The organism is Enterobacter sp. UPMP2060, assembly GCF_053709655.1.
This window is the reverse complement of sequence record NZ_JBSKJQ010000004.1, coordinates 1-325477: the sequence shown is the minus strand read 5'-3', so window position 1 is coordinate 325477 and position 325477 is coordinate 1. Positions and strand designations below refer to the sequence as shown.

The following is a 325477-nucleotide window of genomic DNA, read 5'->3' as shown; positions in this document are numbered from 1 at the left end:
TTTTCTATTTTCTGTTTTCTGTTTTCTGTTTTCTGTTTTCTGTTGATAAGATGTTCAGGCTTTTTGATGCATAACTGACTAAATTATTAATAATGAGCTTGACGATTTGAAAATAATTGCTAATATGTCTGATGCTTAGGAGTTAATGATGATGAAAAACAACACTGCACCCACTACGCGAAACATGGATTTCAAGCAAGCAAGATATGCAAAAAAGGATGAGTTTTTTACATCACTAGGTGACATTGAGCTTGAACTAGAACATTACATCGAACATTTTCAAGGAAAAGTTGTTTATTGTAACTGTGATGATCCGAGAGAAAGTAATTTTTTTCGTTATTTTTCAGAAAATTTCCATAGGCTTGGGTTAAAAAAACTTATTACAACATGTTACCGCAGTCAAAACCCTGATTTATTTATGAAAAATGAATCTGGTAAAGCAGTTTATCTAGAGTATTCTGGCGAAAAACGTGGTGATCAGATCCCAAATGCTGAAGTTATCGGTATCAAACAGCTTAGCGGTGATGGGGACTTTCGTAGTTCCGAAAGCGTGGCATTACTTGAGCAGGCCGACATAGTGGTAACAAATCCTCCCTTCTCACTTTTTAATGAATATGTAGCTCAACTTGTTAAGTATAATAAAAAATTCGTAATTATTGGAAATATGAATGCTGTAACATATAAAAATATATTCCCTTTAATTCAGACCAATAAGATATGGTATGGGCCAAGTATTCGTAGTGGTGATCGAGAGTTCCGTGTTCCCGACGACTATCCACTAACCGCAGCCGGCTCAAGGATTGATGAGCAAGGAAATAAATATGTTAGAGTAAAGGGTGTGCGTTGGTTTACAAACCTCGATTATCCGAGTCGATATGTTGATTTAGTCTTGGAAAATACATATTCTCCAGATAAATATCCTAAATATGCAAATTTTGACGCTATTGATGTCGGGAAGAGTAAGGATATTCCCAAGGATTATTCTGGTGCGATGGGGGTTCCAATTACCTTTTTAGATAAATTTAACCCTGAGCAATTTGAGATCTTGGGTTCAAGTAAAACCTTGAGCCGACCTATGTCGCAGATTGCTGCTAAAGGTACATATCAACCTGGAGGGCCTCGTTTTTACCTGCCAAATGGTGATGGTACCTATCGTCGTATGTATGAACGCATAATCATTAAGAAGAAATAATTATATTCTAAATTAAAGGTAATGGGGAAATTATGTCGTTCCGTTATTTGGGCAATAAAACTCGGTTGGCTGACTGGATTGTAGGAGAAATTGCACAAATTCTACCGGCTGGCTCATCAGTAGCAGACCCAATGTGTGGCACTGCTTCTGTTTCTCTAGCTTTGGCCCGTGCCAACTACTCAGTAACAGCTGCCGATACTTTAACTTTTCCTGTAATTCATGCAAAGGTTCGATTGCTTGCGAAGCAAGAGCCTGCTTTTAGCTCATTTGGCGGCTATAGCCAAATGTTGGAATGGATGCGTTCAATTGAGCCCGTTGAGGGGTATTTTTTTCGTGAGTTTGGGGAGTCTGGTAGACCAGAAAATGGGCGAGCGCCGCGCCTGTACTTCTCTGCAGAGAATGCAGCACACATTGATGGCGTTCGAGCTGGCATACGTAATGTTGTTAAATCCGGCGATATTAGTGAAATTGAGCATAGCCTAATGCTCCATCATCTCATCCTCTCTACAAATAAAATTGCAAATATCAGCGGGACCTATGGATATTTTTTGCGTAAACTGTCTCGTTCTGCCCTTCAGCCGATAACGTTTGAGCGTATTGAATTTGAGAACACGCCTGGGTGCCATCGGGTTATTCAAGGGGCCATTGAAGATAATGCATCACTGCTTAAAGTGGATGCAGTTTATCTTGATCCCCCTTATACTAAACGGCAATATGCTGGAAATTATCACATATTAGAGACTATTGCTCGTGAAGATGAGCCAACAGCAATTGGTGATGGTGGACTTCGCCCATGGCAAGAACAGGCATCTGATTTTTGCTATCGGCGCAATGCTATTATGGCTTTTCGCAAAACTCTAGAACAACTGGACGTTCCTCACATATTTATTTCCTACAGCCAAGATGGGCAAGTGGGTGAAGATGAACTGTTATCCTTATTAAGGGAGTACGGAAAGGTAGCTTTGCATGAACTTCCTTACACTCGTTATCGTAGTAATAACCGCGTAAAAGATGGATCTGTCCTTGAACGTCTTTACCACATAGAGGTATGTTAACCATGTCAAACAAATTAGTGATAAGCCGTATTTGGTGGCGTAATGTACAACCGGGCGAATTTTACAATATCGAGCGATTTCATCGGATAGAGGGTGGTGGTGGCTCCCTCTATATTGAAATTCCGGGATCAATGGTTGCCGCCACCCTTGATTTTCTTGATGTGGCTGCAATTGACGTGAGCGTTCTTCCTGTAATAACTATACAGGCAAAAGTAATTGGACAGCCTCATATCTATGGACCTATTGAGTTCCATCGGAAGGCTGGAAATCGGATGCGAATTGCCCGCCAGAATCGCCAGCAACCCGGTTCTCAGCGCCATCCTGCTTGGACTTCAGTAAATGGATTCCCACGAGCCCCTGACGGCGTAAGTAGTACAGAAGATGCACGGCAGTTCTTCCCTGCTGGTGGTCTACGTATTTATTTAGCGAAAACAATTGAAGGAGAATACTTTGCTGGCTACACAGTAGGTAATCGGCCTTCTGATTTGTTACCAACAGATCCTATGTGGCAACTTTATGGTAACGGAGTCGGTGGCGTTATTATTGCTTAAGGTGTGTTATGGATAATAAACTCAATGAAATACTTGCTTCATGGGAAGCTGGTAGGAATGTTCTTTTATATGGTCCGCCTGCAACTGGAAAGACCAGACTTATAAGTGAACTTTTCCAGCTTTTAAGTGTTTCTCCTGAAAGCACCACAGGAATCCTCCTCGATCCAAATGAAACTCAGGTACCTTTTACTCGACCAGAGAAAGAAATTGCCATACCGAGACCTGTAAAGGTTGTTTGGACTACTTTTCATCAATCTTATAGTTATGAAGACTTTGTTTTAGGCTTGCGCCCTGAAATTTCACCAGACGGCACACGTCTTCAGCCATGGGCTGGACTCTTTTTAGATGCAGCTTTAGAACTCAATGATCCTACTTCAGATTACAAATCCGTAGTAGTTTTTATTGATGAAATTAATCGAGGAAATGCTGCTCGTATTTTTGGCGAGTTCATGACTTTTCTTGATTTTGATTATCGTGAAGAAGGACGGGTTGCGCTTCCTTTACCACTCCGTCAGCTTAATTATAAAGATGGGCGAAGTGAAAAAATCTGCCGACCAAACGGTAGAGTGACTGATATCCCTGAACATTTCACATTTCCTAAGCATATTTATATCGTATCAACAATGAATAGCGTTGATAGAGCTGCTATACCAATCGACAGTGCTCTCTCGCGGCGTTTTGATAGGATAGAGATGCGCCCCAATCTTGGTGTTCTCGCCCGGCATTGGGGGTTAGATAGAAAAGCAATAAGTTCATTAACTCAAGATAGTTGGGAGACTCTTAACCCATATGTCACTGGCTATCTTCTAATGGACAGGTTAAATGTTGCTATAGCTTCTGATTTAGGCCCGGAATTCGAACTTGGCCACGGCCTTTTTACCTCAATTACAGCTAGTACAACCCTTACAGATGACGCTGAGCAGTTGATTGATGAAGATAGGGCATGGCAAAGTTTAGCATCGGCATGGGATGAAGTTATTTTTCCCCAACTTGAGGACCGATACTCAGGAAGACCTGAGCAGTTGAATGAACTTTTACACGTTGATGCAGCCCCTTCAGTTGGTAATTATGCGTGGACGCTTCGCACTTCTCAGGCGAGCTCTATTGTGTCGAGAACGCTTACTCCTGTGCGTGTTAGTGAACTTGAGATTGATACTATCAAAAGGTCTTTCAGGTGGTTAACTCGTTGAAATTTGGTAAACGTATCATCCTACAGGAATATGGTGACCCTGTTGTTCATTCTATGGAAGATATTGACCTTGATGCTTTACTTGAAGCAAATAAGCACTGGCGTAAATCTCTAGGCCTTTCAGTTGACCCTATACGAATTGAGAATATAGGAAAGGAATTTGTAACTCTGAGGGCTGAAGCTGTTACAGGTGTAGTACGAGCTGGCCTGATGGATATTGAAATCGTTCCAAAATTTCTCAGTGGTACCAATGATTGCTGGCAATCAATATTATGGCGAATCTTAACTGTCGTTGAGGGGGGGTATATTGATGACAATTTTACTAGCGCACATCAATTCGATTCGTTATCAGTCCCTGACTTACTTACTGAAATTTTTCTAGCATCTTTTGCTAAAGGAGCGGCACGCGGATTACCTCAAAGCTATCTTGCTAAGCGAGAAAGTGGGAATACACTTCGAGGCCAATTAGATTATTCCAGATTAGGTGAATGGTTAGCGCGTCCTTGGGTGCTTCCTTATATTGCGGATCTGCTGACAAATGATACACCTTTGGCTAGGTTGATCCGTTGGACTGCGCAGTGCCTTGCGACAACTGTTAAATCTCTTGGGCGGTCTCGAGCTTTACTTGAGATCGCGGCTAGCCTTGCTCATGTTCGGAAAAGTCCACCTTGCTTACTTGACGCTCAACGGATATATCTTGGTCCTCAGCATAAGGGGTTAGAGGCCGCGTTGTTTATTGGTTTATTACTATTGCAAGGTGCTGGCGTCCATCACGCTAGCGGGAAATATTCATTGTCAGGTTTTTTGTGGAATTCTGACGCAATCTATGAAAATTATATTTATTGGCTTTGCCAGCGTGCAGCCAATCTACGTGGAAAGCGAATCACGAAAGCTGAGAAAAAGTTCGGTCAGGTAATTATGGGGGAAGGTGACTTATTGAAAACTACCCCTGATGTCATTTTTCATGATGCGGATGGTGTTCCTTCTGCAGTAACAGATGCTAAATATAAAAGATTTAATTCTCGACCAAAGGCACAGGACACATATCAGGTGCTTACCGCAGGTCATATTTTGGGTTGTCAGCGAGTCTCATTAACATATCCTGTAGCTATAAATAGCGCACCTACAGTTTGGTTAGTACCTTCCGCTTTGGGTGGGAAAAATATTGAATTAACCGCACTTCCGCTAAATCTAATGCAGTTGGCTTTGCCAGAAGGACATGAGGTGTTAATCAATGTTATAGGGGATTGGTTGGATGGGTACTATGTAAGCCAGATGCCGAAAAATTAGTACATTTACCCAATAAATATAGGTAATGGACGGTCCGTAAATTTCCGATAATTATTGCCTTGCGAAATAATATAAATAATTGCGATGATGCTCGCAAAACTCAGACCAATCAACCCACAATCAACAAAAACATGACCTTACCGCAAAGAACTCTTTTTCCTGAATCCCCCTCGCAAATTCCAAATTTCCCTCACACCAAATCGCTGTATTTATATTCAGCCCTGTATAATGAGAACCAGAAATTACGCCAACCAGCTAAAGGACGTATCAAAGAAAATTTAAAGAAGAATTCGCGATATGAAGGTGCTGCAACACCCCCATACCGCTAACCACAAACAACTGAAAAGGAGTTGAAAATGGCTGCGACGAATTTTAAGCCAGAGTTTACTGTTTGCAAAACAGAATCAGACGCTTTCACCGGCATGATTGAAAACCGCGAGCTGGTACGCAAAAACAGCGCCCGCCGCCTTCACGGAAACCAAACCAACGCGGCACCCGTCCATCCCCGCGCGGAAACGCCTCAGGACAGTGCAGCCTGCTGCGAACTCTATGCACGCATAGACATTAAATACCTTCTTCTGGGCGGCGACTGGTTAACCCGCGCGGGCTTTATCAACGGTATGCCCGTAAAAATCCGTGCCATGAAAGACTGCATTGTGATTACGCCGCAGCATACAAGAGAATTATGGGGATGCCTGGAAGGTATGAGCGTGGTGAATATAAATAAGCAGAAAGTCGCGCAGTGGCTGAAGACCTTCCCGGGTGCGCTGAATGATACGGGTGATGTTCCGGTAATTAAGCGTGGGAGTGGGCAGGCTGTTTAAACTCAAAACTAACTTGCACGGGCATGTCAGCGCATGCCCGCACTACGCTAAAAGTCACTCAATCATGATGTATTTGGTCTTTCACAGTTTTAACCAGTACAGCATGGAGTTCGCCAACGGTTAAATCGCGTATCACAGGTTCCGGAATGCCCCGTAGCCTGCGAACTAAGCGGCAGATACCAAAGTAATCTATGCCCTCGGTGCTAAAAAGAAACTCGTTTTCAGCGAGGGAAAAAGTTTTCTCATAGCCATCTTCTTCAGTGACGAGCGTAACGCCAAACGCTGCCTCGCAGTCTTCAATCAGGGCATCGCCATCCATGCCGCAGATATCAAGGTCGGCTTCTATTAGGGGGTTCTCATCAATGCGCTTGCGATGATGTCCCGAGGACTGACGTACAATCTCAATGACCTGCGAAAGAGTGGGGTACATTAATGTTGGATTCCGTGGGTGAAGAAATGACGTAGACATTGATTAATAGACCGAGTTAACGCCTGGGGCTTATTATTGAAGGTACAAAAAAAATCAAAACAATCCACACAAACATCCCAATGATTTTTAGCGGCCAGGGTTCGAATATATCAAAGCACACAATTGCGCCTATAACTAATAGTGGTCCTCCCAATACTTCCAGTATTCCTTCTAAGATAGATAACTTATGAGGCAATACACGATTCAGTAAAACACAAGTAAGGTGTGTGCCTCCTAAAATAATGATTATAGCTAGAGTGCATTCTTTCCAGTTATCAGTGACACCCACGAAAATGAGGCACAGTGCAATCACAAAAACGCACAGTAACGTATTCAGCATGGAAATAATAAACTTACTCATATCATTTTACGCCGCGCATTAAAAATATAAAGAAGCCATGAATATAGCATTCTTGAAAGAATGATAAACGACATTAGCTAATAATGGATTTAATACTTTATTGCGCCTCGCTTATTTCCGCAATAATCAAGTTAGCGGCTTCATGCTAATCCCCCGCACTCCACCGCTAAATCGACTTTAACTAAACACCGGCACCCCCAGCCCAACCTTCACCTCCCTCAACGTCGCCTGCGTCACCCCCTGTGCTCGTTCCGTTCCGCGCTTCAGCATCGCCATCAGTTCCCCCTTATCCCGCATGTACATCGCCCTCCGCTCCCGCATCGGCGCAATCAGCTCCTGCAAACACCCCTCCAGCTCGTTCTTGCACGCCCGGTCACCCAGCCCGCCCGCCTGATAGTGCGCCTTCATCGCCGCCACTTTCTCCTTGTCCGGATGAAACGCGTCGAGATACGTAAACACCACGTTCCCCTCAATCTGCCCTGGGTCGCTCACCTTCAGGTGGTTCGGGTCGGTGTACATGGCGCTGACCGCACGGTGAATGGTCTCTTCGCTGGCCGAAAGGTGCAGCGTGTTGCCGAGCGATTTCGACATCTTGGCGCTGCCGTCGATGCCGGGCAGGCGGCTGGTGTCGCTCAGCATCGCCTTACAGTGGCGCAGCACCGGGGCGGGCAGCAGGCTGTTCATCTTGTGCACAATCTCGTTGGTCTGCTCAATCATCGGTAGCTGGTCGTCGCCGACGGGCACGCACTCGGCCTTAAACGCGGTGATGTCCGCCGCCTGGCTGATGGGATAGGCCATAAACCCGACCGGCAGCGAGCGGGCGAAGCCCTTCTGCGCAATCTCGTTTTTCACCGTCGGGTTACGCTCCACGCGGGCGACGGTCACGATGTTCATATACAGCATCGTCAGCTCGGCGAGGGCGGGCAGGGCGGACTGCAGGCAGATCGTGGTCAGATTCGGGTCGATGCCGGCGGCGAGGTAGTCGGCCAGCACTTCGGGGATGTTGTCGCGGATCTTCTGCGGGTTGCTGCCGTTGTCGGTCAGCCCCTGCAGGTCGGCAATCAGCACAAACTGGCTGTGCGTCTGCTGGAGCGCCACGCGCTGGCGAAGCGATCCGACGAAGTGGCCGAGGTGCAGCGGGCCGGTTGGGCGGTCGCCGGTGAGGATGGTGGGTGCGTTCATAAAGACTCCTTAATGTGCAGTTGCCGAAAGGGGTCTTAGAAATGTGAAAGCCGCCTTTCGGCGGCTATCTGAAAATGGGGAAAACTACTCCGAGCCGCCTTTAAGAAGGCAGCCACCAGCGGTTTACGGTGAGCACGGCGTGGTTTATGTTCATGCTTTTACCGTATCACGTCCGGCGAGAAAAACAAAAGGGCACGTCATGCTGCAATCACTCAACCATCTGACCCTCGCGGTCAGCGACCTGCAAAAAAGCGTCGCCTTCTGGCACGAGCTGCTGGGGCTGACGCTGCACGCCCGCTGGAATACCGGGGCCTATCTCACCTGCGGCGATCTGTGGGTCTGCCTGTCGTACGACGAGGCGCGCGAGTACGTGCCGCCGCAGGAGAGCGACTACACCCACTACGCGTTTACCGTGGCGGAAGAAGATTTTGAACCGCTCTCGCAAAGGCTTGAGCAGGCGGGCGTCACCGTCTGGAAGCAGAACAAAAGCGAGGGGGCGTCGTTCTATTTTCTCGACCCGGACGGGCACAAGCTGGAGCTGCACGTGGGCAGCCTCGCCGTGCGGCTGGCGGCGTGTCGGGAGAAGCCCTACGCGGGCATGGTGTTTACCTCAGACGAGGCTTGAGGCGCGCACCTTCAGCCTGCCCGCCAGCGTCACGTGCGTGGCGGCATCTTCCTGATTGCACAGATACTCCACCGCCAGCCGTCCCAGCTCGCTGTAGGGCAGCTGGATACTGGTCAGCGGCGGGGTGAGCTGCTCGGAGATCTTCTGGTCGTCGTAGCCCGCCAGCAGCATGTCCTGCGGGATGCGCACGCCGTTCACCGCCAGCGCCTGATAGCAGCCAATCGCCAGCCAGTCGCTGGCGCAGAAGATAGCGTCCGGGCGCTCGGCCAGTTCCAGCAGAGAGGTCGTCGCGGTAAAGGACTCGCTGAACTGCCAGTTGGTCTGCCGCACCAGGTCGTCGTCGTACGCCAGTCCGGCCTGCTGTAATGCCGCCTGGTAGCCCGCCAGACGCTGGCGGGAGGCCTCCATCCAGCTCTCGCCGGTAATGTGGGCGATGCGAGTGGCCCCGCAGGCGATAAGGTGTTTAGTCACCTGGAAGGCATTGGCGTAGTCGTCCGGGATAAACGACGGCAGCAGCGGCGAACCGGGGTCGCGCTGGTTGAGCAGCACCAGCGGGATGCGGGTGCAGTCCTGGAACGCCGTCATGTCCACCAGCGTGGTGACCGGTGAGGCGAGAATAATCCCGATGCAGTTGCGCTTCTCCAGCTGGCGGATGATGTTCAGCGCCAGCTCGATGTCGTCGCCATAGTCGTAGACGGTGAGCAGGGTCTCGTTGCGCCACGCGGCTTCCCGCGCCTGGCTGATGGCGTCGATAAACGGGTCGAAGCTCTGTATGGAGCTGACCAGCAGGGCGATCTCCTCCTGGTTGCGCGGGGCGTGAACGGCGGGGAGGCGGTCGTAGCCGAGCTCGGTGGCGACGCCAATGACCCGCTGGCGGGTGTCGTCGCTGAGCTTGATGTTGCGGGATTGGTTAAGCACCAGCGATACCGTCGCCTGCGACACGCCCGCCGCCCGCGCAATATCGTTCATCGTCACTTTCGTTTTTCGCTTCATCCGTCCTCTCCCTTTCGCGATTTCGCATCATACCCTAACCGCACCCTTTAGCGCCGTCGATCACGTTTCTCATTCATCGAAGCGTGAACTTTGTGAGAGCCGTCGCTTTTCTAAACGCCGTGATTTGCGCATTTATCCTGCAACTAATATTTATTAGCTAAATATTATCAGTAAGAGGACGCGTAATGAAAGAGCAGTGGAGCAGGGAGCAGGCACAGGCGTGGTATGAGCAAAAAGGCTGGCTGTGCGGGTTTAACTATCTGCCGTCGACGGCGGTGAACTGGACCGATATCTGGCAGGAAGAGACCTTTGATGCCGAAACCATCGAGCGCGAGCTGGGCTGGGCGGCGGAGGCGGGCTACAACACACTGCGCATCAACCTGCCGTTTATCGTCTGGGAGCACGATCGCGACGGGCTGATGGCGCGCATCGACCACTTTTTGACGATAGCCGACGGTCGCGGGTTCAGCACCATGCTGACCCTGATGGACGACTGCGGCTTCTCCGGCGACGAGCCCTACCTCGGCCCGCAAAAGCCGCCCGTGCCGGGCAAGCACAACAGCCAGGCGGCAGCGAGCCCGGGGCGCGACAAGGTGTGCGATCCCGAAAGCTGGCCGCACATTGAACGCTATATCCGCGACGTTGTCCGCCAGTTCCGCGACGACAGGCGCGTCCTGCTGTGGGATCTCTATAACGAGCCGGGCAACCGCGGCATTTTTGCGACCGGCACGCAGGAGGTGCAGTACGACGCGAAGCTGGAGACCTGCGCCCACGCGCTGATGAAGCTGGCGTTCCAGTGGGTACGTGAAGAGGATCCGACCCAGCCGCTCACCGTCTGCGCCTGGCGTCTGCCGCCGGAGGAGGAGGGCGAGACGTTCTTCCAGCATCCGCTGGACCAGATCGCGCTGGCGCTCTCGGACGTGGTGAGCTTCCACGCCTACACCCACACGGGGCGGATGACGGCGATTATCCAGCAGCTGCAACAGCTCGGTCGCCCGCTGTTCTGCACCGAATGGCTGGCGCGCCACGTGGGCAGCACCATCGAAGAGCAGCTCCCGCTGATGTACGCGGCGAAGGTTGCGCCGTACCAGTGGGGGCTGGTGCGCGGCAAAACCCAGACGTGGCTGCCGTGGCCGGTGGTGATGAAGGAGTCCACGGACTACTGCCGCCTCTGGTTCCACGACGTGTTCGAGGAGAACGGTATTCCGTTCTCGCGCCGTGAAATCGCATTAATGCAGCAGCTGCGCAAGATCGCCCCGCACGCGCAGGGCTAATAATATCGACCCGGCGGCCGACCGCCGGGCAACCAGGCAGGCATATATCAATGGCAACGACAATGAAAATACCGTCTCGCGAGTTGTGGTCTTATTTTGGCTATGGTTTAGGTCAGTGTTTTAGCTTTGGTTTAGTGGGTTCGTTTATTAACTATTTTTACACCGACGTGCTGGGGATCTCGGCGCTGGCGGCGAGCACCATCTTCCTGATTGCCCGCGCGTGGGACGCGGTTCACGATCCGCTGTTTGCGAGCATTATGGACACCATTAACAGCCGGTTCGGCAAATTTCGCCACTTTTTGCTGATTGCCCCGCTGCTGATCACCGGCGTCACGCTGCTGTCGTTCTATAAAATCGAAGCGGACATGACCACCAAAATTCTCTACGCCGGGGTGACCTACATCCTGTGGGGGACGCTGTACGCCATCTCCGATATCCCGTTCTGGTCGATGTCGTCAGTGATGACCAACGACTCCGCCCAGCGCACCCGCGCGGTGACGGCGGCGATGCTCGGGGTGAACGCGGGGATTGCCTGCGCCAACATCTTCTTCCCGAAGCTGGCGGCATTCTTCGCCCAGTACAGCAACGATAAAGGCTACTTTATGGCGGCGCTGGTGATGATGCTGGTGGGTCTGCCGCTGATGCTCAACGGCTTTATGCAGATCAAAGAGCGCGTGCCGCCGAGCCCGGAGAAGGTGACCATCCGCGATACCTTCCACAATCTGCGCCAGAACAAGCCGCTGTTTATCGTCCTGCTGTCGTTCTTTTTCTGCGTGTTTCATAACGTGGCGGGCGGGCTGTATATCTACTTCTTTATTAACAACCTGGGCGATGGCAGCCTGCAGATGGCGATTGGCGTGATGGGGATCGTGGCGGCGGTGCTGTGCCTGGTCGCCCCGATGCTGACGCGCCGGATGCAGAAGCGGAAGCTGTTTATGATCCTCTGCGGGCTGGACGTGGCGGTGCGCGTGGTGATGTGGTTTGTCGGGTATCAGCAGGTGACGATGCTGTTTATTCTGCTCGGCCTGAGCACGCTGTTCGTGATGATGACCAACATCCTCACCTCGTCGATGATTGCCGATACCATCGAGTACGCGGAGTACCACACCCACAAGCGCTGCGCGGCGATCACCTTCTCCGGGCAGACCTTTACCGGTAAGATGTCGGTGGCGGTGGGTGGCGGGTTAATCGGCGTGTTCCTGACGATGATTGGCTACGTGCCGCAGGCGCAAATCCAGAGCGAAGGCGTGCTGTCGGGGCTGTTCTTCGGGATCTGCCTGCTGCCGGCGATAGGGTCGCTGATCCGAATAGTGTTTATGTCGCGCTTTACCTTCACCGAGGAGAAGCACGCGGAGATTTGTCGGCTACTGGCGGAGCGGAACGCGTCTGCGAAAGCGCCGGGTGGCGGCTGCGCCTTACCCGGCCTACGAAACCCCGTGAGGCAATAAATCGCACAGGCCGACAAAACCCCGAGGATCCACAAATCGCACGGGACATGTAGGCCTGATAAGCGAAGCGCCATCAGGCTTCGCTTTTAAAGACTTACAGCGACTTCACAAACGCCAGCAAATCTTCGTTGAGCTGGTCCTGATGGGTCAGCGCGAAGCCGTGCGGCGCGTTGTCGTACACCTTCAGCGTGGCGTTTTTGATCATCTCTGCCGCCAGCTTGCCGGTGCTTTCAAACGGCACGATCTGGTCGTTGCTGCCGTGGATCACCAGCGTCGGCACGTCGATTTTCGCCATATCCGGGCGGAAGTCCGTTTCGCCGAACGCGGTCACGCAGTCGATGGTGCCCTTCAGCGACGCCAGCAGGGCGATGTTCAGCGTCTGGGTCAGGGCACCGGCAGAGACGGTCTGCCCGGCGTTGATGCCGTAGAACGGCGTCGCGAAATCGCTGATGAACTGGGCTCGATCTTTACGCAGTCCGTCGCGAATGCCGTCGAACACGCTCTGATCCACGCCCTGCGGGAAGGAGTCGGATTTACCGAAGATCGGCGTCACCGCGCCCAGCAGCGCCAGACCGGCCACGCGCGCGCTGCCGTAGTTGTTGATGTAGCGGGTCACGTCGCCGCCGCCCATGGAGAAGCCCACCAGCGTCACGTCGCGCAGATCCAGCGTGGTAATCAGGTCGTTGATGTCGGACGCAAAGGTGTCGTAGTCGTAGCCGTTCCACGGCTGATCCGAGCGGCCAAAGCCGCGACGGTCAAAGGCGATGGCGCGGAAGCCGCGCTCGGCCAGGTAGTTCAGCTGGCTGTCCCACATGTCGCCGTCCAGCGGCCAGCCGTGGCTGAAGAGAACCGGTTTGCCCGCGCCGCCGTCTTTGTAGTAAATCTGCGTGCCGTCTTTTGCCTTAAACGTTGCCATAGTGTGTTCCTGTGCAGGTGATGATTAGGATTATACCGGCGCGACCAGGTAGCGAATTGCCGGTGATGTTGTGCCCTGATGAAAAGCCAGAACGCGGCTCTGCAGCAGGAGGTCATTCATGGTGTGGCGCTCCTGCTGGCGCAGATGCTCGATCCACGAGCCCATCAGGAAGGTCTCGATAAACAGACCGGGGCGCTCAATATCCTCGTATACCGCCCAGCTCATCGCCCCGGCGCGGCGGCGCACCCGGCGCAGCTCGTGGACGGCTTCCAGGAAGGCTCTGGTGTTCTGCGGGTCGATGATGTACTCGTGCGATACCAGCACCGGGCCGCGCTCGTTGGGCAGATCGATCTCCACGCCGTCCAGCGGCTGGCCGCTCAGGTCGAGGTTCAGGTCCGGATCTTTCCCCAGCTTCCAGCGGAACACGGTGGCGCTCGCCAGCACCATCCCCAGCGTGGCGACCACCAGCGAGGTCGGGGTGCCGAAGCGGGAAGCGATCTGCCCCCAGATGGCGCTGCCCGCGGTCATCGAGCCGAAGAACACCGTCAGGTAGACCGCCAGGGCGCGGGCCTTCACCCAGCGGGCGGCGCTGCGCTGCGCGCCGAGATTCAGAGTTGAAAGCACCGCAATCCACGCGAAGCCGGTGAAAAACTCAAACAGGTTGAGCAGCCAGACGTGACGCACGAACGCCAGCGCCAGCATGGTAAGGGCAAAGGTCAGGCTGGCGGCCACCATCAGCCGGTCGGCGTCCAGCCGCTGGCGCAGGCGCGGCAGCAGGATCGCCCCGGCAATCGCCCCGAGGCCAATGCACGCCAGCATCACGCCGTAGCCCGCCGGGCCTAGGCCCAGCTCGCGGCGCGCCACCAGCGGCAGAAGCGCCCAGCCCGCGCTGCCGAAAACGAAGAAGGCCACGGTGCGCACCAGCACGTTGCGCAGCACCGGCGCGGCGTGCACGTAGCGGATGCCGGAGCGCACCGCGGAGAAGAAGTGCTCCGGCGGCAGACGCTGAATGGACGGTGCCGGACGCCAGCGCCATAGCACCCACGCCACGCCGACCACGGAGAGCGCGTTGAGGGCAAACACCATCCACGGCCCGGCAAGCGACAGCAGGAAACCGCCCAGCGCCGGGCCAATCGCCCGGCTGATGTTCACCCCGAGCGAGTTCAGCGCCACGGCGGCGCCCAGCTCCGGCTTGCTCACCAGATCGGGCACCACGGCCTGGAACGGCGGCGAGCTCATCGCCGCGCCCACGCTCAGCAGAAACGTCGCCACCAGCAGAACGGCGGGGGTGACGTGTCCGGTGAAGGAGAGCACCGTCAGCCCGGCGGCGGCGATGAACACCCACAGCTGGGAGAAGAGCAGATATTTACGTCGGTCGACGATGTCCGCCATCACCCCGGACGGCAGGGCGAAGAGGAACATCGGCAGGCTGCTGGCCGCCTGCACCAGCGCGATATCCAGCGGGTCGGCGCTCAGGGTCAGCATGCTCCAGTTGATGCCGACGTCGCTCATCCATGAGCCGACGTTAGAGACCACCGTGGCGATCCACAGCATGCGGAACACCGGCTGGCTCAGCGGCTGCCAGGGCGAAACCGTCTGTGCGGGCGTCGTCTCGACGTGTGCGTCGCGAACGTCGTTAACCTGGGTCATGCGAACCTCTCCGCTGTCTTACGCTGCAGCCGCCACTGGCCCGGCCCGGTGAGGGCGAGGGTGGTGAAGATAATCAGCAGCAGCCAGCCAAACTGCCCTTCGGCAATCGACCAGTTCGGGTGGACCGCCAGCATCGCCACCAGCAGCACGGCGATAATCGGCAGGCACGCCAGGCGGGTGTACACGCCCGCAATGATAAACAGCGGGCAAATCACCTCGGCGACAATCGCCGGGATCAGGCTCGCCCAGGGCCCGAAGCCGAACGGATCTTCAATGCGCGTCAGCTCGTCGCTGAAGTGCAGCACCTTCGGCAGGCCGTGCACGTACAGCAGCAGCAGGCTGCCGGTCAGGCGCAGGAAGAACAGCCCCAGGTCGACCCGGGGCGGGGTAAAGGTGTTTTTCATCAGAATGCAAAGCAGCTGCAGCCCAGCGCCCCCCAGAAAGCGTTATCGTCGGACACCGACATCTCTGACGTGCGGGCGAAATCATGCTGGTGGCTGTGAACCCCGCACGGGCCGCTGCAGTGATGAGCCACACTCAAGCCGACGCGTGCGGCCTGCGGCGGCGCGCTGCGGTGGTGGCCCGGCACCTTCACCACCGGTGACCACTCGGGCAGAACCGGAATGGCAGGCGGCGCGAGCGGGCCAAAGCTGCCTGCGGCGTAAACGATATCGCCGTTGACCACCGTCAGGACGGACTCGATGCCCTTGATCTCCTCTTCCGGCACGCGGAAGTAGTCTTTGCTGAGCACCGCCAGGTCGGCAAGCTGGCCGACCTTGATCTGCCCCTTCTGGTTCTGCTCGCTGGAGAACCACGCGCTGCCCTGGGTCCAGAGCATCAGGGCGGTATCGCGGTCCAGACGGGCGCTGTGGTCGTACATCTGCATCCCGCCGACGGTGCGGCCGGAGACCAGCCAGTAGAGCGCGGTCCACGGGTTGTAGCTCGCCACGCGGGTGGCGTCCGTCCCTAAGCCCACCGGCACGCCGGTCTCGAGCATTTTCGCCACCGGCGGCGTGTGGCGGGTGGCTTCGATGCCGTAGCGCTCGGCAAAGTACTCGCCCTAGAACGCCATGCGGTGCTGCACGGCAATGCCGCCGCCGAGCGCTTTGATGCGGTCGATGTTGGCCTGGGTAACGGTTTCTGCATGGTCGAAGAACCAGTGCAGGCCGTTGAACGGAATGTCGCGGTTCACCTTCTCGAACACGTCCAGCATGCGGCTGATGGATTCGTTATAGGTGGCGTGCAGGCGGAACGGCCAGCGGTGCTCCACCAGATGGCGCACCACGCGCTCCAGCTCGTCCTCCATCCCCGGCGCGAGGTCCGGGCGCGGTTCGAGGAAGTCTTCAAAATCGGCGGCGGAGAAGACCAGCATCTCGCCCGCGCCGTTGTGGCGGAAGAAGTCGCTGCCCTGGCCCGGCGTGAGCATGTCGGTCCATTTTTCAAAGTCTTCCAGCTCGTGGCCCGGACGCTGGGTAAACAGGTTGTAGGCGATGCGGATGGTCATCTGCTTTTTCTCGTGCAGCTCGGCAATTACCTCGTAATCTTCCGGGTAGTTCTGGAAGCCGCCACCCGCGTCGATGGCGCTGGTCAGCCCCAGGCGGTTCAGCTCGCGCATGAACTGGCGGGTGGAGTTGACCTGCTGCTCCAGCGGCAGCTTCGGCCCTTTAGCGAGCGTGGCGTAGAGGATCATGGCGTTCGGACGGGCAATCAGCATCCCGGTCGGGTTGCCGTTGGCGTCGCGCTGGATCTCCCCGCCCGGCGGGTTTGGCGTGTCTTTGGTGTAGCCGACCACCTTCAGCGCGGCGCGGTTGAGCAGGGCGCGGTCGTACAGGTGCAGGATGAAGACCGGGGTGTCCGGCGCGGCGTCGTTGATCTCGTCCAGGGTCGGCATCCGGCGCTCGGCAAACTGGAACTCGGTCCAGCCGCCCACCACGCGCACCCACTGGGGCGACGGCGTGCGCAGGGCCTGCTCTTTCAGCATCCGCAGGGCGTCGGCCAGCGACGGCACGCCTTCCCAGCGCAGCTCAAGGTTGTAGTTCAGCCCGCCGCGAATGAGGTGCAGGTGCGAGTCGTTCAGGCCGGGGATGGCGGTGTGGCCTTTTAAGTCGACCACTTTGGTGCCTTCGCAGTGGTGCTGCATCACCTCGGCGACGGTACCCACTTCCAGAAATTTTCCGTCGCGCACGGCAACGGCTTCCGCGACGGGGTTCTCGCGATCGACGGTGTGAAACTGGCCGTTAACCAGAATGAGATCGGCTTTACCGAGGGTAACCATACGTGCTCCTGACTGAGAGGGGAATGGTCAGGATTATGGGAACCGGTTTCGGCAAAGATCCAGTTATACAATAGGATAGGTATACCAAAGTATAACTATACCTAAGGTTAACTATACGAAGAGATAATTACGCGCAGGGACGGAAAACCGCAGGATGAGGGGGTCTTTATCGTCGCGGCGCTCGCGGCGATTTCACCCTTAACCACTGGAAAATGCTATGACCTCTTCAAAGCTCGAAGTGTTAACCCCTGCGAACTGTCAGATCATCTTTATCGATCACCAGCCTCAGATGGCGTTTGGCGTGCAGTCTATTGACCGCCAGGTGCTGAAAAACAACACCGTGGCGCTGGCGAAAGCGGCTAAGGTGTTCAACATCCCGACCATCATCACCACCGTTGAGACCGAAAGCTTCTCCGGTAACACCTATCCGGAGCTGCTGGACGTGTTCCCGGGCCAGGACATTCTGGAGCGTACCTCCATGAACTCCTGGGACGACCAGAAGGTGCGCGACGCGCTGCAGGCCAACGGCAAGAAGAAAGTGGTGGTTGCCGGCCTGTGGACCGAAGTGTGCAACAACAGCTTTGCCCTGTGCGCGATGCTGGAAGGCGACTACGAAATTTATATGGTGGCGGACGCGTCCGGCGGCACCTCCAAAGAAGCCCACGACTACGCGATGCAGCGCATGATCCAGGCGGGCGTGATCCCGGTGACCTGGCAGCAGGTGATGCTGGAATGGCAGCGCGACTGGGCGCGTAAAGAGACCTACACCGCGGTGATGGATATCGTGCGCGAGCACTCCGGCGCGTACGGCATGGGCGTGGATTACGCCTACACCATGGTGCACAAAGCGCCGTCTCGCCAGAAGAGCGAGCACCGCACCTTAGCGCCGGTCCCGGCACGCTAAGTTCCGCTGGCGGGCTGGTCCCTCATCCGGCTCGCCGCTGCCTTTTTCTCTGGAGTTCACAATGAGTACTGGGCTGATATCCCTTGCGGCAGGCGTGTTGATTGGCCTGATGTATGCCGTGCTGAAGGTGCGCTCCCCCGCGCCGCCCGCGTTGGCGCTGATTGGCCTGCTGGGGATGCTGGCGGGTGAACAGGCGACGCGACATCTGTTATCCCGCGACGGCGCGCCGCCGCCTCCGGTGACCGTTCCGCAGGCCAAATCGCAGACGGGAGCGTCGTCATGAAAGCATGGATAATTTCGCTGGTGTGCGGCGTGGTTGCTGGGGTAATTTACGCCCTGCTCGACGTGCATTCCCCGGCACCGCCGGTTGTCGCCCTGCTTGGTCTGTTTGGCATGCTGGTGGGCGAACAGCTCATCCCGGTGGGACGGCGTTTACTGAGTCGCGAACCGCTTACCCTTGCCTGGTTTCGTCACGAATGCGTACCGAAAATCAGCGGCACGGCGCCCCCTGCGCCCGCGAAGGACGATCGCGACGTTTAATGATTTGTGAGAGGAAAGAGAGCATGACGCTGCCGTGGCGCATTGCCATCATTGATGACGAACGTTCCGTCCGCAGCGGGCTGAGTAATCTCCTGGAGTCGGAAGGCTATGCCGCCGATACGTTTGATTCGGCAGAGGTATTTCTGAGCCATCCTTTCGCCCTGTCCGGTGCGGCGCTGGTGATCACCGACATCAAGCTGCGGGGCATGAGCGGCCTGGAGCTGTTTGAAAAGCTGCGGCTGCTGGCCGTACCGCCTCCGCCCGTGCTCTTTATCTCCGGTCATGCTGATGAAAATATGCAGCGGTACGCTCTTGATCTGGGCGCCGCTGCATTTTTGCGTAAGCCCATTAACATCGATATTCTGCTGGATCATATTCAGCGGGAGATGGCCCGCCGACAATAAGGATCGCGGATGAACGAACACGAGCAGCCTGCATTCTGGCCCGCCCTGGGGAATCTTCACCAGGGGCGGGTTTTTGTCCTTAAAGAGGATGTGATTTTTACCGTGCTGGCGCAGGAGGGCGGAATCGCCTGGATGCACGCGCGACATCCTCATTCCGGCGGCTCGTTCATTATCGCTACCGCGGTCAGCGACGAAGAGGAAGAGCGGGCCACCCGGCTGCTCAAAAACGAGTTTGCGCTGCGCGACGTGCTGCAGGACAGCTGGGCCATTCGCGCCGTCGCGTCAACGCAGTACCGGGGGCGCTTCGCGCTGGTGTACGCCCCGTTTTCGTTTGAGCTGCTGGCGCGGCGCGCGGGCAGGGCGATCTCGGGCATCACGCGCTTTCTCGAGATGGCGATCCAGATCTGCGTTCCCCTGCGCCAGATGCATCTGCAAAACCTGATCCACGGCGATATCAAGCCCGGCAGTATTTTTGTTCATCACGACGCCACCTGCCGTCTGGGCAGCTTTGGCCTTTCAAGCAGTCTCTCCGATGCCATCACCCAGACCCGGCTTGCCGTTTCAGGCGGTACGCCCGCGTATATGTCGCCGGAGCACACCACCCGCACCCAGCGCCCCGTCGACGGCCGCAGCGATCTCTACAGCCTCGGCATGGTGCTGTATGAACTCCTGACCGGACGCCTGCCGTTTGAGCTGGGGGAGGACGATCGGGCCAACTGGGCGCACTACCATATTGCCTCCGCGCCGCTGGCCCCGGACGCGATCCGCCCGGACGTGCCGGGAATGCTGTCGACCATCATCCTGAAGCTGCTGGAAAAGCACCCCGATAACCGCTACCAGACGGTCGACGGGCTGATTGCCGACCTCCGCCGCTGCCAGGCGACGCTGACCTGCGAGGGCGATATCGTCGCCTTTACGCCCGGCCAGCAGGACCGCACCCCGGCGATCCATCTGGCGGACTCCCTCTTCGCGACGCATCCGCAGGCGAACGACGTCATTGCCGCGTTTGAGCGGGTGGGGCAGAACCTGATGCCGGAGCTGGTGACGATCGGCGGGCCGTCGGGGATCGGCAAATCTTCGATCATCGCGACGGCGCTCAAAACGCTGCAGCAGCGTACGGTGCTGCTGGCGGTGGGCAAAGTCGATCAGTTTTCGCCGTCGCTGCCCTACGGCGTATTAAGCTCCGCGTTCCGCACCCTGACGCTGCACCTGCTGGGGCTGCCCGCAGAGGAGGTGGCGAAGTGGAAAATCCGCCTGTCTCGCGCCCTGGAGGGGCACGAGGCGCTGGCCGTCAGCCTGGTGCCAGAGCTGGGCCTGCTGCTGGAGAGCAAGCCGCGCTTCTCGGCGGATACGTTTTCCATTGATGCCCGGGTGCGCTTCAGCCATATGGTGCTGGCGCTGGTAAAAACCTTTGCCTCGCAGGGCTGCCCGCTGGTGCTGGTGCTCGACGATCTCCAGTGGAGCGACGCCGCCAGCCTGCACACGCTCAAATATCTGCTGATGAACTGCGGCGCTGTTCCGCTGCTGGTGGTCGCGGCCCACCGGGATATCAGCGCCGTGCCCGACGCCGCCCTGCAGGCGCTGCTGGCAGGCCTGCCGGAGGCGGCGCAAAACGCGAGCGAGATTGTCCCGCAGGCGCTTTCCGTGAAAGCAGTGGCGCGCTGGCTGGCGACGGTATTTCGCACCCGCAGCGCGGCGACGACCGACCTCGCCACGCTGATCCACGAGAAGACGGGCGGCAACCCGCTCTTTGTGCACGAGTTTTTCCGCCGCATCGTGGATGACGGCCTGGTGGTGCACAACAAATATCAGGACAAGTGGCACTACGATCTGCAGGCGATCCGCGCCAGGCACTACACCGAAAACCTCGTCACCCTGGTGCTGGAGCAGCTTGAAGAACTCCCCGACGAGACGCGCCGCCTGCTGGGCAGCATCGCCTGTCTCGGCGGCACGGGCGAGATGGAGATGATCTGCCGCGTGGTCGGCATGTCGATGGCGGAAATGCGCTATGCGCTGCACCCGGCGGTGATGGCCCAGCTCATCGTGCTGGCGGAAAAAAAGTACGCCTTCACCCACGACCGGGTGCAGGAGGCCGCCTTTGCGCTGCTGGATCGGCATGAGAGAAGCCATATTCACCTGACCACCGCCAGCCTGCTGGCCGACGCCGCGCGTCAGGCGGCGGGGAACGATCTGCTGTTCCGCGCCGTTCACCACGTCACTGCCGCGCTGGACAGCATCCAGCCCGCCCCGCAGCGCGAGATGTTCCGCGAGCTGAGCCTGCTGGCCGCGCGACGCGCGAAGCGCTCGGGGGATTATCCTTCGGCGCTCGGCTATATCCAGACCGCCAGAGCGCTGGGCAACGCCGGGACGGTGTCGGACTTTATGCTCGATATCGAAGAAGCGGGCTGCGAGTTTGCGCTGGGGCACCTGGAGCGCACCCGCGAGCTGTGCGACGCCATTCTCGGCTGCCCCGGCGGGCTGACCGAAAAGGCGCTGGCGGCGAACCTGCTGGTGGAGGTGTACATTCGCCAGTCGGACAGCCGTCTGGCGCTGGAGGCGGCGCTCTGCTGGCTGGGGATTTTCGGGATCCAGATTAGCCGCTATCCGGAAGATGCCGACTGCGACGAGGCCTGGGCGCTGTTTTGCAACCGCACGGCCGACGCGCCGCAAAACCTGTTTGCCCAGCTGTCGCGGATGGATAACCCGGAAACCGAAGCGGTGATGAACCTGCTCTACAGCGCCAGCATTTGCGCCAGCTTCATCTGCCCGCGCCTGCACTTTTTGCTGCTCTGCCGCATGATGCACCTGACCCTCGACCACGGCATTACCGGCGCCTCCACCACGGCGATGGCCTGGTTTGGCGTGCTGATTGGCCACCGCTACGCCGAGTATCGCCTTGGGTTCCAGTACGGCACCCTGGCCCGCGAGCTGGTGAATCGCCACGGCTACGACGCCTTCGAAGCCAAAACCCTGCTGCCGCTCGACCAGCTCAGCGTCTGGACCCAGCCTTTATCGTTTACCATCGAGTGCGCGAAGGCCTGCTTCACCTCGGCGGTGACCCACGGGGATATGACGATGGCCTGCTTTGCGGCCTGCCACCAGGTGATTAACTTCCTCTCGCGGGGCGATCACCTGGACGGGGTGCTGACCAGCATCGATCGCGGCCTGGCGTTCGTGCGTAAAACCCACTTCCAGGACGTGGAGACCATTTTGATGGTCCAGCGCGGCTACGTTGAGTTTCTGCGCACGCCGGTCATCGGCACCTGGACCGCGTCGCAGGTGCTGCCGGAGGCGCTACTTCCCGCGTCGCCGGAGCAGGCGCCGGAGAAGAACTCCACCATGCTGTTCTGGTACTGGCTGTATCGCGGCATGGCGCACTTTACCTGCGGCGAATATGCCGACGCGCAGGCGGATCTTGAGATGGCGGGCTGGTACGCGTGGTCTGCGCCGGGCCACATCCATCTGCTGGATTACCATCTCTACAGCGCCCTGGCGCTGTCACGTCAGCTGACGCCGGAGACCTTCTCGGCGAATCACCGCCGCAGCATTCACGCCCACTACGACAAAATCGCCCTCTGGGCGCGCGTTAATCCCGGCACGTTCGCGGATAAAGAGGCGCTGATTTACGCCGAAATCGTGCGTCTGGACGGGATGAACAGCATTGCGCTCGAGCAGTATGAGAAGGCGGTCCGGCTCTCCCGCGAGGGCGGGTTTAACCCGATCAACGCTCTGGCCCACGAGCTGGCGGGCCGCTTTGCGCTGTCCTGCGGCTACCCGACCGCCTCAGACGCGCACTTCCGCGGCTCGATTGCCGCCTGGGGCCGCGCGGGCGCGCAGGCCAAGGTGCGCCAGCTGGAGCAGGATTTCCCGCACCTGCTGGCCTCCGGGCAGGCCAGCGCCTACGACACGGTGGCGTTCGCCCAGAACGAGACCATCCGCGATCTGCAAAGCGTCATCAAAGCCTCCCGCGCGCTGTCGGAAGAGATTAACCTTGAGCGCTTAATCGAAAACCTGATGACCATCCTGCTCGAACGCGCCGGGGCGCAGCGGGGCCTGCTGCTGCGCGTGAGCGAGAGCCTGATTCCGGAGATCGAGGCCAGCGCCTGGACCAGCACCGAGGGCGTGCGGGTGCGGATCCTGAAAGACGTGCCGACGGCGACCGACCTGCCGCTGTCGGTGCTGGCGGCGGTGATCCGCACCGGGCAGGAGATCCGCACCGGCAGGCCGGAGGAGTTCCATCCCTTCAGTCAGGACCCTTATCTGGTGACCTCGGGGGCGGCGGTCATGTGCGTCCCGATGTTCAAACAGGCGCGGCTGGTAGGCGTGCTCTACCTCGAAAACCGCCTGATGCCGGAGGTTTTCACCGCCGAGCACTCGCGCGTGGTGAGCCTGCTGGGCGCGCAGGCCGCGGTATCCCTTGAGACGGCGCGGCTGTACGCCGAGCTGCTGGCGGAGAACATCCAGCGCCGCCGGGTGGAGAAAGAGCTGCGATCCAGCCAGACCTCGCTGATGCTGGGCGAGCAGATCAGCCACACCGGCAGCTGGCGCTGGGAGCTGGAGCAGGATCTGATGTTTGTCTCGGAAGAGTACGCCCGCATTCTCGGCCTGCCCGGGCAGCAAAAGACGATCTCCATGGCGGAGTTTTTGACCTTCGTCCATGAGGACGATTACGCCCGCATCAGCGCCATCGTCACCCAAAGCGTGCGCGACGGGCTCTCCATGCGCGCGGAGTTCCGCGTTAAGCGTACCGACGGCTCAACCCGCTACATCCTCGGGATTGGCGATCCAGTGGGCGTGGGCAGCGAGGTGAACGAGTATTACGGCATCATCACCGATATCACCGGCCAGCGCGCGGCGGAGGATGCCATGCGGGTCGCGCAGGCTGATCTGGCGCGGGTGTCCCGGGCCACCACCGTCGGGCAGCTGACCTCCTCCATCGCCCACGAGATCAACCAGCCGCTGATGTCGATCGTCTCGAACGCCGGGGCGAGCCTGCGCTGGCTCAACCGCGAGCCCGCCCGTCTGGATAAAGTGCGTGAGGGGCTGGAGGAGATCGCCGCGGAAGGCGCGCGGGCGGGGGAGATCATTCGCAGCATCCAGTCCCTGACGCGCAAGCAGGATCCCACCTTCTCGCGCATCGACATGCACTACCTGATCCACCATATCATCACGCTTTCGCGCAGCGAGCTGGAGCAGAGACACATTAGCGTTGATTATCAGTTACAGGCGCAGAACAGCTTTATCACCGGCGATAGCGTGCAGATCCAGCAGGTGCTGCTCAATCTGGTGATGAATGCGGTAGAGGCGATGGCCGAGGTGAAGGATCGCGCCAGCACTATTACCCTCAGCACCGCCAACGCGGACGGGAAAGTGATCGTCGAGATCGCCGATACCGGGAGCGGCATTGAGCCCGAGCGGCTGGAGCAGATTTTTGACTCGTTCTACTCCACCAAGGCGCAGGGGATGGGGATGGGGCTGACCATCAGCGCCAGCATCATCGAGCGTCACTGCGGGAAGCTGAGCGCGCGCCGCAGGGAGCCGTACGGCACGGTGTTTGCGTTTGCGCTGCCGCTGGCGGCGCAGGAAGGGTAAAGGTTATTCCGCAGGCTGGCTATTGGTCAGGCGCTCAACGGCCCTGACCAGCTCCGCGACGGAGCGCACCTGCATTTTCTCCATCACGCGGCGGCGGTGCACCTTCACCGTGATCTCGCTGACGCCCAGCTCGGCGGCAATCTGCTTGTTCAGCATGCCGCTTATCGCCAGCGTCAGCACCTCGTGCTCGCGCGGGGTGAGGGACATGTGGCGCTGCTTCAGGGCGTAGTGCTCTTTATTGCGCACGGCGTTGTGTTCCGCCAGCTGAAGCGCGGACTCAATGGCGTCGATAAGCGCGGTGGATTCGACGGGCTTGGTGAGAAATTCGTACGCGCCGCCTTTAATGGCGCGCACCGACATCGGGATAGTGCCGTGGCCGGTGAGAAAAATAATCGGGATTTCGCGCCCGCTGTCCTTAAGGGCGTCAGCCACCTCAAAGCCAGAGATGACGGGCATTTGCATATCGAGGACCACGCACGACGGGAGCTCTTCAAAGCGGTGTTGAAGAAACGCTTCTGCCGATGAAAAGCCGACGGCGTTCAGGTCCGCCGAATCCAGCAGCCCGATCACGGACTGCCTGACCGCGTCATCGTCATCAACCACATACACAATGTGTTCCATTCACCGCCCCGGTGCTGATTTACATGTCGAGGATGCAAACAATCCCGCCGGTTACGTAAGGGACTGTTTATGCTGACTTTCATCTTAACACATTAACTGTCATTATCATTTAACAATATGATAACCGTATGAAGATGAAGTATAGCGATCCCTGACCGGAGCGGTTGAGGAACGAAACGCTGATTTTATGCACCCACAAGCTCAATGCGGTTGCCGTCCGGATCCGCAATTACCGCTTCATAGAAGCCGTCCCCGGTCATGCGAGGGGCGCTGAGCAGCGTGCCGTTGGCCTGTGCCCGCTCCGCCATGCTGTCGACCTGCGCTTTGCTGCCGACGTTGATGGCGATATGCGCCCAGCCGATAAACTCCGGGTGCGCAGGGGCGTCGGGCAGATCCGGCAGCGTCATCAGCTCGATGGTCGGCCCGTCATCCAGCGTAATAAAGTGTGATTCGAAACCGGGGCGATTTTTACTGACGTAGCGTTCGTTACTGCGGCCACCAAACACCGTTTCCCAGAACTGAACCTGCGCGTTCAGGCTACGGGTCCAAAGTGCGACATGGGCAATATTCATAAGATCCCTCGTTATTTGTCTGTGAGGACTTTCACCGGTAAAACAGGCTACACTCTGGTTTTGAGCGCGACAAGCTGAGGAAATAACAATGCACTACACACTGAAAGATAGCGACAAGGAAAAAGCGGAAGGGTCAAACGGCGCGGGCGCTCTGCAGCAAAAACTGCTGGAGTCTCGTTCGATTGTGATCTCCGGTGAGATCAACCAGGAGCTGGCGCAGAAGGTCATCACCCAGATGATCCTGCTGCAAAGCGTCAGCAACGATCCGATCAAGCTGTACATCAACAGCCAGGGCGGCCACGTGGAAGCGGGCGATACCATCCACGACTTCATCAAGTTCATCCGCCCGGAAGTGCACGTCATCGGCACCGGCTGGGTGGCGAGCGCCGGGATCACCATCTTCCTGGCGGCGAAAAAAGAACACCGCTACTCGCTGCCGAATACCCGCTTTATGATCCACCAGCCGCTGGGCGGCGTGCGCGGTCAGGCAACGGATATTGAGATCGAAGCGCGCGAGATCATCCGCATGCTGGATCGCGTGAACAAGCTGATCGCTGACGCCACCGGCCAGCCGCTGGAAAAAGTGAAAAAAGACACCGATCGCAACTTCTGGATGTCTCCGGCAGAAGCGCTGGACTACGGCATTGTGGGTAAACTGATTACCCATTATGACGAGCTGAAGCTCGATTAAGTTTTCGCGGCGTGTTTGAGTCGGGTGGCGGCTTCGCCTTACCCGACCTACACGCCCTCGTTTGACCCATGACAAGTTCCCCCTCTGCCTTCTTGCCTATAATCGCGCCTGTTTCCCCTCTCACTGGTGCTACCCATGGCGTATCAACTGAACCTGAACTGGCCGGAATTTCTTGAGAAATACTGGCAAAAACAACCCGTAGTGCTGAAAAATGCCTTCCCGAATTTTGTCGACCCGATCACCCCGGACGAGCTGGCAGGGCTGGCGATGGAGCCGGAAGTCGATAGCCGTCTGGTGAGCCATTTCAACGGCAAATGGCAGGCCAGCAATGGTCCGTTTGAGCACTTTGACGATCTGGGTGAAACCGGCTGGTCGCTGCTGGCGCAGGCGGTGAACCACTGGCATATGCCCGCCGCGGAGCTGGTGCGTCCGTTCCGCGTCCTGCCGGACTGGCGTCTGGACGACCTGATGATCTCCTTCTCCGTGCCGGGCGGCGGCGTGGGTCCGCATATCGATCAGTACGACGTGTTCATCATTCAGGGGATGGGCAGCCGCCGCTGGCGCGTGGGCGACAAGCTGCCGATGCGTCAGTTCTGCCCGCATCCTGCGCTGCTGCATGTCGATCCGTTCGAGCCGATCATCGACGAAGATCTGGCCCCGGGCGATATCCTCTACATCCCGCCTGGATTCCCGCACGACGGCTTTACCCATGAGACGGCGCTCAACTACTCCGTCGGCTTCCGCGGGCCGAACGGTCGCGATCTGATCAGCAGCTTCGCCGATTACGCGCTGGAAAACGATCTGGGCGGCGAGCACTACAGCGATCCGGATCTGAGCTGTCGCGAACACCCGGGCCGCGTGGAGCAGTACGAGCTCGATCGCATTCGTCAGATGATGTTCGACATGATTAGCAAGCCGGATGATTTCACAAAATGGTTCGGCAGCTTTGTCTCGACGCCGCGCCACGAGCTGGATATCGCCGCCGCCGAGCCGCCGTACGCGCCGGAAGAGGTGCTGGACGCGCTGCAGGGCGGCGAAACGCTGTCCCGCCTGAGCGGCCTGCGCGTGCTGAACATCAACGGCAGCTTCTTTATCAACAGCGAACAGCTGGAGACGGTAGACGCGAAGGCGGCGGATGCGCTGTGCCGCTACACCGAACTCGGCCAGGCCGAGCTGGGCGATGCGCTGAAAAACCCGGCGTTTGTTGAAGAGCTCACCGGGCTGATTAACCAGGGATACTGGTACTTCGACGAGTAACCTGCCTGTTGCCCGGTGGCGCTGCGCTTACCGGGCCTACAGGATCGGTTTTCTCCCTCTCCCTGTGGGAGAGGGTCGGGGTGAGGGCATCAGGCCGCACTACTCCTCCATTGCAATCACAATCGCTTCACCCATCTTCTTCAGCGCCTCGCGATTCTTCTCCGTCGGCGGCAGCGCCACGTTGATCCGCAGACAGTTGCGGTACTTCCCGGAGGCGGAAAACAGCGATCCGGCCGCGGCCTGGATCTTCAGCCGACACAGCTGCTTGCTGACGCACACCATGTCGACCTTTTCCGGCAGCTCAATCCACAGCAGGAAGCTGCCCTGCGGGCGCGTGACGCAAATCTCCGCCGGAAAATACTGCCGCACCCAGCAGGTGTAGGTTTCCATATTCTGCTGATAAATCTGACGCATACGGCGCACGTGGCGATGGTAATGGCCGTCGCGAATAAACGCCGCCACCGCCATCTGCGTGCCCGGCACGTTAAACCCGCCCGCGGCGTATTTCATGTGCATTACCCGGTCGTAATAGCGCCCCGGCACAATCCAGCCGACGCGCAGGCCCGGCGCCACGGTTTTGGTAAACGAGCTGCAGAGGATCACGCGGCCGTCGATATCCATCGAATGAATGGTGCGCGGGCGCGGGTACTCTGCCGCCAGCTCGCCGTAAATATCGTCCTCGACAATCACGATATCGTGCCGCTGGGCCAGGGCTAAGACCTGCTTTTTCCGCGCTTCCGGCATGATAAACCCGAGCGGGTTATTGCAGTTGGGCACCAGAATCACGGCCTTGATCGGCCACTGCTCCAGCGCCAGCTCTAACGCCTCGATGCTGATCCCGGTCTCGGGATCGGTAGGAATTTCAATCGCCTTGATGTCAAACCCGCGCAGCATCTGCATGGTGCCGTGAAACGACGGCGACTCCACCGCCACGATATCCCCCGGCTTGCACACCGAGAGCAGGGCAATCGACAGCGCGCCGTGGCAGCCGTTGGTGATGACAATCTCGTTCGCCGCTACGGTGGAGCCGCCGTCCAGCATCAGGCGGGCGATCTGCTCGCGCAGCTCCAGGCGGCCGTCGAGCACGTCATAGCTCAGCATCTCGGCAGGATTATGCTGCGCGATGCGGCTCATCTCGCGCCACAGGGGCTTCAGGCTCGGCTGGTTAATATCCGGCGAGCCGCCGCCGAAGGAGATCATCTCTTTGTCGGCGCGGGCGTCCAGCAGCATCATCACCTCATCCCACTGGGTGACGTCCACGGGGCGCTGCACCGGGCGCGTCATGGCCGGAACCGGCGGCTGGGCCTTGCGCTGCGAGACAAAATAGCCGGAGCGCGGCTGAGGGGTGATCAGCTGGAGATTTTCGAGGATCTGATAGGCCTGCTGTATGGTGCTGATGCTCACGCCGTGCTCCTGGCTCAGCGTGCGCACCGACGGCAGACGTTCGCCGCTGCGATACAGCCCTTGTTCAATACGTTCTGCCAGAAGGTTGGCCAGATGTTGATAGCGCGTCATGCTGTATCCTTTGTTTTCACCATACAGATTACAAAACCAGTACAGATTGCCGTAAAAATTGGCATGCAGATACTGTTTTAGCGGATCTGTATGTTAAACAAAAGGTGTTTTTGAGTCTGTATTGCACAGGCCGATTTCCAGGATGATAACCCCACTGGTACAGTGAGGAGAGCATCATGGAATTCTATGAGAATCGTTCAAAACGTCCGTTCGTCGTGTTTGTCTGGATCGGTAAAACGATCTGCAACTGGTATCGTATCAACCGCACCCGGCGCATCCTGAGCCAGATGAGCGACGAGCAGCTCAAGGACGTTGGGTTGTCGCGGTATGATGTGTGAGCAAAGGATTGCCCGGTGGCGCTACGCTTACCGGGCCTACGGGATCGAGTAGGCTGGGTAAGGCGTAGCCGCCACCCGGCGATTTCAGCTCAACAGCGCAAGCGTCTGCCGCTTCGGCCTCTCCAGCAACGCCAGCGCCTCTTCATACGACCGCACGTTGTTATAGCCCATCACCAGCCCGTAGCGTTTGCCCGAGCCGCGATACCACTCCGAAAGCGCATTCACCTGCAGCTGCTGTTCCTGCCAGCAGCGCGCCACTTCCCGGTCACCGCTGCCTCTGGTCAGGAACGCCACAATATGCATCCCGCCGTCGTTTTGCTCGGTGAAAAACAGATCGCCATACACCTCGCGGAGAGCCGCAATCATCCAGTCGCGGCGGGTCTGATACAGCGCGCGCATCTTTTTCAGGTGACGGAAAAAATGCCCTTCGTTGAGAAACGCGGTGAGGATCTTTTGCGTCAGCACCGGCTGGCCGCTGGTGGTAATGTCCGCGCAGTCGGTAAAGGCCCCGACGGTGCTGGCAGGCATCACCACGTAGCCCATGCGCAGCGACGGCATGATGGTTTTACTGAAAGTGCCCATGAAAATCACCCGGTCGTGCCGATCGAGGCTTTTCAGCGACGGCAGCACCTTGCGGGTGTAGTGAAACTCCCCGTCGTAATCGTCTTCGATGATCCACGCCTCGTTCTGGCTGGCCCAGTCGAGCAGCTGCTGCTTGCGCGGCAGCGATAGCGTGACCGCCAGCGGGCTCTGGTGCGACGGGGTGACGATGGCAAAACGGGCATCGCGATGGTGACGGAGCAGGTAGTCCGTGTCGATACCTGAACGGTCGACCGGCACCGTGTGCAGGCGCGGCACGATCCGCTTGAGCAGCTGCTGGCCCATAAAGTAGCCCGGATCCTCAAACACCACCTTGTCGCTGCGGCTGGCGAGGGTGTCGAGGATCAGCCGCAGGCTGCCGCTGTAGCCGCTGGTGATCAGCACCTGTTCGGCGCTGCAGGACAGCCCGCGTGAAATATTAAGATAGCTGGCGATGGCCTGGCGCAGCGGATACCAGCCCAGAACGGGCGGATTGAGCATCTCCTCCTGACGCATGGCGCGCGTCGCCTGTCCCGCCAGCAGCAGCCATTTTTTATACGGAAAGCTGTCAAGGGCCGGGATGCCGGGGCGCAGAAACCCGGCCCGCTCGCGCTGGCTGATGAGCGATGCCGGAAGCGCGCCGGTGGGCTGTTCCGCAGGGGCACTCTTATCCGGCAACAGCAGATCCGGGTTGACCCGCGTGCCGCGCGCCCCCTGGCTCACCAGATACCCTTCCCCCGTCAGAATGGCATACGCCGTTTCGACGGTTTTACGCGCCACCTTCAGCTCTTCCGCCAGCACGCGGATGGCAGGCACCTTATCGCCCGGCTTCAGCACGCCGCGCGTGATGTTGTCGCGATAGCGGGAATAAATCTCGTGATAGCCCGGCTTCATGTCCTACCTCGTTTCACGCTTTTTGTATCTTTTTACTATGTCATGAACGGCGTAGATTTGCCGCATCGCATGACATATGCCGCACAAAAAAGAGGAAAGACAATGAGCACTCGCGTTAACCACCACAAAGTTACACCCGCCCTCGCCAACGCGCTGTCTGCCCTGAGCATGGAGGTGGCAAAAACCTCCATCGACCCGGCGCTGAAGCACCTGATCGACATTCGCGTGTCGCAGCTGAACGGCTGCACCTTCTGCCTGGATATGCACTCGAAAGAGGCCAAAATCGCCGGCGAGCGCGAGCTGCGCCTGTACCATCTGGCGGCCTGGCGCGAGTCCCCGCTGTTCAGCGCCCGCGAGAAAGCCGCGCTGGCCTTCACCGAAGCGCTGACCCAGATTGGTGTTCACGGCGTGAGCGACGCGCTGTACCGCAGCGTGGCGGAGCACTTCTCGGACGTGGAGATTTCAGAGTTGAACTTCGCCATCGTGGCGATCAACGCCTGGAACCGTCTGGGGATCACCTCCCGCATGGCGCCGGGCTCGCTGGACGCGGCTTACGGGCTGAACAAGGCTAACCTGGAATAATCCCGCGCTCGCGGATCGTTGCCACCAGCGCCCGCAGGCCTGGCGGAACGTGGCGATGGCCGGGGTAGTACAGGCGCAGTCCGGCAAAGGGCTGCGCCCAGTCGTTTAAGACGCTCACCAGTTCTCCACGCTCCAGCTCTTCCCGGATATACAGTTCCGGCAAAAATCCCACCCCTAATCCCGCTTTTACTGCCCGGATCGAGGCAAAAAGATCGGACGTCGCAAAGCGCGGCGGCACGGCAAGGGCGTACGTTTCCCCCCGACGCGCCAGCTCCCAGCGGTAGATCCCGCCGTGGGCCATACGCATGCCGATCCCCTGATGCGAAAGCAGATCGTCCGGCGTCTGTGGAATGCCGTGACGGGCAAAATAGTCCGGCGTGGCGGTAACCAGCTGGCGGATCTCCCCGGTCAGCGGCACGGCGATCATGTCCTGCGGCACGGACTCTTCAAGGCGGATCCCCGCGTCATAGCCTTCCGCGACGATGTCGATCATTCGCGCTTCGCTGACGGTCTCTACGCGCATCTTAGGATAGCGGATCATAAAGTCGATCAGCAGCTGGTCCAGAAACAGGGTGCCGATATGGTTCGGCACGTTCAGACGCAGCGTGCCGGCGGGCTCCCCGGTGTCGCTGTGGATCTCCTCGCTGGCGAGACGGATCTCCTGCAGGGCCGGGCCGATACGCGCCACGTAGCGCTGTCCGGCGTCGGTGAGCGCCACGCTGCGGGTGGTGCGGTTAAAGAGGCGGGTATCAAGGCGGCTCTCCAGCCCGGCGATGGCGTTGCTTACCGCCGTGGCTGACATGCCCAGCTCCTGCGCGGCGGCGCGAAAGCTGCCGCGTCGCACGACCGCCATCACCACTTCCAGCTCTGTCAGACCTGAACGATGCATAGATTATCCTGAAAATCGAAACAACCCTTGCAGCATAGCGTGGATTATCGCAACAGAGAAGCCGTGACAGACTGTGCTCACACAGCCTGAGGAGGTTTATATGCACACCATCGAACAGATCTTTATTAACGGCGAATTTGTTACCCCGCACGGCAACGAGTGGTTTGATTTGTACAACCCGGCTACGGCGCAGGTCATCGGCCAGGTTCGTCTGGCGGATGAGATTGACGCGGAGCGTGCCGTTGCGGCGGCGAAAGCGGCGTTCCCGGCGTGGTCGCAGACCACTAAACAGGAACGCCTCGCGGCGCTAAAACGTATGCACGCCGCCGTGGCCGCCCGTCACGACGATCTGCTGGAAGCGGTCATTGAAGAGTACGGCGCGCCCGCCTCGCGCTCTGCATGGATGGCCAGCTATCCGGCGGAGGTGATTGCTCAGGCCATTGAGGCGCTGGAGGCGTTTGAATTTATCACCCCCGCAGGCGCAGCGACGGTGCAGATGACGCCGCTTGGCGTGGCCGGGCTCATCACGCCGTGGAACAGCGACGCGGGGTTTATCTGCGGCAAGCTGGCGGCCGCGCTGGCTGCGGGCTGTACGGCCGTCATCAAGCCGAGCGAAATGAGCGCCCTGCAAACCCGGATTGTCACCGAAGCGCTGCGCGATGCCGCGCTGCCGCCGGGCGTGTTTAACATCGTCACCGGACGCGGCGAAACCGTCGGTGAAACCATCAGCCGTCATCCCGACGTGGCAAAAATCTCGTTTACCGGCTCGACGAATACCGGCAAGGCGATCCTGCGCAACGCGGCGGAGAGCTTTAAGCGCGTTACCCTGGAGTTAGGCGGTAAATCGCCGACGATCCTGCTGGATGATGTGGATCTGGCGCAGGCGATCCCGCTGGTGATTCAGGCCGGATTTATGAACAGCGGGCAGGCGTGCGTGGCCGGAACGCGCATTCTGGTGCCGCAGGCGCGCAAGGCGGAGATCGAAGCCGCATTGGCGCAGGCCGTGGCGGCGGTGAAATCGGGCGATCCGCGCGATAGCGCGACGGACGTCGGCCCGATGGTCAGCGGAAAGCAGTGGCAGCGGGTACAGGGCTATATCCGTAAAGGAATCGAAGAGGGAGCGCGCCTGCTGGCGGGTGGTGAAGGGAGACCAGACGGCACGCGAGACGGCTGGTTTGTGCGCCCTACGCTGTTTGCCGACGTGAACAACCAGATGACGGTCGCCCGTGATGAGATTTTCGGCCCGGTGCTGTGCGCGATCCCTTATCGTGACGAGGCGGAGGCTGTCGCCATTGCCAACGACACCGACTACGGCCTGAGCGCGATGGTGCTGGGTGGCGATGCGGACCGCGCGCGACGCGTGGCGCAGCAGATTGTTTCCGGTCGCGTGCTGGTGAATACCCTTTCCCATGAGCCGAAGGCGCCGTTTGGCGGGTTTAAGCACTCCGGCGTGGGGCGCGAGATGGGCGAGTGGGGGATTCGGGCGTTTATGGAGCCCAGGTCGATTCTGAGCTAAAACCTGCCCGGTGGCGCTGCGCTTACCGGGCCTACAGGAGCCCACAGGCCGGATAAGCGCAGCGCCATCCGGCACAACATTTCGCTCTTTGCCGAAGCATCATTCCTCTCTACCCTGCATCCTCTCCCCGACATCACAACGGAGAGACCATCATGATTGCAGTCATTTTCGAAGCCAAAGCCGCGCCCGCCCATCAGACGCGCTACCTACAGCTCGCTGCCGAACTCAAACCTCTGCTGGCGGACATCGACGGCTTCATTGATATCGAACGTTTTCAGAGCCTGACGACCGACGGCAAAATCCTGTCGCTTTCCTGGTGGCGCGACGAAGAGGCCGTCCGCCGCTGGAAGCAGAACGTCTTCCATCAGGCGGCGCAAGCCGAAGGGCGGGAGTCGATTTTCGCGTACTACCGTATCCGGGTGGCGCAGCTGGTGCGGGAGTACAGTTCCGAAACCGGAGGGCACGCGGATGTATGACGTTCACCTTATTCTGCTGACGGATGATGATAAGCTGGCCGCAGAGATCACCGAACCCTGGGCGACACATGTTAAAAACGAGCCTACCTCCTGATAACGGCGCGGCGCTGGAACAGGCCATTGCCGCGGTGGCTGCCGCAATGGCCGATCCGTCGCGTGTAAAGATGCTGTGCGCGCTGATGGACGGGCGGGCGTGGACCGCTACCGAGCTGAGCGCGGCGGCAGACGTTGCGCCGTCGACCGCCAGCGGCCATCTCGCCCGGCTGGTGGAAGGGCAATTGGTTACCTGCCTGTCGCAGGGGCGGCACCGCTATTATCGTCTGGCGGGGCACGACGTGGCGGCGCTGGTCGAGCATATGATGGGGCTCTCCTGGAGCCGCATCACCCCGCCGGAAACAACCGCGCCGAAAGCCATGCGCGAGGCCCGAACCTGCTACGACCATCTTGCCGGAAGGGTTGCGGTGCAAATCTACGATTTTATGCAGGCGGAAGGCTGGCTGGAGGCAGACGGTTCAGCGCTCACGCCGTATGGCCGCGAGCAGTTTCTGAAGCTTGGTATTCCGTTAAATCCCAATACACGTCGCAAAGCCTGCTGCGCCTGTCTGGACTGGAGCGAGCGGCGGTTTCATCTGGGCGGTGAGGCGGGCGCGGCGCTGCTCATTCATCTGGAAAGCAAAGGGTGGATCCAGCGGGTGGCTGGGTACAGGGAGGTGGTGGTGACGGCTTCGGGGAAAAGTGCCGTTCAGAGACTTTTTAGCCGCTAAACTCTGCTGCGGGCTGGTGCCCCCACCCCGACCCTCTCCCATGGGGAGAGGGAGAAAATCGTTTCGCAATTCCTGCTCTTTTACCTCTCGTTTCTTGATACTTACCCTGATAACTATTATCGTTACCGCGTGTGACGAGAGGTTTCCCCATGAGCGAAGAAGAACTGTTTAGCCGCAGGCCGATGGGCATGCGGATGGCGATGATCGTGCGCCAGTGGCGTGCCGTCATCGACGACGCCATTCTCGATACCGGGTTAACCCAGTCGAGCTGGACGGTGATGATGCAGCTTCATCAGCTCGGGGATAACGTCTCCGTGAGTGAGCTGGCGGAGGTGCAGGGCATTGAACTGCCGCCGCTGATGCGCACCCTGACACAGCTGGAAAAGCAGGGTTACCTGCTGCGCTCCGTATCGCCTTATGACAAGCGCATCCGGCTTCTGACGCTGACGCCTGAGGGAAAAGCCATATTAAAAAGGCTCACTCAGGTGATTGAGACCTATCAGGCGCGCGTATCGCAAAACATCGCGCCGGAACATATCGACATTTTCAGCGCCACCCTGAATCAATTCGCCTGCAATTTGCGGACAATCCGCGAAGAAGATAACAAGACCGAAAAATAATGACCCCTGAACAAAAGTTTGCCCGCTGGGTAAGGGTGAGTATTGCCTCTTTCCTGCTGATGTTTGTCTACTTTATCGTCGCGGATATCTGGATCCCGCTGACGCCGGACTCCACCGTGATGCGCGTGGTGACGCCGGTTTCTCCGCGCGTCTCCGGCTACGTGGCGGCGGTACATGTCCACAACAACAGCCAGGTGAAAAAAGGCGATCTGCTGTTTGAGCTCGACGACACGCCGTTTCGCAATAAAGTGGAAGCGGCGCAAATCGCGCTTGAGCAGGCACGCCTTTCCAACGACCAGCTGGATGCGCAGATCGCTGCCGCGCAGGCCAGCCTGAAAACCGCCGTGCTGACCGCGCGTAACGACAAAGTGACCTTCGATCGCTACCAGAAGCTGAGCACCCTGCAGAACGTCTCGCAGGCGGATCTGGATAAGGTTCGCACCACCTGGCAGAGCAGCGAGCAGTCCGTCAGCTCTATCCAGGCCAATATCCATAACCTGCGCATTCAGCGCGGCGAGCGGGACGAGCACCGCAACGTGACGCTGCAAAAATACCGTAACGCGCTGGATGAGGCAGAGCTTAACCTCGGCTGGACGAAGGTCTACGCCCAGGCGGACGGCACGGTCAGTAACCTACAGTTAAGTCCGGGCTTTTACGCCTCCTCGGGTTCCGCCGCGCTGGCGCTGGTGAACAACCAGACCGATATCGTGGCCGATTTTCGCGAGAAGAGCCTGCGCCATACCCATCAGGGCACCGATGCCGCCGTGGTGTTTGACGCCTTCCCGGGGCACGTTTTCCGCGCCCACGTGACCAGCAGCGACGCGGGGATACTGGCGGGTCAGGAGGCCGTGAACGGCCAGCTGTCCGAGCCGGAAACCTCCAACCGCTGGGTGCGCGATGCCCAACGCATGCGCATTCACGTGACGCTGGATGAAGCGCTGCCGAAGCATCTGCCGACCGGCGCCCGCGCGACCGTGCAGCTCTATAACAGCGAAGGGCCGTTTGCGCGCTTTTTCTCCGGGATGCAGATCCACCTGGTGAGCCTGCTTCACTATGTCTATTAGCACCCTGGCCCGGGTGTTTACCCCGCACGGCAACATCGTCTATACGGCAAACGACTTTCGCCAGACCCTGCGCATCGTCTTCGCCGGGATGATTGCGCTCAGCATCTCCAGCTTCTACAACACCAGCTACGGCGTATTTTTCGTGGTCTATCCGATCATGCTGCTGTCGCTGGTGCCGGTGTTTAACCGCCACGTGGCAAAGCAGTTTATTTTCAGCGCCGCGCTAAACTGCGTCGAAATGATCTTCATCATCGGCTATCTGTCGCAATGGCCGGTCATTATGACGCTGGTGGTGTTCGCCCTGTACGTGATGCGTTTTCGCTTTATGAGCAAGGGGCCGCTGTTCCTGTTTGGCTCAATGGGCGTGGTGTGCCAGAGCGTGATGCTCAACTTTATGAGCTACCCCACTACCAGCTGGCACACGCTGCTGTTTTCCAACATCGAAGCGAGCGTGATGGCGGTGTGCCTGAGCGCGCTGATGAACTATCTCCTGCCGGACGTGGAGCCCCGCAGGCCGCCGCCGCTGATTGAGAAAGACGATGCCCGCGTGCGCCACGAGTCGCTGCTCTCCGGCACCGTCGCGACGCTGATATTCGTGGTGTTTCAGATCAGCGACTTAAGCGATTCGCTTTCGGCGCTGATGGCGGGGATTTTAATTCTGTTCCCCATGCACTACCGCGGTTCGGTGATGAGCTCGATCTGGCGCGTGGTCGGCGTGGTGCTGGGCTGTCTCTATATTCTGGTGGTGCAGCTGATCCTCTACGATCACAGCAGCCATATGCTGCTGATGATGCCGCTGATTGGCCTCGGGCTGGCGTTTGGCGCGCGTCTGCACGTGATGGAAAAGGTGGGCGCGGGCGTGGGGTTCTCCAGCATCACGACCATCGGCATTATGTTCGGGCAGAACATGCACCCGGACACTGACCTGGTGTTCAGCGATCTCTACCGCATCACCTCCGTTACCTTTTCGCTGGTCGCAACGCTGACGATGGTCTTCCTGGTGCACCTGATCCTCAACCGCTTTGAGGCGACGCGCTACGTCATCGCGCCGCCCAAAGTAGATTAATGCCCCAGCACGGCAGGCAGCTGCGAGAGTAAAAACAGGATCAGGCCTATCGTCCCGCCGACCAGCGTGCCGTTGACGCGGATGAACTGCAGGTCTTTTCCGATATTGAGCTCAATCTGTCGGGACATGTCTTTGGCGTCCCAGCTTTTGACCGTGTCGCTGATGTGGCGCGTCAGGAACGCGGCGAAATCCGGCGCGAGGCGGTGCGCGGCCTGCTCCAGATGTTCGTTCAGCGACGCCCGCAGGCTGGCGTCGTTAGACAGCGTTTCGCCAAACCACAGCCCGGCGTTGGCGATGCGCTGCTTCACGCGCGAATCCTCGCTTTGCATATCCGCTTTCAGCCACTGGCGCAGGTCGGCCCACATCTCTCCCAGATAGCGGTTAAACGCCTCATCGTTTTTCAGGTAGTGCTTGATGTTGTCGGCTTTCGCCGCCATTTCCGGATCGTTTTTCAGGTTGTCGATAAGCTTCAGCGTGGCGCGGTCGAACGCCTGGCGGATCTGGTGCGTGCGGTCGTGGCTGATATCGTCCAGCAGCGCGTTCACCGCGTTCGACACCATCTCCGCGCTTTGATCGCCCAGCCACTCGGTGGGCAGCACCATCGCTTTGCGCGGGTGTTCGGTCTTCAGCCAGTGGACAATCTGATCGGCAATAAAGTCCCGCGTGCTCTCCCGCTGAATCAGGGTAATCAGACGATTGATGATCGCATCCAGCAGCACCTGGTGGCGGTTGTTTTTGGTCATGCTCTCCAGCATCACGGCGCTGGTTTCGGTGAAATCGACCTTGTCGATGGCCTTATGCACCGCCCGTTTGAGCAGCCGCTGAATACGCCCGTCGTCGGTGAGTTCGAGAAAACCGCTCATCACCTGCATCAAGTGCAGCCCGACGCGCTGAGCGTTGTCCGGTTTGCTGAACCAGGCGCCGATCATCTGCGCAGGTTCATAGCGGCGCATGAGTGCCACCAGCGACTGGGTATCAAGAAACTTCTCCTGCACAAACTGGCCGAGATTGTCGCCGATCCGGTCTTTATTGCGCGGGATAATCGCCGTATGGCGCGAGATAAACGGAATGGGCACCCGGCGGAAAAGCGCAACCACGGCAAACCAGTCTGCCAGCGCGCCGACCATCGCCGCCTCGGCAATGGCCTTCACGCCGCGCACCCAGAAGGTCTGCGGCAGGAACAGGGTGGTGATAAACGCCGCGGCGGCAATCAGCAGCAGCGACAGCGCCAGCAGCTTGGCGCGTTTGAGTTCAGCTATTTTTTCCATGGGTTAAGGATAGAGGGAAGTTCACCGAAAGTGCAAAACTGGTGTAAGAGGAGGGGATGCATAATTTGAGCGAACAGACCGCTATTATATTAAAAAATATATGTATTAAAATTATCTATTATTAATTTTTATATATTTTTTGTGCTTGTTTATTCCCGACAGTAAGTTTTTGTGACCTTCATGGTAATTTCTATTTTCTTGTCCGTCATAAGATAAAGAACTATTTGTAAAAGGAGGTGGTATTAATGACATGGGAATATAAAGTATCGACGGGAGTATTGAGCCATAACGGTGAGTTTGTCGCTAGCTGCTACAGCGGCGCTGGTGAATCGAAAGATAAACCCGAGTGTGAAAGTCAACGAAACAGAGGCCCCATACCCAGAGGTATTTATTTTATTGCCGGATGGAATAATCATAAAAGTGCAGAGGCCATAATTCATGAGCCTATAGCCGGAACCAATACCTTTGGTAGAGATCACTTTCAAATTCATGGTGATAAAAAAGGGCTGCCGCCAGGTACTGCGTCAGCAGGTTGCATCATTATGAACGGCCAGGACAAGCGCCATATAATTTATGATTCTGGTGACACAATACTGGTGGTACGATAATGAAATATATTATTGCGCTATTCTTTTTGTCCTTGCCGATGGGCTTATTTGCCAAAAATCATACGCCTGAAAAGATTTTACAAATGATAAACGACAAGGGGGCCAGCACTGTTGTTGGTGAAATGAACTCAAATGATAACGGTGAGTCGGAATGGTGGAACCATGTCATCCCGAAAATCAGGAGCGGAACACAAGCATGGTTAGCGGTGGCGAGTGCCCTTGAACCCGGAGTAGACGCCAGTACGGCTGAAGATTTAAAGGCGGCGCTTTCAGAAGCCATCCCGCATAACCCTGAGGGTGTCTTAGCAATATTAAAAGACGATAAACCGTTGCTCACTATTGAACAAGTCTGCGCTTTTGCTAATTTCCCTGAGACGGAAGCAGAGAGCAATAAGCTTTATGTAGATTCCATCAGGGAGATGTTTAAAATAAAAAGCCCTGAGGGTAAAAGATGTCTCGCCGTCATGATCGCCACCGTTGAACACTCTGTTCCATTCGATAAGGATATTTAAATGGCCATTCCGGGATATATGTCATTAACTGACGATGCGGGTAATATTTTAAAAGGGAGCGTGAGAGTTAAAGACCGTGAAAACCAGATTGAGGTTTTAGGGCTCTACCATAACGTAAGCTATAATTCTGACCTGCATAATGGCAGAGTGTTGAGCAAACGCCAGCATCGCCCCTTTCTGATTGAAAAGGAAATTGATGCCTCCAGCGTTTATCTCTATAAAGCGCTCAGCACGGGCGGTACGCTCAGGAAAGCGACTATCGACCTTTACAGAATCAATGATGCCGGTCAGGAAGAAATCTATTTCACGATAACGCTGGAATCGGTAAAAGTCGTCACACTGTTTTCATTAATGCATGACGTGAAAGAGACTTATCATGAAAAACAGGGGCATCTTGAGCTTGTTCTGCTTCGTTATGAAAAGATTACCTGGCATTACCGTGACGGTAACGTTATTCATTTGGATGACTGGGATTATCGGTTAGGGGCTTGATTAACTGTCTCCGGGATACGGGCGGTTTCCCGGAGACAGAGCGCGATAACGTTAAATTTCGCCTTTTAATCCCTCTTCCAGCTCATCAAAAAGCTGTAAATCCACGTCCAGCAGCTCGACCGCATTGCTGCGTCGGATGCCGACATTATTCTCAATCAGCAGTTCTAGCAGCCGGTCACCATCTATCAAGGTAATAGGGGCAGCTCCGGGATGCAGAGCCGCTTTTTCACAGTTCCCGGCAAAACGCCCCGTGGTGATGAGTGTGCCCCGGATCGCGCTGTGATAAGGCAACGCACCACGTAACTGGTCGATAACAGGGCGGGTGATATTGCTCTGCATACGCTTAACCTGCACCACTTCCGTGATGGTGGTAATGCCCACCTGTACTCTGCCGACGACATCAACACCCTTATCGCCCGACGCTTTGGTCACTTCCACCTGTTCATAACCCATCGCCTCGAGAAGTTGACCAATCAGATGCTCAAACTTGTAGGGATTCATTGTGCTTATTTGTTCGTGAAGCTGCTCTTTTTGCTGCTGGTTGTAACGCTTCACTGCGTCCAGAAGTTCTTTTCGTGGGTCGGCTTTGCGGGCCGGTAAGGCATTCGCTAACCATGCGCGGCCCTTATCGGTGATGTAGTAGCTCATCCCTTCCCGGGCGACCTTATCGCGATCGATCAGGTTATAGAGGCGCGAGTAGAGCGTGCTTTTGATGGAGCTGGTAGAAGCGAATTTTGAATGCTGGTGTAAAAAAGCCTGCCATTCCGGGAGTAGATCAGCACGACGGGACATTTCACGTCCAGCCAGCAGTTCAAGAAGATGCAGTAACCCTTCTTTATCGTCCAGCGTGCGTAACGTGGCATCTTCATTATTCAGAAATTGCTGCCCGCCCTCGGTGGGTACCCAGGTATCTTTCGGCGTCGTTTCCATCAGTTCGAAGACTGAAGAGTTTAGAAACAAATAGCTACCGTAACTATGGCGCGGATTGAGGATGTGATTATCCTGATTCCAGATCCGCAGCGCGATCTCAGCGTCTTCACCTTTGAGGCGTTCGTTGATCCACATATCAGGTTCGGACCAGTCAACCGGGTTTTGCGGCGTGCCGGTTTGTTCCTGAATTGCAGTGATCATGTTACGTACAGAATTCACTGAATAGCCGGAGACGGCTTTCATCATTGCCTGAACCTGCGCATAGGTTGGAAAAAGTGGCGTAATAACTTTGTAATTTTTCACGTTGTTCCCTTAACGATTGCTTTGGCTTTAGCTTGCCACGTCAGGGAATAAATACACATAGCTAAGTCACTTATTTTGTAAGGTAATAATGTTCTTGTAGGTTTTCTATATAGGCAAAACACTATCTGCCACCAATCGCCACAGCACCCATCCGCCAAACCCCATCAGCACCACCCCCGCCGTGCGCTCAATCCACCACAGCGAACGGCTGAGCTTCTGTTGTACCGCCGATAGCCCCATCAGCGACACCAGCGCCAGATCCCACACCAGCACCACCACCACCATCCAGACGCCGCAGATCGATTGCTGAAGCAGCGTGACGTCCGACCCCAGTAACGCCGTCATCAGCGCCAGATAGAACAGCGCGTTCTTCGGGTTTAACAGCGCCGAACCGAGCCCCAGCAGGATCTGCTTGCGCAGCGAAGGGAAGCGCTGGTGGGTTTCGTTCAGCGTCAGCGCCTGCTGGCGGCTGCGAATCAGATGCAATCCGATCCACAGCAGGTACAGCGCCCCACAAAGCTCGATAAGCGTAAACAGCCACGTAAACTGGCGCAGCGCGCTCCAGCCGATAATCACCAGAAGAATATAGAGCGCGTTACCCGCGGCAATGCCGAGGCACAGTCCGGCGCTGCCGCGCAGCCGGTAACGCGCGGCGTAGCCCACCAGCAGGAAGAAATCCGGGCCCGGGCTTAGCAGGGCGACAAAGTGCGCCAGCGCCAGGGCGAGAAAAGCGGAAGGGAAGAACAGTTCCATAGCGACCTCAGTTAACAATCTGCGGTCAGAGTACGGCGCTGCAGAGCCTATTTATTGTCTGATATTGATCGGCCGGTGGCGTACTGGCGCGGCGTGGCGGCGGTATAGCTGACGAAGGTCTTATGAAAATGGCTCTGGTCGGCAAAGCCGCTCTGGTAGCCGACGTCGGCAATATCGTCCCCGGCACGCAGCCGCACCTTGGCGTACTCCACGCGGGAGATGTTGAGAAAACTGCCCGGCGTCAGGCCGGTGTCCTGCCTGAAGGTGCGGATCAGCGTCTCCTTGCGCAGCGAGAAGCGTTGGGCAAGCTCGTCGAGGGAAGGCGGGCAGGTGAGATCGGAAAGAAACGCCTGCTGAATCTGCTGGCTGGTTCCGCGAAGCGCGTCAGCGTTATCCGCGGCGCGGGGAAGGGAAGAAAGCAGCGTCTCAAGGGACGCCGGAGACAGGGTCTCGACAACGTCCAGGTAATGGGCAAAGAGGGTTGGGCTACGAATCACCTGTAGCGCCAGCGGAAGCTCGGTGTCGATGTAGAGCATATGGTAGCTGCGCGGTTGCCCGGCGACGGGGTTACAGCTGTGCGGCGCACCGGCCGGGATCGTGATGAGGTCCCCGGGATGAAGGATGTACTCTCTGTCATGACACACGCAGCGGGTCTGGCCCTCCACAATCGCGCCGATGGAGAGCTGAGGGTGACTGTGGCGTTTGTACGCCTGCGTACTCTGCCAGGTGCTGCGCAGCTCAAGGCCTGAGGCGCGGTGAAAAGTCTGGCGGATATGTCGGGTATCGGTCATGGTCGCTCCTTCTGGAGGTTTTTTATACCACGTCAGCGAACCGTCCGGCAGCGCTTCATTAAGAACCTTCCGGATATACCCAACTTTACGTCCACAGCCAGTCATGTTGACTACCCTTAATACCCTAAGCGGTAAAACAAGGAGATTCGACATGGCTTATCAGACAGTAAATCCTGCCACTAACCAGCTCATCAAAGAATACCCCTCACATACCGACGCGGATATCGAAGCGGCGCTCAGCGCGGCCGATGCGCTTTATCATTCGGACTGGGCGAAAGGCGACATCAGCCAGCGCCTGCCGGTGCTTTATAAGCTTGCCGATCTGATCGACGAGCGCGTGGAGGATCTTGCGAAAATCGCCAGCCAGGAGATGGGTAAGCTCATCGAACAGAGCCGCGGCGAGGTGAAGCTGTGCGCGCACATCGCCCGCTACTACGCCGACAACGCGCAGCGGTTCCTTGCCCCGGTGAAGTACGACTCTGAGCTCGGGGAAGCGTGGGTGGAGCATCACCCCATCGGCGTGCTGATGGCCGTTGAGCCGTGGAACTTCCCGTATTACCAGCTGATGCGCGTCCTGGCGCCGAACCTGGCGGCGGGTAACCCCGTCATCGCCAAGCATGCCAGCATCGTGCCGCACTGCGCCGAGACCTTTGCCCATCTGGTGCGCGAGGCGGGGGCACCGGAAGGGGCATGGACCAACTTGTTTATTTCGTCCGAGCAGGTGGCGAACATCATTGCCGACGATCGCGTGCAGGGCGCCGCATTAACCGGCTCCGAAAAGGCGGGCAGCGTGGTGGCGGCGCAGGCGGCGAAGCACATCAAGAAATCTACGCTGGAGCTGGGCGGTAATGACGTGTTCGTGGTCCTGGATGACGCAGACCTTGAGAAGGCCGTGAAAATTGGCGTTAACGCGCGGCTCAACAACGCCGGGCAGGTCTGTACCGCGGCGAAGCGCTTTATCCTGCATGAAAAGATTGCAGAGGCCTTCCTGAGCAAATTCACCGAGGCGTTTAAGCAGGTGAAGATTGGCGATCCGCTGGACGAAAGCACCACGCTGGGGCCGCTGTCGTCTAAAGATGCGCTCGAAACGCTGACCAGACAGGTTAACGAGGCGGTGAAAAACGGCGCCACGCTGCACTACGGCGGCAAACCGGCGCAGCGCGACGGGAGTTTCTTCGAACCGACGATCCTGACGAATATTTCCCGCGATAACCCGGCGTATTTCGAAGAGTTTTTCGGCCCGGTGGCGCAGATGTACGTGGTGAAAAACGACGACGAGGCGGTCGCGCTGGCGAACGACTCCCACTACGGCCTGGGCGGGGCGGTATTCAGCCAGAATATCGAGCGCGCGAAGAAAATGGCGTCGCGGATTGAGACCGGGATGGTGTACATCAACTGGCTCACCGATACCGCGCCAGAGCTGCCGTTCGGCGGCGTGAAGCGCTCCGGCTACGGGCGCGAGCTGTCGGATATGGGGATCAAAGAGTTTGTGAACCAGAAGCTGGTGGTGGTGCATAAGTAAGAGGTCATAAAAAAACCTGCCAGCCGGCAGGTTTTTTTAAAGGGATTATTGCACTTCGATCTTGTCCCAGCCGCTTTTGAACATGCAGCTGTCAACTAACGTATCCCGGCGATATTCATTCGCGTCTTCAACCGTGTAGCTCGTGGAAATATCCTTTTTCTTGTTCTTTTTGTCCGTTTTTTCCGAGCTGGATCCGGTTACGACGTTATCCGGGGGCAGATCGATCAGCGCCTGCGCTTCGCATTCCGTGAGCTTTTTATTCATTTCCGCATCGCTGACGCCCGGTTTCACCCATTTGTACTGGACGCAGCCGGCGAGCATCAGCGTGAGGCTCAGAACGCAAAGCGCGGTCATGCGGTGTTTCATCAGAAGGTGACTCCACCGCCTACATATGCGCCGTCAATCAGCGTGTGGCCAGGACGACCGTCTTTGCCGTCCACGCTCACGTGGCGGTAGCCCACTTTCAGGGTCACTGGCGTAATTGGCGTCCAGCTTACGCCGCCGTTGGCTTCGACGTAGTTTTTCACGCTGTTGTTCAGGCCTTCTGGTGCGACATAGCCTTCACCGTACACGTGGATGCTGTCGGTCAGGGCAACGTTTACGCCGCCGCCAATCGGGAACGCCACGCCGTTATCGCCTTTTTTCGGGCCGAGGTAGATGGCTTTTGCGCCCGCGTTCAGCATCACCGGGCCAAGACCCAGGTTGTAGCCTGCGCCCACGCCGCCGGTCTGGGTACCGTCGTCGGTGTTTTTGAGCCAGTTACTTTCCAGATAAACACCGGATGAGGATTTCCCCATTTCCAGATTGAGGTTGGTAAAGTTTTTACCCTGCTCAACGGTGCCGCCCATCGCCAGTGCGGAACCCGATACGGCAGCCAGAGCAGAAAGAAGAAGGATATTCAGTTTTCTCATGTTTTTTGCCTCGTCATTAAATTCATCTGGGCGCACCTTAACAAGCGATGTTAATGACTGCAAATGTGATATAAATCGCGGTTTTATACTGATATTGTTAACTTTTTTATTGAAGTTGTTGCAATGATGTTTGATTGTCGGGGTGTCAACAGGGGATGTTTTTAGCGTTTAGGAACCGTTTAGTTTTTTGACTAAACATAAACTGAACGAGGCGGGGATAGTGATTTGAGATGAATTAATTGGGTTTCTAATAATTTCCAAAAATGTTTCGCCTGTCACACAAAACAACAAAGCCTTACATTTCGAGCGATGAATATACGTTCAATCGCGCAGGTCGGTTTCCTTTTCATGTCATTTTTCTGACACGTTTATTCTTTACGTTGTTGGCTTCACTAACTGGATGCTAACAATATGAAAAGAAAAATTATTCCTTTGCTAATCGGCTGTGCGCTCTCTTTCTCTGGCCTGGCGGCGCAGCCTACTGCTGAGCGCTATGTCGTCAGCTTCCCTGAAGGCTCCCACGTGAGCTACAGCGGCGCGTTTGCCAGCGCCTTTCCGAACGGACTCCCCGTGGGCATTGGCTCCGGCCTGCTGTTTACGGGCAAGCAGGGCGACGCCCTGACCTTTGCGACCGTGACCGATCGCGGTCCAAACGCCGATGCGCCAAAAATGGGTAAAAACGAAGCCAAAATATTTGTCACGCCAGATTTTGCGCCGCTGCTGATGACCATCCGCGTTCAGAACGGCAAAGCAGAGGCAACGGATGCCCGCCCGCTGCATGATGATAAAGGCGAGATTAACGGTCTGCCGCTGCAAAGCGGCGTGATTGGCTCCACCAATGAAGTGGCGTTCAGCGACACCCTCAAGATCCTGAAGGGCGACAACCGCGGGCTGGACACGGAAGGCATCACCCCGGACGGCAAAGGCGGCTACTGGCTGTGCGACGAATATGGCCCGTTCCTGATTAACGTCGACAGCAAAGGGAAGATCCTGGCGATCCACGGGCCGCAGGCCGCGGAAGGGGAGAAATCCATCGCGGGCGGCCTGCCAAACATTATCAAATGGCGCCAGGCGAACCGGGGCTTTGAAGGCCTGACCCGGATGCCGGACGGGCGGATTATCGCCGCCGTGCAAAGCACGCTGGATATTGACGGCAAGAGCAAAAAGCAGGCGCTGTTTACGCGTCTGGTGAGCTTCGACCCGGCGACCGGGAAAACGGCGATGTACGGTTACCCTATCGACAGCGCGGCCTACAGCAAAAACAGCGACGCCAAAATCGGCGACATCGTGGCGCTCGATAACCAGCACATCCTGCTGATTGAGCAGGGAAGCGATAAAAACGACGGGATGCGTAACCTGATTTACAAGGTGGATCTCAGCAAGGCGAGCGACCTTTCCGCCTTCGACAAGCCGGGCGAGTACCCGGAGTTTGATGATGAGAAAACCCTGGCGCAGCGCGGCATTACCCTTGCGGCTAAAACGCAGGTCGTCGATCTCCGCGCACTGGGCTGGCAGCAGGAGAAGGCCGAAGGGCTGGCGCTGATCGACAGCAAAACGCTTGCGGTAGCGAACGATAACGACTTTGGCGTAAAGGTGGCGATGCAAAACCCGGTCGAGGGCAAGAAGCTCAAGGATTATCGGGTGAACGCGGAAGGCAAGCTGACGCTGGATGATAAGCCGGTGGAAACCACGCTCAGCGTGAAGCCGCTGAAGAAGCCGGAGTCGGACAGCGAGCTGTGGATTGTGACGCTGCCGGAGGCGGTGAAATAAGTATCCCCACAAAATAATGCCTGCACAGACGCCCCCTCTCCCTTGAGGGAGAGGGCTGGGGTGAGGGGGAACATACGGCTCTAGTGGTCATTCCGTTCACTTCATGTTCCTTGCTACTCTGTAACGGCATGACCGGTGAACGTGCCAGGGTGGCTCAATCGCCACCACCCTGGCGACCCGGGCTCCCGGCGGTAAATCGCCGCTTCGCGGTGCCCTCAGCTTATTCCTTCAGGCTATCGGGTCGGGCATGAGCCTGCATCCCTGCAGGCCACGCCCTCTCGGCGCATCCCTGCGCCTCGCCCCGGCCTTACGGAAACGCTTCGGCGATTTACAGCCGGACCAGGGCGTCGCTGTAAGTCATTAATTAACCTGAAGCAACGTTCATCGCTTCAGGTTAATAAATTACTGGGCAGAGGGGATGCATGGCTGTTATTTCTTCAGACCCGCAAACGCCGCCCGAATCTCTTCTTCTGGGAGTTGGATACCGATAAACACCATCACGCTGTGCGGTGCTTCCTCGCCCCAGGGGCGATCCCAGTCTGCGCTGTACAGGCGCTGCACGCCCTGGAACAGCAGGCGGTTCGGCTCGCCGTCAATCCACAGCATCCCTTTGTAGCGCAGCAGCTTGTCGGCAAACGACAGCAGCAGGTTTTCCATCACGCGCGAAACCTCGCCGATGTCCACCGGGTAGTCCAGCTCCACCACTATCGACGCCACGTCGTTTTGCCTGTCTCCCATAAAGTGGAAGCGCGGTTTTGCGGTGACGTTCTCCTCCAGCATAAAGCCGTTGGTGTTGAACAGCTGAGACAGATCGATGTCGCCATGCGTCACCGTGTAAACCGGCGCGCGGGAGTTAATGCGCGTCAGGCGCTCGCGCAGTTTTTCGCTTTCGCCCGCCACGTCGGTTTTGGTCAGCAGGATGCGGTCGGCGTAGCCCACCTGAGACTGGGCGATGGTGAACTGGTTCATCTGCTCGTCGGCGTGAACCGCGTCGACCAGGGCAATCACGCCGTCCAGCAGGTAGCGCTGGCAGAGGATTTCGTGAGAGAAAAAGGTCTGAATAATCGGGCCGGGGTCGGCCATGCCGGTGCACTCGATCACCAGGCGGTCAAAGTCGATCTCGCCGCGATCGCGGCTGTCGAGTAGATCCAGCAGGGCGTCTTCTAATTCGTTAGAGCGGGTGCAGCAGATGCAGCCGTTGGTCAGGGTTTTGATCTGGGTGGCGCGATCGCCGATCAATTGATCGTCAACGGAGACCTCGCCGAATTCGTTTTCGATGACGGCGATTTTGAAGCCGTGCTGTTCGTTCAGGATGTGGCGCAGCAGGGTGGTTTTACCGGCGCCGAGGAAACCGGTCAGCAGGGTAACGGCAATCGGGGTCATGGTCTCTCCTTTAGCAGCAGCGAACGCCGCCTTCTCCACTTCCGCCGTAGCGCGCTTCCTGACGCTCGCGGAAGAATTCGGTGTAGGTCATGTACGGCTTATCCGGATGGTTGGTCTTCATATGCTCAACGTAGTTGTCGTAGTCCGGAATGCCAATCAGCATTTTCGCCGCCTGACCGAGGTATTTTTTTGCTTCGCCTAAGTTACCAAACATTGTGGGTTCCAGACAGAAAAAGCCCGGCGATGTGAGTCCGCTGGGCTTATGTTCCCCTCACCCCAGCCCTCTCCTAAAGGGAGAGGGGGAGGATTGCGGATTAATGGTGTGAAGAGGTCTTCACGCCGCCTTCCGGCACCGGCACGTACGGGGTTTCTTTATCCGTACGGCCGTCGGCGTTGCGCACTTTCAGCCAGGTTTTGATGCCGTAGAAGATGATGCTGTACACCACCACCAGGAACAGAATGCTCAGACCCGCGTTGGTGTAGTTGTTCACCACGATATGGTTCATGTTGGCAATCTGCTGTGCGGTCAGGTCCGCGCCGCCTGCGGCAATCTTCTCTTTGTACTGGTTAGCCATGAAGAAGAAGCCTTCCAGCTGCGGGTTGGCGCTGAACAGCTTCAGGCCAAGCGCCCAGGTGGTGCAGAGCAGCAGCCATAGCGCAGGAACAACGGTTACCCAGATGTATTTGGTGCGCTTCATCTTCACGAGGACCACGGTACCCAGCACCAGAGCAACGGCTGCGAGCATCTGGTTAGAGATACCGAACAGCGGCCACAGGCTCTTCACGCCGCCGAGCGGGTCGACAACGCCCTGATACAGCAGGTAGCCCCACAGGCCGACGCAGCCCGCAGTACCCAGAATACCCGCCACCAGAGAGTCGGTTTTCTTCAGGAACGGCACGAAGTTACCGAGCAGGTCCTGCAGCATGAAGCGGCCCGCACGGGTACCGGCGTCCAGCGCGGTCAGGATGAACAGCGCTTCGAACAGAATACCGAAGTGGTACCAGAAGCCCATGTCCGCCCACGGCAGCACCTTGTGGAACACGTGTGCGATACCGACGGCCAGCGTCGGCGCGCCACCGGCGCGGTTCAGTACGGACGGTTCGCCGATGTCCTTCGCGGTTTGCATGATCTGCTCAGGCGAAATCACGAAGCCCCAGGAGCTGACGGTCGCCGCCGCGTGTGCGCTCGCGTCCTTCAGCTGCGCCATAATCAGCGCCGCGTTGTCACCGCCCATCTCGTGCAGGTTTGGCATGGTGATGCCGAGGCCCGCAGGCGGGGTGTTCATCGCGAAGTAGAGACCCGGTTCGATGATAGACGCGGCAACCAGCGCCATGATCGCCACGAAGGACTCCATCAGCATCGCGCCGTAGCCGATCAGACGCGCGTCTTTCTCGTTCGCCAGCAGCTTAGGCGTGGTGCCGGACGCAATCAGGGCGTGGAAGCCGGAGACCGCACCGCAGGCGATGGTGATGAACAGGAACGGGAACAGGGCGCCTTTCCACAGCGGGCCGGTACCGTCGATGTACTGCGTGACCGCAGGCATTTTCAGGTCCGGGTTAATCACCAGGATACCGATCGCCAGACCAACGATAACGCCGATTTTCAGGAAGGTGGCCAGGTAGTCACGCGGGGCCAGAATCAGCCAGACCGGCAGCAGCGCGGAGATAAACGCATAGCCAATCAGCGCGAAGGTAATGGTAGTGTCCTTGAAGGTCAGCGCCGGGCCCCAGTAAGGGTCGTGCGCAATCACGCCGCCGAAGTAGATGGAGGCTACCAGCAGCACGATACCAATCACCGACACTTCACCTACGCGTCCCGGTCTCAGGAAGCGCATGTAGATCCCCATGAACAGCGCAATTGGCACGGTTGAGCAGACGGTGAAGACGCCCCACGGACTTTCGGCCAGCGCTTTCACCACGATCAGGGCCAGCACCGCGAGGATGATGATCATAATCAGGAAGCAGCCGAACAGAGCGATCGTCCCCGGCACGCGGCCCATCTCTTCTTTGACCATCTCACCCAGAGAGGCGCCGTTACGGCGAGAAGAGATAAACAGCACCATAAAGTCCTGCACCGCACCCGCCAGCACCACGCCGGCGAGCAGCCACAGGGTACCCGGCAGGTAACCCATCTGCGCGGCCAGCACCGGGCCCACCAACGGGCCTGCGCCCGCGATAGCGGCAAAGTGGTGACCAAACAGCACGTAGCGGTTGGTTGGCACGTAGTTCAGGCCGTCATTGTTAATGACCGCCGGGGTGGCGCGCGTCGGGTCTAGCTTCATGACCTTCTGCGCGATGTACAAGCTGTAGTAGCGATAAGCAACAAGATAGACGGAAACGGACGCAACCACGATCCACAGGGCGCTTACGTGTTCGCCCCGGCGTAATGCGACAACCGCCAGACAAAAAGCGCCGAGGATCCCGAGTAAGGCCCAGGGCACGTGCTTCAGTAGTTTTTTAGTATCCATAGTAAGACCTGGTTTTTTATGTAAAGAAAAAAGGGTCAGGGTTCGTTGTGAGGAGGTATTGATTAATGCTGGAGCGATCGTGCCAGATCCTCGCGCGTGTAAAGGACGGTAAATGAATGAGTGGTTGAAAGTGCCGGGTGAGCGGTCAAAGGGGGCGACGAGCGGTTCCGGCTCGCCGCCAGGGGGCGAAATTATGTGATTGAGATCACTTGATTATTCGGGTTACGCTCCACCGCCAGATAGTTCTCCAGCGTTCTAATCAGTTTTTCCTTCAGCCAGTTCGGCTCCAGAATCTGAATGTGGGGCAGCCAGTAGAACAGCAGCGGCAGGATCTGGTTTTCGTGCGCCGCCTGGCAGCGCAGCGTGACGCCGCCCTGCTGCTCCTCCAGCAGCTCCTGTTCCGGCAGAAGATCGCGGCGCAGGAAGTAATGTGAAATATTATCTTTGATAAATATTTTCACCGCGAAAGTATTTTCAGACACCCAGGGATCGAGGCTTTTCTCCAGCAGCTCAAGGACATTTTCTTCGGGCGTAAAGGTCGTTTTCTGAATATCAAACCAGCTAATCTGGCTCAATGAGAAGGATTTCAGGCGGCTATTTTCGGTGGCTTGTAAATACCATATATTTTTTTTGTTAATGAGTTTATAGGGATTAATCAGACGGGTTTTTCCCTTATAAACGATCTGACAAACATTATGGTTTTTAATCGATTTCTCGATTTTCGTTAAATGACGGCGAATATCACGTTCTACCGTGTGTTCTGCCTCATTGCCAAGAATAAGAATATGGTTTTCGTCAACGCGCGTTTCAAGCTTTTGCCAGAATTCCATATTTCTTTCAGGGAAAAAGCTGTCAGCATTCAGGAAGTTAGCGAGGGTGTGATGTAAGCCTTGTCCGCCGGGCGATTGTGCAGAATGGATCAGCCGATATAGCCCGTTACCGGTATGCTCAACAATGGGAGAGAGGGCATTTAAATCCCGGTAGACGGTACGCTCGGTAATTTTAAATTTTTCCATTAGCGCACTGCGGTTTACCACACCGTTTAAATGTAGCTCAACCAGAATATCGACCAGACGTTCAGCCGAGCGGCTCCGCGTCGTTTTAGCCATAAGGTCATCCTGTATATTTAGGTATGCGCTGAATGATGCGGATGCACTGACAAAAGGTGTCAGTATTCAGTCACAGAAAATTTCTCTTATGGGTATATAACGGCGTGATTTAGCGGAAACCTTAGGAGTTTTTGTAGAAAGCGGCGCTGGCCGGAAAAAAAGGCCAGCGCGAGGGGGGATCACACGGCGGCTTCCGCCTCCAGCATGACCGGATGGAAACGGCGCTTGAAGTAGATCAGACCGTGTCCCGCGTCACTCAGAATAATGTTCTTAACTTCAACAAGATAGACAAGATGCGTGCCGATGGTTTGCACCTGGCTAATCTCGCCCTCAAGGCTGGCGAGCGCGCCCTTGAGCACCGGCTGCGCCAGCGGTCCTTTCTGCCAGCAGGAGAGGGCAAAGCGCTCCTCCATCGTCATACCGGTCATCCCGGCGAAATGGCGAGCCATGATCTCCTGTTCGTGGTTCAGCACGTTAACGCACAGCCTGCCGTTGCCCTGAAATACCGGGTTCATGGCGCTGTTGGTGTTGATGCACACCATAACCGACGGCGGGGTGTCCGTGACCGAACAGACGGCGGTGGCGGTAATGCCGCAGCGGCCCGCCTCGCCCTCGGTGGTGATCACATTAACCGCCGCCGACAGGCTGCTCATTGCGTCGCGAAAACGCAGGCGTTGTTCATCTGAATGCATTGCAACCTCCCGCTGCGCTATTTCAGCAGCTTGTCGAGCATGTTGATATCGCTGTTGTTGTGCAGGTGCGGCACCGTCCAGCCGTGCTGGTCGTATTCGGACATGCAGCGGTCGACCATCGCCATCATTTTGTCCATGTTGCCGGAGCTCTGCGCCTGGCGCAGACACTGCAGGCGGATCTCATCCTGGCTGCCGGAGTAGTTGATTTCGTACAGCTCGTGACGGCCGCCAAACTCGCTGCCGATGGCGTCCCACATCAGCTTCAAAATCTTGATGCGCTCGACGTGATCCATGCCGTTGGAGCCGCGCACGTACTTCGCCAGATACTGGTCGATCTGCGGGTTGTTCAGATCCCGGGCGCTGGACGGCAGGTAGATCAGCCCGGACGTCACGTTACGCTCGATGATGTTCTTGATCTTCGCGTAGGCCATCGGCGCCATCACGCGGTAGGTTTGTAGCGCGGCGTGATCCGGCAGATACGCGCCGTTGACCCACGGGGTGGCTTCGGAGCACATGGAGTCACTCAGCGCCCAGAACATGTTGCGCCAGGCCACCACTTCGCCGAGATCCGCCTGCACGCCGCGGAACTCCAGGGTGCCGGTGCACTCCAGGGATTTCTTCAGCAGGGCGGTGATGAAGTCGAGCTTCACCGCCAGGCGAACGCAGGCCTGCAGCGGGTACATCCGCGCAAAGCCGCCTTCCATCGTCCAGCGACGGCAGCGGTCGAAATCGCGGTAGATCAGCACGTTTTCCCACGGGATCAGCACATGATCCATCACTAGGATCGCGTCGTTCTCGTCGAAGCGGCTTGAGAGCGGGTAGTCGTACGGGGATCCGGTTGCGCCTGCCACCATCTCGTAAGAGGCGCGGGAGATCAGCTTCACGCCTTCGGCATCCATCGGCGCGACGAACATCAGCGCGAAGTCCGGGTTTTCGCCCATCACCTGCGCGGAGCCGAAGCCGATCATGTTGTAGTGGGTCAGCGCCGAGTTGGTTGCCACCACCTTCGCGCCGCTGACGATAATCCCGGCGTCGGTCTCTTTCTCCAGCTTGATGTAGACGTCTTTCACCTCGTCCGCCGGCTTGTGGCGGTCGATCGGCGGGTTAACGATGGCGTGGTTGAAGTACAGGCCGGTTTCCTGAATGCGGGTGTACCAGTTGCGGGCGTTCTGTTCGAACTGGCCGTAGAAGGCCGGGTTGGCGCCGAGCGCGCAGCCGAACGCGGCTTTGTAGTCCGGCGTGCGGCCCATCCAGCCGTAGCTCAGGCGCGACCACTCGGCGATGGCGTCACGCTGCTGGCGCAGGTCGTCGGCGCTTTTCGCCACGCGGAAGAACTTGTGGGTATAGCCGCCGCTGCCGGTGTCGGTGCCCCAGCAGAGCGTGTCCTGCATCTCCGGCTTGTGCAGCGCGTCGTACATCTGTGCGATGGAGGCCGCCGCGTTGCGAAACGCCGGATGGGTGGTGACGTCTTTGACGCGCTCGCCGTAGATATAAATCTCACGGCCGTCCTGCAGGCTTTTTAAATACTCTTCGCCGGTTAACGGACGTTTGGCATCAGCGCGGAAATCTTCAGGCTTCATAGGGACCTCGTATCGGAATAAGGTTGTTAAATTTATGTTTTGTTTTTGTTGTTTAATTGAAGCCTGAGAGGGGCGGAACGTGAAGGGACGATTGGGACAACGGCGGGTACTTTTCGCGAGAGATCGCAGAGTGTGATTTCCCTCACCCTTCCCTCTCCCAAAGGGAGAGGGGACGGTTACTCCCTCTCCCTTTGGGAGAGGGGAACAGGCGACACAGGTACTTTCTGCGCCCGATACGCGCTCGGCGAGCATCCCACTAAGCGATTAAAAAACCGGGCAAAATAGGCCGGGTCCTTAAACCCCAGCTGCCAGGCAATGTCGCTGACCGCGCTGTCGGAGAAGAGCAGCAGCCGCCTGGCTTCCCGCAGCTGGCGGTCGAAGATCAGCCGCTTCGGCGGGCGGTTGGCGAAGCGGCGGCAGATATCGGTCAGGCGGGATTCGGTCAGGTGCAGCTCGCTGGCGTATTCCGGCACCGTCCAGTGCTGGTGGTAATGAACGTCAATCAGCTGGGTAAAGCGCTGGAACAGCTTCAGCTCGCCGCGCATGCCGCCCGAAGCGTGGTCGTCGAGCTTCGCGTTGCGCAGCAGCAGGGTAAACACCGCCTGCGCCAGCAGGACCAGAGTATGTTCGCGACCCGGCAGCTGTTCCGTGGATTCCCGGGCGATAAGCTGCCAGTAGTGCTTCAGCGCCGCCAGCTCGTCCGGCCTGTCGGCCAGCGAGAGGCAGATCCCCGGCAGGCCAAACGCTTCCCGCGTGCCGGGATAGAGCACCTCCAGCAGCGGCCAGATCAGATCCTCGCGCACCGTCAGCACGTGTCCGTCGCTGTCGGATTCGGTGATAAACGCGTGCGGCACCGACGGCGGCGTGAGGACGAACAGCGGGGCCTGCACCGAGTAGCGGTGATCGTCGAGCTGGAGCTCAATCTGCCCGGTATCGAGAAAGTGCATCTGAAAATACTGGTCGTGACGGTGCGCCTGCATGTCGCGGCCAAAAAAGGCCGCCATGCGCGCGAACGACTGGTAGTGCACATCGTCGGTGCCCAGACTTTCGTCGTACTCCTTGCTGATATCAATGTTGGCGATAGGGCTCTGGCACATGCTCGTTCCTTTGTTGATCCCGCTGCGTCATCGGAATGCGCGTCAGCACCAGCGCGCCGACCACCAGCAGCCCGGCCACAAACCACAGCCCGGAGCTGAAGCTGCCGGTCGCGTCGCGCAGAATGCCGATCAGCAGCGGGCTGACGGCGGATCCGACGTTGCCGATGGCGTTGATCACCGCCAGCGCCACCGCGCGGGACTGCAGGCTAATCACCCGATCCGGCGTGGTCCAGAATATCGCCATGGCGGTAAAGGATCCGGTTGAGGCCATAATGATGCCAAGCAGCTGGATCAGGCTGTGATCGGTGGCCGAGGCCAGCATCCATCCCGCCGCGGCGAACAGGTACGGCAGGATGGTGTGCTTTTTTCGCTCTTTCAGCCTGTCGGAGCGTCGGCTCCACCAGATCATCCCGAGAATGGTGCAAAACTGCGGGATCGCCGCCAGCAGGCCGATGACGATATTGCTGCTCCCCGTGTTGAAGCTTTGCAGGATCTGCGGCGTCCAGATGTTGATGGCGCTGAGCGTGTTGGTCAGGCAGAAGTAGGCCAGCGTGTAGAGCAGCACCGCCGGGGTCAGCACTTCGCGCAGCGTCGATCGCGGCGTGACGGACTGGGCAATGGCGACCTCCTGCTCGCGGGCGATCATCGTTTTCAGCGCCTGCTTTTCGTCGTCGTCGAGCCAGGTAGCTTGATCCGGCGTGTCGTTGAGATAAAACCAGGTCACCACGCCGAGCACCACCGACGGCAGCCCCTCCAGCAGGAACAGCCACTGCCAGCCCTTCAGGTTCCACAGCCCGTCCATCGCCAGAATGTAGCCGGAGAGGATCGAGCCGAGCATCATGGTCACCGGCATGGCGATCATAAACAGCGCGTTGGCGCGGGCGCGGTGATAGGCCGGGAACCACCAGGTGAGGTAGACCAAAATCCCCGGCAGGAAGCCCGCTTCGGCAATGCCTACCAGCATGCGCAGGACGTAGAGCGTTTCAGGGCTGGTGGCAAACATGGTGCAGGTGGAGGCGATGCCCCACACCACCATGATCCCGGCGATCCAGCGCCGCGCGCCGATCTTCGCCAGCATGATGTTGCTCGGGATCCCGCACAGCACGTAGGTGACGTAAAACAGCGTCGCGGCCAGGCCAAACATGGTCGATGTGAGGCCCAGATCTTTGCCCATCGTCAGCCCGGCAAAGCCGATGTTGATACGATCGAGAAACGAAAAGACAAACAGGATAAAGAGAAAGACGATCAGGCGTCGGAACAGCTTGTTAATGGCGCGATGTTCAACAGCTTTATTATCATGGGTTTGCAGGGTAGAGGTCGTCATGGTGCGCTCCAGATCTTACGTTTAGTAGACGGATTTATTGTTATTAACTGACGTAACCGGTTGTTCGATAAAGCGTGCCGCCAGCGCTTCGGCGCCGCGGGCGAGCAGGGTGGTGTCGACGCCGACGGCGACAAACAGCGCGCCAAGCTCGAGGTAGCGTTTCGCCAGCGGCTCGTTCGCCATCAGGATGCCGGGGGCTTTGCCCGCGCTGAGGATCTGCGCGATAGCCTGCTCGATGGCGGCCTGCACCTCCGGGTGCTGCGGATTGCCGGCAAAGCCCATGTCGGCGCTCAGATCCGCCGGGCCGATAAACACGCCGTCGACGCCTTCAACGTCGAGGATCTGCGGCAGATTTTTTAGCGCCTCGCGGGTTTCAATCTGCACCAGCACGCACATGGCGTCGTTGGCCTGCTGCTGGTAATCCGGGATGCGGTTCCAGCGCGAGGCGCGCGCCAGGGCGCTTCCGACCCCGCGAATGCCCGCGGGCGGGTAGCGGGTGGCACGTACCGCCAGCCGCGCTTCGTCGGCGTTTTGCACCATCGGCACCAGCAGGGTTTGCGCGCCCACGTCCAGCAGCTGTTTGATCTGCACCGGGTCGTTCCACGACGGGCGCACCACCGGCTGGCTGGGATAGGGCGCGATGGCCTGTAATTGGGTTAAGACGGTTTGCACGCTGTTCGGCGCGTGCTCGCCGTCGATCAGCAGCCAGTCGAAGCCTGCCCCGGCCAGCAGCTCGGCGCTGTAGCTGCTGGTGAGCCCCAGCCATAAACCGATTTGCGGGCGGCCCGCCTTCAGCGCCGCTTTGAATGCGTTTTGCATGGTTGTCTCCTTACACAAAGCGGCAGCTGATGGAGCCCATGTTGCCGTAGTCGACGTGGAAGGTGTCGCCTCTGCTGGCGGGCACCGGGCGGGTAAACGAGCCGCCGAGAATAATCTGGCCGGGCTCAAGCTGCACGTCGTACGGTGCCAGCTTGTTCGCCAGCCACGCCACGCCGTTCGCCGGGTGGTTAAGCACGCCTGCGGCGACGCCGGTCTCTTCGATCACGCCGTTGCGGTAGAGCAGGGCGGAGATCCAGCGCAGATCCAGCTCGTCGGGCTTAATCGGGCGGCCGCCGAGGATCACCCCCGCGTTGGCGGCGTTATCGGAGATGGTGTCGAACACCTTGCGCGGGCGCTGGGTTTCCGGGTCAACGTTGTGGCAGCGGGCGTCGATCAGCTCCAGCGCGGGGATCACGTAGTCCGTGGCGTTGTAGACGTCGAAGATGGTGCAGTTCGGGCCGCGCAGCGGTTTTGCCAGCACGAATGCCAGCTCCACTTCGATGCGCGGGACGATGAAGCGATCGACCGGGATGTCGCTGCCGTCGTGGAAGAACATGTCGTCCAGCAGCGCGCCGTAGTCCGGTTCGCTAATCTGCGAGCTGGCCTGCATCGCTTTGGAGGTCAGGCCGATCTTGTGGCCCTTCAGCACGCGGCCTTCGGCAATCTTCAGGCTGACCCATTCGCGCTGGACGGCGTAGGCGTCGTCGATGGTGATCGTCGGGTAGTCGAGAGAGATCTGGCGGATCTGCTCCCGGGACTGTTCCGCCTGATGCAGACGATGGGCGATCAGGGTATGGGTATGTTTGTCGAGCATGGCGATATCCTGTTTTACGTTTGTTTTCTCCCTCTCCCCGTGGGAGAGGGACGGGGTGAGGGCATCAGGCCGCAGAGATTTCCCCTCACCCTAACCCTCTCCCAAAGGGAGAGGGGACGGTATTACTTAAACAACGCGTGCACGTTGTTTTGTTTGTAATTGAGCGTCGGGTGCAGCTCCTCGAGCTCGAATGACAGCGCCAGATAGCGGTTCGCCATTAGCGCCGAGAAGTGCGTTTTGATCAGCGCAAACAGCATCTCCCCCACGGCTTCCCGGCTCTCCAGGCTGCGCCCGGAGCCAATCTTCAGCGTCATATGCACAAAGGCGTAATCGTGCCTGCCGTCGGCCATCTGCCAGGTGTCCAGCCAGTGGGCGCGGCTGCGGATGCCGCCGATGGGGAAGATGCCCGTGGCGGCCAGCGCCTCATTCACTTTGGCAAACAGCCCCGGCAGGTCGGCCTGCTCGCGGATGTTGTCGGTACATTCAGCAATAAAGTGCGGCATGGTGGCTCCTTACGCGGGCAGCGGGAAAACGGCGTTAACCTGGCCGGTGCCGGAGCTGGCGAACAGCTCGGTGAGGAACTCCACCTTGCCGTCGTATTTGTCCCAGCCGAGCATCCCCAGCAGCATCACCGTGTCGTGCATGTTGCCCTCGCCGTAGCAGTAGTCGGCGTACTCCGGCAGCATGCTGCAAAACTCTTTGAACTGCCCCTCGCGCCACAGCTTCACCACGCGCTCGTCCATCTGGCGGTCGAACTCGCGGGTGTAGCTGTTCATCCCTTCCTCCGCGCGCTGGTCGTCGATAAAGCGGTGCGACAGCGAGCCGCTGGCGAGCACCGCCACGGTGCCGTCGTATTTTTCGATGGCGCTGACGATGGCCTCGCCCAGCCTGCGGCTGTCGGCGAAGTCGTGAACCGTGCAGAACGCCGAGATGGAGACCACTTTGAAGTGTTTATCCGCGTTCATGTAGCGCATCGGCACCAGCGTGCCGTACTCCAGCTTTAGGCTCGGGATGTTGTGCGCTTTGGCGCGCACGCCGAGCTTCACCGCCTCGTCGGCAATCAGCTGGCCGAGCGCCGGGTTGCCGTCGTAGTCGTAGGTCATGTCGCGGATAAAGTGCGGCAGCTCGTTGCTGGTGTAGACGCCCGCAAAATGGTCCGCACAGTTGATGTGGTACGCGCTGTTCACCAGCCAGTGGGTGTCGAACACGATGATGGTGTCCACGCCCAGCTCCCGGCAGCGCTTGCTGATTTCTTTATGCCCGTCGATGGCCGACTGGCGGCAGCCGTGGTTTTTCCCCGGCAGCTCGGAGAGGTACATCGACGGAACGTGGGTGATTTTTGCCGCTAACGCTAATTTACCCATGGTCAGATCCCCCACTTTGGAATCGGATGGTCGCCCATGGAGATGCAGACGTTCTTCATCTCCGCGAACACCTCGAAGCTGTACTCGCCGCCCTCGCGGCCGGTGCCGGAGGCCTTCACGCCGCCAAACGGCTGGCGAAGGTCGCGCACGTTCTGGGTGTTCACGAACACCATGCCCGCTTCGATATTCCGCGCCAGGCGCAGTACCTTGCTGACGTCCTGGGTCCAGATGTACGACGCCAGGCCGTACTCCACGTCGTTCGCCAGGCGCAGGCCTTCCGCTTCGTCCTTAAACGGCAGCAGGCAGGCCACCGGCCCGAAGATTTCTTCCTGCGCCACGCGCATGCGGTTGTCGACGTCCGCCAGCACGGTTGGTCGCAGAAAGTTGCCGCCCTTCAGGTGCGCAGGCAGATCGGTTGGTTTGTCCGGGCCGCCCGCCAGCAGGGTTGCACCCTCTTCAATGCCGAGGCGGATGTAGCCGGAGACTTTCTCCCAGTGCTGCTTGCTGATGAGTGCGCCGATCTGGGTGTTCGGATCGGTCGGGTCGCCCACGCGCAGGCGGTTGGCGCGCTCGGCAAAGCGCTTCACGAATTCCGGGTAGATGCTCTGCTGGATGAAGATGCGCGAGCCCGCGGTGCAGCGCTCGCCGTTGATGGAGAAGATGGTGAACAGGGCGGCGTCCAGCGCGCGCTCGATGTCGGCATCTTCAAAAATTAGCACCGGGGATTTGCCGCCCAGCTCCATGGAGTATTTCTTCAGCCCGGCGTTTTTCATGATGTTGCGCCCGGTGGCGGTGCCGCCGGTGAAGGAGACGGCGCGCACGTCGTGATGGCGCACCAGCGCGTCGCCTGCCGTCGCGCCGTAGCCCTGCACCACGTTGAGCACGCCCGCCGGAATGCCCGCCTCCAGCGCCAGCTCGCCCAGACGGTCGGCGGTCAGCGGGGAGAGTTCAGACATCTTCAGCACCGCGGTGTTTCCGAGTGCCAGGCACGGCGCGACCTTCCAGGTGGCGGTCATAAACGGCACGTTCCACGGCGACACCAGCGCGCAGACGCCCACCGGCTGCACCAGGGTGTAGTTGAGCATCTTGTCGTCGACCGGGTAGGTTTTGCCGTTCATCTGCTGGCACACCTCGGCGAAGAACTCGAAGTTGTGTGAGGCGCGCGGGATCAGCACGTTTTTGGTCTGGTGGATCGGCAGGCCGGTGTCGGCGGTTTCCATGGCGGCGATCTCGGGCACGTTCTGGTCGATCAGGTCACCCAGACGACGCATCAGGCGCGCGCGCTCCTTCATCGGCAGGTTGGCCCATTTCGGGAACGCCTCTTTGGCGGCGGCGACGGCCTGGTGAACTTCAGCTTCACCGCCGGCGGCGACTTCCGCTAATACCTCGCCGGAGGCCGGGTTGGTAGTGTGGAAGTACTCGCTTCCGGCGACGTTTTTACCGTTGATCCAGTGGTTAATCTTTTTCATTTTGCAGTCTCCTCGCTGACAATCCGGTTCACCAGGCGTCCCACGCCTTCCACTTCCACCACTACCTCATCGCCCGGCACCACGTCGGACAGCCCCTTCGGCGTGCCGGTGGCAATCATGTCGCCCGGCTGCAGGGTCATAAAATCGCTCAGGTACGCAATCAGGTACGGGATGCTAAAAATGAGATCGGCGGTGGTGCCTTCCTGCCGCAGCTCGCCGTTGACGAAGGTGCGCAGGGCGAGGTTGTGCGGATCGGGGATGGCTTCTTTTGGCACGATGTTTGGGGAAATGGGGGTCAGCCCGTCCCGGCTTTTCACCCTCAGGTTCGGTCGGTAGTAGTTTTCCAGGTAGTCGCGGATGGCGTAGTCGTTGCAGACCGTATAGCCCGCAACACAGTCCATCGCCTCGGCTTCGCTGACCTTACGCGCGGTTTTACCGATGACCACCACCAGCTCCGCTTCGTAATGCATGTATTCGATATTGTTCGGGCGCACCGACGTCTGGCCGTCGCCGTTGAAGGTGTTCGGGGCTTTGATAAATACCAGCGGCTCGGTGGGCGGCTTGAAGTCCAGCTCGCTGGCGTGGTCGGCATAGTTCAGACCGAGGGCAAACAGCGTGGCGTGCGGCGGCGTGCTGTGCGCAATGGCGACGTCGCGTTCATCCACCACCGGGTTTTCCAGCGGCGGAAAACCTTCCGCCAGAATACGCACGCGATCGCCCGGGCGGATCTCCACGCGGCTTTGCGGGGTGCCGAGCAGGATCGCATCGCCGGGATTGAGGGTGGCGAACTCGCTCAGGGCGCTCAGCAGTTCGGCGGCGCTGCGCTGAAGATCGGCCGTGCTCCAGTGGTCCGCTTCGCGGCCGTTGATCTCGGTGATGATGGTCAGGTTATCCACGTTATCCACGGCGACAAGTTCGCCGAGCGGGCAAAATCCGTCCCGGCATTTGGCCTTGATGGCCGGGCGGTAGAAGCTCTCTTCCGGCAGGCTCACCTCGTTGGCGAGCGCATATCCCGCGATGTACTCCGCGGCGTCCTCCACGCGAACCTTGCTGGCGGTTTTGCCCACGACCAGTGCCACCGTCGCGCCGCTTAATACCGTTTCCCCGTGCGGGAAGGGGATCGGCTCGCCCGCGCTAATCACCGTGTTATGCGGTTTGATAAACCACACCGCTGTTTTCGGCGGCGTGTTGTAGGGCGCTTTTTCAAAGGCCTCACGCCAGGCTTCACGCTGGCTTTGATGGTTGAGGGCGACGGCAAAAACGGTACCTTTCATTCATATACTCCTCACCCCGGTGGTCCGGGTTGTGATTTCATTAATATGTTAATGATCTGGTTTTATGCTTTTGCTGTTTATTTCGCAATCAGAAGTGAAAGATTTGTGATGTGAATAACAATAAATTTACATACTGGGTTTTATTGATAATAAAATCATATGCTTAATAAAATTGATGGGTTTCTGTTAGACTTTTTGACGGAAAACGTGTTGTTTATAAAAGCATCTTTTAGGGATTGTTTACTTGTTAATGATGTGAAGGGGAGAGGCTATGCATGATTCATTAACCATCGCGCTGCTGCAGGCGCGGGAAGCGGCGATGTCGTACTTCCGCCCGATCGTGAAGCGCCATAATCTGACCGAGCAGCAGTGGCGCATTGTGCGCGTTTTGGCTGAACATCCGTCGATGGATTTTCACGATCTGGCGTTTCGCACCTGCATCCTGCGCCCGAGCCTGACCGGCATTCTGACGCGGATGGAGCGCGACGGCCTGGTGCTGCGCCTAAAGCCGGTGAACGACCAGCGCAAGCTGTACGTGTCGCTGACCAAAGAGGGGAATGCGCTGTATGAACACGCCCAGGCACAGGTCGAAGAGGCGTATCAGCAGATCGAGGCGGAATACACGCCGGAGAAGATGAAACAGCTGACGGCGCTGCTGGAAGAGTTTATTGAACTCGGAAACCGGCATAACGCAGCGCGGGAAGAAGAGTAAAAACCACAAATTCCAGGATGATTTTCGTAAAGTTTTCCCTTTCCAGGCCGAAAATTCTGTATCTGTCTGAGGAAAGAGAAAACATGTTAAACCGTATCAAGATTGTCACCAGCTTAATGCTGGTTTTAGCGATATTTGGCCTTTTACAACTCACGTCCGGTGGTCTTTTCTTTAATGCCCTTAAGAATGACAAAGAGAATTTCACCGTCCTGCAAACCATTCGCCAGCAACAATCCACGCTGAACGCCAGCTGGGTAGCGTTGCTGCAAACCCGTAATACCCTAAACCGTGCGGGTATCCGCTACATGATGGATCAGAGCAATATCGGCAGCGGCGCGACCGTTAACGATTTGATGCAAATCGCGTCTACGTCTCTGAAACAGGCGGAAAAAAACTGGGCTGCCTACGAAGCCCTGCCGCGCGATCCGCGTCAAAGCGATGCGGATGCCATGGAGATCAAGCGTAACTATGATATTTACCACGGTGCGCTGGCGGAGCTGATTCAGCTGCTGGGTGCCGGCAAAATCAACGCCTTCTTCGACCAGCCGACCCAGAGCTATCAGGACGGTTTTGAGAAGCAGTATGTGAGTTACCTGCAGCAGAACGACAAGCTGTATCAGACGGCGGTCGAAGACAGCAACAGCTCCTACAGCCAGGCTATCTGGGTGCTGCTCAGCGTCCTGATTGCCGTGCTGGTGGTGATCGTGGCCGTCTGGCTCAACATCAAGCAGACGCTGATCTCTCCGCTGAATCGTCTGATCGACAACATTCGCCATATCGCCAGCGGCGACCTGGTGAAGCGCATTGAGGTTCAGGGCACCAACGAGATGGGTGAACTGGCCGACTCGCTGCGCCATATGCAGAGTGAGCTGGTGCGTACCGTCGGCGACGTGCGTAACGGCGCGAACGCGATCTACAGCGGCGCGAGCGAAATTGCGATGGGCAATAACGACCTCTCTTCCCGTACTGAACAGCAGGCCGCTTCCCTGGAAGAGACCGCTGCCAGCATGGAGCAGCTGACGGCAACCGTTAAGCAGAACGCCGAAAACGCCCGTCAGGCGAGCCACCTTGCGCTGAGCGCTTCTGAAACCGCGCAGAAAGGCGGCAAAGTGGTGGATAACGTGGTGCAGACCATGCGCGATATCGCGGGTAGTTCGCAGAAAATTGCCGACATTATCAGCGTGATCGACGGCATTGCCTTCCAGACCAACATTCTGGCACTGAACGCGGCGGTAGAAGCGGCGCGTGCGGGCGAGCAGGGCCGTGGTTTTGCGGTGGTGGCAGGTGAAGTGCGTAACCTGGCCCAGCGCAGCGCCCAGGCGGCTCGCGAAATCAAGAGCCTGATTGAAGACTCCGTGGGCCGCGTGGAAGTGGGCTCAACGCTGGTAGAAAGCGCCGGTGAAACCATGGGTGAGATCGTGAACGCGGTGACCCGCGTAACGGACATCATGGGTGAAATCGCCTCTGCGTCTGACGAGCAGAGCCGCGGTATCGACCAGGTGGGTCTGGCGGTCGCTGAGATGGATCGCGTGACCCAGCAGAACGCCTCGCTGGTAGAGGAATCTGCCGCAGCGGCGGCCGCACTGGAAGAGCAGGCGAGCCGTCTGACTCAGGCCGTGGCGGTATTCCGCATTCAGCAGGAGCAGATGAAAGCGCGCGAATTCGCTGCGGCTAAAGCGGTTTCCACGCCGGTGATGGCGCGTAAAACCGCGACGGCCGATTCAGGCGATAACTGGGAAACGTTCTAACCCGGTGCGTTGTGCCGGGTGGCGGCTACGCCTTACCCGGCCTACGGAAGGTTATTGCAGGCCCGGTAAAAGCGCAGCGCCACCGGGCGATATCAAAGCGGCAGACGCATGGCACAGCGGGAGTTATACGCTAAGCCGTGCGCTGCTTCTTCTTCACGTTTTTCACGCAGTTCAGGCGTGAGTTCAGCTACGTATTCAAACCCCAGCTTTGCATAGAACGGCGCGTTCCACGGTACGTCCCTGAACGTCGTCAACGTCAGCGACGCCAGCCCCAGCGTGCGGGCATGGCCTGCCACGCAGGCGATGAGCTGCCTGCCGATCCCTTTTCCCTGCCAGTCCAGATAAACCGAGAGTTCGACAATAAACAGTGATGAAGGGTGGGCCTCGGCAAGGATAAACCCGACGGGCTGGTCGTTCGCCAGCGCCAGCCAGCTTAGCCCACGTTCGGCATACTCAAGGTGCTGCTCAGCGGAAATAACCTCACCGTCGGCAAGCCAGGCGAGATCCGGGCTTTCACGAAAGCGCTCGCCCGCCGCGCGTTCAATGGCGGGAAGGGAGGCAACGTCGCCGGGACGCGTGGGGCGGACGGTGATGTTAACGTCGACCATTAGCCTGCGCGACTCACAATTTTAATTTCGACCATGCCAATGCCGAGCTCGCGCGGTGAATGGCCGAGAATATTCCCTTCATTGGTGGACTGCGGTTCCGGCGGCACGATCACCAGGGTATTGCTGCGGGATGGGTTCTCAAAATGCAGCGTGTGCGTGCTCACGTCGTTCCCGAGCGTCAGCATCTGCTCCTGGCTGCCCACGCGAACCGGTACGGGCTTGTTAGCGTTGGGGCCATACGCTCTGGCGGTGATCACCAGGTCGAACTGTTCCGGCAGGGGATGGGCGTACTCAATTTTCACCTCGTTGCCCAGCTGCGCGTTGGACCAGCGCCCCCAGGACTCCGGACGCGAGATGCCGCTAAACTGCTTCACTTCCTCGGGCGCGCCGGCCACGTTAAAGATAAAACTGTCCGCTTTGTAGCGAATGTCGTTATCGCTGATTTTCAGCATGTCGACGTTACGCTGATAGCGCGCGGTATCAATCACCGTATCGTTGAACGCGGTTTTGCCTTTCCACTGGGCTTTATCCACGTGCTGTACGGTTTGCTCTCCGCCGAGCTGACCCTGAGAGACGCACCAGTCGGTAGAAAGCGCCAGCGGCTGCGACCAGAGCTGGCCCATCTTGTAACATCTGTCGACCCATACGAAATTATCGCGTGGGGCAAAATCGGCCAGCTGATAGCGCAGCGGAGCGGAATATTCGCTTTCCGGCAGCGGCTCGACGCGCCCCGCCGACACGCGTACCAGCAGCGGCAGACGGAAGCTGCTGCCCGAGAAGGCAATCGTGTTTTTATCCCGATCGACGGTGAAGTCCTTCATCTCTTTCGGGAAGTTCCACAGGCGGATAATGTCTGGCTTCCAGGCGAGGATTTTATCCTTCATGTTGAGGAACACTTCCGACAGGGATTGCCCCGACAGCGTGCTACGGCCCAGGCCAATAAAGTTGTCGCCGCCCAGAATGTCCAGCACGGTTGCGCCGTTATCCATGGAGTTGCGTTTGGTGGCGATGACCTCCTGCTGCGGCTGGTCGCCGCGCAGGACGAAGAACAGGTTGCTGCGATCCTGCTTGTTGAGCCGATCCCAGGCGCTGTTTTTCATCGCCAGATGGTCAGACGAAACGACGATGACGGTGTTTTTAAACCAGGGCGAGGCTTTGATTTTCTCGACCAGCGCGGCAATGTGCTCCTGGCTACAGGTCACGGCGCTGAAAGACGTGTTGTTTTTGCCATCCACGTCATAGCTTTTGCGTTTGCAGCTGCGCGAGACGAACCCGTCCGGATGGTGGGTGTCCACCGTCAGCGCAAAGAGGGAGAAACGCTTGCCCGCGCGGGAAAGCTCCTCGAATTTCTTCCAGGTTTCGTCGAGTACCGTATCGTCATAGAAGCCCCAGTCGTTACGGTAGCTCGGATCGGCAACCGTCGTTTTTAACTCTTCTGAGCCATACAGGTGGTCAAAACCGTGTGATTTCAGGAACACGTCTTTTCCGGCAAAGCGCAGGTTTGCCCCCTGCACAAAATAGTTTTCGTAGCCGGAGTTTTTCAGGATATCGCCGAGGCAAATATTCTGGGGGAAGAACGTCGACATCGAGGCTGAGGCGTTACCTTCAAAAGGCGCGAACAGCGGGATACCGCACTGGGAGGCAACCATTCCGGCAATCGTATAGTCCGTACCCGGCAGCTGCATGGTGTGGCTGAAGTCGAGCCCTTCGTTTTTCAGCGCGCCCAGGTCTGGCGTCAGGTTCGGGAAGGCATCGTTATCAAAGTACGTGCGTTCCAGGCTTTCACCGTAGATGTAGACCAGGTTGAGCTTCGGGCTGGCGATCGTTTTGGACGGTTCTTTGTAGTAAGCCGCGAAATCCGGATCGCCGTCGCGCGACTGGGATTTCACCAGCTCGGTGATCTGATGGAACGCCGGGCTGGCGTCGACGGAGGCCAGCGCCAGGAATAACGCCAGCAGGCTGTAGCCATGATGGTGCGGAAGATGGCGACGTCGACGCAGCACCCAGGCCAGCGCGCCAAAAATCGTCACCAGCGCGACGATAAGGCCGAGCCCCGGAAGAATGTACTTGCCCACACCCGCGCCCGTCAGGCTGTTCGTTAGCGTGTAGAGCACCGCATCGTTAATACCGTCACCGGTAAAGTAGTCGCTGGCGTATAAGGTAATGTTTAAAATAATAAAAATGCCGAGTACCACCAGCGTGGCGATAAACCACCAGGTGTGACGGCCGGCTTTCCAGGCGTAAACGCCGACAGAAGCCAGAAAAAGGATAAGAGACATGAATTCTGACAACAGCATATCCTCATGACGCCAGGTGCTTCGCTGGCTAACTGTTTATTTTTTGGGTCATACAATGTAATTGCGATGTCGTTAAGCTGCAATTTTAGTGTCACGAAAGTGTGCTGTTGTTAGGATTTGGTTTAGAAAATCGTTTTTATGAAGAAGGTCGCATCCTGACAAACGGACGCTGAGACGGTGGCGGCAAGGAAAAACGTTCGTTTAGCGCCGCGTTGCAAGACTATCGCATTAAACGCGGCGTGTTGTGGCAGAAAAAGGGGGGATCAGGAGATGAAATTAACGCCTTGTTTCAGCACCAGATCGCAGGCTTTGGTTTTCACCTGTTTTGCCAGAGAAGAGTTGCCGAGGGTGCTCAGGTTAAGCTGCTGCCCGTTTTGCGCGTTAAGCAGGCCCTGAATGCCGTCCATATAGTTGGTGTCCGCTTTTTGCTCCTGGGTATCCAGACCCAGTTTACCCAGCACCTGGTTTTTCACGTTTTTCGCGTCGGTCACTGAGGCCAGCTTTTGCTTCGCGCAATATTCCAGAATCCCCGCCGCGTTGTTCATCGTGCCCGCGCTAAGGCTCTGAGAGCTGTTGCCCAGCAGGCTGGTGAGGGAAGAGGCGGAGAGTCCACCCTGAGAGCTGCTGCTCTCTTTGGTCAGCTCATTTGCCGCGCTTGACAGGGACTCCTGCCAGGACGCCGCTTGCGCTGCGCCGGTCACCAGCAGCGCGCCTAAAAAGGTGCTGATTAGAATCTGTTTTTTCATCATGGCTCTCTCAAAAAGGTCCGTTTTGGGCCGAAGGGGTTCCAGTATATACCTGTGCCCAGGTGGCGATTCCTGGAACTGTCTTAATACTCTTTGCCGGTAACGCGGCTGCGGTAACTTTCCCAGTCGAAGATGACATAGAGACTGTTACCCAGCTTCATGCGGTCCATGACGCGTTCACCCAGCAGGCGGGTCATCTCGTCGATATTGTGGTTCGTCAGCATGCCGGTGGGGCGTTTGGACGAGGAGCGGCGATCGACAATCTGGTTGATGATCACTTTTTCATAGCGGGATTCTGTCTGAACGCCAATCTCGTCGATGACCAGTAAATCGACATTGCTCAGATCGTTGAGCAATTGCTCTTCGCTGGTTTCGCGGTTGCTGAAGGTGTCTTTCATCGCGGACATGATATCGGCCACGGTGATGATAAGAACCGATTTACCCCGCAGAAGCAGCTCGTTGCAGATGGCGGCTGCAAGGTGGTTTTTTCCGGTACCCGGCTTGCCGCTAAAGATGAAGCTGGCGATATTGCCGTCGAATTCATCCACGTACTGACGGGCGGCGGCAAGGGCGTTCATTTGTCCGTTGGTTTCGACTTTATAGTTATCGAACGAGCAGTTCTGGTGCAGGGGACGGATACCGGAGCGGTTAAAGGTGCGCTGCATTTTCATCGCCCGGTTTTCCCTGGCGAGCGCGGCGGCGCGGATCTCACCTTGCTCTTTTTGCCACGCCAGCAGCTCTTCGCCCGTGGTGAACGCGGGCTTCACGTTGGCAGGCATCATTTTTTGCAGACGTTTCATCAGGTCGCCGACGTTCTTCATTTCGCACCTCGGAATCCGCTGGGGATCTGTTTATCCGGTTCGGAAAACGCGTTGATATCGCGTTTGGGCTGGCCGTTGTTGCCGGCGCGGGTAATTTGAAGATGACGCGCGAGCTTTTGCTGCCATTGAATATGGGTGAAGACTTTCCCTTCCGCCTGCCACCAGGCGGTAAACGCGGCGAGCTCTTCCGCGGTGGCCGGCTGGGTTAGCGCAATGCCCCACAGCGCGGCCTGCCGCTGAAAATCCGCATCCGGCTGCCAGCCCGCGTACAGGGCAAATTTTCCCATCGGAACGGTCACGGGGGCGTTGACCGGCTCATCAAAGAACTGGTTGTCCAGCGTGATATCGCTCGCCGGGCGTGACAGTTGCGCTTCAATCTCCAGAAGCTGTGCCAGGCGTTCCGGCGTGATTGCGTAGAACGCCGGCGCGTTGTCGGCAAAAACCGCAACCGTGCCGCCTTCGGCATGGGTCAACACACCGCGTGGGTCGCGCATAAAGGCATCAATGCCAGCAATGCTGGTGGTCAGAATTCTGGAGGACATAACGCTTACTCTACTGATTACTACGGGCGTGATATGGGCTTATGGTAGCACAGAGAGAGGAAAGGGAAGGAGGGGATTTCCCCGGTGGCGCTGCGCTTACCGGGGCTACGGTCGTAGACCTGAAAAGCACAGCGCCATCAGGTATTTATCACGCGATGATATTCAGGGTCACGTCGATGTTGCCGCGGGTCGCGTTAGAGTACGGGCAAACAATGTGCGCCGCATCGACCAGCTTTTTGGCTTCCGCGGGATCCATACCCTCAACGTGGATGTTCAGTTTTGCCTCGATACCAAAACCGGTAGGCAGCGGTCCAATACCCACTTCGCCTTCAATAAAGGCATCTTTTGGCAGGGTGAATTTGTCGCGTGCGGCCACGAACTTCATCGCGCCCAGGAAGCAGGCAGAGTAGCCCGCAGCAAATAGCTGCTCAGGGTTCGTCACTTCTCCGCCCATGCCGCCCATCTCTTTTGGCACGCCCAGTTTTACGTCCAGTACGCCATCGGAAGAGGTCGCGCGGCCGTCACGGCCACCGGTTGCTTTTGCTTTGGCGGTATAAACAACTTTTTCTAAAGACATGGCAGGTTCCTCATCTTGCTTTAACGTGTGCTATTAAATAGCGTGCGATATATATGGGTAATAATCACGCGTAAAGTATAGCTTTACGCGCGGTGTAGCTGTTGTCGCAAAAGTTCGAGCTGCTGTTTGAGCGCCAGCAAAGTGTCGGTATCACACTGCGCTGCGCAACCCACCGCATGGGGAATACCCAATGCCTGCTGCTGCAGTTCACGTCCCGCTTCGCTCAGGGTAACGGCGACCTGACGTTCGTCTTTACGCGAACGGTGACGGTTGATTAACCCACCACTTTCCAGCCGTTTTAACAGCGGCGTCAGTGTCGCAGAATCCAGAAACAGGCGTTCGCCGATGTCCGACACCGTGACGTCATCCTGCTCCCACAGCACCAGCATTACCAGATATTGCGGGTAAGTAAGTTTCAGCGGTGCCAGCAGTTGCCGGTACAGCTTGTTAAGCGCCAGATTTGCCGAATAGAGGGCAAAGCAGAGCTGGTTATCCAGCTTGAGCGCAGCGGTTGCGTCGTTCGTTTTCGCGTTCATAAGATGAATATAGATAGTGTGCGATTTAATTGCAAGCAATTTTATGGGCAGGTGTAGCGGAGCGCCACCTGAACGGCCATTTTGCGGTAGTGCTGGCGCTGAGCCTGTTCGTCCGCCCCGTCTTCAAACAGGAGCGTGAAGGTGTAGCTGTTGGCAACGTAGTGAAAGCTGAAGCTGCTTATCAGGCGGTGAAGATCGCGGGCGTCAACCGTCTGGCTGAAGAGCTGCTTTTCTTTGCCCCGGAGCAGGATGCCCTCCAGCAGGTCGAGCGCACAACGGTTAACCTGGCGAAGATAGCTCGACTGCTGCATAAAGCGGCCGCGCTGCATGTTTTCCATGCAGATAATCCGGATGTAGTCCGGGTGGTCGGCATGATAGTCAAAGGTGGCTTCAACCAAGTTGACCAGCGCTTCGACGGGGGGCATTCCCGCCAGGCTTAGCGCTTTTTCACTGGCGCGAATCTGGGTGTAAACATGTTCCAGAACCAGGAGATAGAGATTCTCTTTATTCTTAAAATGATAAACCACCATGCGTTTGGTGGTGCCCGCTTTCTCCGCGATCTGCTCCATGCGGGCACCGTTCAATCCATACTCGGCAAAAAGCGCGATGGCGCTCTGAAAAATTTTCTCTTTCAGGCTGGATTCTTCGCTGTGCTCGGGGTGTTCGCTGCCAGGGTTAGCCACATCCTTTCCTTATTTTCACCAAACGGACCAGAAAGATTATCTCCATGGCAGCGAAATAACACAAATATCAAACGCGTGGGCGTTTGCGGTACAGCCACAGCCCGGGGATCGACAGCCCGATAGAGAGCGCGCCGACGATGGACGACGCCTTAAGAAAGTTGCTCAGGAGAAGGATCATCTGAGGCTCGGTGTAGCCAAAGTGGCTGATTTTCACCGCGGAAATCATCGCCGTATAGGCAGATATGCCGGGGAACATTGGGATCACGGCGGCGACGGTGAACACCTTGGGATGCGCCAGATACCAGCGCGACCACTGAATGCCGATACTGCCAACCAGCATGGAGGCCATAAATGTCGACCATTCGATGTTAAATCCTGCGGTCATCATCACCATTCGCGAGCCATGGCCAATCGCGCCCAGCAGCGCACACCATCGCAGAGCGCGTTGCGGAACGTTAAACACCATCGCAAAGCCGACGGCAGGAATGGCGGCCAGAAGCATGTCCTGTGCCAGCGCCAGCAGAAAATCTATCACGCCCATCCGCGTAACCCCCAGAGTGTCATGGCCATCACAACGCCGATGCAGGTCGCCAGCGTCAGCAGGCTGGCAATAGCCCAGCGTGCCAGACCGGTATTGATGTGTCCTTTAAACATGTCGGCAACGGCGTTGATCAACGGAAAGCCCGGAACCAGCAGAAGCACGCTGGCGGCCATGGCAATCGTCGGGGTAGTGGCAAACTGCGGCAGGCGCAGCAGCAGGCCGGAAACCGTGGTGGCGACAAACGCGGTAATGCAGAAGTTAATTTGCGGATGCAGCTGCCTGTGCGTCAGCAGCTGGCGAACATACATGGCGATACTGCTGGCGAAAAAGGTGACGATCGCGCCGTCCCAGCCGCCTTTATTGAGCTTACAAAAGCAGGCGCAAGACAGCCCTACCATCACCACGACAAGCCAGCGCGGATAACGCAATGGCTTAATTTGGCTGAACCGTTTTTCAATCTCCCGAAGATCGAGAAGCTTATGTTCAGCAAGGATGACGATGTGCTGCACTTCGGTCACGACGTGCATATTAATGCCGCGATCATGGTTTTTGCGGGTGGAGGTCAGGCACTGGCCGTCTTTGATCGTGGTCAGCACGATGGCATTAGATGAAATAGCGCTTTCAACGCTATCCATACCCAGCGCCAGTCCCAGCCGGGTGGAAAGCTCCTCAACCAGCGCGCTTTCCGCGCCGTGCTGGAGCAGAAAAAGACCGCACTGAATACATAGCCGCGTGATAGCACGCTGCGTTGACCGATCTGCCTGCATGTATTGTCCTGAAGAAGGTGGAAAGTTGCCGGTTGGCCCATAGCGATTACTTTTAGCACAAAGTGCAGTGCCTCTTGCTGTGGGCCAGATCAAGGTTTATGCAAACAGTTGCAGCGCCTAAGTGCGGAAGGGGTTGGGATTAATTCATCATTCTGGTGAATTATAATTATTAAAAGATAAATTATATATATTTAGTTATTCTAATTTTATATTGTAGTTATTTTAATGACACTGCAATTAAATTTAATTTCGCTTTGTGAGATATTACTGCTGTTTAGGTATTTCTTAAAGTAAGAAAACATCTCATCTTCTGCTTGTATTAACCTGCTTTACACTCAGGGACGAAAATACTCATACGTTGATGCACTTTAACGTTACTCATCACATGAAGAATGGACACGGAGGGTCTATGTTGTCTTTGCACGGTAAGCATAGCGTTATCATTAGCCGGATACCGGTCATGCAAAACGGGTTGGGGGGCGTAATGACTCGCCATTTCCCCGATTTTGAATTGACCTATTGCAGCTCATTGCAGGAGTTAACACTGCTCCAGCTACGCCGCGCTGACGTCATCATTGCCGATATTACAGGCGAATACTGGAATCCTCGGGGCGCGCTCGAAGAGTATTTCAATTTATTGAATCAATACCGGAACATTCACTGGATCTTTTTAGTTTCGCGGCCGCTTAACCCTATTGCCGTTGAGCTACTTGTGCGCCCGGAAAGTACGTTGCTTTCTGATATGGAACCCATTGAAGGCCTGGTGAACGCTATTCGGGCAGGTAGCGAACGCGCAGAGCGGATAAGCCAGACGTTGTTAGCCCCTGAACCTCAAAGTACGGGGGATGAAGACGAAAATGTTATTGCCCTTACGCACTCCGAACGCAAAGTATTGCGGCTGTTAGGTAAAGGATGGGGGATTAACCAAATCGCCACATTGCTAAAGAAGAGCAATAAAACCGTCAGTGCGCAGAAAAACAGTGCGATGCGACGGCTGTCATTACGCAGTAATGCCGATATGTACGCCTGGATAAACAGTACACAGGGAATGCGAGAGCTGAGTTTGATGTCAGCCTATGGAGAGTTCGAGGAATGGAAAAAACCGATTCAACAAGACATATCGCCATCGTCGAAAATTGCACGATGAGTGCTGTTGGGCTGCAGCATCTTTTTGCGATGCCCGGCCTGAATCATTATCAGCTGCATCTGTTTAGCGAATTTGACAGCTTTAAGAAAGCACTTCAGCACATCAATTTTTTCTCGCTGATCTATTCATATTCCGATGCGCGAGAAGAGCGTCGTAGCTGCCTGGCGCACCTGCGGGATTTTGCGTTTACGCATGGCCATATCCAGCGCATTATCCTGGTCGCTGATGAGATGGAAGCAAGATTGATTAGCCATCTTTCCCCGTCACGCCTTCACGGTGTGGTCAGTAAATCACTGAAGCTTGAGCACCTGCAGAAGGAACTCATGGTGTTGCTGAGCGAAACCCTGCGCATCAATGACAATATGATGAATCACTGGTACCAGAGTCAAAGCAGAATGTTAAGCCCAACGGAACGGGCAATATTGCGTTATATGTCTTGCGGCTATTCCATTCCTCAAATCGCGGCACAGCTTGAACGCAATATTAAGACCATCCGGGCGCATAAGTTTAATGCGATGGTCAAGCTGGGGGTGAACTCTGACGTAGGGCTGCTCGATGCGGCGGATATTATTACCCACCTTTCGGCAAGAGAACCGCGAAGTTCGATACTCAGCAAGCCGACTTTTTTATAACCTGTCTGTTGCGCGCCAGACAGGCTCTGGCGCATCAATCAGATGCAAACATCAACCCATTTTGCGGAAGTCAGCTCTGCCATTCTGTCAGGTGAAATACGCACGGCACTGTGAATTGCGCCTGCTGCGGGCAGAACTTCGGCGTACTGCTTTAATGAGATATCGCAGTAAACCGCGAGCGGGTTTTCAAGGCCGAACGGGCACACGCCGCCAACGGGGTGACCTGTGATGGTCACCACTTCATCACTGCTGAGCATGCGCGCTTTTGCACCAAACGTATCTTTCAGCTTTTTGTTATCCAGGCGCGCATCGCCTTTCGCCACCACCAGTATCACCTCATTTTTCACCTTTAATGACAAGGTCTTGGCGATTTGCCCCGGTTCAACACGATGGGCGGCAGCAGCCAACGCAACGGTAGCGGTACTCTGACTAAGTTCAATGACGTCTATATCCGGCGCGTTGTCGGCAAAAAACTGCTGTACAGACTGCAAACTCATTGTTTCCTCCTGACAAATATCCTGCGTAATCTGTCATAAGAATTTATGCTCTGTAAATATCTCTTCAGTAACAAATATCCCGAACGGCTGATTTCTGGATCCTCTTCACAATCACGGAAACCGGTTACAGTAACCGGTTGCAGAGCGAGATGCGTCGATTAATACTGAGTACGTAACGTCCCCTGTATCCAATAATAAGAGCAAATTATGAAACCATTCCGTCTGAGCAGTACCACTGGTCCACAAGCCAGCAAGGTTGTGAAGGTGATTTATGGAACAACGTGCGGCGCAAATGTGCCCGTAACAAACGTCTGACAGGAGATCTGCCATGTCTGCCAACCATGCTGCGTTTAACCTGATATTCCGTTTTGTTGAAAATTACGTGAGCCCCATTGCCGGGCGGATCTCTTCCCAGCGTCATGTCATGGCTATCCGTGATGGGTTTATCTCTGCGATGCCATTTATGATTGTGGGTTCGTTTCTGTTAGTGTTCGCATACCCGCCGTTTTCGCCGGATACCACCTGGGGTTTCGCCCGAGCCTGGCTGGATATGGCGAAGCAGTTTGAAGGCCAGATCCTGACGCCGTTTGATATGACGATGGGCATTATGTCCATCTATATCTGTGCGGCCATCGCCTATAACCTTGGCAAACATTATGTCAAATCACACCAGTTAGACCCGTTTATGTGCGCCATGCTGTCGCTGATGGCGTTTCTGCTGGTCGCGGCACCGAAAACCAAAGGCACGCTGCCTGTCGATAGCCTGGGTGGGACGGGCATTTTTACCGCGATTCTGGTGGCGATCTACTGCGTTGAGATGATGCGTTTTCTCAAGGCGCATAACATCGGTATTCGCCTGCCAGACCAGGTTCCTCCGATGATCAAAAACTCGTTTGATCTGCTGATTCCGGTACTGGTAGTGGTGTTAACGCTCTATCCTCTCAGCCTGTTCATTCAGTCTCAGTTCGGCATGCTGATCCCGCAGGCCATTATGTCGGTCTTTAAACCTCTGGTTTCCGCAGCGGATTCCCTGCCTGCGATCCTGCTGGCCGTGTTGATTGGCCATCTGCTGTGGTTCGCCGGTATCCACGGCGCCGCCATCGTCTCCGGGATGCTGCAGATGTTCTGGCTGACTAACCTCGGTGCGAACCAGACCGCGCTGGCCGCCAGCCAGCCTCTGCCGCATATTTTTATGGAGGCGTTCTGGACGTTCTTTATCGTGATTGGCGGGTCGGGCGCCACGATGGGGCTGGTGATTTGCTATCTGCGTAGCCGTTCAGCGCATTTACGCTCTATCGGGCGTTTGAGCGTGGTACCCAGCTTCTTCAACATCAATGAACCCGTTATCTTCGGTACGCCAATCGTGATGAACCCGGTGTTCTTTATTCCGTTCCTGCTGGCACCGATGGTAAATGCCGTGCTGGCCTGGGCGGCGATGACGTTTGACCTGATTGGCCGCGTCATCTCAGTGGTTCCCTGGACGGCACCGGCGCCAATAGGCGCAGCGTGGGCTCTGGGCTGGGATTTCCGCGCGGCTATTCTGGTTGTGGTTCTGGCCTGCGTATCGGCAATCATCTACTTCCCGTTCTTCAAAGTGTACGAGAAACAGCTGCTGGAGCAGGAAGCGGAAGAAGCACAGCGTAACGCGGAAGAGGACAATCAGCAGGTGGCTTAGGTTAAAGCAAAACGGCAACTCAGGTTGCCGTTTTTAGTGTTTGTTCCCTCTCCCTCAGGGAGAGGGGCAGGATGAGGGCATCAGGCCGTGGCCGATTATTTCAGCGTGCAATCCCCGCACTGCTTAACGTCCGGCAGGCGATAGCGCTGGCAGCAGGTGCGGCGAACCAGAAGCCCATCACGGAGCACGACGGTACGGAATAACGGATTGTCACGGCCATCGGAAAGCTGTTTTGCAAAGAAACAGGACTGACGCAGGGCATCAACGTTCTCATCACCAAGCAGAGGCTTCATTTCCGTTAAATACCAGTGGATTAAATAGCCCGTATTGCTCCAGATAAGCTTCGCGTTAATTTCTCCCGTCGCTTCAAGCGCGTCCACGACCGGGATCAGGGCCTGGGTGATAAGCTGCTCCATGCGTTCCTGAGCCGTCAGGCGTTCCGCGTTCTGGTCTTCGTGCAGATCAATCCAGAAACAGGCTGCGCGCCCGGTTTCGTGAAACTCGACGTGGAAATTATCCGGCGAAAGTTCCAGCATGCTCTTCTGGGTTAACAGCGCCAGCATGAGGGGAGGCACCATCAGCCCGATATACCACTGCGCCCAAAGAGAGAGCAGTGGTTTATTTTCCCGCTTAAGAGTGGGCTGATTGCGATAGATATGGTCGGAATAGGTGGCCAACAGCGACTGCAGTTTTGTCGGTTGACGCCACTCTGAGAGCGTCATGGCGTGGTTCGGGTGCGCTTCATCAAGGCGGATAAAGTCCAGCAGGTGGGCGCGCGTCTCCGCAATCTTATCCCGTATGGCATCCGCAAGCGAAGCATTCCCGCTGGTGAGGGGCGCTCGCCAGAGGAGGGGCTCGACGATGTGTGCGGTATGCGTAGCCATAGTATAGATAGAAATCTAAATGATAATGATTGCCAATCCTAACTATTGCTCATATCAATGGCAAGACTTTTGTCTTTAAGACACCGCCGTGATGTTTATGCCGTCTGCAGCTCTTCACTTAACAGAATGTTATTGCGCCCCATATGCTTTGCTTCGTAGAGGGCTTTGTCCGCTTTTTCCAGCGCGCCTTCCACGTCTTCATCCTCGAAAATAGCAATACCAATGCTGATGGTGACGTTTGTCGCGACACTCTCGTTAAACAGATGCGGAATTTTCAAATCGTAGACTTTCTGACGGATCCGCTCGGCCGTCTGGCGAGCATGTTCGAGTGAAATATTGGTCAGCAGCACCATGAACTCTTCTCCGCCAAAACGCGCCACAATATCGCGAGAACGCACGGCGTCGCGGATTGCCGCAGAGACGCGCTTCAGCGCCTGATCGCCCATCATATGGCCATAGTGATCGTTATAGGCTTTGAAGTGATCGATATCCATCAGCAGGACAAAGTGCTCGCCATTTTCTACCGTCGGCAGGTTCTCCAGACGGCTTTGCAGACCACGACGATTATAGAGCCCGGTAAGCGGGTCCATCATGCTGAGATCGGTAAGGGTTTCTCGCTCTTCCAACAGGCGCGAGAGCAATTCCTGAGCGAAACGGTCGTTACGCTTTTGCAAAATGTTATGAATAGCAATTGCCACCACAGGAAGTGCGAAAGAATAGGTCATTCTCAGCCATATATCGTGATCGCTTAGCCACAGGCAGACAATAAAGGTGGGCAATGAGTGCAGCGTAAATGCTTTGATATTACTCGCGAATGCCAGCGTTCCGATAAAAAGTACCGTTAATAGAGCGATTAACAAATACGTCGCGTGGTCGTGGGGAATTAAGGCGAATTTAGACTCAATTTGCCAGGCCCACAAAATACCGAAGATCCCTGAAACAACGGGAATATTGATCTTCCGCGCGCGCTTTCTCCAGTGCCAGACGAACAGGCCGGTGCTGATGGAGAAAATAGCAATAAGTGGGGCAGATAACAGGCGTACAGAATTGAGCGGATTTGTTACCGAGAACACTGCCGAGGTTGCGTTCAGAAATAAAAATAAACGTAACGACAATTGATATTTTCTGTGAACCAAAGACCGCCAGGATTGTGATGTCATAGTCGTGCGTTTTTATTAAAATTTAATTAAAACAAATAAGTAGGTGCCGTTTCGCAATAAAACATGCAAAAAACTCAAAGAGTAATTATCAGAAAATCTTTAGATGTTGTTAACAGGTGTGCAATTTATCACCTTAGGCAATTCCTGTCATTACGGGAAAGGTAAAGGTCGATGGATTTTGATTCATTCAGCTGACAAATGATAACTTGTGTCATATGATATTGGTTATCATTATCGTTGTGAGAGGGCAGATCATGTTGAACAGGGCGCTTGGCAGTGGTTGGGGGGTATTGCTACCGGGAGCCATTCTCGGCGGGTTGATGTTTGCCGATCTCTCCCTTGATACCTGGAAAGCGATCATTGTGTCAGGCCTGTTAGTCACGTCAGGCATGATCTGGCATAAGCAGCTTCGCCACTTTGTTTTACTGCCATCATGCGTAGCACTGGTCAGTGGAATTCTGGTGGTACTGATGAGTTTGAAATAACAGGGAAAACAAGGGGAACTTCAGAAGGGATGTAAGATAATTGGTGCGAGGGGGGGGACTCGAACCCCCACATCCTAAGGACACTAACACCTGAAGCTAGCGCGTCTACCAATTCCGCCACCTTCGCACAGTCATCTTACTATTGTTGATATCGCCTCGTTGGTGCGAGGGGGGGGACTCGAACCCCCACATCCGTAAGGACACTAACACCTGAAGCTAGCGCGTCTACCAATTCCGCCACCTTCGCCCAGTGCGAGCAATATCATTGTGATTTATGGTGCGAGGGGGGGGACTCGAACCCCCACATCCGTAAGGACACTAACACCTGAAGCTAGCGCGTCTACCAATTCCGCCACCTTCGCATACCATCGATACTTTAAAAGTATCGTAACCACGGAGGCGCATTCTAGATGTTTTCAGCTTTACGTCAACAGAAAAGTGCGCGCGACGCCTTGATTGCTGCAAAAATGGCCGATGCAGGCGCTATGCGGAGCCGGATGGCGCTTGCGCTTATCCGGCCTGCTGGAGCGGAGATTACTTTTTGGCCTGGCGCGTCATGACGGTACGGTAGACCTTAAAGCGGCCGGTCTGGGCGATCACTTCGTGGAAGCCGAAGGTTTCGTCCAGCACTTTCGGGTACGCCAGGAAGGCGTTCGCGACTATACGCAGCTCGCCGCCGCTGTTCAGATGACGGGTTGCGCCGCGGATCAGCGTTTGTGCCGCTTCAAGGCTGGTCTCCATACCGTCGTGGAACGGCGGGTTGGAGATAATCATGTCGAAGCGACCGGTGACGTCGGAGAAGACGTTGCTGGCAATCACCTCGCCTTCAATGCCGTTTGCGGCAAGCGTTGCGCGGCTGGCCTCAACCGCAGGGGCGCTCACGTCACAGAGGGTTAAGCGCACTTTTGGTGAATGGCTGGCGAGCACGGTAGAGAGCACGCCCGCGCCGCAGCCGACGTCCAGCACTTTGCCTTTGGTGTGCGGCGTCAGGGTGGAGAGCAGCAGCTTGCTGCCCGTATCCAGCGCGTCGCGGCTGAATACGCCCGGCAGGGTTTTGATGGTCAGGCCGTCAAGCTGGTACTCGTCCCAGTATGCCTGTGGATCGAACGTTGTCTGTTTTTCCAGACGGCCATGATACAGACCACAGCGGCGTGCGCTGTCGACTTTATTCAGCGGCGCGTAGCCTTCCAGCATCTGTTCAGCGCTACGCACGCCGCTGCGGTTCTCACCCACCACGAAAATATCGCAGCCGACCGGCAGCAGGGAGAGCAGGTTCATCAGCTGAAACTGGGCTTCCGGTTTATTCTTCGGCCAGTAGTAGATCAGCGTATCGCAGTCGGCGATATCGCTCTGCTCCGCCACCAGGCTAAAGCGCGCGCGCTCGCCCATCTGGCGGCTCAGCACCTGCCAGTGGTGGTAGTATTGGGTGTGGGCACGGCTTTCAGCACAGTCGAAACGCGCAGGCAGGTCATCCTGCATATCTCCGGCAAACAGAATACGGCTTTCTTCGAAATCATCACTGTGACGCAGCAAGACTTCACTTGCCGGGGTAAATGCAGACATGAATTGTTCCTCAATAAACTCAGGCGGGGATTATAGTAGGTAGATGGCGCACTTTCGACACATTTGCTATATTTGCGCGCCTGAGAGACAGGAGTTTTCCCTATGACATCCCGACGAGACTGGCAGTTGCAGCAGCTGGGCATTACCCAGTGGGCTTTGCGTCGCCCGACGGCGTTGCAGGGCGAAATCGCCATTTCCATCCCTGAGCACGTACGTCTGGTGATGGTGGCGGAAGAACTGCCTGCCCTGAATGAACCCCTGATCGATGATGTCCTTCGCAGCCTGAAGATGACGGCCGACCAGGTTTTACAGCTGACGCCAGAGCGTGTCGCGATGCTTCCTCCTGATAGCCGCTGTAACAGCTGGCGTATCGGAGAGACAAACGAGATCCCCCTCCAGGGGAGCCAGATCTGCTCGCCAGCGCTGGACGAACTGAAAGCCAACCCAAAAGCGCGCAGCGCGCTATGGCAACAAATCTGCGAATATGAACACGATTTCTTCCCTCACGACGCCTGACCTGACCACAGCGTTTGCGATTGAAACACGCGCCCACGCCTTTCCGTGGAGCGAAAAAACCTTCGCCAGCAATCAGGGCGAACGGTATCTGAACTTCCGTCTGGACGTTGACGGCACCATGGCCGCCTTCGCGATCACGCAGGTTGTTCTTGATGAAGCGACGCTGTTTAATATTGCGGTTGATCCCGCGTTCCAGCGCCGTGGGCTGGGAAGAGAACTGCTCGAGCACCTCATTCGTGAGCTCGAAACCCGTGACGTTTTCACCCTGTGGCTGGAGGTGCGCGCGTCGAATGTCGCCGCCATCGCGCTCTATGAAAGCTTAGGCTTTAACGAGGCGACGGTCCGCCGTAACTACTACCCCACCGCAGAGGGACGTGAAGACGCCATCATAATGGCTCTGCCGATTGGATAACGAATATAAGGTTGTAACGATGAAATGGGACTGGATTTTCTTTGATGCCGACGAAACGCTGTTTACGTTTGACTCGTTCGGCGGCCTGCAGCGGATGTTTCTCGACTATAGCGTGACCTTCACCGCTGAAGATTTTCAGGACTATCAGGCGGTAAACAAGCCGCTGTGGGTGGATTACCAGAACGGTGCCATCACCGCGTTACAGCTTCAGCACCAGCGTTTTGACGTCTGGGCGGAACGCTTAAAGGTCAGTCCGGGAACGCTGAATGATGCCTTCCTGAACGCGATGGCCGATATCTGTGCGCCACTGCCGGGTGCGGTTTCCCTGCTGAATGCGTTGAAAGGCAAGGTGAAGCTGGGGATCATCACCAACGGTTTTACCGCCCTGCAGCAGATCCGCCTCGAGCGCACCGGCCTGCGCGATCATTTCGACGCGCTGGTGATCTCGGAAGAGGTGGGCGTACCTAAACCGGATCCGCGTATTTTCGACTACGCGCTGGCCCAGGCCGGTCATCCTGACCGCGATCGCGTCCTGATGGTGGGTGATACTGCAGAGTCAGATATCCTGGGCGGCATGAAGTCAGGTTTGTCGACCGTCTGGCTCAACGCGCATGGCCGCGTGAAGCCTGAAGGCATCGAGCCGACCTGGACCGTGACGTCGTTGAACGAACTGGAGCAACTCCTGTGTAAACAATGATTGCCTGCCCCCCATTGATGGGTAAAATAGCCGCAATTTTGTATTCCATGATGCGTGGCGTGCTGCCGCGCTTATAAAAGAAGATTTAATTATGACGTTGTCTCCTTATCTGCAAGAGGTGGCCAAGCGCCGCACTTTTGCCATTATCTCGCACCCGGATGCCGGTAAAACGACCATCACTGAGAAGGTGTTGCTGTTCGGACAGGCGATCCAGACTGCCGGTACCGTTAAAGGCCGTGGCTCCAGCCAGCATGCAAAATCTGACTGGATGGAGATGGAAAAGCAGCGTGGTATTTCGATTACCACCTCAGTGATGCAGTTCCCGTATCACGACTGCCTCGTGAACCTGCTGGACACCCCGGGCCACGAAGACTTCTCCGAAGATACCTACCGTACCCTGACGGCGGTGGACTGCTGTCTGATGGTGATCGACGCCGCGAAAGGTGTAGAAGACCGGACCCGTAAGCTGATGGAAGTTACCCGTCTGCGCGATACGCCGATCCTCACCTTTATGAACAAACTCGACCGTGACATCCGTGACCCGATGGAGGTGATGGACGAAGTGGAAAGCGAGCTGAAAATCGCCTGTGCGCCAATCACCTGGCCAATTGGCTGCGGCAAGCTGTTCAAAGGGGTGTATCACCTCTATAAAGACGAAACCTACCTGTATCAGACCGGTAAAGGCCACACCATTCAGGAAGTTCGCGTGGTGAAAGGTCTGGATAACCCTGAGCTGGACGTGGCAGTCGGCGAAGAGCTGGCCGCGCAGCTGCGCGACGAGCTGGAGCTGGTGAAGGGGGCGTCTCACGAGTTCGATAAAGAGCTGTTCCTGAGCGGTGAAATCACCCCGGTCTTCTTCGGTACCGCGCTGGGTAACTTCGGCGTTGACCACATGCTGGACGGTCTCGTGGAGTGGGCGCCGCGTCCGATGCCGCGTAAAACCGACACCCGTGAAGTGGAAGCGAAGGAAGAGAAATTCACCGGCTTCGTGTTCAAAATTCAGGCCAATATGGACCCGAAACACCGCGACCGCGTGGCCTTTATGCGCGTGGTGTCCGGTAAGTATGAAAAGGGCATGAAGCTGCGCCAGGTGCGTACCGGGAAAGACGTGGTGATCTCCGATGCGCTGACCTTTATGGCGGGCGACCGTTCGCACGTTGAAGAGGCGTATCCGGGCGACATCATCGGTCTGCACAACCACGGCACGATTCAGATCGGCGATACCTTTACCCAGGGTGAAATGATGAAGTTCACCGGTATTCCGAACTTCGCGCCGGAGCTGTTCCGTCGTATCCGTCTGCGCGATCCGCTGAAGCAGAAACAGCTGCTGAAAGGCCTGGTTCAGCTCTCCGAAGAGGGCGCCGTGCAGGTGTTCCGCCCAATCGCGAACAACGATCTGATCGTGGGTGCGGTCGGCGTGCTGCAGTTCGACGTGGTTGTCGCGCGTCTGAAGAGCGAGTACAACGTGGAAGCGATTTACGAGTCTGTGAACGTCGCGACCGCGCGCTGGGTTGAGTGTTCTGACGTGAAGAAATTCGAAGAATTTAAGCGTAAGAACGAAATTCAGCTGGCGCTGGATGGCGGCGATAACCTGACCTATATCGCGCCAACGATGGTGAACCTGAACCTGACGCAGGAACGTTACCCTGACGTTCAGTTCCGTAAAACCCGCGAGCACTAATCCCTCTCAGAGCACGGCTGCCGCCGTGCTCTTCTTTAATTCCTGTCTTATTAATCCCTTGCGGAATGTTCTTAATTCAACGCAATTTCACGCTATTCGCGCGTTTTTTACCCAATTCTGAAAGCGGCTCTGTGAGAGTGATCTATATTTAACTCAGTGTTTAACACCGGGTGTGGATAAATTAACTGTTCAATGCATGACTTTAGGTTGTCCATTTTGCCCGTGTGTTTATTCGCAATATATAAAACTACTAAGGAAGTATGTAGCCCGAATAACGGGTAAACACAGGAATAGATCGATGAATATGACAAGACTGAAGATTTCGAAAACTCTGCTGGCTGTAACCCTGGGTAGCGTTCTGGTGAGCGGTTCCGCTCTGGCGGAAAGCAGCACAATGGATAAAGCCCAGTCCACGGCCGATACCGCAGGGCAAAAAATCGATAGCTCTATGAATAAAGTCGGCAACTTCATGGACGACAGCTCAATCACAGCAAAAGTGAAAGCCGCACTGGTGGATGATGAAGCCATCAAAAGTACCGATATTTCCGTTAAGACCGACAAGAAAGTGGTCACGCTGAGCGGCTTCGTGGAAAGCCAGGCTCAGGCCGAACAGGCGGTGAAAGTCGCGAAAGGCGTTGAAGGCGTTGCGTCCGTCAGCGATAAGCTGCACGTACGTGACGGTAAAAACGCGTCGGTGAAAGGTTATGCCGGTGATGCAGCCACCACCAGCGAAATCAAAGCTAAACTTTTAGCAGATGACATCGTGCCGTCCCGCAAGGTGAAAGTGGAAACCACCGATGGTGTGGTTCAGCTCTCCGGTACGGTAGATTCGCAGGCGCAAAGTGAACGCGCCGAGTCCATCGCGAAAGCGATTGACGGTGTGAAAAGCGTTAAAAACGATCTGAAAACGAAGTAAATCTGGACCATTCGCCCGTCTGGTTAAAACCTGCGGGCGAAATAAGAACTACTCTGGAAAAACGCCGGTGAGTGACCTGAGCGCTCACGTTTAGCGGCCGACATTAACTATGGTAAAGGAGAAGCTTATGTTTCGTTGGGGCATTATATTTCTGGTTATCGCGTTAATTGCCGCCGCATTGGGCTTTGGTGGACTGGCAGGTACAGCGGCATGGGCAGCTAAAATTGTCTTCGTTGTGGGTATTATTCTGTTCCTGGTCAGCCTGTTTACGGGTCGTAGACGTCCGTAGCAAACGCAATATTCCTTCAACAAAAAAAAGCCAGTCACTGTGACTGGCTTTTTCTTATTTGCGTAACAGGTCGGGTGCGTTACTGTGGTGTTATAAAATAATCAAAACAGGAAAGCAGAGGTGGGGCAACGAATTCCCGTTACGCTCGGCAATATTGCGCCGCTGACGTTAAAGCCGTTTCGCGCAGGACAACTCGCACTGGTTTGCGAGGGGGGAGGGCAGCGCGGCATTTTCACCGCCGGCGTGCTGGATGAATTTATGCGCGCGCAGTTCAACCCGTTTGACCTTTACTTCGGCACCTCTGCCGGGGCGCAGAACCTCTCTGCCTATGTCTGTAACCAGCCTGGATATGCGCGAAAGGTCATCATGCGCTACACAACGGCGAAAGAATTTTTTAATCCGGTGCGCTTTGTGCGCGGCGGCAACCTGATCGATCTTGACTGGCTGCTGGAGTCGACCTCCAGCCAGATGCCTCTGGCCATGGATACCGCTGCCCGTCTGTTTGATAGCGGCAAAGAGTTCTGGATGTGCGCCAGCCGGGGCGATGACTATTCGCCGGGCTATTTTTCTCCTCAGAAGGAGAACTGGCTGGACATCATCCGCGCCTCCAGCGCGATCCCCGGCTTTTATCGTACCGGTGCCCTGCTGGACGGTATTAGCTATCTGGACGGGGGGATCAGTGACGCGGTGCCGGTGCAGGAAGCCGCCCGGCGCGGGGCGAAAACCATTGTGGTGATCCGTACCGTACCGTCGCAAATGTATTACACGCCGCAGTGGTTCAAACGGATGGAGCGCTGGTTGGGCGACAGCAGCCTGCAGCCGCTGGTGAACATCGCGAAGCAGCATGAAACCACCTACGGCGCGATGCAGCGCTTCATTGAAAAACCGCCGGGCAAGCTGCGTATTTTTGAAATCTATCCGCCTAAGCCGCTGCTGAGCATGGCCCTGGGCAGCCGCGTCCCTGCGCTGCGCATGGATTACAAAACGGGGCGGCTGTGCGGACGTTACTTCCTGGCGACGGTGGGGAAAATGCTGGCGGAGCAACCGCCGCTTCATCGCCATAAACGCATTATTTTGCCGCCTGCGATTGTCGCCAACGACGCCCTGACGACGCCGCTGGTGGATATACCGCAGGCGAATGACGCTTTACTGGATAACGAGGATCTGGCGTGACGCACCGCTTTGTCGATACCCACTGCCACTTTGATTTTCCGCCGTTTACGGGGGATGAAGCGCAAAGCATAGCGAAAGCGGCCGAAGCAGGCGTTCAGGCTATCATTGTGCCGGCAGTTGAAGCGGCCTATTTTTCCCGGGTGCTGGATCTTTCCACACAGCACCCTGCGCTCTATGCCGCGCTCGGCCTGCATCCGATTGTGATTGAGCGGCATCTTGATGAGCACATTGAGAGGCTTGATGAGGTCGTGCAGACCGCAGGAAACAAACTTGTCGCCATCGGTGAGATCGGCCTCGATCTTTATCGTGAGGATCCGCAGTTTGAGCGCCAGCAGACGATCCTCGACGCGCAGCTCAGGCTGGCGAAGCGCCACGATCTGCCGGTGATCCTCCACTCAAGACGCACGCACGATAAGCTGGCGATGCACCTGAAACGCATCGATCTGCCGCGAAAAGGGGTCGTGCACGGTTTCTCCGGCAGCCTGCAGCAGGCGCAGCGTTTTATTGAACTGGGCTATAAAATTGGCGTCGGTGGCACCATCACCTATCCGCGCGCCAGTAAAACCCGGGACGTGATGGCACAGCTGCCGCTGTCGGCGCTCCTGCTGGAAACCGACGCGCCGGATATGCCGCTGAATGGTTTTCAGGGCCAGCCGAATCGCCCGGAACAGGCGGCGCGCGTGTTTACCACCCTATGTGAACTGCGAAAAGAGCCTGAAGAGGTGATTGCCGATGCGCTGCTGGAAAATACCCGTTCGGTATTTGGCATCACGCTATAGGTAAAGTGCCGGGCGGAGCACCGTTATCTTCTGTTTTTCCAGCGCCAGCGCCAGCGGCTCAACGTCCTCTGGCGTGGCGCTGCGCCATGAGGCCGCCTCACCGTAAACGCCCTGCGCATGAAATGCGTTGATGCGTACCGGAACATTTCCAAGCCCGTGGATAAAGGTCGTTAGCGGTTTGAGGTGTTCCAGGTAATCACACTGCTCCGGAATAACCAGCAGGCGGAGTTCCGTCAAAAGGTGATGATCTGCCAGCCAGCGGATGCTCTGTTTAATCAGCGGGTTTTCGCGCCCGGTCAGGAAGCGGTGATGCTCGTTCCCCCACGCCTTCAGATCCAGCATCGCGCCATCCAGTACCGGCAGCAGCTTTTGCCAGCCGGTTTCGCCTAACAGACCGTTGCTGTCTACCAGGCAGGTGAGGTGGCGCAGGGCGGGATCGGCTTTGATCGCGGTAAACAGGGCAATCAAAAACGGCAATTGCGTTGTGGCTTCGCCGCCGCTGACGGTGATCCCTTCGATAAACGGTGCGGATTTGCGGACCTGAGTGAGGATCTCTTCCACGCTGAAGCGGTGCGCCATAGGCGTTGCCTGCTGCTGGCACAGATGCAGGCAGGTGTCGCACTGCTGGCAGTCACTCTCCTGCCACCAGACGCGTCCGGCCTGAATCGTCAGCGCGTCGTGCGGGCAGTGGGGCACACAGTCCCCGCAGTCGTTGCAGCGGCCGATCGTCCACGGGTTGTGGCAGGTTTTACAGCGCAGGTTGCAGCCCTGCAGGAACAGCGCCAGGCGGCTGCCCGGCCCGTCCACGCAGGAAAAAGGAATGACCTGACTTAACTAAAGCGCATCTGCTGTTCATGGCTTATCACGCGCGGCTGACGTTCCAGAATACGGGTATTGCGTGCGGCCTCTTCCCCCAGCCACGTGGTATTGGTGCGCGATCCGGCTTCCCGGTATTTCTCCAGATCCGACAAGCGAACCATGTAGCCTGTCACGCGGACCAGATCGTTACCCGCTACGTTGGCGGTAAATTCACGCATTCCCGCCCTGAATGCGCCCAGGCAAAGCTGAACCACCGCCTGCGGGTTGCGTTTGACCGTCTCCTCCAGGGTGAGAATATCGCTGATTCCGGAGTGATAGTGTTTGTGATGCGGCGCAACGGCCAGCAGATGGCTGATGGGATCCGGCTCGTCGCCGTAAGGCAGGCGCGCGCCCGGCGTGGTGCCCGAATCGGAACTGATCCCCGACTGCGCGTGAAGCATCGCGCGAAGCTTCCAGCCGTGCTTCACCGGCGTGCTTTCAACGAACGCTGCAAGCTGTTCGCTGATGCGATAGCCCAGCGCGTTGGCCTGTTCATCCTTTCCGTAGCGTCCCGCTATTCCTGCTTTCTCACAGAGCGCGTTTACCGCTTCCGCCAGGCCGTACATGCCAAACATGGGTACAAACCGTTCCGCATCAATCAGCCCCTCTTTTACCAGGAAGCTATTCTCAAAGAAGCCAGATTGCCCGTACAGAAAATCGCAGCGCGCATCGATGATGGCAATTTGCTGCTGGCAGTAGTGAGGGAGCGTGCGGGTGAAGAAGTCGTCAATGGATGCGCTGCGTTCAGCAATGGCTTTGAGGTTAAGGCGCACCAGGGTGCTACCGCCGCCTGCAAGCGGCAGGGAGTTGTAACAGCTCACCACGCCGTAACGGCCTTTTGTGAAAATTTTATCATTCATCGGGCCATTAGAAATATGCGGTTTGCTGCATTCACAAATGTTTTTCGCCACCTCAAGCAGCAAATCATGTGGGGTGATATCGGGATCGTAGATAAAGGTCAGGTTCGGCGCGACCTGCTTCAGCTCTGCATCGGCACGCAGAATGGCGCGCGTGACGGGCGTATCTTCAGGCCCGATGTTTGCGTGCATAAACGCATCCGGCAGCGTACGGTCGAGATAGCGCCAGAAACGTTTTATTCGGCTATCGATCTCTTCTTGTGTTAGAATTCTAACATATGGAGTCAATATCGCATCAAGCTGACCGAGATAGACCGGCATCGATGTGACGGACGGAACATGATGGTAGAGGATGGTTAACAGCGAGAGGGCGTCGTCGAGATCTTTCGCGCCTTCCAGCTCCAGCCACGCTGAACCGTTAGCCAGAAATTTTGCGTAATCCGGCAGAACGTAACGGGGTTTGTAAGGCGAATGGCCTTCGAACATGTCGCAGATAAACCCTTCGTCCAGTGCGGCTCGTGCGGCCTCAGGAAGTGCCAGGTAAGGCAGGTTGTTTTCCGCTTCCAGCGCCAGAAAATGACGTTTTTGTTCCGGGGTTAACACCGGGCTTGTGACAATGTGCTGGCAACGTTGTTGCAGGGCGTCGGGGCTGGAGTGGGGCATAGTCGCTTCCTTGAGTGTTCTGCGGATGATGAACGGATTGTAGGAAGCCAGCCTGTCGGGGCTTTTGATCCGACAGGGGGTATCGCTGCTTTAGTCGGCAATTTACGCGCTAAAGTTTGAAGAGGATCTCATTACAGTAATGCAAATTTGTATGCAGTTTTCATTAACTGTGATGAATGTCGAAGTGTGGATGCGGGTGAATGTTAGAATACTCACAGACCCGCAAGGTAAAATTTATACGGCACTGCCGTTGGAGAATGTTATGACCGATTTAACTGCAAGCAGCCTGCGCGCGTTGAAACTGATGGACCTGACCACCCTGAACGATGACGACACCAATGAAAAAGTCATCGCCCTGTGCCATCAGGCGAAAACGCCGGTGGGTAACACCGCAGCCATCTGTATCTACCCGCGCTTTATCCCGATTGCCCGTAAGACGCTGAAAGAGCAGGGTACGCCGGACGTGCGCATTGCAACCGTAACTAACTTCCCGCATGGCAACGACGATATCGAGATCGCGCTGGCAGAAACCCGCGCGGCGATTGCTTACGGCGCAGACGAAGTTGACGTTGTGTTCCCGTACCGCGCGCTGATCGCCGGCAACGAGCAGGTCGGTTTTGACCTGGTGAAAGCCTGTAAAGACGCGTGCGCGGCGGCAAATGTGCTGCTGAAAGTGATCATCGAAACCGGCGAGCTGAAAGAAGAGGCGCTGATTCGTAAGGCATCTGAAATCTCCATCAAAGCCGGTGCGGATTTCATTAAAACCTCTACCGGTAAAGTGCCGGTGAATGCGACCCCGGAAAGCGCGCGCATCATGATGGAAGTGATCCGCGACATGGGCGTATCCAAAACCGTTGGTTTCAAACCTGCGGGCGGCGTGCGTACCGCTGAAGACGCGCAGCAGTTCCTGGCGATTGCCGACGAACTGTTTGGCGCCGACTGGGCCGATTCCCGTCACTACCGCTTCGGTGCGTCCAGCCTGCTGGCCAGCCTGCTGAAAGCGCTGGGTCACGGCGACGGTAAGAGCGCAAGCAGCTACTGATTGCCAGACAATGCCGGATGATGCTTCGCTCATCCGGCCGACAGGATCGTAGGGCGGGTAAGCGTAGCGCCACCCGCCACAACTCCCCCGATTCCGCATGGAGGTTACCGTGTTTCTCGCACAAGAAATTATTCGTAAAAAACGTGATGGTCATGCATTAAGCGATGAAGAGATCCGTTTCTTCATCAACGGCATTCGTGATAACACCGTCTCAGAAGGGCAGATTGCGGCTCTGGCGATGACCATTTTCTTCCACGATATGTCGATGCCTGAGCGCGTGTCGCTGACCATGGCGATGCGAGATTCAGGAACCGTTCTGGACTGGAAAAGCCTCAACCTTAACGGCCCGATTGTGGATAAGCACTCCACCGGCGGCGTGGGTGACGTGACGTCTCTGATGCTCGGCCCAATGGTGGCAGCCTGCGGCGGTTACATCCCGATGATCTCCGGGCGCGGCCTGGGCCACACCGGCGGTACGCTCGACAAACTGGAAGCCATTCCGGGCTTCGATATCTTCCCGGATGACAATCGCTTCCGCGACATTATTAAAGACGTTGGTGTGGCGATTATCGGCCAGACCAGCTCTCTTGCTCCTGCAGACAAGCGTTTCTACGCCACCCGCGACATCACCGCGACCGTTGACTCCATCCCGCTGATCACCGCCTCAATCCTGGCGAAAAAACTGGCAGAAGGGCTGGACGCGCTGGTGATGGACGTGAAGGTGGGCAGCGGCGCCTTTATGCCGACCTATGAACTTTCTGCTGCGCTCGCGGAAGCGATCGTTGGCGTATCCAACGGCGCGGGCGTGCGCACCACCGCGCTGCTCACCGACATGAACCAGGTGCTGGCGTCCAGCGCCGGTAACGCCGTCGAAGTGCGTGAAGCGGTGCAGTTCCTGACTGGTGAATACCGCAACCCGCGTCTGTTCGACGTCACCATGGCGCTGTGCGTTGAGATGTTAATCTCCGGCAAGCTGGCCAAAGACGACGCAGAAGCCCGCGCGAAGCTGCAGGCGGTGCTGGATAACGGCAAAGCGGCGGATATTTTCGGCCGCATGGTTGCAGCCCAGAAAGGCCCGACCGATTTCGTCGAAAACTACGCGAAATACCTGCCAACCGCGACGCTTAGCAAAGCGGTGTATGCCGATAGCGAAGGGTATGTCTCTGCAATGGACACCCGTGCGCTGGGTATGGCGGTGGTCTCGATGGGCGGCGGCCGTCGTCAGGCGTCAGACACCATTGATTACAGCGTCGGCTTTACCGATATGGCCCGCCTGGGCGACAGCGTTGACGGTCAACGTCCGCTGGCGGTGATCCACGCGAAAGACGAAGCCAGCTGGCAGGAAGCGGCTAAAGCGGTGAAAGCGGCAATTACGCTTGACGATAAAGCGCCGGAAACCACACCGACTGTCTATCGCCGTATCACCGAATAGCGGTATACTGATCTGATCGATAATTTTTGAAGCACTACGTACGGAGAACAATTATGAAACGTGCATTTATTATGGTGCTGGACTCATTCGGCATCGGCGCAACCGAAGATGCAGAACGTTTTGGTGACGTGGGTTCCGATACCATGGGTCACATCGCGGAAGCCTGTGCGAAAGGCGAAGCGGATAACGGTCGTAAAGGCCCTCTGACTCTACCTAACCTGACCCGCCTCGGTCTGGTGAAAGCGCATGAAGGTTCTACCGGTAAAATCGCAGCCGGTATGGACGGCAACGCGGAAGTCGTGGGCGCCTACGCCTGGGCTCACGAGCTCTCCTCCGGTAAGGACACCCCGTCTGGCCACTGGGAAATTGCCGGTGTGCCTGTGCTGTTCGACTGGGGTTACTTCTCCGATCACGAGAACAGCTTCCCGCAGGAGCTGCTCGATAAGCTGGTGAAGCGCGCCAACCTGCCGGGCTACCTCGGTAACTGCCACTCTTCCGGTACCGTGATTCTGGATCAGCTCGGCGAAGAGCACATGAAAACCGGCAAGCCGATTTTCTACACCTCTGCTGACTCCGTGTTCCAGATTGCCTGCCACGAAGAGACCTACGGTCTGGATAAACTCTACGAGCTGTGCGAAATCGCCCGTGAAGAGCTGACCGAAGGCGGCTACAACATTGGCCGCGTGATCGCGCGTCCGTTTATCGGCGACAAAGCGGGTAACTTCCAGCGTACCGGTAACCGTCATGACCTGGCCGTTGAGCCACCGGCACCGACCGTACTGCAGAAGCTGGTTGAAGAGAAAGACGGCCACGTGGTTTCCGTGGGTAAAATCGCGGATATCTACGCCAACTGCGGCATCACCAAAAAAGTGAAAGCCACCGGTCTGGACGCGCTGTTTGATGCCACCATCAAAGAGATGAAAGAAGCGGGCGACAAGACTATCGTCTTCACCAACTTCGTGGACTTCGACTCCTCCTGGGGCCACCGTCGCGACGTCGCAGGCTATGCGGCCGGTCTTGAGCTGTTCGACCGTCGTCTGCCGGAGCTGATGGAGCTGGTGGGTGAAGATGACATTCTGATCCTGACCGCGGACCACGGCTGTGACCCAACCTGGACCGGTACCGACCACACCCGTGAGCACATTCCGGTGCTGGTGTACGGCCCGAAAGTGAAGCCGGGCTCGCTCGGTCACCGTGAAACCTTCGCGGACATCGGCCAGACCCTGGCGAAATACTTTGGTACGTCTGACATGGAATATGGCAAGGCCATGTTCTGAACGGATTGGGTGCGGCCTGATGCCCTCACCCCGACCCTCTCCCACAGGGAGAGGGAGAACAGAATGTAGGCCGGGTCAGGCGTAGCCGCCACCCGGCAAAAACAACAATGTAAAAGGAACTGAAGATGGCAACTCCTCACATTAACGCAGAAATGGGTGATTTCGCTGACGTCGTATTGATGCCGGGCGACCCGCTGCGCGCGAAGCACATTGCAGAAACTTTCCTGGAAGACGTGCGTGAAGTGAACAACGTTCGCGGCATGCTGGGCTTCACCGGTACCTATAAAGGCCGCAAAATCTCCGTTATGGGCCACGGTATGGGTATCCCATCCTGCTCTATCTACACCAAAGAGCTGATCACCGACTTCGGCGTGAAGAAAATCATCCGCGTTGGCTCATGCGGCGCGGTGCGCATGGACGTTAAGCTGCGCGACATCGTTATCGGTATGGGTGCCTGCACCGATTCCAAAGTTAACCGCATGCGTTTCAAAGACCATGACTTCGCGGCGATTGCTGACTTCGGCATGGTGCGTGACGCGGTTGACGCGGCAAAAGCGCTGGGCGTTGAAGCGCGCGTGGGTAACATCTTCTCTGCTGACCTGTTCTATGCCCCGGACGGCGGCGAGATGTTCGACGTGATGGAAAAATACGGCATTCTGGGCGTTGAAATGGAAGCGGCGGGTATCTACGGCGTCGCGGCTGAGTTTGGTGCGAAAGCGCTGACCATCTGCACCGTGTCTGACCACATCCGTACCCACGAGCAAACCACTGCTGCCGAGCGCCAGACCACCTTTAACGACATGATCAAAATCGCGCTGGAATCCGTTCTGCTGGGCGATAAAGAGTAATTCTGTCTCTTCCCTCCCTCTCCCACAGGGAGAGGGCCGGGGTGAGGGCACCAGACCGCACCTAGCGCACGGCCTGTGCAATCCACGCCGACAGCTCCCGCAGCTCTTTTTCCTGCTCCGGGAAATCTCCGATCAACGCGTCGCATTCCTGCTGCAGCATATCCGCCCTGTACAAACAGCCCTGCAAACGTGCCGCCAGTGCCTCTAATGGTGCCGGGTTCAGGCTATCGGTAAACACCTGCGTGCGGGTGATATGGCCTTTCTCCACGTCAAAATGCAGCTCCACGCCGCCCCAGGTAAAACGCTCATCAAGCAGATGGGAAAACGCAGGAGCCTGACCGAAGTTCCATTCCCAGCTGCTCTGGCGGGCGAAGGTTTCGGCGAAGTTGGGCAGGTCCGGGGTTTTGTCAGGGGAGATGACTTCTGCTTCCACGCGCTCGCCGTAATGTTCAAAGAACGCGTCACGGATCGCATCGCAAATCTGCTCGTGCGTAATTCCCGGCAGCAGTTCCACCAGATTTGCCACGCGGCCGCGCACGGAGGTAATTCCTTTGGCCTGGAGCTTTTTCTTATCTGGATTCAGGTAGTTCGCCAGACGGCTCAGATCTGCGTTCAGCAACAGGGTGCCGTGGTGGAACCCGCGATCCATCGTTTCGCGGTAGGCGGAGCCGGAGACCTTCCGGTCGCCCTCGGGGGTTTTCACCACCAGATCGTTACGCCCGGACGCTTCCGCCGTTACGCCGAGTGAATTGAGCGCGTTGAGGACGATGGACGTTGAGATGGTTTTGTCGTATTCCGGTTTGCCCGCCATAAAGGTAAAGCAGGTATTGCCCAGATCGTGAAACACCGCGCCGCCGCCGCTGCTGCGACGTGCGAGACGGACGTTGTCCTCTTCCATACGCCGCGTATTGCACTCTTTCCAAGGGTTTTGCGCGCGGCCGATGACCACCGTATCGGCGTTCCGCCAGAGAAACAGTACGCGCTGGGTGGCGGGCATCTGGCGGAAGATGCACTCTTCTACCGCGAGATTAAACCAGGGATCGTAAGAGTCAGAGATAAGCAGGCGTAACGTCGTCATGGCAAAGTTCCTTTTCCGAATCGTTCGCCTACTTTATCACTAATCTTTCTTCTCGCTCTCTTCGTCTTCGGGGACGGAGTTGCTGGCGGTCAGCAGGAACGGGGATTGCTGCCAGCGCGAGCGCTTGCCGCGAAGCAGGGTGCGCGCCAGCACAACGCCGATGGCGAGTGAAAGCAGCAGCATCAGGCGCAGAATATTGGTGGTATTATCGACCTGTTTGGCTTCAGTAGGCAGGGTGTGGGTATCGAGGGTCAGGCGCAGATAGCCCAGCGGGCCATTCTTCCCCTGAATAGGTTCGACAATCTGCTGGTTAAAGTAGCCCCCGGCTTTTTTCCCGTCCAGCGCCAGCCTGTCGCGCACGTCGACGTGTTCGCCCGCGCGGGCAATCAGGTTGCCTTGCTCATCATAGACGCCGGCATCAAGAATGCGGCTATTCTCCGTGAGCAGGCGTAAAACCTGGCCTATCCGCTTCTCGTCCGGCGTTTCAGTACGCATTGACGGCGCGACGTTGAGCGTCACCTGGCGCGCCAGCGTGCGGGCCAGCTCTTCAAACTGCGGGTTGCGTTGCCGTTGATGGTTCTGGCTAAACCACGATGCCCCTTGCATCAGCACCACTAATAGTGCGAGACAGGAAAGGACAATCACGGCGCGATGGAGCCGGAATTTCAGTTTTGCGCGAGCCATATTCCACCTGCTGAAAATTTACGGCTTAATGTTGCCAGAAGTGATGGTTACAGGGTAGCCTCATGCGTTATTTTCCCTCTGCAACCTTCCGGCGCGAACGAAATTACAGGAGCTTTAATGCCGAACATTACCTGGTGTGACCTGCCAACGGATGTCTCTTTATGGCCAGGATTGCCGCTCTCTTTAAGTGGCGATGAGGTGATGCCTCTGGATTACCACGCCGGTCGTAGCGGCTGGCTCCTCTACGGACGCGGTCTGGATAAGCAACGCCTGACCCAGTATCAAAGCAAGCTGGGTGCGGCAATGGTCATCGTCGCCGCCTGGTGCGTGGAAGACTACCAGGTTATTCGCCTGGCGGGTTCCCTTACGCAGCGCGCAACGCGTCTGGCGCACGACGCCGGGCTGGACGTCGCGCCGCTGGGCAAAATTCCGCATCTGAAAACCCCTGGCCTGCTGGTGATGGACATGGACTCTACCGCCATTCAGATCGAGTGTATTGACGAGATTGCGAAGCTGGCGGGCAGCGGCGAGCTGGTGGCGGAAGTCACCGAGCGTGCGATGCGCGGCGAGCTGGACTTCACCGCCAGCCTGCGCCAGCGCGTGGCGACCCTGAAAGGGGCCGATGCCAACATTCTGCGTCAGGTGCGCGACGTGCTGCCGCTGATGCCAGGGCTGACGCAGCTGGTGCTGAAGCTGCAGTCCCTCGGCTGGAAGGTGGCGATTGCTTCCGGTGGCTTCACCTTCTTCGCGGATTACCTGCGGGAAAAACTGCATCTGACCACCGTGGTGGCCAATGAGCTGGAGATCATGGACGGCAAGCTGACCGGCCAGGTGATCGGCGATATCGTTGATGCCCAGTACAAAGCCAATACGCTGACGCGTCTGGCGGAAAAATATGAAATTCCGGTTGTCCAGACCGTCGCCATCGGCGATGGCGCGAACGACCTGCCGATGATCAAAGCCGCCGGTCTGGGCATTGCCTACCATGCCAAGCCAAAAGTGAATGAAAAGACGGAAGTCACTATCCGTCACGCTGACCTGATGGGGGTGTTCTGCATTCTCTCCGGCAGCATTAATCAGAAATAACGAGGTAAACCGTGGCGAAAGCTCCAAAACGCGCATTTGTCTGTAATGAATGTGGTGCGGATTATCCGCGCTGGCAGGGGCAATGCAGCGCCTGTCATGCCTGGAACACCATCACCGAAGTGCGTGGTGTGGCGGCTTCGCCGAGCGTGGCGCGCAATGAGCGCCTGAGCGGCTATGCCGGTAACGCCGGCGTGGCGAAGGTGCAAAAACTTTCGGACATCAGCCTCGAAGAGCTGCCGCGCTTCTCCACCGGGTTCAAAGAGTTTGACCGCGTGCTCGGCGGCGGCGTGGTGCCGGGCAGCGCGATCCTGATCGGCGGTAACCCGGGCGCGGGTAAATCGACCCTGCTGCTGCAAACGCTCTGCAAGCTTGCCGAACAGATGAAAACCCTGTACGTCACGGGCGAAGAGTCTCTGCAGCAGGTGGCGATGCGCGCGCACCGTCTGGGCCTGCCGACCGGCAACCTGAACATGCTCTCCGAAACCAGCATCGAGCAGATCTGCATGATTGCCGAAGAAGAGCAGCCGAAGCTGATGGTGATCGACTCCATCCAGGTGATGCACATGGCGGACATTCAGTCCTCGCCGGGCAGCGTCGCGCAGGTGCGTGAAACCGCGGCTTACCTGACGCGCTTTGCCAAAACGCGCGGCGTGGCGATTGTGATGGTCGGCCACGTGACCAAAGACGGCTCGCTGGCCGGGCCGAAGGTGCTTGAACACTGTATCGACTGCTCCGTGATGCTCGACGGCGACGCGGATTCCCGTTTCCGTACCCTGCGCAGCCATAAAAACCGCTTTGGCGCGGTGAACGAACTGGGCGTGTTTGCCATGACCGAACAGGGGCTGCGCGAAGTCAGCAACCCGTCGGCCATCTTCCTGAGCCGCGGCGATGAGATCACCTCCGGCAGCTCGGTGATGGTGCTGTGGGAAGGGACGCGCCCGCTGCTTGTCGAAATTCAGGCGCTGGTGGACGTGTCGATGATGGGCAACCCGCGGCGCGTGGCGGTCGGTCTGGAACAGAACCGTCTGGCGATCCTGCTGGCGGTGCTGCACCGCCACGGCGGGCTGCAGATGGCGGATCAGGACGTCTTCGTTAACGTGGTCGGCGGCGTCAAAGTCACGGAGACCAGCGCAGACCTGGCGCTGCTGCTGGCGATGGTCTCCAGCCTGCGCGACAGACCGCTTCCGCAGGATCTGGTGGTCTTCGGCGAAGTGGGCCTCGCCGGGGAAATCCGTCCGGTACCCAGCGGCCAGGAGCGTATCTCCGAGGCGGCAAAACACGGTTTCCGCCGGGCGATCGTTCCCGCTGCCAACGTGCCGAAAAAGATCCCGGAAGGGATGCAGGTTTTCGGCGTGAAAAAACTCGCTGATGCGTTAAATGTCTTTGACGACTTATAATTACGTAAATTTGATTTTGCAGGAGGCACCGTAATTTATGTCATCATTTGACTACATCAAGACCGCAATCCGCCAGAAGGGCTGCACGCTGCAGCAGGTGGCGGACGCCAGCGGCATGACCAAAGGCTACCTGAGCCAGCTGCTGAACGCCAAAATCAAAAGTCCCAGCGCGCAGAAGCTCGAAGCGCTGCACCGCTTTCTGGGGCTGGAGTTCCCGCGTATGCAAAAGAACATCGGCGTGGTGTTCGGCAAGTTTTACCCTCTGCATACCGGACATATCTATCTGATCCAGCGCGCCTGTAGCCAGGTTGACGAGCTGCACATCATCATGGGCTACGACGAAACCCGTGACCGTCAGCTGTTTGAAGACAGCGCCATGTCGCAGCAGCCGACCGTGCCGGACCGCCTGCGCTGGCTGCTCCAGACATTTAAGTACCAGAAAAATATTCGTATTCATGCCTTTAACGAAGAGGGCATGGAGCCGTATCCGCACGGCTGGGACGTGTGGAGTAACGGCATCAAAGCGTTTATGGAAGAGAAGGGCATTGCGCCTAACTGGATCTACACCTCTGAAGAATCCGACGCGCCGCAGTTCCGCGAGCATCTGGGCATCGAGACGGTGCTGATCGACCCGAAACGCACCTTTATGAACATCAGCGGAGCGCAGATCCGCGAAAACCCGTTCCGCTACTGGGATTACATCCCGACTGAGGTGAAGCCGTTCTTCGTGCGTACCGTCGCGATCCTGGGCGGCGAGTCGAGCGGTAAATCAACGCTGGTCAACAAGCTGGCGAACATCTTCAATACCACCAGCGCGTGGGAGTACGGCCGCGATTATGTCTTCTCGCACCTTGGCGGCGACGAGATGGCGCTGCAATATTCCGATTACGACAAAATCGCGCTCGGTCATGCCCAGTACATTGATTTTGCGGTCAAATACGCCAACAAAGTGGCGTTTATCGATACCGATTTCGTGACCACACAGGCGTTCTGTAAAAAATACGAAGGGCGCGAGCACCCGTTCGTGCAGGCGCTGATTGACGAATACCGCTTTGACCTGGTGATCCTGCTGGAAAACAACACCCCATGGGTGGCCGACGGCATGCGCAGCCTCGGCAGCTCCGTGGACAGGAGAGAGTTTCAGACCATGCTGGTGGAGATGCTCAATGAGAACAACGTTGAGTTTGTCCATGTGGAGGAGTCTGACTATGACTCCCGTTTCCTGCGCTGCGTCGAGCTGGTGAAGGAGATGATGGGGGAGCAGGGATAAAAACTTACCCCTCACCCTAACCCTCTCCCACAGGGAGAGGGGACTTTAACCTCCCTCTCCCTGTGGGAGAGGGCCGGGGTGAGGGCATCAAGCCACTCAGAATTCAATCACCACTTTCCCACGCATATGTCCCTCCAGCACTTTACGGTGCGCCTCGGTAATGCTTTCCACGCTCAGCCCGTGCAGCGTTTCGCTGAGCGAACTTTCCACCACGCCGTTATCCACCAGCTTTGCCACCTCATTGAGGATCTCACCCTGACGCGCCATATCCGCGGTCTGGTACATGCTGCGGGTGTACATAAACTCCCAGTGCAGGGCGGCGGATTTGGACTTCAGCTTGTCCTGGTTCAGCGGACGTTCATTTTCAACGATGGAACAGATATGCCCCTGCGGCGCAATCAGTTCGCTGACCGCATCCCAGTGCCCGTCGGTGTCGTTGAGGATGAAAATGTAATCCACAAAGGTGAGTCCCTGTTTCGCCAGCTCGCCTTTCAGATCGCGGTAGTTGACGACAATATCAGCCCCGCGATCGCGGCACCACCGGGCGGAATCTTCTCGTGAAGCCGTTGCGACGATCTTCACCTTGCTGTTGTGCTTCGCAAAGGGGATCGCCAGCGATCCCACGCCGCCCGCGCCGCCGATGATCAGCAGCGTTTTGTCCGCCCCGGCATCCTGAATGTTCAGGCGTTCAAACAGACCTTCCCACGCGGTGAGCGCGGTCAACGGCAGTGCAGCGGCAGCCGCCCAGCCGAGGCTGGCAGGCTTGTGGCCGACTATGCGTGCATCAATCAGCTGGTGCGTGGTGTTGCTGCCCGGGCGGGTGATGTCGCCCGCGTACCACACCTCGTCACCTGGTTTAAATCCAGTTACGCCAGCCCCCACCGCTTTGACGATCCCGCTGGCATCCCAGCCGAGAATGCGCGGCTCGTTCAGCCCGTTTTTAGCGATGCCCGCGTGGACTTTGGTATCGACCGGGTTAACGGAGACGGCCTTCACCTCTACCAGCAGATCGTGCTCGCCGGGCTGCGGCATTGGCGGGGTGATTTCAATGAAGGTTGACGGATTTTCTGGGTTAACGGCAATAGCTTTAACAGACATGGTGTGCTCCTCAATGGCATGCGTTTTGTTGAGGCTAGTCTATAAAGTGGACAGTTGCGTGATAAGATGGACAATCAAGAACTCAGCGTTCGTACAGGGTGAACAATCATGTTTAAGCAGCTGCAGGATATGGCGCTGTTCGCGCTGGTGGCGGAGATGGGCAGCTTTACCGCGGCGGCGCAGAAGGCGGACCTGCCAAAATCCAGCGTTAGCCAGCGAATTAGCCAGCTGGAGCAGCAGGTGGGTATCCGCCTTCTGAACCGCACCACGCGCAGGATTAGCCTCACGTTTGCGGGCGAGCACTATCTGGTGCACTGTCGCGAAATGCTGGCGGCCAGCGAGCGGGCCGAGTACGCCATTCAGCGGCTGCGCGAAAACCCCAGCGGGCGGCTGCGGATCACCTGTCCGGCAGGAATTGGGGCGACGCTGCTGGCGCACATGAATGCCGAGTTTCAGCTTCGCTATCCTGACGTGTCGCTGGATGTGTCGATCTCTGATGACGTGGTGGATCTGGTCGAGGCCGGTTTTGACGTGGCGCTGCGCACCGGTAAGCCGCAGGACTCCTCCCTGATTGGCCGGATGATCGGGCACTGCCCGCGCTACATGCTGGCCTCACCGGACTATCTGGCGCGTCGGGATCCGCTGACGCATCCCCGTCAGCTGGTGGAGCACCGCTGCATTACGCACCGGGCGTGGTCGGAGTGGCTTCTGCGAAGCGCGAGCGAGGATTACCGCTACCTGCCGGATAACGCGCACATGACCGATAATCTGGTCTACGCCCGCGAATGTGCAATTTCCGGTGCGGGGATCACGCTGCTTCCCGCCTTCCTGGTAGAAGATAAAATTGAAAAAGGGGCGCTGGTTCAGGTACTGCCGGAGTGGAATGTTGAAGGTAACGATCTGTGGCTGGCCTACCCAAGCCGCAAGCTGAATTCGCCTGCGCTGATGAGCTATATCGACTTTGCGATGCAGTTTGACGAGGTGAAGCGGTATTACGTGGGTGGGTGATTTTGTGCGGCCTGATGCCCTCACCCTGGCCCTCTCCCACGGGGAGAGGGTACGAACATAAAAACGGCAACCGAAGTTGCCGTTTTGCTTTTATTTCGCAATACGCTTGTACTTAATACGCTTCGGCTCCAGCGCGTCGGCGCCCAGCGTGCGTTTCTTGTACTCTTCGTATTCGGTGAAGTTACCTTCGAAGAACTCCACTTTACCTTCGTCCTGATAGTCCAGGATGTGGGTCGCGATACGGTCCAGGAACCAGCGGTCGTGCGAGATAACCATCGCACAGCCCGGGAACTCCAGCAGGGCGTTTTCCAGCGCGCGCAGGGTTTCGATATCCAGGTCGTTTGTTGGTTCATCGAGCAGCAGAACGTTACCGCCCACCTGCAGCAGCTTCGCCAGGTGCAGACGACCGCGCTCACCGCCGGACAGCTCGCCCACGCGTTTGCCCTGGTCGGTGCCTTTGAAGTTAAAGCGGCCAACATAGGCGCGGCTTGGCATCTCGGTGTTGCCGATACGCATGATATCCAGACCGCCGGACACTTCTTCCCACACGGTTTTGCTGTTGTCCATCGCGTCACGGAACTGGTCAACGGAGGCCAGCTTCACGGTTTCACCCAGGGTGATAGAGCCGCTGTCAGGCTGTTCCTGACCGGACATCATGCGGAACAGGGTCGATTTACCCGCGCCGTTCGGACCGATGATCCCGACGATAGCGCCTTTCGGTACGGAGAAGGTCAGGTCGTCGATCAGCAGACGGTCGCCGTAGGACTTACGCAGGTTGGTCACTTCAACCACTTTATCCCCCAGACGAGCTCCAGGTGGAATAAACAGTTCGTTGGTTTCGTTACGTTTCTGGTATTCGGTGTTGTTCAGCTCTTCGAAGCGTGCCAGACGGGCTTTGCCCTTAGACTGACGGCCTTTCGCGCCCTGACGAACCCACTCCAGCTCTTTCTCGATAGACTTACGACGCGCCGCTTCCTGAGAAGCTTCCTGCGCCAGACGCTGATCTTTCTGCTCCAGCCAGGAAGAGTAGTTGCCTTCCCACGGAATGCCTTCACCGCGGTCCAGCTCCAGGATCCAGCCAGCGACGTTGTCGAGGAAGTAACGGTCGTGGGTAATCGCCACAACGGTGCCTTCGAAGTCGTGCAGGAAGCGTTCCAGCCACGCCACGGATTCTGCGTCCAGGTGGTTAGTCGGTTCGTCGAGCAGCAGCATGTCTGGTTTTTCCAGCAGCAGGCGGCACAGCGCCACGCGGCGGCGTTCACCCCCGGAGAGGTTCGCGATTTTCGCATCCCAGTCCGGCAGACGCAGGGCATCAGCCGCGCGCTCCAGCTGCACGTTCAGGTTGTGACCGTCGTGCGCCTGGATGATCTCTTCATACTTGCCCTGTTGCGCGGCCAGCTTGTCGAAGTCCGCATCCGGCTCAGCGTATTTGGCATACACTTCATCCAGACCTTTCAGCGCGTTAACCACTTCGGATACCGCTTCTTCAACGGATTCGCGAACGGTGTGTTCCGGGTTCAGCTGAGGTTCCTGCGGCAGGTAACCAATCTTGATGCCAGGCTGCGGACGGGCTTCACCTTCGATGTCTGTATCAATGCCGGCCATGATGCGCAGCAGGGTGGACTTACCGGCACCGTTGAGACCCAGAACACCGATTTTTGCGCCCGGGAAGAAGCTCAGCGAGATATTTTTAAGAATATGACGTTTCGGCGGGACAACTTTGCCGACACGATGCATGGTATAAACGAATTGAGCCACGTTGGACTTCGCCTCTTTTATCGTAATGAGAAGGAATTTCAGCCTCGAAGTGTAGCCTTTTTCACGTCCTAATCCCAGCCAGGAACGTCGGGAGTGTTAAAACGCGCAAGAAAGGTAAAAAAGTGTCCATGACGTGGCGCGTTGAAGGATGCCTGGTTAGCATAAGTTAATTAGACTTTGACGTGGCAAGACGCTGCAATTGACGAAAAAACAATGAGGAAGAGCTTGTGGAAAAAGCCAAACGGGTGGTCTGGCGTCTGCTGGCTGCCAGCGTATGCGTAATGGTGGTAAGCCAGGCGGTGCATGCCGATTCACTGGATGAACAACGTAACCGCTACGCCCAGATTAAACAGGCGTGGGACAACAAGCAGATGGATACCGTGCAGGCGCTGATGCCGACGCTAAAGGATTATCCGCTGTATCCGTATCTGGAGTATCGCCAGATAACCGACGATCTGATGAACCAGCCTACCGTCACCGTGAATAACTTCATTCAGGCGAACCCAACCCTGCCGCCAGCCCGAAATCTGCAGTCTCGCTTTGTGAATGAGCTGGCGCGTCGCGAAGACTGGCGCGGACTGCTGGCGTTTAGCCCTGAAAAGCCGAACGCCACCGAAGCGCAGTGTAACTATTACTACGCAAAATGGGCGACCGGCCAGCAGGAAGAGGCCTGGGCCGGAGCGAAAGAGCTCTGGCTGACCGGAAAAAACCAGCCGAACGCCTGTGATTCTCTGTTTAGCGCGTGGCGTGCTTCCGGCAAGCAGGATCCGCTCTCCTACCTTGAACGCATCCGTCTGGCGATGAAAGCCGGTAACACGCGTCTGGTGACCACGCTGGCGGGGCAGATGCCGTCCGATTACCAGACGATCTCCACGGCGGTTATCTCGCTGGCTAACGATCCAAACAGCGTCCTGACCTTTGCCCGCAGTACCGGCGCGACCGATTTTACCCGCCAGATGGCGGCGGTGGCCTTTGCCAGCGTGGCGCGTGACGATGTCGAAAACGCGCGGCTGATGATCCCGCAGCTGGTGCAGGCGCAGCAGCTCAATGAGGAGCAAACCCAGGAGCTGCGCGACATCGTGGCGTGGCGACTGATGGGCACCGATGTGACCGATGAACAGGCGCGCTGGCGTGACGATGCCATTATGCGTTCGAATTCTACGTCGCTGGTGGAACGCCGCGTGCGCATGGCGCTGGGCACGGGCGATCGCCGTGGGCTGAATACCTGGCTCGCGCGGTTGCCCATGGAGGCCAAAGAGAAAGACGAATGGCGCTACTGGCAGGCCGATCTGCTGATGGAGCGCGGTCGTGATGATGAGGCCAAAGAGATCCTCCATTCGCTGATGCAGCAGCGCGGGTTTTACCCAATGGCTGCCGCGCAGCGTCTGGGCGAGGAATACACCTTCCGTATAGATAAAGCGCCTGCCAACGCGAACCCGGCGCTGACGCAGGGGCCAGAAATGGCGCGCGTTCGCGAGCTGATGTACTGGAATATGGATAACACCGCGCGCAGCGAGTGGGCGAATCTGGTGACCAGCCGCACCACCGATGAGAAAGCCCAGCTTGCCCGCTATGCGTTTGATAATCACTGGTGGGATCTCAGCGTGCAGGCGACGATCGCCGGCAAGCTTTGGGATCATCTGGAAGAGCGTTTCCCGCTGGCGTACAAAGATCTGTTCGATCGCTACACCAGCGGCAAAGATATCCCGCAAAGCTACGCGATGGCGATTGCCCGTCAGGAGAGCGCGTGGAACCCGAAAGTCCGTTCCCCGGTGGGCGCCAGCGGCCTGATGCAGATTATGCCGGGCACGGCGACGCACACGGTGAAGATGTTTAATATTCCGGGCTACAGCAGTCCGTCGCAGCTTCTGGATCCGGATACCAACATCAACATCGGTACCAGCTATCTCCAGTACGTGTATCAGCAGTTCGGTAATAACCGCATCTTCTCTTCTGCGGCGTATAACGCGGGTCCTGGGCGCGTGCGGACCTGGCTCGGCAACAGCGCCGGACGCATCGACGCCGTGGCTTTTGTGGAGAGCATTCCGTTCTCGGAAACGCGCGGCTACGTGAAGAACGTGCTGGCCTATGACGCTTACTATCGCTACTTCATGGGGCAGAAAGATACCCTGATGAGCGATGCCGAGTGGCAGAGACGTTACTGATCGGCGTGGGTTGTGTTATGCTGTACTCGCTAAAGAGTACAAGAGGCAGCATAACATGACCCAGCATTCCCCGTATTCCTCGGCAATGGCCGAACAACGTCATCTGGAGTGGCTTCGTTTTGTGGAGCTGCTGCGTCAGTCTTACGAACAGGATCTGCATTTACCCCTTATGCAGCTGATGCTCACGCCGGACGAGCGTGAGGCGCTGGGCACCCGCGTGCGGATCATTGAAGAGTTGCTGCGCGGAGAGATGAGCCAGCGCGAGTTGAAAAATGAGCTCGGCGCGGGTATTGCAACGATCACCCGAGGCTCGAACAGCCTGAAGTCGGCCCCGGTTGAGCTGCGCCAGTGGCTGGAAGCGGTATTGCTGAAAGACGCCGGATGACGGCTTTGCCTTATCCGGCCAAAAAAACTTACCGATAAATCGCGTTATGGAACGGGCTTAAGGCCAGAATCACGGCCTGATGATAAACGCCTGAACGCGTCAGCGCACCTGCGGTAAAGACGCCAATCGCCCCTTCTTTACGGCCAATCTCATCGATTCCGGTGTACTGCGACATCACTGGCCCTAGCGCTTCACCCGCACGGACTTTTTCCAGAATGATCTCCGGCAGCGGCAGGGTGGCCGAACGCGCTTCACCGCGCTGCTCGCGGCTTTCGATGACCACCCAGCTAAAGGTTGCGCCTTCGTCGATACCTGCTTCAATCGCTACCCAAAAGTCAGCATCCGGTGCGGCAGTCTTTGCGTTTGCCACGCGATTTCGTGCGCCAGCGCGCGTTTCCTCGCTGCCAAACGGCTGTTCAGGAACGCCACTCTCGACGCCGATGGCCTCAATATGGCAGGATCCTGCGCCGAAGATCTCGTCAAATGCCCTTAGAATTGCCTGAATTTTGGCAGGATTAGTGGTAGCAGAGACAACATGGTGCATAATTAAGCTCGATTCAAAAAAAACTCATCGCAGTATAACGGAAAAAAAGCATGTTACAGGTATACCTTGTTCGCCACGGTGAAACGCAGTGGAACGCCGAGCGACGTATTCAAGGCCAGTCAGACAGTCCTCTCACCGAGAAGGGTGTGCAGCAAGCGTGGCAGGTGGCGGAACGCGCCAGAACGCTGGGCATTACCCACGTGATTACCAGCGATTTAGGTCGCACACAGCAGACGGCGCGCATCATCGCAGATGCCTGCGGCTGTGACGTCATGCTGGAGCCGCGCCTGCGCGAGCTGGATATGGGCGTGCTGGAGAAACGCCATATCGATACGCTGACGGAAGCGGAGGAGGGCTGGCGCCGCACGCTGGTGAACGGTACCGAAGATGGCCGTATTCCTGAAGGCGAGTCCATGCAGGAGCTTAGCGTACGCATGCATGCCGCCCTGGCGGAGTGCCTGAAGCTGCCGGCGGGAAGCCGTCCGCTGCTGGTGAGTCACGGGATTGCGTTGGGTTGCCTGGTAAGCACCATTCTGGGGTTACCGGCTTACGCTGAGCGCCGTTTGCGCCTGCGCAACTGCTCCATTTCCCGGATTGATTATCAGGAAAGCGCGTGGCTGGCGTCGGGCTGGGTAGTGGAGATGGCAGGGGACATTTCGCATCTTGATGCCCCTGCGCTTGACGAACTGCAGCGTTAACGACGTATCGGAATCAAGAATTCCATACGCAGATTAATTGGGCCTTCTTCCGGTTTGGCATCCTGCGCCGGGTAGTAGCGCTCAATGTCCTGACCTTTACGGCGATTCAGATTTAGCATCGGCATGCAGGTTCCGTAAACGGTCAGGATAAACTCCTGAACCCCCGTTCCCAGCCCTTCATAGGCGAACATCACGTATTCGCCGCCTTCCAGCACGACTGGCTTCGAACCCTGAATATACCCATTGGCCATCTCTGGCGTCAGCGCGGTGGTGTAGAACACCTCCTGCTCGTCGTCTTTTTCCTGGCTTGGGTGCGTTTCGTTGAGGCCATACAGGATTGGCGGGATCGTCGGTGCGTGGCTCAGGAAGTCGCGCCAGAACTGGACGCGCATCTGATGACGGAACTCTGAAATCTGCTCCAGTGAACAGGAGTAGCTTTGTGTCGTGCCGATCAGATGGGTTTCAGGCAACGTGACAATTTCGTATTTTGGCATCGCGAACTCGCCCAGACGCAGCGGCGGACGCATGCCAAACGAGCTCCAGTCAGGCGAGCGACGATAAAGCGCTGGCGTCAACGAGAACTGTTTTTTGAAGGCGCGGGTGAAGGTCTGCTGTGAATCGAAACGATATTGCAGGGCAATATCCAGAATAGGCCGCGCGGTCAGGCGCAATGCCACAGCAGATTTTGATAAACGACGTGCGCGAATATAGGCCCCGATAGCATGACCGGTGACATCCTTGAACATCCTTTGCAGATGCCACTTGGAATAGCCTGCTTTAGCCGCCACATTATCCAGTGACAAAGGCTGGTCGAGATGACCTTCCAGCCAGGTGAGCAGGTCGCGAATAATTCCAGCCTGATCCATATACTATCCTCATCCTTAAAACAGCAGGTGCCTGATAACAGGTTAGCGGATAATAGCATTTTTTGATGTTTTAGCATTCAGTGTTTTTTTTGCGCATTCATGCTTTTTAGAGCACATTACAGGCAGATATATTCTAATCCTGTGATCTTGCTACATTTTTGTCTAAAGTGTTGAATAATCGCTCAGTGTAATTTTAAAGAATGGTAACAATATGAAATACAAGACTTTGATCTTCACCGCGTTGATGCTGATGGTTGGACGCGCGGCGCAGGCAGAACAGATTGGCTCCGTCGATACCGTGTTCAAAATGTTCGGCCCGGACCACAAAATCGTGGTGGAGGCGTTTGACGATCCGGACGTGAAAAACGTCACCTGCTACGTCAGCCGCGCGAAAACGGGTGGTATCAAAGGCGGGCTGGGACTGGCGGAAGATACCTCCGATGCGGCGATTTCTTGTCAGCAGGTGGGGCCAGTTGAATTGAGTGATAAAATTAAAAACGGCAAAGCGCAGGGCGACGTGGTGTTCCAGAAACGGACCTCGCTGGTGTTCAAAAAGCTGCAGGTGGTGCGTTTCTATGATGCCAAACGCAACACCCTGGCTTACCTTGCCTACTCTGACAAAGTGGTGGAAGGCTCGCCGAAAAACGCGATCAGCGCGGTGCCGATTATGCCGTGGCATTAATTCAGGGATGAACTATGCAACAACCTGTGGTCTGGCTGGTTGAAGACGAAACCAGTATCGCCGATACGCTGATCTACATGCTTCAGCAGGAAGGATTCGCGGTAAAGGCGTTTGAACGCGGTTTACCCGTGCTGGAGGAGGCGCGGCGGCAGGTTCCGGCGCTCGCTATTCTGGACGTCGGGCTGCCGGACATCAGTGGATTTGAGCTTTGCCGCCAGCTTCTGGCGCAGTATCCCTCACTGCCCGTGCTGTTTCTGACGGCGCGCAGTGATGAGGTAGACAAGCTGCTTGGCCTGGAAATGGGGGCTGATGACTACGTTGCGAAACCTTTCTCCCCTCGTGAAGTCTGCGCCCGGGTGCGGACGATTTTACGGCGCATGCAAAAATCCGCTGCGCCAGCAGCAACGTTGCGTATCGGGCAGTTTGAACTGAACGAGCCTGCCGCGCGAATTAGCTGGTGCGGTGAAGCACTGCCCCTGACCCGCTATGAATTCTTGCTGCTCAAAACCTTGTTGCAGGCCCCCGGGCGGGTCTTTTCTCGTCAGCAGCTCATGGACAAGGTGTGGGGTGAAGACGGCGACAGCTTCGATCGTACCGTGGACACCCACATCAAAACCCTACGCGCCAAACTGCGGGCGGTTAACGAGGAAATGTCACCCATCAGCACCCATCGCGGTATGGGCTACAGTCTGGGCCTTTACTAATGCGCATTGGGATGCGGCTATTGCTGGGGTACTTCCTGATCGTGGCCATCGCCGCGTGGTTTGTGCTGTCGATCTTTGTTCAGGAAGTAAAACCCGGCGTGCGCAGGGCAACCGAGGGCACGTTAATCGACACCGCGACCCTGCTGGCTGAAATTGGACGTGACGATTTGCTTTCGGGTCATGCGCAGCAGGGCAAACTGGCGCAGGCCTTTTCTCAGCTTCATCAGCGCCCCTTCCGCGCCAATATCGGCGGGATTCATAAAGTGCGTAACGAGTACCACGTCTACATGACCGATGCGCAGGGCAGAGTGGTATTTGATTCCGCCGGTCTGGCCGTGGGGCAAGATTACTCGCGCTGGAACGATGTCTGGCTGACGCTTCGCGGTGAATACGGCGCGCGCAGTACCCAGAGCCATCCCGACGATCCGGAGAGCACGGTGATGTATGTTGCTGCGCCGGTTGTGGAGCAGGGCAAGATTATCGGCGTGGTGTCGGTCGGGAAACCTAACAGCGCGATGGCACCGGTTATCCATCGCAGCGAGCGGCGGATCCTGTGGGCAGGCGGGGCGCTGCTCGGCATTGCCCTGCTGATTGGCCTCGTTGTGGCGTGGTGGATCAATCGATCTATCGCGACGTTATCGCGCTATGCCGACTCGGTGACCACGGATACGCCTCTCCCGCTGCCTAATCCTGGCAGTAGCGAACTGCACAAGCTGGCATTGGCGCTGGAGAGTATGCGCATTCGCCTGGAAGGGAAAAACTACATTGAACACTATGTCCATGCGCTGACCCACGAGCTGAAAAGCCCCATCGCCGCCATACGCGGCGCGGCGGAAATTCTCTCCGAGCAGCCGCCGCCGCAGGTGGCCGCGCGGTTTATCGATAATATTCTGGTGCAAAACGCGCGTATGCAGTCGCTGGTTGAAAAACTGCTCACTCAGTCGCGTCTTGAAAATCGGGTCGAAATTACGCCTCAGATCGTCCGTGTCGACCTGCTGTTTACGCGTCTTGCCGACGCGCGCTCGGCGCTGTTGGCAGCAAAAGAGATTGTACTGACCCTTCAGCCCGCTTCGATTCATGTTGAAGGCGATCCCGACCTTCTCGAACAGGCACTCGGTAATTTACTGGATAACGCTATCGATTTTACGCCGCAGGGCGGCGCCATTGAACTGGCGGCCCGGGAAGTGCAGGGGCAGATACAGCTGATCGTCACCGACAGCGGAAGCGGGATCCCGGATTACGCGCTGGATCGTATTTTTGAGCGCTTTTATTCTCTGCCGCGGGAGAACGGATTGAAGAGCAGCGGGCTCGGGCTGGCGTTTGTTCAGGAGGTGGCGCGTCTGCATCAGGGAGAGATTACATTGCGTAATCGTGATGAAGGTGGCGTGATGGCCACGCTGATACTTCACCGTCCCTTCACATAACTTCAAACTGACCCCACACGGCCTGGTTACGCTCTCCTCATCACAAAGGAGACGTAATGATGAAATCCCCACTGTTCTGGAAAATTAGCACCCTGCTGGGGTGCATCCTGCTGCTGTTAGTTCCGCTGTTTATGGTCAGTAACCTGATTTCAGAGCGCGAGAGCTACCGCAACGATGTCGAAAATACGCTGCGCCAGAGTACCAGCGGACCGCAAAAACTGGTCGGCCCGATGATTGCGATTCCGATGACGGAGATCTTTTACAAGATAGAGGATGAGAAGAAGGTCGAATACAAGAAAAGCTACATGCATTTCATTCTGCCGGAATCTCTGGTTGTTGAAGGGAACCAACGCGTTGAGTTGAGAAATATTGGTATCTATGACGGGCAGATCTGGAACACGGACCTGAAGATAAAAGCGCAGTTTAATACCGAAGAGCTGAAGCAGTTGAAAGGGGAAACGATCGCGACAGGGCAGCCGTTTATCGTGACGGGTGTTGGCGACGCGCGGGGTATTGGCGCGGTCAGTATCTCTAAAATCAATGGTGAGACCCTAAGCGTGGAACCCGGTTCAGGCGTCTACGGTGCGCTTGCTGGGATCCACATCCCGCTGACCGACAAAGCGCTGGAAGCCAAAACGTTTGCGCTTGATATGTCCCTCAGCCTGGCGGGAACCGGCAGTTTTGCGGTGGTGCCGGTAGGGCGTAATAGCGAAATGACGCTCAACAGCAACTGGCCGCATCCGGGTTTTATGGGCGATTATCTCCCCGTTAAGCATCAAATAGGCGAGTCTGGTTTCCAGGCGAACTGGCAGAGCAGCTGGTTTGCAAATAACCTTGAGAGCTGGTTCTACGGCAAGGAATCGCCGGAGTGGGAGGCGCTCCCGGCCTTTAGCGTGACGGTAGCGACGCCGGCTGACCAATATCAATTGACCGACCGGGCAATTAAATACGCTATTTTGCTGATTGCGCTGACGTTTATGGCTTTCTTTGTCTTCGAAACCTTAACCGGATTACGCCTTCATCCGATGCAGTATCTGCTGGTGGGGCTGTCGCTGGTCCTGTTCTATCTGGTGTTGCTGGCGCTGTCTGAACACGTCGGGTTTACGCCAGCCTGGATTGTTGCAAGTCTGGTTGGCGCAGCGATGAACGGAATGTACCTGCAGGCCGTGCTGAAAAGCTGGAAGCGCAGCGGGCTGTTTGTGCTGGCTCTACTCGGGCTGGATGTCGTGATGTGGTTCCTGCTGCGCTCGGAGGACAGCGCGCTGCTGTTGGGGTCAGCGGTTCTCGCGCTGGCGCTGTTCGCGGTGATGTACCTGACCCGGCATTTCGACTGGTACTCGCTCTCTCAGCCGAAGCGACCTGAGCTACCCGCAGCACCGGATGACGATACGATGCGGATCTGGAAATAAAAAAAAGGCGCAAATGCGCCGTTTTTTAATGCGTTAACTGCGGGATTACTCCTGCAGATCGCCGCAGAAACGATACCCTTCGCCGTGGATCGTGGCGATGATTTCCGGCGTATCTGGCGTAGATTCGAAATGCTTACGAATACGACGAATGGTCACGTCTACGGTACGGTCGTGCGGTTTCAGCTCACGGCCGGTCATTTTCTTCAGCAGCTCTGCACGGGACTGAATTTTGCCCGGGTTTTCGCAGAAGTGCAGCATCGCGCGGAATTCACTGCGCGGCAGTTTATACTGCTCACCGTTCGGGCTAATCAGCGAACGGCTATTGATATCAAGTTCCCAGCCGTTGAATTTGTAGCTGTCTACGCTACGACGCTCTTCGCTGACCGTACCCAGGTTCATGGTGCGGGACAGCAGGTTGCGTGCACGAATGGTTAACTCGCGAGGATTGAACGGCTTGGTGATGTAGTCATCCGCACCGATTTCCAGGCCAAGAATTTTATCAACTTCGTTATCACGGCCCGTCAGGAACATTAACGCGACGTTCGCCTGCTCGCGCAGTTCGCGCGCCAGAAGAAGACCGTTTTTGCCCGGCAGGTTAATATCCATGATCACCAGGTTGATATCATTTTCAGAAAGGATCTGATGCATCTCTGCGCCATCGGTCGCTTCAAAGACATCGTAGCCTTCTGCTTCGAAAATGCTCTTTAACGTGTTGCGTGTTACCAACTCGTCTTCAACGATAAGAATGTGCGGGGTCTGCATGTTTGCTACCTAAATTGCCAACTAAATCGAAACAGGAAGTACAAAAGTCCCTGACCTGCCTGATGCATGTCGCAAATTAACATGATCGGCTTAACGTGACTAAAGTACGTAATTGCGTTCTTGATGCACTTTCCATCAACGTCAACAACATCATTAGCTTGGTCTTGGGTACTTTCCCTTTGGACCCGACAGTGTCAAAAACGGCTGTCATCCTAACCATTTTAACAGCAACATAACAGGCTAAGTGACACCAGACACCCAATAAAACTACGCTTCGTTGACATATATCAAGTTCAATTGTAGCACGTTAACAGTTTGATGAAATCATCGTAGCCGAATGCTAGCCTTTGTCACAATTTTTCAATAAACCAACTAGTTGCGGACATTGATTTATAAACGAAGCGAATCCAATCAGAATAGGGTATTCATGTCGCTATTATCATTATAAAACATGGGGATAATAGTGTTCTGTTAACATTCTAACTGATTGTTCAGACAAGGAATAGTTTAGCGTTTTTAATTTGTTATGAAACGCTATTTCGGTGATTTGTGTTGCATTTTTGTAAATTCGCGCCGCGTAATATGTTGAAGTGCATCACATTTTTGCCCGCTAACTGATTAAAAAGAGAGCATAAATGCATCTGTCGATTGTACTGGTTGCCCCAGCCAGAGCCGAAAATATAGGCGCTGCCGCGCGCGCCATGAAGACCATGGGATTCACCGATTTACGTATCGTGGACAGCGCTGCCCACCTGGAGCCTGCGGCTCGTTGGGTCGCGCACGGATCGGGCGATATCCTCGATAATATAACCACTTACGCGACGCTTGCTGATGCGCTGCACGACATTTCGTTTACCGTTGCGACCACCGCGCGCAGCCGTGCGAAGTTCCATTACTATGCCACGCCAGCGGAGCTGGTGCCGATGTTGAGCGAGAAAAGCCAGTGGCTGGATAAAGCCGCGCTGGTGTTTGGTCGCGAAGATTCCGGATTAACCAACGAAGAGCTGGAGCTGGCGGACGTTCTTACCGGTGCGCCGATGGTCGCCGATTATCCCTCCCTGAATTTAGGCCAGGCGGTCATGGTTTATTGCTATCAATTAGCCTCCCTAATACAAATCCCCCAGCCTCCGGCAGAAGGGGCAAATGAAAATCAGCTGGCTGCGCTGCGCGCTCGCGTTGAGCAACTGTTGTCTCAGTTGGGGGTGGCGGACGATCAAAAAATGGCTGACTGGCTGCAGCAGCGTCTTGGGCGTCTTGAGCAGCGGGACACCGCAATGCTGCACCGTTTGCTGCACGATATTGAAAAAAAATTGGCGGAGTAAAATCCTGTCATAAGTTTTTACTATGGTGAATAAGTCTGTACTGATGGGTTGCACTTGGGCGAATCGGATGAAAATAAATCTGCAAACAGCGGGACGTGAGAGTCTCCCGAATTGTGATCAAATTAAAAATTCGTTGACTTAAGGTGCCCGATCCTTTAACCCTAAAAGAATACAGGACAGACAGATAATAATGACAGAGTACACAACATCCATGAAACGCATCAGCATCACCACCATTACTACAACCATCATCATTACCACAGGTAACGATGCGGGCTGACGCGTACAGGAAAAACAAAAAAAAGCCCGCACCTGAACAGTGCGGGCTTTTTTTTCGGCTAAAGGAAACGAGGTAGAACCATGCGAGTGTTGAAGTTCGGCGGTACATCAGTGGCAAATGCAGAACGTTTTCTGCGTGTTGCCGATATCCTGGAAAGCAATGCCAGGCAGGGGCAGGTTGCTACCGTGCTCTCTGCCCCGGCAAAAATCACGAACCATCTGGTGGCGATGATTGAAAAAACCATCGGTGGCCAGGATGCACTCCCGAACATCAGCGACGCAGAGCGTATCTTCGCTGACTTGCTGCAAGGGCTGGCAGAGGCGCTGCCAGGCTTCCCACACGCTCAGCTGAAGTCCTTCGTTGAGCAGGAATTCGCGCAAATCAAACATGTCCTGCACGGCATCAGCCTTCTCGGCCAGTGCCCGGACAGCGTCAACGCGGCGCTGATCTGCCGGGGCGAAAAACTCTCTATCGCCATCATGGCCGGCGTGCTGGAAGCGCGCGGACATAGCGTGACCGTGATCGACCCGGTTGAAAAACTGCTGGCGGTGGGCCACTACCTCGAATCCACCGTTGATATTGCCGAATCAACCCGCCGTATCGCCGCAAGCAAAATTCCTTCTGACCATATGATCCTGATGGCAGGCTTCACCGCCGGTAACGAGAAGGGCGAGCTGGTGGTGCTGGGCCGTAACGGCTCCGACTACTCCGCCGCCGTACTGGCCGCCTGTTTACGCGCGGACTGTTGTGAGATCTGGACTGACGTCGACGGCGTTTATACCTGTGACCCGCGCCAGGTTCCGGACGCCAGGCTGCTGAAGTCGATGTCGTACCAGGAAGCGATGGAGCTTTCCTACTTCGGCGCCAAAGTGCTTCACCCTCGTACCATCTCCCCGATTGCCCAGTTCCAGATCCCTTGCCTGATTAAAAACACCGGTAACCCGCAGGCGCCGGGTACGCTGATTGGCGCGAGTACCGATGAAGACGGTTTGCCGGTCAAAGGCATCTCCAACCTGAACAACATGGCGATGTTCAGCGTCTCCGGCCCGGGGATGAAGGGGATGGTCGGCATGGCGGCGCGCGTGTTTGCGGCTATGTCCCGCAACGGTATCTCGGTGGTGCTGATTACCCAGTCTTCTTCCGAATACAGCATCAGCTTCTGCGTGCCGCAGGCTGACTGCCTGCGCGCCCGTCGCGCGCTGGAGGAGGAGTTCTATCTGGAACTCAAAGAAGAGCTGCTGGAGCCGCTCGCCATTCAGGAGCGTCTGGCGATTATCTCCGTGGTCGGCGACGGCATGCGTACGCTGCGCGGTATCTCCGCGAAGTTCTTTGCCGCGCTGGCGCGCGCCAATATCAATATCGTGGCAATTGCCCAGGGCTCGTCAGAACGATCAATTTCTGTTGTCGTGGACAACGATGACGCCACCACCGGCGTACGCGTGGTTCACCAGATGCTGTTCAACACCGACCAGGTTATCGAGCTGTTCCTGATTGGCGTCGGCGGTGTGGGCGGCGCGCTGCTGGAGCAGGTGAAGCGTCAGCAGGAGTGGCTGAAGAAGAAACATATCGATCTGCGCGTCTGCGGGATTGCCAACTCCAGAGCGCTACTCACCAACGTTCACGGTCTGAACCTGGAGAACTGGCAGGCCGAGATGAACGAGGCGAAAGAGCCGTTCAACCTGGGCCGCCTGATCCGTCTGGTGAAAGAGTATCATCTGCTTAACCCGGTGATTGTCGACTGTACCTCGAACCAGGCGGTGGCCGACCAGTACGCCGACTTCCTGCGCGAAGGGTTCCACGTGGTGACGCCGAACAAAAAGGCCAACACCTCGTCGATGGATTACTATCACCAGCTGCGTCTGGCGGCGAGCAAGTCGCGCCGCAAGTTCCTGTACGACACCAACGTGGGCGCGGGCCTGCCGGTTATCGAGAACCTGCAGAACCTGCTGAACGCGGGCGACGAACTGCAGCGTTTCTCCGGCATTCTCTCCGGCTCGCTGTCGTTTATCTTCGGCAAGCTGGATGAGGGGATGAGCCTGTCGGAAGCCACCCGCGCCGCGCGCGAACTGGGCTATACCGAGCCGGATCCGCGTGACGATCTCTCCGGTATGGACGTGGCGCGTAAGCTGCTGATTCTGGCACGTGAAACGGGCCGTGAGCTTGAGCTTTCCGATATCGTGATAGAACCGGTCTTGCCGGCAGAATTTGACAGCAGCGGTGATGTCGCTGCATTCATGGCAAATTTGCCGCAGCTTGACGATGCTTTTGCCGCGCGCGTTGCGAAAGCCCGTGATGAAGGTAAGGTATTGCGCTATGTTGGCAACATTGAAGAAGATGGCGTGTGCCGGGTGAAGATTGCCGAAGTGGATGGCAACGACCCGCTGTACAAAGTTAAAAACGGCGAAAACGCCCTCGCGTTTTACAGCCACTATTATCAGCCATTGCCGCTGGTGCTTCGCGGCTATGGCGCAGGGAACGATGTTACGGCGGCGGGTGTGTTTGCCGATCTGCTGCGTACCCTGTCATGGAAGTTAGGAGTTTAACATGGTCAAAGTTTATGCCCCGGCTTCCAGCGCGAATATGAGCGTCGGATTTGACGTGCTGGGCGCGGCGGTGACGCCGGTGGATGGTTCACTGCTGGGCGATACGGTCACGGTGGAAGCGGCAGACAGCTTCAGCCTGAACAACGTGGGCCGCTTCGCCAGCAAACTGCCGTCTGAGCCGCGCGAAAATATCGTCTATCAGTGCTGGGAACGCTTCTGTCAGGAGATCGGCAAAAACGTGCCGGTTGCCATGACGCTGGAAAAAAGTATGCCGATTGGCTCGGGGCTGGGTTCCAGCGCTTGTTCGGTGGTCGCCGCGCTGGTGGCGATGAACGAGCACTGCGGCAAGCCGCTGAACAACAACCGCCTGCTGGGGTTGATGGGCGAGCTGGAAGGGCGCATCTCCGGCAGCATTCACTATGACAACGTGGCGCCGTGCTTCCTCGGCGGCATGCAGCTGATGATCGAAGAAAATGGCATCATCAGCCAGCAGGTGCCAGGGTTTGATGAGTGGCTGTGGGTGCTGGCCTATCCGGGCATTAAGGTCTCTACCGCGGAAGCGCGTGCGATCCTGCCCGCGCAGTATCGTCGCCAGGACTGTATCGCCCACGGGCGTCATCTGGCGGGCTTTATTCACGCCTGCTACACCCGTCAGCCGCAGCTGGCGGCGAAGCTGATGAAGGACGTCATTGCCGAGCCGTACCGCACGAAGCTGCTGCCCGGCTTTAACGAGGCGCGACAGGCATCGATGGATATCGGCGCGCAGGCGTGCGGCATCTCCGGCTCCGGCCCGACGCTGTTCGCCCTGTGCGACAAGCCTGACACCGCGCAGCGCGTGGCGGACTGGCTCTCTAAACACTACCTGCAAAATCAGGAAGGCTTTGTTCATATTTGCCGTCTGGACACGGCTGGCGCACGAGTACTGGGATAATTAATGAAACTCTATAACCTTAAAGATCATAACGAGCAGGTCAGCTTCGCGCAGGCGGTAACTCAGGGGCTGGGCAAAAATCAGGGGCTGTTCTTCCCGCATGACCTGCCGGAATTCCAGCTGACCGAGATTGACGAGCTGCTGAAGCAGGATTTCGTCACCCGCAGCACCAAAATTCTGTCTGCGTTTATCGGCGACGAAATTCCGCAGGAGCTTCTGGAAGAGCGCGTGCGTGCGGCGTTCGCTTTCCCGGCGCCGGTGAAGCAGGTTGAGCCTGACGTTGGCTGCCTGGAGCTGTTCCACGGTCCGACCCTGGCGTTTAAAGACTTCGGCGGCCGCTTTATGGCGCAGATGCTGACCCACATCAGCGGCGACAAACCGGTGACCATCCTGACCGCGACCTCCGGCGATACCGGTGCGGCGGTGGCGCATGCCTTCTACGGACTGAAAAACGTCCGCGTGGTGATCCTCTATCCGAAAGGCAAAATCAGCCCGCTGCAGGAAAAACTGTTCTGTACGCTCGGCGGCAACATTGAAACCGTGGCGATCGACGGCGATTTCGATGCCTGCCAGGCGCTGGTCAAGCAGGCCTTCGACGACGAAGAGCTGAAGGTGGCTCTGGGTCTGAACTCTGCCAACTCCATCAACATCAGCCGTCTGCTGGCGCAGATCTGCTACTACTTCGAAGCGGTGGCGCAGCTGCCGCAGGAAGCGCGCAACCAGCTGGTGATCTCCGTGCCGAGCGGTAACTTCGGTGACCTGACGGCAGGTCTGCTGGCGAAATCCCTGGGTCTGCCGGTGAAACGCTTTATCGCGGCGACCAACGCCAACGACACCGTGCCGCGCTTCCTGAAAGACGGGAAGTGGGCGCCGAACGCCACGCAGGCGACGCTCTCCAACGCGATGGATGTGTCACAGCCGAACAACTGGCCGCGCGTGGAAGAGCTGTTCCGCCGTAAGATCTGGCGTCTGGGTGACCTGGGTTACGCCGCGGTGACGGATGAAACCACCAAAGAGACCATGCGCGAGATGAAAGCGGTGGGGTATATCTCTGAACCGCACGCGGCGATTGCCTACCGCGCGCTGCGCGACCAGCTTAACCCGGGTGAATATGGCCTGTTCCTGGGCACCGCGCATCCGGCGAAGTTCAAAGAGAGCGTGGAAGCGATCCTGGGCGAAACGCTGCCGCTGCCGAAAGAGCTGGCCGAGCGCGCCGACCTGCCGCTGCTGTCACATGAGCTGCCCGCGGATTTTGCCGCGCTGCGTAAGCTGATGATGACGCGCGCGTGATTGTGTTGCCCGGTGGCGGCTACGCCTTACCGGGCCTACAACGACCACGACGACCTCATCGTAGGCCGGGTAAGGTGAAGCCACCACCCGGCTTTTTTATGGAGAAATTAAGGAGAGAAAAAGCAGGAAAAAAGCAGAAATTCCCAATAAATGCGGTCACTTAGCGTTTAGGATTGCAGAGAATAACATCCCCCGTTCCCCTCGCGTACTCTCCTTACATCGGCCCACGTTGGGCAAGAAGAATAAGGAGTCACCTGTGTCTACACTGAAACCTGCACTCATCGCGCTTTCACTGGTGCTGGCCGCCCCCATGGCGGTTCAGGCATCTGAAATTACCCTCGTACCGGCGGTCAAACTGCAGATTGGCGACCAGGATAACAACGGGCATTACTGGGACGGCGGCCGCTGGCGCGACCACGACTGGTGGAAGGCGCATTATGACTGGCGTGATAACCACTGGCGTCCACATGATGAGCATCGTAAACACGACGATCGTCACGATGACCATCACCACGATGACCGCCGCGACGATCGCGGCCCGGACTGGAAACACCATTAATGCAAAACCCCGCCAGCTGGCGGGGTTTGTTTTTACTGCTCGTGGCGCTTAAACACCAGCTCGCCTTTCCCCGACGACGCCTCGTCAAAGAAATAGCCTTCGCTGTTAAATTTGGTTAACTGCTCCGGCTTCGTCAGGCGGTTCTGGATGATGTAGCGGCTCATCAGGCCGCGCGCTTTCTTAGCGTAGAAGCTGATCACTTTGAACTTACCGTTCTTCTCGTCGAGGAACACCGGTTTGATAATCTCCGCATCCAGCTTTTTCGGCTTCACCGACTTGTAGTATTCGTCGGATGCCAGGTTAATCACCACGTTATCGCCCTGAGCGTGCAGCGCCGCGTTCAGCTTGTCGGTAATGATATCGCCCCAGAAATGATACAGGTCTTTGCCTTTGGCATTTTCCAGGCGAATCCCCATCTCCAGACGATACGGCTGCATCAGATCCAGCGGGCGCAGTACGCCGTACAGACCCGACAGCATGCGCAGATGCTGCTGGGCAAAATCGAAATCGGCTTCGCTAAAATCTTCCGCCTGCAGGCCGGTGTAGACATCACCTTTAAACGCCAGAATCGCCTGGCGAGCGTTAGCCGGGGTGAAATCCGGGTGCCACTCGTGAAAGCGGGTCGCGTTAAGATCGGCCAGCTTGTCGCTGATGCTCATCAGCGAGGCGATTTGCGGCGCAGAGAGCTTACGCGCTTCGCGGATCAGCTGTTGCGAGTAGTCCAGCAGTTCAGGCTGGGTATAGCGCTCGGTGGCGAGCGGGCTCTGGTAGTCGAGCGTTTTTGCAGGTGAAATCAGAATCAGCATATCCAGTCCTTGCAGGAAATTTAGAGCGACTTTAGCAAAAAATCGCCCTGAATTGATCGATAGCTGTTATTGCCGCGGCAAATCATCCCACGTGCCGGGGGCAAGCTGCGCCTTAATATCGGGATAGCGGGCGGGATCAAATACCGGCGGAACGCCGAGTTTGCGCTGACGCAGATAGTCTCTGGCAATCAGGGTCACAACGGGCGAGAGCAGAAGGATAGCGGTGAGGTTCGTGATCGCCATTAGCGCCATAATGATATCGGCCAGCTGCCAGACCAGCGGCATACTGAGGAAGGAGCCAGCGATGATCATCAGAATGACCGCGAGCCGCAGGGCTCCGATTGCGGTACGGGAGTCGAGCTTCAGGAAAATAAGGTTATTTTCGGCGTAGAGGTAATTCACCACAATCGAACTGAAGGCAAACAGTACCAGGACGAGCGAGACAAATCCTGCTCCCCAGCCGCCGGTCAGGTTCACCAGCGCCTGCTGGAGAAGCTGTATCCCGGCGGTTCCTGAGGAGTGCGGGACGGGGCCTGCCAGCAGCAAAATCATGGCGCTGGCGGAGCAGATGATAATGGTATCGGTAAAGACGCCAATCATCTGCACAATGCCCTGTGCGGCCGGGTGCGGCGGCCAGGAAGAGGCGGCAGCGGCCGCGTTGGGGGTTGACCCCATTCCGGCTTCATTGGAGAACATGCCCCGCTGAAAACCCGCCATCAGCGCCTGGCTAAAGGTATAGCCCAGCGCCCCGGAGGCCACCTCGCGCCAGCCAAAAGCGCTTTTGACGATGGTCGCAATCACGCCAGGCACCTGGTCGATATGCAGGGCGGCGACGAACAGGCTCGCGACAACCCAAAGCAGCGCCATAACGGGAACCAGCCACTGCATCAGGCGGGCAACGCCCCTGAGACCGGCAGAAATGGTGAGCAGAACGACGAGGGCTAAAGCAATACCGGCGACCCACTCCGGGCAGGAGAAGGCATAGCGCAGGGCATTGGCGACAGAATTTGCCTGGACGGTATTAAAAATAAGACCGTATGCGAGCAGTAAAAAAAGCGAGAACAGAACGCCCATCCAGCGCATCCCCAAACCACGCGCCATGTACCAGGCAGGACCGCCGCGAAACTGGCCGTTTTTATCTTTCTCTTTATACAGCTGGGCGAGCGAACTTTCGGCAAAGGAGGTGGCCATTCCGAGTAGCGCCGTCACCCACATCCAGAAGACCGCGCCTGGCCCGCCGGCGCTGATGGCCAGCGCAACGCCCGCCAGATTCCCGCTGCCGAGGCGTGCCGCCAGGCTGGTACAGAGTGCCTGGAACGACGTTAATCCGCCCGGCTGGGGCGTAACGCTGTTTTTCAGACTTCTGCCAAACTTGCGAATATAACGAAACTGGATAAACCCACTGCGTAGCGTAAACCAAATACCTGCTCCCAGAAGCAGGTAAATCATTATCGAACCCCACAGGACTTCGTTAATAAAGAAAAAGAAATCAGGCATTAACGTCCCTCTTGTTGATGCCAAAGTGAATATGTAAGCGCTACCACTGATTGGGCATGCTGTTGCTTAGCAGCCTGTTAATCTTCCGAGTTTACCATACTCTACCTAAGCGCACTGTCTGCGGTTGCGCTGCCCCTCCGTCGTGTTATCATCAGGGCAGACCGGTTACATCCCCCTAACAAGTAAACCTGTCATTTTTCCGCTGCAGACATGCTGTCGGTAGCGTGAATTATCCAGGGCACGTTAAAAGAGAAACACTATCATGACGGATAAATTGACCTCCCTTCGTCAGTTCACCACTGTCGTAGCTGACACCGGAGATATCGCGGCAATGAAGCTGTACCAGCCGCAGGATGCCACAACTAACCCTTCTCTGATCCTTAACGCCGCACAGATCCCTGAGTATCGCAAACTGATTGACGACGCAGTGACCTGGGCGAAAGCACAGAGCAACGACCGCGCGCAGCAGGTTGTGGATGCCACCGACAAACTGGCAGTGAACATCGGTCTGGAAATCCTGAAGCTGGTTCCTGGCCGTATCTCTACCGAAGTGGATGCACGTCTCTCCTACGACACCGAAGCGTCTATCGCCAAAGCGAAACGTCTGATCAAAATGTACAACGATGCAGGCATCAGCAACGACCGTATCCTGATCAAACTGGCTTCTACCTGGCAGGGTATCCGCGCGGCAGAGCAGCTGGAAAAAGAGGGTATCAACTGTAACCTGACCCTGCTGTTCTCCTTCGCGCAGGCGCGTGCATGTGCAGAAGCAGGCGTATACCTGATTTCTCCGTTCGTGGGCCGTATTCTGGACTGGTACAAAGCCAACACCGATAAGAAAGAGTACGCGCCGGCTGAAGATCCAGGCGTGGTTTCTGTTACTGAAATCTACGAATACTACAAACAGCACGGCTATGAGACTGTGGTTATGGGCGCAAGCTTCCGTAACGTCGGTGAAATCATCGAGCTGGCTGGCTGTGACCGCCTGACCATCGCCCCTGCGCTGCTGAAAGAGCTGGCAGAAAGCGAAGGTACCATCGAGCGTAAGCTGTCTTACACCGGTGAAGTGAAAGCACGCCCAGAGCGCATCACTGAATCCGAGTTCCTGTGGCAGCACAACCAGGATCCAATGGCTGTCGATAAGCTGGCGGACGGTATCCGTAAGTTTGCTGTTGACCAGGGCAAACTGGAAAAAATGATCGGCGACCTGCTGTAATCATTCTGCGTGACCGGGCTCCCGGTCACGCGACTTCTTTCGTACCCTGTCTGAATCTCCTCTCTGCGTGTATCATTCCCTTTAATCAGTACTTTTTGAATGGAATGGATATGAATACCTTACGCATCGGCCTAGTGTCGATTTCTGACCGCGCCTCCAGCGGCGTTTACCAGGATAAAGGCATCCCCGCTCTGGAAGAGTGGCTTGGCAGCGCGCTGACCACCCCCTTTGACATTCAGACCCGCCTGATCCCTGACGAACAGCCGATCATCGAGCAGACGCTCTGCGAGCTGGTGGATGAGATGAGCTGCCACCTTGTTCTGACGACGGGCGGAACCGGCCCCGCGCGCCGCGACGTGACGCCGGACGCAACGCTGGCGATTGCCGATCGTGAAATGCCGGGCTTTGGCGAGCAGATGCGCCAGATAAGTCTACACTTTGTCCCGACGGCCATTCTTTCCCGCCAGGTGGGCGTAATCCGCAAACAGGCATTGATTCTGAACCTGCCGGGGCAGCCGAAGTCGATCAAAGAGACGCTGGAAGGGCTGAAAGCGGAAGATGGCAGCGTCCTCGTTCACGGCATCTTTGCAAGTGTACCGTATTGTATACAGCTGCTTGACGGTCCGTATGTGGAAACCGATGAGAAAGTGGTAGCAGCTTTTCGCCCGAAAAACGCACGTCGCGAAACAATCTCCTGAAATTAACCAATATGTGACATTAGCTGAAGCGGCGATAGCGTGGTAAAGCTTTTACGGTATAGTAATTTTTTCTTTACGACTGCTGTAAAAATAAATCCACAACAAACGCAAAATGGTTCGCTATGTCACATAACACCCGACCTCTGAATCGACAGGACTACAAAACTCTCACGCTCGCGGCCTTAGGCGGTGCGCTGGAGTTTTACGACTTTATCATCTTCGTCTTCTTCGCCGCCGTCGTGGGAGAACTCTTCTTCCCGGCGGATATCCCGGATTGGCTGCGTCAGGTGCAAACCTTCGGCATTTTTGCCGCCGGGTATCTGGCGCGTCCGCTGGGCGGCATTATCATGGCCCACTTTGGCGATCTGGTCGGGCGCAAGAAGATGTTTACCCTTAGCATCCTGCTGATGGCCGTGCCGACGCTGGCTATTGGTCTGCTGCCCACCTATGCCTCGATGGGCATTCTCGCTCCGTTGCTGCTGTTGCTGATGCGCGTTCTTCAGGGCGCGGCGATTGGCGGTGAAGTGCCGGGCGCGTGGGTGTTTGTCGCGGAGCATGTTCCGGCGCGCCGCATTGGAATCGCCTGCGGAACCTTAACCGCGGGCTTAACGGTAGGGATTTTGCTCGGTTCCGTCGTCGCGACAATTGTCAACACCAGCATGACGCAGCAGGCCGTGCACGACTGGGGCTGGCGTATTCCGTTCCTGCTGGGCGGGGCGTTTGGTCTGGTCGCGATGTACCTGCGCCGCTGGCTGCAGGAGACGCCGATTTTCCTCGAGATGCAGCAGCGCAAAGCGCTGGCGCAGGAGCTGCCGGTGAAGGCGGTCGTGGTACGTCATAAAAAAGCGGTGGTGGTGTCGATGCTGCTCACCTGGCTGCTTTCGGCGGGCATTGTGGTGGTGATATTGATGTCCCCGGTGTGGCTGCAAAAGCAGTACGGTTTCGCCCCTGCCGTGACGTTACAGGCGAACAGTATCGCGACAATCATGCTCTGCTTTGGCTGTCTGGCCGCCGGGCTGGCGGCAGATCGTTTCGGCGCCAGCGTTACCTTTATCGTCGGCACCCTGTTACTGGCCGCATCAAGCTGGGCGTTTTACCATCTGGCGGGCAGCCATCCTGAACAGCTGTTCCTGCTGTACGGCACGGTAGGGCTGTGCGTGGGCGTAGTGGGTGCTGTGCCTTACGTCATGGTGCGAGCTTTCCCGCCGGAGGTACGCTTCACCGGGATCTCATTTTCCTACAACGTGTCGTATGCCATTTTCGGCGGGCTGACGCCGATTGCGGTGACGGTACTGATGGGTGTTTCGCCGATGGCGCCAGCCTGGTATGTGCTCGCGCTCTCGCTGATGGGGCTGGTATTAGGAATTTGGCTGGGGCAGATGAGGGGATGTCGTGCCCGCGAAGCGGACACGACAGAGGGATCAGTGTTTTTCACCAATCGGTAGAACGGTGCGGTCAAACTGCTCGTTCAGCACTTCACCCATTGCGAGGTAGATAGCGCTTGCGCCGCAAACCAGACCAATCCAGCCTGCAACATGAACGATGCCTTCGTTATCCACCAGGTGACCGATCGCCAGCAGGGCGAACAGCACGGTCAGGCTCAGGAAAACGAACTGCAGCATGCGGTTACCTTTCAGGGTACCGAAGAACATGAACAGGGTGAAGACGCCCCACAGGCCCAGGTAAACGCCCAGGAAGTGGGCGTTTGCCGCGTCTGCCATGCCCATTTTAGGCAGCAGCAGAATGGCAACCAGGGTCAGCCAGAAAGAACCGTAAGAGGTGAAGGCGGTTAAGCCGAAGGTATTGCCTTTCTTATATTCCAGCAGGCCCGCGAAGATTTGCGCGATACCGCCGTAAAAAATGCCCATCGCCAGGATGATGCCATCCATCGGGAACATCCCGATATTGTGCAGGTTCAGCAGGATAGTGGTCATGCCAAAACCCATCAGGCCCAGCGGAGCCGGATTAGCCAACTTAGTGTTGCCCATAAGTCCTCAAAAAAATCATCATTAATATGGTGAAATGGTTAAACCCGCGTCAGTTCTCCCTGACTGGGCGCGGCATCATAATGGGCGCAATCGGTGGCGTCTATGATCTCATCAGGGTGAAATTAAAATTTTTTTATGCTTGCCCCTTGATGGATGCCGTCGCGACCCCATCTTGTAGTCAACCGCAGTGTGTGGACCTGAAAAAAATCAAATCTGGGCAGTTGAAAAAGCACGTTCTGCCCTTATTACAGGTACACAACCACATGTTGACTGAATTTTTAGTGGAGACGTTTAGATGGGTAAAATTATTGGTATCGACTTGGGTACTACCAACTCTTGTGTAGCGATTATGGATGGCACTACTGCACGCGTGCTGGAGAACGCCGAGGGCGATCGCACCACGCCTTCTATCATTGCTTATACCCAGGATGGTGAAACTCTGGTTGGTCAGCCGGCTAAACGTCAGGCAGTGACAAACCCGCAAAACACCCTGTTTGCGATTAAACGCCTGATCGGCCGCCGCTTCCAGGACGAAGAAGTTCAGCGTGACGTTTCCATCATGCCTTACAAAATCATCGCGGCAGATAACGGCGATGCATGGCTTGATGTGAAAGGCACCAAAACTGCACCACCGCAGATTTCTGCTGAAGTGCTGAAAAAAATGAAGAAAACCGCTGAAGATTACCTGGGTGAGCCGGTAACTGAAGCTGTTATCACCGTACCTGCCTACTTCAACGATGCTCAGCGTCAGGCAACCAAAGATGCTGGCCGTATCGCAGGTCTGGAAGTAAAACGTATCATCAACGAACCAACCGCTGCTGCCCTGGCTTACGGTCTGGATAAAGAAGTTGGCAACCGTACTATCGCGGTTTACGACCTGGGTGGTGGTACCTTCGATATCTCTATTATCGAAATCGACGAAGTTGACGGCGAAAAAACCTTCGAAGTTCTGGCAACCAACGGTGATACCCACCTGGGTGGTGAAGACTTCGATACCCGTCTGATCAACTACCTCGTTGACGAGTTCAAGAAAGATCAGGGCATTGACCTGCGTAACGACCCGCTGGCCATGCAGCGCCTGAAAGAAGCCGCTGAGAAAGCGAAGATCGAGCTGTCTTCCGCTCAGCAGACCGACGTGAACCTGCCGTACATCACTGCAGACGCGACCGGTCCTAAACACATGAACATCAAAGTGACCCGTGCGAAACTGGAAAGCCTGGTAGAAGACCTGGTGAACCGTTCAATCGAGCCGCTGAAAGTTGCTCTGCAGGACGCTGGCCTGTCCGTATCCGATATCCAGGACGTTATCCTGGTCGGTGGTCAGACGCGTATGCCAATGGTTCAGAAGAAAGTGGCTGAGTTCTTTGGTAAAGAGCCACGTAAAGACGTTAACCCGGACGAAGCGGTCGCAATCGGTGCTGCGGTTCAGGGGGGCGTACTGACCGGTGAAGTTAAAGACGTACTGCTGCTGGACGTTACCCCGCTGTCTCTGGGTATCGAAACCATGGGCGGTGTGATGACTGCGCTCATCAACAAAAACACCACCATCCCAACGAAACACAGCCAGGTGTTCTCTACCGCTGAAGACAACCAGTCTGCGGTAACCATCCATGTGATTCAGGGTGAGCGTAAGCGTGCGGCGGATAACAAATCTCTGGGTCAGTTCAACCTGGACGGTATTAACCCGGCACCGCGCGGCATGCCGCAGATCGAAGTCACCTTCGACATCGATGCTGACGGTATCCTGCACGTGTCTGCGAAAGACAAAAACAGCGGTAAAGAGCAGAAGATCACCATCAAGGCATCTTCTGGCCTGAACGAAGCGGAAATCGAAAAAATGGTTCGCGATGCCGAAGCTAACGCGGAATCCGACCGTAAGTTCGAAGAGCTGGTTCAGACCCGTAACCAGGGTGACCATCTGCTGCACAGCACCCGTAAGCAGGTTGAAGAAGCAGGCGATAAACTGCCAGCGGAAGACAAGACTGCTATCGAAGCTGCACTGAGCGCGCTGGAATCCTCACTGAAAGGTGAAGATAAAGCGGACATCGAAGCGAAGATGCAGGAACTGGCGCAGGCTTCTCAGAAGCTGATGGAAATCGCTCAGCAGCAGCACGCTCAACAGCAGGCGGGCGCTGACGCTTCGGCGAACAACGCGAAAGACGACGACGTTGTCGACGCTGAGTTCGAAGAAGTTAAAGATAAAAAATAATCGCCCTGATGCAGGGTAATTAATCGGCACGGGCGTAGGAGAACTCTCCACGCCCGTGCTCGCATGTTAAGGGGCTTAAAAAAACCAATGGCAAAGCAAGACTATTACGAGATTTTAGGCGTTCCGAAAACTGCGGAAGAGCGTGAAATCAAAAAGGCGTACAAGCGCCTGGCCATGAAATTCCACCCGGACCGTAACCAGGGTGACAAAGAGGCTGAAGCCAAATTTAAAGAGATCAAAGAAGCCTACGAAGTCCTGACCGATGCACAAAAACGTGCGGCCTATGACCAGTACGGTCACGCAGCCTTTGAACAGGGCGGCATGGGCGGCGGTGGATTCGGCGGCGGCGGCTTTGGCGGCGGCGCTGACTTCAGCGATATCTTTGGCGATGTATTTGGCGACATCTTTGGCGGCGGCCGTGGTCGTCAGCGCGCGGCGCGCGGCGCGGACCTGCGCTACAACATGGAGCTGACGCTGGAAGAGGCCGTTCGCGGCGTAACCAAAGAGATCCGTATCCCGACGCTGGAAGAGTGTGACGTTTGCCACGGCAGCGGCGCGAAAGCGGGCACACAGCCTCAGACCTGTCCAACCTGTCACGGCTCTGGTCAGGTACAGATGCGTCAGGGCTTCTTCGCGGTACAGCAGGCCTGTCCTCACTGTCACGGTCGCGGCACGCTGATTAAAGATCCATGCACCAAATGCCACGGGCACGGTCGCGTTGAGAAAACCAAAACTCTGTCCGTTAAGATCCCGGCTGGCGTCGATACGGGCGACCGCATCCGTCTGGCCGGTGAGGGCGAAGCAGGCGAGCACGGCGCACCGGCAGGCGATCTGTACGTTCAGGTCCAGGTGAAACAGCACGCCATCTTCGAGCGTGAAGGTAATAACCTGTACTGCGAAGTGCCGATCAACTTCGCGATGGCGGCACTCGGTGGCGAAATCGAAGTGCCAACGCTGGATGGTCGCGTGAACCTGAAAGTGCCTGGGGAAACCCAGACCGGCAAGCTGTTCCGCATGCGCGGAAAAGGCGTTAAATCCGTTCGCGGTGGCGCGCAGGGCGACCTGCTGTGCCGCGTCGTCGTCGAAACGCCGGTTGGCCTGAACGACAAGCAGAAACAGCTGCTGAAAGAGCTGCAGGAGAGCTTTGGCGGCCCGACGGGCGAGAAAAACAGCCCGCGTTCCAAAAGCTTCTTCGATGGCGTCAAAAAATTCTTCGATGATTTGACTCGCTGATTCGTTAGCTGGTTTTCATCTTCTCAAAGCCCGGAAGCGATTCCGGGCTTTTTTATTTGCGCGTATAGCTCGGTTAAACTGAGTCTATACTCAACATTAATCTGTTTTTGCCGAGCTATTTGGCTTGGTATTATGGTTTTATCGAGGTATTGTTGTAAAAGAGAGAACTTAAATGAAATTACTACACCGTTTCTTTAGCAGTGAGGCGTCCGGTGGCGTGATCCTGATTATTGCCGCAGCGGCCGCGATGGTGCTGGCTAACCTTGGCATCACGCAGGATCTCTACCATGCATTTCTGGAAACGCCCGTTGAGCTGAAGGTCGGGGCGCTGGAAATTAATAAGAACATGCTGCTGTGGATCAACGATGCGCTAATGGCGGTGTTCTTCCTGCTGGTGGGTCTTGAGGTTAAGCGCGAGCTGGTGCTGGGCTCGCTTGCCAGCCGCCAGCGCGCGGCGTTTCCGGTGATCGCAGCGATTGGCGGAATGGTCGTTCCGGCGTTGCTCTTCCTGGCGTTCACCTGGCAGGATCCTGTTGCGCGTGACGGCTGGGCGATCCCGGCCGCGACGGATATCGCCTTTGCGCTCGGTGTCTTAGCCTTGCTCGGTAGCCGCGTGCCGGTGGCCCTGAAAATCTTCCTGATGGCGCTGGCGATCATCGATGACCTGGGTGCCATTGTGATTATCGCGCTGTTCTACACCAGCGATCTGTCGATCCTGTCCCTGAGCGTCGCCGCCGGGGCGATTGCGGTGCTGGCGCTGCTGAACATCTTCAATGTTCGCCGCATCGGTATCTATATCCTGGTGGGGATGGTGCTGTGGACGGCGGTGCTGAAATCCGGCGTGCACGCCACGCTGGCAGGCGTGATTGTGGGCTTCTTCGTACCGCTTAAGCCGCAGGACGGCAAGTCGCCTGCCAAACAGCTGGAGCATGTGCTGCACCCGTGGGTTGCCTTTATGATCCTGCCGCTGTTTGCGTTTGCCAACGCGGGCGTTTCCCTCGGCGGCGTGACGCTGGACGGGCTGACGTCCGTGCTGCCGCTGGGCATCATTGCCGGGCTGTTTATCGGTAAGCCGCTGGGCATTAGCCTCTTCTGCTGGCTGGCGACGAAGCTGAAGCTGGCGTCATTGCCGCATGGCACCACGTTTTCGCAAATTATGACCGTCGGCGTGCTGTGTGGAATCGGGTTTACGATGTCGATCTTTATTTCGACACTGGCGTTTGGTACGCATGCGCCTGAGCTTATCGTCTGGGCTAAACTCGGCATTCTCATCGGGTCATTACTGGCCGCGGTAATCGGTTATACCTTGTTGAAGGTGAAGTTGTCCGGACAGGCTGTCCAGGCATAACGGAACACCGGGAGGAGGCGATCCTCCTCCCGATACACACTCAGGGAGAGAAGACGCGATGTCTCATTTAAATTACAACCATCTGTACTACTTCTGGCACGTCTACAAACAGGGTTCGGTGGTGGGAGCAGCAGAGGCGCTCTACCTGACGCCGCAAACCATCACCGGGCAAATCAAGGCCCTGGAAGAGCGTCTGCAGGGCAAGCTGTTCAAGCGTAAAGGGCGTGGGATTGAACCCAGCGAATTGGGTGAACTGGTGTTCCGCTATGCGGACAAAATGTTCACCCTGAGCCAGGAGATGCTGGATATCGTCAACTACCGCAAAGAGTCGAACCTGCTCTTTGACGTTGGCGTGGCGGATGCGCTGTCCAAGCGGCTGGTGAGCGGCGTGCTGGATGCGGCGGTAGTTGAAGACGAGCAAATTCACCTGCGCTGCTTTGAATCCACCCACGAGATGCTGCTGGAACAGCTGAGCCAGCACAAGCTGGACATGATTATCTCGGACTGCCCGATTGACTCCACCCAGCAGGAAGGGCTGTTCTCGGTGAAGATTGGCGAATGTGGCGTGAGCTTCTGGTGTATCAACCCGCCTCCGGAGAAAACCTTCCCGGCCTGCCTGGAAGAGCGTCGCCTGCTGGTGCCTGGGCGACGCTCAATGCTCGGACGCAAGCTGCTGAACTGGTTTAATTCGCAGGGGCTGAAGGTAGAAATCCTCGGTGAGTTCGACGATGCGGCGCTGATGAAAGCCTTTGGCGAAGCTCATAATGCGATCTTCATTGCGCCGACGCTGTACGCGCACGATCTCTATTCAGACGACAAGATTACGGAGATAGGCAGAGTGGATAACGTGATGGAGGAGTATCACGCCATATTTGCCGAAAGAATGATTCAGCACCCGGCGGTGCAGCGAATCTGCAACCGTGACTACTCGGCGCTGTTTACGCCACCGGCAATCTGAAGGCATAAAAAAACCCGCGTTAAGCGGGTTCTTTAAACAAGCAACAACAAGTAGCGATTAAGCCAGTTTGTTGATCTGCGCGGTCAGGTTTGCTTTATGACGCGCTGCTTTGTTTTTGTGGATCAGACCTTTAGCAGCCTGACGATCCACGATTGGTTGCATTTCGTTAAATGCGTTCTGCGCTGCAGCTTTGTCGCCTGCTTCGATTGCTGCGTATACTTTCTTGATGAAAGTACGCATCATAGAGCGACGGCTTGCGTTGTGCTTACGAGCCTTTTCAGACTGAACGGCACGTTTCTTAGCTGATTTGATATTAGCCAAGTCCAACTCCCAAATATGTTCTATGTGGACAATTCAAAGGCCGAGGAATATGCCCTCTTTGCCTTCTTTTGTCAATGGATTTGTGCAAATAAGCGCCGTTAATTAGCGACGCTACGTTACGTAGTGATGGCGCAGGATTCTACCAGCTTGTCTTCCCTGAATACAGCCTTTCGGCATAAAAATCGCAGTTCACGAGCAGATTTTTTCGCTGCGAAAGGTCAGCCTGATGAAATCATTACGGCTTTCTGTTTTGCGCGAACAATCGCCGGTTAACCTTAACCGCTGTACAAGGTATACTTTGGCGATTTTCACTGTTTTGAGCCAGACATGAAGCTGATACGCGGCATACATAATCTCAGCAGCGCGCCACACGGGTGCGTGCTGACTATTGGTAATTTCGACGGCGTGCATCGTGGTCATCAGGCGCTGTTGCAGGGATTGCGGAAAGAAGGGGAGGCCCGTGGCCTGCCCGTTGTAGTGATGATTTTCGAGCCGCAGCCGCTGGAATTGTTCGCGGGCGATAAATCTCCCGCCCGACTCACTCGCCTGCGCGAGAAATTGCGCTATCTGGCGGAGTCCGGCGTGGACTATGTATTGTGTTTACGTTTCGATCGTCGCTTTGCCGCGCTGACAGCACAAAATTTCGTCAGCGACCTGCTGGTTAAGCGTCTTGGCGTACAGTTTCTTGCCGTGGGCGATGATTTCCGCTTTGGCGCTGGTCGTCAGGGCGATTTCTTGCTATTACAGAAGGCTGGTCTGGAGTATGGATTTGACGTCACCAGCGCGATGACCTTCTGCGAAGGCGGCGTGCGCGTCAGCAGCACGGCGGTGCGTCAGGCGCTGGCTAATGATGACCTGGACACGGCAGAAACCCTGCTGGGCCATCCGTTCACCATCTCTGGCCGCGTGGTCCATGGCGATGCGCTGGGGCGCACGATAGGCTTCCCGACGGCGAATATACCGCTGCGTCGTCAGGTTTCCCCGGTTAAAGGGGTGTATGCGGTGGAAGTGGCAGGACTGGGCGATAAACCGTTCTACGGCGTCGCCAACATTGGCACGCGTCCGACCGTCGCCGGTGTGCGTCAACAGTTAGAAGTGCACCTGCTGGACGTTGTAATGGACCTCTATGGTCGCCATATAGATGTGATACTGCGTAAAAAAATACGCAACGAGCAGCGATTTGGTTCGCTGGATGAACTAAAAGCGCAAATTGCGCGAGATGAATTGACGGCCCGCGAGTTTTTTGGGCTTTGAACCCGGCTTAACTGCCTACGTGATAAATACGGAACCGAGAATCTGATGAGTGACTATAAATCAACCCTGAATTTGCCGGAAACAGGGTTCCCGATGCGCGGCGATCTCGCCAAGCGCGAACCGGGAATGCTGGCGCGTTGGACCGATGATGACCTGTATGGCATCATTCGTGCAGCCAAAAAAGGCAAAAAAACCTTCATTCTGCATGATGGCCCTCCATATGCGAATGGCAGCATTCATATTGGTCACTCGGTTAACAAGATTCTGAAAGACATTATCGTGAAGTCCAAAGGCCTCACGGGATACGACTCGCCTTATGTTCCGGGCTGGGACTGCCACGGTCTGCCAATCGAGCTTAAAGTGGAGCAAGAGTTCGGCAAGCCGGGTGAGAAGTTCACCGCCGCCGAGTTCCGTGCGAAGTGCCGCGAATACGCAGCCACGCAGGTTGACGGTCAGCGTGCTGACTTCATCCGTCTGGGCGTGCTGGGCGACTGGTCGCACCCGTACCTGACCATGGACTTCAAAACTGAAGCCAACATCATCCGTGCGCTGGGTAAAATCATCGGTAACGGCCACCTGCACAAAGGCGCTAAGCCGGTGCACTGGTGCGTGGACTGCCGCTCTGCGCTGGCAGAAGCGGAAGTTGAGTATTACGACAAAACCTCTCCATCTATCGACGTGGCGTTCAACGCTGTCGATCAGGATGCGGTGAAGGCTAAATTTGGCGTCTCCTCGGTAAACGGCCCGATCTCTCTGGTGATCTGGACCACCACCCCGTGGACCCTGCCGGCGAACCGTGCGATCTCCCTGTCCGGTGAGTTCGAATACGCGCTGATTCAGATTGATGGTCAGGCGGTTATCCTGGCGAAAGATCTGGTTGAGAGCGTGCTGAAGCGCGCGCATATCAACGATTACGCCGTACTGGGCACCGTGAAAGGCGACGCGCTGGAGCTGATGCGCTTCAAACACCCGTTCCTGGACTTCGACGTTCCGGCGATCCTGGGCGACCACGTGACGCTGGAAGCGGGTACCGGTGCGGTACATACCGCCGGTGGCCATGGTCCTGACGACTACAACATCAGCCTGAAGTACGGTCTGGAAATCGCTAACCCGGTTGGTCCGGACGGATCTTACCTGCCAGGCACCTATCCGGCGCTGGACGGTATCAACGTCTTCAAAGCGAACGACATCATCGTCGACATGCTGCGCACCAGCGGCGCGCTGCTGCACGTTGAAAAAATGCAGCATAGCTATCCGTGCTGCTGGCGTCATAAAACGCCGATCATCTTCCGTGCGACCCCGCAGTGGTTCGTCAGCATGGATCAGAAAGGCCTGCGCGAGCAGTCTCTGAAAGAGATCAAAGGCGTGCAGTGGATCCCTGACTGGGGCCAGGCGCGTATCGAATCCATGGTGGCTAACCGTCCTGACTGGTGTATCTCCCGTCAGCGTACCTGGGGCGTGCCGATGTCTCTGTTCGTGCATAAAGAGACGCAGGAGCTGCACCCAAACACCCTGGAACTGATGGAAGAAGTGGCGAAACGCGTCGAAGTTGACGGTATTCAGGCGTGGTGGGATCTCGACTCCCGCGACATCCTGGGCGCTGACGCAGACAACTACGAGAAAGTGCCGGATACCCTGGACGTGTGGTTCGACTCCGGGTCTACCCACTCTTCCGTGGTTGACGTGCGTCCGGAATTTGCCGGTCACGCTGCCGATATGTATCTGGAAGGGTCTGACCAACACCGCGGCTGGTTCATGTCATCTCTCATGATCTCCACCGCCATGAAGGGTAAAGCGCCTTACCGTCAGGTACTGACTCACGGCTTCACCGTGGATGGTCAGGGCCGTAAGATGTCCAAATCTATCGGTAACACCGTTTCTCCGCAGGATGTGATGAACAAGCTGGGCGCAGACATTCTGCGTCTGTGGGTGGCCTCTACCGATTACACCGGCGAAATGGCGGTGTCTGACGAGATACTGAAGCGTGCTGCCGACAGCTATCGTCGTATCCGTAACACCGCGCGCTTCCTGCTGGCGAACCTGAACGGGTTCGATCCGGCAAAAGACATGGTGAAACCGGAAGAGATGGTGGTGCTGGACCGCTGGGCGGTAGGCTGCGCGAAAGCGGCGCAGGAAGATATTCTGAAAGCCTATGAGTCTTACGACTTCCACGAAGTGGTGCAGCGCCTGATGCGCTTCTGCTCCATCGAGATGGGCTCGTTCTACCTCGACATCATCAAAGACCGCCAGTACACCGCGAAAGCGGACAGCGTGGCGCGTCGTAGCTGCCAGACCGCGCTGTTCCACATCGCAGAAGCGCTGGTGCGCTGGATGGCGCCGATCATGTCCTTTACCGCGGATGAAATCTGGGGCTACCTGCCGGGCGAGCGTGAGAAGTATGTGTTCACGGGCGAGTGGTACGAAGGTCTGTTCGATCTCTCCAGCACCGAAGCGATGAACGATGCCTTCTGGGACGAGTTGCTGAAAGTGCGTGGCGAAGTGAACAAGGTTATCGAGCAGGCGCGCGCGGACAAGAAAGTCGGCGGCTCTCTGGAAGCGGCAGTTACGCTGTATGCCGAACCGGAGCTGGCGGCGAAGCTGACGGCGCTGGGCGATGAATTACGATTTGTCCTGTTGACCTCCGGTGCGAAAGTTGCGGATTATGCCGATGCTTCTGCTGATGCTCAGCAGAGCGAACTGCTCAAAGGACTGAAAGTCGCGCTGAGCAAAGCCGACGGTGAGAAATGCCCGCGTTGCTGGCATTACACCACCGATGTTGGCCAGGTGGCGGAACACGCAGACATCTGCGGACGCTGTGTAAGCAACGTCGCCGGTGACGGCGAAAAACGTAAGTTTGCCTGATGAGTAAAACTCTCTGTTCAACAGGACTGCGCTGGCTGTGGCTGGTTGTGGTGGTGCTGATTATCGATCTGGGCAGCAAGTTCCTGATCCTCCAGAATTTTGCTCTGGGGGAGACGGTTCCGCTGTTCCCGTCGCTTAACCTGCACTACGCGCGTAACTACGGCGCAGCGTTTAGTTTCCTTGCCGACAGCGGTGGCTGGCAGCGCTGGTTCTTTGCGGGTATCGCTCTCGGTATCTGCGTGATCCTCGCGGTGCTGATGTACCGCTCGAAGGCCACGCAAAAGCTGAATAACATTGCCTACGCGCTGATCATTGGCGGCGCGCTGGGCAACCTGTTTGACCGTCTGTGGCACGGCTTTGTGGTCGATATGATCGACTTCTACGTCGGCGACTGGCACTTCGCGACCTTTAACCTGGCCGATACGGCAATTTGTATCGGTGCGGCGTTAATCGTGCTGGAAGGCTTCTTGCCTAAACCGGCCGCGAAAGAGCAGGCGTAACACACTCGCCCGGTGGCGTAATGCTACCGGGCAAAACAAGCGAGCAATTTGCATGTCTAAATCCGTACAGAGCAACAGCGCGGTTCTCGTTCACTTCACGCTGAAGCTGGATGACGGCTCCACGGCCGAATCCACCCGCAATAACGGCAAACCGGCCCTGTTTCGTCTTGGCGATACCTCCCTGTCTGAAGGTCTTGAGCAGCAGCTTCTGGGCCTGAAAGAGGGTGAGAAAAAAGCCTTTTCGCTGGAGCCGGATGCCGCGTTTGGCGTGCCGAGTCCGGACCTGATCCAGTATTTCTCGCGCCGCGAGTTTATGGACGCGGGTGAACCGGAGATCGGAGCGATTATGCTCTTTACCGCTATGGACGGCAGCGAAATGCCTGGCGTGATCCGCGAGATCAACGGCGACTCTATTACCGTTGACTTCAACCATCCGCTTGCCGGGCGTACCGTTCATTTTGATGTTGAAGTGCTGGAAATCGATCCTGCACTGGAGGCCTGAAATGCAGATCCTGTTGGCTAACCCGCGCGGCTTCTGCGCCGGTGTAGACCGCGCTATCAGCATTGTTGAAAACGCGCTGGAGATTTACGGCGCGCCGATTTATGTACGTCACGAAGTGGTGCACAACCGCTACGTGGTCGACAGCCTGCGCGAGCGCGGAGCCATCTTCATTGAACAAATCAGCGAAGTGCCGGACGGTGCGATCCTGATCTTCTCCGCGCACGGCGTCTCTCAGGCGGTACGTAACGAAGCAAAAAGCCGCGATCTGACCGTATTCGATGCCACCTGTCCGCTGGTGACAAAAGTGCATATGGAAGTGGCTCGCGCCAGCCGTCGTGGTGAAGAGTCGATTCTGATTGGCCATGCCGGTCATCCGGAAGTCGAAGGCACCATGGGCCAGTACAGTAACCCGGAAGGGGGCATGTATCTGGTTGAGTCGCCTGAAGATGTCTTTACGCTGAACGTGAAAAATGAAGCCCGTCTGTCGTTTATGACCCAGACGACGCTCTCCGTAGACGATACCTCAGAGGTGATTGACGCGCTGCGTCAGCGCTTCCCGAAGATCGTCGGCCCGCGTAAGGATGATATCTGCTACGCGACCACTAACCGTCAGGAAGCGGTGCGCGCACTGGCTGAACAGGCGGATGTGGTGCTGGTAGTCGGCTCCAAAAACTCGTCTAACTCCAACCGTCTGGCCGAACTGGCGCAACGCATGGGGAAAGCGGCTTTCCTGATTGATGACGCGTCGGATATTCAGGAAGCGTGGGTTAAGCATGCGGCCTGTGTCGGCGTGACGGCCGGGGCGTCTGCGCCAGATATTCTGGTACAGAACGTCATTTCCCGTCTGCAGGAACTGGGCGGTGGCGAAGCGGTGCCGCTGGAAGGACGTGAAGAGAACATTGTTTTTGAAGTCCCGAAAGAACTGCGCATCGACGCCCGCGAAGTCGAATAGTCCTTTTTCTGATGAAAGGCCAGCACCTCCTGTGCTGGCCTTTTTTTTACCCGTTACTTTATCGTGACGACAAAATCATGTCTTTTACTGATATTTAAGTCGGTTTCACGTTAAATTCTAATTATCGGTGTTTTCAGTTGGCAGTGCTTCTCAAGGCTGGTTAATCTGAAAACGGTTTACATCATTTTAACGTAAGAGAATAACTATGCATGATGCACAGATCCGTGTCGCCATTGCGGGCGCGGGTGGACGTATGGGCCGTCAGCTTATTCAGGCGGCACTTCAGATGGATGGCGTCGCGCTTGGCGCGGCACTGGAGCGTGAAGGTTCGTCGCTTCTGGGAACCGATGCCGGTGAGCTGGCGGGCGCAGGCCACACGGGCGTTACCGTGCAAAGCAGCCTGGAGGCGGTAAAAGAGGACTTCGATGTCTTCATCGATTTTACCCGCCCGGAAGGGACGCTCACGCATCTGGCGTTTTGTCGTCAGCACGGCAAGGGGATGGTGATCGGCACCACCGGTTTTGACGATGCGGGCAAGCAGGCTATCCAGGATGCATCAAAAGAGATTGCGATTGTCTTCGCGGCAAACTTCAGCGTGGGCGTTAACGTCACGCTGAAGCTGCTGGAGAAGGCCGCGAAGGTGATGGGCAACTATACCGATATCGAGATCGTAGAAGCTCACCACCGTTACAAAGTTGATGCGCCATCGGGTACGGCGCTGGCGATGGGCGAAGCGATTGCTCATGCACTTGATAAAGATTTAAAAGACTGCGCGGTCTATACGCGTGAAGGTTACACCGGCGAACGCGTTCCTGGCACTATTGGTTTCGCAACCGTGCGAGCGGGTGACATCGTCGGCGAACACACGGCGATGTTCGCCGATATTGGCGAACGCGTCGAAATTACGCATAAAGCCTCCAGCCGAATGACGTTCGCCAACGGCGCCGTACGTTCCGCTTTGTGGCTTAAAAACAAGAAAGATGGCCTTTTTGATATGCGAGATGTGCTCGATCTCAACAATTTGTAAGCATTATTACCCATCGTGATGTGGTTATTGCAGTCGTAATTGTTTGATTGCATAGGGCAATATTTTATTGCCCTTTTATTTTATCTGTTTCATGGATTATTTTTGCTTAACCCTCTGAATATCTATCTCTTGTGGTGTTTTAACGTTACTGAAATGTAAATTTTGACCATCTGGTCCACTTTATAGTGCTGCGCTAGCTCATTTTTCATTAAACCTGGCACGCAAGCGTTTTCCGCAGTGATTTACCTGATCTTTTTGTCGCTTAAGCCGCATTCCACTCGCCAGGCTTGCAAAAGAGTAAACAAAATATCCGTTTTAAGTTGACTTTTACCCACCAAATCCCCAGAATGCCGCCGTTTGCCAAAAATCCGCTGGCAACACATTTGCATTGATCCATGACATGCTATGAATTAATATGCAAATAAAGTGAGTGAATATTCTCTGGAGGGTGTTTTGATTAAGTCAGCGCTATTGGTTCTGGAAGACGGAACCCAGTTTATCGGTCGGGCCATAGGGGCAACGGGTTCGGCGGTTGGGGAAGTCGTTTTCAATACTTCAATGACCGGTTATCAAGAAATCCTCACTGATCCTTCCTATTCTCGCCAAATCGTTACTCTTACTTATCCTCATATCGGCAATGTCGGCACCAATGCGGCTGACGAAGAATCTTCTCAGGTACATGCGCAAGGCCTGGTCATCCGCGACCTGCCGCTGATTGCCAGCAACTTCCGCAATACCGAAGACCTCTCTTCTTACCTGAAGCGCCATAACATCGTGGCGATTGCCGATATCGATACCCGTAAGTTAACGCGTCTGCTGCGCGAGAAGGGTGCACAGAACGGCTGCATCATCGCGGGTGATAACCTCGATGCGACGCTGGCGCTGGAAAAAGCGAAAGCCTTCCCGGGCCTGAACGGCATGGACCTGGCGAAAGAAGTGACGACAGCTGAAGCCTACAGCTGGACTCAGGGTAGCTGGACGCTGGAAGGCGACCTGCCTGAAGCGAAAAAAGAGAGCGAGCTGCCGTTCCACGTGGTGGCCTACGATTTCGGCGCCAAGCGCAACATCCTGCGCATGCTGGTTGACCGCGGCTGCCGCCTGACGGTGGTTCCGGCACAAACGTCTGCCGAAGACGTGCTGAAGATGAATCCGGACGGTATTTTCCTGTCCAACGGTCCTGGCGACCCGGCGCCGTGCGATTACGCCATCGCCGCCATCAAGTCCTTCCTGGAAACCGACATCCCGGTATTCGGCATCTGCCTCGGCCATCAGCTGCTGGCGCTGGCGAGCGGTGCGAACACCGTTAAGATGAAGTTCGGCCACCACGGTGGTAACCACCCGGTGAAAGACATCGATAACAACACGGTGATGATCACCGCGCAGAACCACGGCTTTGCCGTCGATGAAGCCTCGATGCCGGCTAACCTGCGCGTGACCCATAAGTCGCTGTTCGATGGCACCCTGCAGGGTATCCACCGTACCGATAAGCCAGCATTCAGCTTCCAGGGCCACCCGGAAGCCAGCCCGGGCCCACACGACGCCGCGCCGCTGTTCGATCACTTCATCGAACTTATCGAGCAATACCGTAAGACCGCTAAATAATCAGGAGCCGAGAAGACAATGCCAAAACGTACAGACATAAAAAGCATCCTGATCCTTGGCGCTGGCCCGATCGTGATCGGCCAGGCCTGCGAATTCGACTACTCCGGCGCGCAGGCGTGTAAAGCCCTGCGTGAAGAGGGTTACCGCGTAATCCTGGTAAACTCTAACCCGGCAACCATCATGACCGACCCGGAAATGGCTGATGCAACCTACATCGAGCCGATTCACTGGGAAGTGGTGCGTAAAATCATCGAGAAAGAGCGTCCGGACGCGGTGCTGCCAACCATGGGCGGCCAGACGGCGCTGAACTGTGCGCTGGAGCTGGAGCGTCAGGGCGTGCTGGAAGAGTTCGGCGTGACCATGATTGGTGCGACCGCCGACGCGATTGATAAAGCAGAAGACCGTCGCCGCTTCGACGTGGCGATGAAGAAAATCGGCCTCGACACCGCACGTTCCGGTATCGCACACAACATGGAAGAAGCGCTGGCCGTCGCGGCTGACGTGGGCTATCCGTGCATCATCCGTCCATCGTTCACCATGGGCGGCACCGGCGGCGGTATCGCCTACAACCGCGAAGAGTTCGAAGAGATTTGCGAACGCGGTCTGGATCTCTCTCCAACCAAAGAGCTGCTGATTGATGAATCGCTGATTGGCTGGAAAGAGTACGAGATGGAAGTGGTGCGTGATAAAAACGACAACTGCATCATCGTCTGCTCCATCGAAAACTTCGATGCGATGGGTATCCACACCGGTGACTCCATCACCGTTGCGCCAGCCCAGACCCTGACCGACAAAGAGTATCAAATCATGCGTAACGCCTCGATGGCGGTACTGCGTGAAATCGGCGTGGAAACCGGCGGTTCTAACGTGCAGTTCTCCGTTAACCCGAAAACCGGCCGCCTGATTGTTATCGAAATGAACCCGCGCGTGTCCCGTTCCTCCGCGCTGGCCTCTAAAGCGACCGGCTTCCCGATTGCGAAAGTGGCGGCGAAGCTGGCGGTGGGTTATACCCTCGACGAGCTGATGAACGACATCACCGGTGGCCGCACGCCTGCGTCCTTCGAGCCGTCAATCGACTACGTTGTGACCAAAATTCCACGCTTCAACTTCGAGAAATTCGCGGGCGCGAACGACCGTCTGACCACCCAGATGAAATCTGTCGGTGAAGTGATGGCGATTGGCCGCACGCAGCAGGAATCCCTGCAGAAAGCGCTGCGCGGCCTCGAAGTGGGCGCGACCGGCTTCGACCCGAAGGTGAGCCTGGACGACCCGGAAGCGCTGACCAAAATCCGCCGCGAGCTGAAAGACGCGGGCGCAGAGCGTATCTGGTATATCGCCGATGCCTTCCGTGCGGGCCTGTCCGTCGACGGCGTGTTCAACCTGACCAACATCGACCGCTGGTTCCTGGTGCAGATTGAAGAGCTGGTGCGTCTGGAAGAGCAGGTAGCGGAGCTGGGCATCAACGGCCTGGACGCTGACTTCCTGCGCGTGCTGAAGCGCAAAGGCTTCGCCGATGCGCGTCTGGCTAAGCTGGCGGGCGTGCGTGAAGCGGAAATCCGCAAGCTGCGCGACCAGTACGACCTGCACCCGGTCTACAAGCGCGTGGACACCTGTGCGGCTGAATTCTCGACCGACACCGCCTACATGTACTCCACCTATGAAGACGAGTGCGAAGCGAACCCGTCCGTCGACCGCGATAAGATTATGGTGCTGGGCGGCGGTCCAAACCGTATCGGCCAGGGCATCGAGTTCGACTACTGCTGCGTACACGCCTCGCTGGCGCTGCGCGAAGACGGTTACGAGACCATCATGGTCAACTGTAACCCGGAAACCGTCTCTACCGACTACGACACCTCTGATCGCCTCTACTTCGAGCCGGTTACCCTGGAAGACGTGCTGGAAATCGTGCGCATCGAGAAGCCAAAAGGCGTTATCGTGCAGTACGGCGGCCAGACCCCGCTGAAGCTGGCGCGCGCGCTGGAAGCAGCAGGCGTGCCGGTTATCGGCACCAGCCCGGACGCGATTGACCGTGCGGAAGACCGCGAGCGTTTCCAGCAGGCGGTTGACCGTCTGAAGCTGAAACAGCCGGCGAACGCCACCGTCACCGCCATTGAAATGGCCGTTGAGAAGGCGAAAGAGATTGGCTACCCGCTGGTGGTGCGTCCTTCCTACGTGCTGGGCGGCCGCGCGATGGAAATCGTGTATGACGAAGCCGACCTGCGTCGCTACTTCCAGACTGCGGTGAGCGTCTCCAACGATGCGCCAGTGCTGCTCGACCGCTTCCTCGACGACGCGGTAGAAGTGGACGTTGACGCCATCTGCGACGGCGAAATGGTGCTGATTGGCGGCATCATGGAGCACATCGAGCAGGCGGGCGTGCACTCCGGCGACTCCGCCTGTTCTCTGCCAGCGTACACGCTGAGCCAGGAGATTCAGGACGTGATGCGCCAGCAGGTGCAGAAGCTGGCCTTCGAGCTGCAGGTTCGCGGTCTGATGAACGTCCAGTTTGCGGTGAAAGACAACGAAGTCTACCTGATTGAAGTCAACCCGCGTGCTGCACGTACCGTACCGTTCGTCTCCAAAGCCACCGGCGTACCGCTGGCGAAAGTGGCGGCGCGCGTGATGGCGGGCCAGACGCTGGCGCAGCAGGGCGTGACCAAAGAGATCATTCCACCGTACTACTCGGTGAAAGAAGTGGTGCTGCCGTTCAACAAATTCCCGGGTGTTGACCCGCTGTTAGGGCCAGAAATGCGCTCTACCGGGGAAGTGATGGGCGTGGGCCGCACCTTCGCAGAAGCGTTCGCGAAGGCGCAGCTGGGCAGTAGCTCCACCATGAGAAAATCAGGCCGTGCGCTGCTCTCCGTTCGCGAAGGCGACAAAGAGCGCGTGGTTGACCTGGCCGCCAAGCTGCTGAAACAGGGCTTCGAGCTGGACGCGACCCACGGTACCGCGATTGTGCTGGGCGAAGCCGGCATCAACCCGCGTCTGGTGAACAAGGTGCATGAAGGTCGTCCGCACATTCAGGACCGTATCAAGAATGGCGAATACACCTACATCATCAACACCACCGCAGGCCGCCAGGCGATTGAAGACTCCAAGCTGATTCGTCGCAGCGCGCTGCAGTACAAAGTGCACTACGACACCACCCTGAACGGCGGTTTCGCAACGGCCATGGCGCTGAACGCGGATGCCACCGAGAAGGTGATTTCAGTGCAGGAAATGCACGCGCAGATTAGCAAATAAGTAAAAATGCCCGGTGCCGTTCGGCTGCCGGGCATTCTCCCATCTTCAGAACCTTCTGGTTTTTCATCCGCTTTCAGTCAGTTAGCCTAAAATGGTTAGGTCGATAACGAAATTCAACTGAGAGCAGGGGAAAACACCATGCAAAATAAATTACTGATCGCTTCCGTTCTGGCTGCCACGACAATGTTTACCGTTGCGGGCTGTTCGTCTAATCAGGCCGTAAAAACCACCGATGGCAAAACCATTGTCACCGACGGCAAACCTCAGGTGGATGACGATACCGGTCTGGTGTCGTACAAAAACGCCGAAACCGGTCAAACCGAGCAGATCAACCGTGACCAGGTGAAATCCATGGGCGAGCTGGATAACTAATTCAGAATTCTGACGTAAGCCCGTCAATAATATTCACTATTAGCCTGTTGAATTACTGACTACACTCTTTTGTTAAAAGAAAGCAGTAACAACAGGCTAATCAATGATTCTGATAATTTATGCCCATCCTTATCCGCAGCACTCGCATGCGAATAAGCGGATGCTTGAGCAGGTAAGGACGCTTGATAACGTAGAGATACGTTCCCTCTATCAACTTTATCCCGATTTTAATATCGATATCGCCGCCGAACAGGAGGCGCTCTCCCGTGCCGATCTGATTATCTGGCAGCATCCAATGCAGTGGTACAGCACGCCCCCGCTCCTGAAACTGTGGATTGATAAAGTCTTCTCCCACGGCTGGGCGTATGGCCACAACGGCAATGCGCTAAAAGGAAAAAGCCTGATGTGGGCGGTTACCACCGGCGGTGGGGAAAGCCATTTTGATATCGGTTCCTTCCCGGGGTTTGACGTCCTGGCGCAGCCGCTGCAGGCGACCGCGCTCTATTGCGGTCTGAACTGGCTCCCGCCGTTTGCGATGCACTGCACGTTTGTTTGCGACGATGAAACGCTGCAGGCGCAGGCTCGTCATTATAAACAACGCTTACTTGAGTGGCAGGAGACGCACCATGGATAGCCATACGCTGATACAGGCGCTGATTTACCTCGGCGCGGCGGCGCTGATTGTGCCCGTGGCGGTACGCCTGGGGCTGGGTTCGGTGCTCGGCTACCTGATTGCAGGCTGCGTCATTGGGCCGTGGGGCTTTAGACTGGTCACGGATGCCGAGGCGATTCTCCATTTCGCTGAGATTGGCGTGGTGCTGATGCTGTTTGTGATTGGCCTGGAGCTCGACCCGCAGCGGCTGTGGAAGCTTCGCGCCTCGGTATTTGGCGGTGGTGCGCTGCAGATGGTGGCCTGCGGCCTGCTGCTGGGTGGGTTCTGCATCCTGTTGGGTATGGACTGGAAAGTGGCAGAGCTCATCGGCATGACGCTGGCGCTCTCCTCGACGGCGATTGCCATGCAGGCGATGAACGAGCGAAATCTGACGGTCTCCCAGATGGGACGCAGCGCGTTCTCGGTGCTGCTGTTCCAGGACATTGCCGCTATCCCGCTGGTGGCGATGATCCCGCTGCTGGCGGCCAGCGGTTCCTCTACCACGCTGGGCGCTTTCGCGCTGTCGGCGCTGAAGGTGGCGGGCGCGCTGGCGCTGGTGGTGCTGCTTGGCCGCTACGTGACCCGCCCGCTGCTGCGGTTTGTCGCTCGTTCTGGTCTGCGCGAAGTGTTCAGCGCCGTGGCGCTGTTCCTGGTGTTTGGCTTCGGTCTGCTGCTGGAGGAGGCCGGGCTGTCGATGGCGATGGGGGCGTTCCTCGCAGGCGTGCTGCTGGCGAGCTCTGAATACCGTCACGCGCTGGAAAGCGATATCGAGCCGTTCAAAGGGTTGCTGCTGGGACTGTTTTTCATCGGCGTCGGGATGTCCGTCGACTTCGGCACGCTGGTGACGCACCCGCTGCGGATCGTCATCCTGCTCGTCGGCTTCCTGGTCATTAAAATGGTGATGCTGTGGCTGATTGCTCGCCCACTGAACGTGCCGGGCAGGCAGCGCCGCTGGTTCGCCGTGCTGCTGGGGCAGGGGAGTGAATTTGCGTTCGTGGTGTTTGGCGCCGCGCAGATGGCAAACGTGCTCGATCCCGAGTGGGCGAAGGCGCTGACGCTGGCGGTCGCCCTGTCGATGGCGGCGACGCCTGTGCTGCTGGTGGTACTGACGCGCCTGGAAAAATCGGACAGCGGGCAGGAGCGCGAGGCCGACGAGATCGACGAGGAGCAGCCGCGCGTCATCATCGCCGGATTTGGCCGCTACGGGCAGATCGTGGGTCGTTTACTGCTGTCGAGCGGGGTGAAAATGGTCATCCTCGATCACGACCCCGACCATGTCGATACCCTGCGTAAATTTGATATGAAGGTGTTTTACGGGGATGCAACCCGCGTCGATCTGCTGGAATCCGCCGGGGCGGCAAAAGCCGAAGTGTTGATTAACGCCATTGACGATCCGGAAACCAGCATGCAGATGGTGGAGCTGGTAAAAGAGCATTTCCCGGCGCTGACTATTATCTCCCGCGCGCGCGATGTGGATCACTACATCCGGCTGCGGCAGGCGGGCGTAGACGCGCCGGAGCGTGAAACCTTCGAAGGTGCGCTGAAGTCTGGCCGCATGGCGCTGGAAAACCTGGGACTCGGCGCGTATGAAGCACGCGAACGGGCAGACCTGTTCCGCCGCTTTAATACCGAGATGGTCGAAGAGATGGCGGCGATGGCCGGCAGTACGGCCACCGAGCGTGCGGCGGTGTTCAAACGCACCAGCGCGATGCTGACGGAAATCATTAACGAGGACCGTAACCACCTGTCGCTGATCCAGCGCCATGGCTGGCAGGGCACGGAAGAGGGCAAGCATACCGGCGATCCGGCTGACGAGCCCGAGAGTAAACCTTCCGCGTGAAGTGGAGTTGCCAGCAATATTAAAAAATTTCTTTATCTTTACCCTGCCGCCAGTCGACGAAAGATTAAGCTTTCCGTATAGTGGCGGCAATTTTTTGCATCCGGGAAATTTTCAATGATCAGTCTGATTGCAGCGCTGGCGGTGGACCGCGTTATCGGTATGGAAAATGCCATGCCGTGGAACCTGCCTGCCGATCTCGCATGGTTTAAACGTACTACGTTAAACAAGCCGGTAGTGATGGGCCGCCTGACCTGGGAGTCGATTGGTCGTCCATTGCCGGGCCGTAAGAATATCGTTATCAGCAGCCAGCCGGGCACTGACGATCGCGTCGAATGGGTAAAATCAGTCGACGAGGCAATTGCTGCATGCGGTAATGCCGAAGAGATCATGGTGATTGGCGGTGGGCGCGTGTACGAGCAGTTCCTGCCAAAAGCGCAGAAGCTGTATCTGACCCACATTGATGCAGAAGTGGAAGGGGATACTCATTTCCCGGACTACGATCCGGACGAGTGGGAATCGGTATTCAGCGAATTCCACGACGCGGATGCACAGAACTCCCACAGCTACTGCTTCGAGATTCTGGAACGTCGTTAAGTGATTTTCCCTCTCCCGGCCGGGAGAGGGAATTACGTATCAGGAGGCAACGGCCTCGCTTTCCCCCAGGTCCAGCTGTCGGTTGGACGGCTGCACAAAGTAAGCTTTATCTTCCCAGCGTAAGCAGGTTAACTCTCCGCCCCAGCAGCATCCGGTATCCAGACCGTAAATCCCTTCCGGTGTTCCTTTTCCTTCCAGTGCAGCCCAGTGGCCAAATACCACGCTGTACTCGCTTGTCACCGGTCCCGGAATGGCAAACCACGGTTTCAGCGGAGCGGGCGCGCTTTCCGGCGTCTCTTTGGAATACATATCCAGCTGTCCGTTCGGGAAGCAGAAGCGCATGCGGGTGAACGCGTTGGTGATAAAGCGCAGACGGGCCAGACCGCTGAGATCCTCGCTCCAGTGGTTCGGCATATCGCCGTACATGGCATCGAGGAAGAAAGGATACGAGTCGCTTGCCAGCACCGCCTCAACGTCACGCGCGCAGGTTTTCGCTGTCTCAAGATCCCATTGCGGGGTGATTCCGGCATGCGCCATGACCAGCTTTTTCTCTTCGTCGATCTGCAGCAGGGGCTGACGGCGCAGCCAGTTAATCAGATCGTCCGCGTCCGGCGCATCCAGCAGTGGGGTGAGGCGATCTTTAGGTTTGTTGCGGCTGATCCCGGCGAAAACCGCCAGCAGATGCAGATCGTGATTGCCCAGCACCATGCGGACGCTGTCGCCCAGCGATTTGACGAAACGTAATACTTCAAGGGAGCCGGGGCCACGCGCGACTAAATCGCCCGTCAGCCAGAGCGTGTCCTGTCCTGGCGTAAAGTCGACCTGTTTTAATAATGCGATCAGTTCATCGTAGCAACCGTGAACGTCGCCAATCAGATATGTAGACATTAGATTAATGAATGAGTGTGGTTACGGCGAGACGGAACACAGGAATGGCAACGCGGAAATCATTGCCATCGACGTCGACCATTTCATAATGGCCCTGCATGGTACCCATCGGCGTTTCAATCACCGCGCCGCTGGTGTACTGATACTCTTCGCCAGGGGCGATGTGGGGCTGTTCACCGACCACACCTTCGCCCTGAACTTCGATTTCGCGGCCATTGCCGTTAGTGATAAGCCAGTAGCGCCCGCGCAGCTGCACGGGCATCCGCCCCAGATTGCGAATGGTCACGGTGTAAGCGAAAACAAAACGTTCTTCGTCCGGTGAGGACTGTGATTCAACATAGACGCTTTGTACATGGACACATACGCGGGGCGAATCAATCATGGCTTAACTCTCCTTCGGCGGCGCATTATCGCTGATGTAATTAGCCAGCTTGCAGTACTGCTCTACGGAAATGTTCTCCGCACGCATTGCCGGGTCAATCCCCAGCTCGGCTAACACCTCAACGGTAAACGAATTGCTCAGGCTGTTACGGATCGTTTTACGGCGCTGGTTAAAGGCTTCTGTGGTAATGCGGCTCAGTACGCGCAGATCTTTAACCGGATACGGTTTCGTTTTGTGCGGCACAAGGCGCACAACCGCTGAATCCACTTTTGGTGGTGGTGTGAACGCTGACGGCGGTACTTCGAGTACCGGGATCACGTTGCAGTAATACTGTGCCATCACGCTTAAACGACCATACGCTTTACTGTTCGGGCCTGCAACCAGACGGTTAACAACCTCTTTTTGCAACATGAAGTGCATGTCGGCAATGGCATCAGTATAGCTAAAGAGGTGGAACATGAGCGGCGTGGAGATGTTGTACGGCAGGTTGCCGAAGACGCGCAGCGGCTGGCCCATTTTTTCCGACAGCTCGCCAAAGTTCATGGTCATGGCGTCCTGCTGATAGATGGTCAGCTTCGGCCCGAGGAACGGGTGCGTTTGCAGGCGTGCGGCCAGATCGCGGTCCAGTTCGATGACGGTCAGCTCGTCGAGGCGTTCGCCTACCGGCTCGGTCAGCGCGGCAAGGCCCGGGCCGATTTCGACCATCGCCTGACCTTTTTGCGGATTAATAGCCGAGACAATGCTTTCGATCACGAACTGATCGTTAAGGAAGTTTTGCCCGAAACGTTTACGGGCTAAGTGGCCCTGATGGACTCGATTAGTCATTGAGTATTAACAATCATTTTGATGGCGAGATTAAGCGCCGTAATAAAACTGCCGACATCCGCTTTCCCCTGGCCTGCCAGATCCAGCGCAGTACCGTGGTCAACGGACGTTCGAATAAAGGGTAAACCGAGGGTGATATTCACCCCGCGGCCAAAGCCCTGGTATTTTAGCACGGGCAGGCCCTGATCGTGGTACATCGCGAGCACGGCGTCGGCATTATCCAGGTATTTCGGCTGGAAAAGGGTATCTGCAGGCAGCGGCCCGCTGAGGTTCATCCCCTTCGCCCGCATTTCGTTGAGTACCGGAATGATGGTGTCGATCTCTTCGGTGCCCATGTGCCCGCCTTCACCGGCGTGCGGATTCAGGCCGCAGACCAGCACGTGCGGCTGCGGGATCCCAAACTTTGTCTGCAGATCGTGGTGCAAAATCCCGATGATCTCGCGCAGGAGCTCAGGGGTGATCGCATCAGGAATGGCTTTGATCGGCAGATGGGTAGTCACCAGCGCAACGCGCATTTCCTCCGTCGCCAGCATCATCACCACTTTCGGGCTGTGCGAGCGCTCTTCGAAGAACTCCGTATGCCCGGTAAAGGGTATACCCGCTTCGTTGATGACGCCTTTGTGGACGGGGCCGGTGATCAGGGCGGCAAATTCGCCCTTCAGGCAACCGTCGCAGGCGCGCGCCAGGGTTTCAACGACATAGTGGCCGTTTTCCGTGCTGAGCTGGCCCGGTATGACCGGCGTACGAAGGGGAACTGAAAGAAGGGTGAGCGTACCGGCTTGCTGAGGTGCAGGCTGTTGGCCTTCAACGTAAGGGATGAGCGTTAAAGGCAGACCGAGCAGCGTTGCCCGGTCTTGTAACAGTGTTGCATCGGCGCAGACAACCAGTTCTACCGGCCAGCTGCTCTGGGCGAGCTGGACAACGAGGTCAGGCCCAATCCCGGCGGGTTCGCCGGGCGTGATAACAACACGATGCTGTTTCATTAGTTGCTCAGAACTTTCACGTAAGCGCTGGCGCGTTGTTCCTGCATCCAGGTTGCGGCTTCTTCAGAGAACTTACGGTTAAACAGCATACGGTAGGCTCTGTCTTTCTGTGCCGCATCCGTTTTATCAACGTTACGGGTGTCCATCAGCTCGATCAGATGCCAGCCAAATGAAGAGTGGACCGGCGCGCTGATCTGGCCTTTGTTCAGCTTCATCAACGCGTCGCGGAAGGCAGGATCGTAAATATCCGCAGCCGCCCAGCCCAGATCGCCGCCCTGGTTAGCAGAGCCTGGATCCTGAGAGAACTCTTTTGCTGCCTTCGCAAATGAGGTTTTACCGCTCTTAATGTCAGCTGCGATCTGTTCCAGCTTCACACGCGCCTGATCGTCAGTCAGGATCGGTGACGGTTTCAGAAGTATGTGGCGAGCGTGAACTTCGGTGACGGAGATATTTTGGCTCTGGCCGCGCAGATCGTTCACCTTCAGAATGTGGAAGCCCACGCCTGAACGGATAGGACCAACGATATCCCCTTTCTTCGCCGTGCTCAGCGCCTGGGCAAAGATAGATGGCAGCTCCTGAATACGTCCCCAGCCCATCTGGCCGCCTTTCAGCGCCTGTTGGTCAGCGGAGTAGGTGATTGCCAGCTTGCCAAAGTCGCCGCCGTTACGCGCCTGTTCAACAATCGAACGCGCCTGGCTTTCTGCTTCCGCAGCCTGATCTGACGTTGGGTTCTCTGGCAGTGGGATCAGAATGTGGCTCAGGTTCAGCTCTGTGCTCGCATCGTTCTGGTTGCCCACCTGTTTTGCCAGCGCGTCCACTTCCTGAGGCAGGATCGTGACGCGGCGACGCACTTCGTTGTTACGCACTTCCGAAATCAGCATCTCTTTACGGATCTGGTTCCGGTAAGTGGCGTAGCTGATGCCGTCATAGGCCAGACGGCTGCGCATCTGGTCTAAAGACATATTGTTCTGCTTCGCGATGTTAGCGATCGCCTGATCGAGCTGCTCGTCAGTGATCTTCACACCCATTTTCTGCCCCATCTGCAGAACGATCTGATCCATGATCAGACGCTCCAGGATCTGGTGGCGCAGCGTAGCGTCATCCGGAAGCTGTTGACCGGCTTCGCCCGAATTGAGCTTCACCGATTTCATCAGACCGTCAACGTCACTTTCAAGCACGACGCCGTTGTTAACCACAGCAGCGACTTTATCAACAACCTGGGGGGCGGCGAAGCTGGTATTCGCAACCATAGCGACACCGAGCAGCAGCGTTTTCCAGTTCTTCATACTTTTTCCATTTCAATTAACCGCAAAGCGGATTACGTTGCAAATCAAGCACATTACAAGGCGCTACTGTACGGCAGAATATTCGAGCGCAGCATTTTCTGCGTACCCAGACCGTAGTTGGAACTCAGGCCGCGTAACTCGAAGTTAAAGCCAATCACGTTATCGTATTTGCTCTGATTGTTTTCACTGTTCCAGCCGTTAAGCTTGCGTTCGTAGCCGACACGCAGCGCGTAACAGCAGGAGTTATATTGCAGACCCACCATCTGGTCAGCAGGTTTATTGGCGTTAGTGTCAAAGTAGTAAGCGCCTACGATTGACCAGCGGTCGGCGATTGGCCAGCTCGCTGCGCCACCCACCTGCGAAATACCGTCTTTATACTGCTCTGCAGTACCATAGTTTGGTAACGTTGCCTGAATATATTCCGGGCTGGCATAACGATAGGTCAACTGCACCATACGATCTTCATCCCGGCGGTACTCAATCGCCGCCGTACTGTTGGCGATATTGTCGAGACGGGTGTCATATTGCACGCCACCGCGAAGACCCCAACGATCGGTCATACGCCAGTAGGTATCACCAGCCCAAATCAGCGAACCTGTCTTGTTATCTTTCTCCCACTTAATATTGTCATCGCCGGTGCGAGACTCGGTGAAATAGTAGATTTGACCAACAGAAACGTTAAAACGTTCAACGGCAGCGTCATCATAAACGCGTGATGTGACCCCGGTCGTTAACTGGTTCGCTGAGGCGATGCGGTCAAGGCCACCGTAGGTACGGTCGCGGAACAGGCCGCTGTAATCAGATTGCAGTAAAGAGGAGTCATAGTTATTGATGTTGCTCTGATCGCGATAAGGCACGTACAGGTACTGCATACGTGGCTCCAGCGTCTGGGTATAGCCATCCGCCAGAAGTCCCATATTGCGTTCGAAGATCAGCTTACCATCCATTTTGAACTGTGGAAGCGTACGGTTTACGCTTTCCTCAAGATGAGCGTTGTTGCTGGTGTTGTAATCATCAATATTTTTTTGCTGATAGTGTGTCGCCATCAGCTTGGCTTCCGTATTCAGGCTTGCCCAGTCATTCGACCATGGCAAGTTGATGACGGGCTCCAGGTGAACTCGGGTGGCTTCCGGCATATTGGAATTGGTGTTTACAAAATGCACCGCCTGACCATAAATACGGGTGTCGAACGGACCCACGTCATTCTGGTACCAGTTAACGTCCAGCTGCGGCTCGGCACCATAGGTACTCGCGGTCTGGCTGGAGAACACCTGGAACTGCTTGTTGGTTACCGTCGCATCGAAGTTCTGCACCGCATAGCCAACGCTGAAGATCTGCGTGGCATAACCGTCGGTACTCGAACCGTATTTTGACGAGAAATCGTTAAAGTAGTTCGGGTCACTGACCTTGGTGTAGTTAACGTTAAAACGCCAGACCTGATCCATCACCCCAGAATGCTGCCAGAAATACATCCAGCGGTGTTTATCGCCTTCGGTCGGATGCTCGTCCTGGAAGACTTTATCCGACGGCAGATAATCCAGCTCCATCAGACCCGCACCGGCGTGGGTCAGATAGCGGAACTCGTTCTCCCACATGATGTTGCCGCGCTTGTGGATATAGTGCGGCGTGATCGTCGCATCCATGTTTGGCGCGATGTTCCAGTAATACGGCAGGTAGAACTCAAAGTAGTTCGACGTGCTGTATTTGGCATTCGGGATCAGGAAACCGGAGCGGCGTTTGTCACCCACGGGTAGCTGTAGATAAGGGCTGTAGAATATGGGTACAGGGCCCAGCTTAAAGCGGGCGTTCCAGATCTCTGCGACCTGTTCTTCGCGGTCATGGATAACTTCGCTACCGACCACGCTCCAGGTATTCGAACCCGGCAGACATGACGTGAACGTGCCGTTTTCCAGGATCGTATAGCGGTTTTCACCGCGCTGTTTCATCAGGTCAGCGTCGCCGCGCCCCTGGCGACCCACCATCTGGTAATCACCTTTCCAGACGTTAGTATCTTTAGTATTCAGGTTTGACCAGGCTTTCGGACCTTTCAGGATGACCTGATTGTCGTCATAGTGCACATTACCCAGCGCATCCACCGTTCGTACCGGCTCGGCCGCACCTTCCGGCTGTTTCTGGTGCAATTGCACTTCATCTGCCTGCAGGCGGCTATTGCCCTGGTTAATATCGACATTGCCCGTAAAGGTGGCATTGTCAGGGTAAGTCCCTTTCGAACTGTCGGCAGTAATGGTTACCGGCAAGCTATTTGTATCGCCACTCACCAGTGGGCGATTATAACTTGGAACGCCAAGCATACACTGCGAGGCGAGATCGGCCGCCAGCCCCTGTTGACTGTACAGGGCGGAGCCAATCATTGTGGCCAGGAGGGTGGGGATACGTTTTTTCATACGTTGTATTTTATTGTTCCGTCATCAGTGGCTACGGCTTACAAACGCTCAGAGACTATCTTACTCATCTGCGCAGTACCAGCGTTAATCCTGCCCGTTTGCGTGCCAGAGTGTTAGGCTCGCTATCGAATGACGAGTATGATAAAGCAAATTATAGGCGATGTCCTTCAATTGACCGTGACTTGAACACAGTGATGATGACGTTGCGTCGGCCAGGAATATGACTATCCGGGGAGTATATGCAGTATTGGGGTAAAATAATCGGCGTTGCGTTCGCCATCATCATGGGTGCCGGGTTCTGGGGGATTGTGCTTGGGCTTATTATCGGCCATATGTTTGATAAGGCGCGCAGCCGCAAAATGGCCTGGTTTGCCAATCAGCGCGAGCGTCAGTCACTCTTTTTCTCCACCACCTTTGAGGTCATGGGGCACTTAACCAAATCCAAAGGGCGTGTCACAGAAGCCGATATTCAGATTGCCAGCGTCTTTATGGATCGCATGAACCTGCACGGCGACTCCCGTCTGGAAGCGCAAAATGCGTTTCGCATCGGTAAGTCGGATAATTATCCGCTTCGCGAAAAAATGCGTCAGTTCCGCAGCATCTGCTTCGGACGTTTTGATTTAATTCGGATGTTTCTGGAAATTCAAATCCAGGCGGCTTTCGCAGACGGTTCACTTCACCCTAATGAACGTGACGTGCTGTACGTCATTGCGGAAGAGCTGGGCATCTCCCGCATGCAGTTCGACCAGTTCCTGCGCATGATGCAGGGCGGGGCGCAGTTTGGCGGCGGTTATCACCAGCAGTCGTCCGGCGGTGCCTGGCAGCAGGCGCAGCGTGGTCCGACGCTGGAAGACGCCTGCAACGTGCTTGGCGTTAAGCCCTCTGACGATCAGACCACGATTAAACGTGCCTATCGTAAGCTCATGAGCGAACACCATCCGGACAAACTGGTCGCGAAAGGCTTACCGCCAGAAATGATGGAGATGGCGAAGCAAAAAGCGCAGGAAATCCAGAAGGCGTACGAGCTCATTAAAGAGAAGAAAGGTTTCAAATAAAAAAAAGCCCGACGATGTCGGGCTTTTTTTTAGAAGTCCACCGGGGCTTTAAACGTCATCGCGTTACCGAAGGCCGGATGGGTGATGGTGAGCGTCTGCGCGTGCAGCTGCAGACGTGGCGCTAAGGCCAGCGCTTCAGGCGGCGCGTAGAAGCGGTCGCCCAGAATCGGATGACCCAGGGCGAGCATATGCACGCGCAGCTGGTGCGAACGTCCGGTAATCGGCTTAAGCAGGACGCGCGCGGTATTATCCGGCGCGTACTCCAGCACTTCGTACTCGGTCTGCGCGGCCTTGCCGGTTTCGTAACACACCTTCTGCTTAGGCCGGTTTGGCCAGTCGCAGATCAGCGGTAAATCTACCAGCCCTTCCGCCTGCGCGGGGTGGCCCCAGACGCGGGCGACATACTGCTTTTTCGGCTCGCGCTCGCGGAACTGGCGCTTTAACTCGCGTTCCGCCGCTTTGTTCAGCGCCACCACAATCACGCCGCTGGTGGCCATATCCAGGCGATGGACAGACTCCGCCTGCGGATAATCGCGCTGAATGCGCGTCATCACGCTGTCTTTGTGCTCGTCCAGACGCCCCGGCACGGACAACAGGCCGCTGGGCTTGTTGACCACCATAATGTGTTCATCCTGATACAGAATGACCAGCCAGGGATCCTGAGGCGGATTGTAAGGCTCCATCACCATCTTGCGCTCCGTTTACTGATGCGTCACAACGATAAGACGCAGGGCATCCAGACGCCAGCCAGCCTGATTCAGGCTTTCCAGCACCTGCTGACGGTTGCTTTCAATCGCCGCCAGCTCGTCGTCGCGGATGTTCGGGTTGACCGCTTTTAACGCTTCCAGACGGGACAGCTCCGCAGACAGTTTCTCGTCGGCTTCACTGCGCGCGGCGTCAATCAGCGCTCTGGCCGCTTTTTCAATCTGGGTTTCGCCCAGTTGCAGAATAGCGTGCACATCCTGCTGTACCGCGTTCACCAGCTTGCTGCCCGTGTGGCGGTTTACCGCGCTCAGCTGTCGGTTGAAACTCTCGAATTCAACCTGTCCCGCCAGGTTCGTGCCGTTTTTGTCCAGCAGCAGGCGGACGGGCGTTGGCGGCAGGAAGCGGGTGAGCTGCAGCTGTTTCGGCGCCTGCGCTTCCACAACGTAGATCAGCTCCACCAGCAGGGTGCCCACCGGCAGCGCCTTGTTTTTCAACAGGGAGATGGTGCTGCTGCCGGTATCGCCGGAGAGGATCAGGTCCAGACCGTTGCGGATCAGCGGGTGTTCCCAGGTGATAAACTGGGCATCTTCACGGGACAGCGCCACGTCACGCTCAAAGGTGATGGTACAGCCATCTTCCGGCAGGCCCGGGAAATCCGGAACCAGCATGTGATCGGACGGGGTCAGGACAATCAGGTTCTCGCCGCGGTCGTCCTGGTTGATGCCGACGATGTCGAACAGGTTCATGGAGAAGCTGATCAGGCTGGTGTCATCATCCTGTTCTTCAATACTCTCAGCCAGCGCCTGCGCTTTTTCACCGCCGTTGGAGTGGATCTCCAGCAGGCGGTCGCGGCCCTGCTCCAGCTGCGCTTTCAGCGCGTCGTGCTTCTCACGGCAGGACTTGATCAGCTCATCAAACCCTTCCGCGTTTTCCGGCGCGGCCAGGTAGCCGATCAGATCGCCATGCACTTGATCATAAATGGTGCGGCCCGTCGGGCAGGTATGTTCAAACGCGTCCAGACCTTCGTGGAACCAGCGTACCAGCACGGACTGCGCGGTTTTTTCGAGATACGGCACGTGGATCTGAATATCATGCGCCTGGCCGATACGATCCAGACGGCCGATGCGCTGCTCGAGCAGATCCGGGTTAAACGGCAGATCGAACATCACCAGGTTGCTGGCGAACTGGAAGTTACGGCCTTCAGAGCCGATTTCCGAGCACAGCAGAACCTGTGCGCCGCTGTCCTCTTCTCCGAACCACGCCGCGGCGCGGTCGCGCTCGACGATGGACATGCCTTCGTGGAACACGGCGGCGCGAATGCCTTCACGCTCGCGCAGAACCTGCTCCAGCTGCAGCGCGGTGGCCGCTTTGGCGCAGATCACCAGCACTTTCTGGGAGCGGTGCGCGGTCAGGTAGCCCATCAGCCACTCCACGCGCGGATCGAAGTTCCACCAGGTGCCGGTATCGCCTTCAAACTCCTGGTAGATTTGTTCCGGATAAAGCATGTCGCGGGCGCGCTCTTCCTGGGTTTTGCGCGCACCCATAATGCCGGAGACTTTAATCGCCGTCTGATACTGCGTCGGCAGCGGCAGCTTAATCGTATGCAGCTCGCGTTTCGGGAAGCCTTTGACGCCGTTACGGGTGTTACGGAACAGCACGCGGCTGGTACCGTGGCGATCCATCAGCATGTCGATCAGCTCTTTACGCGCGGATTCCGCGTTGTCGCTGTCGCTGTTCGCAGCCTGCAAAAGCGGCTCGATATCCTGCTCGCCAATCAGATCGCTCAGGGTGTTGAGTTCGTCATCAGAAAGACGCTTGCCCGCCAGCAGCATGGCGACGGCATCCGCGACCGGACGGTAGTTATTCTGTTCTTCCACGAACTGCGCAAAGTCGTGGAAACGGTTTGGATCGAGCAGGCGCAGACGGGCGAAGTGGCTTTCCAGACCCAGCTGCTCCGGCGTTGCGGTCAGCAGCAGGACGCCAGGAACGCGTTCCGCAAGCTGCTCGATAGCCATGTATTCGCGGCTCGGCGCGTCTTCGCTCCAGACCAGGTGGTGCGCTTCGTCAACAACCATAATGTCCCACTCGGCATCGCACAGATGCTCAAGACGCTGCTTGCTGCGGCGCACGAAGTCCAGGGAACAAATCACCAGCTGTTCGGTTTCAAACGGGTTGTCGGCGTCGTGCTGCGCTTCGGCATAGCGTTCGTCATCGAACAGGGAAAAACGCAGGTTAAAGCGGCGCAGCATCTCAACCAGCCACTGGTGCTGCAGGGTTTCTGGCACCACGATCAGCACGCGTTCGGCAGCGCCGGAAAGCAGCTGTTGATGCAGGATCATGCCCGCTTCGATGGTTTTACCCAGGCCCACTTCATCTGCCAGCAGCACGCGCGGCGCGTGGCGACGACCCACGTCGTGGGCGATGTTTAGCTGGTGGGGGATCAGGCTGGTGCGCTGGCCGCGCAGGCCGCTCCACGGCATGCGGTACTGTTCACTCTGGAACTTACGCGCGCGATAGCGCAGGGAGAAGCGATCCATACGGTCGATTTGCCCGGCAAACAGGCGGTCCTGCGGCTTGCTGAACACCAGTTTGCTGTCGAGCAGCACTTCACGCAGGATGACATTGGCTTCATCCGTATCAAGACGAGTACCAATGTAGGCGAGCAGTCCATTCTCTTCTTTTACGTCTTCAATCTTGAGCTGCCAGCCGTCATGGCTGGTCACGGTGTCACCCGGATTAAACATCACGCGGGTAACAGGGGAGTCATTGCGAGCGTACAGACGGTTTTCACCGGTGGCAGGGAAGAGGAGGGTAACCATACGCGTATCGATTGCTACGACGGTTCCTAGTCCAAGTTCGCTTTCTGTATCGCTGATCCAGCGTTGACCAAGTGTAAAAGGCATAGTTGTTCGGCTCTAATCTTTAATTGCAGGCAATAGTTCGGCTACCGTCAAAAAAGACGGTCAACGAAAAATGGGTCCAGGAATGGAAAGGGCGCTATGGTACTGGATGGCAGCCATTTCGTCACGCGTCAAAATAGGCCAAGTTGCCCTGTAACCAGTGTAGCAAAATCATCGTCGATGAAGGGCAAAATTCCGTCGGCAACCGGCTGAAGCTGGCGCGTCAGATAGTGTTCGTAATTCAGCGGAGAGTGCTGATAATCCACGGGTTCCGGGCCGCTAATGGTCCAGACGTATTTGATGGTTCCCCGGTTTTGATACTGCGGCGCACGGCCACGGCGTACGTTTTCTTCATCCGCCAGGCGCGCGGCGCGTACGTGCGGAGGAACGTTGCGCTGGTACTCCGCGAGCGGGCGGCGCAGGCGCTTGCGGTATACCAGCTGCGCGTCAAGTTCGCCCGCCATCAGGCTGGCTATCGTCTCGCGCACGTAGTCCTGATACGGCTCATTGCGAAACACCCGCAGATAGAGCGTCTGCTGGAACTGCTGCGCCAGCGGCGTCCAGTCGGTACGTACCGTCTCCAGCCCTTTAAAAACCATCCGCTGCGCGTCGCCTTCCTGAATCAGCCCGGCGTAGCGCTTCTTGCTGCCCTGATCGGTGCCGCGAATGGTGGGCATTAAAAAGCGGGCGAAATGGGTTTCAAATTCCAGCTCCAGCGCGCTGGTTAACCGCTCTTTCTGCAAATGTTCCTGCCACCAGTCGTTCACGAAGGCGACCAGCGCGTTGCCGATTTGCGCGGCGTCGTCTTCTGAATGCGCGCCCTTAAGCCACACAAAGGTGGAGTCCGTGTCGCCGTAGATGACGTCATAGCCCCGGGACTCAATCAGCGCTTTGGTCTGGCGCATGATCTCGTGCCCGCGCATGGTGATCGAGGAGGCCAGACGCGGGTCAAAGAAGCGGCAGGCGCTGGTGCCCAGCACGCCGTAAAAGGCATTCATAATGATTTTCAGCGCCTGTGATAGCGGCTTGTTGCCGTGGCGCTTGGCCTCATCGCGGCCGTGCCAGATGTTTCCCACGATTTCAGGCAGGCAGTGTTTTTCCCGCGAGAAGCGTGCGCCGAGGAAACCTTCGGTGCTGTGCTCATCGTCCGGCTGGGCCATGCCCTCAACCAGCCCGACGGGATCGATCAGGAAGGTACGGATAATCGACGGGTAGAGGCTTTTGTAGTCCAGCACCAGCACCGAGTCATACAAACCTGGCCGGGAGTCCATCACGTACCCGCCGGGGCTTGCCTGCGGCGGCACGTCCCCGAGGTTGGGGGCGACGTATCCCGCCCGGTGCATGCGCGGAAAATAGAGGTGGCTAAAGGCCGCCACGGAACCGCCGTGCCTGTCTGCCGCCAGGCCGTTTACCGTCGCGCGCTCCAGCAGGAACGGCATAATCTCGGTTTTGTGGAAAATCTGCGTGACCAGCTCGCAGTCTTTCAGGTTATAGGTGGCAAGCGCCGGTTTATCTTCATTAAAGCGCCGGTCGATCTCGTCCATTCTGTCCCAGGGGTTGTCGATGGATTTGCCTTCGCCAAGCAGCTCCTGTGCGACCGCTTCGAGGGAGAATGAAGAGAAGTTCCAGAAGGCGGACTTAAGCGCCTCGATGCCGTCGATAATCAGGCGACCGTTGGCCTGCGCGAAGAAAACACCGTTCTTAAAACCGTGTTCGCGCCATTCCAGCTCGCTGTTTCCGCGCCCCAGCATCAGCGGGATGCGGTAGCGCTCGGCGTGCTTTTGCAGGACGCGCAGGTCGAACTGCACCACGTTCCAGCCGATCAGAACATCGGGATCGTTGTCGGCAAACCACTGGTTAAGCTTCTCCAGCAGCTGCGGGCGGCTGTTGACGTACTCAAGCCGGAAATCCAGCGCGGATGCATCGCCATTTGGCGGCCCGAGCATATAGACAACCCGATCGCCGCAGCCTTCCAGACCGATGCAGTACAGTTCGCCGTGACGGGTGGTTTCGATATCCAGGGAGACCCACTTCAGCGGCGGGCGGTAGTGCGGGTTCGGCTTCAGGCGCGCGTTAACGAGGCTGCCGCTCTGCGCGGTGCCGTCGACCCAGACGGGGGCGGTGATGAACCGCTCCATCAGAAAGCGTTCCGGTGGGCGGATATCGGCCTCATAGAGCGTCACACCCGCCTCGCGGAGCAGCTTTTCATAGCGCATCAGCTGACGATGGGCGCGACAGTAGAGGCCATAAACCGGCTGGCGGTGGAAATCTTTCAGCTCAAGCGGGGTCATACGCCAGCCGTTTTCGCCGCGCAGCAGCTGTTTCACCTTTTCGACGTGGGCTTCAGGAATAAAGGCCACGGATTCCTGCGGGGGCAGCGTAACGTGCAGCGGACCGCTGTCGGTTGCCAGCCAGAACGCGACCTCGGTGCCCTGAGGGGTATCCCGCCAGTGTCGGGTCAGTAAAAAGCCTTCTTGCGCCTGCGCCACGCCGTTATCCCAGAAAACAAAACCAGGCCTGATTATAGCCTGGTTAAGATTTTAATGCTGGGTTTATATACAGTTTACTGCCCGTAATAGGCCTTCGCACCGTGCTTGCGCAGGTAATGCTTATCCAGCAGGGTTTGCTGCATATCCGGCAGCTGCGGCGCCAGCTGGCGACAGAAGATCCCCATATAGGCGACCTCTTCGAGCACGATGGCGTTATGTACCGCGTCCTCTGCGTTTTTACCCCAGGCAAACGGACCGTGGGAGTGCACCAGCACGCCGGGCATCTGCGCGGCGTCGATCCCCTGTTTCTCAAAGGTTTCGACAATCACGTTGCCTGTTTCCCACTCATATTCGCCGTTAATCTCGGCGTCGGTCATCAGACGCGTGCAGGGAATGGTGCCGTAAAAGTAGTCCGCGTGCGTGGTGCCGGTCGCCGGGATGGACTGGCCCGCCTGCGCCCAGATGGTGGCGTGGCGCGAATGGGTATGCACGATGCCGCCGATGGTCGGGAATGACCGATACAGCAGGCGGTGAGTCGGCGTATCGGAGGACGGTTTTTTCTTACCTTCGACAACTTCGCCGGTCTCAAGGCTGACAACGACCATATCGTCTGCGGTCATCACCGTGTAATCCACGCCGGAAGGCTTAATCACGAACACGCCTTTTTCGCGGTCAACGGCGCTGACGTTGCCCCATGTCAGGGTGACCAGATTATGTTTCGGCAGCGCCAGGTTGGCTTCGAGCACCTGACGTTTGAGATCGTCTAACATCGTTATCTCCCTGCCCGGTGAGCGTAGCGTCACTGGGCATTCCGTACTTAGCGTTTTGAACCGTAATAGACTTCGTTCCAGCGCAGCGCGTCTTTGAAGGAGGGCAGGCGGGTATCGTTATCAATCACGGTCAGCTCTATGTCGTGCAGCTCGGCGAACTGACGCATGTCGTTCAGATCCAGCGCGTGGCTAAACACCGTGTGGTGCGCGCCGCCGGCCAGGATCCAGGCCTCTGAGGCGGTTGGCAGGTCAGGCTGTGCTTTCCACAGGGCGTTGGCCACCGGCAGTTTCGGCAGAGAGTGCGGCGTTTCAACCGCATCGACGCAGTTCACCAGCAGGCGGAAGCGATCGCCCAGGTCGATCAGGCTGGCGTTGATGGCCGGGCCCGTACGGGTGTTGAAGATCAGACGCGCCGGATCGGCTTTGCCGCCGATGCCGAGGTACTGCACGTCGAGGATCGGTTTCTCTTCCACGGCGATCGTCGGGCACACTTCCAGCATGTGCGAGCCGAGCACCAGGTCGTTGCCGTTTTCGAAGTGATAGGTGTAGTCCTCCATAAAGGAGGTGCCGCCCTGCAGACCGGTCGACATCACCTTCATGATGCGAAGCAGAGCGGCAGTTTTCCAGTCGCCTTCGCCCGCAAAGCCGTAGCCCTGCTGCATCAGACGTTGTACCGCCAGACCCGGCAGCTGTTTCAGGCCGTGGAGGTCTTCAAAGGTAGTGGTAAAGGCGTGGAAGCCTCCCTGTTCCAGGAAGCGCTTCATGCCCAGCTCGATGCGCGCCGCGTCCAGCACGTTCTGACGCTTGTCGCCGTTGATTTGTGCCGCAGGCGTCAGGCGGTAGCTGCTTTCGTACTCGTCCACCAGCGCGCTCACGTCGCCGTCGCTGACTTCATTCACCACCTGCACCAGGTCGCCCACGGCCCAGGTGTTCACGGAGAAGCCGAACTTGATCTGCGCGGCCACTTTGTCGCCGTCGGTGACCGCCACTTCACGCATGTTGTCGCCGAAACGCACCACTTTCAGATGGCGGGTATCCTGCTTAGAGACCGCCTGACGCATCCATGAGCCGATACGCTGTTGCGCCTTGCCATCCTGCCAGTGGCCGGTGACCACCGCGTGCTGCTGGCGCATACGCGCGCCGATGAAGCCGAACTCGCGGCCGCCGTGCGCGGTCTGGTTCAGGTTCATAAAGTCCATGTCGATGCTGTCCCACGGCAGGGAGGCGTTGAACTGGGTATGGAACTGCAGCAGCGGTTTGTTGAGGATAGACAGGCCGTTGATCCACATTTTGGCGGGTGAGAAGGTGTGCAGCCACACCACCAGACCGGCGCATTTATCGTCGTAGTTGGCGTCGCGGCAGATGTGGGTAATTTCGTCAGGCGTCGTGCCCAGCGGTTTCAGCACCAGTTTGCACGGCAGTTTAGCTTCCGCGTTCAGCGCGTTAACGACGTGCTCCGCGTGTTTCGTCACCTGCTGCAGCGCTTCCGGTCCGTACAGATGCTGGCTGCCAATCACAAACCACACTTCATAGTTATTAAAAATGGTCATCATCGTGTCCTTAATGGGTCAGGGTTGCCGTAGTGTCCGCGGTGCTTTTGGCCGGGGCGGCGACAGGGAGATAGTGAAGTTCGGCGCTTTTTGCCCATTGCTGGTAGCGCTGATAAAGCTGTTCAAAGCGTTGCGCCTGCTGGGCACGCGGCTGAAGCGTGTTTTCGACGGCGCTCGCCATATGCTTCTGCGCGGTCGGAATGTCGGCGTGAACGCCTGCGGCCACGGCGGCGAAAATCGCCGCGCCCAGCGCGCAGCACTGATCGGAGGCCACAATCTGCAGCGGACGGTTCAGCACGTCGCAGCAGGCCTGCATGATCACCGGGTTTTTACGGGCGATACCGCCCAGCGCCATCACGTTGTTCACGTCGATGCCCTGCCCGGTGAAGCACTCCATAATGGCGCGGGCACCGAAGGCCGTTGCGGCAATCAGACCGCCGAACAGCGCAGGGGCGTCGGTCGCCAGGTTGAGATCCGCGATCACCCCTTTCAGACGCTGGTTGGCAAACGGCGTGCGGCGGCCGTTAAACCAGTCCAGCACCACCGGCAGGTGATCGAGAGACGGATTTTTTGCCCAGGCTTCGGTGAGCTGCGGCAGAAGCTGCTTTTTGCTGTCGGCTATCTGGGTTTTCAGCTCCGGATGCGCCGCCGCCAGCTGGTCCAGCGGCCAGCCGAGCACGCGACCAAACCAGGCGTAGATATCGCCAAACGCGGACTGACCGGCTTCAAGACCGATGAAGTCCGGCACCACGCTGCCGTCAACCTGGCCGCAGATGCCTTTCACCGCCCGGTCGCCGACGGTGGCTTTATCTGCCGTCAGGATGTCGCAGGTGGAGGTCCCGATGACTTTGACCAGCGTGTTTGGCTGTGCGCCCGCGCCCACGGCGCCCATATGGCAGTCAAAGGCGCCGCCGGAGATGGCCACGTTCTGCGGCAGGCCGAGGCGCGTCGCCCACTCTTCGCAGAGGGTGCCGACGGGAATATCGGCGGTAAAGGTGTCGGTAAAGAGCGGGTACGTCAGGCTCTTGTTGAGGATCGGGTCGAGCTCATCGAAGAACGCGGCCGGAGGCAGGCCGCCCCAGCTTTCGTGCCACAGGGATTTATGCCCGGCGCTGCAGCGGCCGCGGCGGATATCCTGCGGGCGGGTGGTGCCGGAGAGCAGGGCAGGCACCCAGTCGCACAGCTCAACCCATGACGCCGCAGCCTGCGCGACGGCTGCGTCGGCACGGGTGACGTGGAGGATCTTGGCCCAGAACCATTCGCTGGAATAAATCCCGCCGATGTAGCGCGAGTAGTCTGTCTTGCCCGGCTGATGGCACAGGCGCGTAATGGCTTCAGCCTCTTCTACGGCGGTGTGGTCTTTCCACAGCACGAACATGGCGTTCGGGTTGTCGGTAAACTCCGGGCGCAGCGCCAGCACGCGGCCTTCGGCATCCACCGGGGCAGGCGTGGAGCCGGTGCTGTCGACGCCAATTCCGACAATCTCAGCCCGCTGGGCATCGGTCAGTTCGGCAAGGACGGTTTTGATCGCCGCTTCCATCGACTCGATATAGTCACGCGGGTGGTGACGGAACTGGTTGTTCGGCGCATCACAGTAGCGCCCCTCTTGCCAGCGCGGGTACCACTCAACGCTGGTTGCTATCTCCTGGCCGGACGTACAGTCCACTGCCAGCGCGCGAACCGAATCGCTGCCAAAATCGAGGCCAATCGCAATTGCCATGGTGTTGCTCCATCGAAAAAACAGGTATGGAAGAACATTAGAGACTGGGGAAAAAAGTCGTCAGGCAGGATCCGCTAATCTTATGGACTAAATTGCTGTTACAACGGAAAGTGTGACGCCGTGCAAATATTCAATGTGGACATTTCTGCCGCACTTATAGACACTTTTGTTACTGGTTATCTGCCTGCTCTGGCGGAGAAATCAGGGGGAAAGGCTGAAACATGGCGGACGTAAAAGCGGCGTGATGCTTTTTGGATCTTTTCGCGGGCCATTTTAAAGCTGCTTTTAGTGATATGGACAATTGGTTTCCTTCAGGACCCTTGGGAGAACTGAATCTATGGCCGAAACGCAAAACGATCCCCTGCTGCCGGGATACTCGTTTAACGCGCACCTTGTGGCGGGACTGACCCCTATCGAGGCTGAGGGATACCTCGACTTTTACGTCGATCGACCGCTCGGCATGAAAGGGTATATCCTCAACCTGACCGTGCGAGGGGAAGGGATCATCAAGAACGGTGACCAGCAGTTTGTCTGCCGCCCCGGCGATATCCTGCTGTTCCCGCCGGGGGAGATCCACCACTATGGCCGTCATCCGGATGCCAAAGAGTGGTATCACCAGTGGGTCTATTTCCGTCCGCGCGCCTACTGGCAGGAGTGGCTTTCGTGGCCCGCCATTTTTGCGCATACCGGTTTTTATCGCCCGGATGAGGTTCATCTGGGGCAGTTTCGCGAGCTTTTTGCGCAGATTATCGAAGCGGGACAGGCCGGTGGTCGCTACGCCGAACTGCTGGCGATTAACCTGCTTGAACAGCTGCTGCTGCGACGGATGGAGGCGATTAACGAATCGCTTAACCCCCCGCTGGACAACCGCGTGCGCGACGCCTGCCAGTACATCAGCGACCACCTGGCCGATAGCCAGTTTGATATCGCCAGCGTTGCTCAGCACGTCTGCCTGTCGCCGTCGCGTCTGTCGCATCTGTTCCGCCAGCAGCTGGGCGTCAGCGTATTGAGCTGGCGCGAGGATCAGCGCATCAGCCAGGCAAAGCTGCTGCTCAGCACCACCCGGATGCCGATTGCCACCGTCGGACGCAACGTGGGCTTTGAGGATCAGCTCTATTTTTCTCGCGTGTTTAAAAAGTGCACCGGTGCCAGCCCGAGCGAATTCCGCGCGGGATGTGAATAAACGGTAAAAAAAGATAAACAAACAGGTGAATGCAGAAAGCAACCTGTAAACTATTCAGACAATTGTTGCCTTGACGCGGTGCAGGGCGCTAAGCAGAATCGCTGATTCGTTTTCTGACCGGAATAGTTATGCAGGCATTGCTGGAACACTTTATTACCCAGTCCGTTATGTACTCGCTCATCGCCGTGGCGCTGGTGGCGTTTCTGGAATCGCTGGCGCTGGTTGGGCTGATCCTGCCCGGCACCGTGATGATGGCAGGGCTTGGGGCGCTGATTGGCAGCGGCGAGGTTAATTTCTGGCAGGCGTGGCTGGCCGGGATTATCGGCTGCCTGCTCGGCGACTGGATCTCCTTCTGGCTGGGCTGGCGCTTTAAGAAGCCGCTGCACCGCTGGTCGTTCATGAAAAAGAACAAAGCCCTGCTGGATAAAACCGAGCATGCGCTGCATCAGCACAGCATGTTTACCATCCTCGTCGGCCGCTTTGTCGGGCCAACGCGTCCGCTGGTGCCGATGGTGGCGGGGATGCTGGATCTGCCCGTCGCGAAATTCGTGGTGCCGAACATTATCGGCTGCGTCTTCTGGCCGCCGTTCTACTTCCTGCCGGGGATCCTCGCGGGTGCTGCCATTGATATTCCTGACGGTATGCAAAGCGGTGAGTTTAAGTGGCTGCTGCTGGGTACGGCTGTGCTGCTGTGGCTGGCGGCATGGCTCTGCTGGCGACTGTGGCGCAGTGGGAAAGCCAGCGTCGATCGCCTGACGCGCTATCTTCCGCGCTCTCGCCTTTTGTGGCTGGCCCCGCTGACGCTTGGCGTGGCTGTGGTAGCCCTGGTTGCGCTGATTCGTCACCCGCTGATGCCGGTGTACGGCGAGATTTTATTAAAAGTGGTGAGCCGTTAACGACGATTTCCCTCTCCCTGTGGGAGAGGGGCAGGGTGAGGGCATCAGACGGCACGAATGCCCAACAGTGAAGACGCCCCCGCCTTACCGCTCAGCAGTTCTTCTGTTTTTCCATCCCACAAAATACGCCCTTCGGCAATCACCACCGATCGCGGCGCGATGCGGGCGGCATCCTCAATACTGTGTGAAACCATCAGCATCGTCAGCTGCTGGCGCTGGCAGACGTCCTGAACCAGGGCGAGCATCTCCTGGCGCAGCGCGGGATCGAGCGCCGAGAACGGCTCATCCAGCAGCAGGATCGGCTGCTCGCGCACCAGGCATCGCGCCAGCGCCACGCGCTGACGCTGGCCGCCGGAAAGCTCGCCCGGCAGCCTGTCGATGAACTCGTTGATCCCCATCTGGGCGGCAATGATCTCCAGCTTCTGGCGCTGGGCATCGTTCAGCCTGAGTCCCGGATGCATCCCCAGCGCGATGTTTTGCCGCACCGTCAGATGGGTAAACAGGTTGTTTTCCTGAAACAGCATCGAGACCGGACGTTTCGCGGGCGGCGTGTGGGTATGATCGTGATTGTTAATGACGATCGCGCCGCTTGCCGGCTGCAGAAAACCCGCAATCAGATTAAGCAGCGTGCTTTTTCCCGCGCCGCTTGGGCCAAGCACGGCGATCATCTCCCCCTTGCGCGCGGAGAGCGTGAAGCGCATCGGCAGATGCTGGTAAAGCCAGGTTACATCAGTCAGTTTTAACATCACGCCCCGGAAGTTTTTCGATAACGGTAAATAAGGCAAAGCACAGCAGCAGCAGTAACAGCGCGGTGACCGCGCCGTCCTGACTGCGGTAAGAGCCGATTTGCTGATAGAGCCAGTATGGCAGCGTGCGGAAATCGTCATTGCCGAAAAGCGCCACCACGCCAAAATCCCCAATCGACAGCACGCAGGCAAACGCCAGCGCCTGCGCCAGCGGACGTTTCAGCGCGCGGAGTTCCACCACCTTCAGCCGCTGCCAGCCCTGCATGCCCAGCGACTGGCACAGCAAACCGTAGCGGCTGTTGACGTCGCGCATCGGGTTTTCCAGCACTTTGAGCGCGTAAGGAATGGCCATCAGGGCGTTGGTGAAAATCACAATGCCGTCGGCCCTTTCCGGCAGGCCGATGGTGCTGTTGAACAGTAAAAAGAAGCCCGTCGCCAGTACGATGCCCGGCATCGCCAGAATCAGCATGCCCGTCAGCTCCAGCGTCTGCCCGGCCTTTTGGGCCTGCCGGGCATAGAGTTCACGGCTGCTCCACAGCAGCATCATGGTTAGCACGACGCACAGTAACCCTGCCGCCAGCGCGATACGCAGCGAGGTCCATGTCGCCTGCCAGAGGACGGGCTGTTGCAGGACGGAGATGAGATTGAGGTTCAATCCGTCAACGATAACGGCCATTAGCGGCGGCAGCAGAAGCAGGAGCGCCAGCGCGATCAGGATAAAATCGGTAACGCGGCTGTGCAGGCTGTCCTGCGGATCGCGCCAGCCGGTTATTTGATTACTGCCAGCAGGAATGGCTTTACTCAGCCGCTGGCTCAGCAGCACCAGCACAAGGCAGCACGCCATCTGCACCATCGCCAGCAGCGCGGCGCGACCGGGATCGTAGTCGTAACTCAGCGCCTGGTAAATCGCCAGCTCAATGGTGGTGGCCTGCGGCCCGCCGCCGAGCGACAGCACGGTGGCAAAGCTGGCAAAGCAGAGCATAAAGATTAACGCCGCGACGGGCGGGAGCTGGCGGCGCAACCATGGCCATTCGACAAAGCGGAAGAACGACACGCCGCGCATGCCGAGCTGGGCGGCAATCTGCCGCTGCTCGCCGGGAATGTTCTCCAGCGCCTGTAAAAAAAGGCGCGTTGCCATCGGCATATTGAAAAAGACGTGCGCGAGCAGAATGCCCTGCAGGCCGTAAGGAGAGAATGACCATTCCAGACCAAGCTGGCCGAACAGCGAAGCCAGCCAGCCCTGGCGACCGTAAACGCTGAGGATGCCAAACACCGCCACCAGCACGGGCAGGATCAGCGTCATGGCGCACAGGCGCAGCAGTGCCAGCCTGCCGGGGAAGCGCCGCCGATACAGGGCGCGCGCCAGGAAAATAGCCGGGAGCACCGACAGCAGGGCTGAGAGCGACGCCTGCCAGAAGGAGAAACGGATAACGTGCCAGAGGTAGCTGTCGTGCCAGAGGGCGAGCAGGTCGCTCTCTGGCGCGTTGAACCACAGTGCAAGAAAAGCCCCCAGGCTGACCGCCACCATCACTGTGGCGGCGAGCAGCCCGGGAAGTAACCAGCCGGGAATCAACGGCTGACGGCGCGTTGCCATTCACTTACCCATGCTGCACGCTGCGCGGCGACCTGCTGCGGCGTAAACTCCAGCGAGGTTTTTGGTTTGGTCAGCTGCTCGAAACCTGCGGGCAGCGCAACGTTCGTGACCGGATACATCCAGTTGCCTGCGGGAATCGCATTCTGGAACGCCGGTGAAACCATAAATTTCAGGAACTTCTCGGCCAGCTCCGGCTGCTTGCTGGCGGCGGTACGCGCGGCGACTTCCACCTGCAGATAGTGCCCTTCAGCAAAATCAGCGGCAGCATAGTTATCTTTCTTCTCGGCGATGATGTGGTAGGCCGGAGAGGTGGTGTAGCTCAGCACCAGATCGCTTTCACCTTTCAGGAACAGGCCATAGGCTTCGCTCCAGCCTTTGGTGACGGTGACGGTTTTGGCGGCCAGTTTCTGCCACGCCTCCGGCGCTTTATCCCCGTAAACCTTTTGCATCCACAGCAGCAGGCCCAGGCCTGGCGTACTGGTGCGCGGATCTTCATAAATCACGCGCCATTTCTGGTCACTCTCAACCAGCTCTTTCAGGCTCTTCGGCGGGTTTTTCAGCTTATTTTTGTCGTAAACAAAAGCAAAGTAGCCATAGTCGAACGGCACAAAGGTGTCGTTTTTCCAGCCGCCCGGCACGTTAACGGCCTCTGCCGCTACGCCGCTTTTGGCAAACAGTTTGGTTTGCGAGGCGGCTTCCAGCAGGTTGTTATCCAGCCCGAGCACCACGTCGGCCTTGCTGTTTTTCCCTTCCATGCGCAGACGGTTGAGCAGCGATACGCCATCTTCCAGCGCCACGAACTTCAGCTCGCAGTTACAGTCAGCTTCGAAGGCTTTTTTAACCACCGGGCCAGGGCCCCAGTCGGCAGAGAAGGAGTCATAGGTGTAGACCGTCAGGACGGGCTTCGCAAAAGCAGGCAGCGCAAACAGCGCCAGCAGGGGGAGAACTTTTTTTAACACTTTGCACCTCAAAGTTGAGTGGCAAAGGATTTTGAGAGACAGCCTCAAATCCCTTCGCCGGCGTTATCCGGATCAGGTTCGACGGGTATTATCTCAGCGCACATCTGTGATGCAGCACCCCGTTGAGAACGGCGCTATTGTAATGATTTGGTGAATATTACGAAAGCGTTATGGCTCCGGCGGCGCAAACCAGGCGGATTTAAAATCAAACCAGCCCAGGGTGTTCATCCGTAGGCCGCGCATGCTGCGCTGGCCCTGGATCATCAGCCAGTGGTGGATCAAGGGTACGATCGCCTGCTCGGCCAGAAGCTGCTGGCACCACGCTGCAAGATTCATTTCGCCCGCGCGCCACAGGGCGGCATCCTGCTGCCAGTCACGGTCGATGCAGTGCTGGATCAGCGGGACTTCATACAGATGCGAGAAAAGGGAAAAATCGAGCGGCAGGGTAAAGTTGGCGCTGTTGAGCCAGATATCACTGGCGATCTCCCCCTGATGCCATTCGTCATAGTCCACTTCCCTGACCTCTAACGTAACCCCCTCGGCTGCCAGCAGCCGGGTCATGATTCTGGCGATAAAACGATGCTCCACGTGTTCGCGGTAGTAGGTCAGGGTGATGGACTCCAGCCCTGCGGGTTTGTCGCAGTGCACCGGGCGGGCGTGGTGCCAGCGCGGAAGCAGGCCGTACGCCGGGAACCAGTATGTCTGGTACTGCTCTTCCGCATGGTAGATCAGATTGGAAGGGGACAAAACGTGGCTAACCCACTTGCGGACGGCCTGGTTTGCCCCACGGTGGGTGCGGCGGTCAAACAGGAGATAGTAACACCCTTCCTCGAGGCGACTCTCCACGGCTTTTTCTCCCGTGGTGGGGCCTTCCAGCGTCAGCCCGCAGCTCAGGTCTTCATTGAGATCCGGCAATACCCAGACGTTCACTTCGTCGATCAGCGCCCGATAGCCAAAGTAGTCGTCGAACGCGCGGATTTTCAGCTGGTTGCTGTTATTGCGGGACACGGAGTAGGGCCCGGTGCCAATCGGCAGGCTGGCAAAATTGTTCATTGATTCCCACTCGCCGGGCAAAATCATCGACGGCACGTAGCCCAGCAGCCAGGGAAGCCACTTATCCTGCTGCGACAGCTCAATATCCAGCGTCCAGGCCGTGGGGGAGTGGATGCGGGAGATATGCGAGTAGAGCGGTAGCCTGCGGGCTCGTTCCAGAGAGGCGATGACGTCGTGCATTTCCAGCTCGCGGCCGTGGTGAAAGTGGATGCCGGGGCGTAAAAAGAAGCGCCAGTGGCGCGGGGAAAGCTGCTGCCAGTGGTGCGCGATATCCGCCTCCAGTTCCCCGTTTTCCTCATTTATCCGCGTCAGGCCGCTGAAGATTTGCCGGGCCATGTGGGTTTCTGAGCGGCGTAAGGCCGTGCCGGGCAACAGATTTTTCATCGGACGGTAATAGAGCACTCGCAGAATGTGGCGGCCCTGACGAAAGCTGCGCCCGAGATGGGAAACCAGCATCTGGCGCACGGCGGCTTTGTCGCCCACCAGCTGGACCAGCTGATCGATGCGGTCCTGCTCGAGCAGATCTTCCGCGCGCTGCTGCTGCAGCGCCAGCCCGGTATAGAGGAAGGTCAGCCGCGAACGTTTGCCGCGTCCCGCCTCCGCTTCCCAGCTTAACCAGCCCTGCTGCTGCATGGTGTTGAGCAGCGTGCGCATATGGCGGCGGGAGCAGCTAAGCAGGTCAGCCAGCTCGTTGAGCGTAGTCTCCTGCGATTGCCCCTCGCAGCACTGCCAGAGGCGGATAAACTGTTGTTGCAGACGACCGGAAGGCATAAAAGGGGAACTCCTGACAAAAAACCAGCAATTTATTTATCCCTATATTAGGCCAATAATTCTCCCCGATGAAGCGAGGAGGTAAATTATGAAGAGGTCTACCGCACGTCAGTTCTATCAGCAGTACTTTTCAGCGACAAAAGGATCGTCCTGGCTGGCCCGCCGGTGTGCAGAGCAACGGCTGAAAACGTTAGAAGAATTGATGCAGTGGGACGTTACAACACCGACCTCTTCCCGCTAACTCGCCTCGATCATGTGTGACTGAGTATTGGTGCTTATCACCCGCCAGCAAAATGTTTTTGCTGGCTTTTTTCGTTTACTATTCACCCAATTTCGATTCGCTTTCACAAGGACTTGCGCATGCTCTGGTTGATGACGATGGGGCGACGCCTTAACGGCGTGTATGCCGCTTTTATGCTGGTGGCCTTTATGATGGGCGTGGCGGGGGCGCTGCAGGCGCCGACGCTGAGCCTGTTTCTCAGCCGTGAGGTGGGGGCGCAGCCGTTTTGGGTCGGCCTGTTTTACACCGTTAACGCCATTGCCGGGATCCTGGTCAGCCTCGCGCTGGCGAAACGATCGGACAGCCATGGCGATCGCCGCAGGCTGATCCTCTTTTGCTGCGCCATGGCCGTGGGCAACGCGCTGCTCTTTGCCTTCAACCGTCATTATCTGACGCTTATTACCTGCGGCGTGCTGCTGGCGTCGCTGGCGAACACCGCCATGCCGCAGCTGTTCGCGCTGGCCCGTGAATACGCGGATAACTCGGCGCGTGAAGTGGTGATGTTCAGCTCGGTGATGCGCGCCCAGCTTTCGCTGGCGTGGGTCATTGGCCCGCCGCTGGCCTTTATGCTGGCGTTGAACTACGGCTTTACCACCATGTTTTCCATCGCCGCCGGGATTTTTGTCATCAGCCTGGCGCTGATTGCCTTCGCGCTGCCGTCCGTGGCGCGCGTCGAACAGACGACGGATAAACCTGTCACCGAGGTGAGCGGCTGGCAGGACAAAAACGTCCGCATGCTGTTTATTGCCTCCACGCTGATGTGGACCTGCAACACCATGTACATCATCGATATGCCGCTGTGGATCAGCAGCGATCTGGGCCTGCCGGACAAGCTTGCGGGGATCTTGATGGGAACTGCCGCCGGGCTGGAAATTCCGGCAATGATTCTGGCGGGTTACTACGTTAAGCGCTTTGGAAAGCGCAGGATGATGATTGTCGCCGTGGCGGCCGGGGTGCTGTTCTACGCGGGGCTGATCCTTTTCCATTCGCGGGAAGCGTTGCTGGCGCTGCAGCTGTTTAACGCCGTGTTTATTGGGATTGTTGCCGGGATCGGCATGCTCTGGTTTCAGGATCTCATGCCCGGTCGTGCCGGCTCGGCGACCACGCTTTTTACCAACAGCATTTCAACCGGGGTGATTCTGGCGGGCGTGATTCAGGGGGCGCTGGCGCAAAGCTACGGGCATGCGTCTGTCTACTGGATGATTGCGGCGCTATCCGTCGTGACGCTCCTGCTGACCTGCCGCGTAAAAGACGTGTGATCGGATGAGCGAAACGGAGCCCGGGAACGCCGGGCTCTGTGAACCGTTTTATTCTGAATACTGATATTTACGCTGCGCGCGTAGCGTCAGGTACATATGAACGAGGCCCATGAAGCCGTGTGCCCAGAAATATGTCTCAATAAAGACCGTCAGGAATTTATGCAAATCCAAGACGGATTCCGTGACGGACGAAACCGGCCCGAGCGTGGCGTTCAGCACGAACCAGGCCGCGCCGCAGAGTGCAACGCCCAGCAGCGCCAGCACGCCCAGACCTTGCACCGTTGCTGCCATACCGCCGGCATGCGCGTCAGGAAGCTGACGCTGCGCGAGGGTGCGAATATCGTCAACAATTCCGCGAAAATCCAGCGCCAGCCAGGCGAAGTAATACTTAAATCCGCGCTGGGTTAACATCCATGCCATCATGGCAATGCCACACAAAATTAAACCAAACCCGGAGATAACATGGATCCAGGTGACAATTCCGTTCAGCCCGGATTCGTGGAGGGCTTCACTTTCGGTGAAATTAGAATTGATAATCTGGGCGAGGACCAGTACGGCCACAAGAATGTGCAGTATGCGAAGAAAAGGCGTTTCTTTATGGGGAAGCGTATCGCGTAAATTTGGTTTCATCGCTTTTTACCTCAATAATGAGAGAGCTGATGCGATGCAGTGTGACGCAGATTAATTAACGAAACCTTAACGGTCGGTTGCGTCACACTGTATTTATGCGTTCCGGTTAGTGGGCAGGATCAATATGCGTCATCACGTTCAGCACATTGAATTTTTGCATCACGTTATTTCTGGCATTCACGGCAATCTGATGTCCTTCTTTTACGCTTAATTCGCCGTTCACTTCAAGATGGACATCGACAAGGGCTAAATCGCCCATCTTGCGTGTTTTTAAATCATGGAGTCCGGTGACGCCCTCGGTTGCGAGAAGACACGTTTTGATGTCGTGCTCCAGCTCGGGCTCAAGCGAACGGTCCATCAAATCGTGCAGGGCATCGGCAGAAAATTTGTAACCCATGTGGGCGATGAATACTCCGACAATCAGGGCCGCAATGAGGTCCATCGCGTGAAAGCCCACTAAATTCCCGGCAATGCCGATGGCGACAACCACTGACGACGCTGCGTCAGAACGGGCATGCCAGGCATTGGCTATCAGCAGCGAGGACTGAATACGTTTTCCTGTGGCAAACATGTATCTGAACAGGCTTTCCTTTACCACCAGCGCCAGAATCGCCACCCACAGCGCGGCCCCTTTCACCAGCTGATGTGTCTCGGGGTGAAGCAGTTTATTGCCTGCGGACCAGAGCATCCCGACCCCCACAAGCAGCAGAATAGCGCCAATAATGAGCTTTGCACCGTTTTCGAAACGCAGATGACCGTAATGATGATCGATATCAGAGCCTTTCTGGCTCTTTTTATTCGCAACCAGAACGACAAAGTCGGAGGATAAATCGGAAAGAGAATGAATCCCATCAGCAATTAAACCTTGTGAGCCGGAAAATATTCCTGCAAATATCTGAAATGCGGTGAGTAAACTATTTATTATCACGCTTACTAATGTGCATTTATGTATTTCCCGAGAACGGATATGAGACTTGTTTCCATTTTTCTTTTCCATGATTATTTCCGCTACCAGCTGATTGAGCGATTATTTTGCGCACGGAACATTAAATTGACATTAAATATAACGTCATTATTGGCTGGGTTTGGGAAGTATTTACAGAAGGAGGGGGGATCGGGATAAAACGCGGCCTGCAGAGTGGACTGCAGGCCGGAGGATTATTTCATAAATGCGGGTTGTTTGTTTTCGTAAGCGGCAATCGCCGCGTCGTGCTGGAGAGTTAAACCAATGCTGTCCAGACCGTTCAGCATGCAGTGACGGCGGAACGCATCAATGCTGAAGCTGTAGGTCTTATCCCCGGCTTTCACCACTTCTGCTTCCAGATCCACTTCAAATGAAATGCCCGGATTCGCCTTAACCAGCGCGAACAACTCATCGACCTGTTCATCGCTCAGCGTGACGGGCAGCAGCTGGTTGTTGAAGCTGTTACCGTAAAAAATATCCGCGAAGCTTGGGGCAATGACCACTTTAAAACCGTAGTCGGTGAGCGCCCATGGCGCGTGTTCACGGGATGAGCCGCAGCCAAAGTTTTCGCGTGCCAGCAAAATGGAGGCGCCTTTATATTCCGGGAAGTTCAGAACGAATTCCGGATTAGGCACTTCTCCCTTATCGTCCAGGAAACGCCAGTCGTTAAACAGATGTGCGCCGAAACCGGTACGCGTCACTTTCTGCAGAAACTGTTTTGGAATAATAGCGTCAGTATCGACGTTAGCGGCGTCCAGCGGGACAACCCGGCCCGTATGTTGGGTAAATTTCTCTGCCATGATTGTCTCCTTATTTCAGGCTGCGAATATCGGCGAAATGGCCGGTGACTGCCGCAGCGGCGGCCATTGCCGGGCTGACCAGATGGGTGCGCCCACCGCGGCCCTGACGGCCTTCAAAGTTACGGTTGCTGGTGGAGGCGCAGCGCTCGCCCGGATTCAGGCGATCGTTGTTCATGGCCAGACACATGGAGCAGCCGGGCAGACGCCACTCGAAGCCCGCTTCGATAAAGATCTTATCCAGACCTTCGGCTTCCGCCTGGGCTTTCACCGGGCCGGAGCCAGGTACCACCAGCGCCTGCACGCCTGGCGCCACTTTGCGGCCTTTGGCAATCTCGGCTGCGGCACGCAAATCTTCGATACGGGAGTTGGTGCAGGAACCGATAAAGACTTTATCAATGGCGACATCGGTCAACGGCACGCCGGGCTTCAGCCCCATGTAGGCCAGCGCTTTTTCCGCACTGGCGCGCTCGACCGGATCGGTAAAGGATGCCGGGTCAGGGATATTGTCGTTAACGGAAATCACCTGGCCCGGATTGGTGCCCCAGGTCACCTGAGGCGCAATCTCTTCTGCCTGCAGCGTGACGACGGTGTCAAAGGCTGCGCCATCGTCGGTTTTCAGGGTTTTCCAGTACGCGACCGCGTCGTCAAAATTCTGACCTTTCGGCGCGTGCAGACGACCCTTCACGTAGTTGAAGGTGGTTTCGTCCGGCGCGACCAGACCGGCTTTTGCGCCCATCTCAATCGCCATATTGCACAGGGTCATGCGTCCCTCCATGCTCAGCGCCTGGATGGCTTCGCCGCAGAACTCAACAACGTGACCGGTGCCGCCTGCGCTGCCTGTTTTACCGATGATGGCCAGCACGATGTCTTTTGCGGTAATACCCGGTGCGGCTTTACCCTTCACTTCAATCTTCATGGTTTTGGCGCGGCCCTGTTTCAGGGTCTGCGTTGCCAGCACATGTTCCACCTCGGAAGTGCCAATCCCGAACGCCAGAGCGCCAAACGCGCCGTGGGTCGCGGTATGGGAGTCACCGCAAACGATGGTCATGCCCGGCAGGGTGATCCCTTGCTCTGGCCCCATCACGTGGACGATGCCCTGGTACGGATGGTTCAGGTCGTACAGCTCAACGCCAAACTCGTTGCAGTTCTTAATCAGCTCCTGCATCTGGATACGCGCCATCTCACCCGAGGCATTGATGTCTTTGGTCTGGGTGGAAACGTTGTGATCCATCGTCGCGAAGGTTTTACCCGGCTGACGTACCGGACGCTTGTGCGCGCGCAGGCCGTCAAATGCCTGAGGAGAAGTAACTTCGTGTACCAGATGACGGTCAATGTACAGCAGCGGGGTTTCGTTCGGTGCCTCGTAAACAACGTGCGCATCAAACAACTTTTCATATAACGTCTTAGCCATGATTACACCCCTTCAGCGACATAGCGGGCAATGATGTCGCCCATTTCATCGGTACTGACTGCCGCCGTGCCGCGTGCTAAATCGCCGGTACGGACGCCTTCTTCTAACGCCCGGTTAATGGCGTTCTCAATTGCGGTTGCCGCCTCGCCTGCATCCAGGCTGTAGCGCAGCAGCAGGGCCAGGGAGAGGATCTGCGCAATCGGGTTGGCAATATTTTTGCCGGCAATATCCGGCGCGGAGCCGCCCGCAGGCTCGTACAGGCCAAAGCCTTCTTCATTCAGGCTTGCAGAGGGCAGCATGCCCATGGAGCCGGTGATCATCGCGCATTCGTCAGAGAGGATATCGCCGAACAGGTTGGAGCACAGCAGCACGTCAAACTGGGACGGAGCTTTAATCAGCTGCATGGTCGCGTTGTCGATGTACATGTGCGACAGCGCGACGTCCGGGTACTGCTTAGCAACTTCACTGACGATCTCGCGCCACAAAATGGAAGACTGCAGCACGTTCGCTTTATCAATGGAGGTCACTTTATGGCGGCGTTTGCGCGCCGACTCGAACGCGATGTGGGCGATACGTTCGATTTCGAAACGGTGATACACCTCGGTGTCGAACGCTTTCTCGTGTTGTCCGCTGCCTTCGCGTCCTTTTGGCTGACCGAAATAGATCCCGCCGGTCAGTTCACGCACGCACAGAATGTCGAAACCGTTGGCGGCGATATCCGCGCGCAGCGGGCAGAACTCTTCCAGACCCTGATACAGCTTCGCCGGACGCAGGTTGCTGAACAGTTTGAAATGTTTACGCAGCGGCAGCAGCGCGCCGCGTTCAGGCTGCTCTGCCGGCGGCAGGTGTTCCCATTTCGGGCCACCGACGGAACCAAACAGCACGGCATCGGCATTTTCGCAGCCTTCCACGGTCGCTTTTGGCAGCGGCGTACCGTGGTTATCAATCGCAATACCGCCCACGTCATAGTGGCTGGTGGTGATTTTCATCGCAAAACGCGCGCGAACGGCTTCCAGTACTTTCAGCGCCTGTGCCATCACTTCCGGACCAATACCGTCGCCCGGCAACACAGCAATATGGTAATTCTTCGACATTACACGGTTTCCTTGTTGTTCTCTTTATTCTGAGCTTTGCGTTGCAACTCTTTTTCGACTTCGGCGGCGCGCCAGATGTTGTTCAGAACATGCACCATCGCTTTCGCGGAGGATTCAACGATATCGGTCGCCAGGCCCACGCCATGGAAGCGGCGGCCATTGTGGGTAACAACAATGTCGACCTGACCCAGTGCATCTTTGCCGTGGCCCTTGGCCGTCAGGTCATATTTCACCAGCTCAACGTCGTACTCGGTGACGCGATTAATCGCCTGGTAGATGGCATCGACAGGGCCGTTACCGTTAGCGGCCTCTGCTTTAATTTCATCGCCGCAGGCCAGTTTGACCGAGGCGGTGGCGATGTCGCTGGAGCCGGACTGCACGTTGAAGTAATCCAGACGGAAGTGCTCCGGCTCTTCCTGCTGCTTGTTAATAAAGGCCAGCGCTTCCAGGTCATAGTCGAACACCTGGCCTTTTTTGTCGGCCAGTTTCAGGAACGCGTCGTACAGCTGGTCCATGTTGTAATCGCTGTCCTTATAACCCATCTCTTCCATACGATGTTTAACCGCCGCGCGACCGGAACGGGAGGTCAGGTTCAACTGCACCTGATTCAGGCCGATGGATTCCGGGGTCATGATTTCGTAGTTTTCACGATTCTTCAGGACGCCATCCTGGTGAATACCGGAGGAGTGCGCGAAGGCGCCGGTACCGACAATTGCTTTGTTAGCCGGAATGGGCATGTTGCAAATCTGACTGACGGTCTGGCTGGTGCGCCAGATTTCGTTGTGATTGATGCGGGTGTGCACGTCCATGATGTCTTTGCGCACTTTGATCGCCATGATCACTTCTTCCAGCGAACAGTTGCCCGCGCGTTCGCCGATACCGTTCATCGCGCCTTCTACCTGACGCGCGCCAGCGTGGACGGCGGCGATGGCATTGCCTACGGCCAGACCCAAATCATCATGGGTGTGGACGGAGATAATTGCTTTATCAATATTCGGCACGCGGTCATACAGGCCGGTGATGATGTTGGAGAACTCAAACGGCATGGTGTAGCCGACGGTGTCCGGGATGTTGATGGTTTTCGCGCCCGCGTTGATGGCGGCTTCTACAACGCGCGCCAGGTCTTCGATTGGCGTACGGCCCGCATCTTCACAGGAGAACTCAACGTCATCGGTATAGTTGCGTGCGCGCTTAACCATGTAGACCGCGCGCTCAATCACCTCATCCAGCGTGCTGCGCAGCTTGGTTGCGATGTGCATAGGCGAGGTAGCAATAAAGGTGTGGATACGGAACGCTTCGGCGACCTTCAGCGACTCGGCGGCGACGTCGATGTCTTTCTCTACGCAGCGCGCCAGGGCACAGACGCGGCTGTTTTTAATGGTGCGCGCAATGGTCTGTACGGATTCGAAATCACCTGGGGAAGAGACAGGGAAACCGACCTCCATCACGTCAACACCCATACGTTCGAGAGCCAGCGCGATCTGCAGTTTCTCTTTTACACTCAGGCTTGCCTGTAATGCCTGTTCACCGTCACGTAAAGTTGTATCGAAAATAATGACTTGCTGGCTCATGGGTTAGGTCCTTGTCAGTCTTAGGGCGCCTTGCTACGAGCATAAAAAAACCCGCGCAGTGGCGCGGGTTTCTAGTCTTACTGGTGACGATTCAACGCTGAATTTCGCCCGCCAGTCTACCGCGCACAGTGGATGCGTTTAGTAGTAGTAGACCGGTGAAACGAATGGTGCGTGTCATGAATCGTGCTCCGTTAAATTCAATATGCTTTTAGTGGTACTGGATACGGTTGTTCATGTCAACCCCTGAGGATGAAAACGGGCCCGACAGATGGAATCAATCGGGTATTCACTTTAGCTAATTGTGCTGGTTTTAGCTTTTTTGACCCGATTAATTGTCTAATTTTGGACTTGAGAAAAGAGTTGCAGAAACCAATAAATATAAATGTTTAAAAATGAGTGAAATGTTTTATGAGGATGCTTTGTGTTTAAATAGTTTTGATATCATAAACTTATAGATGCAGTGAATCTTTTCCGGAATGCTGGAAATCGAATAGAGATAACAGGTTGTTAACTAACTGTAGGGCGATAGTAATAACAGTTTAATAATACTTAAGCCATCATTAACCTGACGGCAATTGTATATTGGTTTGATTTATGGTTTCATTTAAATCCTAAAGTCAAACATATCAGTTTTGTTCATTAATTTTCGTTAATATACAGTCTTTATTTATTCCGAATTTTAAATAATTCTCTTTCGCTGATCGTATTTGCATGATAAATGATATTTTTCAGGATTATTACCGTACGTTGGCAAAGGGGTGTAGCGTGACAGTGGAGTCAGAAGTGCCAGAAAATAATATTAAACAACCTCAAGCTACTGATGGGATTAAACCACAGTTACGCACGGTGGATCTGAATCTTCTGACGGTGTTTGATGCTGTCATGCAGGAACAGAATATCACCCGCGCTGCCCAAACCTTGGGGATGTCACAACCTGCCGTGAGTAATGCCGTTGCCAGGCTTAAGCTTATGTTTAACGACGAATTATTTGTTCGCTACGGGAGGGGGATCCAGCCTACGGCGCGCGCATTCCAGCTGTTTGGCTCCATTCGTCAGGCGTTGCAACTGGTCCAAAATGAGCTGCCGGGATCGGGCTTTGAACCCTTAAGCAGCGAGCGCGTATTCCATCTTTGTGTCTGTAGCCCTTTAGATAATTATTTAACGTCGATCATCTATAATAAAGTTGAAGAGATCGCACCAAATATCAATCTTGTTTTTAAATCATCCCTGAATCAAAACACAGAACATCAGTTACGCTATCAGGAGATCGAATTCGTTCTGGGGTATGAAGAGTTCCGTCGTCCGGAATTTTCCTGCGTGCCGCTGTTTAAAGATGAAATGGTTTTGGTCGCCAGTAAAAAACACCCGCGCCTGAATTCTCCGCTGCGAGAAAACGATGTTTATAACGAGCAGCACGCCGTTGTTGCGCTCGACAGATATGCTTCCTTTAGCCTGCCGTGGTATGACACTGCGGATAAACAGGCGAGCGTGGCTTATCAGGGCATGGCCATGGTCAGCGTATTAAACGTGGTTTCCCAGACACAGCTGGTGGCAATTGCGCCGCGCTGGCTGGCAGAAGAGTTTTCTGACCCTTTAAATCTGCAAATTTTGCCTCTGCCGCTCAAGCTAAATAGCCGTACCTGTTATCTTTCCTGGCATGAAGCAGCGGGCCGGGATAAAGGACATCAGTGGATGGAAGAGTTGCTGGTTGGCATCTGTCGCCGGTAAACGCATCAGGATAAATCGCATCGGTTTATGTGATTTATCCTGAGTTTTTTTAGATAACTGCTATTTTCTTCTGTGATGATTTTTTTTTGGCTGCTCTACGGCACGCAAAAATAGATGATTTCCTGCATTGTCGCGCTTTTCAGCGATGATTTATCACCTCACTCTCTATTCCCAGAGGAATTAACCATATCTTCTGTGAACGGCTGCTTTTTCTGCTTTACGCACCGTTTATCTCCCCGGGTTTGCTAATTGCCTGCCTCATAACGAGCGGTTAAGGTAAAGAACACTCTGCAAAATATAAGATTGGTTCATCCCAATCGTAAGACGGTGCGGAAATGAATTCGGCAGTCCGTCTATAACAAAATGCCTGGAGGCAAAGCATGGAGATGTTGTCTGGCGCGGAAATGGTCGTTCGGTCGCTGATCGATCAGGGCGTAAAGCAAGTGTTCGGCTACCCTGGCGGTGCGGTTCTCGATATTTATGATGCGCTGCATACGGTTGGGGGCATTGACCATGTTCTGGTACGTCACGAGCAGGCGGCGGTACACATGGCTGACGGCCTGGCACGTGCGACGGGTGAAGTGGGCGTGGTGTTAGTCACGTCTGGCCCCGGCGCGACAAACGCCATTACCGGGATTGCAACGGCCTATATGGACTCTATCCCGCTGGTGATCCTCTCCGGGCAGGTGGCAACCTCACTGATTGGCTACGATGCGTTTCAGGAGTGCGACATGGTTGGGATTTCGCGTCCCGTTGTGAAGCACAGCTTCCTGGTCAAGCAAACAGAAGACATTTCCGGCATACTGAAAAAAGCCTTCTGGCTGGCGGCGAGCGGACGCCCGGGACCGGTGGTGGTCGATCTGCCTAAAGATATTCTCAATCCTGCAAACAAGCTGCCTTATGTCTGGCCGGAATCGGTCAGCATGCGCTCTTATAATCCCACAACGCAGGGGCATAAAGGTCAGATCAAGCGAGCGTTGCAAACGCTTCTGGCAGCCAAAAAACCGGTGGTCTATGTCGGTGGCGGGGCGATCAACTCTGCCTGTGAAGCCCAGCTTCGTGAACTGATTGAAAAGCTTAACCTTCCCGTTGCGTCGTCACTGATGGGGCTGGGGGCGTTTCCTGCCACCCATCGTCAGGCGCTGGGGATGCTGGGTATGCACGGTACTTATGAAGCCAACATGACAATGCATCATTCCGATGTGATCTTTGCCGTGGGCGTGCGGTTTGACGATCGCACCACCAACAACCTGGCAAAGTATTGTCCAAACGCTACCGTGCTGCACATTGATATCGATCCAACGTCAATTTCAAAAACGGTGTCGGCTGATGTGCCGATCGTCGGTGACGCCCGGCAGGTTCTGGAGCAAATGCTGGATCTGCTGACCCAGGAGAGTGCAACCCAGCCGCTGGATGAGATCCGCGACTGGTGGCAGCAGATTGAGCAGTGGCGCGCGCGTCAGTGCCTGAAATATGACACGCAAAGTGAAAATATTAAGCCGCAGGCGGTCATTGAAGCGGTGTGGCGACTGACGAAAGGTGAGGCGTACGTGACCTCAGACGTGGGGCAGCATCAGATGTTTGCCGCCCTGTATTACCCGTTTGATAAACCGCGACACTGGATCAACTCCGGTGGTTTGGGAACTATGGGCTTTGGTCTGCCTGCCGCGCTGGGCGTGAAGCTGGCGCTGCCGAATGAAACCGTCGTCTGCGTGACGGGGGACGGCAGTATTCAGATGAACATTCAGGAGCTGTCTACCGCGCTGCAATATGAACTGCCGGTACTGGTGCTGAACCTGAATAACGGGTATCTCGGTATGGTGAAGCAGTGGCAGGATATGATCTACTCTGGCCGCCACTCTCAGTCATACATGAAATCGCTGCCGGATTTTGTTCGTCTTGCTGAAGCTTACGGCCATGTAGGCATGCGGGTGACCGATCCGGCTGAGCTGGAGACGAAGCTCGCGCAAGCGCTTGAGCACGTTAAAAACAACCGCCTCGTCTTTATGGATGTGATTGTTGATGGGACCGAGCACGTTTATCCGATGCATATTCGTGGTGGTGGTATGGATGAAATGTGGTTAAGCAAAACGGAGAGAACCTGATATGCGCCGGATATTATCTGTTTTACTGGAAAACGAGTCTGGCGCACTGTCTCGCGTCATTGGCCTTTTTGCGCAGCGCGGCTATAACATTGAAAGCCTGACCGTTGCCCCAACGGAAGACCCGACGCTGTCGCGCATGACGATCCAAACCGTCGGCGATGCCAAAGTGCTTGAGCAAATTGAAAAACAGCTGCATAAGCTGGTCGACGTACTGCGCGTGAGCGAGCTGGGGCAGGGGGCCTACGTTGAACGTGAGGTCATGCTGGTGAAAATCCAGGCCAGTGGCTACGGGCGTGATGAAGTCAAACGCAATGCGGATATTTTCCGCGGACAAATTATCGACGTAACGCCTTCTCTTTATACGGTGCAGCTGGTCGGGACAAGCGACAAGCTGGATGCTTTCCTCGCGTCCGTGCGGGACGTTGCAAAAATTGTCGAGGTCGCGAGATCGGGTGTCGTAGGTCTGTCACGCGGCGAGAAAATCATGCGTTAGTTGTCAAAAAGGTTCGCCTCTTTCTGCCCGGTCACCAAAGCCGGGCTTTTTTTTGCGTAATCAGCCGACAACGCAGATAAAAGCGGTTGCCGCGAAGTCTTTTCTGCGTTTAGATGTTAAAAGATTTAACCATAACCTTGACAGGGCCATGGACTCTTTTCTTTTTTTAAGGGGCAATTGTGAAACTGGATGAAATCGCCCGGCTAGCCGGCGTGTCACGAACAACGGCCAGCTATGTGATTAACGGTAAAGCAAAGCAGTACCGTGTCAGCGACAAGACCGTTGAAAAAGTTATGGCGGTGGTTCGTGAGCATAACTACCATCCGAATGCTGTCGCAGCCGGTCTGCGTGCCGGGCGTACCCGCTCTATTGGTCTGGTGATCCCTGACCTGGAAAACACCAGCTATACCCGTATCGCCAACTATCTTGAACGTCAGGCGCGCCAGCGCGGCTATCAATTGCTGATTGCCTGCTCGGAAGACCAGCCCGACAACGAAATGCGTTGCATTGAGCATCTGCTCCAGCGCCAGGTGGATGCCATCATCGTGTCGACCTCTTTGCCGCCAGAGCATCCGTTCTACCAGCGCTGGGCGAACGACCCGTTCCCAATCGTTGCGCTGGACCGCGCGCTCGATCGCGAGCATTTCACCAGCGTCGTGGGTGCGGATCAGGATGATGCAGAAATGCTGGCCGCAGAGCTGAGAACGTTCCCCGCTGAAACAGTGCTGTATCTTGGCGCGTTGCCCGAGCTTTCCGTGAGCTTCCTGCGTGAGCAGGGATTCAGAACCGCCTGGAAAGACGATCCGCGCGAGGTTCACTACCTCTATGCCAATAGCTACGAACGCGAAGCCGCAGCGCAGCTGTTTGAGAAATGGCTGGAAACGCATCCGATGCCTCAGGCGCTGTTCACCACGTCATTTGCGCTGTTGCAGGGTGTCATGGATGTGACCTTGCGTCGTGAAGGTAAACTGCCCTCCGACCTGGCGATTGCCACGTTCGGGGATAATGAGCTGCTCGACTTCCTGCAGTGCCCAGTGCTGGCGGTAGCACAGCGTCACCGCGATGTGGCTGAACGCGTGCTTGAGATTGTGCTGGCAAGCCTGGATGAGCCGCGCAAACCGAAGCCGGGTCTGACGCGTATCAAACGTAATCTCTACCATCGCGGAATTTTAAGCCGCCAAAAATGAAATGACCGGGGCGGAGAAATCTGCCCCATTTTGCTGTGATTATTCGTGCAGATAATTCCCGGAGAGAAATTAGGATAATTCTTGCGGGATCGTAATCGCCTATTTTTTTAATTCATTCTGGCTTTTAAATTGTCCTTTTAAAGAACATGCGGGCGATTTTAAACAGCTATCTTTGTATTATTTTGTTACAAACCCTCTTCGGTCGATGAATATTCAGACGTTTTTCCTCTTACTGCTTCAGCTTACGTGGCAACCTCCGCGCTTACCGGGCACCTGGATGAATCTGGCGCTGTTATCCCCTGAGAATCTGTCATAAAATGCTGCCCGCGTCGCAAACTGACACTTTATATTTATCTGCGATGATATTGAGTGAGCTTTAACGCTAGTGTGCATATTCGGTTTTTTTCTTACAAATATTCATAACGTTAATTTTGCCTCGCCAGTTGTGCAGTTATTAACCAGGACTGTTTATCTCTGTAAATAGAGGGCTTTCGGGTCCTTATAGGGAGAGTCCTGGCTTGACAAGCTTTTCCCTCGCTCCGTAAACTCCTTTAGGTGGGAATTTGTGGGTTAAAGTGGTGAGGAGGGGTGAGACTGGCATGTTCCGTGGAGCTACGTTAGTCAATCTCGACAGCAAAGGGCGTTTATCGGTACCAACCCGATACCGCGACCAGCTGATTGAGAACGCTGCGGGTCAAATGGTTTGCACCATTGACATTAACTCCCCCTGCCTGCTGCTTTACCCCTTGCCTGAATGGGAAATTATTGAGCAAAAGCTGTCGCGACTGTCGAGCATGAACCCGCAGGAACGCCGCGTGCAGCGGCTGTTATTGGGACATGCCAGTGAATGTCAGATGGATAACGCAGGGCGGTTACTGATTGCCCCTGTGTTGCGGCAACATGCCGGTCTGACCAAAGAAGTGATGCTGGTCGGGCAGTTCAACAAGTTTGAACTGTGGGATGAAACGACCTGGTATCAACAGGTCAAGGAAGATATCGACGCTGAGCAGTCTGATTCCGCGACATTATCGGAACGGCTGCAGGACTTGTCTCTATAAATATGATGGAAAATTATAAACACAAAACGGTGTTACTGGACGAGGCCGTAAACGGTCTGAATATTCGTCCGGATGGCATCTACATTGATGGCACGTTTGGTCGCGGTGGTCACTCGCGTTTGATTCTCTCCCAGCTTGGAGAGGAAGGACGTCTGCTGGCAATCGATCGCGATCCGCAGGCAATTGCCGTTGCACAAACCATCAATGACCCACGCTTTTCCATCGTGCATGGACCTTTCTCTGCGCTCGCGGATTATGTTGCCGAGCGTGGCCTGACGGGCAAGATCGACGGGATTCTTCTCGATCTTGGCGTCTCTTCACCCCAGCTTGATGACGCTGAACGTGGTTTCTCCTTTATGCGTGATGGTCCGCTGGACATGCGTATGGACCCGACGCGCGGTCAGTCTGCCGCTGAGTGGTTACAGACCGCTGACGAAGCAGATATTGCATGGGTCATCAAAACGTTTGGCGAAGAGCGCTTTGGCAAACGTATTGCGCGCGCCATCGTTGAGCGCAATCGCATTGAGCCCATGACCCGTACCAAAGAGTTGGCCGAAGTGATCGCGGCGGCGACACCGGTGAAGGATAAGCACAAACATCCCGCGACCCGTACCTTCCAGGCGGTTCGCATCTGGGTAAACAGTGAACTGGAGGAAATAGAGCTGGCGCTAAAAAGCTCGCTCGACGTGCTGGCCCCGGGTGGGCGGTTATCCATCATCAGCTTCCATTCGCTGGAAGACCGTATTGTGAAACGCTTTATGCGCGAGCAAAGCCGCGGTCCACAGGTGCCAGCGGGGCTGCCGATGACGGAAGAACAACTCAGGAAGCTGGGTGGCCGTCAGTTGCGAGCATTAGGCAAGTTGATGCCGGGCGAAGAAGAAGTGGCAGAGAATCCACGCGCCCGTAGTTCAGTGCTGCGTGTTGCAGAGAGGACGAACGCATGATCGGCAGAGTGACAGAGACCCTAAGCAAAGTTAAGGATTCGTTAGGAAGCAACGAGCGCCATGCCTTGCCTGGCGTGATCGGCGACGATCTTTTGCGGTTTGGGAAACTGCCACTCTGTCTGTTCATTTGCATCATTGTCACGGCAGTTACGGTGGTGACCACCGCCCACCATACACGTTTATTGACTGCGCAACGCGAGCAGATGGTACTGGAACGCGATGCGCTGGATATTGAATGGCGAAATCTGATCCTTGAAGAAAACGCGCTCGGCGATCACAGCCGGGTTGAACGGATCGCAACGGAAAAGCTGCAACTGCAGCATGTTGATCCTTCGCAGGAAAATATCGTAGTACAAAAATAAGGGAAAACGCGACGCATGAAAGCAGCGGCAAAAACGCTAAAACCAAAACGTCAGGAAGAACAGGCCAACTTTGTCAGTTGGCGTTTTGCGTTGCTTTGCGGCTGCATTTTACTCGCTCTGGGTTTTCTGCTGGGACGCGTGGCCTGGCTGCAAATCATCGCCCCTGACATGCTGGTGCGTCAGGGCGACATGCGCTCCCTGCGCGTCCAGGAAGTGTCGACATCCCGCGGGATGATCACCGACCGCTCGGGTCGTCCGCTGGCGGTGAGCGTGCCGGTGAAGGCGATCTGGGCCGATCCTAAAGAACTGCATGATGCTGGCGGGATCACGCTTGATAACCGCTGGAAGGCCCTTGCGGATGCGCTGAAGATGCCGCTGGACCAGTTAGCTTCACGCGTAAATACGAACCCGCGAGGGCGCTTTATCTATCTGGCGCGTCAGGTGAACCCTGACATGGCGGACTACATCAAAAAATTGAAGCTGCCTGGGATCCATCTGCGTGAAGAATCCCGTCGTTACTATCCATCCGGCGAAGTGACTGCTCACCTCATTGGCTTTACTAACGTTGATAGCCAGGGGATTGAAGGCGTTGAAAAAAGCTTTGATAAATGGCTCACCGGCCAGCCCGGCGAGCGTATTGTGCGTAAGGACCGCTATGGTCGCGTGATCGAGGATATTTCCTCTACGGACAGCCAGGCCGCACACAATCTGGCCCTGAGTATTGATGAGCGGTTACAGGCGCTGGTTTACCGCGAGCTGAACAATGCCGTGGCCTTCAACAAAGCGGAATCGGGCAGTGCCGTGTTAGTTGACGTCAACACGGGTGAAGTGCTGGCGATGGCCAATAGCCCGTCCTACAACCCTAACAATCTTACCGGTACGCAGAAGGATATTATGCGTAACCGTACCATCACCGACGTGTTCGAACCGGGTTCGACCGTTAAGCCGATGGTGGTCATGACTGCCCTTCAGCGCGGTATCGTCAACGAAAACACCGTCCTGAATACCATTCCATACCGAATTAACGGCCACGAGATCAAAGACGTGGCGCGCTACAGCGAATTGACCCTGACCGGGGTGTTACAGAAGTCGAGTAACGTCGGTGTTTCAAAGCTGGCGTTAGCGATGCCGTCCTCAGCGTTAGTAGAGACTTACTCACGTTTTGGACTTGGAAAGGCGACCAATTTGGGGTTGGTCGGAGAACGCAGTGGCTTATATCCTCAAAAACAACGGTGGTCTGACATAGAGAGGGCCACCTTCTCTTTCGGCTACGGGCTAATGGTGACACCGTTACAGTTAGCGCGAGTCTACGCAACGATCGGCAGCTATGGCGTTTATCGTCCGCTGTCGATTACCAAAGTTGATCCACCGGTTCCCGGCGAGCGTATCTTCCCGGAATCAACCGTCCGTACGGTTGTTCATATGATGGAAAGCGTGGCGCTGCCCGGCGGCGGCGGCGTGAAGGCGGCAATCAAAGGTTATCGCATCGCCATCAAGACCGGCACGGCGAAAAAAGTAGGGCCGGACGGCCGCTATATCAACAAATACATTGCCTATACCGCAGGCGTTGCGCCTGCAAGCAATCCGCGTTTTGCGCTGGTGGTCGTGATAAACGATCCGCAGGCGGGTAAATACTACGGCGGCGCCGTCTCCGCGCCTGTGTTCGGGGCTATCATGGGCGGCGTGTTACGCACCATGAACATTGAACCGGATGCGCTGGCGACGGGCGAAAAAAGTGAATTTGTAATTAATCAAGGCGAGGGTACAGGTGGCAGATCGTAATTTGCGCGACCTTCTCGCTCCGTGGGTGCCAAATGCACCGGAGCGAGCACTGCGAGAGATGGTACTGGACAGCCGCGTGGCTGCTTCTGGCGATCTTTTTGTGGCGGTGGTCGGTCATCAGGCGGACGGGCGTCGTTATATCCCGCAGGCGATTGCGCAAGGTGTGGCTGCCATTATTGCTGAGGCCAAAGATGAGGCAACCGACGGTGAGATCCGTGAAATGCACGGGGTGCCGGTCATCTATCTCAGCCAGTTAAACGAGCGTCTTTCCGCGCTGGCGGGACGTTTTTATCACGAACCTTCCGACCAGCTGCGCCTGGTCGGCGTCACGGGTACGAACGGTAAAACCACTACCACGCAGCTGATGGCGCAGTGGGCCCAGCTGCTGGGTGAAACCGGTGCGGTGATGGGTACCGTGGGTAACGGCCTGCTGGGCAAAGTGAGCCCGACGGAAAACACCACCGGCTCGGCCGTAGACGTACAGCATGTGCTTGCCGGTCTGGCAGGGCAGGGGGCAACCTTTGCTGCGATGGAAGTCTCTTCGCACGGTCTGGTTCAGCACCGCGTCGCGGCGCTGAAATTTGCCGCTTCCGTGTTTACCAACCTGAGCCGCGATCATCTTGATTATCACGGTGATATGGAGCATTACGAAGCCGCGAAATGGCTGCTGTTCTCTACTCACCATTACGGACAAGCCATCATCAACGCCGACGACGAAGTGGGCCGCCGCTGGCTGGCGAAGCTGCCGGATGCGGTTGCGGTGTCGATGGAAGACCATATCAATCCGAACTGCCACGGCCGCTGGCTGAAGGCGGTTGAGGTGAATTATCACGACAGCGGGGCGACAATCCGCTTTGCCTCTTCCTGGGGTGAAGGCGAAATTGAAAGCCGCCTGATGGGCGCGTTTAACGTCAGCAACCTGCTGCTGGCGCTGGCAACGCTGCTGGCGCTGGGTTATCCGATGGCTGAACTGCTGAAAACCTCAGCGCGTCTGCAGCCGGTTTGCGGCCGTATGGAAGTGTTCAGCGCGCCGGGGAAACCGACCGTTGTGGTTGATTATGCCCACACGCCGGATGCGCTGGAAAAAGCGCTGGAAGCGGCGCGCCTGCATTGCGCCGGTAAGCTCTGGTGCGTGTTTGGCTGCGGCGGCGATCGCGATAAAGGCAAACGCCCGCTGATGGGGGCTATTGCCGAGCAGTTCGCAGATATTCCGGTTGTGACCGATGACAACCCGCGTACTGAAGAGCCGCGCGCCATCATTAATGACATTCTGGCGGGCATGCTGGACGCGGGCCGCGCTCGCGTGGTGGAAGGGCGTGCGGAAGCCGTGACCAACACCATCATGCAGGCGCAGGAGAATGATGTTGTCCTGCTGGCGGGCAAAGGCCATGAAGATTATCAGATCGTTGGCAATCGCCGTCTGGACTACTCGGACCGCGTAACGGCAGCTCGTCTGCTGGGAGTCGTGGCATGATTAGCATCACGTTAAGCCAGGCAGCTGCCATTCTTAAGGGCGACCTGCACGGGCTGGACCTGACCATTGATGCCGTAACGACGGACACCCGCAAAATCACCGCAGGCTGTCTGTTTGTGGCGCTGAAAGGCGAGCGTTTTGACGCGCATGATTTTGCGGAACAGGCCAAAGAGAACGGCGCCGGTGCGCTGCTCGTCAGCCGCAAGCTCAATATCGATCTGCCACAAATTGTGGTGAAAGATACGCGTCTCGCGTTCGGTGAGCTGGCCGCCTGGGTTCGCCAGCAGGTCCCTACGCGCGTTGTCGCCTTGACCGGTTCATCAGGCAAGACGTCGGTGAAAGAGATGACGGCGGCGATCCTCAGCCAGTGCGGGAATACGCTTTATACCGCGGGCAACCTCAATAATGACATCGGCGTGCCGATGACATTACTCCGCCTGACCAAAGAACATGAATTTGCGGTAATCGAGTTAGGGGCAAACCACCAGGGCGAAATCGCCTGGACCGTGAGCCTGACTCGCCCGGAAGCCGCGCTGGTGAATAACCTTGCGGCTGCGCATCTGGAAGGCTTTGGCTCGCTGGAAGGCGTAGCGAAAGCCAAAGGTGAGATTTACACCGGCCTGCCGGATGACGGTATCGCCATTCTGAACGCCGACAACAACGACTGGCTGAACTGGCAAAGCATTATTGGTTCGCGTAAAACCTGGCGCTTCTCGCCGAATGCGGCCAACAGTGATTTTACCGCGACCAATATCCATGTGACGTCGCACGGTACGGAGTTCACCCTCACCACCCCAACGGGTGGCGTAGATGTGCTGCTGCCGCTGCCGGGTCGCCATAATATCGCCAATGCGCTTGCGGCGGCGGCGTTGTCGACGGCAGTGGGCGCGTCGCATGAAGCGATTAAAACCGGGCTGGCGAACCTGAAAGCCGTGCCGGGGCGTCTGTTCCCGATTCAGCTTTCGGAAAACAAGCTGCTGCTTGATGACTCCTACAACGCGAACGTGGGCTCGATGACGGCGGCGGTGCAGGTGTTATCTGAAATGCCGGGCTACCGCATCATGGTGGTGGGCGATATGGCAGAGCTGGGCGACGAAAGCGAAGCCTGCCATACCCAGGTCGGTGAAGCGGCGAAAGCTGCAGGGCTGGACTGCGTGCTGAGCGCAGGAAAACTGAGCCAGGCGATTAGCCAAGCCAGCGGCGTTGGCGAGCATTTTGCTGATAAAACCGCGTTGATAGCGCGCCTTAAGGCGTTGATTACAGAAAAACAAATTGTGACTGTGTTAGTGAAAGGTTCACGTAGTGCCGCCATGGAAGAGGTTGTGCACGCATTACAGGAGAACGGGACATGTTAGTTTGGCTGGCCGAACATTTGGTCAAATATTATTCAGGCTTTAACGTCTTTTCGTATCTGACGTTTCGCGCCATCGTCAGCCTGCTGACTGCGCTGTTCATCTCGTTGTGGATGGGCCCGCGCATGATTGCCCGTCTGCAAAAACTCTCTTTCGGCCAGGTTGTGCGTAACGACGGTCCGGAATCGCACTTCAGCAAGCGCGGCACGCCGACCATGGGCGGGATCATGATCCTGACCGCCATCGTCGTTTCCGTGTTGCTGTGGGCCTATCCCTCCAACCCGTACGTCTGGTGCGTTCTGACGGTACTGGTGGGTTACGGGATCATCGGTTTTGTGGATGATTACCGCAAAGTCGTCCGCAAAGATACCAAAGGCCTGATCGCGCGCTGGAAGTATTTCTGGATGTCGGTGATCGCGCTGGGCGTGGCCTTCGCGCTGTATCTGGCAGGCAAAGACACGCCAGCTACCGAGCTGGTCGTGCCGTTCTTTAAAGACGTGATGCCGCAGCTGGGGCTGTTCTACATCCTGCTGGCCTACTTTGTGATTGTCGGTACCGGTAACGCCGTTAACCTGACCGACGGTCTGGATGGCCTGGCCATTATGCCAACCGTCTTTGTGGCCGCCGGTTTTGCGCTGGTGGCGTGGGCGACCGGTAACATGAACTTTGCGAACTACCTGCACATCCCTTATCTGCGCCATGCGGGTGAGCTGGTGATCGTCTGTACGGCGATTGTCGGCGCGGGGCTGGGCTTCCTGTGGTTCAACACCTATCCGGCGCAGGTCTTTATGGGTGACGTCGGTTCTCTGGCCTTGGGCGGTGCGCTCGGCATTATCGCCGTACTGCTGCGTCAGGAGTTCCTGCTGGTGATCATGGGCGGCGTGTTTGTGGTTGAAACCCTGTCGGTGATTTTGCAGGTCGGTTCCTTCAAGCTGCGCGGTCAGCGCATCTTCCGTATGGCGCCGATTCACCACCACTATGAACTGAAAGGCTGGCCGGAGCCGCGCGTGATTGTGCGCTTCTGGATTATTTCGCTGATGCTGGTGTTGATTGGCCTGGCAACGCTGAAGGTACGTTAATCATGGCAGATTACCAGGGCAAAAAAGTCGTTATCATCGGGTTGGGCCTCACGGGGCTCTCCTGCGTGGACTTTTTCCTCGCACGCGGCGTGACGCCACGCGTGATGGATACCCGTGTCTCTCCGCCGGGTCTGGACAAACTGCCGGAACAGGTTGAACGCCACCTTGGTGGTCTGAATGATGACTGGCTGCTGGCAGCCGATCTGATTGTCGCAAGCCCAGGTATGGCGCTGGCGCATCCTTCGCTGAGCGCTGCTGCGGATGCGGGCGTTGAGATTGTCGGCGATATCGAGCTGTTCTGCCGCGAAGCGCAGGCGCCTGTTATCGCCATTACCGGTTCTAACGGTAAAAGCACCGTCACCACCCTGGTGGGTGAAATGGCGAAAGCGGCGGGCATGAACGTCGGCGTTGGCGGTAACATTGGTTTACCCGCTCTGATGCTGCTGGATAAAGGCTGCGAGCTGTATGTTCTCGAGCTTTCCAGCTTCCAGCTGGAAACGACCTCCAGCCTGCACGCTGCGGCTGCGACGATCCTCAACGTGACTGAAGATCATATGGACCGATATCCATTTGGTCTGCAGCAGTACCGTGCCGCCAAGCTGCGCGTTTATGAAAATGCCAAAGTCTGCGTTGTAAACGCCGATGACGCGCTGACCATGCCCGTACGCGGTGCAGACGATCGCTGTATCAGCTTCGGTATCACGATGGGGGATTACCACCTGAACCGTCAGCTGGGCGAAACCTGGCTGCGCGTGAAGGGTGAGAAAGTGCTGAACGTGAAAGAGATGAAGCTCACTGGTCAGCACAACTATACCAATGCCCTGGCGGCGCTGGCGCTGGCGGATGCAGTAGGGCTGCCGCGCTCCTCCAGCCTGAAAGCGTTAACCACGTTTTCTGGTCTGGCGCACCGTTTCCAGCTGGCGCTGGAGCACAACGGCGTGCGCTGGATTAACGACTCCAAAGCTACCAACGTCGGAAGCACGGAGGCCGCGCTGAACGGTCTGCACGTTGACGGCACCCTGCATTTACTGCTGGGCGGCGACGGTAAATCAGCTGATTTTTCCTCCCTGAAGCCGTATCTCGCCGGAGATAACGTCCGCCTGTACTGCTTCGGCCGTGACGGCAGCGAGCTGGCTGAACTGCGCCCTGAGGTTGCCGAGCAAACCGAAACCATGGAACAGGCGATGCGGCTGATTGCCCCTCGCGTGAAGCCAGGCGATATGGTGCTGCTCTCTCCGGCCTGTGCCAGCCTCGATCAATTCAAGAATTTCGAACAGCGTGGTGATGTCTTTACCCGCCTGGCGAAGGAGTTAGGCTAATGCGTTTATCTCTCCCTCGCCTGAAAATGCCGCGCCTGCCAGGAATTGGGATCCTGGCATGGGTATTTGCGGCGCTCAAAGGCTGGGTGATGGGCTCTCGTCAAAAAGATAACGACAGCCTGGTCATGTACGATCGCACGCTGTTCTGGCTCACTATGGGGCTGGCGGCGGTCGGCTTCATTATGGTGACGTCAGCCTCAATGCCCGTCGGGCAGCGTCTGGCGAACGATCCTTTCCTGTTTGCCAAGCGTGATGGTCTTTACATCATCCTGGCGTTCTGCCTGGCGCTGGTGACCCTGCGTCTGCCGATGGAGTTCTGGCAGCGCCACAGTACGGCGATGCTGATCGCCTCGATTATTATGCTGCTGATCGTACTGGTGGTGGGGAGCTCTGTTAACGGGGCTTCACGCTGGATCGCCTTTGGCCCGCTGCGCATTCAGCCTGCGGAATTTACCAAGCTCTCCCTGTTCTGCTACCTGGCTAACTACCTGGTGCGTAAGGTTGATGAAGTGCGTAACAACCTGCGCGGCTTCTTAAAACCGATGGGCGTGATTCTGGTGCTGGCGGTATTACTGCTGGCGCAGCCTGACCTCGGTACCGTTGTCGTGCTGTTCGTTACCACTCTGGCCATGCTGTTCCTGGCGGGCGCGAAGCTGTGGCAGTTCATCGCTATCATCGGGATGGGGATTTCGGCGGTTGTGCTGCTGATCCTCGCCGAGCCTTACCGTATTCGCCGTGTGACCTCGTTCTGGAACCCGTGGGAAGATCCCTTCGGCAGCGGTTATCAGCTGACACAGTCCCTGATGGCCTTTGGTCGCGGTGAAGTCTGGGGGCAAGGGCTGGGTAATTCGGTACAGAAACTGGAGTATTTACCGGAAGCGCATACTGACTTCATCTTCTCCATTATTGCGGAAGAACTGGGTTATATCGGTGTGGTACTAGCGCTTTTAATGGTATTCTTCGTCGCTTTCCGCGCCATGTCCATCGGCCGGAAAGCGCTGGAGATCGATCACCGCTTCTCAGGATTCTTAGCCTGTTCAATTGGTATCTGGTTTAGCTTCCAGGCATTGGTTAACGTTGGGGCCGCAGCGGGTATGCTGCCGACCAAAGGTCTGACGTTGCCGTTGATCAGTTATGGTGGTTCGAGTCTGTTGATTATGTCGACGGCCATCATGTTTTTGTTGCGTATAGATTATGAGACGCGTCTGGAAAAAGCCCAGGCGTTTACACGAGGTTCACGATGAATCAACCGAAGCGGTTAATGGTGATGGCAGGCGGTACCGGCGGACACGTGTTCCCGGGGCTGGCGGTTGCGCACCATTTAATGGATCAGGGCTGGCAGGTACGCTGGCTGGGAACCGCAGACCGCATGGAAGCCGACCTGGTGCCGAAGCACGGTATTGAGATCGACTTTATTCGTATTTCCGGCCTTCGGGGCAAAGGCCTCAAGGCAATGCTGCTGGCACCGGTGCGTATTTTTAACGCCTGGCGCCAGGCGCGCACCATCATGAAGCGCTTTAAGCCAGATGTGGTGCTGGGCATGGGCGGCTATGTCTCTGGTCCTGGCGGGCTGGCGGCGTGGTCGTTAGGCATTCCCGTTGTGCTGCATGAGCAGAACGGAATTGCCGGTCTGACCAACAAGTGGCTGGCGAAAATCGCTACCAAAGTTATGCAGGCGTTTCCCGGTGCGTTCCCGAAAGCGGACGTGGTGGGTAACCCGGTGCGTGTGGACGTGCTGGCGCTCCCGCTGCCGGACGCTCGCCTGACGGGCCGTGAAGGGCCGGTTCGTGTACTGGTCGTCGGCGGCTCTCAGGGCGCACGCATTTTAAACCAGACGATGCCGCAGGTTGCCGCAAAGCTGGGGGATACCGTGACCATCTGGCACCAGAGCGGAAAAGGCGCTCAGCAGACCGTTGAGCAAGCTTACGCCGAAGCGGGGCAGCCGCAGCATAAAGTCACAGAATTTATCGACGACATGGCGGCAGCGTATGCCTGGGCCGATGTCGTGGTCTGTCGTTCAGGCGCGCTGACGGTGAGCGAGATCGCCGCCGCCGGTCTGCCGGCCCTGTTTGTGCCGTTCCAGCACAAAGACAGACAGCAGTACTGGAATGCGCTGCCGCTTGAGAAAGCCGGTGCCGCGAAGATTTTTGAACAGCCACAATTTACCGCCGACGCGGCCGCCACCACCCTGGCGGGCTGGAACAGAGACGCACTGCTGGAGATGGCGCAACGCGCACGCGCGGCCGCTATCCCTGATGCGACGGAACGGGTGGCAAAAGAAGTGAGCCTGGCAGCCCAGGCTTAACCCTCGCAGCGCGTTTTGCGCTGCACGAATTTTAAGTAGTCGATGGCGTTTAGAGAATGAATACACAACAACTGGCAAAACTGCGTTCAATCGTGCCCGAGATGCGTCGCGTCCGGCACATTCACTTTGTTGGCATCGGTGGTGCTGGCATGGGCGGTATTGCCGAAGTGTTAGCTAACGAAGGTTATCAGATCAGCGGGTCTGACCTGGCGCCAAACCCTGTTACGCAGCAGCTGGCGTCGCTTGGGGCGACTATCTATTTCAACCATCGTCCAGAAAATGTGCGCGATGCGAGCGTGGTGGTGGTCTCCAGCGCCATCTCCTCTGACAACCCGGAAATCGTTGCCGCGCACGAAGCGCGCATTCCGGTGATCCGCCGTGCAGAAATGCTGGCGGAACTGATGCGTTTCCGTCACGGCATCGCCATTGCCGGGACCCACGGTAAAACCACGACCACGGCGATGGTCTCCAGTATTTATGCGGAAGCGGGTCTCGACCCGACGTTCGTCAACGGCGGTCTGGTCAAAGCCGCAGGCGTACACGCGCGTCTGGGCCACAGTCGTTATCTGATTGCCGAAGCGGATGAGAGCGACGCGTCGTTCCTGCACCTGCAGCCGATGGTGGCGATTGTCACTAACATCGAAGCTGACCATATGGATACCTACCAGGGCGACTTCGAGAACTTAAAGCAGACCTTCATCAACTTCCTGCACAACCTGCCGTTCTATGGACGCGCGGTGATGTGCGTAGACGATCCGGTGATCCGCGAGCTGCTGCCGCGCGTGGGTCGTCAAATCACCACTTACGGCTTCAGCGAAGACGCTGACGTCCGCGTGGAAGAGTACAAACAGATCGGTGCGCAGGGGCACTTCACGCTGGCGCGTCAGGACAAAGAGCTGCTGCACGTCACGCTGAATGCGCCAGGTCGCCATAACGCCCTCAATGCCGCAGCGGCTGTGGCCGTCGCGACGGAAGAAGGCATTGATGATGATGCCATTCTGCGCGCGCTGGAAAGTTTCCAGGGCACCGGCCGTCGCTTCGACTTCCTCGGTGAATTCCCGCTGGACGCCGTGAACGGTAAAGCCGGCACTGCGATGCTGGTGGACGACTACGGCCACCATCCGACCGAAGTCGATGCCACCATTAAAGCCGCGCGTGCAGGCTGGCCGGACAAAAATCTGGTGATGGTCTTCCAGCCGCACCGCTTCACGCGTACGCGCGATCTGTACGACGATTTCGCCAGCGTCCTGTCACAGGTAGACACCCTGTTAATGCTGGACGTGTACGCCGCAGGCGAGACGCCGATTCCGGGGGCTGACAGCCGTTCCCTGTGTCGTACCATCCGTGGACGCGGTAAAGTTGACCCTATTCTGGTTTCTGACCCAGCACAGGTGGCGGAAATTCTGGCACCGGTCCTGACAGGTAATGATTTGATTCTGATTCAGGGCGCGGGAAATATCGGCAAAATCGCCCGTACCTTAGCTGAAATCAAACTGAAGCCGCAAACCCAGGAGGATGAGCATCATGGCTGATAAGATTGCTGTCCTGTCTGGCGGCACCTCCGCCGAGCGCGAGGTTTCCCTGAATTCCGGCGCGGCTGTGCTGGCGGGCCTGCGCGAAGGTGGCGTCAATGCGCACCTGGTCGACCCAAAAGAGGTCGACGTGACGCAATTAAAAGCCATGGGTTTCGATAAAGTCTTTATCGCTTTGCATGGTCGCGGCGGCGAAGACGGCACCCTGCAGGGGCTTCTGGATTTGATCGGCATGCCGTACACCGGCAGCGGCGTGATGGCCTCCGCTATCTCTATGGACAAACTGCGCAGCAAGCTTCTGTGGCAGGGCGCGGGGTTACCCGTTGCGCCATGGGTAGCACTGACGCGTCGCGAATTTGAATTGGGCCTGCCGGATAGCGTTAATACACGCATTGCTGAGCTGGGCTTACCGGTTATTGTAAAGCCCAGCCGGGAAGGTTCGAGCGTGGGAATGTCCAAAGTCGAGAAAGCTGAAGATCTTTCGTCCGCTTTAGCACTGGCATTTCAACATGATGAAGAAGTTCTGGTTGAAAAATGGCTCAGCGGGCCGGAATTTACCGTCGCGATGCTTGGCGAAGAAATTTTACCGTCAATTCGTATCCAACCGGCCGGAACCTTCTATGATTATGAGGCGAAGTATCTCTCTGATGAGACGCAATATTTCTGCCCTTGTGGTCTTGAAGCTGAGCGTGAAGCAGATTTACAGTCCCTGGTGCTTAAAGCCTGGCATATTCTGGGTTGTCAGGGCTGGGGACGCATCGACGTGATGCAGGACAGTGACGGACAATTTTATCTGCTGGAAGCGAATACCTCTCCGGGAATGACCAGCCACAGCCTTGTGCCGATGGCCGCGCGTCAGGCGGGGATGAGCTTCTCGCAGTTAGTCGTACGCATTCTGGACCAGGCGGGCTGATATGTCTCAGGCTGCATTGAACACGCGCAACCGCGATGATGAGGACGAATACGCCTCTTCACGCCGCAGTAATGGAACGCGTCTTGCAGGCATCATTTTCCTGCTCGGGGTGCTGTGCACCGTGTTTATCAGCGGCTGGATGGTCCTGGGCTGGATGGAAGATGCGCAGCGGTTGCCGCTCTCTAAGCTGGTGGTCACCGGTGAGCGTCACTACACGCGTAACGACGATATTCGCCAGTCAATACTGGCGCTGGGGTCACCTGGCACCTTTATGACGCAGGACGTCAATATTATCCAGAGCCAGATAGAACGTCTGCCATGGATAAAACAGGCGAGCGTAAGAAAGCAATGGCCTGATGAATTGAAGATTCATCTGGTTGAATATGTGCCCATTGCGCGTTGGAATGATCAGCACATGGTTGACGCAGACGGAAACTCCTTCAGCGTCCCGGCCGATCGTGTCAACAAGCAAAATTTACCGATGTTGTATGGCCCGGAAGGTAGCGAAAACGAGGTGTTACAAGGTTTTCGCGAAATGGGGCAGGTGCTGGCGAAGGACAGGTTTACGTTAAAAGATGCTGCCATGACGGCGCGCCGTTCCTGGCAGCTGACGTTAACGAACGGCATTAAGCTCAACCTGGGACGCGGCGACACAATGAAGCGTCTGGCGCGTTTTGTCGAACTTTACCCGGTTTTACAGCAGCAGGCACAGACTGACGGCAAACGGATAAGCTACGTTGATTTGCGCTATGACTCAGGCGCAGCAGTCGGTTGGGTACCGGCTCCGGTCGAGGAACCTAATCAGCAACAGAATCAGGCACAGGTACAGGCAGAACAACAATGATCAAGGCGACGGACAGAAAACTGGTAGTTGGACTGGAGATTGGCACCGCGAAGGTTGCCGCTTTAGTAGGGGAAGTTCTGCCCGACGGTATGGTCAATATCATTGGCGTAGGCAGTTGCCCGTCCCGTGGTATGGATAAAGGTGGGGTAAACGATCTTGAATCGGTGGTGAAATGCGTTCAGCGCGCCATCGATCAGGCTGAACTGATGGCAGATTGCCAGATTTCTTCTGTCTATCTGGCACTTTCTGGTAAGCACATTAGCTGCCAGAACGAAATCGGTATGGTGCCGATTTCCGAAGAAGAAGTGACGCAGGAAGACGTTGAAAACGTCGTGCACACGGCGAAATCCGTCCGTGTCCGCGACGAACATCGCGTGCTGCATGTCATTCCACAGGAATATGCAATTGACTACCAGGAAGGGATCAAGAACCCGGTCGGTCTTTCTGGCGTACGTATGCAGGCAAAAGTGCACCTGATCACATGTCACAACGATATGGCGAAGAACATTGTAAAAGCCGTTGAACGTTGTGGCCTGAAAGTTGACCAACTTATTTTCGCGGGTCTGGCGGCAAGTTATTCCGTGCTGACCGAAGATGAACGTGAACTGGGTGTCTGTGTGGTCGATATTGGTGGTGGTACAATGGATATCGCCGTGTATACCGGCGGTGCGTTGCGCCACACTAAAGTGATCCCTTATGCCGGGAACGTTGTGACCAGCGATATTGCTTACGCTTTTGGTACGCCGCCGAGCGATGCAGAAGCGATTAAAGTGCGCCACGGCTGCGCGCTGGGGTCTATCGTTGGCAAAGATGAGAGCGTTGAAGTGCCGAGCGTCGGTGGTCGTCCACCGCGTAGCCTGCAGCGCCAGACGTTGGCAGAGGTGATAGAGCCGCGCTATACCGAGCTGCTCAACCTGGTCAACGAAGAGATTTTACAGTTACAGGAACAGCTTCGTCAGCAGGGCGTTAAACATCATCTTGCGGCGGGGATTGTATTAACCGGCGGTGCAGCGCAAATTGAAGGTCTTGCGGCCTGTGCTCAGCGCGTGTTCCATACGCAGGTGCGTATTGGTGCGCCGCTGAATATCACCGGTTTAACGGATTATGCTCAGGAGCCGTATTATTCAACGGCTGTGGGCCTGCTCCACTACGGGAAGGAATCTCATCTCAGTGGTGAAGCAGAAGTGGAAAAACGCGTCTCAGTGGGGTCGTGGGTCAAACGACTGAACAACTGGTTGCGAAAAGAGTTTTAATTTTTTTAAGAGACCGGAGAGAATTAGCGGTCTCGGGCGACAGGCACAACGGAGAGAGAAATTATGTTTGAACCTATGGAACTGACCAACGACGCGGTGATTAAAGTCATCGGCGTCGGTGGCGGCGGCGGTAACGCCGTAGAGCATATGGTGCGTGAACGCATTGAAGGTGTTGAATTCTTCGCAGTTAACACCGATGCGCAGGCACTGCGTAAGACAGCTGTTGGCCAGACTATCCAGATCGGCGGTGGTATCACCAAAGGGCTGGGAGCAGGGGCTAACCCGGAAGTCGGCCGTAATGCGGCTGAAGAAGATCGTGAAGCGCTGCGCGCTGCACTGGAAGGTGCGGACATGGTCTTCATCGCAGCAGGCATGGGTGGCGGTACCGGTACCGGCGCAGCACCTGTTGTGGCTGAAGTGGCTAAAGATTTAGGTATCCTGACCGTTGCTGTCGTGACCAAGCCTTTCAATTTTGAAGGCAAGAAGCGTATGGCCTTCGCGGAGCAGGGTATCACCGAGCTGTCCAAGCATGTGGACTCGCTGATCACCATCCCGAACGACAAGCTGTTGAAAGTTCTGGGTCGCGGTATTTCCCTGCTGGACGCATTCGGTGCAGCAAACGACGTGCTGAAAGGCGCGGTTCAGGGTATCGCTGAACTGATTACCCGTCCTGGCCTGATGAACGTTGACTTTGCAGACGTTCGCACCGTGATGTCCGAAATGGGCTACGCGATGATGGGCTCTGGCGTGGCGAGCGGTGAAGACCGTGCTGAAGAAGCGGCTGAAATGGCTATCTCTTCTCCACTGCTGGAAGATATCGATCTGTCTGGTGCGCGCGGCGTGCTGGTCAACATTACCGCTGGCTTTGACCTGCGTCTGGATGAGTTCGAAACCGTGGGTAACACCATCCGTGCGTTCGCCTCTGACAACGCTACCGTGGTAATCGGTACTTCCCTTGACCCTGAAATGAACGACGAGCTGCGTGTTACCGTTGTTGCGACCGGTATCGGTATGGACAAGCGTCCTGAGATCACCTTAGTGACCAACAAGCAGACTCAGCAACCGGTAATGGATCGTTACCAGCAGCACGGTATGTCTCCTCTGACTCAGGAGCAGAAACCGGCCGCGAAAGTGGTGAACGACCCAACGCCGCAAACGGCGAAAGAGCCAGATTATCTGGATATCCCGGCGTTCCTGCGTAAGCAAGCTGACTAAGAATTGGCTGGAATTAGGGGATTTGCGCTCTTTGTGCTAAACTGGCCCACCGTTAGTGATATACACTCTCGGTTGGATAGTTAATTTGGCGAGATTATACGATGATCAAACAAAGGACACTTAAACGTATCGTTCAGGCGACTGGTGTCGGTTTACATACCGGCAAGAAAGTCACGCTGACGTTACGCCCTGCGCCGGCCAATACCGGGGTCATCTATCGTCGCACCGACTTGAATCCACCGGTAGATTTTCCGGCCGATGCCAAATCTGTGCGTGATACTATGCTCTGTACTTGTCTGGTGAACGAGCATGACGTGCGGATTTCTACCGTAGAGCACCTGAACGCCGCCCTGGCGGGTCTGGGTATCGACAACATTATTGTTGAAGTCGATGCGCCAGAAATCCCGATTATGGATGGCAGTGCTGCACCGTTCGTCTATCTGTTGCTGGATGCCGGCATCGAAGAACTGAACTGCGCGAAGAAATTTGTACGCATCAAAGAGACCGTTCGCGTCGAAGATGGCGATAAATGGGCTGAATTCAAACCGTACAATGGTTTCTCGTTGGACTTTACCATCGACTTTAACCATCCGGCGATTGACTCCAGCACCCAACGCTATGCGATGAACTTCTCTGCCGATGCGTTTATGCGCCAGATCAGCCGAGCCCGTACATTTGGCTTCATGCGTGATATCGAATATCTGCAGTCCCGCGGCCTGTGCCTGGGCGGCAGCTTCGATTGTGCCATCGTTGTTGACGATTATCGCGTACTGAACGAAGACGGCCTGCGTTTCGAAGATGAATTCGTTCGTCATAAAATGCTGGATGCTATCGGCGACCTGTTCATGTGTGGTCACAACATCATTGGTGCATTTACCGCGTTCAAATCCGGTCATGCGCTGAACAACAAACTGTTGCAGGCCGTCCTGGCAAAACAGGAAGCCTGGGAATATGTGACCTTCGAAGACGAAGCTGAACTGCCGCTGGCTTTCAAAGCACCAAGCATGGTTCTGGCGTAACGGTTCAAACCGTTTCGTAAAAAAATCGACTGGTTAACCTGGTACTCTCTCCGACCAGGAAGACCAGTCGTTTTTATTTTTACCCTTCTTCGTTTACCCCTGCGGTATCTCTCGTTTGTCTTACTCAGAAAATTATGTGCGTTAGCTGCATTCTTGACCGTTTTTCTCCGCGGCGGCACCTCATTCCTGCTGATGTATATTGGCTTTAGTGGTACTATCTGGGCGCTAAAATGAATAACTGAACTCAGCCTCTGCAAGGCTGGCTTATTGGGTGGAGCAGGTGAGCGGAATACTGACGCGCTGGCGACAATTTGGCAGACGTTACTTCTGGCCGCATCTCTTATTAGGGATGGTCGCGGCGAGTTTCGGCTTGCCTGCGCTCAGCAACAGTGCCGAAGCGGCGACGCCCGCAAAAACCTCCACCACTAAACACGATCTCAACACGCGGGTTAACTTTACTAACCTCGCGTGGCTTGAAGCCAGTCGCCGCCCAAACTTCACCGTCGATTACTGGCACCAGCACGCTATCCGCACCGTTATCCGCCATCTGTCCTTTGCGATGGCACCGCAGGCCATGCCTGTTGCGGAAGAGGCGCTGCCGGTGCAGGCTCAGCATCTTGCCCTGCTGGACACGCTCAACGCGCTGCTCACGCAGGACAGCCAGCCGCCGGTCATGGTTCGTCAGACAACGCAGCGTGCGTTTGTTTCACCAGCTTCATTCTCTGTTTCAACCTGGATTAGCCAGGCTCACGGCATTCGCGCCGGGCCGCAACGCCTCAGCTAAATTAACTTTTTCAATACCTTAATTTATCTGCCCACAATGGGGCGTTTGAGAATTTATTATGCTAATCAAATTGTTAACTAAAGTTTTTGGTAGTCGTAACGATCGTACCCTGCGCCGTATGCGCAAAGCTGTTGCCGTCATCAACGGTATGGAACCGGCGATGGAGAAGCTCTCTGATGACGAGCTGAAAGCGAAAACGGCGGAATTCCGTGCGCGTCTGGAAAAAGGTGAAACCTTAGAAAGCCTGATCCCGGAAGCGTTTGCTGTCGTGCGCGAAGCGAGTAAGCGCGTATTCGGCATGCGTCACTTCGACGTCCAGCTGCTGGGTGGTATGGTGCTCAACGAGCGCTGCATCGCGGAAATGCGTACCGGTGAAGGTAAAACCCTGACCGCAACGCTGCCGGCTTACCTGAATGCGCTGACTGGTAAAGGCGTTCACGTGGTTACCGTCAACGACTATCTGGCGCAGCGTGACGCCGAAAACAACCGCCCACTGTTCGAATTCCTCGGTATGACCGTCGGCATTAACATGTCCGGCCTGCCTGCGCCAGCCAAGCGCGAAGCGTATAACGCGGACATCACCTACGGCACCAACAACGAATACGGCTTCGACTACCTGCGTGACAACATGGCGTTCAGCCCGGAAGAGCGCGTACAGCGTAAGCTGCACTATGCGCTGGTGGATGAGGTTGACTCCATCCTGATCGATGAAGCGCGTACTCCGCTGATCATCTCCGGCCCGGCTGAAGACAGCTCAGAGATGTACCGTAAGGTCGACAAAATCATTCCACACCTGCTGCGTCAGGAGAAAGAGGACTCGGATACCTTCCAGGGTGAAGGCCACTTTTCCGTAGATGAAAAAGCGCGCCAGGTGAACCTGACCGAACGTGGTCTGGTGAAAATTGAAGAACTGCTGGTAGCTGAAGGCATCATGGAAGAGGGTGAGTCCCTGTACTCCCCGAGCAACATCATGCTGATGCACCACGTGACCGCTGCACTGCGCGCCCACGCGCTGTTCACCCGCGACGTCGATTACATCGTTAAAGACGGCGAAGTGATCATTGTCGATGAACACACCGGCCGTACCATGCAGGGACGTCGCTGGTCTGACGGTCTGCATCAGGCTGTGGAAGCCAAAGAAGGTGTGGATATTCAGAATGAAAACCAGACGCTGGCGTCTATCACCTTCCAGAACTACTTCCGTCTGTACGAGAAGCTGGCGGGGATGACCGGTACTGCTGATACCGAAGCGTTTGAATTCAGCTCCATCTACAAGCTGGATACCGTGGTCGTTCCAACCAACCGTCCAATGATCCGTAAGGATATGCCGGACCTGGTGTACATGACCGAAGCGGAAAAAATTCAGGCGATCATCGAAGATATTCGCGACCGCACTGCCAACGGCCAGCCGGTTCTGGTGGGGACCATCTCAATCGAGAAATCTGAAGTGGTTTCTCACGAGCTGACTAAAGCGGGTATCAAACACAACGTTCTGAACGCCAAATTCCACGCCAAAGAAGCGGACATTGTTGCGCAGGCGGGTTATCCGGCTGCCGTAACCATCGCCACCAACATGGCGGGTCGTGGTACCGATATTATGCTGGGCGGTAGCTGGCAGGCTGAAGTGGCGGAGCTGGAAAACCCAACGCCAGAACAGATTGCGCAGATCAAAGCTGACTGGCAGGTTCGTCATGACGCCGTCCTGGCTTCCGGCGGTCTGCACATCATCGGTACAGAGCGTCACGAGTCTCGTCGTATCGATAACCAGCTGCGTGGCCGTGCGGGTCGTCAGGGTGATGCCGGTTCATCCCGCTTCTACCTGTCTATGGAAGATGCGCTGATGCGTATTTTCGCCTCCGACCGCGTGTCCGGCATGATGCGTAAGCTGGGGATGAAACCTGGCGAAGCCATCGAGCACCCGTGGGTGACTAAAGCGATCGCTAACGCACAGCGTAAAGTGGAAAGCCGCAACTTTGATATTCGTAAGCAGCTGCTGGAATATGATGATGTGGCTAACGATCAGCGTCGCGCGATCTACACCCAGCGTAACGAACTGCTGGACGTGTCCGACGTGAGCGAAACCATCAACAGCATTCGTGAAGATGTGTTTAAAGCCACCATCGACGCGCATATTCCACCGCAGTCTCTGGAAGAGATGTGGGATATCGAAGGCCTGCAGGAACGTCTGAAAAATGACTTTGACCTCGATTTGCCAATCAAAGAGTGGCTGGATAAAGAGCCTGAGCTGCACGAAGAGACCCTGCGCGAACGTATCTTTGAAACCGCGCTGGACGTCTACAAGCGTAAGGAAGAGGTTGTTGGCGCTGAAATGATGCGTCATTTCGAAAAAGGCGTGATGCTGCAGACGCTCGACTCCCTGTGGAAAGAGCACCTGGCGGCGATGGACTACCTGCGTCAGGGTATTCACCTGCGCGGCTATGCGCAGAAAGATCCGAAGCAGGAATACAAGCGTGAATCCTTCTCCATGTTTGCCTCTATGCTGGAATCACTGAAGTATGAAGTGATCAGCACCCTGAGCAAGGTTCAGGTGCGTATGCCGGAAGAAGTGGAAGCGATGGAGCAGCAGCGTCGTGAAGAAGCCGAGCGTCTGGCACAGATGCAACAGCTGAGTCATCAGACCGACGACAGCGAAGCCGCAGCGGCGATCGCCGCGCAGACCGGCGATCGTAAAGTGGGTCGTAACGATCCTTGCCCGTGTGGTTCCGGTAAAAAGTACAAGGCGTGCCACGGCCGCCTGAGCTAAGTTCATAAAAAAACAAAAAGGCGCAGATATCTGCGCCTTTTTTATGGAAGTGACAATATGAAAATACTGCAAATTGCCGTCGGGATTATTCGCAACCCGCAAAACCAAATCTTCATCACTCAGCGCGCTGCCGACGCCCATATGGCGAACAAGTGGGAATTTCCAGGCGGTAAAATCGAGTCAGGTGAAACGCCGGAAGAGGCGCTGGTTCGGGAGCTTCAGGAAGAGGTGGGGATCACGCCGCTTAGCGCAACGCTGTTTGATAAGCTTGAGTACCAGTTTCCGGACAGGCACATTACGCTGTGGTTCTGGCTGGTGGAAAACTGGGAGGGAGAACCCTGGGGAAAAGAGGGACAGCCGGGTAACTGGGTGGAACTTCAGGCAAGTGATGCCGAAAAATTCCCGCCAGCTAATGAACCCGTGATCCTGCGGTTAGTCGCACAACCGTAGGCCTGCTGAGCGAAGCGCCAGCAGGCTTTACAGATTACTGCTGGGTTTCACTCCAGTCATCGCTGTCCGAGAGATCGCCTTCGCTTGGAATGCGTTTCTCTTCCGCCGCCCATTCGCCAAGGTCAATGAGCTGGCAGCGCTTGCAGCAGAATGGGCGGAACGGACTGACTTCGCCCCAGACAACGGTTTTGCCACAGGTTGGGCAGCTTACGGTGGTGACATCAGACATCGGCACTCCTTAACAACAGGCCAGTTCAAAATCGAGACGTTCCGGCACGGTGCCATTTTCACTGTCCAGCGGCATAAAGCGAATCGCAAAGCGGCTCTTATGCCCGGAAATCTGTGGGTAAAGCTGTTCGCCGAGAGACAGATTGAGACGCAGAAGATCGGCATCATCACCGTTATCCTGGAAGAAACCATTCAGGCTGGTTTGCTTGCGGAACGGCGCAGAGTTACGGATCAGATCGAGGATCAACGACAGCGTCTGGTGCATTGGCTCCAGGCTTGCCAGCCAGCTGTTCACCTGTGCGTCACGCTGCGCCTGTGGCATATGTAGCCACATATGCAGCGTCGGCAGGTCGAAGCTACAGCAGCCGCCAGGGATGCTCAGACGCTGGCGCACCAGGCCAATCAGGCGGTCTTCACGCAAAAACTGCCCGACGCGCGGCGCGGCCATCAGGACGGCACTGCTGCTTTTCAACTGCTGGCGGAGCGCGTCGATACGGCTCTGATCTACGCCGGGGACCTCCGTCCATGCCTGCAATTTACGCTGCTGGCGCTCCAGCTCTTTGAGTAATTCTGTGCGGACATCGCCGCGTTCAATCACATCCAGCAGATCGCCTACGTTGCGGAAGAAGTGCAGCGCGGTGGCATGATCGTTAACAGCCAGATGTTGTGAAAGTTGTTGAATAAGGAATTCGATGCGCAGCCAGGTGCGCATTTTTTCGTTGAGCGGATGCTCAAAAAGGATGTGTGTCGACATTATGGTTTTTCCTGTGCAACGGCCTGCGCGGCGAACGTCAGATACTGCGCGTGCAGACGGGCAACATCCGATGCAATGGCATCTGGTGCGCCGTTATTATCAATAACATCATCCGCCACGGCAAGGCGCTGAGCGCGCGTAGCCTGAGCGGCAAGAATTTGTTCAGCATGCTCCCGAGAGACGCGATCGCGCGTCATGGTTCTCTGGATTTGCGTTTCGGGTGCGACATCAATCACCAGCACGCGATCGGCTTTCTTCTGCAGCTGATTTTCAACCAGTAGCGGAACCACCCACAGGACATAGGGCGAGCGGGCTGCGGCTATCTGACGTTGAGTTTCCTGGTGGATGATGGGGTGGAGCAGGGCATTAAGCCAGTCTTTTTCCGCAGAATCAGAAAAAATACATTCGCGAAGCTGACGGCGATTCAGTGTGCCATCGGCACTGATGACTGCCTGACCAAAATGTTCTGCGATGGCCTTTAGCGCGGATGTATTGGGCTCTACCACCTGGCGGGCAATGATATCGGCATCAATAATCGTGATACCCAAACGAGAGAACGCGTCCGCAACGGTACTTTTGCCACTACCGATGCCGCCGGTTAATGCGACGATATACCCCATTAATTCAAATCCTGGGAATTATTCATTATTAAAATCAGTTGTTTAAAACTATTAGGTGCGCCAGCAACTGTTTGACCCTGTTTACCTGCTTTTTACCAGGTAAATTTATAGGATTGTAGCGTAAAAAAAGAGAATTTCGCAGTCTTGCGGAGCAGGTATTAGCGCGTATGATAACGTCACTGGAGTTGTGCTTTTAACATATTTGCCTCTAACCCCAGGAATCCGCACATGCGTATCGAAGAAGATCTGAAGTTAGGTTTCAAAGACGTTCTTATCCGCCCTAAACGCTCTACACTGAAAAGTCGCTCAGACGTTGAACTCGAACGTCAATTCACCTTTAAGCATTCCGGTCAGACCTGGTCTGGCGTGCCGATCATCGCTGCCAACATGGATACTGTGGGAACCTTTGAGATGGCAACCGCCCTGGCACAGTTCGACATTCTCACCGCCGTGCACAAACATTACAGCCCTGAAGAGTGGAATGCGTTTGTTGCGACCGCGCCTGCTGACGTGGTGAAGCATGTGATGGTTTCTACCGGCACCTCCGATGCGGATTTCGAGAAGACCAAACAGATCCTGAACGCTAACCCGGCGCTCAACTTCGTTTGTATTGACGTGGCGAACGGTTACTCCGAGCACTTCGTGCAGTTCGTCAGCAAGGCGCGTGAAGCCTGGCCGACGAAAACCATCATCGCGGGCAACGTGGTGACCGGTGAAATGTGTGAAGAGCTGATCCTTTCCGGTGCAGATATCGTGAAAGTGGGTATTGGCCCGGGTTCCGTGTGCACGACCCGCGTCAAAACCGGCGTCGGTTATCCGCAGCTCTCTGCAGTCATTGAATGCGCCGACGCGGCGCACGGTCTGGGCGGCCAGATCATCAGCGATGGCGGCTGCACCATGCCGGGCGACGTTGCGAAAGCCTTCGGCGGCGGCGCAGACTTCGTAATGCTCGGCGGTATGCTGGCTGGACACGAAGAGAGCGGTGGTACCGTTGTGGAAGAAAATGGAGAGAAATTTATGCTCTTCTACGGCATGAGCTCTGAATCCGCGATGACCCGTCACGTCGGTGGCGTGGCAAAATACCGTGCGGCAGAAGGCAAAACCGTGAAGCTACCTCTGCGCGGCCCGGTTGAATACACCGCGCGCGATATCCTCGGCGGCCTGCGCTCGGCCTGCACCTACGTTGGGGCATCCCGCCTGAAAGAGCTGACGAAACGTACGACGTTTATTCGCGTTCAGGAACAGGAAAACCGCGTATTCAATAGCCTGTAATGGCTTCTGCTGGCGCATGCCCGTGCGCCAGCACTGTTTAGCCCTAACCCGCGCTCATCGCATCTCCCAGATGGAATATCGGTAGGTACATTGCCACCACCAGCGTGCCGATGATGACCCCTGTCACAATCAGAAGCACTGGCTCGAGAAGTGCCGCCAGATTATCTGCCCGTTGAAAGGTCTGTTCCGTGTGGTGCCGGGCGAGATTTGCCAGCATGATGTCCAGCGCACCTGACATTTCACCGGTTCGTAAAAGCTGAATACACAGCGGGGTAAAGATGGCCGCTTTCTGAAAGGATGACCAGACGGGGAGACCTTTTTCAATGTCCTCCCGAACGCTGCGGAGTATCCCCCGCCAGTAACAACTTTCAACGGTCTCCTCTGCGCTCTCCAGTCCCTGTAAAAAGGGGATACCTGCCTGCTGCGTAAGTGACAGTACGGTAAAGATGTGTCCCAGTTTTTGGCCTTTTGCCAGCGCGCCCATCACGGGCATGTGCATCAGCATGCGCTGCCAGCGAGGGTTCTGCCTCAGAGCCCAGGCGGCGGCTAAGGGCGCTAATAACGCGGCGAACAACGCGAGGGCATAGGACTGGATAAATGCGGCCATCCCCATGACCATTTGTGTCAGCATCGGAAGCGGCGTGTTAAACGTTTTGTAGATCGCGGCAAACTCGGGCAAGACCAGAATGACCATCGCCAGCACCACGAGTAAGGCCAGCGTCAGGACGATCGCCGGATAGCGCAGGGCCTTTTTCACTTTCTCTCTGAGCTGCTGCTGCGCTTTTTGCTGCTGCGCGAGCTGGCGGCAGCACTCCTCCAGTTTCCCTGTGAGCTCACCGGTTTTCACCATCGAGACATGCAGTGGGCTAAACACCGCTGGCCACTTTTTTAGCGACTCAGAAAAGGGGGATCCCTCACTGAGCTCATCGGCAATGCTTTGCAGCAGCGCCTGCCACGGTTTTAACGGATGTTGCTCTGCCAGCATCTGCAGGCTGTGGGACAACGTCAGCCCCGCCTGCAGAAGCGTCGCGAGCTGGCGAAACATCTCGTAGCAGTGATGCGGCCGCCAGCGGTGCCGCTGAGCGCATCGGGTCAGCGCCAGAGGATGGAGATCGCTACGCATCAGCCTGGTGAAGGCGGCATTGCGGTCTGTGGCCCAGAGTGTCCCGCTTCGGGGCTCACCTTCTTTGGTGAGTGCTCGCCAGCGCCAGAGCTGATTAGCAGCCATCCGGCATTCCCAGCACGCGCACCAGCTCTTCGATCGTGGTCAGCCCTTTTTCGACGGCCATGCAGCCGTGCTCAAAAAGAGAAATCATTCCCGCCTGCCGGGCACTCGCCTCTATTACTTCGATTCCCGCCCCGCTGGCAATGGCCCGGCGCAGGGTATTGTCGATCGCCAGTACTTCAAAAATGGCCACGCGGCCATAAAAACCGTGATAACAGCGATCGCAGCCGGTGGGCTGCCAGCGTGGAAGCGGTCTGGACCATACGGCGCGCGGTAATTCAGCATGCTCGCTGGCTTCCCGGCGACAGTGCGGGCACAAACGCCGGACCAGCCGCTGGGCAATCACCATCGACAGCGCGGAAGATATCATCCAGCGCGCGACGCCCATCTGCTCCAGGCGAATCAGGGTTTCCGTCGTCGAGTTGGTGTGCAGTGTTGACAGCACCAGATGACCGGTCTGGGCGGCATTAATGGCAATTTCTGCCGTTTCACCGTCACGGATTTCGCCGACCATAATGATGTCTGGATCCTGACGCAGCAGCGCCCTCAGCACGCTCTGGAATGTTAAACCCGCCCGGGGATTAATCTGCGTCTGGTTTAATCCCGCAAGGGGGATCTCAATCGGATCCTCCACGCTACAGATGTTGACGTCAGGGGTATTACGCGCCTGCAGCGCGCTGTACAGCGTCACGGTTTTGCCGCTGCCGGTGGGGCCGGTGACCAGAATGAGCCCCTGCGGCTGGTGGAGAACCTCATTGAAACAGGCCAGTTGTTCTGCGCTCATGCCAAGCGCTTTCGGCTCAAGAGCCTGCTGAACCTGATGCAGCAGACGCAGAACAATTTTCTCACCACCGCTACAGGGAAGCGTCGCGATCCGAAACGAGACCGGCTCGTTTGCCAGCTCAATCGTAAACTGACCGTCCTGAGGTAAACGACGTTCTGCAATATCAAGATTACCCAGCACCTTTAAACGTGCGCTGAACAGGCTTGCCAGCGAGGCGGAAAGCGGAGGCTGGGGGCAAAGAACCCCGTCGATGCGTAACCGAATCTGGCATGCATGCTCCATCGGTTCGATATGAATGTCGGAGGCGCGCTGGTTGATTGCCTGCTGCAGCGTGTGGTTGAGGATATCCACCGTCGAGTGTGTTTGCGAAACGACGGGCAGATGCGATTGTGACGTTAGCTGCCGGTGTTTTTCCATGCGCTCAGCGCTCCAGCACTCAATATCAATCCGTTTCTGGGTCGCGAAGCGCAGCGCCTCCATGAGTTCAGCCGCGGGGCTGCCCACGACGGCGATGCTGACCATGTCACTGTCGCTGGTGAGCAGCAGTGCGTGATGGCGCTGACAAAGCGCCACGAGTTGATCGGTATTCATTATCCGCTCCTCAGTTATTGTCGAAGCGGAAAACGTCTTCGCAGGCCTGTTTCAGGGCGCTGTCAGCACTGATGTTGCAGTCGCGCGTCCAGCCCGTCATACCGTTGCCGTCGCTCCACCGTGGCGTCATGGTTACCGTCAGCCCGTTAAGACTCTCCTGTCCTGTTAAGGTCACGGTCCCTTTCGCCACGCTCATTCCTGAAACGTAGCGTGTCGTGGTGGGGGAAGGGATACCGTTACTGCCGGCGTCGCAGCTCTCCACGCCACCGTGATCCAGCGCGCAAAGCTCGATGGCCGTGCGGTAGGGAACGAAGGTTTGCAGCATATCGGTCAGCGCCGCCTTGCGCAGGTAGTTCTGATAGGCGGGAACGCCGATGGCGCTCAGAATCGCAATGATGCCAATGACCACCATTATGTGTGTTATTATATAGTAAAAAAATTAGAAGGATTTTTATCATGGGTATCAAAACAGCCTTCTGCTATTGCCGTGTAAGTTCAGGACGCCAAAAGACTGAGAAAGGTGGATTTGGTATGAGTCGTCAGCAAGCCTTGCTAACAACTTATGTTGAAGAATATGAGGACAAGGATGGCTTAGGATACGAATTGAGTGTTGACAATATAGTATTCTTAAAAGCTGAAGGGGTTAGTGGTTTTAGTGGAAAAAATATTGAACAAGGATCTGTACTTCATTCTTTTATAGCTGATTACAAAAGCGGAAAGATCAAAAACGCTGTATTGATTATTGAAAATATAGATCGATTTTCAAGAGCAAATCCCAATGAAGCCGCGGAGCTTTTTTTAGGTTTGATTAACAAAGGATGTGATGTACATGAAATTGATACAGAGACAGTACATCATAGATGCAGTGACTTAAATCAAATATCAGCAGGATTAACTCGTAGCCACAAAGAATCACTCCGAAAGCAAAAGCTTTCGATTAAAAATTGGGATGAACGTTTTGAAAGAACAGTAAAAAAACATATTCCTTTGACAGGGCGTTGTCCGGGGTGGTTAAAAGTGGAAAATAACCAGTACCAAGAAATACCAGAAAATGTGGCACCAATTCGTCTCATTTTTGAATGGTATAATAATGGTTATGGTCAGGCATTTATCAGAGATAGACTTAATAGTGAAGGATACAAGTACAATGGCAAAACGTGGAGTAATTGGAGCGTACATAGAGTACTAAAAGACGAGAGAGTCACAGGTAAACATAGAACTCAGTCAACACTACGTAATAATTTTGATGGGATTATGATGTACCCTACTATTGTTACTGAGCTTCAATTCAAAAGAGCTGAGCAGCGTTTAACAAAACCAGGCCGAGATAAAAAAATAAACCGTCGAGCTAATACGTTATTTTCAGGAGTGTTAGTTTGCGGATTATGCAAGGCTGGTCATATTTTAATTAATAATGAGAATGGAAATCGCTTTGGTCGATGTTCTCATGCTATCGCAGGGAATAAACGATGTGTTGCTAACGGATTCAAGTATAATGTCGTTGAGAATACATTACTAAAATATCTGAGGCATTTAGATTTTGGCAGTCTTAGCAATTCATCTCATGCAGCAGAAGTTGAAAATTTGAGCAGTGAATTAATTCATTATTCTAACTATCTTGCAAATGTTCAAAGAACAGTCGATTCTGTCGATATTCCAACTGAAACGGATTATAAGGTACTTAAAAATCTTGAGGCAAAAATTAGGGAATTACAAGGAAAAATTGATGATTTAAAAGCATTAGAGAATGTTAGTGTTAGTTATGAAGATATAGTAAAAAAAATAAATTATGAGTTGTTGGATGTTAGTAACATTGAGGTCAGGCAGGATTTCAATATAAAAATAAGAAAGATCATCAGAGAGATTCAAATACTAAAAATACAAAAAAATATTGTGTTAGTATCGGTTTCTTTTTACGTTAGTACTGATCTGCAATGGTTAACTATTAGTCTTAAAGAAGGTTTCCTATTAAGTAATACATATGTAGAAAACAAAACGTTAGTAGTTACACTTGGCGATGATGTAATGACATACGATATTGAAAAAGAACAGTATTTTTTAAATTCCAAACCGATTAGCAATGAAGAGGCATATGCATTATTTGGTTAACTTGTTTAGGAAGAAACCTCATTTTTTTTGAGCGTAGTTCAGGCATCCTTATACATTAAAATAAATTATACATAGTAAAAAATTGGCTCGTTTTTTTTATTGTTGAACGGAACCTTAACTGTGTATATCGAAAAATTGATAGTCCCCGTGTAATATTATTACAGACCTAAAGGCAGGTTCTTTAGCGAAGCTTGTCTTAAAATAAAGTGCTTTAAGCGTCAAAACTAAATGATTCACATATATTTTTTTATCCCTATAAATATCAGTAGATATTTATAGGGATAGAAGAAAAAAATGAAATGAATTTAAGTTATGTCCTATACTATATGTATAGTTTAAAATCCTGTTGGTGTACCCGTTAGTCGTGGGGTAATGATAAGAGCGTCATTATCCTTGGTATAATAAATTAAAACCTGATCCTATCGACAAGTAGATGGCAGATGAGTTGTTCAACAGAACGCAGTGCAAATGAAACCCGTGCAAATTTCCCGAGCGTAAATTCCAGACAATAAAGACGAAAACGCAGGAGTCACGGCAATGTGGCACTATAAAGAAATCGGATAATACCCCGTAGATTCCCTTGATAGACATATAAGGCCAATCCTTACCAAATGGTATAAGGGAGTCTATTACTTCTAATAGATTCTGTGGCGAATTTATACAAAATAGATCCGTCCAGAATTTGAGAAGTACTTAGATGCTTATAGGAGTTATTCATACAGCTTTTATAAGAAGAGTAGTGATGAGCTACGACCGTTGCAAAGAATGGCGATAGGAAGAAACAGGGCAACCCGCTTCCGCTTGAGTACAATATAGTTGTATCCAAAATTCGCTGTATGAAATGTTGATGGGTATCAGCGTCAAGAAGTACAAATTAATTGTATATCTTGAATATCTTCCCCCCGCGGTGGGGGATCGAAATGTATCCAAGAAATCCCGTCAAGAGGTAACGCTGTTAAAGCTAATCAATATTTGATAAATGCCCTTTCAAAAAATTAATATCCAATGAATTGATATTCGAGTTGAAGCGAACGCCGTGAGATTCAATCGAATGAAATTCCTGGCTCGCTTGTAAAGCGGGACAGTCAAAAAACAACATTAAATGGAAATATTAATTCAATCAGATATCGTTAGGATTGAAAGGAATGATCTCTGCTTGTAGAGATCTCTTGCTATGATCTCCTAATTAATTGTGTCATGTACCTTAATAGTCACAACTTCCACCTTTCACTACCTTGGGTAGGTTTGTTAACGGTGATTGGTGGAAGTACTCATTGTGCTAATTAATTTTGTTAATAATCATCACTACAGCACCAATGACATTGATACTTTTCATATCTTCAAAAGCGACTGCGATTGACGGATAATTGTCATTATCACTCAGTAAGCGTACTCCCTCCATGAGCACCTGTACTCTCTTAAACAAATAATTCCCGCTCTGTTTTAATACAACAAGTTTATTATCGGTTAAATTTTTATCGTTAGTATCAATGAGTAGTACTGCACCCGTAAGAAAAGTAGGGGTCATTACATCGGTATTAACCCTGATAGCACGCAGAGAGTGTAAATCCTTCACATCAAGCAGTTGAGCATCAAGATTCAACATTTCATCGGCATGATCAATAAAAGGTACATGTATGACATCTGAATCAGTGCTGCTCATGCTCGATTGCTGGCCTGTAGCCAGCCACTCAATAGATACATTGCCTGCTTTTGCCAAGAGTACCAAGTTATCCAGTGTAGGGCTTGATGAGCCGTGCATGTAGTTGTGAACAGTACTATAGCCAATACCCGCACGTTTTGAGAACTCTCTACCCGTTGTTCCAAGTGCTGCTATGACGTGCTTTAAGCGTTCACTGAACTCTTTAGTACTCTGCTTTTTATTGTTCATTCTATCGCCATTCAACTTAAGGAACTGTATTCCTAATTCGATTTGACATGTTCATTTTATTGATCAATCATATTCATGATTAAGTAATGAGTGATCATAATGAAGAATCATAAACAAGAAGGATCTCAAAAAAAGGAATCAAATGCCAGTACTCGAAACTGGCATCGGGCCGATGTACTCGCAGCTATACGCAAAAAAGGTAGTTCGTTGGCTAAGTTGTCCCGAGACAACGGCTTGCATGAACGAACGCTATACAACGCCCTTGAGAGACATTGGCCTAAAGGTGAGAAGATCATTGCAGATTATATCGGTGTAACTCGAGAGGAAATCTGGCCTGAACGTTACAATAATAGTGAGGAATAAATTGTGGCATACGCAACATATACAGTGGTTTGTCCGCATTGTGGAAGTACCACAACAGTAAACACCGGAATTAAAAGCAGTGGTACAGGTGTAGGTTCGTGCGGGGCATGTAGAAAACTTGTCAGAGTAGAGGTTGACTCTCTCGGTAATATAAAGCGAGTATTAAAATAATAAGGTAAAATAAAAATGAAGAAACTACAGTTTTTTGTTTATATGGGATTTTGCTTAATCATGGTGTTCATGGTTTATAGTTATTTCAGTACATTCAATGAACCAGGGATGTCATTTGCTACAGTATTACTTGCATTAGTTACTTTAGCATTTTGGAGTATGGTTATGATCATCTCATTTTGGTGGTCAATTGTAGCCATTCCTTCTATGCAAGAAAACTACCCCGCATTAATGCAAAAACTTCCAAAGTTTTTTAATAACTTTCTTCTACCTATCATCATTGTCATTTTATTATTAATAGCTGGGCAGGCTAATGTATATATGATGAATGTACAAGGAAAGAATCTTGGCTTTAGGAGCGAAGATCAATTCTCTGAAGCGAAGAGTGCCGGGATCTTTAACAGAGAAAAGTGGCTTGAAGTTAAAGCTAAGCAAGATGAGTCAATGAAATTAGCCGATAAATATGCCGCCGCTGTAGCATTAGAAAAAAAGAACAAAGACTACATCGAAAGTAAGATTAATAGTCTCGACAAGAGCAGTGGTAAATACTTAGTAGCTGAAAATATCTACAAGCAACATGGTGTTTGGGTCGATGATTACATTGCTGTTCAAAAGAAGTCATGCTCACGTGAATTCAATCGACTGTTAGCTGCAAATGCAGCGTCTGAGCAAGCCATTAAGTACTGGAATGAAACATCGGATGCTTTGAGGCAAAGCGGAACATCCCCGTTTGCTGGCGGGAGGAGTCCTACTACTGATCCCGAAATTCAAAGAACCAGGAATGACATCGATTTTGCACGTGCTCAATTAGAAAAATGTGGCGTAGCTCATCTTAATGAGATAGAACATCGTGTTACAGTACAAATCGATAATTAAAATAGGCTTATTACTATGTATTATAAAGTGATGGTTATAAGTTCAAGCTTACTATTTTGTTTATCGGCCTCTGGTGAGGAACTTAAGCAAAATATTGATAGTACATTACAAAAATGCAAGTTGGATGCTGTTAGCATTATTGACTCACAGAATTGCTATATTAAAGCTACTGCAGCGTGGGATGCTGAGCTTGGGAATCAGTACAAACTGCTAATGAAAGATCAGCCTGAAAATGTGCGTACTACGCTAAGAGATTCACAAAGGCAATGGATAAAATACAGAGATTCGTATAATAAAGGAATTGAGGCTTTTTATCAAAAAGAAGAGGGTACAATCTGGAGTTTAATTGCGGCTGAAAGCAAAATGAATATCATCCGCGATAAAACATTAGATCTTTATCGACTAAGGAATAGTACAAATCTTGGTGGTTGATGTTAAAAGGTAGCGTAGGCTACCTTTTTTATTGGCATCGATGCGTCAGGGCTGGTGGAAAACCGCTATTAATAATTCTTGAAGTACTTTCATCGCTCCATTCACAAAGAAGAACACCGAACATAATATAATCATCCGTTTTTTTATCAAAGTACATGTGCATCATTCTATGGAGTAAGCGTTCGGTCTCACTGAAGTATCTATGAATCATAGCTTATTTCTTATTCAATCTGTTTGTAACTTTGAAACTTTAGAAATAGTTGCTCTTGAACAACCCAATAACTCCTGAATTCGATTCCAGCTTTTACCGTCTGAAAGCAATTCCTTTACCTTCATTCTGAGATTTTCATCTACAGGACGTCCTTTGTATTTTCCTTCACTTTTAGCTTTCTCAATTCCCTGTTTTTGGCGACGTCTGCGATCTTCATAATCTTTACGGGCGAATGCTGCCAGAAAATCTAACATCATTGTATTCATTGATTCGAACATGCGAGAAGTTAGTGAATCAGTACTTCCTTTCAATAATTGGTAGCTGGTAGGAAGATCTAACGATACAACTCGAATTCCTTTTGATTCGATTAGAGAGCGAAGAGTTTTCCAATCATCAGTAGTCAGCCTGGCCAGGCGGTCTACCTGTTCACATAGAAGTACGTCGCCTGATTCTGCGATATCAAGTAACTGGAAAAGTTGAGGACGTTGCAATGTTGCACCAGAAACATTCTCGATAAAGTACTTTGAAACTTTCATTCCATGTGTACCTACAAATTCATCAAGTTCCTCTTTCCCACGCAGAGCATTTTGTTCACTGGTTGAAGCCCGTAAATATCCCCAAATACGCATTGTAAACTCCTAAGGTTCATTTTACTTGGTTTAGTATATTTGGTCCTTTTTAAGTTGTAAAATCGATTTAGTGAACCACTTCACAAAGATAAATTACAGGTCTGGTTGGGGTATACCTATCCAGAACTATCGGGAAAATAGTTCTGTCCAAGATCATGCCATATTCTTGAACCCAATTATTGAGCTTAATTTGATGGTTTTTTACTTATATATGTTCTATCCCTATCGGGACTGAATGGTATAATCTAATACGTTTAATATTAACATTTTTGAGTTCAAGGATTTGTAATGAGATTACCCGTAACAGTGTATGTACTAATATCAGCTACATTTTTCATTTTTTTATTTGCGTTAGGGGCTAATTATCCTGAGATCGTGAAAAATACTAAAATTTCGGATTGGGCGTCTGCCATATTCAATGGCATTGTAGCTGTAATGGCAATTGTTGCATATAATGTAGCTAAAGATTGGAAGTTAGGTCTAACTGAAAAGGAAGCAATTACTGAGGGAGTGAATTTAAAGACAAATATTATCCCTAATGTAAAATACAAGGCAATGGAGATTATTTCAGCCAATCACTTGAAATGGAGGTTTTTAGGAAATGAAGAAGATCTTTTTTATGATGAGTCAGATGTAAAGAGCTTCTTTTCAAGCATTAATGAATTATACATGGAATTAGATGAATTCACTGAAGAATTAAGGAAATTAAATGGTTCTATTGTCTTGATTAATACATATAATTGGAATTTATGTTCATCCAAGAGTCCACTGTTAGATACTATTGTCAATAGTGAAGATCCACTATATATTACTTGTCATTCTTTAGTTTCCCATCTTAATGAATGTTTGGGAGATGCTGGGATGTATTTTAAAAAGGGAAAAGAAATACCAAGTATATTACATTCTTCTAATCCGGCAGAAATAAAATGCATCATTGATGTTTTGAATAAGTTCATGATAAATTCAGAATTTCGAAATAAATTATTATCTAAAATTAATTTCATTATTGATACGAGAGAAAAGGTTTTAGATGCGGTGAGGGACTTATCAATTCCTACGGAGAGTATACATAATTTAATAGAACCAAAAGATTGAGGTATATTTTTATGTTGATAAGTTTACATAATTTAAGTTAGAGAGAACGTGATATTTTATTTTAAAGCCCAATGGATTTCCATTGGGCTTTTCATTATCAATGTTTTTTCTTTCTTGCAATAAAAGCTTTACCTATGATCGCCGCAAAACCAATACATGACTCAAGGCCTTTTTTATCTGCAAACTCAATTAAATAATGTCCGATTTTTTGTTCATTAAAACCTTCCTTTATTAAAAGGTTGGTAATTTCATCAAGATCTAATTGATTGTTTCCCTCAATATCATAATCAAAGGAACCCTGATGGACTGTGTTGTGAAGTTGAGTCTCGAATGATAATGCCGAAGATTCAGTTTGTTGCCTTGGTTCAATATTACTTAAGTCTGGTCTGTTAACTTTTTTAATGTCACCAATTTTACTCTTAATTAAAATGGTTTGTCCAAAAACAAGTTTCAACCATTGCCAAGAATGAATTTTTGTAGTCCACGCTTCACTCTGGAGTACATTAGCTTTCCCAAGACCCAAAACATAATGTTCGCCATGGCTATTTATTGCCAGACTATCACTTTGAGTTTGTGGAGCGTTCCATTTATTTATATTGGGGTAATTGAAATTAGTAGTTGCTTTACCTTCGGATATTTTATTCAGTCGTATAGATTCATCGATAATATATTTGCTATCCTGAATATCCCATTTAGGCATATCATTGTAACAACCAAAAATAGCCCCAGCCATGCTTGCAATTGAATCAGTATCAGTACCTAAAGTATTAACGCAGGCAATGACTGCTTCATAAGGAGTGGTGTCTTTAAAAAAATGGCATAGAAGGCTACTGGCAAGAGCAGTGTTTGTTGCTGCACCCCTTCTTGATTCTTTATCACACTCTAAGGCACTTATAGCAACCTTATATTTGCTTTCTGGATCATTAACATTATTAGAAGCAGTAACGGCTTTTGATAAGAAGTTCTTAGTTTCAATTATAATGCTATTAACTTCGTCAACAATGTTTTTATTGCTTATTATTTCCCAATTAGGAAGCCAGAAATTTTTCAGCTCATAAATGCTATTAATAATGTCGGGTATTTTTGCAAAGTCGTCTATTATATTTTCAAGTTCGGAAACATTTGCAGGTCGATCGTTAATTAAAGCATATTGCAAAGCATCTGCATGTAAAATTGCTCCGCAAACTGCAATGAGATGTCCGTGGGTAACAAGAGAGTCTTTAACAACTGATGCAGTATATGCCTTTTGAGACAAATTTTTACAGCTCCAGACATGAGGCTGTATTCTCATGGCTGTGCCATTACCACCTGCATTAATGTATTCAGTACCATCGCTTTTATAGAAATTAGAAAACCAAGTAATATCCTTACGCATAAGATGGGATGCAGCCCATTTTGTAGCACGTCCTGCACCTAATGCATAAGATAACCAAACTGGAAGTTCAATTTTAGCGAATGACTCAATATCAAACTCGCCGTTATCTCTGATTGCTCTCGATACAGCTAATCTTAATTGGGTATCATCGGAATAAGTTCCTGCAGGTAGATTTACAGTTACACCTGAGTATCCACCTATTTTTCTATTCCAACTAACAGGCTTCAATAAATAGCTATCACCTATTCTACGCTTTAATCCATTCTCATCGGTAAGTTCTGAAATCCAACCGATTGCATCACCAGCTGCCGCCCACAGTGCAGAGTTTATCGTTTTTTGCTCTCTGATTATGTTCATTTCACCCTCTTAAAAAGTGTTAGGCACACCGGTAAACTTTTCTGGGCAAATAGTAACATTTACCTGACCAAAACCCAAGCTAACTAACGTCCCGTGTATCGAAGCTGCTTGTTCTCGATCTTGAACATATACACGTTGAAGAAAGCTCATATTTAGCGGGTTTGGATATAAAACTTCTGCTTGTTCACAAGTGGCAAGGTTCATTGGCCTTCCATTCCGGGCAACGACGTTACCACTCCAGCGTGTCACTCTATCATTAAACATTGCCTGCAACCCGCTAAGGTCTGTTGCCCTTGATACCCCTGTATATATATTGTTAGTGGTTGTGAAATATACACCAGGGTGAGTTAAGATAACTGGGTCGAAAGACATAATACACCACCATCGATCAAGGCACGTGTATCTTTTCCTGGCTGAACGAAAATAATGAGTGTTTATCTCACTGATCGACATATTTATGTAATCTAACCAATTTTCATCTTTGTTAAATGTATCTTGTGCCTCTTTGCGTTCGGTAGATACAGGTGTTGCTATATGACTTAGATATTGCTCTTCATCTAAAGCTTTCCTTGAAAGTACTAATTTAGTACTTGCACACCCGGTCAATCCTCTTTCGGTAGTAAAATGCAAGACCTCTATTATTCCATTTCTGCTAATGAATTCCTGAATGCTCATTATAATATCACCTCATCAAATGTTCCATCCGTGAAATAATCTACTAAATCTGTTTTTTCTGATTCTTTATATCCGATGATAACTGATTCTCTTGCTCTGCTGATTGCCATAGCAAGTAATCGCCGTAATTGTTGCAGTTTATCATCAGATTCTTCATCTTGATGCTGCATATTAGCTTCACTTAGCCCCAAAATAATCACATGGTCGAATTCAAGACCTTTTGCTGAATTCATGGTTGATAATGCAATGTTTTCTGGGCCTCTTGACCATATTTTATTTTTGGTGATGGTTATGTAAGGTAGTTTCCTGGTATTCAATGCTTTTTCAATCTCTGAAAACCAATTACCGCCTTTTGGCTTAAGGAAAGCAACAGACTCTTTGCTGAGGTCAACCTTTTGGTCTATATAATCAAGAGCATATTTTAATTGCTGTGAATATAGTCCTTTACATACAACTGGCTTTGGTCCATGTCTCGTTGCCTGCCTGAAATCGCTTATACTTCCATCATCATCAATTGTTAAACCATGCGTAATTGATGCTGCAAACTCTGCTATTTCAATTGTGTTTCTGTGATTTTCACCCAGTCTGAAATAGGCTGCGTTCCTCATGTCCAATCCAGTTTCAGTCCAAGTAAAACCTCGAGGATATAACCGCTGTATAGTATCTATAACAAAAGTTAAGTAATAATCATCACTCAAATGGTTCAGTATGGCTCGAATTTGATTTGCAGAGAAGTCCTGTGTTTCATCTACAACAATGATATCGTAATTAAGGCATGGGTTACTTATCATCTTTTCGCATTGTGTATGCCAGTCATCTAAACCACGATTACTTAGATACTGTTCGTACTCTCTTATAATATCTATTAACTGCTGACGAGTGGTTCTTGTTACTTGGGGAGATAAGCCTCGACCCGTTCTCTCTACTGTAAGATATCTTTCTAATTCATTACTGCGAAACCGCCCACGAGCATAATCAATTTCACCAAGTATAAAATCGATATCATAGCCTAAATTAGTACATCCTCTACATAGATATGAATCACGCTCTCTTTCTTCGATCAAAGAAGTTCCAATATATCTTCTCGCCCAGTTAGCGAATGTATCATTTTCAACTTCTACAGGAATAGCACCTGTTTGAATACTATCATTGATCAATCCTTCAATATATCCAGACAATGTTCGGTTAAAAGAAAGAACTAAGGTTTTAATTGGGTTTTGATTGTTATCAATTCTTCTCCGGAATGATAGTGTGTTAACTATAGCGGTCAAACGAAGTAAAGCACTTGTGGTTTTCCCACTGCCTGCAGCACCACGAATAACAACAACTCCAGATATATTCCGACTAACTATAGGTAATTGTTCTCTTGTTGCTTGATGATTAGATAAAATTTTCAAAACTTTCTCCTTCTCCTTTTAACGGATTTCCATGAAAAATAGTTGTTGAATCAACAGCAAGATGAAGTGGTTTGCGAGTCAAGTCTCAACTTGCACAATTTCAGCCAATTCTTATTTTTTTACTACTCTATCATGGGTTTTGTTTGATTTAGATCGCATAAAAAGTAGTTAAGTTAGGTTCTTCATACTTACTATAAAATAACTTTACTAATCACCATCAGCTCAATGAGTGTGAAGCCTTGTTGTCTGTCCATATCTGCTCCTTATGCAAAGTGGCGCTACTTTGTCAGCGGGAAAGAGCAGAAACGAGAGGCAAAAAAGGGAACGGGAAGGAGGCTTCAGAGAATTTATTCAGTGTTGCAGGGAAGAACAGCGGATCTGCGAGCGGGGCTGAAATTCCCCTCTCCGGGTGGAGAGGGGAGAATGCGTTATTTGAAGCGCATTGAGAGGTCGAGGGCGCGAACGTGTTTGGTCAACGCGCCGACGGAGATGTAATCCACGCCGGTTTCGGCGAATTCACGGATCGTTTCGAAAGTGACGTTCCCGGATACTTCAAGCTGGGCCCGGCCGTTAGTCAGTTTTACCGCCTCGCGCATCTGCTCTGTTTCGAAGTTATCGAGCATGATGATATCGGCCCCGGCCTTGATCGCCTGCTCCAGCTCTTCCAGGCTTTCGACCTCTACTTCGACAGGCACATCCGGGTGTAGCCAGAAGGCTTTCTCCACCGCCTGACGCACGGAGCCAGAGGCAATAATGTGGTTCTCTTTAATCAGGAAGGCGTCGGATAAGCCCAGGCGATGGTTTGCGCCGCCGCCGCACAGCACCGCATACTTCAGCGCGGTGCGCAGGCCCGGCAGCGTTTTGCGGGTATCCAGCAGCTGGGTGCGGGTACCGGCCAGCAGGTCAACGTAGCGACGCACTTCACTGGCCACGCCAGAGAGCGTTTGTACAAAATTGAGCGCGGTACGTTCGCCGGTCAGCAAGACGCGGGAAGGACCGTCCAGTTCAAACAGCGGCTGGTTTGCCGTAATTGCCTCGCCGTCTTCAACGTGCCAGATAATCTGCACATCATCACCCGCCAGCTGGGTAAAGACCTCTTCAACCCAACGCTTGCCGCAAAAAACGCCGTCTTCACGGGTGATAATGACCGCGTGCGAACGCGTCTCTTTTGGCAACAATTGTGCGGTAATATCCTTATCAGCGTTAACGTCACCGCCCAGATCTTCTTTCAAAGCATGGGAGACGCTTGCCGGAATATCCATATTAATACGTTCCAGAAGCGCTTCACGTCGGTGGTCGGGGTTGTAGCGGCGAGGCGGCATGATAAAACTCCAAATTGGTAACGAATCATAATATTGAAACATGCTACTCTGAACCGAGTCATTGCACCATACAGAAGGAGTTCCAGCATGTTGTTAGAAAACGGATGGCTGGTGGATGCGCGGCACGTGCCCTCGCCGCACCACGATTGCCGCCCGGAGGATGAAAAGCCCACACTGCTGGTGGTTCATAATATTAGTCTCCCGCCGGGTGAATTTGGCGGCCCGTGGATCGATGCGTTATTCACGGGAACGATTGATCCCGATGCTCATCCCTTCTTTGCTGAAATTGCACATCTGCGCGTATCGGCTCACTGCCTGATTCGTCGCGATGGTGAAGTGGTTCAGTATGTTCCCTTTGATAAGCGCGCCTGGCATGCCGGCGTGTCGATGTATCACGGGCGCGAACGGTGCAACGATTTTTCTATCGGAATCGAACTGGAAGGCACAGATACGACGCCCTACACCGATTCACAGTATCAACAGCTAGCGGCTGTGACCCGCACGCTTATCGGACTCTACCCGGCTATCGCCGACAATATCACGGGACACAGTGATATAGCCCCGGAGAGAAAAACCGATCCCGGCCCGGCCTTTGACTGGCCCCGGTTTCGCGCCATGCTCACCGCGTCGTCAGAATAAGGAGATACCATGACGTTGTTTACCATGCTGCTGGTTATGATCGCTGAACGCCTGTTCAAGCTCGGCGAGCACTGGCATCTGGATCACCGGCTGGAGGTATTATTCCGCCGTATCAAACATTTTTCCATGCTGCGCACGCTGCTGATGATGGCAGGGGTGATGGTCATTACGTTCCTGCTCCTGCGTTCGCTGTACGGACTCTTTTTCAACGTGCCGCTGCTGGTGGTGTGGATCCTGCTTGGGGTGCTGTGCATTGGCGCAGGCAAGGTGCGTTTACACTATCACGCATACCTGAAAGCCGCCTCCCGTGACGATGCCCATGCGCGCGGTGCCATGGCGAGCGAGCTGACGATGATCCACGGCGTGCCGCCGGACTGCGACGAGCGCGAATTCCTGCGCGAGCTGCAAAACGCGCTGCTGTGGATTAACTTCCGTTACTACCTTGCGCCGCTGTTCTGGTTTGTAGTGGGTGGTCCGCTGGGGCCGGTACTGCTGATGGGATATGCGTTCCTGCGCGCCTGGCAGACGTGGCTTGCCCGTTATCTGACGCCGCATGAACGCCTGCAGTCCGGTATTGACGCCATCCTGCACGTGATCGACTGGCTCCCGGTGCGTCTGGTCGGCGTGGTGTACGCGTTAATTGGTCACGGTGAAAAAGCGCTGCCCGCATGGTTCGCTTCTCTTGCCGATCGCCATACGTCGCAGTACCAGGTGCTAACGCGTCTGGCGCAGTTCTCGCTGGCGCGTGAGCCGCATACCGACAAGATTGAAACGCCGAAAGCCGCTGTCTCCATGGCGAAGAAAACGTCGTTTGTGGTGGTGGTTATCGTGGCGCTGCTGACTATCTACGGCACGCTGGTGTAGGCCAGCGCGCCGCAAAGGCTAAAGCGTATCCGCGGGCGGGATGCCGAAATCAGGCATCCCGCTTTCATTCCAGCGGACAAGCTTCAGTCGGGTATGGCGATTCGGATCGTACAGCGGGTCGCCCTCAATTTCGGTGTAATTCCGCGCGTGATACACCAGCACATCTTCCCCTTCCGGCGTTTGCGTAAAACTGTTGTGGCCCGGGCCGTACTGACGATTTTCGTAGCTGGTAACGAACACCGGATGGGGGGATTTGTGCCAGTTTGCCGGGTTTTGCGGATCGGCATTCAGGTCTATCCACAGTAGACCCATGCAGTAGTTCTCGTCGGTAGCGCTGGCGGAATAGCTGATAAACAGCTTATCGCCGTGAACCAGTACCGCCGGGCCTTCGTTAACCCAAAATCCGCGACGCTCCCAGTCATACTCCGGCTTGCTGAGCATCACCGGCTCGCCTTTCAGCGTCCACGGGGTCTCCATTTCACACAGATAAAGATTGGAGTTACCGGTGATGTCCGGCGCTTTTTGCGCCCACAGATACCAGCGTTTCCCCTGATGAACAAAGGTGGTGGCGTCCAGAGCGAAGGTATCGAAAGGCGTTTTGATTTGCCCTTTCTCCACCCACGTTCCGGTGAGCGGATCGCCGTCGGCACATTCAATGGCGAACATACGGTGCTGGAACATTCCGAGCGCGTCGAGCGCCTGGGTGTGCGTTGCAGCAAAATAGATGTACCACTTCCCGTTGATGTGGTGCAGTTCCGGCGCCCAGATCAGCTGGCTCATCGGGCCGGTGTTGGGTTTGCGCCAGACCACCACTTCTTCGGCATTACGTAAGCCTTCCAGAGACTCTGCGCGGCGGATCGCCAGCCTGTCGTACTCCGGCACGGAGGCGATAAAGTAGTACTGCCCCTCATGTCGTAAAATGTACGGATCGGCGCGTTGTTCAATAAACGGGTTTGGCCAGGTTTGCATTTGGCTTTCCTTATTTCGTCTCAGCGACTTTGAGTTCCTGATAATCATTCAGCTCGCGGTAGTTATTGCGACGCTTTTCCAGATCGGACTGGATCTGCTTCATGGTTTCGCGGTCCACTTTCAGCAGGCGCACTACGCCAGCGGTAACTAAGTATCCAATGCCGGGAATGACGGTAAAGAGCAGCACGATCCCATTAATGGCGTCCGCGCTCTGCGCTTTTGCGCCCGCGTCATAGCCGTACCAGGAGAGCAGGAAGCCGACCATCGCCCCGGCAATCGCCAGCCCCAGCTTCAGGAAGAAGATGTTGCCGGAGAAGCTGATCCCGGTGATGCGCTTACCGGTCTTCCACTCGCCGTAGTCGTCCACGTCGGCCATCAGCGACCAGTGCAGCGGAGACGGGATCTGGTGCAGGATGTTCAGCAGGAAGTAGAGCACCACGATGGTGGCGGTGGCTTTCGGGTCGAAGAAATAAAAGGCGGTTGAGAAAATCGCCAGAACGATATTGGTCCAGAAGAAGACCTTGAGCTTGCACCAGCGGTCGGTCAGCACTTTTGCCAGCACGCTGCCGAGCATCATGCCGACCACGCCCAGGCTGATAAACAGCGTGGCGAAATGGGTGCTCTGGCCCATCACCCAGGTGACGTAATACATGGTGGCCGCCATGCGAATAAAGCCCGGGCAGACGTTGCACAGGGTCAGGAGCAGAATACGTACCCACTGGTCGTTCTTCCACACGTCTTTCAGATCGTTTTTCAGCTCGTCGTTGGTCTGTACCGCCGGGCGCACGCGCTCGCGCACGGTGGCGAAGCAGAACAGGAACATGCAGGTTCCAATCAGCGCCAGAACGGTCATCGCCATCTGATAGCCTTTGGCTTTGTTATCCCCGCCAAACCAGTCGGCCATCGGCAGCAGCGTTAATGAGAGCAGCAGCGTGGCGATGCCGACCAGCACGAAGCGATACGACTGGCAGGCCACGCGCTCCTTTGGATCGTTGGTGATCACCCCGCCCAGCGAGCAGTAGGGAATGTTGATGGCCGTATAGGTTAAAGAGAGCAGGAAGTAGGTGACAAACGCATAGATAACTTTGCTGTTATAGCTCCACTCCGGCGTGGTGAACATCAGAATGCTGAACAGCGCGTAGGGGAAAGCGATCCACAGCAGCCATGGACGAAACCGACCATATTTGCTGCGGGTACGGTCAGCAATCGCGCCCATGATCGGGTCCGTTACGGCGTCAATCACCCGTACGGAAAGCAGCAGCACGCCAACCAGCGCAGGGGCGAGGCCAAAAATATCCGTATAAAAATAGTTAACAAACAGCATGATGGCGCCGAAGATGATGTTGCATCCCGCGTCTCCCATCCCATAGCCGATCTTTTCTTTTACTGACAGTGTGTTGTTATCCATCGACAGCTCTCCGGTTTACGGTATGGAGAGAATTATTTGCTGGCAAAGGAATATATGCGTTGCAGTATCAGGGCGGTGATATGGATAAATGCGCTGTGGGCGTGAAAGTGTGAGGGAGATAACAACGCGCGGCACCCGCAAAAGCAGGCGCCGCGGAGAGAGGCTTAGTGTGCTTTCATGGCATTACGGCTTTTCTGGCTGAAGAGATAGCCCACGCCAAGGATCGCAATCCAGACCGGGATCAGGTAGACGGAAATCGCCATACCCGGCGTGATCAGCATGATCACCAGCACGGCCGCCATGAACACCAGGCACACCCAGTTGCCCAGCGGATAGAGCAGGGCAGGGAAGCGGGTGGTGACGCCCTGCTGCTGCTTGGCGCGGCGAAACTTCATGTGCGCCAGGCTGATCATCGCCCAGTTGATGACCAGGGCAGAGACCACCAGTGCCATCAGCAGGCCAAACGCCGATTCCGGTGCCATATAGTTAATGAGCACGCACAGCGCGGTCACAACCGCCGAAACCAGAATTGTGTTTACCGGCACGCCGCGTTTATCGACGTTGAGCAGCGCTTTAGGCGCGTTGCCCTGCTGGGCCAGGCCGAACAGCATGCGGCTGTTGCAGTATACGCAGCTGTTGTAAACGGAGAGCGCTGCTGTCAGAACAACCACGTTGAGTGCGTTTGCTACAAAGGTATCGCCCAGCTCGTGGAAGATCAGCACAAACGGGCTGGTGTCGGCGGTCACGCGCGTCCACGGCAGCAGGGAGAGCAGCACGGCCAGCGAGCCCACATAGAAGATCAGAATGCGGTAGATAACCTGGTTAGTGGCTTTTGGAATGCTTTGCTCCGGGTTGTCGGCTTCAGCGGCGGTGATGCCCACCAGCTCGAGTCCGCCGAAGGAGAACATGATGATGGCCATCATCATCACGAGGCCCGTCATGCCGTGAGGCAGGAAGCCGCCCTGTTCCCAGAGGTTGCGCACGGTTGCCTGCGGGCCGCCGTTGCCGCTGAACAGCAGCCAGCCGCCAAAGATAATCATCGCCACAACGGCAATGACCTTGATGATAGCGAACCAGAACTCCATCTCACCGAACACTTTTACGTTGGTCAGGTTAATGGCGTTAATAATGACGAAGAAAGCCGCTGCGGAGGCCCAGGTTGGGATCTCGGGATACCAGAACTGAATGTATTTCCCGACGGCGGTAAGCTCGGCCATGGCAACCAGAACGTACAGCACCCAGTAGTTCCAGCCCGAGGCGAAACCGGCAAAGCTGCCCCAGTATTTATAGGCAAAGTGGCTGAAGGAGCCTGCGACCGGCTCTTCAACGACCATTTCACCCAGCTGGCGCATAATCAGAAAGGCAATAAAGCCGGCAATCGCGTAACCCAAAATAATGCCGGGACCGGCTGACTGGATAACGGATGCGCTGCCCAGAAACAGGCCAGTACCAATCGCACCGCCCAGTGCGATGAGCTGTATATGGCGGTTTTTAAGCCCGCGCTTTAGCTGATCGCCGTGCTGTTGAGCTTCCATTTGAAACCTCGTGTGTGGTTGTTATGTTCACGCTGTGCGTGTGTAATTATGAAAATCCATATTCTGTATTTATTTCTTTACGGTTAACGAGACCGAAAAAAGCGGACATGACTTCCGTAAGCGCAAGAATAGTGGTAAGCGCCTGCGAATGCACCTGCTTTATGAAGGGGTGATGACGACTTGAATAAAAAGAAAGCATTTGTAAATCGGCCCGCTCATTCTTCCTAACCCAACCTATAGAATAGAAATGCTCCGTAAGTGGGCGAATTTTCATTATTTGCCTTGTTGAATCGCTTCAGATTGCAAAAACCCTCGTTTCATTATGGTTAAATCTCCCTCTTAAGGAGTAATCAACTCATTTGTGCAAAGTTACATTTCTGAAACGTTATTTCTGTAAGGTTGTTAAAATGTGCAGGGTTTACTGATTTCAATCAAAACCAATATGGACAGAAGGTGAATACTTTGTTACTTTAGCGATACGAAATAGAAATTGGTAAGACCAATTGACTCCGGGCAAAAAGGCGTAAGACAGGGAATATGGCCTACAGCAAAATTCGCCAACCAAAACTATCTGATGTGATTGAGCAGCAGCTGGAGTTTTTAATCCTCGAAGGGACTCTGCGCCCGGGTGAGAAACTTCCGCCAGAACGCGAGCTGGCAAAACAGTTCGACGTTTCACGTCCCTCTCTGCGTGAGGCGATTCAACGTCTCGAAGCAAAGGGCTTGCTGCTTCGTCGCCAGGGCGGCGGAACCTTTGTGCAAAACAGCCTGTGGCAGAGCTTCAGCGATCCGCTGGTAGAACTTCTCTCTGACCACCCAGAATCCCAGTTTGACCTGCTTGAGACCCGTCACGCGCTTGAAGGTATTGCGGCCTATTATGCCGCCCTTCGGAGCACTGATGAAGATCGCGTGCGTATCCGCGAACTGCATCAGGCCATTGAACGGGCACAGCAGTCCGGCGATTTAGACGCCGAGTCCAGCGCCGTCGTCCAGTATCAAATCGCCGTCACCGAAGCGGCCCACAACGTGGTGCTCCTCCATCTGCTACGCTGCATGGAGCCCATGCTGGCCCAGAACGTTCGTCAGAATTTTGAATTGTTGTATGCCCGTCGGGACATGCTCCCACTGGTAAGCAACCATCGCACCCGAGTATTCGAGGCGATAATGGCCGGGGAACCGGAGCAGGCGCGCGAAGCGTCGCACCGACATCTGGCTTTCATTGAGGAAATCTTGCTGGACCGCAGCCGTGAACAATCGCGTCGCGAACGTTCATTACGCCGCATACAGCAACGAAAGGATTAAGCGCCAGGTACTTTTAGAGCGCGGCAACTAAACGCAGAACCTGTCTTATTGTGCTTTTGGTTGTTCAAATAGTTCGGGTTATATCGCGGCGGCAAGCGCGCGAATCCCCGGGAGCATAGCGAACTATGTGACCGGGGTGAGAAAGCGCAGCCAACAAAGAGATAACCCGAAATATTAAGAACAAAGAGCACAATGGGACAGGTTCCAGACAAATCAACGTATTAGATAGATAAGGAATACCCCCATGTCAGAACGTCTCCAAAATGACGTGGATCCGATCGAAACTCGCGACTGGCTACAGGCGATCGAATCGGTCATCCGTGAAGAAGGTGTTGAGCGCGCTCAGTATCTGATTGATCAGCTGCTTTCTGAAGCCCGCAAAGGCGGTGTGAAGGTTGCTTCAGGTGCAGGGGCTAGCAACTACGTAAACACGATTGCCGTCGAAGACGAACCGGAATACCCGGGCAATCTGGATCTGGAACGTCGTATCCGTTCTGCAATCCGCTGGAACGCCATCATGACCGTTCTGCGCGCATCCAAGAAAGACCTGGAACTGGGTGGCCACATGGCGTCCTTCCAGTCTTCTGCAACCGTTTACGAAGTGTGCTTCAACCACTTCTTCCGTGCAGCGAACGAGAAAGACGGCGGCGATCTGGTGTACTTCCAGGGCCACATCTCTCCGGGCATCTATGCACGTGCATTCCTGGAAGGTCGTCTGACTGAAGAGCAGATGAACAACTTCCGTCAGGAAGTTCACGGTAAAGGTCTGTCTTCTTACCCGCACCCTAAACTGATGCCTGAATTCTGGCAGTTCCCGACCGTATCTATGGGTCTGGGCCCAATCGGTGCGATCTATCAGGCTAAATTCCTGAAATACCTGGAACACCGTGGTCTGAAAGACACCTCTGAGCAGACCGTTTACGCCTTCCTGGGCGACGGCGAAATGGATGAGCCAGAATCCAAAGGTGCGATCACCATCGCAACCCGTGAGAAGCTGGACAACCTGTGCTTCATCATCAACTGTAACCTGCAGCGTCTGGATGGTCCGGTAACCGGTAACGGCAAGATCATCAACGAACTGGAAGGCATCTTCGCAGGTGCTGGCTGGAACGTGATCAAAGTCATGTGGGGCGGTCGTTGGGATGAACTGCTGCGTAAAGACACCAGCGGTAAGCTGATCCAGCTGATGAACGAAACCGTTGACGGTGACTACCAGACCTTCAAATCCAAAGACGGTGCCTACGTTCGTGAGCACTTCTTCGGCAAATACCCTGAAACCGCAGCACTGGTTGCAGACTGGACTGATGAGCAGATCTGGGCTCTGAACCGCGGTGGTCACGATCCGAAGAAAGTCTACGCTGCACTGAAAAAAGCGCGCGAAACCAAAGGTAAAGCGACTGTAATCCTGGCCCATACCATCAAAGGTTACGGCATGGGTGATACCGCAGAAGGTAAAAACATCGCTCACCAGGTTAAGAAAATGAACATGGACGGCGTGCGTTATATCCGCGACCGTTTCAACGTTCCAGTGACCGATGAGCAGGTAGAAAACCTGTCTTACATCACCTTCCCGGAAGGTTCTGAAGAGCACAAGTACCTGCACGAACGTCGTCAGGCGCTGAAAGGCTACCTGCCAGCTCGTCAGCCTAACTTCACCGAGAAGCTGGAACTGCCAGCGCTGGAAGACTTCTCTCAGCTGCTGGAAGAGCAGAACAAAGAGATCTCCACCACTATCGCTTTCGTTCGTGCCCTGAACGTGATGCTGAAGAACAAGTCGATCAAAGATCGTCTGGTTCCAATCATCGCCGACGAAGCGCGTACTTTCGGTATGGAAGGTCTGTTCCGTCAGATCGGTATCTACAGCCCGAACGGCCAGCAGTACACCCCGCAGGACCGTGAGCAGGTTGCATACTACAAAGAAGACGAGAAAGGTCAGATCCTGCAGGAAGGTATCAACGAGCTGGGCGCAGGCGCATCCTGGCTGGCTGCTGCGACCTCTTACAGCACCAACAACCTGCCGATGATCCCGTTCTACATTTACTACTCCATGTTCGGGTTCCAGCGTATCGGTGACCTGTGCTGGCAGGCAGGCGACCAGCAGGCTCGCGGCTTCCTGGTAGGCGGTACCTCCGGTCGTACGACTCTGAACGGTGAAGGTCTGCAGCACGAAGATGGCCACAGCCACATTCAGTCTCTGACTATCCCTAACTGTATCTCTTACGATCCGTCTTACGCATACGAAGTGGCAGTCATCATGCATGACGGTCTGCAGCGCATGTACGGTGAAGCGCAAGAGAACATTTACTACTACATCACCACCCTGAACGAAAACTACCACATGCCGGCAATGCCAGCAGGTGCCGAGGAAGGTATCCGTAAAGGTATCTACAAACTCGAAACCATCGAAGGTAGCAAAGGTAAAGTTCAGCTGCTGGGCTCCGGCTCTATCCTGCGTCACGTACGTGAAGCTGCGCAGATCCTGGCGAAAGACTATGGCGTGGGTTCCGACGTGTACTCTGTGACCTCCTTCACTGAACTGGCGCGTGATGGCCAGGATTGTGAGCGCTGGAACATGCTGCACCCACTGGAAACTCCACGCGTTCCGTACATCGCTCAGGTGATGAACGACGCGCCAGCGGTGGCGTCGACTGACTATATGAAACTGTTCGCTGAGCAGGTTCGTACTTACGTTCCAGCTGATGATTATCGCGTTCTGGGTACTGACGGCTTCGGTCGTTCTGACAGCCGCGAAAACCTGCGTCACCACTTCGAAGTTGATGCTTCTTACGTGGTTGTAGCAGCACTGGGCGAACTGGCTAAACGTGGCGAAATCGATAAGAAAGTGGTTGCGGACGCAATCACCAAATTCAACATCGATGCAGAAAAAGTTAACCCGCGTCTGGCGTAAGAGGTAAAAGAATAATGGCTATCGAAATCAATGTACCGGACATCGGGGCTGATGAAGTTGAAATCACCGAGATCCTGGTCAAAGTAGGCGACAAAGTTGAAGCTGAACAGTCGCTGATCACCGTAGAAGGCGACAAAGCCTCTATGGAAGTCCCGTCTCCTCAGGCTGGCATCGTTAAAGAGATCAAAGTCTCTGTTGGCGATAAAACCGAGACCGGCAAACTGATCATGATTTTCGATTCCGCCGACGGTGCAGCAGCTGCTGCACCTGCGCAGGAAGAGAAGAAAGCCGCTCCGGCCGCCGCTGCTCCAGCAGCTGCCGCGAGCGCGAAAGAAGTGAACGTGCCTGACATCGGCGGTGACGAAGTTGAAGTCACTGAAATCCTGGTGAAAGTGGGCGACACCGTTGCGGCTGAGCAGTCACTGATCACCGTAGAAGGCGACAAAGCCTCTATGGAAGTGCCGGCTCCGTTCGCGGGTACCGTTAAAGAAATCAAGATCAACACCGGCGATAAAGTGTCTACCGGCTCCCTGATCATGGTCTTCGAAGTGGCGGGTGCTGCACCTGCTGCAGCGCCAGCGCAGGCCGCTGCTCCGGCTCCGGCTGCTGCACCAGCAGCTGCTGGCGGCGCGAAAGACGTTAACGTACCGGACATCGGCGGTGACGAAGTTGAAGTGACCGAAGTGATGGTGAAAGTGGGCGACAAAGTTGCCGCTGAACAGTCACTGATCACCGTTGAAGGCGACAAAGCTTCTATGGAAGTGCCAGCGCCGTTCGCGGGTACCGTTAAAGAGATTAAGATCAGCACCGGCGACAAAGTGTCTACCGGCTCTCTGATCATGGTCTTCGAAGTGGAAGGCGCTGCGCCTGCCGCAGCTCCGGCTGCCGCGGCTGCTCCAGCACCGGCTGCTGCACCGGCTCAGGCTGCTAAACCCGCCGCTGCCCCTGCTGCTAAAGCAGAAAAATCAGAGTTCGCTGAAAACGACGCTTACGTCCACGCTACCCCGCTGATTCGTCGCCTGGCGCGCGAGTTCGGTGTGAACCTGGCGAAAGTGAAAGGGACCGGCCGTAAGGGTCGTATCCTGCGCGAAGACGTTCAGACCTACGTGAAAGACGCGGTGAAACGCGCCGAAGCTGCACCAGCTGCAGCCGCTGGCGGCGGTATCCCGGGCATGCTGCCATGGCCGAAAGTGGACTTCAGCAAGTTCGGCGAAATCGAAGAAGTGGAGCTGGGCCGTATCCAGAAAATCTCTGGTGCTAACCTGAGCCGTAACTGGGTGATGATCCCGCACGTTACGCACTTCGACAAAACCGATATCACCGATCTGGAAGCGTTCCGTAAACAGCAGAACGCTGAAGCTGAGAAGCGCAAACTGGACGTGAAATTCACCCCAGTGGTCTTCATCATGAAAGCCGTTGCCGCTGCCCTTGAGCAGATGCCACGCTTCAACAGCTCCCTGTCCGAAGACGGCCAGAAGCTGACGCTGAAGAAATACATCAACATCGGTGTTGCGGTTGATACGCCAAATGGTCTGGTTGTTCCGGTCTTCAAAGACGTGAACAAGAAGAGCATCACTGAGCTGTCCCGTGAACTGACCGTGATCTCCAAGAAAGCGCGTGATGGTAAGCTGACTGCCGGCGAAATGCAGGGCGGCTGCTTCACTATCTCCAGCATCGGCGGCCTGGGTACCACCCACTTCGCGCCGATCGTTAACGCGCCGGAAGTGGCTATCCTCGGTGTGTCCAAGTCCGCGATGGAGCCGGTGTGGAACGGCAAAGAGTTCGTGCCGCGTCTGATGATGCCAATCTCTCTGTCCTTCGACCACCGCGTGATCGACGGTGCTGATGGTGCGCGCTTCATCACCATCATCAACAACATGCTGAGCGACATTCGCCGCCTGGTGATGTAATCGAAAAGCCGGCCAGTCGGCCGGCTTTTTTCTGATAATCTCATGGTGTTTGTGAGGTTATTGGCGAAAGCGACAATTCGTGAGCCGTTTGTTGTTTCAAAATTGTTAACAATTTTGTAAACTGCGGGCGGATAGAACGACCCGGTGGACGACGGGTATAAATTAAGAGGTCATGATGAGCACAGAAATCAAAACTCAGGTCGTAGTACTTGGGGCAGGCCCGGCAGGTTACTCCGCAGCATTCCGTGCAGCGGATTTAGGTCTGGAAACCGTCATCGTAGAACGTTACAGCACCCTCGGCGGTGTTTGTCTGAACGTCGGCTGTATCCCTTCTAAAGCGCTGCTGCACGTAGCGAAAGTTATCGAAGAAGCCAAAGCGCTGGCTGAACACGGTATCGTCTTCGGCGAGCCGAAAACCGATATCGACAAAATTCGTACCTGGAAAGAGAAAGTTATCACTCAGCTGACCGGCGGTCTGGCGGGTATGGCCAAAGGCCGTAAAGTGAAAGTGGTAAACGGTCTGGGTAAATTCACCGGTGCGAACACCCTGGAAGTGGAAGGTGAAAACGGCAAAACCGTGATCAACTTCGACAACGCGATCATCGCGGCAGGCTCTCGCCCAATCGAACTGCCATTCATTCCGCATGAAGATCCACGCGTGTGGGATTCCACCGATGCGCTGGAGCTGAAAACCGTTCCTAAGCGTCTGCTGGTCATGGGCGGCGGTATCATCGGTCTGGAAATGGGTACCGTGTACCATGCGCTGGGTTCAGAGATCGACGTGGTTGAAATGTTCGACCAGGTTATCCCGGCTGCCGACAAAGACATCGTTAAAGTCTTCACCAAACGCATCAGCAAGAAATTCAACCTGATGCTGGAAACCAAAGTGACTGCCGTTGAAGCGAAAGAAGACGGTATTTACGTTTCCATGGAAGGCAAAAAAGCCCCATCCGAACCACAGCGTTACGACGCCGTGCTGGTGGCTATCGGCCGTGTGCCGAACGGTAAAAACCTCGACGCGGGCAAAGCTGGCGTGGAAGTGGACGACCGTGGCTTTATCCGCGTTGACAAGCAGCTGCGCACTAACGTGCCGCACATCTTTGCTATCGGCGATATCGTCGGTCAGCCAATGCTGGCGCACAAAGGTGTTCACGAAGGTCACGTTGCCGCTGAAGTTATCGCCGGCATGAAGCACTACTTCGATCCGAAAGTCATCCCATCGATTGCTTACACCGAGCCAGAAGTTGCCTGGGTCGGTCTGACTGAGAAAGAAGCGAAAGAGAAAGGCATCAGCTACGAAACCGCCACCTTCCCGTGGGCTGCTTCTGGCCGTGCTATCGCTTCCGACTGCGCAGACGGTATGACCAAACTGATCTTCGACAAAGAGACTCACCGCGTCATCGGTGGTGCGATTGTCGGTACCAACGGCGGCGAGCTGCTGGGTGAAATCGGTCTGGCTATCGAAATGGGCTGTGACGCTGAAGACATCGCGCTGACCATCCACGCTCACCCGACTCTGCACGAGTCCGTTGGCCTGGCGGCAGAAGTGTTTGAAGGCAGCATCACCGACCTGCCAAACGCGAAAGCGAAGAAGAAATAAGTTTCTTCAGATGAAAAAAAGCGGCCAATGGCCGCTTTTTTTATGCGCTGCGTTCAGGGGGCCACAGGCTGCCAGGTTTTATCAGGGTTATAGGCGGCTAGCGCCCGGGCTTTCTGCTCTGAATCGCTGCCGAGATCGGACTGATACACCTTGTCGTCCTGGTTTATCACAAAGCTCATGACGCCCGTCTGACCATAGCTGACCGGCCAGGCCACCATCGCGAAACCGTGATTGTCCGGCAGGATGCGGAAGCGATAGCCGTGATAGCCGGTACCTGGCTCTTTCGGGCTAAATGCCGGGCCGAGCGGGCTGGGCGCTTCGCCGGGCGAGGCAGGCCAGTACAAACCGTCTTTTTTGCCTTTCGAGCTGACAATCTTCTGCGCGTATTTCTGGTTCATCGCAAAATAGCTTTGCTGCGCATCAACATAGGCATGCAAGGCTTCAATGGCGGCGAGCTCATTACGCCCGATTTCACGGGTCAGGATCTCTTCAGCGCCTTCTTTGATGTCGAACTGCCAACCTGCAGAGGTTTTGATCACCGGGATGGGAAGCTGCCAGCCGCTGTCTCCGACAACCAGGTGTGCCGTATCTCCTTCGACAACCGTGGTATGACGGACGTTCCAGTCGCGCAGGAAGCGATCGACAGCATCCGGATCAACGCCTTCGGGGGGCAGAAAATCGCGCCAGTTCTCTCCAAGCAGGTTGGTCATCGCGCTCTCATTTTGCTCACTGATGGCTTTGGTCAGCGCATCGGTTGCCCGATCGGGCGTGCTAAAGGACTGCTGCGCCATCACCGGGGCCGAAAGCATGAACAACACCATTCCGCTGAGTAGTTTACTTTTCATGTCGGTTCCCTTAGCGATGTCGAATTTCACGGCGTTCAGCACGTCCACCAGACGCCTGACGTGGCTGCTGCTGGCGCGCAGCGAGCTGTCTGCTTTGCGCACCGCGCTGCTGCTGCGCCTGCCAGTTCGCCGAGCGGCTGTCGTTACCGCTCAGCGCATTGGCCCGGGGCTGGCTGCTTCGCTGCTGGAGCGTGCGTTGCTGCGCGGGCTGCGAAACCCGCTTCTCTTGTCTCTGCGCGGTGGTCTGGCGATTTTCTCGCTGCGGCGCGGTGCTCCGCTTCGCCGTCTGCGGTTTGGTGTCGTAGCCGCGGTAGTTATTGCGCTGCGAAATCTGCTTCAGCTGTTCGCCTGAGGCCTGACGCTGCACGTCTTTCGTTCCGGTGCGCGCCGTTTGGGGGAAGGTTTTACCCGTGGATTTCTCCATCTGGCTTAGCGCGGCCTGACGCTGGCTATCGCGGTTAACCGGTTTTTGCTGCGTTGAGCTGAGCCCTGTCGCCGCGTTGGTGGAGTGGAAGCGAGTGTTGAGCTGGTTAGTCGGATAGGGCACGCCTTCCCGATAGGCCGGGTTGTGCTGCCAGGTGCGGTTGGCGTCCGTCAGACGCTGTCCGCTGATTTTATTGAAGTTCTCAACGTTGATATTGATATTGTTATCGCCGTTGCGGTTATAGCCGCCGTGATTATCCCAGTCGCCATGGTGATGATCCCAGTCATCGTCATCATCCCAGTCGATGTTGCTGAAGATGGCATAGGTTGTGGCGACGCCCAGGCTGAAGCCTAAACCGTTTACGAAGCTGTTGCCAAACTGCTCCCCGGGTGTAGGCGGAAGATAGGTGGGCGGATAGGCGGCGTTTGGCCAGGTCCCGTAAACCGTATTGGAGTTATAGGTCGGGACGTAAACAACCTGCGGATCGGCAGATTCAATTTTGATTACCGTTGGGGCGGGCGCGGACGTCGTGGTTGTCGTTGCCTCGGCGGTGCTGGTTTTCGCTGGCGCCGGTTTTGTCACGGTGGTGACCGTCTGCTGAGGCGTGGATTGTAAAGCGCCGGTCTTCTGCGCCAGCGCGCGCAGGCGCTGAACGGAATCCATCACGTCCTTCGGCTGCGCGAGAAACGCATCACCCAGATTTTGTACCCACGGCGGGTTTTCGCCCATCAGGGACATAAGCTGAGGAAACGCGACCAGCGATTTTACGCTGGGATCCCAGGGCTGGCTGGCAACGGCCTGAATCGCGGCGTCCCCTTCCATTTTAGGGTTGTCTTTGGACCACTGCGCCGCCTGGATCACGTTGGCCGGATAGGTCGACGCCATTAAAATTTGCGACAGCAGGGCATCCGGGTAGAGCGCGATGGGAGCAACCCATTGATCGATTTGCGCGGCAGTGTAGGCTGGCGCGACAACAGGTGCGGGCTGGGCTGCGGCAGGCGCAGGTGCAGCCGGTTGTTGTGCGACGGGGGCCGGCGCGGCGGGCTCCGTGGCGCGGCCTTTGACAAACATGACGCCCGAGGCGGCAAACAGCCCGGCACTGCACAGAAGGACGAGCAGATGTGGCTTAAAGGGCAACTTCATAAAATGACTCCAACGAGACAAGCGCTGTGCCGTGAGGCGTTACGGTTGGCGTGAGTATTATTCACCCGTCTTTTACTGTTTTGACTTTTATTGGGAAGCGTCCGGTACGTCCGGATAAAGAGTGTGAGTATTTATTACACAATTATATCTGATGAAGAAAAAACTGAAGCGTCACGGTGCAGAAGATACCGCAAAAAGATGCCCTGAATCCCCGCTACACCATGCTTAACGATTCAGCAAATTTTTTAATGTTGCTTTTTTGTAAACGGATTAACACTGTGCAGAAATCCTGCTATGCTGCCCGACGCGGTATCGGGCATTTACCCTACAAACTGCTGTCTCACAGGAGCGTGAAGAGAACGCCCGCCGCATATGACAATGAGAGCGAGGAGAACCGTCGTGCTAGAAGAATACCGTAAGCACGTAGCAGAACGTGCCGCCGAGGGAATTGTACCCAAACCTTTAGATGCAACCCAAATGGCCGCGCTCGTCGAGCTGCTGAAGAACCCGCCTAAGGGCGAAGAAGAATTCCTGTTAGATCTGCTGATCAACCGCGTACCGCCTGGCGTAGATGAAGCTGCCTACGTAAAAGCCGGATTCCTTGCTGCTATCGCCAAAGGCGAAGCCACCTCCCCACTGGTTACTCCTGAAAAAGCCATTGAACTGCTCGGCACCATGCAGGGTGGTTACAACATTCATCCGCTGATTGACGCGCTGGATAACGACAAGCTGGCACCGATTGCCGCTAAAGCGCTCTCTTCCACGCTGCTGATGTTTGATAACTTCTACGATGTGGAAGAAAAAGCCAAAGCAGGCAACGTCTATGCGAAGCAGGTGATGCAGTCCTGGGCTGATGCCGAATGGTTCCTGAACCGCCCAGCGCTGGCTGAAAAAATCACCGTTACCGTCTTTAAAGTGACCGGTGAAACCAACACCGATGACCTCTCTCCGGCACCGGACGCGTGGTCTCGCCCGGATATCCCTCTGCACGCCCTGGCGATGCTGAAAAACGCCCGTGAAGGTATTGAGCCGGATCAGCCGGGCAGCGTCGGCCCGATCAAACAGATCGAAGCCCTGCAGAAAAAAGGGTTCCCGCTGGCCTATGTGGGTGACGTTGTGGGTACCGGTTCTTCCCGTAAGTCCGCAACCAACTCCGTGCTGTGGTTCATGGGCGACGACATTCCGCACGTGCCGAACAAGCGCGGCGGCGGCCTGTGCCTCGGCGGCAAAATTGCGCCAATCTTCTTCAACACCATGGAAGATGCGGGCGCCCTGCCGATCGAAGTGGACGTTTCTAACCTGAACATGGGCGACGTGATTGACGTTTACCCGTACAAAGGCGAAGTGCGCAACCACGAGACCAACGAGCTGCTGGCAAGCTTCGAGCTGAAAACCGACGTGCTGATCGACGAAGTGCGTGCCGGTGGCCGTATCCCGCTGATCATTGGTCGTGGTCTGACTACCAAAGCGCGTGAAGCGCTGGGTCTGCCGCACTCTGACGTTTTCCGTCAGGCGAAAGACGTTGCTGAAAGCAACCGCGGTTATTCGCTGGCGCAGAAAATGGTGGGCCGCGCGTGCGGCGTAGCCGGTATTCGTCCTGGCGCGTACTGCGAGCCTAAGATGACCTCCGTGGGCTCTCAGGACACCACTGGCCCAATGACCCGTGACGAACTGAAAGACCTGGCGTGCCTGGGCTTCTCTTCTGATCTGGTGATGCAGTCTTTCTGCCACACGGCGGCCTATCCGAAGCCGGTTGACGTGACCACGCACCACACGCTGCCAGACTTCATCATGAACCGCGGCGGCGTTTCCCTGCGTCCGGGTGACGGCGTAATCCACTCCTGGCTGAACCGCATGCTGCTGCCGGATACCGTCGGTACCGGCGGTGACTCCCATACCCGTTTCCCAATCGGTATCTCCTTCCCGGCGGGCTCCGGTCTGGTGGCGTTTGCTGCTGCGACTGGCGTGATGCCGCTGGATATGCCGGAATCGGTGCTGGTGCGCTTCAAAGGTAAAATGCAGCCGGGTATTACCCTGCGCGACCTGGTTCACGCGATCCCGCTGTATGCGATTAAACAGGGTCTGCTGACCGTTGAGAAGAAAGGGAAGAAAAACATCTTCTCTGGCCGCATTCTGGAAATTGAAGGTCTGCCGGATCTGAAAGTGGAGCAGGCGTTCGAGCTGACTGATGCTTCCGCCGAGCGCTCTGCGGCTGGCTGTACCATCAAGCTGAACAAAGAGCCGATTATCGAGTATCTGACCTCCAACATCGTGCTGCTGAAGTGGATGATTGCAGAAGGCTACGGCGACCGTCGTACGCTGGAGCGTCGTATCCAGGGCATGGAAAAATGGCTGGCCGATCCGCAGCTGCTGGAAGCCGATGCTGACACAGAGTACGCGGCGGTGATCGACATCGATCTGGCGGATATCAAAGAGCCAATCCTGTGTGCGCCGAACGATCCTGACGACGCGCGTCCGCTGTCTGAGGTTCAGGGCGAGAAGATCGACGAAGTGTTCATCGGATCCTGTATGACCAACATCGGTCACTTCCGTGCTGCCGGTAAGCTGCTGGATACCCACAAAGGCCAGCTGCCAACCCGTCTGTGGGTAGCGCCGCCAACCCGTATGGACGCGGCTCAGCTGACCGAAGAGGGCTACTACAGCGTGTTTGGTAAGAGCGGGGCGCGTATCGAAATCCCTGGCTGTTCCCTGTGTATGGGCAACCAGGCGCGCGTAGCCGACGGTGCGACGGTGGTTTCCACCTCTACCCGTAACTTCCCGAACCGTTTAGGTACCGGTGCGAACGTCTTCCTGGCCTCTGCGGAGCTGGCGGCGGTTGCGGCGCTGATTGGCAAACTGCCAACGCCGGAAGAGTACCAGACCTTTGTGGCTCAGGTGGATAAGACCGCGGTGGATACCTATCGCTATCTGAACTTCGACCAGCTTTCTCAGTACACCGAGAAGGCCGACGGGGTTATCTTCCAGACGGCGGTATAAACAGCAAAACCGTCTCCATGAGACGGTTTTTAGTGTTTGCACCCTCTCCCGTGGGAGAGGGACGGGGTGAGGGCATCAGGCCGCAGGGTCTTGCTCTCACCTTTTTATTTTCATTCCTCCCACCTCTCCCGCTTTTTTTCTTCCTCGCTGCTGCGATAATTACCGTAATGGCTTTGCAGAGGAAAACACTATGGATTACGAATTTCTGCGCGACATCACCGGAGTGGTGAAAGTGCGTATGTCGATGGGCCACGAAGCCGTTGGACACTGGTTTAACGAAGAGGTGAAAGAAAATCTCGCACTTCTTGATGAGGTTGAACAGGCGGCAAATACGGTGAAAGGCAGTGAACGATCCTGGCAGTGCGCCGGGCATGAATATACGCTGTGGATGGACGGTGAAGAGGTCATGGTGCGTGCCAACCAGCTCGAGTTTTCAGGTGACGAGATGGAAGAGGGGATGAGCTACTATGACGAAGAAAGCCTGTCGATGTGCGGCGTAGAGGACTTCCTTCAGGTGGTAAATGCCTACCGCGACTTTATGAAACAGAAATAACAGCCCGGAGCATCCCTGCTCCGGCTTGCTCTTACACGGCCGGAATATTGCGGCCGTAGTAAATCTCGCGCATCTCTTTCCAGAGCAGGTCAGTAATCGCCTTACGCTCTTCTTCGCTCAAATCTTCCGGCTTCGTGTGGAACATATAGTGCTTAAGGTCGAATTCCTTAAGTAACATCTTGGTATGGAAGATATTTTCCTGATACACGTTCACGTCCATCATGTCGTACAGCGATTTCATGTCCTCGGACATAAAGTTCTGGATGGAGTTAATCTCGTGGTCGATGAAATGCTTCATGCCGTTGATATCGCGGGTAAAACCACGCACGCGATAGTCAATGGTGACGATGTCCGATTCCAGCTGGTGGATTAAATAGTTCAGCGCGTTCAGCGGTGAAATCACGCCGCAGGTCGACACTTCAATATCGGCGCGGAACGTGCACAGCCCGCCTTCCGGGTGACTCTCCGGGTAGGTGTGCACGCAGATATGGCTTTTATCCAGGTGGGCCACGACCACTTCCGGCAGCGGGCCCGGATGTTCAGTTTTGTCGATAAGCTTCGGGTCGACCGGCTCTTCGCTGACCAGAATAGTCACGCTGGCGCCCTGAGGTTCATAATCCTGTCGGGCGATGTTCAGGATGTTTGCGCCGATAATGGAACAGGTTTCTGACAGGATCTCGGTCAGACGGTTGGCGTTGTAGAGTTCGTCGATATAGGCGATGTAACCATCGCGTTCTTTCGCTGTTTTGGCATAGCAGATATCGTAAATACAAAAACTCAGGCTTTTCGTCAGGTTGTTAAAGCCATGCAGTTTAAGCTTTTTCAATTAGCTCACCCCCTTAGTGGATAATGCGTCTTGCAGGTACTGCGGCAGAGCAAACGCTGCGGTATGGATAGCCGGATTGTAGTATCGGCACTGAAGACCGGCCTGATGGAAGCGGGCCTGAATAATTTCGGTGGAGAGATGGCGTAATACGTCGTTATCGGTCGCCCAGGCAAAGGTCATGATCCCGCCGTAGTACGTCGGAATGGCCGCCTGATAGAAGCTGACGTCATCGAAATAGGTGCTGAGCTTACGATGGCTGTCGAGCGCTTCATCCTGCTGCAGGAAGCAGACGCCATTTTGTGCGACGAAGATCCCGCCCGGGTTCAGGCAGCGCTTGCAGCCTTCGTAGAAGGAGGAGGTAAACAGCGACGCGCCGGGGCCGATTGGGTCGGTGCAGTCGGAGATAATGACGTCAAAGGTCTGCGAGGTCTGGTTAACAAAGTTAACGCCGTCGTCAATCACCAGGCTAAAGCGCGGATCGTCATAGCTACCGGCATTGTGGTTGGGCAGATACTGGCGGCAGAAAGAGACGACGCCCGCATCGATTTCCACCATGGTGATGGTTTCAATGGAACGATGGCGGGACACTTCACGCAGCATTGCGCCGTCGCCGCCGCCGATAATCAGGACATGCTTCGCGTGACCGTGCGCCAGCAGCGGAACGTGGGTCATCATTTCGTGATAGATAAACTCGTCGCGCTCGGTCGTTTGCACGACGCCGTCCAGCGCCATCACGCGGCCAAAGGCGGCGTTTTCGAAGATGATGAGATCCTGGTGATCGGTTTTCTCATGATAGAGCACGTTATCAACGGCAAAGTACTGACCAAACTGGTCATGCAGTGTTTCATGCCACAACGTGTGGTCGGCCATACGCGGACTCCTCCTTTGTTAACATCCGTTACGCTCACAAAAAATGAGCGAAACATGATAGCTAACTATAACCGTGGTTGCACGGCTATAGGTTCAACAGGGGGCGTCGGGAAGGTTATTTGACGTAGGCGAGCAGGCTGAGTGAGTCGCGAGCCAGCGCTTTGCATTTTTTGGCAGTGGGAATACCAATACCGCTTAGGTCACGGTAGCTGTCTTCGCCGAGCGCCTTCATGTCGAAGCTGTCGTAGTTGCTGAGATCCCACTGGTTTTGCTGGGCAAAAAAGACCAGCGCGCGGCGAATCTGCCCGTTGGGTAAATTCTGGTAGCCACAATCATTTTTCAGGAATACAAAAACCGCCGTTAAATCGGCCATATCTTCCGCTTCATTTTCACTTAGCGCATAGCTGTTCGCACACATTGCCATCAGGCTTCCGAACAAAATTGTCCTGAAAAACGTCTTCATTGCTTCTACCACTTCTTCACGGAAAATTAACGTTAGCATACTTGATGCCGGTGCGACGATCTTTATTATTGCCGCTTTACTTGACCTTCCGGTAAGGGGAGGGTTTATGCTCAAAAGATCGCCTGCTGGAAATAAGGAAATGAACATGCAACGTCGTGATTTTTTAAAATATTCCGCTGTGCTGGGGGCTGCCAGCGCATTACCACTCTGGAGCCGCGCGGTTTTCGCGGCCGACAGGCCTGCCTTACCCATCCCTGACTTAGTGACCGCTGACGCCCGCAGCCGTATCCAGCTTGTGGTTCAGGCCGGTAAAACGACGTTCGGCGAGCACCACGCCACGACGTGGGGTTATAACGGCAATTTGCTCGGTCCGGCGCTTCAGCTACGTAAAGGGAAAACGGTGACGGTGGATATCCGCAACACGCTCGCCGAAGAGACGACGCTGCACTGGCACGGGCTGGAAGTGCCGGGCGAGGTGGACGGCGGGCCGCAGGGCATCATCAAAGCGGGCGGTACGCGCAGCGTCACTTTTACGCCCGATCAGCGCGCGGCGACCTGCTGGTTCCATCCGCATCAGCATGGCAAAACGGGCCATCAGGTGGCGATGGGGCTGGCGGGGCTGGTGCTGATTGAAGACGACGAAAGCCGCCTGCTGCGCCTGCCGAAACAGTGGGGCATCGACGATGTACCGGTGATTGTGCAGGACAAGAAATTCAACGCTGACGGGCAAATTGACTATCAGCTGGACGTGATGAGCGCGGCGGTAGGCTGGTTTGGCGACACGCTGCTGACCAACGGCGCCATTTACCCTCAGCACGCCGCGCCGAAAGGCTGGCTGCGCCTGCGCCTGCTCAACGGCTGTAACGCGCGCTCGCTGAATTTCGCCGCCAGCGATAAACGCCCGCTGTATGTGGTCGCCAGCGACGGCGGGCTGCTGCCGGAGCCGGTGAAGGTGAGCGAGCTGCCGATGCTCATGGGCGAACGCTTTGAGGTGCTGGTGGATATCAGCGACGGCAAGCCGTTTGACCTCGTAACCCTGCCGGTGAGCCAGATGGGGATGGCGGTCGCACCGTTTGATAATCCGCATCCGGTGCTGCGTATTCAGCCGCTGCTGGTGGCCGCATCCGGCACGCTGCCTGATACGTTAACCACCCTGCCAGCCCTCCCGTCGCTGGAGGGGCTTACGCAGCGCAAGCTGCAGCTCTCCATGAACCCGATGCTCGATATGATGGGCATGCAGGCGCTGATGGCGAAATATGGCGATAAGGCGATGGCGGGGATGCAGCACGGCCAGATGATGGGCCACATGAATATGGACCACGGCAAAATGGGCGGCATGGGGAATATGAATCACGGCGACCATGGCTTTGATTTCCACAACGCCAACATGATCAACGGCAAAGCGTTCGACATGAACACGCCGATGTTTGCTGCGACAAAGGGTCAGCTTGAGCGCTGGGTGATTTCAGGCGAAGGGGACATGATGCTGCACCCGTTCCATATCCACGGCACCCAGTTCCGCATTCTCACAGAGAACGGCAAAGCGCCGGATGCGCATCGCGCGGGCTGGAAAGATACGGTTAGAGTGGAGGGCGGCGTCAGCGAGGTCCTTGTGAAGTTTGACCACGACGCGCCGAAGGAGTTTGCCTATATGGCGCACTGCCACCTGCTGGAGCATGAGGATACGGGGATGATGCTGGGGTTCACGGTATAAAAAAATCCGGGTGGTCGCAGGTGCGGCCTGATGCCCTCACCCTGACCCTCTCCCACAGGGAGAGGGAACAAACACAAAAACGGCAACCGAAGTTGCCGTTTTGCTTTTATTTGCCTTCGTCAGGCAACGCATACGCGACGATATAGTCGCCCATCTTCGTGCCAAACGAACCGTGACCACCCGCTGAGATGACAACGTACTGCTTGCCATTCACTTCATAGGTCATCGGCGTGGCCTGTCCACCCGCCGGCAGACGGCCCTGCCACAGTTTTTCACCGTTGGTCATGTTGTACGCGCGCAGGTAGTTATCTGCGGTTGCCGCGATGAACAGCACGTTACCGGCGGTGGAAATTGGGCCACCCAGCATTGGCATACCCATATTGAACGGCACCGGAACAGGCATCGGGAACGGCATGCTGTCCTGTGGCGTACCAATACGTTTTTTCCATACGATCTGGTTAGTCTTCAGATCCAGACCGGAGATATAACCCCAGGCAGGCTGTTTACACGGCAGACCAAACGGCGACAGGAACGGGTTCAGCGTCACGCCAAACGGCACGCCGTACTGCGGCTGAATGCCGGCTTCGGTACCGCTGCCTTTCGCGTCTTTCGGCTGCTCCATTGGGTTGCCCGGACCGCGTGGGATCAGGCGGGAAACGAACGGCAGCGCCATCGGGTTGGCAATCGCCACCTGACGGTTAGGGTCAACGGAGATCCCGCCCCACTCGAACATCCCCAGGTTACCCGGGAAGACCAGCGTGCCCTGCTCAGACGGCGGCGTGAAGATGCCCTCATAGCGCAGCTGGTGGAACATCACGCGGCACACCAGCTGGTCAAACATGGTGGCACCCCACATGTCTGCACCGCTGAGGTCTTTCTTCGGACGGAAGCTCAGGTCAGAGAACGGCTGGGTTTTGCTGACGTAATCGCCTTTCGCCGCGCCCTGCGGAACCGGTTTTTCCGGTGCAGGCACAACCAGCTTACCGTTGCTGCGATCCAGCACGAAGATGTTGCCCGTCTTGGCCGGAGCGTAAATCACCGGAACGGTTTTTCCATCAACGGTAATGTCCGCCAGCGTCGGCTGGGACGGCATATCCATATCCCACAGATCGTGGTGAACGGTCTGGTAGCTCCATGCCAGCTTACCGGTGGTCGCATTCAGCGCCACGATAGCGCTCGCATAACGCTCCTGCTCCGGCGTGCGGTTACCGCCCCAGATATCTGGCGTGGTCACACCCATTGGCAGATAGACCAGGTCCAGCTTCGCGTCATACGCCGCGGGTGCCCAGGAGTTTGGCGAGTTAAAGGTAAAGGTGTGCTCGTCCGACGGAATCGCGTTGGGATCTTTCGCGCCCGGGTCGAAGGCCCACAGCAGTTTACCGGTGTTCACGTCGAAACCACGGATTACGCCGGAGGTTTCACGCGTGGAGAAGTTATCCGTTACCGAACCGGCAATCACGATGGTTTTATCGGTGATGATTGGCGGTGAGGTTGGCTCATACAGACCCGGCGTGGTGTCCGGCATGTTGGTCTGCAGGTTCAGGATACCTTTGTTGGCAAAGGTTTCACACAGCTTGCCCGTTTCGGCATTGATGGCGAACAGACGGCCATCGTTCACCGGCAGCATGATGCGGCGAGGACAGTCAGCAATGACTTCCGGGCTCGCATTATCGGCGCGCGCTTCGTGGTAAGAGACGCCGCGGCAGGTGACGTGCTGGAAGGACGGGTTGGAATTCAGCTGCGGATCGAAGTGCCATTTCTCTTTACCGGTGGCCGCGTCGAGCGCGAACAGACGCTGGTGCGCCGTACACAGGTAGAGCATATTGCCGACTTTAATCGGCGTGACTTCGTTGGTCAGTTCACCCGGATCGTTCGGCATCTTCAGGTCGCCGGTACGGAATACCCAGGCTTCCTTCAGGTTTTTGACGTTGTCCGCGTTGATCTGCTTCAGCGGGGAGTAACGTTGACCTTCCTGGTTACGACCATACGCTGGCCAGTCGCCGTCAGCGACCTGCGAGATAGCCGCAGCAGGCGTGGATTCTGCGTTCAGCGTACCGTTGATCTCCTGCGGGTCATTAAAGCCGGCCCAGGTCAGAATGCCGCCGGTAATCAGCAGGGCAACAACCAGGCCCGCCACCGCACCGCTGGACGGCACAATCAGGCGACGCCAGACGAACGGCAGGATCAGCCAGATACCGAAGAAGACCAGGATGTCGCTGCGCGGCGTCAGTGCCCAGAAGTCAAAACCAACTTCCCAGACGCCCCAGATCATGGTGGCAAGGAGGAGGGCGGCATACAGCCACAGTGCAGATTGTTTTCTACGCAACAGCAGGACGGTTACGCCAACCATAACCAGACCCGCAATCGGGTAGTACCAGGAGCCGCCTAAAGCGACCAGCCAGACGCCACCGATTAACAGATACAGCGCGCAGAAGGCTGCGAATGCGGCTGTTAATGTCACCAGTAGACGCGGCTGTTTAGAGTTTGTTTCAGCCATAGAAAGTGTACTCGTCAGTTTTTGTTAATAATTTGCTAGCAACTAATTATAGGTATTAACAAGTGTGATCGGAATCACAATATTTGCTTTTTATAACTCATACGCCAGGCTTATCCATTTGCTGATATAATGGCTGGCTTGCGTATCAGTGCTGGATATTAACTCATCCGTATTGAGAGATTTTCACTAAAATCATTTGGTTAGTAATATGAAACATACTGTTGAAGTGATGATCCCGGAAGCCGAGATCAAAGCGCGTATCGCCGAACTGGGTCGTCAAATCACCGAACATTACAAGGACAGCGGCAGCGAAATGGTGCTGGTCGGTCTGTTGCGCGGCTCTTTCATGTTCATGGCAGACCTGTGCCGTGAGGTGCATGTGCCCCATGAGGTCGATTTTATGACCGCCTCCAGCTACGGCAGCGGCATGTCCACTACCCGTGATGTGAAAATCCTGAAAGATCTGGATGAAGATATTCGTGGCAAAGATGTGTTGATCGTTGAGGACATCATCGACTCCGGCAACACGCTGTCAAAAGTGCGCGAGATCCTGAGCCTGCGCGAGCCAAAATCTCTGGCGATTTGTACGCTGCTGGACAAACCTGACCGTCGTGAAGTGCAGGTGCCGGTAGAGTTCGTGGGCTTCTCGATTCCTGACGAATTCGTCGTCGGTTACGGCATTGACTACGCGCAGCGCTATCGTCATCTGCCGTATGTGGGGAAAGTGGTACTGCTGGACGAGTAATCGAGGGCTGATGCCTTCACCCCGGCCCTCTCCCACAGGGAGAGGGAGAAAATCCCCGGCTTTATTTATGATTTACATGCTTAAGCTGAAGGTTGGCAATCCCCGAACGGTAACGCTGCTCCAGCGTTTCGCGGTTGGTGGCGGTCACTTCCAGATTGCGCAGCAGGCCATCGTGAATCCCGTACGCCCAGCCGTGGATAGAGACCTTCTGCCCGCGTTTCCACGCTGATTGCATGATCGTTGAGTGGCCCAGGTTATACACCTGCTCCATCACGTTGAGTTCGCAAAGGGTATCCATACGACGCTCCTGCGGCATTTCGCCCAGCAGTGAGCTATGTTTGAACCAGATATCGCGGATGTGCAGTAGCCAGTTATCAATGAGCCCCAGTTCCGTGTTTTCAACCGCCGCCTGCACGCCGCCGCAGCCATAATGGCCGCAAATGATGATGTGCTCGACTTGCAGAACGTCCACGGCATACTGAACAACAGAAAGACAGTTGAGATCGGTGTGAATCACGAGATTGGCGACATTGCGGTGAACAAACAGTTCGCCGGGTTCAAGGCCGGTCAGGCGCTCCGCCGGTACGCGGCTGTCGGAACATCCAATCCAGAGAAAGCGTGGGTTCTGAGCCTGCGCGAGTTTTCCAAAAAATCCGGGGTCTTCCTCCACCAGCATTTTTGACCATAGTGCATTGTTGCTGATGAGTGTATCTATGTTGTTCATGGAGGTTAGCGACCTGTAACCGAGTTATTGCGTTGCGCTACTATAGGGTAACCCGACTTTTAATGAAACCACACAACGTGTGTAAGAACTGAAGGTAAGTTAATTTCATGGCAATTGCACTGGAGCTTGAGCAGCTTAAAAAAACCTATCCGGGTGGCGTTCAGGCGCTACGCGGAATAGATCTGAAAGTAGAGGCCGGCGATTTTTACGCGCTTCTGGGGCCGAACGGGGCCGGGAAATCGACCACCATTGGGATTATCAGCTCGCTGGTCAATAAAACGTCCGGCCGGGTGAGCGTCTTTGGGTACGACCTGCAAAAAGACGTGGTGAACGCCAAGCGCCAGCTGGGGCTGGTTCCGCAGGAGTTCAACTTCAACCCGTTCGAGACGGTGCAGCAAATTGTCGTTAACCAGGCGGGCTATTACGGCGTTGAGCGTAAAGAGGCCCTCGAGCGTAGCGAAAAATACCTTAAGCAGCTCGATCTGTGGGAAAAGCGTAACGAACGCGCGCGCATGTTGTCCGGCGGGATGAAGCGCCGCCTGATGATTGCCCGTGCGCTGATGCACGAGCCAAAGCTGCTGATCCTCGATGAACCGACAGCGGGTGTTGATATCGAACTTCGTCGCTCCATGTGGGGCTTCCTGAAAGATCTCAACGACAAAGGCACCACCATTATTCTGACCACCCACTATCTGGAAGAGGCTGAAATGCTGTGCCGCAATATCGGCATCATTCAGAACGGCGAGCTGGTGGAGAACACCTCGATGAAGAATCTGCTCTCCAAGCTGAAATCCGAAACCTTCATTCTCGATCTGGCGGCGAAAAGCGCGCTGCCAAAACTTGAAGGTTACAACTATCGTCTGGTGGATACCTCGACGCTGGAAGTGGAAGTGCTGCGCGAGCAGGGGATTAACAGCGTGTTCTCACAGCTGAGCGCGCAGGGGATTCAGGTTTTAAGTATGCGTAACAAAGCGAACCGACTGGAAGAGCTGTTTGTCTCTCTGGTACATGACAAACAAGGAGACAAGGCATGACGCATCTTTACTGGGTCGCGCTGAAAAGTATCTGGGCGAAAGAGATCAACCGCTTTATGCGTATCTGGGTGCAAACCCTGGTGCCGCCGGTCATCACGATGACGCTCTATTTCATCATCTTCGGTAACCTGATTGGCTCCCGGATTGGTGAGATGCACGGCTTTACCTATATGCAGTTTATCGTGCCGGGCCTGATCATGATGGCGGTGATCACCAATGCCTACGCCAACGTGGCGTCGTCGTTTTTCAGCGCCAAGTTCCAGCGCAATATTGAAGAGCTGCTGGTCGCGCCGGTGCCGACGCACGTCATTATCGCGGGCTATGTCGGCGGCGGCGTGGCGCGCGGGCTGTGCGTGGGGATCCTGGTCACGGCGATTTCGCTGTTCTTCGTGCCGTTCCAGGTCCACTCGTGGCTGTTTGTCGCGCTGACGCTGCTCCTGACGGCGATCCTCTTCTCGCTGGCCGGTCTGCTGAACGCCGTGTTCGCCAAAACGTTTGACGACATCAGCCTGATCCCGACCTTCGTGCTGACGCCGCTGACCTATCTCGGCGGGGTGTTCTACTCCCTGACGCTGCTGCCACCGTTCTGGCAGGCGCTGTCGCACCTGAACCCGATTGTCTACATGATCAGCGGGTTCCGCTTTGGCTTCCTCGGCATCACCGATGTGCCGCTGTTTACCACGGTGGCGGTACTGGTGGTGTTCATCATCGCCTTCTACCTGCTCTGCTGGTCGCTGATCCAGCGCGGACGCGGGCTGCGCAGCTAATCTTTTGCCCGGCGACGCTCTGTTTGCCGGGCACTTTCTTTGACAGTTATCACCGTAAGCTAACCTTCACTCCGCTAAACTACTTGCCTGCTAAGGAGGGAGTTATGCTGGGATGGGTTATCACCTGCCACGATGAACAGGCGCAGGAAATGCTGGATAAGCTTGAAGCCAGATTTGGCCCGCTGGTGCAATGCCGGGCGGTAAACTACTGGCGCGGGTTGAGCACCAACATGCTGAGCCGCATGATGTGCGATGCCCTGCATGAAACGGACACCGGGGATGGCGTGATTTTTCTTACCGATAAATCGGGCGCGGCGCCTTACCGCGCAGCCGCGTTGCTGAGTCATAAGCACGCGTGCTGTGAAGTGATCTCGGGTATTAACTTCTCCCTGCTGGCGTTAATGTATCCGCAGCGTGGATCCTTAAGCAGCGCAGAGTTTCGCCAGGCCATCGTGGCGCAGGGCGTTCCGGGCGTCAGCAGCTTGTGGCATCAGCAGCAAAAAAATCCTCCCTTCGTCCTGCTCCACGATTTGTATAAGAATTAAACGTGGGTATTGATGTCTCATTTGTTACAATAGCGGCAGTTTTCCGCACCGATTAAGACACCATGCTACCGCGCATTCTTTTCTTGCTATTGATGCTCATTTCCGGCGTCAGCTCAGCCAGTTTACTCAGTCAGCACACGCTGCCTGCCCAGTACATGCAAACCACCGAAGACGCGGCGATCTGGGCGCAGGTGGGGAACAGCGTGATCAACGTCGGTAACGTGCGCGCCGGGCAGATCCTGGCCGTTGTGCCCGCGGCGGCGGACTACTACGAATTTCGCTTCGGTTTTGGCACGGGGTTTATCGACAAGGGCCACCTGGAGCCGGTTCAGGGGAAACAGCGCGTCGAGGACAGCCTCGGGGATCTCAATAAGCCCCTGAGCAATCAGAACCTCATTACCTGGAAAGACACGCCGGTGTATAACGCGCCGTCGAGCGGCAGCGCGCCTTTCGGCACATTAAGCGCCAATCTGCGCTATCCCATACTGAATAAACTGAAAGACCGTCTGAATCAGACCTGGTTCCAGATCCGCATCGGCAATCGTCTGGCGTGGATCAGCAGCCTGGACGCGCAGGAAGATAACGGCCTTCCGGTTCTGACCTACCATCATATTCTGCGTGATGAAGAAAACACGCGCTTTCGACATACGTCCACAACGACCAGCGTACGTGCGTTTAACAACCAGATGGCCTGGCTACGCGATCAGGGTTATACCACCCTGACGATGTACCAGCTTGAAGGGTACGTGCGTAACAAAATGAACCTGCCTGCAAAATCGGTGGTGATTACCTTTGACGACGGCCTGAAATCCGTCAGCCGCTATGCCTATCCTGTGCTCAAAGAGTACGGCTTCAAGGCTACCGCGTTTATTATCTCTTCCCGTATAAAGGGCCATCCGCAGAAGTGGGATCCAAAATCGCTGCAGTTTATGAGCGTGCAGGAGATTAAGGAGATTCAGGATGTGTTCGATATTCAGTCCCACACCCACTTCCTGCACCGCGTGGATGGGTATAAGCACCCGATTTTACTGAGCCGCAGCTATCACGTGATTTTGTTTGATTTTGAACGCTCGCGTCGCGCGCTGGCGCAGTTTAATCCACGCGTGCTCTATCTTTCCTATCCGTTTGGCGGCTACGACAATAAAGCGATAAAGGCGGCGAATGATGCCGGTTTCCATCTGGCGGTGACGACGGTGAAAGGGAAGGTGAAGCCTGGGGATAATCCGTTCTTACTGAAACGCCTGTACATCTTAAGAACGGATTCGCTGGAGACAATGTCGCGGCTGATCAGCAATCAGCCGCAGGGATAGTGCTTAAGCAACCTGAACCGGAATCGCCTTCGCGGTACGTTTCATGTCGTTGTCGCCTTCAAAGTAGGCAACTTTCGGCTGCCAGCGGCGCGCTTCTTCATCAGACATCATCACGAAGCTGGCGATAATCACAATATCGCCCACGTCCGCGCAGTGCGCTGCCGCGCCGTTAACGGAGATGATTTTAGACCCGCGCTCGGCGGCGATGGCGTAGGTTGAGAAACGTTTGCCGTTGTTAACGTTCCAGATATCAATCGCTTCGTTTTCAAGGATGCCCGCAGCATCAAGGAAATCCTGGTCGATGGCGCAGGAGCCTTCATAGTGCAGGTCGGCCTGGGTGACTTTCACACGGTGAAGCTTACCTTGCAGCATTTTGCGAATCATTACGTTTACCTTTCATCTTCCGGGTAGAGAAACCTACGCCAGTTCAACCACTTTGTTGTCGATTAGGCGGGCCTGACCAAGCCATGCCGCCACCAGAATGACCGCACGTTTGCTGGTCTGTGTAAGCTCCAGAAGCGTATCGGCATCGCGAATTTGAATATCATCAGCGCGGAAGCCTTTATCGTTCAGCGCCTGTTCAGCCAGAGCAATAATCTCTTCGGCCGTTAACTCTTTCGCCAGCAGCTGTTCTGCCATGGTGTTCATGACCTTGCTTAAGCCCGGCGCGATTTTACGCTGGTCCGCGGTCAGGTAGCCATTTCGCGAGCTGAGCGCCAGACCGTCTTTGGCGCGTACAATCGGTACGCCGACAATCTCGATATCGTAGCCCATATCCGCAACCATCTTGCGGATCAGCGCCAGCTGCTGGAAATCTTTCTCACCGAAGCAGGCAACGTCCGGCTGCACCAGGTTGAACAGCTTGCTGACGATGGTCGATACGCCGCGGAAATGACCCGGGCGGCTTGCGCCTTCCAGCATGGTGGAAATGCCCGGTACGTCAACGTAGGTGGCCTCATCGGTACCCTGAGGATAGACATCCGCCGGTGCCGGAGAGAAGACAATATCCGCATGGCGTTTTTTGAGCTTCTCGCAATCTTCCTGCAGGGTGCGCGGATAGCGTGCCAGATCGTCGGCGCGGTCAAACTGCATTGGGTTAACGAAGATACTGACCACCACGATATCTGCACGGGCTCTTGCTTCGTCAACCAGCTTCATATGGCCGTCATGCAGGTTGCCCATGGTCGGGACCAGTGCGATACGTTTACCTTCCTGACGCGCACGACGGATATGCTGGCGCAGCAGCGGCAGGGTTTCAATGATTAGCACAACGAGACTCCTTAATGGAAACTGTGTTCTTCACCCGGGTAAACACCGGATTCAACGTCGGCAATATACTGCCTGACCGCAGCGCGCATGTCGCCCGCTTCGGTGAGGAAATTTTTGGCAAACTTCGGAATATGCCCGCCGGTGATGCCAAAGGCGTCGTGCATCACCAGGATCTGGCCGTCGGTCACGTTGCCTGCACCGATACCAATCACCGGAATGGACAGCGCGTCGGTGATGCGTTTCGCCAGCTCAACCGGCACGCACTCCAGCACCAGCAGCTGGGCGCCTGCGGCTTCCAGCGCCAGAGCATCATCAAACAGCGTCTGGGCGGCGTCACCGCGGCCCTGCACTTTATATCCACCAAAGATGTTGACGGACTGCGGCGTCAAGCCCAAATGGCCGCACACCGGCACGGCGCGCTCGGTGAGCATCTTCACCGTATCCACCAGCCAGGCGCCGCCTTCAATTTTGACCATGTTAGCGCCAGCACGCATGACCGCTGCCGCGTTTTCGAATGCCTGCTCCGGCGTGGCATAGGCCATAAAAGGCAGATCGGAAAGCAGCAGGCAGGCTGGAGCCCCGCGGCGTACCGCACGCGTGTGGTAAGCGATATCCTCAACCGTGACCGGCAGGGTGGAATCATGTCCTTGTACCGTCATCCCTAACGAATCTCCGACCAGCATGACGTTGATACCCTCTTCGGCAAAGAGTTTGGCGAAGCTGTAGTCATACGCGGTGATGGTGGCGAAGCGTTTTTTTTCCTGTTTGCATTTCTGCAGTAAGGAGATGGTGGTTGGTTTCATACTGTTTCCTGATAGCCCAAAAGCGAATCTTTGCGCATTCTAACAGTAACATTCGGGGGAACAATGATTTTAGGTAACCGATTAGCCACAATTATTTTGAGGTTAACCGGCAGGGGAACCGGATCACCAGCGGGCGGGTCTTTCCGCGTTGAGGTTGTCCAGAATGGTCCTGAGTGGGATGCCATCCGGGAAGATGAGATCGGGGGCGACTTCAAACAGCGGCCAGAGCATAAACCCGCGATTTTTCATGTCGTAATGCGGAACGGTGAGACGTTCAGTACTAATGGTCTCGTGACCAAACAGCATAATGTCGAGGTCCAGCGTGCGCGGTCCCCAGCGCTCGGCTTTGCGTACGCGGCCCTGCTGCAGTTCGATGCGCTGGGTATTGTCCAGCAGCGTTTCGGCATCAAGGGCAGTTTCCAGCACCACGGCGGCATTGAGATAATCAGGCTGATCCTGCGGACCCAGCGGCGGCGTGCGGTAGAAAGAGGAGACCGCCACGATCTTGCTTTGCGGGATCTCCCCAAGCGCCTGTACGGCAGCGTTCACCTGCTCCAGCGGAGAGGCTAAATTGCTGCCGATGGCGATATACGCAAGGGTCATGCTGTCCCTTCACGACGCGGCGCACGTTTGCGCGGACGACGATGGCGGCGACGCGGTTCCGGCTCTTCATCCAGCCCGGTGAGCATATCTTTTTGCTCCGGCGGGGCGGAGACCTGGAATTCAGCCCACCACTGCGCCAGGCGCTGCAGCTCCTGGTTGCGTTCAATTTCAGCACGCAGCGACAGCAGATCGAAGGCGGCGCGGAATTTTGGATGCTCCATAAGCTTCCAGGCGCGTTTGCCCTGACGACGGGACATGCGCAGCTGAAGCTGCCAGATATCGCGCACCAGCGTGGTAATGCGTTTTGGAATAGCGAGCGTACGGCACCCTTCGTCCAGCACGTCGTTTGCGGCCAGCGCGAAGGCATCATAGTAGGCAAGCCCGCTCTCCTGGGTAATTCGCTGGGCCGTTTCCAGCAGCGGATACCAGAACATCGCCGCAAACAGGAACGCCGGATTGACGCGCATGTCGTTGCGAATACGGGTATCGGTATTTTTCAGCACCTGCGCAATCATCCGCTCCATTGGGCTGTCACCGCTTTCGGTGAAGTAGCGGGTAATGGTCGGGAACAGGGGCTGGAAAAGGTTGTATTCGCGCAGCAGATTGTAGGTTTCAAAGCCGTGGCCGGCCTGCAGCAGCTTCAGCGCCTCTTCAAACAGGCGGGCAGGCGGCACGTCGTTAATCAGCGTCGCCAGGCGCGGAATCGGCTCTGCCGTTTCCGGGCTGATGCGCATATTGAGCTTGGCGGCGAAACGCACGGCGCGCAGCATACGCACGGGATCTTCGCGATAGCGCGTTTCCGGCGTGCCAATCAGACGGATCAGACCTTCTTTCAGGTCCTGCATGCCGCCGACGTAATCGCGCACGGTGAAATCCGCCACGCTGTAATAAAGACTGTTGATGGTGAAGTCGCGACGCTGGGCATCTTCTTCGATAGAGCCGAAGATATTGTCACGCAGCAGCATGCCGTTCTGGCCGCGCTGTGACGTGGTGCGATCGGATGCGCCCGCTTCGTGGTGGCCGCGGAAGGTCGCCACTTCGATAATTTCCGGCCCAAACATCACGTGAGCCAGACGGAAACGGCGGCCAACGAGACGGCAGTTGCGGAATAATTTGCGCACCTGCTCAGGCGTGGCGCTGGTCGTCACGTCGAAATCTTTTGGTTTTTTGCCCAGCAGTAAATCACGTACTCCACCGCCCACGAGATAGGCCTCATAGCCCGCTTTATTCAGACGATAGAGCACCTTGAGGGCATTTTCACTGATATCTTTGCGGGAAATAGTGTGCTGCTCACGCGGAATAACCGACATGTGTGGCTGTGCAATAGCATCGTTCGCCATGCTCTCTTCGCGGCTTAGCACTTTACGGCAAAAATTAGCGACTCGGGTAAAAATGGTACACCTCGTAGTGTGTTTTGTTATGAAAAAAGCGGCTAATCATAGCTCAGCGCAACGCATTTGAGAATGCTGGATTTTTGGCACTGCCGCGAGCGTCCAGTTGGCAACGGCCATTTTCAGCAGTTCGTCAATACGCAGATCCTGCCATTCGTTGGTTACATTCTGGTTGAGAAATCGCAGCGCGTCGATCAAAACAGGACGCGGATCGCCGTCTGGCAGGGCCGGGGCGTGGTTCTGCTTTGACAATTTAAAGCCCTGCGCATTGACCGCCAGCGGCAGATGAATGTAGTCCGGGGCCGTCCAGCCAAACTGGTGATACAGCGATATTTGTCGCACGGTCGGTTCGACCAGATCCGCCCCGCGTACAATTTCCGTCACGCCCTGGAAACGATCGTCGACGACCACCGCCAGGTTATAGGCGAACAGGCCGTCACGGCGGTGAATAATAAAATCCTCACGCGCCAGACGTTCATCGGCATGAATCTCACCGGAGAGGAGATCGGTAAAGCGCGTTACCGGGGAGCGCTGCTTTATACGTACGGCGGCATTTTCCGGGGGAAGATTAAGCGTGCGGCAGTGGCCGTCATAGACGCCACCCACGCTCTGGATACGCGCGCGGGTGCAGGTGCAGTTATAGGAAAGCCCCCGATCGCGAAGCCAGGCCAGACGTTCCCGATAAGCCTCGTGACGTTTTGACTGCCAGAGCACCTCGTCATCCCAGTGAAGACCGTAATGTTCCAACTGACGCAGAATCGTCTCTGCAGCACCGGGAACTTCACGCGGGGGGTCTATATCTTCAATGCGGACAAGCCATTTTCCCAGGCGGGCGCGAGCCTGCAGGTAGCTGCCGAGCGCGGCAATTAATGAGCCGAAGTGTAATTCACCGGAAGGAGATGGCGCGAAGCGCCCAATATAGTGTGATTCAGACATATCAACAGTAACAAGGCGGGAGAGACTCCCGCCTTTGGTATGTGTAAACAGCGCTGGTATTAACCGGCCATCTGTTTTTCGCGGATTTCGGCCAGCGTTTTACAGTCGATGCACAGATCGGCGGTAGGACGCGCTTCCAGGCGACGAATACCGATTTCAACACCGCAGGATTCGCAGTAGCCAAAATCTTCGTCTTCGACTTTTTTCAGCGTTTTCTCGATCTTTTTGATCAGTTTGCGTTCGCGGTCACGGTTACGCAGTTCGAGGCTGAACTCTTCTTCCTGAGCGGCACGGTCTACCGGATCCGGGAAGTTGGCAGCTTCATCCTGCATATGAGTAACGGTGCGATCGACTTCATCCCTGAGTTGATTACGCCATGCTTCAAGAATACGCTTGAAGTGCGACAGCTGGGCTTCGTTCATATACTCTTCGCCCGGCTTCTCTTGATACGGCTCCACCCCAGCGATGGCGAGAATACTCAGGGACGATGTTTTACGGTTTTGCCCTTCTTGCATGTTGCTTCTCCTTAACACGCACTATCGATCCCCGTGTTGGGGGAAAAATCAGGTCGCTATAAATAGCAGATGCTTTTCCGTAAGGCAATTATCTAAACGTAACACTTGACAAGCCTGTGAGGAAAAGCGTATTTGCGCACGCGGCCAGAACACTTATTCGACAATCGTCTAATCCCTTACAAGACAATGGGAAGAGAGGATCTCAGAGTCATATTATCGGCAGAAAGTTCCGCTTTATAAGCGAAAACCTCTACCCCCTGCTTTTGTGCCTCATGCAACAATTGCGCGTATTTAGGATCAATATGGCGGGCAGGGGAGAAACGTTCAATGGCTGAATGCAACACCGCAAACAGCAATACGGCGCGTTTGCCCGCCGCCGCAACACTCATTAGCTCTCGCAGATGCTTCTGGCCACGCAGCGTTACCGCATCCGGGAAGTAGCCATTTTCCTGTTCCGCTAACGTCACTGATTTTACTTCAATATAGCACTCGGGCCTGTCTTCCGCCTGTAACATGAAGTCAATTCTGCTGCCTTCATCGCCATATTTCACTTCACTTTTATGCGTGCCATATCCCACCAGTTCGGGAATGGCGCCAAGGGTCAGCGCTTCCTTAACCAGCTGATTTGCGCGCTGGGTATTAACGCAAATAAATGCCCCGTTTTGGGTTTCGGTCACTTCCCAGGTATGGGCATATTTGCGTTTACTATTTTCTGAAGTGGAATACCAGACCCTGTCACCCGGCGTCGCACACCCCGTCATGGCGCCGGTATTGGGGCAGTGCAGGGTGAGCTGAACCCCTTCGGGGGTGATCACGTCGGCGAGGAAGCGTTTGTATCGCTGGATAAGCGTAGCGTGCTGCAGGGGAGGACTAAACTTCATCAGAATTCCTTTCAGTATTGCCCAGCGTCCAGCGCTGTAGCGGCGTATAGCGGGTGCGTCCCTGTGCAAAGACGGATTCGTAAAGCGCGAATGCGTTGACCGGAAAGGCCCAGTGAAAACCCGGCGGCGGGATGGCAACGGCCTGACCGGCATCGCGCAGCAGCGTGATATGTGGATGAAACGGCTGTGGGCTCTGATAACAGCCGCTGCGCGCCGCCTGGGCGCGCAGCATATTCGCCAGCTGCAATAATCCGCGCGGCGGCTGGCGCGTTCCCAGCCAGACCACGCGCGAACGCGGCCACTGGCCCGCGTCGTCGAGATGCAGCGTAAATTCCGGCTGGGCAATACGCCCGGCCATTGCGGCTAACGCCCGCTGTTTTTCGGCACTGACGTCGCCCAAAAAGGCCAGCGTCATGTGCAGGTTGGCCGCCGCGACAGGGCGGCCCGCTTCCGGCGAAAAGCAATCGGCGCGCCAGCGAACAATTTGACGCTGTATGGTGGTGGGCAATTCAATGGCAAAAAACAGCCGTTTCGACTCAGGCATACGGAGGACTCGGTAATGATATGCGCCGATGCTACAATGTACGCCGACTAATGTTAACCCTCTGGAGCTGTTAGTGTCCTCATTGCCGGTCGCCGTCATTCTTCCTGAGCTTCTCGCTGCCTTACGCCATTCCCCACAGGTTTTGCTGAATGCCCCTACGGGCGCGGGCAAGTCCACCTGGCTGCCGCTGCAGATTCTGAAAGACGGAAATATCCGCGGGAAAATTATCCTGCTGGAGCCGCGCAGGCTGGCCGCGCGCAACGTGGCGCAGCGTCTGGCGGAACTGCTGAATGAAAAACCGGGCGAAACGGTAGGTTACAGGATGCGTGCCGAGACCTGCGTTGGTCCGAACACGCGTCTTGAAGTGGTCACCGAGGGTATTCTCACCCGCATGCTGCAAAACGATCCGGAGCTGAACGGCGTCGGGCTGGTGATCCTCGATGAATTCCACGAGCGCAGCCTGCAGGCGGATCTGGCCCTCGCGCTGTTGCTGGACGTGCAGCAGGGGCTGCGCGACGATCTCCGGCTGCTTATTATGTCGGCCACGCTGGATAACGAGCGGCTACGACAGGCATTACCCGATGCGCCGGTCATCAGCTCAGAAGGGCGGGCGTTTCCGGTTGAACGCCGCTATCAGCCGCTTCCCTCCCACCAGCGTTTTGACGAGGCCGTCGCCATTGCCACCGCTGAGCTGCTGCGCCAGGAAGCCGGTTCCCTGCTGTTGTTTTTGCCGGGCGTCGGTGAAATTCAGCGCGTGCAGGAGCAGCTTTCTACCCGCGCAGGCGGCGACGTGCTGCTTTGCCCGCTCTACGGCGCGTTGTCGCTGCAGGATCAGCGTAAAGCGATTGTTCCCGCACAGGCGGGGCAGCGCAAGGTGGTGCTGGCAACCAACATTGCTGAAACCAGTTTGACTATTGAAGGGATTCGCCTGGTGGTGGATAGCGCGCAGGAGAGAGTGGCAAGCTTTGACCCGCGTACCGGGCTGACTAAACTCCTGACGCAGCGCATCAGCCAGGCGTCGATGGTGCAGCGCGCGGGCCGCGCGGGGCGTCTTGAGCCGGGCATCTGCCTGCATTTGACCAGCGCGGAGCAGGCTGAACGCGCCGCACAGCAAAGCACGCCGGAAATTTTACAAAGCGATTTGTCTGGTCTGGTGATGGATCTGCTGCAGTGGGGCTGCCCGAACCCTGAGCAGCTCACCTGGCTTAATCCTCCTCCTGTCGTAAACCTCACCGCTGCGCGCACGTTGCTGACACAGCTTGGCGCGCTGGAAGGCGAGCGTCTGACGGCGCGCGGCCAGAAAATGGCGGCGCTGGGCAACGATCCGCGTCTGGCCGCGATGCTGGTGGCCGCGCAAGGGGATGATGAAATTGCCACGGCGGCAAAACTGGCGGCTATTCTTGAGGAGCCGCCTCGCGGTGGCAGCAGCGATCTGGGGCAGGCGTTTTCGCGCAGCCAGGGGAACTGGCAGCAGCGGGCGCAGCAGCTGAGTAAACGCCTGAATAGCCGGGGAGGTGCGCCTGACAGCGATAAGATTGCCTTCCTGCTGGCCCAGGCTTTCCCGGACAGGATTGCGCGTCGGCGCGGGCTGGACGGTCGCTACCAGCTGGCAAACGGCATGGGGGCGATGCTGGACAGCGATGATGCGCTGACGCGCCACGAATGGCTGATCGCCCCGCTGCTGCTGCAGGGCAGCCATTCTCCGGATGCGCGTATCCTGCAGGCGATTGCCGTAGAGATTGACGCCCTGACGCGTGCCTGTCCGCAGCTGCTTCAGCAATCTGATACCGTGGAATGGGATGACGCCCAGGGCACGCTGAAGGCCTTTCGTCGCAGCCAGATTGGTAAGTTGACGTTAGGAACGAAGCCGCTGGCGAAGCCGTCGGAAGACGAGCTTCACCAGGCGATGCTGAACGGAATTCGGGAAAAAGGGTTGAGCGCCCTGAACTGGACGCCGGAAGCGGAGCAGTACCGCATTCGTCTGCACTGCGCCGCGAAGTGGCTACCGGAATACGGTTGGCCTGCGGTGGATGACGAGACGCTGCTCGCTACGCTTGAGCGCTGGCTACTGCCGCAAATGAGCGGCGTACACTCTCTGCGAGCCCTTAAGGCGCTTGATGTTAAGACCGCGTTACAGAATTTACTGGACTGGTCATTACGTCAACGTCTGGATAGTGAACTGCCAGGGCATTACACTGTGCCGACCGGAAGCCGGATTGCCATCCGTTATCATGAGGATAATCCGCCGGCGCTGGCGGTTCGGATGCAGGAGATGTTTGGTGAAGCCACAACGCCGTCCATTGCGGAAGGGCGTGTGCCGTTAGTGCTTGAGCTGCTGTCGCCTGCGCATCGTCCATTACAAATCACCCGAGATTTGGGTGCGTTCTGGGCGGGAAGCTACCGTGAAGTGCAAAAAGAGATGAAGGGGCGATATCCCAAACATGTCTGGCCGGACGATCCGGCGAATACGGCGCCGACGCGGCGAACGAAGAAATATTCGTAGGTTAGGTGAAAGAGGGAGTGCGGCCTGATGCCCTCACCCCAGCCCTCTCCCACGGGGAGAGGGAGAAAACACTAAAGACTTTCCTGACAGGAAAGTCTTGCTGTTTATTTTGAGAGATTTCTTCTTTCACAGGCCTGTGAAAGAAAAGAAAATCTGGCCTTTGCGCCTGAAAGTTGCGGAGAAAAAGCATGGCGGGGGATGACCGCGAGCCAATAGGACGTAAGGGAAAACCAACGCGTCCGGCGAAAGAAAAGGTAAGCCGTCGTCGCCTCAGAGATGAGGACTATGACGATGACTATGAAGACGATTATGAGGATGAAGAACCGATGCCGCGTAATGGAAAAGGCAAAGGGCGTAAGCCTCGGGGCAAACGCGGCTGGTTCTGGCTGCTGCTGAAGCTGTTTATTGTTTTTGTCGTCCTGATGGCGATTTACGGCGTGTATCTGGATCAGAAGATCCGTAGCCGTATCGACGGTAAAGTCTGGCAGCTACCTGCGGCAGTGTATGGCCGTATGGTGAACCTTGAGCCAGATATGCCCATCACCAAGAACGAGATGGTCAAACTGCTGGAAGCCACCCAGTATCGTCAGGTGTCAAAAATGACGCGGCCTGGCGAATTTACCGTGCAGTCCAACAGCATTGAGATGATTCGTCGTCCGTTTGATTTCCCGGACAGCAAAGAGGGGCAGGTGCGCGCGCGTCTGACCTTTGACGGCGATCGTCTGGACACCATCGAGAACATGGATAACAACCGTCAGTTCGGTTTCTTCCGTCTCGATCCGCGTCTGATCACCATGCTTTCGTCAGCAAACGGCGAGCAGCGCCTGTTCGTGGCGCGTAACGGCTTCCCGGATCTGCTGGTTGATACCCTGCTGGCAACCGAAGACCGTCACTTCTACGAGCACGATGGCATCAGCCTCTACTCGATTGGCCGTGCGGTACTGGCTAACCTGACTGCCGGTCGCACCGTGCAGGGAGCGAGTACGCTGACCCAGCAGCTGGTGAAAAACCTGTTCCTCTCCAGCGAACGCTCTTACTGGCGTAAAGCGAACGAAGCCTACATGGCCGTGCTGATGGATGCGCGCTACAGCAAGGATCGTATCCTTGAGCTGTACATGAACGAGGTGTACCTTGGTCAGAGCGGCGATAACGAAATCCGCGGCTTCCCGCTGGCGAGTCTGTACTACTTTGGTCGCCCGGTAGAAGAGCTGAGCCTGGACCAGCAGGCGCTGCTGGTGGGCATGGTGAAAGGGGCGTCCATTTATAACCCGTGGCGTAACCCGAAACTGGCGCTGGAGCGTCGTAACCTCGTTCTGCGTCTGCTGCAACAGCAGCAGGTGATTGACCAGGAGCTGTACGACATGCTGAGCGCGCGTCCGCTGGGCGTTCAGCCGCGCGGCGGCGTGATTTCGCCTCAGCCTGCGTTTATGCAGCTGGTGCGTCAGGAGCTGCAAAGCAAGCTCGGTGATAAGGTCAAAGATCTCTCCGGCGTGAAGATCTTCACCACCTTTGACTCCGTGGCGCAGGATGCGGCCGAAAAAGCGGCGGTGGAAGGCATTCCGGCGCTGAAGAAACAGCGTAAGCTCTCCGATCTTGAAACCGCGATGGTGGTGGTTGACCGTAACACCGGCGAAGTGCGCGCGATGGTGGGCGGGGCCGAGCCGCAGTTTGCAGGCTACAACCGTGCGATGCAGGCGCGTCGCTCAATCGGCTCTCTGGCAAAACCGGCAACCTACCTCACAGCCCTGAGCCAGCCAAATCAGTATCGCCTGAATACCTGGATTGCGGATGCGCCGATCTCCCTGCGCCAGCCTAACGGCCAGGTCTGGTCACCGCAGAACGATGATAAACAGTTCAGCGGCCAGGTCATGCTGGTGGATGCGTTGACCCGTTCCATGAACGTGCCAACGGTGAACCTGGGCATGTCGCTGGGACTGCCGGCGATTGTCGATACCTGGCAAAAACTGGGCGTGGCGAAAGATCAGCTGCACCCGGTGCCGGCGATGATCCTCGGCGCGCTTAACCTGACGCCGATCGAAGTGGCGCAGGCGTTCCAGACCATTGCCAGCGGGGGCAACCGCGCGCCGCTGTCTGCCCTGCGCTCAGTGATTGCCGAAGATGGTTCCGTGCTGTATCAGAGCTTCCCGCAGGCGGAGCGTGCCGTTCCCGCTCAGGCCGCCTATATGACGCTGTGGACGATGCAGCAGGTCGTGCAGCGCGGTACCGGCCGTCAGCTGGGCGCGAAGTATCCGGGTCTGCATCTGGCGGGTAAAACCGGGACCACCAACAACAACGTCGATACCTGGTTCGCCGGTATTGATGGCCGTGAAGTGGTGATCACCTGGGTAGGCCGCGACAACAACCAGCCGACCAAGCTGTACGGCGCGAGCGGGGCGATGTCGATTTACCAGCGCTATCTGGCGAATCAGTCTCCTGTGCCGCTGAATCTGGTTGCGCCGGAAGATATCGTCGATATGGGCGTAGACAGCTCCGGTAACTTCGTCTGCGGCGGCGGAATGCGTACGCTGCCTGTCTGGACCGCAAACCCGGACTCGCTGTGCCAGCAAAGCCAGCCAGAACAGCCAACGGGTAACCCGTTCGACCAGTCTTCTCAGCCACAGCAGCCGCAGCAGCAACAGCCGCAGCAGCAGAATGAGAAGAAAGACAGCGACGGTGTCGCGGGCTGGATTAAAGACATGTTCGGCGGTAACTAAGCTTTTAAAGCCCTCTTCCCTGGAAGGGGGCTTTTTTTACCCGTAAACCTCATTTCGTTAACCCTCGCTTTAACTCTGATTAACCCTTCGTTTTCTCTTGATGATTTCTTAAACCCTTAATTCTCATAGGGCCGCTTACTGCTTGCTATGCAACCAGCGTTTCGCATATTATTCTGGCGCTCATAATAATAATTCTCGTTTACGTTATCATTCACTTTCACATCAGAGATTCAACATGGCGCTTTCCAATACTGCTCAGCCAATGAACACGTCGCTGCGTAAGCTCGCGGTCGTCGTCGCCACAGCGGTTGCCGGCATGTCTGCTTATGCTCACGCGGCCGAAACCCCGAAAAAAGAAGAAACCATTACGGTTACCGCAGCACCTGCGGCACAGGAAAGTGCCTGGGGGCCTGCTGCGACCATCGCCGCACGGCAATCCGCGACCGGAACCAAAACGGATACCCCTATTCAAAAGGTTCCGCAGTCTATTTCGGTAGTCACTGCCGAAGAGATGGCGCTGCATCAGCCGCGCTCGGTGAAAGAAGCCCTGAGCTACACGCCGGGCGTTGCGGTCGGCACGCGCGGCGCGTCTAACACCTATGACTATTTGATCATTCGCGGCTTCGCGGCCGATGGCCAGACGCAGAATAACTACCTCGACGGCATGAAAATGCAGGGGAACTTCTATAACGACGCGGTGATTGATCCTTATATGCTGGAGCGCGCCGAGATCATGCGCGGTCCGGTTTCCGTTCTGTACGGCAAAAGCAGCCCGGGCGGTTTGCTGAACATGGTCAGTAAGCGCCCAACAACCGAGCCGCTGAAAGAGATCCAGTTCAAAGTCGGCACGGATAGCCTGTTCCAGACCGGGTTTGACTTTAGCGATGCGATCGACGACGACGGCGTTTACTCTTATCGCTTAACGGGCGTTGCGCGTTCTAATAACGCTCAGCAGGAGCGTGCGGAAGAGCAGCGTTACGCCATCGCGCCATCGTTCTCCTGGCGTCCGGATGATAAAACCACCTTCACGTTCCTCTCCTACTTCCAGAACGAGCCTGAAACGGGCTACTACGGCTGGCTGCCAAAAGAGGGAACGGTTGAGCCGCTGCCGAACGGCGATCGTCTGCCGACGAACTTCAACGAAGGCGCGAAGAACAATACCTATTCCCGTAACCAGAAAATGGTGGGATACAGCTTCGATCACGAGTTCAACGATACCTTTACCGTGCGTCAGAACCTGCGCTTTGCCGAGAACAAAACCTCGCAAAACAGCGTATATGGCTATGGCGTCTGTACCGATCCGGCAAACAGCGGCAACAAACAGTGTGCCGCGCTAGCGCCATCGGACAAAGGCCATTATCTGGCGCGTAAATACGTTGTCGATAACGAAAAGCTGCAGAACTTTACCGTTGATACCCAGCTGCAGAGCAAATTCTCAACCGGCGAGGTGGACCACGTCCTGCTGACCGGCGTTGACTTTATGCGCATGCGGAATGACATCAACTCCTGGTTCGGTTACGACGACTCTGTTCCGCTGCTGGATCTCTACAATCCGGTAAACGGCGATTTTGATTTCGGCTCAAAAGATCCCGCGACCTCCGGCCCATATCAGATCCTCAACCGTCAAAAACAGACGGGTCTGTACGTTCAGGATCAGGCGCAGTGGGATAAAGTGCTGGTAACCCTGGGCGGCCGTTATGACTGGGCCGATCAGGAATCCTACAACCGCGTGACGAACACCACCTCCAAACGTGATGATACCCAGTTCACCTGGCGCGGTGGCGTTAACTATCTGTTTGATAACGGCGTAACTCCGTACTTTAGCTACAGCGAATCGTTTGAACCGGCTTCGCAGACCGATGCCCAGGGCAAGCTGTTCTCGCCGTCTAAAGGCAAACAGTACGAAGCGGGCGTGAAATACGTGCCGAACGATCGTCCGATCGTCGTCACCGGTGCGTTGTACCAGCTGACCAAAACCAACAACCTGATGGCGGACCCGGCGGGCTCCTTCTTCTCGGTTCAGGGCGGTGAAATCCGCGCGCGTGGCGTAGAACTGGAAGCGAAAGCGGCCCTCTCTGCGAGCGTCAACCTGGTGGGTTCTTATACCTATACCGATGCGGAATACACCACGGACACCACCTACAAAGGCAACACGCCTGCTCAGGTGCCAAAACACATGGCATCGTTGTGGGGCGATTACACCCTGTTTGACGGTGCGCTGTCGGGTCTGACGCTGGGTACCGGCGTGCGTTACACGGGCTCAAGCTATGGCGATCCGGCGAACTCCTTCAAGGTGGGCAGCTACACCGTAGTCGATGCGCTGGTCAGATACGATCTGGCACGCGTTGGCATGGCTGGCTCAAACGTGGCGCTGCACGTAAACAACCTGTTCGATCGTGAGTACGTTGCCAGCTGCTTCAATACCTACGGCTGCTTCTGGGGTGCTGAACGTCAGGTTGTTGCCACCGCGACCTTCCGCTTCTAATCTCTCTTCGGGCACGGTTCGCCGTGCCCTTTTTATTTAAGTTGGCTGATATGCAGGATATTCAAACGCAACCCGACACCACCTTTACGCTCAACCATCTATCCTTTCGCGTACCCGGGCGCACGCTGCTGCATCCGCTCTCTCTGACGTTTCCGGCCGGTAAAGTGACGGGCCTGATTGGTCATAACGGTTCCGGTAAATCCACGCTTCTCAAGATGCTGGGGCGCCATCAGCCGCCTTCAGAAGGCGATATTCTGCTGGATGACCAACCGCTGGAGAGCTGGAGCAGTAAAGCCTTTGCCCGCAAAGTGGCCTATCTGCCGCAGCAGCTGCCGCAGGCGGAAGGGATGACGGTGCGCGAGCTAGTGGCGATTGGGCGTTATCCGTGGCACGGTGCGCTTGGGCGCTTCGGCGTCGCCGACAGAGAGAAGGTGGAAGAGGCGATTGCGCTGGTCGGGCTAAAACCGCTGGCGCACCGTCTGGTGGATAGCCTGTCCGGCGGCGAACGTCAGCGCGCGTGGATCGCGATGCTGGTGGCGCAGGACAGCCGCTGTCTGCTGCTGGATGAACCGACCTCTGCGCTGGATATTGCCCATCAGGTCGACGTCCTGGCGCTGGTGCATCGCCTGAGCCAGCAGCGTGGCCTGACGGTCATCGCGGTTCTGCACGATATCAACATGGCCGCGCGCTATTGTGACTACCTCGTCGCGCTGCGCGGGGGCGAGATGATTGCCCAGGGGACACCGGCAGAGCTGATGCGCAGCGAAACGCTGGAACATATTTACGGTATTCCGATGGGTATTCTGCCTCACCCGGCCGGGGCTGCACCGGTGAGCTTTGTCTACTGATGCTGAATAACACACGCATTAGCCGCCGTCGCCTGCTGACGGCGATGGCGCTCTCGCCGCTGCTGTTAAAAATGAATACGGCGCGTGCCGCCGCCGTCGATCCGCATCGTATTGTGGCTCTGGAGTGGCTGCCGGTCGAACTGATGATGGCGCTCGGCGTCACGCCCTATGGCGTGGCGGACATTCCTAACTATAACCTCTGGGTGAACGAGCCAAAGCTGCCGGACTCGGTGATCGACGTCGGCCTGCGTACGGAGCCAAACCTTGAGCTGCTCACCCAGATGAAACCCTCGTTCCTGTTCTGGTCAGCGGGCTACGGCCCGTCAGAGGAGACAATGGCGCGCATTGCGCCGGGACGTGGATTTGCTTTCAGCGACGGTAAAAAACCGCTGGCCGTGGCGAAAAACTCGATTAACGAGATGGCGCATTTCCTCAACCGCGAAGCGGAGGCCAAAAAGCATCTCGACGAATTTGATGCCCTGATCGACTCCCTGAAGCCGCGCTTTGCTCACCGGGGCGATCGTCCGCTGCTGATGGTGACGCTGCTGGATGCCCGCCATATGCTGGTCTTCGGTAAAAACTGTCTTTTCCAGGAGGTGCTGGACAGCTTCGGCATTCGCAACGCCTGGGAAGGGGAGATGACCTTCTGGGGCAGTACCGCCGTGGGTATCGATCGTCTGGCGGCGTTTCGCGATGTGGACGTGCTCTGTTTCGACCACGGTAACGAACGCGACATGCAAACCCTGATGGCGACCCCGCTCTGGCAGGCGATGCCGTTTGTGCGCGAGAGGCGCTTCCAGCGCGCCCCGGCGGTCTGGTTCTACGGCGCGACGCTGTCGGCCATGCATTTTGCCCGCGTGCTGGATAACGCCCTGGGAGGTAAAGCATGAGTACGCGTATCGCCCGCTTCCCGGCGCTGCTGTTATCCCTGCTTTTTCTGGTTGCGCTGGTATTAACCGGGTTCAACCTCTCTGCGGCCTTACCTCGCGAGCAGTGGGGGGCCGCTCTGGCCTCGCCGGATATCGACAATATTCAGCAGATGCTGTTCCACTACAGCCTGCTGCCGCGTCTGGCGATCTCCCTTTTGGTCGGGGCCGGCTTAGGGCTGGTGGGCGTATTGTTCCAGCAGGTGTTGCGTAATCCGCTGGCAGAGCCAACCACGCTCGGCGTCGCGACCGGCGCGCAGCTTGGGATCACCATCACCACGCTGTGGGCGCTGCCGGGAGCGTTAACCTCGCAGTTTGCGGCACTCGCGGGGGCGTGCGTGGTGGGCGCGCTGGTCTTTGGCGTGGCCTGGGGCAAGCGCCTTTCTCCTGTGACGCTTATTCTGGCCGGGCTGGTGGTGAGCCTGTACTGCGGGGCGATTAACCAGCTGCTGGTGCTGTTCCATCACGATCGGCTGCAAAGCATGTTCCTGTGGAGTACCGGCACGCTCACCCAGACCGACTGGAGCGTTGTAGAGCACCTCTGGCCGCAGCTGGCTGGCGGCGTCGTGCTGACGCTGCTGCTCCTGCGCCCTCTGACGCTCATGGGGCTGGATGATGGCGTGGCGCGTAACCTGGGGCTGGCGCTGTCGCTGGCTCGTCTGGCGGCGCTGACGCTGGCGATTGTATTGAGTGCCCTGCTGGTCAACGCGGTCGGCATCATCGGATTTATCGGCCTGTTTGCGCCGCTGCTGGCGAAAATGCTCGGGGCGCGTCGCCTGCTGGCGCGTCTGATGCTGGCGCCGCTGATTGGGGCGCTGATCCTCTGGCTTTCCGATCAGCTTATTCTCTGGCTGGCGCAGGTCTGGAGGGAAGTGTCCACCGGCTCTGTGACCGCGCTTATCGGGGCGCCGCTGCTGCTGTGGCTGCTGCCGCGCCTGCGCAGCATGAGCGCACCGGCGATGGACGCCGGCGATAAAGTCTACGCTGAACGTCAGTCGGTGCTGTGGTTTAGCCTTGCCGGTCTGGCTGTGATGATTATCGCCTCGTTCGCGGCGCTCTCATTCGGACGCGATGCCTCGGGCTGGCACTGGGCAACGGGTGATTTACTCAATGAACTGGTGCAATGGCGCTGGCCGCGTATCTTCGCTGCGCTGATCGCAGGGGTGATGCTGGCAGTGGCGGGGTGCATTATTCAGCGTCTGACCGGCAACCCGATGGCAAGCCCGGAAGTGCTCGGGATCAGCTCTGGCGCCGCCTTTGGCGTGGTGCTGATGCTGTTCTTTGTGCCGGGGAATGCGTTTGGCTGGCTGATGCCTGCCGGCAGTATCGGTGCGGCAGTCACGCTGATGATTATCCTGATTGCCGCCGGTCGCGGCGGATTTTCGCCGCACCGCATGCTGCTTGCCGGGATGGCGCTCAGCACCGCATTTACCATGCTGCTGATGATGCTGCAGGCCAGCGGCGATCCGCGTATGGCGAAGATCCTGACCTGGATTTCCGGCTCGACGTACAACGCCACCGGCAGCCAGGTGGTCTGGTCCGGGATCGTGATGCTCGTGCTGCTGGCGATGGTGCCGCTGTGCCGCCGCTGGATGACCATTCTGCCGCTCGGCGGCGAAACCGCGCGTGCGGTGGGAATGGCGCTGACGCCAGCGCGCGTGGCCCTGCTGCTGCTGGCGGCGTGCCTGACGGCTGTGGCAACCCTGACGATTGGACCGCTGAGTTTTGTCGGATTAATGGCGCCGCACATTGCCAGAATGATGGGATTCCGCCGGACGATGCCGCATATCGTCATGTCGGCCCTGACGGGCGGGGTGATGCTGGTGTTCGCGGACTGGTGCGGAAGAATGGTGCTGTTCCCGTATCAGATCCCGGCGGGTCTGCTGTCGACCTTTATCGGTGCGCCGTACTTTATTTATCTGTTGAGAAAGCAGAGTCGGTAATAAAAGTAAACGGCAATCCTTTGATTGCCGTTTTAGTGTTTGCTCCCTCTCCCCGTGGGAGAGGGTTGGGGTGAGGGCATCAAGCCGCACATCTTACAGCTTCGCAAACACCTTGCGCGCCGCGTCGATGGTGTTGTTGATATCATCTTCGCTGTGCGCCACGGATATAAAGCCCGCTTCGAACGCGGACGGCGCCAGGTACACGCCTTCTTCCAGCATCAGGTGGAAGAAGCGCTTGAAGCGTTCAACGTCGCACTTCACCACGTCCTGATAGCAGGTCACGGTTTTCGCATCGGTGAAGAAAATCCCGAACATGCCGCCCACGTGGTTAACCACCAGCGGAATACCCGCTTCTTCTGCCGCTTCCAGCAGACCGTTTGCCAGCTGCGAGGTCAGGTCGGTCAGGGTTTCGTGAATACCCGGCTGTGCCACTTCGGTCAGGCAGGCAAAGCCCGCCGCCATGGCGATAGGGTTACCGGAAAGCGTGCCCGCCTGGTAAACCGGGCCGGTTGGCGCCAGGGCTTCCATCACGTCCTTACGACCACCGAATGCGCCGACCGGCATGCCGCCGCCGATGATTTTGCCGAGGCAGGTCAGGTCCGGCACGACGTCGTAGTAAGACTGGGCACCCGCCAGCGCCACGCGGAAGCCGGTCATGACTTCATCGATGATCAGCAGCGCGCCGAACTCGTCGCACAGGGCGCGCAGGCCCGGCAGGAACTCAGGCTGCGGTGGGATGCAGTTCATGTTGCCGGCAACCGGCTCAACGATGATGCAGGCGATTTCCTGCGGATACTGCTCGAACGCCGCGCGAACGGTAGCAAGATCGTTGTAGGTGCAGGTCAGGGTGTGCTTCGCGAAATCTGCCGGTACGCCAGGCGAGTTCGGCTGGCCGAGCGTCAGCGCGCCGGAACCGGCCTTCACCAGCAGACAGTCGGCGTGACCGTGGTAACAGCCTTCAAACTTGATGATTTTATCGCGGCCGGTAAAACCGCGCGCCAGGCGGATGGCGCTCATGGTGGCTTCGGTACCGGAGTTCACCATACGCACCATGTCCATGGTAGGCACCAGTTCGGTCACCAGCTCCGCCATTTTCACTTCCATTTCGGTTGGCGCGCCGAAGCTCAGGCCGCGCTGGGCGGCTTCGATTACCGCGTTACGAATCGCCGGGTGGTTGTGGCCCAGCACCATCGGACCCCAGGAACCCACATAATCGATATAGGCTTTGCCATCGACATCATACAGATACGCGCCGTCAGCACGTTCGATAAACAGCGGCGTACCGCCCACGCCGGTGAAGGCGCGCACAGGTGAGTTCACGCCACCCGGAATAAGCTCGCGGGCTGCACTGTAGAGGTTTTCAGACTTGCTCATGGCGTCGTTCCTGGTTCGAATAAAATGGTTAAGCCCACTATTCTATGTGATTCGGGGAAGGTTATGAAATTTTTAGCCGGGCAATGCTTTAAGATTTGTTAAGTAATTTTCAGGAGACGGTAGGGCCGTCTCTGGTAAAATCCTCGCGGCTTTTTGTGTGACAAATAAGAACAGGACATGAAATCAGATTCTCCGTCTTTTGAAGAACAACAGTTTACGCGCGCCCAGCACCGAATCAGCATTCGGCGGCTGCTCAATCGCGATAAAACGCCGCTGGCGATCCTGCTGGCCGCTGCCGTGGTGGGTACTCTCGCGGGCCTGGTTGGCGTGGCGTTTGAAAAAGCGGTTAATGCCGTACTCAACTGGCGAGTGGGCACCGTGGCCGGTTTCGCCGACAGCGAATGGCTGGTCTGGGTGTGGGCATTCGGGCTGTCCGCGCTGTTTGCCATGGTGGGGTATTTTCTGGTGCGTAAATTCGCGCCGGAAGCGGGGGGATCGGGCATCCCGGAAATTGAAGGCGCGCTGGAGGAGCTGCGTCCGGTGCGCTGGTGGCGGGTGATTCCGGTTAAGTTCATCGGCGGCATGGGGACTCTGGGCGCCGGAATGGTGCTTGGACGGGAAGGACCCACGGTACAGCTGGGGGGGAACGTCGGCCGCATGGTGGGCGATCTGTTTCGGATGCGAAGCGCCGAAGCGCGCCATACGCTGCTGGCAACCGGCGCGGCGGCGGGGCTTTCCGCCGCGTTTAACGCGCCGCTGGCAGGTATTTTGTTCATTATCGAAGAGATGCGCGCGCAGTTCCGCTACAACCTGATCTCGATTAAAGCGGTATTCACCGGCGTGATTATGTCGAGCATCGTGTTTCGCATCTTTAATGGCGAGGGCGCGGTCATTGAGGTGGGTAAACTGACCAACGCGCCGGTCAATACCCTGTGGCTTTACCTGATCCTCGGCATGATTTTTGGCGTGGTGGGGCCGCTGTTTAACACCTTTATCCTGCGCGCTCAGGATATGTTCCAGCGCATTCACGGCGGGAACACCACGAAATGGGTGCTGATGGGCGGTCTGCTGGGCGGAATGTGTGGCGTACTCGGGTTTATCGAGCCGAATGCCGCAGGCGGCGGGTTCGGGCTGATTCCCATTGCGGCGGCAGGGAATTTCAGCGTGGGTCTGCTGCTGTTTATGTTTATCTCCCGGGTTATCACGACGGTACTGTGCTTCTCTTCCGGCGCGCCCGGGGGGATTTTTGCCCCGATGCTGGCGCTGGGTACGCTGCTCGGCACCGCGTTTGGTATGGCGGCTGAAGTGGGCTTTCCCGCCTATCACCTTGAAGCCGGGACCTTTGCCGTGGCCGGAATGGGGGCGCTGCTGGCCGCGTCCCTGCGCGCGCCCTTGACCGGGATCGTGCTGGTGCTGGAGATGACGGACAATTACCAGCTCATTTTGCCAATGATCATTACCTGTCTCGGCGCGACACTATTAGCCCAGTTCCTGGGTGGAAAACCGCTATACTCCACCATCCTCGCGCGTACCCTGGCGAAACAAGAGGCTGAACGGGCCGCCACGCAGAATACTTGAATGAATTACCAGGGTATTAGATAATGAGACAAAGAATTGGGTGAATTTTACCCAATGGCAGTATTCATGGGAGCATAAGATGAGTGATGACGTAGTAGCTGTACCGCTCGAATTTACCGAAGCAGCAGCCAACAAAGTGAAAGTCCTGATTGCCGACGAAGACAATCCGGATCTGAAACTGCGTGTTTATATTACCGGTGGCGGCTGCAGCGGCTTCCAGTATGGTTTTACCTTTGACGATCAGGTTAACGATGGCGATATGACTATCGAGAAACAGGGCGTCGCGCTGGTGGTTGACCCGATGAGCCTGCAATATCTGGTGGGTGGTTCGGTGGATTACACCGAGGGTCTGGAAGGTTCGCGCTTTGTGGTCACGAACCCGAATGCGACAAGCACCTGCGGATGTGGATCTTCGTTCAGCATCTAAGAGAGTGCGGGCTGATGCCGTTACTCCGTCCCTCTCTCACAGGGAGAGGGAGAAAAGACTAAAAACGGTAACCTTGCGGTTACCGTTTTGCTTTTACCTGCCATTATCATCCAGCGCAAACGTCGGCAGCTTCAGGTGCCAGCGTATCGCCGCTAAGCGTATCACCAGCGTCACGACCATCCCCAGCATCGCGGCATTTTCCAGCGGGAGGGCGAAGGTATAGTACGCGGTAGCGTGAACAATCCCGCCCACAATGCAGGCCGTTGCGTAAATTTCAGTACGCAGGATCATCGGCACTTCACGCGCCAGAATGTCGCGTATGATCCCACCGCCCACGCCGGTTAATACGCCCATGCAGATTGCCACCATCGGACCGGTACCGGCATTAAACGCCTTATTGACGCCAATACCGACAAACACGGCCAGACCCACGGCATCCAGTACCGGCAATATCCACTTGGGTAAGCGGCGGGGCTGGCGAACCAGCACAATGGTCAACAGGCAGGTGACCATCGCGACCACCAGATCGGTAGGATCTTTCACCCAAAACACCGGGCCATTTGCCAGCGCCATATCGCGGATAGTCCCACCGCCGACGGCGGTCACGACGCCCAGCACCAGCACGCCAAACGGATCCATGCGTAGTTTTCCGGCGAGCAGAACGCCGGAGATAGCAAAAACGGCTGTGCCAAGAATATCCAGCCAATAAACGAGCATCGTTAAATCCTCGAAAAGGGTCTTATGTTAGTGACTCTCTGCCAGCGCGGCACAGAGCTGTTTTGCGGCGAGGATAATACGCGGGCTGGCGCGTTCAAACCAGTCGCTGTTGAGCGGGATCACCGGAATTTTTAGCTGCTTTTGCCAGAATTGTTCAATTTTAGGAATCTCGCTCGCATTTCCGACCACGACGATGGCCTGCGGCTGGCGCGCCAGCACCTGTTCGCGGCTCACCTGAGGCCACGGTACCCGGCTGGCAGCAAAGATATTTTCACCGCCGCAGACTTCCAGCACCTGGTTCTGAATCGACCCTTTTCCGGTGGTGAACAGCGGCTGGCTGCCAAACTGCAGAAAGATGCGCTTTTTAACAGGGGTATCGTATCGGGATTTCAGCGCGGCATAGTCGCTCAGCATCTGTTTCGCCGCAGCCTCGGCTTTTTTGGGCGTAGGGCTGAAGGGTGCCAGGGCGCGTAGCGCCTGAGCGACCTGCTCAATGCTGACGGCATCAATCCACATGACCTTTATGCCAAGCGAGGTGAGCTGGTTGACCTGCCGCTCGGCGTTGCCGCCGCGCCAGGCCAGCACGAGATCCGGTTTAAGCGCCACGATGCGCTCAAGGTTCATCCCCTGCCAGGTTGCCACCTGTTCAATACCCGCGGCTTGCGGTGGGTAATCCGAATAACTACTCACGCCAACGGGCGTGATCCCGGCGGCAAACGCCAGTTCCGTATTTGCGGGAGAGAGGGTAATCACGCGCGGTAACGCATAGAGCCACAGCGGTGCGAGAAGAAGCAGGGCGGCCAGCGCCCTGACGGTATGTTTAGCCACGTGCCAGATTCTGCACCAGGCGCTCCACCATCACGGTGGACTGTTTTGCCGCAACGGTCAGGAACTCGTCGAAGCTGATGTGGGACTGCTGGTCTGCCACGTCAGAGATGGCGCGAACCACCACGAAGGGTACGCTGAAGTTATGGCAAACGTGAGCGATCGCGGTCGCTTCCATCTCAACGGCAACCGCCTGAGGGAAGTTATGACGGATTTTCGCCAGCCCAACGGAGCCGTTGATAAAGGCATCACCGCTGACAATCAGACCGCGTACCGCGTTGAGGTTGAGTTCTGCGATGCAGGTCTCTGCCGCCGCAATCAGTTTGTCGTCAGCTTTAAAACCAGCAGGGCAGCCCGGTAGCTGGCCGTACTCGTAACCGAACGCGGTGACGTCGGCATCGTGGTAACGCGCTTCGTCGGAAACAACGATATCGCCCACTTTCAGCGTCGGCGCCAGGCCGCCCGCAGAGCCGGTATTCACGATTACGTCCGGCTTGCAGCGCTCAAGCAGCAGGGTTGCACCCAGCGCAGCAGCCACTTTACCGATGCCTGATTTCAGCAGAGCCACGTCAACACCGTTCAACTGGCCGGTATAGATCTCACAACCTCCCAGAGAGAGGGTCTGACGGTTCTCAATTTTGTCACGCAGCAGCGTAACTTCTTCTTCCATTGCACCAATAATGCCGATTTTCATAGATTTACTCGCGATGTGCCTTGTTAAGATGCATAGTCTATCATGCGGTTAAGGGGAAACGCATTCTCACGCGGGGGAGCACATGTCACCAATCGATTTTCGCACCAAAATAAACTGGCACCGACGTTTCCGTTCGCCGCAGGGCGACAAGAGCGAACATGAGATCCTGCGTATCTTCGAAAGCGATCGCGGGCGGATCGTTAACTCGCCTGCCATCCGCCGTCTGCAGCAAAAAACTCAGGTGTTCCCGCTGGAGCGTAACGCCGCGGTGCGCACGCGCTTAACCCACTCGATGGAAGTGCAGCAGGTCGGGCGCTACATTGCCAAAGAGATTTTGAGCCGTCTCAAAGAGCAGCGTTTACTGGAAACCTATGGTCTGGACGAGCTGACGGGGCCCTTCGAGAGCATCGTTGAGATGGCCTGCCTGATGCATGACATCGGCAACCCGCCTTTCGGCCACTTTGGTGAGGCGGCTATCAATGACTGGTTTAAGCAGCGGCTTTATCCTTCGGATGCGGTAAGCCAGCCCCTCAGCGATGATCGCTGCATCGTACGCGATTTACGCCTGCGTGAAGGTGAAGAGGGGCTGAACGATCTGCGCCGCAAAGTGCGCCAGGATTTGTGTCACTTCGAGGGCAACGCGCAGGGGATCCGGCTGGTTCATTCCCTGATGCGCATGAACCTGACCTGGGCACAGGTCGGCTGCATTCTGAAATACACGCGTCCCGCGTGGTGGATGGGGGATACGCCCGCGTCCCACAGCTATTTAATGAAAAAACCGGGCTATTACCTTTCCGAAGAGGTCTATATTGAACGGTTACGTAAAGAACTTTCATTGACGCCAAACGGCCGCTTTCCATTGACGTGGATTATGGAAGCCGCCGATGATATTTCCTATTGCGTGGCCGATCTGGAAGATGCCGTGGAGAAAAGAATCTTCAGCGTCGAGGAGCTTTATCAACATCTTTATGCGTCCTGGGGTACCCATGAAAAAGGTTCGCTGTTTGCGCAGGTTGTCGAAAATGCCTGGGAAAAATCGCGCTCAAATACATTAAGCCGCAGTACGGAAGACCAGTTCTTTATGTATTTGCGGGTCAATACATTAAATAAACTGGTGCCGTATGCGGCGTCGCGTTTTATTGATAATTTGCCGCTCATTTTCAGCGGGGAATTCAACCACGCGCTGCTGGAAGATGACAGCAGTTTCAGTCAACTCCTTGAGCTTTATAAACATGTGGCGATGCGGCATGTATTCAGCCATCTGGATGTCGAGCAGCTGGAACTGCAGGGCTATCGGGTAATCAGTGGGTTACTGGAAATTTATTCCCCGTTGCTTCAGCTGTCGGTCGATGAATTCAGCGAACTGGTGGAACACGAGCGCGTGCGCAGAATACCCATCGAATCGCGGCTTTATCAGAAACTTTCTACCCGGCATCGTCTGGCGTATGTCGAAGCGATTGGTAAGCTGGAACGCAACTCTCCCCAATGGCCGGTGATGGAATATTATTATCGCTGCCGTCTTATCCAGGACTATATCAGCGGCATGACGGATTTGTATGCCTGGGATGAATACCGCAAGCTCATGGCGGTGGAATAATTCCGGAGTTTTGTAAAGACGGCCAATAAATTTTTACCTTTTCCATAAACTTATCGCCGGAACTAAGCGGTATAAAATGAATCTGAGTTACACAGCAATTTTGCGTTACCTGTAAATCGAGATTGAGAAACATGAAAAAAACCACATTAGCAATGAGTGCACTGGCTCTGAGTTTAGGTTTAGCGCTGTCTCCTCTGACTGCTACTGCAGCCGAGACCGCGTCGTCGGCAGCAACCGCGCAGCAGATGCCAAGCCTGGCACCGATGCTCGAAAAAGTGATGCCATCGGTGGTGAGTATTAACGTTGAGGGCAGCACGACCGTCAATACGCCGCGTATGCCGCGTAACTTCCAGCAGTTCTTCGGCGACAACTCGCCGTTCTGCCAGGACGGTTCGCCATTCCAGAGCTCTCCGTTCTGTCAGGGCGGCGGTGCCGGGGATGACAGCCAGGGCGGCGGCCAGCAGCAGAAATTCATGGCGCTTGGCTCGGGGGTAATTATTGATGCGGCGAAAGGCTACGTCGTCACTAACAACCACGTTGTCGATAACGCGAACAGCATTAAGGTTCAGCTGAGCGATGGCCGCAAGTTCGATGCCAAAGTGGTGGGTAAAGACCCGCGTTCCGACATCGCGCTGATCCAGATTCAGGATCCGAAAAACCTGACGGCGATTAAAATTGCCGACTCCGATGCGCTGCGCGTGGGCGACTATACCGTGGCGATCGGTAACCCGTTCGGTCTGGGTGAAACCGTGACATCCGGTATCGTCTCTGCGCTGGGCCGTAGCGGCCTCAACGCTGAGAACTATGAAAACTTCATCCAGACGGATGCGGCGATCAACCGCGGTAACTCCGGCGGTGCGCTGGTGAACCTGAACGGTGAGCTGATCGGTATCAACACCGCTATCCTGGCACCGGACGGCGGCAACATCGGCATCGGTTTTGCTATCCCGAGTAACATGGTGAAAAACCTGACCGCGCAGATGGTGCAGTATGGCCAGGTGAAACGCGGCGAGCTGGGTATCCTCGGTACGGAGCTGAACTCCGAACTGGCTAAGGCGATGAAAGTTGACGCTCAGCGCGGGGCATTCGTCAGCCAGGTGATGCCGAATTCTTCTGCGGCGAAAGCGGGCATTAAAGCGGGGGATGTGATCACCTCCCTGAACGGTAAACCGATCAGCAGCTTTGCCGCCCTGCGTGCCGAAGTGGGCTCGATGCCGATTGGCAGTAAAGTGACCCTCGGCCTGCTGCGCGACGGTAAGCCGGTTAACGTGAGCCTGGAGCTGCAGCAGAGCAGCCAGAATCAGGTGGATTCCAGCACCATCTTCAGCGGTATTGAAGGTGCCGAGATGAGCAATAAAGGCGCAGACAAAGGCGTGGTGGTGAACAACGTGAAAGCGAATTCACCGGCAGCCCGTATCGGCCTGAAAAAAGGCGATGTGATCATGGGCGCTAACCAGCAGCCGGTGAAAAATATCGCTGAACTGCGCAAAATTCTCGACAGCAAGCCTTCCGTGCTGGCGCTGAATATCCAGCGTGGTGATACCTCTCTTTATCTGCTGATGCAGTAATCCTCTGAAGCCCCTGTTCGCAGGGGCTTTCTCGTTTCTGTGATTCTTGCCACAACTCCATACTTCTTCCTCACTCTTTGTGCATTCGCACAATGCAGCCGTCGCTGAACTTCCCTATGCTTGAGCTCTGCTCACGGGAGGGTTACATGGCTGGCTGGCATCTTGATACCAAAATGGCGCAGGATATTGTGGCGCGCACTATGCGCATCATTGATACCAATATCAACGTAATGGATGCCCGCGGGCGCATTATTGGCAGCGGCGATCGCGAGCGTATTGGGGAATTGCACGAAGGCGCGCTGCTGGTGCTTTCTCAGGGGCGGGTCGTGGATATCGACGATGCGGTAGCGAAACACCTGCACGGCGTACGTCAGGGCATCAATTTACCGCTGCGTCTTGAAGGCGAAATTGTGGGGGTAATCGGCCTCACCGGCGAGCCCGAGTCACTGCGAAAATACGGTGAGCTGGTCTGTATGACGGCAGAGATGATGCTGGAGCAGTCGCGCCTGATGCACCTGCTCGCTCAGGACAGCCGCCTGCGTGAAGAGCTGGTAATGAACCTTATTCAGGCGGAAGAGCATACGCCTGCGCTCAGCGAATGGGCGCAGCGTCTGGGGATCGATTTAAACCAGCCGCGCGTGGTGGCGGTCATTGAGGTCGATAGCGGCCAGCTTGGCGTGGACAGCGCGATGGCCGAGCTGCAGCAGCTGCAAAATGCGCTGGCGACGCCGGAGCGCGATAACCTGGTGGCGATCGTTTCTCTGACGGAAATGGTGGTCCTCAAACCGGCGCTCAATGCGTTCGGTCGCTGGGATGCCGACGATCATCGTCGTCGCGTGGAGCAGCTGATCTCCCGGATGGAGGAGAACGGCCAGCTGCGTTTTCGCGTTGCGCTGGGCAACTACTTTACCGGGCCGGGCAGTATCGCCCGCTCCTGGCGTACCGCGCGCACCACCATGATGGTGGGCAAGCAGCGGATGCCGGAGAGCCGCAGCTATTTCTATCAGGATCTGATGCTGCCGGTGCTGCTCGACAGCCTGCGCGGGGGCTGGCAGGCCAATGAGCTGGCGCGGCCATTAGCGCGTCTGAAAGCCATGGACAACAACGGCCTGCTGCGCCGGACGCTGCAGGCGTGGTTCCGCCATAACGTCCAGCCGCTGGCGACCTCAAAGGCGCTGTTTATTCACCGCAATACGCTTGAGTATCGGTTAAACCGGATTTCAGAGCTGACGGGGCTGGATCTGGGAAACTTTGACGACAGGCTGCTGCTGTATGTGGCGCTGCAGCTGGACGAACAGAGATGATGCTGTATGCGGTCTGGTACCCTCACCCCATCCCTCTCCCACGGGGAGAGGGCGCAAACACTAAAAACGGCAATCAAGGATTGCCGTTTTGCTTTTATTTCCGCGTTAATTTCTCAAGATCCGCTTCAATCTCGCTGATCTTATTCGTCACAACGCTTTCAAGGTGACGCAGATCGTCAAGGATCTTACGCTTGAGATCGACTTCGGTGCGGTCGCGCTGGCAGATCTGATCGAGTTCATCAATCACATAGCGCAGGTTAGGGCTGATTTCCTGTACTTCTTTGTAGCCCTGTCCTACACCGTCAGCCACAACGGTCTTACGCTGGCGTGGATATTTAAACTTCACGCTTTTGGCGAAAAACTCTCCTTTGTCCTTGTGAAAATAGATTTTCAGAATATCGTTATTGGCTTCCTGACGGAGGCTGTAACGATCAATTTCATCAGGATTGGTAATGCCCAGACTTTTCAGATTATCGTACATAGCGGTACCCTTGATCTCAACATAACCTTTGAATAATTAACGAAAAAATCTATTTTCGCCACCCTCAGATATAAAAAAAGCGGGGTTGCCCCCGCTTTTTTTATACCCGATTAATCGATGGTGCGCAGCAATTCGTTGATGCCCACTTTACCGCGCGTTTTCGCATCCACTTTCTTCACGATAACCGCACAGTACAGGCTGTATTTGCCATCTTTTGACGGCAGGTTGCCGGAAACCACCACGGAGCCCGCCGGAACGCGACCGTAGTGAACTTCACCGGTTTCACGGTCATAAATACGGGTGCTCTGACCGATGTAAACGCCCATGGAGATCACGGAGCCTTCTTCAACGATCACGCCTTCAACCACTTCAGAGCGCGCGCCGATGAAGCAGTTGTCTTCGATGATGGTCGGGTTAGCCTGCAGTGGCTCCAGAACACCACCGATGCCCACGCCGCCGGACAGGTGAACGTTTTTACCGATCTGCGCGCAGGAACCGACGGTCGCCCATGTGTCAACCATGGTGCCTTCGTCAACGTAGGCACCGATGTTCACGTAGGATGGCATCAGCACGGTGTTGCGTGCGATAAACGCGCCCTGACGCACTGCCGCAGGCGGTACCACGCGGAAGCCTTCCTTCTGGAAACGCGCTTCGTCGTAGTCAGCGAATTTCATTGGCACTTTATCGAAGTAGCGGCTTTCTGCTCCGTCGATAACCTGGTTATCGTTGATACGGAAAGAGAGCAGCACGGCTTTCTTCAGCCATTGATGAGTGACCCACTGACCGTCGATTTTTTCTGCCACGCGCAGCGCGCCGGAATCCAGAAGGGAAATCACCTGGTTTACCGCTTCACGGGTCACGGTATCCACATTTGCCGGGGTAATCTCGGCGCGACGCTCAAAAGCGGACTCAATAACGTTCTGTAACTGCTGCATTGTTTACTCTTTCCATTTCACTAAAAAACATATCACCCTTTATCGTTTGGATTGAGGGCTGCTGTCAACCGTTGTTGCACTTCAAGCTGCAGGTCATTATTAAGGGCACGCCGGTCAGCGGTGGCGATTATAAATAAATCTTCTACTCGCTCGCCAATCGTTGTAATTCGGGCCCCGTGGAGCGAAATTCCCAGATCGGCAAAAACCTGGCCGACGCGGGCAAGCAACCCTGGCTGGTCGAGCGCGATCAGCTCCAGGAACGATTTACGGTCGGTGTGGGTCGGCAGGAAATTGACCTCGGTATCGACGGTAAAGTGGCGCAATTTCGCCGGCTGGCGACGCGGCTGCGGGGGCTGCCAGCTGCGCTGGGTAATCGCCTGTTCCAGACCAAAACGTATCCCTTCATGCCTGTCCGACGAGAGCGGGCTGCCGTCCGGCTCAAGCACGATAAAGGTGTCCATCGCCATGCCGTCGCGGGTGGTGAAAATCTGCGCGTCGTGAACGCTCAGGTTACGCCTGTCCAGCTCGGCGCAGACCGCAGCAAACAGATAAGGTCGGTCCGGGCTCCAGATGAAAATCTCCGTCCCGCCGCGGGTAGCCTGCGGGCTCAGCAGGATCATCGGCTGGGACAGATCGTGCTTGAGCAGATGCCGCGCGTGCCACGCAAGCTGGTTTGGGCTATGGCGGACAAAATAGTTGGCGCGGCAGCGGGCCCAAATCTGATGCAGTGCCTCTTCATCAATATTATCCATCCGCAGCAGCGCCAGCGCCTGCAGCTGGTGATGGCGCACGCGCTCGCGCATGTCCGGGGTGTTTTGCATCCCGCGACGCAGCTGTTTTTCGGTGGCGAAGTACAGCTCGCGCAGCAGGCTCTGCTTCCAGCTGTTCCACAGGGTCTCGTTGGTGGCGCAGATATCGGCCACCGTCAGGCAGACCAGATAGCGCAGACGGTTTTCCGTCTGAACCTCTTCCGCGAACTGCTTGATCACTTCCGGATCCTGAATGTCACGACGCTGCGCGGTGACCGACATCAGCAGGTGATGGCGCACCAGCCAGGCCACCAGCTGCGTTTCACGCGAGTTCAGGCCGTGCAGTTCGGCAAATTTCAGCACGTCCTGCGCGCCCAGCACCGAATGGTCACCGCCGCGACCTTTGGCGATGTCGTGGAACAGGGCGGCAATCAGGATCAGCTCCGGATGGGTCAGGCGCGGCCACAGCTCCACGCACAGCGGGTGGCGGGAGCGCGTCTCTTCTTTCGCAAAGCTTTCCAGCTTGAGCATCACGCGGATCGTGTGTTCATCCACCGTGTAGGCGTGGAACAGATCGAACTGCATTTGCCCGACAATGTGCGACCACTGCGGCATATAGGCCCACAGCACGCTGTGGCGGTGCATCGGCAGCAGGCCGCGGCTGACGGCGCCCGGGTGGCGGAGCATGCTCAGGAACAGCGAACGCGCTTCCGGGATATAGCACAGCGGCTGCGTCAGATGACGGCGCGCATGGCGCAGATGGCGAAGGGTGGTGGAGTAGATCCCGGTGATGGTGCTGTTGCGCACCATGGTATAGAACATCCGCAGAATCGCTTCCGGCTCGCGGATGAACAGCGTTTCGTCGCGCAGGTCGATAAGCGTGCCGCGCAGCTGGAATTCGTCATCAATCGGGCGCGGTTTTTCGTCCGCCGTCAGGGCCAGAATGGCCTCGTCGAACAGCTGCAACAGCATCTGGTTCAGCTCGGTCACCCGGCGGGTGACGCGGAAGAAATCCTTCATCATGTGCTCAACCGGCTCGTTGCCTTCGCCCTGATAATTCAGACGCTGAGCCACGCTGAGCTGGCGGTCAAACAGCAGGCGGTTATCGTAGCGGGTGACTTCCAGATGCAGGGCAAACCGGATGCGCCACAGCAGGTGCAGGCACTCGTTCAGCTCGTTACGCTCGGCCTCGGTTAAAAAGCCGAAGCCGACCATCTCGTCCATCGAGGTGGCGCCAAAATGGCGGCGGGCGACCCACTGCAGGGTGTGGATGTCGCGCAGGCCGCCGGGGCTGCTTTTAATATCGGGTTCAAGATTATAGCTGGTGCCGTGGTAGCGCTGGTGGCGCTGGTTTTGCTCCTCGACCTTCGCGGCGAAGAACTTTTCTGACGGCCAGAAGCCGTCGCTGAAGATGTGTTTTTGCAGCTCCAGGAACAGGGCGACGTCACCAATCAGCAGGCGGGTTTCAATCAGGTTGGTGGCGACGGTCAGGTCCGATAACCCTTCCAGCAGACACTCTTCCAGGGTGCGCACGCTGTGGCCGACTTCCAGCTTTACGTCCCAGAGCAGCGTCAGCAGTTCGCCAATTTTTTGCGCCTGTTCGTCCGGCAGCTTTTTGCGGCTTAAGATCAGCAGATCGATATCGGAAAGCGGATGCAGCTCACCGCGGCCATAGCCCCCGACGGCAACCAGCGCAACATCACTGATTTGCCCAAACCCGTAATCGATCCACAGGCGCTGCAGCAGCTGGTCGATAAATTCGGTGCGCGCTTCAATGAGCTGCTCGGCCGACACGCCTGCGTCAAACGCGCTGCCCAGCCAGCGATGGAAAACATCCATATGGGCTTTAATATGCGCGCAGGTCAGCTCGTGCGACGGCCAGACGCCCGGGTTATCGGGCTGGTCGGGGAGGGTGGGAAGTGCTGTGTTAGCATACTGTTCGGGTAAAAGATTACTCATCGTGCGCCACCCATAAGAAAAAGCTATAGCCATTAAAAAAGCCGGCATTTGCCGGCTTTTTTATCATTCATCGTGCGTCAGTATCGCCGGGATGGTGTCATCCTTGCGCAACGTCATAATTTCGCAGCCGTTGTCTGTTACCACAATAGTATGCTCGTACTGCGCAGACAAGCTTCTGTCTTTGGTTTTCACCGTCCAGCCGTCTTTCATGGTACGGATGCGATAGTCACCCGCGTTGACCATCGGCTCAATGGTAAAGGTCATGCCTTTTTGCAGCACCACGCCGCCGTCATCTGCATCATAGTGCAGGACCTGCGGTTCTTCATGGAAGACGCGACCAATGCCGTGACCGCAGTACTCGCGCACCACGGAGAAACCTTCTGCTTCCACAAACTTCTGGATTGCCGCACCGAGGGTACGCAGGCGAATACCCGGTTTAACCATTTTCAGCGCCAGGTAGAGGCTCTCTTGCGTCACTTTGCACAGACGCTCGCCAAGAATAGTCGGCTTGCCAACAATGAACATTTTTGAGGTGTCACCGTGGTACTCGTCTTTAATGACGGTTACGTCGATGTTGACGATGTCGCCATCTTTCAGCAGTTTTTCATCGTCCGGGATGCCGTGACACACCACTTCATTAATGGAGATGCAGACGGATTTCGGGAAACCGTGGTAGCCGAGGCAGGCGGAAACCGCGTGCTGCTCGTTCACGATATAGTCGTTACAGATACGGTCCAGTTCACCGGTGCTGACGCCCGGCTTCACGAACGGCTCGATCATTTCCAGCACTTCCGCGGCCAGACGACCGGCGACGCGCATCTTTTCAATTTCTTCAGGTGTCTTAATAGAGATAGCCATGTAATCTGTCCATCGGTGTCGATTTTTTCGACAATACTAGTCTAAGTGTCGTCAATGGTATCAGTCAGGCACGCTCCGTGCCAAATTGAGAATCATTAACAGCACACTCCGCCAACAACTGTTGGTTTCTGGTCGTGTTTTGTGGTATAAAGCGCGCCGGACTTCCGATCCATCTCAGATACACAGGCTGGACGGAAGCGACAAATCTCACTTTGTGTAACAACACACACGTATCGGCACATATTCCGGGGTGCCCTTCGGGGTCGGTAATATGGGATACGTGGAGGCATAACCCCAACTTTCAATATAGAGGTTTTAAACATGGCAACTGTTTCCATGCGCGACATGCTCAAGGCTGGTGTTCACTTTGGTCACCAGACCCGTTACTGGAACCCGAAAATGAAGCCTTTCATCTTCGGCGCACGTAACAAAGTTCACATCATCAACCTTGAGAAAACTGTACCAATGTTCAACGAAGCCCTGGCTGAGCTGAACAAGATCTCTTCCCGTAAAGGTAAGATTCTGTTCGTTGGTACTAAGCGCGCTGCAAGCGAAGCTGTGAAAGATGCTGCTAACAGCTGCGACCAGTTCTTCGTGAACCATCGCTGGTTGGGCGGCATGCTGACCAACTGGAAAACTGTTCGTCAGTCCATCAAACGCCTGAAAGATCTGGAAACCCAGTCTCAGGACGGTACTTTCGACAAGCTGACTAAGAAAGAAGCGCTGATGCGCACTCGTGAACTGGACAAGCTGGAAAACAGCCTGGGCGGTATCAAAGATATGGGCGGCCTGCCAGACGCGCTGTTCGTAATCGATGCAGACCACGAGCACATCGCAATCAAAGAAGCTAACAACCTGGGTATCCCGGTATTCGCTATCGTTGATACCAACTCCGATCCGGACGGTGTTGACTTCGTTATCCCGGGTAACGACGACGCAATCCGTGCTGTTAGCCTGTACCTGAGCGCTGTAGCTGCTACCGTTCGTGAAGGCCGTTCCCAGGATCTGGCTTCTCAGGCGGAAGAAAGCTTCGTAGAAGCTGAATAATAAGGTTTTACCCCTTATTAGTACCGTGTATGAATAGGGGCCCATTACCGGCCCCTTTTTTCAATTTACACTGTTTGGCCCCCGGCCGGGCAGTTCACATCTCCCGAGGATTTAAGAATGGCTGAAATTACCGCATCCCTGGTAAAAGAGCTGCGCGAGCGTACTGGCGCAGGCATGATGGATTGCAAAAAAGCGCTGACTGAAGCGAACGGCGACATCGAGCTGGCAATCGAAAACATGCGTAAATCCGGTGCGATCAAAGCAGCTAAAAAAGCAGGCAACGTTGCTGCTGACGGCGTGATCATCACTAAGATCGACGGCAACTACGGCATCATTCTGGAAGTTAACTGCCAGACTGACTTCGTTGCTAAAGATGGTGGTTTCCAGGCATTTGCTAACAAAGTTCTGGACGCAGCTGTTGCGGGTAAAATCACTGACGTTGAAGTTCTGAAAGCACAGTTCGAAGAAGAACGTGTTGCGCTGGTTGCTAAAATCGGTGAGAACATCAACATCCGTCGCGTATCTTCTCTGGAAGGCGACGTTCTGGGCTCTTACCAGCACGGTGCACGTATCGGTGTTCTGGTTGCGGCTAAAGGCGCTGACGAAGAGCTGGTTAAACAGCTGGCAATGCACATCGCTGCAAGCAAACCAGAATTCGTTAAGCCAGAAGACGTGTCTGCTGAAGTGGTAGAGAAAGAGTACCAGGTTCAGCTGGACATCGCGATGCAGTCTGGTAAGCCAAAAGAAATCGCAGAGAAAATGGTTGAAGGCCGCATGAAGAAATTCACCGGCGAAGTTTCTCTGACTGGCCAGCCATTCGTAATGGACCCAAGCAAGTCTGTTGCGCAGCTGCTGAAAGAGCACAACGCTGACGTAACTGGCTTCATCCGCTTCGAAGTGGGCGAAGGCATCGAGAAAGTTGAGACTGACTTCGCAGCAGAAGTTGCTGCAATGTCCAAGCAGTCTTAATGATTGAAAAGGAGCCGCCTGAGGGCGGCTTCTTTTTGTCACCCGTCACAGGAAATCAGACAGGCTCCAGTATCGCTGTGCTGATTTGCGGCATATCATGTCGCCAGAATTAACCCCCATCTTAATCGTTGACAGTCTCAGGAAAGAAACATGGCTACCAATGCAAAACCCGTGTACAAACGCATTCTGCTTAAGCTGAGTGGCGAAGCGCTGCAGGGATCGGAAGGCTTCGGTATTGACGCAAGCATCCTTGATCGCATGGCACAGGAAATCAAAGAACTGGTCGAACTGGGTATCCAGGTTGGCGTGGTCATTGGCGGTGGCAACCTTTTCCGTGGTGCTGGTCTGGCGAAAGCGGGGATGAACCGCGTTGTGGGCGACCACATGGGTATGCTGGCAACCGTCATGAATGGCCTGGCAATGCGTGATGCACTGCATCGCGCCTATGTGAATGCCCGCCTGATGTCCGCGATTCCCCTGAATGGCGTTTGCGATAATTACAGCTGGGCAGAAGCCATCAGCCTGCTGCGCAATAACCGCGTGGTGATCCTCTCCGCCGGTACGGGTAACCCGTTCTTTACAACCGATTCCGCTGCCTGCCTGCGCGGTATCGAGATCGAAGCCGATGTGGTACTGAAAGCGACCAAAGTAGACGGCGTGTTTACTGCCGACCCGGCAAAAGATCCTTCTGCCACCATGTACGATCAGCTGAGCTACAGCGAAGTGCTGGATAAAGAGCTGAAAGTGATGGATCTTGCCGCCTTCACGCTGGCTCGCGACCACAAACTGCCGATCCGTGTCTTCAACATGAACAAGCCTGGCGCACTGCGTCGCGTGGTCATGGGCGAAAAAGAAGGCACTTTGATCACGGAATAATTTCCGTTGACGATAAATACAGGTAAGATTCCGCTTTATTTTGTAGTGGTATCTTACCCGGGCGCGCCTTTGGCGTTGTCATGAATTAAACGCGACTATACTTAGCACACCTGTAGCGCTGTGCTGGCGGATAGTCTGCCTGAGACAAGTTTTCAAGGATTCGTAACGTGATTAACGACATCAGAAAAGATGCTGAAGTACGCATGGACAAATGCGTAGAAGCGTTCAAAAACCAAATCAGCAAAATCCGTACTGGCCGTGCTTCCCCAAGCCTGCTGGATGGCATCATCGTAGAATATTACGGTACGCCAACCCCTCTGCGCCAGCTGGCGAGCGTGACGGTTGAAGATACCCGTACGCTGAAAATCAACGTCTTCGACCGCTCTATGAGCCCGGCCGTTGAGAAAGCGATTATGGCCTCTGACCTCGGACTGAACCCAAGCTCTGCGGGCGCAGACATCCGCGTTCCACTGCCTCCGCTGACGGAAGAACGTCGTAAAGATCTTATCAAAGTGGTTCGTGGCGAAGCTGAGCAGGGTCGTGTATCCGTGCGTAACGTCCGTCGCGACGCGAACGATAAGGTGAAAGCACTGCTGAAAGAAAAAGAGATCAGCGAAGATGACGATCGTCGTTCTCAGGACGACATTCAGAAAATGACCGACGCGGCCATCAAGAAAATTGATGCGGCGCTGGCAGAAAAAGAAGCGGAACTGATGCAGTTCTGATTTCTGTCGTACACTGATAAACGCCGTTCAGAAGGACTTCGGGTCTTGCTGGCGGCGTTTTGCTTTTATCTGGTCTAACTTTTTTCGGGCATCTCATGAAGCATTTAACACTCCTCGGCTCAACCGGCTCTATCGGTTGCAGCACTCTCGACGTCGTTCGCCATAATCCTGAACTTTACACCGTGACAGCGCTGGTGGCCGGTAAGAATGTGCAGCGAATGGTCGAGCAGTGCCTGGAGTTTGCGCCCCGCTATGCGGTGATGGATGACGAAGAGAGCGCGCGTCTGCTGAAAGCACAGCTGCGTGAAAAGGGCAGTCGAACCGAGGTGCTGAGCGGCCAGCAGGCGGCCTGCGAGATGGCGGCGCTGGATGAGGTGGATCAGGTCATGGCGGCCATTGTCGGCGCGGCAGGGCTGCTGCCGACGCTTGCTGCGATTGATGCCGGTAAGGATGTTTTGCTGGCCAATAAAGAGTCGCTGGTCACCTGCGGACGCCTGTTTATGGATGCGGTGAAGCAGCGCGGCGCGCGTCTTCTGCCGGTCGACAGCGAACACAACGCGATTTTTCAGAGTTTACCGCAACCTTTTCAACAGAACCTGGGGTACGCTGACCTGGAGCAGAATGGCGTGGTGTCTATTCTGCTTACCGGGTCTGGTGGCCCGTTCCGTGAAACGCCACTGTCTGAACTGCGTGCGATGACACCGGATCAGGCGTGCCGTCATCCGAACTGGTCGATGGGGCGTAAAATCTCCGTTGATTCTGCCACCATGATGAACAAAGGTCTGGAATACATTGAAGCACGCTGGCTGTTTAATGCGTCAGCGAAACAGATGGAAGTACTGATTCACCCGCAATCCGTGATTCACTCGATGGTGCGTTATCAGGATGGCAGCGTGCTGGCACAGCTGGGCGAGCCGGACATGCGTACGCCGATTGCCCATTCAATGGCGTGGCCAAATCGAGTGAAATCCGGCGTGAAGCCGCTTGATTTCTGCAAGCTAAGTTCCCTGACGTTCAGTGAACCAGACTACGACCGCTATCCTTGTCTGAAGCTTGCGATGAATGCCTTTGACCAGGGGCAGGCGGCGACGACAGCACTTAATGCAGCCAATGAAATTACCGTTGAGGCATTTCTGAATCAGCAAATTCTTTTTACCGATATCGCATCGTTAAATTTATCGGTACTGGACATGATGGATTTGCGCGAACCACAAAGCGTGGAAGAGGTGCTGGCGGTGGATGCAGCTGCGCGTAATATTGCGCGCCAACAGGTGACACGTCTCGCAAGCTGGTGATAAAGCAAGCACTAGTCGTCGTGCTATTTGTTAGCGTTGGGCTTCAGTGATATAGTCTGCGCCACCTGATCGCAGGTATTTGACTTAATGTGGTCAGGTGAGCCGTGGTTTGACACGGCTTTTTTATGTATAGGCTTCAGTATTCCTGAGTACCGTTAAATCCTTTTCAGGGACAAAAAACGCGTTATGTTGTCTGCGAATCAACCAATAAGCGAAAATTTGCCAGCTCATGGCTGCCGTCATGTAGCAATCATTATGGATGGCAATGGCCGCTGGGCGAAAAGACAAGGGAAGATACGAGCCTTTGGGCATAAAGCGGGGGCGAAATCCGTTCGCCGCGCCGTTTCTTTTGCCGCCAACAACGGCATTGATGCGTTAACGCTCTATGCTTTTAGCAGTGAAAACTGGAATCGACCTCTGCAGGAAGTGACTGCGTTGATGGAATTGTTTGTGTGGGCGCTAGACAGCGAAGTAAAAAGCCTGCACCGCCACAACGTCCGCCTGCGTATCATTGGCGATACCAGTCGTTTTAACTCACGTTTGCAGGAACGGATCCGCAAAGCTGAAGCGCTGACGGAAAATAATACCGGTTTGACGCTGAATATTGCGGCGAATTACGGCGGACGCTGGGATATTATCCAGGGCGTTCGGCATCTGGCCGAACAGGTTCAGGAAGGGCTGTTGAGACCCGACCAAATTGATGAAGAGGCGCTGAGCAAGCAAATCTGCATGAATGAACAGGCACCTGTGGATTTGGTAATTAGGACAGGGGGGGAACATCGCATAAGTAACTTTTTGATATGGCAAATTGCCTATGCCGAACTTTACTTTACGGATGTTCTTTGGCCCGATTTTGATGAACAAGACTTTGAAGGTGCGCTTCATGCCTTTGCCAATCGAGAGCGTCGTTTCGGCGGCACCGAGCCTGGTGGCGACAAAGCCTGATGGGGGTAGCTTTTGCTGAAGTATCGCCTGATTTCCGCTTTTGTATTAATACCCATTGTCATTGCGGCGCTGTTTTTACTGCCCCCGGTGGGATTCGCTATTGTCACGCTGGTGGTGTGCATGCTCGCCGCGTGGGAATGGGGACAGTTTAGCGGCTTTACCTCGCGCACTCAGCGAGTATGGCTTGCGGTACTTTGTGGCTTTATCCTGGCCATAATGCTGTTTACGTTGCCTGAATATCACCATGATATTCATCAGCCCCTGGTTGCCGGTTCTTTATGGATATCGCTGGCCTGGTGGGTTGCCGCGCTGTTGCTGGTTCTTTTTTATCCGGGTTCCGCGGCATTGTGGCGTAATTCAAAAGTGCTGCGACTGATTTTTGGCTTGCTCACAATTATTCCTTTTTTCTGGGGTATGGTTGCGCTGCGAGCCTGGCACTACGACGAAAACCACTACAGCGGTGCGATCTGGCTGCTTTATGTGATGATTCTGGTCTGGGGGGCTGACTCCGGGGCCTATATGTTTGGTAAACTGTTTGGCAAACATAAGCTGGCACCGAAGGTTTCTCCGGGCAAAACCTGGCAAGGATTCATCGGCGGCCTGTTTACGGCAGCGATCATCTCCTGGGGCTACGGCGTCTGGGCGAATCTTGAAGTGGCACCGTCAATACTGCTGGTGTGCTCGATTTTTGCTGCGCTTGCCTCCGTGCTCGGTGATTTAACCGAAAGTATGTTTAAGCGTGAAGCAGGGATTAAGGACAGCGGACACCTGATTCCAGGGCATGGCGGTATACTGGATCGCATTGATAGCCTGACAGCGGCTGTTCCAGTGTTTGCGTGTTTGCTTTTACTGGTATTCGGGACGATTTAACGGAAGGTTTTATGCTGAGCATTCTCTGGAATCTGGCGGCGTTCATTGTTGCACTGGGTGTACTGATTACCGTGCATGAATTTGGCCATTTCTGGGTTGCTCGCCGCTGTGGCGTGCGCGTAGAGCGATTTTCCATCGGTTTTGGTAAATCACTCTGGACGCGCACCGACCGCCACGGCACGGAATTTGTCATCGCCCTTATCCCGCTGGGCGGCTACGTCAAAATGCTCGACGAACGCGTCGAGCCTGTCGCTCCTGAGCTGCGACACAGCGCATTCAACAATAAAACCGTTGGACAACGCGCCGCCATCATTGCTGCCGGACCGGTAGCCAACTTCATCTTTGCGATTTTCGCTTACTGGCTGGTGTTTATCATCGGCGTCCCTGGCGTACGTCCGGTGGTGGGTGAAATTGCCCCCAATTCCATCGCGGCGAGTGCGCAAATTACATCCGGGATGGAACTTAAAGCGATTGATGGCATCGAAACCCCTGATTGGGATGCCGTGCGACTGCAGCTGGTAGCCAAAATTGGCGATCCGCAGACCACCATCAGCGTATCGCCGTTTGGTTCAGATACGCGTCAGGACAAAGTACTCGATTTACGTCACTGGCGTTTCGAGCCAGACAAAGAGGATCCCGTCGCTGCGCTGGGCATTCGTCCACGCGGCGCGCAGATCGAGCCGGTATTAGCCGAAGTACAGGCAAATTCGGCGGCGAGCAAAGCGGGTTTGCAAGCGGGCGACAGGATCGTTAAAGTCGATGGTCAACCATTAACAGAGTGGATGACCTTTGTTACTCTGGTGCGCGATAATCCGGGAACGTCTCTCGCGCTGGAAGTTGAAAGGCAGGGCAGTCCGCTTTCGCTGACGCTGATCCCGGATACGAAGTCGGTCGGCAAAAAGGCAGAAGGGTTTGCAGGCGTTGTGCCAAAAGTGATCCCGCTGCCAGATGAGTACAAGACAATACGCCAGTATGGGCCGTTCAGCGCCATCCTTGAAGCCACGGATAAAACATGGCAACTGATGAAGCTGACGGTCAACATGTTGGGGAAATTGATAACCGGTGATGTGAAACTGAACAACCTCAGTGGGCCAATTTCGATTGCTCAGGGGGCTGGGATGTCAGCGGAATTCGGGGTGATTTACTATCTCATGTTCCTCGCGCTCATTAGCGTGAACCTTGGGATAATCAACCTATTCCCGCTTCCCGTTTTAGACGGGGGTCATCTGCTGTTTTTGGCGATTGAAAAGCTAAAAGGCGGACCGGTATCCGAGCGAGTTCAAGACTTTAGTTATCGCATTGGCTCGATTTTGCTGGTGCTGTTAATGGGGCTTGCACTTTTCAATGATTTCTCTCGGTTGTAAGAGAGTGTTAGGAAGAACGCATAATAACGATGGCGATGAAAAAGTTGCTCATAGCGTCGCTGCTGTTTAGCAGCGCCACCGTATACGGTGCTGACGGGTTCGTAGTGAAAGACATTCATTTCGAAGGCCTCCAGCGTGTCGCCGTTGGTGCGGCCCTCCTCAGTATGCCTGTACGCCCCGGCGATACGGTTAATGATGATGATATCAGTAACACCATCCGTGCTCTGTTTGCCACCGGCAACTTTGAGGACGTCCGCGTCCTGCGCGATGGTGATACGCTGCTGGTACAGGTAAAAGAACGTCCGACGATCGCCAGTATCACTTTCTCCGGTAACAAGTCGGTGAAAGATGACATGCTCAAGCAGAACCTTGAAGCATCTGGTGTTCGTGTGGGTGAGTCCCTGGACCGCACAACCCTTTCAGACATTGAAAAAGGTCTGGAAGACTTCTACTACAGCGTCGGTAAATACAGCGCCAGCGTGAAAGCGGTTGTCACTCCGCTGCCACGTAACCGTGTTGACCTGAAGCTGGTCTTCCAGGAAGGTGTTTCTGCGAAGATCCAGCAGATCAACATTGTCGGCAACCACGCGTTCAGCACCGACGAACTGATCTCCACCTTCCAGCTGCGCGATGAAGTGCCATGGTGGAACGTGGTGGGCGATCGCAAATACCAGAAACAGAAACTGGCGGGCGACCTCGAAACCCTGCGCAGCTACTATCTCGATCGTGGCTATGCGCGTTTCAACATCGACTCGACTCAGGTCAGTCTGACTCCGGACAAGAAAGGTATCTACATTACGGTTAACATCACTGAAGGCGAGCAGTACAAGCTTTCTGGTGTTGAAGTGAGTGGTAACCTGGCGGGGCATTCTGCTGAAATCGAATCGCTGACCAAAATTCAGCCGGGCGATCTGTATAGCGGTTCCAAGGTAACCAAAATGGAAGACAGCATTAAGAAGCTGCTCGGCCGCTACGGTTATGCCTATCCGCGCGTACAGACTCAGCCGGAAATCAATGACGCGGATAAAACCGTTAAGCTGCACGTGAATGTTGATGCGGGCAACCGTTTCTACGTGCGTAAGATCCGCTTCGTCGGTAACGACACCTCCAAAGATTCCGTTCTGCGTCGCGAAATGCGTCAGATGGAAGGCGCATGGTTGGGAAGCGACCTCGTTGATCAGGGTAAAGAGCGTCTTAACCGTCTGGGCTATTTTGAAACGGTGGATACCGATACCCAGCGCGTACCGGGCAGCCCGGATCAGGTTGATGTCGTTTATAAAGTGAAAGAGCGCAACACCGGTAGCTTCAACTTCGGTGTGGGTTACGGTACTGAAAGCGGCGTCAGCTTCCAGGTCGGCGTACAGCAGGATAACTGGCTGGGTACGGGTTACTCTGTCGGTATTAACGGCACCAAAAACGACTACCAGACCTACTCTGAGTTCTCTGTGACTAACCCATACTTCACCGTAGACGGTGTGAGCCTGGGCGGTCGTATCTTCTATAACGACTTTAAAGCAGATGACGCGGACCTGTCTTCATACACCAACAAGAGTTACGGTGTAGACGGTACGCTTGGCTTCCCGGTTAACGAATACAACACCCTGCGTGCAGGCTTGGGTTACGTGCATAACGACCTGTCCAACATGCAACCGCAGGTGGCGATGTGGCGTTATCTGGACTCTATCGGCCAGTCAACCAGTAAAAATGGTAATGACAATGGCTTCGCGGCGGATGACTTCACCTTTAACTACGGCTGGACCTATAACCGTCTCGACCGTGGTTACTTCCCAACGGAAGGTTCTCGCGTCAACCTGAACGGTAAAGTTACCGTGCCGGGTTCCGATAACGAGTTCTATAAGGTCACGCTGGATACCGCGTCCTACTTCCCGATCGATGACGATCATAAGTGGGTGGTTCTGGGTCGTACCCGTTGGGGCTATGGCGATGGTCTGGGTAGCAAAGAACTGCCGTTCTATGAAAACTTCTATGCGGGTGGCTCCAGCACCGTTCGTGGTTTCCAGTCCAACAACATTGGTCCGAAAGCGGTTTACTACGGCGGAAACGACAAAGATAACTGTGATAAGTCTTCCTCGTCAGAAGTCTGTAGCTCCAATGACGCGGTGGGCGGTAACGCCATGGCCGTTGCCAGCCTGGAGTTCATCACGCCAACGCCGTTTATCAGTGATAAATATGCGAACTCGGTCCGTACGTCCTTCTTCTGGGATGCCGGTACCGTGTGGGATACCAACTGGCAGAATACTGCCCAGATGCGCGCAGAAGGCATTCCTGACTACAGCGATCCGAGCAATATTCGCATGTCTGCCGGTATCGCATTACAATGGATGTCACCGCTGGGGCCGTTGGTCTTCTCCTACGCCCAGCCGTTTAAGAAATATGATGGAGACAAAGCGGAGCAATTCCAGTTTAACATTGGTAAAACCTGGTAATAATCCGCTGCAAAGGAATGCGTTGGCAGTGTAGCGCTGACAACTGGCGATCGGTTACACGGTCGCCTTGCCACGCAAAGAACGGTACCTTCTGGTGCCAATGGGATGGTAAGGAGTTAATTGTGAAAAAGTGGTTATTAGCTGCAGGTCTCGGTTTAGCGATGGCAACTTCTGCTCAGGCAGCAGACAAAATTGCAATCGTCAACATGGGTAATTTGTTCCAGCAGGTTGCACAGAAAACGGGTGTTTCTGCGACTCTGGAAAACGAATTCAAAGGCCGTGCAAGCGAACTGCAGGGTATGGAAAACGATCTTCAGTCCAAAATGCAGCGTCTGCAGCGTGATGGTTCTACCATGAAAGCAAGCGACCGTAGCAAGCTGGAAAAAGACGTAATGGCTCAGCGCCAGACGTTCTCCCAGAAAGCGCAGGCTTTCGAGCAGGATCGTCAGCGTCGTTCTAACGAAGAACGCGGCAAGCTGGTAACTCGCATTCAGACTGCTGTTAAAGCAGTGGCTGCCGATCAGAGTATCGATCTGGTTGTAGATGCGAACGCCGTTGCTTATAACAGCAAAGATGTTAAAGACATCACTGCTGATGTTCTGAAACAGGTTAAATAAGTAATGCCTTCAATTCGACTGGCTGATTTAGCTCAGCAGTTGGATGCAGAATTACACGGTGATGGCGATATCGTCATCACCGCTGTTGCGTCCATGCAATCTGCTAAAGCTGGCACGATTACCTTCATGGTAAGCCCTAAGTACCGTGAGCAACTGGCTCAATGCCAGGCGTCAGCTGTTGTACTGACGCAGGACGATCTTCCATTTGCCACTGTAAGCGCGCTGGTAGTGAAAAACCCCTACCTGACGTATGCACGCATGGCTCAAATTCTTGATACCACGCCGCAGCCGGCCCAGAACATTGCGGCCAGTGCAGCGATTGATGCGACGGCCAGGCTTGGTAACAACGTCGCCGTTGGCGCGAATGCAGTTATCGAATCCGGCGTTGTGCTGGGCGATAACGTCGTCATTGGCCCGGGCTGCTTCGTTGGGAAAAATACGAAAATCGGCGCCGGAACCCGTTTATGGGCCAATGTGTCCGTTTATCATGATGTTGAAATTGGCGAAAATTGCCTCGTCCAGTCCAGCACCGTTATTGGTTCTGATGGCTTTGGTTACGCTAACGATCGTGGTAACTGGGTTAAGATCCCGCAGCTTGGTCGCGTTATTATTGGCGATCGCGTAGAGATCGGCGCCTGTACCACCATTGACCGTGGCGCGCTTGACGACACGATCATTGGCAATGGTGTTATCATCGATAACCAGTGCCAGATTGCGCATAACGTTGTGATTGGCGACAATACCGCGGTTGCGGGTGGCGTCATCATGGCAGGCAGCCTGAAAATTGGCCGTTATTGCATGATTGGCGGCGCGAGCGTGATTAATGGCCATATGGAAATATGCGACAAGGTGACTGTGACGGGAATGGGCATGGTAATGCGTCCTATCACTGAACCTGGCGTCTATTCCTCAGGTATTCCGCTACAACCCAACAAGGTATGGCGTAAAACAGCAGCTCTGGTGATGAACATTGATGATATGAGCAAGCGCCTCAAGTCTCTTGAGCGTAAGATCGATCAACAAGATTAAGCGTCATCCGTTGAACGCTATTTTTCCCGGCCTGTCGGCTTTCTAATAAACCGGCAGGCCGTGTTATTATTGTTATCAGTACATTTTGACAGGAAGAGTATTTTGACTACTGACACTCATACTCTGCATATTGAAGAGATTTTAGAACTTCTGCCGCACCGCTACCCGTTTCTGCTGGTAGACCGTGTGCTGGATTTTGAAGAAGGTCGTTTTCTGCGCGCAGTGAAAAATGTTTCCGTGAACGAGCCGTTTTTCCAGGGACACTTCCCTGGTAAGCCTATCTTCCCGGGTGTGTTGATTCTGGAAGCGATGGCTCAGGCTACCGGTATTCTGGCGTTTAAAAGCGTTGGCAAACTGGAGCCAGGTGAGCTGTATTACTTCGCGGGTATTGATGAAGCGCGCTTTAAGCGCCCTGTCGTGCCTGGTGATCAGATGATCATGGAAGTCACTTTTGAAAAAACGCGTCGTGGCCTGACTCGCTTCAAAGGCGTAGCGCTGGTTGACGGCAAAGTTGTTTGCGAAGCGACGATGATGTGTGCTCGTAGCCGGGAGTCCTGATACGTGATTGATAAATCCGCCTTTATTCATCCTACCGCTATTGTGGAAACCGGTGCCATCATTGGCGCTAACGTCCACATTGGCCCGTTTTGTATTGTTGGACCCCATGTCGAAATTGGTGAGGGTACAGTACTGAAATCTCACGTTGTCGTGAATGGTCACACGACCATTGGCTGCAATAACGAGATCTATCAGTTCGCTTCCATCGGCGAAGTTAACCAGGATCTGAAATATGCTGGTGAGTCGACCCGTCTGGAAATTGGCGATCGTAACCGTATTCGCGAAAGCGTCACTATTCATCGTGGAACAGTACAGGGTGGTGGGTTGACGAAGGTGGGCAGCGATAACCTGTTTATGGTTAATGCGCACATCGCGCACGACTGTACCGTGGGTGATCGCTGTATTCTTGCCAACAACGCAACGCTGGCAGGACACGTATCGGTTGATGACTTCGCAATTATTGGCGGCATGACCGCAGTCCATCAGTTCTGCATCATTGGTGCGCACGTGATGGTTGGCGGATGCTCCGGTGTGGCGCAGGACGTCCCACCGTATGTGATTGCGCAGGGCAACCATGCCACGCCGTTTGGCGTGAACATCGAAGGCCTCAAGCGTCGTGGTTTTAGCCGCGAAGCGATTACTGCTATCCGCAACGCTTACAAACTGCTGTACCGTAGCGGTAAAACGCTGGAAGAGGCGAAGCCGGAAATTGCCGAGCTGGCGAATAAGCACCCGGAAGTGAACGCGTTCATGGAATTCTTTGACCGTTCAACAAGGGGTCTGATTCGTTAATGGTCGACAGTCGTCCGCTTACGATAGCCCTGGTCGCCGGAGAAACCTCCGGCGATATTCTTGGTGCCGGTCTCATCCGCGCGCTTAAGGCGCGTGTACCCAATGCTCGCTTTGTCGGCGTTGCTGGCCCGCTGATGCAGGCCGAAGGCTGTGAAGCCTGGTATGAAATGGAAGAGCTCGCCGTGATGGGCATCGTTGAGGTGCTGGGACGGCTACGCCGTTTGCTGCACATCCGCGCCGATCTCACCCGCCGTTTTACCGAACTCAAACCCGATGTGTTTGTCGGTATCGATGCGCCTGATTTCAACATTACCCTCGAAGGGAATCTGAAAAAGCAGGGTATCAAAACGATTCACTACGTCAGTCCGTCCGTCTGGGCGTGGCGACAGAAACGCGTTTTCAAAATCGGACGGTCCACCAACCTGGTGCTGGCTTTCCTGCCTTTCGAAAAAGCGTTTTACGACAGATTTAATGTTCCGTGCCGTTTTATCGGTCATACCATGGCGGATGCGATGCCATTGGATCCGGATAAAAACGCGGCGCGCGACGCGCTGGGCATCCCGCACGATGTGCACTGTCTGGCACTGCTGCCAGGCAGCCGTGGTGCAGAAGTTGAGATGCTGAGCGCCGATTTCCTCAAAACAGCGCAAATTCTTCGCCAGACCTATCCGGATCTTGAAGTGGTTGTTCCGCTGGTAAATGCCAAACGCCGCGAGCAGTTTGAGCGCATCAAAGCGGAAGTCGCCCCGGATCTTCACGTCCGTCTTCTGGACGGGAAAGGGCGGGAAGCGATGTATGCGAGCGATGCCGCGCTGCTGGCCTCCGGCACGGCGGCGCTGGAATGCATGCTGGCGAAATGCCCGATGGTGGTCGGTTATCGCATGAAGCCGTTCACTTTCTGGCTGGCAAAACGCCTGGTTAAAACGGATTATGTCTCCCTGCCAAACCTGCTTGCCGGGCGCGAGCTGGTGAAAGAGCTGCTGCAGGATGAGTGCCAGCCGCAGGCGCTTGCCGATGCACTACTGCCGCTGCTCGCCAACGGCAAGACCAGCCACCAGATGCACGATACCTTCCGCGAACTGCATCAACTGATCCGCTGTAATGCTGATGAGCAAGCGGCTGATGCGGTGCTGGAGTTAGCAAAATGATGGAATTTGTTTATCCTCACACTCGCCTTGTGGCGGGCGTGGACGAAGTGGGTCGTGGCCCGTTGGTCGGGGCTGTGGTGACTGCCGCGGTGATCCTCGATCCGGCTCGCCCGATTATCGGGCTGAACGACTCAAAAAAATTGTCTGAAAAACGCCGTCTGGCGCTGTTCAGTGAGATTCAGGAGAAGGCGCTGGCCTGGAGCCTGGGGCGCGCTGAACCGCATGAAATAGACGAGCTGAATATTTTGCATGCCACGATGCTGGCGATGCAGCGTGCGGTAGCAGGTCTGAAAATTTCCCCGGAATATGTCCTGATTGACGGCAACCGCTGTCCGGCATTGCCCATGCCTTCAATGGCGGTCGTCAAAGGCGATAGTCGGGTCGCAGAAATTAGCGCAGCTTCTATCATTGCCAAAGTGACGCGCGACGCCGAAATGGCCGCGCTGGACCTCACTTATCCTCAGTATGGTTTCGCCCAGCATAAGGGTTATCCCACACCTTTCCATCTGGAAAGGCTGGCTGAACATGGCGCAACCGAACATCACCGGCGCAGTTTTGGCCCGGTGAAACGCGCGCTGGGACGGGTGTCCTGAATCAATACGCAAGCAATTAAGTAACGCGGAATCTGAAGATGGCTGAACCACGTTTCGTACACCTGCGGGTGCATAGCGACTACTCCATGATCGATGGGCTGGCGAAGACCGGGCCGCTGGTAAAAAAGGCTGCCTCCCTTGGCATGCCCGCGCTGGCGATCACCGATTTTACCAACCTGTGTGGCCTGGTGAAGTTCTACGGAACGGCGCACGGTGCGGGAATGAAGCCTATCGTCGGCGCAGATTTTCATGTCCAGAGCGATCTCGTCGGCGATGAAATGACGCAAATCTCCGTGCTGGCAATGAACAACACGGGCTATCAAAACCTCACTCTGCTTATCTCAAAAGCCTATCAGCGCGGATATGGTGCGCTGGGCCCGTGGATCGACAGGGACTGGCTGGCTGAGCTGAACGAAGGGCTGCTGCTGATCTCTGGCGGCCGTATGGGCGATGTCGGTAAATGCCTGCTGCGCGGCAATAGCGCGCTGGTGGATCAATGCGTCTCGTTCTATGAGGAGTATTTCCCGGATCGTTATTATCTGGAGTTGATCCGCACCGGTCGCCAGGACGAAGAGAGCTATCTCCATGCGGCGGTCGCACTTGCGGAAGAACGCGGGCTGCCCGTCGTCGCGACAAACGATGTACGCTTCCTCGAGCCGGGAGATTTTGACGCTCACGAAATTCGCGTGGCGATCCACGATGGCTTCACGCTCGACGATCCGAAACGGCCGCGTAATTACTCCGCTCAACAGTACATGCGCAGCGAGGAGGAGATGTGTGAACTCTTCTCCGATATCCCCGAAGCGCTGGAAAACAGCGTAGAGATCGCCAGGCGCTGTAACGTTACCGTCCGCCTCGGCGAATACTTCCTGCCGCAGTTCCCGACGGGTGACATGACCACGGAAGATTTCCTGGTCGTGAAATCAAAAGAAGGTCTGGAAGAGCGTCTGGAATTCCTGTTCCCGGATGAGGCCGTTCGCAAAGAGAAGCGGCCGCCGTACGATGAGCGCCTGGATATTGAACTCCAGGTCATCAACCAGATGGGCTTCCCGGGCTACTTCCTGATCGTAATGGAGTTTATCCAGTGGTCGAAGGATAACGGCGTACCGGTTGGACCGGGACGTGGCTCCGGTGCGGGATCGCTTGTGGCCTATGCGCTTAAAATTACCGACCTCGATCCGCTGGAATTCGACCTGCTGTTCGAACGTTTCCTTAACCCGGAACGTGTCTCCATGCCCGACTTTGACGTCGACTTCTGCATGGAGAAACGTGACCAGGTGATCGAGCACGTCGCCGATATGTACGGCCGTGATGCGGTATCACAGATTATTACGTTCGGTACGATGGCGGCGAAGGCGGTTATCCGTGACGTCGGCCGCGTGCTGGGCCACCCGTACGGGTTTGTCGATCGTATTTCGAAGCTGGTGCCGCCCGATCCGGGCATGACGCTGGCAAAAGCGTTTGAAGCCGAACCTCAGCTGCCGGAAATCTACGAAGCTGACGAAGAAGTGAAAGCGCTGATCGACATGGCGCGCAAGCTGGAAGGCGTCACGCGTAACGCCGGCAAGCATGCGGGGGGCGTGGTTATCGCCCCGACCAAAATTACCGACTTCGCACCGCTCTACTGCGATGAAGCGGGTGAGCATCCGGTTACTCAGTTTGATAAGAACGACGTAGAATACGCCGGGCTGGTGAAGTTTGACTTCCTCGGCCTGCGTACGCTGACGATCATCGACTGGGCGCTGAAGATGATCAACCCGCGCCGGGAAAAGCAGGGCCTTGAGCCGATAGACATTGCCGCCATCCCGCTCGATGACAAGAAAAGTTTCGACATGCTGCAGCGCTCGGAGACGACAGCCGTCTTCCAGCTTGAATCCCGCGGCATGAAAGATCTGATTAAACGCCTGCAGCCCGACTGCTTCGAAGATATGATCGCACTGGTCGCCCTGTTCCGTCCGGGCCCACTGCAGTCAGGGATGGTAGATAACTTTATCGACCGTAAGCACGGTCGCGAAGAGATTTCTTACCCGGACGTTCAGTGGCAGCATGAAAGCCTGAAGCCGGTGCTGGAGCCAACCTACGGCATTATCCTGTATCAGGAACAGGTCATGCAGATTGCTCAGGTGCTTTCCGGCTATACGCTCGGCGGCGCGGACATGCTGCGTCGTGCGATGGGTAAGAAAAAGCCGGAAGAGATGGCCAAGCAGCGCTCCATCTTTGAAGACGGAGCGAAGAAAAACGGCGTTGACGGCGAGCTGGCGATGAAAATCTTCGACCTGGTGGAGAAATTCGCCGGGTACGGATTTAACAAATCCCACTCCGCCGCCTATGCTTTGGTGTCGTATCAAACGCTGTGGCTGAAAGCGCACTATCCTGCTGAATTTATGGCGGCGGTAATGACGGCCGATATGGACAACACCGAGAAGGTGGTGGGCCTGGTGGATGAGTGCTGGCGTATGGGCCTTAAGATCCTGCCGCCGGATATTAACTCAGGGCTCTACCACTTCCACGTCAACGACGACGGAGAGATCGTTTACGGGATCGGCGCGATCAAAGGCGTGGGCGAAGGTCCGATCGAGGCGATCATCGAAGCGCGTAACAACGGCGGGTATTTCCGCGAGCTGTTCGATCTTTGCGCCCGTACCGATACTAAAAAACTGAACCGTCGCGTGCTGGAAAAACTGATCATGTCCGGCGCGTTTGACAGGCTGGGGCCGCACCGCGCCGCGCTGATGAATTCCCTCGGCGACGCCCTGAAAGCGGCGGATCAGCACGCAAAAGCGGAAGCCATTGGTCAGGCGGATATGTTCGGCGTGCTGGCGGAAGAGCCAGAGCAGATCGAGCAATCTTATTCCAACTGCCAGCCGTGGCCAGAACAGGTGGTACTGGATGGGGAGCGTGAGACGTTAGGCTTGTACCTGACGGGGCACCCGATCAACCAGTACATCAAAGAAATTGAGCGCTATGTCGGCGGCCACAGGCTTAAAGACATGCATCCGACAGAACGTGGTAAAATCACCACGGCTGCGGGGCTCGTGATTGCCGCAAGGGTTATGGTCACCAAGCGCGGTAATCGTATCGGCATCTGTACGTTGGATGACCGTTCCGGGCGTCTGGAGGTGATGTTGTTCACCGACGCGCTGGATAAATACCAGCAATTGCTGGAAAAAGACCGCATACTTATCGTCAGCGGACAGGTCAGCTTTGATGACTTCAGTGGGGGGCTTAAAATGACCGCCCGCGAAGTGATGGACATTGACGAAGCCCGGGAAAAATATGCTCGCGGGCTTGCTATCTCGCTGACGGACAGGCAAATTGATGACCAGCTTTTAAACCGACTCCGTCAGTCTCTGGAACCCCACCGCTCGGGGACAATTCCAGTACATCTCTACTATCAGAGGGCGGATGCACGTGCGCGGTTGCGCTTTGGTGCAACGTGGCGTGTCTCTCCGAGCGATCGTTTACTGAACGATCTCCGTGGCCTCATTGGTTCGGAGCAGGTGGAACTGGAGTTTGACTAATACAGGAATACTATGAGTCTGAATTTCCTTGATTTCGAACAGCCGATTGCTGAGCTGGAAGCGAAAATCGATTCTCTGACAGCGGTAAGCCGTCAGGATGAAAAACTGGATATTAACATCGACGAAGAAGTGCATCGTCTGCGCGAGAAAAGCGTAGAGCTGACGCGCAAAATCTTTGCCGATCTCGGCGCATGGCAGGTGGCCCAGCTGGCTCGCCATCCACAGCGTCCGTACACCCTGGATTATGTCCGCCTGGCGTTTGACGAATTTGACGAACTGGCAGGCGATCGCGCATACGCTGACGATAAAGCTATCGTTGGTGGTATCGCGCGTCTGGACGGACGCCCGGTGATGATCATTGGTCATCAGAAAGGTCGTGAAACCAAAGAGAAAATCCGTCGTAACTTCGGTATGCCAGCACCAGAAGGCTACCGTAAAGCCCTGCGTCTGATGGAGATGGCTGAGCGTTTCAACATGCCAATCATCACCTTCATCGACACCCCGGGTGCATACCCTGGCGTGGGCGCGGAAGAGCGCGGTCAGTCTGAAGCTATCGCGCGCAACCTGCGCGAGATGTCTCGTCTGAAGGTGCCGGTCATCTGTACCGTTATCGGTGAGGGTGGTTCCGGCGGTGCGCTGGCGATTGGCGTGGGCGATAAAGTGAATATGCTGCAGTACAGCACCTATTCCGTTATCTCCCCGGAAGGCTGTGCGTCCATTCTGTGGAAAAGCGCCGACAAAGCGCCGCTGGCTGCAGAAGCAATGGGCATCATTGCGCCACGCCTGAAAGAGCTGAAGCTGATCGATTCCATCATTCCGGAACCGCTGGGTGGCGCTCATCGTAAGCCGGAAGTAATGGCGGCTTCTCTGAAAGCGCAGCTGCTGGCTGACCTGGCAGATCTGGACGTGCTGAGCAAAGACGATCTGCTCAACCGCCGCTACCAGCGTCTGATGACCTACGGTTACGCGTAAGCTTCACAATTATCTGAAAAGCCGCACAATGTTGCGGCTTTTTTTATACCTGCGGTTTAGCCGGACTATGCTTAGCTAATGTTTTTTAAGGAGGAAGCCCATGAATATCATTGCCATTATGGGGCCACACGGCGTCTTCTATAAAGACGAGCCCATCAAGGAGCTTGAGCAAGCCCTGCAGTCGCGCGGGTATCAGCTAATCTGGCCGCACAACAGCGCCGACCTGCTGAAGTTCATCGAGCATAACCCGCGTATCTGCGGCGTGATCTTCGACTGGGACGAATACGATCTCGAACTGTGCAGCGACATCAACAAGCTGAACGAATACCTCCCGCTGTACGCGTTTATCAATACCCACTCAACCATGGACGTCAGCGCCAATGATATGCGTATGGCGCTGTGGTTCTTTGAATATTCCCTCGGCGTGGCGGAAGATATTGCGACCCGCATTCAGCAATACACGAATGAATATCTCGATAACATCACTCCGCCCTTTACCCGCGCGCTCTTCACCTACGTGAAGGAGGGCAAATATACCTTCTGTACGCCAGGTCATATGGCGGGAACGGCCTATCAAAAAAGCCCGGTGGGCTGCCTGTTCTATGATTTCTTCGGTGGCAACACGCTGAAAGCGGACGTGTCGATTTCAGTCACCGAACTAGGCTCCCTGCTGGATCACACCGGCCCGCATCTTGAAGCCGAAGAGTATATCGCCCGCACCTTTGGCGCCGAGCAGAGCTATATGGTGACCAACGGCACGTCGACCTCGAACAAAATTGTCGGGATGTACGCTGCGCCTGCTGGCAGCACCTTGCTGATTGACCGTAACTGCCATAAATCGCTGGCACACCTGCTGATGATGAGCGACGTCGTACCGCTCTGGCTGTCGCCCACGCGTAATGCGCTCGGTATTCTTGGCGGCATTCCGCGCCGGGAGTTCACCCACGAAGCCATTGAAAGTAAGGTCGCGGCAATTCCTGGCGCAAGCTGGCCTGTCCATGCGGTCATCACCAACTCCACCTACGACGGTTTGCTGTACAACACAAACTGGATCAAACAGACGCTGGACGTGCCGTCGATCCACTTCGATTCCGCATGGGTGCCTTACACTAATTTCCATCCGATTTACGCAGGCAAAAGCGGCATGAGCGGTGAACGGTTGCCGGGGAAAGTGTTCTTCGAAACGCAGTCGACGCATAAAATGCTGGCGGCGTTTTCCCAGGCTTCGCTTATTCACATCAAAGGCGAGTACGACGAAGACACGTTCAACGAAGCCTTTATGATGCACACCACCACCTCGCCGAGCTACCCGCTGGTGGCCTCTATTGAAACGGCCGCGGCGATGCTGCGCGGCAATCCCGGTAAGCGTCTCATCAATCGTTCGGTGGAACGCGCGCTGCATTTCCGTAAAGAGGTGCAGCGGCTGAAAGACGAAGCCGACGGCTGGTTCTTTGATATCTGGCAGCCGGAAGAGATTGATGAAGCAGAATGCTGGCCCGTCTCGCCCGGCGAAGACTGGCATGGCTTCCGGGATGCCGATAGCGACCATATGTTCCTCGACCCGGTAAAAGTGACGATCCTGACGCCGGGCATGGATGAGCAGGGCAAGATGAGCGATGAAGGTATTCCGGCCGCGCTGGTCGCGAAATTCCTTGATGAACGTGGCGTGGTGGTGGAAAAAACCGGTCCCTATAACCTGCTGTTCCTGTTCAGCATCGGGATCGACAAAACCCGGGCGATGGGGTTGTTGCGCGGCCTGATGGAGTTTAAGCGGGCCTACGATCTCAACCTGCGGGTGAAGAACATGCTGCCGGATCTCTACGCGGAGGATCCCGACTTCTATCGAAATATGCGCATTCAGGATCTGGCCCAGGGGATCCACAGGCTGATCCGTCAGCACGATCTGCCGCGTCTGATGCTTCAGGCGTTCGATGTCTTACCGGAGATGAAGTTTACCCCGCACAAAGCATGGCAGCGCCAGGTGAAAGGGGAGGTCGAAACCGTCGAGCTGGAAAACCTGGTCGGCCGCGTATCGGCTAACATGATCCTGCCTTACCCGCCGGGCGTTCCGCTCCTGATGCCGGGAGAGATGATTACCGAAGAGAGTCGGGCGGTGCTTGATTTCCTGCTGATGCTCTGTTCGGTAGGGCGGCACTATCCCGGTTTTGAGACGGATATCCACGGTGCGAAGCGCGACGAGAGCGGCGTTTACTGGGTGCGAGTCCTAAAATAAGGGTGACCGCTTGCCAGGCGCGGGTTTTCGGTTGTAACGTTCAGGCATCATAAAAAGGAGAAGCTATGCTGGGTTTAAAAGCTGTTCATCATATTGCGATCATTGCGACCGATTACGCGAAAAGTAAGGCCTTCTACTGCGACATCCTGGGCTTTACGCTCATGAGCGAGGCCTACCGCGAGGAACGTGACTCCTGGAAGGGCGATCTGGCGTTAAACGGGCAATATGTGATTGAGCTGTTCTCTTTTCCTTTTCCGCCTGCGCGTCCCTCCCGCCCGGAAGCCTGCGGCCTGCGTCATCTTGCCTTCAGCGTCGATGACCTGGATAGCGCAGTTAAGCATCTGGAAGCGCACGGCGTGACGTGCGAAGCGATACGCGTCGATCCGTTCACCGACAAGCGCTTTACCTTTTTCAACGATCCGGACGGCCTGCCGCTGGAGCTTTATCAGCAGTAATGGTTGTCCTGTGTGATAATGCCCGCTCAGTTCGGGCATTTTTTATGTGTAATCTCCTATGACCTTACCCGCTATCGCACAAGCCGTTTCACCGTACCGCCAGCTGCTGGTGGGGTTTAGCGGTGGCCTGGATTCTACCGTGTTGCTGCATCGCCTTAAGCTTTGGCGCGATCGGGAACCTGACGTCCAGCTTCGGGCGATGCATATTCACCACGGATTAAGTCCTCACGCAGAGGCGTGGGTGGTGCACTGTGAAGCCTTGTGTGCGGCCTGGGCGATCCCGCTCATCGTTGAGCGCGTCACGCTTGCGGAGGAGGGGCTGGGCATCGAAGCGCAGGCGCGGAAAGCCCGCTATGCCGCATTTGCCGGGGCATTACGTCCTGGAGAAGCGCTGGTCACGGCCCAGCATCTGGACGATCAGTGTGAAACCTTTCTGCTGGCCCTTAAGCGGGGCAGCGGCCCGGCGGGACTTTCTGCCATGCCGACGCGTTCTGAATTTGCCGGCACAACGTTACTGCGTCCGCTGCTTGGCGAGACGCGGGCCTCACTGGAAGCCTGGGCGCGAGAACATCAGCTGAACTGGATCGAAGATGAGAGTAACCAGGATGACGGCTATGACCGTAACTTCCTGCGTCTGCGCGTCCTCCCGCTTTTAGGCGAGCGCTGGCCGCATTTCGCCGACGCGACGGCAAGAAGCGCCATGCTGTGCGCCGAACAGGAATCGTTGCTGGATGAACTGTTGAGCGACGAGCTGGCTGCACTCATTTCTGCCGACGGGGCGTTGGCGATCGCACCGATGAAAGCGATGAGCCCGGTACGTCGCGCCGCGCTGTTACGGCGCTGGCTGGCCTTTCATCGCGCCGCGATGCCGTCGAGGACAATGCTGAGCCGTATCTGGGACGAAGTCGCACTGGCGCGGGATGATGCTTCTCCGTGCGTCCACCTGAACGGTTTTGAGGTTAGACGTTATAAAGGGGAGCTCTGGTGGATAAAATCCATGCCCTCTCTGACCGATGTGGTGCTCGACTGGCTTTCTCCTGACGCGCCGCTGATATTGCCCTGTGAGGCAGGACGCGTTTCTCTTCTGTCGTCTGGTCATGTGCGGCTGCCTAAGCCCGATGAACCTGTCACCGTGCGCTTTAAGGCTGGCGGCATGCTGCATATCGTCGGGCGCAACGGGGGACGAAAGCTGAAGAAAATATGGCAGGAGTGCAACGTGCCGTCGTGGCTGCGCGACACCACGCCGCTACTGTTCTACGGTGAAACGCTTATCGCTGCGGCAGGGGGGTTCATCACGGAAGAGGGGTGGTCAGAAGAGGGCGTTCGTTTTGAGTGGCAGAAAGCGTAACGGGCAGCCAGGCTGCCCGTTAGTGTCATCAGGATTCGCTCACCACGACGGTGCCGATTTGCGGGTGGCTGAAGCTGGCTATTTTGTCCAGACGCAGCTCACGCGTCGCACCGGCGTCTTCCACTATCAGGTATTCCACATTCTTTCGTGAAACCAGATCGCTGGCTTTCGCCTTCAACACTTCGCCATCTTTTAGCTCCAGCGTCAGTAATAAATGATGCTGGCAGGCGAGTTCGAGGTTGTCATAGTCATCACAATTGATGGGTTGATAAGTATCATTCATCGACATAATCGCTCACCAGTAAATTCGCCGCAGCATACGCTGCTTTTTCCCTGACCGACTCTGAAAGGCTCTCATCAGAGGCCACTTCATTAAGCACCTTCAATACACAGCCCAACGCGTCCGGGACATACCCCAGATCTCCGCTGGCGATTTCCGCATACCGTTTGCGAATTAACTCACAATAATTATTCACATCCCCTCCCGCCAGCGCACTGACTTACTGTGAGATATCATTAAGCCTACGAAGATAAACTCGGTTTAGCAAGGTGACTATACCATACTCATTTAAGCAATATCAGAGCCTTGATAGCGGTGTATTTAACACCCTGTAACAGCCTTTTGCCGCGGTTTTCGCTACAATGTGCGCCTGATTCGAATGGAGTTCTCTCATGGCGCTGAAAGCGACAATTTATAAAGCTGTGGTCAATGTGGCCGATCTGGATCGCAACCAGTTCCTCGATGCGTCGCTTACGCTGGCACGCCACCCCTCCGAAACTCAGGAGCGCATGATGCTGCGCCTGCTGGCGTGGATTAAGTATGCCGACGAGCGTCTGCAGTTTTCCCGTGGGTTAAGCGCAGAAGACGAGCCTGAAGCCTGGCTGCGCAACGATCATCTGGGTATCGATTTGTGGATCGAACTCGGCCTGCCTGACGAGCGCAGAATTAAGAAGGCCTGCACCCAGTCCGCTGAAGTGGCCTTATTCGCGTATAATCAGCGCGCTGCGGAGATCTGGTGGCAGCAAAACAAGAGCAAGTGCGGACAGTTTAAAAATCTCACGGTCTGGTATCTGGATGATGAGCAGCTGGCGCAGTTGAGCGAATTTGCCAGCCGGACCATGGTTTTGCAGGCGACGATTCAGGATGGCGCCATCTGGCTCTCTGATTCTCAGAATAATCTGGAAATTCATTTGACGGCGTGGCAACCCGCGTCATGATCGTCTTGTCCCGAAACGTCAGCATCCCTGACAGCGAGCTGGAGATCACCGCCATTCGTGCGCAGGGGGCTGGCGGGCAGCACGTCAACAAGGCGTCGACGGCTATCCATTTGCGTTTTGACATTCGGGCCTCAAGCCTGCCAGAGTATTATAAAGAAAGCCTGCTTGCCGCCAGCCATCACCTGATCACCAGCGATGGCGTGATTGTGATCAAAGCCCAGGAGTACCGCAGCCAGGAGCTCAACCGGGAAGCGGCGCTAGCCAGGCTAGTGGCGGTCATCAAAGAGCTAACGGCAGTACAAAAAAGCCGCCGGGCAACGCGGCCGACCCGCGCATCGAAAGAGCGTCGGTTGTCCTCGAAGGCCCAAAAATCCACAGTGAAAGCACTACGCGGTAAAGTTCGTCGCCCGACAGAGTGACGAAAGGGAACACACTTTTCATAAGGAATTCATTGTGAAAAAAGCATTATGGTCAGCGCTGGCAGTGAGTACGCTGTTTGCGCTTTTTGGGTGTAACAACCGCTCCGAAACGCAGGTTTTACAACCCACGCAAACGGAAGAATTAAAACCGATGCAGCAAAGCTGGCGCGGCGTATTGCCTTGCGCGGACTGTGAAGGCATTGAAACGTCTCTGTTCCTGCAAAAAGATGGCACCTGGGTGATGAATCAGCGCTATCAGGGCGCTAAAGAGCCTTCTTCTTTTGCCACTTATGGAACATGGGCGCGTACGGCAGAGAAGCTGGTCCTGACGGATACCTCCGGTGAGAAAACCTTTTTCCGCGCCAAAGGCGAGGGGATGGAGATGCTCGACCGCGAAGGCAACCCGATTGAATCCCAGCTCAACTACACGCTGGCGCCGGTAAAAGCGGCTCTGCCTGCCACGCCGATGGCAATGCGGGGGATGTACTTCTATATGGCGGATGCGGCGATCTTTACCGACTGCGCAACCGGCAGGAAGGTCAGCGTGGCAAACAATGCGCAGCTTGAACGTGATTACGCTGTGGCACGCGGCAATGACAGTAAGCCGGTACTGCTGACGGTTGACGGTCACTTTACGCTGGAGCCAAACCCGGATAGCGGGGAGATGGTGAAAACGCTGGTGGCAGATAAAGACGCGAAGTTTGTTGCGGGTAAAGACTGTAACAGTAAATAAGCCGACGCTGAGCCATTAAAAAACCCCGCCTGAGCGGGGTTTTTGTTTAGCCTTTGATGGCTTTCACCAGGTAATCAAGAATGTCGCCGGTCTTGATCATCTGTTTCTCGCCGCTGCGACGGTATTTGTATTCAATCTCATCGCTGTCGAGGTTACGGTCGCCGATGACGACGGTGTGCGGGATACCGATCAGTTCCATATCGGCAAACATCACGCCCGGACGCTCTTTACGGTCATCCATCAGCACTTCGATACCCTGAGCGCGCAGCTCGGCATACAGCTTCTCGGCCAGCTCCTGCACGCGGTAAGACTTGTGCATGTTCATTGGCAGAATGGCCACCTGGAACGGCGCAATATTGTCCGGCCAGACGATGCCGCGTTCGTCGTAGTTCTGCTCAATCGCCGCAGCCACCACGCGCGTCACCCCGATACCGTAGCAACCCATGGTCAGGATCTGGTTACGGCCATCTTCACCCTGAACGGCCGCGTTCAGCGCGCGAGAGTATTTATCACCCAGCTGGAAGATATGACCCACTTCGATGCCGCGCTTAATCATCAGGGTACCCTGGCCGTCCGGGCTTGGATCGCCTGCAACCACGTTACGGATGTCAGCCACTTCCGGCGTCGCCACGTCGCGATCCCAGTTGATGCCGAAGTAATGTTTACCGTCGATGTTCGCACCTGCGGAGAAGTCGCTCATTGCCGCAACCGTGCGGTCAATGACAACAGGCACCGGTAGATTGACTGGACCCAGTGAACCTGGACCCGCATTCACCACGGCGCGGATTTCCGCTTCCGTTGCGAAGGTCAGCGGGCTGGCTACCTGCGGCAGCTTCTCGGCTTTCACTTCGTTCAGCTCGTGATCGCCACGCACCAGCAGGGCAACCAGCGGGTAAGCGCTGCCTTCGGTGGATTTCACCAGCAGCGTTTTCACGGTTTTTTCGACAGGCAGATTGAACTGCTCAACCAGCTCGGCAATGGTTTTAGCGTTTGGCGTATCAACCAGCGTCATCTCTTGCGTTGCCGCCCCGCGTGGTTCTTTTGGCGCCAGCGCTTCTGCAAATTCGATATTCGCCGCGTAATCTGAAGAGTCAGAGAAGATCACATCGTCTTCACCGCTCTGCGCCAGGACCTGGAACTCATGGGATGCGCTACCGCCGATGGAGCCGGTATCGGCCTGCACAGCACGGAAATCCAGACCCATGCGGGAGAAGATTTTGCTGTACGCCGCGTACATTGCGTCGTAAGTCTCTTGCAGTGATTCCTGAGAGGTATGGAATGAGTAAGCATCTTTCATCAGGAATTCGCGAGAGCGCATGACGCCGAAACGTGGGCGAACTTCGTCACGGAACTTGGTCTGGATCTGGAAGAAGTTCAGCGGCAGCTGTTTGTAAGAGCTCAGCTCATTACGAATCAGGTCGGTAATGACTTCTTCATGCGTTGGGCCGAGAACGAAAGGACGCTCGCCGCGATCGACAAAGCGCAGCAGTTCAGGACCATATTGTTCCCAACGGCCGCTCTCCTGCCACAGGTCAGCGGGCTGAACCACAGGCATGGACACCTCGATAGCACCGGCGTTGTTCATCTCTTCACGCACGATGTTTTCGACTTTTTTCAGGACGCGCACGCCGGTCGGCAGCCAGGTATATAACCCGGAGGCCAGCTTGCGGATCATCCCGGCGCGCAGCATCAGCTGATGGCTGATCACTTCGGCGTCGGCAGGCGTCTCCTTCAGAGTGGAGAGCAGATATTGGCTAGTACGCATGTTGTTACGGTTCCATTTCGACGATTGGAACAGGCTGAAACACCAGCCTGACACAAAAAAAGTGGTTTAGTTTACCAGTGTGGCAAAGATGCCAAAAGAGAGGAGAACAAAATTACCTGGGTTCAAGGGCAAACACTTCAAAACCTGCTCCGGTGACGCGCCAGCGAACGTTGAAATCAAGCAGCCAGACGGCGTACGTTTTTCCTTCTTCCTCTTCTTTACGGTAGGCCGGACGCGGGTCCTGTGCCAGAACTTCAGTGATGAAATCCCGTAAGCGAGGATAGCGTTTCTCCAGCTGGCCGATCTGCGCGGTTATCTCTGGCGTAAAATAAACAGGCATGTCCGCCTGCGGTGCGTCCTGAGCATAACTTGCACGCGCGTCCGGGAGCGCTTCGGCGAAGGGCAGATAGGGTTTGATGTCGATTACCGGCGTGCCGTCTACCAGGTCCAGGCTACCTAACTCCAGTATCACCCGATCTTTCTGGCAGCGTATGCCTTTCAGTTCAACCAGCGACATGCCAACCGGGTTTGGGCGGAAGGTCGAGCGGGTCGCAAACACGCCCATTCTCGCATTTCCGCCAAGACGAGGAGGGCGCACGGTAGGACGCCAGCCGCCTTCCATCGTCTGGTGAAACACGAACACCACCCATAAATGGCTGAAAGCCTCGAGCCCGCGTACCGCATCGGCCTGATTGTAAGGCGCAATCAGGTGAAGCTCACCGCTTCCGCTGGTGACCAGACCGGGCTGGCGGGGGACGGCGAACTTCTCTTTATAAGGAGAGTGGATAACGCCTATCTGCTCGAACTGAAATGCACTCATTTCGCCGTGATGTTCAGCGCAGAACCGATGCAAACCGCCTGACGGTAGCAGCCCGGCGTGCCGCTGGTGACTTCGCAGCTGTGCAGCAGAACCGCGTTGGCTTTCATTTTTGCGGCATTAATCTGCATACGTTTACGCGCTGTCGGAATATTCGGTGGTGAGTCCTGATTGGTAGCCTGACAGGATTCGCCGCTCACTTCGCCCAATTCACGGAACGGTTTACCGACGAGTTCGTCTGCTTTCGTGATAATGCGAACCGGCGCAGGGCGAACCACTTTCGGTTTTGCAGGCTCTGTTTTTGGCGGGGTTGCCGTGCTTTGAACAGGTTCAACGGGAGATCTGCTTAGCATAGAACAGCCGCTCAGCATGAGTGCTAAAAGACAGATCGGTAAAGCACGCATAATAGTTCCTCAATGGATAATCAAAACGTCAGATATTGAATCAGTTGACTGCACAAATGACAAGACGGGCATAAGCCCGTCCTGATGATATTACACTGAGGTGAGATTACCAGCCTTTAACAGCGCCGCCGTTAAACACTTTGTTGGCTTCCTGGTAAACTTCATCAGACTGATAAGCCTGAACGAATTTCTTCACGTTTTCCGCGTCCTTGTTGTCTTCGCGAGTCACGATCAGGTTAACGTACGGGGAGTCTTTATCTTCAACGAAGATACCGTCTTTAGCCGGCGTCAGGCCAATCTGGCTGGCATAAGTGGTGTTGATCACGGCCAGGGCAATCTGCGCATCGTCCAGAGAACGTGGCAGCTGCGGTGCTTCCAGTTCAACAATTTTCAGATTTTTCGGGTTCTCGGTGACATCCAGAACGGTTGGCAGCAGGCCAACACCGTCTTTCAGTTTGATCAGGCCCACTTTCTGCAGCAGCAGCAGGGAACGGCCAAGGTTGGTTGGGTCGTTAGGCACGGCAACCTGAGAGCCCGGCTGCAGCTCGTCCAGCGATTTAATTTTCTTAGAGTAACCGGCAATTGGATAAACGAAGGTGTTACCAACACCCACCAGTTTATAGCCACGATCTTTGATCTGCTGATCCAGGTATGGCTTATGCTGGAAGGCGTTAGCGTCGATATCGCCTTTGCTCAGCGCTTCGTTCGGCAGAACGTAATCGTTGAAGGTCACCAGCTCAACGTCCAGGCCATACTTCTCTTTCGCCACTTTCTGAGCAACTTCAGCAACCTGTTGTTCTGCACCCACGATAACGCCCACTTTAATGTGGTTTGGATCTTTTTCGTCCTGACCGCAACCCACCAGTGCCAGAGAGCCGATCAGCGCGCCTACTGCTGCAAAGGTCTTTAATTTAAACGCCATGTTTTATCCTTAACTCGTAGAGTTTGTGTTGTGTGTAACGTTATTTGTGAGTAACGGTCCGGACGATGCGATCGCCGGAGAACTGGATTAAATAAACCAGAACAACCAGCAATACCAGAACGGTATTCATCACGGTAGCGTTATATCCAATATAGCCGTACTGGTAACCAATCTGGCCTAAACCGCCAGCGCCAACTGCGCCACCCATTGCGGAATAACCGACCAGCGTGATGAGCGTGATGGTTGCCGCGTTCACCAGGCCTGGCAGTGCTTCCGGGAGCAGGACTTTGCGGACGATCTGCATCGGCGTTGCGCCCATCGCGCGTGAGGCTTCGATCAAACCGGTTGGGATCTCCAGCAGGGCGTTTTCCACCATACGGGCGATAAACGGCGCAGCCCCTACGGTCAGCGGAACAATGGCCGCCTGCAGACCGATAGACGTTCCGACGATCACGCGGGTAAACGGAATCATCCACACCAGCAGAATAATGAAGGGAATAGAACGGAAGATGTTCACCAGCGCAGAGAGCGTACGGTACAGTTTCGCGTTCTCAATGATTTGACCCGGACGCGTCACGTACAGCAATACGCCGACCGGCAGGCCAATCACAAAACCAAAGAAGCCAGAGACAAAGGTCATTGCCAGCGTTTCCCAAACGCCGCGAACCAGCAGCCACATCATCGGCTCAGACATAACCCAGTACCTCTACTTTTACGTGGTGTTCTTGCAGCCAGGCAATCGCGGCCTGGGTTTCTTCTTGTGTGCCGTGCATTTCTGTCAGCATGATGCCGAACTTCACGCCACCGGCGTAATCCATCTGCGCGCTGATGATGTTGTTGTTTACGTTAAAGCGACGCGCGGTTTCGGAAAGCAGGGGAGCGTCAACGGACTGACCGGTGAACTCCATGCGCAGCATCGGGACGCTGTCTGCTGCGGGTTCGGTTTTCAAACGCTCCAGATAATCTTCCGGAATATCCAGATGCAGCGTGGACTGGATGAACTGCTGTGCCAGCGGCGTCTTCGGATGCGAGAACACTTCACTTACCGTGTCCTGCTCGATCAGTTCACCGTTGCTGATGACCGCCACGCAGTCGCAGATGCGTTTCACCACGTCCATCTCATGCGTAATAAGGAGGATCGTCAGGCCCAGGCGACGGTTAATGTCTTTCAGCAGTTCCAGAATCGAACGCGTGGTTGCCGGATCCAGTGCGCTGGTGGCTTCATCGCACAGCAGTACCTTAGGATTACTTGCCAGCGCGCGGGCAATGGCCACACGCTGCTTTTGCCCACCGGACAGATTTGCCGGGTAGCTATCATGCTTGTCGCCCAGACCCACGAGGTCGAGCAGTTCGGTGACGCGACGCTTCACTTCTTCTTTTGGCGTATTATCCAGCTCAAGCGGCAGGGCAACGTTGCCGAACACGGTGCGGGAAGCCAGCAGGTTAAAGTGCTGGAAGATCATGCCAATCTGACGACGCGCTTTGGTGAGTTCTTTCTCTGAGAGGGCGGTAAGTTCCTGGCCGCCAACTTCTACGCTGCCCTGGGTTGGGCGCTCAAGCAGGTTAACACAACGAATCAGCGTGCTTTTACCTGCACCCGATGCGCCAATGACGCCATAAATTTGACCAGCAGGAACATGCAGGCTGACGTTGTTCAGCGCCTGAATGGTTCGGTTCCCCTGCTGGAACACTTTGGTGATATTGGAAAGTTTAATCATTAGATTATTTTTATCGTATGTAAGTTAGTCGTGGCATTTTCTTCTGCCAGATACGGGTGATGACCGTAAACAAAACGGATGTTAAGGCATCCAGACGTCTAAATCAATCCAACTCTGTACGATGAGCACTTTATTGCGCTGCGATTCATGAGATACTAGTCGAACATGCCTTTTTCAGGAGCAAACCGGTGGCAAAATCAGTACCCGCAATTTTTCTCGATCGTGATGGCACTATTAATGTGGATCACGGTTATGTTCATGAGATTGATGAGTTCGAGTTTATCGAGGGCGTAATAGATGCCATGCGCCAGCTGAAAGAGATGGGTTATGCGCTGGTGGTTGTGACGAACCAGTCCGGTATTGCACGCGGTAAATTCACCGAGGCGCAGTTCGAGACGCTGACGGAATGGATGGACTGGTCGCTAGCCGACCGCGGTGTGGATCTCGACGGCATCTACTATTGTCCGCACCACCCGCAGGGAACCATTGATGCGTATCGTCAGACCTGCGACTGCCGTAAGCCGCATCCCGGGATGTTCATCTCTGCACAGGAGTTCCTGCACATTGATATGTCTGCTTCTTATATGGTCGGCGATAAATTGGAAGATATGCAGGCAGCAGCAGCAGCGGGTGTAGGAACCAAAATATTAGTTCGCACCGGTAAGCCAGTGACGCCAGAAGCAGAAAATGCAGCGGATTGGGTGATTAATAGTCTGGCCGAACTGCCAAAAGAGATTAGAAAGCACCAAAAATAGCCTTTTTGGTGAAAAGATGAGCGGTTGAAATAAAAATGCATTTTTCCGCTTGTCATTCCTCGGCGGCCCCCTATAATGCGCCTCCATCGACACGGCGGATGTGAAACACTTCACAAACAAGCCGGTCGGTTGAAGAGAAAAATTCTGAAATAACGGGTTGACTCTGAAAGAGGAAAGCGTAATATACGCCACCTCGCAACGGTGAGCGAAAGCCGCGTTGCACTGCTCTTTAACAATTTATCAGACAATCTGTGTGGGCACTCAAAGTGACATGGATTCTTAATGT

297 protein-coding genes, 3 tRNA genes, 3 pseudogenes, 1 riboswitch and 1 other annotated feature are annotated in these 325477 nt (G+C 55.6%); of the genes and pseudogenes, 169 read left to right on the top strand and 134 right to left on the bottom strand.

Annotated features, from left to right (window positions below):
• The first annotated feature begins 151 nt into the window (after positions 1–151).
• From ACWKXN_RS12340 to ACWKXN_RS12315, 6 genes are all read left to right on the top strand, one after another.
• Complete coding sequence (locus ACWKXN_RS12340; protein WP_454543849.1) at positions 152–1192, top strand: adenine-specific methyltransferase EcoRI family protein; 1041 nt, start codon at positions 152–154, stop codon at positions 1190–1192.
• 32 nt (positions 1193–1224) lie between these two features.
• Entirely contained in the window at positions 1225–2247 is a 1023-nt protein-coding gene (locus ACWKXN_RS12335; RefSeq protein WP_221702845.1) for a DNA adenine methylase, read from the top strand.
• 2 nt (positions 2248–2249) lie between these two features.
• A complete protein-coding gene (locus tag ACWKXN_RS12330) occupies positions 2250–2798 on the top strand; it encodes a hypothetical protein (protein ID WP_454543847.1) in 549 nt (182 codons plus the stop codon).
• A gap of 8 nt (positions 2799–2806) precedes the next feature.
• Complete coding sequence (locus ACWKXN_RS12325; protein ID WP_221702843.1) at positions 2807–3988, top strand: AAA family ATPase; 1182 nt, start codon at positions 2807–2809, stop codon at positions 3986–3988.
• Positions 3985–5277 (top strand): McrC family protein, encoded by a 1293-nt coding sequence (locus ACWKXN_RS12320; protein WP_221702842.1) that lies wholly within the window; start codon positions 3985–3987, stop codon positions 5275–5277. The genes ACWKXN_RS12325 and ACWKXN_RS12320 overlap by 4 nt, the downstream gene beginning before the upstream one ends.
• Before the next feature lie 356 nt (positions 5278–5633).
• Entirely contained in the window at positions 5634–6101 is a 468-nt protein-coding gene (locus tag ACWKXN_RS12315; protein ID WP_211438493.1) for a SymE family type I addiction module toxin, read from the top strand.
• 58 nt (positions 6102–6159) lie between these two features.
• Here ACWKXN_RS12315 and ACWKXN_RS12310 read toward each other — a convergent pair whose 3' ends face one another.
• The gene (locus ACWKXN_RS12310) at positions 6160–6531 is read right to left on the bottom strand and encodes a hypothetical protein (protein ID WP_262769215.1); all 372 of its coding nucleotides are present in this window, start codon (positions 6529–6531) and stop codon (positions 6160–6162) included.
• 577 nt (positions 6532–7108) lie between these two features.
• Positions 7109–8113: a tryptophan--tRNA ligase gene (trpS, locus tag ACWKXN_RS12305; protein ID WP_454543846.1), complete on the bottom strand. Its 1005-nt coding sequence runs from the start codon at positions 8111–8113 to the stop codon at positions 7109–7111.
• A gap of 199 nt (positions 8114–8312) precedes the next feature.
• On the opposite strand from trpS, the gene fosA reads away from it, so the two are divergent.
• Positions 8313–8738 (top strand): FosA/FosA2 family fosfomycin resistance glutathione transferase, encoded by a 426-nt coding sequence (fosA, locus tag ACWKXN_RS12300; protein WP_454543845.1) that lies wholly within the window; start codon positions 8313–8315, stop codon positions 8736–8738.
• Here fosA and ACWKXN_RS12295 read toward each other — a convergent pair.
• A complete protein-coding gene (locus tag ACWKXN_RS12295) occupies positions 8724–9731 on the bottom strand; it encodes a LacI family DNA-binding transcriptional regulator (protein WP_454543844.1) in 1008 nt (335 codons plus the stop codon). The genes fosA and ACWKXN_RS12295 overlap by 15 nt on opposite strands.
• 185 nt (positions 9732–9916) lie before the next feature.
• On the opposite strand from ACWKXN_RS12295, the gene ACWKXN_RS12290 reads away from it, so the two are divergent.
• Together ACWKXN_RS12290 and ACWKXN_RS12285 are read left to right on the top strand one after the other, a co-directional pair.
• Positions 9917–11005: a cellulase family glycosylhydrolase gene (locus ACWKXN_RS12290; protein ID WP_454543843.1), complete on the top strand. Its 1089-nt coding sequence runs from the start codon at positions 9917–9919 to the stop codon at positions 11003–11005.
• A 50-nt stretch (positions 11006–11055) separates the two neighbouring features.
• Positions 11056–12453, top strand: a complete 1398-nt coding sequence (locus ACWKXN_RS12285) for an MFS transporter (RefSeq protein WP_248180102.1) — start codon at positions 11056–11058, stop codon at positions 12451–12453.
• A gap of 94 nt (positions 12454–12547) precedes the next feature.
• Here ACWKXN_RS12285 and ACWKXN_RS12280 read toward each other — a convergent pair whose 3' ends face one another.
• The 4 genes and pseudogenes from ACWKXN_RS12280 to ACWKXN_RS12265 all read right to left on the bottom strand — a co-directional run bounded on the left by ACWKXN_RS12280 (position 12548) and on the right by ACWKXN_RS12265 (position 17294).
• On the bottom strand, positions 12548–13369 hold the full coding sequence (locus tag ACWKXN_RS12280) for an alpha/beta fold hydrolase (protein ID WP_032660966.1): 822 nt from the start codon (positions 13367–13369) through the stop codon (positions 12548–12550).
• 30 nt (positions 13370–13399) lie between these two features.
• A complete protein-coding gene (locus ACWKXN_RS12275) occupies positions 13400–15019 on the bottom strand; it encodes an MFS transporter (RefSeq protein ID WP_454543842.1) in 1620 nt (539 codons plus the stop codon).
• Positions 15016–15423, bottom strand: coding sequence for a DoxX family protein (locus ACWKXN_RS12270; protein WP_454543841.1), 408 nt, complete (start codon positions 15421–15423; stop codon positions 15016–15018). Before ACWKXN_RS12270 ends, ACWKXN_RS12275 begins: the two co-directional genes overlap by 4 nt.
• Positions 15423–17294 (bottom strand): annotated as a pseudogene (locus ACWKXN_RS12265) (amidohydrolase). Before ACWKXN_RS12265 ends, ACWKXN_RS12270 begins: the two are co-directional and overlap by 1 nt.
• Positions 17295–17511: 217 nt before the next feature.
• On the opposite strand from ACWKXN_RS12265, the gene ACWKXN_RS12260 reads away from it, so the two are divergent.
• The 5 genes from ACWKXN_RS12260 to ACWKXN_RS12240 all read left to right on the top strand — a co-directional run bounded on the left by ACWKXN_RS12260 (position 17512) and on the right by ACWKXN_RS12240 (position 24734).
• On the top strand, positions 17512–18198 hold the full coding sequence (locus ACWKXN_RS12260; protein ID WP_047742952.1) for a hydrolase: 687 nt from the start codon (positions 17512–17514) through the stop codon (positions 18196–18198).
• A 61-nt stretch (positions 18199–18259) separates the two neighbouring features.
• Positions 18260–18481, top strand: coding sequence for a DUF1427 family protein (locus ACWKXN_RS12255; protein WP_029739325.1), 222 nt, complete (start codon positions 18260–18262; stop codon positions 18479–18481).
• Complete coding sequence (locus tag ACWKXN_RS12250) at positions 18478–18738, top strand: XapX domain-containing protein (protein ID WP_010427264.1); 261 nt, start codon at positions 18478–18480, stop codon at positions 18736–18738. The genes ACWKXN_RS12255 and ACWKXN_RS12250 overlap by 4 nt, the downstream gene beginning before the upstream one ends.
• A gap of 23 nt (positions 18739–18761) precedes the next feature.
• The gene (locus ACWKXN_RS12245; RefSeq protein ID WP_033144522.1) at positions 18762–19142 is read left to right on the top strand and encodes a response regulator transcription factor; all 381 of its coding nucleotides are present in this window, start codon (positions 18762–18764) and stop codon (positions 19140–19142) included.
• Between the two features lie 9 nt (positions 19143–19151).
• Positions 19152–24734, top strand: coding sequence for a trifunctional serine/threonine-protein kinase/ATP-binding protein/sensor histidine kinase (locus tag ACWKXN_RS12240; protein ID WP_454543840.1), 5583 nt, complete (start codon positions 19152–19154; stop codon positions 24732–24734).
• A 3-nt stretch (positions 24735–24737) separates the two neighbouring features.
• Here the strand turns inward: ACWKXN_RS12240 and ACWKXN_RS12235 are convergent, their stop codons facing one another.
• Entirely contained in the window at positions 24738–25355 is a 618-nt protein-coding gene (locus ACWKXN_RS12235; RefSeq protein ID WP_048980636.1) for a response regulator transcription factor, read from the bottom strand.
• Positions 25356–25540: 185 nt separating this feature from the next.
• A complete protein-coding gene (locus tag ACWKXN_RS12230; RefSeq protein WP_039260954.1) occupies positions 25541–25927 on the bottom strand; it encodes a VOC family protein in 387 nt (128 codons plus the stop codon).
• An 88-nt stretch (positions 25928–26015) separates the two neighbouring features.
• On the opposite strand from ACWKXN_RS12230, the gene ACWKXN_RS12225 reads away from it, so the two are divergent.
• The gene (locus tag ACWKXN_RS12225) at positions 26016–26618 is read left to right on the top strand and encodes an ATP-dependent Clp protease proteolytic subunit (protein WP_023310243.1); all 603 of its coding nucleotides are present in this window, start codon (positions 26016–26018) and stop codon (positions 26616–26618) included.
• Positions 26619–26753: 135 nt separating this feature from the next.
• Positions 26754–27875, top strand: a complete 1122-nt coding sequence (locus tag ACWKXN_RS12220) for a ribosomal protein uL16 3-hydroxylase (protein ID WP_454543839.1) — start codon at positions 26754–26756, stop codon at positions 27873–27875.
• Between the two features lie 99 nt (positions 27876–27974).
• Here the strand turns inward: ACWKXN_RS12220 and ACWKXN_RS12215 are convergent, their stop codons facing one another.
• Positions 27975–29390, bottom strand: a complete 1416-nt coding sequence (locus tag ACWKXN_RS12215) for an aminotransferase-like domain-containing protein (protein WP_033144539.1) — start codon at positions 29388–29390, stop codon at positions 27975–27977.
• A 176-nt stretch (positions 29391–29566) separates the two neighbouring features.
• Between ACWKXN_RS12215 and ACWKXN_RS12210 the strand changes: the two genes are divergently transcribed.
• Positions 29567–29728, top strand: coding sequence for a DUF1127 domain-containing protein (locus ACWKXN_RS12210; RefSeq protein ID WP_023334364.1), 162 nt, complete (start codon positions 29567–29569; stop codon positions 29726–29728).
• Positions 29729–29812: 84 nt separating this feature from the next.
• Here ACWKXN_RS12210 and pdxR read toward each other — a convergent pair whose 3' ends face one another.
• Entirely contained in the window at positions 29813–31201 is a 1389-nt protein-coding gene (pdxR, locus tag ACWKXN_RS12205; protein ID WP_454543838.1) for a MocR-like pyridoxine biosynthesis transcription factor PdxR, read from the bottom strand.
• A 102-nt stretch (positions 31202–31303) separates the two neighbouring features.
• Here pdxR and ACWKXN_RS12200 point away from each other — a divergent pair, with 102 nt between their 5' ends.
• Positions 31304–31783 (top strand): carboxymuconolactone decarboxylase family protein, encoded by a 480-nt coding sequence (locus ACWKXN_RS12200; protein WP_014882392.1) that lies wholly within the window; start codon positions 31304–31306, stop codon positions 31781–31783.
• Here the strand turns inward: ACWKXN_RS12200 and ACWKXN_RS12195 are convergent.
• Entirely contained in the window at positions 31770–32672 is a 903-nt protein-coding gene (locus ACWKXN_RS12195) for a LysR family transcriptional regulator (RefSeq protein ID WP_033144541.1), read from the bottom strand. The genes ACWKXN_RS12200 and ACWKXN_RS12195 overlap by 14 nt on opposite strands.
• Positions 32673–32772: 100 nt before the next feature.
• Here ACWKXN_RS12195 and ACWKXN_RS12190 point away from each other — a divergent pair, with 100 nt between their 5' ends.
• From ACWKXN_RS12190 to ACWKXN_RS12160, 7 genes and pseudogenes are all read left to right on the top strand, one after another.
• A complete protein-coding gene (locus ACWKXN_RS12190; RefSeq protein ID WP_454543837.1) occupies positions 32773–34188 on the top strand; it encodes an aldehyde dehydrogenase family protein in 1416 nt (471 codons plus the stop codon).
• 152 nt (positions 34189–34340) lie between these two features.
• Entirely contained in the window at positions 34341–34664 is a 324-nt protein-coding gene (locus ACWKXN_RS12185) for an antibiotic biosynthesis monooxygenase family protein (RefSeq protein WP_454543836.1), read from the top strand.
• A 4-nt stretch (positions 34665–34668) separates the two neighbouring features.
• Positions 34669–34758 (top strand): annotated as a pseudogene (locus ACWKXN_RS12180) (amino acid-binding protein); the annotation flags it as partial.
• Entirely contained in the window at positions 34733–35428 is a 696-nt protein-coding gene (locus ACWKXN_RS12175; RefSeq protein ID WP_214580034.1) for an ArsR/SmtB family transcription factor, read from the top strand. The pseudogene ACWKXN_RS12180 and the gene ACWKXN_RS12175, both read left to right, overlap by 26 nt.
• A gap of 149 nt (positions 35429–35577) precedes the next feature.
• Positions 35578–36048, top strand: a complete 471-nt coding sequence (locus tag ACWKXN_RS12170; RefSeq protein WP_033144545.1) for a MarR family winged helix-turn-helix transcriptional regulator — start codon at positions 35578–35580, stop codon at positions 36046–36048.
• Positions 36045–37112: an HlyD family secretion protein gene (locus ACWKXN_RS12165; RefSeq protein ID WP_109846354.1), complete on the top strand. Its 1068-nt coding sequence runs from the start codon at positions 36045–36047 to the stop codon at positions 37110–37112. Before ACWKXN_RS12170 ends, ACWKXN_RS12165 begins: the two co-directional genes overlap by 4 nt.
• Entirely contained in the window at positions 37102–38178 is a 1077-nt protein-coding gene (locus tag ACWKXN_RS12160; RefSeq protein WP_023310256.1) for a DUF2955 domain-containing protein, read from the top strand. The genes ACWKXN_RS12165 and ACWKXN_RS12160 overlap by 11 nt, the downstream gene beginning before the upstream one ends.
• Here the strand turns inward: ACWKXN_RS12160 and ACWKXN_RS12155 are convergent.
• Positions 38175–39446 carry a DUF445 domain-containing protein gene (locus ACWKXN_RS12155; protein ID WP_454543835.1) on the bottom strand — a complete coding sequence of 424 codons (1272 nt, stop codon included), beginning with the start codon at positions 39444–39446 and terminating at the stop codon, positions 38175–38177. The two genes, ACWKXN_RS12160 and ACWKXN_RS12155, sit on opposite strands and share 4 nt — an antisense overlap.
• Positions 39447–39691: 245 nt before the next feature.
• Here ACWKXN_RS12155 and ACWKXN_RS12150 point away from each other — a divergent pair, with 245 nt between their 5' ends.
• The 3 genes from ACWKXN_RS12150 to tssD are packed head-to-tail and all read left to right on the top strand — an operon-like array spanning position 39692 to position 41058.
• A complete protein-coding gene (locus ACWKXN_RS12150) occupies positions 39692–40054 on the top strand; it encodes a tlde1 domain-containing protein (RefSeq protein WP_454543834.1) in 363 nt (120 codons plus the stop codon).
• Positions 40054–40566 carry a hypothetical protein gene (locus ACWKXN_RS12145; RefSeq protein WP_182931483.1) on the top strand — a complete coding sequence of 171 codons (513 nt, stop codon included), beginning with the start codon at positions 40054–40056 and terminating at the stop codon, positions 40564–40566. The genes ACWKXN_RS12150 and ACWKXN_RS12145 overlap by 1 nt, the downstream gene beginning before the upstream one ends.
• On the top strand, positions 40567–41058 hold the full coding sequence (gene tssD / locus ACWKXN_RS12140; protein WP_454543833.1) for a type VI secretion system tube protein TssD: 492 nt from the start codon (positions 40567–40569) through the stop codon (positions 41056–41058).
• A gap of 51 nt (positions 41059–41109) precedes the next feature.
• Here the strand turns inward: tssD and ACWKXN_RS12135 are convergent, their stop codons facing one another.
• The 3 genes from ACWKXN_RS12135 to ACWKXN_RS12125 all read right to left on the bottom strand — a co-directional run bounded on the left by ACWKXN_RS12135 (position 41110) and on the right by ACWKXN_RS12125 (position 43835).
• Complete coding sequence (locus ACWKXN_RS12135) at positions 41110–42291, bottom strand: restriction endonuclease (RefSeq protein ID WP_454543832.1); 1182 nt, start codon at positions 42289–42291, stop codon at positions 41110–41112.
• 105 nt (positions 42292–42396) lie between these two features.
• Positions 42397–43044 carry a LysE family translocator gene (locus ACWKXN_RS12130; protein WP_454543831.1) on the bottom strand — a complete coding sequence of 216 codons (648 nt, stop codon included), beginning with the start codon at positions 43042–43044 and terminating at the stop codon, positions 42397–42399.
• Between the two features lie 47 nt (positions 43045–43091).
• The gene (locus ACWKXN_RS12125; RefSeq protein WP_454543830.1) at positions 43092–43835 is read right to left on the bottom strand and encodes an AraC family transcriptional regulator; all 744 of its coding nucleotides are present in this window, start codon (positions 43833–43835) and stop codon (positions 43092–43094) included.
• A gap of 151 nt (positions 43836–43986) precedes the next feature.
• Between ACWKXN_RS12125 and ACWKXN_RS12120 the strand changes: the two genes are divergently transcribed.
• Positions 43987–45357: an NAD-dependent succinate-semialdehyde dehydrogenase gene (locus ACWKXN_RS12120; protein WP_454543829.1), complete on the top strand. Its 1371-nt coding sequence runs from the start codon at positions 43987–43989 to the stop codon at positions 45355–45357.
• Between the two features lie 45 nt (positions 45358–45402).
• Here ACWKXN_RS12120 and ACWKXN_RS12115 read toward each other — a convergent pair whose 3' ends face one another.
• On the bottom strand, positions 45403–45723 hold the full coding sequence (locus ACWKXN_RS12115) for a hypothetical protein (protein ID WP_039262264.1): 321 nt from the start codon (positions 45721–45723) through the stop codon (positions 45403–45405).
• On the bottom strand, positions 45723–46268 hold the full coding sequence (locus ACWKXN_RS12110) for a YfaZ family outer membrane protein (protein WP_454543828.1): 546 nt from the start codon (positions 46266–46268) through the stop codon (positions 45723–45725). The genes ACWKXN_RS12115 and ACWKXN_RS12110 overlap by 1 nt, the downstream gene beginning before the upstream one ends.
• Positions 46269–46679: 411 nt before the next feature.
• Between ACWKXN_RS12110 and ACWKXN_RS12105 the strand changes: the two genes are divergently transcribed.
• Positions 46680–48038, top strand: coding sequence for an esterase-like activity of phytase family protein (locus tag ACWKXN_RS12105; protein ID WP_454543827.1), 1359 nt, complete (start codon positions 46680–46682; stop codon positions 48036–48038).
• A 429-nt stretch (positions 48039–48467) separates the two neighbouring features.
• On the opposite strand, the gene yjiA is transcribed toward ACWKXN_RS12105, so the two are convergent.
• From yjiA to hpaG, 14 genes are all read right to left on the bottom strand, one after another.
• Complete coding sequence (yjiA, locus tag ACWKXN_RS12100) at positions 48468–49421, bottom strand: GTPase (RefSeq protein ID WP_039262268.1); 954 nt, start codon at positions 49419–49421, stop codon at positions 48468–48470.
• Positions 49422–49431: 10 nt separating this feature from the next.
• Positions 49432–49635, bottom strand: coding sequence for a YbdD/YjiX family protein (locus ACWKXN_RS12095; RefSeq protein ID WP_003856610.1), 204 nt, complete (start codon positions 49633–49635; stop codon positions 49432–49434).
• A gap of 100 nt (positions 49636–49735) precedes the next feature.
• The gene (locus ACWKXN_RS12090; protein ID WP_047346241.1) at positions 49736–51889 is read right to left on the bottom strand and encodes a carbon starvation CstA family protein; all 2154 of its coding nucleotides are present in this window, start codon (positions 51887–51889) and stop codon (positions 49736–49738) included.
• Positions 51890–52080: 191 nt separating this feature from the next.
• Positions 52081–52998, bottom strand: coding sequence for a helix-turn-helix transcriptional regulator (locus ACWKXN_RS12085; protein ID WP_039262271.1), 918 nt, complete (start codon positions 52996–52998; stop codon positions 52081–52083).
• A gap of 179 nt (positions 52999–53177) precedes the next feature.
• The gene (locus tag ACWKXN_RS12080; RefSeq protein WP_182931490.1) at positions 53178–53690 is read right to left on the bottom strand and encodes a 4-hydroxyphenylacetate 3-monooxygenase reductase subunit; all 513 of its coding nucleotides are present in this window, start codon (positions 53688–53690) and stop codon (positions 53178–53180) included.
• Positions 53691–53707: 17 nt separating this feature from the next.
• On the bottom strand, positions 53708–55270 hold the full coding sequence (gene hpaB, locus ACWKXN_RS12075) for a 4-hydroxyphenylacetate 3-monooxygenase, oxygenase component (RefSeq protein WP_033144556.1): 1563 nt from the start codon (positions 55268–55270) through the stop codon (positions 53708–53710).
• Positions 55271–55446: 176 nt separating this feature from the next.
• Positions 55447–56367 carry a 4-hydroxyphenylacetate catabolism regulatory protein HpaA gene (hpaA, locus tag ACWKXN_RS12070; RefSeq protein ID WP_182072975.1) on the bottom strand — a complete coding sequence of 307 codons (921 nt, stop codon included), beginning with the start codon at positions 56365–56367 and terminating at the stop codon, positions 55447–55449.
• Entirely contained in the window at positions 56339–57691 is a 1353-nt protein-coding gene (gene hpaX, locus ACWKXN_RS12065) for a 4-hydroxyphenylacetate permease (RefSeq protein ID WP_048978976.1), read from the bottom strand. The genes hpaA and hpaX overlap by 29 nt, the downstream gene beginning before the upstream one ends.
• Before the next feature lie 21 nt (positions 57692–57712).
• Positions 57713–58510, bottom strand: a complete 798-nt coding sequence (gene hpaI / locus ACWKXN_RS12060) for a 4-hydroxy-2-oxoheptanedioate aldolase (RefSeq protein ID WP_454543826.1) — start codon at positions 58508–58510, stop codon at positions 57713–57715.
• A 10-nt stretch (positions 58511–58520) separates the two neighbouring features.
• On the bottom strand, positions 58521–59324 hold the full coding sequence (gene hpaH / locus ACWKXN_RS12055) for a 2-oxo-hept-4-ene-1,7-dioate hydratase (RefSeq protein WP_039262280.1): 804 nt from the start codon (positions 59322–59324) through the stop codon (positions 58521–58523).
• A 122-nt stretch (positions 59325–59446) separates the two neighbouring features.
• Positions 59447–59827 carry a 5-carboxymethyl-2-hydroxymuconate Delta-isomerase gene (locus ACWKXN_RS12050; RefSeq protein WP_039262283.1) on the bottom strand — a complete coding sequence of 127 codons (381 nt, stop codon included), beginning with the start codon at positions 59825–59827 and terminating at the stop codon, positions 59447–59449.
• A gap of 9 nt (positions 59828–59836) precedes the next feature.
• The gene (gene hpaD, locus ACWKXN_RS12045) at positions 59837–60688 is read right to left on the bottom strand and encodes a 3,4-dihydroxyphenylacetate 2,3-dioxygenase (protein WP_039262285.1); all 852 of its coding nucleotides are present in this window, start codon (positions 60686–60688) and stop codon (positions 59837–59839) included.
• A gap of 2 nt (positions 60689–60690) precedes the next feature.
• Entirely contained in the window at positions 60691–62157 is a 1467-nt protein-coding gene (hpaE, locus tag ACWKXN_RS12040) for a 5-carboxymethyl-2-hydroxymuconate semialdehyde dehydrogenase (protein WP_047060239.1), read from the bottom strand.
• A complete protein-coding gene (hpaG, locus tag ACWKXN_RS12035; protein WP_454543825.1) occupies positions 62154–63431 on the bottom strand; it encodes a 4-hydroxyphenylacetate degradation bifunctional isomerase/decarboxylase in 1278 nt (425 codons plus the stop codon). The genes hpaE and hpaG overlap by 4 nt, the downstream gene beginning before the upstream one ends.
• Positions 63432–63702: 271 nt before the next feature.
• On the opposite strand from hpaG, the gene hpaR reads away from it, so the two are divergent.
• Both hpaR and tsr read left to right on the top strand, forming a co-directional pair.
• Positions 63703–64143 (top strand): homoprotocatechuate degradation operon regulator HpaR, encoded by a 441-nt coding sequence (hpaR, locus tag ACWKXN_RS12030; RefSeq protein WP_023334396.1) that lies wholly within the window; start codon positions 63703–63705, stop codon positions 64141–64143.
• Between the two features lie 83 nt (positions 64144–64226).
• Positions 64227–65891, top strand: coding sequence for a methyl-accepting chemotaxis protein (gene tsr, locus ACWKXN_RS12025; RefSeq protein WP_454543824.1), 1665 nt, complete (start codon positions 64227–64229; stop codon positions 65889–65891).
• Positions 65892–65983: 92 nt separating this feature from the next.
• On the opposite strand, the gene ACWKXN_RS12020 is transcribed toward tsr, so the two are convergent.
• From ACWKXN_RS12020 to ACWKXN_RS11975, 10 genes are all read right to left on the bottom strand, one after another.
• Positions 65984–66499 carry a GNAT family N-acetyltransferase gene (locus ACWKXN_RS12020; RefSeq protein ID WP_454543823.1) on the bottom strand — a complete coding sequence of 172 codons (516 nt, stop codon included), beginning with the start codon at positions 66497–66499 and terminating at the stop codon, positions 65984–65986.
• On the bottom strand, positions 66499–68790 hold the full coding sequence (opgB, locus tag ACWKXN_RS12015; protein ID WP_058840576.1) for a phosphatidylglycerol--membrane-oligosaccharide glycerophosphotransferase: 2292 nt from the start codon (positions 68788–68790) through the stop codon (positions 66499–66501). The genes ACWKXN_RS12020 and opgB overlap by 1 nt, the downstream gene beginning before the upstream one ends.
• 269 nt (positions 68791–69059) lie before the next feature.
• Positions 69060–69542 (bottom strand): DUF2501 domain-containing protein, encoded by a 483-nt coding sequence (locus ACWKXN_RS12010; protein ID WP_072196596.1) that lies wholly within the window; start codon positions 69540–69542, stop codon positions 69060–69062.
• Positions 69543–69625: 83 nt separating this feature from the next.
• Positions 69626–70363 (bottom strand): DNA replication protein DnaC, encoded by a 738-nt coding sequence (dnaC, locus tag ACWKXN_RS12005; RefSeq protein ID WP_023334409.1) that lies wholly within the window; start codon positions 70361–70363, stop codon positions 69626–69628.
• A complete protein-coding gene (gene dnaT, locus ACWKXN_RS12000; RefSeq protein WP_033144566.1) occupies positions 70360–70905 on the bottom strand; it encodes a primosomal protein DnaT in 546 nt (181 codons plus the stop codon). Before dnaT ends, dnaC begins: the two co-directional genes overlap by 4 nt.
• Positions 70906–71053: 148 nt before the next feature.
• Positions 71054–71482, bottom strand: coding sequence for an organic hydroperoxide resistance protein (locus tag ACWKXN_RS11995; RefSeq protein WP_023310299.1), 429 nt, complete (start codon positions 71480–71482; stop codon positions 71054–71056).
• 83 nt (positions 71483–71565) lie between these two features.
• Positions 71566–72018, bottom strand: coding sequence for a MarR family winged helix-turn-helix transcriptional regulator (locus ACWKXN_RS11990; protein ID WP_048978978.1), 453 nt, complete (start codon positions 72016–72018; stop codon positions 71566–71568).
• 41 nt (positions 72019–72059) lie between these two features.
• Positions 72060–72701, bottom strand: a complete 642-nt coding sequence (locus ACWKXN_RS11985) for a TetR family transcriptional regulator (protein ID WP_454543822.1) — start codon at positions 72699–72701, stop codon at positions 72060–72062.
• Between the two features lie 67 nt (positions 72702–72768).
• A complete protein-coding gene (locus ACWKXN_RS11980; protein WP_023310302.1) occupies positions 72769–73242 on the bottom strand; it encodes a threonine/serine exporter in 474 nt (157 codons plus the stop codon).
• On the bottom strand, positions 73233–74009 hold the full coding sequence (locus tag ACWKXN_RS11975; protein WP_023310303.1) for a threonine/serine exporter family protein: 777 nt from the start codon (positions 74007–74009) through the stop codon (positions 73233–73235). The genes ACWKXN_RS11980 and ACWKXN_RS11975 overlap by 10 nt, the downstream gene beginning before the upstream one ends.
• 409 nt (positions 74010–74418) lie before the next feature.
• On the opposite strand from ACWKXN_RS11975, the gene ACWKXN_RS11970 reads away from it, so the two are divergent.
• Together ACWKXN_RS11970 and bglJ are read left to right on the top strand one after the other, a co-directional pair.
• On the top strand, positions 74419–75156 hold the full coding sequence (locus tag ACWKXN_RS11970; protein ID WP_454543821.1) for a helix-turn-helix transcriptional regulator: 738 nt from the start codon (positions 74419–74421) through the stop codon (positions 75154–75156).
• Entirely contained in the window at positions 75153–75788 is a 636-nt protein-coding gene (gene bglJ, locus ACWKXN_RS11965; protein WP_182383945.1) for a DNA-binding transcriptional activator BglJ, read from the top strand. Before ACWKXN_RS11970 ends, bglJ begins: the two co-directional genes overlap by 4 nt.
• Before the next feature lie 38 nt (positions 75789–75826).
• Here the strand turns inward: bglJ and ACWKXN_RS11960 are convergent, their stop codons facing one another.
• Positions 75827–76285 (bottom strand): YbaK/EbsC family protein, encoded by a 459-nt coding sequence (locus tag ACWKXN_RS11960; protein WP_008502085.1) that lies wholly within the window; start codon positions 76283–76285, stop codon positions 75827–75829.
• Positions 76286–76613: 328 nt separating this feature from the next.
• Between ACWKXN_RS11960 and ACWKXN_RS11955 the strand changes: the two genes are divergently transcribed.
• Positions 76614–77960: a PTS sugar transporter subunit IIC gene (locus ACWKXN_RS11955; protein ID WP_094935759.1), complete on the top strand. Its 1347-nt coding sequence runs from the start codon at positions 76614–76616 to the stop codon at positions 77958–77960.
• A 95-nt stretch (positions 77961–78055) separates the two neighbouring features.
• On the opposite strand, the gene fhuF is transcribed toward ACWKXN_RS11955, so the two are convergent.
• Together fhuF and ACWKXN_RS11945 are read right to left on the bottom strand one after the other, a co-directional pair.
• Entirely contained in the window at positions 78056–78844 is a 789-nt protein-coding gene (gene fhuF, locus ACWKXN_RS11950) for a siderophore-iron reductase FhuF (protein ID WP_047060230.1), read from the bottom strand.
• Between the two features lie 95 nt (positions 78845–78939).
• On the bottom strand, positions 78940–80004 hold the full coding sequence (locus tag ACWKXN_RS11945) for a GGDEF domain-containing protein (protein ID WP_454543820.1): 1065 nt from the start codon (positions 80002–80004) through the stop codon (positions 78940–78942).
• A gap of 215 nt (positions 80005–80219) precedes the next feature.
• Between ACWKXN_RS11945 and ACWKXN_RS11940 the strand changes: the two genes are divergently transcribed.
• Positions 80220–80489 carry a DUF1435 domain-containing protein gene (locus tag ACWKXN_RS11940; protein WP_373225904.1) on the top strand — a complete coding sequence of 90 codons (270 nt, stop codon included), beginning with the start codon at positions 80220–80222 and terminating at the stop codon, positions 80487–80489.
• A 41-nt stretch (positions 80490–80530) separates the two neighbouring features.
• Here the strand turns inward: ACWKXN_RS11940 and ACWKXN_RS11935 are convergent.
• From ACWKXN_RS11935 to rsmC, 4 genes are all read right to left on the bottom strand, one after another.
• Positions 80531–80616: transfer RNA gene (locus ACWKXN_RS11935), tRNA-Leu, on the bottom strand.
• Between the two features lie 33 nt (positions 80617–80649).
• Positions 80650–80736 (bottom strand) — tRNA-Leu (locus ACWKXN_RS11930).
• 28 nt (positions 80737–80764) lie between these two features.
• A tRNA-Leu gene (locus tag ACWKXN_RS11925) sits at positions 80765–80851 on the bottom strand.
• Positions 80852–81023: 172 nt separating this feature from the next.
• Positions 81024–82052: a 16S rRNA (guanine(1207)-N(2))-methyltransferase RsmC gene (gene rsmC, locus ACWKXN_RS11920; protein WP_029740018.1), complete on the bottom strand. Its 1029-nt coding sequence runs from the start codon at positions 82050–82052 to the stop codon at positions 81024–81026.
• Between the two features lie 102 nt (positions 82053–82154).
• On the opposite strand from rsmC, the gene ACWKXN_RS11915 reads away from it, so the two are divergent.
• The 8 genes from ACWKXN_RS11915 (at position 82155) to ACWKXN_RS11880 (ending at position 88515) form a co-directional block, all read left to right on the top strand.
• Complete coding sequence (locus ACWKXN_RS11915) at positions 82155–82568, top strand: DNA polymerase III subunit psi (protein ID WP_048979047.1); 414 nt, start codon at positions 82155–82157, stop codon at positions 82566–82568.
• The gene (gene rimI / locus ACWKXN_RS11910; protein WP_033144573.1) at positions 82537–82980 is read left to right on the top strand and encodes a ribosomal protein S18-alanine N-acetyltransferase; all 444 of its coding nucleotides are present in this window, start codon (positions 82537–82539) and stop codon (positions 82978–82980) included. Before ACWKXN_RS11915 ends, rimI begins: the two co-directional genes overlap by 32 nt.
• Positions 82981–82999: 19 nt before the next feature.
• Entirely contained in the window at positions 83000–83677 is a 678-nt protein-coding gene (gene yjjG / locus ACWKXN_RS11905; protein ID WP_039260913.1) for a pyrimidine 5'-nucleotidase, read from the top strand.
• Positions 83678–83768: 91 nt separating this feature from the next.
• Complete coding sequence (prfC, locus tag ACWKXN_RS11900; RefSeq protein WP_032660822.1) at positions 83769–85358, top strand: peptide chain release factor 3; 1590 nt, start codon at positions 83769–83771, stop codon at positions 85356–85358.
• Between the two features lie 298 nt (positions 85359–85656).
• On the top strand, positions 85657–86274 hold the full coding sequence (gene osmY / locus ACWKXN_RS11895) for a molecular chaperone OsmY (RefSeq protein ID WP_028015434.1): 618 nt from the start codon (positions 85657–85659) through the stop codon (positions 86272–86274).
• Positions 86275–86401: 127 nt separating this feature from the next.
• Positions 86402–86563, top strand: a complete 162-nt coding sequence (locus ACWKXN_RS11890; RefSeq protein ID WP_003856556.1) for a DUF1328 domain-containing protein — start codon at positions 86402–86404, stop codon at positions 86561–86563.
• A 120-nt stretch (positions 86564–86683) separates the two neighbouring features.
• Positions 86684–87736, top strand: a complete 1053-nt coding sequence (locus tag ACWKXN_RS11885; RefSeq protein ID WP_023310316.1) for a patatin-like phospholipase family protein — start codon at positions 86684–86686, stop codon at positions 87734–87736.
• Positions 87733–88515: a TatD family hydrolase gene (locus tag ACWKXN_RS11880; protein WP_033144575.1), complete on the top strand. Its 783-nt coding sequence runs from the start codon at positions 87733–87735 to the stop codon at positions 88513–88515. Before ACWKXN_RS11885 ends, ACWKXN_RS11880 begins: the two co-directional genes overlap by 4 nt.
• Here ACWKXN_RS11880 and ACWKXN_RS11875 read toward each other — a convergent pair.
• Together ACWKXN_RS11875 and ACWKXN_RS11870 are read right to left on the bottom strand one after the other, a co-directional pair.
• Entirely contained in the window at positions 88510–89322 is an 813-nt protein-coding gene (locus ACWKXN_RS11875; protein ID WP_454543819.1) for a YjjW family glycine radical enzyme activase, read from the bottom strand. The two genes, ACWKXN_RS11880 and ACWKXN_RS11875, sit on opposite strands and share 6 nt — an antisense overlap.
• Positions 89323–89345: 23 nt before the next feature.
• The gene (locus ACWKXN_RS11870) at positions 89346–90893 is read right to left on the bottom strand and encodes a YjjI family glycine radical enzyme (RefSeq protein WP_454543818.1); all 1548 of its coding nucleotides are present in this window, start codon (positions 90891–90893) and stop codon (positions 89346–89348) included.
• A 262-nt stretch (positions 90894–91155) separates the two neighbouring features.
• Here ACWKXN_RS11870 and deoC point away from each other — a divergent pair, with 262 nt between their 5' ends.
• From deoC to deoD, 4 genes are all read left to right on the top strand, one after another.
• On the top strand, positions 91156–91935 hold the full coding sequence (deoC, locus tag ACWKXN_RS11865) for a deoxyribose-phosphate aldolase (protein ID WP_023310320.1): 780 nt from the start codon (positions 91156–91158) through the stop codon (positions 91933–91935).
• A 109-nt stretch (positions 91936–92044) separates the two neighbouring features.
• Entirely contained in the window at positions 92045–93367 is a 1323-nt protein-coding gene (gene deoA / locus ACWKXN_RS11860) for a thymidine phosphorylase (RefSeq protein ID WP_033144578.1), read from the top strand.
• Positions 93368–93420: 53 nt separating this feature from the next.
• Positions 93421–94644 (top strand): phosphopentomutase, encoded by a 1224-nt coding sequence (gene deoB, locus ACWKXN_RS11855; protein ID WP_316379728.1) that lies wholly within the window; start codon positions 93421–93423, stop codon positions 94642–94644.
• Between the two features lie 125 nt (positions 94645–94769).
• On the top strand, positions 94770–95492 hold the full coding sequence (gene deoD, locus ACWKXN_RS11850) for a purine-nucleoside phosphorylase (protein ID WP_010427122.1): 723 nt from the start codon (positions 94770–94772) through the stop codon (positions 95490–95492).
• A gap of 61 nt (positions 95493–95553) precedes the next feature.
• Here deoD and lplA read toward each other — a convergent pair whose 3' ends face one another.
• Together lplA and ACWKXN_RS11840 are read right to left on the bottom strand one after the other, a co-directional pair.
• Positions 95554–96570, bottom strand: a complete 1017-nt coding sequence (gene lplA / locus ACWKXN_RS11845; protein ID WP_033144580.1) for a lipoate--protein ligase LplA — start codon at positions 96568–96570, stop codon at positions 95554–95556.
• A 39-nt stretch (positions 96571–96609) separates the two neighbouring features.
• Complete coding sequence (locus tag ACWKXN_RS11840) at positions 96610–97254, bottom strand: YtjB family periplasmic protein (protein ID WP_033144581.1); 645 nt, start codon at positions 97252–97254, stop codon at positions 96610–96612.
• A gap of 117 nt (positions 97255–97371) precedes the next feature.
• On the opposite strand from ACWKXN_RS11840, the gene serB reads away from it, so the two are divergent.
• Genes serB through nadR form a run of 3 tightly spaced genes read left to right on the top strand, consistent with a single transcriptional unit; the run spans position 97372 to position 101007 of the window.
• Positions 97372–98340, top strand: coding sequence for a phosphoserine phosphatase (serB, locus tag ACWKXN_RS11835; protein WP_023310325.1), 969 nt, complete (start codon positions 97372–97374; stop codon positions 98338–98340).
• An 11-nt stretch (positions 98341–98351) separates the two neighbouring features.
• Positions 98352–99737, top strand: a complete 1386-nt coding sequence (gene radA / locus ACWKXN_RS11830; RefSeq protein ID WP_014068810.1) for a DNA repair protein RadA — start codon at positions 98352–98354, stop codon at positions 99735–99737.
• 37 nt (positions 99738–99774) lie between these two features.
• Positions 99775–101007: a multifunctional transcriptional regulator/nicotinamide-nucleotide adenylyltransferase/ribosylnicotinamide kinase NadR gene (gene nadR / locus ACWKXN_RS11825; protein ID WP_015572616.1), complete on the top strand. Its 1233-nt coding sequence runs from the start codon at positions 99775–99777 to the stop codon at positions 101005–101007.
• 96 nt (positions 101008–101103) lie between these two features.
• On the opposite strand, the gene ACWKXN_RS11820 is transcribed toward nadR, so the two are convergent.
• Positions 101104–102105 carry a zinc-binding alcohol dehydrogenase family protein gene (locus tag ACWKXN_RS11820; RefSeq protein ID WP_454543817.1) on the bottom strand — a complete coding sequence of 334 codons (1002 nt, stop codon included), beginning with the start codon at positions 102103–102105 and terminating at the stop codon, positions 101104–101106.
• 108 nt (positions 102106–102213) lie between these two features.
• Between ACWKXN_RS11820 and ACWKXN_RS11815 the strand changes: the two genes are divergently transcribed.
• Positions 102214–103113: a LysR family transcriptional regulator gene (locus tag ACWKXN_RS11815; RefSeq protein ID WP_454543816.1), complete on the top strand. Its 900-nt coding sequence runs from the start codon at positions 102214–102216 to the stop codon at positions 103111–103113.
• Between the two features lie 90 nt (positions 103114–103203).
• Here ACWKXN_RS11815 and ettA read toward each other — a convergent pair whose 3' ends face one another.
• Positions 103204–104871 (bottom strand): energy-dependent translational throttle protein EttA, encoded by a 1668-nt coding sequence (gene ettA / locus ACWKXN_RS11810; RefSeq protein WP_006810191.1) that lies wholly within the window; start codon positions 104869–104871, stop codon positions 103204–103206.
• A gap of 227 nt (positions 104872–105098) precedes the next feature.
• Here ettA and sltY point away from each other — a divergent pair, with 227 nt between their 5' ends.
• A complete protein-coding gene (gene sltY / locus ACWKXN_RS11805) occupies positions 105099–107036 on the top strand; it encodes a murein transglycosylase (RefSeq protein WP_454543815.1) in 1938 nt (645 codons plus the stop codon).
• Between the two features lie 55 nt (positions 107037–107091).
• A complete protein-coding gene (gene trpR / locus ACWKXN_RS11800; protein WP_039260875.1) occupies positions 107092–107421 on the top strand; it encodes a trp operon repressor in 330 nt (109 codons plus the stop codon).
• 28 nt (positions 107422–107449) lie between these two features.
• Here trpR and yjjX read toward each other — a convergent pair whose 3' ends face one another.
• Positions 107450–107965, bottom strand: a complete 516-nt coding sequence (gene yjjX / locus ACWKXN_RS11795) for an inosine/xanthosine triphosphatase (RefSeq protein ID WP_048979038.1) — start codon at positions 107963–107965, stop codon at positions 107450–107452.
• 50 nt (positions 107966–108015) lie between these two features.
• On the opposite strand from yjjX, the gene gpmB reads away from it, so the two are divergent.
• Positions 108016–108663 carry a 2,3-diphosphoglycerate-dependent phosphoglycerate mutase GpmB gene (gene gpmB, locus ACWKXN_RS11790; protein ID WP_023310332.1) on the top strand — a complete coding sequence of 216 codons (648 nt, stop codon included), beginning with the start codon at positions 108016–108018 and terminating at the stop codon, positions 108661–108663.
• Here the strand turns inward: gpmB and robA are convergent.
• Positions 108660–109529, bottom strand: coding sequence for an MDR efflux pump AcrAB transcriptional activator RobA (gene robA / locus ACWKXN_RS11785; protein ID WP_033144587.1), 870 nt, complete (start codon positions 109527–109529; stop codon positions 108660–108662). The two genes, gpmB and robA, sit on opposite strands and share 4 nt — an antisense overlap.
• Before the next feature lie 211 nt (positions 109530–109740).
• Between robA and creA the strand changes: the two genes are divergently transcribed.
• From creA to creD, 4 genes are read left to right on the top strand one after another with little or no spacing between them, the layout of a single operon-like run.
• Positions 109741–110211 (top strand): protein CreA, encoded by a 471-nt coding sequence (creA, locus tag ACWKXN_RS11780; RefSeq protein ID WP_032642647.1) that lies wholly within the window; start codon positions 109741–109743, stop codon positions 110209–110211.
• Between the two features lie 14 nt (positions 110212–110225).
• Positions 110226–110915: a two-component system response regulator CreB gene (gene creB / locus ACWKXN_RS11775; protein WP_454543814.1), complete on the top strand. Its 690-nt coding sequence runs from the start codon at positions 110226–110228 to the stop codon at positions 110913–110915.
• Positions 110915–112339 (top strand): two-component system sensor histidine kinase CreC, encoded by a 1425-nt coding sequence (gene creC / locus ACWKXN_RS11770; RefSeq protein ID WP_033144589.1) that lies wholly within the window; start codon positions 110915–110917, stop codon positions 112337–112339. The genes creB and creC overlap by 1 nt, the downstream gene beginning before the upstream one ends.
• A gap of 56 nt (positions 112340–112395) precedes the next feature.
• On the top strand, positions 112396–113748 hold the full coding sequence (creD, locus tag ACWKXN_RS11765) for a cell envelope integrity protein CreD (protein ID WP_182383033.1): 1353 nt from the start codon (positions 112396–112398) through the stop codon (positions 113746–113748).
• Positions 113749–113793: 45 nt separating this feature from the next.
• On the opposite strand, the gene arcA is transcribed toward creD, so the two are convergent.
• The gene (gene arcA, locus ACWKXN_RS11760; RefSeq protein WP_003856501.1) at positions 113794–114510 is read right to left on the bottom strand and encodes a two-component system response regulator ArcA; all 717 of its coding nucleotides are present in this window, start codon (positions 114508–114510) and stop codon (positions 113794–113796) included.
• A 95-nt stretch (positions 114511–114605) separates the two neighbouring features.
• On the opposite strand from arcA, the gene yjjY reads away from it, so the two are divergent.
• The 7 genes from yjjY to ACWKXN_RS11725 all read left to right on the top strand — a co-directional run bounded on the left by yjjY (position 114606) and on the right by ACWKXN_RS11725 (position 121435).
• Positions 114606–114746 carry a YjjY family protein gene (gene yjjY / locus ACWKXN_RS11755; protein WP_085928893.1) on the top strand — a complete coding sequence of 47 codons (141 nt, stop codon included), beginning with the start codon at positions 114606–114608 and terminating at the stop codon, positions 114744–114746.
• Between the two features lie 399 nt (positions 114747–115145).
• Positions 115146–115832, top strand: a complete 687-nt coding sequence (locus ACWKXN_RS11750) for a tRNA/rRNA methyltransferase (protein WP_033144591.1) — start codon at positions 115146–115148, stop codon at positions 115830–115832.
• 211 nt (positions 115833–116043) lie between these two features.
• The gene (thrL, locus tag ACWKXN_RS11745; protein WP_015572623.1) at positions 116044–116112 is read left to right on the top strand and encodes a thr operon leader peptide; all 69 of its coding nucleotides are present in this window, start codon (positions 116044–116046) and stop codon (positions 116110–116112) included.
• Positions 116051–116168 (top strand) — a sequence feature (Thr leader region). It overlaps the preceding gene by 62 nt.
• 24 nt (positions 116169–116192) lie before the next feature.
• The gene (thrA, locus tag ACWKXN_RS11740; RefSeq protein WP_069303648.1) at positions 116193–118655 is read left to right on the top strand and encodes a bifunctional aspartate kinase/homoserine dehydrogenase I; all 2463 of its coding nucleotides are present in this window, start codon (positions 116193–116195) and stop codon (positions 118653–118655) included.
• 1 nt (position 118656) lies between these two features.
• A complete protein-coding gene (gene thrB, locus ACWKXN_RS11735) occupies positions 118657–119586 on the top strand; it encodes a homoserine kinase (protein ID WP_032660770.1) in 930 nt (309 codons plus the stop codon).
• 3 nt (positions 119587–119589) lie between these two features.
• Positions 119590–120876 (top strand): threonine synthase, encoded by a 1287-nt coding sequence (thrC, locus tag ACWKXN_RS11730; RefSeq protein WP_064673211.1) that lies wholly within the window; start codon positions 119590–119592, stop codon positions 120874–120876.
• A 256-nt stretch (positions 120877–121132) separates the two neighbouring features.
• The gene (locus tag ACWKXN_RS11725; protein ID WP_039260862.1) at positions 121133–121435 is read left to right on the top strand and encodes a DUF2502 domain-containing protein; all 303 of its coding nucleotides are present in this window, start codon (positions 121133–121135) and stop codon (positions 121433–121435) included.
• A 32-nt stretch (positions 121436–121467) separates the two neighbouring features.
• Here ACWKXN_RS11725 and yaaA read toward each other — a convergent pair whose 3' ends face one another.
• A complete protein-coding gene (yaaA, locus tag ACWKXN_RS11720; RefSeq protein ID WP_039260860.1) occupies positions 121468–122241 on the bottom strand; it encodes a peroxide stress protein YaaA in 774 nt (257 codons plus the stop codon).
• Positions 122242–122307: 66 nt separating this feature from the next.
• Positions 122308–123738: an alanine/glycine:cation symporter family protein gene (locus ACWKXN_RS11715; RefSeq protein ID WP_069303649.1), complete on the bottom strand. Its 1431-nt coding sequence runs from the start codon at positions 123736–123738 to the stop codon at positions 122308–122310.
• A 262-nt stretch (positions 123739–124000) separates the two neighbouring features.
• Here ACWKXN_RS11715 and tal point away from each other — a divergent pair, with 262 nt between their 5' ends.
• From tal to ACWKXN_RS11700, 3 genes are all read left to right on the top strand, one after another.
• Complete coding sequence (gene tal, locus ACWKXN_RS11710; protein WP_048975064.1) at positions 124001–124954, top strand: transaldolase; 954 nt, start codon at positions 124001–124003, stop codon at positions 124952–124954.
• Between the two features lie 110 nt (positions 124955–125064).
• The gene (mog, locus tag ACWKXN_RS11705; RefSeq protein ID WP_023310343.1) at positions 125065–125652 is read left to right on the top strand and encodes a molybdopterin adenylyltransferase; all 588 of its coding nucleotides are present in this window, start codon (positions 125065–125067) and stop codon (positions 125650–125652) included.
• A gap of 122 nt (positions 125653–125774) precedes the next feature.
• Positions 125775–127097, top strand: a complete 1323-nt coding sequence (locus ACWKXN_RS11700) for an MFS transporter (protein ID WP_454543813.1) — start codon at positions 125775–125777, stop codon at positions 127095–127097.
• Here the strand turns inward: ACWKXN_RS11700 and satP are convergent.
• Positions 127074–127640, bottom strand: coding sequence for an acetate uptake transporter (gene satP, locus ACWKXN_RS11695; RefSeq protein WP_008502042.1), 567 nt, complete (start codon positions 127638–127640; stop codon positions 127074–127076). The genes ACWKXN_RS11700 and satP overlap by 24 nt on opposite strands.
• Before the next feature lie 295 nt (positions 127641–127935).
• Between satP and dnaK the strand changes: the two genes are divergently transcribed.
• From dnaK to nhaR, 4 genes are all read left to right on the top strand, one after another.
• Positions 127936–129849, top strand: a complete 1914-nt coding sequence (dnaK, locus tag ACWKXN_RS11690) for a molecular chaperone DnaK (protein ID WP_023310346.1) — start codon at positions 127936–127938, stop codon at positions 129847–129849.
• Positions 129850–129936: 87 nt separating this feature from the next.
• Positions 129937–131082, top strand: a complete 1146-nt coding sequence (gene dnaJ, locus ACWKXN_RS11685) for a molecular chaperone DnaJ (protein WP_023310347.1) — start codon at positions 129937–129939, stop codon at positions 131080–131082.
• Between the two features lie 172 nt (positions 131083–131254).
• Positions 131255–132430 (top strand): Na+/H+ antiporter NhaA, encoded by a 1176-nt coding sequence (gene nhaA, locus ACWKXN_RS11680; protein ID WP_454543812.1) that lies wholly within the window; start codon positions 131255–131257, stop codon positions 132428–132430.
• A gap of 58 nt (positions 132431–132488) precedes the next feature.
• A complete protein-coding gene (nhaR, locus tag ACWKXN_RS11675) occupies positions 132489–133388 on the top strand; it encodes a transcriptional activator NhaR (RefSeq protein WP_454543811.1) in 900 nt (299 codons plus the stop codon).
• A gap of 57 nt (positions 133389–133445) precedes the next feature.
• Here the strand turns inward: nhaR and rpsT are convergent, their stop codons facing one another.
• Positions 133446–133709, bottom strand: a complete 264-nt coding sequence (gene rpsT, locus ACWKXN_RS11670; RefSeq protein ID WP_003856458.1) for a 30S ribosomal protein S20 — start codon at positions 133707–133709, stop codon at positions 133446–133448.
• Between the two features lie 101 nt (positions 133710–133810).
• Between rpsT and ACWKXN_RS11665 the strand changes: the two are divergent.
• The 13 genes and pseudogenes from ACWKXN_RS11665 (at position 133811) to folA (ending at position 149109) form a co-directional block, all read left to right on the top strand.
• Positions 133811–134029 (top strand): annotated as a pseudogene (locus ACWKXN_RS11665) (DUF2575 domain-containing protein).
• Positions 134030–134036: 7 nt separating this feature from the next.
• Entirely contained in the window at positions 134037–134963 is a 927-nt protein-coding gene (gene ribF / locus ACWKXN_RS11660) for a bifunctional riboflavin kinase/FAD synthetase (protein WP_023310350.1), read from the top strand.
• Between the two features lie 45 nt (positions 134964–135008).
• A complete protein-coding gene (gene ileS, locus ACWKXN_RS11655) occupies positions 135009–137825 on the top strand; it encodes an isoleucine--tRNA ligase (RefSeq protein WP_454543810.1) in 2817 nt (938 codons plus the stop codon).
• Positions 137825–138325, top strand: coding sequence for a signal peptidase II (lspA, locus tag ACWKXN_RS11650; protein ID WP_033144602.1), 501 nt, complete (start codon positions 137825–137827; stop codon positions 138323–138325). Before ileS ends, lspA begins: the two co-directional genes overlap by 1 nt.
• A 52-nt stretch (positions 138326–138377) precedes the next feature.
• The gene (gene fkpB / locus ACWKXN_RS11645; RefSeq protein ID WP_003856450.1) at positions 138378–138827 is read left to right on the top strand and encodes an FKBP-type peptidyl-prolyl cis-trans isomerase; all 450 of its coding nucleotides are present in this window, start codon (positions 138378–138380) and stop codon (positions 138825–138827) included.
• 1 nt (position 138828) lies between these two features.
• Entirely contained in the window at positions 138829–139779 is a 951-nt protein-coding gene (gene ispH / locus ACWKXN_RS11640; RefSeq protein WP_182931513.1) for a 4-hydroxy-3-methylbut-2-enyl diphosphate reductase, read from the top strand.
• Positions 139780–139984: 205 nt separating this feature from the next.
• Entirely contained in the window at positions 139985–140806 is an 822-nt protein-coding gene (gene dapB, locus ACWKXN_RS11635) for a 4-hydroxy-tetrahydrodipicolinate reductase (RefSeq protein WP_454543809.1), read from the top strand.
• Positions 140807–141259: 453 nt separating this feature from the next.
• Positions 141260–142408: a glutamine-hydrolyzing carbamoyl-phosphate synthase small subunit gene (gene carA, locus ACWKXN_RS11630; protein ID WP_010427050.1), complete on the top strand. Its 1149-nt coding sequence runs from the start codon at positions 141260–141262 to the stop codon at positions 142406–142408.
• A gap of 18 nt (positions 142409–142426) precedes the next feature.
• Positions 142427–145651, top strand: a complete 3225-nt coding sequence (carB, locus tag ACWKXN_RS11625) for a carbamoyl-phosphate synthase large subunit (protein WP_039260850.1) — start codon at positions 142427–142429, stop codon at positions 145649–145651.
• 138 nt (positions 145652–145789) lie between these two features.
• Positions 145790–146023 (top strand): YgdI/YgdR family lipoprotein, encoded by a 234-nt coding sequence (locus ACWKXN_RS11620; protein ID WP_023310357.1) that lies wholly within the window; start codon positions 145790–145792, stop codon positions 146021–146023.
• A gap of 103 nt (positions 146024–146126) precedes the next feature.
• Positions 146127–146657, top strand: a complete 531-nt coding sequence (kefF, locus tag ACWKXN_RS11615; protein WP_023310358.1) for a glutathione-regulated potassium-efflux system oxidoreductase KefF — start codon at positions 146127–146129, stop codon at positions 146655–146657.
• Complete coding sequence (gene kefC / locus ACWKXN_RS11610) at positions 146650–148515, top strand: glutathione-regulated potassium-efflux system protein KefC (protein ID WP_033144606.1); 1866 nt, start codon at positions 146650–146652, stop codon at positions 148513–148515. Before kefF ends, kefC begins: the two co-directional genes overlap by 8 nt.
• Positions 148516–148629: 114 nt before the next feature.
• A complete protein-coding gene (folA, locus tag ACWKXN_RS11605) occupies positions 148630–149109 on the top strand; it encodes a type 3 dihydrofolate reductase (protein WP_008502023.1) in 480 nt (159 codons plus the stop codon).
• A gap of 39 nt (positions 149110–149148) precedes the next feature.
• On the opposite strand, the gene apaH is transcribed toward folA, so the two are convergent.
• Genes apaH through lptD form a run of 6 tightly spaced genes read right to left on the bottom strand, consistent with a single transcriptional unit; the run spans position 149149 to position 155878 of the window.
• Positions 149149–149997 carry a bis(5'-nucleosyl)-tetraphosphatase (symmetrical) ApaH gene (gene apaH / locus ACWKXN_RS11600; protein WP_023310360.1) on the bottom strand — a complete coding sequence of 283 codons (849 nt, stop codon included), beginning with the start codon at positions 149995–149997 and terminating at the stop codon, positions 149149–149151.
• A 4-nt stretch (positions 149998–150001) separates the two neighbouring features.
• Positions 150002–150379 (bottom strand): Co2+/Mg2+ efflux protein ApaG, encoded by a 378-nt coding sequence (gene apaG / locus ACWKXN_RS11595; RefSeq protein WP_023310361.1) that lies wholly within the window; start codon positions 150377–150379, stop codon positions 150002–150004.
• Positions 150380–150382: 3 nt separating this feature from the next.
• On the bottom strand, positions 150383–151204 hold the full coding sequence (rsmA, locus tag ACWKXN_RS11590; RefSeq protein ID WP_023310362.1) for a 16S rRNA (adenine(1518)-N(6)/adenine(1519)-N(6))-dimethyltransferase RsmA: 822 nt from the start codon (positions 151202–151204) through the stop codon (positions 150383–150385).
• Complete coding sequence (pdxA, locus tag ACWKXN_RS11585) at positions 151201–152187, bottom strand: 4-hydroxythreonine-4-phosphate dehydrogenase PdxA (RefSeq protein ID WP_182931515.1); 987 nt, start codon at positions 152185–152187, stop codon at positions 151201–151203. Before pdxA ends, rsmA begins: the two co-directional genes overlap by 4 nt.
• Positions 152187–153473 (bottom strand): peptidylprolyl isomerase SurA, encoded by a 1287-nt coding sequence (gene surA / locus ACWKXN_RS11580; RefSeq protein WP_211438455.1) that lies wholly within the window; start codon positions 153471–153473, stop codon positions 152187–152189. Before surA ends, pdxA begins: the two co-directional genes overlap by 1 nt.
• A gap of 53 nt (positions 153474–153526) precedes the next feature.
• Positions 153527–155878 (bottom strand): LPS assembly protein LptD, encoded by a 2352-nt coding sequence (gene lptD / locus ACWKXN_RS11575; protein WP_064673219.1) that lies wholly within the window; start codon positions 155876–155878, stop codon positions 153527–153529.
• Between the two features lie 239 nt (positions 155879–156117).
• On the opposite strand from lptD, the gene djlA reads away from it, so the two are divergent.
• Positions 156118–156933, top strand: coding sequence for a co-chaperone DjlA (djlA, locus tag ACWKXN_RS11570; RefSeq protein WP_008502016.1), 816 nt, complete (start codon positions 156118–156120; stop codon positions 156931–156933).
• Positions 156934–156962: 29 nt separating this feature from the next.
• On the opposite strand, the gene rluA is transcribed toward djlA, so the two are convergent.
• From rluA to araB, 6 genes are all read right to left on the bottom strand, one after another.
• Positions 156963–157622: a bifunctional tRNA pseudouridine(32) synthase/23S rRNA pseudouridine(746) synthase RluA gene (gene rluA, locus ACWKXN_RS11565; RefSeq protein WP_008502014.1), complete on the bottom strand. Its 660-nt coding sequence runs from the start codon at positions 157620–157622 to the stop codon at positions 156963–156965.
• 12 nt (positions 157623–157634) lie between these two features.
• On the bottom strand, positions 157635–160541 hold the full coding sequence (rapA, locus tag ACWKXN_RS11560) for an RNA polymerase-associated protein RapA (protein WP_048975045.1): 2907 nt from the start codon (positions 160539–160541) through the stop codon (positions 157635–157637).
• A 128-nt stretch (positions 160542–160669) separates the two neighbouring features.
• The gene (polB, locus tag ACWKXN_RS11555) at positions 160670–163027 is read right to left on the bottom strand and encodes a DNA polymerase II (RefSeq protein ID WP_454543808.1); all 2358 of its coding nucleotides are present in this window, start codon (positions 163025–163027) and stop codon (positions 160670–160672) included.
• Positions 163028–163101: 74 nt separating this feature from the next.
• On the bottom strand, positions 163102–163797 hold the full coding sequence (araD, locus tag ACWKXN_RS11550) for an L-ribulose-5-phosphate 4-epimerase (RefSeq protein WP_039260840.1): 696 nt from the start codon (positions 163795–163797) through the stop codon (positions 163102–163104).
• Positions 163798–163844: 47 nt separating this feature from the next.
• Positions 163845–165347 carry an L-arabinose isomerase gene (gene araA, locus ACWKXN_RS11545; protein WP_221702904.1) on the bottom strand — a complete coding sequence of 501 codons (1503 nt, stop codon included), beginning with the start codon at positions 165345–165347 and terminating at the stop codon, positions 163845–163847.
• Positions 165348–165357: 10 nt separating this feature from the next.
• Positions 165358–167067: a ribulokinase gene (gene araB, locus ACWKXN_RS11540; protein ID WP_454543807.1), complete on the bottom strand. Its 1710-nt coding sequence runs from the start codon at positions 167065–167067 to the stop codon at positions 165358–165360.
• Positions 167068–167404: 337 nt separating this feature from the next.
• Here araB and araC point away from each other — a divergent pair, with 337 nt between their 5' ends.
• Both araC and ACWKXN_RS11530 read left to right on the top strand, forming a co-directional pair.
• The gene (gene araC / locus ACWKXN_RS11535; protein WP_033144615.1) at positions 167405–168250 is read left to right on the top strand and encodes an arabinose operon transcriptional regulator AraC; all 846 of its coding nucleotides are present in this window, start codon (positions 167405–167407) and stop codon (positions 168248–168250) included.
• 128 nt (positions 168251–168378) lie between these two features.
• Positions 168379–169146 carry a DedA family protein gene (locus ACWKXN_RS11530; protein ID WP_047060155.1) on the top strand — a complete coding sequence of 256 codons (768 nt, stop codon included), beginning with the start codon at positions 168379–168381 and terminating at the stop codon, positions 169144–169146.
• Positions 169147–169190: 44 nt separating this feature from the next.
• Here ACWKXN_RS11530 and thiQ read toward each other — a convergent pair whose 3' ends face one another.
• From thiQ to sgrR, 4 genes are all read right to left on the bottom strand, one after another.
• Positions 169191–169892, bottom strand: coding sequence for a thiamine ABC transporter ATP-binding protein ThiQ (thiQ, locus tag ACWKXN_RS11525; protein ID WP_454543806.1), 702 nt, complete (start codon positions 169890–169892; stop codon positions 169191–169193).
• Positions 169876–171486, bottom strand: coding sequence for a thiamine/thiamine pyrophosphate ABC transporter permease ThiP (gene thiP / locus ACWKXN_RS11520; RefSeq protein ID WP_094934511.1), 1611 nt, complete (start codon positions 171484–171486; stop codon positions 169876–169878). The genes thiQ and thiP overlap by 17 nt, the downstream gene beginning before the upstream one ends.
• Positions 171462–172445, bottom strand: a complete 984-nt coding sequence (gene thiB / locus ACWKXN_RS11515) for a thiamine ABC transporter substrate binding subunit (protein WP_047060150.1) — start codon at positions 172443–172445, stop codon at positions 171462–171464. Before thiB ends, thiP begins: the two co-directional genes overlap by 25 nt.
• 31 nt (positions 172446–172476) lie before the next feature.
• Positions 172477–172577, bottom strand: a riboswitch (TPP riboswitch).
• A gap of 36 nt (positions 172578–172613) precedes the next feature.
• Positions 172614–174269 carry an HTH-type transcriptional regulator SgrR gene (sgrR, locus tag ACWKXN_RS11510; protein ID WP_033144620.1) on the bottom strand — a complete coding sequence of 552 codons (1656 nt, stop codon included), beginning with the start codon at positions 174267–174269 and terminating at the stop codon, positions 172614–172616.
• Positions 174270–174357: 88 nt separating this feature from the next.
• Here sgrR and sgrT point away from each other — a divergent pair, with 88 nt between their 5' ends.
• Both sgrT and ACWKXN_RS11500 read left to right on the top strand, forming a co-directional pair.
• Positions 174358–174510, top strand: a complete 153-nt coding sequence (sgrT, locus tag ACWKXN_RS11505; RefSeq protein WP_023334488.1) for a glucose uptake inhibitor SgrT — start codon at positions 174358–174360, stop codon at positions 174508–174510.
• Between the two features lie 119 nt (positions 174511–174629).
• Positions 174630–175808: a sugar efflux transporter gene (locus tag ACWKXN_RS11500; protein WP_126796844.1), complete on the top strand. Its 1179-nt coding sequence runs from the start codon at positions 174630–174632 to the stop codon at positions 175806–175808.
• Positions 175809–175856: 48 nt separating this feature from the next.
• Here ACWKXN_RS11500 and ACWKXN_RS11495 read toward each other — a convergent pair whose 3' ends face one another.
• The 7 genes from ACWKXN_RS11495 to leuL form a co-directional block, all read right to left on the bottom strand.
• Positions 175857–176438: a cytochrome b/b6 domain-containing protein gene (locus ACWKXN_RS11495; RefSeq protein ID WP_454543805.1), complete on the bottom strand. Its 582-nt coding sequence runs from the start codon at positions 176436–176438 to the stop codon at positions 175857–175859.
• Positions 176439–176544: 106 nt separating this feature from the next.
• Positions 176545–177435, bottom strand: coding sequence for a cation diffusion facilitator family transporter (locus ACWKXN_RS11490; RefSeq protein ID WP_454543804.1), 891 nt, complete (start codon positions 177433–177435; stop codon positions 176545–176547).
• A gap of 161 nt (positions 177436–177596) precedes the next feature.
• The gene (gene leuD, locus ACWKXN_RS11485; protein ID WP_039260825.1) at positions 177597–178202 is read right to left on the bottom strand and encodes a 3-isopropylmalate dehydratase small subunit; all 606 of its coding nucleotides are present in this window, start codon (positions 178200–178202) and stop codon (positions 177597–177599) included.
• A gap of 10 nt (positions 178203–178212) precedes the next feature.
• On the bottom strand, positions 178213–179613 hold the full coding sequence (gene leuC, locus ACWKXN_RS11480) for a 3-isopropylmalate dehydratase large subunit (RefSeq protein ID WP_033144624.1): 1401 nt from the start codon (positions 179611–179613) through the stop codon (positions 178213–178215).
• Positions 179614–179615: 2 nt separating this feature from the next.
• On the bottom strand, positions 179616–180707 hold the full coding sequence (gene leuB, locus ACWKXN_RS11475; RefSeq protein WP_454543803.1) for a 3-isopropylmalate dehydrogenase: 1092 nt from the start codon (positions 180705–180707) through the stop codon (positions 179616–179618).
• Entirely contained in the window at positions 180707–182278 is a 1572-nt protein-coding gene (leuA, locus tag ACWKXN_RS11470; protein WP_029741222.1) for a 2-isopropylmalate synthase, read from the bottom strand. The genes leuB and leuA overlap by 1 nt, the downstream gene beginning before the upstream one ends.
• Positions 182279–182369: 91 nt before the next feature.
• Entirely contained in the window at positions 182370–182456 is an 87-nt protein-coding gene (leuL, locus tag ACWKXN_RS11465; RefSeq protein WP_071786497.1) for a leu operon leader peptide, read from the bottom strand.
• Between the two features lie 587 nt (positions 182457–183043).
• Between leuL and leuO the strand changes: the two genes are divergently transcribed.
• The 23 genes from leuO (at position 183044) to mutT (ending at position 210240) form a co-directional block, all read left to right on the top strand.
• Positions 183044–184006, top strand: coding sequence for a transcriptional regulator LeuO (gene leuO, locus ACWKXN_RS11460; protein WP_045888154.1), 963 nt, complete (start codon positions 183044–183046; stop codon positions 184004–184006).
• A gap of 380 nt (positions 184007–184386) precedes the next feature.
• Positions 184387–186111 carry an acetolactate synthase 3 large subunit gene (ilvI, locus tag ACWKXN_RS11455; protein ID WP_454543802.1) on the top strand — a complete coding sequence of 575 codons (1725 nt, stop codon included), beginning with the start codon at positions 184387–184389 and terminating at the stop codon, positions 186109–186111.
• A gap of 1 nt (position 186112) precedes the next feature.
• Positions 186113–186604, top strand: a complete 492-nt coding sequence (gene ilvN / locus ACWKXN_RS11450) for an acetolactate synthase small subunit (protein ID WP_023310389.1) — start codon at positions 186113–186115, stop codon at positions 186602–186604.
• Positions 186605–186783: 179 nt separating this feature from the next.
• Positions 186784–187791 (top strand): catabolite repressor/activator, encoded by a 1008-nt coding sequence (cra, locus tag ACWKXN_RS11445; RefSeq protein WP_008501993.1) that lies wholly within the window; start codon positions 186784–186786, stop codon positions 187789–187791.
• Positions 187792–188390: 599 nt separating this feature from the next.
• Entirely contained in the window at positions 188391–188849 is a 459-nt protein-coding gene (gene mraZ, locus ACWKXN_RS11440; RefSeq protein WP_021240528.1) for a division/cell wall cluster transcriptional repressor MraZ, read from the top strand.
• Between the two features lie 2 nt (positions 188850–188851).
• On the top strand, positions 188852–189793 hold the full coding sequence (rsmH, locus tag ACWKXN_RS11435) for a 16S rRNA (cytosine(1402)-N(4))-methyltransferase RsmH (protein WP_021240527.1): 942 nt from the start codon (positions 188852–188854) through the stop codon (positions 189791–189793).
• On the top strand, positions 189790–190155 hold the full coding sequence (gene ftsL / locus ACWKXN_RS11430; protein WP_008501989.1) for a cell division protein FtsL: 366 nt from the start codon (positions 189790–189792) through the stop codon (positions 190153–190155). Before rsmH ends, ftsL begins: the two co-directional genes overlap by 4 nt.
• 15 nt (positions 190156–190170) lie before the next feature.
• On the top strand, positions 190171–191937 hold the full coding sequence (locus ACWKXN_RS11425) for a peptidoglycan glycosyltransferase FtsI (protein WP_033144627.1): 1767 nt from the start codon (positions 190171–190173) through the stop codon (positions 191935–191937).
• Positions 191924–193411 carry a UDP-N-acetylmuramoyl-L-alanyl-D-glutamate--2,6-diaminopimelate ligase gene (gene murE, locus ACWKXN_RS11420; protein WP_048979011.1) on the top strand — a complete coding sequence of 496 codons (1488 nt, stop codon included), beginning with the start codon at positions 191924–191926 and terminating at the stop codon, positions 193409–193411. Before ACWKXN_RS11425 ends, murE begins: the two co-directional genes overlap by 14 nt.
• Positions 193408–194766 (top strand): UDP-N-acetylmuramoyl-tripeptide--D-alanyl-D-alanine ligase, encoded by a 1359-nt coding sequence (gene murF, locus ACWKXN_RS11415; protein WP_454543801.1) that lies wholly within the window; start codon positions 193408–193410, stop codon positions 194764–194766. Before murE ends, murF begins: the two co-directional genes overlap by 4 nt.
• Positions 194760–195842, top strand: coding sequence for a phospho-N-acetylmuramoyl-pentapeptide-transferase (gene mraY, locus ACWKXN_RS11410; protein WP_008501985.1), 1083 nt, complete (start codon positions 194760–194762; stop codon positions 195840–195842). The genes murF and mraY overlap by 7 nt, the downstream gene beginning before the upstream one ends.
• Positions 195843–195844: 2 nt before the next feature.
• Positions 195845–197161, top strand: coding sequence for a UDP-N-acetylmuramoyl-L-alanine--D-glutamate ligase (gene murD / locus ACWKXN_RS11405; protein WP_087823387.1), 1317 nt, complete (start codon positions 195845–195847; stop codon positions 197159–197161).
• On the top strand, positions 197161–198405 hold the full coding sequence (gene ftsW, locus ACWKXN_RS11400) for a cell division protein FtsW (protein WP_454543800.1): 1245 nt from the start codon (positions 197161–197163) through the stop codon (positions 198403–198405). The genes murD and ftsW overlap by 1 nt, the downstream gene beginning before the upstream one ends.
• The gene (gene murG, locus ACWKXN_RS11395; protein ID WP_454543799.1) at positions 198402–199466 is read left to right on the top strand and encodes an undecaprenyldiphospho-muramoylpentapeptide beta-N-acetylglucosaminyltransferase; all 1065 of its coding nucleotides are present in this window, start codon (positions 198402–198404) and stop codon (positions 199464–199466) included. Before ftsW ends, murG begins: the two co-directional genes overlap by 4 nt.
• Before the next feature lie 56 nt (positions 199467–199522).
• Entirely contained in the window at positions 199523–200998 is a 1476-nt protein-coding gene (gene murC, locus ACWKXN_RS11390) for a UDP-N-acetylmuramate--L-alanine ligase (RefSeq protein WP_033144631.1), read from the top strand.
• A complete protein-coding gene (locus ACWKXN_RS11385) occupies positions 200991–201911 on the top strand; it encodes a D-alanine--D-alanine ligase (protein WP_039260812.1) in 921 nt (306 codons plus the stop codon). The genes murC and ACWKXN_RS11385 overlap by 8 nt, the downstream gene beginning before the upstream one ends.
• Before the next feature lies 1 nt (position 201912).
• Positions 201913–202755 carry a cell division protein FtsQ gene (gene ftsQ, locus ACWKXN_RS11380; protein WP_023310399.1) on the top strand — a complete coding sequence of 281 codons (843 nt, stop codon included), beginning with the start codon at positions 201913–201915 and terminating at the stop codon, positions 202753–202755.
• Complete coding sequence (gene ftsA / locus ACWKXN_RS11375; protein WP_023334508.1) at positions 202752–204008, top strand: cell division protein FtsA; 1257 nt, start codon at positions 202752–202754, stop codon at positions 204006–204008. Before ftsQ ends, ftsA begins: the two co-directional genes overlap by 4 nt.
• A gap of 63 nt (positions 204009–204071) precedes the next feature.
• Positions 204072–205223, top strand: coding sequence for a cell division protein FtsZ (gene ftsZ / locus ACWKXN_RS11370; RefSeq protein WP_008501978.1), 1152 nt, complete (start codon positions 204072–204074; stop codon positions 205221–205223).
• Between the two features lie 101 nt (positions 205224–205324).
• Positions 205325–206242: a UDP-3-O-acyl-N-acetylglucosamine deacetylase gene (gene lpxC / locus ACWKXN_RS11365; protein WP_008501977.1), complete on the top strand. Its 918-nt coding sequence runs from the start codon at positions 205325–205327 to the stop codon at positions 206240–206242.
• A 280-nt stretch (positions 206243–206522) separates the two neighbouring features.
• The gene (gene secM / locus ACWKXN_RS11360) at positions 206523–207026 is read left to right on the top strand and encodes a secA translation cis-regulator SecM (RefSeq protein WP_045888182.1); all 504 of its coding nucleotides are present in this window, start codon (positions 206523–206525) and stop codon (positions 207024–207026) included.
• A gap of 58 nt (positions 207027–207084) precedes the next feature.
• Positions 207085–209790 carry a preprotein translocase subunit SecA gene (secA, locus tag ACWKXN_RS11355; RefSeq protein WP_023310402.1) on the top strand — a complete coding sequence of 902 codons (2706 nt, stop codon included), beginning with the start codon at positions 207085–207087 and terminating at the stop codon, positions 209788–209790.
• A 57-nt stretch (positions 209791–209847) separates the two neighbouring features.
• A complete protein-coding gene (mutT, locus tag ACWKXN_RS11350) occupies positions 209848–210240 on the top strand; it encodes an 8-oxo-dGTP diphosphatase MutT (RefSeq protein ID WP_045888157.1) in 393 nt (130 codons plus the stop codon).
• 34 nt (positions 210241–210274) lie between these two features.
• Here mutT and yacG read toward each other — a convergent pair whose 3' ends face one another.
• From yacG to coaE, 3 genes are read right to left on the bottom strand one after another with little or no spacing between them, the layout of a single operon-like run.
• Entirely contained in the window at positions 210275–210469 is a 195-nt protein-coding gene (yacG, locus tag ACWKXN_RS11345; RefSeq protein ID WP_023310404.1) for a DNA gyrase inhibitor YacG, read from the bottom strand.
• Between the two features lie 9 nt (positions 210470–210478).
• On the bottom strand, positions 210479–211222 hold the full coding sequence (gene zapD, locus ACWKXN_RS11340) for a cell division protein ZapD (RefSeq protein ID WP_454543798.1): 744 nt from the start codon (positions 211220–211222) through the stop codon (positions 210479–210481).
• Positions 211222–211842 carry a dephospho-CoA kinase gene (coaE, locus tag ACWKXN_RS11335; RefSeq protein ID WP_182071472.1) on the bottom strand — a complete coding sequence of 207 codons (621 nt, stop codon included), beginning with the start codon at positions 211840–211842 and terminating at the stop codon, positions 211222–211224. Before coaE ends, zapD begins: the two co-directional genes overlap by 1 nt.
• Before the next feature lie 228 nt (positions 211843–212070).
• On the opposite strand from coaE, the gene ACWKXN_RS11330 reads away from it, so the two are divergent.
• Positions 212071–213114, top strand: coding sequence for a GMP reductase (locus tag ACWKXN_RS11330; RefSeq protein ID WP_064673239.1), 1044 nt, complete (start codon positions 212071–212073; stop codon positions 213112–213114).
• 43 nt (positions 213115–213157) lie between these two features.
• Here ACWKXN_RS11330 and hofC read toward each other — a convergent pair whose 3' ends face one another.
• From hofC to ppdD, 3 genes are read right to left on the bottom strand one after another with little or no spacing between them, the layout of a single operon-like run.
• Positions 213158–214342 (bottom strand): protein transport protein HofC, encoded by a 1185-nt coding sequence (gene hofC / locus ACWKXN_RS11325; protein ID WP_320717362.1) that lies wholly within the window; start codon positions 214340–214342, stop codon positions 213158–213160.
• Entirely contained in the window at positions 214332–215714 is a 1383-nt protein-coding gene (gene gspE, locus ACWKXN_RS11320) for a type II secretion system protein GspE (RefSeq protein ID WP_454543797.1), read from the bottom strand. Before gspE ends, hofC begins: the two co-directional genes overlap by 11 nt.
• A 10-nt stretch (positions 215715–215724) precedes the next feature.
• Positions 215725–216126: a prepilin peptidase-dependent pilin gene (ppdD, locus tag ACWKXN_RS11315; RefSeq protein ID WP_049016022.1), complete on the bottom strand. Its 402-nt coding sequence runs from the start codon at positions 216124–216126 to the stop codon at positions 215725–215727.
• A gap of 44 nt (positions 216127–216170) precedes the next feature.
• On the opposite strand from ppdD, the gene ACWKXN_RS11310 reads away from it, so the two are divergent.
• A complete protein-coding gene (locus ACWKXN_RS11310) occupies positions 216171–217823 on the top strand; it encodes a recombinase family protein (RefSeq protein WP_454543796.1) in 1653 nt (550 codons plus the stop codon).
• 1279 nt (positions 217824–219102) lie between these two features.
• On the opposite strand, the gene ACWKXN_RS11305 is transcribed toward ACWKXN_RS11310, so the two are convergent.
• Positions 219103–219714: an XRE family transcriptional regulator gene (locus ACWKXN_RS11305; RefSeq protein ID WP_172880714.1), complete on the bottom strand. Its 612-nt coding sequence runs from the start codon at positions 219712–219714 to the stop codon at positions 219103–219105.
• A gap of 99 nt (positions 219715–219813) precedes the next feature.
• On the opposite strand from ACWKXN_RS11305, the gene ACWKXN_RS11300 reads away from it, so the two are divergent.
• The 3 genes from ACWKXN_RS11300 to ACWKXN_RS11290 all read left to right on the top strand — a co-directional run bounded on the left by ACWKXN_RS11300 (position 219814) and on the right by ACWKXN_RS11290 (position 221556).
• A complete protein-coding gene (locus tag ACWKXN_RS11300) occupies positions 219814–220077 on the top strand; it encodes a helix-turn-helix domain-containing protein (RefSeq protein WP_017384794.1) in 264 nt (87 codons plus the stop codon).
• A gap of 186 nt (positions 220078–220263) precedes the next feature.
• Positions 220264–221124, top strand: coding sequence for a hypothetical protein (locus ACWKXN_RS11295; RefSeq protein ID WP_454543795.1), 861 nt, complete (start codon positions 220264–220266; stop codon positions 221122–221124).
• A 15-nt stretch (positions 221125–221139) separates the two neighbouring features.
• Positions 221140–221556 carry a lysozyme inhibitor LprI family protein gene (locus ACWKXN_RS11290; protein ID WP_454543794.1) on the top strand — a complete coding sequence of 139 codons (417 nt, stop codon included), beginning with the start codon at positions 221140–221142 and terminating at the stop codon, positions 221554–221556.
• A gap of 225 nt (positions 221557–221781) precedes the next feature.
• On the opposite strand, the gene ACWKXN_RS11285 is transcribed toward ACWKXN_RS11290, so the two are convergent.
• The gene (locus ACWKXN_RS11285) at positions 221782–222396 is read right to left on the bottom strand and encodes a recombinase family protein (RefSeq protein ID WP_172880327.1); all 615 of its coding nucleotides are present in this window, start codon (positions 222394–222396) and stop codon (positions 221782–221784) included.
• Between the two features lie 288 nt (positions 222397–222684).
• Here ACWKXN_RS11285 and ACWKXN_RS11280 point away from each other — a divergent pair, with 288 nt between their 5' ends.
• On the top strand, positions 222685–223491 hold the full coding sequence (locus tag ACWKXN_RS11280) for a hypothetical protein (RefSeq protein ID WP_232926628.1): 807 nt from the start codon (positions 222685–222687) through the stop codon (positions 223489–223491).
• A gap of 97 nt (positions 223492–223588) precedes the next feature.
• Here the strand turns inward: ACWKXN_RS11280 and ACWKXN_RS11275 are convergent, their stop codons facing one another.
• From ACWKXN_RS11275 to nadC, 5 genes are all read right to left on the bottom strand, one after another.
• Positions 223589–225223 (bottom strand): ADP-ribosylglycohydrolase family protein, encoded by a 1635-nt coding sequence (locus ACWKXN_RS11275; RefSeq protein ID WP_172880428.1) that lies wholly within the window; start codon positions 225221–225223, stop codon positions 223589–223591.
• A gap of 9 nt (positions 225224–225232) precedes the next feature.
• Entirely contained in the window at positions 225233–225898 is a 666-nt protein-coding gene (locus ACWKXN_RS11270; protein ID WP_172880431.1) for a DarT ssDNA thymidine ADP-ribosyltransferase family protein, read from the bottom strand.
• On the bottom strand, positions 225898–227295 hold the full coding sequence (locus ACWKXN_RS11265) for a 3'-5' exonuclease (protein WP_454543793.1): 1398 nt from the start codon (positions 227293–227295) through the stop codon (positions 225898–225900). Before ACWKXN_RS11265 ends, ACWKXN_RS11270 begins: the two co-directional genes overlap by 1 nt.
• A 191-nt stretch (positions 227296–227486) precedes the next feature.
• The gene (locus tag ACWKXN_RS11260) at positions 227487–227549 is read right to left on the bottom strand and encodes a prepilin-type N-terminal cleavage/methylation domain-containing protein (protein WP_429837868.1); all 63 of its coding nucleotides are present in this window, start codon (positions 227547–227549) and stop codon (positions 227487–227489) included.
• Positions 227550–227723: 174 nt separating this feature from the next.
• Positions 227724–228617 (bottom strand): carboxylating nicotinate-nucleotide diphosphorylase, encoded by an 894-nt coding sequence (gene nadC, locus ACWKXN_RS11255; protein WP_182071469.1) that lies wholly within the window; start codon positions 228615–228617, stop codon positions 227724–227726.
• A gap of 87 nt (positions 228618–228704) precedes the next feature.
• Between nadC and ampD the strand changes: the two genes are divergently transcribed.
• The gene (gene ampD, locus ACWKXN_RS11250; protein ID WP_024907473.1) at positions 228705–229256 is read left to right on the top strand and encodes a 1,6-anhydro-N-acetylmuramyl-L-alanine amidase AmpD; all 552 of its coding nucleotides are present in this window, start codon (positions 228705–228707) and stop codon (positions 229254–229256) included.
• 9 nt (positions 229257–229265) lie between these two features.
• A complete protein-coding gene (gene ampE / locus ACWKXN_RS11245) occupies positions 229266–230120 on the top strand; it encodes a beta-lactamase regulator AmpE (protein ID WP_167819009.1) in 855 nt (284 codons plus the stop codon).
• A gap of 18 nt (positions 230121–230138) precedes the next feature.
• Here the strand turns inward: ampE and ACWKXN_RS11240 are convergent, their stop codons facing one another.
• From ACWKXN_RS11240 to ACWKXN_RS11225, 4 genes are all read right to left on the bottom strand, one after another.
• Positions 230139–231089, bottom strand: coding sequence for a glycoside hydrolase family 43 protein (locus tag ACWKXN_RS11240; RefSeq protein WP_454543792.1), 951 nt, complete (start codon positions 231087–231089; stop codon positions 230139–230141).
• Positions 231090–231099: 10 nt separating this feature from the next.
• Positions 231100–232497, bottom strand: a complete 1398-nt coding sequence (locus ACWKXN_RS11235) for a glycoside-pentoside-hexuronide (GPH):cation symporter (RefSeq protein ID WP_168980563.1) — start codon at positions 232495–232497, stop codon at positions 231100–231102.
• Positions 232498–232661: 164 nt separating this feature from the next.
• On the bottom strand, positions 232662–234032 hold the full coding sequence (gene aroP / locus ACWKXN_RS11230) for an aromatic amino acid transporter AroP (RefSeq protein ID WP_029739677.1): 1371 nt from the start codon (positions 234030–234032) through the stop codon (positions 232662–232664).
• A 46-nt stretch (positions 234033–234078) separates the two neighbouring features.
• A complete protein-coding gene (locus ACWKXN_RS11225) occupies positions 234079–234306 on the bottom strand; it encodes a hypothetical protein (protein WP_080934400.1) in 228 nt (75 codons plus the stop codon).
• A 263-nt stretch (positions 234307–234569) separates the two neighbouring features.
• On the opposite strand from ACWKXN_RS11225, the gene pdhR reads away from it, so the two are divergent.
• The 4 genes from pdhR to lpdA all read left to right on the top strand — a co-directional run bounded on the left by pdhR (position 234570) and on the right by lpdA (position 241752).
• Entirely contained in the window at positions 234570–235334 is a 765-nt protein-coding gene (pdhR, locus tag ACWKXN_RS11220; RefSeq protein ID WP_008501960.1) for a pyruvate dehydrogenase complex transcriptional repressor PdhR, read from the top strand.
• A 244-nt stretch (positions 235335–235578) separates the two neighbouring features.
• Positions 235579–238242, top strand: a complete 2664-nt coding sequence (gene aceE, locus ACWKXN_RS11215) for a pyruvate dehydrogenase (acetyl-transferring), homodimeric type (protein WP_023310418.1) — start codon at positions 235579–235581, stop codon at positions 238240–238242.
• Positions 238243–238256: 14 nt separating this feature from the next.
• Positions 238257–240152 (top strand): pyruvate dehydrogenase complex dihydrolipoyllysine-residue acetyltransferase, encoded by a 1896-nt coding sequence (aceF, locus tag ACWKXN_RS11210; RefSeq protein WP_039260787.1) that lies wholly within the window; start codon positions 238257–238259, stop codon positions 240150–240152.
• 175 nt (positions 240153–240327) lie between these two features.
• Entirely contained in the window at positions 240328–241752 is a 1425-nt protein-coding gene (gene lpdA, locus ACWKXN_RS11205; RefSeq protein ID WP_003856313.1) for a dihydrolipoyl dehydrogenase, read from the top strand.
• 53 nt (positions 241753–241805) lie between these two features.
• On the opposite strand, the gene ACWKXN_RS11200 is transcribed toward lpdA, so the two are convergent.
• Together ACWKXN_RS11200 and ACWKXN_RS11195 are read right to left on the bottom strand one after the other, a co-directional pair.
• A complete protein-coding gene (locus ACWKXN_RS11200; RefSeq protein ID WP_454543848.1) occupies positions 241806–242597 on the bottom strand; it encodes a DUF2950 family protein in 792 nt (263 codons plus the stop codon).
• Positions 242598–242607: 10 nt separating this feature from the next.
• Positions 242608–244164 carry a DUF3300 domain-containing protein gene (locus ACWKXN_RS11195; protein WP_454543791.1) on the bottom strand — a complete coding sequence of 519 codons (1557 nt, stop codon included), beginning with the start codon at positions 244162–244164 and terminating at the stop codon, positions 242608–242610.
• A gap of 399 nt (positions 244165–244563) precedes the next feature.
• Here ACWKXN_RS11195 and acnB point away from each other — a divergent pair, with 399 nt between their 5' ends.
• Positions 244564–247161: a bifunctional aconitate hydratase 2/2-methylisocitrate dehydratase gene (gene acnB, locus ACWKXN_RS11190; RefSeq protein WP_454543790.1), complete on the top strand. Its 2598-nt coding sequence runs from the start codon at positions 244564–244566 to the stop codon at positions 247159–247161.
• Between the two features lie 190 nt (positions 247162–247351).
• Positions 247352–247714, top strand: coding sequence for a protein YacL (yacL, locus tag ACWKXN_RS11185; protein WP_039260781.1), 363 nt, complete (start codon positions 247352–247354; stop codon positions 247712–247714).
• A gap of 31 nt (positions 247715–247745) precedes the next feature.
• On the opposite strand, the gene speD is transcribed toward yacL, so the two are convergent.
• From speD to ACWKXN_RS11170, 3 genes are all read right to left on the bottom strand, one after another.
• The gene (gene speD / locus ACWKXN_RS11180) at positions 247746–248540 is read right to left on the bottom strand and encodes an adenosylmethionine decarboxylase (protein ID WP_454543789.1); all 795 of its coding nucleotides are present in this window, start codon (positions 248538–248540) and stop codon (positions 247746–247748) included.
• Positions 248541–249410 carry a polyamine aminopropyltransferase gene (gene speE / locus ACWKXN_RS11175; protein WP_023310424.1) on the bottom strand — a complete coding sequence of 290 codons (870 nt, stop codon included), beginning with the start codon at positions 249408–249410 and terminating at the stop codon, positions 248541–248543. It lies immediately after the preceding gene.
• A 115-nt stretch (positions 249411–249525) separates the two neighbouring features.
• Complete coding sequence (locus ACWKXN_RS11170; protein WP_014882582.1) at positions 249526–249873, bottom strand: YacC family pilotin-like protein; 348 nt, start codon at positions 249871–249873, stop codon at positions 249526–249528.
• A gap of 145 nt (positions 249874–250018) precedes the next feature.
• On the opposite strand from ACWKXN_RS11170, the gene cueO reads away from it, so the two are divergent.
• The gene (gene cueO, locus ACWKXN_RS11165; protein WP_454543788.1) at positions 250019–251587 is read left to right on the top strand and encodes a multicopper oxidase CueO; all 1569 of its coding nucleotides are present in this window, start codon (positions 250019–250021) and stop codon (positions 251585–251587) included.
• A gap of 106 nt (positions 251588–251693) precedes the next feature.
• Here the strand turns inward: cueO and ACWKXN_RS11160 are convergent, their stop codons facing one another.
• Complete coding sequence (locus tag ACWKXN_RS11160) at positions 251694–254084, bottom strand: glucose/quinate/shikimate family membrane-bound PQQ-dependent dehydrogenase (protein WP_033144652.1); 2391 nt, start codon at positions 254082–254084, stop codon at positions 251694–251696.
• Positions 254085–254292: 208 nt separating this feature from the next.
• On the opposite strand from ACWKXN_RS11160, the gene hpt reads away from it, so the two are divergent.
• Complete coding sequence (hpt, locus tag ACWKXN_RS11155; RefSeq protein ID WP_008501948.1) at positions 254293–254829, top strand: hypoxanthine phosphoribosyltransferase; 537 nt, start codon at positions 254293–254295, stop codon at positions 254827–254829.
• Positions 254830–254890: 61 nt separating this feature from the next.
• On the opposite strand, the gene can is transcribed toward hpt, so the two are convergent.
• Positions 254891–255553, bottom strand: a complete 663-nt coding sequence (gene can / locus ACWKXN_RS11150) for a carbonate dehydratase (RefSeq protein WP_008501947.1) — start codon at positions 255551–255553, stop codon at positions 254891–254893.
• Between the two features lie 107 nt (positions 255554–255660).
• On the opposite strand from can, the gene ACWKXN_RS11145 reads away from it, so the two are divergent.
• The 4 genes from ACWKXN_RS11145 to ACWKXN_RS11130 all read left to right on the top strand — a co-directional run bounded on the left by ACWKXN_RS11145 (position 255661) and on the right by ACWKXN_RS11130 (position 259209).
• Complete coding sequence (locus ACWKXN_RS11145) at positions 255661–256587, top strand: ABC transporter ATP-binding protein (RefSeq protein ID WP_032660633.1); 927 nt, start codon at positions 255661–255663, stop codon at positions 256585–256587.
• Complete coding sequence (locus tag ACWKXN_RS11140) at positions 256584–257354, top strand: ABC transporter permease (protein WP_023310428.1); 771 nt, start codon at positions 256584–256586, stop codon at positions 257352–257354. The genes ACWKXN_RS11145 and ACWKXN_RS11140 overlap by 4 nt, the downstream gene beginning before the upstream one ends.
• Positions 257355–257458: 104 nt before the next feature.
• The gene (locus ACWKXN_RS11135; protein ID WP_033144654.1) at positions 257459–257899 is read left to right on the top strand and encodes a PTS sugar transporter subunit IIA; all 441 of its coding nucleotides are present in this window, start codon (positions 257459–257461) and stop codon (positions 257897–257899) included.
• 62 nt (positions 257900–257961) lie between these two features.
• Entirely contained in the window at positions 257962–259209 is a 1248-nt protein-coding gene (locus tag ACWKXN_RS11130) for a polysaccharide deacetylase family protein (protein ID WP_048978997.1), read from the top strand.
• A gap of 3 nt (positions 259210–259212) precedes the next feature.
• Here the strand turns inward: ACWKXN_RS11130 and panD are convergent, their stop codons facing one another.
• The 9 genes from panD to thpR form a co-directional block, all read right to left on the bottom strand.
• Positions 259213–259593 (bottom strand): aspartate 1-decarboxylase, encoded by a 381-nt coding sequence (gene panD / locus ACWKXN_RS11125; RefSeq protein ID WP_006810068.1) that lies wholly within the window; start codon positions 259591–259593, stop codon positions 259213–259215.
• A 33-nt stretch (positions 259594–259626) separates the two neighbouring features.
• A complete protein-coding gene (panC, locus tag ACWKXN_RS11120) occupies positions 259627–260478 on the bottom strand; it encodes a pantoate--beta-alanine ligase (protein ID WP_023310431.1) in 852 nt (283 codons plus the stop codon).
• A gap of 11 nt (positions 260479–260489) precedes the next feature.
• Positions 260490–261281: a 3-methyl-2-oxobutanoate hydroxymethyltransferase gene (panB, locus tag ACWKXN_RS11115; protein ID WP_120159239.1), complete on the bottom strand. Its 792-nt coding sequence runs from the start codon at positions 261279–261281 to the stop codon at positions 260490–260492.
• 123 nt (positions 261282–261404) lie between these two features.
• Complete coding sequence (folK, locus tag ACWKXN_RS11110; protein ID WP_063439746.1) at positions 261405–261884, bottom strand: 2-amino-4-hydroxy-6-hydroxymethyldihydropteridine diphosphokinase; 480 nt, start codon at positions 261882–261884, stop codon at positions 261405–261407.
• Entirely contained in the window at positions 261881–263278 is a 1398-nt protein-coding gene (pcnB, locus tag ACWKXN_RS11105; protein ID WP_072162357.1) for a polynucleotide adenylyltransferase PcnB, read from the bottom strand. Before pcnB ends, folK begins: the two co-directional genes overlap by 4 nt.
• Positions 263279–263320: 42 nt before the next feature.
• A complete protein-coding gene (gene gluQRS / locus ACWKXN_RS11100; RefSeq protein WP_032642510.1) occupies positions 263321–264211 on the bottom strand; it encodes a tRNA glutamyl-Q(34) synthetase GluQRS in 891 nt (296 codons plus the stop codon).
• A 59-nt stretch (positions 264212–264270) separates the two neighbouring features.
• On the bottom strand, positions 264271–264726 hold the full coding sequence (dksA, locus tag ACWKXN_RS11095; RefSeq protein WP_001155232.1) for an RNA polymerase-binding protein DksA: 456 nt from the start codon (positions 264724–264726) through the stop codon (positions 264271–264273).
• Positions 264727–264902: 176 nt separating this feature from the next.
• Positions 264903–265607 (bottom strand): DNA/RNA nuclease SfsA, encoded by a 705-nt coding sequence (gene sfsA, locus ACWKXN_RS11090; protein ID WP_033144658.1) that lies wholly within the window; start codon positions 265605–265607, stop codon positions 264903–264905.
• Complete coding sequence (gene thpR, locus ACWKXN_RS11085) at positions 265597–266151, bottom strand: RNA 2',3'-cyclic phosphodiesterase (protein WP_069303673.1); 555 nt, start codon at positions 266149–266151, stop codon at positions 265597–265599. Before thpR ends, sfsA begins: the two co-directional genes overlap by 11 nt.
• A gap of 73 nt (positions 266152–266224) precedes the next feature.
• On the opposite strand from thpR, the gene hrpB reads away from it, so the two are divergent.
• From hrpB to fhuB, 6 genes are all read left to right on the top strand, one after another.
• Positions 266225–268654 carry an ATP-dependent helicase HrpB gene (hrpB, locus tag ACWKXN_RS11080; RefSeq protein WP_454543787.1) on the top strand — a complete coding sequence of 810 codons (2430 nt, stop codon included), beginning with the start codon at positions 266225–266227 and terminating at the stop codon, positions 268652–268654.
• A gap of 188 nt (positions 268655–268842) precedes the next feature.
• The gene (gene mrcB / locus ACWKXN_RS11075) at positions 268843–271368 is read left to right on the top strand and encodes a bifunctional glycosyl transferase/transpeptidase (RefSeq protein WP_454543786.1); all 2526 of its coding nucleotides are present in this window, start codon (positions 268843–268845) and stop codon (positions 271366–271368) included.
• A gap of 235 nt (positions 271369–271603) precedes the next feature.
• Positions 271604–273853 (top strand): ferrichrome porin FhuA, encoded by a 2250-nt coding sequence (gene fhuA, locus ACWKXN_RS11070; protein ID WP_087823359.1) that lies wholly within the window; start codon positions 271604–271606, stop codon positions 273851–273853.
• A gap of 50 nt (positions 273854–273903) precedes the next feature.
• Entirely contained in the window at positions 273904–274701 is a 798-nt protein-coding gene (gene fhuC / locus ACWKXN_RS11065; RefSeq protein ID WP_033144663.1) for a Fe3+-hydroxamate ABC transporter ATP-binding protein FhuC, read from the top strand.
• Entirely contained in the window at positions 274701–275591 is an 891-nt protein-coding gene (gene fhuD / locus ACWKXN_RS11060) for a Fe(3+)-hydroxamate ABC transporter substrate-binding protein FhuD (protein WP_039260618.1), read from the top strand. Before fhuC ends, fhuD begins: the two co-directional genes overlap by 1 nt.
• Positions 275588–277570: a Fe(3+)-hydroxamate ABC transporter permease FhuB gene (gene fhuB / locus ACWKXN_RS11055; protein WP_454543785.1), complete on the top strand. Its 1983-nt coding sequence runs from the start codon at positions 275588–275590 to the stop codon at positions 277568–277570. Before fhuD ends, fhuB begins: the two co-directional genes overlap by 4 nt.
• Before the next feature lie 93 nt (positions 277571–277663).
• Here fhuB and hemL read toward each other — a convergent pair whose 3' ends face one another.
• Entirely contained in the window at positions 277664–278944 is a 1281-nt protein-coding gene (gene hemL, locus ACWKXN_RS11050; protein WP_454543784.1) for a glutamate-1-semialdehyde 2,1-aminomutase, read from the bottom strand.
• A 177-nt stretch (positions 278945–279121) separates the two neighbouring features.
• Between hemL and clcA the strand changes: the two genes are divergently transcribed.
• Positions 279122–280522: a H(+)/Cl(-) exchange transporter ClcA gene (gene clcA, locus ACWKXN_RS11045; protein WP_039260615.1), complete on the top strand. Its 1401-nt coding sequence runs from the start codon at positions 279122–279124 to the stop codon at positions 280520–280522.
• Positions 280523–280601: 79 nt separating this feature from the next.
• On the top strand, positions 280602–280949 hold the full coding sequence (gene erpA, locus ACWKXN_RS11040; RefSeq protein ID WP_023310446.1) for an iron-sulfur cluster insertion protein ErpA: 348 nt from the start codon (positions 280602–280604) through the stop codon (positions 280947–280949).
• Between the two features lie 93 nt (positions 280950–281042).
• On the opposite strand, the gene ACWKXN_RS11035 is transcribed toward erpA, so the two are convergent.
• Genes ACWKXN_RS11035 through mtnN form a run of 3 tightly spaced genes read right to left on the bottom strand, consistent with a single transcriptional unit; the run spans position 281043 to position 283185 of the window.
• Complete coding sequence (locus ACWKXN_RS11035; protein ID WP_023310447.1) at positions 281043–281666, bottom strand: TRIC cation channel family protein; 624 nt, start codon at positions 281664–281666, stop codon at positions 281043–281045.
• A gap of 27 nt (positions 281667–281693) precedes the next feature.
• A complete protein-coding gene (gene btuF, locus ACWKXN_RS11030) occupies positions 281694–282494 on the bottom strand; it encodes a vitamin B12 ABC transporter substrate-binding protein BtuF (protein ID WP_331394664.1) in 801 nt (266 codons plus the stop codon).
• Positions 282487–283185: a 5'-methylthioadenosine/S-adenosylhomocysteine nucleosidase gene (gene mtnN, locus ACWKXN_RS11025; RefSeq protein WP_014882620.1), complete on the bottom strand. Its 699-nt coding sequence runs from the start codon at positions 283183–283185 to the stop codon at positions 282487–282489. Before mtnN ends, btuF begins: the two co-directional genes overlap by 8 nt.
• A gap of 82 nt (positions 283186–283267) precedes the next feature.
• Between mtnN and dgt the strand changes: the two genes are divergently transcribed.
• The 3 genes from dgt to cdaR all read left to right on the top strand — a co-directional run bounded on the left by dgt (position 283268) and on the right by cdaR (position 287654).
• The gene (dgt, locus tag ACWKXN_RS11020) at positions 283268–284782 is read left to right on the top strand and encodes a dGTPase (RefSeq protein WP_454543783.1); all 1515 of its coding nucleotides are present in this window, start codon (positions 283268–283270) and stop codon (positions 284780–284782) included.
• 131 nt (positions 284783–284913) lie between these two features.
• Entirely contained in the window at positions 284914–286350 is a 1437-nt protein-coding gene (gene degP, locus ACWKXN_RS11015; protein ID WP_024907518.1) for a serine endoprotease DegP, read from the top strand.
• Between the two features lie 146 nt (positions 286351–286496).
• Positions 286497–287654, top strand: coding sequence for a DNA-binding transcriptional regulator CdaR (gene cdaR / locus ACWKXN_RS11010; RefSeq protein WP_023310452.1), 1158 nt, complete (start codon positions 286497–286499; stop codon positions 287652–287654).
• Positions 287655–287748: 94 nt separating this feature from the next.
• Here the strand turns inward: cdaR and ACWKXN_RS11005 are convergent, their stop codons facing one another.
• The 4 genes from ACWKXN_RS11005 to map form a co-directional block, all read right to left on the bottom strand.
• Positions 287749–288135: a DUF3461 family protein gene (locus tag ACWKXN_RS11005; protein WP_014168696.1), complete on the bottom strand. Its 387-nt coding sequence runs from the start codon at positions 288133–288135 to the stop codon at positions 287749–287751.
• Positions 288136–288245: 110 nt separating this feature from the next.
• A complete protein-coding gene (dapD, locus tag ACWKXN_RS11000; RefSeq protein ID WP_008501915.1) occupies positions 288246–289070 on the bottom strand; it encodes a 2,3,4,5-tetrahydropyridine-2,6-dicarboxylate N-succinyltransferase in 825 nt (274 codons plus the stop codon).
• 32 nt (positions 289071–289102) lie between these two features.
• Complete coding sequence (gene glnD, locus ACWKXN_RS10995) at positions 289103–291778, bottom strand: bifunctional uridylyltransferase/uridylyl-removing protein GlnD (protein ID WP_029741204.1); 2676 nt, start codon at positions 291776–291778, stop codon at positions 289103–289105.
• Positions 291779–291841: 63 nt separating this feature from the next.
• A complete protein-coding gene (gene map / locus ACWKXN_RS10990) occupies positions 291842–292636 on the bottom strand; it encodes a type I methionyl aminopeptidase (protein WP_047060083.1) in 795 nt (264 codons plus the stop codon).
• Positions 292637–292957: 321 nt separating this feature from the next.
• Here map and rpsB point away from each other — a divergent pair, with 321 nt between their 5' ends.
• The 20 genes from rpsB (at position 292958) to tilS (ending at position 316440) form a co-directional block, all read left to right on the top strand.
• On the top strand, positions 292958–293683 hold the full coding sequence (gene rpsB, locus ACWKXN_RS10985) for a 30S ribosomal protein S2 (protein WP_003856207.1): 726 nt from the start codon (positions 292958–292960) through the stop codon (positions 293681–293683).
• 117 nt (positions 293684–293800) lie between these two features.
• Positions 293801–294652 (top strand): translation elongation factor Ts, encoded by an 852-nt coding sequence (gene tsf / locus ACWKXN_RS10980; RefSeq protein ID WP_014882627.1) that lies wholly within the window; start codon positions 293801–293803, stop codon positions 294650–294652.
• A gap of 150 nt (positions 294653–294802) precedes the next feature.
• The gene (gene pyrH, locus ACWKXN_RS10975) at positions 294803–295528 is read left to right on the top strand and encodes a UMP kinase (RefSeq protein WP_008501910.1); all 726 of its coding nucleotides are present in this window, start codon (positions 294803–294805) and stop codon (positions 295526–295528) included.
• 167 nt (positions 295529–295695) lie between these two features.
• Positions 295696–296253: a ribosome recycling factor gene (gene frr, locus ACWKXN_RS10970; RefSeq protein ID WP_003856180.1), complete on the top strand. Its 558-nt coding sequence runs from the start codon at positions 295696–295698 to the stop codon at positions 296251–296253.
• A 95-nt stretch (positions 296254–296348) separates the two neighbouring features.
• Positions 296349–297548: a 1-deoxy-D-xylulose-5-phosphate reductoisomerase gene (gene ispC / locus ACWKXN_RS10965; RefSeq protein WP_454543782.1), complete on the top strand. Its 1200-nt coding sequence runs from the start codon at positions 296349–296351 to the stop codon at positions 297546–297548.
• Between the two features lie 186 nt (positions 297549–297734).
• Positions 297735–298493: a (2E,6E)-farnesyl-diphosphate-specific ditrans,polycis-undecaprenyl-diphosphate synthase gene (gene ispU / locus ACWKXN_RS10960; RefSeq protein ID WP_024907522.1), complete on the top strand. Its 759-nt coding sequence runs from the start codon at positions 297735–297737 to the stop codon at positions 298491–298493.
• A 12-nt stretch (positions 298494–298505) separates the two neighbouring features.
• Positions 298506–299363, top strand: coding sequence for a phosphatidate cytidylyltransferase (cdsA, locus tag ACWKXN_RS10955; protein WP_023310457.1), 858 nt, complete (start codon positions 298506–298508; stop codon positions 299361–299363).
• Between the two features lie 11 nt (positions 299364–299374).
• Positions 299375–300727: a sigma E protease regulator RseP gene (rseP, locus tag ACWKXN_RS10950; RefSeq protein WP_023310458.1), complete on the top strand. Its 1353-nt coding sequence runs from the start codon at positions 299375–299377 to the stop codon at positions 300725–300727.
• Positions 300728–300756: 29 nt separating this feature from the next.
• Positions 300757–303174: an outer membrane protein assembly factor BamA gene (gene bamA, locus ACWKXN_RS10945; protein WP_033144673.1), complete on the top strand. Its 2418-nt coding sequence runs from the start codon at positions 300757–300759 to the stop codon at positions 303172–303174.
• A gap of 122 nt (positions 303175–303296) precedes the next feature.
• Positions 303297–303791 carry a molecular chaperone Skp gene (skp, locus tag ACWKXN_RS10940; RefSeq protein WP_032644135.1) on the top strand — a complete coding sequence of 165 codons (495 nt, stop codon included), beginning with the start codon at positions 303297–303299 and terminating at the stop codon, positions 303789–303791.
• Between the two features lie 3 nt (positions 303792–303794).
• Entirely contained in the window at positions 303795–304820 is a 1026-nt protein-coding gene (gene lpxD, locus ACWKXN_RS10935; RefSeq protein WP_032644136.1) for a UDP-3-O-(3-hydroxymyristoyl)glucosamine N-acyltransferase, read from the top strand.
• Positions 304821–304922: 102 nt separating this feature from the next.
• Positions 304923–305378, top strand: a complete 456-nt coding sequence (gene fabZ, locus ACWKXN_RS10930; RefSeq protein WP_010426706.1) for a 3-hydroxyacyl-ACP dehydratase FabZ — start codon at positions 304923–304925, stop codon at positions 305376–305378.
• 3 nt (positions 305379–305381) lie between these two features.
• Positions 305382–306170 carry an acyl-ACP--UDP-N-acetylglucosamine O-acyltransferase gene (gene lpxA, locus ACWKXN_RS10925; protein ID WP_023310462.1) on the top strand — a complete coding sequence of 263 codons (789 nt, stop codon included), beginning with the start codon at positions 305382–305384 and terminating at the stop codon, positions 306168–306170.
• Entirely contained in the window at positions 306170–307318 is a 1149-nt protein-coding gene (gene lpxB / locus ACWKXN_RS10920) for a lipid-A-disaccharide synthase (protein ID WP_023334578.1), read from the top strand. Before lpxA ends, lpxB begins: the two co-directional genes overlap by 1 nt.
• Entirely contained in the window at positions 307315–307911 is a 597-nt protein-coding gene (gene rnhB, locus ACWKXN_RS10915; protein WP_024907528.1) for a ribonuclease HII, read from the top strand. The genes lpxB and rnhB overlap by 4 nt, the downstream gene beginning before the upstream one ends.
• Before the next feature lie 38 nt (positions 307912–307949).
• Positions 307950–311432 carry a DNA polymerase III subunit alpha gene (dnaE, locus tag ACWKXN_RS10910; protein WP_033144674.1) on the top strand — a complete coding sequence of 1161 codons (3483 nt, stop codon included), beginning with the start codon at positions 307950–307952 and terminating at the stop codon, positions 311430–311432.
• Between the two features lie 12 nt (positions 311433–311444).
• Positions 311445–312404, top strand: a complete 960-nt coding sequence (accA, locus tag ACWKXN_RS10905; RefSeq protein WP_023310466.1) for an acetyl-CoA carboxylase carboxyl transferase subunit alpha — start codon at positions 311445–311447, stop codon at positions 312402–312404.
• 100 nt (positions 312405–312504) lie between these two features.
• Entirely contained in the window at positions 312505–314637 is a 2133-nt protein-coding gene (locus ACWKXN_RS10900) for a lysine decarboxylase LdcC (RefSeq protein ID WP_454543781.1), read from the top strand.
• 65 nt (positions 314638–314702) lie between these two features.
• A complete protein-coding gene (locus ACWKXN_RS10895; protein WP_023334583.1) occupies positions 314703–315092 on the top strand; it encodes a VOC family protein in 390 nt (129 codons plus the stop codon).
• A 58-nt stretch (positions 315093–315150) separates the two neighbouring features.
• Entirely contained in the window at positions 315151–316440 is a 1290-nt protein-coding gene (gene tilS / locus ACWKXN_RS10890; protein WP_454543780.1) for a tRNA lysidine(34) synthetase TilS, read from the top strand.
• Positions 316441–316468: 28 nt separating this feature from the next.
• On the opposite strand, the gene rof is transcribed toward tilS, so the two are convergent.
• Positions 316469–316729, bottom strand: a complete 261-nt coding sequence (gene rof / locus ACWKXN_RS10885) for a Rho-binding antiterminator (RefSeq protein WP_008501890.1) — start codon at positions 316727–316729, stop codon at positions 316469–316471.
• Positions 316716–316916, bottom strand: coding sequence for a YaeP family protein (locus ACWKXN_RS10880; RefSeq protein ID WP_008501889.1), 201 nt, complete (start codon positions 316914–316916; stop codon positions 316716–316718). Before ACWKXN_RS10880 ends, rof begins: the two co-directional genes overlap by 14 nt.
• Before the next feature lie 196 nt (positions 316917–317112).
• Here ACWKXN_RS10880 and ACWKXN_RS10875 point away from each other — a divergent pair, with 196 nt between their 5' ends.
• From ACWKXN_RS10875 to nlpE, 3 genes are read left to right on the top strand one after another with little or no spacing between them, the layout of a single operon-like run.
• Positions 317113–317658, top strand: coding sequence for a YaeQ family protein (locus ACWKXN_RS10875; protein ID WP_033144678.1), 546 nt, complete (start codon positions 317113–317115; stop codon positions 317656–317658).
• Positions 317655–318077, top strand: a complete 423-nt coding sequence (arfB, locus tag ACWKXN_RS10870; protein WP_048974973.1) for an alternative ribosome rescue aminoacyl-tRNA hydrolase ArfB — start codon at positions 317655–317657, stop codon at positions 318075–318077. The genes ACWKXN_RS10875 and arfB overlap by 4 nt, the downstream gene beginning before the upstream one ends.
• Before the next feature lie 34 nt (positions 318078–318111).
• The gene (nlpE, locus tag ACWKXN_RS10865) at positions 318112–318810 is read left to right on the top strand and encodes an envelope stress response activation lipoprotein NlpE (RefSeq protein WP_039260572.1); all 699 of its coding nucleotides are present in this window, start codon (positions 318112–318114) and stop codon (positions 318808–318810) included.
• 46 nt (positions 318811–318856) lie between these two features.
• Here nlpE and proS read toward each other — a convergent pair whose 3' ends face one another.
• The 6 genes from proS to metN all read right to left on the bottom strand — a co-directional run bounded on the left by proS (position 318857) and on the right by metN (position 324436).
• A complete protein-coding gene (proS, locus tag ACWKXN_RS10860; RefSeq protein ID WP_033144681.1) occupies positions 318857–320575 on the bottom strand; it encodes a proline--tRNA ligase in 1719 nt (572 codons plus the stop codon).
• 112 nt (positions 320576–320687) lie between these two features.
• The gene (tsaA, locus tag ACWKXN_RS10855) at positions 320688–321395 is read right to left on the bottom strand and encodes a tRNA (N6-threonylcarbamoyladenosine(37)-N6)-methyltransferase TrmO (RefSeq protein ID WP_064673261.1); all 708 of its coding nucleotides are present in this window, start codon (positions 321393–321395) and stop codon (positions 320688–320690) included.
• Positions 321392–321796: an Rcs stress response system protein RcsF gene (gene rcsF, locus ACWKXN_RS10850; RefSeq protein ID WP_008501883.1), complete on the bottom strand. Its 405-nt coding sequence runs from the start codon at positions 321794–321796 to the stop codon at positions 321392–321394. Before rcsF ends, tsaA begins: the two co-directional genes overlap by 4 nt.
• Before the next feature lie 106 nt (positions 321797–321902).
• Positions 321903–322718, bottom strand: coding sequence for a methionine ABC transporter substrate-binding lipoprotein MetQ (metQ, locus tag ACWKXN_RS10845; RefSeq protein WP_014168729.1), 816 nt, complete (start codon positions 322716–322718; stop codon positions 321903–321905).
• Positions 322719–322758: 40 nt separating this feature from the next.
• On the bottom strand, positions 322759–323412 hold the full coding sequence (locus tag ACWKXN_RS10840; RefSeq protein ID WP_014168730.1) for a methionine ABC transporter permease MetI: 654 nt from the start codon (positions 323410–323412) through the stop codon (positions 322759–322761).
• Positions 323405–324436: a methionine ABC transporter ATP-binding protein MetN gene (gene metN / locus ACWKXN_RS10835; protein ID WP_023310475.1), complete on the bottom strand. Its 1032-nt coding sequence runs from the start codon at positions 324434–324436 to the stop codon at positions 323405–323407. The genes ACWKXN_RS10840 and metN overlap by 8 nt, the downstream gene beginning before the upstream one ends.
• 188 nt (positions 324437–324624) lie before the next feature.
• Here metN and gmhB point away from each other — a divergent pair, with 188 nt between their 5' ends.
• Positions 324625–325191, top strand: coding sequence for a D-glycero-beta-D-manno-heptose 1,7-bisphosphate 7-phosphatase (gene gmhB / locus ACWKXN_RS10830; RefSeq protein ID WP_048978979.1), 567 nt, complete (start codon positions 324625–324627; stop codon positions 325189–325191).
• Positions 325192–325477: the final 286 nt, after the last annotated feature.

Excerpts from the sequence above, each read along its gene's own strand:
- ACWKXN_RS11970 (WP_454543821.1), top strand. The coding sequence starts at position 74,419 with ATGTTGTCTTTGCACGGTAAGCATAGCGTTATCATTAGCCGGATACCG.
- ispC (WP_454543782.1), top strand. The coding sequence starts at position 296,349 with ATGAAGCATTTAACACTCCTCGGCTCAACCGGCTCTATCGGTTGCAGC.
- mraZ (WP_021240528.1), top strand. The coding sequence starts at position 188,391 with ATGTTCCGTGGAGCTACGTTAGTCAATCTCGACAGCAAAGGGCGTTTA.
- murC (WP_033144631.1), top strand. The coding sequence starts at position 199,523 with ATGAATACACAACAACTGGCAAAACTGCGTTCAATCGTGCCCGAGATG.
- ACWKXN_RS12145 (WP_182931483.1), top strand. The coding sequence starts at position 40,054 with ATGAAATATATTATTGCGCTATTCTTTTTGTCCTTGCCGATGGGCTTA.
- tsr (WP_454543824.1), top strand. The coding sequence starts at position 64,227 with ATGTTAAACCGTATCAAGATTGTCACCAGCTTAATGCTGGTTTTAGCG.
- tsaA (WP_064673261.1), bottom strand. The coding sequence starts at position 321,395 with ATGAGTGCATTTCAGTTCGAGCAGATAGGCGTTATCCACTCTCCTTAT.
- rseP (WP_023310458.1), top strand. The coding sequence starts at position 299,375 with ATGCTGAGCATTCTCTGGAATCTGGCGGCGTTCATTGTTGCACTGGGT.
- ACWKXN_RS12115 (WP_039262264.1), bottom strand. The coding sequence starts at position 45,723 with ATGAAACACCGCATGACCGCGCTTTGCGTTCTGAGCCTCACGCTGATG.
- ACWKXN_RS12170 (WP_033144545.1), top strand. The coding sequence starts at position 35,578 with ATGAGCGAAGAAGAACTGTTTAGCCGCAGGCCGATGGGCATGCGGATG.
- hpaA (WP_182072975.1), bottom strand. The coding sequence starts at position 56,367 with ATGTGCCAGAGCCCTATCGCCAACATTGATATCAGCAAGGAGTACGAC.
- secA (WP_023310402.1), top strand. The coding sequence starts at position 207,085 with ATGCTAATCAAATTGTTAACTAAAGTTTTTGGTAGTCGTAACGATCGT.
- nadC (WP_182071469.1), bottom strand. The coding sequence starts at position 228,617 with ATGCCGCCTCGCCGCTACAACCCCGACCACCGACGTGAAGCGCTTCTG.
- dnaT (WP_033144566.1), bottom strand. The coding sequence starts at position 70,905 with ATGTCCTCCAGAATTCTGACCACCAGCATTGCTGGCATTGATGCCTTT.
- ACWKXN_RS11700 (WP_454543813.1), top strand. The coding sequence starts at position 125,775 with ATGTCACATAACACCCGACCTCTGAATCGACAGGACTACAAAACTCTC.
- fhuF (WP_047060230.1), bottom strand. The coding sequence starts at position 78,844 with ATGGCTACGCATACCGCACACATCGTCGAGCCCCTCCTCTGGCGAGCG.
- deoD (WP_010427122.1), top strand. The coding sequence starts at position 94,770 with ATGGCAACTCCTCACATTAACGCAGAAATGGGTGATTTCGCTGACGTC.
- ACWKXN_RS11005 (WP_014168696.1), bottom strand. The coding sequence starts at position 288,135 with ATGTACGATAATCTGAAAAGTCTGGGCATTACCAATCCTGATGAAATT.
- serB (WP_023310325.1), top strand. The coding sequence starts at position 97,372 with ATGCCGAACATTACCTGGTGTGACCTGCCAACGGATGTCTCTTTATGG.
- accA (WP_023310466.1), top strand. The coding sequence starts at position 311,445 with ATGAGTCTGAATTTCCTTGATTTCGAACAGCCGATTGCTGAGCTGGAA.
- carB (WP_039260850.1), top strand. The coding sequence starts at position 142,427 with ATGCCAAAACGTACAGACATAAAAAGCATCCTGATCCTTGGCGCTGGC.
- ACWKXN_RS11890 (WP_003856556.1), top strand. The coding sequence starts at position 86,402 with ATGTTTCGTTGGGGCATTATATTTCTGGTTATCGCGTTAATTGCCGCC.
- mrcB (WP_454543786.1), top strand. The coding sequence starts at position 268,843 with ATGGCGGGGGATGACCGCGAGCCAATAGGACGTAAGGGAAAACCAACG.
- arfB (WP_048974973.1), top strand. The coding sequence starts at position 317,655 with ATGATCGTCTTGTCCCGAAACGTCAGCATCCCTGACAGCGAGCTGGAG.
- creA (WP_032642647.1), top strand. The coding sequence starts at position 109,741 with ATGAAATACAAGACTTTGATCTTCACCGCGTTGATGCTGATGGTTGGA.
- ACWKXN_RS11620 (WP_023310357.1), top strand. The coding sequence starts at position 145,790 with ATGCAAAATAAATTACTGATCGCTTCCGTTCTGGCTGCCACGACAATG.
- sgrT (WP_023334488.1), top strand. The coding sequence starts at position 174,358 with ATGAAGAGGTCTACCGCACGTCAGTTCTATCAGCAGTACTTTTCAGCG.
- ACWKXN_RS11960 (WP_008502085.1), bottom strand. The coding sequence starts at position 76,285 with ATGAGTTTGCAGTCTGTACAGCAGTTTTTTGCCGACAACGCGCCGGAT.
- ACWKXN_RS12110 (WP_454543828.1), bottom strand. The coding sequence starts at position 46,268 with ATGAGAAAACTGAATATCCTTCTTCTTTCTGCTCTGGCTGCCGTATCG.
- dnaC (WP_023334409.1), bottom strand. The coding sequence starts at position 70,363 with ATGAAGAACGTCGGCGACCTGATGAAACGTCTGCAAAAAATGATGCCT.
- nhaA (WP_454543812.1), top strand. The coding sequence starts at position 131,255 with ATGAAATTACTACACCGTTTCTTTAGCAGTGAGGCGTCCGGTGGCGTG.
- fkpB (WP_003856450.1), top strand. The coding sequence starts at position 138,378 with ATGTCTAAATCCGTACAGAGCAACAGCGCGGTTCTCGTTCACTTCACG.
- lpxD (WP_032644136.1), top strand. The coding sequence starts at position 303,795 with ATGCCTTCAATTCGACTGGCTGATTTAGCTCAGCAGTTGGATGCAGAA.
- ACWKXN_RS11240 (WP_454543792.1), bottom strand. The coding sequence starts at position 231,089 with ATGCAAACCTGGCCAAACCCGTTTATTGAACAACGCGCCGATCCGTAC.
- ACWKXN_RS11305 (WP_172880714.1), bottom strand. The coding sequence starts at position 219,714 with ATGAACAATAAAAAGCAGAGTACTAAAGAGTTCAGTGAACGCTTAAAG.
- ACWKXN_RS11295 (WP_454543795.1), top strand. The coding sequence starts at position 220,264 with ATGAAGAAACTACAGTTTTTTGTTTATATGGGATTTTGCTTAATCATG.
- ACWKXN_RS11275 (WP_172880428.1), bottom strand. The coding sequence starts at position 225,223 with ATGAACATAATCAGAGAGCAAAAAACGATAAACTCTGCACTGTGGGCG.
- sfsA (WP_033144658.1), bottom strand. The coding sequence starts at position 265,607 with ATGAAGTTTAGTCCTCCCCTGCAGCACGCTACGCTTATCCAGCGATAC.
- araC (WP_033144615.1), top strand. The coding sequence starts at position 167,405 with ATGGCCGAAACGCAAAACGATCCCCTGCTGCCGGGATACTCGTTTAAC.
- tssD (WP_454543833.1), top strand. The coding sequence starts at position 40,567 with ATGGCCATTCCGGGATATATGTCATTAACTGACGATGCGGGTAATATT.
- araD (WP_039260840.1), bottom strand. The coding sequence starts at position 163,797 with ATGTTAGACGATCTCAAACGTCAGGTGCTCGAAGCCAACCTGGCGCTG.
- aceE (WP_023310418.1), top strand. The coding sequence starts at position 235,579 with ATGTCAGAACGTCTCCAAAATGACGTGGATCCGATCGAAACTCGCGAC.
- dnaE (WP_033144674.1), top strand. The coding sequence starts at position 307,950 with ATGGCTGAACCACGTTTCGTACACCTGCGGGTGCATAGCGACTACTCC.
- ACWKXN_RS12090 (WP_047346241.1), bottom strand. The coding sequence starts at position 51,889 with ATGGATACTAAAAAACTACTGAAGCACGTGCCCTGGGCCTTACTCGGG.
- ACWKXN_RS12020 (WP_454543823.1), bottom strand. The coding sequence starts at position 66,499 with ATGGTCGACGTTAACATCACCGTCCGCCCCACGCGTCCCGGCGACGTT.
- ACWKXN_RS12080 (WP_182931490.1), bottom strand. The coding sequence starts at position 53,690 with ATGCATTCAGATGAACAACGCCTGCGTTTTCGCGACGCAATGAGCAGC.
- ACWKXN_RS11975 (WP_023310303.1), bottom strand. The coding sequence starts at position 74,009 with ATGCAGGCAGATCGGTCAACGCAGCGTGCTATCACGCGGCTATGTATT.
- trpS (WP_454543846.1), bottom strand. The coding sequence starts at position 8,113 with ATGAACGCACCCACCATCCTCACCGGCGACCGCCCAACCGGCCCGCTG.
- speE (WP_023310424.1), bottom strand. The coding sequence starts at position 249,410 with ATGGCCGACCACACGTTGTGGCATGAAACACTGCATGACCAGTTTGGT.
- ACWKXN_RS12130 (WP_454543831.1), bottom strand. The coding sequence starts at position 43,044 with ATGGAACTGTTCTTCCCTTCCGCTTTTCTCGCCCTGGCGCTGGCGCAC.
- ACWKXN_RS11530 (WP_047060155.1), top strand. The coding sequence starts at position 168,379 with ATGCAGGCATTGCTGGAACACTTTATTACCCAGTCCGTTATGTACTCG.
- ACWKXN_RS12270 (WP_454543841.1), bottom strand. The coding sequence starts at position 15,423 with ATGAAAAACACCTTTACCCCGCCCCGGGTCGACCTGGGGCTGTTCTTC.
- ACWKXN_RS12235 (WP_048980636.1), bottom strand. The coding sequence starts at position 25,355 with ATGGAACACATTGTGTATGTGGTTGATGACGATGACGCGGTCAGGCAG.
- yacL (WP_039260781.1), top strand. The coding sequence starts at position 247,352 with ATGGATTACGAATTTCTGCGCGACATCACCGGAGTGGTGAAAGTGCGT.
- gpmB (WP_023310332.1), top strand. The coding sequence starts at position 108,016 with ATGTTACAGGTATACCTTGTTCGCCACGGTGAAACGCAGTGGAACGCC.
- lpdA (WP_003856313.1), top strand. The coding sequence starts at position 240,328 with ATGAGCACAGAAATCAAAACTCAGGTCGTAGTACTTGGGGCAGGCCCG.
- ACWKXN_RS11270 (WP_172880431.1), bottom strand. The coding sequence starts at position 225,898 with ATGAGCATTCAGGAATTCATTAGCAGAAATGGAATAATAGAGGTCTTG.
- yaaA (WP_039260860.1), bottom strand. The coding sequence starts at position 122,241 with ATGCTGATTCTGATTTCACCTGCAAAAACGCTCGACTACCAGAGCCCG.
- ACWKXN_RS10875 (WP_033144678.1), top strand. The coding sequence starts at position 317,113 with ATGGCGCTGAAAGCGACAATTTATAAAGCTGTGGTCAATGTGGCCGAT.
- ACWKXN_RS12010 (WP_072196596.1), bottom strand. The coding sequence starts at position 69,542 with ATGAAAAAACAGATTCTAATCAGCACCTTTTTAGGCGCGCTGCTGGTG.
- ACWKXN_RS11300 (WP_017384794.1), top strand. The coding sequence starts at position 219,814 with ATGAAGAATCATAAACAAGAAGGATCTCAAAAAAAGGAATCAAATGCC.
- rpsB (WP_003856207.1), top strand. The coding sequence starts at position 292,958 with ATGGCAACTGTTTCCATGCGCGACATGCTCAAGGCTGGTGTTCACTTT.
- ACWKXN_RS12155 (WP_454543835.1), bottom strand. The coding sequence starts at position 39,446 with ATGGAAAAAATAGCTGAACTCAAACGCGCCAAGCTGCTGGCGCTGTCG.
- fosA (WP_454543845.1), top strand. The coding sequence starts at position 8,313 with ATGCTGCAATCACTCAACCATCTGACCCTCGCGGTCAGCGACCTGCAA.
- ACWKXN_RS12335 (WP_221702845.1), top strand. The coding sequence starts at position 1,225 with ATGTCGTTCCGTTATTTGGGCAATAAAACTCGGTTGGCTGACTGGATT.
- ACWKXN_RS11330 (WP_064673239.1), top strand. The coding sequence starts at position 212,071 with ATGCGTATCGAAGAAGATCTGAAGTTAGGTTTCAAAGACGTTCTTATC.
- metN (WP_023310475.1), bottom strand. The coding sequence starts at position 324,436 with ATGATTAAACTTTCCAATATCACCAAAGTGTTCCAGCAGGGGAACCGA.
- dapD (WP_008501915.1), bottom strand. The coding sequence starts at position 289,070 with ATGCAGCAGTTACAGAACGTTATTGAGTCCGCTTTTGAGCGTCGCGCC.
- hpaX (WP_048978976.1), bottom strand. The coding sequence starts at position 57,691 with ATGACGACCTCTACCCTGCAAACCCATGATAATAAAGCTGTTGAACAT.
- ACWKXN_RS12240 (WP_454543840.1), top strand. The coding sequence starts at position 19,152 with ATGAACGAACACGAGCAGCCTGCATTCTGGCCCGCCCTGGGGAATCTT.
- map (WP_047060083.1), bottom strand. The coding sequence starts at position 292,636 with ATGGCTATCTCTATTAAGACACCTGAAGAAATTGAAAAGATGCGCGTC.
- mraY (WP_008501985.1), top strand. The coding sequence starts at position 194,760 with ATGTTAGTTTGGCTGGCCGAACATTTGGTCAAATATTATTCAGGCTTT.
- rof (WP_008501890.1), bottom strand. The coding sequence starts at position 316,729 with ATGTCGATGAATGATACTTATCAACCCATCAATTGTGATGACTATGAC.
- ppdD (WP_049016022.1), bottom strand. The coding sequence starts at position 216,126 with ATGGTGGTCATTGGCATCATTGCGATTCTGAGCGCCATCGGCGTTCCC.
- yjiA (WP_039262268.1), bottom strand. The coding sequence starts at position 49,421 with ATGACCCCGATTGCCGTTACCCTGCTGACCGGTTTCCTCGGCGCCGGT.
- lptD (WP_064673219.1), bottom strand. The coding sequence starts at position 155,878 with ATGAAAAAACGTATCCCCACCCTCCTGGCCACAATGATTGGCTCCGCC.
- nadR (WP_015572616.1), top strand. The coding sequence starts at position 99,775 with ATGTCATCATTTGACTACATCAAGACCGCAATCCGCCAGAAGGGCTGC.
- glnD (WP_029741204.1), bottom strand. The coding sequence starts at position 291,778 with ATGAGTAATCTTTTACCCGAACAGTATGCTAACACAGCACTTCCCACC.
- ACWKXN_RS11915 (WP_048979047.1), top strand. The coding sequence starts at position 82,155 with ATGACATCCCGACGAGACTGGCAGTTGCAGCAGCTGGGCATTACCCAG.
- lspA (WP_033144602.1), top strand. The coding sequence starts at position 137,825 with ATGAGTAAAACTCTCTGTTCAACAGGACTGCGCTGGCTGTGGCTGGTT.
- kefF (WP_023310358.1), top strand. The coding sequence starts at position 146,127 with ATGATTCTGATAATTTATGCCCATCCTTATCCGCAGCACTCGCATGCG.
- yjjG (WP_039260913.1), top strand. The coding sequence starts at position 83,000 with ATGAAATGGGACTGGATTTTCTTTGATGCCGACGAAACGCTGTTTACG.
- ACWKXN_RS11870 (WP_454543818.1), bottom strand. The coding sequence starts at position 90,893 with ATGCCCCACTCCAGCCCCGACGCCCTGCAACAACGTTGCCAGCACATT.
- ACWKXN_RS11145 (WP_032660633.1), top strand. The coding sequence starts at position 255,661 with ATGGCAATTGCACTGGAGCTTGAGCAGCTTAAAAAAACCTATCCGGGT.
- ampE (WP_167819009.1), top strand. The coding sequence starts at position 229,266 with ATGACGTTGTTTACCATGCTGCTGGTTATGATCGCTGAACGCCTGTTC.
- ACWKXN_RS11495 (WP_454543805.1), bottom strand. The coding sequence starts at position 176,438 with ATGAAACCAAATTTACGCGATACGCTTCCCCATAAAGAAACGCCTTTT.
- leuB (WP_454543803.1), bottom strand. The coding sequence starts at position 180,707 with ATGTCGAAGAATTACCATATTGCTGTGTTGCCGGGCGACGGTATTGGT.
- ACWKXN_RS12260 (WP_047742952.1), top strand. The coding sequence starts at position 17,512 with ATGACCTCTTCAAAGCTCGAAGTGTTAACCCCTGCGAACTGTCAGATC.
- ilvN (WP_023310389.1), top strand. The coding sequence starts at position 186,113 with ATGCGCCGGATATTATCTGTTTTACTGGAAAACGAGTCTGGCGCACTG.
- sgrR (WP_033144620.1), bottom strand. The coding sequence starts at position 174,269 with ATGCCTTCCGGTCGTCTGCAACAACAGTTTATCCGCCTCTGGCAGTGC.
- dgt (WP_454543783.1), top strand. The coding sequence starts at position 283,268 with ATGTCACCAATCGATTTTCGCACCAAAATAAACTGGCACCGACGTTTC.
- rsmA (WP_023310362.1), bottom strand. The coding sequence starts at position 151,204 with ATGACTAATCGAGTCCATCAGGGCCACTTAGCCCGTAAACGTTTCGGG.
- panD (WP_006810068.1), bottom strand. The coding sequence starts at position 259,593 with ATGATTCGCAAAATGCTGCAAGGTAAGCTTCACCGTGTGAAAGTCACC.
- fhuA (WP_087823359.1), top strand. The coding sequence starts at position 271,604 with ATGGCGCTTTCCAATACTGCTCAGCCAATGAACACGTCGCTGCGTAAG.
- rapA (WP_048975045.1), bottom strand. The coding sequence starts at position 160,541 with ATGCCTTTTACACTTGGTCAACGCTGGATCAGCGATACAGAAAGCGAA.
- apaG (WP_023310361.1), bottom strand. The coding sequence starts at position 150,379 with ATGATTGATTCGCCCCGCGTATGTGTCCATGTACAAAGCGTCTATGTT.
- deoB (WP_316379728.1), top strand. The coding sequence starts at position 93,421 with ATGAAACGTGCATTTATTATGGTGCTGGACTCATTCGGCATCGGCGCA.
- fhuC (WP_033144663.1), top strand. The coding sequence starts at position 273,904 with ATGCAGGATATTCAAACGCAACCCGACACCACCTTTACGCTCAACCAT.
- murG (WP_454543799.1), top strand. The coding sequence starts at position 198,402 with ATGAATCAACCGAAGCGGTTAATGGTGATGGCAGGCGGTACCGGCGGA.
- ACWKXN_RS11035 (WP_023310447.1), bottom strand. The coding sequence starts at position 281,666 with ATGCTCGTTTATTGGCTGGATATTCTTGGCACAGCCGTTTTTGCTATC.
- ACWKXN_RS10900 (WP_454543781.1), top strand. The coding sequence starts at position 312,505 with ATGAATATCATTGCCATTATGGGGCCACACGGCGTCTTCTATAAAGAC.
- fhuD (WP_039260618.1), top strand. The coding sequence starts at position 274,701 with ATGCTGAATAACACACGCATTAGCCGCCGTCGCCTGCTGACGGCGATG.
- ACWKXN_RS11140 (WP_023310428.1), top strand. The coding sequence starts at position 256,584 with ATGACGCATCTTTACTGGGTCGCGCTGAAAAGTATCTGGGCGAAAGAG.
- hpaD (WP_039262285.1), bottom strand. The coding sequence starts at position 60,688 with ATGGGTAAATTAGCGTTAGCGGCAAAAATCACCCACGTTCCGTCGATG.
- coaE (WP_182071472.1), bottom strand. The coding sequence starts at position 211,842 with ATGGGGTATATCGTCGCATTAACCGGCGGCATCGGTAGTGGCAAAAGT.
- aceF (WP_039260787.1), top strand. The coding sequence starts at position 238,257 with ATGGCTATCGAAATCAATGTACCGGACATCGGGGCTGATGAAGTTGAA.
- tilS (WP_454543780.1), top strand. The coding sequence starts at position 315,151 with ATGACCTTACCCGCTATCGCACAAGCCGTTTCACCGTACCGCCAGCTG.
- degP (WP_024907518.1), top strand. The coding sequence starts at position 284,914 with ATGAAAAAAACCACATTAGCAATGAGTGCACTGGCTCTGAGTTTAGGT.
- clcA (WP_039260615.1), top strand. The coding sequence starts at position 279,122 with ATGAAATCAGATTCTCCGTCTTTTGAAGAACAACAGTTTACGCGCGCC.
- ftsQ (WP_023310399.1), top strand. The coding sequence starts at position 201,913 with ATGTCTCAGGCTGCATTGAACACGCGCAACCGCGATGATGAGGACGAA.
- hemL (WP_454543784.1), bottom strand. The coding sequence starts at position 278,944 with ATGAGCAAGTCTGAAAACCTCTACAGTGCAGCCCGCGAGCTTATTCCG.
- thiQ (WP_454543806.1), bottom strand. The coding sequence starts at position 169,892 with ATGTTAAAACTGACTGATGTAACCTGGCTTTACCAGCATCTGCCGATG.
- ACWKXN_RS12120 (WP_454543829.1), top strand. The coding sequence starts at position 43,987 with ATGGCTTATCAGACAGTAAATCCTGCCACTAACCAGCTCATCAAAGAA.
- ACWKXN_RS11130 (WP_048978997.1), top strand. The coding sequence starts at position 257,962 with ATGCTACCGCGCATTCTTTTCTTGCTATTGATGCTCATTTCCGGCGTC.
- ACWKXN_RS11940 (WP_373225904.1), top strand. The coding sequence starts at position 80,220 with ATGATATTGGTTATCATTATCGTTGTGAGAGGGCAGATCATGTTGAAC.
- ACWKXN_RS12295 (WP_454543844.1), bottom strand. The coding sequence starts at position 9,731 with ATGAAGCGAAAAACGAAAGTGACGATGAACGATATTGCGCGGGCGGCG.
- ACWKXN_RS12245 (WP_033144522.1), top strand. The coding sequence starts at position 18,762 with ATGACGCTGCCGTGGCGCATTGCCATCATTGATGACGAACGTTCCGTC.
- pyrH (WP_008501910.1), top strand. The coding sequence starts at position 294,803 with ATGGCTACCAATGCAAAACCCGTGTACAAACGCATTCTGCTTAAGCTG.
- gluQRS (WP_032642510.1), bottom strand. The coding sequence starts at position 264,211 with ATGTCTGAATCACACTATATTGGGCGCTTCGCGCCATCTCCTTCCGGT.
- thrC (WP_064673211.1), top strand. The coding sequence starts at position 119,590 with ATGAAACTCTATAACCTTAAAGATCATAACGAGCAGGTCAGCTTCGCG.
- ACWKXN_RS10895 (WP_023334583.1), top strand. The coding sequence starts at position 314,703 with ATGCTGGGTTTAAAAGCTGTTCATCATATTGCGATCATTGCGACCGAT.
- ACWKXN_RS11840 (WP_033144581.1), bottom strand. The coding sequence starts at position 97,254 with ATGGCTCGCGCAAAACTGAAATTCCGGCTCCATCGCGCCGTGATTGTC.
- proS (WP_033144681.1), bottom strand. The coding sequence starts at position 320,575 with ATGCGTACTAGCCAATATCTGCTCTCCACTCTGAAGGAGACGCCTGCC.
- thrA (WP_069303648.1), top strand. The coding sequence starts at position 116,193 with ATGCGAGTGTTGAAGTTCGGCGGTACATCAGTGGCAAATGCAGAACGT.
- ACWKXN_RS12200 (WP_014882392.1), top strand. The coding sequence starts at position 31,304 with ATGAGCACTCGCGTTAACCACCACAAAGTTACACCCGCCCTCGCCAAC.
- ftsZ (WP_008501978.1), top strand. The coding sequence starts at position 204,072 with ATGTTTGAACCTATGGAACTGACCAACGACGCGGTGATTAAAGTCATC.
- ACWKXN_RS11135 (WP_033144654.1), top strand. The coding sequence starts at position 257,459 with ATGCTGGGATGGGTTATCACCTGCCACGATGAACAGGCGCAGGAAATG.
- ACWKXN_RS12340 (WP_454543849.1), top strand. The coding sequence starts at position 152 with ATGAAAAACAACACTGCACCCACTACGCGAAACATGGATTTCAAGCAA.
- ACWKXN_RS12195 (WP_033144541.1), bottom strand. The coding sequence starts at position 32,672 with ATGCATCGTTCAGGTCTGACAGAGCTGGAAGTGGTGATGGCGGTCGTG.
- mtnN (WP_014882620.1), bottom strand. The coding sequence starts at position 283,185 with ATGAAAATCGGCATTATTGGTGCAATGGAAGAAGAAGTTACGCTGCTG.
- ACWKXN_RS11385 (WP_039260812.1), top strand. The coding sequence starts at position 200,991 with ATGGCTGATAAGATTGCTGTCCTGTCTGGCGGCACCTCCGCCGAGCGC.
- ACWKXN_RS11980 (WP_023310302.1), bottom strand. The coding sequence starts at position 73,242 with ATGGGCGTGATAGATTTTCTGCTGGCGCTGGCACAGGACATGCTTCTG.
- ACWKXN_RS12125 (WP_454543830.1), bottom strand. The coding sequence starts at position 43,835 with ATGACCGATACCCGACATATCCGCCAGACTTTTCACCGCGCCTCAGGC.
- ACWKXN_RS12315 (WP_211438493.1), top strand. The coding sequence starts at position 5,634 with ATGGCTGCGACGAATTTTAAGCCAGAGTTTACTGTTTGCAAAACAGAA.
- ileS (WP_454543810.1), top strand. The coding sequence starts at position 135,009 with ATGAGTGACTATAAATCAACCCTGAATTTGCCGGAAACAGGGTTCCCG.
- folA (WP_008502023.1), top strand. The coding sequence starts at position 148,630 with ATGATCAGTCTGATTGCAGCGCTGGCGGTGGACCGCGTTATCGGTATG.
- fhuB (WP_454543785.1), top strand. The coding sequence starts at position 275,588 with ATGAGTACGCGTATCGCCCGCTTCCCGGCGCTGCTGTTATCCCTGCTT.
- ispH (WP_182931513.1), top strand. The coding sequence starts at position 138,829 with ATGCAGATCCTGTTGGCTAACCCGCGCGGCTTCTGCGCCGGTGTAGAC.
- folK (WP_063439746.1), bottom strand. The coding sequence starts at position 261,884 with ATGACCCTTGCGTATATCGCCATCGGCAGCAATTTAGCCTCTCCGCTG.
- ACWKXN_RS11290 (WP_454543794.1), top strand. The coding sequence starts at position 221,140 with ATGTATTATAAAGTGATGGTTATAAGTTCAAGCTTACTATTTTGTTTA.
- yacG (WP_023310404.1), bottom strand. The coding sequence starts at position 210,469 with ATGTCTGATGTCACCACCGTAAGCTGCCCAACCTGTGGCAAAACCGTT.
- ACWKXN_RS12095 (WP_003856610.1), bottom strand. The coding sequence starts at position 49,635 with ATGTTTGGTAACTTAGGCGAAGCAAAAAAATACCTCGGTCAGGCGGCG.
- hpaG (WP_454543825.1), bottom strand. The coding sequence starts at position 63,431 with ATGAAAGGTACCGTTTTTGCCGTCGCCCTCAACCATCAAAGCCAGCGT.
- ribF (WP_023310350.1), top strand. The coding sequence starts at position 134,037 with ATGAAGCTGATACGCGGCATACATAATCTCAGCAGCGCGCCACACGGG.
- murD (WP_087823387.1), top strand. The coding sequence starts at position 195,845 with ATGGCAGATTACCAGGGCAAAAAAGTCGTTATCATCGGGTTGGGCCTC.
- deoC (WP_023310320.1), top strand. The coding sequence starts at position 91,156 with ATGACCGATTTAACTGCAAGCAGCCTGCGCGCGTTGAAACTGATGGAC.
- hpaI (WP_454543826.1), bottom strand. The coding sequence starts at position 58,510 with ATGCAAAACGCATTCAAAGCGGCGCTGAAGGCGGGCCGCCCGCAAATC.
- cdaR (WP_023310452.1), top strand. The coding sequence starts at position 286,497 with ATGGCTGGCTGGCATCTTGATACCAAAATGGCGCAGGATATTGTGGCG.
- gspE (WP_454543797.1), bottom strand. The coding sequence starts at position 215,714 with ATGAATACCGATCAACTCGTGGCGCTTTGTCAGCGCCATCACGCACTG.
- ACWKXN_RS11990 (WP_048978978.1), bottom strand. The coding sequence starts at position 72,018 with ATGAACGCGAAAACGAACGACGCAACCGCTGCGCTCAAGCTGGATAAC.
- kefC (WP_033144606.1), top strand. The coding sequence starts at position 146,650 with ATGGATAGCCATACGCTGATACAGGCGCTGATTTACCTCGGCGCGGCG.
- ACWKXN_RS11425 (WP_033144627.1), top strand. The coding sequence starts at position 190,171 with ATGAAAGCAGCGGCAAAAACGCTAAAACCAAAACGTCAGGAAGAACAG.
- rcsF (WP_008501883.1), bottom strand. The coding sequence starts at position 321,796 with ATGCGTGCTTTACCGATCTGTCTTTTAGCACTCATGCTGAGCGGCTGT.
- hpaB (WP_033144556.1), bottom strand. The coding sequence starts at position 55,270 with ATGAAGCCTGAAGATTTCCGCGCTGATGCCAAACGTCCGTTAACCGGC.
- hpaE (WP_047060239.1), bottom strand. The coding sequence starts at position 62,157 with ATGAAAAAGATTAACCACTGGATCAACGGTAAAAACGTCGCCGGAAGC.
- robA (WP_033144587.1), bottom strand. The coding sequence starts at position 109,529 with ATGGATCAGGCTGGAATTATTCGCGACCTGCTCACCTGGCTGGAAGGT.
- pdxR (WP_454543838.1), bottom strand. The coding sequence starts at position 31,201 with ATGAAGCCGGGCTATCACGAGATTTATTCCCGCTATCGCGACAACATC.
- pdhR (WP_008501960.1), top strand. The coding sequence starts at position 234,570 with ATGGCCTACAGCAAAATTCGCCAACCAAAACTATCTGATGTGATTGAG.
- ACWKXN_RS12050 (WP_039262283.1), bottom strand. The coding sequence starts at position 59,827 with ATGCCGCACTTTATTGCTGAATGTACCGACAACATCCGCGAGCAGGCC.
- apaH (WP_023310360.1), bottom strand. The coding sequence starts at position 149,997 with ATGTCTACATATCTGATTGGCGACGTTCACGGTTGCTACGATGAACTG.
- ACWKXN_RS12325 (WP_221702843.1), top strand. The coding sequence starts at position 2,807 with ATGGATAATAAACTCAATGAAATACTTGCTTCATGGGAAGCTGGTAGG.
- mutT (WP_045888157.1), top strand. The coding sequence starts at position 209,848 with ATGAAAATACTGCAAATTGCCGTCGGGATTATTCGCAACCCGCAAAAC.
- rimI (WP_033144573.1), top strand. The coding sequence starts at position 82,537 with ATGAACACGATTTCTTCCCTCACGACGCCTGACCTGACCACAGCGTTT.
- ACWKXN_RS11750 (WP_033144591.1), top strand. The coding sequence starts at position 115,146 with ATGCATCTGTCGATTGTACTGGTTGCCCCAGCCAGAGCCGAAAATATA.
- ACWKXN_RS12225 (WP_023310243.1), top strand. The coding sequence starts at position 26,016 with ATGCACTACACACTGAAAGATAGCGACAAGGAAAAAGCGGAAGGGTCA.
- nhaR (WP_454543811.1), top strand. The coding sequence starts at position 132,489 with ATGTCTCATTTAAATTACAACCATCTGTACTACTTCTGGCACGTCTAC.
- ACWKXN_RS11945 (WP_454543820.1), bottom strand. The coding sequence starts at position 80,004 with ATGACATCACAATCCTGGCGGTCTTTGGTTCACAGAAAATATCAATTG.
- creB (WP_454543814.1), top strand. The coding sequence starts at position 110,226 with ATGCAACAACCTGTGGTCTGGCTGGTTGAAGACGAAACCAGTATCGCC.
- araB (WP_454543807.1), bottom strand. The coding sequence starts at position 167,067 with ATGGCAATTGCGATTGGCCTCGATTTTGGCAGCGATTCGGTTCGCGCG.
- ACWKXN_RS11310 (WP_454543796.1), top strand. The coding sequence starts at position 216,171 with ATGGGTATCAAAACAGCCTTCTGCTATTGCCGTGTAAGTTCAGGACGC.
- rluA (WP_008502014.1), bottom strand. The coding sequence starts at position 157,622 with ATGGTGATGGAGCCTTACAATCCGCCTCAGGATCCCTGGCTGGTCATT.
- murF (WP_454543801.1), top strand. The coding sequence starts at position 193,408 with ATGATTAGCATCACGTTAAGCCAGGCAGCTGCCATTCTTAAGGGCGAC.
- ACWKXN_RS11715 (WP_069303649.1), bottom strand. The coding sequence starts at position 123,738 with ATGCCTGATTTCTTTTTCTTTATTAACGAAGTCCTGTGGGGTTCGATA.
- ampD (WP_024907473.1), top strand. The coding sequence starts at position 228,705 with ATGTTGTTAGAAAACGGATGGCTGGTGGATGCGCGGCACGTGCCCTCG.
- pdxA (WP_182931515.1), bottom strand. The coding sequence starts at position 152,187 with ATGAAACAGCATCGTGTTGTTATCACGCCCGGCGAACCCGCCGGGATT.
- ACWKXN_RS12085 (WP_039262271.1), bottom strand. The coding sequence starts at position 52,998 with ATGGCTAAAACGACGCGGAGCCGCTCGGCTGAACGTCTGGTCGATATT.
- ACWKXN_RS11490 (WP_454543804.1), bottom strand. The coding sequence starts at position 177,435 with ATGGAAAAGAAAAATGGAAACAAGTCTCATATCCGTTCTCGGGAAATA.
- ACWKXN_RS12210 (WP_023334364.1), top strand. The coding sequence starts at position 29,567 with ATGGAATTCTATGAGAATCGTTCAAAACGTCCGTTCGTCGTGTTTGTC.
- hpaH (WP_039262280.1), bottom strand. The coding sequence starts at position 59,324 with ATGCTCGACAAACATACCCATACCCTGATCGCCCATCGTCTGCATCAG.
- prfC (WP_032660822.1), top strand. The coding sequence starts at position 83,769 with ATGACGTTGTCTCCTTATCTGCAAGAGGTGGCCAAGCGCCGCACTTTT.
- ACWKXN_RS12215 (WP_033144539.1), bottom strand. The coding sequence starts at position 29,390 with ATGACGCGCTATCAACATCTGGCCAACCTTCTGGCAGAACGTATTGAA.
- ispU (WP_024907522.1), top strand. The coding sequence starts at position 297,735 with ATGTTGTCTGCGAATCAACCAATAAGCGAAAATTTGCCAGCTCATGGC.
- cueO (WP_454543788.1), top strand. The coding sequence starts at position 250,019 with ATGCAACGTCGTGATTTTTTAAAATATTCCGCTGTGCTGGGGGCTGCC.
- ACWKXN_RS12250 (WP_010427264.1), top strand. The coding sequence starts at position 18,478 with ATGAAAGCATGGATAATTTCGCTGGTGTGCGGCGTGGTTGCTGGGGTA.
- can (WP_008501947.1), bottom strand. The coding sequence starts at position 255,553 with ATGAACAACATAGATACACTCATCAGCAACAATGCACTATGGTCAAAA.
- ACWKXN_RS11955 (WP_094935759.1), top strand. The coding sequence starts at position 76,614 with ATGTCTGCCAACCATGCTGCGTTTAACCTGATATTCCGTTTTGTTGAA.
- leuL (WP_071786497.1), bottom strand. The coding sequence starts at position 182,456 with ATGACACGCACCATTCGTTTCACCGGTCTACTACTACTAAACGCATCC.
- ACWKXN_RS12330 (WP_454543847.1), top strand. The coding sequence starts at position 2,250 with ATGTCAAACAAATTAGTGATAAGCCGTATTTGGTGGCGTAATGTACAA.
- dapB (WP_454543809.1), top strand. The coding sequence starts at position 139,985 with ATGCATGATGCACAGATCCGTGTCGCCATTGCGGGCGCGGGTGGACGT.
- araA (WP_221702904.1), bottom strand. The coding sequence starts at position 165,347 with ATGACCATTTTTAATAACTATGAAGTGTGGTTTGTGATTGGCAGCCAG.
- rsmC (WP_029740018.1), bottom strand. The coding sequence starts at position 82,052 with ATGTCTGCATTTACCCCGGCAAGTGAAGTCTTGCTGCGTCACAGTGAT.
- ACWKXN_RS12290 (WP_454543843.1), top strand. The coding sequence starts at position 9,917 with ATGAAAGAGCAGTGGAGCAGGGAGCAGGCACAGGCGTGGTATGAGCAA.
- ACWKXN_RS12175 (WP_214580034.1), top strand. The coding sequence starts at position 34,733 with ATGTTAAAAACGAGCCTACCTCCTGATAACGGCGCGGCGCTGGAACAG.
- dnaJ (WP_023310347.1), top strand. The coding sequence starts at position 129,937 with ATGGCAAAGCAAGACTATTACGAGATTTTAGGCGTTCCGAAAACTGCG.
- dksA (WP_001155232.1), bottom strand. The coding sequence starts at position 264,726 with ATGCAAGAAGGGCAAAACCGTAAAACATCGTCCCTGAGTATTCTCGCC.
- ACWKXN_RS12220 (WP_454543839.1), top strand. The coding sequence starts at position 26,754 with ATGGCGTATCAACTGAACCTGAACTGGCCGGAATTTCTTGAGAAATAC.
- thiP (WP_094934511.1), bottom strand. The coding sequence starts at position 171,486 with ATGGCAACGCGCCGTCAGCCGTTGATTCCCGGCTGGTTACTTCCCGGG.
- tsf (WP_014882627.1), top strand. The coding sequence starts at position 293,801 with ATGGCTGAAATTACCGCATCCCTGGTAAAAGAGCTGCGCGAGCGTACT.
- ACWKXN_RS11285 (WP_172880327.1), bottom strand. The coding sequence starts at position 222,396 with ATGCGTATTTGGGGATATTTACGGGCTTCAACCAGTGAACAAAATGCT.
- ACWKXN_RS11160 (WP_033144652.1), bottom strand. The coding sequence starts at position 254,084 with ATGGCTGAAACAAACTCTAAACAGCCGCGTCTACTGGTGACATTAACA.
- ACWKXN_RS12230 (WP_039260954.1), bottom strand. The coding sequence starts at position 25,927 with ATGAATATTGCCCATGTCGCACTTTGGACCCGTAGCCTGAACGCGCAG.
- hpaR (WP_023334396.1), top strand. The coding sequence starts at position 63,703 with ATGCATGATTCATTAACCATCGCGCTGCTGCAGGCGCGGGAAGCGGCG.
- zapD (WP_454543798.1), bottom strand. The coding sequence starts at position 211,222 with ATGTCGACACACATCCTTTTTGAGCATCCGCTCAACGAAAAAATGCGC.
- ACWKXN_RS12275 (WP_454543842.1), bottom strand. The coding sequence starts at position 15,019 with ATGACCCAGGTTAACGACGTTCGCGACGCACACGTCGAGACGACGCCC.
- hpt (WP_008501948.1), top strand. The coding sequence starts at position 254,293 with ATGAAACATACTGTTGAAGTGATGATCCCGGAAGCCGAGATCAAAGCG.
- ftsL (WP_008501989.1), top strand. The coding sequence starts at position 189,790 with ATGATCGGCAGAGTGACAGAGACCCTAAGCAAAGTTAAGGATTCGTTA.
- erpA (WP_023310446.1), top strand. The coding sequence starts at position 280,602 with ATGAGTGATGACGTAGTAGCTGTACCGCTCGAATTTACCGAAGCAGCA.
- ACWKXN_RS11200 (WP_454543848.1), bottom strand. The coding sequence starts at position 242,597 with ATGAAAAGTAAACTACTCAGCGGAATGGTGTTGTTCATGCTTTCGGCC.
- thrB (WP_032660770.1), top strand. The coding sequence starts at position 118,657 with ATGGTCAAAGTTTATGCCCCGGCTTCCAGCGCGAATATGAGCGTCGGA.
- ACWKXN_RS11195 (WP_454543791.1), bottom strand. The coding sequence starts at position 244,164 with ATGAAGTTGCCCTTTAAGCCACATCTGCTCGTCCTTCTGTGCAGTGCC.
- leuC (WP_033144624.1), bottom strand. The coding sequence starts at position 179,613 with ATGGCTAAGACGTTATATGAAAAGTTGTTTGATGCGCACGTTGTTTAC.
- surA (WP_211438455.1), bottom strand. The coding sequence starts at position 153,473 with ATGAAGAACTGGAAAACGCTGCTGCTCGGTGTCGCTATGGTTGCGAAT.
- ACWKXN_RS11995 (WP_023310299.1), bottom strand. The coding sequence starts at position 71,482 with ATGTCTTTAGAAAAAGTTGTTTATACCGCCAAAGCAAAAGCAACCGGT.
- tal (WP_048975064.1), top strand. The coding sequence starts at position 124,001 with ATGACGGATAAATTGACCTCCCTTCGTCAGTTCACCACTGTCGTAGCT.
- leuD (WP_039260825.1), bottom strand. The coding sequence starts at position 178,202 with ATGGCAGAGAAATTTACCCAACATACGGGCCGGGTTGTCCCGCTGGAC.
- satP (WP_008502042.1), bottom strand. The coding sequence starts at position 127,640 with ATGGGCAACACTAAGTTGGCTAATCCGGCTCCGCTGGGCCTGATGGGT.
- yjjX (WP_048979038.1), bottom strand. The coding sequence starts at position 107,965 with ATGCACCATGTTGTCTCTGCTACCACTAATCCTGCCAAAATTCAGGCA.
- trpR (WP_039260875.1), top strand. The coding sequence starts at position 107,092 with ATGACCCAGCATTCCCCGTATTCCTCGGCAATGGCCGAACAACGTCAT.
- ACWKXN_RS12255 (WP_029739325.1), top strand. The coding sequence starts at position 18,260 with ATGAGTACTGGGCTGATATCCCTTGCGGCAGGCGTGTTGATTGGCCTG.
- ACWKXN_RS12310 (WP_262769215.1), bottom strand. The coding sequence starts at position 6,531 with ATGTACCCCACTCTTTCGCAGGTCATTGAGATTGTACGTCAGTCCTCG.
- lplA (WP_033144580.1), bottom strand. The coding sequence starts at position 96,570 with ATGACGACGTTACGCCTGCTTATCTCTGACTCTTACGATCCCTGGTTT.
- creC (WP_033144589.1), top strand. The coding sequence starts at position 110,915 with ATGCGCATTGGGATGCGGCTATTGCTGGGGTACTTCCTGATCGTGGCC.
- ACWKXN_RS12185 (WP_454543836.1), top strand. The coding sequence starts at position 34,341 with ATGATTGCAGTCATTTTCGAAGCCAAAGCCGCGCCCGCCCATCAGACG.
- rnhB (WP_024907528.1), top strand. The coding sequence starts at position 307,315 with ATGATGGAATTTGTTTATCCTCACACTCGCCTTGTGGCGGGCGTGGAC.
- ACWKXN_RS11820 (WP_454543817.1), bottom strand. The coding sequence starts at position 102,105 with ATGTCTGTTAAAGCTATTGCCGTTAACCCAGAAAATCCGTCAACCTTC.
- ACWKXN_RS12285 (WP_248180102.1), top strand. The coding sequence starts at position 11,056 with ATGGCAACGACAATGAAAATACCGTCTCGCGAGTTGTGGTCTTATTTT.
- ACWKXN_RS12105 (WP_454543827.1), top strand. The coding sequence starts at position 46,680 with ATGAAAAGAAAAATTATTCCTTTGCTAATCGGCTGTGCGCTCTCTTTC.
- ACWKXN_RS11225 (WP_080934400.1), bottom strand. The coding sequence starts at position 234,306 with ATGAAAATTCGCCCACTTACGGAGCATTTCTATTCTATAGGTTGGGTT.
- mog (WP_023310343.1), top strand. The coding sequence starts at position 125,065 with ATGAATACCTTACGCATCGGCCTAGTGTCGATTTCTGACCGCGCCTCC.
- ftsW (WP_454543800.1), top strand. The coding sequence starts at position 197,161 with ATGCGTTTATCTCTCCCTCGCCTGAAAATGCCGCGCCTGCCAGGAATT.
- ACWKXN_RS12160 (WP_023310256.1), top strand. The coding sequence starts at position 37,102 with ATGTCTATTAGCACCCTGGCCCGGGTGTTTACCCCGCACGGCAACATC.
- creD (WP_182383033.1), top strand. The coding sequence starts at position 112,396 with ATGATGAAATCCCCACTGTTCTGGAAAATTAGCACCCTGCTGGGGTGC.
- ACWKXN_RS12150 (WP_454543834.1), top strand. The coding sequence starts at position 39,692 with ATGACATGGGAATATAAAGTATCGACGGGAGTATTGAGCCATAACGGT.
- arcA (WP_003856501.1), bottom strand. The coding sequence starts at position 114,510 with ATGCAGACCCCGCACATTCTTATCGTTGAAGACGAGTTGGTAACACGC.
- ACWKXN_RS11235 (WP_168980563.1), bottom strand. The coding sequence starts at position 232,497 with ATGGATAACAACACACTGTCAGTAAAAGAAAAGATCGGCTATGGGATG.
- panB (WP_120159239.1), bottom strand. The coding sequence starts at position 261,281 with ATGAAACCAACCACCATCTCCTTACTGCAGAAATGCAAACAGGAAAAA.
- dnaK (WP_023310346.1), top strand. The coding sequence starts at position 127,936 with ATGGGTAAAATTATTGGTATCGACTTGGGTACTACCAACTCTTGTGTA.
- lpxC (WP_008501977.1), top strand. The coding sequence starts at position 205,325 with ATGATCAAACAAAGGACACTTAAACGTATCGTTCAGGCGACTGGTGTC.
- aroP (WP_029739677.1), bottom strand. The coding sequence starts at position 234,032 with ATGGAAGCTCAACAGCACGGCGATCAGCTAAAGCGCGGGCTTAAAAAC.
- rsmH (WP_021240527.1), top strand. The coding sequence starts at position 188,852 with ATGATGGAAAATTATAAACACAAAACGGTGTTACTGGACGAGGCCGTA.
- leuA (WP_029741222.1), bottom strand. The coding sequence starts at position 182,278 with ATGAGCCAGCAAGTCATTATTTTCGATACAACTTTACGTGACGGTGAA.
- ilvI (WP_454543802.1), top strand. The coding sequence starts at position 184,387 with ATGGAGATGTTGTCTGGCGCGGAAATGGTCGTTCGGTCGCTGATCGAT.
- bglJ (WP_182383945.1), top strand. The coding sequence starts at position 75,153 with ATGAGTGCTGTTGGGCTGCAGCATCTTTTTGCGATGCCCGGCCTGAAT.
- ACWKXN_RS12190 (WP_454543837.1), top strand. The coding sequence starts at position 32,773 with ATGCACACCATCGAACAGATCTTTATTAACGGCGAATTTGTTACCCCG.
- ACWKXN_RS11500 (WP_126796844.1), top strand. The coding sequence starts at position 174,630 with ATGCTCTGGTTGATGACGATGGGGCGACGCCTTAACGGCGTGTATGCC.
- djlA (WP_008502016.1), top strand. The coding sequence starts at position 156,118 with ATGCAGTATTGGGGTAAAATAATCGGCGTTGCGTTCGCCATCATCATG.
- thpR (WP_069303673.1), bottom strand. The coding sequence starts at position 266,151 with ATGCCTGAGTCGAAACGGCTGTTTTTTGCCATTGAATTGCCCACCACC.
- bamA (WP_033144673.1), top strand. The coding sequence starts at position 300,757 with ATGGCGATGAAAAAGTTGCTCATAGCGTCGCTGCTGTTTAGCAGCGCC.
- lpxB (WP_023334578.1), top strand. The coding sequence starts at position 306,170 with ATGGTCGACAGTCGTCCGCTTACGATAGCCCTGGTCGCCGGAGAAACC.
- metQ (WP_014168729.1), bottom strand. The coding sequence starts at position 322,718 with ATGGCGTTTAAATTAAAGACCTTTGCAGCAGTAGGCGCGCTGATCGGC.
- ACWKXN_RS11170 (WP_014882582.1), bottom strand. The coding sequence starts at position 249,873 with ATGAAGACGTTTTTCAGGACAATTTTGTTCGGAAGCCTGATGGCAATG.
- hofC (WP_320717362.1), bottom strand. The coding sequence starts at position 214,342 with ATGGCTGCTAATCAGCTCTGGCGCTGGCGAGCACTCACCAAAGAAGGT.
- osmY (WP_028015434.1), top strand. The coding sequence starts at position 85,657 with ATGAATATGACAAGACTGAAGATTTCGAAAACTCTGCTGGCTGTAACC.
- ACWKXN_RS10840 (WP_014168730.1), bottom strand. The coding sequence starts at position 323,412 with ATGTCTGAGCCGATGATGTGGCTGCTGGTTCGCGGCGTTTGGGAAACG.
- ftsA (WP_023334508.1), top strand. The coding sequence starts at position 202,752 with ATGATCAAGGCGACGGACAGAAAACTGGTAGTTGGACTGGAGATTGGC.
- ACWKXN_RS11815 (WP_454543816.1), top strand. The coding sequence starts at position 102,214 with ATGTTTAAGCAGCTGCAGGATATGGCGCTGTTCGCGCTGGTGGCGGAG.
- ACWKXN_RS11280 (WP_232926628.1), top strand. The coding sequence starts at position 222,685 with ATGAGATTACCCGTAACAGTGTATGTACTAATATCAGCTACATTTTTC.
- ACWKXN_RS12280 (WP_032660966.1), bottom strand. The coding sequence starts at position 13,369 with ATGGCAACGTTTAAGGCAAAAGACGGCACGCAGATTTACTACAAAGAC.